We start from the raw sequence: 448626 nt of genomic DNA, 5'->3' as shown, positions 1-448626 counted from the left end.
CCTGCGCGCCCAGCTCGTCGACGTAGCGCTGCACCCCGATGATGGGCGTTCGGGTGTCGATGGATCCCTGGTTGATCCAGACGGATGCCGTCACGTCATCGAGGTAGGAGATCGCCGAGAAGCGCTCGACCATCTCGGGCGGCACCCATGAGCTCCACACCGATCGCACCGCCGGATTCATCGCCGCGATCGCGGCCGTCCAGTCGGCGACGGCGACGTGCGCGAGCCCGCCGGCGAAGAGGTCGGGCAGGCGACCGACGCTCAGGAGCGTCATGTGACCGCCGTACGAGGCGCCGGTGATGAAGGTCGAGACCGGGTCGGCAAGCCCCTGCTCGCGCAGCCATGCGATCGCCGCCGCGACATCCTCGATCTCGCGGTCGCCTCCGGCTCCCCAGAATCCCTCGCGGAACGCCCGACCGAAGGTGACGGAACCGCGGTAGTTGAGCGAGGCGTACGCGAAGCCGGCATCGAGCCACGCCTGCGCAGACGGGTTGTACGAATCGATCGTCACGAGCATCGGTCCGCCGTGGATCTCGAGCACCGTGCCGCGCGGCTCGGCACCCTCGGGTCGCGCCCACCAGAGCTGCACGCGGGTGCCGTCTGCGCTCTCGACCATCGCCGAGGCGAGCGGATGCCCCGCCGGAGCGGGCGCGGGTTCGATCAGAGGCGCGGTGCCGCCGTCGGCGGAGACCTCGTCGATGTGCAGTGGCACGTCCCATGACGACCGGACGGCCCGGATCGCGCCGTCGGGTGCGTAGTACGACGTCCACTGGAACGGATGCAGGTCGGCGACGTCGGGGTCGGCGAAGCTGCCTCCCTCGAGGACCGTCCTCGCCAGCCCATCGCTCTCATGGATCTCGATCAGGCGATGGATGCCCTCCTCGACGTGCACCGCGAGGATCCTGCCGGTCGGCGAGCGCCAGTCGACCGGGACGACCTCGCCCGCGAGTTCAGGGAGGTCGAAGTCCTGGCGCTCGCCCGTGCGGACGTTCCAGATCGCCGGTCGCGAGAAGCCGCTGCGCTCGGTGTTCAGCAGCAGTCGGTCATCGCCCGCATCCGCGGCGAAGCGCACGCCGCGCACGGGGCCAGCCGGGAGGTCGTCGAGCGTCGCCACCGTCTCGCCGGTCGCGCCGTCGACGACCGTGAGCATCGGGCGCCGGATGCCGGGGTTGTGCGCCGTCGTGTCGACCGAGACGAGCGATCCGCCCGGCGAGATCTGCCCGTACCAGGCCTCGATCGGGTTCGAGTAGACGACCCGTGGTTCGCCCCAGGGTGCTGCGGGGATCACGAGCACGTGGAATCCGTCTTCGTCGACCACCGTCACGACGAGGTGCGAGCCGTCGTACGACGACTCGAGCCCTCTGACCACGTAGGGCGCACGGCCGGGGGTGAGGACGACGCGCTCGGAGCCGTCGACGGCGAAGGCGACGAGACCGCCGACTTCAGACCCCCCATCGTCGTCGAGGTCGATCACCCACTGGCCGTCGGCGGTGAGGATCGCTCCGACGCTCACGGGGAAGGGCAGCAGGTCGCCGGGTGCCGACGGCGCCCGCCAGACACGGCCGCGCGCACCGTCGGGGTGGTTCTCGACGAGCAGCGCCAGGTCTGCGTCGCCGGGCACCGGCCGCGCGGTGAGGAGGTAGGGCACGGCGAACCGTGCGTCGAGCACCTCATCGGACGGAACTGCGGGGACCTCGAGCATCCTGACTCCTTCTGACCACGTTGCCAATGGCGTTGACTATAACAGTGGCTATCGGGCGCCGCCAGGGTTGTCGCATTGTCGATGCCACTGACAGACTGGCTGACAGCGGTGCGGTACCGTGATGTCTGCGCGGTCGACAGGGCCGCGGACTGCGAACGGAGTTCTCGATGGCGACGACACGGAAGGCCGCTGATTCAGCGAAGGCGAAGGCCCCAGCGAAGACAGCCGCCCGGCCGCGGCGAGCGCGGGACTCGCTGAGCCGGGAGATCATCGTCGCCGCCGCCGATCGCGTGGTCGAGCGCGAAGGCCTCGACCGACTCACCTTCCAGTCGATCGGCGAGGAGCTCGGCGCGCACCCGACGTCGATCTATCGGCACTTCCGCGACAAGGACGAACTGCTCCTCGCGTTGATCGACACTCTGCGTGCCCGCTCGTACAGCGGAGGCATGGTGGCGACCGACGACTGGCTCGCCGACCTCCGCACCCAGGCGCACCTGATCCACGACCACTACATGCGCTATCCCGAGTTCGCTCTGCAGATGGCGCTGCGCCGCCCGACCGACTTCGCGTCGATGGAGTTCTCGATCGGCGCTCTGCGCCGCGGCGGCTACGACCGCGAGCAGTCCGCCCTCTACGCGCGGGCGCTCGGCCAGCTCATCCGCTCGGCATCCAGCATCCAGGCCGCCCTCACCGCACTGCCGGCCGACGTGCAGGATGCCGATGAACTGACCTGGCAGATGGACTACCGCCGGCTCGACCCCGCCGAGTACCCCGAGATCGTCTGGGCCGGCGACGCTCTGCCCGGCATCCGGGATCCTCGCGCCTGGGAGACCGCGCTCGACCTGCTGCTCGAGAGCATCGAGCGGCACGCACCAGGAGCCTGACTCAGCGCCGTGGTCGCGGCGGTCCCGCGGTGCAAGGAGTGGGCTCGCGCGTGGCGAGTCGTGGGCTCGCGCGATGCGAAGGAGATCTCACGCAACGAAGGAGCTCCTTGCTCTGATCTGACCTTCAGATCGGGAGATCTCCTTCTGAACGCGCGGGCGACCGGTGCGGATGCGGATGCCGCCGCCCGGGAGGGGGACTCGCCCTCCGGAGGAGCATCCGGGCGGAACCCTCCTCCCGAAGCGCAGTTCTCCTCCCGAAGCGGCGACGTGACCCAGAACGGATGCTGCGTCAGCCCTCGCGCGCACCGACCAGGTCGTCGAGCATGCCGGCCAGCAGGTCGACCCGTTCGAGCATCGACGAGATCGACACCCATTCGTGGTCGGCGTGCGCCCCGCCTCCCCGGGGACCGAGTCCGTCGAGGGTGCGAGCGCCGACGGCCGCGGTGAAGTTGCCGTCCGACGCACCCCCGGCCGAGACCGCCTCGACCTCGGGGTGGCCGAGGGCATCCGCGACGCGGCGAGCGCAGGCGAGCAGTTCCGCCGACACGCTCTCCTCCATCGGCGGACGATTGATGCCGCCGAACACCTCGACGCCGACGTCCTCGGTGTGGGCGCCGAGCGACTGCATCCGCTCGTCGACGCGTTCGAGCTCATCGAGGGTCCACGCGCGCACATCGACGCGCAGTTCGGCGTGCTCGGGGATGACGTTCGTGACGGTTCCCGCCTGCGCGACGGTCGGACTCACGGTGGTTCCCCGGTCGTCGTCGGCCAGCAGGGGCAGCGCGAGCACCTGGTGGGCGAGCTCGACGAGGGCGCTGCGGCCCTTCCACGGTTCGAGTCCGGCGTGCGCCGCACGACCGGTGATCGCCAGCCGGTAGATGCTGCCGCCCCGGCGAGCGATCTTCAGCGCGCCGTCGAGGCTGGGCTCGAGCACCAGCACCGTGCCGGCCCGCGCCGCCTCTCGTTCGATCAGCGCACGCGAGGTGGTCGAGCCGACCTCCTCGTCGCTCGTGAGCAGCACGGCGATCTCGCCGCGGCGCGCGACCTTCTCGAGCGCCGCCGCCATGATCACGATGCCCGCCTTCATGTCGAAGACGCCGGGTCCCGTGGCACGGTCGCCGTCGAGGCGGAACGGACGCTCGTCGATCGTGCCCGCCGGGAACACCGTGTCGAGGTGTCCGATCAGCAGCACCGAGGGTGTCTCGCCACCGGGCCACAGCAGATGCGGGATGCCGTCGACCGTCTCGATCACCCCCGTCTCGCCCAGCACCGGGTCGAGCCACGAGCGCACGAGGTCCTGAGCGGCGGCGAGGCCGTCAGCATCCCCTGTCGGAGTCTCGATCATGACGAGCTCGGCGAGACGCTCGGTCTCGCGGTCGCGGGAGGTCACGAGGCCATCTCCACGCCGGCGAGGAAGCGTCGGAGCGCCGCTGTCGTGGCCGTCGGCGCCTCTTCGGCGAGGTAGTGGTCGGCCTCGATCGACTCTCCCCTGACCTGTTCGGCATAGTGCGACCACGTCTCGACCACGTTGAAGTTGCGGCCGACATAGCTGTGCGCACCCCAGAGCGCGAGCACCGGGCACGTGATGCGTCGCCCGTCCGCCCGATCGGCACGGTCGTGGTCGAGGTCGACCGTGGCGGCGGCGCGATAGTCGGCTCCGCTCGCGAAGACGGTGTCGAGGTCGAAGCAGCGCAGGTACTCGTCGAACGCCTCGGGCAGCGCATCGCCGTCATGCCGCCGGCCGGTGAAGCGGCTGCGCAGCCAGGTCTCGCGCTCCGCGCCGATCAGGACCTCGGGCAGACCGTCCGAGCGGGCGAGGAAGAACCAGTGGAAGTATGCCGTCGCCATCTCTCGGTCGACGTTCTCGAACATGTGCAGCGTGGGGACGATGTCGAGCACGGCCAAGGAGGTGACGGCATGCGGATGATCGAGGGCCAGTCGGTGTCCGACGCGCGCTCCCCTGTCGTGCCCGATCACGACGAACTGCTCGTGACCGAGCTCGCGCATGAGGGTGAGCTGGTCGTGCGCCATGTCGCGCTTGGCGTACGAGGCACCGCGCGGCTTGGCCGAGTCCCCATAGCCGCGCAGGTCAGCCGCGACGACGGTGTGATCGTCGGCGAGCGCGCCGGCGACGGCATCCCACATCGCCTTCGTCTCGGGGTACCCGTGCAGCAGCAGGACGGCCGGGCCGGTGCCGCGGATGTCGGCGGCGATCCGGATGCCGTCGCAGTCCACCGCGACGGATGTCGGCGTGCGGGAATGGGTCATCTTCGTCCAACTCTCGGAACTCACTGCGCAAGTCAATTGCATTGACTATAGCAATGACCAAGAATTTGGGAAGAGATGTTCGCCGCCGATACCCACACCGCCACACAGCCCGAGAAGTAGGCTGAGGGCATCATGGACGAGTTCATCCAGGGCTTCTGGAACTTCGCGGGGCACTACTGGTGGCTCGTCTTCCCCATCATGGGCATGGCCGGCGGCGCCGCGAAGGCGTGGGAGCGCAACTCGAAGCGTCGCCACGAACGTCGCATCGAGACCCTGCGACTGAAGGCCGAGATCAAGACGGCTCAGCTCGAAGCCCGCACCGGACGGGCGAGGCAGGCGGGACCGGCGTTCGTCGACACTCGTGCTTCCGTCGCACCGAACACCCTGCTCGAGCGGCTCTTCTCCGAGCACGACGAGATCACCGCGCGGTGGCTCGACTACGAGCTCGACGTCGCGAAGCTCATCGCCTTCCCCGCCATGAGCGACGGACGCCAGCCTCTGGTCGCGGCGTTCCTGCGGGCCAAGAGGACGGCGGATGCGCTGCGCCCGCTCTCCGCTGACGCAGCCGTGACGGAGCAGCAGGTGTCGGAGTACCTCGACGCCGTCGGTGCGTACGCCGTCGCATTCGAGATCGCCGAGAAGGATGCCCGGCGGCTGCGCGACTCGACCTTCACCGAACCCGAGCGCAAGCGCCTCGACCGCGCGCAGCAGCTGCTCAAGGTCGCCGTCGACGAGTCAGCCACCCAGGCCGAGCGCAACGTCGCCTACCGACGAGTGCGCGACGAGCTCGAGGGCCTGATCCTGCTGAGCGACGAGGCCGTGCAGGTGCTCGAGAAGCAGGTCGCACGCGAGCTCCCCGCACATCCGTCGACGGGCACCGTCACGGATGCCGCATCGACGACGCGCGCCCGCGCCGGGGCCGCCTCCGATCCGGAGCCCGAGAAGATCCGGCTGCCGTCGCCGACGACAGCTCCCGACTCCCCGGCCCGGACTGACGCGTCTGCACCCCTGCGCGCGAACACGAACGACGACAGCGAGAATCCCCGATGATCACGAGATTCGAAGAGCTCGACTGGCAGGAGACCCCGATCGGCGAGCTGACGCTGCGTCGCCGCACCGAACCCGCTGTCGGCCAGGAGATCTACGAGGTCAAGCTCGGCGACGAATACCTGATGTCGAGCCTGTTCACGGTGGCGGAGGAGGAGCTCTCGAATCTCGGCCTGGCCGCTGTCGCCGGCGACGACCTCTCCGTGCTGGTCGGCGGCCTGGGGCTCGGATACACGGCGGTCGCGGCGCTGCGCGACGACCGGGTGGCGTCGCTCACCGTGGTCGACCGGCTCGGCGCTGTGATCGGATGGCACCGACGGAAGCTGCTGCCCGTGTCGGCGGAACTCGTCGACGACCCGCGCACGAGCCTGGTCGAGGACGACTTCTTCGCCGTGGTCCGCGCAGCGCCCCCGGAGGGCCACCGCGGCTACTCCGCGATCCTGCTCGATGTCGACCACTCGCCGCGCCACCAGCTCGACCCCACGCACGCCGACCTCTATACCGCGGCCGGCCTGCGCGCACTCGACCGGCACCTCGCCTCCGGTGGCGTCTTCGCACTGTGGTCGGATGATCCGCCCGACGATGCCTTCATGGACGAGATGCGTGCCGTGTTCGACGACGCCGTCGCCCACGTGGTCGACTTCGCGAACGCGGTCACCGGGGGGACGTCGTCCAACACCGTGTACGTCGGGCGCAGCCGCGGCGCGGCGGAGCCGACGTCGTGACCCCGAAGACGGTGGTCCTCACCGGCGCATCCGACGGGATCGGTGCGGCATCGGCACGCCAGCTCGCGGCATCCGGCCACCGACTCATCGTCGTCGGACGATCGGTCGAGAAGACACGCGCTGTCGCCGCGGACACCGGGGCCGAGTGGTTCACCGCCGACTTCGCGCGACTCGACGACGTGCGCGAGCTCGCGACGAAGATCGCGGATGCTGTGGGCGACGGCGGCATCGACGTGCTCGCGAACAACGCCGGCGGCATCTTCGGCGATCAGACCCCGACGGTCGACGGCTTCGAGAAGACGCTGCAGGTGAATCACCTGGCGCCGTTCCTGCTGACGAACCTGCTGCTGCCGCAGCTGCGCACCGGTCGCGCGGCGATCATCAACACCTCGAGCGTCGCGCACCGGCTGTTCGCCAAGCTCGACATCGACGACCTCGACAACCGCAAGGACTTCAGCGCGAACCGCGCCTACGGCGATGCGAAGCTCGCGAACGTGCTGTTCACGAAGAGCCTGCACACGAAGTTCCACGGCGAGGGACTCAGCTCGGTCGCCTTCCACCCCGGCACCGTGCAGACCAACTTCGCCTCGGACTCGAACACGCTCATGCGGTTCGTCTACCGCACCCCGCTCAAGCGCCTGCTGCTCATCAGCAGCGAGAAGGGCGGCAGCACGCTCAGCTGGTTCGTCGAAGGCACCCCGGATGACACCTGGATCTCGGGCGAGTACTACGACGAGCGCGTTCTGACCCGGCGGGTGAACCCGATGATCGAGGATGCCGCACTGGCCGAGGCCCTGTGGCAGAAGAGCGCCGAACTCGTCGGGATCGACGCCGCCTGACCGCATCCTGATCGCCGGTCGTTCCCCCGCTGTGTTGCGACCGGAACCACGAGCGCACGCAGCCGGACGGGTGGATCGACCCCCAGCAGGCAGGAGTATGCTGGCACACCGGGTCACATGACCCCTTCAGAGCGCGAGAGGCGGTGATGGCGATGTCCGGTGATAGTTGCGACGCCGCCTTCGTTGCGTCGCGTCTGACGGCATCCGTGCGTTGAGCTCCGGCTCCGCACCTGCACGTCCTGCTCCGCAGCCGTCGGCGGCGTCTTCCGCCCCCTGACGAATACTGCGCACGCCCCCTCTGACCCGGCGTGCGCCTGCGAGAACGGAGCCAGCCATGGCCCTCATCGACAACGGCGTGTACGTCCACGGACGTCGCGTGGAGACCCCGAAGAACCTCGACGAGACCTACCGGTCGCTCGATGCCCACGGCGGCATCGCCTGGATCGGCCTCTACCGACCGAGCCCTCAGGAGGTCGCCTCGGTCGCGCGCGAGTTCGACCTGCATCCGCTCGCCGTCGAGGATGCCCTCTCTGGTCACCAGCGGTCGAAGGTCGAGCGCTACGGTGACACGCTCTTCGCCGTGCTGCGCCCCGCCCGTTATCGCGACGAGCAGGAGTCGATCGAGTTCGGCGAGCTGCACCTGTTCGTCGGCCCCGACTTCGTGGTGACCATCCGGCACGCCGAGTCGCCCGACCTCGTGGGCGTGCGTCGTCGCATGGAGGCGCACCCCGACCTGCTCGCGATGGGCCCCGAGGCCGTGTTCTACGCGATCCTCGACGAGGTCGTCGACGGCTATGAGCCCATCGTCACGGGGCTGCTGAATGACATCGACGAGATCGAGGACCAGCTCTTCGGCGACAGCGACGACGACGCCCTCTCGCGGCGCATCTACGAGCTCTCGCGGGAGGTCATCAACTTCCAGCGCGCGGTGCACCCCCTCGCCGGGATGCTGGAATGGTTGCGCCGCGGATCCGAGAAGTACCGCATCGATGAAGAGCTGCAGCGCTCACTCCGCGACGTGCTCGACCACGTCATCCGCGTGAATGAGCGGGTCGACTCGTTCCGCGCGATCCTCGAGAACGCCCTCACGGTGCAGTCGGCTCTCGTCGCACGCCGGCAGTCGGATGCGAGCCTCGCCCAGAACGACGAGATCAAGAAGATCTCGTCGTGGGCGGCGATCATCTTCGCGCCCACCCTCGTCGGCACGGTCTACGGCATGAACTTCGACGTCATGCCCGAGCTGCACTGGGCGCACGGCTATCCGATGGCGATCGGCGCGATGGCCGCCTTCGCGGTCGCCCTCTACGGGGTGTTCAAGTACAAGAAGTGGCTGTGACCCGCGGCGGGCTCAGCGGTCGTCGCCGCTGAGCCTGTCGAGCAGCTCGTCGAGATCGTCGAACTCCAGGACCTCGACGTCAGCGGCATCCCGGTCGCGCACCTCGATGTTCGCGACTTCGAGGTCGTCGTCGAGCTGCACCAGGATCCGTGAGTCCGGGAACTGCTTGGGCGCATCGAAGGCGATCAGCACGGCATCGGCGAACACCACCACCGAGGTGGCTTCGAGATCGTCGCGCAGGTCGACCTGCTCGATCACCGGCTCGTCGTCGACGGCCTCGTCGATGTCGTCGGCGACCTCGTCGATCACCGCCCGCCACCGGGTCTCGGACACCGACAGGATGCGGGTGATCGCCGCGATCAGCGCGTCGTCGTCGAGGGTCTCCTCGTCGTCCTCCAGCTCGGGGTCGACGTTGACGGTGACGACCGCGCCGGCGGCATCGATGGTGGCCCGTCCGTAGACGAGACCGTTCTCGGCGACCGGATCATCGAGCAGTCCGCTGTCGACGATGCGGGCGAGGAGAGTGTCGAGCAGTGGGGAGGACATGGCACCAGTCTTCCACTCTCGCCGCCGCTAGGCTCTAGGGCGTGCCGAATGCTGACTCCCCCGCCTCCGCCGCATCCGACCTCCGCCGCATCGCGGCCTCCCTCGCCGGAGCCGAGCCGCTGAACTGGGTCATCACCGGAGACTCGATCACGCACGGGCTGCTGCACACGCAGGGCGGGCGCAGCTACTCCGAACATCTGCACGAGCTGATCCGCGGCGAGCTCGGGCGTGTGCGCGACATCGTGATCAACACCGCGATCAGCGGCAACCGGATCATCGACATCCTCGACGACTGGGACCGCCGCGTCGCGTCATGGCGACCCGATCTCGTGACGCTGATGATCGGCACGAACGATGCCTCCGACGGCGGGCCCCGTGTCGTCATCGGAGCCGACGACTACGCCAGCTCACTGCGCGAGTTCGTCGCGCGGGTCAGGGCGCTGGGGGCCATCCCCGTGCTGCAGACCCCGCCGACCATCGACACGGCGAACGCGCCCGAACGCGCCCGGATCGCCGAGTTCGCGGATGCCGTGCGCACCGTCGCGGCATCCGAGGACGTGATCCTCGTCGACCAGCACGCGCGCTTCATCGAGCTGGGCAACGGCGGTGTTCCGTGGGGGCTGATGGGCGACCCGTTCCATCCGAACGCCGCCGGTCACGCCGCGCTGGCTCTCGAACTCGCGAACGCCCTCGACATCTGCCCGCAGCCCGAGGCCGATCGCACCCTGCCGCTGCTCGAGGCGCAGGTCGCGATGGCGCGCCTGAACGGCTGATCGCGGCGGTCGCCCCGCCCGGGTGAGATCACCCCCCGCAGCGCCCCGAACCCCAATACGCTGAGCGCATTCGCAGACGACAGCGGGGGTGGCGACGTGTCTCATGTGGTGGCGACGGGCGCAGGCAAGGCCATGATGGAGCGTCGGAACGATCCGACGCACGACTACATCCTCGGGCTCACCCGCAAGGAGAGACCTCGAGTGCTGTTCGTCGGCACGGCGACGGGCGATGACGCGGCATACATCGTGAGCTTCTACGCGACGTACGACTCGGACCGCTGCGCACCGCATCATCTGCCCCTCTTCCACCGATCGATCGACGACCTCGCCGGTTTCGTGAAGGGGTTCGACGTCATCCATGTCGGCGGCGGCAACACCGCGAACATGCTCGACGTCTGGAAACGCCAGGGCCTCGACGAGATCATGCGCGAGATGTGGGAGGACCCGAACTCGAACGTCGTGTTCACCGGAGGCAGCGCCGGCGGCATCTGCTGGTTCGAGGGCGGCACGACCGACAGCTACGGTCCGACCCTGCAGGTGCTGCCCGAGGGGCTCGGATTCCTGCACGGCAGCTTCTGTCCGCACTACGACGCCGAGGATCAGCGGCGACCGCTCTTCCACGCGTCGCTGCTCAGCGGTGAGCTCGCGACCGGATACGCGGTCGGCAACCTGCAGTCGCTGCACTTCGAGAACTCCGACTTCGTCACGGCGATCAGCCCGGTCGAGAACCCGCTCGCGCTGCGCGTCGAGGCGATCGGCGGCAGGATCGTCGAGACCGAGCTCGCGACCGAGATCCTCACTGCATCCGCCCCGATCACGAAAGGGCCGTCGACGTGAACGACAACGTGTGGATCCTGATCGCCCAACTGATCGTCGTCATCCTCGCGATCTACATGGGCACCCGCACCAGCGGGATCGGCCTGGGCGTGTGGGGACTCGTCGGCGTCGCCGTGCTCATCTTCGTGTTCGGAGAGGCTCCCGGCAACGCCCCGGTGGATGCCGTCTTCATCGTCATCACGGTGATCACGGCCGCATCCACCATGCAGGCGGCCGGCGGCATCGACTGGATGGTGTCTATCGCCGCCAAGGTGATCAGACGCAAGCCGAAGTCCGTGGTCTTCCTCGCCCCGGCGATGTCGTTCCTCTTCACGGTCGGCGCCGGCACGGGCAATATCTTCTACCCGCTGCTGCCGGTGATCTACGACGTGTCGTACCAGCAGAAGATCCGCCCCGAACGAGCGCTCTCCGTCTCGGCGGTCGCGTCGCAGGTCGGCATCCTCTGCTCCCCCGTCTCGGCGGCGACCGCGTCGATGGTGGTGCTCCTCGCGCCGCAGGGAGTCGATCTCGGCGGACTGCTGCTGATCATGTGGCCCGCGTCGATCGCCGGGCTCTTCGTCGCCGCGCTCGTCATGATGCGCCACGGCAAGGACCTCGAAGACGACCCCGAGTTCCAGCGGCGCCTCGAGAGCCACCAGATCCAGCCGCCCACGGTCGACGCGCACGACAGCAGGCTTCCGCGCACCGCAGTGCTGTCTGCCACGCTCTTCCTGATCGGCGTCGGCGTCATCGTGCTCTTCGGGCTCTTCGAGGGGCTGCGTCCCGTGATCGGCACCGACGACGCCGGCGACCCGGTGCGTCTGAGCGTGACCGTGATCATCGAGGTCGTGATGGGTGTCATCGCCGCTCTCATCTTCGTGTTCTGCAAGGTCAAGGCTGCGGATGTGCCGAAGCAGCCGACGTTCCCCGCCGGCATCGTCGGCGCGATCGCCCTGTTCGGCATCGCGTGGCTCGCCAACACCTTCGTCGCCGCCAACCAGACGCTGATCGTCGACGGCCTCGGCTCGGTGGTGTCGGGATCGTCGGCGTTCCTCGGAGCGCTGCTGTTCGCCCTCGCGCTGTTCGCTGTCGCGATGCTGACCACGAGCCAATCGAGCGCGACCAACGCGATCGTCCCGATCGGCATCACCATCGGGCTGCCCGCACCGCTGCTCGTCGGGCTGTGGCCGTCGACCATGGGCATCTACACGCTGCCGGCCAACGGCAGTCAGGTCGCCACCGTCGCATTCGACCAGACCGGCACGACGAAGATGGGCAGGTTCGTCTTCGACCACTCGTTCCAGCTGCCCAACCTCGTCTACATCGGCGTCGCGATCGTCGTCGGCGTGACCCTGTCGTTCCTGTTCTCGTGACGTGAGCGCGCGCTGACATGCCGGACGTGCTCGACCGCTCGGCCCTGCGCCAGTTCCTTCTGGGAGTGGCGCAGGGCATGAACGCCTCGGCCGAGTCGGTCGACCGCATCCGCGACACGATGACAGAGGTCGTCGAGGCCTATGGCGGCGACGACACCGACTTCGTCGTGCTGCCGACCATCATCCTGGTGGAGACCGGCGACGACGAGGAGTCGCGAGTCGCGATCCGGTCGGCGACCAATGCCTCGTTCCGCTTCGACCAGATCGCGGCACTGTACGAGCTGATCGCGCAGGCGCGCACCGCCTCGGTGTCGCCGCTCGACGGCATCCGTCGCCTGAACGAGATCGGGGCGATGCGTCCACGGCTGGGCTGGGTCACCCGCACGTTCGGGCATGCCGTGCTGACGACCGGCTTGGCGCTGCTGCTCGCCCCCACCTGGCAGGGCGCGATCGTCGCCTTCGTGCTGGGTGCGGGCATCGGGCTGCTCAAGCTCGTGCGCTCGCCCACCCTGCAGCTCGTGATGCCGATCGCCGCGGCGTTCGTGTGCGCCGCCGCGGTGTTCCTGCTCGCCGAGGTCATCGAGATCGGCGATCCGATCCGGCTGCTCATCGCCCCGCTGGTCACCTTCCTGCCCGGAGGCGTGCTGACGACCGCGACCGTCGAGCTCGCGGCGGGGCAGATGATCTCGGGCGCCTCGCGTCTGATCTACGGCTTCGTGCAGCTCGCCCTGCTGGCATTCGGCATCCTGGCGGCAGGCACCGTCGTGGGTGTCGAATCGCGCTCCTACGAGCCGCTCGAAGCGGCATCCTTCCTACCGTGGTGGGTCGCGCTGATCGGCATCCTGGTGTTCGCGCTCGGCAACTATCTGCACTTCTCGGCCCCCACCTCGACATTCGGGTGGGTGCTGCTGGCGCTCGTCGTGGCGTACATCGGACAGTGGGTCGGCACCGCGCTGCTCGGCGCGACCCTGGGCGGATTCGTCGGGGCCGTGGCGATGGCACTCGTGGTGTTCTGGATCGCCTCGCTGCGCCGCGGCGTCCCGGCGCAGATCACGTTCCTTCCCGCGTTCTGGCTGCTCGTCCCGGGCGCTGCGGGACTCGTCGGACTCACCGAGGCCGTCGCCACCGACAGCGGCCTCGCCGACTTCATGGCGGCGCTGCTGTCGATCATGTCGATCGCGCTCGGAGTGCTCATCGGCACCGCGCTGTATCGGGTGGTGCACCACGGGGCCGAGGAGATCGTGCAGTTCGCCGTCGCTCCGCCCACGGTGGTGTCCGAGGCGCCGCGGCGGTTCCTCGACCGGCTGCTGCCCTGGCGGCGCGCTCGCGACTGAGCCGCGCTCGCGACTGAGCCCGGCCGCGGATCGCTCAGCCACCCGGGCGGCAGCAGCCCGCGCAGCACGAAGCGCGACCGTCAACGCGGCCACCGGGAGGCTTCCGAGAAAGTTCAGTATTCGGTGTTGCTAAGTACCGGTACTCAGTGTTACTTTGTACCGGTACCCAGCATCACTGAGTACCGAACCAACGAAAGGAGGCTCTCATGGGCAAGCAGATGACCGAGATGCTCAAGGGCACACTCGAGGGCATCGTCCTGGCACTCCTCGCCGAGCAGCCGGCTTACGGCTACGAGATCACCAGCCGCGTGCGCGATCACGGATTCACCGACATCGCCGAGGGCACGATCTACGCACTGCTCGTGCGCGTCGAGCAGAAGAAGCTCGTCGACGTCGAGAAGGTCCCGAGCGAGAAGGGACCGCCCCGCAAGGTGTACTCCCTGAACGCCGCAGGCACGCAGGAGCTCGAGGAGTTCTGGAAGACGTGGAGCTTCCTCTCCGAGCACATCGAACAGCTGAACACGAACAGCACGAACAGCACGAACACGAACAACAAGGAGAACTGACATGGCCGCCAAGTGGATCGAAGCGCTCACCGGATCGCTCGAGCAGAAGAAGCAGTACCGCGATGCGAAGAAGCGCATCGACGCCCTCCCCGAGCCGTATCGCACGGTCGCCAACGCCCAGCACCGCTACACGATGTACTACGGGGGCATCACCGACGGCGACATCCTCGTGCAGATCTTCCTCGACCTCGCCGATCTGTGGGAGCGCGCCGCCATCGACGGCACCCCGATCGACGACATCGTCGGCGACGACCCCGTCTCGTTCGCCGAGACCTACGCCGAGGCGTACGGCGGAACCCACTGGATCGACAAGGAGCGCGCCCGCCTCGTCACGGCGGTCGACGACGCGAAGAAGAAGGAGTCACGATCATGAACGCACCAGCGATCGCCGTTCGCGGCATCGAGAAGTCCTACAAGGACCTCCACGTGCTGCGAGGCGTCGACTTCGAGGTCGAGAATGGGACGATCTTCGCCCTCCTCGGCTCGAACGGCGCCGGCAAGACGACGATGGTCCGCATCCTCTCGACGCTGCTGAAGTCGGATGCCGGCGCAGCCACCGTGCAGGGGATCGACGTGGCCGCCGACCCCCTCGGCGTCCGTCAGCGCATCAGCCTCACCGGTCAGTTCGCCGCAGTGGACGAGATCCTCACCGGACGCGAGAACCTCGTGCTCGTCGCCCAGCTGCGCCACCTGCCCGACCCCGGAACGGTGGCCGACGAACTGCTCGCGACGTTCCGGCTGACGGATGCCGGGGGCCGCAAGGTCGGCACCTACTCCGGCGGTATGCGCCGCCGACTCGACATCGCGATGAGCCTCGTCGGGAATCCCGAGGTGATCTACCTCGACGAGCCGACCACCGGTCTCGACCCCGAGGCCCGCATCGAGGTGTGGGACGTGGTGAAGAAGCTCGCGAACACCGGCACCACCGTGCTGCTCACCACGCAGTACCTCGACGAGGCCGAGCAGCTGGCCGACCGCATCGCGATCCTGCACGAGGGTCGGATCATCGCAAACGGCACCCTCGCCGACCTCAAGCGGCTGCTGCCCGCGGCGAAGGTGGAATACGTCGAGAAGCAGCCCACCCTCGAGGAGATCTTCCTCACTCTCATCGGACCGAAGTCGGGTTCGACCACCGGAAAGGAGAACGCAGCATGAGCACGCACTTCGCCGCCGATACGGCGACACTCACCGGCCGCTCGATGCGGCACATCTTCCGCAGCCCCGACACGATCATCACGACGGCGGTCACCCCGATCGCCCTGATGCTGCTGTTCGTCTACGTCTTCGGCGGGGCTCTGCAGACGAGCACCGGAGTCGACAACTACGTGAACTATCTGCTTCCGGGCATCCTGCTGATCGCGATCGCGTCCGGCATCGCCTATACGGCGTTCCGGCTCTTCACCGACATGCAGAGCGGCATCTTCGAGCGCTTCCACTCCATGCCGATCGCCAGATCGAGCGTGCTGTGGGCGCACGTGCTCACATCACTCACCGCGAACGCCATCACCCTCGCGATCATCTTCGCGGTCGGGTTCGTGATGGGATTCCGCACCGGGGCGAGTGTCTGGGCCTGGCTCGCCGTCATCGGCATCCTGATGCTGTTCACCCTGGCGCTCACGTGGCTCGCGATCATCGCGGGGCTCAACGCCAAGACGGTCGACGGGGCGAGCGCGTTCTCGTATCCGCTGATCTTCCTGCCGTTCATCAGCTCGGCCTTCGTGCCGACCGACACGATGCCGGGTCCGGTGCAGTGGTTCGCCGAGAACCAGCCGGTCACCTCGATCGTCGACACCATCCAGGCGCTGTTCGCCGAGCAGCCGGTCGGCACCGACATCTGGGTCGCTCTCGCCTGGTGCGTCGGCATCCTGGTCGTCGCCTACGTGTTCGCGATCATCTCGTACCGCAAGAAGGTCAGTTGAACGTCTGCAGTGAGACGGAACGCTCCGTCCGGGCCCCGCGCCCGGCCGGGGCGTTTCGCCGCGCTCGGCGTCGGCTGATCGGCTTCGCCTCCTGACTCCGCACTGCCGTTCCCCGAACACGGGCGGGCGACGTCAGTGCCGCGGCCGATCATCGACCTTGACCAGCGTGCGTCCGCGGAGGGTGAACACCGCGCCGTCCTCATCGACGTTGAGATGGGGTCCGCTGTACCAGCCGCCATTGATGCCCGGCACGACCGTCGTCACCTCGAAGGTGCGAGGGTCGATGCGGAACAGGTTCGTGTCCGAGACGCCGTAGACCACGCCGCGGGCCGCCTTCATCGCCGCGAATCCGGGCACGAGGGCCGCGAGGTCTCCGGTGTGGACGATCGCCCGCCGCGGGCGATCGATCACCACCAGCGCACCCTTGATCGAGAGCGCGAAAAGGTACCGCCCGTGAGCGGCGAGCGCGGCGATGCCGTGAGGCGCGCCCGTCTCAATCCGCCAGAGCTCACGGTGCGCCAGCGGGTCCCACGCGACGATCGTCCCGCGTGGCCCCGTCTTCTGCGCGTTGTCGCCGCCGAGATACGCGACACCGTCGACCGCGACGACCGCGCGCACCAGCTGCATGTCGTCGATCGGATTGATCGCATGCGTGCTCGCGCCCGTCCGGGGGTCGAACGTCCATAGCGAGCCACCGCCCTCGGTATCCGCCTGGGCGGCGACGAGGAGCAGCCGATTACTGTCGTCCCAGTGGGTGTCGAGGGGGCGATTCTGGGCTGACGGGAACGCCGCGACACGGTGGATCGGCTCCCCGGTCCGCGGGTCGTAGGCCCAGATCCCCTGGGCGTTGTACTGCCCCGTGTAGAGCACGCCGCCGATGACCTCGGCATCCTTCGCCTCTCCCGGCGCGCGCAGATTCACCGCGCCGCCTCGGCGCAGATCGTGCCGCGCGATGCCCCCGTTGCCTCCCACGTAGGCGAACCCGGCACCGACGGCGATTCCCATGCAGGTCTGCGCGCTCACCGGGGCGCCCGCCTCGCCCAGGTCGTACTCGGCGCGCACAGCGCCGTCGAGCTCGAGAGCGGCGACGAAACCGTAGCCCGAGACGACGACGAGTCCATCGTCGTGCACGTCGAGTCCCCAGATCTCGCCCAGGTCGACGGGCACCGGAAGCTGATGCACCGCATCCTCGCCCGGCGTCCACCGCAGCACCCCCGCGTCGTTCGCGCAGTAGACGTCGCCGCCCGCAACGGCGAAGTTCTTCGCCGTCGTCCCGATCGCCGTCACCGCGCGGTACGAGGTGTGATCGGCGAGAGAGATCTCCGCGATCTTCGTGGGCTCCACCGAGCCCGCCGTCGACGCCAGCAGCCGGTCCCCGGCGATCGTGAGCTCGCGGATGCTGGGGTCGTTCACCATCTCCGTCGGCGTGATGTCCGTGAAGGTCGCCGCCCTGCGGTCGAAGGCGTAGAGCGCTGCCCTGCTCGTTCCGGAACCTCCCCCGAGCGTGCTTCCGGCCCCGAAGAACACCGTCTGATCGGTCGCCGCGACGGCGCGCGCGAGCGTTGCCTTGGCGTCGGGCACGCCGAGGTTCGTGATCGATCCCGTCAACGGGTCGTACTGCCACAGCGCCGGAGCACCTGTGCCACCGCCGCCGACTGCGAACAGGGTGCCGTCCGGCGCGACGGCGAGGTCGCGCACGTCGCGGTCGCCGATACGGCCGATCGCCACAGCGGGAGCGGCGAGATCGGTCAGATCCCAGCGATAGAGGTTGTTCGCGCTGGGGGCTTTCTGCAGGATGCCGGCATAGAGCAGCTTTCGCGCCGGATCCACCGTCAGCGCCTGAATACTGTGCCCGGTCGCGAGCGTCGTCGAGTGAGTCACAGCGGCGGAGGCGACGTCGAAGGCCAGGATCCCCGTCGGCTCGAGGTTGCGGGATCCGATGTAGCAGATGCCGTCGAGCAGCACTCCGCTCATCAGGGAGTACTGCATGATGCCCGGCCCGATCTCGGTGATCGTGGTGCCTGCGCGCCCCGCCGGGAAGAGGGTCGGGGAGGCCTGCGCAGACTGCGCGGAGCCGACGCCGGCGGCCGCGGCGAGCAGCCCTCCGGCCCCGGCGAGCAGGACTGTGCGGCGGGTCAGCTTCAGGGGTTCGGACATGGGGACTCCTTGCGTTCGTCGTCGAATGTCGGGGAGGAGGCGCGCGCGGTCAGGCGGTGATGGCCAGCAGTTCGGGTTCGACCTCATACGCGAGCGGTTCATCGCGAGTGATCCGTCCGAGCTCGTCGAGCATCGCCCGCGACAGGCGCTCGAGCTCCACTCCGTACGACCCGGCGATGTGCGGCGTGAGCAGTGCATGGTCGGACGAGTACAGCGGGTGGTCGGATTCGAGGATCCACGGCACCGTGACGTCGAGGATCGCGAACAGCTCGCCGGCGAGCACGCGTCTCGTCAGAGCCTGCTGGTCGACGATCTCTCCGCGAGCCGTATTCACCAGGGTCGCCCCGCGCGGCATGGAGGCGATGCCCGCGGCATCCACCAGATCGAACGTCGACGGCAGCGACGGCGCGTGCACCGAGACCACTCGGCTGGTACGCAGCAGCTCGTCGAGCGACACCGACGTGACGCCCAGGGCCGCGGCGTCGTCCTCCGTCAGATACGGGTCGTAGACGACGACCTCGAACGAATATGCACGCAGCATGTCGATGACCATCCGACCGATCTTCGACGCGCCGATGATGCCGACGCGCTGACCGAAGTTACCCAGTCCGGGGAATGCGGCCTCGATGTCGAACTCGTCCTGCACCCGGCCATAACGGCGAGCGATCGGCAGCACCTGCTTGCCCGCGAGCACGATCATCGCGACGGCGTACTCGGCCACCGGCACCGCGTTCGCCGCGGCGGCGGAGCTCACGCGCACACCGCGCTCGAGAACGACGGGATCGAGATACGGCTTGACCGTGCCCGCCGCGTGCAGCACGGCCTCGAGGCGAGGGGCCTGGTCGAGCACCGAGGCGTCGATGCGCGGCGCTCCCCACCCGGTCACCAGGACTTCGGCCTGCGCCAGCACGGCGCGGGCCGGGTGGGAGGTGAACTCGGTGAGGACACCGGCGACATCGGCGATGGTCTCATAGTCGCGCATGACCCTCTCGGGGAACACCCGCTCGCGCACCGACGCCGTCATCGCGAAGGCGATCACGGGGCGCCGAGCGCTCACTTGACGCTCCCAGCCGAGAGGCCGGATCGCCAGAACCGCTGCAGCATCACGAACGCGATGATCAGGGGGAGCACGGAGACGAACGAGCCGGCGATGACGAGCGTCGAGAACTCGGGGTTCTGCTGCACCTGGCTCTGCCACAGCGCGATGCCCACGCTCGACGGGAAGAGATCGCGGTTCTGCAGCATGATCAGGGGGAGCATGAAGTTGTTCCAGATGGCCACGAACTGGAACAGCGCGATCGTGACGAAGCCCGGCACCAGCATCGGCATCCCGACCTGGAGGAAGCTGCGGATGGGCCCCGCCCCGTCGACCCTCGCCGCCTCGAGCGTCTCGGCGGGCAGATAGCCCGAGGAGAACACGCGGGCGAGGTAGACGCTGAAGGGGTTGCACAGTGTCGGGATCAGCACAGCCCAGATCGTGTTGGTCAGGCCGATCGATGCGGCAAGCAGATACAGCGGGATCACCGTGGCCGTGTTCGGGATGAGAACGCCCACGAGCACCGACGCGTACAGCCCGCGCTTGCCGCGGAACTCGAACTTGTCGAACGCGTACCCGGCCATCAGTGAGACGAACCCGCCGACGACGGCTCCGATCCCCGCGTACAGGATGCTGTTTCCCAGCCACCGCACGAAGATGCCGTCATCCTGGGCGAGCAGTCGCTGCAGGTTCACGACGAGATCGCTGCCGAAGGCGAAGGCGTTGCCCGAATAGAGCTCCCCCGCATCCTTCGTCGCCGCGAACACCAGCCAGAGCAGCGGCAGCACCATGTAGGCGGAGCCGAGCACCAGCAGTCCGTTGACGCCGACCTTCGCGGCGGTGCGACGTCCGCTATGCCGCGGGCGTGTGCCTGTCGGACTCGTCGAGCGAGGAGAGTGCGATGTCGGTCGATCGATCACGGCGGTCATCGCGTCGGCTCCTTCGAGGTGAATCGGGTGACGACCCACGACAGCAGACCGGCGAGCAGGGCGAGGATGATCGAGGCGGCAGCCGCCTGCGGCAGGTTGTTGCGGTTGAACGCCGCGTCGTAGGCCCACATGTTCGGCACCCAGGTGCTGGTGACCGCGGTCGTGGCGGACGAGAGGATCTTCGGCTCGGTGAACAGCTGCAGCGAGCCGATCACCGTGAAGAGCAGCGCGACCCCGAGCGCGGGCCAGACCAGAGGCGTCTTGATCGAGAGCGCGGTGCGGATCTCCCCGGCACCGTCGACCTTGGCCGCCTCGAGGATCTCACGGGGCACCGCCTGAAGCGCGGTGAACAGGATGATGACGTTGTAGCCCGCCCACTCCCACACGGCGATGTTGACCATCGACGGAAGCACGAGCTGCACCGACAGGAAGTCGATGCCGATGCCGCCGGACTCGAGCGCCTTGACGATCGGGCTGACGCCGGGCGTGTAGAGGTACGCCCAGATGAGTGCGGCGATCACACCGGGAACGGCGTGCGGCAGGAAGAGCAGCAGCTGGAACGCCCGTTTGGCGTAGGCGACTGCCGAGTCGAGCAGCAGCGCCAGTACGAGAGCGACAGCCAGCAACGTCGGCACGTACAGCAGGCAGTAGATCGCGAGCCGACCGAAACCGTCCGTGAACGTCGAGTCGCTCAGCACCTCGACGTAGTTGCCGAGCCCGACGAACTCGACCGTCGCGCCTCCGAAGCCGAGTCCGCTGCGCTTCTCGGCGAAGAGGCTCATGCCGATCGCATAGATCACCGGGGCGATCATCGTCAGCGCGAAGAGGAGGAAGAAGGGGATCAGGAAGACGGATGCGGTGCGTCCGCCCGTTCCGGGTATCGTCTTCCGCGCGGTGCGCCGTGCGGTGCGTTCCGCGGTGCGCCTCGTGGCGGATGCCTGAGTCGTCATGGTCTGTGTCCTTCGATCCGTATCGTCGGGCGGGTGTGCGTGGACGCCCGCCCGACGATGCACCGGCTATTCCGTGATGTCGAGGCCGAGCTTCTCGAGCCCGTCGACCGTGGACTTCTGCGTCGAGGTGAGCGCGTCAGACAGCGTCGGCGACGCCGTGACCGAGTCCTTCAGCGCCGTGGCGGTGAGGTCGTACTTCGGCCCCCACGCCCACTCGCCGAGGTTCGCCGATGCCTCATCGAAGACCTCGTAGATGTCGTTGCCGTAGTAGTCCGTCGGTGCGACGGATGCCGCGACATCGTTGAGTCCGGGGTAGGCGAGGTAGGCGGTGCCCACGGCACCACGCGCCTCGATCGCATCCGGCGAGGTGACGAGCCACTCGAGGAACACGGCCGCAGCCGCTGCGTTGTCGGAGTTCTCAGGGATCGCGAAGCTCGTTCCGCCGCTCAGCGCACCGCTGGGCTCGCCGTCCCACGAGGGAGGGGCCGCGGCGATCCACCTGCCCTCCTGACCGGAGGCTTCGGTGCGTGTCTTCAGTGCCGAGGCGCTCCACGATCCGCCCACCCACGCGTTGACCACGCCGCTGTTCAGATCGGCTGTCCACTCATCGCTGAAGCCGAGCTGTTTCTTCACCAGTCCCTCATCGATCAGGCGCTGCCAGTAGTCGGCGACCTCCTGCGACTCGTCGTCGTCGATGGCGACCTTCCAGCTGTCGTCCTCGACGGAGAACCACTCGGCGCCCGCTTGCCACGACATCGGCGCCAGCTGAGGCTCGTTGGTGAAGAAGCTCGTGAGGTAGGCGTCGGGGTTCACGGCCTTCACCGCGCGTGCCGCGTCCTCGAACTCGTCCCACGTGGTCGGCACGTCGACGCCGGCGGCCTCGAGCACGTCCTGGCGGTACCAGATCACCATGGGCGGTGCGTCGTAGGGGAGTGCGTAGGCGGCGTCGCCGAACGAGACGAGGTTGCGCACCTGCTCGTCGTACTCGCCGAGCACGTCGCCCGAGACGAGGCCGTCGACCGGCGCGAGCTGTTCAGCCGCGACGAAACCGGGCAGCCGGTCGTACTCGATGCCCACGACGTCGGGACCGCTGCCCGATTCGATGGCGGCGGAGAGCTTGGTGTAGCCGCCGTTCGCCCCGTTCGGGATCTCCTCGAAGTTGACGGTGATGTCGTCCTGGCTCGCGTTGAACGCGGCGGCCACGTCGGACATGCCGCTGAGAAAAGACCAGAACGTGACTTCGCCCGTCGGGGTCTCGGTGGCGACGGGGTCTGCGGCGGGGCCTCCGGCCGCGCATCCTGCGACGAGAGCGGAGGTGGCGGCGAGAGCCACCACAGAGAGGGAAGTTCGATGCAGGGACATCGCGGGTTCTCCTTTGAATCGTTGACCGTGCGAGTTCGATCATTCGTCACGCCGAACGATTCACCAACCGAAGTGGGCGGTTTCTAACAGAACCTAACAATCAGACGGGGCGCACGGTCGATTCCCTGACGACCAGGGCGGGCAGCAGCGCCATCCGCACCGGTGTATGCGCGGCCCCCTCGGGCTGCTTGAGCCGATCCACGCACAACCTCACCGCGGCGTGGCCGAGCTCGTGCTTCGGTGGCGCGACCGCCGTGAGCGGAACCGTCGCGAAGGCCGCGACCTCATCGTCGTAGGCGACCACGGCGAAATCCTCGGGCACCCGCAGGCCCTTCTCGATCACCAGATCGAGAAAGGCCATCGCGTCGGCATCGCCGAGGAGGATCGCTGCGGAGACCCCCTCGGACAGACAGTCGTCGAGCAGATCGCCGAGCTCGGCGATGTTGGCATTGTCGCCGAGCTGCGGGTGCGACAGATCGCGGCGGAGGGCGCGTGTGGAGTGCTGATCGAGCGATCCCATCGCCCGCCGGAACCCCGCGTCCAGCCCGGCGACCGTCGCAGACGGCCTGGCGGCGAGCGCGATCCGGAGGTGCCCCTGCTGCACGAGGTGGCGCACCGCGACCTCCGCGCCGTGGGCATGATCCGTGCGGACCCACTCGAGTCGTCCGGCGAGAGGATCCTCGACGGAACGCTCGACCATCACCACGGGAAGATGGGTCTCAGCCAGCATCCGCTGCAGTCGCGAGTCGGGGGTGAGGGTGTCCTGCGGGGTGATCATCAGGGCATCCACTCCGCTCGCGATCAGACGCTCGGCCTGGCGGAACTCCTCCTCCTCGGAGTAGTTCGTCGCGCCGACGACCAGTCGGCAGTTCGACTCATGCGCGGCCTGACTCGCTCCCCTGATCACCTCGGGGAAGTAGTACTGCGTCGTCGGCACGATCATCCCGATCGTCGCGACGGGTCTCGGTCGCGAATCGCCGCGCTCACTGTCGCGGGACTGCTGCTGCGCCACGGCGAGAGAGAGCGCGCCACCATGGACGCGCACCAGCAGCCCACGATCCTCGAGTGCGACGAGATCACGCCACACGGTCATGGTCGTCACCCCCAGCCGCACGGCGAGCGCGGCGCTCGACAGCGAGCCGCGCATCTCGAGCTCGCGGAGGATCGCATCGTGACGCGCGGCGGCGGGCATCAGACCTCCGATGGGCATGCTCGAATCCAACAGAATCCAACATAGCCCGCGTGAATCGCTCCTAGCGTGCGAAGGAGATCTCGCGCTCCGACGGAGGGGATCACCGCATCTGTCCTTCGTTACACGTGATCCCCTTCGCTGCGGATGCCGGAGGCCGGATGCCGGATGCCGGGCAGCGGATGCCGGATGCCGGATGCGGATGCGGATGCCGGATGCGGTGCGCCGCGGCCTACCGCAGCCCGAGGGGACCGAGCACGACGGACTGGCGCGTGCGCACCCACACCCCGGCGCCGTCGCGCCGTTCGGCCCGCGTCGCGAAGCGGTAGCGGTATGACACGGCGCGCACCCACCGCGGCGGCTCACCGTCGAACGGGTCGGACCGCAGCAGAGCGAGCGTCGGAGCATCGGCCTCGAGCAGTCGCAGCAGGAAGACCGTGAACCAGTCGTCGAGCGAACGGCCGAGCGGCAGGAACCACATCAGCCAGTCGAGGCGCAGGTGGTACGGCGCGAACTGCCCCGGGATGCGTCGCACGTCGCCCGGCTTTCCCTTGAACTCGTACTCGCGCCACAGCAGACCGTCGTCGTCGACCGATCCCTCGACGACGATCTCGACCCGCTGCTTCGTGACCGTGCCGAACGCTCCGTAGGCGTTGCCGATCTGCCACCGGTTGAAGCTCGCGTTCATCAGCTGCCGCCGCGCGAACAGGTTGCGCAGGGCGGGCCCGCTCAGCGCCACGTCGAGCACGCCCACGGCCGCCGTGAGCACGAACCAGTACAGCGGGATGCCGGGCCACAGCGTGTCGTCCATCGCATCGTCGCGCGGCGCCGCGCCCACCCCCGGCAGTCCGATCGCCGAGAAGGCGATCACGATCGTCACCCAGTTCAGCCAGGCGAAGTTGCCTGTCGCGACGAGCCACACCTGCGTCGCGATCATGATCGCCGCGGCCACCGCCCCGACGATCTGGGGCACGGGCCCGGGAATCCAGACCGACAGCAGCGGAGCGAACACGAAGAAGGGCACGACGAGCTGCGCGACGTGGTTGCCGACGACCTCGGCGCGATGGAACCACCGGGGCAGCAGATGGGCCTGCCTGCTGAGCGGCCCCGGCATGGGCTGCGTCTCGTGGTGATACATCAGCGCCGTGAGATCACGCCACTCCCGCCCGCCGCGGATCTTGATCATGCCGGCACCGAACTCGACACGGAACAGCAGCCACCAGAACAGCACGATCACGACGGTCGGCGGAGGCTGATCGTTCGAGCCGAGGAAGGCGGCCAGGAACCCCGCCTCGAGCAGCAGCATCTCCCAGCCGAACGAGTAGAAGGTCTGACCGATGCTGACCACCGACATGTATCCGAGCCACAGCGCGAGGAAGCACAGCATCGGCACCCACGGCGGACCCCACTGCGGGATGCCGACGACCAGCGCCGCGGACACGACGATCCCTGCCCCGCACAGCAGTCCGAGCCTGCGGTCGGAGTACCGGACGCGGAGGAAGAGGGTCGGATGCAGCATCCGCCGCCGTGACTCCTTCTGCCCGATCCAGTCGAGCAGCGCCGGTGCCGGCAGCAGCCCGTGCTCGCCGAGCAGCGGTCGGAACTGGTTCAGAGTCGAGATGAACGCGACGAGATAGAGCGCCGCGACGCCCCGTTGCAGGACCTCGCGGGCGAACCCGAAGTCGACCGCCGCGAACCCGTCCACGGCCACAGGCTAACCCCGGGTGCGACAGGTCGAAGAGGGGGTTGCGCGTGTCGGGTGGCGCCGTGTCGGGAGTCGCCGTGTCGGGAGACGACCAGCGATCGGGAGGAGAACGGCGATCGGGAGGAGGATCCACCGGGGACCCCCCTCCCGACCGCAGATCTCCTCCCGATCGCCGACGACTCGACCCGGGTCAGCTGACGGCGTCGAGCACTTCCTCGCGACGCCCACGCCGTGCCCGACGGATCTCCAGCGCGACCACGCCCGCGATCGCGAGCGCGATCAGCAGACCTCCGGTGAGCGTGAAGCCGTGCGTCCCCGTTCCGCCCGCGGCCGGCAGCTCGAACACCGGCACGTCCCGCACCGACACCGTGCTGCCGGCGAGGGTGACCTGCGGACTCGACTGGCCGTCGGCGATCGACAGCACACCGGCCGCCGACACGATGATCTTCACCGGCTCGGCGAGGAGTGAGAACCCTTCCGGCGCCGTCGTCTCTTCGAGCCAGTACGTGCCAGGGCGCAGGCCCGCGGCGGTGAACAGCCCGACCTCGGCCCCGGCGATCAGCCCGGGAGTCACCGGCGCACCGGGAAGCCCCGCGGCGTCGGCGAGCAGCCGGAACCCCGACCCGTCCATACGCACCCAGTCGCCGTTGACGTCTTCGCCGAGCTTCTCGACGATGAGCGAGGCCAGCACCTCACGCGTGGTCGCGTGGGCCGGATCGGTGTCCGTGACCCGAGCCCCGCCCGACGCCGGCTGCCCTGAGGCGGTCGCCGTGTTCTTGTGCAGCACGCCGCCCGTGGTCGGGGCGGGGTAGGTCGCGGTGAACACGACCGACTCCCCCGGATCGAGCGTGCCGTCCCACGCGCCGACGGGAAGGATCGAGGCGGCCGCGATGACGTCATCCGCGAGCTGCACGGCGGTCAGCACGACATTGCCCGTGTTCGTGACCCGGAACTCGAACCTCATCGCCGATCCGGCGTCGACGGCGACTCCCGGCGCGGTGTTCGCGTCGTCGCCGTTCACGAGCTTGACGACCTCGATCGCGGGTGCCGCCGCGGCGAGGGTGAGGATGTAGTCCTCGACCTCACCGGACTGCGAGATGCCTCGCGGGTCAGCCACTTCCGCAGCGGTGAACGACGTGCGCAGACGCAGGTACGTGTCACCCACGACGGCCGTGCCCGGCACCGTCCACGAGAGGTTCACCGAGGTCGCACCGGCGAGGAAGGCGGCCTGCACCCGCTCGGTCGCATCGAAGATGCCGTTCTTGTTGAAGTCGATCCATCCGGCGACCGTGCCGGGCGACGTGGTGCCCGACAGCGGGATCGGCAACGAGTACGCGGTGCCGCGGATCGCGCGCGGAGCCCGGATGCCGTCGGCGATCGCGTCATCCGTGTCGAGCGAGGCTCCTGCACCGGCGTTCGGCGAGAGCGTCGGCTTGGCCGTCGCGTCGGCATCCGACGTGATGCCCGCACCGAGGCGCAGCGGACCCTGGACGTGCACCGCGGCCTGAGCGGCGTCGTAGCTGCTCGGCGCGTCGCCCATGTCCTCGTGCAGCCGGATCGAGAGTCGGATCAGGTCGCCGAGGCTCTTGCCCGGGTCGTAGGTGTTGTACCCGTTCGCCCAGCCATCCGCCGCCGGCGCCCGCTGGATGTGCGTGCCGAGATTCATGGTGACCGTCTGGAAGGTGCCCTTCAGCACGACGGAGCCGCAGCCGGCGAGCGCGGTGCTGGTCATCGTCCGCCCAGCCAGCTCGGCCGCAGTGGGGAGCATGGTGTTGCACCGCGAGCTGCTCGTCTTCGTCGCAGCGGTGAGCGTGGTGGGGGTGACGCTGAGGTTCTGCGCGCCGGCGATCGGAGCGAAGGTCACTCCGGGTGTCACGATGTCCATCTGCATGGCGATCCAGCCCGCGGCTGTGCGGTCACCATCGGCATCCGTCTTCATCGTGAATCCGTTGCCGGTGATGATCTCGCAGAACGTGTCGGCTGTATTACGCTCCTCCACGCACTGGGCGTAGCCGCCGAGACCGGAGATGTCGATGATCGGATCCGTGACCGCGCGGCTGAATGCCACGGTGAGGGTGCCGTTCTTGTTCGCGCAGTAGCCGGAGAAGTCCAGGCCGTCGCACATGCCGGCGCCCGCCTCGAGTCCTACCGTCGGCGTGGTCGCGACGTCCAGGCCGGGCGCGAACATCGCGTTGGTCGCGCCGTATCCGTTGTGCGGCGTGGTCGCCAGGAACTGCACGCCGGCCGAGCCCGACTTCGTGGTGGCCGGGTTCACCGTCAGTGTGGCCGTGACTCCGCCGCGGTAGTTCATGGTCGCGCTCGTCGCGGTGCGCGTCGTGCTCAGCGCTTCCTCGATGGCCTCTGCCGGCTGCTGCGTCATCGGCAGCCCGCCGGCGAGCAGGATCGCGCCCATGAGCGCGACTCCGAGGATCGTTCGGAGGCGACGGCGCCCTCGGGGTACGCGTGCGGATGCCGGTGCGGGTGCTGTCATGAGGTCCTCGAATCACAGGGATATCTCGCAGGAGTTCCGGGATCCGAGCAACGGACGGATGCGCATGGCAATCAGCCCCGGCGAAGCATGTCTGGGGTGTCGTCGATCTTTCGACGGCACTCACAAGACGTGGGGCTCGCGACATCGTGACGGGGGTGCATGGCCGCTGTTTCGGTACATCAATACACCCGCCCAGACGCAGCGATGGGCGGAGGATCCGTGACAGATCCTCCGCCCATCGGAGGGGAGTCCACCCGCGTGAGGACGGACTCGTTCTCGTGAGTCAGGTCAGCTGACGACCCAGTCGAACTGGTCGCCGTTCTCCTCGAGCCACGCGTCGATGGCATCCGCTTCCTTGCCCTCGCCGTACTCGTTCACGACCATGTCCTCGAGCGAACCGTACTGCTCGTCGTCGAGCTTGATCTGCTCGATCAGCTCGGCGGCCTCGGGGAACTCCTCCGCGAAGCCCTTCGTGCCGAGGAAGTGCAGGGCCTCGGACTCCCCCATCGCACCCTTGGGGTCTTCGAGGTCCTTCACGGGGAAGGCGTCGTTGGCCCAGAACGGACGCCACAGCGTCACGACGATGTCCTCCTGCTTGTCGGTCGCCGACTTCAGCTCGGTGAGCATCGCCGCGGTCGACGAGGTGACGAGCTCGTACTCGCCGTCGAGACCGTACTCCGGCATCATCTTCTGGGTCTGCGCGGTGAGGCCGGCACCCGGCTCGATGCCGTAGATCTTGCCGTCGAGCTCTGCGCCCTTGCCCGCGAGGTCCTCGATCGAGTTCAGGTCGGAGTACTCCGGAACCGCGAGGGTCAGCTTCGCGTTGTCGTAGTACGCGCCGAGGTCCTCGATGTCGTCGCCGTACGTCTCCATGTACTCGGCGTGGGTCAGCTCGGGCCAGGCCGACGGGTACATGTCGACATCGCCCTGCGCCAGGCCGGTGTACAGCGGACCCGCCTCGGTCAGCGTCTTCATCTCGACCGTGTAGCCGATCTTCTCGAGCTGGTCCTGCAGCAGGTATGCGGTGCTGAGTCCGTCGGTCCACGAGGGCAGGAACCCGAGGGTGATCGTGCCCTTGTCGCCCGAACCGGACTCGCTGCCGCCGGTGTCTCCGCCGGTTCCGCCCATGCCGTCACCGCTGCAGCCGGCGAGGGTCAGTGTCGCTGCGGCGCCGATCGCCGCGATGGTCAGGATCTTCTTCTTCATGTGTATGTCTCTCGTTCCGTATATATAAGGTGCTGTGTTGCTGTGTACTGCGTGTTCTCTTGTGCGGAAGGGATGAGTCAGTGCACGCCGCCGCCGACAGGGGCGCGGCGCGGGGAGGCCTTCAGTCGCTCGGCCTCGGCGTCGGCATCCAGCGCGTCGGCCGCGTCGGCCGATGCGGGAGCGGATGCCGTCGCCGTCGTGTCCGCCTCGGCGGATGCGGCATCGAGACGCTTCTGCGTGCGGCGACGCGCCAGCATCCCGAGCAGCGACGAGCGGTTGCTGCCCAGGTCGCCGAGGGCCGCGGTGACGCGGTCGAGGAAGACGGCGATGAGCACGACGCCCAGACCGGCCTCGACGCCCTTGGCGATGTTGATGGTCGAGATCGCCTCGACGACGATCTTCCCGAGGCCGTCGGCGCCCGCCATACCGGCGATGACCGCCATCGACAGCGCGAGCATGATGACCTGGTTGACGCCGGCGAGGATCGTCGGCATCGCGAGCGGGAGCTGGATGCCGCGCAGGATCTGACCCGGCTTGGCGCCGAACGCCTGACCGGCCTCGACGGTCTCGGAGTCGACTCCGCGGATGCCGAGCTCGGTCAGTCGCACACCCGGAGGCAGCGCGAAGATGACGGTGGCGACGAGACCGGGCACGACGCCGATGCTGAAGAACACGATCGCCGGGATCAGGTAGACGAACGCCGGCATCGTCTGCATGAAGTCGAGCACGGGCTTGAGCACCGCGCGCACGGTGGCGTTGCGGGCCGACCAGATGCCCAGCGGCACCGCGATCAGCACGGCGATCACCGCGGCGACGAGCACGAGGGCGAGCGTCTGCATCGCGGGGACCCAGAGGCCCATGGCCACGATCAGACCGAACGAGACGATCGTCCCGATCGCGAGCTGCCACGAGCGCACGAGCCACGCGATGAACGCCGCGATCAGGATGATGACCACGAAATGCGGGCTCAGCAGGGCGCGGGTGAGGCCGTCGACCAGGAAGCTGACCACGAACGAGATGACGTCGAGCAGACCGTCGAGGTTCGTCTTGATCCAGTCGACTCCCGTTGCGACCCAGCTACCGAGAGGAATGCGGAAACCATCCATCAGCGCACCTCCTCCGTCGTCGTCGCGACCGGCAGCGGCTCGGCCGTCCATCCGTCATCGAGCACGGCATCGATCTCGGCCTGCGGCATCGGAAGAAGCGGCAGGGTGAGCTCGCCCGTGGCACCGGGCCCGGGGCCCAGGGCTGCGAGCAGGGTGATGCGTGGGATCACGCCGACGAGGCGCCCCTCGGCATCCACCACGGCCAGAGGCAGCGGCGATTCGACGGAGGGGATGAACAGGTTCATCAGCACCTCGTCCTTGCTGACGCTCTGCGGCGCCGGCTTGATGATGGAGTCGAGGGTCGACACCCCCTGGCGCACGAGCTTGACGGCATCGCGGTCGGTGACGATTCCCAGCAGCTTGCGGTCGCGACCGGTCACGTAGGTGGCCGACATGAACGCGTCGCGCATCTGGCGAAGCGCCGTGCGTGGGCCGGCGGTCTCGGCGACGACCGGGCGCGGGCGCTCCATGACGTTCGCGGCGGTGAGCACGCGAGCGCGGTCGACGTCCTGCACGAACTGCTCGACGTAGTCGTTGGCGGGGTCCGTGAGGATGTCCTCGGGCGTGCCGATCTGCACGATGCGACCGTCGCGCATGACAGCGATGCGGTCGCCGAGGAACATGGCCTCATTGAGGTCGTGGGTGATGAAGACGATCGTCTTCTGCAGCTTCTCCTGCAGCTCGAGGAGCTGCTCCTGCATCTCGCGACGGATCAGCGGGTCGAGGGCGCTGAACGCCTCGTCCATGAGCAGGATGTCGGAGTCGGCGGCGAGCGCACGGGCGATGCCGACGCGCTGCTGCATGCCGCCCGAGAGCTCGGACGGGAGCTTGTCGGCCTGGCCTTCGAGACCCACCAGGGTGAGGATCTCCTCGGCCTTCTTCAGTCGCTCGTCCTTGCCGACGCCCTTGAGCTCGAGCGGATAGGCGACGTTCGCGGCGACCGTGCGGTGCGGCAGCAGGGCGAAGTGCTGGAACACCATCGAGACGCGGTCGCGGCGGATCTCGCGGAGCCGTGACGACGGGATGCCCGTGATCGGGTCGCCGTTCACGATGACGGATCCGTCGGTCACATCGTGCAGGCCGTTGAGCATGCGGATGATGGTGGACTTGCCGGAACCGGAGAGCCCCATGATCACGAAGATCTCGCCGCGGTTCACGGTGAAACTGGCGTCGATGACGGCGGCGGTTCCTGCGTCGCCGACGGCGGATCTGCTCTCACCGGCCTTGAGTCGACGGACGGCACTGCTCGGATTCTTCCCGAACACCTTGTACAGATTGCGCGCTTCAAGAGCGATTTCGGACACGTTTCCCCTGCGGCTCGCCTTCGGGTGGCTGAGCCTGCTTCGGTTACGCCCGGGTGATCCTCCCGGCCGTTTCGAGTTGGAGCTGTGGCGGCGCGGACGGCGGATTTCGGATCCACCGCGATAGAGCATCGACCGTACGTCCACGCCTCTTCGCAGCACAGCACATTCGAATGAAGGACGTGGTCGCGGACTGGTCTTCGGGCCGTCAGGCCCACCAACCAACGTAACGAAATGGCCGGTCAGGGGCAAATCCACGATCCCTAGTGCCGTTCAGTTTCGTCGGCTGACCGGGGGATTGCGCGGGTTTCGGACGCGGTCGCGGCGCGGTTCTGGTCGGCGATTTCGGTCGGCCGTTCGCGCCTGCGTCGGCCCGATCCCGAGCATTCGGCCGCGGGAAGTGCGTGTGACCGAACGACGCCCAGTCGGCGACGGATCAGCGCCGGATGCTGCGCGTGACCGTGAACTTCGGGGTGCGCGCGAGCTGCTCGGTCGCCCCGACGAGCCGGGTCAGTTCGGCGCGGTACCCGAGCGACGAGTTGAAGACCGTGAAGAGCTCTCCGCCGGGGCGGAGGATGCGGGCGGCGGCCTCGAACAGTCGGGTCGCTGCCCCGGTGTGCACGCTGCTGCCGAGGTGGAAGGGCGGATTGAGCAGCACGACGTCGGCGGTCGCGTCGGCGATCTCCGAGCCGGCGTCGTCGTGCATGACGGCGACTCGATCGTCGACGCCGTTCACGACCATCGTGGCGCGCGCCGAGGCGACGGCCGCCGCAGATCGATCGGTGGCGATCACGCGGGATTCCGGGTGCGCGAGGGCGTAGGAGGCGGCGAGCGCGCCGGTCCCGCAGCCCAGGTCGACGACGATCGGAGCCGGGCTCGGCTGTTCATCGAGACCGAGCACCTCGAGCAGAACCCGCGTGCCGATGTCGAGTTTCGCCCCCGCGAACGCGCCGCCGTGCGCGACGAGCACGAGCCCGTCATGCCGCTCCGCGACCGGGAACGGCGGCTCAGCGGGGGCCGGCCGCGGCTCGGACGCGACCACCAGCCGCGACTTCCGCTCGGCGCGCTGCGCCTGCACCGTCTCGAAGCTCCGCGCGAGCACCTCGTTCTGCGTGATGGTCATGTGCTTCACGCGCCCGCCGGCGACGAGCACCACATCCGGGGCGGCCCGACGCGATACGGCATCCGCGATCTCCTCGAGCTCGGCGAGCGCCTTGGGCAGCTGCAGCAGCACGAGCCGCGCGCCGTCGAGCAGAGCGGCGTCGAGCTCGTGAGTGGAGAATCCCGTCAGCCCGAGCTCGTCGGCGTTACGGGCGAGCGCGCGTCGCCCGGTCGCGAGGTCCTGATGCACGCGGATGCCGTCGAGTCCGCCGTCCGTCAGCGCGAGCGTGATCGCCCCGTATTCGTCGCCGATCACCGCGATCTCGCGCCCCGAGAGACCGGAGAACTCCGGCGCCAGCGCGCGCTCGACGAGCAGCAGGTCGGTCGCGTCGTGCGCCTGCAGATTGTCGGCCTCGACGTCGGGCCAGCGGCGCAGGCGGCTGTAGGGGAAGTCCACTCCTCCAGAGTACGAGCGACCCCTCTTGACCGCGGCTGAACATCTGTTTAGTGTGCTGTACATGCGTTCAGCTTCCGACGATCTCACCGCTCGTGCCCGCATCCGCGACACTGCCATCGCCGCTTTCGCGCGCAACGGGTTCGATGCCACCAGCCTTCGCGCGATCGCCACGGAGGCCGGAGTCAGCGCCGCGCTGATCGTGCATCACTTCGGCGACAAGAACGCCCTGCGCACGGAGTGCGACGACTACGTCGTCGGCGTCTTCACCGATGAGGAGCACGACCTCATCACGGCCCCGACCGGCGACCGCATCCGCACCGCGCTGAACGACCTCGGCCGATACGGGCCCTATATCGACTACCTCGCCCGGATGCTGATCGACGGCTCTCCGGCAGCGGATCGGCTGTTCGACAGCTTCCTCGCGAGGACGCGCGATGTGCTCGCCGAGCAGCGCGAGGCGGGGATGCTCGAGCCGATGAGCGACCCCGAGATGACGACGCTGACCCTCACCCTGATCGGCCTGGCGCCGGTGGTGATGCGCGCTCAGATCGCCCGGGCCCTGGGCACCGATCAACTGAGCCCGGCCGGGCTGCGACGCACGACGCTGCCCACACTCGAGCTGCTCACCCACGGCATCTATTCGACGACCGCGCTGCTCGACGGTGCGCGCGAAGCCCTCGGAACAGAGGGTCCCACCCCGGAAGGAGACGCATCATGACCGACACCATCGAGATCGAACGTCTGCACAAGCGCTACGGCAGCCGCGTCGCGCTGCACGAGCTCGACCTCCGAGTACGTCCGGGAACCGTGTTCGGGCTCATCGGACCGAACGGCGCGGGCAAGACCACCACGCTCCGCACACTGGTCGACATCATCCGTCCGTCCTCCGGCACTGTGCGCATCCTCGGCGAGGACCCGCGTCACGGCGGTGCCGCTCTGCGACGGCGCATCGGCTACGTGCCGGGCGAGCTGCACCTCGAGGGGCGCACGAGCGGACACCGGATGCTGGCGTTCTACGCTCAGGTCTCGGGTTCACGGGACTCCGCCGCGACCCTGCGCACCGCACGCGACCTGGGCGACCGTCTCGGCGTCGATCTGTCACGTCCGGTGCGCACCCTGTCGAAGGGCAACAAGCAGAAGGTGGGGCTGATCCAGGCGTTCATGCATCGTCCGGAGCTGCTGATCCTCGATGAGCCCACCAGCGGCCTCGATCCTCTCGTGCAGCGGGAGTTCCTGCAGATGGTCCGCGAGGCGAAGGATGCCGGGCAGACCGTGCTGCTGAGCTCGCATGTGCTCAGCGAGATCCAGCAGACCGCCGACGAAGTCGCCGTCCTCGCGAACGGACGGGTCGTCGCCGACGGTGACGTCGCCTCGCTGCGACTGGGCTCGATCCGCCGGGTGCGCGTCGAGCTCGCGACGACGGATGCCGCGGCCGCGCGCGCCGGCTTCGAACGGGTGCCGGGGCTCACCGGCATCGACGCGCACGATGCCGACGGCATCCTGCAGCTGTCCGGCACGGTCGACGGCGCGATCGACCCGTTCATCAAGGCGCTCGCGCCGTTCGAGGTGCGCGACCTCACCGTCGAGGAGCCGGATCTCGAGGAGTCCGTGCTGCGGCTCTACGGCTCCTCTGTCACTCCGGCATCGGCCCGACCCGCGACCCGACGATCGCGGCGCGACAGGGGGGAGCAGCGATGAACGGCATCCTGCCCGTGTTCCGACGCAGCCTGCGCGAGTCCTGGCGAAGCCTGCTCGGATGGACCGCCGGCCTCGCCGCGGTGCTGTTCCTCTATCTGCCGCTGTACCCGAGCCTCGCCGGAGACGGCCAGCTCGAGGCCATGATCTCGTCGCTGCCGAAGGAACTCGTCGACACCCTCGGGTACGACCAGATCGCGACCGGCGCCGGATACGCGCAGAGCACGTTCTTCGGCCTGATCGGCTTCCTTCTGCTGACGATCGCAGCAGTGACGTGGGGGTCGGCGGCCATCGCCGGCGCGGAGGAGAGCGGACGGGCCGAACTCGACCTCGCGCACGGCATCGGCCGCGGCCGGTATGCGCTGGAGTCGGCCTTCGCCGTCCTCGTGCGACTGCTGTGGCTCGGCGTCTTCTCGGGGCTCGTCCTCTGGGCGTTGAACGACTCGGCCGAGCTCGGCCTCGACGGCTGGCGCATCGTCGGAGCGAGCGCCGCGCTCACCGGACTCTCGTTCCTCACGGCATCCGCCGCTCTGCTCGCCGGCGCAGCGACGGGTCGCCGCATCTGGGCGACCGGCGCCGGCGCAGGGATCGCCGTGCTCGGATACATCCTGCAGGCGTTGGCGAAGCAGTCCGATGACCTCGAGTGGTTGAACGCGCTCTCGCCCTACGCCTGGGTGTACCGTCAGCCGCCCCTCGCCGAGGGCGTGGATGCCGGTGGACTCGCGCTCACCTGGGGCCTGGCCGTGGTCCTCGCCGCAGCTTCGGCCGTCGCGCTGCGCGCCCGGGACCTGCGCGGCTGAGCGCTCCCCACCGCACCAGCCTGCCTGAAACAACTGTTGACACACCCGCGGTTCAGTGGTTACCTACTCTAGTAACTAACCCACCAACCAGCGGAGGACTCGTGATCGAAGAAGGCAAGCCGCTCTTCCTCCAGATCGCCGAGCAGATCGAGGACTCGATCCTCGACGGCTCTCTCGAGGAGGAATCGCAGGCGCCCTCGACGAACGAGCTCGCCGGCTTCTACCGGATCAACCCCGCGACGGCAGCGAAGGGAGTCGCCATGCTCACCGATAAGGGAGTGCTCTACAAGCGCCGCGGCATCGGCATGTTCGTCGCCGCCGGGGCGAAGGATCTGCTGCTCGGCGAGCGCCGTGCCGCATTCGCCGACCGCTACATCGAACCGCTCATCGCGGAGGCCCGCACACTGGGCCTCGGCTCCGACGACCTCGTCGCGCTGCTGCACGAGCGCGCGACCCAGACACAGCAGAACGACCAGACAGAAGGGAAGACCACCGCATGACCGCCGTCATCGAGGTCCAGAACCTCACCAAGCACTACAAGGAGAAGAACGCGCTCGACGACGTGTCGCTCAGCCTCGAGGGCGGCGCGATCTACGGACTGCTCGGCCGCAACGGCGCGGGCAAGACCACGCTCATGTCGATCCTGACCGCGCAGAACTTCGAGTCCTCCGGCACCGTGCGCGTCTTCGGCGAGCACCCCTACGAGAACACGCACGTCCTCAACCGGATCTGCTTCGTGCGCGAGAGCCAGAAGTATCCGGATGACGCCTACCCGCGTCACGCGTTCAAGGCGGCGAGCCTGTTCTTCCGCAACTGGAACCAGGAGCTGGCCGACGAGCTCATCGAGCAGTTCCAGCTGCCGATGAAGCAGACCATCAAGAAGCTCTCCCGCGGACAGCTCTCGGCCGTCGGGGTCATCATCGGCCTGGCGTCGCGCGCCGAGCTCACCTTCTTCGACGAACCGTACCTGGGGCTCGACGCGGTCGCCAGGCAGATCTTCTACGACCGCCTGCTCGAGGACTACGCCGAGCATCCGCGCACGATCGTCCTCTCGTCGCACCTGATCGACGAGGTCTCGAACCTCATCGAGAAGGTCATCGTGATCGACAACGGCAAGATCCTCCTCAACGAAGACACGGATGCCGTGCGCGACCGCGCCGTCACCGTGGTCGGCGATGCGGTCAAGGTCGACGCGTGGGCGGCAGACCGTGAGGTCCTGCACCGCGAGGCGCTCGGCCGAGTGGCATCCGTCACCGCGCTCGGGGCGCTGTCGGCCGCCGAGCGCGCCGAGCTCACGGCATCCGGTCTCGATCTGGCTCCGGTGTCGCTGCAGCAGCTGATCGTCCGTCTGACCCAGAAGGCCGAGGCGGGCGCAGCCACCAGAGCCTCCGTCGCGAAAGAGGAGGTGCGCTGATGCGACGCACACTCAACGTCATCCGTCTGCAGCTCATCAACCGTCAGACGTTCATCTGGGTGCCGCTGATCATCCTCGGCTCCGCGGTCGTGATCTCGGTGCTGATCTACGCGATGATCCCCGTCGACACCCCCAAGTACGGCGGTGGCGGCCAGGCTCCGCTCTGGTACTTCTTCGCGATCGGCCTCTCGGCCATGACACTCACCTTCCCGTTCTCGCAGGCGATGAGCATCACGCGGCGCGATTTCTTCTTCGGCACGCTGCTCACCGCGATCCTCGGCAGTGCGCTCATGGGCGTCGTCTTCCTGATCGGCGGCGGAATCGAGACGCTGACGAACGGCTACGGCGTGAACGGCTACGTGTTCTACCTGCCGTGGCTGTGGGAGGCGGGTCCGCTCGGAGCGTTCACCGTTTACTTCACGCTCGCCCTGTTCCTGTTCGTGGTCGGCTTCACCGGTGCGACGATCTACAAGAGCTGGGGACCCACCGTGCTCACGATCGCGGGCGTCGGGCTCGGTCTCGTGCTCGTGGGTCTCGCGTTCCTCGCGACGAGGCTCGAGCTGTGGGACGAGGTGTGGCGGGGCATCCTCGACGCCGGAGCTCTCGGTCTCGCACTGTGGGGTCTCGTCGTGACCGCGGTGCTGGCGGGCATCTCGTTCCTCGCGTTCCGCCGGGCCATCCCCTGATCGCCCGCTGGTCGCTCGACGCCGGTCGCTCCGAAGAGGGGCGGCCGGCGTCGACGCGTCGCGACCGCTACTCGCCCTCGCCGCCGGACGCAAGCACATGCGTGAACGGATGCCGAGCGGCTAGCGTCACCCTTCGGGGAGGATGACGAGAGGATGCCGTGACGAACATCAGGACACGAATGCGCGCGCGCCGTCCCGGCATCGTGCGCTCACTGCGCGAAGCGGTCGACCCGGCCCGGCTGCTGCTCGTGGCCAAGACCGCTCTGGCTGTCGGACTCGCGTGGCTGATCGCCCCGCACATGCCCGGCGTCACCGACGAGTACCCGTACTACGCGCCGCTCGGCGCCCTCGTGAGCATGTATCCCACGCTGATGGGGTCGGTGCGGTCGGGGCTGCAGACCCTGCTCGGACTCGCCACCGGCATCGGGCTGGCAGCGATCGTCGTGCTCACCGTCGGCCCGACGTGGTGGACCATCCCGGCCGTGGTCGGCATCGGCGTGCTGGTCTCGGGAACGGGGTGGTTCGGCGTCGGCCGCGAGTACGTGCCCATGGCCGCGCTCTTCGTGCTGATCATCGGCGGCCAGAATGCTGACGACTACTCGATCGGATACCTGGTGCAGACCGCGGTCGGCGTCGTCGTCGGACTCCTCGTGAACCTGGTGATCGCGCCGGCGCCGCTGACCCTCGCCGCCGCGGCCAAGGTCGACGCGTTCCGCACGCAGTTGAGCGAGCACCTGCACGACATCGGGTCGGCGGTCTCGGAGTCGTGGCCGCCCGAGCACCAGCAGTGGGCCGATGATGCGGCCTCGCTCGCCGACACGACGTCGGAGCTGCGCACGGCCCTGTCGGAGGCCGACGACAGCCGGCGAGGCAACCCACGGGCGCTGGGACGACGGGGGGAGACGCGACACATCCACGCCGAGCTCGCCCGGCTCGACAGGATCGCGCATCTGATCCGCGACATCTCGGACGAGATCGCCGACACCATATGGGATCGCCCAGGGGCTCTGGTGCTCGACGCGGCGCTGCCCGAACCGCTGTCGAACGCGTGCCATGCCGTCGCCGAGGTGATCGCCCAAGAGGATCCCCTGTCGCCCGAGGATCACCGTGTCAGGGGTGAGGCCGCGCGCGCCGTGAGGCTGCTGCTCGAGACCGTCGACGACCGGACCATCGACGCCCGCCGCTCGATGGGGCCGGGAGTGCTCGCGGCCATGCACCTGCGGCGCATCCTGATCCTCAGCGGCCACCGCGACGAGGACGAGGACGAGGACGAGTCGGACGACGAGGCGGGATAGTCGGATCCGGCGAGCGACCGGATCGACGACGGTAGCCGATGTCCGTGCCCCTGCGTAGGATCGGCGGCACGCACCCACGACCTGAGGAGACGACGATGTCCGCCGAGCAGATCACCGAGAAGCCCCTTCCCTACGTCCGCCTCGCGGCGCTGACCCAGAGCGTCGCCTCACAGCCCGAGGTCGCGGGGGTGGTGGGTCCGCTGTTCGATCAGGTGGCCGATGCGATCGTCGCGTCGGGCGGAGAGCCGGGGCTCCCGATCGCGGAGTACGACATGAACAAGCACGGCGTGCGCATCACGGTCGGCTTCACCTATGACGGGCCGGCGATCGACGGCCTCGTCATCGTCGAGCTTCCCGCCGTCGACGATGCGTTCACCGCCACGCACCTCGGCACCATGGCGACGATCGATGACAGCTGGCATGCGCTGAACCAGGCGATCGCCGCGCACGGGGCGACGGCGCAGGGCGCCTGCCGTGAGGTCTATCTGCAGTCGGAGTCCGAAGATCAGGCCGACTGGATCACCGAGCTCCAGCAGCCGGTCACCCGCAGCTGATCGTCAGAGCGCTCCGGCGAGCGCCGCGATGCCGACGATCACCGAGACGAGCGCGAGCACCAGGGCGATCGCGATCAGCACGGCGTGCACCTTGAGGAACGCCGTCGCCTTGCCGTCGGTATCCCGTGCCCGCGGGTCGGTCGCGACGCGCTTGTAGAAACGGGGCCACACCAGCACGTTGAAGGCGGCGTTGAGGAAGAGCACGACGGCGAGAGCGATCACCACTCCACGCTAACGCCCGCGGCACGGGTCGCCGGACACCCGGCATCCGTCTCCCCGGGACGGAATCCCGCCAGAACCCCGAAAAAACATACCGAGTCCATGTATCAGGAGCCTCTTGCCGTGCTCCTTACCGGTGTGATCACAATGGGACTCATGATCGACGGCGCACCCGACGGCGCCGCCCTCGATCCTGCACCGGACGACGGAGCAGCACGCTGGAGGCGTGCCGCCGAGTTCTTCGACGCATGGCGGGACGGCGAGAGCCGCGCGATGGACGACCTCGTGCGGCTGATGACGCCTGTGCTCTGGCATGTCGTGCGCGCCTACGGACTCGACCGCACACTGGCCGAAGACGTCGTCCAGACCACGTGGCTGCAGCTGGTTCGCGGGCACCGCTCGATCAGTGATCCGAAAGCGGTGTCGGCCTGGCTGACGACCACCGCTCGCCGCGAGGCCTGGCGTGCCGGGAAGGCCCAGAACAGGGTCGACACGACCGAGTCGGATGCTCTCGACGCACTGCTTCCCACGCAGCAGTCGGCCGAGCACCACGCCACCGTCGGCGACGAGAAGCGACGGCTGTGGGCAGCGGTTCACCTCCTCGCCGACCGATGCCAGCGACTGCTGCGAGTGATCGCCTTCGAGGAGCGACCGGATTACGCCCGCCTCGCCGCCGATCTCGCGATGCCGGTCGGCAGCATCGGCCCCACCCGCCAGCGCTGCCTCGCGAAGCTGCGCGAGCTGCTCGACGCACCGACACCACGAACGGAGGGCAGCTCATGAGCGAGAACGATCGCGCCAACGGCGGCGACAACCATGAGGATGCCGAGCTGTTCGCGCAGCTGCGTTCGCTCTGGCGCGACGTCGACCCGATGCCGGCCGCCCTCATCGACCGCATGATCGCGGCCGTGGCAGCCGAGGGGCTGTCGGAGGAGTACGCGCTGCTCACCCTCATCGAGGAACCGCTCGGAGCCGTTCGCGGCGACGCCGACGCGCTCACCCTGCAGTTCAGCGACGGCACCACCAGCATCCTGCTGCACGTCACGCGCACGGCGAGCGGTGCGCACCGGGTCGACGGCTGGGTCGACTCGATCTCGGGTGCGATCGAACTGGCTCAGGGCGAGAGCATCCGCACGACGACCGCGAACGACACCGGCCGCTTCCTGTTCGACGACGTGCCCGACGGGTTGACCCGCGTGCGCCTGAGCACCACGGTCGGCGACCAGGAGCGCACTCTGTCGACCCCGCAGTTCGAGTTGTGATCCACCGCGGGGCGACCCGCGCATGACGGGGCGACCCGTGCACACCACCGCTGGGCGACTCCCGCACCACGCAGGACCTCACTCACCGGAAGCGGGCCGACCCGCACACACCGCGGGGTCCCCCGCACAGGACGCGGGCTCATCCCGCAGAGGACGCGGGTCCGCCCGCGAGGAGAGGATCGACGATGGAGCAGCCCAAGGGGTGGAGCTGGCAGGACCGGGCCGAGGGATCGATCAGACGGGGGACGGCGCTGGACCCGTCGGTCGAACCCGTCGAGGGCGTCAGGGCGTTCCCCACCGCGTATCTGCAGGAGCGGCTGCTGATCACGCAGGATCAGGAGAACGGTCAGGAGGAGTACGACGAGGAGATCCGCGAGCTGCGCGATGCTGCCGGCTCGTTCGGCTGGATGCTCGAGATCGATTCGCCGGATGCTCTGCGCGCGGCTGATCCGCTGGTCCCCGGCGTGCCGGGGTTCCTGCGCGCTCGCCTGACCACTCCCGACGAGCCGACCCGCGGCGAGTCCCCGGTGCCGCCGGACGCCTGGCGCGTGCTGCAGCGCGCGCGGCGCAGCTCCGGCACGTCGATGCCGCGAACCAGCCTCGAGCATGTGCTGTCGATCGACCCCGTCGGACTCAACCCGTTCAGCCGAACGAATCCCTTCAGCCGCACCAACCCGTTCAGCCGCACCAACCCGGTGCGCGGCGCGGGCGGAGGGGCCGGAGGCAGCGACGACTACCTCGAGCCGGGGCGCGGCGCGCGCCAGCCGGTGACCTGGCTCGGACCGGCTCCCCGGCGCACGGCGGCCCCGAAGCGCGGCCGACGTCCGGTGGTGGCGGTGCTCGACACGGGATGCGGTGTGCACGACTGGCTGCCGGACGACATCGTCACCCGCCACATCGAGATCGACGGCGTGCCGATCGGACTCACCGACGACGCAGACCCCGAGGTCTATCCGGATCTCTACGGGCAGCTCGACGGCGAGATCGACGCCGTCGCCGGGCACGGCACGTTCATCGCGGGCATCATCCGTCAGACGGCGCCGGATGCCGACATCCTGTCGATCCGCATGGCCGGCGCACTGGGCGTGATCGACGAGAGCACCTTCCTGACGACCGTCGCGCAGGTCGTCGAGCTGCTGCGGCGACACCGCGAGGACCCGTCGACCGGGCATCCGATCGACGTGCTCAACCTGTCGCTCGGGTACTACCACGAGACCCCGGTCGACGGTCAGTTCAGCCGGACCCTCGACGCGCTGCTCACCGCGGCGCGAGAGCTGGGGTGCGTGGTGGTGTGCTCGGCGGGCAACGACGCGATCGACCGGCCGTCGTTCCCGGCATCGCTGTGGCCGTGGCCCGGTGCCGACAACGGCATCTCCCGTGATCACGCTGCGCCGCATGTGTCGGTCGGGGCTCTCAATCCGTCGGGCCGGTCGGTCGCGCTGTTCTCGAACGTCGGCCCCTGGGTGCAGGTCTACGCCCCCGGCGCCGCCGTCGTGAGCACGTCACCCGCCTTCGTCGGAGGCGAGCAGGCGACGACCAGAGCGGACGTCGACGGACTGCGGCGCGAGACGATCGACCCGGACGACTACCGCGGAGGCTTCTCGATCTGGAGCGGCACGTCGTTCGCGGCTCCGTATGTCGCGGGGCGCATCGCGGCACAGTGGGGCTCCGTGCCGGCACAGGGCGTCACGGCGGATGCTGCGGCCAAGGCCGTCTCCGCCGTGCTCAAAACCCTGCCTTCACCCGTGACGGGAGGGTAGCCGCGCGCGTCGGATCACAGCACACCTTCCCTGAGGCCAGACATACCGGCATTCTGGTGCAATGCCCCTGTCTGCTCTCGAGCTGCATCAGCGCGGCGTCGACGCAGCCAACTCCCGACGGTTCGCCCAGGCGCGGCGTGCGCTGACCGCCGCATCGGCGCGCACGGACGACGCCGATCTGCGTGCCCGCATCGACGGGACCATGGCCTACGTGCTCGCCCAGACGGGCCAGCCGGTGGAAGCCGAGCGACTGTCGCGCGAAGCGCTGTCACGGCCGGGCCTCAGCGACGAGACAGTCGCCCTCGCGAACGGCCAACTCGGCACGTTGCTCATGCACGGCGGACGGCTCGACGACGCCGACCTGTTTCTCACCAGGGCGATAGACGGCCTCGACGAGGGCTCGATCGAGAGCGCCAACTGCCTGATGAGCCGGTCGATCGTCAGTATGCAGAGGCACCGGCTCGACGCCTGCACGGCCGATCTGCAGCGGGCCATCGCGGCCTATGAGGCCCACGGAGCCGAGGAGCCGCTGGCCGAAGCGCGCCACAATCTCGGCTACGCCGCGCTGCTCGGCGGCGACCTCGTCACCGCACTCGGGCTGATGACCCGATCGCGTCCGATCCTCGCCGCGACCAGCGACCTCGCCGCCGCGATCAGCGACCTCGATCGGGCCGAGGTGCTGCGCGATGCCGGCCTCACGACCGAGGCCGAAGAACTGCTCGGCACGGTCGCGGTGCGATTCGGTGCACAGCGGATGCGGCAGGCGCGAGGTGAGGCCGAGTTCCATCTCGCCCGATCGCTGCTGCGGCACGACGCCTCGTCGGCCGAGCGTGCCGCGGCGACCGCATCCCGTCGCTTCGCCGGCCTGGGAAGCGAGAGCTGGGCCGCCCGCGCCGACGCGGTGCGGCTGGAGGCGCAGCTGCGAACCCGACCTCAGAAGCCGCCGGCCGCCGAGGACTTCTCGCGCACGGTGGACGCGCTCACCCGGGGAGGATTCCGCACCGAAGCGGCTGCGGTGTCGCTCACCGCTCGGCTGGCCGACGGAGGTCGCCTGCCCCGACTCACCCCTGACGCCCCGACGCCGCTGCGTCTGCGCGCGCACGAGGTGCGTGCTGTGCGTGCCGCCGCACGGGGCAGGGATGCCGATGCTCGCCGGGCCGCCGCCGAGGGCCTCGACCTGCTCACCACGTGGCAGCAGTCGTTCGGAGCGCTCGACCTGCAGGCGTCGGTGGCCATGCACGGCACCGAGCTGATGTTCGCCGGTCTCGCCGCGGCCGCGCGATCGCGCGATCCCGAGGTGCTGTTCGAGTGGTCCGAGCGTGCCAGGCATCTCAGCCAGCAGGTCGCACCGGTGCGCCCGCCGCACGATGCCGAACTGTCGGCCGACCTCGCCGAGCTGCGGATGCTGCGCGCCGACCTCGCGGGGTCGGACTGGACGACGGATGCCCGGGTGCGCGAGCTGCGGGATCGAGTACGTGACCGCCAGTGGTCGTCGACCGGCGTCGGCGAGAGCCACGAACGCCTGGGTCTCTCCGAGACCCGAGCGCGACTCGACGATGACACAGCGATCCTCGCCTACGTCTTCACGCGCGAGGAGCTGCTGTGCGTCGTCGTGACGACATCCGGCTCGTCGATCGTCGAGCTGGCGCTGCCGCGCATCGAGGCCGCGCTCGACGGACTCCGCGCCGACCTCGACGTGGCGGCTCTGACCCACGGCGGGCCGATGGCGCACGTCGTGGCGCGTTCGCTCGACGACAGACTGCGACGACTCGACGAGGCCCTCCTGGCACCTGCGCGCGCGGCGTCGGGAGGAGCGGCACGTCTGGCCCTGACGGTTCCCGGCATCCTGGGCGGCATCCCGTGGGCGATGCTCCCGGGAATGCGCGGAACTCCGTTCACCATCGCGACGTCGGTGTCTCGCCTGCTCGGCGGCTCCGATCGCCGCCCGCCACAGGCCTCCCGGGCAGGTTTCGCGACCGGCCCCCGCGTCTCGCGCGCCGAAGAGGAGGTGCGCCGGGCCGCCGCAGCGTGGGCAGGAGCCAGCATGCTGACCGGCGACAGCGCGCGGGTCAGTGCCGTCACCGAGCTCGCCGAGCAGGTCGACGTGCTGCACATCGCCGCCCACGGTCGTCATGCGGTCGACAACCCGCTGTTCTCAGGGTTCGAACTCGTCGACGGCACCCTGTTCGGGTACGACGTCGACCTGATCTCGCGCCCGCCCGAGACCGTCGTGCTCTCGGCGTGCGAACTCGGCCGCTCGTCGGTGCGCTGGGGTGAGGAGGCGCTGGGCATGACGCGCGTCTGGCTGCACGCCGGCACCGGCTGCGTCATCGCCGCTCCTGTCGTGGTCGCCGACGACGTCGCCTGCGAGCTGCTCGGGGCCGTGCACTCCGAGCTGGCCACCGGTGCCAGAACCGCGGACGCGCTGGCCGCGGCATCCGAGTCCACAGGCCTCAGCGCGCCTTTCCAGTGCCACGGAAGCGGACTCTGAAACTTTTCTCCAGTCGATGTATCAGAACATCGGTGACCCGCTCCTTATCTCCAGAAGGTGCCAGCGAAGGGCTTCGGAAACGAAGCGCGAGGGAGGCGCAGTCGAACTGGGGAAACCCTCGTGCACTGGGGAGTGTGAGGGGACGACAGGACACCATCTACTCCGGGGATGTCGCGAGAGGGGTCGCGGCATCCCCACCAGGAGTCCGGCACCGCGTTGCTTGTGAGGTCCGAGGACTGATCGGGAGGTCAGGCCGTCATGACCTCGTACCCCGCGTCGCGGAACGCGGCGAGCGCGGCGTCGTCGGAACCGTCGTCGGTCAGGAGAACGGGGAACAGCTCCGGGCCGCCGACGGCCGCGAACGCCACGGTGCCGATCTTGCTGCTGTCGGTGACGACCACGGCTCGGCGGGCGCGCTCGGCCATCATGCGGTTGACGGCTGCCTCGCGTTCGTCCTGCGTGGTGGCGCCGGCCGCGGCATCCATCCCGTTGACCCCGATGAAGGCGATGTCGAGTCGCACTCCGCGCAGCAGCTGCTCGACGAACGGACCCACCAGCTCGTAGCTGCGCGAGTGGATCACCCCGCCGGTCACGACGACCTTGATGTCGGGTCTGGTGGCGAGCTGGGCGGCGATGTTCACGGCGTTGGTGACGACCGTGATGCCCGGGCCTGCGGCGAGATCGTCGCGAGCGGCGAGCGCTGCGGCGATGGCGGTGGTCGTGGTTCCGCCCGAGAGCCCGACGACCATGCCCGGCGCCACGAGGGCGGCGGCGGCCTGGGCGATGCTCTCCTTCTGCTGCGAGCGCTGGTGGCTCTTGTAGCGGATCGGCAGCTCGTAGGCGACCGAGTGGGCGACCGCCCCGCCGTGGGTGCGCGTGAGCAGACGCTGCTCGGCGAGCGAGTCGAGATCACGGCGCGTCGTGGCGGCCGAGGCTCCGAAGCGCTCGACGAGCTCGTCGACGTTCACCTCGCCGTCCGCGGCCAGCAGGTCGAGGATCGCGTTCAGTCGGGCGGCGCGCTTCATGTCACCATCCTGCCCGGCATCGCGTGACTCACCCCGCCACCTCGGTGGACTCGAGGGCGAACAGGCGCAGCATCCGCGCCGCCTCCCCGGCGAGCGCATCGCGCGCAGGGGTGAGGTACTTGCGCGAGTCGACGAGCTTCGCATCGGCGTCGAGGGTCGAGCGGATCGCCCGTGTGAAGAATCCGTTGAGGTGCGTCGAGACGTTGATCTTCGTCATGCCGGCCCTCACGGCGTCGGCGATCACGGCGTCGGCTACCCCGGATGATCCGTGCAGCACCAGCGGCACGTCGAGTGCGTCCCTCAGCCGCGCGATCAGCTCGAGGTCGAGGGATGCCGTGCGGTCCGTCATGGCGTGCGACGACCCCACGGCGACGGCGAGCGCGTCGACGCCGGTCGCTGCGACGAACGCGCGGGCCTCGTCGGGGTCGGTGCGCACGCCCGGTGCGTGGGCGCCGTCCTTGCCGCCGACCTCGCCCAGCTCGCCCTCGACGTAGACGCCTGCCGCGTGCGCCCGCTCGGCGACGGCAGCGGTCAGCGCCACGTTCTCGTCGTACGGCAGCGCACCGCCGTCGAACATGACCGAGCCGAAGCCCAGCGCGATGGCCTCGTCGACGAGCTCGGGGCGCTCGGCGTGATCCAGGTGCACCGCGACCGGGGTCTGCGCGCGCCGCGCGACGGCGAGCGTCGCCAGAGCGATCGGCTCGAGGCCGCCGTGGTAGTCGGCGCAGTTCTGCGAGATCTGCAGGATCACCGGCAGTCCGGCGTCGGCAGAGGCGCGTACGAGCCCCTCGGCGGTCTCGAGGTGGATCACGTTGAAGGCGCCGATGCCGGCGCCGCGGGCTGCGGCATCCGTCACGAGCTCTCGGGCGGAGACCAGGGTCACAGGGGGTCCTCTCGAAGGGCGGAGTTGTAGGGGGTGACGACGAGGCGCTGCTCGAGCGCCTGCCAGTCGTCGGAGATCTCGCCGGCGAGCGGCATGAGCACAGCGGCGGCCGACCACGCGGTGGCGCGTCGCAGAATCGTTGCGGGATCCCGGATGCCGTCGGCGTAGAGCACGGCGCACGCGGCCACTCCCGCGTCGCCCGCACCGGTCGGGTTGCCGGCCAGCGGGGCATCGAGGCGCGCATGCAGCACGTCGGAGGCCGTGACGGCGAGCATGCCCTCGGCGCCGAGCGACAGCAGCACGAGGTCGACGCCGCGCTCGATCAGCGAACGCGCGCCGTCGACCGGGTCGGTGATGCCGGTAGCCTCGACGAGCTCGGCCGCGTTGGGCTTGAGGACGGATGCTCCGGCATCCGCCGCGTGCAGCAGAGCGGGCCCCGACGTGTCGACGATCACCGGTACACCGGCATCCCGGGCCGTGCCGATCAGCAGGGGCAGCAGCGTCTGCGGCGCCCCGGGCGGCAGGCTGCCCGAGATCACGAGCACGCGCGCGCCGGGAAGCGCATCGACGACCTCGCCCAGCATCGCAGCCCACTCGGGGTCGGAGGGGTTCACGCCCCGCTCGTTCACGATCGTCGTGTCGCCGAGGGTCTCGTCGACCAGCGCGATGCTCTGCCGCGTGGCTCCGACCACGGTGACCAGGCGATGGGGCACGCCGCTGGCCCCGAGCTCTGCGGCGAGCTCGACACCGCTGCGACCGCCGGCCGTCGACACGGCGAGCACCGAGGCGCCCTGCGCGTGGGCGACCCGGGCGACGTTCAAGCCTTTGCCGCCGGCACGCACCGCACCGGCATCCGCTCGGTGGGTCTCGCCGAGGGTCAGTCGCTCGACGTGCCAGGTGAGGTCGAGCGCGGGGTTCGGGGTGACGGTGAGGATCATGCCAGCTCCCTCGCGCGCAGCGCCGCGCCCAGGATGCCGGCATTGCCCGACAGCTCCGCCGGCACGAGCTCAGGAAGGCGATGGAAGCTCAGACGCTCCGCCAGTCGTGCCCGCAGCTCGTCGAAGAGCGCTCCCCCGGCGCGGGAGAGTCCACCACCGATCACGATCGCCTCGGGGGCGATGACGGCGGTGAGCTGCGCGAGGGACAGGGCGAGGGCGTCGAGCGCCGAGTTCCAGATCTCGGAGGCGACGCGGTCGCCGGCCGCCGCGCGGGCGATCACGTCCTTCGCGCCGTCAGGGCTGATTCCGGTCGCCTCGCGATAGCGGCGAGCGATGGCGCCGGCAGACGCGACGACCTCGAGGCACCCGCGCGCACCGCACGCGCACACCGGTCCGTCGGCGATCGGCGAGTGGCCGATCTCGCCCGCGTAACCGCCGGCGGTGTACGGCTCGCCGCCCACCAACAGGGCGCCCGCGATGCCCGTGCCGATGACCAGCACGACGGAGTTCGAGTAGGCGCGGGCGCCGCCGAGGCGGTGCTCGGCCCAGCTCGCCGCCCGCACGTCGTGATCGAACGCGACGGGCAGACCGAGCTTCTCCGACGCGAGGTCGCGCAGCGGCGAGTTCCGCCAGCCGAGATTGCTCGCGAAGACGCCGAGGCCGGCCTCCGCGTCGACGATCCCCGGCACCACGAGTCCTGCCGCCTGCGGCACGACACCTGGGTGGTCGGCCCGCAGTTCAGCGGCGAGCACGCCCAGGCGCTCGATCAGCACCTCCGTGCGGTCGCCCTCGGCGACGGGGGTCGGCGTGCGGCGGAGGCCGAGAGCCGTGCCGTCGGCATCGAACAGCGCCGACTTGATGTCGGTGCCGCCCACGTCGAACGCCAGCACCGGCGCGCCGTGACCGAGCGGGCGCGCGGCGGCGAGCCGCTCGCCCGACGCGTCGCTCACGACATCGGCGATGCTCGCGGCATCCTCAGTGCTGGTCATCGATCGCTCCGCTGGTGGGTCGGGTCATGCATCCAGGATGACGGATCGCGTGAGGTTGCGCGGCTGGTCGGGGTCGAGCCCGCGGGTGACGGCCCTGTCGAGGGCGACGCGGTGCAGGCGCACGAGGTCGGCGAGCGGGTCGACCGGATGCTGCACGAAGCGGGCTCCGGTGGCCTCGACCTGCGCGGCCAGGCCTTCGGGCGCCTCGCCGAACTGCCAGGTGACGCGGCCGGGGGCGGCGATCGCGATCGGACCGTGGCGGTACTCCATCGACGGGTACGACTCGGTCCACGACTGCGACGACTCGCGCATCTTCAGCGCGGCCTCGTGCGCGAGGCCGACCGTCCACCCACGGCCGAGGAACGAGTACTGCTCGGCGTCGCGGAGCTCGTCGTCGTAGTCCGCCGTGAGCACGGCGGCCGCATCGGCGATCGCGCCGGTGAGGTCTTCACCGAGCGAGGCACGGAAGAGTGCCAGGGCCGTGGTCGCGAAGCGGGTCTGCACGACCGACTTCTCATCGGCGAAGGGCAGCAGCACGGCGTCGTCGACGAGCGAGACGAGCGGCGATGTCTCGTCGCCGATCACGCCGATCGTGGGCACGCGGCCCTTGATGCGCTCGACCAGCTCGAGCACCTCGGTCGTCGTGCCCGAGCGCGTCAGTGCGACGACCGCGTCGTAGCCGCGGTCGACGAACGACTCGGATGCGGCGAACGCATCGGTCTCGCCCTGGCCCGCGGTCTCGCGGAGGAACGCGTAGGACTGCGCCATGAACCACGAGGTTCCGCAGCCGACGACGGCGATGCGGGCTCCGGATGCCGGGAGCAGCGCCTGCGCGTCGCGGAGATCCGCCGCGCGGGCCCAGGTCTCGGGCTGCGAATTCAGTTCTTCGCGCATGTGTGCGCCGGGCAGAAGTTCGGTCATGTCGGGCCCTCCGGACCAGATGTTGCAACTTTGTGATTGTTTAGCGGCTTATTCGATCATAGTATGTCGACATTAGGAATCGTTGCAAGGTTCCTCTTGATTTGTTTATTCTCCTGACAAATAATCGAACAAGTTCCACCGCCCCTCCGGAGATCCGGTCCATGGAGGGTTCCTCGAGCCGACCCGGCTTGAACCGATCGTCCCGCCACCGGGGGAGGCGATCACACGCACCGTCGCGTGCTGTGCTTGCGACTGTGCACCACCTACACAGTGAGGAATGCAATACACATGAAGAAGTCACTGCGATTCGGTGCTGTCGCTCTTGCGGCCACCGCCACGCTCACGCTCGCTTCGTGCGGGTTCGGCGGCTCGACAGGAGGCGGCGGAGACGCCGAGGGCGAGACGACGCTCAACCTTCTGGTCCCCAGCTACTCCGACGCCACCAAGGGCCTGTGGGAAGACGTGATCGAGGGTTTCGAGAAGGAGAACCCTGACATCACGGTCGACCTCGAGGTGCAGTCGTGGGACAACCTCGAGAAGGTCGTCTCCACCAAGATCCAGGCCGGCGAGGCTCCCGACATCTACAACGGCGGTCCGTTCGCCGGATTCGTCGGCGACGAACTGCTCTACCCGGTCGAAGACGTCGTCTCGGAGGAGACCTACTCCGACTTCCAGGACGCGTTCCTCGCGAACGCCGAGGTCGACGGCACGGCCTACGCCCTGCCGCTGATCGCATCGGCCCGTGCGCTGTTCGTCAACAACGCGCTGCTCGAGCAGGCCGGCGTCGAGGCTCCGACGACCTGGGACGAGCTGCTCGACGCTGCGACCAAGGTGTCGGCACTCGGTGGCGGCGTGGCCGGCTACGGCATGCCCCTCGGCTCCGAAGAGGCTCAGGCCGAAGCGGCCGTGTGGCTGTGGGGCGGCGGCGGATCGTTCGGCGACGCGTCCGAGATCACGATCGACACCCCCGAGAACCTCGAAGGCGCCGAGCAGATCAAGAAGATGATCGACGCCGGTGCGACGCAGGCCGACCCCGGCTCGACGCAGCGTTCGCCCCTGATGGACATCTTCATCCAGGGCAAGATCGGCATGCAGGTCGGCCTGCCGCCGACGGTCGGCCAGATCGAAGAGGGCAACCCCGAGCTCGACTACTCGATCGTCCCGATCCCGACGAAGGACGGTTCGCCCTTCACCCTCGGCGTCATGGACCAGCTGATGGCCTTCCAGAACGACGGCGACAAGCAGGAGGCGATCACCGCCTTCTTCGACTACTACTACTCGGCAGACGTGTACGTGCCGTGGGTGCAGGCAGAGGGCTTCCTGCCCGTCACCAAGTCCGGTGCCGAGCAGCTCGCCGGTGAGGAGGCGCTCGCGCCGTTCCTCGAGGTCCTGCCCGACGCGCAGTTCTACCCGTCGACGAACGAGAAGTGGTCGGCCACCGACGGCGCCTTCAAGTCGCTGTTCGGCCAGCTGCAGTCGAAGCCGGCCCAGGACGTCCTGGCCGAGATCCAGGCACAGGTCGACGCGGGCTGAGCCCCGCAGACGGAGAGGTTCGGGTATCCCATGAGCCAGACGAAAGAATCCTCGAACCTCGCGGGGGCGGCCACCGGCCGCCCCCGCACCCCGGGCCGCCGATCGGGCGCCGCCCGCGGCAAGCCGGGAGGGAAGGACCTGCTCCAGGCGCTGCCCTGGATCGCGCCCGCCCTGCTCCTCATCATCGGCGTGGTCCTGTTCCCCGCCGGGGTGATGTTCTTCAACTCCACCCGTGACATCTCGCTCTCGGGCCTCGACAAGGGCTCGGTCGGCTTCGACAACTTCGTGACCGTGTTCACGTTCGCCGAGTTCTGGCCGATCATGTTCCGCACGATCATCTGGGTCGTCGCGGTGGTGACCTTCACCGTGATGATCTCGCTCGGGCTCGCGCAGATCCTCAACAAGGCCTTCCCCGGTCGCCAGATCGTCCGCATGGCCGTGATCGTGCCCTGGGCGGCATCCGTCGTGATGACGACGATGGTCTTCTACTACAGCCTCGAGCCGTACTTCGGCGTCTTCAACAAGTTCCTCTACGACATCGGGCTCGCAGACGACGCGGTCGGCTACGGCTGGACCAAGAACCCGGCCACCGCCTTCGCCTGGTCGATCGTGATCGCGATCTTCGTCTCGCTGCCGTTCACGACCTACACGATCCTCGCGGGCCTCCAGACGGTTCCGGCCGACACCCTCGAAGCCGCGAAGATGGACGGCGCCGGCGCGACCCGCACCTACTGGACGGTCGTCGTGCCCCAGCTGCGCAGCGCCCTCGCCGTCGCGATCCTCATCAACATCATCAACGTCTTCAACTCGCTGCCGATCCTCAAGGTGATGACCGGGTCGATCCCCGGATACGGCGCCGACACGATCATGACGATGATCTTCAAGTACATCGAGCTGCAGAAGAAAGTCGACGTCGCGAGCGCACTCTCGGTCGTCGCCTTCCTCATCGTGATCGTGATCGTCGCGATCTACGTCAAGGCCGTCAAGCCCATGAAGGAGGTCTGATCATGACCCTGACCGAGACCGCCCTCGTCACCACCGCGGGCGATGACGCCGCCCCTCGCATCCCCGGACGCAAGCGCCGCTACACCGAGGACCAGGTCACGCTTCCCCGCGTCATCCTGCGCATGGCAGCCGGCATCCTGGTGCTCGCGATCTTCGTGCTGCCGTACCTGATCATGTTCTTCGGCTCCGTGAAGACGAAGTCGCAGATCCGCTCGGTCGACCCGACGTACCTGCCGATCGAGTGGCACTGGGAGAACTACATCTCGATGTGGTCGACCCCCGAGACGCCGCTGCCCTACAACCTCATCTCGACGATCATCATCGCCGTGTTCGCGACGCTGCTCGTGCTGCTGGTCTCGCTGCCCGCGGCCTACTACACCGCCCGCTTCAAGTTCCCCGGGCGCATGGTCTTCCTGTTCCTGGTGATCGTGACGCAGATGCTGCAGCCGGCCGTGCTCACCTCGGGCCTGTTCCGCCAGTTCACGGTGCTCGGACTCAGCGACACGTGGGCAGCGATGATCTTCATCAACGCCGCGTTCAACCTGTCGTTCGCGGTGTGGATCATGCACTCGTTCTTCGCGGGCATCCCGAAGGAGATCGACGAGGCCGCCCAGATCGACGGCGCGGGGCGCTTCACCGTGCTGTTCAAGATCAACCTGCCGCTCGTCTGGCCGGGCATCGTGACGGCCATCGTCTTCACGTTCGTCGCCTGCTGGAACGAGTTCGCCGCATCGCTCGTCATCCTCTCGACCGACAAGAACCAGCCGCTCTCGGTCGCATTGACCAAGTTCGTCGGTCAGTACGAGACGAGCTGGCAGTACGTGTTCGGCGTCTCGATCGTCGCGATCCTGCCCGTCGTCATCCTGTTCATGCTCATCGAGAAGCGCCTCGTCGGCGGCCTGACCGCCGGCAGCGTCAAGTAGACCTCGGGCCCGTCGCGGGGCGTCCGGTTCGCAGTTCGTGCCGCCGGGCGCACCCGCGAGCGGCACGAACTGCGACGGGAACCTCGACTCTGACGCCTACCGCGCAGGCAGCTCGACCCCGGTCGCGTCAGCGAGGGCCGCGAGGAGCCGCTCCTGGAAGGATGTGTCGTCGACGGCCGGGTGGGGTGTGCGCCGCTCGCCGTGGTGCCAGTATCCGCCGGTGACGTCGAGACGCGGCTCGGTCGCGAGGCGCTCCTGCGTCTCATGCCCGAGATCGAAGTCGTCGGGGGCGCCGGCACCGCCCATCTTCGTCGGCACCCATCCAGGATCCACCGAGTCGGCCGCGACGCGAGGCGCCCACCGTCGGGCGACCGCCGCCGACAGAGCCGTGACGAACAGCTTGCTGTCGGAGTAGCTGGCCGTCGTCCGCGAGCCGTCCCAGTCGAGCTCTGTGAGATCGGTCGAGCCGCCGCGATGCATCCCGCTGCTGAGGTAGACGTGACGTGTGGGCGTGCGCAGCAGCGCGGTGAGCAGGTAGGGACTGACCACGTTGACGGGCAGGATGCCGGACCCCGAGATGACACCGGCGTTGTGGATGACCGCGTCGACCTCCGCTCCCCCGTTCAGCTCGTCGGCGACATCCCTGACGGCGCGGCGATCCGTGAGGTCGGCGATGACGAGATCGGCACCGCGATCCGTCAGCGATGACACGGCGGCTGCTCGATCCGCGCTGCGCGCATGGACGATCACCCGATGGCCCTGGTCGAGAAGTGCGGCGGCCGTCGCGCGGCCGAGACCGTCCGTGGAGCCCGTGACGAGGATGCGTGTCATGACCCCATCCTCTCGCGATGCTCAGCATCCTCTCCACCGACAGGAACCGACCGCTCCCGGTACTCTGGCACGGTCGACTCCGCCATCCGGCGCGGTGAGACGGGGGGGATCACATGACCTGGCAGGATGCGGGGCGCGTCGAGAGGCGGCCGACGGAAGACGCTCACCCCGGGTGGGGGTGGGGCGTGGTGCTGGTGCCCGTGGCCGTCGGACTCGCGGCTCTCGGGCTGTTCTTCATCCGTGAGCTCGACCCCGGGATGGGCACCGTGATCGGCGTCGCGCTCATCGCCTGGGCCGTGTCTCTCGCGATGCCGTTCTTCGTCATCGCCTGGTATGCCGTGCAGGCTGCGTGGAAGGCATCACGCGAAGAGCGCGGGCAGACGTTCGCCGCACCGTCGCACGCGCTGCGGCGCATCGGGTTCGGCATGCGCTGGAGCTTCCGCGCACGCGGCACGCTCTTCAATCCCGCGTCGTACGTCGGACCCGACCTGCCGATGCTCGTCGTGGGCAAGGTGGTGCACATCCTCGCGATCGTCGTCCTGGTGATCGCCGGGCTCGTCGCCGCTCTCGTCGGGATCGCCTCGCGCTGAGCGGGATCCCGCACCCTCCGATGCGTCGTTGCCGATCCGCGAATCAGGATGCCGGAACGGATGCCGCGCGCAGCTGCGCGGGACTCCAGCGGACCCCGAGCGCGCTCGACAGCGCCACCTGTGCGACCCCCGTCGAGATCGACGCGTCGGCATCCGCGAAACGCACCGGAACGTTCGCGGTGCCCGTCGCCGTGTAGTCGATCTCCGCCTGCACGAGGCCGAGGAACGGGTCTCCGAGCGCGCGCGCCGGCCCCCCGATCACGACCTCGGCCGCGTCGAGCACTGCGGCGATGAGCTTGATGGTGCGCGCGAGTGCGCGTGCGCCCTCAGCCAGCTTCTCTTCATCGGCAGACGCGGCCAGCGCGGTGATCGCCTCGTCATCCATGGCGTCATCGAAGTCGTCGCCCAGCATCGCCGTCATCGACGACGCCGATTCCAGGCATCCCTGGCGTCCGCAGCGACACACGCGCGCATCCTCGCCGAACTGCACCTGGACGTGACCGATCTCGCCCGCGCGGTCTCGTGGGCCCGGTGCGAGCTCGCCGTCGAGAGTCACCGCCGCACCGATCCCGGTGCCGATGTGGATGAACAGCCGGTATCCGGACGACTCATCCTCTCGGGCCGCTTCGGCGATCGCTTCGGCATCGACGTCGTTCACGAGAAGGACGGGAACCGAGAGCAGGCGCTCGAAGCGCTCGGCGAGCGGCACGTCGGTCCATCCGAGCTGCACGCTCTCGAACACGCGGCGGCCGTCTGTCGTTCCGGGAAGCTGCACGCCCGCGACGAGCAGCCGTCCGGCGTACTCGGCGGCGATCTCCGTCAGCGCAGCGTCGAGCATTCGCACCCGTGATTCATCGGAGAACGCGACTCGCCGCGTCTCGACCTCGGTGCCGTCGAGCGCGACCAGAGCGATGCGCGCATCGGTCGGTCGGATCACGAGCACCAGGATGACGTGATGCTCGGCCTCGATGCTCAGCGTGGTCGCGCGTTTGCCGCCCGTGCTGGCGGCCTGCTCGCCGTCGACGACCAGCCGCAGTTCGATGAGCTCGGCGACCAGCGACGAGGCCGTCGCCGCGGTCAGGCCGGTGGCTCGGGCGATCCCCGCCCGGGTCTCGGAGCCCGGGTTGCGGAAGACCAGCTGCAGCGCACGGCGCAGGTTCGCGCGGCGGACCGAGGCCTGGGTGTCGAGTGCGTCATCGCCGTTCAGCATGGTGCCGGTCCCGGTGCAGGAATCAGTTGACAGACCTGGTGGTTCTGCGTACCCTCGGTCATAGTTTATTCAATAAACTTAGTTCGGTCCCCGGGCGAGTGAGTGCTGCACACACTGTCACTCGCTCGGAAGGCCGGATCATCGTCCTTCGGCGGCTTCGGTGTGATGGCGGATCACTTCGGCCACGACGAAGTTGAACCACTTCTCGGCGAACTCCGGATCGAGATGCGCCTGCTCGGCGAGTGCCTTGAGCCGCGCGACCTGCTGTTCCTCGCGACCCGGATCGGATGCCGGCATCTCGTGCTCGGCTTTGAGCTGACCGACCTGCTGCGTGGCGCGGAAGCGCTCGGCGAGCATGAAGATGAGTGCGGCGTCGATGTTGTCGATGCTCGAACGCAGTCGGAGGAGTTCAGCTCGGGGGTCTTCGGCGGCGGTCATGCCCCCTACTCTACGGAAACACGCGGCAGAACGACCCCACCCTGAAGGGGGGATGCCTCCCGGATGGACCCGCGCTCGGCCGCTATCGTGAGCACATGAGCCGAGAAGAGCAGGACCCGTCGAAGAGCGCGTCTGCTGCCGCATCCGAACCCTCCTCGGCACCCGACGTCGCAGCGTCGATCACCGAAGCATCCGCCGACACTCCGGGGTCCGCGAGCTCCCCCGCAGAAGACACCACCGTTCCGGCGATCTCCCCGCCCACGCCGAAGACGTCGCCGGCAGTTCGTCACGGGGTCGTCGAGCCGATGACTCCGAGCCGCTCGTTCTGGACGCGCATCGACCGGCCTTTCGTGTTCGGATTCCTGGTGACGATCGGCGGCCTCGCCGCCATCGTGCTCGGTCTGGCCGTCGCGAACCTGTCGACCGTGCTCATCTACATCGCTCTGGCACTGTTCGCCGCCCTGGGCCTCGACCCCACCGTGCGCTTCCTCGAGCGGCGCGGGCTGTCTCGCGCCATCTCGGTGGTCGTCGCGATCCTCGGGCTCGTGGTAGTGGCGGGTCTCGTCGTGTGGATGGTGCTGCCGGTCGTGATCGACCAGGTCGCGAGCTTCGTGAGGTCGGTGCCGGGGATGATCCAGGAGTTCACCCGCAGCGACATCTACGCGACGCTCGACGCCCAGTTCGGCGACCAGTTCCAGGACCTCGTCGCCGATGTGCAGACGTTCCTCACCGACCCGGGAAACATCGCCGCGATCGGCGGAGGAGCGCTGCAGGTCGGCGCCTCGATCGCCAACGCCATCTCGGGCATCATCGTGGTGCTCGTGCTCACGCTCTACTTCGTCGCGACACTGCCGTCGATCAAGTCGGGGATGCTCCGTCTCGCTCCCGCACGTGACCGCGCTCGCGCAAGCGACATCACCGAGCAGATCACCGATTCCGTAGGCGCCTACGTGATGGGAATGGTCGTGCTCGCGTTCTGCAACGCCGTGCTCGCTTTCCTGCTCTATCTGTTCCTGGGCCTGCCTTTCCCGCCGCTCATGGCGACGGTCGCGTTCTGCATCACGCTGATCCCGCTCGTCGGATCGGTGATCTTCTGGATCATCGGCACGAGCCTCGCCCTGTTCACGAACCCTGTGGCAGCGCTCGTCTTCGCCCTCATCTACCTCGTGTACATGCAGATCGAGGCCTACGTCATCACCCCGCGCGTCATGAACAAGGCCGTCGCCGTTCCGGGTGCCCTCGTCGTGATCGGCGCCCTCGCCGGCGGCACGCTGCTCGGCCTGCTCGGCGCTCTCGTGGCGGTGCCGGTCGCGGCATCCATCCTCATCGTGATCAAACAGGTGCTGATACCCCGGCAGGACGCCAGGGTCTAGGCAGTACCTGGACGCAGAAGTGCCCGGCCCCCTGAAGGGCCGGGCACTTCTGTGAGGACGACTCGGGTCAGACGAGGTCGTTGTCAGCGAGCCACTTCTTCGCGATGTCCGCGGAGGACTGCTCCTCGACCGTGCTGAGCACGTTGAGGGCGACGAGCTCCTCGCCGGTCAGCTTGGCGCTGATGGCGTTGAGGACATCGGAGACGTCGTCGGCGATGTCGCTCGAGACGATCGGCACGACGTTCGACGAGATGATCAGGTTCTCGGGGTCTTCGAGAGCGACGATCTCCTCGGTCTCGAAAGCCGGGTCGGCGGTGTAGATGTCGGCGACCTGGATCTGGCCGGCGAGCAGCGACTCGAGCGTGGTCGGGCCGGTGGCCGAGAACGTCAGGTCGACGCCGTAGACCTCTTTGGCCTTGGCCGGGCTGTACGGACGCTGCTCGAACTCCGGAGCCGCACCGATCGTGACCTCGGAGGTCACCTTCGAGAGGTCGCCGATCGTCTTCAGGTCGTTCTCCTCGGCGAAGCTCTTCAGCACCGTGTAGGAGTCCTGATCGGTCGCCTCGGCGAAGTCGAGAGCGGTCAGGCTCTCGGGAAGGGCCTCCTGCAGCGCCGCGTAGACGTCGTCAGGGCTGGTGACGTCGACCTCGTCATCCGAGATGTACTCGAGCAGGCTGCCCGTGTACTCGGGGAAGACGTCGATGTCGCCCGACTCGACATCCGGCATGTACGCGTCACGCTGGCCGATGCTGAGCTGCTTCTCGACGTCGAAGCCGGCGGCCTCGAGCGCCTGGGCGTAGATCTCGGCGATGATCTCGTTGGAGTAGTACGCCTGCGAGCCGACGACGATCGTGTCGCCGCTGCCCGAGCTCTCACCGGAGTCGGACGGCTCGTCGAGCGGATTGCTCGACGAGCAGGCGGACAGGGCGAGTGCAGCCGCGGCGACAAGACCGACGGCGAAGACAGAGCGCTTGCCTCGTGCTGTGAACATGGACTTCCTCTTTTCTGGAACTGCTGTGGGGGACTGCTGCTGTGTGGAACTGCTGCTGTGTGGAACTGCGCGGTAGGGACGGAGGAGCCGGTGCGCGATCAGGCCGTGGCCGGAGCCGCGGCGGGAGCGAGGTCGCGCGACCGGCGACGGGTGGGACGGCCGGCACGGAGCCCCGCCGGCACCGCGGCGTGCTGGGCTGCGGCGAGGATCAGGTCGACGAGCAGCGCCAGCGTGGCCACGAGGATCGCCCCGGCCAGCACCTGATCGAACTTCTGCAGGGGAATGCCCTGGATGATCGGCCAGCCGAGGCCGCCGAGATTCACGTAGGCGGCGATCGTGACGGTCGCGATGACCTGAAGGAGGGCTGAGCGGAGGCCGCCGACGAGCAGAGGCAGTCCGAGCGGCACCTCGACCTTCCAGAAGATCTGCCAGCCGGTCATGCCCATCGCCTTGGCCGAATCGATCACGCGGCGATCGATCGCCTCGAGCCCCGTATACGCGCCGGCGAGCAGCGAGGGGATCGCGAGCAGAACGAAGGTGATGATGGCCGCCTGCGGCACACGCAGCACGCCGAGCAGGAGGACGAGCAGGATCATCAGGCCGAACGCGGGAATCGCTCGCGCCGCGCCGGAGATCGCGACCGCGACCTCGCGTCCCTTGCCCGTGTGGCCGATCAGCCAGCCGATCGGCACCGCGATCACCGCGGCGATCAGCACCGAGATCACCGTCAGGGCGAGGTGCTCGGCCAGCAGCTTCGGCAGCGCGTAGTTTCCCGTCCACTGCTCGGGAGCGAGCATCCAGGCGAAGGCCTCGGCGAAGAGATTCATGCCGGGGCCCCCAGCGCGATCGGGCGAGACGCGACCTTCTTCGAGGCGGCGCGAGTCCACGGCATCAGCGCGCGACCGATCAGCAGCAGGATCAGATCGATCACGAGGGCGATGATGACCACGGCGACGACGCCCGCGAACACCTCGGCGATGATGCGCCGGTCGAGGCCGTTCGTGAACAGGTAGCCGAGGTTGGTCACGCCGATCAGGATGCCGACCGTGGCGAGCGAGATGGTGCTGACGGCCGTCACGCGGAGTCCGGCGAGGATCACCGGACCGGCGAGCGGGAACTCCACCGCCCAGAATCTGCGGAAGGCGGCGAAGCCCGTCGCCGTCGCCGCCTGGCGCACATCGTCATCGACCGAATCGAGACCGTCGGAGACCGCGCGCACCAGGATCGCGATCGCATAGATCGTGAGCGCGATGACGAGATTCGACTCGCTCCGGGCCGAATACCCGGCGACCGAGGGCAGCAGGATGAGCAGCGCGAGCGACGGGATCGTGTAGAGCAGACCGGTGAGCACGATGATCGGGCCGCGCACCAGGCGGAAACGCCACGCGACCCAGCCGAGCGGGAGCGACAGCACGAAACCGAGCACGATCGGGATGATGCTCTGACGCAGATGCACCAGAGTCAGATCGAGGATCAACCCGAGGTTGTCGGTGACCCAGTTCACGCGCCCTCGCCCTGCACAGCGCCGAGAGCGGCGGCATCCGGCCCCGCCAGGGGACCGTCGGACGTCTCGGCCGCCGCGACGATCGCGCCCTGCGTGCGCCCCTCGGAGTCGACCACGACGGTGCCGTGCGGGGTCTCTTTGAGGTGCAGGGCCCGACGCCCACGGTCGGCTCCGATGAACGAGGCGACGAAGTCGTCTGCCGGGTTCTCGATGATCTCGCTCGGGCTGCCCACCTGCACGATGCGCGCGCCCTTGTCGAGGATCACGACCTGATCGCCGAGCAGGAAGGCCTCGTCGATGTCGTGGGTGACGAACACGACGGTCTTGTCGAGTTCGTGCTGCAACCGCAGCGTCTCCTGCTGCAGGTCGGCGCGCACGATCGGGTCGACGGCGCCGAAGGGCTCGTCCATCAGCAGGATGTTCGGATCCGCCGCAAGACCGCGGGCCACACCCACACGCTGCTGCTGACCGCCCGAGAGCTGACTGGGATACCGGTCGGCGAGTGACTGGTCGAGTCCGACCGTCTTGAGCAGCTCACGCGCGCGCTCGTGCGCCGGCCCCTTCTTCACGCCGGTCAGACGCAGCACGGTGGCGACGTTGTCGATCACCGTGAAGTGCGGCATCAGGCCGGAGTTCTGCATGACGTAGCCGATGCGGCGGCGCAGGGCGACGGGGTCGCCGCCGAGCACGCTCTCGCCGTCGATCTCGACCTCGCCCGAGGTCGGCTCGACCATGCGGTTGATCATGCGCAGCAGAGTGGTCTTGCCGCATCCCGAGGATCCGACGAACACCGTCGTCTTGCGGGACGGCAGCACCAGGCTGAAGTCCTTCACGGCGGTCGTGCCATCGGGGAACTGCTTGGTGACGTTGCGGAACTCGATCACGATTTACTACTCTCCGGTCGATCGATCGACGAGGCGCGCATCAGCGCCTCGACTGCGGCATACAGAGGTCATGCAGAGACCTCGACCCGCGGGTCGAAGGCGACGAAGCCCGAGAAGTCCTTGCCCACACGGTCGAAGGCGCTCGGATACGGCGTCGGATACGACCAGGCGTAGTCGGTGTGCAGCTCGCCACCGGCCTGGACGGAGAAGTACTGGGCGGCGCCCTTCCACGGGCATGTGTACGGAGTGGGGCTCTCGACGAGCACGCCCTCCGTGATGGATGCCGGCGGGAAATACCAGTTTCCCTCGATGCGCGCGAGATCGCTCTCGTCGGCTTCGGCGATGACGGTTCCTGCGAGTACAGCCTTCATGGTCCTGCCTCCTCGGATGTGTGTTCGAGCGTATAAGAGGTGTGCGACATTCGCCCGGGGTTGTGCCGGAGGTTGTCAATGTGGGAAACAATCCTGCTCCGGGCGCGCCGATCGCGCCAGTCTCTCGTCGGTTGTTCGGAGCGGATGCTGAAACGGATGGGCCGCGCGGCGTCCGTCGTCGGCATCCGTCCGATGGGCTCAGGCCGAGTCCCTCCCGTAGGACTCGAGCAGCCGCAGCCAGATCTCGCTGATCGTCGGGTACGCCGGAACGGCGTGCCACAGGCGGGCGATCGGCACCTCGCCGACGATCGCGACCGTGGCCGTCTGCACGAGCTCGGCGACCTCGGGGCCGACGAAGGTCGCTCCGATGATCACGTCGCGCTCCTTGTCGATCACGAGGCGGGCCTGCCCCTCGAAGCCGTCCTCGTAGAGACTCGCGCCGGCGACAGAACCCAGGTCGTAATCGACGACGGCGACGTCGGTTCCGGCCTTGCGGGCCTCTGCCTCGGTATGCCCGACCGAGGCGACCTCGGGGAACGAGAAGGTCACCTGAGGGGCGCCCGCGCCGTCCGCGGTGGCGACGTGACGACCCCAGGCCGCATCGTCGACGTCCTCGCCCTTGGCGCGCGCCGCGATCACGTCGCCCGCTGCTCGCGCCTGATACTTGCCCTGGTGCGTGAGCAGCACACGACCGTTCACATCGCCGACCGCATAGAGCCAGTCGGATCCGGGAACACGCAGCGTGTCGTCGACCGTGATCCAGCGACCGGGCTCGAGACCCGCGACGTCGAGGCCGATGTCGCCGCTGCGAGGAGACCGCCCGGTCGCCACGAGGACCTCGGCAGCGGTGACCGTCGACCCGTCGTCGAGCACGATCTCGACTCCCTCGTCGCCTCGCGTCACGCTGGTCGTGCCGGTGTCGGTGCGGACGTCGACACCGAGCTCCTTCAGCCCGGCCGCGACGCGCTCCCCGGCGAACGGCTCCATCGAACCCAGCAGACCGCTGCGGGCGATGATCGTCACCGTCGAACCGAGGGCCGCATAAGCCGTGGCCATCTCGACCGCCACGACCCCGCCGCCGATCACGGCCAGCGACTCGGGCAGCTCCTCTGCGCTGGTCGCCTCGCGGCTGGTCCAGGGGGACGAGTCGCGCAGGCCCTCGATGGGCGGGATCACGGCATCCGATCCGGTGCTGATCGCGACGGCGTGGCGGGCCCGGAGCACGCGGGTGCCGCCGTCGGCATCCGTCACCGTCACCTCGCGCTCACCCGTCAGACGACCGTGCCCGCGGGCGAGGTCGATGCCGGCGGAGTCGAGCCACTTCACCTGCCCGTCATCCGACCAGTTGCTCGTGAACGAGTCGCGGCGGTCGAACACCGCTCGCACGTCGAGCGACCCCGTCACCGCCTCGGCCGAGCCCTTGACCTTCTGCGCGGCTCGCAGCGCCTGGGCCGGACGCAGCAGCGCCTTCGACGGCATGCATGCCCAGTACGAGCACTCACCGCCGACCAGCTCGCTCTCGACGATGATCGCGGTCAGTCCGTTCTGCACGGCGCGGTCGGCGACGTTCTCGCCCACCGGCCCGCCGCCCAGCACGATCAGGTCGTAGTCGTCGGTCTTCTCAGCAGTCATGGGGTGCACCTCTCCGTCGCCCAGTCTTGCTCAAGTCCAACGTCGAGTCACGGGGTGGTTGTTCCGCGACGCGCCGTCGGGCGCGTTGCGACCTGAGTTGTGAACGTCCGGTCAGGCACCCCGAGGCGCCACCCGAGGAGCGAGCACCGCCGCGGCGAGCGCGATGATCCCCGCGAAAGCGAACACCGCGACGAACGGGTCGCCCACCCCCGCGAGGCCGGTGAACAGCACCCCGGCGATCGCGAGCGCGAGCGCGCTGCCGAACGAGTCGGCGACGGTCATCGCCGAGCTGTTGAAGCCCTGGTTCTCGGGTGCCGACATCTCGAGCGTCAGCGCGCTGGTCCGTGGGCTCATGAGCCCCATGCCCGCACCGGCGACGATCCAGGCGACGATGATCACGGCGACCGGCGCGGCGAGCACGGCGGCGACGAGCGCCAGCAGGACGCCTGCGACGACCAAGACCGTGCCGACCCGCACGGCCACCGCACTCGAGAGCCGGACGCCCAAGCGTCCCTGAAGGGTGGCGGCCGCCGACCAGGCCAGCGCCCCGCCGGTGAGGGAGAGCCCCGCGATGGTCGGCGACACCGCGTAGCGGTCGGTCAGCAGATAGGGGATGTAGACCTGAGCGCCGAAGAATCCGGCGGCGGCGAGCCCTCGCACGAGGAGCACGGAGGGAAGGCCGCGTCGGGCGCGGAGGGTTCCCGCGGGCAACAGCGCACGAACCGCGACGAGCGCCACGACGACCGCGACGACCGCGAGAACAGGACCCGCTCCCGGCACATCGCCCACCAGATTCAGCGCGAGCACGGCGACCGCCGCGAGCACCGACCATCCGATCCGCCCGAAGGCCCATGGCGTCGTCGCATCGCCGTCGCCGGAGAGGCCCCGGAGCGCGGGGACGACCATGAGCAGCGCCGGCACCACGAGGAACACGACGCCGAGGAAGACCCAGTGCCAGCTCCACAGTTCGGTGACGGCACCCGCCACGGTCGGCCCGATGAGCGACGGCACGACCCAGGCTGCGGCGAACCCCGCGAAGATCGCCGGATGCAGCTCGCGTGGATACACGCGGGCGACGACCACATAGAGCGCCACCATCAGGCCGCCGTTGCCGAGCCCCTGTGCGAAGCGTCCCGCGACGAGCACCTCCATGCTCGGCGCGAGTCCGGCGACGACCAGACCGAGGACGAACAGCGCCACCGACGCGTAGAGGGGGGCAACGGGTCCGCGGCGATCCGCCCAGTTGCCCGCGACCGCCATGCCGATCACACCGGTCGCGAGCGGACCCGCGAACGCGAGGGCGTAAAGGCGCTCGCCGGCGAGGTCGGCGCTCACCGCCGGCATGACCGTCGTGACGGCCAGGGACTCGAACGCTCCGAGGAACACGAGCGCGCACGCGCCGATCGTGATCCATGCGTAGGTGCCGCTCAGGATGCCGGTGCGGGCGGTGGCGGTCGGAACCGCACCCGTGTCGATAGTCATAGGCTCGACCGTAAAACCTCAACAATGGTTGAGGTCAAGCCGCGAACGGCGGGCGCGTCAGCGAACCGGCAGGATGTGCGTCGGCGCCGGGGCCTGCGCGAGGTGGCGTATGCCGAGCGGCGCGCCCGTGCGCTCGTCGAGGTCGATCAGCGCGACGGTGTCGGAGCGCTGCCCCGCGACCAGCAGCTTGCCCTCGTGCACGACGTGATGACGCGGCCAGTCCACGCCCGAGTCGGCGAGGGCGATCGACTCGAGAGCCTCGCCTCCCCCGCGCACGCGGAGCGCGGCGATCGTGTTGCTGCCGCGCAGGGCCGTGTAGAGGAACTGCGCGTCACGGCTGCGGGCGAGTTCGGCGGGGAAGTCCACGCCGATCTCGGCGATCGGGCTCGCGAGCACCGACGACACGACAGCCCACGTGCCGTCGCGCCCGGCGCCGAGAGTGAACACCTCGCACGAGTACTCGGTCACCACGTGCAGGTGGCCGCTGGGGTGCACGACCATATGCCGGGGGCCTGTGCCGACGGGCAACACGACCTCGTGATCGAGCACCAGGCCACCCCCGGTGGGTCGCCAGATCCGCACCAGGTCGAAGCCGAGATCGGTGGTCGCGATGCGCCCGTCCGCGAGGAAGGCTGCCGAGTGCGCGTGCGATGCGCGCTCCTCACCCGTCGCGGTGAGCTCGCCGGGGTACGGATCGGATGCCGCGGCCGCGACGCCCGCCGGAGGCGCCGCCTCGAGCGGCTCGCCGAGGAGAGCGGCACGCAGCTCGGCTGCCTTGTTCACGGCATCCGGCACCAGGCGGCCCTGCGCGTCGATGCCGATGCGGACGACCCGGCCGTCGCCGTAGCAGCTCGCGACGAGGAACGATCCGCTCGACGAGACCGCCACGTGGCAGACGCCGTCGCCCGCGGCGACCGGCTCACCGAGCGGCTTCAGCGTCGAGTCGCCGCTGCGCGCGAACGCTTGCACTCCGGCATCCCCTTCGAGCGCCGCGTAGACGACGTCGAGCGACGGATGCTGCGCCAACCACGACGGGGAGGGGGTCTGCGTGACCGCTCCCCGATACTCGAGTGCGGTGGGCGCGCTCTCGTCGCCCGCGAGCAGGCCGATGCCGTCGGCCGAGCCGTCCATCGCGGGTCCGTACCCGCCGAGCCAGAACCGGGTCATGTCAGCCTCAGTCGAGCAGGTCGTGACGCACGATGACCTGGTCGCGCTCGGGGCCGACGCCGATGACGGAGATGCGCGTGTTGCTCATGCCCTCGAGCGCGATGACGTAGTCCTGCGCGTTCTTCGGCAGGTCGTCGAACGTGCGTGCGGTCGAGATGTCCTCGCTCCACCCCGGGAAGTACTCGAGGATCGGCGTCGCGTGGTGGAAGTCGGTCTGGTTGACCGGCACCTCGTCGAAGCGCCGACCGTCGACGTCGTATGCGACGCAGACGGGGATCTGCTCGAGTCCGGTGAGGATGTCGAGCTTGGTGAGGACGAGATCGGTGATGCCGTTCACACGCGTCGCGTAGCGGGTGATCGGGGCGTCGTACCAGCCGACCCGGCGCGGACGGCCCGTGGTGGTGCCGAACTCGAAGCCGCGTGACCGCAGCCACTCGCCCTGCTCGTCGAACAGCTCGGTGGGGAACGGACCGGAGCCGACACGGGTCGTGTAGGCCTTCACGATGCCGACGATGCGGTCGAGCGCTCCGGGGCCGACGCCCGATCCGGTGGACGCGCCGCCCGCCGTGGCCGACGACGACGTGACGAACGGGTAGGTGCCGTGGTCGACGTCGAGCATGGTGGCCTGACCGCCCTCGAACACGACCACCTCATCGCGGCGCAGGGCCTCGTCGAGCAGGTATCCCGTGTCGGCGACCATCGGCCGCAGGCGCTCGGCGTACGAGAGCAGGTCTTCGACGACCTCGTCGGCGGTGATCGCGCGACGGTTGAAGATCTTCACCAGCAGGTGGTTCTTCTGATCGAGAGCGCCTTCGACCTTCTGGCGCAGGATGTTCTCGTCGAAGAGGTCCTGCACGCGGATGCCGACGCGGTTGATCTTGTCGGCGTAGGCGGGGCCGATGCCACGGCCGGTCGTGCCGATCATGCGCTTGCCGAGGAAGCGCTCGGTGACCTTGTCGAGAGTGCGGTGGTACTGGGTGATGATGTGCGCGTTGGCGCTCACCTTCAGACGGGAGACGTCGATGCCGCGGCCGCCGAGCGCCTCGAGCTCGCTGAAGAGCACCTCGAGGTCGATCACGACGCCGTTGCCGATCACCGGCGTGACGCCCGGCGACAGGATGCCGGACGGCAGCAGGTGCAGTGCGTACTTCTCATTGCCGACCACGACGGTGTGGCCCGCGTTGTTGCCGCCGTTGAACTTGACGACCCAGTCGGTGCGCTCGCCGAGCAGGTCGGTGGCCTTGCCCTTGCCCTCATCGCCCCACTGGACGCCGACGATAACGATTCCTGGCATGGGTATCCCCCTTGCTTTCGCCGGGTTTGCACCGGCTGATGAGCTGGCCCTCTTCGGGCGGCTCCATCCTATCGAAGGTCGTTCGCCGACCCTCCGGGCTGTGGGCGGCGGACGCTCTCGAACGGACTGCAGCAGCCCGTGGCGGAAAACGAGCGGATGCTGTCGCTCGGGCGCATCGCCGATGTCGGTGGCCGGTGCCAGGATCGAAGGATGCCGAAGACCGGTCGCGTGCGTCGCGACGACAGCCTGAACCCAACGAAGCCCCGCACACAGGGTCCACTCGTGCTTGTCGCCGCACTGGTGACGGTGGTGCTGTGGGCCTCGGCGTTCATCGGCATCCGCGGCGCCGGTCCGCACTTCGACCCGGGCGCGCTGGCGCTGCTGCGCATGGCCGTAGGAAGCGCCGTGCTCTCGATCATCGCGGTGCGCCACGGCATCCGTCTTCCCGACCGGAGGCACTGGTGGCTCGTCGCGGTCTGGGGCGTCGGGTGGTTCTGCGTCTACAACCTGGCCCTCAATGCCGCCGAGCGCACGCTCGATGCCGGCACGGCCGCGATGGTGGTCAACCTCGCGCCGCTCATGGTGGTGGTCTTCAGCGGGCTCTTCCTGCGTGAGGGCTTTCCGAAGCCGCTGATCATCGGCGCGCCGATCGCCTTCCTCGGTGTCGTCCTGATCGGCATGAACTCGTCGACGAGCGAGGGTCCCGACATCACCGGGCTGCTGCTCGCGCTGCTCGCGGCCGTGATGTACGCCGGATGCACTCTGCTGCAGAAGCATCTGCTCAGCGCGGGGTCCGACGCGACCACGCTGACGTTCCTCGGCGCGGTGGCCGGCACGGTCGCGCTGCTCCCGTGGGCAGGCAGCCTGGTCGGAGCACTGCAGACGGCCCCGCTCGGCTCGACGCTGTGGGTGGTGTATCTCGGCATCTTCCCGACGGCGATCGCGTTCACCACCTGGGCGTACGTCCTGCAGCGCAGCACGGCCGGCCAGACGTCGGCGACGACCTATGTCGTGCCCGCGATCGCGATCCTCATGTCGTGGGCGATCCTCGGTGAGGTGCCGACCCCGCTCATGTTCGTCGGCGGTGCACTGTGCCTGCTCGGGGTGCTCGTGACACGGATGAAGTGGGGACGCCGCGCCGCGTGACGTGACGGCATCGAGGCTAGCGTCAACCGGCATACTGACCGATAAAGTGTGCGCGGAGGCGAAATGACGACCTGGTGGCCCTACGCCCGACTGGCAGCAGCAGCGCTCGGACTCGCGGCGATCATCGCCCAGCTCGCACGCAGCGTCGAGAACGCTCTCGCGGCCACCACCGAGTGGGGCCAGCACCTGCCGACGGTCGCGGCGAACTTCCTCAGCTTCTTCACGATCCTGTCGAACCTGCTCGCGGCCATCGTGCTGATCGTCGCCGCGGTCTGGGCGCTGCGCCACCGTCACGACGAGGAGCGGGAGCCCGGCTGGCTCGCTGTCCTCCTCGTCTGCGTCAGCACGTACATGATCGTCACGGGCATCGTCTACAACACCCTGCTCCGCGGCGTCGAACTGCCCCAGGGCGTCACGGTCCCCTGGTCGAACGAGGTGCTGCACGTCGTCTTCCCGTTGTTCCTGCTGGTCGACCTGCTGTTCGCTCCGCGGCGGCGCGCGCTGCGCTGGCGTGCCGTGGCGATAGCGACGATCTTCCCCATCGTGTGGGTCGTCTACACGATGATCCGGGCGAATCTCATCATCGCCCCCGCCACCGGCGAGGCCTGGTGGTATCCGTACCCGTTCCTCAACCCCCACATCGTGCCGGGCGGCTATCTCGGGGTCGCCGGCTACATCGTCGGCATCGCCATCGCCATCATCGGCGTGGCCTGCGTGGTCGTCTGGGTGGGCCGCAAGCGCGGCGCCTCTCAGGACGTCGCCGACACGACGCACGCCGAGGAGTCCCCGCGCGCCCGAGGATGATGCGGCGAGAAGCCTGCCCCGAGGCGGAGCGGCTCACGCTGCGGCTATCGGGTTCCGCCCTCGGTCCTGAACGTCGCGAGCACCGGATCGCTCACGTGCTGAGGAGTCGTGGCCAGGGCCTCGCGCGGATCGAGGAGGCGAGTCGGAACACGGTCACCGCGAAGCTCCTCCCGCGTCGATGGTTCGAGTACGTAGAGACGAAGGGCGAGCCAGAGCAGTGTCCCGTCCAGCCCCAGCGCTGCCGGGTCGATGTCGATCACGCCGCGCCTGCGTGAGAAAGGATGACGCCACCGTTCCCGATAGCTCTGGGCGTCAGGACGAACACCCACCTTCAGAACCATCGAGTTGTTCATGCCGACGCCGAGGTCGATGCTTCGGATGTCGTCCCAGTGCACTTCGGCATCCAGGTGGAAGGTCGCGGATCCGAGTCCGCGGGGATGCAGGAACAGTCGCCGAGGCTGCCGCAGTGAGATCAGGTGACTGACGACAGGACCCAGCAGCAGCACGGCGACCAGTGCCCAGATGATGCGCCACACACCGCTGACGGTCGCCGCCACGACCGCGAAGGTCGACGCAGCGGCGAGCGCCGCGACCAGCGTCATCGCGGGCACGAGCTTCGATCCGGGGAGGAGGATCCCCCCGGGGACGCTCGCACTCGCCCGACTGATGTCCTCCGCGCTGACGCGCCGGCGAGAGAGCGTGGTGAGCCAGAGTGTCACCGCGATCACCCACCACAGCGAAGGGACAGCGATGAGCACGCCGATCATGGATCGCATGGACCCGGTGTCGTGCAGGTACGCCCAGGCGCAAGCAGAGGTGGCGACGGCCGCGAGGATCACGTTCAGCACGACCACGGCCACCCACAACGGTCGTCCGATCGAGTACTCGAGCGCACTGCGCGGCATCGTTCTGGGCTGCTTCATCGTTCCCGCATCATCCGAAGATCGAGTTCTCAGCTAAGCACGCGTCCGTCGCTCCGCCGATATACGCGTCGGGCCGGATCAGATCCCATGATGTCGAGTCACGGATGCCGTCCCCCCTGCGTGGCCCGCCGCCGCGCCATCCGCGCCGGGGCCGGAGCCGCGCCGGCCGATGCGGTTACGCTGGTCGACGGGGGGTCGTCGACGCGTCCCCCGTGGGAACGAGGAGACACACCGATGAACGAGCCCTACGCGCCCGGCCCCTCCGCAGGTTCGACGCCGCCGCCTCCGCCTGCGCCCTCCGCCCAGGCCGCCGCGCCGGCTCCTCCCGCTCCCGCGACCCGCGCCGAATCGTCGGCCCCCGCGGCCCCCGCGGCCTCCCCGTCGGCGAGCAGGAAGTCCGAAGCGCCGACGGACGCCGAGCTCCAGCGCGCGAGCGCCGTCCTGAAGACCGTGTCCGACGCATACTCGGCCAAGATGGTCGGCCAGGAGCGTCTGCGCATGAGCCTGCTGATCTCGCTGATCGCGGGCGGGCACATCCTGCTCGAGAGCGTTCCGGGTCTGGCGAAGACCACCGCGGCCAGCACCCTCGCCGACACCGTGAGGGCGCAGTTCAAGCGCATCCAGTGCACCCCCGACCTGCTGCCCAGCGACATCACGGGCAACCAGATCTACGACGCGGCGACCGGGTCGTTCCGCACCGTGCTCGGACCGGTGCACGCGAACTTCGTGCTGCTCGACGAGATCAACCGCTCGAGCGCCAAGACCCAGAGCGCCATGCTCGAGGCCATGCAGGAGCACCAGACCACGATCGGCGGCGAGGTCCACCACCTGCCCAAGCCGTTCCTGGTGATCGCGACGCAGAACCCGATCGAGCAGGAGGGCACCTACGAGCTGCCCGAGGCGCAGATGGACCGCTTCCTGCTCAAGGAGATCGTCGAGTACCCGAGTCCCGCCGAGGAGTTCGAGATCCTCGGCCGCATCGACTCGGGAGTGCTCGATCCCGACCGTCACGTCTCGAGCGCCATCAGCCTCGACGACGTGCACATGCTGCAGGACGTCGCGAGCCGCATCTACGTCGACCCCGCGATCCGCAACTACATCGTCTCGATCGCCTACGTCACGCGGAACCCCGCCCCGTACATCGGCGAGGAGCGCGCGCGCTTCATCAAGTACGGCGCGAGCCCGCGTGCGAGCATCGCGTTCCTGCAGGCGTCGCGGGCGCTGGCGCTGCTCAACGGCCGCAGCCACGTGATCCCCGAGGACATCCGCTCGCTGCGCCACCTCGTGCTGCGTCACCGCGTGCTGCTGACGTTCGAGGCCGACGCCGAGGGCATCCGCAGCGAGGAGATCATCGACCAGATCTTCGCGTCCGTCCCCACGCCCTGACCCGCCATGGCCAGCCTGATCGCCCAGGTGAAGAGCAAGCTCTTCATCCACTCGTCGCGCAAGTCGCTGCACGCGCTCGACGGCGCCTACGCGTCGCTGCTGCACGGCCGCAGCCTCGACTTCGAGGATCTGCGCAAGTACGAGTACGGCGATCAGGTGCGCGACATCGACTGGCGCGCGACGGCTCGACTGGGCACTCCTCTGGTCAAGCGGCACCGTGCGATGCGGATGCACACGGTCCTCTTCGTGGTCGACACCGGCCGCTCGATGGGCGCGCTCGCGCACGACGAGAAGTCGAAGAAGGACCTCGCGATCCTCGCCACCGGCGTGCTCGGCGTGCTGGCACTGCGGCACGGCGACGACTTCTCACTGGTCTACGGCGACTCCGACCGCATCCGTCGCCGCGCGCCGGGCCGCAGCGAGGGCGCACTGGAACACGCGCTGCGCACGATCGACCGGTCGATCGACACGGGCAGGGCAGCCAGCGACCGCGACGCGCTGCTGTCGTACGTCACGCGCACGATCTCTCGCCGCATGATCGTCGTCGTCATCACCGACGAGGCTCCGGTCACGACGGAGACCGAACGGATGCTGCGCCGACTGCGCGTGCAGCACGACGTCCTGTGGCTGACCGTGAGCGACGCCGATCCGGTGCTCGACCACGCGACGGCGACCATCCGCAGCGATGTCGACAGCATGTGGGAGGTGCCGGACTTCGTGCAGGGCGATCCCGACATCATCCGCGAGCTCGCCGCGCAGACCGAGGCCGACGCGGCGCGACTTGCTGAGCTGCTCAAGCGGATGGAGATCAGCCACAGCGTGCTGGCGGGTCAGGACGACGCCGTCTCGCAGCTGCTCCAGCTGCTGAATCGGAGGTCGAATGCCCGACTCTGATGAGCTGTACCCGCCTTTCCAATACGGCTGGGGCTGGATCCTGGTCGCATTCGGCATCCTCCTGCTGCTGATCGCGGCAGCATGGGTGGTCGTGGCGCTCACCAGGCCGCGACGTGACCTCACGCTGTCGCGCGACGCCCAGGGACCGACCCTGCTCACCACCGACGTGCTGTCGCAGCTGCGGGTCGAGTACTTCGACCGGATCCAGCGCATCGAAGACGACTACCGCGCCCGCACCCTGTCCGCCCGCAACGCGAACCTCGAGCTCAGCCGCGTCGTGCGCACCTTCGTGAACGAGTACAGCGGACTCGAGGCACCGGTGCTCGCGCTCGACGACCTCGTCTCTCGAGGGGTCCATCCCGCGCTCGTCGACGCCATGGGTCGCCACTACTACCCCAGCATCTTCCGGCCCGGTCCCGCGATCGACCCGATCGCCGGTGCCGAGGCGGCCCGAACGGTGGTGCGCACATGGCACTAGCGAACGGGTGGCTCATCCTCGTCGCCGTGGCCGTCGTCGTCATCGCGATAGCGCTCGGAATCGTCATCGGGCTGCGCAGCGGTGCGAAGACCGAGGCCCACGAGCGCGCCCGCGTCGCCCGAGCCGAGCGCCTGCGCGCGCTGCCGACTTTCCGCCAGGCGTTGAACCGCCGCGTGCTCGCACTGTCGAGCATCCTGCTCATCGGCGTGATCGCGACCCTCGCGGCCGGGGTCGTCTCCGCCCGGCCGATGGCGTCGCAGACCATCCAGCCCGTCAATACGAGCCGCGACATCATGCTCTGCCTCGACGTCTCGGGGTCGATGAGCGAGGTCGACGTCGAGGTGCTCACGGTCTTCGAGGAACTGCTCGAGGACTTCGAGGGTGAACGCATCGGCCTCACGATCTTCAACAGCTCTCCCGTGCAGATCTTCCCCCTGACCGATGACTACGAGTTCATCCGCAGCCACCTGCAGAGCATCCGCGAGAGCTTCGAGTTCACCGAATCGGTCCCCGAGCACTGGGTCGGCACGCTCAACGGCAACGGCGCCTCGCTGATCGGCGACGGCCTCGCGGCATGCGCGATGGCGTTCGACCACCCCGACGACGAGCGGTCGCGCTCGATCATCTTCGCGACCGACAACGAGGTCAACGGCGCCTCGATCGTGACGCTCGACGAGGCCGCCGCGTATGCCGCATCGAACGGCGTGCGCGTCTTCGCACTCAACCCGGTGCAGGGCAAGGACGCCGACGTCAGCGCCGAGCTCACGAAGGCCGCCGAGGCCACGGGCGGACAGGCGTACGGCCTCCGGGACACCACCACCGTGAGCGACATCGTCACGCAGGTGCAGGAGCAGGAGGCGTCCGCGCTGAAGGGTCAGGCGCAGGTCGTCTGGACAGACGCGCCGAACCTCTGGATCGTCGTGCTGATGATCTCGATGCTCTCGTTCATCGTCGTGCTGTGGAGGGTGAGACTGTGATCTTCCAGCCCGTGCTGAACGTCTTCCTCCTCGCTCTGCTCTGCGCGCCCGTGGCCGCCCTCGCCGTGATGGCGCTGGTCAGGGCGACCGGCCGCGGACGGGCGCTCTGGGCCATGCGGCTCGTCATGCTGCTCGCCTGCTTCGTCATGCTCCTGCGCCCGGGGATCCCCGGCGGTGCCACCGAGACCCTCGCGACCGACACCGACATCGTGCTCGTCGTCGACACCACCGCGAGCATCGTCGCCGAGGACTGGGACGGCGACAAGCCTCGCCTCGACGGCGTCCGCGCCGACGTGCAGGCGATCGTCGACGAGTACCCCGGTGCGCGGTTCGCGCTGATCACGTTCGACGCCACGGCCGATCTCCGCATGCCGCTCACCACCGACACCACCGCGCTCGTCTCGTCGCTCGAGGTGCTGCGCCCCGAGGTGACGAGCCAGTCGCGCGGCAGCTCCATCGGCATCGCGAACCAGCTGCTCTCGGACACCCTGTCGAACGCGGCCGAGTCGTCGCCCGATCGCTCGCGCATGGTGTTCTACTTCGGAGACGGCGAGCAGACGGTCTCGTCGGCCCCCGAGCCGTTCGACGGGAGCGCCGAGCTCACCGACGCCGGCGCCGCGCTCGGGTACGGCACCGCGGAGGGCGGACCGATGAAGCTCACCACGGGCGGCGTGGACGGTTCGTCGAGCGAATACATCGAGTACGAGGGTGCGAACGCGCTGTCGGTGATCGACGAGGGGAACCTCGAGGCGATCGCCTCGGATCTCGGAGTCGAGTACCAGCACCGGACCGCGGATGCCGCACTCACCCTGCCCGAGGCGCCCTCGACCACCACCACCTACGCGGAGTCCGGAACCGTGGGCAACGTGACCGAGCTCTACTGGGTCGCCGCCCTCGTGATCGTGGCGCTGCTCGGCGTGGAGCTCACGAGGGCGAGCATGCTCGTGGCCCGACTGCGTCTGCTGCGAGCGCCGTCGACATCGCCGCGACGCCGGACGACCGACGGAGGTGCCGCATGACAGATCTGTCTACACGCGCCGGCGGGACGCCGTCCGACAGCCCTGAGGACCTGAGGGCGTCGGCCGCCGCCGCGCTGCTGGCCTCGAATCGTCGCCGTCGCCGCATCCGACGGTGGATCGCGATCGGCACGCTTCCGCTGACGCTGGCCGCACTGCTGTTCGTCGGCAAGATCCTCAGCATGTACGCATTCGCGCACCAGTCGATCACCGCGTACGTGGCCGATGACTATGCCGGATCAGAGGCGTCGGCCCGCGGGCAGGAGTTCCTCAACTGGTTCGAGCCCTTCAAGGCGCCGTTCAACGTCGGCACCGCGCTGGCGGGCGCCGAGAAGCTGCCGGATGCTCGGGCGAAGCTCGAGGAATCGCTCGACCTCGCGACCGGCCTCGAGGTGTGCACGGTGCGCATCAACCTCGCTCTCGTCCTCGAGCGCATGGGCGACGCCGCCCGCGCCGAGGGCGATGGCGCGGGGGCCGCGGAGTTCTACGGCGAGGCGCTCACCATCACGACCGAGATGCCCGAGGAGTGCAACAGCGACGAGGCGCAGGAGCAGTCGTCCGAACCCGACCGAGACATGCAGCAGAGCAGGGAAGACCTCGAGGACCGCCTCAAGCAGAAGCAGCAGAACGAGCAGCCGCCGCCGGAGGAGGAGCAGGAGCAGGAGCCGCAGCCCTCCGACGAGAAGCTCGAAGAGCTCGAGGACAAGCTCGAGCAGGGCACGCAGGAGCGCGATCAGCAGCAGGGCGACGACGGCGGAGGCTCGGGAACGGACAAGCCATGGTGATGGATCACGAGAAGCAGCGGGCCCGCTACGTCGCCGGCACGGAGGGTGCGCCGCCCGTGCCGCCGCCCGGTGGCTATCGCAACGCCCGCCGCCAGGCCGGGCCGGTCGTGCAGCATCCCGGCGCTCCGGCGATGTCGGGCACGGCGACCGCAGCCGAGGTCGCCTCCGCCGAGAAGAAGCCGGCGAACGCACTCGGCTGGATCGCACTCATCACCGGCATCCTGTTCGCCCTGATCCTCCTCATCATGCTCGCGATCGGAGCGACCGACGCGGTCTACGGCGTGACGATGCTGACGCTGCAGCTCGTCGTCGTCGCCGTCGTGATCGGCGCGCTGTTCACCGCCCGAGGACGCGCGCTGGCAGCCGTCGCCCTCGCCGTCACGCTGATCTTCAACGTCGCCACCGTGGGCGGCATCGGTGCACTGCAGACGTCGGCCTCGGGCAGCTACGACGGCATGAAGACCGACGAGCAGAAGCACGAAGAGGCCTACCCGGGCATCAAGGGCACCGACCCGCAGGACGCTCTCACCCAGCAGTCGCTCGAAGAGGTGAAGGCCGAGGCGGACAGCCTGTTCGCCGACATCCGCGAGCGCATCACCGCCGAGTACGGATACGACTGGGTGCAGGTCGGCGACGAGGATCTGCGTCCGGAGCGCAACGGCTACGGCGGCGAATCGATGCTCATCGAGTACACCTCCGCCGGCTGGGCCACCACCGAGCCGATCCAGGACTACAGCCTCAAGCTCGAGGTCATGTCGACGATCGACTCGGTCGTCGCCGAGCACGGTCTGCCCACGCTGTACTCGTTCAACGGGGAGTACTCGGGGATCGACCCGTCGATGATCGCGAAGCTCTACGGCAGCGAAGACCCGCTCGAGCAGCACACGTGGGAGTACTACACCGAGAACTACCCCGATCCGATGAGGTTCTACGCGAACATCTTCGACCTCTCGAACGACCCGTCGGGCGACTTCCTGACGACGCGCGAGGCGCAGAACGCCCGCACCGGCGAGCCCCTCGAGGGGCTGCAGATGGTGGTCATCGCGAGCGCCGTGCTCAGCGATGCGGACCGAGCCGAGTTCGAGCAGAAGCTGCAGGAGTACCCCGGGTTCTGAGCCCTGCCGAGTCTGCCATCCCCGACCGGCCGCGGATCGGTAGAGTGCGGTGATGAAGTCGGAGGATCGCGCCACGTGGACCATCACGACGCATGACTGGGCGCGAGATGTCGACGTCGATCACCTGCACGGCATCCGCGACGAACGAGCCATGTACGAACCCGGCGGACGCCGCCATCAGATCCTCGAAGTCCTCGCGTACGCGGACGACGAGGCCGCTGGGCTCGGGCGAATCGGCCATGTCGTCGTGAGCATCTCTCGCGACGGCTCGGTGTCGGTCGCCGACGATGGCCGCGGCACCGACACGCGGACCGACGGCGGGGGTGACATCGTGCGGAAGCCCGTCATGGCCACCCGGGATGTCCGCTTCTTCGAATCTGCCTCGGCACCGCTTCTGCCGGATGGTCTGCCGCGCCGCGGAATGTCGACAGTCGCGGCACTCAGCTCTGTCCTCGCCCACGAGAACCGGCGGGCTGACGGGCGGTGGGTGCAGGAATACCACCACGGAGTCCCGTCGACGGACCTGCGCATCCTGGCCGATCCGGCAGAAGTCTCACCCGGCGCCGGCGCGGGGACCGGGACGACGGTGACGTTTCGCTCCGAGCTCGGCGACCCGACGGACCTCAGCGACACGGATCTCGCCGCGTTCCGTTGGGTGAGCATCCGGGTCGTCCGCGAGGGCTGACCTATCGGGCGGGCTCATCGCGGTGATGCTAGCTCGCGAGCGAGAGCCCCGCGGCGAGCGCGAAGCCCAGCACGGTCGCGAGCCCGGTCACCTGCTTGGCCTTCTGCTGCGCGTCGGGCACCATCGAGTCGACGAGCATCACGAGCAGCGCGCCTGCCGCGAAGCCGCTCGCGCCGGCCCGGAAGTCGTCGCCGGTGCTGCTCGCCACCGCGAATCCGGCGACGGTCGCCAGCGCGCAGATGACCGAGATGCCGGCCCACAGCAGCAGCACGCGCGACTTCGCCATGCCGCCCTTCAGCAGGTCGGCGGCCGAGCCGATCGACTCGGGCAGGTTCGAGACCACGATCGCCACGACGAGCGCGATGCTCACCGGTTCTCCGGAGGCCAGTCCGATTCCCAGCACGAGCTGCTCGGGGATGCCGTCGAGCAGTGCTCCGAGCGCGAGCGGGACGCCCGCTCCCCGTTCCTGGGACTTCGCGGCTCGCGCATCGAGGATCCGGTCTGCGATGAAGTACGCGAGCGCGCCAGCGACCACGCCGACGATGAGAGGGATGGGGCCTGCGAGGTCCAGCCCCTCCTCCCACAGCTCGAAGGCGATGGAGGCCATCAGGGCACCGGCTCCGAAGCCGAGCACGATGCCCAGCCAGCGCGGCGGCCAGGTGCGCAGCAGAGCGAGAACAGCGCCGACGATGAGGGGCGACGCCGCGACGACGCCCCACAGGATCGCTCCACCCATGCCGTCCTCCTTCACGGACACTCTGCCACCGTCGGGGCCGATCGTGCAGAAGCGGAGAGCTACGCCCGCGCGCGTCGGGCCGCGTTGCCTCAGTCGACCGCGACGCGATGGATGCCGAGGTCGGTGCGCCCGGGAAGGAGGTCCGATCGCAGCGCCCGGGTGCCGTGGTAGTCGCCATCGCGCAGCCGACGGTACGGGCGGCTCGGCGATTCGAGCGCCACTCCGGAGAGCCTCTCGATCAGTCGTGCGCTCTCGCGATCGACGCGCTCCCCGTCCAACCCGTCAGCGTCGTGGACGACGTGCAGGTCGAGCGGCTCGATGCCCGTGTACCAGAGGGTGCCGTGGGTCAGCGGGAACAGCAGCGAGTCCAGATCCCCGCTGACGCCCCGTTCTCCGATCGAGCGCTCGTCCTCCCCTGCCGTCACGATCACGAGGGCTCGACGCCCGGCGAGCGGGCCCTCTCCGTATCGCAGCGGCAGACCGGTCTCGGCATCCGCGGGGCCGTAGGCGAAGCCGTTGGTGAGCACCCGATCGAGCCAGCCTTTGAGGATCGCCGGCGGTCCGTACCACCACAGCGGGAACTGGAGCACGACGAGGTCGGCGGCCGCGAGCTTGCGCTGCTCCTCGGTGACGTCCGGCGGCAGCTGGCCCGTGGCGTACGCCTCGCCCATCAGGTCGACGACGCTGCCCTCACGCCCTCGGGGCTCGCCCAGATCCGGCGCTGCGAGAACCGGATCGAAGCCCTGAGAGTACAGGTCGGTGATCTCGACATCGTGGTCGCGCGCGAGAGCGTCGACGCCATCTCGGAACAGCCGCGCGTTGAACGAGCTCGATTGGGGGTGGGCATAGATCCAGTGGACGGTAGGGCGCGATGCTGACACGGGTGTCCTTCCTTCAGCGGGCATCGATGGCCGGGTTCTCGGCAGTGCTCACCGGCGAGCGTCTCCACAGCGGCAGGAGGGCCGCGGCGATGACCGCGACGGTCGCGACCAGCAGGGCGACGAGGAAGCCGCGCGAACCGACGATCGATGCGATCGTGCCGAGCACCGCGATGCCGAGACCGCCGCCGAGGGCGAACCCGACCTCCTGGATCGCCCCCACCTGACCGGCGTCGTCCTCCGTCGTGACGTCGAAGAGCGTGGTGGCGGCGAGCGTCGCCGCGACTCCGAACCCCGCGCCGACGAGCACCAGAGGGATCACGACCAGCTCGACGCCCGTCGACAGCCACGCGAGTCCCGCCCCCTGCACCACCAGGGCGAGCACGGTGAGCGTCGGCGAGGTCAACCACCGCAGGAACAGGGGTGCGAGCACCCCGCCGAGGGCGATCGCCACCGCCTGCGGGAGGATCGCGATACCGGCTTCGGCCGCGCTGAAGCCCCGCGCATCCTGCAGGTGGAGGCTCACCAGGAGCACGGATGCCGTCGACACCCCGCTGCTCGCCAGGATGCGCACGATCGCAGGGCTGAAGCCGGGCACGCCGAACAGCCGCATGTCGATGAGAGGCTCGGCGAGGGCACGCTGGCGGCGGATGAAGAAGACGAGCGTCACGACGGCGATGACACCCGCGATGCCGGCGGCGAGGGGAGCGGCGAGCACCTCGTGCAGGGCGAAGACGAGAGACCCGAGCGCGACGATCGACGACACGATGCTGAGGATGTCCCACGACGGGCGACGGGAGCTGCGCGAATCCGGCACGAGCCAGATCGCGAGCACCCCGGCGACGACGGCGAGCGGCACGCTTCCGAGCAGCAGCCAGCGCCACCCCGGCCCCTCGGTCACCAGCCCGCCGAGCACGGGTCCGAGCGCGCTGCCGGCACCGAACGTCGCGGTCCACAGCCCGTAGGCGAGCACGCGCTGCCGTGCGTGATAGTGCGCCCCGATCGTCGCGACGACGCCCGCCACGACGAACGCCTCGGCGACGCCGAGGAGCGCCCGGACGACGATGAGCAGTATCCCGTCCTGAGCGAATCCGCCGACGAGGTTGAGCACCGCGAAGCCGGCGAGACCCGCGAGCACGATCCGCTTGCGACCGAACGCGTCTCCGATCCTGGCGGCGATGATCAGGGTCGCCGCCAGCGACAGCGCGTACACGTCGACGAGCCACAGCGCGCCGCTGTCGGACAGGACGAGATCGCCGCGGATCGCGGGCAGCGCGGTCGACATGCTGCTGATCGCGAGAGCCCCGATCAGGATGCCGAGAAGCAGCGGGATCATGGCGAGCCACGGATGCAGGGTCGTGCGCGGTCGAGCGGATGCCGTGGGAATCGGGAAGGTCACCGCATCAGTCTCCCGGTCTGAGTACACTTCAGACAAGTACTGTCATTCCGGGTAGATAGTGACCGAATGGATACCATGACGACCAGGAGGCGGAGCCGATGAGGGAGAAGACCGAGCGGATCGTCCGGGAGTGGCGCGACGCGTGCGACGCGGAGATCTCGATCGCCGTCCTCGGCGGGGCCTGGAAGCCCAGCATCCTCAGCCTCCTCGGTGAGCATGAGGTGCTGCGGTTCGGCGAGCTCAGCCGGCTTCTCGACGAGCCCACAGCCCGCGTGCTCACCCGTCAGCTGCGCGAGCTGGAGGATGACGGCCTGATCCTCCGCACGGTCTACCGGCAGGTGCCTCCCAAGGTCGAATACCGCCTCAGCGACCTCGGGCGCGGATCGATGCCGCTCGTCGAGGCGCTCACGAGCTGGGGTGCCGGCTACGCCGCGCATCAGCGACGCGAGTTGGTGCGGCTCGACTCCGAGCCCGAGGCACTCGACGCCGGCGTCGCCCGCTGACGGCCGACGCCGTCCGAAACAGCCGACACGCCGCCGATAGACTGGGAAGCATGTCCAAGGTCCTCCAGTCACTTCCCGTCGGCGAGCGCGTCGGCATCGCCTTCTCCGGAGGACTCGACACCTCCGTCGCCGTCGCGTGGATGCGCGACAAGGGCGCCGTCCCTTACACGTACACCGGTGATCTCGGTCAGTACGACGAAGACGACATCGAGTCGATCCCCGGCCGCGCCCTCGAGTACGGCGCCGAGGCCTCGCGCCTGGTCGACTGCAAGACCGCGCTGGTCGAAGAGGGTCTGGTGGCGCTCGCCTGCGGCGCCTTCCACATCCGCTCCGGCGGCCGCACCTACTTCAACACCACTCCCCTCGGCCGCGCCGTCACCGGCACGCTGCTGGTGCGCGCCATGAAGGAGGACGGCGTCGACATCTGGGGCGACGGCTCGACCTACAAGGGCAACGACATCGAGCGGTTCTACCGCTACGGCCTGCTCGCCAACCCGCGTCTGCGCGTGTACAAGCCGTGGCTGGATGCCGACTTCGTCACCGAGCTCGGCGGCCGCAAGGAGATGAGCGAGTGGCTCGTCGCCCACGACTTCCCCTACCGCGACTCGGTCGAGAAGGCGTACTCGACCGACGCCAACATCTGGGGCGCCACGCATGAGGCGAAGACGCTCGAGCACCTCGACGTCTCGCTCGAGACCGTCGACCCCATCATGGGCGTGAAGTTCTGGGACCCCTCGGTCGCGATTGAGACCGAGGACGTCTCCGTCACGTTCGAGGCCGGCCGCCCCGTCGCACTCAACGGCGTCGAGTACACCGACCCGGTGGCCCTGGTGCAGGAGGCCAACACGATCGGCGGACGCCACGGCCTCGGCATGAGCGACCAGATCGAGAACCGCATCATCGAGGCGAAGTCGCGCGGCATCTACGAGGCCCCGGCCATGGCGCTGCTCTTCATCGCCTACGAGCGCCTCGTCAACGGCATCCTGAACGAGGACACCCTCGCGACCTACCACGAGCAGGGTCGCCGCCTCGGTCGACTGATGTACGAGGGCCGCTGGCTCGAGCCGCAGTCGCTCATGCTGCGCGAGTCCATCCAGCGCTGGGTCGGCCTCACGATCTCGGGCACCGTGACGATCCGCCTGCGCCGCGGTGACGACTGGACGATCCTCGACACCACCTCGCCGAACCTGTCCTACGGCCCCGAGAAGCTCTCGATGGAGCGCGTCGGCGACGCCGCCTTCGGCCCGGTCGACCGCATCGGCCAGCTCACGATGCGCAACCTCGACATCGCCGACTCGCGCTCGCGCCTCGAGCAGTACGCGGGTCTCGGCCTCATCGGCGGCGCGACCGGCGAGCTCGTCGGTCGCGTCACCGCCGGCGAGTCGGGCGAGATCACGGGCTCCGTCGAGGAGGTCGACGAGAACTTCGCCGACGCGGTCGACACCGCATCCGAGGGCGCTGCCTTCGACTCCGGCACCGACTGACGTCAAGGGTTCTGCGGAAGGGGGCGGATGCTGCGGCATCCGCCCCCTTTTCTGTCTGTGCCCGCCGCTCGCCGTTCACGATTCAGCATGAGCGCCGGGATTCGGGTCCGCATGGTGCTGATTGCGGCTTTAAGTGCCCATCCGTGCTGAGTTGTGAACGGCCCACCGTTCAGACCCTGTGAGTCCCCCGAGTTATCTTGCACACTACTGTGCACATTACGTATCATTGAGGCATGACAACCCGTGCTCCCCGCCGCGACTCCGTCGAGAACCGCGCCGGAATCCTCGATGCGGCCCGCGCGACCCTCGCCACCGACCCGCGGGCGTCCATCGACGTCATCGCCCGCAGCGCCGGCCTGTCGCGCCGCACCCTCTACGGCCACTTCGACGACCGAGAGGCTCTGATCCGCGAGCTGATCTCGGTCGGAGCGCAGCGCTTCAACGCGATCGCCGAATCCGTCACCGACGCCGACTCACGCATCGCGCTGGCCCGCCTCGCCGCACGACTCTGGCAGGAGGCCGCGCACGTCCAGGTCGCAGCCGCGCTCGCCCTCGACGAAGCCCACGTGCAGCACACCGCAGACGCCCTGGCCCCGCTGCGCCGCACCGTCGCCGCCCTCGCGCAGCGCGGACAGGAGGACGGCAGCTTCCGCACAGACCTCTCTGCCCCGACCCTCGCCCGCCTCATCGAAGAGGTCGCCCGCACGGTCGTCTCGCGCACCGACGCATCGAGCACCGGGGCAGCCGATCTCGCTGTTCGCACTCTACTCAGCATCGCCGGACTCTCGTGGCGCGAGGCCGACGAGCTGTTGAGCGCGCACCCGGACATCGTCGAATCACAGGAGGTCAGCGCATGAGGGTCACCCTGCACGACGTGAGCAAGGGGCGCGGTGGCCAGGCGCTGCCGACGACGAGCCTCGAGTTCCACAGCGGAGCCGTGCGCTTCGCACTCGCCGAGACCGAGCAGCGCCCGACGGTGCTGGGCCTCATCGCCAGCGGTCGGATGCGGCCGGACACCGGGCGCGTGACGATCGACGGCGACGCGGACAACCGCGCGCTGCGCCGCACGATCGCGCTCGTCGACGCCCCCGACGTGAGCGATCCCCACGCTGACATCACCCTCGCGGGCGTCGTCGGCGAAGAGCTCATGTTCGCCGGCGTCGGCGCCACCCCGCTGCACGCACGGCGCTGGCTGAATCAACTCGGCTTCGGAGAGCTCGCCGGCGTGGCGATCGGCAACGTCGATCCCGCCGCACGGGTACGCATCCTCTGCGAGCTCGCGATCCTCCGCACGGGCACCGAAGGAATCGTGCTCGTCTCGCCCGACCGTCACGGCGGCAGCCCGGACGGCTGGTGGCGGATCGCGTCGGAGTTCGCCGACCGCGGGTACGCGATGCTCGTCGTCATCGGCGGATCCGCCGCGGTCGCCCTCGAGCGCATGCACGAGCTCGAGGCGATCAACGCGTCCGGACCGGTCGAACCGCTCGTCCTCGACCTGCCCGGCGGCTCTGATCCCGAGCCCGAGCCAGAGGCCGAGGCCGAGCCCGAGCCGGTGCCCGAACCGGATCCCGAGCCCGACCCTGAGCCGGAGCCGGCGCCCGAACCGGATCCTGAGCCAGAGCCCGAGGCGGAAGACCCGGACGAGCGCCCCGCGACACCGCATGCCGACGCCGAGCACGCGCATGCTCTCGGCTCTCCCCCGGCCGACGACGAAGACCCACCCGCAGAACCCGAGCCGAACACGACAGAGAACGGAGGCGAGCGATGAAGGTTCCCGCCATGATCGCCGCCGAGCTGCGGCGCCTCACCGCGAGCAGGATGGGCGTGATCGCCCTGATCGCGCTGGTCTGCGTGCCCATCCTCTACGGCGGCCTGTACCTCTGGGCCAACCAGGACCCGTACGCGAAGTTCCCGGAGGTCCCCGTCGCGCTGGTCGTCGATGACAGCGGAGCCCCCGAGCCCACCACGGGAACGGATGCCGCCACCGGCGAGACCGTGAACTACGGCGAGGACGTCGCCGACAACCTCATCGACGGCAACGCGTTCGACTGGCAGCGGATGTCGGCAGACGAGGCCGCCGACGCATTGCGGGAGGGAACGGTCGACTTCACCGTCACGATCCCCGCCGACTTCTCGTCGGCCTTGACCTCGGCCGCGGGCGACGACCCCCACCCGGCGCGCATCGAGCTCGAGACCAACGACGCGAACAACTACCTCGCGTCGTCGATGGGCACGCAGGCGGTGGAGAAGATCCGCAGCTCGGTCGCCGAGATGGTGGGCAGCGAGGCCGCAGAGCGCCTGCTCACCGGCCTCAGCGAGGTGCGCGACAACCTCGTGACCGCGGTCGACGGAGCGACCCAGCTCGCCGACGGCGCCGACACCGCCGCCACCGGCAGTGCGACGCTCGCAGACGGAACCTCTCAGCTCGCTGCGGGCACGTCGCAGCTCGCGGGCGGCGCGTCCGAGCTCGCCGGTGGTGCGGCGACGCTGGCGTCGGGGGCTCAGCAGGTCAGTGACGGCAACCGGCAGCTGGCCGACGTCGCGGACCGGGCCGGATCCGCTGTGCAGCAGGCGACGGATGCTCTGCCCCAGGCGCGCGAGGACATCGCCACCATGCTCACGGATCAGGGCCTGACGCCGGAGCAGATCGATCGGGTGCTCACGACACTCGATCCCCTCGCGACACGACTCCAGGAGGGCAACTCGACCGTGCAGAACGCGGTCGACAAGGTCGACCAGCTCGCCGCGGGAGCGGACTCGGTGGCATCCGGCGCCTCGCAGCTCGCCGGCGGCGCGCAGAGCCTGGCCAGCGGCGCGCAGACCGTCGCCACCGGCGCCGCGGCGGCGAACGACGGCGCGGCCCAACTGCGCGATGGGCTCGGCACCCTCGCGTCAGGCACGGCCGAGCTGCGCGACGGGCTCTCGGACGGTGTGCAGCAGATCCCCGTGTCGACGCCGGAGCTCCGCACGCTGCAGGCCGACACGATCGCCGACCCGGTCAAGGTCTCGAGCGACAAGGTCGCCTCCGCCGAGGACTACGGCGCCGGTCTCGCACCGTTCTTCGCCGCACTGTCGGCCTGGATCGGCATCTACGCCCTGTTCCTCATCGTGAAGCCGATCTCCCGCCGCGCGGTCACGGCGCTGCACTCTCCGATCCGAGTGACGCTCGCCGGGTGGCTCACCCCGGCGATGCTCGGCGCGGTGCAGATGCTGGGGCTCATGGGCATCCTGGCGATCACCCTGGGCTTCACGTTCAACAACCCCGTCGGCACCTTGGGAGTGATGATCTTCGCGTCGGCGACCTTCGCGGCGATCATCCTCGCCCTCAACGTCTGGCTCGGTTCCGTGGGGCAGTTCCTGGGACTCGTGCTCATGGTTCTGCAGCTCGTCACCGCGGGCGGCACGTTCCCCTGGCAGACCCTCCCCGCCCCGCTGGCCGCGCTCCACCACGTGCTGCCGCTCGGCTACGTCGTCGATGCCATGCGGCAACTGATGTACGGCGGCAACCTCGGCCGGGCGGGCTGGGATCTGGTGGTGCTGGGCATCTGGCTGGTCGGCGCGTTGCTGCTCGCCGCCATCGGAGTGACGCGCATGACGCACCGGCGCACGCTGCGCGACCTGCAGCCGAGCCTGATCGGCTGACGCCGCGGGCGGGGGCGAGAACACCCCCGCCCGCGAATGCTTTATGGGTAGTATTCCGGAAGCGTCTGTTGAGACGCGCTCTGGGACTCTCTGGGACTGAGTTCCGCCATGCCACCCGAAAGAGTTCTCGAAGATGACAACCCATTCGACCGAGATCGTCGACCCGTCGCGCCCTTCGCTGGGTGCTCGCATCGGCCGCATCGTGTTCCTCGTCGTCGCTGCGATCGTGGTGGTCGCCGTCGCCGGTGCCTTCTTCGTGACCTGGACCATCCAGCGCTCGTTCCCGCAGACCGACGGCACCCTGTCGCTCGACGGGCTGCAGGCCGAGGTCACGGTGCAGCGCGACGCCAGCGGCATCCCGACCATCACCGCCGACTCATCGCACGATCTCTTCTACGCCCAGGGCTTCGTGCACGCGCAGGACCGCTTTTTTGAGATGGACTTCCGCCGGCACGTCACGGCGGGACGCGTGGCCGAGATGTTCGGCGAATCGCAGGCCGGGACCGATGCCTTCCTCCGCACGCTCGGCTGGCGCAAGGTCGCCGAGGCCGAGGTCGAGGCGATGGACGACGTCACCCGCGGCTACTACGAGGCCTACGCCGACGGCGTCAACGCCTACCTCTCCTCCCGCTCGGGCGCCGAGCTGTCGCTCGAATATGCCGTTCTCGGAATACAGAACCCGGAGTACGCGCCGGAGCCCTGGGAAGCCGCCGATTCGGTGGCGTGGCTCAAGGCGATGGCCTGGGATCTCCGCGGCAACGTCGAAGACGAGGTCGAGCGCTCACTCCTGGCCGCTCAGCTGGCGGAGACCTCCGACGCCGCCGGGATCACCACGACGCTCGACGAGCTGTACCCGCCGTATCCGTTCGAGGATCACCCCGTCATCGTCCCCGAGATCTCGACCGGCCCGATCACCGAGGCCGGTGCCGAGCCCGCCGCGTTCACGACCGATGGGAACGACCGCGAGATGCAGCAGGCGGCGACGACGATCCAGTGGCAGGAGGCGTCGGACGTGATCGAGGCGGCAAGCCTGCTCGTCGGCGATGTCGGCGAGGGGATCGGATCGAACTCGTGGGTCGTGTCCGGGGACCTCACCGACACCGGCATACCGCTGCTCGCCAACGACCCGCACCTGGGCGCATCACTCCCCTCGGTCTGGTATCAGGTGCAGCTCCGGTGCAGCGAGGTCACCGACGACTGCCCGTTCGACATGGGCGGTTTCTCGTTCTCGGGTCTCCCCGGCATCGTGATCGGCCACAACCAGCAGGTCGCCTGGGGCTTCACCAACCTGACCACCGACGTCACCGACCTCTACGTCGAGCGGATCGAGGGCGACCAGTACTGGCGCGACGGCGCGCTGGTGCCGATCGACGAGACCACCGAGACGATCGCGGTGGCCGGGGGCGACGACATCGATCTCACGATCCGGTCGACCGTGCACGGACCGATCATCTCGGGTCTCACCGACGACTTCACCGCGATCGCCGACGACCCTGAGCCGGGCCTCGCTGCCGGCGGCGCCGCAGGTCCGGCGCCCACCGGCACCGCGCCGGAGGGAGCCGAGTACGCGGTCAGCCTGCGCTGGACGGCGCTCGACCCCGGCACGGCCGCGACCGCGATCTTCGCTCTGTCGACCGCCCAGGACTTCGAGGAGTTCCGCGCGGCGGCCGCGCTGTTCGATGTGCCGGCACAGAACCTCATCTATGCGGACGTCGAAGGCAACATCGGCTATCAGACCCCCGGACGCCTCCCCGTGCGCGGGGCCGGCGACGGATGGATGCCGCAGCCCGGCTGGGACAGCAGCTACGACTGGACCGGATTCATCCCGTTCGACGAACTGCCGGTGTCATACAACCCGGCATCCGGGTATATCGTGACCGCGAACAACGCGATCGTCACCGACGACTACCCCTACTTCCTCTCACGGGACTGGGACTACGGCTACAGGGCCGATCGCATCGCGCACCTGATCGAGCGACGCGCCGCCGCCGCGCCGCTCACCGCCCAGGACATGCGGGAGATCCAGATGGACAGCGAGATGTGGATCGGCAAGCGACTGGCAACGGAGATGGAGGATGTGGAGGTGACGGGTGCGGGGACTGCAGATGCCGTGGCGCTGCTGCGCTCGTGGGACGCACAGAACGACGCAGGGTCGGCCGCAGCCGCCTACGCGAACGTCCTCTGGTCGAACCTCGTGCAGAACCTGTTCGCCGAACGCGACCAGCCCCTGCCGATCGACGGCCAGGGTCGACTCTTCACCGTCGTCGCGGATCTTCTCGACGACCCATCCGACGCGCTCTGGACCAACCCGAGCATCGATGTCGCGGGCATGGACGAGATGCTCGCCCTGTCGGCCGAGGAAGCGTACGACGAGCTCTCGGCGGTTCAGGGCGACGTCGTCACCGCATGGAGGTGGGGCGACCTGCACGCGATCACCCTCACGAGCGACACCCTCGGGTCCTCCGGCATCGCCCCGATCGAAGCCCTCTTCAACCGCGGCCCCTACGCCGTCAGCGGCGGCGCGTCCGTGGTCAACGCCACCGGCTGGGAGCTCGGCACGTCGTACGCCACGACCACCGTGCCGTCGATGCGGATGGTCGTCGACCTCTCCGATCTCGACGCCTCGACCTGGATCCACCTCACCGGCGCATCCGGACACGCGTTCGACGAGCACTACGTCGATCAGACGTCCGACTGGGCGGCGGGGATTCAGCGGCCGTGGGCATTCACCGACGCGGCGGTCGATGCGGCGACGCGTCACACTCTGGTGCTGGCGCCGGCCGGTTAGCCCGGGGCGGCTCTGCGGGCTCAGGCGGGAGCAGGCGTGGCGGATGCTGCGGCGCGGCGTGCGATGAGCCAGATGCCGATCGCTGCGGCGAGGAAGATCGCGGCGAGGATCACCCAGCCCACGAAGCCGAAGGTGATCGCGGTGGCGTTCACGACGATCGGCGACGCCAGGGCTCCGAGCGAGAAGCCCATGCCGAACACGCCCTGGTAGGCGCCCGCTCGCACAGGATCGGCGAGCTCGAAGCTGAGACCCCAGGCCCCGGCCTGCGACAGGATCTCGGCGAACGTGTGCGCGATCATGCCGACGATGAGGATGACGATCGCCGCCCATGCCGGAAGCCCTGCGGCGAGCGCGTAGATCAGGCAGGCGGAGACCATCAGCCAGCCGGCGATCATCGTCACCCTGCCGGCGATCCGCAGGTCGTGCGTGCCACGGGAGGCACGCACCTGGAACAGCACGACCAGCGCGGTGTTGACGATCAGGAGCACTGCGAACGTGGCATCCGGGGCATTCGTGTACTCGCTGATCCACAGCGGCACCCCGAGTTCCGCAACTCCGAACTGCATGCCGAAGATCGCCGAAAGCGCGCTCAGCAGCAGGTACCTCGGGTCCCGCCACGGCGAGCGGCGGTTCCAGTCCCTGCGCTCGGCGGATGCCGCGGCCGTGGCGTGTGTGTCGATGGATCCCGTCTCGGTCAGCTGAGCCGCGGCCCGGCTGCGCGGCGGCGCGTCGACGGCCGATGTCAGCCGCAGGAGGGAGAGCGAGCCGAGCGCGCAGACGGCACCCGCGCAGGCGATGACGACGCGGTAGGCCTCGGGTGTGCCGAGAGCCAGAGCGATCGCGCCGAATCCGGAGCCTGCCGCGATCGCGAGGTTCGTGACCGTGCGCAGCACCGCACGCGCGTGCACCCGCCGGTGCGGCGCGAAGCCCCGGGCGATGATCGCGGAACGAGCGGAATACCCCAGCGAGTCGAAGAAGCCCGAGAGGCTGGCGAGGACGAGCGCCGACACGAAGTCTCCGACGAACGCGTATGCGGCGAGCAGTACGCCACCTGCCATCTCGAAGCCGAAGGCGAGGCGTCGGGCGCTCCACCGATCGGCGAGCCAGCCGCCGAGGAGCGACCCGACCACCCCGCATCCGCTCGACACGGCGAGCACCACCGCGGCGTGCGCGGGCGAGAGGCCGATGATCTGCGTGAAGAACAGCACGGTGACCGCGAGGAAGACGCCGCGGCCGATGCGTGAGACGGCCGTCGCGGCGACGAGCGCGCGCAGCACCGGATCGCGCAGCCCGTCGGCGATGCGCGCGATGACACCCTTGGTCGAGCCTGAGGTCTCGCCCTCCGACTCGATCTGATCGGGATCGGGGTTCGGCGAAGACACCCTTCATCCTCGCACGACGCAGGCTCGCCCCTCGTCGCACACCGGCATACGGCATGCGTGGATCCCGGTTCGTCGCAGGGGTCCCACTCGGTTAGCGTTGAGGTGTGGTCTCCAGCTATCTCGCCCCGAAGGGCACCCCCGTCACGCTGCTCGAGTTCGAGCACGCGGGCGCGACGCTGATCGCGGAGACCTTCGGCGACGGACCGCACACCTTCCTCCTGCTGCACGGCATCGGCATGGGACGCAGCGTCTACCTCGACGTCGTACAGCGGCTGAAAGGCCGGGTGATCGCACTCGACCTGCCCGGTTTCGGCGAAGCACCCGAGCCCGCTCGCACCTTCACCATGGAGCGTCACGCCGACCTCGTCGCCGCGTACCTCCGTCATGCCGACGAGGGCCCCGTCGTCGTCATCGGGCACTCGATGGGCAGTCAGATCGCCGCGGAGCTCGCCGCCCGGCATCCCTCCCTCGTCGAGGGCGTCGTGCTCGCCGGTCCGACCGTCAACAAGGCCGCACGGAACGTCGCAGCGCAGGCGAGCTATCTCCTCACGGACCTGGTCGGCGAGCGCCCGCTCGTGATCTGGCGAGGTGCCCGCGAATATCTGCGCGGCGGCCCCCACCTCATCCGCAAGATCCGGGCGACCATCGTGCACGAGCCGGAGAAGGCGTTCGCGCGCATCGATCAGCCTGTGCTGGTGCTGCGCGGGGAAGACGACCCGCTCGCTCCGATGACCTGGTGCCAGGAGATCATCGACGAGATCCCGGGTGCCGATCTGCAGGTCATCCCGGATCACGGCCACGGCACGTTGATCAGCGACTCCGAGCCGGCCGCGCGCCTGATCCAGAGCTTCGCCGACGGCCTCTGACCCGCCGCCCCGCACTTTTCCGTTCACAACTCAGCATGAACGCATGTGAGCCCCGTGATTCCGCTACTCGACCGCCGCTCCGCGGCGATTCCTGCTGAATTGTGAACGACGTGCGTCTACGAACCTCGGTCCGAGTGCAGCGATGACCTGCTCGAGAGCCTGCCTCACAGACGCCTGGTCACCGAAAATGTCTTTCGCAAGGGGCCGGACGGTCACGAAGCCGAGTCGGGCCGCGGCGATATCGCGCTCGCGATCCTGCATCTGCTTCTCCCACCCCTCGTGGAACTCCTTGCTGTCGCACTCGATGATCAACCAGCCGTCCACCACGAAGTCGACGTACCCGACGCCTTCGAGGTACACCTGGGTCTCATAGGCGACGCCCATCGTCCGGAGCAGCAACCGCATGAATGTCTCTGAGCCCGAGCCCGCCGACGGGTCGACCAGTGCGAGCAGCGGGCGGAATCGGGCGGGTAGAGCAGCGAACATCGTGACCAGATCTTCGCGGGTCAGGAGTCCGTGATGAAGCACACTGTCCAAGGTGGCAAGCGCCTCGCGCGGAGCCTGGCAGAGCACGGAGTGCGCGACGGCATCGATCAACGGAGCCGCATGAAGGCTCTCGCGAACGCTGGTCAGCGCCTTCCAATGGAGCACGACCTTTCCGTCCCTCGCCACACGTAGACGAGACGAACCCGGAGTCACGAGCACATGGAGCTCTCGGCAACGGAACACGAAGACACCGAGAAGGGCGAGGAGAGACAAGCATGAGACCCGCCCGCCGATGCGGACAGCCTCGACGATGTCCCGGTGCGTCGACGGCAGCGCATATCGATCGCGGCGCACGTGCTGGAGTTCTCCTCGGGCCACTGACTCGGCGATGAGACGCCCCGTGAGCCCTCGGTGCACCAGATCCGATCGACTGAAGACCGTGCGCGAATAGGTGTCTCTCGCGCGCTGAACGACCGTCTTCTGCTTATTCCCCATCGCAGAAGTGTGCAGACAAGGGACGGTGTCGATGTGCGTCGTCCAAGCAACAGTGGATGACTTGCACGGAATAGGGTTCCGTGTAGGAGAAGAAGCAATGACCGGTGTCGTTCACTACTCAGCATGGATCTCGTATCGAGCAGCCCTGAAGCCCCTTCGGCCCCACCGGCACAGGCTCATGCTGAATTGTGAACCGCAAGCGGCCCCGCACCGGCGTAAGACGTGCGTGGCGTCCGTCTCAGCGCAGCTGCGGGCGTGCGATCAGCCGGCGGCCGGCGGGGTCTGCTTCGACTCGGCGAGCTCGTCGACGACCAGGCTGCGCTCGTCGGTGGTGCCGTTGCGATACGCCTGCCGCCCGACGATGTGCGCGGACAGCGGCGCGGTGGCGAACTGCATGAGCACGACCGGGGCGACGAGCGCGAGCCCGAAGAGGATTCCGCCGACCGTGCGCTGAGACAGGGCGATCGCGAGGCAGATGAGGATGAGGCCGAGCACCTGCGGTTTGGTCGCGGCGTGCAGCCGCGACGGCACGTCGCGGAATCGCAGCAGCCCGACCGCCGCCGACAGGCAGAGGATCGCGCCGAGCAGGATCAGCACGAGCACCGCGACGTCGATGACCACGTCGGGAATGGCGAGACCGAACACGTTCATGGTGTCGTGTTGTCCCTTCTGGCCACGAACCGGGCGACCGAGATCGAGCCGAAGACGCCGACCGCGGCGATGATCAGCATCACCGGGATGTTGCGGGTGTGGCCGTTGATGGCCATCTCGGCGCCGAGCACGCACATGACCTCGGTGAGCAGCACGTCGGAGGCCACCGCCCGGTCGAGGATCGAGGGCCCCCGCACGATGCGGATGATCGTCAGGATGGCGGCGACGCCGAAGACGACCATGATCGCGAGCATCAGCACATTCATCGGGCACCTCCGCTGGCGCGCGCCGCACGTTCGTCGGCCTTGAGGGCACGGTACTGCGCCGGGGCTCCGAGCGCACGCACGACCCGTCGCTCCCAGCGCAGCACGCCTTCGCGCTGCTTCTCGACATCGGCCATGCTGCGCACCCCGATCACGTGCAGATACAGCACCTGCCGGTCGCGATCGGCCTCGACGACGAGCGACCCGGGAACCAGCGACGACACCACGGACACGTGCGTCATCATCAGGTCGTCGGCGTAGCGCAGAGGAACGGCGATGATCGCGGCGCCGGGCTGATGCCGAAAGTCGAACACCTGCAGGGTGACCGCGACAGCGCCGCGGAGCACGGCGAAGAGGAACTGCACGATGAGCAACGCGGCGAACCAGATGTTGATGCGTCCGGAGAGCTCGACGGTGGGCAGCCGGAAGACACGGGTGACGAACACCGCGATGACCAGGCCCGAGACGAACGCCAGCACCGTGAACTGCCCCCACAGCAGCATCCAGAGCACGACGAGCCATGCCAGGAACGGCAGCTGCACGCGGATGTCCCGCCAGAAGTGGCGGCCGGTCTCGGTGGGGCTCATCCTTCCACCTCGTCTTCCAGCTGCACGAGGGTGACGGGGTCGAGCAGCGCCGCACCGATGCGGTCGCACAGGGCATACAGCGGGCCCGCGAACACGGTGAGCGCGATCGTCACCCCGACCATCCCGGCGGTCGCGATGGTCATGATCCGGGGGATGCGGCGACGCTCCTGCTGCTCATCCGCGGCCGGGGCGTTGCCGAGGTACGAGATGCGCCCCTCGGTCTCGGTCGAGTCGTCCTCCTCGCGCCAGAACGCGAGGTTCCATGCTCGCATCAGCGCATAGAGCGTGAGGAGCGAGGTGACGATGCCGCCGAAGATCAGCACGAGCATCAGCGGCGTTCCCACGGATGCTGCGGCTTCGAACAGCGCGAACTTGCCGATGAAACCGGAGAACGGCGGCAGTCCGCCGAGGTTGATCGCGGGGATGAAGTAGAGCACCGCGATCACGGGCGCGACCTTGAGCAGCCCCTTCACGCGCAGGATGGACGTGCTTCCCGCCCTGCGCTCGATGAGACCGACCGCCAGGAACAGCGTCGTCTGCACGATGATGTGGTGGACGATGTAGTAGACCGTCGCGCCGATCGCCGCGGGGGTCGCTATCGCGAGGCCGAAGATCATGTAGCCGACGTGGCTCACCAGCGTGAACGACAGGATTCGTTTGAGCTCGGCCTGTGCGACAGCGCCGAGCACGCCCACGATCATGGTCGCCAACGCGATGATCAGGAGCACGGTGTCGATGCTGTTCTCGGCGAACAGCTGCGTCTCGGTGCGGATCAGCGCGTAGACGCCGACCTTGGTCAGCAATCCCGCGAACACCGCAGTGACGGGCGCCGGTGCCGTCGGGTACGAGTCGGGCAGCCAGAACGACACCGGGAAGATCGCGGCCTTGATGCCGAAGGCGATCACCAGCATGAGGTGCAGCACGAGCTGCGTCTCCTGCGGGAGCTCGGTCATGCGCTCGGCGATCTGGGCCATGTTCACGGTGCCGAGGGCACCGTAGATCATCGCGATCGAAGCGAGGAACAGGATCGACGAGACCAGCGAGACGACGATGTAGACGGCACCCGTGCGGATGCGGGACTCGGTGCTCCCGAGCGTTATCAGCACGTACGACGCCACGAGCAGGATCTCGAATCCGACGTACAGGTTGAAGAGGTCGCCCGCGATGAAGGCGTTGAAGATGCCGGCCGCGAGGATCAGGTACGACGGGTTGAAGATCGAGATCGGGGTCTCGTCGGTGCCGTCCGCGGCACCCTGACCGATCGAGAAGAGCAGGACCGCGAGCAGCACGATGCTCGAGATGAGCACGAGGAGCGCCGCGAGCCTGTCGACGTAGAGCACGATGCCGAAGGGCACCGGCCACCCGCCGACCGAGACCGCGAGCGGCTCACCCGCATCGACGACGACCAGCAGCACGGCCGCGATGACCGAGACGATCGCGAGCGTGGCCACCGTGACGAAGGCCTGGAGGCGCGGGTTGCGGCCGAAGATCAGGGTCACTGCGGCGCCGAGCAGCGGCAGGGCGACGAGCAGGGGGACGAGGGCGCTCATCGGCGGTCCTCCCCATCGTCGGTGTGCTCGGGTGCGCTGTCATCGGATGCCGTGTCAGCCGCCGTATCTCGAGCGGCGTCCGCCGCATCGGTCTCGTGGGCGTCCGACGCGTGCGTGTCGGCATCCGTCCGGAAAGCCGACGAGTGCGTCGAGTCCTCGGCGTCGTCGTCGGGCGGTGCCGACTCCCTGTCGAGGACGGCCGCGCCTGGACCGGCATCCACATCGGGATCCTGGTCGGACGCCGCGGACACGGCTCGAGGCGGGGTGGGCCGGTCGGTCGGAGCGTCGTCGTTGATCGCGGCGTGGTCGCGCATGTGCAGCACGGTGATCGGCGACGTCTGCACGCCGACGAAGTCCGTGGTCGCCTCGTCGTCCGCCGCGTCGGCCTCGTCGTCCATGAGGTCTTCGTCGGCATCGGTGCGCTCACGGAGTGCGATGTCGGCCTCGTCGTCCTCGACGGTGTCGGCCTGACCCAGCTGCCACGAGCGGTAGATGAGGGCGAGGAGGAATGCCGAGACGGCGAAGGTGATGACGATGGCGGTCAGGGTGAGCGCCTGGGGCAGCGGGTCGCTGAGCTCGCCCTCGGTTCCGAAGAAGGGCGCGTTGCCGGGCACTCCCATGACGATGAGGAGCAGCAGGTTCGTCGCGTTGCCGAGCAGCAGGAAGCCGATCAGCACGCGGGTGAGACTGCGCTCGAGCATCGCGTAGACGCCGCAGGCGAAGAGCACGGCCATGATCACGATCAGGGTGAGGGAGACATCCATCAGAGGGTCACCCCTCGCTCGCGGAACTCCTGCGCCTGACGGTCGACCTCGGCACCGAGGCTGCGCAGCACGTCGAGCACGAGGCCGATCACGACCAGGTACACACCGACATCGAAGATGGTCGAGGTGACGAACTCCATGTGGCCGATGCCGGGGATCTCCCACTCCCAGAAGTTGCTGGTGAGCGGCGCCAAGCCGAAGAACAGCGGCACGACCGCCGTGCCGACGGCGAGGATCAGACCGGCACCGAGCAGTCGCCCGGCATCCGTGGGTGCGGCAGCGCCCAGCTCCCAGCGTCCACCGGCGACGTAGCGCATGACGAGCGCCATGCCCGCGACGAGACCTCCGGCGAAGCCTCCGCCTGGCAGGTTGTGGCCGGAGAAGAGCAGGAAGATCGACACGACGATGATCGTGTGGAAGAGGATGCGGACGATGACCTCGAGCAGGATCGACCTGTTCTCGGGCTTCATCTTCGGGCCGCCGACGAGCCAGGCGCGGGGGCTGCTCTCGTTCTCGTCGGTCTGGAAGCGCACGCCCTCGGTCGTCTCGACGAGCGGGCGGCTGAGCGTGCGACGGCGGCGCGCCTTGGGCAGCGTCTTCGTCGCGGAGAGCATGTCGGCGCGGTGCGTGACGAACACGAGAGACGCGACACCCGTGGCGGCGAGCACGAGCACCGAGAGCTCGCCCATCGTGTCCCAGCCGCGCAGGTCGACCAGGGCGACGTTCACGACGTTCTTGCCGTGACCGATCTCGTACGCGAGCTTCGGGAACGCGGCGGAGATCGGATCCGCGACGCGGGACTGGGTCGCCACGATCGCGACCAGCGCCATCGTGAGCCCGACTCCGACACCCAGCAGCGCGCGGGGAATGCGCCCGACAGAGGCGTTGTGCTCGCCCATCCGCGCGGGCAGGCGACGCAGCACCAGTGCGAAGGTGACCATCGTCACGGTCTCGACGAGGATCTGCGTGAGCGCGAGGTCGGGGGCGCCGCTGGTCGCGAACAGCACGACCATCCCGAGGCCGGTGATCGACACGAGGACGACGCCCGTGTATCTCTTCTGCGCGCGCACGGCCATGACGCCCGCGGCGGCCATCATCGGCGCGACCACGAGCTGCGTGGGCGTGTGCCAGGCCGAGAGCTGGAAGCGATCGATGTCGCTGGCGACGAGCGCCGTGATCTCGGCGGCGACGAACACCACGAAGATGGTGCCGACGTAGACCGGCAGAGAGCCGCGCTGGGTGAGCGTCGTGCTCAGCACCGAGAGTCGGTCGATACCGCGCATGACCAGGTAGTAGCCGTCTGCGGCAGTGAAGCGGATCAGTCGCGCCTTGCGGTCCCATCCGGTGCGCAGCGTGAGGAGGAAGACCGCGGCGCCGAGCAGGATCGACAGGATCGAGATGCCGAGCGCCGGCTCGAGACCGTGCCAGAGCGCGAGGTGCCCGGGTCCTTCCGCGGCGACCCCCTCGGCATCGAGGCCCGGGGTGGCTGTGAGCGCGTATCCCTGGAGCGCGACGTCGAGAGCCGGTGCTCCGATGCCTGCGGCGAGCGTGAGCCCGGCGAGGATGATCGGCGCCGAGAGGAATCCGACGGGCGGGTCGGGCCAGGCGGTGTCGGGGAGGCGATCGCCCGCCGCATCGCGCTTGGTCCAGAAGGCACCCCAGAGGAAGCGGATGCCATATGCCGCCGTGAGCATGGATCCCAGGCTGACGCCGATGATCGCGACGAGCCCCCAGGGCGAGCCGTGCAGTGCGTCGTCCAGGAGCGCCGTGAGGGTCGACTCCTTCGCCACGAATCCGAGGGTCGGTGCGATGCCGGCCATCGATGCGATGGAGATGAATGCCGCTGTCGCCATGACGGGAGCCTGACGCCCGACGCCACTCAGCTCGGTGATGTCTCGCGTCGACAGCTGACGGTCGATCACGCCGACGATCAGGAACAGCGCCGACTTGAACAGCGCGTGCGCGATCACGAGTGCGAGACCGGCCAGCGCGCTCGCCTGGGTGCCGTAGCCGATGACGACCGAGAAGAAGCCCAGCTGGCTGACGGTGCCGAACGCGAGGATGCGCTTGAGGTCGGTCTCGCGCAGCGCCTGGATGCCGCCGATCAGCATCGTCAGGATGCCCAGCGAGATGATGACCGGCCGCCACGGACCGGTGAAGGCGAAGATCGGGGCGAAGCGCGCGATCAGGTAGATACCCGCCTTGACCATCGCCGCGGCGTGCAGGTACGCGCTCACGGGAGTGGGCGCCGCCATCGCACCGGGCAGCCAGAAGTGGAAGGGGAAGATCGCGGACTTGCTGATCGCGCCGACGAGGAGCATCACGACGGCGGCGTCGACGATGGCGCCTGTGGGTGCGATCTCGAGGATCTCGCGGATGCTCGAGGTACCCGCGTCGACCACGAGCAGCACGACTCCGACGAACATCACGAGCCCGCCGAGAGTGGTGACCAGGAGCGCCTGCAGTGCTGCTCGTCGGCTGGCGGCGCGGCGTCGGTAGTGCCCGATGAGGAGGTACGAGAGGATGCTCGTCACCTCCCAGAACATCACGAGCATGACGAGGTCGTCGGTCAGGACGAGGCCGTACATCGCACCCGCGAACCCGAGCAGCACGCCCGCGAACTGGCCGATGCCGGCGGAGTCGTCATGGAAGTACCAACGGCAGTACAGCAGCACGAGAGCACCGACGCCGGTGACGATGAGCGTCAGCACCCAGCCGAGCACGTCCATGTTCATGGACAGATTCAGTCCGAGCTGCGGGATCCACGCGACCGAGACGAAGGGCGTCGGTCCGTCGAGCACCTGAGGGGTGAGGACGAGGGCGTGGATGAATGCCGCGGCGGGAATGAGAGCCGCGATGGCGAATGCCTGGGATCCCAGCCAGCGCACCAGAACGGGCATCAGGATCGACCCGAGGAGGAACACGGCGAGGAGCGTCAGCATATACGCGGCTCCTCAAAGCTCGTCGGCCGGGGGCGGCGCAGGCGGGCGGGCGGGTGTCGATATCGAGTTTACCTTGATATTCCGCGCTTCAGGGTCGATGATGTCGGCGCCCGACCATGCAAATGGTCGGTTTCCCCCGGATTTTCGGGCAATTTGCGCGATCTCGCACGCAGAATCAGCTCATTCGGATGCGTTCTCAGCCTGCCGAGCGAGCGCCGGACCGAGACGGTCGTACGAGTTCGCGATGTGCATCCTCATCGCCGCGGCGGCGGCTTCGGGGTCGCGTCGGCGCAGCGCGTCGAGGATGCTCTCGTGCTCGCTCACGGTGTCGTCTTCGAAGTCGTGGCGGAAGTTCAGCCGGTAGAGGTGCATGTGCGCACGCAGCCGCACGATGGCCTCCGACAGCAGCGGACTCTGCGCACTCTCCGCGATCAGGTGATGGAAGTGCAGATCCTCGTCGATGAACCGCCGGTAGTTGCGGAAGCGCTCGTCCTCATCGGGTGCCGACGCTGTACGCATCGTCACCACGGACTCCGCCAGCTCGGTCTCGGTCTCGTGGTCGAGATGCGCCGATGCACGCCGCGCCGCCTCCGGCTCCAGCAGCTCGCGCATGTCGTACAGATCGCGCAGGCCCGCCGCGTCGAGCAGAGGAGCTGCGACATAGCCCTTCAGCGCCCGCTTCGCGACGAGCCCTTCGGACTCGAGCCGCGTCAGCGCCTCGCGCACGGGCGTCGGAGACACGTCGAGGTCGCGGGCGACCGCGTCGATGTTGACCTTTGCTCCCGGTTCGATGACCTGGTCCATGAGCAGGCCGAGCACCGCGTCGTACACGTCGTCGACGAGCGCGCGCCGCGCCGGAAGCGGCCTCGGTCCGCGTGCCTCTTCGTCGCCGAACATGAGTCTCATCGTAGGGGGTGCCCTTCGTCGGCGATCAGACCGCGATCACGCAGATCGTCCCAGACCGCCTCGGCGACCGGGCGTGCGACGAGACGGCTGTTGCGCGCGACCTGCTCCGCGCTGGCACCGCCCATCACCACCGCGCCCACGGCGGGATGCGTCAGCGGATACTGTGCGGCCAGCTCGGGGAGTGTGGTGCCGTGATGCCGGGCGACCCGGGCGATCGCCTGAGCCCGGGCGAGCACCGAGCGGTCCGCGGGGCCGTAGTCGAACGTGGCATCGCGAGCGGGAGCATCCGTCGCGAGGATTCCCGAGTTGAAGACGGCGGCGGCCAGCACCGTCACCTCGCGCTCCCGGGCGATTGGAAGCAGGTCATCGGCGGCCGACTGGTCGAGCAGCGTCCAGCGCCCGGCGACCATCATGACGTCGGCATCCGTCTCCTGCACGAACCGCGTGAGCATGCCGCTCTGATTCATGCCGGCACCGAACGAGCGGATGACGCCCTGGTCCCGCAGCTCGCTCAGGGCGGGGAAGGCACCCTCGAGCGCCTCGCGCTCGTGCTCATCGGGATCGTGCACCAGAGCGATGTCGATGCGGTCGAGTCCGAGGCGCTCGAGCGACTGCTCGACCGAGCGCAGCACGCCGTCGCGGGAGTAGTCGCGCACGCGCCGATGATCCGCCGGCACGTCGAACAGGTTGTCGAGGTCCGAGCGGCCCGCGGCATCCTGCGGAACCAGCAGGCGTCCGACCTTGGTCGAGACGATGTACTCCTCACGCGGGAGCTCGCGCAGGCTCTCGCCGAGGCGTCGCTCGGCGAGGCCGAGACCGTAGTGCGGCGCGACATCGAAGTACCGCACGCCGCCCTCCCACGCGGCCGGCACGATGCGCGGCCACTCCCGGTCGTCCAGCGCCCGGTACAGATTGCCGAGCGCGGCAGCCCCATAGGCGACGGGCGGGGCGAGAAGCCCTCCGCGTCCGATCGCGACGGGCTTCGCTGCGGTGGAGACAGGCGCACTCATGACACGATCAGCCGGCCCAGGGCGTCATCGTTCCAGGGGATGCCGAGGCCCGCCTGGGTCGGCGCCCACCCGCGACCGTTCTCGATGCGGATCTCGCCCGTCGTGACCGCTCGCAGCTGCGGGATGTGCTCGAGGTACAGCGCGTTGGGGATCGCGCAGACGAGGGAGACGTGGAGCTCCATGAGGAAGTGCGGCGCGACGGGGGCGTTGAAGGACTCGGCCAGATGCGCGATCTTGAGCCACGGAGTGATCCCGCCGACCCGGGCGACGTCGGCCTGCACGATCGACGCGCCGCCACGCTGCAGGTGCTCGCGGAAGTGACCGAGCGAGTACATGCTCTCGCCGACCGCGATCGGCACCGACGTCGAGCGCGCCAGAAGACGATGCCCCTCGATGTCCTCCGCAGGCAGGGGCTCTTCGAACCAGAAGACGTCGACCTGCTCGAACAGCCGGGCTCGACGCACGGCTTCGGCGACCGTGAACGACTGGTTCGCGTCGACCATGATGTCCATGCCGGGTCCGACCGCGTCGCGCACGGCACGCAGTCGCTCGAGGTCCTGGTGCCCTCGCGGCATGCCGACCTTGATCTTCACGCCGCCCATGCCGCGCTCTTTGGCGGCGACCGCATGGGCGACGAGCTCGTCGGTGCGGAAGTGCAGCCATCCGCCCTCCGTGTCGTACACGGGCACGGAGGGCGACGCGCCTCCGGCGGCGACCCAGAGCGGGAGTCCGGCGCGACGGGTCTTCGCATCCCAGACCGCGGTGTCGACCGCGGCGAGCGCGAGTGCCGTGATCGGCCCGACCGTGGTGGCGCGAGTGATGCCGAAGAGTGCGAGCCACAGCGCTTCGGGACGCTCGGCCTCGAGCCCGATCAGAGCGGGCAGCAGCGTCTCGCGCAGCATGCTGAGCACCGCCCCGCCGCCGGTGCCGATCGTGTAGCTGTAGCCGATGCCCTCGGTGCCGTCGGCGGTGCGCAGCCGCACGAAGATGGTCTCCTGCTTGACGAACGTCTGCAGGGCATCCGTGCGCTCGGTCTCGACGGGCAGGTCGCACAGCTGCGCCTCCGCGTGCACGATGCGGCTGCCGGCCGTCGCGTCCGCGACGGCCTCCCGCAAGGGCTTCGTGGTGTGGTGTGTCGTGGTCATCAGCGTCCTCCGAGTCCGCCCAGGGTGACCCCCTTGATGAGCTGCCGTTGCAGCAGCAGCACGAGGATCAACGAGGGGATGACGGCCAGTGTCGATGCGGCCATGAGCAGCGACCACTGCGTGCCGAACTGACCGGTGAACATGCCGAGCCCGAGGGGCACGGTGGCCATGTCCTGCGTGTTGATGATGATCAGCGGCCACAGGTACGAGTTCCAATAGCCGATGAACGAGAACACCGCGAGCACGCTGAGCGGGGCGACCAGCTGCGGCAGCAGCACCGACCACAGGGTGCGCAGTCGCGAGGCGCCGTCGATCAGTGCCGCCTCCTCGTACTCCATGGGGATGGTGAGGAAGAACTGCCGCATCAGGAAGGTGCCGAACGCGGTGAAGGCGAACGGGATGATGAGGGCCGCGTAGCTGTCGTTCCATCCCCAGCTGTTGATCATGATGAAGAGCGGGACGACGAGCACCTCCTGCGGCAGCACGAGCGTGAGCACGAACAGCAGGAAGAGCTTGTCGCGGTACTTGAACCGCAGTCGAGAGAAGGCGTAGGCCGAGAGCACGGCGACGATCACCGAGAGGGCGGCGCCGAGGATCGCGACGAACAGGCCGTTGAGGATGAAGCGTCCGAACGGCACGACGGTCCACGCCTCGACGAAGTTCGCCCAGCGGATCTCCGATCCGAAGATCTGCGGGGTGGCGGTGAAGACCTCGTTCTCGGGCTTGAGCGCCGTGAGGAACATCCAGATGAAGGGGAACGCGAAGATCAGCGCGACCACGGCGATGGCCGCGGTGTTGAGCCACTCCTTGAGCGACTCACGGCGCTGACGCGCACGACGGGGCAGGCTCACGACGTCACTCATAGTTCACCCACCTGCGCTGGCCGACGAACTGCAGGGCCGTGATGAGCATCACGACGAGGAAGAGGATCCACGCGAGAGCGGATGCATAGCCGAGCCGATCGAAGACGAATCCGTTGCGGTACAGGTACAGCACGAAGGTGTTGGTGCTCTCTCCCGGCCCTCCCTGCGTGAGGAAGAGCGGCTGCACGAACACCTGGAACGCGCCGATCATCGTCATCGTGGAGCAGAAGAACAGCGACGGCGAGAGCAACGGGAGGATGATGAAGCGCAGTCGCTGCCACGCCGAGGTGCCGTCGATGCGAGAGGCCTCGAGCAGTTCCTTCGGGATGGCGCTGAGTCCGGCCGACAGGACGATCACGTTGTAGCCGAACGACTGCCATACCGACATCGCGATGACCGAGGGCAGCGCCCACGCCGAGTCCGACAGCCAGTTCGGTCCGTCGATGCCGACGGTCGCGAGCATCGAGTTGACGAGACCGTCCTGCGAGAGCAGGAGTCGCCACACCAGCGCGTTGGCCACCATGGGCGTGATCACGGGCAGGAAGAAGATGACCCGCCACGCCCCGGCCGCCTTCATGCGCGTGCTGAGCCACAGCGAGATGGTGAGGGCGACGACCAGATTCAGCGCCGTGTACACGATCGCGAAGATCAGGGTGTTGCCGAGCACCGTGTAGAACGTCGGGTCGCGGAACAGCTTGACGTAGTTCTCGAAGCCGATGAAGTCGGGGCTGCCGAACAGCTTCCAGTCGAACAGGCTGATGAAGGCCGACCCGAACAGCGGAGTGAGGATGAAGAGGACGAACCCGATCATCCCGGGTGCGAGGAAGGCCACCGCCACCCAGGCTTGACCGCGCCGTCGCGGGGGGCGGGGAACCCGCGGGGCGGGAGCGCCGAAGGGCACTCCCGCCGCGCCGGGCACGGGAGAGGAGGCCGTGGCCTCTCTCCGCTCGCTCATGATCGCCATCCGCTCAGCCCGCGACCGAGTTCTGGATGGTCTCCATGATCTCCTCCGCCGTCAGCTCACCCCGGTAGCCCTGCACTCCGTACTGGGTCATCAGGGTCTCGACCTGGTTCCAGGTCGGGGTGGTGCGCTGCGGGGTCGCATCGGCCAGCAGAGCCTCGACGACCTCGGCCGCACCCTCGGTCTTGCCCTCAGCCCAGGCCGGGAGCGCCTCGATGCGCGCCGGAACGATGCCGCGCGCCTCGGCCTGCTTCTCCTGCACCGACACCGAGGTCAGTGACTCGATCGCCGCGAACGCCTCGTCCGGGCGGTCGCAGTTGGCCGCGATGCCGAAGCCCGAACCCGCCGTCATCGCGGCGGCCTCGCCGCTGGTCGACGGGACGATCGTGACGCCGAGCGTGAAGTCGGCGGCGTCGGCGAAGCTGCCGTACATCCACGGACCTTCGATCAGCATCGGCACCTCGCCCGAGGTGAAGGCCTGCTGCGAGACCTCCGAGCCGTCCGCCGCCTCGGGGGCCTTGGCGACCTGCTCGACCGACACCAGGTCGAAGAAGCTCTGGATCTGGTCGACGAAGTCGGGGTTCGTGAGGTCGAGCTCGCCGTCCTCGGTCACGGCCGGAACGCCGTCGGCGAGCGACCAGGCGTTCGGGATGAAGATGCCGGGTGCGAGCGCGAGGCCCTTCTTGTCGCCGTCGGTCAGCGCCTTCGCATCCGCGATGAACTGATCGCGCGTGTACTCGGTGCCGGGCAGCTCGAGACCCGCGGCCTCGAACGCCTCGATGTTGTAGAACAGCACGATCGGCTCGGCGTCGTAGGGGATCGCCCTGATCGTGCCGTCGACCGTCATGCCGCTGAGCATGGATGCGTCGATGTTCTCGATGTCGAAGTCAGACTTCTCGATCAGGTCGTCGAGCGGCATCAGCAGGTCGCCGAGCTCCTGCGCGCGGGCCGCTTGCGTGGTCAGCAGGCAGGGCGGGTTCGAGCCGCTGAGGCGGGTCTTCACCTTGGTCCAGTAGTCCGAGAAGCTGGGCCCCTCGACGGTGATGTCGAGGTCGGGATCCTCGGCCTGGGCGCCGTCGATGAAGTCAGCCCACTGCGCCTGATCGCCCTCGCTGGCGGCCCACGTGTAGAGCACGAGAGGGCCGCCGGCGTCGCCGCCTCCTCCTCCCGAGCCGCTGGCACAGCCGGCGAGGGTGAGAGCGGTGAGGCCCGCGACGCCTGTCAGGATGAGACGCTTCGCGCGTCGGGATGAGAGTGCATTCATTCTGTCTGCCTCCTTCATTGGATGCTGATTCGATGCGATGGGTGAGGGGGTGCTGCTCGGGGGTTCGGGTCGTGCTCGGGTCACTCGGAGAAGTCGATGGCGACGACGTCGATCAGGGCGCCGCTCGGCGCGGGGGCGACGATGCGCAGCTCGCCCAGGTCGTCGCCGGCGATCGAGGCCTCGTGCACCTCGAAGCTCGCGTCATGCTGCAGCTCGAGATCGTCGGCCAGGCGGTGCACCCGGGTGATGCGACGCACGGGCAGGCCCCGCACGATGATCTCGTCGACCGGCACCGCGGTCAGATGCAGGTAGAGGCGTCCGGCGCGCGCGGTCGTCGGCCCGTGGAAGTCGATGCCGACGGTGGGCTCGACACCGATCACGGACTCGGCGTGCGCGTGCATCCATTCCGCGAACTCGCCCAGCCGCTCCTGTTCGACCGCCGGCAGCGCACCGTCGGGACCGGGCCCCACGTTGAGCAGCAGATTGCCGCCGCGGGCGACGACGTCGATGAGGGTGACGAGCAGCGACCGCGCGGACTTCTCGTTGTCCGGCCCCGTGCGCCATGCCCAGTGATCGCCGATCGTGAGGCACAGCTCCCACGGACCGGTCGGCGGGGTGAGCGGGAAGCCCTGCTCGGGGGTGCGGTAGTCGCCCTGGCCGGGCAGGCGGTCGTTGATGACGACATCGGGCTGCAGCTCCTTGATCAGGCGGCGCAGTGCCGGAGCCGTCCACTCGACGGCGGAGCGCTCCCAGTCGCCGTCGAACCAGAGCAGATCGATCTGCCCGTAGTTCGTGAGGAGCTCGGTCAGCTGCGCCCGCACGTAGTCGAGGTAGCGCGACCACTCCTCCGGACTCGACCGCCGGTGGCGATCGGTCGCGTCGGGGGTGTCGGCGAACTCGGCGAGGCCCGCGGCGGGCCAGTGCTCGAGCTTGTACGGCCGGTCCTCATCGCGGAATGCCGGATAGTCGGGGTGGTTCCAGTCGGGGAGGCTGTAGTAGATGCCGACCTTCAGGCCTTCGGCGCGCACGGCGTCGACGAACTCACGGGTGATGTCGCGACCGAAGGGGCCGTGCTGCACGCCGAAGTCGGACTCCTCGGTGAAGAACATGTTGTATCCGGCATGGTGACGTGCCGTGAAGACGAGGTAGGTGGCTCCCGCTTCGCGGGCACGACGCGCGAGATCTGCGGCATCCCAGTTCACGGGGTCGAACGTCGGAGCCGTCGCCTGGTACTCGGCCACGGTCACGGCGTCTTCCACGGCATCCTCGCCCGGGATGATCGAGCGTCCGACGAGGGGCCAGGAGATCTCGATGCCCTGCTGCGATGCCTGGTCCCAGTGCACGAAAAGGCCGAAGCCTGCGCCGCTGAACCACTCCCCGCCGGGGATGCGCTCTGTGGGGCGTCGGAAGCCTTCGTCTGTCATCGAACCTCTCCTTTGAGTTCAAGATTTCCTATAGGATACGTGATAGACGAAACCGTTCACAAGGGTGTGATGAAAGGTGCCTACCGATGGCGATGTTCGAAACCGATCCTGTTCGTCCCGAGGCCTACCGCGAGTTCGAGCGACCGCTTCCCGAGTGGTTCCGCGGCGCCGCACTGGGCATCTTCGTGCACTGGGGGCCGTACTCGGTTCCCGCCTGGGCAGAGCCCACCGGTGAGCTCGGCGCCGTGCCACGGGACGAGTGGTACGCCCACAATCCCTATGCCGAGTGGTACGCCAACACCATGCGCATCGAGGGCTCGCCGACCCACCGGCATCACGAGGAGGTCTACGGCGGGGCTCCTTATGACGACTTCCTCGATGCCTGGAAGGCCGAGGAGTTCGACGCCGACGAGGTGCTCGCCGTGGTCGCGGCGACGGGCGCGAGATACTTCATCCCCACGACCAAGCACCACGACGGCGTCACACTCTGGGACGCACCGGGAACGGATGGGCGCAACACCGTCGCCCGTGGCCCAGGGCAGGACCTCATCGGAGCCTTCGCCGACGCGACGCGCGCGGCCGGCCTCCGCTTCGGCGTGTACTACTCAGGCGGTCTCGACTGGCACTTCTCCGACCTGCCGCCCATCGACCATGACGGCGCCCCCGCCCCCGATGACCTCGCCTACGCGGAATATGCGCACGACCACGTCATCGACCTGATCGACCGCTATCGTCCCGACATCCTCTGGGGCGACATCCGGTGGCCGGCTGCGGGAATCGAGCCGGGGCCGAAGAGCATCGCCCACGCCTTCCAGACGTTCTACGCGCAGGTTCCCGAGGGCGTCGTCAACGATCGCTGGGGCGAGTCCCACTGGGACTTCCGCACCAGCGAGTACGTGCACGGCACCGCAGTCGAGGTCGGCGAGGCGTGGGAGAACACCCGGGGGATCGGACTCTCGTTCGGCCACAACCGCAGGGAGACGAGCGAGCACCTGCTGTCGGCGCACGAGGCCGTGCTTCTGCTCGTCGACGTGGTCTCACGGGGCGGCAACCTGCTGCTCAACATCGGCCTCGAGGCATCCGGGCGCATCCCCGATCTGCAACGAGAGACCCTCGAGGGCATCGGCCACTGGAACAGGCAGTACGGGCACGCCGTGTTCGGTGCGCGACCGGAAGAGCGGATGCCGGCGTCCGACGACCCCTGGCTGCGCTGGACACGCACGGATGACGCGGTGCACGCGGTCGTCGACCGGAACGGACACGTCGAGCTCCCCGATCCGCACGGCCTGCTCGACGAGAGCAGCGCACGGATCGGCGAGCATCCGGTGACCGCAGAACGCGTCGATGGTGCCATCCTGGTCGAGGTGGCGGACGCGACGACCCCGGTCGCGATCTCGTTCCAGCCCAGGGACTGACGGAAGGACCCTCTCATGCGCATCGCTCTGCACTCCGAGATCCGCGACGGCGCGGTCGACGACTACCGCACGAACCACGCCCGCATCCCGGATGCTCTCGCCGAGACCTTCGCGCGCATCGGCATCCACGACTGGACGATCTGGAGGTCGGGCCGGCGCCTGTTCCACCTGGTCGAGTGCGATGACTGGGATGCCGCGGTCGCCGCGCTCGAGGACGATCCGGCCGACCACGCCTGGCAGGCCGACATCGGTCGCTTCGTCGAGCTCTTCCGCGACGAAGACGGCGCCGAGGGCACCGCTCCCCTGGAGCAGGTCTGGGATCTGAGGTCGCAGGTCTCCTGACCGCCCCGCTGCCCGGGTCTGCCGCGGGCTCGTGGCAGAGTAGCCCCGTGACTCGGACGTGGGTGCGCGAGCTGGCCGGCTGGATGTGCGCTGCCGCCGTGTCGATCGTCACCGCATCCGTGGTCGCGTCGTCAGCCCGGTCCGACCTGCTCTTCCGAGACGGCGATTCACTGGTCGTCGCGATGCTCGCGCGGTCGCTGCTGTCGGGAGAATCGCTCGACTGGGCGATGTCGAGCGTGCTGTTCCTGCCCGAGACCGCGGCGTTCACCGCGATCGACGCCGCCGTGCCTGCGACGGTGAACGGCCTCTTCGCGATCAGCGCGGTCGTCAATCTCCTCGCCCTCTATGGAGCCATCCGGCTCGTCGCCGGCCGCGGCCGCGCGGGTTCTGCGCCCGTCACCTGGTCCGTCGTCGCGCTCGGGGTGTTCGGCATGCTCGCGATGACCGATGTCTCGGCGTCGCGAGAGGCGCTCGACCTCGCATCCCTGCAGCTGACGACCACCTACTACTCGGCGACCGTGATCGGCGTCGTCATCACGGTCGGCATCGTGCGGCGCGTGATCGACGACGGCCGCCTCAGAGCCTCGCCGTCGATCGCTCTCGGCGCCGTCGCGCTCTTATCGGCTCTCTCGAACCCGCTGTACGCGGTGTGGGCGACCCTCCCCCTCGCGATCATCCTGGGCATCGCCGCCGTGTCGCCGTCGCGGCGTGCGCAGATCCTCGCCCTCATCGCGGTGCTGCTCGCCGGCACCACCGCGGGCTTCCTGGCTCGTATTCCGTTCGCGGCATGGATCGCGAACACCGGCGTCGGCTACGCGCAGCCCGACCACTGGCACGAGTCGGTCGACTATTACGCACGGCTCATCGCCGAACGCGGTCAGAGCCTCCCCGGGCTGATCGGGCTGCTGGTCACCGTCGCCCTCATCGTCTTCGCCGTCGCGAGAACGGCGAAACAGGGCGACCCGGGAACCCGTCTCGTCGCCGCGATGGCCTGGGCGGCACCGATCGTCGTCGTCGTCGGGGCGATCGCGCTGGGCACGCATGCCGCGCGCTACCTGCAGCCTCTCGTCTTCGCTCCGGTGCTCGTGCTCGTCGCGTCACCTCGCGCGATTCGCCTCCCCGCCCGCCTGCGTCGTTCGACAGCTGCCATCGTCGGCGTGGTGCTTCTCGTCGTCGGCGGCCTCAGCATCCCGCGCCTGGCGGACGCGGCCGCCCGGCCGGACCCCGATCTCGCGTGCGTGACGGACTGGGTCGACGCCTCCGGTCGCACGGGCGCCGGACAGTTCTGGACCGTTCGTCTGCCCGCACTGCATGTCGCAGACCCCTCGCGCCTCGTCCAGGTCGATCATCAGCTCAACGGCTACGCGTGGCTGGTCAACCGCACGGACTTCGCAGTCGGCGAGGTGTCGTTCCTCGTCGAGGATTCGCAGACCGTGCCGTGGGATCTTCCGCAGGCGGTGCAGCCTGAGCGTGTGGTCGAGTGCGGCCGGTACTCGATCCTGGACTTCGGCAGTCAGACCCTGCCCCTGGGGCCGCAGCGCAGCTGAGCGAGACCGCAGCGACCCGGTCAGCGGGTTGGTGCCGCGGTGGTCGTTCCCTCGCGGAACCGGCACGTGAGGTGCAGGGTCTGGCCGGGTTCTCCTCGGAGCATCCGCGCGACCTGCTCTCCGGCGGCGCGCCCCTTCTCGACCGCCGGCTGCACGCTGGTCGTGAGCACGAGGTCGCCGAGCCCATCGGCGGCGATCCCGTCGAAACCCGCGACCGACAGGTCTTCGGGCACGCGCAGGCCCAGCTCCTCCGCGGCGCGAATGATGCCGACGGCGATCAGATCGCTCTGAGCGAGGATCGCCGTCGGCCGCGTCTCGGCATCCGCCAGCAGATGCCGTCCGGCGAGGAGCCCCTCGTCGATGAAGCTGCCTCCGGCCGAGATCGCGGGCGCGTCGGGAAAGATCTCGCGCATGCCGGCGAGGCGATCGATGGTCACATCCACCGTCGCCGCGTCGATTCGCTCCTGAGTGACCGGTCCCCGCTCGCGACGGGTGTCGAGCGGCAGCGTGACGAGTGCGACGTCGCGGTGCCCGAGGTCGCGCAGGTGACGTGCGACGTCCGCGGCCGCCGCGGAGTTGTCGAGCAGGATCTTCGGGATGCCCTCCCCCGCGTCACCCTCGATCACGACGACCGGCAGGCCCCGGCTGCGCACGATGTCGAGCGACGCCTTGGCGCGCCCCGAGCACCCGATCAGCACGACCGCATCGACGGGTGCGTTCGAGAGAGACGACTCATCGTCGCCCGGCTCGTCGCGCATCAGCAGGATGCCGGCGCTGAGCTCGGCCATCCCATCGGTCAGGCCGTCCATCATGGCGGTGGTCACCGGGTCGAGGAACGCCGCACGCAGGTGCCCCTCGAGAACGACCGCGACGATGCCGCTGCGTCCTCGTCGCAGCGATGCGGCGCGCGGGTCGGGACCGGCATATCCGAGAGCCGCCGCTGCGGCGAGCACCCGCTCGCGCGTGGCCGGCGCGACGTTGGCCTTGCCGCTGAAGACGACGGATGCCGTCGACGTGGCAACTCCCGCCTCGCGTGCGACATCGGCGATCGTCGCTCGGCGCGGGCTGTCGTGGCTCGTCATACTCCGAGGATAGCTCCCCGGCTTCCCGATCATCGAATCGATTCGATATGCTGATCCGCATGGACACGGCTCTCTCCCGATCGCAGTACGTGCGCTGGCGCACCGCGATCTTCGCGATCTTCCTCGCCAGCGGTCTCTCGATCGCGACCTGGGCGTCCCGTGTCCCCGACATCAAGCTCGCCCTCGAGGTCGACAAGGCTCAGGTGGGCATGCTGCTGCTCGGCGCGGGCATCGCCTCGATCATCGGCATCTCGACCAGCCCCGCGATCATGGCACGCACCGGCGCGCGCCTCGGCATGATGGTGTCGATCTTCACCTTCGCCTCGGGCGTGGCCCTCATCGGCATCGGCGCCAACGTCCTCGGCTCGTACTCCGTGGTGCTGATCGGTCTCGTGCTGTTCGGACTCGGCAACGGCTGCGTCGACGTCATGATGAACGTCGAGGCCACCGCGATCGAGCAGCACTCGGGCAAGACGATCCTGCCCCTCTTCCACGCCTTCTTCAGCTTCGGCACCGTGATCGGCGCCGGGCTCGGGGCGCTTGCCGCACAGCTGCACATCGACGTCTTCACCCATACGCTCGTGATCGCCGTCGCGATCGCCGCCATCGGCATCGCCAGCATCGCGAACGTGCCGCGACGCGAAGAGGCACTCGACCCCGCGGCCGACGACGCAGAGAAGCCTCACTGGCGGGAGCGGATGCACGTCGCGATGTCCGCCTGGCGCGAGCCGCGCACCTACGCGATCGGCGTCGTCATGCTCGGCATGTCGTTCGCAGAGGGCGGCGCCAACGACTGGCTCGCCCTCGGCGTCGCCGAAGACCACGGAGGCGGCACCGCACTGGGCGCCGCCGCGCTCGCGACGTTCTCGGTCGCGATGACCGTCGTCCGCGTCTTCGGAGGCCCACTGGTCGACAGGTTCGGCCGCGTCGCCGTGCTGCGCATCCTCGCGGTTGCCGCCGCATCCGGCATCCTGCTCTTCATCCTCGCCCCCAGCCTTCCTCTCGTCTTCGTGGGCGCAGCGCTGTGGGGCGTCGGCGCTTCTCTCGGCTTCCCGCTGGGTATGTCCGCCGCCGCAGACGACCCCGCCAAGGCGGCCGCGCGAGTGAGCGCAGCCGCGACGATCGGCTACATCTCGTTCCTGGGCGGCCCGCCCGTGCTCGGCTTCATCAGCGAGCACATCGGACTGCTCAACACGCTCTACATCCTCGTCGGCCTGGTCGTGTTGTCCGGCCTGTTCTCGGGTGCCGCGCGCCCGCTCCGCAAGGACGAGATGTCGACGCCGCCCGTCACCGCGAAGTCAGCCTCGTAGATCAGCGGGCGACAAGCAGACGCGGTGCCGGGCCTTCGAGTCGGGCGATGGCGATCTTCACCTCTCCGAGCTCGACGTCCACCTTCTCGAACCTCGCATCCATGCGCTGCTCGACCTTCTCGAACCGCGCATCCATGCGCTGCTCGACCTTCTCGAACCGCGCATCCATGCGCTGCTCGAACATCTCGAACCGCGCATCCGTGCGCGTGATCATCCATCCGAAGCCTGCGGCAAGCCCCAGCAGCGTGGTCGCGACGGTCACGATCATGGTCACGAGCTCTATCGACACCGTCATCTCCTCATCCTTGACCTGTCCGCCCAGAATGTCAGGATCCAGTCCGATGGCATCGACGACGGGAGTCGATCCGCCGCAGATGTGGAAACTTCGGCGCTGATGCTGACATCAGCAGAACGAGTCGACCCGACGAAGTAGGCTCGACGGGTGCGTCTCGTCATCGCCCGCTGCTCCGTGGACTACACGGGCCGCCTCAATGCCCACCTCCCGCTCGCCACGCGTCTGCTCGTGCACAAGGGAGACGGGAGTCTGCTCGTGCACTCCGACGGCGGCAGCTACAAGCCGCTGAACTGGATGAGCCCGCCGTGCTCCCTCGCGGCCGAGGAACCCGGCGAGGAGGAGTCCATCGCCGGTGTCACCGAAGTATGGCGAGTGACGCACAAGAAGACCGGCGACGCGCTCCGCGTGCAGATCTACGAGATCCTGCACGACACCAACCACGACCTCGGCGTCGACCCCGGTCTGCAGAAGGACGGCGTCGAAGCCGATCTGCAGCGCCTGCTCGCCGAGCAGGTCGAGCGCATCTCCGACGGCGCGACCCTGGTGCGCCGCGAGTACCCGACCGCGATCGGTCCCGTCGACCTGCTCGTGAGGGATGCCGCCGGCGCGGCGATCGCTGTCGAGATCAAGCGGCGCGGAGACATCGACGGCGTCGAGCAGCTCACCCGCTATCTCGAGCTGCTGGGCCGCGACCCGCACCTCGCGCCGGTGCAGGGCGTCTTCGCCGCGCAGGAGATCAAGCCGCAGGCGCGGGTGCTCGCCGAGGACCGCGGCATCCGCTGCCTCGTGCTCGACTACGACGACATGAAGGGCATCGAGTCCGGCATCCCCCGCCTGTTCTGAGGCCATCTGCACAGATGTCCACCGCGGTCGGTCGCGTCGTGCACTGCCCATAGGCTGGAAGGTATGGCTTCTTCCCCCTATTCGTGCGTGCTCTGGGACGTCGACGGCACGATCGCCGACGCGTCGGTCGGCATCCTGCGCCGTCTGAACGTGGCCCTCACGCACTTCGGTCACCCTGCTCCCACGCGCGAACAGCTCGTGCACTGGATCGGGCCGCCCATGTTCGAGTCGTTTCAGGCGCAGGCGGCGATGACCCCCGAGCAGGCGACCGAGGCGGTCACCTTCTATCGGACACTCGGCAAGGCCGACGGATACACGACCGATGTCGCGACCTACCCGGGCGTGCCCGAGATCATCCGCGATCTGCACGCGGCAGGGGTGCCTCAGGCGACCGCCAGCTCGAAGCCCGAGATCCAGGTCGATGCGATCGTCGACTTCTTCGAACTGCGCCCGTACTTCCTCACGACGGTGGGTGCGACGCCCGACGAGGCGACGCTCGCCTCGAAGACCGACATCGTCGCCGAGGCGCTGCGCCGTCTGGCCGAGCGCGGTGCAGACATCTCACGCCCCGTGCTGGTCGGCGATCGCCATCACGACGTCGAGGGCGGCAACGCCAACGGCGTGCCGGTGATCTTCGTCGAGTGGGGCTTCAGCGACACGCACGAAGGCGATGAGGCCGCGTTCCGCGCCGCATCGGCCGACGAACTGCGCGCGCTGCTGCTGCACTGACCTCGGCCGACCGGGGGCCCACCCGGCCGGGGTGATCCGGCCGGAAAGCACAGAACTCCCCGCCGGGGGTCGCAACGAGTGCAGACCTCCGGTCGGGGAGTTCTATGACGTCCGCTCTCAGAGCGGACGGATGTTCTCAGCCTGCAGGCCCTTGGGGCCCTGCGCCACGTCGAACTCGACTCGCTGGTTCTCTTCAAGAGAGCGGTAGCCGGATGACTCGATGGCGGAGTAGTGCGCGAAAACGTCAGCGCCGCCGTCGTCGGGGGAGATGAAGCCGAAGCCCTTCTCCGAGTTGAACCACTTAACCGTGCCCTGGGTGCTCATGTACTGCCTGTTCTGCTGGAAAGAAGCCGACGCAGGATGCCCCGACGTGCTCCACGCTAGTGGAGCACGCGCTGAGCGGAAGTCCTGATGTCAGCCCGTAACCCAAATGTTGCATGAGCGGTCGTCCGCGGTCACATGACAGGGCAGATGGAGACCCTCAGAAAATGGTGTGGCCCTCACCGCGGGGGGAGCGATGAGGGCCGAAGACGACCGGAGGGTGCGTCAGATTCCAGCCTAACCCCTCGCGCCTGCTTTTGTCCCCCATTTGGGGGACAAAAGCAAAATTTGTGAGATGGAGACAAACGACAGCGGCCCTCTCGAGCAGTCCGTTGGGGACAGAACTACTCGAGAGGGCCCAATCGCATGCACGGATCGCCTTTGCCTCTGGGGAAGGCAGCCCGTCTCTGGGGAAGACGGAGACGATCAATCCCCTGTGCATGCACCTTCACCCTAGGGGAGTCCGTTCGATCCCGCCAAGGGGGGTTGACGATCGTCGTCATCGGTGGCAGTGACGGGACGGACTGCGCGAGTAGCCTGGTGCGGTGACCATGCTGAACAAGGACATGACCCTGTGCATCTCGCTGTCTGCACGCCCGAGCAACAACGGCACGCGATTCCACAACTTCCTCTACGAGGAGCTGGGCCTGAACTGGATCTACAAGGCCTTCGCGCCGACCGACCTCGGCCAGGCGATCGCCGGCGTGCGCGGTCTCGGCATCCGCGGGTGCGCGATCTCGATGCCGTTCAAGGAAGACGTCATCGCGCTCGTCGACCGCATGGACCCTTCAGCGACGGCGATCGACTCGGTGAACACGATCGTGAACGATGACGGGGTGCTCACCGCATACAACACGGACTACAGCGCGATCGCCCAGCTGATCGAGCGCAACTCGCTCGACCCTGCATCATCGGTGCTGCTGCGGGGCTCAGGCGGGATGGCCAAGGCCACCGCCGCCGCCTTCCGTGACGCCGGATTCAGCCGCGTCACGATCGCGGCCCGCAACGAAGAGCGCGGTCGAGGGCTGGCCGACCTCTACGGCTTCGCCTGGACGGCGGATGCGGATGCCGCCACCGCCGACATCATCGTGAACATCACACCGATCGGCATGGCGGGAGGCGCGGACGAGCACGCGCTGTCGTTCACCGAGGAGCAGATCGCGGCGGCATCCGTCGTGTTCGACGTCGTCGCCCTGCCGGCGGAGACGCCTCTGATCTCCGCAGGGCGCGCGGCCGGGAAGACCGTCATCACGGGCGCCGAGGTGGCGACCCTGCAGGCCCTCGAGCAGTTCGTGCTGTACACCGGCATCCGCCCCTCCGCCGCTCAGGTGCAGGCGGCCGAGGAGTTCATGCGGGCGCAGTGACCACTGCGCCCGCAATTCGCCCCGAGGACCTCAGCCGTTGAACGCGGCGGGGTGGGGGCCGGTGCGACCGTCGCGCTCGAGGCGGTCGACCGCGGCCAGCTCGTCGTCGGCGAGCTCGAACCCGAACACGTCGAGGTTCTCAGCGATGCGAGCGGGGGTCACCGACTTGGGGATCACGATGCGTCCCTGCTGCAGGTGCCAACGCAGCACGATCTGGGCCGGCGTCCGCTCGTGCCGCTCGGCGATCTCGACGACCGAGCGATCGGAGAGCACGGCGCCCTGGGCGAGCGGGCTCCATGCTTCGGTGAGGATCCCCCGCTGAGCGTTCGCCTCGGCGACCGCTCGGTTCTGCAGCGCCGGGTGGAGCTCGACCTGGTTGACGGCGGGCACGACGCCACCCTCGGAGGCGATGCGCGCGAGGTGCTCGGGTTCGAAGTTCGAGACGCCGATGGCTCGTACGCGCCCGTCCGCGGAGAGACTCTCGAGCGCACGCCAGGTCTCGGGGTAGGTCGCCAGAGCAGGCGTCGGCCAGTGGATCAGGTACAGGTCGAGGTGATCGAGGCCGAGCCGTTCGAGGGACGCATCGTATGCGCGCAGGGCGGCGTCGTATCCGTGGTCGGAGATCCACACCTTCGACGTCACGAACAGCTCGTCGCGAGGGATGCCCGACTCGGCGATCGCACGCCCGACGCCGGCCTCGTTGCCGTAGATCGCCGCGGTGTCGATGCTGCGGTACCCGGCGTCGAGGGCGGCAGCGACGGCGGCCGTGGTCTCGGCATCCGGCACCTGGAACACGCCGTATCCGAGCTGCGGCATCTCGATGCCGTTGTTCAGGGTGAGTGTGGGGACGGTGGGAGCGTTCATGCTCGTGCTTCTTTCTCTCTCTGCGAATCGGGTGGTCACGCGGCGACGGTCTGCAGCGTGCCGGTGGGGGCGGGCGACGGCTTCCTGGCTGCGACCACGGCGATCACCATGACGACCAGGGCGGATGCGGTGATCGCGGCCCCGATCCAGATCGGCGAGGTGTAGCCGAGCCCTGCGGCGATGCCGAGGCCGCCCGCCCACGCGCCGAGGGCGTTGCCCACGTTGAAGGCGCCGATGTTGGCGCCGGAGGCGAGGGTCGGTGCACCGCCGGCGTAGTGCATGATGCGGCTCTGGAGCCCCGGAACCGTGCCGAATCCGAACGCGCCCATCAGAACGAGGATCGTGATGGTCACGGGCTGCGACCAGGCGAAGAAGCCGAACAGCACGAGCACGACGACCAGAGCCGCGATGAAGATCAGCAGCGTGCGGTCGATCGATCGGTCGGCCAGGCGTCCGCCGATCCAGTTGCCCGCGACGAGCCCGGCGCCGAAGAGCACGAGCAGCCACGGCACCGTGGTGTCTGCGAAGCCCGTGACCCCGGTGAGCGTGTAGGCGATGTAGGTGAAGGCGCCGAACATGCCGCCGAAGGCGAGCGCGGTGACGATGAGCGAGAGCCACACCTGTCCGGACCGGAAGGCCCGGAGCTCGCCGCGCAGACTCACCTGCTGGCCTGCCGTCTTCGGTGCCGTGACCAGCAGAGCGATGCCCGCGAAGGCGACGATGCCGATGGCGGAGATGACCCAGAACGTCGACCGCCAGCCGAACTGCTGTCCGAGGAAGGTTCCGAACGGAACACCGAACACGTTCGCCGCTGTGAGGCCGGTGAACATGATCGCGATCGCCCGCGCCTTCTTCTCGGGGGCGACGAGGTCGGCGGCGACGACGGATCCGATGCCGAAGAACGCTCCATGGCACAGCGCCGCGACGATGCGTCCGATCATGGCGGTCGTGTAGTCGGGGGCGAGGGCGGTGATCGCATTGCCGACGATGAACAGCACGACGAGGCCGAGCAGCACCGGTTTGCGGGGCAGACGGGTCGTTGCGGCGGTGAGGCCGAGTGCACCGACGACCACGCTGAGCGCGTAGCCCGAGATGAGCCAGCCGGCCGTGGCCTCGGTGACCCCGAAGTCCGCGGCGACGTCGGGGAGGAGCCCCATGATCACGAACTCGGTGAGTCCGATCCCGAAGGCGCCGATGGCGAGTGCGATGAGTCCGAGTGGCATGGGTGTGCTCCGTGGTCCTCTGCTAAAGTAGTTGCAGACGCGGGATATTGCGTCACGAGGGATAATCATTGCATACGCAACTATCCCGCGCAAGCAACTACTTCGGAGGTCACTGTGGGCATCTCAGACGACGCTGTCGAGATCCGGGCACGCGGCTGGCGAACGCTCGCCGCTCTGCACGGGATCATCGAGGCCGACCTCGAGAAGGCACTGGGCGCATCCGTCGGCCTGTCCGTCGTCGAGTACACGGTGCTCGACGCCCTCAGCAGACAGGACGGCTGGCACATGCGCATGCAGCAGCTCGCCCGCGCGACCGCGCTGAGCCCGAGCGCCACGACGCGTCTCGTGACACGGCTCGAAGACCGCGGGCTGCTCACCCGCATCCTCTGCGCCGACGACCGTCGGGGCATCTACACCGAGCTCACCCCGGCCGGCCTGGCGCTCTACGAGAACGCGCATCCGATCCACGACGAGACCCTCGAGCGTGCTCTCGGCGAGGCGGTCACGCAGCCCGAGCTGGCCCCCGTCGTGCACGCGCTTCAGTCAGTGACCGCCGAGGCCTGAGTCAGGCGAGCACGCTCGCGCGCGAGACCGTCACCTGGATGCTCTTCATCAGCGGCTGGTCGCTCTGGACGCTGAAGTCCTTGCGACCGATCAGCACGTTCATCTCCGGCATGTACCCGGCGGCGCTGCCGCGCGGCAGGTCGTACGGAACCGCGCGGAACGCCTTCAGCATCCGTGTCGACCCGTCTTTCGACGTCGACACGATGTCGACCAGATCGCCCTCGACGAGGCCGCGATCGCGCATGTCGTCCTCATGCAGGAAGACGAGCTCGCGCAGGTTCTTGACGCCTCGGTACCGGTCGTCGTTGGAGTAGATCGTGGTGTTCCACTGGTCGTGCGAGCGCACCGTCTGCAGCACGAGGGTGTCGGCGGACTCGGGGCTGACGTCCGGCAGTGGAGCCAGGGAGAATTCGGCACGGCCCGACGGCGTCTCGAACACGCGGTCCCTGGCGGGCTGCGGAATGCGGAACCCGTGCCGGTCGCGGATCAGGTCGTTGAAGCCCTCGAACCCCGGCAGCACCTTCGCCATCACATCGCGGATGTTGTCGTAGTCGCCGACGTACCAATCCCAGGGCGTCGCCGTGTGCGGCAGGGTCGCCTTCGCGATGCCGGCGATGATCGCCGGCTCCGACCTCAGATAGGCGGATGCCGGCTGCTTGCGTCCCCTCGAGAGGTGCACCATGCTCATCGCATCCTCGACGGTGACGCCCTGCGGGCCCTGCGCCTGCTGGTCACGCTCGGTGCGGCCGAGACACGGCAGGATCAGGGCCTTCTCGCCATGCACGAGATGGCTGCGGTTCAGCTTCGTGCTCACCTGCACCGTCAGGCGGCACTTCTCGAGCCCCTGCGCGGTGAACGGGGTGTCGGGCGCAGCGAGCACGAAGTTGCCGCCCATGCCGACGAACACCTTCACGCGCCGGTCATGCATCGCCTCGATCGTGCGGACGGTGTCGAGCCCCGGATGCCGCGGCGGCTCGATGCGACAGACCTCGGCGAGGCGGTCGAGCCACGCCTCCGTCGGCCGGTGATCGATGCCGCACGTGCGGTTGCCCTGCACGTTGCTGTGTCCGCGGATCGGCGACGGGCCCGCCCCCTTGCGGCCGATGTTGCCGCGCAGGAGCAGCAGATTGACGATCTCGCGCACCGTGTCGACGCCGTGCTCGTGCTGACTCACGCCGAGGCACCAGCTGATGATCGTGCGCTCCGAGGCCAGATAGACCGCAGCGGCGGCGCGGATCTGCTCTTCCGTGAGGCCGGACTGAACGACGAGATCTGCCCAGCTCGTGGCGTCGACCAGTGCGCGGTACTCGTCGATGCCGTTCGTCAGAGTGCTGAGGAATTCGCTGTCCAGCACCGACGGGTCGGTGGCGGCGGCTTCGAAGACGACCTTCGACATGCCGCGGATCAGCGCCAGATCGCCCCCCGGGCGCACCTGCAGGTTCATGGTGCTCGTGTCCGTCGCCGCGAAGCGCGCCATGTCGACGAAGTCGTGCGGCACGATCGTCCGGGTCGCCCCGGCCTCGACGAGCGGGTTGACGTGCACGACCTGCGCGCCGCGCTTCACGGCATCCGAGAGCGCGGTGAGCATGCGGGGAGCATTGGATGCCGCGTTCACGCCCAGCACGAAGAGGGCGTCGCAGTCGTCCCAGTCGTGCATGTCGACAGTGCCCTTGCCGGTCGCGATCGACGCCTTGAGCGCGCGTCCCGAGGCCTCGTGGCACATGTTCGAGCAGTCGGGCAGGTTGTTGGTGCCGTACTCGCGCACCATCAGCTGATACAGGAAGGTCGCCTCGTTGCTCAGACGCCCCGAGGTGTAGAACGCGGCCTCGTCGGGACTGTCGAGCGCCTGCAGCTCGTCGCCGACGAGCGCGAAGGCGTCGTCCCACGAGATCGGCACGTAGTGATCGGTGGCGGCGTCGTAGACCATCGGCTCGGTGAGACGACCCTGGTCCTCCAGGTCGAAATCGGGCCACGTCGCGAGCTCGGTGACCGAATGCTCGGCGAAGAACCGGCGGTCGACGCGCTTGCGCGTCATCTCCCACGTGACGTGCTTGATGCCGTTCTCGCAGATGTCGAGCTTCAGATTGCCCGGGTCGTCCGGCCACGCGCATCCGGGGCAGTCGTAGCCCGACACGGGGTGGTTCATCTGCAGCATCGCGAGCGGTCCGGCGATGGGCTCTCGCTGATCCAGCACCACCCGCCCCACCGACACGGCGGCTCCCCACCCGGCGGCCGGATGCCGGTACGGCTTGCGCGACCACGGTCGATCGGTGCGAGGGCCGTATCCGCCCTGACGCGGCTCGGCGGGCATCAGCCCGAACGCGGTGCCGATGGGTCCCTGGCTATCGAGCATGGCGTGCCCCTTCTTCGGCGTGCGCAGACGGTGCGAGCCCGTCGAGGCGCACCCGATGCGCGTGCGTATAGATGTTCATCGAACGCCCTCGGACGAACCCGATGAGCGTCACCCCGGCCTCCTCGGCGAGCTCGGCGGCGAGAGACGAGGGGGCCGAGACGGCACTGAGCAGGGGGATGCCGGCCATCGCGGCCTTCTGCACCAGTTCGAAGCTCGCCCTGCCCGAGACCTGGAGGATCTGCCGACGCAGGGGAAGCCGGTCGTTCAGCAGCGCCCACCCCACTACCTTGTCGACGGCGTTGTGACGCCCGACGTCTTCGCGCAGCACGAGCAGTTCACCCGAGTCGGCGTCGAACAGCGCGGCGGCGTGCAGACCACCGGTCTTGTCGAACGCCGCCTGCTCGGCGCGCAGCCGATCAGGGAACGACGCGATCTGCTCGGCCCCGACCTGGACATCGTCGACGGACACCGGATGCCGCGACACCGTGCGGACGGCGTCGATGCTGGCCTTGCCGCAGACCCCGCAGGAGCTGGTCGTGTAGAAGCGCCGAGCGGCCTCGGGGTCAGGAAGCGCGACGCCGTGAGCGAGGCCGATGTCGAGCACGTTGTAGGTGTTCTCCTGTCCACCGGTGCCGGGGCCACCGCAGTGGATCGCCGAATGGAAGTCTTCGGCCTGGGCGATGATCCCCTCGGACACGAGGAACCCCGCCGCGAGCTCGACGTCATGCCCGGGAGTGCGCATCGTGATGGCGAGCGGCGAACCTGCGACCCGGATCTCCAAGGGCTCCTCGACGGCGAGCGTGTCGGCACGCCGAGCGGCTCCCTCCCCGAGAGTGAGCTTCAGTATCGGTCTCCGCGTCGTGATCCGCCCCACACGAGCGAGCGTACTCCGCGGTCACAGGATCGCCTCATACCCATCTCACCCGGTCGCCGGGTCCGCTTACCGCGTGACGCGACCGTCCACGAGGTGCAGCACCCCGTGCATGCGCGGCAGGTGCACGAGGTCATGGGTGACGAGCAGCGTCGAGGTGTTGCGCTCATCGGTGAGTCGGAGGATGAGGTCGATGATCTTCGCTCCGCGCTCCTGGTCGAGAGCGCTGGTGGGCTCGTCGACCAGAAGCACGCTCGGATCGTTCATGAGCGCTCGCGCGATGTTGACTCGCTGACGCTGTCCGCCGGAGAGCTGGTGCGGCCTCTTGTGACCGTGCTCGGCGAGGCCGACCGCGGCGAGCAGCTCATCCGCATGCGCGGACGCCTCTGCGCGACGGCGTCGGCTGTGCGGGGCGCCGAGCTCGTTCATGACGCTCAGCTGCTCTCGGGCCGTCAGAGAGGGGATGAGGTTGGGCTGCTGGAAGACGATCCCGATCCGGTCCCGCCGCAGACGCGTCGCCTCGGCCGGACTGAGGGCCGTGACGTCGTTCCCGTCGATGAGGATCTCGCCGGAGTCCGGACGCAGGAGAGTGCCGGCGACGGCGAGCAGACTGGACTTTCCCGAGCCGCTGGGCCCCGTGATGCCGGTGACGGTTCCGGGGTGAGCCGTGAGTGAGACACCGTCCACGGCGGTCACCCGCGAGTCACCGTCGGGGAAGGTCAGAGTGATGTCGTTCAGGCGGATCATCGGTTGCTCCCGAGGGCGGTGAGAGGGTCGGCGGAGGTGACGGAGCGCAGGGCGAAGGCGGCGCCTGCGAGGCCGAGGGCGATCATGATGCCGCCCGGAAGGATGGTCGTGACAGGACTCAGCAGGAACGGGAGGGCGGTGCCCGCGAGCAGGCCGAGCGCGGTGACCATGCTCAGCCCGATGCCGATGCCCGCCAGCAGGACGATCAGCGCCTGCCCCAACGCGTCTCGGATCAGGGAGCGCGTGCTCGCGCCGAGCGCTTTGAGGACGGCGACATCGCCCTTGCGCTGCATCGTCCAGACGGTGAAGAACGCCCCGATGACGAGTCCCGAGATGCCGAACAGCATGCCGACCATGAGCAGGAGCGATCCGATCTCGGAGCGGAAGGCGCTGAGTGCCGTCAGCGATCCGAGCGTCGTCTCGGAGATCGTGTCGTTCGCCGCATCCGCGGCATCCCAGTCGGGGGCTCCCGTGACTGCGAGGACCGTGGCGTAGGCGCCGGGGTTTCCGGTGGATGCCGAGTACGCCTGCCAATCCTGCAGGGTCATCTGCACGACCGGAGTGTGGCTGTACCAGGCATCTCCCTCGATCGACTCGACGTCGTAGGAGACGCCCGCGATCTCGATCTGCTCGCCGACCTTCGCGGCGAGCGCGTCCGCCGCGGGCACCGACAGGCGCAGCCGTCCGTTCTCGGAGGGGGCGGCAGCGTCGAAGCCGGGCTCGACACCGAACACCGCGATCGCCGCCCGGGTGTCGTCCGTCTCGGCGCGGGTCTGACTGATGCCGAGGGGGCGCGCGTCGGTCACCCCTGCCGTCTGCGCCCAGTCGTTCGTCTGCTGCTCGGTGATGGCGGAGTCCGCGAAGCTGGCCGCACCGTCGCCGCCCGAGGGTGCGGAGAACACGATGCGGTCTGCGGGGAGCGCGAGCACGCCCGAGACGTTCTGGATGGCGAGGCCCCCCGTCAGTCCGCTGAGGAACCCGACGAGCAGGGTGATGAGGGCGACGACGGAGCCGATGAGGATGAATCGCCCCTTGGCGAAGCGGAGATCGCGTAACGCGACGAACATTGTGGTGCCTTTCCTGTCTCCGATGCGGTGACCATTCCACTTTCGCCGTCGGCCCATTCGACGTCATCGGCCACTCGACGAGCCTTTCGCACCCGGAGTGAGGACGCCTCGATCGTCCTTTCGGACGATGCCGCGGTGCGCTCGTCGGCGTAGAGTTCGAGCCATGGCGCATACCGCTCTGACCCCGGTGTTCGTGGGTCTGCGGACCGGTCTCCACGTCCTCTTCTTCGCCCTGACGGGGGTCGTCATCGCGCGGGCCGTGCTCGACCCGTCGGAGTCGAGCGCGTCCGCGATCGTCCTGGCGCTGATCGTCGGCGCGACGTATGCGTCGGGTGTGCTGCTCGCTCGTCTCTCCCGCGGACGACGGCTGACGTCACTGATCTGGCTCGCCCTGCTCTCGGCGGAGTGGTTGGGCCTGCTGTGGGTGAGCGCCGACGCCGCCTACCTCGTGTTCCCCCTGTTCTTCCTGTTCCTGCACCTTCTGGGGCGCTGGGCGGGATCGGCGGCGATACTGACCGCGACGATCGTCGCCGTCTGCGCCCTCGGCATCCACGGCGGGTGGAGCGTCGGCGGCGTGGTCGGCCCGTTCGTCGGCGCCGGCGTCGCCCTCCTGATCGGCCTCGGCTACCAGGCCCTCGCGAGAGAGGCCCAGCAGCGCGAGGCTCTGGTCAGCGAACTGCTGGCGACCCGCGGACAGCTCGCCGCGCGCGAACACGAGTCGGGGGTCCTCGCGGAGCGCGCCCGGCTCGCCCGCGAGATCCACGACACACTCGCGCAGGGACTCTCCAGCATCCAGATGCTGCTGCACGCCGCGGAACGCGCCGATGACACCCGACCGGGCATCGAGCACATCCGGCTCGCGCGCGAGACGGCCGCCGCGAACCTCGTCGAGGCTCGGCGATTCATCCGTGAGCTGACCCCACCCCAGCTCGACGACCAGACCCTCGGCGGGGCGCTGCGCCGACTGGCGCGAACGCAGTGGGCGACGCAGGGACTCGATGTCCAGGTGCGGGTGTCCGACGCTGTCGTGCTGCCCATGCACCTGCAGACGGCACTGCTGCGCATCACGCAGGGAGCCATCGCCAACGTCATCCAGCACGCTCACGCGACGACGGCGACGGTCACCATCGGCATCGTGAACGACCACCTGCGCTTCACGGTCGAAGATGACGGAGACGGATTCGACGCGGAGCTCCCTGCGCCGGGGACCGCTGAGAAGTCCGACTCGTTCGGTCTGCGCGCCACCGCCGAGCGAGTGGAGCAGCTCGGGGGAAGACTCGTGATCGACACGGCATCCGGGCGGGGAACGACGCTCACCGTCGACCTCCCCCTCACGGAGTTCGTATGATCCGCCTCGTGATCGCCGACGACCACCCCATCGTCCGAGCCGGTCTCCATGCCCTGTTCAGCCTGGAACCGGATCTCGAGGTGGTCGCGGAGGCGGCAACGCCTGATGAAGCGGTCGCCTGCGCGGAGCGCGAGAATCCCGACGTGGTGTTGATGGACCTCCAGTTCGGCTCTCAGACGGCGACCACGGGTGTGGATGCGACGCGACGCATCCGGGCGCTCGAAGCGCCGCCCTACGTGCTCGTGCTCACGAACTACGACTCGGATGCCGACATCCTCGGCGCCGTCGAGGCCGGTGCGAGCGGCTATCTGCTGAAAGATGCCCCGCCGCACGAGCTGACCGCCGCCGTGCGCGCGGCGGCCGCCGGAGAGAGTGCTCTCGCGCCGGTGATCGCCTCCCGCCTGCTGGATCGCATGCGCGCGCCGCGCGTCAGCCTCAGCAGCCGCGAGATCGAGGTCCTCGAGCTCGTCGCCGCAGGACGTTCGAACAGCGAGGTCGCCGACGAGCTCTTCGTCAGCGAGACGACCGTGAAATCGCATCTCGCGCACATCTTCTCGAAGCTCGATGTCACCTCACGCACCGCTGCGGTCTCGGCGGCCCGCCGAAAGGGCATTCTCCGCTGACACGGGCCGCAGTCCGCGGTACTCACCTGTCGGACACGGTGCGACGGTGGGCGACTCAGCGGGAGTCGTCAAGCGGCGGAGCGGTCGAGGCGCGCACGATCAGCTGCGACCCGAGGGTCACGACGTCGTCGATCGCGGTGCCGTTCATCGCCTGCAGAAGCAGGTCGACGGCGAGCGCGCCACTGCGTTCGATCGGCATCCGCACCGTCGTGAGCGCCGGGGTGACCGCACCCGCGAGGTCGATGTCATCGATGCCGACGATGCTGATGTCGGCGGGGCACCGCTTGCCCAGCTCGAGCAATCCGGCCTCGAGTCCCAGGGCGACGAGGTCGTTGTAGGCGATGACGGCCGTGGCGCCACTCGCCGCCGCCGGTGCGGCTGCGGCCCGTCCGCCCTGAATGGACGCGGCATGGTGGCTGAGCCCGGTGAGACGGATGCCGTGGCGCTCGCACGCTCGCGCGACGGTGTCGGCGCGGCGCACATCGGCCCATGATCCGCGCGGACCGGCGGCGTAGGCGATGTGCGTGTGCCCGAGGGCGGCGAGGTGCTCGATCGCCTGCGCAGGTCCGTGCTCGGTGTCCATGAGCACGCACGGTGCGCCGTCGATCTGCCGGTTGACCACGACGTAGGGGGTGTCTCCGACGAGGTCGAGCACGTCGGCGTCGGGCAGACGGGGTGAGCACAGCAGCATGCCGTCGAGCTTTCGGGCCTGCTCGATCTGCTCGCGTTCGCGGCGCAGGTCCTCGTCGGCGTCGAAGAGCACGATGCGATGGCGTCCGTGCCATGCCTGCCCCTGGATCGCCTTGAGCAGAGTGGTGTAGACGGGGTTGGCGACGTCGGGCACGACGACCCCGAAGGTGCGCGTGGCGGTGGCCGACTGCGACGCCGCGTAACCGAGCTCCCCCGCCGCTTCGAGCACGCGGCCGAGGGTGTTCGGGGCGAGGCGATCGGGCTCCCCGAAAGCACGCGATGCGGTCGCGATGGACACGCCTGCGCGTCGTGCCACATCCGTCAGCGTCGCTGCCATGTCGTTCTCCCGCCCTCGCAGGCAATCCTACGATCCTCCACCTCGATGTAAAACTGCTTGACAAGTTTGTACAAACACTGCACACTGATTTGCATGACGATCAACGCCGATCACCCTCAGCGGTGCGCGGCCCCGAGCGAAGGAGCCACCGCGTGAGCATCCCAGCACCGGCCCTGCGCCGCACGACCTCTGCCACCGCATCCCCGCTGGTCGCTCCGACGGCCCCCGGCATCCTGCACCTCGGCCTCGGCAGCTTCCACCGGGCACACCAGGCGGTCTATACGGCAGCCGCGCTGCAGTCCGCGGGCGGCGACTGGGGCATCGTCGGTGTCGCCTCGCGTTCGCGCACCATCGTCGACGCGATGCACGCCCAGGACATGCTCTACACGGTCGCGACCATCGCCCCGGGCACCACGTCACTCACCATCCCCGGTGTGCACGCCGACGCCTTCGTCGGCGCCGAGCAGCCCGAGCGCGTCGTCGCACAGATCGCCGACCCCGGCATCCGCATCGTGACCCTCACCGTCACCGAGAACGGCTACAGCTACTCCCCCGCCACGCAGCATCTCGACCTCGACGACGACACCGTGCGGTCCGACCTCCGCGGCGGTGCCGCCCGCTCGACCATCGGCCAGCTCGCCCGTGGCCTGCAGGCCCGTGCCGCAGCCGGTGGAGCGCCGATCTCGATCCTCAGCTGCGACAACCTCTCGGCCAACGGCGCCCACACCGAGAAGCTCGTCCGAGAGTTCCTGCACGAGCTGCCCGGATCCGAAGGCGCCGACACCCTCGCCTTCCTCGACCGCGCCGTGTCGTTCCCCTCGAGCATGGTCGATCGCATCGTGCCCGCAACCACCTCGGAGCTGCGCACCCGCGTCGACACCCTGCTCGGCGCCCGCGACGACATCCCGGTGCCCGCCGAGCCGTTCACGATGTGGGCGATCGAAGACCGCTTCGCCGGCGGGCGCCCCGCCTGGGAGGCCGGCGGCGCCGTGTTCACCGACGAGGTCGGACGCTACGAGCAGATGAAGGTGCGACTGCTCAACGGCACGCACTCACTGATCGCCTACCTCGGCGCGCTCAGCGGAGTGGGGACGATCCCCGAGGCCATCGGGCTCGACGGCATCGAGAGCGCGGCGCGCGCCGTGCTGCGTGACGAGTACGAGCCCTCGATCGAGGTTCCGTCCGGCGTCGACATCCGCGCCTACGAGAGCGAGCTGTTCGAGCGGTGGGCCAACAGCGCCCTGGGTCACCGCACCAGCCAGGTCGGTACGGACGGCTCGGTCAAGCTGCGCCAGCGCATCCCGGAGCCCGCCCTGCGGGCGCTGCGGGACGGCGGGATGCCCCACCTGATCGCCCTCACGGTCGCCGGATACCTGTCGTGCATCGCGCCGCTGCCCGGATTCGACCCCGGCCTGCACGCCGCCGCGATGACCGACGGCGCCCGTGAACGCCTGGCGGGATTCGCGGCGACCGCGCGCAGCGGCCGCGAGCTCGCACAGCGCGTGATCGGCGAGCTGCACCTGTTCGGTGATGGACTCGGATCACAGGATGCGTTCATCGCGCGCGTCGGCGAGCTCGTCGACACGATCCAGCGGCGCGGCGTCGACGCCGCGATCGCCGATGCCGTCTCGGCATCCCAGACCACCACACCATCACTCACCCGCGCAGAGGAGTTGCAACCATGAAGGCTCTCGCCATCCACGGCAAGGAAGACATCCGCTGGGAGGACCGCGAGGTCCCGACCCCCGGCGACGGCGAGGTCCGCCTCCGCGTGAACTTCGTCGGCATCTGCGGCTCCGACCTGCATTACTACTTCCACGGAGCGAACGGCGAGTACACGATCCGCGAGCCGCTCACCCCCGGCCATGAGCTGTCGGGTGTCGTCGACCTCGACCCGTCCGGCCGCCTGCAACCCGGCACCCCCGTCACCGTGCACCCCGCGCGCTACGGCGCCGAGGTCCCCGGGCTCGAAGACCACCCGCACCTGCGTCCCGGCGGCGACTACTTCGGCAGCGCCGCCGCGAACCCCCACCGGCAGGGCGGGGCATCCGAGCTGCTGATCGTCGAAGACCACATGCTGCGCGTGCTCCCCTCATCCCTCCCGCTCGAGCGCGCAGCCCTCGCCGAGCCGCTGGCCGTGGCGATCCACGCCGTGAGCCTCGCCGGAGACATCACCGGCAAGCGGGTGCTCGTGATCGGCGCGGGACCCATCGGACTCCTCGTCGTCGCTGCGGCACTCCACGCGGGCGCCGCGGTGGTCGGCGCGAGCGACGTGCGTGAAGAGCCTCTCGACCGCGCGACGTCCCTCGGCGCGACCGAGGTCTCGCTCGTCGGTCGCGACACCATCGAGAACGAGTCCTACGACATCGTGTTCGAATGCTCCGGCGTCGGAGTGGCCCTCACCCAGGCGGTGCGCGCCGCCCGCCGCGTCGGCACCATCGTGCAGGTCGGGATGCTGCCGAACGCCGACATCGGAGTGAACCTCGCGCCGATGCTCGCCAAGGAGCTCACCATCCGCGGCGCCTTCCGCTTCTCGACCGAGATCGACGACGCGGTCGCGCTGCTGGCCGAGTCCGACGCCCTCGACTCCGTCATCTCGCACGTCCTCCCGGCATCCGACGCCGTCCAGGCCTTCGAACTCGCTCGCGACTCGTCCGCCTCGGCGAAGGTCCTGCTGGCCCTCTAGCAACACCCTCCGCGCTCCCCGCGCACCCCACCCGATCCTGGTCCGAAGGAGTACCTCCCATGTCCGAACCGCAGACGACCGCCACGGTCGCCGATCCTGCCGCGAAGAGGTCGGTGCGCGACCTCGTGCGCGCCGCCATCTCCGGATGGCTCGGCACGGCCCTCGAGTTCATGGACTACCAGCTCTACTCGCTGGCAGCCGCCCTGGTCTTCGCCGATCTGTTCTTCTCGTCCGAGAACCCCGCCGTGGCCGTGGTCGCCGCGATGGCCACCTACGGCGTCGGCTACGTCGCCCGCCCGGTCGGCGCATTCTTCTTCGCCCGCCTCGGCGACAAGACCGGTCGCACGAAGGTCCTCTTCTACACGATCCTCCTCATGGGTCTCGCGACCACCCTCATCGGATTCCTTCCGACCTACTCGCAGGTGGGCGTCCTCGCCCCGATCCTCCTCGTGCTGCTCCGCATCGCGCAGGGCTTCGGAGCCGGAGCCGAGATCTCGGGTGCGGGCGTCATGCTCGCCGAGTACGCCCCCGCCAAGCGCCGAGGCATCATCGCCTCGCTCGTCGCACTGGGCACGAACTGCGGAACCCTGCTCGCCTCAGGCATCTGGGCGATCCTGCTCGTCGCGTACAGCGAAGACGAGGTCATCGCCTGGGCGTGGCGCATCCCGTTCATCGCCAGCGCCGTCATCATGCTCTTCGCGATCTGGGTGCGCTTCAACCTCAAGGAGACCCCGGTCTTCGAAGAGCGCGACGACGTCGTCGACGGCAAGGCGCTCTCGCGTGAAGAGGTCGTGAAGCTCGCCACCGAGACCAACGACATCCGCACGCTCGAGGCGATGAACCGCAAGCCCTGGAAGGCGTTCTCGATCGCGCTCCTGCTGCGCTTCGGCCAGGCCGGCAACTCGGGCATGATCCAGACCTACCTGATCAGCTACATCACCGTCGTGCTGCTGCTCGACCGCTCGATCGGCGTCAACGCCGTGATCGTCTCGTCGCTCGTCGCCTTCATCACGGTGCCCCTGTCGGGCTGGCTCGGCGATCGCTTCGGCCGCAAGCGCATGTACATGGTGTGGGCGATCATCGCGCTCATCATCATCGTCCCGACCATGCTCATGATCAGCAGCAAGGACACCGTGCAGGTCTTCGTCGGCTACGTGGTGCTGCACAACCTCGCGGTGATGAGCTTCGCGTCGCTCGAGAACCTCACGCTCCCCGAGCTCTTCGGATCCCGCAACCGCTACACGTTCACGGCCATGGCACGCGAGATCGCCGCCATCGTCGCGACCGGTGCGGGCCCCGTCATCGCCGCCGCGTGGGTGTCGGCCGTCACCGGCTCGTTCATCCCGATCATCATCATGCTGTTCATCTTCACGCTGTGCGCGCTCATCGCCTCGATCTGGATGCCGGAGGTCGCCGGTCGCGACCTCACCGATCCGCGCGACGCGATCTGATCGGACCGCTCTTCACGACCAGGGGTGCGGGCGCCCGAACGCCCGCACCCCACACCTCATTCCGCACCTCCAGGAGAGAACGACATGACCATCGAGATCGTCGACGTCACCATCACCAGCCCCGGACGCAACTTCGTCACGCTCAAGATCACGACCTCCGACGGCATCGTCGGCCTGGGCGACGCCACTCTGAACGGCCGCGAGCTCGCCGTCGCCTCGTACCTGTCCGACCACGTCGCCTCGATGCTGATCGGTCGCGATGAGGACAGGATCGAAGACACCTGGCAGTACCTCTACCGCGGCCCGTACTGGCGTCGCGGGCCCGTCACCATGGCGGCCATCGCCGCGGTCGACATGGCACTGTGGGACATCAAGGCGAAGAAGGCCGGGATGCCGTTGTACCAGCTTCTCGGCGGTGCCAGCCGCGAGGGCGTCCGCGTCTACGCGCACGCCTCGGGCACCGACTACGCCGCCCTGAAGAACGCGATCACCGGATACGAGGAGCTCGGCTTCACCGCCGTCCGCGTGCAGACCGGTGTTCCCGGCCTCGGGCAGATCTACGGCGTCTCTGCCGCAGGCCCCGGCGTGCGCTACGACTACGAGCCCGCCAAGCGCTCGGGCGACCGCCCCAGCGAAGAGACCTGGGACACCCGCAACTACCTCAACCACATGCCGGGGATCTTCTCGCAGATCCGGGAGGACTTCGGCACCGACCTCCGCATCCTGCACGACGGACACCACCGCATGTCGCCGATCGAGGCCGCGCGCTTCGCGAAGGACATCGAGCCCTACGACCTGTTCTGGCTCGAGGACTGCACCCCCGGCGAAGATCAGACCGCCCTGCGGCTCGTGCGTCAGCACTCGACCACGCCGCTCGCGATCGGCGAGGTCTTCAACTCGGTCTTCGACTATCAGACCCTCATCACCGAGCGCCTGATCGACTACGTGCGCTCGGCGGTGACCCACACCGGTGGCATCACGGCCATGAAGAAGCTGCTCGACTTCGCCGCGATCTACGGCATCAAGTCCGGCATCCACGGGCCGACCGACATCTCGCCGGTCGGCATGGCCGCGGCACTGCATCTCGACCTGGCGATCCACAACTTCGGCATCCAGGAGTACATGCCGCACAACGAGCAGACGCTCGAGGTGTTCCAGACCTCGTTCACGTTCGACAAGGGCTTCCTGCACCCCGGCGACCAGCCCGGTCTCGGTGTGGACCTCGACGAGGATGCCGCGGCGGGCCACGAGTACACCAAGGCGTACCTGCCGGTGAACCGTCTGCTCGACGGGACCGTCCATGACTGGTGACGTGCGACGGGTCGCCCTGCCCCCGCGCACGGTCGACTCGCGCCTGATCGTCGTCGCCCGCGCGAAGCGGGCGGAGGACTACGACGCCGTGCTCGACGTGCTCGTCGATGCCGGCATCCGCAGCGTCGAGCTGACGCTGACCACACCGGGCACGTTCGAGCACTTCCCGCACCTGCTCGCGCGGTTCGGCGACACGATCGACCTCGGCATCGGCACCGTCACGAACGCCGTGGACCTGGCACGGGCGATCGAGGTGGGGGCGGCCTACATCGTGACCCCGATCACCTCGCGCGACTTCGTCACACACGCGACGGATGCCGGTGTGCCGATCGTCCCGGGCGGACTCACGCCGACGGAGCTGTTCGCCTCGTGGTCTGCCGGAGCATCCGCGGTGAAGGTGTTCCCCGCGGGGCAGGTCGGACCCGCGTACCTGAAGGATCTGCGCGGCCCTTTCCCCGACCTCGTCGCCGTGCCTTCGGGGGGAGTCGATCTTGCCGGGGCCGAGGCGTGGCTGCGTGCCGGTGCGGTGGCGGTGAGCGTCGGCGGGCCGCTGCTCGGCGACGCGTTCGCCGGCGGTGACCTGCATGCCCTGCGGGAGCGCGCCGCGTCATTCGTCGACGTCTGCGCGCGGAGCGCCGAGTGACCACCTCGTCGCCGTCCGTCGTCACGCTCGGAGAGACGATGGCGCTCGTGCGCACGACCGAGATCGGCTCGCTGCGTCATGCGAACTCGATGGCGTTCGGCATCGGCGGTGCTGAGAGCAACGTCGCGATCGGACTCGCGCGACTCGGAGTCACGACCTCGTGGCTGGGCCGCGTCGGCGACGACTCTCTCGGCGAGCGCATCGTCCGAGAGATCCGCGGTGACGGCGTCGACGTGCGCGCGATCGTCGACCCGGATGCCGCGACCGGCCTCATGGTGAAGGAGCGCCCGTCTGCGGCATCCACCGCGGTGCACTACTACCGTGCGGCGTCAGCCGGATCGCGGCTGCGACCGGAGGACCTGCCCGACGGGTGGGTCGAGGACGCGTCGCTGCTGCACATCACCGGGATCACTCCGCTGCTGTCCGAGACGGCCCGGTCCGCCGTCCACTCAGCCATCGATCGTGCTCGGGCAGCCGAAACGATCGTGAGCTTCGACATCAACTACCGGTCGGCCCTGGCGTCGCCCGATGTCGCCGGGTCCGTGCTGCGCGAACTCGCGGAACGTGCCGACATCGTCTTCGGCGGCGACGAGGAGTTCGCCATCCTGTATCCCGGCACCTCGGCAGCGGATGCCGCGGAACGCCTGCGGGAGGCCGGATGCGCGACGACCGTGCTCAAGCAGGGACCTGACGGCGCCTCGGTCCTCACCGCCGGATCGGTGGTCGACTCGCCGGGGTTCACGATCGAGCCGGTCGACACGGTCGGTGCGGGCGATGCGTTCGTGGCCGGGTATCTGAGCGCCCTGCTCGACGGCCAGGCGGTCGATGCGGTCCTGCTCCGGGCGAATGCCTGCGGCGCCATGGCCTGCCTCGTTCCCGGCGACTGGGAGGCGGCACCGACTCTGCGCGACCTCGAGCGCTTCCTCGACGCCGGCTCCGACCCGGTGCGCCGCTGAATCGGCGTTGACGCCGCCTCAAGACGCGTAGCCTCGAAGGATGTCCAAAGCCGTCGCCTCCCTGTCCACGGCTTCCGCCCTCCCGGAGTCCGTGCCCCGTCGCACCCCGTTGTTCTCCCGCGCCGCGGTGAACTTCCGACCGGCCGCACTCGTCTACCGGGTCGTGGCGCTCGCCATCATCCTCACCGGTGTCATCCGGCACTCCGACATCCTGACCGGTCAGCCGGCGTGGACGACCCTGCTGTTCTACACGATGGTCAGCAACCTCCTGTGTCTCGCGTGGGTGCTGCTCCTCCTCGTCCGCACGGTCGGCGATCTGCGTCAGCGCGGACGGTTCGGCACATCGACGCCCAGCGCGCGCGGCAGCGGAGCGGTGATGTTCGCGATCACCGTGACCATGCTGATCTACCTGATCGTGCTCGTTCCCTCGAGGTTCGCCGACGGCGACGCCGAGATCTTCTCACTCACCGACAACCTGATCCACATCATCACGCCCGTGCTGGTGATCGTCGACTGGCTGGTCTTCGTGCCGAAGGGATCGTTCCGGTGGATCGATCCTCTGCTGTGGACGCTGCTCCCCTACGTGTATCTGACCTGGGCTTTCGTCTACGGTGCGCTCGGCGGCGAGTTCACACCAGGACAGGCGTATCCCTACCCGTTCATGGATGTCGACGTGCTCGGGGTCGCGGGCGTCGCTCAGTGGATCATCGCCCTCACGGTCGCTCTCGTCGCGGTCGGCTTCGTCTTCGTCATCATCGACCGCGTCCTCGGATCGCTCGCCCGGCGGTTGGTCCGACACTGAGACGCCCCGCGCCGGCGCTCAGTTGATGATCTCCGCGCGGTCGTCGGCGTGCAGCGCCGCGAGCCGTTCGCGCCATGCGGCGAGCGCCTCGGCCGAGAGGCGGGTCCAGTCGAGCACCTCGCGGACGACCCTCAGCGGCTCCGCGCTGCGATAGGAACGGGTCGGATTGCCGGGGAACTTCTTGTCGGTCACATTCGGGTCGTTCTCGAAGTCCCCGGTCGGCTCGACCTCGTAGACCCGCGGCTCGCGATCACCCGGCGCGAGTTCGGCGGCGAGCCCCGCACCGTCGGCCACGGCGGTGAAGTAGATGTGGTTCATCACGATCTCGGGCCGGTAGTTCGACGGATATCCGGCGGTCAGCAGGTCGCCCGGTCGCAGGTCTGCCTTGGTGCCGTGGAAGAAGGGGCCGTCATCCAGTGCGTCGCTCACCCGCAGCATCCTATGACTGCGCGCACACGCAGGGAAGGAGATCTCACAGTACGAAGGACGGATGCCGACGGCTCACCCTTCGTCGAGAGAGATCTCCTTCACTGCGGTCGTCGCACAGATGGCGACGGTCAGTCGCCCGAGCGTCGCGTTCCGATACCCGGTTCGTCGTTGTGGATGGACTCGTCCTGCACGGATGACTCCGACGACGGGTCGACGCGCACCGCACCGGAACCGCCCGAGTCGGCGCCAGCGTTTCCGGCGGGAGTCTCTCCGACCTGGTCGGGGTCGTCCGCGTTGCGATCTTCGATCAGCGCGGCGATCCCTTCCTCGGAGGGTTCTGCACCGCCGAGATCCTGACCGGACTCCTCGCCGCGGCCGCTCACTCGGTGCCGTCCCGCAGGTCGGTCGGCGCGTCTCCGCTGTGATGCAGACCCTCGTCCTCCGGAGCCAGGTCACCCTGTCCGTCGTCGCCCAGCTCGGCGTCGACCGGGTCGTCGCCCTGGGTCTCGGGCTGGTCGGTATCGGTGGGGAAGGTGCCGTCCGAGAAGTCGTCGACTCGGGGGATGCCGGGCATGTCCGGCGGGAAGCTGTTCGCGAAAGCGTCGATGTTCGACATGATGCCCTCCAGGGTTGGTGTCCGAGCTCTCATGATGCGTCCGATCCGCGGCGAGCGCAGGGCGGTTGACAGCCCGGCGGAGGGCGAGGATCATTCCCGCCCCGATCCCGACGGGTGACGTCACAGGCCGGGCCGATTCGGCGGGCTGCTCGATTGTGTCGACACCCGGTCGCCCCTATGGTGTGGTCATGAACCGCTCGTGCCTCCGTCCACTGGTGAGCGCGGCTCTCGCGCTCGGGGCGGTCGCGCTTCTGGCCGGCTGCGTCAACGCTCCGACGGTCGACCTTCTCGCCAGCGGCGAATCCGCCCGCCTGCCTGAGTCGGTCACGTCCGACCAGATCGCGACGGTGGTCCCCGACACGGCGCGCCTGCTCGGCGAGGACTCCGAAGGGCACACTTTCTACGCCGTCGAGGCGAGTGACGAGAGCGGGCTCGGAAGGGTCTGCCTGGTGATCGACGGCGTCGAGAACGGGCCGGTCATGGGATGCGGGGCGATGCCGATCGAGGTCGAGACCGCCGGCGTGCGCGCCCGACTCAGCGTCGAGGTCGTCCCCGAAGACAGCGGCGAGAAGATCGGCGACTACCTCCGCGTCTTCCTGTGATCGACGACCCCGCACCGCGCGTGACCGTGAGAGCATCGATCGCAGACCACGACTCGAGGGAGATCTCGGATGCTCGACACAGCAGACAGCGTCAGGCTCGGCCGTTCCGGAGTGAAGATCTCGAAGGTGGTGCTCGGATGCATGAGCTTCGGCGCACCGGACCGCGGCGCACACGGATGGTCGCTCGATGAGGAAGCGAGCCGCCCGCTGATCGCGCAGGCTCTCGAGGCAGGAATCACGACGTTCGACACCGCCGACGTGTACTCCGACGGCACGAGCGAGGAATTCGTCGGCCGTGCACTCAAGGACTTCGCGCGCCGCGACGAGATCGTGCTCGCGACGAAGGTGCACGGGCGCATGGGCCCGGGCGCGAATCAGGCCGGACTCAGCCGCGGGCACATCCTGTCGGGCATCGACGCGAGCTTGACGCGCCTCGGCACCGAGTATGTCGATCTTTACCAGATCCACCGGTGGGACCCCGAGACGCCGATCGAAGAGACCATGGAGGCGCTGCACGACGTCGTCCGCTCGGGCAAGGCTCGCTACATCGGCGCATCATCGATGTGGGCGTGGCAGTTCGCCAAGGCCCAGGGTGTCGCTGCGCAGAACGGCTGGACGCGCTTCGTCTCGATGCAGGATCAGTACAACCTGCTGCAGCGCGAGGAGGAGCGGGAGATGCATCCGTTCTGCCTCGACTCGGGCGTCGGCGTGCTGCCCTGGTCTCCGCTGGCGCGTGGCAGGCTGACGCGGGAGTGGGATGAGACGACCACGCGCACGGCGACCGATGCCTTCGGCGCGACGCTCTACCACCGCGAGGAGGAGTCGAATCGGGCGATCGTGGATGCGGTGGCTCGCGTCGCCGAGGGACGCGGCGTCTCCCGGGCGCAGATCGCACTCGCGTGGGTCGCGCAGCAGTCGGCGGTGACCGCCCCGATCGTCGGCGCGACCAAGGCCGTTCACATCGACGATGCGGTCGCAGCCGTCAGCATCCGACTCGAAGCCGCCGAGCTCGCAGAGCTGGAGGGCGCCTACACGCCGCGGGAGCCCGAAGGGTTCTGACGGCGCTTCGGCGCCTACTCGATCTGACCGATGGGCTCCCGCTTCTCGGCCTGGAACTGGTCCTCCGCGCGGCCTCGCGCCCAGTAGGCGGAGATCGACAACGACTCTCTGGGCACCTCGCGCTGCTTCAGCAGGGCCCGAACGGCCTTGATGGTTCCGCGCTCCCCGTGCGCGAACACACCGGGGTGCCCGTCCGACCAGGCCAGCTCCGCGAGGACGGCCAGCAGCTCGTCATCGGACTCAGTCCATCGCACCGCCACTCCGGATGGAGCATCGGGAAGGATGCGGTCGCCGGGGTCGGCGACGGTGAGGATGACGTGCCCGACGGCATCCGAGTCCATCGCCTCGACGGCTGACGAGATCGCCGGGAGCGCGGTGTGGTCGCCGATGAGCAGATGCCACGGCGCTCCCGGCTCGGGCAGGTAGCCGCCGCCCGCGCCGCTGACGACCAGCGTGTCCCCGACCTGTGCACGTCGAGCCCACGGACCGGCGACACCCTCATCGCCGTGCACGACGAAGTCGATGACGAGACGCTGGCGCTCGGCATCCGCTGCTCGCACCGTGTATGTGCGCGGAGTGGGCAGCTTCTCGGGGCTGTGCTCCCGCAGCTGAGCGAGATCGTAGGGAGGGGTGAGCCCGTGGCGAGGGTCGGCGAACAGGATCTTGACGTACTTGTCGGTGTAGACGTTGTCGGTGAAGGCCTCGTACCCGTCGCCTCCGGCCGTGATGCGCACGAGGTCGGGGCTGACCTGCTCGACCTGCTGCACGCTGAGCACGGCTTGGCTGGGGGTTCGGCGAGGCTGTTCCGGCATTGCGTCTCCTGACGAAGAGGAAGGAAGTCCTCTCCAGTCTGCCGGTCCTGTTCGGTGAGCCGGGCCACTTTCCAATAAGGAAAGTCGTCGTACACCGCGCACGCCACGGAGGCGTGATGGGTACGCCTCAGGCGGCGCAGAGGTCGGTGTCGGCGCTGCGGTTCACCGCATCCACCGGCCGCGGTGGCACCGGGGTGGCGCGGGGCTGCGAGGTGAGTGCTTCGTAGTCGGCGCCGAGCAGCAGCTGCACGCCGTCGACGTCTCCGACCTGGACGACGACCTGGATGCCGAGCTCTGCGGCGAGCGCCTGCGCCGTCTGCTGGGCGTCAGGGGTGTCTGCGGCCGTGATGGTCGTGAGGTCGACCGGGTCGGCATTGGCGATGCCGGCGACGGTGTATCCGTAGCCCGTCGCGTCATCGGAGACGCGGGACGCCAGACCGCTGACACCGGCACCGTTGAGGATCTGCACGGGCGCGGTGCGCACCGGCGCCTCGGGCTGCACCTCGTCGGTGGTGAGCACGATCGGCACGTCGTCGATCAGCGCCCGGAAGATGACGTCGGCGTCCGCGGTCGGCACGACGCGATTGGGGTCCTCCGGGGCCTCGGTCGTCGGCATGGTGAGGAATGTGACGCTGCTGAGCGGAACATTCGCGACCCGCGCGGCGAGGCCGGCGAGATCGGTCAGGGCTCCGAGACCGGGGTCGACGGTCATCGACGACGTCACGGCATCGAGGAACGCGTAGAGCCGGTCGGGGCGCACGAGCACGGCGGACTTGGTGGCCTTCTGCACGATCGCCGAGAGCACCATCTGCTGGTGCCCGAGGCGGGCGATGTCGCTCTCCTGAGCGAGCGCATGGCGCGTGCGAGCGAGTGCGAGTGCCTGGTCGCCGTTGATCGACTGGGGGCCGGCGGGCAGGTCGAGGCGTGCGTGCCCGTCCTGCAGCGGCTCCGGCAGGCACACATCGATGCCGCCCATCGCGTCGACCATGCCGATGAATCCCTCGAAGTCCATCTGCACGAAGTGGTCTATCGCGAGACCGGTCAGCTGCTCGACCGCCGCGACGGAGCAGGCCGGGCCGTACTGCAGTGCCGAGTTCAGCATCCCCCAGCCGCCGCCATACGACCCGCGCCCGTTGTCGTCGCACGCCGGCAGGTCGCCGACGGTGTCGCGCGGAAGCTGCACGGCGTCGATGCGGGTGTTGTCACTCGAGATGTGAGCGATCACCATCGCGTCGCTGCGCTCGGTGCCGTCGTCTTCGCCGAAGCCCTCGGACTCGAGCGCCCGGGAATCGGACCCGAGCAGCAGGATGTTCAGATCGCCCGTCGCGAGCTCGGGCTCGCTCTCACCGTCGTCCGAGCGGATGGGCGCCGTGGTGACGTTGCCCTGCAGCTGCCCGTAGGCGATGGCGCCCACGGCGACCAGGGCGGCCACGACGGCGACGCTGATCCAGCCGATCACTCGACCGCGCCGACGACGTGGTCGAGACGCGGGTTCGGAGCCTGACATGACGTCGTTCTGGTCGTCGCTGTGGGGGGAAGCTGGCGATCTCACCTGCTCACACCATCACGAGTGGGGCCTGAGCGCCAACACGTGGAGGCGGCGAGTCCTGCGAGGGTGCTGTGAGCCCGGTCGCTCACACCGTGACATACCCCCGGGAGGAGTCGTCGTGGATGAGGCGGTAGTCGGGCGTGGTGCCCCGCCGGTCGGCCAGGCTCCACACCCGGGTCGATCGCCCGTCGCCGGCGGACGCGGCGCCGTACTCGAGGACGAGCGCGCTCGGCATGGCCCCGTCGCGGTACTCCCCGACGAAGTAGCGCGGGCTGCCGAGACCACCCGAGTCCACCCGCCCGACGAAACGAGCCGAGTCGGTCAGTCGAGGAGGAGTGGCGAGCAGGTCGGCGGGTGTGATGCGCTGGACGGCCTCGTGCTGTGCGAAAGCAGACAGGGAGAGAGGCATGATCGAGTCGATTCGCATCTCAGACCGCCTCCGCCTTCTGATCGCTGCGCGACGATCGTTCGCGAAGGCTCTGAGCCCAGTCCTTCGTGTCGGTGAACCGGTGCTCGTCGAGGTAGGCGCGGACGACGTCGTGCACGAGGCGGATCCGTGACTCCGTCCCCATCGCCGCCTGCATCATGTCGACCGTCGGCGCGGGCGCCCCGTCGATGCGCTCGAGCGCCTGGCGGATGATGCGCTCGCGCCCCTCCCGTCCGAGGGACTTCTCCATGGAGGGCGTCTGGCGTGGGTACTCTGGGGCGTGTTCGTGACTCATGCGAGCCTCCTCAGTCAGGGATGGTGGTGTCTCACGGACAGTGGTGCCGGGGCTGCAACCCCGGCACCACGTCGTCTCCCCACCGTATCTTATTTTTAGTCATTCAAAATAAGCGAGGAGTTTCGGCGCGTCGGCCGCACACCGTGAGTAGCCTTCATCCATGAGCTTCCATATCGAGCACACCCTCGACGGCCGTTGGGCGAGCGCCGGCGCCTACGACTCCCTCGGCGAGGCGGTGATGGCGGCGTTGGGCGTGAAGCGCCCGCCCGTTCTCGTCGTCGACGACTCCGCCGACAGTGGCGCCGACGAGGTCGCCGCCGTCCTGAAGAAGGGCGAGGTGCTCACCGCGACACCTGAGCCTGAGTGGTGGGGTCGGGTGAAGAAGGCGTCGCAGGACAAGCTGCTCGCCGGAGGCCGGCTCGATGCCGCCGTGGTGACGGATCTCACCGATGCCGGTGGTGCAGTGGCAGCGACGGCATGGGAGAGCGGCCCCGTCGAGGAGTGGGAGCTGACGCCGGCATCCGACCACGACTGGGTGCGCTTCGAAGCCGCTCGGCGGTCGATCCGAGGCTGACGCCCCGCCGACACCTCTGCCGATGCATGAGAAAGGCCCGGCTTCCTCGAAAGGAACCGGGCCTGTCTCTCATTCACTGCTCGCTGTGCGCGAGGGGGGACTTGAACCCCCACGTCCATAAGGACACTGGCACCTGAAGCCAGCGCGTCTACCATTCCGCCACTCGCGCGAGTATGTCGGGCTCCGAAGAACTCAACTTCCCAAAGATATCACGCGTTTCGCCCATCGATGAAACCGGCGTCGCCGCGGTCTGCAGGAGTCGGGCACGGATGCCGGACGAGAGGATGTTCTTCGGTCCTGCAGACGTGCCGAGCTCCTGCATCCGGCGCATCCCACTCCCCCACTCCCCCGGAATCTCGGCGTTTTCCCGCCTCGCGAGGGCGTTCACCCAGCACACCTCGCTACGATGTGCCTACCGGTCGGCATGCCAGAGGAGCCCAGTGGGACTACTTGACAGCTTTGAGAAGGGTCTCGAGCGCGCTGTGAACAGCGCCTTCGCGAAGACCTTCCGCAGCGGCATCCAGCCCGTGGAGATCGCTTCCGCCCTTCGGCGCGAAGCGGACACCAAAGCGGCTGTGGTGAGCAGGGACCGCATCATCGCGCCCAATAACTTCGTCGTGCGCCTCAGCACCGACGACGCCGAGCGCATGCAGGGGCTCGGTGGAGCCCTCACCGACGAACTGCACGCGCTTCTCACCAAGCACGCGAAGTCGCAGGGTTACAGCTTCTCCGGCCCGCTCTCGATCTCGCTCGAGGGTGACGACAAGATCGCGACCGGCACGGTCAACGTCAGCTCAGGAACCGTCGAGGGGCGCGTCGAGTGGCAGGCCGTGATCGACGTCGACGGCCGTCGCCACTCGCTCACCCGCGCACGCACCGTCATCGGCCGCGGAACGGATGCCGACATCACGATCGCCGACGCCGGATCCAGCCGTAAGCACGTCGAGGTCCTCTGGGACGGAGAGCGCGCCATGATGCGCGATCTCGGCTCGACGAACGGCACCAAGGTCGACGGCCAGAAGGTGCGCGAAGCCGCCCTCCCCTCCGACACCACCCTGACCATCGGACGCACCGACCTGGTGTTCCGCATCGTTCCCGTCGCCACCCCGTCGCGCCCGCCCCGGCCGCGCGACGACGACGCGACCCGCGCGTTCGGGGCCATCTCGTGAGCACACCCAGTGAACTCGTCCTGCTGCTGCTGCGCGTGGGCTTCCTGCTGCTGCTGTGGTTCTTCGTGTTCGGCGTCGTCTACTCGCTGCGCGCCGATCTGTTCGGCATGAAGGTCCGCAAGCTCCCGGCCGAGGTCGCCGCGGCGACTCCCGCTCCGACGCAGTCGCCCGCATCCGCCCCGGCCTCGCGCCCCGCGTCGTCGAAGCCCAGCACTGGTCCCGCCACGGTCGCGACGGCCAAGCGGCTCGTCATCACCTCCGGTCCGAAGGCGGGGCTCGAGCTCCCCCTCGGCAACGAGACGTTGACGATCGGACGCTCCAGCGAATCCGCCCTCGTGATCCGCGACGACTACACGTCCAGTCACCACGCACGTCTGATGCTGCGCGGCGACAGCTGGGCCATCCAGGACCTCGACTCGACCAACGGCACCTTCGTCGCCGGCCAGCGCGTGACCGGCGGTCCCGTCGCCCTCGCCCTCGGCACCCCCATCAAGGTGGGCGCCACGACCTTCGAGCTGCGAGCCTGACCCCGGCATGGTCTTCGAAGGCTCGAGCGCCGCGATCTCCCACACCGGGAAGGTCCGCTCCAACAACCAGGATTCCGGTTACTCCGGGGCGAATCTCTTCGTCGTCGCCGACGGCATGGGCGGTCACGCCGGCGGTGACGTCGCCTCGAGCATCGCGATCCACCGGATGGAGCCGCTCGACCAGCCGTACTCGTCGGTCGACGACGCACAGGCCTCTCTGCAGGCCGCCGCGACCACCGCGGCCGGCGATCTGATCCGCGCCGCCAAGGACCGTCCCGAGCTCGCCGGACTCGGCACCACGCTCAGCGCCGTCATCATGGTCGACGACTACGCGGTCATCGGCCACATCGGCGACTCGCGCATCTACCTCTACCGCGATGACGCGGTGACGCAGATCACGGCCGACCACACCTTCGTGCAGCGACTCGTCGACTCGGGCCGCATCACCCCCGAAGAGGCGCGATACCACCCGCGTCGCTCGGTGCTCATGCGCGTGCTGAGCGACATGGACGCCGATCCCGAGCTCGACATGTTCGTGATGCACACCCAGCCGGGCGACCGCTGGCTGCTGTGCTCCGACGGCCTCTCGGGCGTCGTCGACGAGGCGCACATCCTCAAGGCGATGCGCATGGGCATGGCGCCTGGCCGCACGGCCGACAACCTGCTCAAGCAGGCGCTCGACGGCGGAGCCCCCGACAACGTGACGATCGTCCTCGTCGAGGTCGGCGGTCAGCACGCGATGCACTCCGGCACGGCGACGATCGTCGGCTCGGCATCGAACCCCGCCAACGTGACCGTTCCTCCGGTGCGCGCGCCCCGCGGCAACTGGCTGCACCCGGTACGCCAGGCCGCGAACGAGCCCAGCCACTTCGAGCCGGCCCCCGAATACCTCGAGGAGCTCATCGAAGAGGATCGTCGACGCGCCAAGCGCCGCCGTCTCGGATGGATCGCCGGGATGCTGGTGGTCGTCGCGATGCTCGTGTTCGCCGCCTTCGCCGCCTACAGCTGGACGCAGACGCGCTACTTCGTCGGCGCCGACGACGACAGTGTCGTGATCTACCAGGGCGTGCAGCAGAACATCGGCCCGATCACCCTGTCGACGCCGCTCCGCGACACCGACATCCTCCTCGCCAACCTCCCGCCGTACCAGCGTGATTCCGTGGAGCGCACGATCACGGCGCGGTCGTTCTCGGATGCCGAGGCCATCGTCGCGCGACTCCAGGCCGGCGCCGACCGCGTGATCGGCGAGACCCCGCTGCCCACTCCCCTGCCCACCGCGACGCCGACGGAGGACGCAGGATGACCACCGACGTCACGGCCGACACCAGCGTCATCAAGGCCCTCAAGAGAATGCGGATGCCGCAGACGCAGCGCAACCGCGAGTTCTGGCTGCTGCTCTTCGCCGTCGCTCTCAGTGGCGGCGCTCTCACGCTCGTGCAGCTCGGTGCTCTGGGTCTGATCGACCCCATGATCCTGGCGATCGGCGGGGGCCTCGCCGTGCTGGCCTTCGCCGTGCACTTCGTGCTGCGTGCCGTCGCGTCGGCCGCCGACCCGTTCCTGCTGCCGATCGCCACGCTGCTGACCGGCCTCGGCATCGCGATGATCTATCGCATCGACATCGCGAAGTCCCTCACGGGGTGGGACGCCTACTCGACGAAGCAGCTCGCGTGGACGGGCATCTCCCTCGCCGGGGCGATCGCGTGCGTGATCCTGCTGCGCAACTACCGGGTGCTGTTCCGCTACACCTACATCTTCGGCCTCTCCGGCATCCTGCTCCTGCTGCTCCCCTTCGTCCCGGGCCTGCGCATCCCCGATGCGAACGCCCAGGTCTGGGTGTCGCTCGGCGGCATGTTCGCCTTCCAGCCCGGCGAGCTCGCCAAGATCTGCCTCGCGATCTTCTTCGCGGGCTATCTCGTGCGCACGCGGGAGAGCCTGACGTCTGTCGGCACGAAGTTCCTGGGCATCATGTGGCCGCGCATGCGCGAACTCGGACCGGTTCTGGTGGTGTGGGCGATCTCGCTCGGCATCATCGTCATCCAGCGCGACCTCGGAACCGGAACCCTGATCTTCGGCATGTTCGTCGCGATGCTCTACGTCGCGACCGGCAAGACCAGCTGGGTGCTCATCGGCCTCGCCCTCGTGGCTGCGGGTGTCGCGGTGGCGACACAGATCCTCAGCTACGTGCAGGGCCGCTTCGTCAACTGGCTGTTCCTCTTCGACCCCGAGAAGGTCGACCCCGACGGCGCCGGCTTCCAGCCCATGCAGGGCCTGTTCGGGCTGGCGCACGGCGGCCTTCTCGGCACGGGCTGGGGTCAGGGACGCCCCGACGTCACGCCCCTCGCCCACAGCGACTACATCATCACGAGCCTCGGCGAGGAGATCGGCCTGATCGGGCTGTTCGCGATCCTCTGCCTCTACATGGTCTTCGTGAGCCGTGGCGTGCGCATCGGACTGGCGGGTCAGGACGACTTCGGCAAGCTGCTCGCCATCGGCCTCTCGTTCACCATCGCGCTGCAGGTGTTCATCATGGTCGGCGGCGTGACGAGGGTCATCCCGCTGACCGGTCTGACCACGCCGTTCCTCGCCGCCGGTGGATCCTCGCTCATCGCCAACTGGCTGATCGTGGCCATCCTGCTGCGCATCTCCGACGGCGTCCGCAGCCAACCCCGGGCGGTGATCGGCTGACATGACCAAAGAACTCCGCCGTCTCAGCATCGTGATGCTGTTCATGTTCCTGTCGCTGTTCGCCGCGACCAGCTGGATCCAGGTCGTCGAGGCCGACGCCCTCGGGCAGAACCCGAACAACAGGCGCACGCTCCTCGACAGCTACGAGATCCAGCGCGGGTCGATCATCGTCGACGACGTCGCGATCGCCTCCTCGACCCCCTCGGACGACCGCTACCAGTTCCAGCGCGTCTACACGGATGCCGCGATGTGGGCCCCTGTCACCGGGTACTTCAACCCGGCGCTGCAGTCGGCGACCGGCATCGAGCGGGCGATGAACGCCGACCTGTCGGGAACGGGATCGAGCGCCTTCTTCGCCGAGATCGAGCGGATCCTCTCGGGTCAGCCGCAGAGCGGATTCAGCGTCGAGCTGACCCTCGACACGGCCGCGCAGCGCGCCGCATACGACGCTCTGCAGGGCCTCAACGGCGCGGTCGTCGCTATCGAGCCGAAGACCGGGCGCATCCTCGCACTGGTGTCGACCCCCGGGTTCGACACCAACCAGCTCGCGACGCACGACGCGGATGCCGCGAACGCGACCTACGACCAGCTCGACGAAGACCCCACGAAGCCCCTCTCGAACCGAGCGATCGCCGGCGACCTCAACCCTCCCGGCTCGACGTTCAAGCTCGTCGTCGCGGCCGCGGCCTACGAGTCGGGCAACTGGACGCCCGACTCGACGCTCCCGAACCCGGCCCGCTATCAGCTGCCCGGCTCGACGAACACGGTCGCGAACGCCTGGGGCGGCACGTGCGGCAGCGGAGACACCGTGTCGATCTCCGAAGCCATCCGCCTGAGCTGCAACATCCCGATGGCCGAGCTCGCCGTCGAGCTCGGCGATGACGCGATCCGCGAGATGGCGGAGAAGTTCGGCTTCAATCGGAGCTTCTCGACGCCGCTAGAATCGACTCCGTCGAGCTACCCGCGTGCCCTCGACGACGCGCAGACCGCCCTCACCGGATTCGGCCAGGGACAGGTCACCGCGACGCCGCTGCAGATCGCGATGGTGGCGGCCGGCATCGCGAACGACGGCGTCGTGATGAACCCCCGTCTGGTCGACACGGTGATCGGCAACGACCTCTCGGTCATCCGTTCGTACGACGACACCCAGTTCGGTCAGACGACCGATGCGACGATCGCCGATCAGATCACGGCGTCGATGGTCGCGAGCGTCTCAAACGGCGCTGCGCAGGGTGCAAGAATAGACGGGGTCGATGTGGCGGGGAAGACCGGCACGACCGAGAACGATAACAAGCCGTACACGTTGTGGTTCACCGGTTTCGCGCCGGCGGACGACCCCGAGGTGGCAGTAGCGGTCCTCGTCGAAGACGGCGGTGGACAAGGGCAGTCAGGATCCGGCGACACCATCGCCGCTCCGATTGCAAAGAAGGTCATAGAGGCGGTGCTGGGCAGATGAGACCGACGCAGGGTGTGTCGTTCGGTGGTCGCTACGAGCTGCAGTCGCGTATTGCGATCGGCGGCATGGGCGAGGTGTGGGAGGCGACGGATCACGTCATCGGTCGCACCGTGGCCATCAAGATCCTCAAGGACGAGTACATGGGGGACCCCGGGTTCCTCGAGCGGTTCCGCGCTGAGGCGCGCCATGCCGCACTCGTCAACCACGAGGGCATCGCGAGCGTCTTCGACTACGGCGAGGAGAACGGCAGCGCCTACCTCGTCATGGAGCTCGTTCCCGGCGAGGCCCTCTCGACCGTGCTCGAGCGCGACGGCGCCCTGAGCGCCGACAAGACCCTCGACATCGTCGCGCAGACGGCATCCGCTCTGCAGGCCGCGCATGCGGCAGGTCTCGTGCACCGTGACATCAAGCCCGGAAACCTGCTGATCACGCCGGACGGCCGCGTCAAGATCACGGACTTCGGCATCGCCCGCATCGCCGACCAGGTGCCGCTGACGGCCACCGGCCAGGTCATGGGCACCGTGCAGTACCTCTCGCCCGAGCAGGCGTCGGGGCACCCGGCGTCACCGGCGACCGACACGTACTCGCTCGGCATCGTCGCCTACGAGTGCCTCGCAGGCAAGCGGCCCTTCACGGGTGAATCGCAGGTCGCGATCGCGATGGCGCAGATCAACGAGCAGCCTCCGCCGCTGCCGCCGACCGTGCCGATCCCGGTGCAGAACCTCGTCATGGCGATGATCGCCAAGAAGCCCGCCGACCGCCCGTCGTCGTCGGCGACCGTGGCACGCGCCGCCCAGGCTCTGCGCCGAGGCGACCTGAACTCCGCTGCCATCGCGGTGCCGGCCATCGCGACCGGTGGTGTCGCCTCCGACGACGCCACCCGGCTGCTCACCGCATCGGGCGACGACGGCACGACGCGCATCCTCCCCACGACGGCCCAGCTGCCCACCGGCGAGCAGGCCGAGGAGGAAGCCGAGAAGAAGAAGAAGCGCAGCCCCTGGACGTGGCCGCTGATCGCTCTCATCGCACTGCTCGTGATCGTGCTCGGTGGAACCGTGTTCGCCCTGATGAATCAGGGCGACCCCGATCCCGAGCCGACCCAGTCGGAGACCGTATCGCAGACCCCGAAGCCGACACCGACCGAGACCGAGACGCCCGAGCCCGAGCTCGTGGACGTCGATGCTCTCGGTCTCGTGGGGATGCAGTGCGATGCCGCGCAGACCGCTGCCGCCAACGCCGGACTCCAGGCCGAGTGCGTGGTGGGCAACACCATCGCTCCCAACGCGAACCAGGTCGGCACGGTCGAGTCCGTGCAGCCCGGCGGCAACGTTCCCGAGGGCACGGCCATCACGCTGACGACCTTCAAGGAGCAGGTGAAGGTGGGCAAGCCCTCGGGCACCCCGACCATCGCCGGCACCGCCACCGAGGGCGAGCCCGTGACCCTCAACTGGCCGAGCTTCGAGTGCCCCTCGGGCACCCCGGCGCGATCGGCCTTCGAGGTGACGCTCACCAACGCGACGTTCTCCGGCGGCAACGCCGGCGAGTCCATCCGCAGCTTCGGACCCAGCGTGCTCTCGACGCAGATCGTCCCCGGCACGGCCGGACAGTCGATCACCGCCACGTTCCGCGTCTTCTGCGGCAGCGACATGCCGTCCGAGCAGTCGGATGCCATGCCGGGCGTCGTCATCCTGCCCGCCGCGCCGGGCGCCGATGAAGGCGACGCAGACGGCGGAGACTCAGGCGAATAACCCGCTCCCGCCGTAGGCTGGAGCATCCACAAGGTCGTATCAGGGGGGTCACTACGTGTCGACAGAGCCACGCGTTCTCGCGGGTCGCTATCGCGTCGACGAGCTCATCGGGCACGGCGGCATGGCGAAGGTGTACCGCGGGTACGATCTGACGCTCGGTCGTGCGGTGGCGATCAAGATCCTCGACCCCGAACTGGCTCGCGACAACGCGTTCCGCACGCGATTCCGTCTCGAGGCCCAGTCCGCGTCGCGGATGTCGCACCCGTCGATCGTCCGCGTCTACGACGCCGGCGACCCCTCGACGACCGACAGCAGCACGGATGAGCCTCCGTACATCATCATGGAGCTGATCAGCGGCACGCTGCTGAAGGACATCATCGCCAAGGGCCCGGTTCCCGTCGACGACGCCGTGCGCTATGTCGACGGCATCCTCGAGGCACTGGACTACTCGCATCGTGCGGGTGTCGTGCACCGCGACATCAAGCCTGGCAACGTGATGGTGACCGACAAGGGCCAGGTCAAGGTCATGGACTTCGGCATCGCCCGAGCCGTGTCCGACTCGTCATCGACGGTCGCCGAGACCACCCAGATCATCGGCACCGCGGCATACTTCTCACCCGAGCAGGCCAAGGGCGAACCGGTCGACGCACGCGCCGACCTCTACTCGACCGGCGTCGTGCTCTATGAACTGCTCACCGGCCGTCAGCCGTTCCGCGGCGAATCCCCTGTGGCCGTCGCCTACCAGCACGTCAGCGAGACTCCGGTCCCTCCGACCGAGGTGAACGAGGACTCCCCCGGCGCGCTCGACCCGATCGTCCTGCGCGCGCTGGCCAAGGATCCCTACCAGCGATACCCGGATGCCGCGCACTTCCGCGCTGCGCTCGACTCGGCGGTCTCCGGCCATGCGCCGAGCCGCAAGGAGCTCGGCGCGCTCACGAGCGAGCTGTACGGACCGAATCCGCGTGCCGCGCAGGAGACCGCCCGGTCGCTCCGCCAGCTGAGCACCGACACCACCATGGCTCGCACGCAGTCGGGTCCGCCCGTCGCGTGGATCTGGGCGGGTGTGGCACTGCTTGCCGTGCTTCTCGCCTCAGTGTTGTTCTGGGTCTGGACGCTCAGCATGCGCCCGGACGACGTGCCGTCGAGCTCGCGCGTGGTGCCTGATCTCGTCAACGTCTCGTCCGAGCGCGCCCAGGATGATCTCGGCAAGCTCGATCTCACCTCGAAGCTGGTGCTCGAGTCCAGCAACGACATCGTCGAGGGCAACGTGACCCGCACAGACCCTGCGTCCGGCACCGCCGTGAGCGAGGGCGATTCCGTGACGGTCTACGTGTCCTCCGGCAAGGAGACGGTGGTCGTCCCGATGCTCGAGGGCCTCTCTCTGACGGCCGCCAAGGACGCACTCGCGGCGGCAGGGCTCGAACTGGGCACGGTCATCCAGCGCAACGACAAGGGGCTGGCGGCCGAGACGGTGATGGAGGCCAGCGAGGCGGCCGACACCGAGGTCGCACCGCAGACCATCGTGAATCTCGTCGTCGCGAGCGGCCGGGTCACCCTCACCGACGTCACCGGGTGGACGATGGAAGCGGCTCAGGCTGAGCTCGAACGCATCGGCCTCACGCCCAGTCCGGTCGAGCTGATCGACTGCACGCCGACCGAACCGCCCACCGTGTCGTCGATGTCGGCCGCGCCGGGAGACGTGGCGATCGGCTCGACGGTCGAACTGCGCTACTGCGTCGCCGCCGGCTGATCCACACGAGCGTCGGGGCCCGACAGCGGGTGCAGTGCCGCTGAGCGTGCCACGGCATGTGCGTCGCCGCACAGTTCGAGCCAGTTGGCGAGCAGACGGTATCCGCCTTCGGTCAGCACGCTCTCGGGGTGGAACTGCACCCCGAGTATGGGCAGACGGGTGTGCTCCAGTGCCATGACGGTGCCGCTCGCGGTGCGCGCTGTGACGGCCACGTCAGCCGGCAGGTCGGTCTCCGCGAGAGCGAGGGAGTGATATCTGCCCGCGTCGAACGGCGACGGGATGCCGGCGAAGAGCGCTGATCCGTCGTGCGTGACCGGCGACACCATGCCGTGCATCAGCTCAGGCGCCTCTGAAACGGTGGTGCCGAACGCGGCGCCGATCACCTGATGCCCCAGGCAGACGCCGAGGAGCGGCATCCGGATCCTCGCGGCGAGCCGCACGGCGTCGACGGAGACGCCGGCATCGTCAGGGGTGCCCGGGCCGGGAGAGAGCAGCAGCGCGTCGAAGTCCGGCAGCATCACCGCGAGTTCAGCGGCATCGATGGTATCCGCCTCGATCAGCGCGACGTCGGCACCGAGCTCGCGCAGGTAACCCACGAGCGTGTGCACGAAGCTGTCGTGGTTGTCCACGACGAGCACGCGGGTCATTCGAGGTCGACCTCGCCCGGGGTGATCAGCGGGCTCACCCAGGGGAAGACGTACCAGAAGAGCCCGTAGAGCACCGCTGCGACGAGCACGAGGAGGATGAAGAGCTTCAGCCACCACGGGCCGGGGAGGATGCGCCAGAGTGCGGCGTACATGGGTCGTCTCTTTCCGTTCGGCTAGATCGACGGCGCGGCCGGCGGAGGCGGTGGATCGGTGAGCGCGGCGGGCGGACCCTCGGCGCGGGGCTGGAAGCTCTCGTACACGCCGTAGGCGACGATGCGCTCGGCGAGGGAGTACAGCGGCGAACAGGCGGTCAGCGTGATGTACTTCTCCCCCGTCGCGACGCCGGGCATCTGCGGCACATCGAGCAGCACGTCCGTCTGCGTGGGCTTGACGTACTCCAGCGTCCGGAAGCGGTACGTGAACCATCCGTCAGGCGTCTCGACGACGATCGCGTCGCCGACCTGGAGCTTGTCGAGCTGGTTGAAGGGCTTGCCCCAGGTGGTGCGGTGGCCGGCCATCGCGAAGTTGCCGACCTCACCGGGCATCTTCGAGTCGGTGTAGACGCCGATCCCGAGCTTGTCGAGCGTGCGCGCGCGGGTCGTACCGCCGTAGATGCCGACGTTGTACTCGGCACCGAAGCGCGGCACGTGCATCTGGCCGAGGAGCTCGGTGTCGGCCGGAGCGGCGGGGATCACGGGCTCGAACACCGTCGCCCCGTCGTCGGTCTCGACGACCGGTGGGAGCTCGGGAGTGGGTGCGTTCGCCCATTCCTGCGAGACCGCCGCACCCTCTTCGTTCTTCTGGGCCGCGATGATGATATCGCCGATCCACATCTGCCACGCGACGAAGAGAAGCACGATCACTCCGCCCGTGAGCAGCAGCTCGCCGAGGACGCTGGTGAAGGTCGCGCGCGACCGGGGGCGGCGGCGGTGTGCACGTCGCTCCCCCGAGACGACGGATGCAGTCATGGCGACATGCTATCCGCCAGACCTGTACTCCCGCCCTGCGGCCCTGGTTTTCCGCGCGATATGACACTCTTGGGTACACTGTGGGAATGGCACGCGACCGCAAGACCGAAGAACCCGAAGCTCCGCGCAGCGAAGGCGAAGCCGCACCCAACGCCGTGTGGTTCAAGCCGGTGATGGTCGGCTTCATGCTCCTCGGTCTCGTGTGGATCCTCGTGTTCTACATCTCGGGCATGCAGTTCCCGATCCCGGGGCTCGACAACTGGAACCTTGCGATCGGCCTGGGCATCGCCCTGATCGGCTTCCTGATGACCACACGCTGGCGCTGACGCCCGCCCCACCGATTTCGAAGAAGGCCCCTCTCGCGTTGGCGAGAGGGGCCTTCTTCTGAGTTATCCACAGGTTATCCCCAACATGGGGAGAATTACACAGATGTTATTCACATCGGTCAACAACCCTGTTAACAACTTCTGATCAGGAGTAAACCGTCGTGATCAGGAACGGTACCAACAGGGCGACGATCAGGACGAGCGCGACGACGACGGCAACGAGCAGCACGATCTGTAGCGTCCGCTGCTCACGCCGTCGGGTCCTCGTGAGGATGAACGCCACGAGCGCACCGACGATCGCCCCGCCGAGGTGCGCCTGCCAGGCGATGTTCTGAGAGAACACGAAGCCGACGACGAAGTTGATGCCGAGGATCACGAGGATGCCGGTCACGTTCGCCCCGATGTGCCGTCCGATGATCAGCAAGGCGGCCATCAGGCCGAAGATCGCGCCGGATGCGCCCACCGTCGCGGTTCCGGGCGCGAGCAGTGCGACGGCGACGGAACCGCCGAGCCCGCTGATCAGGTACAGCGACAGGAAGCGGATTCGGCCGAGCACCGGTTCGAGACTCTGACCCAGCATCCACAGCGCGAGCATGTTGAGCGCGAGATGCAGGAAACCGCCATGCACGAACACCGCCGTGAGAAGCCGCCACGGTTCGAACGGCATGAGCGACAGATCCGGATACAGATAGCCCGCCGCGAAGAGCAGCTGGCCCGTGATCGCCTGTCCCACACCCGGGATGAGCTGAAGGAGCCCGATGAACGACGTGATCGCCAGCAGCGAGTACGTGACGACGGGCTTGCCGCTGCCGCGCGAGGAGAGCGCGGTGCCGCGCCCGCCCCAGCGACGCTCGGCGCGCTTCTGGGCGGGAGTGCGGTTCTTTCGCTCTGCGGCCATGCACTCGGGGCAGATGACCCCGACAGCCGCCTGCGTCTGGCATTCGGGGCAGATCGTGCGCAGGCACCGCTGACAGAGCACGAAGCTCTGCCGATCCGGATGCCGGTAGCAGAAGTTGTCGCGGTTGTCCGCGAACTCAGGCGTCGTCATCCGGATCGGCCAGCGTCGGCGTCAGGCCGCGACGATGTCGATCGACTGCAGCACGACCGGCTCGATGGGACGGTCGCCCGCAGCCGTCGGCACAGCGGCGATCGCGTCGACGACAGCCTTGGAGGCGTCATCGGCGACCTCGCCGAAGATCGTGTGCTTGCCCTGGAGCCAGGGGGTGGGGTCGGTCGTGATGAAGAACTGCGAGCCGTTGGTGCCCTCGGCCTTGCCCGTGATGGCGTTGCGACGCAGACCGGCGTTGGCCATGGCGAGGATGTAGGGCTCGTTGAAGTTGAGCTCCATGTTGATCTCGTCGTCGAAGTTGTATCCGGGGCCTCCGACGCCCTGTCCGAGCGGGTCGCCGCCCTGGATCATGAAGTTCGGGATGATGCGGTGGAAGATGACGTCCTTGTAGAGAGCACCCTCGCCCGGCTTGCCGGTGGCGGGGTGCGTCCACTCCTGGGTGCCGTCGGCGAGGCCGACGAAGTTCTTGACCGTCTTCGGGGCGTGGTCGCCGAAGAGGTTGATGACGATGTCACCGTGGTTGGTGTGCAGGGTTGCGACATGAGAAGCGTGAGCCATGGGTCCATTCTCGCAGAGCTTCCCATGAGTTGGCCCGCGTCTAGCGCTCATCGGCCTCCGACGCAAGGGTTCGGCGATTCCCTCGCCCCATACACGGTCGCGTGGCAAGATGGGGAATCCGTACTCCAATCGACAGGAGAGCATCGTGAGCATCAGCCGCAAGCGGAAGAAGGAGCTGCGTCGTCTTCAGAACGACGCCAACCAGCTCTGGGAGAACCAGCAGGTCCTCGTCGGCCACGCCGCCGACGTCGCGCGTGAAGCCGGACGTCAGCTCGGCCACTTCGGTCGCGAGCAGGTCGGTCCTGTCGTCCAGGACACCTACAACCGTCGCGTCGCACCGGTCGTCGACCGCGGCGTCCGCTTCGGTCACCACGTGGTGGACGACAAGGTCGTCCCCATCGTCGGCGGAGTCGTCGGCACCGCGCTCACCGCGTGGGATGTCGCGAACGCCAAGCGCGAAGGCGTCGTGAAGAAGGTCAGGAAGGCCACTCAGCCCGAGCCGAAGGGCCCGAGCGTCGGTTCGGTCATCGCCCTGATCCTCGGAGTCGCCGCAGCGGCCGGCGTTCTCTACGCCGCGTGGCAGGCACTGCGCGCAGACGACGAGCTCTGGGTCGCCGACGACCCGCTCTCCGCACCTGACGCGTGACCTCGACATCGGAGCCCCCGGCCACTGAGCCGGGGGATCTCCATGCCCGGGTGAGGGACGCCGCAGCGGCTCGCGGGCTCGATATCGAGATCCGCGAGCGTCCTGCCGCCCGCAGTCTCTTCGAGGCGGCTGAGCTGCTCGGCATCCCGCCCTCCGGCATCGTCAAGACGCTCGTCGTCAAGCGGTCGGACGACACGTATCTCTTCGCGCTGGTTCCCGGCGGCAGGTCGATCTCGTGGCCGAAGCTGCGTGCGGTCGTCGGAGTGAACAAGCTCCGCTTGCCCGAGCCTGATCTCGCCCTCGCGGCGACCGGCTACGAGCGCGGAACAATCGTGCCCATCGGCAGCGCCACGGACTGGCCGGTCTTCGCCGACGAGTCGATCGTCGGGCAGCGGATCGCCATGGGTGCCGGCGCTCACGGCTACAGCCTCTTCGTCGATGCCGATGACCTCATCGCCGCGTACGGTGCCACAGTCGCCGACATCTCGGTGCCCGAAGAGGCCCGCGACTGAGTCAGAGGATGCCGGCCATCCGTAGCGAGATGTCGACCAGCTTGACCCTCTGCAGTTCCTTCACGGCTTTCAGTGGGAACCACTCGGCCATGTCGGTCGAGCCATCGGCCTCGAATGTCAGCTTGCCGCCCGTCACCGACGCCCGGTAGACGATGCGCAGGGTGTGCAGAGGCTGATCCGACTGGTTCACCCGCTGGCTCGCCGGGATCACCCTCGAATGAATGCCCAGCAGCTCGCCGACCTTGACCGTGTAGCCGGTCTCCTCGCGCAGCTCACGCCGCACGGCGTCCTCGGGAGCCTCACCCGGTTCCAGCCCTCCGCCGGGCATCGTCCATGCCACTCGACGACCCTCGGTCCAGCGCGCGAGAAGTATGCGACCGTCGTCATCGGTGACGACCGCGTATGCCGCGACCCGCATATCCATGCGTCCACCATAGTGGCCGGGGTTCAGGGAGGGTACGCGCATGACGATCCTGGACGAAACCTCGCCTCGAGAGGCGTCCGGCTCGTCACGCTCGACCCCGAGACATCGATCACGAATCAAGAAGCACAGCAGTGCGCCGCATCCGTAGTGTGAGATTCATCGCAGATCACACAGTGAAAGGAGTCGGCCATGGCTGACAACGAGAAGAACTTCAGTGCCGAAGAGCGCGAGGCGATGAAGGAGGCCGCGGCCGACAAACGCAAGTCTCGGTCTCGTGCCAAGAAGACCCCGGAGGAGGTGCGTGCCGAGGGTGTCGCAGACCTCGAGGCGGCGATCGCGAAGCTTCCCGATGACAACGATCGAGAGCTGTCGAAGGCGCTCCACGACCTCGTGACCGAAGTCGCTCCCGAGCTCATGCCGCGGACCTATTACGGCATGCCCGCATGGGGCAAGGACGGCAAGGTGCTCTGCTTCTTCCAGCCGGCCAGCAAGTTCAAGGTCAGGTACGGCACATTCGGTTTCGAGCCGATCTCGAACCTCGACGACGGCACGATGTGGCCGACCGCATACGCGCTGCTCGATCTCTCGGCCGCAAACCGCAAGGTTCTCACCGAGCGCATCCTCCTCGCCGTCAGCTGAGTCGCCGTTCCCGGGGAACGGCCGGCGCAGTAGCGTGGATGCCGTGAGCACACTGCCGTTCCCCGCCTCCGTGTACGCCGCTCGACTCGATCGCGCAGCAGCGCTTGCCGCTGACGCCGGTCTCGACGGGATAGTGGTGGGTCCGGGCCCTGATCTGGAGTATCTGGTCGGCGTCGAGGGAGACACGATCGAGCGCCTCACCGCACTCGTGCTCGGACCCGGCATCGCTCCCACCGTCATCGTGCCGCGCATGGAGTTGGCGAAGGTCAGGACCACGGCGGTGGGTGAGCTCGGCCTCGCCGTCTCCGACTGGGTCGACGGACAGAATCCCTACGACCTCGTGGCCGCCGCCCTGGGCGCAGTCACGCGAGTGGGAGTTTCAGACGCTCTGCCGGCGTTGCACGTGATCCCGCTCGCCGACCGGATCGACGTGCGCGTCGAGCTCGCCACCCCGGTGCTGCGTGAGGGACGCATGATCAAGGATGCTGAAGAGGTCGCCGAGCTCCGGCGTGCCGGCTCCGCGATCGACGCCGTGCATCGTCGAGTGCCCGAGTGGCTGCGGGCGGGGCGCACCGAGCGCGAGGTGGCGGCCGACATCGCCGAGGCCATCGTGGCCGAGGGCCACCGCACCGTCGAGTTCGTCATCGTCGGCTCCGGGCCCAATGGCGCGGATCCCCACCACGAGGTGTCCGACCGCATGATCGAGGACGGAGACATCGTCGTCGTCGACATCGGCGGCGCCGTGCCGAGCGGCTACAACTCCGACAGCACCCGCACCTACGTGGTCGGCACACCCGACAGTGAAGCCGCCGATCGCATCGCCGTGCTCGTCCGCGCTCAGCAGGCCGCTGTCGACGCCGTGCGCCCCGGCGCGACGGCCGAGGCTGTCGATGCCGCGGCGCGGTCCGTACTCGCCGAGGCGGGGCTCGGCGAGGCCTTTCTGCACCGCACGGGTCACGGCATCGGCGTCTCGGTACACGAAGAGCCCTACATCGCGCCCGGCAACGATCTCGTGCTGCGTGAGGGCATGGCGTTCAGCATCGAGCCCGGGATCTACTTCGCCGGCCGATGGGGCGCGCGCATCGAGGACATCGTCGTCGTGACCGCCGACGGGTGCGAGCGTCTCAACGTCGCCCCGCACGACCTGCGCGCCGTCTGACCTCCGAGCGAGAGCCGTTCGAAAGGAGATCCGCACACGGGAGGGCGCTTGTCCGTCGACTCGTCCTCCGTAGCGCAGATCTCCTCCCGATCGGGGGTACCCAGGTCCGGTCAAGCCCCTGGTCGACCTGATCATGGTCGGATTGACTGGCTGCATGACCTCGGACGACAGCGCGAATGGCAGCGGTGCGAGCGGCCCGGAGCGCACGCCCGACGGTCATCACGTCGTCATCGATGGCCGGCGGTGGCGCGCGACCGACCCCTCGATCCCCGAGACGTTCCGCCAGGAGCTGGTCAACGAGCTGATGGCTGCGCGGCGCGCGGTGAAGGCGCAGGAGCCGGACGCACGACGTCGGGTGCAGGACGCGAAGACCGCTCTCGGGGAACGAGGGGCGCCCTGGTGGGAGAACCGCACCGGCGACGACTTCGACGAGAGGATCGCGGCCGCGATGCGCGCGCTCATCCGCAAGCGGGGCGAGTCTTCGATCTGTCCGAGTGACGTCGCTCGGACTGTAGGCGGGGACTCGTGGCGCTCGACCATGTCGGACGTCCGCCGAATCGCGGCTGCACTCGCCGAGCGCGATGAGATCGTCGTGACGCAGAAGGGCGAGAAGGTGTCCATCGACGACGCCAGAGGCCCGGTGCGCATGGTCCGCGGGCCGAACCTCTGATCACCCGCTCAGACGCGTGGAGTCAGAGCTCGTCGTAGAGACCGGTGTACGGGAAGTCGACGTCACCGGTGTCGCGGGGGTCATATGCCACAGTCGCCACACTGATCGTCACTTGCGTCGTCGGGGTGATGAGCACGCTGACTGCCCGGTTGCCGACGACGACCATGTCGACGAAGGTGCCGGCGGTCTTCGTGGCTGACTCGATACGTTCTCGCAGATCATCGATGTTCTGATCCTGGGCGAGCAGGTAGCTCGATCCATCGAACACGATCTCGGTCTGGATCATCGTCTCCCCGTCGGTCATTCCAGCACGCTACGCCCTCGACCTGAGAATACGGAGGGGGGTTGATATCTAGGAGGTCTAGTGAGAGGCGGGTGCCGCATCGCCCTCGTTGTTAACAGGTCCATCCACAGCTGTGCACTCAGATGGCACCACGCGAGCAGTTGTTAACAGGGTTGTTAACACCTGTGGAGACATGCGAAAACGAGAAGGCCCCGCACGATGGCGGGGCCTTCTCGAACTGTCTCAACACAGTGTGGAGCCTAGGAGATTCGAACTCCTGACATCCTGCTTGCAAAGCAGGCGCTCTACCAACTGAGCTAAGGCCCCGTGAGGGTATTCATTTAGTTGAGGAGTGGGCCCACCAGGACTTGAACCTGGGACCTCTTCATTATCAGTGAAGCGCTCTAACCGCCTGAGCTATGGGCCCGTCAACCTCCGAAACTTTACCGGAGATTTCCCGAAATACCCAATCGAGGGCGAGGGCACCGGCGCGCCCTCGCCCTCGATCGGAATCAGCGGCCCGGACGGATCGTCACACTGCCTGCCGCAAGTGTGACGTCGATCGTGTTCCGGGTGCCGGATGACTGATCGACCTTCGCGTCGAGCGATCCGGCGCTGACGTCCTGGATGATCGAGTACGACTCATCCGGAACCGTGAGATCGACCGAGCCCGCGCTCACGTCGATCGTCGTCGCAGACGGTGCCCGGCCCGTCAGCTCGACGGTGAGGTCGCCCGCCGACACACTGAGATCGGCCGCGTCGACGCCGTCGAGCATCGCATCGGCACGACCCGCGCTCATGTCGATGCTGAGGCTGCTCGCCGCACCTTCGACATCGAGCGCACCGGCGTTGACCGTGACGTCGAGGGCACCGAAGTCTCCGACCACATCGAGACTGCCCGCATCGAGAGTGAGGTCGGCATCGAGCTGCGCGTCGCTCAGCTCTTCAGGCAGGGTCAGCACCGCCGACTGGTCGTCGCCGAACCACTCGCCGAACCACCATCCGAAGCGGAACTCCGGGCTGCGGACGATCAGCTCGTCGCCCTCGCGTTCGAGTCTCCAGGCAGGGCCGCGAGCGTTCGTCACTGCCAGCTCGGCCTCATCGACGTCACCGAACTCGATGCGCATGTTGCCGGCATCCACGTCGAGGTCGAGCGTGTCGATGCCGGACGCATCCTCGGTCAGCACGGCGTCGCTGCCCTGAGTGGAGGCCATCATGCTGCCGGTGGCGGCGACAGCCGCCGACCCGCCCGCTCCGAGAAGCGCGATGCCTCCGACGATCGCCGTGACGATCATGATCGCCGTCGTCCCCGAAGAGCGGCCGGCATCGGCCGGTGCCGCCTGCGCCTGCGCGGGCGCCGGTGCCGGTGCCGGTGTGGGCTCCTGTCCCTGCGGCGCGGATGCCGGCGGGGGAGTAAGGGGCGTGTGCCCGCCCTGGTAGTCGTCGTTGTTCGTGGTCATCGTCCCAGTCCTGTCTGTCCGGTCGGCGTCGAGCCGCCCGTGTTCTCGATGTGTGCCAGGGCCGCCAGCACGCGTCGGTTGCCCGACTCGCCCTGTTCGAAGCCCAGCTTCTGGAAGATCGCGGTGATGTGCTTCTCGACGCTCGCCTCCGAGAGGAAGAGCAGACCGGCGATGGCCTGGTTCGACTTGCCCTCGGCGATCAGTGCGAGCACGGTCCGTTCGCGCTCGGTGAGACGCTGCATCCGGTCGTCGCGGTTGCGGCGGGTGAGCAGCTGAGCCACGACCTCGGGGTCGAGCACGGTGGCACCCTCGGAGATCCGCTGCACGGAGGCGAGGAACTCAGAGACGTCGGCGACCCTGTCCTTGAGCAGATATCCCAGGGGCCCGCCCTGTGCGGCGATGAGGTCCGACGCATACCGCTCCTCGACGTACTGAGAGAGCACGAGCAGCGGAAGCGCGGGGTTGGTGTCCCGGAGTCCGAGCGCCGCGCGGATGCCCTCGTCGGTGAAGGTCGGGGGGAGCCGTACGTCGAGGATGCACAGCTCGGGATCCGTCTCGATGACGGCCTCGCTGAGACCGCTGGTGTCGGGAAGAGCCGCGACCACACTGTGTCCGGCGTCCTCGAGCAGTCGCACGAGTCCCTCGCGCAGCAGGACGGAGTCCTCGCAGATCAGGATGCGCATGGCACGTTCACCTCCAGGCTGGTCGGTCCGCCGACGGGGCTCTCGAGGCGGAAGGTTCCGCCGGCTGCGAGGATGCGATTCGCGATGCCGTCGAGGCCTCCGCCGGGCTGCACCTGGGCGCCGCCCATGCCGTTGTCCTCGACGCGGGCCCAGAGCACCCCTCCGTCGCGGAGGCGGACAGTGACACGTGCCTCGCTGGCCCGCGAATGCTTCGCGGCGTTGGTGAGCGACTCGGCGATCGAGAAGTAGACCGCGGCTTCGGCCTCACGGCTGCAGCGGCCGTCCATTCGCACATCGAGATGGACGGGGATGTGCGAGCGGCCGGCGAGGGCGGACAGCGCCGCGTCCAGGCCCCGGTCGTCGAGGACCGATGCATGGATGCCACGGGCCAGCTGACGCAGCTCGGTGATCGCGGCCTTGGTCGAAGTGTGCGCCTCGGCGATCAGCTCCTTCGCGGCATCCGGGTCGTTGTCGATCTTCTGCTGGGCGAGCCCCAGGGTCATGCCCACCGATACGAGTCGCGGTTGGACGCCGTCGTGCAGGTCACGCTCGATACGTGTGCGTTCGACATCCGCGGCACGTACAGCGCCCTCACGCTGAGCAGTGCTGGTGCGCACTCGCTCGGTGAGCTCGGCCTCGCGGCTGCGAACGACGATGGCGAGTGAGAGCACGCGGTTGAGGAGCGCCAGTCCGATCATTCCGGCGAGGCACGCGGCGACTCCGAGGATCCCGATGAGCGGTGCCCACGCGGGGTCGATGCCGCCCCCGCCGAACGGACCCATCACGGCATCCGTTCCCGTGAGAGGAGCGAACGAGATGGCGATCGACCAGACGAGGCCGAAGGCGAGCCGCAGCACGATCCAGCCGAGAACGGCGGTGATCGCGAAGTTCGCGAGGGCCCTCCACATGCGGCCGTCGATGGCCTGGCGGCCGAGCGAGCGGAACCAGCCCGCGAACCCGGGGCGATCCCGAGGGCGCCATCTGAGCGGCGTGATGGGCGACCTGTAGAGAGCGCTGACTCGCGCGACCTCGAACCAGCCGACGCCGAACAGGGCGTACACGAGCCCGACGAGCAGCACGATGCCGACGCCCGCCGCGAAGAGCAGGCCGAGGCCGGTGCCGAGGAGTCCGGAAAGAGTCGCGAAGATGAAGCCGCCGATGACTCCGATTCCCGCGAGATGCAGGATAGAGAGCACGATGCGCAACGGCGGCTTCGTGGCCGTCGCCGGTGGTGGCGTGGCAGTGTGTGTCGTCATGGTTCAAAGGTACGGCGGCCCCGATCCGGCCGACACCGAGGCAACCGGAGACCCGGGTTCGGGTTTTCCCTACTCCGTCGGAGAACAGAAGAGGGGCGGATGCTGTTCGCATCCGCCCCTCCTCGAATCCTGACGATCAGTTCGACATGAACCCGACCAGCAGTCCGCCGGTCACCTTCACGGCGACGTTGTAGATCCCGGCGATGACCGCACCCAGCACCGTGAACACGATGAGGTTGAGGATCGAGACCACCGCGGCGAATGCCATCACCTGCGGCAGGCCGGCGACCTCGGAGATCCGCACGGAGTTGTCGGTGATGGTTCCGATGAACTCATCCGCCTGCGTGAGGATGCCGGTCGCCTGCAGCACGAGGAAGATCAGGAAGAACGACACCATCGTCACGATCGCGAGCGCCACAGCGCCCAGGAACGACAGCTTCACGGCCGACCAGAAATCCACGTAGACGAGGCGCAGGCGCACCTGCTTGCCACCGGTCTTGCGCGTGGACTTCTTCGCCAGCTTGTCGGCTACTGTGCTCATGCGTCTGCTTCCTCAGGGTTCTCGTTCGTCTCGGGGGCCGTGGACTCGGAGTCCACCGCAGCCTCATCCGATTCGTCTTCTTCGGTGAGGCCCCGCTCACCGTTGCGGGCGATGGCGAGGATCCGGTCGGCTTCCGTCGTCCGTGCGAACACCACTCCCATGGTGTCTCGGCCCTTCGCGGGCACCTCGGCCACGGCAGAGCGTACCACCTTGCCGCTGGACAGAACCACAAGGACCTCGTCGTCGGAGGAGACCATCAGACCACCCGCGAGAGTGCCCCGATCGTCGTTGAGCTTGGCGACCTTGATGCCGAATCCACCACGTCCCTGGACGCGGTATTCCTCGATGGCGGTGCGCTTCGCATAGCCGCCGTCGGTCACCACGAACACGAACTGGCCGAGGGCGGCGACGGATGCCGACAGCAGGCTGTCGCCCTCACGGAACTTCATGCCCTTCACGCCGGCGGTCGCGCGTCCCATCGGTCGCAGCGCATCATCGGTCGCACTGAACCGGACGGACATGCCGCGGCGGCTGATGAGCAGGATGTCATCCTCAGCATTCACCATGAGAGCCGAGACCAGCTCGTCCTCGTCGTTCAGGCGGATCGCGATGACGCCGCCCTGGCGGTTGGTGTCGTACGCGTCGAGACGCGTCTTCTTGACCAGACCGTCGCGCGTCGCGAGAACGAGATAGTCGGCGACCCCGTAGTCGCGGATGTCGAGCACCTGCGCGATGTTCTCGTCGGGCTGCAGGGCGAGGAGGTTCGCGACGTGCGTTCCCTTCGCATCGCGGCCGGCCTCGGGAACCTCGTAGGTCTTCGAACGGTAGACGCGACCCTTGTCGGTGAAGAACAGCAGCCAGTGGTGCGTCGTCGTCACGAAGAAGTGCTCGACGATGTCGTCGGCCCGCAGCTGGGCGCCCTTGATGCCCTTGCCGCCGCGGTGCTGCGACCGGTAGTTGTCGCTGCGCGTGCGCTTGATGTAGCCGGCGCGGGTGATGGTGACGACCATCTCCTCTTCGGCGATGAGGTCTTCCATCGAGACGTCGCCGTCGAAGCCGTGCAGGATGTGCGTGCGACGGTCGTCTCCGAAGCGCTCGACGATGCCGGTGAGCTCTTCGCGGATGATGTCGCGCTGCAGCGACTCGTCGACGAGGATCGCCTGGTACTCGCCGATCAGCCGCTCGAGCTCCGAGGCCTCGTCGAGGATCTTCTGACGCTCGAGGGCGGCCAGTCGGCGCAGCTGCATGTCGAGGATGGCCTGGGCCTGGATGTCGTCGATGTCGAGGAGCTTCTGCAGTCCCTCGTTCGCATCCTGCGTGGTCTGCGATCGACGGATGAGAGCGATGACCTCGTCGAGAGCGTCGAGCGCCTTGAGGTAGGCGCGCAGGATGTGCATGCGAGCCTCTGCCTTGGCGAGACGGAAGCGCGTGCGTCGGACGATCACTTCGAGCTGGTGCGTGATCCAGTGGGTCACGAATCCGTCGATCGCGAGCGTGCGCGGCACGCCGTCGACGATCGCGAGCATGTTCGCGCCGAAGTTCTCCTGCAGCTGCGTGTGCTTGTACAGGTTGTTGAGCACGACCTTCGCGACCGCATCGCGCTTGAGCACGACCACGAGACGCTGACCCGTGCGGTCGGACGACTCGTCGCGGATGTCGGCGATGCCGGTGATCTTGCCGTCACGGGCGAGGTCGCCGATCTTCACGGCGACGTTGTCGGGGTTCACCTGGTACGGCAGCTCGGTGATCACGAGGCACGTGCGGCCCTGGATCTCCTCGACGTTGACCACCGCGCGCATGGTGATCGAACCGCGACCCGTGCGGTACGCCTCGTGCACGCCCTTGGTGCCGAGGATCTGCGCGCCGGTGGGGAAGTCGGGGCCGGGGATCCGCTGGATGAGACCCTCGAGCAGCTCTTCGCGGGGGAGGCCGGGGTTGTCGAGCGCCCAGAGGGCGGCAGACGACACCTCGCGCAGGTTGTGCGGAGGGATGTTGGTGGCCATGCCGACCGCGATACCCACCGACCCGTTGACGAGGAGGTTCGGGAAGCGGGCCGGAAGAACCGTCGGCTCCTGAGTCTGGCCGTCGTAGTTGTCGGTGAAGTCGACCGTGTCCTCTTCGATGTCCCGAACCATCTCGAGCGCGAGGGGGGCCATCTTGGTCTCGGTGTACCGGGGCGCCGCGGCACCCATGTTGCCGGGAGACCCGAAGTTGCCCTGGCCGAGGGCCAGCGGGTAGCGCAGCGACCAGGGCTGCACGAGACGCACGAGGGCGTCGTAGATCGCCGAGTCACCGTGCGGGTGGTACTGACCCATGACCTCGCCGACCACGCGAGCGCACTTCGAGAAGGACTTGTCGGGGCGGAATCCGCCGTCGTACATGCCGTAGATCACGCGTCGGTGGACGGGCTTGAGTCCATCGCGCACGTCGGGCAGCGCACGGCCGACGATCACGGCCATCGCGTAGTCGAGATAGCTGCGCTGCATCTCGGACTGCAGGTCGACCTGGTCGATCTTGCCGTGGTCGTGTGCCGGCTCGGGGCGTACTTCGTCAGTCATGTGTGTTGTCGATTCCGGTCGTTATGGGAACGAATGCAGGCGCGGGACGCGTCAGATGTCGAGGAAGCGGACATCCTTGGCGTTGCGCTGGATGAAACTGCGTCGCGATTCGACGTCCTCACCCATCAGCACGCTGAAGATCTCGTCGGCCGCTGCGGCATCCTCGATGGTCACCTGGCGGAGCGTCCGGGTGCTGTGGTCCATCGTGGTCTCCCACAGCTCCTTGGCGTTCATCTCGCCGAGACCCTTGTAGCGCTGGATGCCGGCATCCTTCGGGATCCTCTTGCCGTTGTCGAGTCCGAACTTGAGCAGCGCGTCGCGCTCGGCGTCGCTGAACACGTACTCGTGGGGCTGGTTCGTCCACTTGAGACGGTAGAGCGGCGGCATCGCGAGGTACACGAAGCCGGCCTCGATCAGTCCGCGCATGTAGCGGAACAGCAGCGTGAGCAGCAGCGTCGTGATGTGCTGGCCGTCGACGTCGGCATCCGCCATCAGCACGATCTTGTGATAGCGCGCCTTCTCGATGTCGAACTCTTCGCCGATTCCGGTGCCGAAGGCCTGGATCATCGCCTGGACCTCTTTGTTGCCCAGGGCCTTGTCGAGACGCGCGCGCTCGACGTTGAGGATCTTGCCTCGCAGAGCGAGGATCGCCTGCGTGTGCGGATCGCGACCCTGCACAGCGGAGCCACCTGCCGAGTCACCCTCGACGAGGAAGATCTCGCTGATCGAGGGATCCTTGCTCGTGCAGTCCTTGAGCTTGTCGGGCATCGCGGCGGACTCGAAGACGCTCTTTCGACGAGCGGTCTCGCGGGCCTTGCGCGCTGCGAGACGAGCGGTGGCCGCATCGATCGCCTTGCGGATGACGTTCTTCGCCTGGATCGGGTTGCGGTCGAACCAATCGCCGAGCTGGTCGCCGACGACCTTCTGCACGAACGCCTTGGCCTCGGTGTTGCCGAGCTTCGTCTTGGTCTGCCCTTCGAACTGCGGCTCGCCGAGCTTGATCGAGATGACCGCGGTCAGTCCTTCACGCACGTCGTCGCCCGACAGGTTGTCGTCCTTCTCCTTGAGAAGATTGTTCGCCCTGGCGTACTTGTTGACGAGCGTGGTGAGCGCTGCACGGAAGCCCTCTTCGTGCGTGCCACCCTCGTGGGTGTTGATCGTGTTCGCGTAGGTGAAGACGTTCTCGGTGTACGAGGTGGTCCACTGCATCGCGACCTCGAGAGAGATCTTGCGCTCGGTGTCCTCGGACTCGAACGCGATGATCTCGTCGTTGACGACCTCGGCGTGACGCACCTTGTTGAGGTATTCGACGTAGTCGACGAGACCGCGCTCGTAGAAGAAGACGTCGTTCGGCTGAGTGAGGGTCGGCTGTCCGTCGACCTCGACCTGGTAAGCCGAATCGGGACGCTCGTCGGACAGCTCGATGCGGAGGCCCTTGTTGAGGAACGCCATCTGCTGGAAGCGCGTGCGCAGGGTGTCGTACTCGAAGTTCGTGGTCTCGGTGAAGATCTCGGCGTCCGGCCAGAACGTGATGCTGGTTCCGGTGTCGTCGGACGCCTCGCCCTTCTCGAGCTGCTGCTGCGGGACGCCGCCGTTCGCGAAGCTGTGCCGCCAGACGAAGCCCTTCTGCTTGACCTCGACGTCGAACCGCGTCGACAGGGCGTTGACCACCGACGAGCCGACGCCGTGGAGACCGCCGGAGACGGCGTACGCGCCGCCGCCGAACTTTCCGCCGGCGTGCAGGATGGTCAGAACGACCTCGACCGTGGACTTCGTCGGGTCGGAGGAGTGGGGATCGACCGGGATGCCGCGGCCGTTGTCGACCACGCGGACGCCGCCGTCTTCGAGCAGCGTCACGAAGATGGTGTCGGCGTAGCCGGCGAGAGCCTCATCGACCGAATTGTCGACGATCTCGTAGACGAGGTGGTGCAGACCACGCGGTCCCGTGGAACCGATGTACATACCGGGGCGCTTGCGGACGGCTTCGAGACCTTCGAGGATCTGGATCGAGTCGGCACCGTACTCACCGGGCTGCTTCACCTTGGGTGAGATCTTGCCCTCGGTCGCGGGGGTTCCCCCGTTGGTCGATTCCGTCCCGTCAGCGGGGGATTCAGGCGTCATCAGAGGGCATTCTCCACATCGATATCACGAATCCCCAGTCTAGCGGCTTTTCGTGGCGAGATGCGGCTCAGCGGCCGCGTGTGGCCCTCTGAGCGTTTCAGACCCCATCCGTGGTGTCCTACCCGTAGGTATCGCGCGGGCCCCGTCCTGGAACGACTCTAGGACCCCATTTCCAGGAGGGTACGTCCGGTCCGATGAAGCGGAGGTTCTCGACACCGGCGTCCGGATACCGTCGGCCGATCTCCGTCAGGATCGTTCCCCGCATGTACTGCAGGTTCTTCGCCCAGGCGGTCGAGTCGCACTTCACCGTGAGCACACCGCGCTCGAGGGAGACGGGTTCGGAGTGCTTGGCGGTGTCCGTGCCTGCGAGGTCGGACCACTGCCTGACCAGGTCCTCACGGGCGAGAGTCTTCTGCCAGCCGGAGTCCCGGGTCAGCTTGTCGAGCACGGCTCCGAGCGGTCCGGGGTCGCGGCCGGGCGTGAACGGCGCGTTGTCGTCATCGGTGACGATGCGTCGCTTGCGCTTCCACGTCTTCGAACTCGGCGCGAGTCCGCGCAGGCGCAGATAGGTCGCGACGGTCTCGGGAGTCTCGGATGCCGGATCGGGTGCGATCTCACTCATCTGCCACCTCCCTCTCATCACTGATCGTTCCCGCCGAGATCCGCACCACGTGGGCATGGAGCACTTCGGGGATGTCCTCCTCCACGGCTGCCGTCACGACCACCTGCTCATAGCCCGCAGTGAGAGCGGCCAGCCGCTGACGGCGATCGGCGTCGAGTTCGGCGAACACATCGTCGAGGATGAGGACGGGATCGCCGGCAGGAGACTCGCTGCGCAGCAGCTCGGCGGAAGCGAGGCGCAGCGCGAGGGCCACCGACCAGGATTCCCCGTGGGACGCATACCCCTTCACCGGAAGGCCACGAACGCGCAGCACGAGGTCGTCGCGATGAGGGCCGGTGAGAGTGAGACCGCGGTCGAGCTCGTTCGACCGTTTCGCGAGAAGTGCGGCGTGGAACATCTCGGCGATGTCTCCGGAGGTCTCGGCCGGCGCGTCGACACCCTCTTCCGGATCCGCTCCGCGCACCGACAGAGCCCACTCGAGCTGCGGGCGATGATCCTCGCCCGCGATCGCCGCGTACGCCTCGGCCACCGGCTGCTGGAGATCTGCGGCGAGACGCTGTCGCGCGGTGATGATCTCGGCACCGAGGGAGACGAGCTTGTCGTCCCACACATCGAGGGTGCTCAGGGCCTCGCCCTTGATGCCACGCGCCCTGGCCGACTTCAGAAGCGCATTGCGTTGCTTGAGAACCCGGTCGTAATCGGCGAGGACCGAAGACATGCGGGGCGTGCGCTGGATCAGCAGCTGGTCGACGAAACGACGCCGAGACGAGGGGTCGCCGCGGACGATCTGCAGATCCTCGGGAGCGAAGAGCACCACATGGGCGTAGCGAGGCAGCTCATTGGTCTTCGAGGGGGAGCCGTTGATCCGCGCCTTGTTCGAGCCCTGCTTGTTGAGCTGGACCTCGATGAGCACCTTGCGTTCGCCGTGGGAGAGGCGAGCGCGGATGATCGCGAAATCCTGACCCTCGCGCACCATCGGGGCATCCGACGAGACCCGGTGCGAACCGAGAGTGGCGAGGAAGACGACAGCCTCTGCAAGGTTGGTCTTGCCCTGGCCGTTGCGCCCGACGAGGACGTTGGGGCCCTTGTGCAGAGCGAGATCCGCGGTCGCGTAATTGCGGAAGTCGACCAGGCTCAGGTGTTCCACAATCACGCTGTCAGCCTACCTTCGGGCTCTGACACTGCCGTCGCCGCGCGAAGCGCGCCCGTCGCAGGATCAGCGAAGCAGCAGGTTCGGCTGCAGCAAGTACTTGAACGAATCCAGACCGGCCTGGTCGACCGAGGTCTGGCTCGTGATCAGCACGGGGCTGAGCTTGTTCGCGTTGTCGCTCGACGTGAAGGTGACGCGGACGAACTCGCTCTTGACCGCGCCGAGCGCCTCGATGAGGTACTGCGGGTTGAGGCCGAGCGTGACGTCGTCGCCACCCGAGAGGATCGCGTCGACGGACTCGGATGCACGCGCATGCTCACTGCCCGACGCATCCATCGTCACGCTGTCGGACGTGAACGTGAAGCGCAGCGGAGCTGCTCGGTCGAGCACGAGGGACACACGGCGCACGGCCTCGACGAGGTCTGCGGTGTTCACGACCGCGTAGTGCTCGGTCTGCTCCGGGAAGAGACGGCGGACCGGAGGGAAGTTTCCCTTGATCAGCAGCGAGGTGACCGTCTTGTTGCCGGCCGTGAACGCGATGATCTCGCGGTCGCCCGCTCCCGAGAACGCGATCTGGATGGTGCCGGCGTGACCGAAGGTCTTTCCGACCTCGAGAAGAGTGCGTGCGGGAACCAGTGCGCTGGCTTCGACCGCTTCGCCGTCCCACGGCACGTCGCGGAGCGAGACGCGGTAGCGGTCGGTGGCCACGAGGCTGAGCGTCTGGCCGGAGACCTCGAGCTGCACTCCGGTCAGAACCGGTGTGACATCGTCGCGCGAGGCGGCGAAACCCACCTGGCTGATCGCGGTGCCGAAATCGTCGGCGGGCACGACGCCGGAGGAACCCGACACCTCGGGGATCGACGGATATTCCTCGACCGGCATGGCTGCGAGGGTGAACCGCGCCGAGCCGCAGGTGACCGTGATGCTGCCGTCGTCCTCGACGGCGATCTCGATCGGCGCGTTGGGAAGGCGGCTGGCGATGTCGGAGAGCAGTCGACCGTGCACCAGGATCGTGCCCGGTGTGTCGACGGTGGCTTCGATTGTCGTGCGCGCGGATGCCTCGTAGTCGAACGCCGAGAGCGTGAGACCGGAGCCGTCTGCCTCGATCAGGACTCCGGCGAGGATGGGCTGCGGGTTGCGCTGCGGAAGCAGCTTGACCACGAACGACACGGCCTCGCTGAAGACATCGCGGTTGACCTGAAACCTCACGGGTGCTCCCTTGTCGTCGTTCTGAGACGTGTCGTCATCGGTCCTGCCAGTGCAGGGCTTCCCATGCTAGCCCCCATCTCGGGAGTATCCCTACGACCGGATCAAAGCTCGGGCCTGTCGGACTTTCCCCACCCTCTGGTGATCGGATCGCCCCTGAATTGAATTAACTCCTTAACGGTGTTAACACCTGTGGATACTGTGGATAACTCGGTGGAAAGCAGACGCGAGTAGGGAACTACACGGTTGTCAGTTGTGGAATCCCTGAGGAATCCGCGGGTGGACGGCATCCGTCGGGTCGAACCGTCTCCCACAGTTATCCACAGGTTCGACGGTTTCACACACATTCGTCCCGACCTGCAGGCGAGTCATCCACAAGTTATCCACATGTGCAAACTGGCATCGATCTGCTCCGTCGTATGCCGCTCACACGCACGCAAAGGGGGTCGCAGCCTCCTATCGGAAGCTACGACCCCCTTTTTCGAGGCGGCGTGGACTCAGCGTCGACCGAGCTGCGTGGTGATCTCGGTCACCTGGTTGTAGATCGAACGGCGCTCCTTCATGAGCTCGCTGATCTTCTTGTAGGCGTACATGACGGTGGTGTGATCGCGGTTGCCGAACAGCTGGCCGATCTTCGGCAGGGACAGACTCGTCCGCTCGCGGCACAGGTACATCGCGATCTGGCGCGATGTGGCGATCTGCTGAGATCTGCTGGAGCCGTACAGGTCGTCGACCGTCAGCTTGAAGTACTGCGCGGTCGCAGTGATGATGTCGGTCGGCGAGATGATGTTGTCCTCTGCCGTGTCGATGATGTCGCGGAGCACCGTCTGGGCGAGCGAGATGTCGAGGGCCGAACGGTTCAGGCTGGCGAATGCGGAGACGCGGATCAGCGCACCCTCGAGTTCACGGATGTTCGACGACACCACGGTGGCGATGTACTCGAGTACATCGTCGGGAATATGAAGCGCCTCGCTCTGCGCCTTCTTGCGGAGGATCGCGATGCGCGTCTCGAGGTCGGGCGCCTGCACGTCGGTGATCAGGCCCCATTCGAACCGACTGCGCATGCGATCCTCGAAGCCGGTGAGATGCTTCGGCGCGACGTCGCTGGTGATGACGACCTGCTTGTTGTGGTCGTGCAGCGTGTTGAAGGTGTGGAAGAACGCCTCCTGGGTCTCCGCGCGACCCTGTAGGAACTGGATGTCGTCGATCAGGAGGATGTCCACATCGCGGTAGCGGGCCTGGAAGGCTGCACCTCGGTTGTTCGCGATCGAGTTGATGAAGTCGTTCGTGAACTCCTCGCTGGAGACGTACCGGACCTTGACCCCTGCATAGAGGGATTGGGCGTAGTCGCCGATCGCGTGCAGCAGGTGCGTCTTGCCGAGGCCCGAGTCGCCGTAGATGAAGAGCGGGTTGTACGCCTTGGCCGGCGCTTCGGCGACGGCGACGGCAGCGGCATGGGCGAACCGGTTGGACTGCCCGATGACGAAGTTGTCGAAGGTGTACTTCGGGTTCAGGCGGGACTCGTGGCGCAGCTGCGTCGGCTGCTCCATCGGGGATTCGACGCGGATCTGCTCCTGGCGGCCGTAGTCGGCGACCGCGATGGGCGCCGTCGGCTGCTCGGCGAGCTCATGATTCACGACCACGCGGTACGACGTCACCTCATCGCCGATGTGGGAGAGGGCCTCCATGATCGGAAGCCGCAGCCTCTTGTTGATCTGCGCGGCGGTGAGATCGTTCGGGACCTCGAGATAGAGGGTGGCGGCCATCACGCCGGCCGGAACCGCGAGGCTGAGGAATCCCTGGAGCTGAGGAGTGACTCGGTCGTCCGCCTCGAGGAGCTCCTGCACCGTGGTCCAGATCGGAACGTCGGGCTGGGCAGGTGATGACATGACGCTCCGTGCTGAGGGGACGACGGGCTGTCTGGATGACGCGGCCCGCCTGTGGATAACTTCGGATGCCACGGTAGTCACCACGGCTGGGAACGGCAACCTGCCTACGGGAATCCGCGCGCGTGTTGCTCATACGTGCATGCCGCAGGGTTGTGGATAATAGCTGTGCGGATCGTGCCTGAGCTGGTGGTCGAAGCGCGCAGATTTGCTCTGCGCGCCGTCAAGACGTACCCTTAATCGGTTGACTTATGCCTGAACGGCAGATCCCTATGTCTCCGGTCAAAATGATCCCGGTGGCAGCATTCCCGGAGTGATTCCATGAGCAAGCGCACCTTCCAGCCCAACAACCGTCGTCGCGCCAAGAAGCACGGCTTCCGTCTTCGTATGCGTACCCGCGCCGGCCGCGCGATCCTTTCGGCTCGTCGCGCGAAGGGCCGCACCGAGCTCTCCGCGTAGATCGCTGTGCTCGCCCGCCCGTATCGTGTGACCCGCGGGAGCGACTATCGACTGGTCGTTCGACGCGGATCCCGTTGTGGCGGAGCCAAGGTCGTCACCTCGATGCTGACGACGGGCGAGAGCAGAGCCGCGAGGTTCGGATTCATCATCAGCAAGCAGGTGGGCACCGCTGTGGTGCGCAACACCGTGCGCCGGCGACTCAAAGCCGTGTGTGCGGACGCGCTGACGCGGGTCCCCGAGGGCACGGATGTCGTCATCCGTGCCCTTCCTGCATCCGCGACCGCGACCTACGCCGAGCTGAGTGCGGACGTGAACCGGTGTCTGGATCGTCTCGGGCAGCGGCCATGACCGCTCTTCCGGCATCCTCGATCGGCTCCGCTCAGCTTCATGCCGGTGACGCGATCCGCAGCATCCCGCTGATCCCCCGGAATCTCGTCCTGGGGTTCCTCGCCGGGTACCGCAAGGTGATCTCCCCGATGTATGGAGATGTCTGCGCCTATTACCCATCTTGTTCCGCTTACGCTGTAGGTGCGGTGCAACAGCACGGCGCAGTGCGGGGAGCGGCGCTCTCGGCGTGGCGCATCGTTCGTTGCAATCCCTGGAGCCACGGCGGCGTCGATGACGTCCGTCCGCACGAACACTTCCGTTATGACCTGACCGCTCACGGTTTCGTCGTCCCTGCCCGAAAGGATTGATCGGTGGGTCTTGACCTTCTGCTCGCCAGCGCAACACCCTCGCCGGAGCCTGCCTCCGGCGGCTTCGATCTGATCGGAACCATCCTCTGGCCCCTCAAGTGGGTCGTCGAGCTCGTGCTCGTCGCCTGGCACTGGCTGTTCACGGCCGTCGGTCTTCCTGCCGCATCCGGTCTGACCTGGGTGCTGTCGATCGTCGGTCTCGTGATCGTGGTCCGTGCTGCCCTGATCCCGCTCTTCGTGAAGCAGATCAAGAGCCAGCGAAAGATGATGGAAATTGCTCCTGAGCTGCGAAAAGTTCAGGAGAAGTACCGGGGTAAGAAGGATCAGCTCTCTCGCGAGGCCATGAGCCGCGAGACCATGGCGCTCTACAAGAAGCACGGCACGACGCCGATGTCGAGCTGTCTTCCGCTTCTTGTGCAGATGCCCATCTTCTTCTCGCTGTTCAGCGTTCTGAGCGACGTCTCGAAGCACCACAACCTGGGTGTCGGAGGCGTCGGTCTGCTGAACGCCGAGCTCACCGAGCAGTTCTACAACGCCGAGCTCTTCGGTGTCGCATCGCTGCACGAGACGCTGGGGAACGCGGTCGACGCGGGGAACACCACAGCGATCATCATCCTGGTCACGCTCGTCGTGCTCATGATCGCGTCGCAGTTCTTCACGCAGCTGCAGATCATCTCGAAGAACCTGTCGCCCGAAGCCAAGACCGGCCAGGCGTACCAGATGCAGAAGATCATGCTCTACGTGCTGCCTCTCGGCTTCATCTTCTCGGGCATCTTCTTCCCGCTCGGCGTGGTCGTCTACTGGTTCATCTCGAACCTCTGGACCATGGGACAGCAGTTCCTCGTCATCCGTGAGATGCCGACTCCCGGATCTGAAGCGGCGAAGGCTCGTGAAGAGCGTCTTGCTCGCAAGGGCAAGGCGATCGACGCCTCGGGCAAGGTCGTCCCGATGGCGGCATACGAAGCAGAGCAGCAGCGTCTGCTCGAAGAGGCGGAGCGCGCGAAGGCGCAGGCCCCCAAGCGTCAGCAGCCGGTGGGCAAGAAGCGTTCGAAGAAGAAGGGGAGCGGTTCGTGACGACCGACAACGTGACCGAGACCGTGGAGCCCACGGTCGCAGAGCTCGAGAACGAGGGCGACGTCGCCGCTGACTACCTCGAAGAGCTGCTCGACATCGCCGACATCGATGGGGACCTCAACCTCGACGTGCGGCAGGGCCGCGCATATGTATCGGTCGAGGCTGAGGGAGACGGACTGGCGCTCCTGTCTGCACCCGACACGGTGCAGGCGCTTCAGGAGCTCACGCGTCTTGCGGTCCAGAGCAAGACGGGTTCGTTCTCGCGATTGATCCTCGATGTGGGCGGATCGCGCGATGCGCGCCGCCGTCAGCTCGAGACGCTCGTGAACGCCGCCGCAGCCAAGCTCGACGATGGAGCGACCCAGGCATCGCTGCCCGCCATGTCCAGCTATGAGCGCAAGCTGGTGCACGACATCGCGGCCGATCAGGGTCTCGTCTCCGAGTCCTACGGCGAGGGTGCCGACCGCCACACCGTTCTCCGTCGCCGTTGACGTCTCACATGCGACGTCAGGCCAGCGGGATGCGGTCGTGAGTGACCTGGAGATCGAACCGTCGGTGGCGGTCGATCTTTTCGGCGATCGGATCGAGCTGGCCCGGCAGTTCACGGCGGCTCTCGCTCAGCATGGCGAGGAGCGAGGACTCATCGGTCCTCTCGAGCTCCCGCGTTTGTGGTCCCGGCACATCTTGAACAGTGTCATCGCCGCCCCGTTGTTCCACGGTTCGGTCGCGGACATCGGTTCGGGTGCGGGGCTGCCCGGTATCGTCCTCGCGATCGCGCGACCTGATGTGCACTGGACGCTCGTCGAGCCGATGGAGCGCCGGGTGATCTGGCTGAACGAGCAGGTCGCCGAGCTGAAGCTCACCAATGTCGAAGTTCTGCGCGCGCGTGCCGAGGAGGTGACTCCTGCGAGCTTCGACGTCGTGACAGCTCGTGCGGTCAGTGCTCTGAAGACGCTGATCCCGCTCACCGCTCCGCTCGTGCGTGATGGAGGCGAACTCACCCTTCTCAAGGGAATGAATGCCGCCAACGAGATCGAAGCAGCGCAGAAGCAGATCAAGAAGTTCCGCCTGTCGGACGTCCGCGTCGAGACTCTCGGCGAGAACGTACTGCCCGAAACGACCCGCGTGGTGAGGGCAGTCGTCCGCTGACGGGTCGATGCCGCGGCTTAGGAAGCTGACCTTCGTCGGGGGATGGACCTACATTCCGCGTTCGAGATGTACCCGCGCGCTAGAGCGCAGGTGGTGGGTGACCTGGCCACGCACGGTGGTCATGGGCCAGGCACTATTGTGATCTGCCTCTGCAGCATATGAGATCTATTGTCGGGGCTCGTCCGGTTGCGCCAGACCGGGTCACCGCGCGAGGCCGGTAGAGTCCCTCGACGATCGTGCCACGATTCGAGTTTATGGCTGATGAGAAGGGTTTTCTTCCGACCCTGGTCGTGCACCTGTGTGGGAGCTCCGTTGCGACGTGACGAGGCTCTTAAGCGCTGCTGGATACGGTCAGCAGTGCCGGATAGCCGCCGGCACTCTGCCCTCGCCGTCAAAGACTGTTCCGGGATCACGGTCGGTGGTAACGGAACGTGGGCGTGTGGCACGACAGATCAGGCTTCACAGCAGACGTGTCCGGTGTCGGAATTCGGAATGGGTCTGTCCCCGTGTGCTCGCAATGAGAGTGTTCGCCACTCGGGGAAGGAGCGGGGGTCCTAACCATGTTTCACGTGAAACATGGTTCGACGACTGCCATGCGGGGGTAAGTCGGGGCGGGCCGAGGTGGGGTGAAGGGATTCCGCCGACAACTTGCGGTGGTCCGGGTCACGAGGGCGTTGCGCTCGCTGGTCTGATCTGTGCCACTCAGCCGCACTTCGAGGCACTGCGGACGGCTGCTGTGCGCTGCGATGCTCGCCGCTGCGCGGGGGAGCGGTGCTGCGAGCCACCCTTCTTCTTGGCGCCGGGTCTGGATCTTTGCTTTTCGACCCACGTCACTTCACAGCAGCGGACTTCACCTCACTGAACTGCCCTAGACCGCACTACACCGTGCGGTCTGCAGTGATTTCTCCTGTTCTGATCTGCGTTCTCGTGATCTGACCTGCGCTACTCCGCCGTGTGGCGTGTGCCGTGTGCCGTCTGTTGGGCGTTCTGACTACTGAGTGGGGTCCGCGCGTGGTGGAACCCACGTGCGGCACTCAGAGCTTGTGGACAGGGGAGCCGGTCCACCCAGGAGTCGTATGTTTCACGTGAAACAGTCGTTTCGTCGCTGCCACGGAACGGATCGCGGTGCCCTTGGCGTGCCTACGGGTGTCATCCCGGTCCAGACCATCCGCCGGGGGAGCGTTGCGAGCTGACAACCAGATCATGGCGCCGAGGAGCGGGACCGTCTGCTCCAGGCGTGGTGGGGCGGCCGAACATAACTGGAACTTTCACTCGGGGCATCGCGGCGGAACCGGTCAGGCAGCATCCCTGCCCTGCTACCGCTGAAAACATCCGGACGACATGGTGACCTGGCACCACCCTGCTCAGTCTTACCGGGATTTCTTGCGGCGTGCGGGAGTGAACGACCACCCTTCGACGGCACGAATGGACACCTATCCTCGGACTGACCGCGTCGCGTTATGCGGCAGGCACAAGTGTTTCACGTGAAACATTGAACGGCGGGTGGTGATGGCTTTGGATGATTGCGACCGCGTGAAGGCAGGAACAGGGGAGGGTCTCGGGGGACAGCCGCGACGTGGCGATCGAAGGCACGCTAGTGGCGCAACGCTACTGCCTGCCGGAAACAGTCGGATGGACGGCCCAAAAGACTAGTGATCGTCTGACGATCCCAGTGAGTAGATTTGCGAAGCCCCGCCCGCAGTCCAGTCGCTAGCGCACTGATGTGACATGGCATCGGGGGTGTTGATTGTGCGGGGATTCTTTGGCCGGGGAGCGGCCGTCCCCAGTATGAACGACAGAAGCCCCCTGAATTGGCGCGAGGCTCGGTGTCGAGCCCGAGCAGCAGCGGGCCGGAGAGTGCAGCGCAATGGCACGCCGCAGTCGTCGCTGGCGCCCCTGCCGCCGATGTCGGCGAGGTGCACCCCGACGTCGGGTGCGGCGGTCTCGCGCAGGGATCCCGGATAAATCCCAGTTCAGCGGGGTATCCGTGCACCACCCGAGCTCGGCAACTGTGGCCAGGCGGTGGGCATGGCTCGTGCTGAGTTGCCGTCAGTATGACGCAAGGGAAAAGTAGACGGGACTCAGTAGACGAACGTTTCACGTGAAACACCGTGAGTGGTGTTTCACGCTTGCGGTTCCTTGCGGATCGACGCCACGCACTAGATCCTCACCGGACCCAAGGTGGGCGAGCTGACTCTAGAGCGATGCTTGCAGCGAAGAGCGGGGGCGTCGACGCGCGTCGTCCCAGTCCTTGACGAGTGTGCAGCACGCGCACGACGTAATTCTGTCGGGTCCGTCTGAGCAGATGTTTCACGTGAAACACCGCTGAACTCGTGAGGCGATGGGTGGGGCTCGACCTCGAATAGTCGGTCTCACGTGACCACGGCGCTACCCTTCGTCATCCGACTCGGGTCGGCTGTGTGAAGCCGCGCGTGGCGTGCCCGATGCGTCTCTGATGAGTACGTGATCTGCGCGTGGGTGACCCCGAGGTGAGGTTCACTGGTGACACGACCCTGAGGCAATGAGCACAGGCGCTCACGCAGCGGAGCGAAACCCGTCGCGGCTCATGGTTATGCGCCGGCTGGATGCGGCGCATAACCCGAAGCAAGAGTGGGGGCCCGCTACCAATCGGCTAGCCGGAGCAGCTCTGGGCGCGGAGGCAATCGCGTCAGGCTGCACGCGATCCGGGTAGAACGCTCCTGTGACTCACGTCGGCAATGTTCCACGTGAAACATCGATATGGTGAATGCATGGTGCGCATACTCATCACTGGGATGTCCGGCGTCGGCAAGTCCAGCGCGCTGCACGTACTGGGGGAGCGGGGATACTCCGTCGTCGATACCGACTATGGACCGTGGACAACCGAGTCGGGACTGTGGGACGAGGTCTTGATGGGTGCGCTTCTCGGGGAGAGCACTGAAGTCATCGTGTCTGGCACGGTGTCGAATCAGGGTGCCTTCTACGACCGATTCGACCATGTGGTGCTCCTGTCAGCGCCTATTTCGGTGATGCTCGATCGTGTTGGTCGGCGATCTTCGAATCCCTACGGCTCGACGACGGTGCAGCAAGACGAGATTCGCACGAACCTCGAAGCCGTGGAGCCGCTACTGCGGGCGACATGCACGTCCGAGATCGACGCAACTCAACCGCTGACCGCCGTCGTCGACCGGATCGAGCAGCTCCTACGATCTTGATAGAGGCCGAGGTGCGTCAGATGTTTCACGTGAAACTATGCGGCTGTCTACCGTCACCACGGACCTCGGCGCACCGGGGGAGGATCCGGTTCCACGCGATAGTGGTGTGAAGGACGCTGACGAGTTCTGTGCGACCGGTCGGTCTCCCCGAAACGAGGGGCCTCAGCGACGGGGGACTCGTCGAGTCCCGTAAGCCGCTCGTGGACAGCCTCTTTCACAGAGGGCAGGACATCCGTGTGGGCCGAGCACAGAGCCCTCCCCTCTCCTCACGCCCACGAAATGACCGACACGAACTTGTCGCAGGCGCGACAGATGGTGCAGTGCGTGGACGTCGTCCCTCCATGCGTGTACGCCTATCTCCGGTGCGTCAGGACGTTCAACGGCACAATGAACACCCAGGCCAGAAGGCGAAAGTGCCATTCTCTCCGCAACGGCACGTCCGGACGAGGTATCACCGGCCTGCACGACTCAGTAAGGATTCGAGAAGGCAACGTCTGCCGCAGCGATTAGAGTGGAACACGGCCCCGAAAGGAGTGGATGTTTCACGTGAAACAGCCCGAAAAGGCATCACCGAAGGACTCTTTCGGGATGGATACGCCGCTCGCGCGGGAACTCGCCGACCTCTCCGCACGACGCAGAGCACTCGAGACCGTGTCCATCGACTTCGCCGGAGACACCCGCATCCTGACGGTCTCCAACCAGAAGGGCGGCGTAGGTAAGACCACGAGCGCCGTCAATGTCGCCTCTGCACTCGCGGGTCTTGGCGCACGGGTCCTTGTGATCGATCTGGACCCTCAGGGCAACGCCTCGACCGCGCTCGGAGTGCCGCACAACGCCGAGACTCCGAGCGTCTATGACGTCCTGATCGAAGACACCCCGCTCGCCGACATCGTGCAGCAGAGTCCCGAGGACGAGAACCTCTTCTGTGCACCGAGCACCATCCATCTCGCCGGCGCAGAGATCGAACTCGTCGCGCAGGTCGCACGGGAGCATCGACTGCGACGTGCGCTCGAGGAGTATCTCGTCGACAACCGTATGGACTTCGTCATCATCGACTGCCCTCCGTCGCTCGGGCTGCTCACGATCAACGCCTTCACCGCGGCGAACGAGGTCTTCATCCCCATCCAGTGCGAGTACTACGCGCTCGAGGGTCTGAGTCAACTGCTCGGCAGCATCCAGATGATCCAGAAGCACCTGAATCCCGGACTGCACCTCTCCACGATCCTGCTGACGATGTTCGACGGACGCACGCGACTCGCGCAGCAGGTGGCGGACGAGGTCCGCACGCACTTCCCCGAACAGGTGCTCGACACCGTCATCCCGCGTTCTGTGCGGGTGTCGGAGGCACCGAGTTTCGGTCAGACCGTGATCGCCTACGATGGGCAATCCGCCGGCGCCGTCGCGTATCGCGAGGCCGCTGTCGAGATCGCGTCGCGCACGGCGACGCAGAGCAAGGAGAAATGATGGCGAAGCGCACTGGACTGGGTCGGGGCATCGGAGCCCTCATCCCGACGGCTGATCAGTCCGAGCGTCCCGTGGATGTGTTCTTCCCCGGAGCCAATCTGCGCCCGGCGACGGAGCAGACCAGTGACCAGCCCGCAGCAGAAGCCGACCTCGAGGTCGTTCCCGGCATCCACCTCGTCGAGGTCGATCCGCAGAAGATCGTGCCGAACCCGCGTCAGCCGCGCACGCACTTCAACCCCGAAGACCTCGCAGAGCTCGTGCACAGCGTGCGTGAGTTCGGCGTTCTGCAGCCGGTGGTCGTTCGCAAGAACAGCGACGGCGAGTACGAGCTGATCATGGGGGAGCGGCGCACCCGCGCCGCGCGGGAGGCGGGCCTCGAGAAGATCCCGGCGATCGTCCGCGAGACCGCCGACGAAGATCTCCTGCGCGATGCTCTGCTCGAGAACCTGCACCGCTCCGAGCTGAATCCGCTCGAAGAGGCCTCGGCATATCAGCAGCTGCTCGAGGACTTCGGGATCACCCAGGAAGAGCTCGCCACGCGGATCGGTCGGTCGCGCCCTCAGATCAGCAATACGATCCGTCTGCTCAAGCTCCCCGTTCCCGTGCAGCAGCGTGTGGCGGCGGGGGTGCTGACGGCTGGACACGCTCGCGCGATCCTCAGCCTGGAGTCACCCGAGGCCATGCAGCGTCTCGCCGACAAGGTCGTGAACGAGGACCTGTCGGTGCGCGCGACCGAGGTCGCTGCGAAGACGGAGCCGGCAGCACCCGGCCGGACGGCGAAGCCGACTCCGGGCGCTCGACGGGCATACCTCGACGAGGTGGCCGGCAACCTCGGGGATCGCCTCAACACTCGCGTCAAGGTGTCGCTGGGAGCTCGAAAAGGCCAGGTCATCATTGATTTCGCATCGATTCAGGATCTGAACCGCATCCTCGGTGAACTGGGCGAATCGGGGTACGGTCCGGCGTGATTCCGCCGGTCGACCCCTGAGCGGTCGTAGACTCTCGACATCTCGTCGATGAGGGGGAGTCATGTCCGGAGCAGCGAGTCCAGTGAAGTTCCAACGCCGCGTCATCGCGGTGAGTATCGCCGCAGCACTCGGTGGCTTCCTCTTCGGATTCGATACCGCCGTGATCAACGGCGCCGTCGATGCTCTCGCGGGGAACGTCTCGGGCTTCGACCTCGGGGTCGGGCTCAAGGGCTTCGCGGTGTCGTCGGCCCTGATCGGGTGTGCCGTCGGTGCGTGGTTCGCAGGACCGATTGCGAACAAACGCGGGCGAATCCCCGTGATGGTCTTCGCGGCGGCGATGTTCTTCGTCTCCGCCATCGGCTCGGGACTCGCGTTCAGTGTCGTCGACCTCATCATCTGGCGAGTGGTGGGTGGTCTCGGTGTCGGTGCGGCATCCGTCATCGCTCCCGCATACATCGCCGAGGTCTCGCCTGCCCGGGTGCGAGGTCGACTGGGCTCTCTGCAGCAGCTCGCCATCGTCACCGGAATCTTCGCCGCTCTGCTCTCCGACGCGTGGCTGGCGGGCCTCGCGGGTGCCGCAGACCAGCCTCTGTGGGGACTCACCGCCTGGAGATGGATGTTCATCATCGAGGCGGTGCCCGCACTCGTCTACGGGATCATGTCGTTCCGTCTGCCCGAATCGCCGCGATATCTCGTGCGCAAGGGCGATCTGAAAGGCGCGTCCCAGGTGCTCGAGACGGTCACGGGGGCTGTTGACGTCGACGCGAAGATCCAGGAGATCACCAGCACCATCGACACCGAGCGCAAGGAGTCGCTGAGCGACCTGCGGGGCAGTCGTCTGGGGCTCAAGCCGATCGTGTGGGTCGGCATCCTGCTCTCCGTGTTCCAGCAGTTCGTCGGCATCAACGTCATCTTCTACTACTCGACGACACTGTGGCAGTCCGTCGGCTTCGATGAGTCGAGCGCCCTGCTGACCTCCGTCATCACGTCGGTGACGAACATCGTGGTCACCATCATCGCGATCCTGCTGGTCGACAAGGTCGGCCGACGCATCATGCTTCTCGTCGGCTCTGTGGGTATGACGGTGACGCTGGGCCTCATGGCGCTCGCCTTCTCGTTCGGTGAGCTGAACGCCGAGGGCACAGCGACCCTGCCTGACCCGTGGGCGACCGTCGCCCTCATCTGCGCGAACGGCTTCGTGGTCTTCTTCGGTGCCACCTGGGGTCCGCTCGTCTGGGTCCTTCTGGGAGAGATCTTCCCGAACTCGATCCGCGCCGGCGCACTCGCGGTCGCGGCAGCAGCCCAGTGGGCAGCGAACTTCTTCATCTCGACCACCTTCCCTGTGTTCGCCGAGATCGGCCTCACATTCGCCTACGGCTTCTACGCGTTCTTCGCGCTGCTGTCGTTCTTCTTCGTGTACTTCAAGGTGCCCGAGACCAAGGGTCGCGAGCTTGAGGAGATGACGGACGAGCTGAAGGTGGAGCGCCGGGGCACCCGCAGGGCGACGTAGGCTGGAAGCATGACCGAGTCAGTTCCGCGCCGCGCCAGCCTCGAAGTGCTGAGAGCAGAAGCGTCGGACGAACTCGCCGTACTGATCCAGGAGAGGCTCCTCGGCGGGGAAGATCCGTGGGAGTTCATGGAGGAGCTGCCGAGCGTCGATGAGCTCGTCGTCTACCTGCTGCGAGCCGACAACATCACCGCGAACGACGGTGTGCGACCGAACGCGGCTCGGCACTACCGGGTGCTGCGTCAGATCGCGCTGGAGTACCCCGAGCTCACGCCGGCGGTCTGGGGCCTTCTCAACGAGAAGCAGCGGCACCGACGCTGGGACCCGTCCGTGGCCGACGCCTCCTAGGCTCCCACCGTGCCGCGGATGCTCGTCTCCTACGACCCGGAGTGGCCGAAGCAGTTCGAGGCGTTCGCCGCTGAGATTCAGACGGTCGCGGACGCGGAGTGGCTGATCGAGCACATCGGATCGACGGCGATCCCTGGCATGCGCGCGAAGCCGATCATCGACCTGGCCGTCCGCATCGTCGATCGCAGCGACTTCGACGCGCGCACGCCCGCTCTGGAAGCCGCAGGATGGCGCCTGGGCAGCGCTGTGCGCACGCACCCGGTCATGATCCGCGAATCTGACGGCGTACGGATCGCGATCGCGCACTTCTTCGTCGAGGAGGAGTGGGATGCGGTGCACCAGCGCATCCTGCGGGACTGGCTTCTGGAGCATCCGGAGGATGCCGATCGCTACGCGCATGCGAAGTGCGACGCCGTCGCCGCTCAGGCGAGGGGGAGGACGACCTACAACACCGCGAAGTCGCCCATCATCCAGGAGCTCGTCGACCGCGCTCGCGCGTCTCGAGGACTTCCTCCGGTGCGGATCTCCGACAAGTAGTCGGCTCTCGTCTCAGAGATGGGGACGGAAGCGGCTGGGTACGAGAAAGGGCCGCCACCCGGAGGGGTGACGGCCCTGAAGACTGCAGGATCAGCCGATGAAAGCCGCGAGGTCCTGCTCGAGGGCCGGCTTCGGCTTGGCGCCGATGATGGTCGTCTTGACCTCACCGCCCTGGAACACCTTCATCGCGGGGATCGAGGTGATCTGGTACTTCATCGCCAGCTGCGGGTTCTCGTCCACGTTCAGCTTGAGGATGGTGATCTTGTCGGGGTTGTCCGCCTGGATCTGGTCCAGAACGGGGGCGACCATACGACACGGTCCGCACCACTCGGCCCAGAAGTCCACGAGGACGGGACCTTCGGCCTGCAGAACGTCCTGCTCCCAGGTCGCCTGGCTCGTAGCCTTTGCACTCATCAGAGTTCTCCTTGATTCGAGGTTCGCCTGCTACAACAGCGGGCGAGGTGAAAGTGTTCCCGTCCGCTCAGGCGGTGATGATCTCAGCGGCTTCGGCGGCCGGGAACTCGACCGAGGCGTCTTCGAGGTCCGCCAGGAAGTGCTCGGCGTCGAGAGCGGCGACCGTGCCCGAGCCAGCGGCCGTGATGGCCTGACGGTAGGTGGGGTCGATCACGTCGCCGGCGGCGAACACACCGGGGACCGAGGTGACGGACGAACGGCCGTCGACCCAGATGGTGCCCTCGGCGGTCAGCTCGAGCTTGTCGTGCACGAGGTGCGTGCGCGGGTCGTTGCCGATCGCGATGAACAGGCCGTCGAGCGCGAGGTCGCTCAGCGTGCCGTCGACCGTGTTGCGCAGCTGCACGCCCGTGACGGAGTCGCCACCGAGGATCTCGGCGACCTCGCTGTTCCACACGAACTCGATCTTCTCGTTCGCGAAGGCCCGCTCCTGCATGATCTTCGAGGCGCGCAGGGTGTCCTTGCGGTGGATGACGTAGACCTTCTCGGCGAAGCGGGTGAGGAACGTGGCCTCTTCCATCGCCGAGTCGCCGCCGCCGACGACGGCGATCGTCTTCTCGCGGAAGAAGAAGCCGTCGCAGGTGGCGCACCACGAGACGCCGTAGCCCGACAGGCGCTCTTCGCCCTCGATGCCGAGCTTGCGATAGGCGGAGCCGGTCGCGTAGATCAGCGACTGGGCCTCGTGCACCGTCCCGCTGCCGAGGGTGACCTTCTTGACGGGGCCGGCGAGGTCGAGCTCGGTGACGTCGTCGTAGACGACCTCGGTGCCGAACTTCTCAGCCTGCTCCTGGAACTTCGCCATGAGCTCGGGGCCCTGGATCCCCTCGGGGAAGCCGGGGTAGTTCTCGACCTCGGTGGTGTTCATCAGCTCTCCGCCGACCTCGACCGTGCTCGCGATGAGCAGCGGCTTGAGGTTCGCGCGCGCCGCGTAGATGGCGGCGGTGAATCCGGCGGGACCGGAACCGATGATGATGACCTGACGCATGTGCTCTCCGTCGTAGATGCTGAGACGCCGAAAGACGTTCGACTGCTTCAACCAATGGTAACCGCGCGACATTCCCGCGCGAGGGGGCTCAGCGGCCCGGCAGGAAACGCCGCAGCATGCCGCTCGCGACCTTGAGCTCCGGAGCGCGCAGGACAGCCAGGATGCCGATGTAGACGACCACGACGGCGAGGCCGATGATGCAGGTGCCGATGGCTCCCTGGATCTTGTCGGACGTGGTCCACCCGGTCGGGCCGCCGAGCAGGAGGAAGACGCCCCACCCAGCGAACCCGGCAGGAACGGCAGCGACGGCGTAGCGGACGACAGCGGTCATCCAGGTGCGGATCTGGAGTCCGCCGATCTTGCGGTGCAGCAGCCAGCTGGCCACGATCATCTGCAGGGTGCTCGCGATCGACTGGCCCAGCGCGATGGCTGCGGCCAGCATGGTCACCTCGATGATCTCGGCGGCGAGCAGCCACTGCGCGACCAGAGCGGTGACGACCACGAGACAGCACTGGAACAGCGTGAACCAGAAGGGCGTGCGGGTGTCGCCGTAGGCGTAGAAGGTGCGTTGCACGATGAAGAGGATCGTCAGCGGAACCAGGCACACGAGGAAGGCGAGCAGCACCAGCGCCGCTTCTTCGGCGTGCGACGCCTGATTGGTGAAGACTCGCGACGCCGGAATCGCTGCCGCGGCGACCGCGGCGACGGCGACGGCGATGAAGAAGAGCAGGGTGCGGATGCTCTGGGCGATGTCTGCGCGGACCTCGGCATGTCTGCCGGCCGCCGCGTGCTCGCTGATCTGCGTGAAGTAGGGCGTGCCGATCGACAGCACGATGATCGAGTACGGGAGCATGAAGATCAGCCAGGCGTACTGGAAGGTGGCGACGGACGCGCCTCGTCCGGAGGCTTCGGTGAGGATCTGGGTCTGCACGAGTCCGGCGCCGAGGCTCGTCAGCGCCATGAGGAACGTCCATCCGGCGAGCCGTCCGACGTTGCCGAGTCCGACGCCGCGCCAACGGAAGTCGGGGCGGAGCGCGAGACCCGTGCGGCGCCAGAAGATCAGCAGGATCGCGGCCTGGATCACGATGCCGAGCGTGGCCGTTCCACCGAGAGCGGCGATCATCTCGGGAGTCCAGTCGGAGACGCGGGTGAGCGGGCCGCCGAACAGCGCGCCCACGACGAGGAAGCCTGCGATCGACACGATGTTGTTGACGACCGGCGCCCAGGTGAAGGGCCCGAAGATCCGCCGTGCGTTGAGCGCCTCGCCCAGCAGCGCGTAGAGCCCGTAGAAGAGGATCTGCGGCATGCACCAGTACGCGAACGCCGTCGCGAGCGCGAGGAACTCCGCGGAACCCTCCTTGCCGGCGTAGAGCCACACGAGCCAGGGCGCGGCGATCGTGGCGATACCCGTGATGACGACCAGCACGACGGTGCCGAGCGTGAAGAGCTTCGAGATGAAGGCGTTGCCGCCGTCGGCATCCGCTGTCGCCTTGACGATCTGCGGGATGATCACCGCCGTCAGCACGCCCACCGAGATGAGCGAGAAGACGTTGTTCGGCAGTTGATTCGCGATCGCGAAGGCGTCTGCGGCGCCCGCACCGACCGAGCCGATCACGCCGACGAGGACGATGGTTCGCAGAAGCCCGGTGACGCGCGAGATGAGCGTTCCGGCCCCGATCAGTGCGCTGGCGCGGCCGAGACTACTCATTCAGCTCCTCGACGGCATCCGGTGAGGAGGTCGCCTGTTCTTCGTCGCCGGCGAGGGCTTCACGCCGCCGGCGTCGGACGGTGCGGATGATGCCGAGACCGAGCAGCAGCACGATCAGACCGCCGAATGCGGCGAGCCCGATGGTCTCCCATTCGGCCCGCACCGAGACGCGCACGCGCTCGGGCTGGCTGATCGGCACACCGGTGGGGCTCGAGAGCGACAGCGTCAGGGTGACCTCGCCACTGCCCACTCGGGCCGACACGGGGACCTTCACCCTCGTCGTCGTGCCGGGCTGGATCGTCCACGGCGTGACGGACTGCACCTCGAGGCGCGGATCGCTCGGCTTCACTGTGAGCTCGATGTTCACCGGCCACGGCAGGTCGTTGCGCACCGAGAACGGGAGGTCGGCGTTGGCGGAGAGCAGCTGGATGGTGCTCGCCGGAGGGATGTCGACCGCGTTCAGCGTCTCGGTCGTCTGCTCGTTCACGTCGGCGACGGCCTCTGAGAAGCCCTTGTCCGTCAGGCCGACCGCGGTCGCCCGCATGATCTGGATGCGCTTGGGGCTCAGCAGAAGCTGGCTGTCGTCGAGGATCGTGGAGAACTCGCCGAGCACGACCTCGCTGTCGAGCATCCCCTGCAGGGCCGTGGCTCGTGCCGGGTTGGGCTCGGTCGAGAGGGTCGACGGTGTCGCCGGGATCGCGAGGACCTCGGAGAGACCGAACCCGAGGGAGTCGACCGATGAGACGGCCTCTCTGAGCGCATCAGCGGTGCGGGTCTCGTCGCGGTCGAGTCCGATCAGAAGCGGCGTCGTCGGACTCGCCTGAGCTGACAGGGCGAGATAAGCGCTCGCCTCGGCCAGCGACTGCTGACGGGCGGCGTCGTCGGCTTCGCTCGCCGCCTGCGACAGAGCATCCGATGCGGCATCCACGGCGACCAGCACGCTGTGCGAATCGATCGCGGCGTGCGCGCCGACCGCACCGCCGACCGCTGCAGAGGAGAGGACAGTGACCGCGCCGCCGCTCAGGTAGGTCGAGAACGTGTCGAGATCGGCGGCGGAGACATCGCTGCGGGGCCACAGAATGCCGGGGGTCGACCCCTCGACGGCCATGAGCTGTGCGTCGTCGGGCAGCACCGGACCGTCGGTGGGCTGAGGGCTCGGCTCATCACTCGGTGTCGGCACGGGAGTCGGTGCGCTGCCATCCGTCGGCAGCGAGGCGGGAGTCGGCGCGGGAGTCGCGGTGGGGGTCTCGTCCGGAGGCTCGGTGAAGCTGCTGAGGGTGAGGAACGGCGCGAGCGTCGTGGGCTGCAGCAGTCCCGGAAGACCCGCCTGCGCCTGTGTGGTGGCGTCGGCATCGCCGAACTGCAGAGAGAACCGCTCGTTGGGCAGAGCGTCGAGAAGTCGCAGCCACTCGCGCGCGCTCTGCGGCGCCGAAGAGCCGAGCACGCGGATGGCGGCGGGGATCGCCGGGTCGATCGCCAGGGTCGCGGACGTCCCTCGGACACCCTCGATCGTCGCGGTGAGTGCGCCGTCGGGCGCGGTGAGAGCGCTGAGCTCGTCCGCGGTGAGAAGGGCGCCGTCGGAGGGCGTCGCCGTGATCGGCACCATCACGGCGACGGGCGGATTCGCAGCAGCGGTCACCACGAGCACGGATGTCGACGTCACCGTTCGCGCGGCATCCTGACCCTCGTTCTGCGCTCCGCTGAGCGTCGCGCGCAGCGGGTACACACCCGGTGCGAGGTCGCCGAGAACTTCGGGAGGCAGGAAGAGGCTCGTGGTCGCGGAGCTCTCGGCGTCGACCGGTGCGACGGTGTCGGTTCCGAGCTGGTCGAAACCCCCTGTGGCGTCGGAGTCATTCAGCCACGTCGTGACCGAGGCTTCGTCCGCGAGCGGAGTGCGGTTGATCTCCAGAGTGACTCGTCCGGCGGAGAGTTCGGACTTCGCGTCGTTCTGCACGGTGATCGAGGCCGTCGTCGCTGTGCCAGGGGCGACCGTTCCGCGCACCCCCGCCGACAACAGGAGCTCGACGGAGGACGCCTCTGACTCGTCATCGGCGGCTGCGACCGCGCTGCCTGCGCCCGTGCTGACCAGGCCGAGTACGATCGCCGAGATGACGGACCCGCGCGCCAGGCGCTGCAGGCGCGTGCGGAGGCCGTTCTCGAAGATGGTCGCGGTCATGAAGGTCTTCCTCGAACGCCGGGATCCCAGGCTGCTCGTGAGTGGTGACCTTGTGATTCTAGGCCGCTGGCTGAATGAGAACCCTGAAGACGCGTAGAGTGACGGCCGTGTCCGACACCCTCGCCCCCACGCCCGATCCGCTCCGCAGCACCGCGCTCGCCGCAGATCTCGACGCCGCGGATCTCCGCTCGGAGCCGCTCCGTCGCCTGTGGGGCGAGGAGGAGGACGACGCGCTGGCCAGAGGCATGCGCGAGCCGATCCTGCGCGCGATCGCCGGTGACGACGGTGTGCTCGCGACCCTCGGCAGGCTGCTGGTGCTCGGGATGCCGCAGCCGATCGCCGCGGTGACGACGGCTCTCCCGAGACTCGGAGCGGACGGCCTCGTGGCCCTCGGCCTCGCGAGGATCGAGGGCGACGAGGTGATCCCCACTGCGCTGCTGCGTCCCCAGTCGTTCGTCGACGCCGACGGGATCGGCGAATGGTGGATCGCCAGCGATCTCGACGAGGTGGCGCTCGACGGCGCGCTGCCCGCGGATCACGTGCTCGGAGTCGGCGGCGCCTCCCGCACGCTGGCCGAGGTCATCATGCCGATCGAGGTCGACCGTGCCCTCGATCTCGGCACCGGATGCGGCATCCAGGCACTGCTCGTCGCTCGTCACGCAGGATCCGTCGTCGCCACGGACATCTCGGCGCGAGCGCTCGCCTATGCCGAGTTGAACGCCCAGCTGAACGGCGTCTCGAACATCGAGTTCAGATCGGGCAGCATGTTCGAGCCGGTCGGGGGAGAGGCGTTCGACCTGATCGTGTCGAACCCGCCCTTCGTGATCACCCCGCGCGCGGAAGGGGTCCCCGAGTACGAGTATCGCGACGGGGGACTCGTCGGTGACGCGCTCGTCGAGCAGTTCCTCCGTGCGGTTCCGTCTTTCCTGACCCCGGGAGGCGTGGCACAGCTGCTCGGCAACTGGGAGTCGCGCGGTGGCCAGGCATCGCTGAGTGGACGCGCGGGTCTCGATCGCCTCTCGTCGTGGGTTCCTGGCGACCTCGATCTGTGGGTCATCCAGCGCGAAGAGCTGTCGCCGCTGGGCTACGCAGAGCTGTGGATCCGCGACGGAGGCACGACGCCCCGCGATGCCGCGTTCACCCCGCTGCTCACCGCATGGCTCGATGACTTCGCCGCGCGTGGCGTCACCGCCGTCGGATTCGGCTACATCCTGGTGCGGCGGCCGGCAGGCGGCGGAGCGCCCCTGCGTCGTCTCGAGCGCGTCGCACAGCCCGTCTCGAACGTGGGCGGGGCGCTGCGTTCGGGTCTCGCGGCGCACGACGTGCTCGCAGAAGGACTGCCTACGACGCTGATCGTCGCTCCGGATGTCACCGAGGCACGACATCTGCTTCCGGGCAACGACGATCCGAGCATCATCGAACTGCGTCAGGGCGGTGGCTTCGCACGGACCATCGCGGTCGACCCGGCGCTCGCCGCTCTCGTCGGGGCCTGCGACGGCGAGCTCACGGTGATGCAGATCGTCGCAGCTCTGGCCGACCTGTTCGAGGTGCCGCTCGTCGACCTGTGGGCCGACCTCGAGCCCCGCATCCGCCAGCTCGTGCTCGACGGTCTGCTGATCCCGGGGGAGTGATGCAGGAATACCCGCTCGCATATATGCGTTCGAATACACCATGAAGGCTTTCGGATTCCTCTCCTTCGGGCACTATGCAGACGTGCCCGGTTCGGCGACCCGCACCGCGGGGGACATGCTGAAGCAGACCATCGAGATCGCGGAGGGTGCCGACGAGATCGGCGTGAACGGCGCCTCTGTGCGCGTGCACCACTGGGCTCGCCAGGCGGCGTCGCCCATGCCGCTGCTGTCAGCCATGGCTGCGCGTACGAAGCGCATCGAGGTCGGCACCGGCGTGATCGACATGAGGTACGAGAACCCGTTCCAGTTCGCTGAGGAGGCGGCGGCACTCGACCTGATCGCCGACGGTCGCATCGCGCTCGGCGTGAGCCGCGGGTCACCCGAGACGGCGCTGCGCGGATACGAGACCTTCGGCTTCCACGACGAGGAGGACCCCGAGCGCGGCAGTGTCATCGCTCGCGAGAAGTTCGACCTCTTCCTCCGTGCGATCGACGGCGAGGGTCTCGCCCCCGGCGACCCCCGCATGGTGGGAGCCGGCCGATACCTCGCGATCGAGCCCCAGTCGCCCACCCTGCGCGACCACATCTGGTGGGGCTCGGGTTCCCGCGCCACCGCGGAGGAGACCGGCCGCAAGGGTCTCAACATGATGAGTTCGACCCTGCTCACCGAGGCGACCGGTGTGCCGTTCCATCAGCTGCAGCGCGAGCAGATCGACCTGTTCCGTTCCGCCTACAAGGAGGCAGGACACACCGGAGCACCTCGCGTCTCGGTGAGCCGCAGCGTGTTCCCGCTCGTCTCGGACATGGACAGGGCGTACTTCGGTCTGCGCAGCGAGGAGAACGCCGACCAGATCGGCATCATCGACGGCTTCCGCTCGACGTTCGGCAAGACGTATGCGGCCGAGCCCGACGTGCTGATCCAGCAGCTCTTGGCTGACGAGGCCGTCATGTCGGCAGACACTCTGTTGCTGACGATCCCGAACCAGCTGGGCCCGGCATACAACCTCCACGTGCTCGAGGCGTTCGCGACCCATGTCGCCCCGGCGCTCGGCTGGAAGCCGAACACCGAGGGTCCCGTGCAGGGAGATCCGGTCTGACGATCGACCGCAACGGCGGATGAAGGGGCGGATGCGAACTGCATCCGCCCTTCTTTTTCCTCGACCGGCGAGCCGATATATCGATAGCCTGGCCGCATGCGAGCGCCCAAGAGCGGATTCCTGGCCGGAGCCATCGTCCTCGTCGCAGTGCTTGTCGGCGCGATGCCGGCGGCCGCAGCCACCACCACCACATGGTCGACCTGGCAGCCGCTCACCGGTGTGGGCGGCGCGTACACCACCACCGTGCAGGTGGCAGCGCAACCCGCCCTCACCGCGACGATGACCAGCGATTCGCGCGCAGGGCAGGTCGGAATCATCTCGGGTGCATCGACCTGGCTGTCTCAGGGCACCCCCGTCGGCGAGAAGTACGGCAGCAGCATCGATCAGCAGTATCTGAACCTGCGGCCGAAGGTCGACAGCCCCACGAGCCCCTCGACGACGACCTACTCGTTCGCACGGCCGACGCCGACATCCGGCTGGACGTTCGTGCTGGGCGACATCGATGCTGACTCCGTGCGCATCCAGGCGATCGGCGTCGACGGTCAGACACTCACCGCCGAGGATCTCGGCTTCAACGGAGGCTTCAACTACTGCGCCCCCGGCATCGCGGGCAAGCCCTCGTGCTCGGGAGACTCCGCGGATGTTCCCGCCTGGGACGCCGCGACCCAGACCCTCACGGGCAATGCGGCCGCGTCTGACACGAGCGGCTCGGCGGCCTGGTTCGAGCCGTCGGTGCCGATCACCTCTCTCACGTTCTTCTTCACGCAGCGCTCCGGATTCCCGATCTACCAGACGTGGTTCGCATCGATCGCACGGGACATCACAGGGACCGTCACCGATCAGGCCGACGGCCCGCTGCCGGGGGCCGCTCTCGCGCTCGCGGATGCGAACGGCGATGTGGTCGCCACGACCAAGACGGATGCCGACGGTGCGTACTCCTTCCCCGGCTTCGTCGCGACCGACGGATACACGGTGACGGTCACTGTCCCGGAGGGCAAGATCGCCGTGTCGCCGTCTGCGCAGGCCGTCGACCTCACGACCGACGACGGCAGTGCCGACTTCGAGGTGCGTGACATCGTGCCTGTCGCGGTCTCCGGACGCGTCGTCGACGAGGAGGACGCCGGGGTTCCCGGTGCCGTCATCACGATCGACGGCGTCGAGCCGGTGGCGACCGACGCGGACGGCGGATTCCTGATCGAGGGCGTTCCGGCCGGTCCGCACACCGTCGAGATCACTCCTCCGCCCGGATTCACCACGACCGAGACCGCTGAGATCATCGTCCCGGACGACAGCGAGGAGCCGATCGTCCTCGAGGAGCTGGTCGTGGTCGAGAACCCCGACCTCAGCGGCACGGTGCGGGTCGACGGAACGGGCATCGCCGATGTCACGATCGCCGCCTCAGACGGCGTCGACACGGTCACGACGGTCACCGACGACGAGGGCACCTTCACATTCCCGCGACTGCCGGCGGGAGAGTACGAGATCACGATCACGCCCCCCGACGGGTACATCGCAACCGGACCGACGACTCGCACCGAAGAGCTCACCACGGACGACCTCGCGGGCATCGACTTCGAGCTCGCCCGCCCGGGATCGATCTCGGGCGCGGTGCTCACGGACGAGGGCGACCCTCTGGCCGGCGTGGTCCTCACGGTGGAATCGGATGACATCTCGCAGGAGGTGACCACCGACGCCGACGGCGCCTACGAGATCGTCGACCTGCCGCCGGACACGTATGACCTGACGATCACCGCTCCGGAGGGACGCACGATCATCGGTCCGGCGACGGCCACCTTCGTCGTGACGGCTGCGGGAGAGGCGCTCGTCGGCCCGACCTTCACGGTCTCCGCCGCGGTCGTCACGCCGACGGACCCGCCCACGCAGCCACCGACGCAGCCGACGACGCCGCCCGACACCGGGGCGGGCCAGCTGCCTGCGACAGGGCTCGGCTCCGAGACCTTCGTCTGGGCCGCCGCAGGCGCCGCGGTGCTCGTGGTCGGAGCTGTGCTCTTCCTGATCTCTCGTCGCCGCTCGAACCGCGACTGAGACACCGGGGCTGGATGCTGGCATCCACCCCCCCGAGATCAGGAACCCTTCGCGGGCCCGAACAGCTCGTCGCCGTGCTCGTGCAGCAGGCGATAGGCGTCGGCGAACGTCTCGGGCTCCGGCTCACCCGGCTTGCCGTACTTGGCGAGGAGCAGCCCGAGCAGGCCGCGGGCGGGTGGGGTGAGCGGCTTCATCTGGTCGGCCTCACCGGGCTTCGGCTCGCGCTGCTCGGGATTCGGCGGCGTGTAGGCGGGCGTGGTCACGGGCCAGTCGGCCGGATGCCGGGGTGCGTCGAGGTTCACAGCGGTGAACAGTGTGTTCGCCGACTGGTCGCGGTCGTTGAGCGGCTTCAATCCGTGCAGCCGCGAGAGGGTGGCCGTGACGGATCCGTGGTGCATCTCGTCGTGGACGATCGTGCCGCGCTTCGTATAGGCCGACACGGCGATCGCGGGCACTCGGCATCCGAGTCGATCGAACGTGAAGCCCATCTCACCCGCCCCGGTGTCTTTCGTGGGCTTCGTCGCCGCGGGCGGAGGCACGTGGTCGTAGCATCCGCCGTGCTCGTCGAACGTGATGAGCAGCAGGGTGTTGACCGCGTTCGACCCCTGCGGCGACGCACTCGTGCGCACCGCCTCGTAGATGTCGTGGATCAGCCGATCGCCGGCCCGGACGTCCGAGATGGCACTGTCGTAGACCGCTTCGCCGTCGACCTCGCTCTCACGGGGCGACCCGAACGGCGGGTGGAAGTCGTTGTGGTCGTAGACCATGCGCGGCTCGATGAACGCATACGCCGGAAGGGTGCCGTTCTTCGCATCGGCGTAGAAGTCCTCCATCGTGCCGAAGTGCTCGGTGCGCCAGTACTTCTCCAGCACGGCAGCGTGCAGCATCCCGGTGAACGACACCAGCTGGATCTTGTCGATGTAGATCTTCCAGCTGACCTTCTCGTCTTCCAGACGGTTGAACACCGTCGGGGCCGCGGGCGCATCGAGCCACTTGCGGTACCCGCCGCCGGCCTGGTTCGTGACGAAGCCGTGCGACGTCGACGCGTGGAAGAACGACCGGTTGCAGAACGTCTGCGACGGCACCCCGGCGTACCAGTGGTCGAACACCGCGAACTCCGATGCGAGGGTCGAGAGCACGGGGAGCATCTCGGGCGAGAAGGAGCCCATGATGTGCGCGGCCTCGTCGGGGGCCGGCTCGACGCCTTTGCGCAGACGGCGGAAGTTGATGATGTAGTCCTCGAGGAACCCCGACATCGTCGCCTTCTCGCCGTGGGTAGGTGCGTTGAAGGGGGCCGTCATCTGGTCGACGAACAGGTCGGCGTTGTCCTTCGGGTCGACGGTGCCGAAGATCTGCGTGTTGACGTGGGGGTATTCCTCGCCCGGATCGGGATCGGGCAGGCTCATGATCCGGTCGGTGTCGCCGGTGTAGATGTGCGCCTCGACGACCGTGCCGTCGGATGCCGTGTTGCTGTGCGTCCCGAACGCGAGACCCTCGAACTTCTCGCCTGTCGGAAGCGACTCCTTCGAGTAGAGGTACCCGAGCAGGTTGTCGAACGAGCGGTTCTCACCCATCACCACGACCAGATGATCGAATCCGGGTTCGCTGCGGGGAGTCAGTGCGGCGAACGGATCAGGTTCAGTGGCGAAACCCTTCCGCTGGTTCGCGGCGTTCGCGCCGATCGCAGCGCCCGCCGCGCCGCCGACCACGACGCCGGCCAGTGCGGCGCCGCCCATCTTGAGGAACCCGCGCCGGGACGTGTCAGGCGCTGAGGGGGACTCGTTCGCTTCTGCGGCCACGTGCCGATCCTAGGACTCGGGCGATGCCGAGCACGAGAGCGGGACTGTGAGGCGAAATGCGACGCCGGTAGCGTGGGGGCATGAGCTACGCAGGTGAGTCGTCGATCGAGGCGCGCGTCCGTGCCGTGAACGCCGATTTCGGCCGCCGTCAGACGCGGCTGTTCGTGACATTCGCGCTGATCGAGGGGCCGGTGCTGCTTCTGCTCGTTGTCGCGATCTACGGCTTCGAGCTGATCGATCCCGAGATCGGGATCTGGTTCATCGTCGCTGTCGCCGTCGTCGGCGGGTTCCTGCTGAGCACGCTTCTCGTGCGGCTCGTGCAGGCGCGAGTTCGCGCGGTCGCGCAGGCCAAGGGTGAGAACCCGCTGTTCTGACGTCCGCTCGGCGCGGACTGCGGCCCGCGGGTGACACCCGTACCCCGGTACGCTGGAACCCATGCTCAACATGGCTGACGGCCTCGCCCGTCTCGGCGCGCTCGCCGAGAATCCGGTCGTCCGCACCCTCGCGGAGGCTTTCGAGAAGGCGGGCTTCGACCTCGCCGTCGTCGGGGGGCCCGTGCGCGATGCGCTGCTCGGCAGGCCGACCCACGACCTCGACTTCACGACGAATGCGATGCCGGACGACATCCTGCGCATCGTCAGGCCGATCTCGACGGCCCAGTGGGACATCGGTCGGGCGTTCGGCACGATCGGCGCGCGTGTGCAGGGTGAGCAGGTCGAGGTCACGACCTATCGCGCAGACAGCTACGACGGTGTGACCCGCAAGCCCACCGTCGAGTTCGGCGACACGATCGACGCGGATCTGCACCGACGCGACTTCACCGTCAACGCCATGGCGCTGCTGGTGCCGGCCATCACGCTCGTCGACCCGACCGGGGGAGTCGAAGACCTCGTCGCCGGGGTACTGCGCACCCCGGCCGACCCTCAGGTCTCGTTCGGCGATGACCCGCTGCGCATGCTCCGCGCCGCGCGCTTCAGCGCCCAGCTCGGCTTCCGGATCGACGATGACACCGCCGACGCGATCACGCAGCTGCGCGCCACCCTCGAGATCGTGAGTCCCGAGCGCATCCAATCGGAGCTCGTGCGGCTGATGCAGACGGATGACCCGGTGCGCGGCATCCGCGTGCTGGTCGACACCGGTCTGATGGAGGAGTTCCTGCCAGAGGTGAGTGCGCTGCGACTCGAGGTCGACGAGCATCATCATCACAAGGACGTCTACGAGCACTCCCTCACGGTCCTCCGCCAGGCGATCTCGCTCGAGCACTCGCGTCACCCCGGTGCCGAGCCCGATGTGGCCCTGCGGATCGCGGCGCTGCTGCACGACATCGGCAAGCCCCGCACCCGCAAGCTGGAGGACGGCGGAGTCGTCACCTTCCACCATCACGACGTCGTCGGGGCGCGCATGGCACGCAAGCGCCTGCAGTCGTTGCGCTTCGACACCGACACGACCGAGTCGGTATCGACGCTGATCGAGCTGCATCTGCGGTTCTTCGGATACGCCGAGGGCGCGTGGACGGATGCCGCGGTGCGGCGCTACGTGCGCGACGCCGGCGACCTGCTCGAGCGGCTGCACATCCTCACCCGCGCCGACGTCACGACGCGCAACAAGCGCAAGGCCGGACGACTGGCGTCTGCCTACGACGACATCGAATCGCGCATCGCGGCGTTGCGCGAGCAGGAGGAGCTCGACTCCATCCGGCCCGAGCTCGACGGCAACCAGATCCAGAAGATCCTCGGCATCACGCCCGGTCGTGAGGTCGGCGAGGCCTACAAGTTCCTGCTCGAGCTGCGCCTCGACGAAGGCGTCATCGGAGCGGATGCCGCCGAGCAGCGGCTCCGTGAATGGTGGGCAGCCCGGGTCTGAGCCGATCGAGCCGCATCGACAGCGATGCGGCGGTCGGGCGCGGGCGTCCCCATGAGGGGTCCCCCAGACGACTCGTCACTCCTCCAGTTCGTCGACCTCGGCGGCCTGTGCGAAAGCCTGCACCCGGAACGCGTGACCGGAATATCGCGGGTACCGCCGACGGCATCCGGCTCCTACACTGAGGTAACGCTCCACCATCGACGATCGGAGACGCCCGTGGTCGCGTCGTGGCAGGTGTCACGTGAAGGGCCGCCTGAGGCCTCTCGTCTTCTGATCGAGCGTGCACACGAAGAGCTCATCGCCGGCAATCTCGATGACAAGCGCCTGCAGGAGGTGCGACCTCTCGTCCGCGAATCGTGGGTGCGATCCTGGCGAGGGCGCGTCGGCCCCGAAGGGGCCCCGCAGATCGAACTCGTGAGCGAAGAGCTCGAGGCCTATCGACTCGCGCATCCGCTCGCGTCCGCGATGGACATGATCCGAGCCCTGCTGCTGCCGGGAACCGAGGGGGACTCCGGTGTCGTCGTCGCCGTCGGAGATCAGGCCGGACGGCTGCTGTGGATCGAAGGCGATCGCAAGCTGCAATCGCTCACCGAGGGCATGGGCTTCGTGGCCGGCGCGAACTGGGCCGAGGACGCCGTCGGCACGACAGCTCCTGGCACAGCGCTGGCGCTCGGACAGTCGGTGCAGATCCGCGGTGCTGAGCACTACAACAGGCTGGTGCATCCGTGGTCGTGCACGGCGGCTCCGGTGCGAGACCCCGAGACGCGGCGTGTCCTCGGGGTCATCGACATCACCGGAGGACACGAGGTCGTCTCGATGCAGGCCAGGCTGCTGGTCGATGCGACAGCGCGCGCGGTCGAGTCGGAGTTGCTCGTGTCGAGACTGCGGGCCCGCAGCGAGTCGCACCGTCCGATCACCATCTCCTCGCGGGCGAAGCCCACGACCCGGGCGACGCTGCACGTCCTGGGACGCGATCGGGCACGTCTCGAGACCGAGACAGAACTCGAGGAATCCGTGATCGAGCTCAGCGCTCGTCATGCCGCGATCCTCCTGATGCTCGCCGTGCATCGCCAGGGGCTGTCGGCCGAGAGACTCAGCGAACTCGTCTACGGACCGGACGCGTCGGCCGACACGCTGCGGCCGGAGATGGTGCGTCTGCGCAAGGTGCTCGAGAAGCACGCCCCCAGCCTCGTCCCCGAGTCGCGGCCGTATCGACTGCCGGTGGTGCTCGAGACGGACGCGCACGACGTCCTCTCGCTGCTCGACCGAGGTGCCCATCGGGTCGCCCTCACCGCATACCGCGGTCCGGTCCTTCCCGAATCCACATCGCCGGGAGTCGAGGAGTTCCGCGAGTCCGTCAGAGCGGCGCTGCGCGAGACGATGCTGTCGGAGGCGAGCCTCGACGTCCTCCTGGAGTACGCCGAGATCCCGGAGGGACAGGGCGATGCCGCGGCCCTGCGACTCGCTCTGGAGATGCTTCCGGCGCGCTCGCCGAAGCGCGCCGGGCTCGTCGCCCGCATCGAACGGATAGAGGAGAGCTGAACCGTCCGGTCTGTCTCGGACATCTGCCGACCGCGTGCAACCATCCGCAACGTTGCGCATCGGGGCGCAACCTCTGACGACCTACCTTCGAGACACAGCCCGCAGCACCGACGCCGCGGCCCGTCGAAGGAGTCCCGATGACCATCGTCGAAGAAGACGTGTCCACCGCCTACGCCGCTCCCGGTCAGCCGGGCGCCCTCGCTACCTACCGTCCGCGGTACGGCCATTACATCGGCGGAGAGTTCGTGGATCCCGTCAAGGGCCAGTTCTTCGACAACGTGAGCCCGGTCAACGGCAAGCCCTTCACCGAGGTGGGCCGCGGCACCGTCGAGGACATCGACCGCGCGGTCGATGTCGCCTGGAAGGCCTTCGCCAGCTGGGGCAAGACCAGCCCGGCGGAGCGCTCCGTGATCCTCAACAGGATCGCCGACCGCATCGAACAGCATCTCGAGGAGATCGCCGTCGCCGAGACCTGGGAGAACGGGAAGCCCGTTCGCGAGACGCTCGCCGCCGACATCCCACTCGCTGTCGATCACTTCCGATATTTCGCCGGAGTGCTCCGGGCGCAGGAAGGCGGCATCAGCCAGCTCGACGAGAACACCGTCGCGTATCACTTCCACGAGCCGCTCGGCGTGGTCGGACAGATCATCCCGTGGAACTTCCCGATCCTCATGGCCGTGTGGAAACTCGCGCCGGCGCTCGCCGCAGGCAACTGCGTCGTCATCAAGCCGGCCGAGCAGACGCCGGCATCCCTGCTGTTCCTCTTCGACATCATCGGCGATCTGCTGCCCGCCGGCGTCGTGAACATCGTGAACGGCTTCGGCATCGAGGCGGGTGCACCGCTCGCGCAGCACAAGCGCATCCGCAAGGTCGCGTTCACGGGTGAGACCACGACGGGGCGTCTGATCATGCAGTACGCGTCGCAGAACCTCATTCCGGTCACCCTGGAGCTGGGAGGCAAGAGCCCGAACGTGTTCTTCGAGGACGTCGCACGCGACACCGCCGACCCTTTCTACGACAAGGCGCTCGAGGGCTTCACGATGTTCGCTCTCAACCAGGGAGAGGTCTGCACCTGCCCGTCGCGGGCGCTCATCCAGCGCTCGATCTACGACGGCTTCCTCGCCGACGGCCTCGAACGCGTCGGCAGGGTCGTGCAGGGCAACCCGCTGGATCCGGCCACGATGATCGGAGCGCAGGCATCGAACGATCAGCTGGAGAAGATCCTCAGCTACATCGACATCGGCAAGCAGGGAGGCGCGCGACTGCTCACGGGTGGCGACCGCGTCGATCTCGGCGGCGACCTCAGCGAAGGCTTCTACGTTGCGCCGACCGTGTTCGAGGGCACGAACGACATGCGCATCTTCCAGGAGGAGATCTTCGGCCCGGTGCTCTCGGTCACCTCGTTCGATGACTTCGACGATGCGATCTCGATCGCGAACGACACCCTCTACGGACTGGGTGCGGGAGTGTGGAGCCGCAGCGGCGACACGGCCTATCGCGCGGGACGGGCGATCGAGGCCGGTCGTGTCTGGACGAACACCTACCACCAGTACCCGGCGCATGCGGCGTTCGGCGGGTACAAGCAGTCGGGCGTCGGTCGCGAGAACCACAAGATGATGCTCGACCACTACCAGCAGACCAAGAACCTCCTGGTCTCGTATGCAGAAGGCCCGATGGGCTTCTTCTGAGCTCGACCTCCGGGCGGGCGCTGCACCGGCAGCGCCCGCCCGGAACCACCTGCAGGAAGGCTCGGACCATGGTCAGCATCGGCACCTATCAGCGAGTCGACGTGACGGATGCCGCGGCATCCCTCATCCGCGATCTCACCGTGCAGCACGGACCCCTGATGTTCCATCAGTCGGGCGGATGCTGCGACGGCTCGTCACCCATGTGCTACCCGGTCGGCATGTTCATCACCGGGCCGAGCGATGTGCTGCTCGGCGCCCTCGATGTGGGGCTCGACTCCCCGGTCGAGGTCTTCATGTCGGAATCGCAGTTCGAGTACTGGAAGTACACCCACCTCACGATCGACGTCGTGCCGGGCCGCGGTGCCGGCTTCTCGGTCGAGGGTCCCACAGGCATGCGGTTCCTGATCCGCTCGCGGATGCTGAACGATGCGGAGCTTGAGTACTTCGGCCTCGCGCATTCGGGGAGCTGAGGGAAATGTGGCCAGAAGTATGCCTCTGTTGGCAGCGCATCGGACTAGAAAGGCGAGATGCAGCGCGTATACAGGAGTGAGTTGAAGGACTGCGTATCGCCTCTCGTCGACTTTTGGTTGTCGCAGCCAGGCATCGGTCAGGATATTGAAGACGCACGAAGGCAGTCAGCGGCCGGTGAGTTGCGCACGACTGAGGAGACGATGAAGCGATACGGATTTCAGCCCCGGTGAGTGGAGTCGATTTCGCGGATCCATCCGGGCGAAACCGCGACAGGCTGCCGGAGCAACCAGCCAAAGCATGGCCGGGATGCCGTGAGTTCTACCGTGGCCGCCCTCGCGCCTGGTTACCATGGGCCGATGTGGTGGACGGATGAGGAGTGGGCCGAACTCGTGGACCCGGAGGTCTGCGGTATGTGTGCCGACGCACATCTGCCGGAGAACGAGCACAGCATCCTGGTGGCCTCGACCGAGATGACTCACGTCCGATTGGTACGAAACCAGGCGCATCCCGGCTACACCGTCGTGATCCTCCGTGAGCATCTCACTGACCTCGGTCAGCTGGATGCCGGCCAGCTCAGCGCGTTCTGGCGCGACGTCCAACGAGCGGGCCGATCCATCGACAGGGCATTCGACCCGCGGAAGATCAACTACCTGGTGATGGGACATCGGGCCCCGCATCTCCACTGCCATGTGTTCCCGCAACATCTGGCGGATGACCCGCTTCAGAACGTGGACATCTCCGATGGACCTGTGCATCTCCCTGACTCGGACATGACCCATTCTGTGGTCGCACTCCGAGGGGCCTGGCACGCGTCAGCCTGACACCACGGAGTCGTCTGCGGCCACCCTGCTGGACGATGTCGGCTGGCTGTAGACACCCCGACGGTCGGGCAGCCATCCGTGAAACGGCCAGCCATCCATGACGAGCGACTGCCGCGACTCAGCGGGGGAGTCGCGGAACCGCGTCGACCAGCGCCCGGGTGTACGGGTCCTGCGGTGCGTGCAGCACGGATGCGGTGGCGCCCTGTTCGACGACGCGGCCGTTCTGCAGCACCACGGTGCGGTCGCAGGCTGACGCGATCGCGGTGAGATCGTGCGACACCATCACGAGCGACAGGCCGTTCTCTCGACGCAGGCGGTCGAGCAGCTCGAGCACCTGCACGCGCGTCGTCACGTCGAGGGCGCTCACCGGCTCATCGGCGAGCAGCACGCGCGGGCGCGAGACCACGGCTCGGGCGATCGCGATGCGCTGACGCTGGCCGCCCGAGAACTCGTGCGGGTATCGGCGGGCGGTGTCGGCGGGAAGCCCGACCGACTCGAGGGCCTCGGCGATACGGCGCTGCGCGTCGGCGCCGGAGGCGAGGCCGAGTGAACGCAGGGGCTCGCCGATGATGCGGTCGATGCGCTGACGGGGGTCGAGCGACGAGTACGGATCCTGGAACACCGGCTGCACGCTCGCGCGGAAGCGGCGCATCTGCGCACGGTCGCGCAGCGACAGGGGAGCACCGTCGAAGAGCACCTGTCCATCGCGTGGTGCCGAGAGCCCGAGCATCAGCCGCAGGATCGTGGACTTGCCCGCACCCGACTCGCCCACGAGGCCGAGCGAGTCTCCCTCGTCGAGGCTCAGCGAGATGTCGTCGAGCACCCGGCGCGATCCGTAGGCGAAGCCGGCACCGCGGAGTTCGAGGAGGCTCATGCGTCAGCCTCCTTCGCATCGAGGAACGCATCGAGCGCGCGAGCGCTGTCGACCAGCATCCGCGTGTACGGCTCCGCGGGGCGCCGCAGCACCTCGGCGACCGCCCCCTCCTCGACCACCAGACCATCGCGCAGCACGACGATGCGGTCGACCATGCGAGACACGACGGCGAGGTCGTGGCTGATGAACAGCAACGCCATGCCGCGTTCGGCGACGAGTCGCTCGAGCAGCGTGAGCACGGCATCCTGCACGGTCACGTCGAGCGCGGTGGTGGGTTCGTCTGCGATGAGCAGCTGTGGCCGGGCGGCCAAGGCGATGGCGATCGCCACACGCTGGCGCTGACCGCCCGACAGCTCGTGCGGGTAGGCGCGCGCGAATCGCGGCTCCGACAGCGACACCTCATCGAGCGCCGCCGTGACGGCCGACCGCAGTTCCGCGCCGCGCAGGCCGAGATGACGACGCAGCGGCTCGGCGATCTGGCGACCGACCCTCATCAGAGGGTCGAGCGCCGTGAGCGGCTCCTGGAACACGATCTGGGCGACCGGTCCGCGCAACGGCCTCAGGTCGGCATCCCGCGCACCGACGACCTGGTGCCCGTCGAGCAGCACCGACCCGGACGAGACGAGAGAATCCGGCAGCAGGCCGGTGACCGCGAGCGAGGTGAGCGACTTGCCCGACCCGGACTCGCCGATCAGCCCCAGGCGTTCGCCGGGCTGCAGCGAGAACGAGACATCGCGCACGAGAGCCCCGGATCCGGAGCGAACGGTGAGCCCTGCGACCTCGAGAATGCTCATCGGCTCCTCCTGCGGGTCGGGTCGGCGAGATCGCGCAGGCCGTCGGCGAGGAAGTTGACCCCGAGCACGAGGGCGATGATCGCGATGCCGGGGGCGATCGCGCCGACGGGCGCGGTGAGCACGGTGCCCTGCGCCTCCTGCAGCATCCGACCCCATGAGGCGTTGGGCGGCGGGGCACCGAGCCCGAGGTACGACAGGCTCGCCTCCGCGAGCACCGCGGCACCGAACTGCAGCGCCAGGCTGACCGCGAGGGTCGGTGCGATGTTGGGCAGCACGTGCTGGAACACGATGCCGAGCACACCCGTGCCGCTGGTGCGTGCGGCGGTGATGTACTGCTCCTGCAGCACGCGGCGCGAGAGGATGCGGGTGAGACGCGCGACGACCGCCGACATCGCCAGTCCGATCGCGAGCACCGCCGACCACAGCGACGCTCCCTGCACCGCGACGACGAGCATCGCGAGCAGCAGCACCGGGAAGGCGATCACGACGTCCAGTCCGGCGGAGAGCGTGTCGTCGACCCATGGCCGCGAGAAGGCGGCGATCAGTCCGACGATCACGCCGAGAACGGCGGCGATCGCGACCGAGCAGATGCCCACGATCAAGGCGATCCTCGCACCCCACATGAGCTGCGAGAGCAGGTCGCGGCCGAGCCGATCGGTGCCGAGCAGGTGCATGGCGCTCGGCCCCTCGAGACGACTTCCACTCGTGTCGGCGAGCGGATAGGGGAGCCAGAACAGCGACACCAGCGCGATGAGCACGATGATGCCGGTGAGTACGAGCCCGATCAGCAGGGTCGCCTTCGGCCGCCTCCGCACGGGGACGGATCCGGTGATCAGCTGCTCGGCGACGCGGCTCATCGGTTGCCCGAGACGCTCGTGCGCAGTCGCGGATCGATCAGGCGCTGCACGATGTCGGCGGCGAACCCGACGAGCAGCACGAAGAGCGTGCTGACGACGAGGACGCCCTGGATGACCTGGAAATCATGCTGTTCGATGGCCGACAGCAGCAGACTCCCGAGACCGGGAAGAGTGAAGACGCTCTCGACGACGACCGCGCCGAGCAGCGTGGTGGACAGCTCGATGCCGAGGACCGCGACGACCGGCACCGAGCCGTTGCGCACTCCGTGACGCAGCAGCGCCTCGGACATGCCCGACCCGCCGGCGCGCGCGGTGCGGAGGTAATCGCTGCCGATCACGTCGAGGGTGGCGGAGCGCACGTAACGGCTGAGGGATGCACTCATCACGATCACGATCGTCGTCACCGGCAGCGCGAGAGACCGCAGCGCGTCGGCCGGATCCTCCCAGCCGTCGCGCGGGAATCCGCCGGACGGCAGCAGGCCGAGGCCGAGCGCGAAGATCCAGACGAGCACGACGCCCACCCAGAACACCGGCACGGCAACACCCAGTTGCGCGAATCCCGAGAGCGCGATGCCGTACCAGCGGTCGGACTTCACGGCGGCGGTGATGCCGATCACCAGGGAGACGAGAAGGGCGGCGGTGAACGCGATGAGTGTGAGTGGGAGGGTCACGGCGAGGCGATCGGCGATGTCGGGGCCGACCGGACGCGAGCTCAGGAACGACTCACCGAGGTCGAAGCGCAGGAGCTGACCGGCCCAGGTCGTGAACTGCTGCAGGAGGGGCTGATCCGAGCCGACCTGTGCGCGGGCGGCGGCGATCTGCTCGGGTGTCGCATTCACCGAGAGCAGGGCGTTCGCCGGGTCGCCCGGGAGCAGCCGCAGCAGCACGAAGATCGCGATCATCGCGACGACGAGCGAGACCACGAGGAACGCGAGGCGGCGCAGCAGGTAGGCGAGCATGGCTTCTCAGGATGAAAGAGGGGGATGCCGACACGCGGCATCCCCCTCGCGCGTCAGGACTTGACGATGTCGTAGGCGAAGAACTGCGAGTTCAGGCCGTTGACCGGGTAACCGCTGAGGTCGCTCGAGGCGACCACGATCTGCGGGTACAGGTACAACCATACGCTCGCGGCATCCTCGGCGATCTTCTCGTTGACCTGCTTCAGCAGAGCTGTCTGCTCGTCGGTCGTGGCGGCCTGCTCGGCCTCGGCGACCCACTGCTGCACCTGGGCGTCGTCGTAGCCCCAGTAGAAGTCGGGGTTGCCGTACCAGACCACGTCGCGGTCGTTCACGTGCTCCTGCAGGGTGGCCTCGAAGTCCTGCTCCTTGAAGACCTTCGTGTACCACTCGTCGGCGCTGATCGTGTTGATCTCGACCGTGATGCCGACCTCGGCGAGCTGCGACTGCAGGAACTCCGCGACGGCGGGGTGCGGGTCGTAGCTCGGGGTGTCGAGCGTGAAGGTGAAGCCGTCGGCGTAGCCGGCCTGCGCGAGCAGATCCTTCGAGAGGTCGACGTCGTACGGGTTCACCTGGGTGAGGTCCTCGTACCAGGGGTCGGTGGGCGGCACCATCGATCCGATGAGCGTGCCGTAGTCGCCCCAGATCGACTCGAGCAGCTTCTGGGTGTCGATGGCCGAGTAGATCGCCTTGCGCACGAGGGCGTTGTCGAACGGGGCGACCCGGTCGTTGAAGGCGAGCAGCTCCTTGGTCGTCGAGGTGCCCTCGCTGATGACGTAGTCGTCGCTGTCGAACTGCGCGAGCGAGTCCGGGCTCTGCACGCTGGTGATCACGTCGATCTCGCCGGTGGCCAGAGCGTTGTTCTCTGCGGTCGCGTCGGTGAAGTACGTGTAGACGACCTCGCCGTTCTTGGCGGGCTCGCCCCAGTAGTCGTCCCAGCGCTCGAGGGTCAGGGTCGAGCCCTTCTTCCACTCGTCGAGCGTGTAGGGGCCGGTGCCGTCTTCCGTGCCGGTGATGTCACCGGCCTCGTCGTTGACGATCCAGACGTAGCTGAGGTTGTAGAGGAACGAGATCGACCGCTGCGACAGCGTGAAGACGACGGTCTGGTCATCGGGCGTCGCGATGTCGGCGATGGTCGTGAAGCTCGACTTGCGCGCCGACACGGAGTCCTCGGCGGTGACGGCCTCGATGCTCGACTTCACGTCGGCGGACGTGAGCGGGTCACCCGAGTGGAACGTCACATCGTCGCGCAGAGTGATCGTGTAGGTCAGGCCGTCATCCGACACCTGGGCGTCTTCGGCGAGAAGCGGCTCGACCTCTCCGTCGTCGGTCAGGCGATAGAGGCCCTCGTAGACGTTGCCGGTCAGTGCCTCGGTCACACCCTGGCCGCCGCCCTGCGTGTTGCTCAGGTTGGTGGGCTCGTACAGCGACCCGATGAAGATGGTGGCGTCTTCGCTCGCGGCGTCGTCGGTGGCGCCCGACGCGCAGCCGGCCACGAGGGCGAGCGTGGCGACGGCGCCGAGCGCGCCGAGGATGCGGGTTCTTCTCATGAGTGCTCCAGGGTGAGGGTGCGCGGCGTCACGCCGCGTAGATGTCGAAGCCGTCGCGGAAGACGACGTTCTTCTCGCCTGCTCGGATAGGCAGGGGGAAGCGGTTGGATGCCGGCGGCAGCGGGCAGTTGTACTCGGCGCTGAATCCGCACGGCGGCACGAAGGCGCGGTTGAAGTCGAGCACCACGGTGCCCTCGTCGTCACGGAGCTCTACGAAGAGGAAGCGGCCGGATCCGTAGGTCTCGGAACCGTTCGTCTCGTCGCCGAAGACGAGCAGCAGCGTGCCGCCGTCGTCGAAGGCCGCAAGGTCGTACGCGCGGCCGTCGAGCACGAAGTGGATGTCGCCGGGGACGACGAGCTCACGCGTGCCGCCGTTGTCGCGGATGTGCTCGAACGACACCCGACGATCGCCGGAGACCGGCGTGAAGTGTCCCTCGAGAACCCATGCCGGGTCGTACTCGTATGTGTCGATGCGGTCGAAGGCGCGGATGGCGGGGGACTCGGCATCCCACACGCGCAGCCCGTGCTCGGCCTCCCCGGTCTCGATGTTCGTGCGCTGGATCGGCGTCACGGTCACCGTGTCGGATGAGGCCTGCCGCTCGGCATCCAGATCGGGAGCCTCGCCCGTCCAGCGGGTCTCGATCAGCGCGAGGTTGCCGGTCGCAGAGGTGACGGAGGCGCGGCGATCGGCCTGCCACTGGGTGTGATCTTCGAGTTCAGACATCACCTTCCATTCTCTTGCATGCAGACGGGGGTGGGGCCGGACGCGTCACTCTGGGTAACGGAGATCACGGTGCGAGGAGGGTATGCACGAATGCGGTGTCGGAAAGGCGCCCCAGACCCTCATTTCGCACGTTTCTGGACCGGATGCAACGTGTTCGGTCGAGTCTCTCGGACGCAATGGAATGCAACGTATACCGGTATACCATTACTCATATACGCGCAGAGTCGTCAGTCCCCAGCTGACCCGCGCGTGGACGGTTCGACCGTCCTGCGGAGGGAGAGTCAGATCTTCTTCTGATCCCGAGGGGGGATGGGGTGGGAGCGCTGATCCCCAGTCAGCACCCACCCCCACAACCCACCCTCGGGGGTTCCCTCAGAACGACCTGAACCAGAACCAGATCAGTGCGAAGCCGACGAGGAACACGATCGGCACCCACTGGAAGCTGCGCTTCAGCCGGCGTCCCTCACGCGCGACTCCTGGCGGGGGAGCGAGAAGACCGGCCGGCGGAGCGAAGGGCAGACTCGCGGATGCGCCCACCGGTGCGAGGGCGGGCGACGGAGATGCCGGAGCCGCACTCTCGAGCCGCAGACGCTGATCGCGCCAGCGCTCCCACTGATCGAGCTTCGTCATCAAGGCGCCGACGGCTCCGAACAGCCACGCCCAGGTCGCAGGGTCGAGGGTCGACGCCTTGCGCTGTGTATAGAGGAACATCCAGTCGTCGACGATCTCGACATCGAGCTCGGCGGCATTGTCGATGAACCTGGCCATGATGTCGGGCGTGAACAGATACAGCGCGTCACGCTCGTACCCCTCGGGGCAGTACAGCGTGAAGTACTGATCGAAGTCGCCCTCCAGCGAGAGGCGCTGCTCGCGCTGGAACGACGCGGGCAGATTCGACCCGAAGCCGTTGTTGCCCTTGGCGTCGAGCACGATGTTCGGCAGAGGCACATCGAGCTTGACGGCGACGTAGCCCCAGCGGTGGGTGGTCGAGTTCTTCCCCGACCCGGTCGTGTATCGGTAGTTGCCGAACTCGACGAAGCGAGGCTTCGCGCCTCGCACGAGATCGGTGGCTTCTCGGGAGCGTCCGAGGCCGAACAGCATGCCCGGAAGGGCAGGATCGGCGACCCTGGCCTCGTACGTCATGCCGTTCGCCCGGGCGAATGCGTCGAGGCGGTACCGCGCGATGCGGGATCGGCGCCAGCCGACGGTGGCGATCGTGATCCCGACGACCGCGGCGACGAGGATCCCTATGCCGGCGAACGACGACGACCCTGCGTCGGTGAGCAGCGAGACCATCGTCGCGCCGACGACCGTCATGGCCGCGAGGAACGCGATGCCGAAGATCACCAAGGCGACGATCGTCGTGGCCGAGCCGCCCATCTTGCCCCGCGAGCGCAGCTCGGCGTTGAAGGTGCTGACGGCCCGGGCGTCGACGGGATCGGTGAGCGGGCGGGCGTCGAACGATGCGGCCGGCTGCGGTGCCGTCATCGGTTCACCTCGTCGGAGTCCCACGTGAGTTCGGCGTTCTCGGGGATGGCGAAGACCTCGAGGAGGTCGTCGGCGATGAGGTCGGCGATCAGCTCGGCGGACCCCGCGATGATCGTCGAGTCGTAGTCGACCTCGGTGACGAGCACCCAGGCGTGATCGTCGGGCCACAGGATGCTGGGGCTCTGCGCGGCCGGCGCGAACCCGTGCTCCTCGGACTCGCGATCCCGCCACGGCACGTCGAGCACCCAGTCCCGACGCGCGAACGTGCTCGGCGCACCACGGAACAGCACGTGATCGCGGTCCCGCAGCTGCAGCCGCGGACCCTCCGAGACCTCGCGCGACAGGATGCCCTCCTGCCACGTCGGCTTGCGGAACGCGTTGTTGAGCGGATCGCGGATGCTGCGGTCGAGCATCGCCCGGTGGTTCGGGTCGTCGTCGAACGTGAGGAAGGTGCGCGAGGGGCCGTGTCCGAGGTGACCCAGCAGCCCGCCCGTGCCCTCCCAGAGCGCGGCGAATCCGGCATCCGGCGTCGCGGTATGCGCGACGAGATGACCCACGACGGTCGCGAGCATCTCGGGTGAGACGACGCCGTCCATCGGCGCGGTGAACTCGCGCCCGTCGGGGGAGATCCGCGCGTTCCAGTCGGTCTCCGGCGGAGTGCGCACGATCCGCTGCCATTGAGCGAGAGGATGCAGCGTCGTGCCGAAGGCGGCGGCCGTCTGCGCCCATGTCGCCGGTTCATCGATGAACCGATCGAGGAGCGACTGTCGCTCGGCCTCCGGCATCCGGTCGTAGTCGTCGTAGGTCGGCACCGGTCGGTCGGGGAGCGAACGCACGATCGCGGGGTGCAGGATGCGCGCATACGCGGGGAAGCCGTGCGGCACCACGGCGTGCATCGTCGAGTTCCAGGGGTCGTCGAGACGCTCGCGCAGCCAGTCTCCGGCAGAGGTGTCAGGCATCCAGTGCATGCGACCCACGGTACCCGGGCCCTTCCCGTCTCCCGAGGTCTCCGCGGCGATGCGGCACCTCGACCCCGATCGTGTGGTCAGACGAAAGGGCGCGCCGGGGAGCCTCTCTGCGGAATTCGTCTCGCTCCGCGCGCCCGTCCGGCGGCCGGCACAGACGGTTCACGAGGCGAGGTGAGAGTCGCCGCCACCCCCTCCATAATCGGAGGGTGAGCACGACTGCAACCATCCCCTCCCTCGACGGCCGCCGGTTCCTGATGGTCTCGTCGACCACCTCGGCCGTGGATCCCGAATCGCCCAGCGAGTTCGTGTACTGGGAGAAGGACGGGGCGATCTGGGGCGACTACTCCGGTGACACCGTCACCTTCGGGCGCTTCGTCGGCACCCGCACCGGCGACACCATCTGGGTCTCGTTCGTGCACGTGCTCGTCTCCGACGGCACCGTCGTGACCGGAGACGGGGAGAGCCGGCTCGAGCTCACGGATGACGGTCGCATCCGCCTCGTCGAGCACTACGAGATGCACGGACTGCCGCAGCTCAGCGTCTGCGAAGAGCCCGCAGCCGCCTGACGGCTCGTTCCGCCGCGGGTCAGCGTGGCGGGAGCATGTCGCGGCCCGGCGTCGCCGGCGTCCACCGCGTCATGCCCAGCGGCGTGGCCAGGTCGCGCTCGGGCAGGTCGCTCGGCAGCAGGAACGACCGGCGGATGACCTCGTCGAGCACGACCACGCTGACGACCGTGCGCACCTCGGGCAGCTGCGCGATGACACCCGTCGTGAACTCGTGCACGCCGCTCACGTCGACCGCACGGATCAGCAGCATGGCGTCGTGCTCGCCGGTGGTGATGGCGCACCACTCGACATCGGGCATCTCGAGCACGCTCTCGCGGAACGACGCCCAGGCCTGCGGGTGCACGGTGACGAAGACCAGCGCACCGATCGACAGCCCGGCCTTCGACTGGTCGACGCGGGCGCTGAATCCCGTGATCACTCCGTCCTGCATGAGCGTCTCGACGCGGGTGTAGGCGTTGGCCCGCGAGATCCCGACGGTCTCGGCCAGTGCGGCGATCGAGATACGACCGTTATCACGCAGCGTCTCGAGGATTCTGTATCCGATGTCGTCCAGTGGGGCGGCACTTCGTCCAGATTGCCTCGTGGCTTCGTCGCTCTTGGTGGACACAATGCTCCTCACGGGCGGGGTCTTGGACAGACTGTGATGACGTCTGCATTCTTGCTGGACACATAGTCCCATACAATGCGAATCTGATCACCGGTCGTCCACCCGGCGTCGACCGAACCCGATGAAACTCCTCGCCCCTGGAGGCCCATATGTCGTCACGTCGCAGCACGTCCGTCATCGCGATCGGAGCCGTCGCTCTCTTCGCCCTCGCTGGTTGCTCCGGTGGCAACTCGGCGAACAACGGCGGAGAATCCTCCGGTTCCGACTCGCTCGTCATCGACACCGCGTTCTCGATCGAGACCGCCGACCCGGGTCACACCTACGACCCGACCGGCAACATGATCGCCAAGGCGCTCTACGAGACGCTCGTCGACTTCGAGGGCTCCGACGTCTCGACCCCCGTCCCCGGCCTCGCATCGTGGGAGCAGAACGACGAGGCGACCGAGTTCACGTTCACGCTCGAGGGGGACCGCGTCTTCTCCGACGGCTCGCCGATCGAGGCGAAGGACGTCGTCTTCACCCTGCAGCGCATCCAGGGCATGACCGATGCCAAGCCGAACTTCCTCCTGGGCGGTCTGACCATCACCGAGGTCGACGAGAAGACGATCTCGATCACCTCCGAGACACCGCTGCTGCAGCTGCCCGCGATCCTCGCGAACCCGGCGCTCGGCATCGTCAACTCCGACGTCGTGATCGAGAACGGCGGAACCACCGACGGCACCGACAGCGCACAGGAGTTCCTCGACGGAACCTCCGCCGGCTCTGGACCGTTCGTGCTCGACACCCTCGACCTCTCGTCGCAGGTCGTGCTGACCAAGAGCGACGAGTACAACGGCGACGAAGAGTCTGAGTACGCCCGTGTCGTCGTGCGCAACGTCTCGGAGAGCGCGACGCAGCTCGCGAACCTCAAGGGCGGCGACTCGATGGTCGCGATGGACCTCAACGGCGACCAGGTCTCAGGCCTCGGCGACGGACTGAACGTCGAGTCGGTGCCGTCGGGCCAGACGATCTTCCTGCTGCTCAACCAGTCCGAGGCCGTCGCGGGCGAGCTCGCGAACGTCAAGATCGCCGAGGCGATCCGCTACGCGCTCGACTACGACGCGCTGCTCGAGCTCGCGGGTGCCGGCGCCGTGCAGGCGACCGGAGTGATCCCGCCCGGATTCGAGGGCGCCCTCGACAGCGGTGTGGAGCAGGACCTCGACAAGTCGAAGGCTGCTCTGGCCGAGGCCGGCTACACGGGTCAGACCCTGAAGCTGCAGTTCCCGAACGACTACCCGGTCGGCGGTGTGGAGTTCACCCCGCTCGCCGAGCGCGTCCAGGCTCAGCTCGAGGATGCCGGCATCGCCGTCGAACTCGCGCCTGCCCCCTTCGCCACCGAGCTCGACGCGTACGTCAACGGCACCGAGGGCTTCGGCCTGTGGTTCTGGGGCCCCGACTACGCCGACTCGGCGAACTTCCTTCCGTTCGCTCCCGGTCTGAAGGTCGGCCTGCGTGCCGGCTGGGCGGCTGAGGCGAACCCCGAGATCGCAGGCATCGCAGCCGGTGCTGCCGCCGCTACCGATGAGGCCCAGCGCAGCGAGGCCTTCACCTCCTTCGCCGAGGCGATGCAGACCGAGGGTCCCTTCGTTCCGCTGATCGTCCCCGGTCGCAACATCGCCACGGCGGATGCCGTCACCGGCGCCGTGTACAACTCGGTGTGGGAGATGGACATCGCCGAGATCACGCCTGCCGGCTGATCGGAGCTGACTCATGACGACGGTGGCCGTGCGACGGCAAGCACAGCGTCGCAGGTCGCCGCTCGTCGGATACCTGCTTCGCCGGATCGGCACTTCGCTGCTCCTTCTCGTGGGGGTCACGATCGTGACCTTCGCACTGACGAACCTCGTGCCCGGCGACCCCGTGTCGGCGGCACTGGGTGAGGGAGCATCGCAGAATCCCGAGACGCGCGAGGCGTTCATCAAGGCCCAGGGCCTCGATCAGCCGCTGTTCGTGCAGTACTTCATCTACATGGGGAATCTCCTTCGCGGAGACCTCGGCACATCGCTGGTGACCGGGCGACCGGTCACCAGCGACCTGGCCACCGCGGTGCCGGCGACGATCGAGATCGCGATCGGCGCCATCATCCTCAGCCTCGCGGTCAGCGTCGTGCTCGGCACCCTCGCCGCCTACCGGCGCGGACTCGTCACCGATCAGGTGATCCGCATCGTGACGCTGATCGGTCTGAGCGTGCCGACGTTCTGGCTCGCGCTGGTCAGCTTCTACGTGTTCTTCCTCGAGCTGCGCATCGCCCCCGGCTCGGGTCGCATCTCGCCGTCGATCACGCCGCCGCCCCGCATCACCGGGCTCTACACGGTCGACTACCTCCTCAACGGAGACGGTGTCGGATTCGCCGACGCGCTCGCCCACCTGGCGCTGCCGGTGATGGTGCTGTCGCTCGTGACGATCGGCCTGCTCACCCGCTTCATCCGCACCTCCGTGCTCGAGGTGCTGGGCAGCGACTACGTGCGTGCTGCCCGGGCCAAGGGCCTTCCGGCGATGCGCGTGATCCTCGACTACGTCCTGCGCGGGGCATCCCTCCCGATCCTCACGGTCGTCGGCGTCGCCTTCGGATCCCTGCTCTCGGGCACCGTGCTCGTCGAGTCGGTGTTCGCCTGGCCGGGCCTGGGCACCTACGCCTACAACTCGGCGGCCAACCTCGACCTGCCCGGCATCATGGGAGTCGGCCTGGTCGTGGGGTTCATCTACCTCCTCATCAACTTCGTCGTCGACCTGCTCTACGGCGTCCTCGACCCGAGAGTGAGGATCGCATGAGCCGCATCGACTCGGCATCCGGCCCCTGGCGGTTCCGCTTCCGCTGGCCGCGCGCCTGGCGCACGCCCCTCGGCGTGATCGGCACCGTGATCGCGGGCGCCTGGATCATCGTCGCCTTCACCGCGCAGTGGTGGGTGCCGTACGGCCCCAACGCTCAGGTGCTGCCACGACTGCAGGCGCCGGGCATCGACACTCTGCTCGGCACCGACGGCAACGGCCGCGACATCTTCTCGCGTCTGATGACGGGTGCGACGGTGAGCCTGCCGCTCGCGCTCATGCTCGTGATCGCCGCGATGATCATCGGCACCGTGGTCGGCGCCGTCGCCGGGTACTTCGGCGGCTGGGTCGACGAGACGCTGATGCGCATCACCGACCTGTTCATGGCGTTCCCGACCGTCATCCTCGCGATGGTGGTGGCGGCATCCCTCGGCCCGTCGCTGTTCAACGCGGTGATCGCGGCGATCGTCGTCTCGTGGCCGCAGTACTCGCGAGTCACCCGCAGCATCGTGCTGGGCCTCCGCGGCCAGAACTACGTGATCGCGGGCCGCCTGCTCGGCCACTCGCCGCTGCGGACGCTGTTCATCGACATCCTCCCGAACATCGCCGGCCCCGTGCTGGTGCTCGCGACGCTCGACATCGGCGCCGCGATCCTGCTGCTGTCCGGACTCTCGTTCCTCGGTCTCGGCGCGCAGCCGCCGACCGCCGAATGGGGCTCCATGATCTCGGCGGCCATGCAGAACTTCGACGCGTGGTGGCTCGGGGTCTTCCCGGGACTCGCGATCCTCACGGTGGTGCTGGCATTCAACTTCCTGGGTGATGCGATGCGCGACATCCTCGACCCGACGGCCGAGGTCACCCACGAGAAGCAGGCCGAGCATGTGGCCTCCGCGAAGGGAGCGGCAGCATGAGCGCTTCGGCCCCCACGAGTGCTCTGAGCATCCGCGACCTGACGATCGACATCGGTCGTCCTCTCGTGCACGGCATCTCTCTCGACCTCGAGGCCGGACGCATCCACGGTCTCGCCGGCGAGTCAGGATCCGGCAAGACGCTCACCTCGTTGGCCGTCCTCGGACTCCTGCCCCGGCAGGCACGCACGGGCGGATCGATCACGCTCGCGGGGGAGGAGCTGGTGGGCATGCGCCGGCGGGCGCTCAACCGCATCCGCGGCAGGCGCATCGCGATGATCTTCCAGGACCCCTCGGCGTCGCTGCACCCGCAGCTGCCGATCGGCCGCCAGCTCACGGATCACATGCGCGTGCACCTCGGACTGCGAGGCGAGGCGGCGAAGGCTCGGGCCATCGAACTGCTCGAGACCGTGCAGGTGCCGAACCCGGATGCTGCGCTGAAGCGCTATCCGCACCAGTTCTCCGGCGGACAGCGCCAGCGCATCGCGATCGCGTGCGCCCTCGCGTGCGACCCCGAGGTGCTGCTGGCCGATGAGCCGACCACCGCACTCGACGTCACGGTGCAGGCCGGCATCCTGCGGCTGCTGCGCGACCTCGCGACCGAGCGCAACCTCGCGGTGCTGCTCGTCACCCACGACCTGGGCGTCATGAGCGCGATCGCCGACGAGGTCGCCGTGATGAAGAACGGGCAGATCGTCGAGCGGGCCGACCGCGAGACGCTGTTCCGCGACCCGCAGCACGAATACACTCGCACGCTGCTCGCGGCGCTACCGGGGTCGAAGATCGCGACCGCCGACGCGGATCCCGCGCTGCTCGATCCGGTGCTGCCGGAGTCGGCAGTGCAGGATGCCGAAGAGAAGGCCCGAGATGAGTGAAGTCGCCGTCCTCGACGCGCAGGGCGTCGTCGTGCGCTACCCCGGGAGTCCTCCGGTGGTCGCCGTCGACGGCGTCTCGTTGACCGTCGCCCCCGGAGAGACCGTCGCGCTCGTGGGCGAATCCGGCAGCGGCAAGTCGAGCCTCGCCCGCGCGGTCGTCGGCATCGAGAAGCTCGCCGGGGGAGAGGTGCGCTTCCGTGACGCTCCCGTGAAGCCGCTCGGCATCCGTCGACGCGACCTGGCGCTCACCGGCATCCAGATGGTGTTCCAGGATCCGTCGACCTCGCTGAACCCTCGTCGCCGCGTGGGCGATCAGATCGCCGACGGCATCGCCACGGCTCGGGCTCGGGGTGCCGAAGGGTCGACGGTCGCCGAGTGGCTCGACCGCGTCGGCCTGCCGACCGAAGTCGCGACGCGATTCCCGCACCAGTTCTCGGGCGGGCAGAAGCAGCGACTCGCGATCGCGCGAGCGCTCGCCGCGCGGCCGTCGCTGCTCGTCGCCGACGAGCCGATCTCGGCCCTGGACGCATCGACCCAGACCAGCGTCGCGGGGCTCATGCGAGACCTCGTCGCGGAATCCGGCGCGGGGATGCTGTTCATCTCGCACGACCTCGCCGTGGTCCGCCGCATCGCGGACCGCACCTTCGTGATGTTCGCCGGGCGGGTGCTCGAAGCCGGGGCCACCGACCGTGTGTGGTCTGCACCGCAGCATCCGTACACGCAGGCCCTGCTCGCTGCGATCCCCGAGCCCGACGGTGCGGGCCGCATCCCGGTCGCCCCCTCGACGAACGAGCGGACTGTCTGGTCGGAGATCGCCCCCGTCCTCGACTGAGCCGCGCTGTCGGCTCGGTCGTTCGGGAGGAGATCCGCGGACGGGAGGATGCTCCGAGCCGGATGCTCCTCCCGATCGCAGATCTCCTCCGAATCGCCCGACCCCAGCGCCGGACGGGAATCGACCCGGAACGCACTGCGGGCCGAGGCGTCAGCCCCGGCCCGCAGCATCCGCTCGTGGTTCAGAGCGGGGCGACGATGTCCTGCTCGACGTCCCACTCGGTGATCTCGAGAGAGGTCTCGATCATCTGGCCCGCGGCCTCGGTGCTGCCGCTCGTGGCCAGCACGACGTAGTCCTCGGTGACCTCGAAGACGACGTCGACGGCGACGCCCTGCGCCTCGGACGTGCCGCTCACGAGGTACACGTCCTGACCCAGGCGCGTGCCGGTCCCGGTGACGGTGAACTCGCCGGTGAGGGCGCCGGCGGCGGTGGCCGGGTCGGTGCCCGCGGCCGTGGCGGCACCGCTGCTGAGAGCAGCGACGATCGGGTCACTCGAGTTCGGGTCGGCGACCTGCCACTCGGTCGTCGGCGTCTTCACCCATGCGTCGTCGCCGATCAGGATGAGCGAGCCCATGGGCGTGATCGTCTCGACGGCATCCGTCTCGGGGTTGAACCGGGCGGTGGTGTCCATGCCCAGGATCGACGTCTTGGCGGCATAGCCGGCGGTGTCGGTCATCGCCTCGGTGATGCAGGCGCCGAGCTCGGCTCCGTCGACCGTCGCACCCTCCGACAGCTCGGGGCAGTCGGAATCGGATGCGGCACCGTCGGTAGCAGGCGTCTCCTCGGCGGCCGACGTCGGCTCCGAATCGGCGGGCTCTTCGGCACCCGCGGTGCACCCGGTGAGCAGTACGGTGGCGGCCAGGACGATGCCGACCCCCCACTTGTTGACGCGCATGGCGTTCCCCCTTCGGTCGTGTGCGCACCGAGAGTCAGCACGCACGCATTCCAGCATGCCAAGTGCGAGGTGATGCGCGTGGGGGCACTCCGAAGGTTTCTCCGCTACACTGTCAAGGTTGTCTGCCATCAGGCACCCACTCGGGTGGCTCGGCGGATGACGTGCACACACCCTCCTGCTTCCGGGAAAGTCCCGGAAGCCGTTCTAGTCCGAAGGAGGTGGGTAAGTGACGCACCAGTACGAACTCATGGTCATTCTGACCCCCGAGATCGACGAGCGCCAGGTCGCCCCTACGCTCGACAAGTTCCTGAAGGTCATCACCAACGATGGTGGCTCGATTGACAAGGTCGACATCTGGGGCAAGCGCCGTCTGGCTTACGAGATCCAGAAGAAGAACGAGGGCATCTACGCCGTCGTCAACTTCACCGCCACCAGCGAGGCCACGCAGGAGCTCGACCGTCAGCTGAAGCTGAACGAGCAGATCATGCGCACGAAGGTCCTTCGCTCTGAGGAAGCTCAGGCGATGGTCGCTTCGGAGGCCAAGCGCTCTGAAGAGAAGGCTGCCCGCAAGGCCGCCAAGGCTGCGAAGGCCTGAGTCCGATGGCCGGCGAAACAGTCATCACCGTGGTGGGCAACCTCACGGCCGACCCCGAGCTGCGCTACACGCAGAACGGACTGCCGGTGGCGAACTTCACCATCGCTTCGACGCCTCGGAACTTCGACCGCGCCGCCAACGAGTGGAAGGACGGCGAAGCGCTGTTCCTCCGCGCGTCGGTCTGGCGCGAGTTCGCCGAGCACGTGGCGGGTTCGCTGACCAAGGGCATGCGCGTCATGGCGCAGGGCCGTCTGCGTCAGCGCTCCTACCAGGACCGCGAGGGCAACCAGCGCACCGCGATCGAGCTGGAGGTCGACGAGATCGGCCCCTCGCTTCGGTACGCGACCGCGCAGGTCACCCGTGCGGCGTCGACCGGTGGCGGCGGCGGTGGCGGACAGTCCCGTCCCGCACAGCAGCAGCAGGTGTCGGAAGAGCCGTGGTCTACGCCCGGCTCGTCGACCAGCGCAGATGCCTGGAGCACTCCGGGCAGCTTCGGTGACGACACCCCCTTCTGAAACAGGATCTCCGGATGCTTCGGCATCCGACTCATAATTAAGGAAAAACAATGGCTGGAAAGTCGAGCGGCGACCGCCGCAAGCCGCGGAAGGGTGGCAAGCCCACCGCTCCCGCGAAGTCGATCCGGGTCGGAGTCATCGATTACAAGGATGTCTCCACCCTCCGTAAGTTCGTCTCGGAGCGCGGCAAGATCCGTGCCCGTCGTATCACCGGTGTTTCGGTGCAGGAGCAGCGTCTGATCGCCACCGCGATCAAGAACGCACGCGAAATGGCACTCCTGCCCTACGCTGGCGCCGGCCGGTAAGGGGTAACGAGATGGCAAAGCTGATTCTCACGAACGAGGTCGCCGGGCTTGGTAGCGCCGGTGACGTGGTCGAGGTCAAGAACGGGTTCGCCCGCAACTACCTCATCCCCCAGGGCTTCGCTACGGCGTGGACCCGCGGTGGCGAAAAGCAGGTCGCTTCGATCCAGGCTGCTCGTCAGGCTCGCGCGATCCACGACCGCGACGAGGCCGTGGCACTGAAGAACTCCCTCGAGAACACCAAGGTGCGCCTGGCCGTCAAGGCCGGCAACGAGGGTCGTCTCTTCGGTTCGGTCAAGACCGATCACATCGCGGATGCTGTCGCAGCCGCGGGTCTCGGCTCGATCGACAAGCGCAAGGTGCACATCCCGTCGGCGATCAAGACGACCGGTGAGCACGAGGCCACGGTTCGTCTGCACGACGACGTGACCGCAGTCATCACGCTGCAGGTCGTCGCCGCCAAGTAAGGCGCGACGCTCTCGAACGCCCCCTGTCCTTCGGGACAGGGGGCGTTCTGCGTGTGCGGGGCTGTCGGGGCGCACTCGCTCGGGGGAGTGGCGGGGCACGACGGATGCCCCGCGCTGGGGACGCGGGGCATCCGTGAACTGTGCGGCATCGCCGACGCGGGCAGGTCTGGGGAACCTGCGCGGGGCGTCGCGGGACCCGCACACCGACGGTGTCGCATCTCCTCCCCCGAGGACGTCGACACCGCCGGGGTCTGCGGCTACGCCGTCACACGGCGGCGGCGCAGCATCCCCGCTCCGAGAAGGAGCAGGAGAGTGGCGAGCGACACGAAGGCGATCGAGGACGAACCACCTGTGGCGGCCAGTCCCTCGATGGGCTCGGATGCCGTCGCAGCTGTGCCGCTCGCGGCAGCGGCTGCTGTGGCGCCCGTGCCGACGGCTGTCACCGTTCCGGGATTCATGCCGATTCCGGGGGTGGTTCCGGGGTCGACTCCGGGGTTCGTTCCGGGGTCGGTGCCCGGGTCCGTTCCCGGGTCGGTGCCGGGGTTCGTGCCGGGGTCGGTGCCGGGGTTCGTGCCGGGGTCGGTGCCGGGGTTCGTTCCGGGGTCGGTTCCCGGGTCCGTTCCGGGATCAGTGCCCGGGTCCGTCGTCGGCGGCGTCACCGTGCTCTCGCCGACCACGGAGATGGCGTTGCCACCGATCGTGATCGGTGCGGTGATGGGTGCGGTGACCTGGGTGCCGCCGAGGATTCCGTCGTCTCCGGCGGTGGTGCTGCCGGTGGTCGGGGTTCCTGCGGTGCCCGTGCTGCTGGTACCGCCGGTGGATTCGCTGTCTCCGAGGACGGAGATGGCGTTGCCGGTGACGTCGATCGGTGCGGTGACGGGTGCGACGACCTGGCTGCCGCTCGCGATTCCGTCGTCTCCGGACGTCTCCGCTCCGGTGCTGCTGCCTCCGGACGGGGTGCCGGTGCTGGTGCCGCCGGTGGATTCGCTGTCTCCGAGGATGGAGATGGCGTTGCCGGTGACGTCGATCGGTGCGGTGACGGGCGCGGTGACCTGGGTGCCGCTTGCGATTCCGTCGTCTCCGGACGTCTCCGCTCCGGTGCTGCTGCCTCCGGACGGGGTGCCGGTGCTGGTACCGCCGGTGGATTCGCTGTCTCCGAGGACGGCGATGGCGTTGCCGGTGACGTCGATCGGTGCGGTGACGGGTGCGGTGACCTGGGTGCCGCTTGCGACCCCGTCGTCTCCGGACGTCTCCGCTCCGGTGCTGCTGCCTCCGGACGGGGTGCCGGTGCTGGTGCCGCCGGTGGATTCGCTGTCTCCGAGGACGGCGATGGCGTTGCCGGTGACGTCGATCGGTGCGGTGATGGGTGCGGTGACCTGGGTGCCGCCTGCGACCCCGTCGTCTCCGGACGTCTCCGCTCCGGTGCTGCTGCCTCCGGACGGGGTGCCGGTGGTGGTGCCGCCGGTGGATTCACTGTCTCCGAGGATGGCGATGGCGTTACCGGTGACGTCGATCGGTGCGGTGATGGGTGCGACGACCTGGGTGCCGCTTGCGACCCCGTCGTCGCCCGACGTGGTCGGCTCAGTCGATCCCGCGCCGCCGCCGTCCGAGGATGCCGGGGCTGCAGCATCCTGGCCCGTTGCCTCGCTGTCGCCGAGCACGGTGATCGCGTTACCTGAGACGGTGACCGGAACGTCGACGTCCAGCAGGGCCTGGGTACCCGAGAGGACGCCGTCGGCGCCGTTCGTCGTGATCGCGGGAGCGGGAGCGGCAGCGGGGTCCTGGGGAGCCTCAGCCGGAGCGGCCGCCGTGTCGCTCGACGAGTCTCCGAGCACGGTGATCGCGTTGTCGGTCACCGTGACAGGCACGACGACGTCCACGACGGCCTGAGTGCCCGATGCGGTGCCGGAATCGCCACTCGTGGTGGTGGCGGCCGGTGCGGGAGCGGGAGCCGGAGACGAAGCGGGCGCCGAGGTCTGCTGGGCGGAGGTGTCTCCGAGCAGTGAGACCGCGTTGCCGACGACCGTCACGGGCACCGAGATCGCCGCATCCGCTTGGGTGCCCGAGAGCAGCCCGTCTTCTCCTGAGGTGTCTGCCGCGTTGGCGGCTGTTGCGCCGAGCAGGGTGATCCCGCCGGCGAGAAGCGTGCCCCACAGGGCCCGCTTGATGTATGTACGCATGATGACCTTCTCCTGACTGGAAGTGGGTGTGTCTGGATGGGTGCACGCGAAGAGCATGTGCGCGCGCAGCACGGCATCTGTCGTTCACGAGGAACGACCGGACAACCCGTCAGTCAGGAGAGACGTCGGTGTCGGCGACCAGAGACGTCGGAAGGACGTCGTCGGATGCACCGGAAGTGCGCTCCACAGTGCGGAACGCAGAAACTCCCGCATCGCTGAGGCGCGCGGGGGTGAATGAGGATGCTCCGCTCGAACCGGCGGAGGAAGTAGGCGCGGAGGGGGCTCCGGCGGGCGGTGCAGAGGGGGACTCCTCGACGTCGGCTGCCGGCTCGTTCACCTCGGATGCCGCGACGGACACCGTAGGCGGGAGGTCGGACCCGGCCGACGGAATCACCGGCTGGCGCACCGCGGACGTGGAGAAGTGACCGCGTGTCGGCTCATCGGCCAGGGGGGAAACCGTTCCGAGCGGCGCTGTTCCGATCGGACCGGGGTCGGGGTCCGATCCGGAGGATCCGGGGCGTGCGGGGGTGATGGCCTCGAGCACCGGCGGGAGAGTGTTCTCGACCACCGTGCCGACAGTCGGGGTGGTCGCGTCGATGACGCCGACGACATCGTCGATCACCGGCGGCACTCCGAGATCGTCGACCAGATCTCCGACGATCGGCAACTCGGCGATCAGATCCTGCACCGGGGCCACGATCTCGGCGACCGGGGATCCGTCGAGCAGATCGGTCACGGGAGTGATGACGGCCCCGGCGGTGTCGGTGGCGGCGTCGATGATCGGCGACGCTGCAGGGCCGACGACGGGCACCTGAGCGATCGTCTCGGCGACGTGTTCGACGACCGGAGGTGCCACCTGCTGCACGGGCTCGACGACGTGAGTGACGACGGGCTCGACCACCTCGGTCACGACCGGCTGGACGACCTGGGTGACTACCGGCTGGACGACCTCGGTCACGACGGGCTCGACCGGCGCGACGATCGGCGAGGTCACCGACGTCACGGTGTCTTCGACCGATGAGACGGTCTCGCTCACGATCGAGGAGACGCCGTCGAGCAGCGAGTCGTTCGATCCGTCGTCCGCGCTCGCGGACGAACCGCCCGTGAGGATCGTGATCGCGGCCCACGCGATCGCGCCCACGCCACCCCAGAGAGCGACGGCAGGTAGGCCGCGGCGGGTTGCCTGAGCGTTCACGTCGACTTCCCTCCCCCGAGAGCGATCGTTCGTCCTCGACGCACAGTACGTCGATAGCGGGTGACGATACTCCCGGTATATCGCCGTGTCTAGAGGGTTCCGCTCGGAAACGATGACATATCGCGCACATTTCGGAGGGTTGCGCACTGTGACGCGCCCGGTGGAATCTCGGCTTGACTTTCCCCAGGTTCTACACATCCCATCCCGGATTCGATGAACCTTCAATGCCCGGTTGAACCACGATCTCATCCACAGGGTGGGGAAACTACAAACACCAGATCAGACGTAAAAAGAAACTTGTGTTTCGAGGTACTCCACCGACTTATCCACATGCGTTCTGCACAGACTCTCCGGACTTGTTCGCACGCTTTCCACATAGTTATCCACAGGCCGTGTTGCGACCGAAAACCCCCGCTCGTAGCGTGGTCCAGCGACCCGATGTCGGAAGTGCCTGGTTTGCTGTGCGGACGGCCCTTCTCGAGCTGATTCGCATCGCGTGACCGACGCAGTCGGCACCGAGCACACCGGAAGAACCGTCGCATCGAAGGGAGCAGCGTGTCGATCGCCGACATCTCAGAGGAGCGCCTCGGAGGCAAGCGTCCACAGGAGCGAACGCCTCCCCACGACACTCTCGCCGAACAGAGCGCCCTGGGTGGAATGCTCCTCTCGAAGGATGCTGTCGCCGACGTCATCGAGACGCTCAAGGGTGCCGACTTCTACATCCCCAAGCACGAGCTGATCTTCGAGGCGATCCTGTCGCTCTACTCGCACGGCGAGCCGACCGACGTCGTCGCCGTCACGGACGAGCTCATCAAGACGGGAGAGCTGAGCCGGGCCGGCGGTGCCGACTATCTGCACACGCTCACCTCGATCGTCCCCACCGCCGCCAACGCCGGCTACTACGCCGGCATCGTGTCGGAGCGGGCGATCCTGCGTCGTCTGGTCGATGCGGGAACGCGTATCGTGCAGCTCGGCTACGACGGACAGGGCGACGCGACCGACCTCGTCAACAACGCCCAGGCCGAGATCTACTCGATCACCGGCTCCGAGACCGCAGAGGACTACGTGCCGCTGCAGATCGCGGTCGACGCCGCGCTCGAGGAGATCGAGGCCGCCAGCGGTCGCGACGGGTCGATGACGGGTGTCCCGACCGGCTTCAAGGAGCTCGACGAGCTCACCAACGGCCTGCACGGCGGGCAGATGATCGTCGTCGCCGCTCGTCCCGCCATGGGTAAGTCGACGCTCGCGCTCGACTTCGCCCGCGCTGCCTCCATCGGCCACAACCTCCCCTCGGTCTTCTTCTCGCTCGAGATGGGCAAGAGCGAGATCGCCATGCGTCTGCTCAGTGCCGAGGGGCAGATCCCTCTGCAGAACATGCGAAAGGGAAACCTCGACCCGCGGGACTGGACCACGGTCGCCGCGACCCGCGGACGCATCAACGACGCTCCGCTCTACATCGACGACAGCCCGAACATGACGCTGGTCGAGATCCGGGCGAAGTGCCGTCGACTCAAGCAGCGTGAGGGTCTGCGGATGGTCATCATCGACTACCTGCAGCTGATGACGTCAGGCAAGCGCGTCGAGTCGCGTCAGCAGGAGGTCTCGGAGTTCTCGCGAAGCCTCAAGCTCATCGCCAAGGAGCTGCAGGTTCCGGTCATCGCTCTGTCGCAACTGAACCGTGGTCCCGAGCAGCGCACCGACAAGAAGCCCGCGATCAGCGACCTGCGTGAGTCCGGCTCGATCGAGCAGGACGCCGACATGGTGATCCTGCTGCATCGCGACTCGGTCTACGACAAGGACGTGCGTCCGGGCGAGGCCGACCTGATCGTCGCCAAGCACCGTAACGGCCCGACCGCGACGATCACCGTGGCCTTCCAGGGCCACTACTCGCGCTTCCACGACATGGCACCGGGCGGCGACTTCAACTGAGTCGCGCTCCCTCGCAGGTCGGGGGAGGACGGGACGCCCCCACCACGGGGGAGGTAGCAGAAAGGGCGCCCCATCCGATGCCGCCGATGAGCGGCACCCCAGCTGTCGCGTTACAGCGCGACAGAGCTGTGACGCAAGCGTGACACCGGCCGAAGCGCCGCGCAAGACCTATTGTCGACCGGTATGCCGCCGCTACTCGCGAGGCGGGTTCAGCGGCAGCCACTCTTCGAGAGTCGTCTCGAAGATGTGCGCCCCGTCGACCGGGATGAGGGTGCGCTCCTCGATCTGCGCACCGTAGTACGGCGCAGCGTCATCACGCACGACCGTGCGAGGATCGCCGCGGAAGGCCAGGGCGCGGCGCGCGAACTCGTCCATGCCGAAGGCCTCCGGGCCTGCGATCTCGATGTCCCCGGTCGGCTCACCGGCCGCAGCACGGGCCACTGCCGTGGCGACATCCTCGGCGGCGATCGGCTGGATCAGCGCCCCGGGCAGCGTCACTGTGTCGCCGTCGGTCGAGATGTCGGCGATGCTTCCCACGAACTCGAAGAACTGCGTGGCGTGCACGAGGGAGTATCGGATCCCGGAGTCACGGATCAGCGTCTCCTGCGCGACCTTCGCCGCGAAGTAGGGGATGTTCTGCGGGCGGTTCGTGCCGACGATCGTGAGAGCGACGTGGTGGGTGACACCGGCCGCGGCCTCAGCGGCGAGCAGGTTGCGAGTCGACGTGGTGAAGAACTCCAGCACATCGTCGGGGGCGAACGAGGGGGAGTTCGACACGTCGACCACGGTGTGGGCTCCGACGAGAACCTCCGCGAGGCCCTCGCCGGTGAGCGAGTTCACGCCGGTGTTCGGCGATGCGGCGACGGCGTCGTGGCCGTGCTCCGTCAGCTTCGCGACGACCTTCGAGCCGATGAGGCCGGTGCCTCCGATGACGACGATCTCTGCCATGTCCAAACCTTTCTTCAGTGACGACGCCCGGGTGGCGTCTGCCAGGTATGACCGCTGAGTGCCCGAAGATGTGACGCCTCGGGTTCTCAGATGCTGGCGGGCGTCTTCACCCTCCAGTCGTGATACCTCGTCGGAGCGATCGTCGCGGTCATCTCCGGCAGCAGGTCGCGGGCGGCGAGATGCGCGCCGAAGTACGTTCCGAGCGGATCCGGGACGACCTCCCGATCGTCCTGTCTCGCCCGCAGGTCGAGTGCCGCGAGTTCCGTCAGGCTGAACACCTCGGGGCCGCCGAACTCGATCATCCCGACACGGGGTTCTCCGAGCGCTGCCGTTGCGACCGCGTTCGCGACGTCGTCGGCCGCCATCGGCTGCACGAGCACATCGGCGATGTGCGCGGCTCCCTCGCGCAGGGCGTGGTCGGTGATGCTGCGGATGAACTCGAAGAACTGCGTCGCATGCACGAGGGTGTACGGGCGACCGGATGCCGCGATGAGGCGTTCCTGCTGATGCTTGGCGATGAAGTATCCGCCCTGCGCGCGTGCGAGGCGGTCGGTGCCCACGACCGACAGGGCGACGTGATGGGAGACGCCCGCGGCTTCGCCGTAGGCGAGCAGGTTCATCGTCGAGGTGGAGAAGAACTCCTGCGCACCGGCCTCGTCGGTGTACGACGAGTTCGACACATCGACCACCGCGGATGCGCCGGCGAGAGCGTCGTCGAGCCCCTCGCCGGTGAATGAGTTCACCCCCGTGGCGCGGGACGCGACGACGACGTCGTGTCCCGCGCCCTTCAGGATGCGCGTGACGCGGGTGCCGATCAACCCCGTGCCGCCGATGACTGTGATCCTCATGTCGCTCCTCCGATCGAGTGATGCGGACGAGCCCGCATGTACCTGGTTGACCGGCCGGGAGACCAGGCTGTGACGGAATCGCCAGGATTCGTCACAGATCGCGTCGCTCTCCGGTCAGAACTGTGAGTGGGAGCGCCGACGGCGCGGAAAGGGGAGTGCGCATGCGGCGACCTCTGGTGCAGAGTGAAGACGTGACCGAGACACGTGACGAGCACAGCGGGTCGATCCGAGACCTCGGCACCGCGGTCTCGGTGTTCGCCGCCCAGCGTCGCCGACTGTTCGGCATCGCCTACCGGATGCTGGGCACCGTGGCCGACGCCGAGGACATCGTGCAGGAGACCTGGATCCGCTGGCAGAACACCGACCGGACCCAGGTGCAGGAACCCGCCGCTTTCCTCACGACCATCACGACGCGTCTGTCGATCAACGTTCTCCAGTCGGCTCGCGTGAAGCGGGAGACCTACATCGGGCCGTGGCTGCCTGAACCGGTCAACACCGACGACGATCCCTCGCTCGGCGCCGAGCGCGCCGAGGCGCTGCAGTTCGCGATCCTGCTGACGCTCGAGAAGCTCACCCCGACCGAGCGTGCGGCGTACATCCTCCGCGAGGCGTTCGACTATCCGTATCCCCGCATCGCCGAGATCATCTCGTCGAGTGCGGTGAGCGCTCGACAGCTGGTGAGCAGGGCTCGCGCGCACCTGGCCTCGGCGAAGCAGATCACCGTCGAGCCCTCGCATCAACGTCACCTGCTCGAGGCCTTCCTCGCCGCCGCGCGGAAGGGCGATGCCCGGGAGCTCGAGAAGCTCTTCGCCGCCGACGTCGTCAGCTACACCGACGGCAACGGGGTGAAGCTGGCGGCGCGGATCCCGGTGATCGGTCGTGGCCGCGTGGCGCAGTTCGTGGCTGCCTTCGCGCACCACTTCTGGACGGGCAAGTCGATCGGGTGGGTGGAGGTCAACGGTCAGCCCGCCGCGACGCTCGTCGAGAACGGTGAAGTCACCACGATGGTCACCGTCACGGCGTCCGACGAAGGGATCGAGCAGTTGCTCTGGGTGATGAGTCCCCAGAAGCTCGGACACATCACCGCGGTCGCGACATGACTCGCGGGCGGCATCCGGCTCGTCTGGGCCGGCGACCTCGGGATGCCTCCGAACCGATCGCTGTGGAAGAACTCCGGCTGGCGCTCGCCGCGGGCGACCGCGCCGGCATCCGCTCGATGCTGCACCCTGACGTGGTGATGATCATCGACAGCGGAGGTCGCATGCCGCAGTCGTCGACCGCCGTCGACGGGACCCACACGGCATCCGCGGAGCTGGCGGCACTGGTGGCGACCGGCCCCACGGTCTCGATCGCGTCGATCAACGGCTCCGCTGGACTCGTGCTGGAACGAGACGGCGCAGTCGTCGCGGCGGTGTCGGTCGAGAGCAGATCAGGGCTGCTCTCGCGCATCTGGGTCGTCTGCAACCCCGACAAGCTCACCCACTGGAACCGACGCCGCGACGGCTAGAGCGTGATGTCGGATGCCGAGGCGAGCGCCCGCCACTCGGTCGATCGGGCGCTGCGCCGGTCGAGCACATCGGCATCGAGCAGCGGGCCGACATCCAGCCCCGTCACCCGGATGATCTCGGTGATCGGAACCTGGAAGGTGCGGAATGCGCCGAGCGGCGGAACCGCGGAGAGACCGTCCGGTGACTCGACGAGCTCTGACTGATCGAGCACGAACCCGGCCGCTGACAGACCGTCGGGGCCCTGCCACGCCGCGATCTTCCAGAACAGAAGAGGGATGCGGATGCCGCGGTACGGCGGATCGTCGTCTCCCAGCACAGGGGCCGTGAACACCGAGATCCGCTGATCCGTCGTCTCGGCATACTCGAGCACGTGGTCTTCCAGACCGAGCCAGAGCTCTGCGGACTGATTGAAACCGGCGGCCTGCGGGGCGGCGTTCGGATAGAAGAACGTCGCCTCGGTCGCCGCCCGAGCGTCGTCGACATCACCCCAGCCGGGGTCGCGTCGGCGCACGAGGTGGCCGCGATCGAGGTCGTTGCGCGCATACACCTCGGGTCCGGTCTGCAGTGCTGCATCGACTCGGGGGTCGAGCTGCCAGTCCCCGGTGCGGGGCAGCTCGCGCAGCAGCGCCCCGTCGATGTTCACGCCCGTCACGGCGGCCAGGCGGCGCTCGCGGTCGAGCAGCACGCTGAAGTGGGGGTAGGTCAGCTCCGTCGCATCGCGGGCCGGCCCGGGCAGGGGCACTCGCGTCGGAAGGAAGTCGAGGTCGTATCCGTCTGCCATACCGACATACTGCCTGGTTCCACCGACATCGCCCCGGCCCCGCCGCACACGCGAACGCCCCCTCCGAAGCGAGCTCGGGAGGGGGCGTCCGCGGTCAGCGACTCACGGCGTGGGCATGCCGCCGTTGACGTTGAGCGTCTCGCCGGCGACGTAGCTCGACTCCGCGGAGGCGAGGAAGACGTAGGCGGGGGCGAGTTCTGCGGGCTGGCCCATGCGGCCGAGCGGGGTGTCCTCCCCGAACTCCGGGAGCTTCTCCTGCGGCTGTCCGTCGCTCGGCTGCAGCGGCGTCCAGATCGGTCCCGGTGCCACGGCGTTCACACGGATGCCCTTCGGCGCGAGCTGCTCGGCGAGGCCCTTCGTGAACGCGTTGATCGTGGCCTTGGTCGATGCGTAGTCGACGAGGATTCCCGACGGCGAGTAGGCCTGGATCGACGTGGTGTTGATGATGGTCGAGCCTGCCGGGAGGTGCGGCAGCGCGGCCTTCGTGATCCAGAACATCGCGTAGACGTTGGTCTTGAAGGTGTCGTCGAACTGCTCGTCGGTGATGTCGGTCAGCGACTCCTTGTAGATCTGCTTGCCGCCGTTGTTGACGAGGATGTCGAGGCCGCCGAGCGCACCGACCGCCTCCGAGACGAGCGTGCGGCAGTACTCGGGGTCACGGAGATCACCGGGGATCTGCGCCACGGTCGCGCCGGCGTCCCGGAGGATGCCGGCGATGCGTGCCGCATCCTCTTCCTCTTCGGGCAGGTACGAGAGCGCGACGTCCGCGCCCTCGCGTGCGAAGGCGATCGCAGTCGCCGCGCCGATGCCGGAGTCGCCGCCGGTGATGAGCGCCTTGCGCCCGGTCAGTCGGCCGGTGCCGCGGTAGCTCTCCTCACCGAGGTCGGCCTTCGGACCGAGGTCGGCATCGAGGCCGGGCTCCGGCATGTGCTGCTTCTCGGGTTCGATGTCGGAGTAGAGCTCGGCCGGGTTGGTGAAGGTGTACTGGTCGCGAGACATGGGGGTTCCTCTCGGTCGCTGGTCTGGGGGTATGGCTCCAGCGTGCGCCGACGTCGGAATGTCGGCCAGCACCTTGCGTCTCACGCCGAGGGTCGCTAGAGAGGCCGCCGAGAAGGGGTCGACCCGTGCGGACGCCGGGAGTAGCCTCGCCGCATGGCCCGACTCATCTACTCCATGATCACGTCGCTCGACGGATACGTCAGCGGGCCGGACGGCGGGTTCGACTGGGCGCTCGACGACGACCTGCACGACTTCATCAACAAGCAGTTCGCAGACGTCGGCACCTACCTCTACGGGCGGCGCATGTACGAGACCATGGTCTATTGGGAGACCGCTCATCTCGAACCCGATCAGCCGCAGGTCGGCATCGACTACGCGCGGGTGTGGCAGGCCGCGCAGAAGGTCGTCTTCTCGAAGACCCTCGCAGAGGTGTCGAGCGAGCGCACGCGGCTCGAGCGCACGTTCGATCCGGAGGTGATCGCGCGGTGGAAGGCTGAGTCCGACAGCGACTTCTCCGTCGACGGCCCCACTCTCGCCGCCGAGGCGATACGCGCGGGACTGGTCGACGAGTTCGGTCTCTTCATCGGACCGGCGATCGTCGGTGGTGGCAAGCCGTTCTTCCCCGACGGGGTGCACGTCGACCTGGAGCTCGCCGAGGATCGGCGCTTCGACAGCGGCGTGATGTTCCTCCGCTACACGACGCGGGAGTGACCGGAAGCGGCCCGCGTGATCAGGGGCGCACGCGAACGGTACGGCCCTCGAAGGTGACCAGATCGCCGTCATGCAGCTGGCGTCCGCGCCGTCGATCGACCTCGCCGTTGACCTTCACGAATCCGTCGATCACGACCTCCTTGGCGTCACCGCCCGAGTCGAGCAGTCCCGAGTACTTCAGGAACTGGCCGAGGCGGATCATCTCGCCGCCGATGGAGACATCGTCGATCGGACCGGAATTCGTCATGACTCCGATGGTATCCGGCGGTGCTCAGCTGCGAGCGAGCGCCGCGTTCACCGCGGATGCCGAGTACTCGCGCTCCACCACCATCGCCGCGAGCCCCACGGCTGTCGCCTTCTCGCCCAGTGTCGATTGGCTGATGCTCAGGTGCCGGGTCGCGCGGGGCAGGGATCGGGGATAGAGGGTCTCGCGGACTCCGGCCAGCAGCGGCGGCGATGCCAGCATCCCGCCGAGCACCACCTCCGAGGGGTTGAGGAGCGAGACGACCGTCGCGACGACCTCGCCGATCACCCGACCCGCCTCTTGAGTGAGTCGCGCGGCATCGGGGTCGCCGTCAGCGAGGTAGGTGCCGACATCCGAGGCTGACGAGGCGGGCTTGCCGAGCTGGGTGAGCGCCCTGGCCACTGCTCGGCCTGATGCCGCGGCCGCCAGACATCCGTGCGCTCCGCACTGGCACAGCAGGTCGTCGTGCCCGGCGATCTTCACATGGCCGATGTCGCCCGCCCCTCCGTCGGTGCCGCGGTATGCCCGGCCACCCAGCACGATGCCGGTTCCGATGCCCGACGAGACCTTGATGAAGCACAGGGACCGTGAATCGGGATGCGCTGCGCGCTGCTCACCCAGTGCGGCGGCGTCGGCGTCGTTCGAGACCAGCACGGGGACGCCGAGGGCGTCGTGCAGGTGATCGGGGATCGGGTAGGCGTCCCAGCCGGGCATGATCGGCGGCTGCGAGGGGCGCTCGGTGTCGGGGTCGACGGGACCGGGGATGCTGAGCGCGATCGCAGCCACATCCTCGCGGCGGATGCCGGCCTGCGACAGCAGTCGCTCGGCGTGCTCGGCGATCGCGTTGAGGGTCGCGTCGGGTCCGTCGGCGACGGCGACCTCGATGCGCTCCTCGGCGGTCACGCGTCCGGCGAGATCGGTCAGGGCGACGGTGGTGTGCGTGGTGTCGACGTTGGCGGCGATGACGTGCGCGTGAGCGGTGTTGAACTCGAGGCGCCGTGACGGTCGACCCGAGGTGACCTTCTCGGTTCCCGACTCGATGATGAGTCCCGCCTCGAGAAGCGCGTCGATGCGCGTGGCGACGGTCATCCGCGACATCCCGGTGACGTCGAGCACATCGCCGCGCGTGAAGGCGCGGCGCTCTCTGATGAGATCGAGGACTTCCCCGGGACCGGACATCGAACCTCCTGACGACGGGTTCAGCTTAATGCTTGACAGCTAGGCGACTTATGTCTAGCTTTTAGTCTTAATGGGAGTCGACCCGACGGCTCAGTCCTGCATTTCCAGCGCAAGGAGGCGCATAGTGAATACCCGTGCGACAGCAGCAGCATTGGCCGCGGTGTGCGTGACGGCGCTCGCCCTCACCGGATGCACGAGCTCCGGCGACGACGACGGCGGCGATGCCGGCATCACCTTCTGGCTGCAGGAGGACCTTCCCGATCGGGTGGCCGCCACACAGGAGATCGTCGACGCGTTCACCGACGAGACCGGCATCGAGGTCGAGGTCGTCTCGGTCGCGGAAGACCAGTTCGCCCAGCTCATCACCTCGTCTGCCGCGGCCGGCGACCTGCCCGACGTGATCGGCGGGATCTCGCTGCCTCAGGTGCGCACGCTGTCGGCCAACGAGTTCGTCGACACGGATGCCGTCGCGGCGACGATCGACGCGCTCGACGCGTCGACGTTCTCCGAGAACGCGCTCGCCCTGACCTCCGACGGCGACACCAGCCTGGCGATCCCGAGTGAGTCGTGGACCCAGATGCTCTTCTACCGCACCGACCTCTTCGAGGCCGCGGGCCTGGACGTCCCCGACTCGTACGGATCGATCCTCGAGGCCGCGAAGACCCTCGACTCGCCCGAGGTCGCCGGTTTCGTCGGCGCCACCGCCCCGGGCGACGCCTTCACCGAGCAGACCTTCGAGCAGATCGCGCTCGGCAACGGATGCGAGCTGGTCAACGAAGACGGTGACGTCGAGCTCGACTCGGATGCCTGTGTCAGCGCGTTCGAGTTCTATGGCGAGCTGACCCGCGACTACTCGGTGCCGGGTGCGCAGGACGTCGACACGACCCGCGCCACGTACTTCGCGGGCGACGCGGCCATGTTCATCTGGTCGAGCTTCGTGCTCGACGAGCTGGCAGGCCTGCGTGAGGATGCGAAGCCATCGTGCCCCGAGTGCCTCGCCGACCCGGCCTTCCTCGCGGCGAACACCGGCGTGGTCACGTCGATCGCCGGACCCGACTCCGATGCCGCGGCGCAGTTCGGCGAGATCACCTCGTGGACCATCACCGAGGGAGCGAACACCGACGCGTCGCAGTCGTTCGTCGAGTACATGATGAGCGATGGCTACGAGCCCTGGATCGCGATCGCGCCCGAGGGCAAGGTTCCCGTCCGCACCGGCACCCCCGAGGATCCGACGATGTTCTCCGACATGTGGGCGACGCTTCCAGCCGGAGTCGACACCAAGGCTCCTCTGTCCGACTTCTACGCACCCGAGGTCCTCGATGCTGTGGCCGCAGGGCCGGAGGATCTCGCCCGCTGGGGCATCACCCAGGGCCAGGGCTCGCTGCTCGGCGCGCTGCAGGGCGAGCTTCCGGTCGCGACGGCGGTGAGCGATGTCGCCCAGGGCGGTGACCCGGCTGACGCCGCGTCGACCGCCGCCGAGACCGTGCGCTCGATCGCAGAGTCGCTGAAGTGAGCAGAGTCGTCGAGGGGTCCGGGCTCGGGGCACAGCGCCCCGAGCCCGGCACCACGCCGCCGAGACCGACCGGCGCGGTGAAGCCGCGGCGCGGGTCGAGGCACAGTCGGGAGGAGAACCGGGCGGGGCTGCTGCTCATCTCGCCGACCTTCATCATCATCCTGGTCGCCGTCTTCCTGCCGATCATCTGGGCGATCTCCCTCGCGTTCCAGGACGTCCGCCTGATCAACATCCGCGGCACCGGGATCATCGGCGACTACACCCTCGACAACTTCATCGACGTGCTGACGTCGCCCGGCTTCTTCAGCGCGCTGTGGACCACGGTCGTCTACGCCGTGTGCGGCACGGCGCTCGCGATCGGCATCGGCCTCGCCGCCGCCCTCGCCCTGCGCAAGCCGTTCCGCGGGCGCGGCCTCGTGCGCGCCTCGCTGCTGTTGCCGTACGTCGCCCCGGTCGTGGCCGCGACGTTCGTGTGGTCGACGATGCTCAACCCGCAGTTCGGCATCGTGAACTGGTTCGGCACCACCGTGCTCGGATGGGAGGAGGCGATCGCGTTCCTCTCGGACCGCGCCCTGCCCGTGAGCATCTTCGGGTGGGAGGTCGAGCTGCCGATGGCGCTGATCACCGTCATCCTGTTCGAAGCCTGGCGATCCTTCCCGTTCGCCTTCCTCTTCCTCACGGCCCGACTCGAGGCGGTCCCGGCCGTGCTCGACGAGGCGGCCAGGGTCGACGGCGCGACCCCCACGCAGCGCTTCCGGCACATTCTTCTTCCGCAGCTGCTGCCGACGATCGCAGTGCTCTGCGTGCTGCGCTTCATCTGGACGTTCAACAACTTCGACGACATCTACCTGCTGACGGGTGGCGGAGCCGGCACCGAGGTCGTCTCGGTGCGGGTGTTCGACCTGCTCACCGCTCGCGGTGACATCGGCGCCGCCGCCGCTCAGGCCCTGGTGCTCGCGGCCATTCTCGCCGTGCTCGTCGGCGTCTATCTGAAGATCTTCGGCCGACAGGAGGAGCAGGCATGAGTGCGACGACCGACGCCGTCACCGAGGCCCGGCCCGCCAGACGCGGATTCGACCGCGACGGCTTCGAGAACGCCCTCTTCCGCATCCTCCGCCCGATCGTCATCGTGCTGCTGGTGCTCGCCGCCGTCGTGCCGTTCTACTACATGGTGCTGCTCAGCTTCCGCTCGCTCGACTCGCTGCTGCAGAACCCGGGCGCGCTGTGGATCACGATCGAGGAGCTCGACTTCTCGACCTACCTCGACGTGCTGGCGCCCGTGGACGCCGGCGGGCAGGGCTTCATCGTCTTCATGCGCAACTCACTGCTGGTCGCTCTCGCGACGGTCGTGCTCACGCTCCTGGTGTCGATTCCCGGTTCGTATGCCGTCAGCCGACTGGCCTTCTTCGGTCGCCGTCAGGTGTCCGGCCTGTTCCTCGCGGTGTACTTCTTCCCTGCGATCCTGCTGGCGGTGCCGCTGTTCGTGTTCTTCACGCAGATCGGGCTGCGCGGCTCGCTCGTCGGACTGCTCATCGTCTACGTGTCACAGGTCGCGGCGGTGTCGATCTACACGCTGCGCAACTACTTCGCCACGATCCCGGTCTCGCTCGAGGAGGCTGCGGCACTCGACGGGTGCACCCGGTTCCAGATCATGCGCCGGGTCAGCATCCCGCTCGCCATGCCCGCGATCGTGTCGAACGGACTGTTCATCTTCATGATCGCCTGGAACGAGTTCCTCTTCGCTCTGCTGTTCCTCGTCGAGAAGCGCGATTCGTGGACCGTCTCGCTGGGCCTCTCCCAGCTCTCCGGCAGCATCGAGGTTCCCACCACGGTGCTCATGGCCGGTTCCGTGATCCTGACCCTGCCCATCATCATCCTCTTCTTCGCCTCCGAGCGGCTCCTCGTCGGAGGCCTCACCGCCGGTGCGGAGAAGGGCTGAGTCCCCGCTGGAAAGAAGGCCCCCCGTGCCCCACGTCGTGCAGTTCTCCGCCGTCCGAGAGGTCGAGCTGGTCGAGATCGCGCCGCAGCCGCTGACATCCGGAAGCGTGCGGATCTCCACCTGGTACTCGGGCATCTCAGCCGGCACCGAGCTCACCGCCTACCGCGGCACCAACCCGTATCTCACCTCCACGTGGGACGCCGACCGACGGCTCTTCGTGCCGGGTGAGCCCAGCTTCGGCTACCCGGTCTCGGGCTGGGGCTACTCCGAGGTCGGCGAGGTGACCGAGGTCGCGGACGACGTGAGCGGAGTGCGGGTCGGAGACGTGGTGCACGGCATCTGGGGACACCGCAGTGACGCCGTCGTGCCGGCATCCGCGGTCGTGGGGCGGCTCGTGCCCGACGGCGCCGATCCCGTGCTGGGGACTTTCGCGCGGGTGGGAGCGATCGCTCTGAATGCCGTGCTCGCCGCCGACGTGCGGCTCGGCGAGCAGGTCGCGGTGTTCGGACAGGGCGTGATCGGCCTGCTCGCGACTCGCCTCGCCACCCTCGCAGGCGGTCGGGTCACGGCGGTCGACACCCTCGCGACCCGGCTGGCGATGGCCGAGGTCTTCGGCGCACGCCACACGGTCGACGCGTTGCGGGAGGGTGGCGCCGGAGAGTCGATCCGCGAGATCACGGGCGGCGGGGCCGACAGTGCGATCGAGCTGTCCGGCACGGATCGCGCCCTGCACGAGGCGATCCGAGCGGTGAGGCCCGAGGGGCTCGTCGCCGCTTCCGGCTTCTATCAGGGTGGAGCTGCCCACCTGCGCCTGGGGGAGGAGTTCCACCACAACCGCGTGCGGATCGTCGCCAGCCAGATCTCTGGAGTGCCTGTCGCGCTCGGCGGCCGATGGGACCAGGCTCGTCTCGTGCGCACCGTCATGGCGCTCATCTTCGACGGATCGGTGGATGCCGGGGCGCTCGTGTCCGACATCGTGCCGTCGGCCGATGTCGCCGCGGTCTTCGACAGGCTCGACGCAGGCGACCCCGACATCATGCAGGCCCTGCTCCGCTTCGACGCCGCCCCCGAGCGTCTCCGGTGAGCGGCATCCCCGACCATCGCCCGCTCGTCCCGGACCGGCGTCGCGCGATCGGCATCGTCGGCGCGGGGGCGATCGCCCGCAGCGCCCACCTTCCGGCATACGGCGCGTGGGGCCTCCCTGTCGTGGCCGTGACGTCGCGGACTCGCGGTGACGCCGAAGCGCTCGCCGCGGACTTCGGCATCGAGACCGTCCACGAGTCCGTCGAGGCGCTGCTCGCGGATCCCCGTGTCGACATCGTCGATCTGGCGACCGGGCCGACCGGTCGCGTCGAGCTGATCGCCGCGGCAGTGGCAGCGGGCAAGCACGTCCTCGCCCAGAAGCCGCTCATCAGCGACCCCGCTGATCTGCCGCGTCTGCGCGAGGTGCTCGCTGATGCGCGTGAACGGGGGATCCGCGTGGCGGTGAATCAGAATGCGCGGTGGGCTCCGGCCTGGCGCCTCGCGTCTCTGCTGATCCGTGACGCCCGGATCGGAGAAGTGGTGGGGGTCACGCATCTGCACGACAAGCCGCTGCCGCCACTCGAGGGCACGCCGTTCGACGACGTGCCGCACATGCTCCTGAACGACTACCTCGTGCACTGGGTCGACATCACCCGCTGCTGGCTCGAAGGATCCCGGGTGGTCGAGATCGCGGCCCGCGACCACCGCGTTCCCGGCCAGCCCGCCGCCGCCCGGAACCCGTGGGGGGCAGACCTGCGGATGCAGACGTCGACGGGGGCGAGCGCATCGATCCGCATCGTGGGCAACGCGCGGACAGACGCCGGCGGGTGCCCGTTCTGGATCCACGGGACCGAAGGGACCCTCCGCGGCAGCATCCTGCTCGGCTCCGACCGGCTGGTGCTCGAGCGCGACGGGGAGAGCACCGAGTTCGACCTCGACGGCCAGTGGTTCACCGACGGATTCGCCGGCGCGATGGGCGAGCTGCAGTGCGCGATCGACGAGGAGCGCGAACCCGAGAACTCGGCCGAGCACGTCCTCGCCACGGTGCGCGCGACCTTCGCCGCCGTCGAATCCGCTGAACTCGACGGCGCACCCGTGCGCCCCCACGACCTCGAACTGACGACAGCCCTCGCCGGGCGGAGTGGAGCAGCGTGAGCGTCCTCGATGAGATCCCCGTCGGGCCCGACGCCCGGGTGTACGCGGAGGGCTGGCAGAGCTGGAGCCCGACCACGTGGCACGGCCAGGGCGACCCGATCCTCCGGCCGGCCGAGCCGTGGCAGCACGCCATGCGCTTCCGGCCGGGAACCGAGGTGGCGACGGATGCCGTTCAGGGCGAAGGGCTGCTCGTCGTCGATCCGGGCGACGGTGCTCCCGCTCGGGTCTTCGGCACGCTCGACGCCCGCCGCGAGGTGCCCACACTGCGCGCCCGCTGGCACGGCGACCGGGTGATCGTGGACGCGATCGGCGATGTCGCCGACGTCTCGTCGTGGACTCCGGATGCCGGTGGCGACGACACGGGCCCCTCTGCGCTCGCCGCGTTCGGTGACCGCTTCGGCGCAGCCGCCGGTGCCCGGACCGCCGCTCGGTCACCTCGCGTGTGGTGCACCTGGTACCAGTACTTCGAAGACGTGCGGGCTGCTGACGTGATCGAGAACCTTCGGGCGATCGACGATCGAGGGCTCGACGTCGACGTGGTGCAGATCGATGACGGCTGGAGCCTCGGCACCGGCGAGTGGACCGCGCCGCACCCCCGATTCGGGTCACTCGCCTCCGCGGTCGATGCGATCCGCGAGACCGGGCGCCGCGCGGGCATCTGGGCCGCGCCTTTCTCGGTCGGCGCCGGCTCGACCGTCGCCCGGGAGCACCCCGAGTGGCTCGTCGGCGACGCGGGGCGCAACTGGGGCGACGACCTCCGTGGGCTCGACCTGACGCATCCGGGACTGCGCGAATACCTGGCCACCGTGTTCGGCGACATCCGCGATCTCGGGATCGACTACGTCAAGCTCGACTTCCTCTACTCCGGGGCGATCCCGGGGGCACGGTGGGATGCCGACGCCACGCCGATCTCGGCCTACCGCTCAGGGCTCGAGCTCATCCGCGAGGTGCTCGGCGACGACGCCTTCATGCTCGGGTGCGGTGCTCCGATCCTCCCGAGCGTCGGACTCGTCGACGCGATGCGGGTCTCGGGAGACACCTTCCACGAGGGTGGTGAGGACGGCTCGCAGGGACTCCGCGGGCGGATGTCGCTCGAGGCCAGGTCGTGGCAGCACGGCCGGTTCTGGGTCAACGACCCCGACTGCCTCGTCGCGCGACCGGAATTCGCCCTCCGAGACGAGTGGGCTGAGGTGGTTCTCGCGGCGCCCGGGATCCGAGGGTTCTCCGATCGCATCGACGGTCTCGATGCACGCGGCATGCACCTCGTCCGCGAGCTTCTGAAGGAGTCGGTGGCATGAAGACCAAGATCCAGCTCGAGCAGCGCCTGGCCCCCCTGATCGCGCAGCTCTATCCGGATGCCGCGCCCGAGGTGCTCGCGGCGCTGCTCGAGCTCGCTGAGACCTGGCGTGACCGCCTGTCGCCGGCCGCGAAGGCGCGTCCGGATCAGAGCACCGCCTACCTGATCACCTACGGCGACTCGTTCCGGCGGGCCGGCGAGGCGCCGCTGCACACCCTCGCGGGAGTGCTGCGGGAGCACATCGGTGACGTCATCAGCGATGTCCACCTGCTGCCCATCTACCCCTGGACCTCGGACGACGGCTTCGGCGTGCTGGATCACCGTGAGGTGAACCCGGCGCTGGGCACGTGGGATGACGTCGCCGACCTGCGTGAGGAGTACGCCCTCGCCCTCGACTTCGTCGCCAACCACATCTCGAGCTCGTCGCACTGGTTCCGCCGCTGGCTCGAGCGGGACGAGCGGTTCGCCGGGTACTTCCTCGATCCCGCTCCCGACTTCGACGTCTCGCACGTCGTGCGTCCGCGCACCACCCCGCTCGTCCACGAGTACACGCGGCCCGACGGCTCGACGGCCCGTGCCTGGACGACCTTCGGGGACGACCAGATCGACGTCGACCCGAGCACGCCCGCGGTGCTGCTCGACCTCACCGACATCCTGCTCGGCTACCTCGCTCACGGGGCGACGACCGTGCGCCTCGACGCGATCGGCTACCTCTGGAAGGAGTCGGGCACCACCTGCATCCACCTGCCGCAGACTCACGCGATCATCCGCATCTGGCGCGCACTGGTCGACGAGCTCGCACCGGGCACGATGCTGCTCACCGAGACCAACGTCCCCCACGCCGACAACATCACCTACTTCGGCGACGGTGGTGACGAGGCGAACATGGTCTACCAGTTCGCTCTACCGCCACTGGTGCTGCACGCGTTCGTGACCGGACGGGCGACGGCGCTCGCCGCCTGGGCGAGCAGGGTGGGACCGGTGAGCGACACCGCGACCTGGTTCAACTTCCTGGCCAGTCACGACGGCATCGGACTGCGCCCCACGCAAGGACTGCTGACCGACGACGATCGTGCCCTGCTCGTGGAGCGCACCCTGGCCCGCGGTGGCCGGGTCTCGATGGCACGCCGCCCCGACGGGAGCGAGGGGGTCTACGAGCTGAACACGAACTACCTCGAGGCACTCGTCGATCCGCAGGACCCCGACCCCGACGCATCGGCTGTGACCCGCGGCCTCGCGGCGCACGCGATCCTGCTGTCGGTGGTCGGAGTGCCCGCGATCTACCATCACTCGCTCTTCGGGTCCGAGCAGGACCACGCGGGAGTGCAGGAGAGCGACATCGCGCGTCGCATCAACCGCGAGGTGCTCGACGCCGACCGTCTGCGCGAGGAGCTGCAGGTCTCGGACCGTCGAGCGGGCATGCTCGACGGCGTGCAGGCGATGCTGGCGGTACGACGCGAGATCGCCGCGTTCTCTCCGTTCGCGTCGCAGCACATCGAGTCGCTCGACGACCGCGTGCTCGTGATCCGTCGGGCGGCCGGCACCCCGGATGAGGTGACGGCGGTCGTGAACGTCAGCGACGCGACGGTCGATCTGCCGTCGGTGAGCGGCACGGATCTGCTCACCGGCGCGCGTCACGAGCGGCTTCGCATCCCACCCTTCGGATACGTCTGGCTCGCGGTCAGCCCAGCGCCTTCTGAATCCGCACGCTGAGGCGGTCGGCGGCCCTGGTGGTCAGCGACCGGCGGCTCGCCGTCCGCCGGGTCGTCGTCTGCAGCGCGATCCTCACATCCGATCCGCCGGTCGTCAGGGGAGTCGTCACGATCGTCACGTCGGCCGGTGCCTCGAACAGCGACCCGCGGGTGCTGAACGCGACCGAACGGCTGTCGAAGTATCGCCGCTCGACGTGCTTCAGGTCGGTAACGAGGTGCTGCAGTGCCTGCACGACGGAGTCCGCTCGAGCGGGTGTGTAGAAGTAGGTGTGCGCCGTGACTGGCATGGATCCCCCCGGTGTCCGCAACGTCGGCGCGCGATGGCGACCGAACTCACTGAGAGAGACCCGACGAGTGACGGATCATGACGCTACGCGGGGAATCGCCTGCGGGAGCCGGGTTCCGCTGCCGGGACGTCTGGCTGAAACCGCGTCGAGCCGCCGACCCCATAGGGCCGGCGGCTCGAAGAACGACGAGGGCGATCAGTCGTCGATGTCGGTGCCGACGACCGCGTAGTCGGCGCTGAAGTCGATGTCGATCGAGCGGCGGTCGCTGGTGAGCACCGACGCGTCGTAGGGGCTGACCTCGTCGTTGTCGGCGTCGAGGTCGGTGATCATCCCGTCGGCCTCGGTCAGTGCGGCATCCACGAGGGCACGGATCGCGGCCTCGTCGAGGGTGTGGGTCGGAGCCGTGTCGTCGTCCTCCTGCTCGGTCGAGATCACGGTGGCGGCGAGGTCGACATCCACTCGCACCTCGGTCTCGCTGCCGTTCGCGGCGGTCAGCTGGACCTCCCAGGTGCCGTCGCGCTTCGCGTCGATCGAGGTGACGTCGCCCTCGGCGGCTCCGCGGGCGGCATCCGCGATGTCCACGAGCTCGTCGGCCGAGTCCGTGCCGATCCCGGTCACGGGGCCGCCGCCCTGCGGAGAGCCCTGATCGTCGCTGTCGCTGTCGCTGTCGTCACGGTTATCGCCGGGCTGTCCACCGCGGTCTCCGTCGTCGTCGCGGGGTCCGTCCGAGACCGAGGGGCGGTCGTCGTCGTCGCCGATGTCGTCCCCGATGGCTGCTCCGACGGCCACGCCTCCACCGGCGAGGATCAGGGCAGCGGCGACTCCGCCGCCGATCAGCAGAGCGCGCTTGCGACCGCGCTTCGCGGGAGCTGCGGACGCGGATGCCGGGGCGGCGTTCTCAGCCGCGAGCGGCGCGACGGGAACGGTCTCACCATCGTGGGACGGCGTCGCGGTGGGCGCGGGGGGTGCGGGCGGCGCTGGGGGAGTCGCGTTCGTCGGGAGGTTCTCGGGCGTCTGGTCGGGGGTCGGGTTCTTGTCGTTCATGTCTCGATGCTCTCGCGGCAGTGCTGAAGCCACCCTGAAGCGTCCTGAAGGCGTCTTCAGGAAGCAGGGGCGTCTCGGCCGCAGTGACACGTACCACCTGCAGGATCCGGGCACGGATGCAGGATGAGACATGGATCCTGTTCCCGCATCCGTGCTCGGGTCCTGCAGACGGCCCGGATGCTGAGGTGCCAGGTCCTGCAGACGGCCCGGATGCTGTGGCTCCAGGTGCTGCAGACGGCCCGGATGCTGAGGTGCCAGGTCCTGGAGACGGCCCGGATGCTGAGGCGTCAGGTCCTGCGGACGGCCCGGATGCCGAGAGAGTGTCAGTCCGAGAGGGGCAGGCCCACGACGAAGCGCGCGCCGCCCCAACGGGAGGCGTCGACCGAGACGGTGCCGCCGCCGGCCACGGCGATGCCCTGCACGATCGCGAGGCCGAGACCGCTGCCTCCGGCATCCCGGCTGCGCGCCTCGTCGAGCCGCACGAACCGTTCGAAGATGCGCTCGCGCTCGTCGGGCGGCACGCCGGAGCCGTCGTCCTCGACGGTCACGAACACCCACGAATCCTGCGGGATCACGCTGATGGCCACGCGAGCCGCACTGTGCCGGACGGCGTTGTCGGCGAGGTTGCGCAGCAGCTGACCGAGCAGGCGGGGGTCTCCGGTGACACGGGCCGCACGGATGCCGGAGCCGTCGACCTCGACGCCGCGAGACCTCAGCCGCCTCACCTCAGCGAGCGCGAGGTCGTCGAGATCGATCGCCTCGTCGTGCGTGCCGCCGCCCTCGTCGAGCCGGGCGAGCAGCAGCAGCGATTCGACGATGCCCTGGAGCCGGAGTCCTTCATCGGACACGACCTCCGCGAGCTCGCCGATGCTCGTGGTGGCCGGGTGGGCCTGCGCGAGCTCGGCGTGCTGTCGGATCGTCGCGAGCGGGGAGCGCAGCTCGTGCGACGCATCGGAGACGAAACGGCGCTGCGCCGTCGCCGAGGCGTCGAGGCGATCCAGCATCCGGTTCATGGTGGTCGCGAGCGCCGCGATCTCGTCCGATGACGGCGGCACCTCGACGCGCCGATGCAGGTGCTCGGCGGTGATCCCGTCGACCTCTTCGCGGATGCGGGTGACCGGTCGGAGGGCCCGCCCGACGACCAGCCACGTGGTCACGGCGACGAGCAGCAGCAGCAGCGGCACGGCCACCGCGAGCAGCAGCGCGACCGTCGACAGCGTCTCGACCCCGTCTTCGATCGACACCGCCAGCACGAGGGTGTCGTCGTCCTCGATGCCGTCGGAGACCACGAGCATGGGCTCGCCGCCGATCGTCAGGGTCTGCGCGCCGTCGGAGACGGGCAGAGCGGTCGACCCCAGTTCGTCGCGCGCATCCTCACTGGCGGCGCGCACCGATCCGTCGCCGCCGATGATCTGCACGATCTCGTCGTCGAGGGTGTCGATCCCGCGTTCGCCGCCTGGTCCGCCGCCGGGGCCGTCGAAGCGATCGGCGAGTTCGTCGAGGCGCTGCTCGGCGGCACGCTCCGCGCTCGCGTGGATGCTGGAGCTCAGGATGCCGTAGAACGAGAACGCCCCGATGAGCAGGGCGACGGCCACGACGAGCGTCGCGCCGAGGGTCGTCCGGGCGCGCACCGATCGGAATGAGCGCCTAGCCACCGTCGGCCGCCAATCGGTAGCCGGCACCGCGGATCGTCTCTATCGCCTCGCGTCCGAAGGGCTTGTCGAGCTTGCGGCGCAGGTGTCCGACGTAGACCTCGACGATGTTGGGGTCGCCGTCGAAGTCGTCGTCCCATACGCCGTCGATCAGCTCGCGCTTCGAGAGCACCTGACCTCGATGACGCATCAGGTGCTCGAGCACGGCGAATTCGCGGGCGGTCAGCGTGACCGGGGTCTCGCCCCGCCAGACATGGTGCGACGAGGGGTCGAGCTTCAGGTCTCCGGCTTCGAGGACGGCCGGGCGGGCCACGGCTCCCCGGCGCACGAGGGCGCGGATGCGGGCGACGAGGATCGCGAAGGAGAACGGCTTCGTCACATAGTCGTCGGCGCCGGTCTCGAGGGCCTCCACCTGATCCCACTCGCCGTCCTTGGCGGTGAGCATCAGCACGGGCGTCCAGTTCTCCTCGGCGCGCAGGGCCTCGCACACCTTCCAGCCGCTCATGCCGGGCATCATGAGGTCGAGCACGATCGCGTCGTATCGGTTCTCGCGCGCACGCCAGAGCCCGTCGACGCCGTTGTTCGCCACGTCGACCGCGAAGCCCTCGGCCTCGAGTCCCCGGCGTACGGCGTCGGCCAACCGCAGCTCGTCGTCAACCACCAGGATCCGCATTCCTCCAGTGTGGCGGGCGCACGCTGAATCCGGGCTGAAGCGCGGTCGTCGCGCCTCATCGCCGCATCCGGCCTGCACCCCGGGGCGTTGTCGCAGTGAGCGGAGGCGCACACGGAATGACCATTGGCCACTGAGCTCCCGTGTGGTTGCATGAGGGAATGACCGGACTCCGGGGGGACAGGTCGAGAGGTGCACGGCTGCTTCTCGTCGTTGCGACGACCATGATGCTCGCAGGGTGCGCGACGGCCACCGCCGGCCCGCCTGGCGCATCGCCGTCTGCATCTCCGAGTCCCACTCCCACGGCAGCGTGCCCGCAGATCGAAGGCGTCGATCTGCCTCCGGACTGCGCGCCCTACGACCCCGACGACGCGATGGCGCAGAACGAGCGCTACCGCGATCGCGTCGACCTCTCGGAGGAGAGCCGAGCCGCCGCCGAGAAACCGGCGAACGACATCCGCGCCGGCCTCGAGTCGCTCCGCACTTCCGGCGGCCTGTCGGTCGCGGCTGTGGAGGAGGTCTTCGCCGACGCCGGCCTCGCCTACGTCCAGACGCTGGGAGACGAGCGGGCCGTGGCCTTCGGTGCAGCTGCTCCCGAAGGCGGATGCATCTTCGGCGAGGTCTCGGCCGACGTGCTCACGGTCGAGATCGGCGGCGTCATCATGGACGGCGGATGCCTGCCGGCAGTCGGGCACTGACCGACGGGTTGAGATCAGGCGTCGGTGCGGAACCCCGCGGCCTTGTGGGTGCCGTCGCAGAACGGCTTGATCGTCGAGAGGCCGCAGCGGCACAGCGCCACCGTGCGGCGCGTGACCTCGATCGGCTCGCCGTCGGATGACTCCAGCACCGCCGCGCCCCGCACGAGCAGCGGTCCGTCGGGGTAGGCGGTGATGGTGACGGCATCCTCGCGCGCGCTCATCGTGCGTCCCTCGGCCGCAGCGAGGATTCTCCGCGCGTCCACGAGTCGAGCATGTGGCCCGCTGCCCAGCCGTCCACGGTCAGGCAGGCGGCCGCGCCGAACATGATGTCGGGCAGCAGCTCGGGGTGATCCTCGGCCAACCCGCCGGCGAGGTCACGCGCCGCGATCTGCTCATGCACGGCATCCGCTTCGACGTGCTCGTCGAAGTAGTCGGTCACGTCCTCACCGAACCCGAGGCGCCGCAGGCCGTCGGCGTACAGGCGGTTGGGGATCGACGAGGTCATCTCGAACGCGGCGAGGTGTCCGACGATGGCGCCGAGGAGGCGCCGGTTGACGCCGAACATCGACATCGAGTTCAGCGAGGCGAGCGTGATGGCCGGTACGTCGTCGACGTATCCGCCGTAGGTGTCGTCGAGTCCGGCGCCGCGCATCGCGCGAGCGAAGATCGTCGCGTGCACGCGGTCGGGCCGCCCGCCGCCGTACTCGTCGGACTGGATCTCGACGAGCGCCGCCTTCGCACGCCCGTGCAGGCGCGGGATCGCCCACGAGTGCGGGTCGGCCTCGCGCAGCGTGTAGATCGAGCGCTGCATGAAGAACTCGTGCATCTGCTCTTCCGTCGCCTTCTTCGCGACGTAGCGCGACAGGCTGGGACCCGTGTCGGCCTCGGCGAGGGCGAAGAGGGCCCGCCCGACGGCATCGACGGTCGGCTCGGGGAGTTCGGGCATCGGGACAGTCGCCCGCAGTGCCCGCTCGAACGCGTGCTCGAGGATTCCCCGTGTCGCGATCAACGCCGGATCCCACTCGAGGGCGGGGTCGAGCTCGGGAAGCGACCCGTACGACGAGGCGTAGAGCACGAAGAGCGCGAGCTGGATGTCGTCGTCGCGCACGACGTCATCGGTCGAAGCGAGCGCAGCCTCGGCCCTGGCACCGAGATCGTCGGCGTCTTCGCCGGTCAGTCGGCGGATGACGGCGTCGCTGAGGGGACCTCTCGCGGTGATGCCGTGAACGGCGGACGAAGTGAGTGCTGGCGCAGACATGGAGATGCTCCCAAGAGTCGGATGCTTGCAGTCTCACCCCGGTGATCAGCGCACGGGAAGGGGATTGACGGCGACGCATCGGATGCGGAAGGGCGGATGCCGCAGCGTCCGGATCTGTGACGTCGCCGCGCCGCCTAGGCTGGAACCATGAACAAGAACTCGCTCTGGACCATCGTCGGCGTCGTCCTCGCCGTGGTGATCGCCTGGTGGATCGTCAGCGCGCTGTTCTCGATCCTGTGGTTCATCGCCAAGCTGGCGATCGTGCTCGTCGTCGCGGTCGTGGTGTTCCTCGTGCTGCGCGGGCTCTTCACCTCGAAGGCCGACTGACCGCGCCCGACCGAAGGTCGCTGAGGGTCAGGCGACCGGGACGTTCGCCCCGATCCGATACCTCGCGGCGCGGTGCGTGTCCTGCACGCGGTCGCCCTTGCCCTGCAGCTTGTTGCGGAGGGTGCCCGGCGTGTACTCCTCGGGGTAGACGCCGCGTTCGCGCAGCACCGGGATGACGTGCTCGATGACGTCCTGCCAGGTGCCGGGAGTGACCGCGTAGGCGAGGTTGAAGCCATCGATGTCGGTCTCCTCCACCCACGACTGCAGCTCGTCGGCGATCTCGACGCCCGAGCCGACGATGGTCGGGCCGAGGCCGCCGATCGCGTTGTGGCGTCCGAAGTCGCCGACGGTCCACTCGCGTCCGAGGTCGGCCTCCTCCTTCAGGTGCTGCAGCACCGACTGGATGGCGTTCGACTCGACGTTGCCGACGGGCTCGTCCTCGGCGTACTGCGAGAGGTCGACGCCCATCCAGCCCGACATGAACGTCAGCGCGCCCTCGGGGCTCGCATACGAGAGGTACTCGGCGTGCTTCGCCGCGGCATCCTCGCTCGTCGCCCCGGTGATGACCGTGAGCAGCGTGTAGATCTTCGCGTCGTATCGGTCGCGGCCCGCCTCTTCGAGTGCGTCGCGGATGCGCTTCACGGTGCCGGCGAGCACCTCCTTCGACGGGGCGGCGACGAAGATCGCCTCGGCGTTCTCCGACGCGAAGCGCACGCCGCGGGGGCTCGCTCCGGCCTGGTAGATGACCGGCGTGCGCTGCGGTGACGGCTCGGAGATGTGGATGCCGGGAACGCTGAAGTGCTTCCCCTCGTGGCCGATGGGGTGCACCTTCGACGGGTCGGTGAAGATGCCGCGCTCACGGTCCTCGACGACCGCGTCGTCTTCCCACGACCCCTCCCAGAGCTTGTAGAGCACCTCGACGTATTCATCGGCATGGTCGTAGCGGTCGTCGTGCGCGAGCTGGTCCTCCTGGCCCATGTTGCGCGCGGCGCTGGGCAGGTAGCCGGTGACGACGTTCCAGCCGACACGTCCGTTGGTCAGGTGGTCGAGGGTGCTCAGACGGCGCGCGAACGGGTACGGGTGCTCGAAGGCGGTGCCGGCGGTGATGCCGAATCCGAGGTGCTCGGTGACGGCGGCCATCGCGCTGACGAGCAGGATCGGATCGTTGACCGGAACCTGGGCGCCGTTGCGGATCGCCGCCTCGTTCGTCCCGCCGTAGACGTCGTAGGTGCCGAGGACGTCGGCGATGAAGATGCCGTCGAAGGTCGCGCTCTCGAGCAGCTTCGCGAGGTCGGTCCAGTACGAGATGGTGTTGTACTGGCGCGATCGATCGTCAGGATGCCGCCACAGGCCGGACGACTGGTGGGCGACGCAGTTCATGTCGAAGGCGTTGAAACGGATCTGACGGGTCATGGGGACCAGCAAACCCGTCGATCGACCTCCCGGCCACCCCGGTGACATGCGCCGACACATTCGCCGAGTGGTCGGGGCGGGTCAGTCGCGGTCGCGGTCGACGGTCTTCATGGTGGAGGTGATGGGTCGGGGATCCGGCATGATCGTGTCGACCTGCGGTTTGGCATTCGCCTGCGCGCGGCACCACACGACGAATCCGACCGCGGTGAAGACGCCGTAGAACACGTACATCAGGCCCGTGGCGTAGAAGCCGGAGCTGAACAGCAGCGGCACGCCCACGATGTCGACGGCTATCCAGATGAGCCAGAACTCGGTCCACCCCTTGGCCATGCCGTAGGTGGCGAGCAGCGAGCCGACGAAGGTCCAGGCATCCGCCCACACGGGCTCCCACGAGCCGAGCGCGCGGAACAGGGGAGTGAGGGCGATCGTGCCGATCACCATCACGAGCACCAGGCCGATGCGGGCGCTGTTGGGCGCCCATCGCGGGGTCACGCGCCCACCGTTCGAGGCGGCCTGGCGCCAGCGCACCCAGCCGTAGATCGCGACGATGATGAACATGATCTGACGCCCGGCCTGGCCGAGCAGATGCGGCAGCTCGTGGTCGGGATTCAGGATCGACCCGAGGAAGACCGTGAGCAGCAGCAGATTGCCGACGATGCCGACCGGCCACGCCCAGATCTTGCGCTGCATGCCGCCGAGGGCGCTCGCCAGGCCGAACGCGTTGCCGACCACTTCGCGGATCAGCAGCACCTGACCGCCGGGGAGCACCCACTGCGAGTTGAAGGCGTCAGCGAGCCAGAGCAGCGGGTTCACGGGCGCTCGTCCGGGAACGGGCGCTCATCGAGCACCAGCTGCAGGAAGGTGAGATCGAGCCAGCGATCGAACTTGGCGCCGACCTGCGGCATCCGTCCGACCTGCATGAAGTCGAGGCGCTTGTGCATGATGATCGACCCCGTGTTGCTGCTCTCGATCGCCGCGACCATGACGTGCTTGCCGAGGCGTCGCGCGCGGTCGATGAGCTCGATCATGAGCGCCTTGCCGATGCCGCGCCCGCGCTGCCCCTCGCGCACATAGACGGAGTGCTCGACCGTGTGGCGGTAGCCGCTGTGCGGGCGCCAGTCGCCGAACGTCGCATAGCCGAGGACGCCGGTGTCGTCTACGGCGACGAGCACGGGATAGCCGCGCTCGGTGCGCTCGGCGAACCAGGCGGTGCGGTCGTCGACCGTGACGGCCTCTTCGTTCCAGATGGCGGTCGTGGTCAGCACCGCGTCGTTGTAGATGGCGGTGATCGCCTCGACGTCGGCGGTCTCGGCATCCCGGATCTGGTGGTCGCTCATCGGGTCTCCTGCATCTGCGCTCGGGTGCGCACGGGACGACGGTAGCAGGATGCCGGGGTGGGGTCGGTCTCCGAGGGCTCGCCGCGGCTTCCCTCGTGTGCCGCGTGCAGGACCGGGGCACGTCTGCAGGGCGAGATCCCTCGGATCCTCCTGCATCCATGCGGCAGCCCTGCAGACGGTCCGGGTCCACGGAGTCTCGGAGGGCTCGCCGCGTCGGTTCAGGTGTGAAGTCGCCAGTGCGTCAGCTTGGCGGGATTGAGGACGATCCACAGCTGATCGATCACGCCGTCTTCGACGTGCAGGTTCATGACCGAGTGCGCCTTCCCTCCGTCGCGGAACACCAGGCCGAGACCCTCGCCGAACTGCCTCTCCTCGACGGTGAAGTGCGGGTTCTTGGCTGCGATTCCGAGCAGGAAGCGCGCGACATTGTCGGCGCCGCTCACGACGTTGCGGGCTGCGCTGACCACTCCGCCACCGTCGCTGCGCAGCTCGACGTCGGGGGCGAGGAACCGCGCGAGCGCGACGACGTCACCGGTTCGTGTGGCGTCCTGAAAGGCGCGGACGACCCTGTCGTGCTCGGCGCGAGGGACGGCGATCGCCCGACTCTCGCGCACGTGACGACGAGCGGATGCCGCGAGCTGCCGCACCGCGGCGGAGGACCGGCCGACGGCCTCGGCGATCTCGTCGAACGGCACGGCGAAGACGTCGTGCAGCACGAAGGCGACGCGCTCAGCCGGAGTCATCGCCTCCAGCACGACGAGCAGCGCAGTCGATACGTCGTCGTCGAGGGTGATGCGATCGAGGGGATCCTCGGACATCGATGCCGTGTGCGAGCCGAGTGCCCCCGCGAAGAGCTCGGCCGGGACGGGCTCCGGCAGCCACGGCCCGACGTACTGCTCTCGCCGGCGCCGCGCGGAGCCCAGAAGGTCGAGGGCGACACGGCCGGCGACGGTCGTGAGCCAGCCCGCAGGGTTCGCGATCGCCTCGCGCTCCGCCTCGGCGAGCCGGTACCACCGCAGGTATGTCTCCTGCACGACATCCTCGGCATCCGCCAGCGTCCCCGTCATCCGATAGCCGAGGGCCAGCAGGCGGCGACGCTCGCGGAAGACGTCGTCGAGGTCGTCGTCCATGGGGTGCCTTTCGATGGTGCGCTGGCGCGGGTGCTCTCGCAGGATATGACGACGCAGGGCTGCGGAGTGTGAGACCTCACACTTTCGGATGCCGTCTCGTCATCTCTTGCGGACGGTGCGCGGTGGGCGCACGCTGGGCGCGGACATGCCGCGGGAACGAAGAGGAGCGCGGATGAGGATCGCAGTCGCAGGAGGAACGGGAGTGGTCGGTGGCCACGTCGTCGAGGCGGGGCGGGCCGCGGGGCACGAGGTCGTCGTGCTCGCGCGTTCGGCCGGCGCTGACGTGATCACGGGCGTCGGACTCTCCGACGCGCTGCAGGGTGTGGATGCCGTCATCGACGTCACGAACACGACCACCCTCTCGGCGGCGAAGGCTGTGGCTTTCTTCGAGACGGCGACGCGCAATCTGCTCGCCGCAGAGGAGGCGGCAGGTGTGGGGCATCATGTCGCACTGTCGATCGTGGGGATCGACGGGATCGACTCGTCCTACTACGCGGGCAAGCTCGCCCAGGAGCGGGCGGTGGCCGCGGGCACTGTGCCGTTCACGATCGCGCGGGCGGCGCAGTTCCACGAGTTCCTGGGACAGCTGCTCTCGGGGATGTCGGGGCCGATCGCAGTGATGCCCAAGCTGCTCATGCGGCCGGTGGCGGCGCGCGAGGTCGGTGCGCACCTGGTTCGGGTCGCCTCAGGTGCGGCAGCGGGGCGTGCGCGCGATCTCGTGGGGCCACGGGACGAGGTCCTGCTCGATCTGGCCCGACGACAGCTGGCGTTCGACGGGGTGCGGCGGCTGGTTCTCGGGGTGCGGCTGCCCGGCGCGTACGGGAAAGGGCTGGCATCGGGGTCGCTGCGCGGCGACGCCGATGCTCTGCAGGGAGCGATCACGTTCGACGAATGGCTGCGCACCGAGGATCACGTGCGCGGCGAGTGAGTCGCGCCCCGGATCGCATGTCGGCATACCGACTGAGATTCGAACAGCGGCGTCAGTGTCAGACGTGCACGTCGGCGGGCGATTCCTCGCCCTCGTGGAAGCTCGGCTTCTTGCCGATCAGGCGACCGATCCCGAGGATGATCCCCACGATGATCAGACCCGCGATCAGGCCCGCGATGGCCGAGAACAGCGTGTCGCCGATCCAGACGATGACACCGCCGGCCGGCTCGAGGAAGTGCTCGATGCCGTGCAGGATGTCGGCGCCGAAGTGCACGCCGACCTCGCCGAGGTTCACGAGCAGCAGGTGCCCGCCGACCCACAGCATCGCGACGGTGCCGAGGATGCTGATGAAGCGGAAGACCGCCGGCATCGAGCGCACGATGCGCGTGCCCGTGTGGCGAACTCGCTGGGACGGGTTCTTCGCCATCTTCAGACCGATGTCGTCGATCTTCACGAGCAGGGCGACTGCACCGTAGACGACGCCGGTCATGAGCAGCGCGATCACGGCGAGGATCGCGAGGGTCGTCCAGATGTCGAGGCCGGCCTCGAGGTTGGCGAGCGAGATCAGCATGATCTCCGTCGACAGGATCAGGTCGGTGCGCACCGCGCCCCACACGAGCTTGTTCTCGTTGCGGGCGCTCTCATCGGCATGGCCGTGCTGCACGCCGAACCATTCGAGCACCTTCTCGGCCCCCTCGAAGCAGAGGTAGGCGCCACCGAGGATCAGCAGATACGGCAGCACCCACGGCGCGAAGGCAGTGAGCAGCAGTGCGATGGGGATGATGATGACGAACTTGTTCGCGAGAGATCCGAGGGCGATCTTCGCCACGACCGGCAGCTCGCGCGCGGGCGTGATGCCCTGCACGTACTGCGGGGTCACGGCGGCGTCATCGATCACGACGCCGGCGGCCTTGGCCGAAGCCTTCATCGCCGCGCTGAGAATGTCATCGACGACGGCGAGCAGTCCAACCGACATGTGTGTCTCCCTGGTGTCTATGTAGCGGAGCAACTCTATCGACTGCGCACAAACTCACAGCGCGCTCACAGTCCCGCGGGACCAAAACCGGCATCCTCCTGGTTCTCTTCTATGACGCTGCAGCCAGCCGCGTCGGACAAGGAGACAGACCATGTCGAACGAGTACAGCAAGACCCCCGAGGCCGTCAGCGACCTCACGCACCTGCAGTATGAGGTCACGCAGGAGGATGCGACCGAGCCGCCCTTCCGCAACGCGTACTGGAACACTCACGACGACGGCATCTACGTCGACGTCGTCTCGGGTCAGCCGCTCTTCGCGTCGACCGACAAGTTCGACAGCGGCACCGGATGGCCGAGCTTCACCAAGCCCATCGAGGCCGACGCCGTGACCACGCGCACCGACCGCACGCTGTGGATGAAGCGCACCGAGGCGCGTTCCAGCGGCGCGGACAGCCATCTCGGGCACGTCTTCGACGATGGACCCCGAGACGCAGGAGGACTCCGGTACTGCATGAACTCCGCCGCCCTGCGCTTCATCCCGGCTGACAGCCTGGAAGATGAGGGGTACGGTCGCTACCGTCACCTCTTCCCCACCCCGAACTCCGAGGAGAACTCATGACCGACACCGGAACAATCACCCGCACCCCCGGGACCGAGACCGCCGTGCTCGCCGGCGGCTGCTTCTGGGGCATGGAAGACCTCATCCGCCGCCAGCCCGGCGTGCTCGACACCCGTGTCGGCTACACCGGCGGCAGCAACGACCACGCGACCTACCGCAACCACCCGGGTCATGCCGAGGCTGTGGAGATCGTCTTCGATCCCACGAAGACGACGTACCGCGACATCCTCGCTTTCTTCTTCCAGATCCACGACCCGTCGACCAAGGATCGCCAGGGCAACGACATCGGCTCGAGCTACCGCTCGGCGATCTTCCCGCTCAGCCCCGAGCAGGAGGCCGTCGCGCGCGACACCATCGCCGACGTCGACGCCTCGGGTCTGTGGCCGGGCAAGGCCGTGACAACGATCGAGCCCGTCGGCCCGTTCTGGCAGGCCGAAGAGGAGCACCAGGACTACCTGATCAAGTACCCCAACGGCTACACCTGCCACTTCCCGCGTGCGGGATGGGTGCTGCCGAAGCGCGAAGAGAACGCGACGGTCTGACCGTCACCCCGAGAGCCCTTCGTCTCCCCGAGACGGAGGGCTCTTCTCGTGCCCGCGGTCAGTGCTCGGGCAGACGGCTGCCGCTCCGGCAATGAAGGAGATCTCGCGGATCGAAGGAGCGGATGCTGAGAAGCATCCGTCGTTGCCTGAGATCTCCTCCGCTACGAGTGGGCAGGCGTGGCGCCCCGCGGTCAGCTCTCCGACAGGAAAGCGAGCGCGGCTTCCTTGAAGGCGCGCGATCCCGGTGCGTTGAAGTGGTTGCGATCGGGGATCTCGAAGAACTGTCCCTGCGGGGCAGCTGACGCCAGGGCGCGAGAGCCCTCGATGATGGCATCCTTCGACCCCGTCGCGAACAGGATCGGGCTCGCCGGCGCGTTCGACGGGTCGGGATCGATCGTCCGAGACGACCGCATCCCCTCGGCCAGCGCCACGAGCGCGCCGAGGTCGTTGCCGGGCACGCGCTCGGTCAGCGCGATGTAGTTCTGCGTCGTCGGATCCGCGACGGGCGTCCCGTCGGCGAGATACGCGCGCACCTGGTCGAGATCGAGCCGCGCGAGAGGGATGCCGTCCGGCACCCCTCCGAGCACGGCGCGGCCGATCCGGTGGGGCAGATCGCGCACGACCTCCCAGCCGACCCGGGCCCCGAGCGAGTATCCGACGTAGACGGCCTCGTCGACGAGATACATGTCCATGACCGTCTCGACGTCGGTCGCGAGAGTGCGGATGCCGTAGGCGTCGGCCTGGTGCGGCTTCTCGCTGAGCCCATGGCCCCGCTGATCGAGCGCGAGCACCCGATACCCCGCCTTCGTGAGCTCGCGCACCCACCCCGTGAGCACCCAGGTGTCGCGGGCGCTCGACGCGAAGCCGTGCACGATCACCGCCACGGGAGCATCCACATCACCCCAGGTGTAGGTCGCGAGGCGAGTGCCATCGGCGGCGTGCACCTGCTGGGGTGCGGGCATCTGGGTCAGGTCGGAGAGAGGAACAGCCACGGCATCCATTGTGCTCCCCCTGCGATGCCCGAAGACGCCGAGACCCACCGGCCCCGAAGGGACGGTGGGTCTCGGTCCTCAGCGGAGGCGGCTCAGAAGCGAGCGCGCAGAGCGTCGCCCAGCGAGGCGTCGACGTTCGTCCAGTACTGGAAGAACCGCTCGCGGATCGCGTCGATCGTGATGCCCTGTCCCTGGCCGGTCAGCGTGTCGAGGAAGCGCGCGCGCTGCTCGTCGTCGAAGACCGTGCGGTAGAGCGTGCCCGCCTGACCGAAGTCGTCGTCGTCGAGGTGCAGGGTCGCGGCGGCGCGGATCAGCTCGCCGTCCGACTCCCAGCTCGCCTCGACACCGGCAGCGGGGTCAGCCGTGGGTCCGCCGGCGGGGCCGTAGGAGTTCGGCGTGTAGACGCGGTGCTCGGCCGGGTTGAACTTGTACTGCATCTGGCCTTCGTGCATGTAGTTGCGCACCTCGGCCGCGTGCGGCTGGTTGACCGGCAGCTGGTTGTAGTTCGCACCGATGCGGTAGCGCTGAGCATCCGAGTATGCGAACACGCGAGCCATGAGCATCTTGTCGGGCGAGATGCCCGTGCCGGGAACCTGGTTGCCGGGCGAGAAGGCGGCCTGCTCGATCTCGGCGAAGAAGTTCTGCGGGTTGCGGTCGAGCGTGAACGTGCCGACCTTGATGCGCGGGTAGTCCTTCTTCGACCAGGTCTTCGTCAGGTCGAACGGGTTGAAGCGGTAGGTCTTGCCCTCTTCGTAGGGCATGACCTGCACGTAGACGTCCCACGAGGGGGCGTCGCCGCGAGCGATCGCGTCGAACAGGTCGCGACGGTAGTAGTCGGCATCCGATCCGGCGAGCTTCTCGGCCTCTTCGGCGCTCATCGCCTCGACGCCCTGCTTCGACAGGAAGTGGTACTGCACCCAGAAGCGCTCGCCGGCGGCGTTGACCCACTGGTAGGTGTGCGATCCGTAGCCGTTCATGTGGCGCCAGCTGCGCGGCAGGCCGCGGTCGCCCATGAGGTAGGTGACCTGGTGGGCGGACTCGGGGGAGAGGGTCCAGAAGTCCCACTGCATGTCGGCGTCGCGCAGACCCGAGTCGCCGAGACGCTTCTGCGAGTGGATGAAGTCGGGGAACTTCATGGCGTCGCGCAGGAAGAAGGTCGGGGTGTTGTTGCCCACGATGTCGAGGTTGCCCTCGGGCGTGTAGAAACGCAGCGCGAAACCGCGCACGTCGCGCCAGGTGTCGGGCGAACCCTGCTCGCCGGCGACCGACGAGAAACGCAGCAGCGTCTCGCTCTGAGCGCCCGGCTGGAAGGCCGCGGCACGGGTGTAGGCCGACACGTCCTCGGTGACGGTGAACGTTCCGAAGGCTCCGCCGCCCTTGGCGTGGGGGTTGCGCTCCGGCACGCGCTCGCGGTTGAACGACGCGAGCTTCTCGACGAGGTAGCGATCGTGCAGAACGGTGGGGCCGTCAGCTCCGACGGTGAGCGAGTGCGCGTCGCTCGCGACGGGGGTGCCCGTCTGGGTGGTGGTCGATGGGTCGGTCATGTTCTTCTCCTTCTGCACGCAGACACGACGATCATCCCGGGTGCCCGGGATCGGCGTCGGATGCTACTGCGCGGCGTTCTGGCAACTGGGGCACAGGCCCCAGAAGGTCACTTCGGCTGTCTGGACGGTGAATCCCCCCGCCGAAGACGGGGTGAGGCACGGCGCTTCGCCGACGACGCAGTCCACATCGCCGATCGCACCGCACTGGGTGCACACGATGTGGTGATGGTTGTCGTCGATGCGCCGCTCGTAGAGCGCCGCGGAGCCTGCCGGTTCGATCCGGCGGATGAGGCCCGCCGTCGTCAGGTCCGCGAGGATGTTGTGCACCGACTGGATCGACGTCGTCGGAAGCACGTCGGACACGGTGCGGAAGATCCGCTCCGCATCCGTGTGGGCCATGGATTCCAGTGCCTCGAGCACGGCGACGCGGCCCGCGGTCGCACGCAGCCCGGCACCGCGAAGTGCCGAGTCGAGTTCTGTCTCCATGGCCCCGACTCTACCGTTTATTTTGAGTAACTCAAAAGAATGGCGTGTCGGGCGCGGCGGTTGCATCATCCTGGCTCATCCGTAGCGTGGAGGGATGTTCAGGAAAAGAGCGGCGACGATCGGACTGGTCCTGATGGCGGGCATCGCGCTCGCCGGATGCACGGGAGAGCCGTCGGGGTCGGCGACCGGATCGACGTCTCCCTCGCCATCTCCGAGCGGCTCCGCGTCGACGGCGACTCAGGATGCCGACTCCGACGAGGCGCAGCTTCCGCTGCCCGTGGACGAGATCCCCGAGTGGGCGCAGACCGCGGTACCGGGGTCGGACTCGCCCGGATACGTCTTCGGCTTCTCCGGATGGATGAGCGAGAACAGCTCGGCCAACGACGTCACCAGCTTCACATCGCTCGAACCGGGGACCTATCAGGCGCAGTTCGCATGCCGAGGCGAGGGGACGATCGTGCTCACCGTCAGTGAACTCGATGAGGGATCGCCGTCGGAGCCGATCGCGTGCACGAACGAGACGATCGCGTTCGACGTCACGAATGCCCGGACCGGGGTGAGGTTCGAGCTCGCTCTCGACGGCGCTCCCACGATCAATGCGATCTCGCTCGTCACCGTGCCGTGAGTTTCCAGTGCTCTCGTTCCGCTGCGGGGGTCAGGACTCCGACGGTGCGAGGGGCAACTCGAGGCCGTAGTTCCACGTCAGGATCGCCGGCTGCTCGCGATAGAAGCTCAGCACCGACACCGATCCGGCATCCAGCGTGATCTGCGCGCCGAAGCGCGGAGCGAGGCGCAGGTAGACGGCGGTGAGGATGCGGAGGAAGTGGCCGTGCGCGACGAGTGCCACATCGCCCTCGGTCAGCGCCGGCAGCACCCGTGTGAGCACGCGGGACGCGCGGGCGGCGACCTCCTCCACGGTCTCGCCCGGCGTCGCGCCCCGGATCACACCGTGGGTGAAGGCGCTCCAGTCGTAGCCGAGCTCCTCGCGGATGTCCTTCGTCGTGCGACCCTCGTATCCGCCGTAGTCCCACTCGACGAGCAGCGGATCGACCTCGGCGTGAAGCCCCGCGAGCTCGGCCGTGCGCCGAGAGCGCTCGAGGGGTGACGACAGGACGAGCGAGAAGTCGTAGTCGGCGACCAGCCTCCCGGCAGCGCGAGCGAGGTCTTCACCCCGCGCTGTGAGCGGGATGTCGGTGAGGCCGGTGTGGCGGCCGGCCCTCGACCACTCCGTCTCGCCGTGGCGCAGGAGGACGAGCTTTCCCGAGGGATTGTCGGGGGCGGGGCGATCGGGCAGCGGGTCGTACTCGGGAAGCGCAGGCACACCGCAACCGTAGTCCGCACGCGTGCCGACGGCACAGCCCCGCGCCCTCACCGCGTGATGGTGAAACCTCCGCCGCGCACGCGAACCCTGCCGCCCTGCACAGCCTGGCCACGCTGCGACCCGTCGGCCTCGTAGGCTCGGCCCGATCCCGCAGCGAGGGGCGAGACTCGCTGATCGCGCCGAGCGCCGTTCGCGTACAGCACCGCGGAACCGGATGCCATGGCATACACGGCCGTGGACACCGCCGGCTGGATGACGAGAGCGTCGAGCCGCAGATCGCCGGTGCTCGTGCACCGGACGGTCACCGCATCGGCGGGAAGATCGCCACCGAGCAGCTGGGGAACGAGCATCCCGTCGGCCTCCGTGAGGCCGCGATCGCCCGTTCCTCCGGCAGGGGTTCGCGTGCTCCAGAGCCGCCTGCCACCGCGGAACACCTCCCACACCGCCTCTCCGGCATCCGCCTTCTGTCTCCAGACGAGACCGTGCAGGATGCCGCCGGCCTCCGTCACATCGAACTCGACCGACTCGCCCGCGGGAACCCGCACATACGCGGCTCCCGAGAGGTTGCCCTCGCCGATCCACGCGCCGCCCTCTGGCCGCACGACCTCGCAGCCCGCCGAGAGCCGAGCGCCCTCGGCATCGATCACCCGAAGTCCCGAGAACGAGGACAGGCCGGTGATCGATGTCGCGATGCGTGCGATGTCGCGGTTCGCGTCGAGCAGCAGCATCGTGAGCAGCCCGTGGATCGTGGACTCAGCCCCCGAGTTGCGATTCACGCGCCCGTCGGTCTCCACGCCGTCGAACGTCACGCCGGTGCCCGGGTCGTACACCGGGACGCCTGCGGTGTTCGCCCCGAAGAACCAGCTGGCAGTCAGCCCGGCGAGCACGCGCAGACCTTCTCCGCCGACGGACGCCGCCTGCACGGCGCCCGCGACGCGGCCGTGTGCGCCGTACGCGATCTGCGCCTCCGCGGGCAGCGGCGCCCAGGCGTTGTGCGGTCCGCCCGAGGCGAGCACCTGCGGGGTGAACGTCCCCGCGTCCGCCACGGCCGCGGCGGTCCACTCTCGGCGGCGCAGCAGCGCACCCGCGCGAGCCAGTGCCTCCGGTGCGGCAGCGCCCCAGGCATGCCAGAAACCGAGAGATCCGGTCCACGGCAGAACGGCGCCGAACGGCCATCCCTTCGCCGGGTCGGTGGCCATCGCGGCCACCCCTTCTCCGTAGGTCTGCAGAGCCTGACGGCTGCGCGCATCTCCGGCCTCGGTCGCCGCAGCGAGCCCGAGCATGGCCTCGGCCGTCGCATCCGCGCCGCCGGCGATCAGCCAGGCGGGCAGATCCCGTCCGTCGCTGCGCACCCAGTGACCGGCACGCGACAGAGACTCGCGACCGAGCGCGTCGAGAGCGAGATGCAGCCGTGCGAGCAGGAACGCCGCGAACTCGGAATCCTCCCGCCGGAACGCCGCATAGCCCTCGCCGAATGCCCAGACCGAACGAGCGAGCCAGTAGGACTCGGCGGAGTCCGACGGGTCGGGCAGTTCGACGGGGATCGCGCTGGGGTTCAGGGTGCCGTCCTCCTGCTGCCACAGCACCACCCGGCCGGCATTCGGCCCGCTCGTCGTCTGCAGGAACGCCAGCGACCTCAGCACATCGCGTGCCTCGTCGCGGGCCTGCGCGTCGCCGGTCGCCTTCCACGCGCGCAGGAACACGATCGCCGCTCGCGCGATGTCATCCGCGTTGTAGGCGCCCTGCGTCCAGTACCCGGTCACGGCGTCGCGAGTGCCGCCACCGACCGGACGGAATCCGCCCGCACCGTCGGTGTCGGCATAGGTCCACGGTGCGAGGACGCGGGGTGAGGCGTCGATGCCGAACGTGGTGTGCGTGGTACTCGCCACCACGGGAACCTCGGCGAGCAGGAAGCGCAGGTGTGCGAGGTTCGTGAGCCGCGCGCCTCCACCCGCGCCGATCGGTCGAGATCCGAGCGGCGGTGGGGCGGGCGCCGAGGCGTGCGCTCCGGCAGGGTCGAGCGGAAGCAGCGCGAGTGCAGAGGTCGCGGCTGCGGCGGTCAGGAACGTGCGTCGGGAGATGGACATGCTCTCATTCCTCGTTCGCGTCTCTCAGTGCCCGGCCCCACGGCTGCGCGGGATCGTGGATGGCGACGGCCAGCGTCGTGTCGGACTGCCCGTAGTAGGCGAACCACTTGCCTCGGAACTTCACGAGTCCTTCGACGAACGTGACGTTCGACACCAGGCCGTTCATGTCCTCGAATGTCTGCGGCCTCAGCCATGGCTCCTGCAGGCGGGCGATCACCTTCGTCGGCTCGTCGGGGTCGATCGCGATCTGCCCGCACCGGTAGTCGACGTCGACCGATCCGTCGTCATGCACGACCCTCGTCGCGCCGTTCGTGAGGAACACCAGCAGTCCGTTGTCGGCGAGCACGGGCGAGGTGCCGATCTCGACGAGCGCTTCGTCCCAGGTGCCCGGGGTCGGCGAGTACATCGGATCGGTGTCGGCCGTGCCCGGCGTCCAGTGGATGAGGTCGTCGCTGGTCGCCCAGTAGATCGCCCCCTCGCCGAAGTACATCCACCATTTGCCGTGCATCTTCTGCGGCACGATCACGCCGGCCTTCGACCAGTTGAACCCACGCGGATCCATGGTCTTGAACGTGTCGAAGTCGTCGAACAGCGGGCCGTGCTTGGTCCAGGTGCGCAGGTCGGTCGAGGTGGCGAGGCAGAGCTGGGCGCTGCGTCGGTCCCATCCCGTGTAGGTCAGATAGTAGGTGCCGTCGATCAGCGCGATGCGCGGGTCCTCGCATCCGAAGCGCTCGTAGTCCTCTGAGGGGGAGAGGATCGGCGCGTCCTCGCGGGTGAAGTTCACGCCGTCGCTCGATCGCGCGATGCCGATGTGCGAGACGATGTCGTCGGCGTGCGCCCGATAGAGCAGCACGACCTCGTCGCCGTCGACGATCGCGGCCGGGTTGTAGAGATTGGCCGACTCCCAGCTGTCGCCTTTCGGTCGAAGGATGGGATTGGCCTCGTAGGGGACGAAGGGGCCCAGGGGGAAGGTTGCTCCGGTGAACATGGGATGCCTTTCTGGCTAGCCTTTGACGGCGGCGCCGAGGTCGGTGGCTCGGAAGAACCGCTGGAAGACGATGAACAGGATGACGACGGGGAACGCGAGCGCCGTGGCGCCGGCGAGGATGGCCCCGTTGGGATTCGCCGTCGACTGCGCGACGTTGGAGATGTAGTTGGCGAGCGATACGGCGAGCGGCTGCAGCGACGCGTCCTTCGTGATGAGGAACGGCCAGAGGAACTCGTTCCAGGGGCCGATGAACGTGACGAGCACCACCGTGACGAGTACCGGCTTGATCAGCGGGATCGCGACGGACGTCAACAGCCGGATCTCGCCGGCTCCGTCGATGCGCGCCGCCTCGAAGATCTCGACGGGCAGCGCCTTGAAGAACTGCACGAAGATGAACACCGCGGTCGTGTTGATGAGGAACGGCAGGATCATGCCCATGTATGAATCGCCGAGCCCGTAGTTGCGGGTGATCTGCACGTAGAGCGGGATCATCAGCAGCTGGAACGGCACCATCTGCACGAGCAGCATGAGCACCCAGATGACGCCACGGCCGCGGAAGTCGAGCCTCGCGATCGCATATCCGGCGAGCAGCCCGAACACCACGGTGCCCAGCAGCACACCCGCCGTGAAGATCAGCGAGTTGAGCAGGGAGCCCGCGAGATCGATGCGGGAGTCGATCGCGAGGAAGTTCTCGACCGTCCACCCGCTCGTCGGGAAGAGCTCGCTGGGCGAGTTCGTCGGATTCTCCTGGAAGGCCCCGACCAGCATGAAGTAGAACGGGAAGGCGAAGCCGATGGCCGCGACCGTGAGCAGGATGAGGCTCAGGATGCGGGGCAGTGAACGCGTGCGTCTCATGGTCATCGCTCCCTGGTCGCGCGGTTGGCGGCGAGTGACAGCATCCCGACCAGGATCACGAGGATCATGCCGATCGCTGCCGCGGTGTCGGGGTTCTGCTGCTGGATGCCCAGCTGGTAGATCAGCAGCACGGGGGTCGACGAGGCGCCGTCGGGGCCACCGCCGTTGGTCAACAGGTAGGGCTCGGTGAAGAGGTTGGCTCCGGTGATGATCGACAGGATCAGCACGAGCGTGGTGGCGCTACGGACGCCGGGAACCGTGACGTTCCAGAATCGGGAGAATGCTCCCGCGCCGTCGGTCTCGGCCGATTCGTAGAGCTCCTTCGGCACGTTCTGCAGCGCCGCGAGATACAGCAGGATGTAGAAGCCCAGCTGCTTCCACGTGACGTAGAGCGCGATCATCGGCATCGCCAGCCCGCTGTTCACGAGCCACGACGGATCGGGGGCGAGCGGGCCGAGGATCGTGTTGATCAGACCGTTTCCCGAGAAGAGCAGCATCCACACGCCGACGAGCGAGACACTGGCCGTCAGATACGGCACGTAGAACGCCACGCGGTAGGCGGCGACCCAGCGGATGCCGGTGTTCAGCGCCGCGGCCAGCACGAGCGAGAGCACGGCGGTGAGCGGCACGTTGATGACGAGGAAGATCAGGGTGTTGCGGAACGAACCGAGCACTCTCGGGTCGGTGAGCACGGTCACGAAGTTGTCGAAGCCCACGAACGGTCGCTCGACCTCGACGTTGGGCGCGGTGAAGAAGTAGTCGTGGAAGGCGATGTAGACCGCGAATCCCAGCGGGAACGCGAAGATCGCCAGCACGAAGACCAGGTACGGCAGGGCGAACAGGCCGCCGATCGGTTGCGCACCCAGCAGTCGGGTGCGCAACCGCGCCCTCGGTGGCCGGCCCGCGGACGGGGCCGGGGCTGAAGTGCCCCCGGCCACGTCCGCGACGGCGTCGTCTCGGAGCGTCATCGCAGACTCATCACTCGGCGACGAGGTCGTCGATCTTCGTCGTGGCGTTCTTCAGGAAGTCGTCGATCGACTCCTTGCCGAAGATCACGGCGGCGGAGTACTCGTCGCGGAACGCCTGCCAGGCCTCCACGGAGTTCGGGATGCTGGGCACGTCGGCCGTCGCCTCGGCCTGCTCGGCGAACGCGACGTAGTTCGGGTTCGCATCGAAGTAGTCGGCGTAGGTCTCCGTGAGGTCGGTGCGCATCGGCATCTGACCGGTGGCCTCGAGCAGCTGTCCGTCGCTGTCGACGCTCGTCGAGAACTTCAGGAACTCCCACGCGGTGCCCTGGTTCTCGCACGCGGTGAACATCGAGACGCTCTTCGAGTCGGCGAAGGTCGTCGGGTTCTCGCGGCCGTCGCTGGTCGGGACCGGCATGAACCCGACGTCGACGGTCTCGGCGTACGAGGGGATCGCCCACGGACCGGCGAGCTGCATGGCGGTGGTGCCGGCGGACATCGCATCGTCGGTCGACGCCTCGTTCGGCGAGAGCTTCTCGTCATAGAACGTCTTCCAGAACTCGGCGACCTCGCGGCCGGCATCCGAGTCGACCGTCGCCTTGCCGTCTTCGACGAGCATGGTGCCGTCGGTCTCGGCGAGGTAGAGCGGGTAGAAGTCGAACCAGGGCTGGTAGAACTCGCTCGTCGGAGCCGGCCAGATGGCGCTTTGCACACCGGAGGCGACGATCGCCTTGGACCCCTCGATGAACGCGTCGTACGTGTTCATCTGCGGGTCCTCGGGATCGATGCCCGCGGCCTGGAACAGCGCCTTGTTGTACATGACCATGACGGGGTTCGACTTCCAGGGCAGCTGGTAGAAGCTGCCGTCGGTCGCATACGAGTCGACCTCTCCTCCGCGCTCGGTGATGTAGTCGCTGCCGCCCTCCATGGTGCTGAGGTCGACGAGTCCGCCCTGCTTGACCCAGCCCGAGACGGCGGCCGGGGCCACGTTGTAGACGAGGCAGGGTGCGGTGCCGGCGGTGATCGCGGCGGTGATGGCCTCTTCCGACGACGAGCCCGCGGGGATCTCCTGGGCGTTGACCTTCTCGTCGGGGTGCTCGGCGTTCCAGGCGTCGACGACGGCGGTGCCCCAGGCGACCTCCTGCTCGTTGTTCGACAGCCAGATGTCGATGGAGCCGGTGCCGTCGGCCGAGGCGTCGCCGCCCCCGCCTCCTGACGAGCATCCGGTGGCGACCAGTGCGACGGCTCCCAAGAGCGCTGCTGCGCGGATCTTCTTCTTCATGTTGTCCTCCTTGACGCGATGGTTCGGGTGATCGTCTAGCGGGTGGTGCTCTCCCGGAAGTGCACGACGTTGCAGTCGACGACCTCGGTGCGCGGTTCGGCGCCGAGGATGTCGGCCTGCAGCAGGCGGGCTGCCGCGCGGCCACGTGCGGCAGGACCCGACGAGACGCTCGTGAGCGCAGGGGAGAGGTGGGCCGAGAGGTGGTCGTCATCGAAGCCGGCGATCGCGAGATCGCGGGGGATGCTGAGTCCGCTCGAGCGGGCGTACGACAACCCGGCGATCGCCATCGTGTCGTTGGAGTAGAGGATCGCGGTCGGTCGCTCGGGAAGCGCGAGCAGCTCGGTGGTGCGCTCGCGACCGCTGGATGCCGTGAAGTCGCCCTCGCGCAGCAGTGCGTCTCCGCCCACGGCGTCGATGTAGGCATCCGCCCGCACCCGCGAGTGCACGTAGTCGAGAGGACCGGCCACGTGCGCGATGCGCTCATGCCCCTCGGCGCGCAGGTGGGCGATGATCTCGCGCACCGGGGCGTCGTCATCGGTGCGTACGCACGAGAAGCGGGTCGGCTGCTCGTAGGCGCCGACCAGCACGGCCGGCAGGCCGAGTTCTTCGAGCAGCGGCACGCGCCAGTCGTCGTTCCGAAGATCGAGGAGCAGGGCGCCGTCGGCCCGCCCGTGGCTGAGCGAGCGATAGGCGCGTTCCTCTGCCGCCCGATCGGGAACCACCTGCAGGATCAGGGCGGTCTCGGTCTCGGCCAGCACGGACTCGACGCCGGCGATGAACGCGGGGAAGAACGAGTCGTTCGCGATGACCTCGGGGTCGCGGGCCAGCACCACGGCGAGGGCGTTGGCCTTCTGGGTGGCCAGCGCGCGGGCGCTCTGGCTCGGCACCCAGTTCAGCTTCTCCGCGGCGGCGAGCACTTTCGCCCTGGTGTCGTCGGAGATGGGGCGCTTGCCGCTCATCGCGTGAGAGACGGTGGCCTTGGTGACTCCCGCCTCGCGGGCGACGTCGGCGATCGTCGTGCGGCTCATGCCACCTCCTCGTGGAACATCGGGCTGATCGTCCGCATCTTCGCCAGGCGTCGGTTTAACCGGTTTGACAGGTGCGGGTGCAGCGAGTGTAAACCGGTTTGACGACGCCCGTCAAGAGGGCCGGACGGATGCCGACAGGGCGCGACCAGGGTCAGACGAAGGTGACGGTCTGCTGCAGTCGGGTGCGGACGTCGAACAGTTCGTTGCCGCCGATCGCTCGTGCGCCGGGCACTCCCTGGCGCAGCACCATCGCCAGGGCGCTGCGCCGCACGACCACGACGGGCACCCCGCGACTGCTGCCCAGAGGCGTGACGGCCTGTGCCAGGTCGTCGTCGGGGAGCACCATGATCAGACCGCCGAACTTCACCTTGGCGGCCTTCGCGACGGTGCGCATGCGGCCGAGCGCCGCGGTGACGGGCGCGCGTGTGCCGAGGCTCGGGCCGGTGATCTCGCCGCGGCGGAATCCGACGACGCCGCCGAAGTCCTCCGACATCACGCCGTAGAGACCCGACGGACTGAGCACGACGTGGTCGAGCTTGTCGTCGGGGTCGGCGCCGGTCGCGACGTCGTGCCAGACCGTGAATCCCATTCCGAGGGCGCTCACCGTGCGGGCGGTCGCCTCTTCTGCCAGCGCATCGGCGAGCAGCCGTCGCAGGTCTCGCGGCGCTGATCGCACGAGCGCCGGGTCATAGGGATCGGGAACCTCGACGCCACGGCCGGCCCACTCGCGGATGAGTGAGAGGTAGCGCTCTCGACGCCATCCGCCGGGGTGGCCGTACGACCGCGCCCGGGGACGCGTGTCGGTGCGGGTCGCCGACTGCGGCCGCCAGCCGTTCCACTCCGGTTCGGCGGGGATGCCGGGGTGGGCGCCGGAGCGACGGTCATAGGCCGCGCGGCCCTCGGGCGTGCCGACGAGTTCCCACGCGCGCTGCACCTGGATGAAGACGGCCGCGTCCCCTCCGGTGTCGGGGTGGGTCTGGCGCAGTCGCAGACGATAGGCGCGCCGCAGCTCGCCGTCGTCGACGGTGGGGTCCACCCCGAGGATCTCGTAGGCGGAAGCCGAGAGCGGGCTGTCGAACATCGCTCTCCTTCCGAGATCGCGTCATCCAGAATATCCGGGCGCTGTTGTGGATCAGCCGGGGACGTCGACGATGCGCTCCACGCCGGTCACCGGCACGACGGAACCGGCGGACGCCGCCGCGATGTCCTCGACGAGACGGTCGACCTCGTCCGCTGGCGCCCACACCTCGAACGTCGCCAGCGCTGCATAGCGGGCGTCGCCGAGCGTCGCTCCGTGGTGCAGCACCCAGTCGCGCAGGAGGTTGTCGTAGCGCCCGGCATCCGCGTGCGAGACGTCGAACATCACCTGCGTGAGCGACTGCCGGTGCACCGGCGACGCGAGGTCGAGGACCTCCGAGACCGCCGAGGAGTATGCCCGCACGAGGCCGCCGGCGCCGAGCTTGACCCCGCCGAAGTACCGCGTCACCACGGCCACCACATCGGTCAGCTCTCGCCTGCGCAGCACCTCGAGCATTGGCACGCCCGCGGTGCCCGACGGCTCGCCGTCGTCCGACGAACGTGCCTGGTCTCCGAGGAGTCCGGTGACCATCGCACTGCAGTTGTGCCGGGCATCCCACCACCGCTTCCGCAGCCGTGCGATCACGGCATCCGCCTCGTCGACTGAGGCGACCGGCTCGACGGTCGCGATGAATCGCGACTTCTTGATGACGAGCTCGTGCTCCACAGGCGCGGCGATCGTCGCCGGGTACCTGCGGGGCGGAGTCATCCGCCTCAGACTACCCAGCGCCGGCGCGGGCTCACCGGTCGACGAACGACATCTGCTGCGGGTTGTAGCGGTCGCCCTGCACCCCGACGCGAGCGGCGAGCTGGTCGAGATCCGCCATCTCGTCTGCCGAGAGCGCCACGGCCGCCGCTCCCGCGTTCTCGGCGATGCGCGAGGTGCGGCGGGTGCCGGGGATCGGCACGATCCACGGTTCGCGGGCGAGCAGCCAGGCCAGCGCGATCTGGCCGGACGATGCGTCCTTCGCCTCGGCGAGTGCCGTGACGTGACTCACGAGGGACTGGTTCGCCGCCCGGTTCTCCTCGCTGAAGCGGGGGATCGTGCCGCGGATGTCTCCGTCTGCGAATGAGGTGGTCTGGTCGACGGTGCCGGTGAGGAACCCCTTGCCCAGAGGGCTGAAGGGTACGAAGCCGATGCCGAGCTCACCGAGCACCGGCAGCACCTCCGCTTCGGGATCGCGGGTCCACAGCGAGTACTCGCTCTGCAGCGCGGTGACCGGCTGCACGGCATGCGCGCGTCGGATGGTGGATGCCGAGGCCTCGGAGAGCCCGAAATGACGCACCTTGCCTTCGGCGATCAGCTCCGACACCGTGCCCGCGACGTCTTCGATCGGCACGTCCGGGTCGACGCGGTGCTGGTAGAAGAGGTCGATCACGTCGGTGCGCAGGCGCCGCAGCGATGCCTCCGCGACGCGGCGGATCTGCTCGGGGCGGCTGTCGAGCCCGACGCTCTTGCCGTCTTCGATGCGCCACCCGAACTTCGTCGCGATGACGACCTGGTCGCGGATCGGCTCGAGCGCCTCGCCGACGAGCTCTTCGTTGACATAGGGCCCGTACACCTCCGCGGTGTCGAAGAACGTGACGCCGAGGTCGAGAGCCGACCGCAGCACGCCGATCATCTCGTCGCGGCTGCCGGGATTGGGTCCGTAGCTCTGCGACATCCCCATGCAGCCGAGTCCGACTGCCGAGACCTCGAGGCCCTGTCCGAGTGTGCGAGTGTGCATGTCGAGTCCTTTCGTCAGGGCCGACGCTACGCGCACGCTCGCTGCTGAGGGAGGGCCTGTCGGAACCTCCCACAGGCAGCCGCCGTTCACGATTCAGCACGAACAGTCCCGGACACCGCAGAACCGGCCGTTTCGTTAGGAATCGGCCGGCTCATGCTGAATTGTGAACGCCGAGCCGTCGCGACTACTCCGCCGAGTCGTCGCGCAGGTAGGCGATGTGCGCGGCGTGCCGGGTCAGGTGGTTCTGCGACTTCCGCACGAACAGCCACGCGACGAGCAGCAGCACGAACCAGATCGGGGTCACGAGCAGCGCGGTCAACGTGTCGGGCTGTGTCGTCAACGCCCACAGGATGAACACGAAGAACGCGAGCACGACGTAGACCATGAAGATGCCGCCCGGCATCCGGAACCTCGATGAGGCGACCTTCTCGGGCCGCCGGCGCCGGTAGACGAGGTAGCTGCACAGGAAGATCGTCCAGACGAACATGAAGCACACCGCCGAGACCGTGGTGACCATGTCGAACGCGGTGCCGATGTCCTTGCCGGCGTAGAGCAGCACGACACCCGACAGCAGCAGGATGCACGACAGGAACAGCGCGTTCTGCGGCACGCGGCGCTTCGACAGGCGTCCGAACAGCCGGGGCGCATCGCCGTCCTGTGCGAGCCCGAACACCATGCGCGAGGTCGAGTAGATGCCCGAGTTGGCGCTCGACATGGCAGAGGTCAGCACGACGAGGTTCACGACGGTCGCGGCGATGCCGAGGCCTGCGAGAGCGAACATCGCGATGAAGGGGCTCTCGCCCGCGACGTACTCGGTCCACGGCGCGACGGCCATCAGGATGACGAGGGCGCCGACGTAGAAGAGCAGGATGCGGATCGGGATCGCGTTGATCGCCTTCGGCAGATTCTTCTCGGGGTCCTTCGTCTCGGCCGCGGCGGTGCCGACGAGCTCGACGCCGACGAACGCGAAGACAGCGATCTGGAACCCGGCGACGAAGCCCATGAACCCGTGCGGGAACATGCCGCCGTGATCCCACAGGTTCGCGAAGCTCGCCGTGCCCGCATCGTGCTGGAAGCCGGTGAAGATCATCACGAGACCCGTGATGATGAGCGCCCCGATCGCCACGATCTTGATGAGCGCGAACCAGAACTCCATCTCGCCGAAGGCGGCGACGGTGGGCAGGTTCAGCGCGAGCAGGATGACGATCACCAGCACGCCGGGGATCCACAACGGGATGCCGGGGAACAGCGCATCCGTGTAGCCGGCGATCGCGATCACGTCGGCGACTCCGGTGACGACCCAGCAGAACCAGTACGTCCATCCGGTGAAGAACCCCGCCCACGGGCCGAGCAGGTCGCTGGCGAAGTCGCTGAACGACTTGTACTTGAGGTTCGAGAGCAGCAGCTCGCCCATCGCCCGCATGACGAAGAACAGCATGAAGCCGATGATCATGTAGACGAAGATGACCGAGGGGCCCGCGACCGAGATGGTCTTGCCGCTGCCCATGAACAGGCCGGTGCCGATCGCGCCGCCGATCGCGAGCAGCTGGATGTGCCGGTTGCTCAGTGCCCGCTTCAGGTGCTGCTCGTCGCCGTCGGCCGACCCGTCCACCCCGACGGATCCGCCTGTCTTCTCTGTCGTCATCGCTCGAACCTCCGGTGTTCCGTGCCGCGTCCCGCTGCGGCATCCTTCCGACCGTACTTGGCGATCGGGGATGGCATCCAACCGAATCGATTCGATATCCTGGTACGACCCCCGATCATCCCCCAGTTCTGCGAGCCTCTTCTCTCATGGCCACCTCTCTGACCACGGGCCGTCCGTGGCGTGTCATCCTGTCGTTCTCCATTCCCCTGCTGCTCGGAAACGTCGTGCAGCAGATGTACCAGTTCGCCGACGCCGTCGTCGTCGGCCGGCACCTCGGCGTCGAGTCCCTCGCAGCCGTCGGCGCCACCGGCAGCCTGCTGTTCCTGCTCATCGGCTTCGCCTGGGGTCTGACCAGCGGTTTCGCGATCCCCATCGCGCAGGCGTTCGGAGCGGGTGACGGTGCCGCCGTGCGCCGCTCGGTCGCGACCGGCGTGATCCTGACCGGAATCACGAGCGTGGTGCTCACGATCGTCGCGCCCCTGATCGCCCGGCCCGTGCTCGAGCTGCTGCAGACGCCGGCCGAGCTCATGCCCGAGGCGACGGTCTTCACCCAGATCAGCTTCATCGGCGCGAGCGCGACGATGTTCTTCAACTACCTCTCGGCGATCATCCGGGCGATCGGCGACTCGCGCACACCGCTCATCTTCCTGACCGTCTCGTGCGCGCTCAACGTCGGCCTCGTGATCCTGATGGTCGGTCCGCTCGAGTGGGGAGTCGGCGGCGCAGCCCTCGCGACCGTCGTGGCCCAGGCCGTCTCCGTCGCACTGTGCCTCGAGTTCGTGCGCCGTCGCCTGCCGATGCTGCACCTGCGTCGCGCCGACTGGCGAGTCACCCGCGACGACTTCAGGGAGCACCTGCGCCTCGGTCTGCCGATGGGATTCCAGGCATCGATCATCGCGATCGGCACGCTCACCGTGCAGGTGGCGCTGAACACGCTCGGCTCGGATGCCGTCGCGGCCTACACGACGGCATCCCGCGTCGACGGCCTCGCGGTCGCCTTCCTCTCGTCGCTGGGTCTCGCGTCGTCGATGTACACGGCGCAGAACCTGGGCGGGCGCCGCCCCGACCGCATCCGTCGAGGGGTCGTCGAGGGCACCTGGATGGCGATCGCCGCCGGCATCGCACTCGGCGTCATCATCATCGCGTTCGGCACGCCGATGGTGCGCCTGTTCGTCGGTGAGGGGTCCGACGAGGTCGTGCGACTCGCGCACCTCATGCTGATCATCAACGGATGCGGGTACTGGGCCCTCGGTGTGCTGTTCGTGCTCCGCGGGGCGCTGCAGGGCCTCGGCCACACCCTCATCCCCACCGTCACGGGCGTGATCGAGCTGGTGATGCGCGTGGGAGCGGCCGTCGTGCTCGGCGCGCTCATCGGATTCGAGGGCGTCGCGCTCAGCAACCCTCTCGCCTGGCTCGGCGCGATCGTGCTGCTGGTGCCCGCGTACGTGCGCGCTCACCGGTCGCTCGCCCGCATGCCGGTCGACCCGATCGAGTCCACCGAGACGTCGGCGATGGCGATCATCGGCCCGACCGACGGCTCGATGGTCGTCGACGCGGTCGTCACCCAGCCGGTGCGAGTGGTCAAGAGGACACGGTTCGCACGGTTGAAGCGCCGCTGAACAACGCGTCACGGTTGAGGAACATCATCCTTCAGATGGATGCCCAGAATGCCGACACTTCGTAATGTTGGTGATGCGGAGGTTCCGCGGACCGGGGGGTCGTGATGACATCGTCAAGGGTGGCAAGCGAACTGGCATCGATACTGGTGCCGATCGGAGTGGTGGGGGCCGTGCTCGCGGCGCTGTGCGCGATCGTGGCGGGAGTCGCGATCATGCGCGGAGCGGCGGGTCTCGCCGGCGGAGCGGTAGGACTGTGGATCCCGAGCGCGATGCTCAGCACCACGGCATCGTTCGCGAATCAGTGGACGCCGCTGCTCGTGTCCGGCATCGTGCTCGTCGCGATGCTGGTGATCGGAGCCGTCGCACGCGGGATCGTCAACGCGGGCGAGCCTGCCCGTGAGGTCGCCCGCGCCGCGCGGATCCAGGCTGTCGTCGACGCGCCCGAGCCGACGGTCCCGGCGCGCTCCACGAAAGCGCCGAGCACCGGCAGTCAGCCTGCGCTCGCAGGCTGAGCCGCACTCAGCGGTAGTCGCGATCCCGGTGCTGCGCGGCCTCGTCTCCTGAGGCCACGCGCTCGGCCTCTCGCGCGCGCAGTTCGACCCGGCGGATCTTGCCGGAGATCGTCTTGGGCAGCTCGGGCACGAACTCGATGATCCGCACCCAGAGGTGCGAGGACAGCCGGTCGTGGGCGTAGGCGAAGATCGATCGCGCGGCCTCGGCGTCGGATCCGGCCGCGTCGGGGCGCAGGCACACGTACGCCTTCGGGACTGCGAGCCGCGTCGGATCGGGGCTCGGGATCACCGCCGCCTCGATCACGAGGTCTTGCTCCAGCAGCACCGACTCGAGCTCGAACGGCGAGATCTTGTAGTCGGACGCCTTGAACACGTCGTCCGCCCGGCCGATGTAGGTCAGATAGCCGTCGGCATCCCGCTGGGCGATGTCGCCCGTGTGGTGGTATCCGCCGACGCGCGACTCGGCCGTCTTCTCGGGGTCGTCGTAGTACCCGGCCATGAGCCCCACCGGAGGATGCGCCAGGTCGAGCGCGATCTCGCCCTCGTGCTCGGCGAGCTCACCGGTCGCGGGGTCGAGCAGCACGACGGGGTATCCGGGCAGGGGTCGTCCCATCGATCCGATCTTGACGACCTGACCGGGGGAGTTGCCCACGCAGGCCGTCATCTCGGTCTGGCCGAAGCCGTCGCGGATCGTGCCTCCCCACGCCTCCTGCACCCGGTCGATGACCTCGGGGTTCAGCGGTTCGCCGGCTCCGACGAGCTCGCGCGGCGGGTGGGTCAAGCGCCCGAGGTCGGCCTGGATCAGCATCCGCCACACGGTCGGCGGCGCGCAGAACGTCGAGACATGATGCGTGTCCATGACCTGCATGAGGGTGTTCGCGTCGAAGCGGTCGTAGTTGTAGACGAACACGGTCGCCTCGGCGAGGAAGGGCGAGTAGAAGCTCGACCACGCATGCTTCGCCCAACCCGGCGACGAGATGTTCAGGTGCACGTCGTCGGGGCGCACACCGAGCCACCACATGGTCGACAGATGCCCGATCGGGTACGACACGTGGGTGTGCTGCACGAGCTTCGGACGGTTGGTCGTGCCGCTCGTGAAGTAGAGCAGAGCCGTGTCATCGGCGGGGGTCGCGGCGTCGGGCTCGAACGTCGTCGGAGCGTCGGCGGAATCGTCGAAGCGCGTCCACCCGGCCGGAATGCCCTCGCCCACCCCGATGCGCAGGACGTCGCCGTCGATGTCGGCGATGCGCTCGGCCAGGCCGCCGAGCGTCACGATGGCGCGGGCGTGTCCGTGGTCGACGCGGTAGGCCAGGTCGGATGCCGAGAGCAGCGTCGAGGTGGGGATCGACACCGCGCCGACCTTGGTGATGGCGAGCATCACCTCCCAGAGCTCGATGGTGTTGCCGAGCATCACGATGACGTGGTCGCCCCGCCCGATGCCGAGTCCTGTGAGCCAGGCGGCGACCTGGTCGGAGCGGCTCGACAGCTCTCCGTAGGTCCACGACTCGAGGCTGAGGTCGGCTGACACGATCTGCACCGCCGGGCGGTCGGGCGACTCGCCGGCGATCACATCGAACCATTCGAGCGCGAAGTTGAACTCAGCGGGCGCAGGCCAGGCGAACCCCTCGCGTGCCGCGGCGTAGTCCGTCGCGTTCGCGAACAGGAAGTCGCGCATCTCTCTGATCGCGGTCGTGGCTGCGGTGGCGCTGCGGCTCATTCTGGGCTCCTTTGCTCGGCAGACGTGTTCCATCCTCGCACCGAGCGCAGACGCCGGCCTCTGACCCCCGCACGTGCGGAAGGAGATCCCTCGCTCAGAAGGACCGAATCCACTGCCTGGTCCTTCGGTGCGAGAGATCTCCTCCTGAACGGAGGCCCGCACACGGGCGGACGAGCGGGCGGGAGCCGCGGCTAGGGCAGGCGGATCGTCCCCGTGGCGATGCGCTCGGTCGGCATCCGATCGCGGTTGTACGTGATCTCGTCGTATCCGTGCGGCGTCGGCATCCCGTCGTCGTCCAGGCTCACGAAAACGATCTTCTCGATCGTGAGGATGCGCTTGCGCGTGATCATGTTGCGGGCGACGGCGCGCATGGTCAAAGACGTGGTGCCGAAGTGCGTGGCCTGCAGGCCGATCTCGATCAGGTCGCCCTGCACGGCTGAGGCCTCGAAGTTGATCTCGGAGATGTGCTTCGTCACGGCCCGATAGTTGCCCAGCTGCACGATCGCGTAGATCGCGGCCTCTTCGTCGATCCACTTCAGCAGGCTGCCGCCGAACAGCGATCCGTTCGCGTTGAGGTCTTCCGGCTTCACCCATTTGCGGGTGCGGAAGTTGATGCCGTCTTCGGACCACTGCCACTCGGGTGTCTTCTGCTTCGCCATGCTTCGAGGGTAGGAGCCGCGTGAGTCGGGGGTGTTACGCGAGGATGCCGAACCGATCTGCACAGGTGGATCTGCTGGGGCCGATCTCCTCTGGGCCTATCTGCTCTGGGCCGATCTGCCGCGAGCGGATACTCGCCCGCACTCCGACACGGCGGCGGATGCTGGGGCCATGAGCGAAGACAACCCCATCCCGCAGTTCGGCCCCGAGGCCCGCCGGGCACTGTTCCACGAACGAGTGCTCGTGCTCGACGGCGCCCTCGACGACGACAACGGCACGCTGCTCATGACGCAGCTGCTCACCCTCTCGGCGGAGGATCCGACGACCGACATCGCCCTGTGGATCCATTCGCCCGGTGGTTCCGTGCCGGCGATGCTCGCGATCCGCGACCTCATGACCCTCGTGCCGAACGACGTGTCGACCCTCGCACTCGGGCTCGCGTGCAGCGCCGGGCAGTTCCTCCTCTCAGCCGGGGCGAGGGGCAAGCGCAGGGCGCTCCCGCACGCGCGCATCCTCATGCATCAGGGCTCGGCGGGGATCGGCGGCTCGGCGGGCGAGCTCGAGACGCAGGCCGACGACCTGAGGCACATGCGCGACACCGTGCTCGGGCTGATCGCGGCCGACACCGGACAGCCCGTGGCGCGCATCTTCGAGGACTCGCTGCACGACCGCTGGTACACGGCGGAGCAGGCGAAGGACTATGGCTTCATCGACGAGATCGTCGCCTCGCTCGCGGATCTCATGCCGCGTCGTCGGGCCCGGGTCGGGCTGGGGGCGGGCGCATGAGCGGCTACACGATCCCCAACGTCATCGCGCAGCATCCGCGCGGTGAACGCGTCATGGACGTCTACTCGCACCTGCTCGCCGAGCGGGTCATCTATCTCGGCACCGGCATCGACGCCGGAGTCGCCAACGCGTTGATCGCGCAGCTGCTGCACCTCGATGCCGACAGCCAGGATTCCGGCATCCAGTTCTACATCAACAGCGAAGGTGGCGACCCGGGGGCGGCGCTCGCGATCTACGACACCATGCAGCACGTGCGTCCGGCGATCGCGACGACGTGTGTGGGTCAGGCGATCGGGCCGGCGGCGCTGCTGGTCGCGGCAGGGGCTCCGGGACAGCGGGCAGCTCTCGCGCACGCCCGCATCGTGCTGCATCAGCCGGCGGGCCAGTCGCGGGGAGCGATCCCCGACCTCATCCTCGCGGCGGACGAGGTCGTGCGGGTGCGTTCCGACATGGAGTCGATCCTCGCCAGGCACAGCGGACGCTCGCTGAGCGAGCTGCGCGCCGACACCGACCGGGATCGCGTCTTCACGGCATCCGCCGCCCGGGACTACGGTCTGGTCGACACCGTGCTGGGGGAGCGGGCGGACTGAGGGGCCACGGCGTTCGTCTGCAGGATCGGGGCACGGATGCAGGATGATTCTGCCGTTCTGGTCCTGCATCCGCGCCGAAGTCCTGCAGACGGACGGACCTGCAGACGGACGGACCTGCAGACGGACGGACCTGCAGACGGACGGACCTGCAGACGGACGGACCTGCAGACGGACCTTCAGACGGGCGGGCAGACGAGACGAGCCGTCAGGCGGCGAGGGCGAAGGCCCCGCGGGTGGCGGACACCGCAGCGGATGCCGGAGCCATCGTCGCCTGGCGCAGCTCGTCGGCCACGGCGCTCGTCAGTTCGATCAGCGAGGTGTCGAGGGCCCCGGCGATCGCCGCGATCATCTCGCTCGACGGCTCCTTGAGTCCCCGTTCGACCTCGGAGAGGTATTGCGGCGAGACTCCGGCGTTCCCTGCCGTCTCGGTCAGGGTCTCGTCCCGGTCGTGTCGTCGACGGCGCAGCTGATCGCCGACCATCTGGCGCCATAGGGGCTCGGGCTCACTGGGACGAGGGCGGGCAGAGCGAGGTGCGCGAGGGAACGGGACGAGGTCGGCCATGCCTCACGATAATCCGCCGTCAGCGCACGATTCGAGCGGTTCTGCTCAGAGCAGAAATCAGGCCTCGGTGCGCTCTGAAGGCGCACCGATGGTCCCATCGGCAGCGTCGGTCGCCGCCCAGCTGGCCAGCATCCGCAACTTGTCGGCCGATGCCGTTCCCGGCTCGGCCGTGTACGTCGACATCTGCAGGCCCGGATCGGCGGGCAGCTCGAACGCCTCGTAGGTGAGTTCCATCTCGCCGACGACCGGGTGGTTGATGCGCTTGACACCGCTGCGGTGGAAGCGCACGTTGTGCGCCGCCCACAGGGTGCGGAACCGCTCACTGCGCGTCGACAGCTCGCCGACGAGATCGGTGAGCTTGCGGTCGAACGGGTTGCGCCCCGCTTCGCCGCGCATCGCGGCCACGAGCTCCTGGGTGTTTCGCTCCCATTCGGGGTAGAAGGTCTGTGCGGCCGGGTCGAGGAAGGCGAAGCGGGCGCTGTTCGGCACCGGGGTCGTGAAGAGCGGCGCATAGAGCGCGCGGCCGAGCGCGTTCGCCGCGAGGTAGTCGAAGTAGTTGTTGCGCACGATCGCCGGCGCCTCGGTCATCGCGTCGAGCAGGCGCAGGATGCTGGGGCGCAGCGTCTCGACCTTCTTGCGCGGCTTGCGGGCGACGGGTGAGGCGTTCGCGGTGCGGGCGAGATCGAACAGATGCGCGGTCTCGGCCTCGTCGAGCTGAAGAGCACGGGCGAGCGCATCGAGCACGCTGTCGGAGACGCCGGACAGATCGCCCCGTTCGAGCCGGGTGTAATAGTCGACGCTGACGCCGGCGAGCAGCGACACCTCTTCACGGCGCAGCCCCGGCACACGCCGGTTGCCGCCGAATGCGGGGAGGCCGGCCTGGTCGGGGGTGATGCGGTCGCGCCTCGACGAGAGGAATTCGCGCACCTCGCTGCGGGTGTCCATGTATGCGACGGTACGCCCCCTGTCGCGACGAAGGGAGGTACTGGTGGACTCTCCCTCGCGTGTGAGCGGACGCGCACACTGGAGGTATGACGATGAACATCACGCTCAACACCGGCATCGAGATGCCTGCCCTCGGCTTCGGAGTGTTCCAGGCCGCTCCGGACGAGACGGTCGATGCCGTCAGCACCGCTCTCGAGACCGGCTACCGCCTGATCGACACCGCCGCTGCGTACGGCAACGAGCGCGAGGTGGGCGAGGCGATCCGCCGCACCGGTATCGCGCGCGACGAGGTCTTCATCGAGACCAAGGTCTGGATCAGCGATTTCGGCTACGACGAGACCCTGCACGCGTTCGAGAAGTCGACGGGCAAGCTCGGGGTCGATCAGCTCGACCTGCTGATCCTGCACCAGGCCCTGCCGACCCGCTTCGACCTCACCCTGGGTGCCTATAAGGCGCTCGAGACCCTGCTCGCCGACGGTCGGGTGCGCGCCATCGGCGTCAGCAACTTCATGGTGGAGCACCTCGACAAGCTGGCGGCGGAGACGAGCATCGTCCCCGCGCTCAACCAGATCGAGGTGCACCCCTACTTCCAGCAGCGCGAGGTGCAGCAGGCGGATGCCGCGGCCGGCATCGTCACCCAGGCGTGGTCGCCCATCGGCGGCATCACGGCCTACCGCCCCAACGGCGCATCCGTCTTCGACGACGAGACGCTCACGGCCATCGCCGCCGAGCACGGCAAGTCGCCGGCACAGGTGATGCTGCGCTGGCACCTGCAGCAGGGTCGCTCCGCGCTGCCGAAGTCGGTGCGACCCGCCCGCATCGCCGAGAACTTCGACGTCTTCGACTTCGAGCTCACCGCTGATCAGCTCACCGCGATCGATGCGCTCGACACCGGTGTGCGCCGTGGCCCCGAGCCCGAGGACGTCACGCTCGAGACCTTCGGGCGCGAGATCCCCGAGGCGTGACCTAGAGAGCGGCGGCGACGCCGGGGAGCAGCTTGGCCGTGATCGTGCCGAGATGCTCCCTCTCCTCTGCGGTCAGAGGGTCGAGGATCAGTTCGCGGATCTGCGCCACATGAACGGGCGCCGCCGCCCGCAGCAGGTCACGACCGGCATCCGTCAGCGCAGCGGTCAGCGTGCGCTTGTCGCTGCTGCACGAGGTGCGCGTCACCCAGCCGCGGTCTTCGAGCGAGTCGATCGCGTGGCTGAGTCGTGAGCGGCTGAGCCCGGCGATCTGCGCGAGCTCGGTCATCGGGATCGCGCGATCACCCTGACCTGCGAGGGTCACCAGGATCGCGTAGTGCGAGTGCTTGAGCCCGGTCTCGGCCTTGAGCGTGCGATCGAGCACCTGCGGCAGCAGCTGCACGAACCGGATGGTCGGCAGCCACGTCTGCATCTCCGCATCGTCGAGCCTCCGCTCGCTCGCCAGCTGCGCGTTCATCAGGCGGCTGACAGGTCGAGCGTGTGCGAGGTGTGGTCGCGCTTGGCCTCGAGGTAGCGGTGGTTCGCGTCCGACAGGTGCACGCCGGTGCGCACCTGCTCGGTGACGCGGATGCCGAGGGCGTCGAGCTGTGCCGCCTTGTCGGGGTTGTTGCTCAGCAGACGGATGCTGTCGACGCCCACCGCCTGCAGCATCTGCGCGGCGATCGTGTAGTCGCGTTCGTCTTCTCCGCGGCCGAGTGCGACGTTCGCCTCGTACGTGTCGAGGCCGGCATCCTGCAGCGCGTACGCGTCGAGCTTGGCGTAGAGGCCGATGCCCCGACCCTCCTGGCGCAGGTAGAGCAGGAACCCGCCGTCTTCGGCGATGCGCTCGACGGCTTCACGCAGCTGCGGGCCGCAGTCGCAGCGCTCAGAACCGAACACGTCACCGGTCAGGCATTCGCTGTGCGGACGCACGAGGGGTGCGTCGCCGCCGTCGGCCGCGCGCTCCATGGCGGCCCTCCAGTCGCCGAGCCCGAGCAGCAGGTGCTCGCGGCCGTCGATCAGTCCGTCGAACGTGACGACATCCGCCGTGGTCGAGAACCCGTCGGCGAAGCGCATCGGCACGCGCACCCGCGTCCGCTCTGTGGCGACCGGAACGACGGTTGAAGTTTCAATCATGTCGGGTGCAACGCGCCGACGCCCGCGATATTCCCGCTGGCGCACTACTCCGCGGAACGACGACGCACGGGCTTGAGCTCGCTGGCGAGGATGCCGAGCACCACGAGCGCTCCGCCGATCAGCGCGGCGACGGGCAGGCGTTCACCGGCGATGCGCCCGATCACGGCCGCCCAGACCGGTTCGCCCGCATAGATGATCGTCGCGCGGGTCGGGGACACGGACTTCTGGGCCCAGTTCATCGTGAGCTGGATGACGCAGCTCGCCGCTCCGAGTCCGACTGCGCAGCCGACCCAGATCCACGAGAACTCGGGCAGGCCCTCGCCGACGACCGGCATGGTGAGGATGCCGAGCACTCCGGCGGTGAGGAGCTGGATGATCGTGATCCTGCCGAGATCGATCCGGCCGGCGAACACGCTGATCAGGATGATCTCGGCCGCGATGGGCAGGGTGCTGATGAGCGTCAGGATCTCGCCCGCCCCGAGGGTCAGGGCGAACGCATCGGGTCCCGCGATGAGCAGCAGTCCGAGGAACGCGAGCGCGGCGCCCACGAACGCCATGGCCGGTGGGCGCTTGCGGAAGACGGCCCACTGCGCGAGCGGCACGAGAGGGATGTACATCGCGGTGATGAACGCCGAGGTGCTCGAATCGATGGTCTGCAGCCCGACGGTCTGCAATCCGTATCCGAGATAGATCATCACGCCGATCGCGACCCCGGCGCCGATGTCGCGCCAGCGGATGCCGCGCAGCGCCCGTCGGAAGATGACGATGCTGATCGCGCCGGCGACCAGGAACCGGATGCCGACGAAGAACCACGGCCCCGAGTGCTGCATCGCCCAGTGCACCAGGAGGAATGTGCTGCCCCAGACCGCCGTCACGGCGATGAGGGCGACCTCCTGTCGGCGCAGGCTCATGAAGCGGAATCGAGTGGACATGCTGTCCTTTCTCGACGCGGCCGGGACGAGCCTAGCGCCGCGCCGACCGCCGTCTCGAATCGCCGGTCGGCCCGATATGTCGACGGAATACGGGCGGCTGCGCGATCCGGACGGCGTCTCGCTAGCCTCGGATCATGAGCAACTTCGTGAGCGCCACCGAACTGCGCGATCTGCTGACGTCCGAGACCCCCGTGCGTGTGATCGACGTGCGCTGGAGACTCGACCGGCCCGACGGCCGGGAGGACTACCTCGCGGGCCACATCCCGGGGGCGGTCTTCGTGCCGCTCGCGACCGAGCTCGCCACCCACGGCGAGCCCTCGGACGGCCGGCACCCCCTGCCCTCCACAGCGACGCTCCAGGATGCCGCCCGGCGGTGGGGTGTGAACCGGGGTGACGTCGTCGTCGCCTATGACGACGCCAAGGGAGTCAGTGCGTCACGAGCATGGTGGCTGCTGCGTCAGGGCGGTGTCGACGTGCGCGTCCTCGACGGCGGCATCCGCGCGTGGACGGCCGCCGGCCTTCCGGTCGCCGACGATGACGTGCAGGCCGAGCCCGGCGACGTCGTCCTCGACGAGATCGGCGGCGATGCGATCTCGATCGACGAGGCTGCCTCGTTCGTCGACACCGGTGTGCTGCTGGACGCGCGCGCGCCGGAGCGCTATCGGGGAGAGCACGAGCCTTTCGATCCGATCGCCGGGCACATTCCGGGCGCGCTCAACGTCCCGATGGCCGCCCATCTGGATGCCGAGGGCCGGATCCTCGACACGCACACCCTTCAGGCGACCTTCGCCGCCCTCGGGGTGAGCGAGGGGACGCCCGTCGCGGCCTACTGCGGCTCGGGCATCACGGCGGCGCACACCGCGCTGGTGCTGGATGAGATCGGCATCGAGGCGAAAGTCTTCCCCGGCTCGTGGAGCCAGTGGTCGAACACTCCGGGGCGTCCGGTCGCGGTCGGCGATCAGCCCGGGTGAGTCGGTCGACTCTGAGCCCGCGAACGGGCGCGGTCAGCGCCCGTCGGCGTAGCTCCAGGCGACGCCGAGCAGTCCGGGTCCGAATGCGCGTCGCACCTGGTGCACCGAATTGCGGCCCTCGAGCGACAGCTCGGTGAGCTTCGAGCCGTCCGGGGTCTCGACGCGCTCTTCGATCCGGTCGGGCAGCGCGTCGGGGTGGAATCGCGTCCACACCAGCAGCTCTCTGGTCTGCCGGGCGACGGCGTGGCCCGTCTCGCGCTGCGGGGGATAGTCCGGCGGATAGGCGACCGACCACTCGACCATCGCGGTGCTCGGAGCGGTCAGAGGAACGTCGAGTTCGAACAGGACGCCGTGCACCTCGCCGTTCGGGTGCGAGTACCGGGCAGCGATGCGTCCTCCCGCCACCGCCTCGATGAACGGGGCGGGAGTGCTGATGCCCGGTGTCATCTCGAGGAACGGGATCGACGCGACGGTGCCGACGGTCGACTGCACGATGCTGCGCGTGATCGAGTACGAGACGTTGCCCGCGGCATCCACGTCCGTCACCGAGTGGGTCGTGAGTTCGCGCGACGTGTCGGGGTACTCCGCGCCGAGAGCGGCGAACGCCTCTTTGACGGCGTCCTCGAGCTCCTGCTCGTCGAGCGGGAAGAGGTTGGGTCCGAGCGGACCGGTGCGGTTCGTGGTGCCGAGCAGGGCGGTGAGAGAGCCGGGCTCGAGGTGCAGCAGCTGCTCGATGTCGCCGAGCGCGGCCATCGACTGGGCACCCTCGGGGCGCCGAGCTCCGGACCGCCAGTAGCTGAGCGTCGCCATGGACACGCTGTTGCCGCGGGCGCGCAGCTGCTCGTGCAGCCGCGCCAGAGTCAATCCACGCGCATTGATCGCGTCGCGGAAGGACGCTGCGAATACATCGGCATATCGGCGCAGACCACTTTCCATGCTCATCACAGCACCCCCTCCGGTATGTGAAGAATCGAGCCCTAGAGTGAGCATACGACCACACCAGCATCGCGTAGGGGACGAGGTGCTATTTCTGGGGTCTATCGGCTGAGCAGTCGTGAGCAGGGTGCCCGACCTCGCGACCACTCGGCCTGACGCAGTGTCGCCCCCGTCGCTGCGTTCTGTCGCGGGGCCTGATGATCGATCTGGGGAGATCCATCGGGCCCCGCGAACACCTCTCCGGTGTCGGCGCCCACTCAGCGCCCCCGCGTAGACTGGGGGGAACACCCCCGGAGGACCCTCGATCTTCATGTCTGCCACCGCCCGCGCGTTCACCGTGCGTCACCTCCAGTTGCTGCGCGCGCTCTTCGCCGCCGCCGCTGCAGTGATGATCACCTTCTCGCCCGATCACTCGGCGGCCGTCGGTCTCTCCGTCTTCAGCGGCTTCGTGCTCACCACCGGCCTCGTGATGATCGTCGCCGCGTGGCTCGTCTACCCGGCCGGTCAGCGCTGGCCGTCCGTCGTGTTCGCCCTGCTGAGCTTCGTCGCCGGGATGACCGCCGGTGTGCCCGCATGGCGTACCGAAGACCTCTTCTTCGTCGTCGTGATCGCCTGGGCGGTCTCGACCGGCATCCTCGAGCTCGTCGTCGGACTCCGCGCTCGCAAGGCCGGCGACGCGACCGCACGGGACTCGATCACCCTCGGCGCCTTCGGCCTGCTGCTGGCCGTGCTCCTGATCGCGATCCCGGCGGGCTTCGTGCAGCCGTACGCCATCGAGGGAGCCGGTGCGTTCGAGCTCACCGGCATCATCCTCGGCGTCGGGATGTTCGGCGGATACGCGGCCATCGTCGCGGTCTTCCTCGGCATCGCCGGTCTGACCCCGAAGCGAGCGGATGCTGTCGCCGCCGGGACCACGATCGAGAACGACCCCGCCCCCGCCGGGCACGGAGGAGAGCGATGAGCGACGAGAAGCCCACCCGACGCGACATTCTGCGCCCGCTGCACCTGCTGGGCATCGCTCTCGGCTGCGGTGTCTTCGCCGCGGTGGTGACGCTCGTGTCGACCGGCGCCTTCACCGCCCGGGTGAACAACGCCATCGCGAACGGCACCTACGACGGCCTCACGCCGATCGCGCTCGGCCTGGTGGTCGGCGGCGGCGCATTCATCGTCACGCTGCTGTTCCTCGCGATGCTGATCCTCGTGGTCGACCCGGCCGAGGTCACCAAGAAGGTCGACCGCCCCGTGCTGTTCGACCCAGAGACTCCCGACGAGCCGGGCGCCGACAAGCCGGGCCGCACGTCCTCCTCCTGACCGGATCGCAAGCTCCTCCTGACCGGATCGCAAGGTTCTCCATCGCGACCGGAATAGTCCCGGGCTGCGACGGCTTGTCCCTGTAGTGACTGCCTCGATCGACCGCGCCTCCATCGGACTCAGGTCGGAACGAGGCCCGGTGCTCGGGGCCCTCATGCTCGCCACGGGGCTGATCGCGATCGACGCGACGATTCTCGCTACCGCGGTGCCCAGCATCGTGCGCGATCTGGGCAGCTACCAGCAGTTCCCCTGGCTCTTCTCGGTCTATCTGCTCGCACAGGCGGTCAGCGTGCCGATCTACTCGCGCTTCGCCGATACCGTCGGCCGCAAGCCGATCATCCTGCTCGGCATCGCGCTGTTCCTGCTCGGGTCGGTGCTCTCCGGCTTCGCTTGGAGCATGACCGCCCTGATCGTGTTCCGCATCATCCAGGGCCTCGGCGCCGGTGCCGTCGCGCCGATGTCGATGACGATCGTCGGCGACATCTACACGGTCGCCGAGCGCGCCAAGGTGCAGGGGTACATCGCCTCGGTGTGGGCGATCTCCTCTGTCGTCGGGCCGGCGCTCGGCGGCATCTTCGCCCAGCTCGACGCCTGGCGGTGGATTTTCTGGGTCAACATCCCGCTGTGTCTGATCGCGGGATGGATGCTGCTGCGGCGGTATCACGAAGAGAAGCGGACGCAGCGTCATCGCATCGACTATGCCGGTGCCGTGCTGCTCACGGTCGGACTCACGGGTCTGATCCTCGGGATGCTGGAGGGCGGCAACGCCTGGGCGTGGCTGTCGATCCCCAGTGTCGTCTGCTTCGGACTCGGCGCCGCGGCGCTCGTGGCCTTCGGCCTCGTCGAGCGTCGCGCAGCCGAGCCGATCGTGGACCTGCGCCTGGCGGCGCGGCCGCTGATCCTCACGACCACGATCGTCTCCCTGGGCATCGGCGCCCTGATGACCGGCGTGACGAGCTTCGCACCCGCATATCTGGAAGGGTCCATCGGCATCGCGCCGCTGCTGTCGGGGTTGGCCGTCGCGGCGCTCACCCTCGGCTGGCCGCTCGCCGCCGCGAACGCGGGCCGGCTGTACATGCGGATCGGTTTCCGACGCACAGCGCTCACCGGCATGTCGATCACCGCGGTCGCGGCGATCGCTCTGGCGGTGGTCTCTCCCTGGCCCAATCCGTTCTCGATCGCCGCCGTGGCATTCGTCCTGGGCTTCGGCCTCGGCTGGAGCGCCGCCCCGACGCTGATCGCGGCTCAGGCCTCGGTCGGCTGGGGCGAGCGCGGTGCCGTGACCGGCATGAACGCCTTCGCCCGCTCGGCCGGCAGCGCGCTCGGGGTGGCCGTGTTCGGCGCGATCTCGAACTCGGTGATCGCGCAGGGCGCGGGGCCCGAGGACCCGGCGACCATCATCTCGGCATCCGTCTGGGTGTTCATCGCTGCCGCCGTCGTGGCCGTGCTCACCCTGATCGCCGCGGCGTTCATGCCGCGGGACCCGGCGGGCGCGCACTCCGGAGAGCCCCGGCCCTAGCCCGCACGGCGTTCGTGACCCGGCGCCGGGTCAGTTTCGTGCGGGGTCGCTTCGCTGCGGGTCGCTTGGCTGCGGGGTCGCTTGGCTGCGGGGTCACTTTCGCATCCGATTCGGCCGATTGCGGTGCGTTTCTGGCCCCGCATCGCGCGCGCGGTGCGTTTCTGGCCCCGCACCGAACGAGCGGATGCCTCAGCGGCACCCGCTCGTTCGCGCTACTTCGCGAGCTGCTCGGCGATGCCGGTGTACGAGGCGGGGGTGAGGGCGAGCAGACGCTGCTTCGCGGCATCCCCGATCTCGAGTCCCTCGACGAACTCCGCCAGGTCCGCGGCGCCCACGCGGTGACCGCGGGTGAGCTCCTTCAGCAGCGCGTAGGGGTCGCTGATCGACGAGCGGCCGGCGACGACCTCCGCGCGGATGACGGTCTGGATTGCTTCGGCGAGGACTTCCCAGTTCACGTCGAGGTCGGCGAGCAGCACGTCGCGCGAGAGCGAGATGGCGTTCAGACCGCGACGCAGGTTGTCGATCGCGAGCAGCGAGTGGCCGAACGCGACGCCGATGTTGCGCTGCGTCGTCGAGTCGGTGAGGTCGCGCTGCAGTCGGCTGGTGACGAGGGTCTGTCCGAGGGATGCCAGCAGGGCGCCGGAGATCTCGAGGTTGGCCTCGGCGTTCTCGAACCGGATCGGGTTGATCTTGTGCGGCATCGTCGACGATCCGGTCGCGCCCGCGACGGGGATCTGCGCGAAGTATCCGAGCGAGATGTACGTCCAGATGTCGGTGGCGAGATTGTGCAGGATCCCGCCGGCGTGACGCACGCGATCGTAGAGCTCGACCTGCCAGTCGTGCGACTCGATCTGCGTGGTCAGCAGGTTGAAGCCCAGACCCAGGCCCTCGATGTACTCGCGCGAGATGGTGGGCCAGTCGGCGTCGGGGTCGGCGGCGATGTGCGCCGACCAGGTGCCGGTCGCGCCCGAGAACTTGGCGAGGTAGTCGGATGCCGCGATCTGCGCGCGCACGCGCTCGAGACGCCACGCGAAGACGGCGAGCTCCTTGCCCATGGTCGACGGAGTGGCCGGCTGACCGTGGGTGCGGGAGAGCATCGCGGCGTCGGCGTGCTCGGCGGCCAGCTCGCGGAGCTTCGCGATCACGACGTCGAGACCCGGCAGCCAGACCTCCTCGACCGCGCGCTTGACAGTCAGGGCGTAGGACGCGGAGTTGATGTCCTCGCTCGTGCAGGCGAAGTGGGTGAGCTCGGCGATCGCGTCGAGGCCGAGGGCCGACAGGCGGTCGCGCACGAGGTACTCGATCGCCTTCACGTCGTGCTGCGTGACGGCTTCCTTCTCGGCGAGCCAGTCGATCTCGGCCTGGCCGAAGTCGCGGTAGAGGGCGCGCAGGCGCTCCTTGTCGGCATCCGACAGGGGGCTCGTCTCGAAGAGCGAGCGGTCGGTGAGCGCGATCAGCCATTCCACCTCGACCTCGACACGGGCGCGGTTGAGGCCGGCCTCCGAGAGGAAGTCGGCGAGGCCGGTGACGGCGCCGCGGTAGCGACCGTCGAGGGGGCTCAGCGGCTGGGGCGGGAGCGAAGGCTGGAAAGTCAGGGGAGTCCTCCTGATCGGGCCCCGGGAGTGCGGGGCGTGCGGGGCTGGCGGAGAGCCGGCTCGAGCTGGCGGAACAGCCCGCGAGTCGCGGTCTCAATCATACCGAGCACCGAATCGAACATCTCGGCGCCGGCGTAGTAGGGGTCGGGGACATCCTGGCTGTGCGCGTCGGGGTCGAAGGCGAGCAGCAGGGTGACCTTGCCCTCCTCGTCCTCGTTGGCGGCCCACTCGCGCAGGATGCGCTCATGAGTGCGGTCGAGGGCGACGACGAGGTCGTTCTCCGAGAAGGAGGAGAAGGTGAACTGCTTCGCGCGGTGGAGTGAGCCGTCGTAGCCGCGGCGGCTGAGGGAATCGAGAGTGCGGTGGTCGGCCCGTTCGCCGAGGTGCCAATCTCCTGTTCCCGCGCTGCGGGAGACGATCCGCGAGCCGAGACCCTGACGTTCCGCGAGATCGCGGAACACCACCTCCGCCATCGGAGAACGGCAGATGTTCCCCGTGCACACGAAGATCACGCGGAAGGGATCCGGGGATGTCACCGTCCTATTCTGCCGGTCGCAGCCCGATCGCGCGATGCCGGAGATCCCGGGCCGGGCGGGCGCACCCGTTCTGCACCGGTGCCGCGACCGAGCCAACTGCTCACGAGGCCCGAGATCCGAGGGGCGTCCGCACATCGCAGCGGCAGTGCATCGCGGATGCTGGGCGCATGTACTCCTTCGCACTCGCACAGACCGGCGCCGCAGACACCGCCTGGGCCCAGTCCCGCGCCGTGGCAGCGCTTCGCAGCGCGGTCGAGGCGCTCGACGACGTGCGCGCATCGCTCGCCGTCCTCACCGCCGACACCGACTGGCACTCCGACGGGGTGCGCGCGATGCAGCACTCGCTCGACGATCTCCGACGGAGGACACGCGTCGAGGCATCCGAGATGCGCAGCCGTGAGTCAGAGGCCGAACGGATCGACGTCTCATGACAGGGCTGACGATCGACCACGGGGGAGCGATCGCCGTCGACCCCGACGTGCTGCGCGATGTCGCTCACCGCATCGATGCCGTCGCCTCCCGTTATGACGATGCGCGTTCGGCCATCATGCGAGCGCATCGGATCATCGTCGACACTCCCGGCTTCAGCGAGCACGTCGACACGGTGGGGCTGTGGGCGTCGGGCGAGCACGTAGCTCGACTCCGCTCCGAGTGCCAGGAGACCGCCGAGTCCACCCTTCTCATGGCCGATGCCTACGAATACGTCGAACTGCGAGCGGAGGCCGAGATGCTCGCGCAGACCGATCCGAGCACGGCGCAGCGGCTGACACGACGAGCCGATCGTCTTGCTGCGTCGGACGAACGCATCTCGAAGATGGCCGACGACCTCGTCGCTCAGTGGCGCGCCAGACGATTCGAAGGCCTCACGGGCAACCTCGTGACGCCCGCCCTGTACGACCACGTCTTCGGGACCGCGGCGCTCGTCGGGGCGTTCTCGGGGTTCGGCAAGGTGCTCCCCGGCGAGAGGCTGCAGGGCACGGCCGACCCCGTCACGGTCTCGCCGGTGAAGACGTCCTCGCCCCAGGGGGCGCCCTCGGGCCTGGCCGGAGCCTTGAGGCGCATGCCGGTCGCCGTCGGAGCGCAGGTCGCCGTCGAGAAGTACTCCTTCGCCGACGGCACCACGAAGTTCGTCGCCTACCTGGAAGGAACGCAGAGCGTCGCGTGGGGAGGTGCGCAGCCGTGGGACTCCAAGTCCAACGCCGAGCTCTACACCGGGAAGAGATCCGCGTCGTATCAGGCGACGATCGAGGCGCTCGAGGCGGCGGGGGCGCAGCCGGGCGATGAGGTCGATGTCGTCGCCCATTCGCAATCGGCCATGGTCGCCGCTCACCTCGCGATGGAGAGTCCGTTCGACGTGCAGATGCAGATCACGGCGGGAAGCCCGGTCGAGCCGACCCTGGATGACGACCAGACCATCATCCAGCTGCGTCATTCCGACGACGTGGTCTCCGGGCTGGCCGGCGGAGGATCGCCCGAGGGGACCGGGTCGGATGACAGCATCACCCTGCTCACTGAAGGAACCCCGCAGGACACCCTCGGGGACCTGACGGTCGACGCGCACCACCTCGACACGTACATCGACACCGCGGAGATGGCCGATGAGCTCAGCGACCTGCGAATCGATGCGATGCACGAGTTCTGGCGCGAGCTCGACACCGCCGAGGTGGTCGAGCGCACCGAGTATCAGGCCGAGCGTGTCGGATGACGGCCGCGCGAGGTGCGCCGGCAGGCGTCAGTCCCGACGCTGCTTCTTGCTCTGCGGACGCAGGATGAAGCCGAAGACACCGTTGATCAGCGAGATGATGAGCGCGGCGAGCACGCCCCACCAGAAGCTGCCGACCGTGAGACCCCAGCCGAACCCGCTCGTGATCCACGCCGTGAGCCACAGCAGGAAGCCGTTGATCACGAAGCCGATCAGTCCGAGGGTGATGATGTACAGCGGGAACGCGACGATCTTCACCACCGTGCCGATGACGGTGTTCACGAGCGCGAAGATCGCGGCCACCGCGAGCAGGGTCAGCACGAGCTGCAGGGTCTCGCCCGGCGCGAACGCCCTGATCTGCACCTGCAGGGCGGGGATCAGCGTCACGACCCAGAGGGCGAACGCGTTGACGACGACTCGGATGATGAAGCGCATAGTCCGTCCAGTCTTCCATGTGGGGCGCGGGAGCGCCGCGGAATCTAGACTCATGACTGTGACCGACCCGATCCTTCCGCGCATCCGTCCCGCCATCGCCGCCCTGGCGCCGTATCGACAGGGCAAGCAGGCGGGCCCCGACGCATTCAAGCTCTCGAGCAACGAGAACCCGTTCGAGCCGCTTCCGTCGGTCGCCGCGGCGCTGCAGCACACGACGCCCATCAACCGATACCCGGATGCCACCGCCGGCCGCCTTCGCGTACGACTCGGTGCACGGTACGCCGTCGAGCCCGACCAGGTGCACGTGGCTGCGGGCAGCGTCTCGATCCTCCACCAGCTGATCCTCGCGACCGCCTCCGTGGGTGACGAGGTCGTCTACGCCTGGCGCTCGTTCGAGGCCTATCCGAGCCTGCCGCTCGTCGCGGGCGCGACCGGGGTGCAGGTGCCTCTCACGCCCGACTCCCGTCACGACCTCGACGCGATGGCTGAGGCGGTCACCGAGCGCACGCGTGCCGTCATCCTCTGCACCCCGAACAACCCGACCGGTCCGATCATCACGAGCGACGAGTTCGCGACGTTCGTCGAGCGCGTCCCCGCCGATGTGCTGATCGTCCTCGACGAGGCCTACGCCGAGTTCGTGACGGTGCCCGGGGCGGTCGACGGTCTCGCCGAGCGGGTGTTCGAGCGGCATCCGAACGTCGTCGTGCTGCGCACCTTCTCGAAGGCCTACGGACTCGCGGGCCTGCGCATCGGATACGCGATCGGCAACGAGAAGGTCCTCGATGCCGCGCGCACCACCGGCATCCCGCTCTCCGTCACGTCGGCAGCCGAGAACGCCGCGATCGCGAGCCTCGACGCCGAGTCCGAGCTGCTCGAGCGCGTCGCGGTGATCGTCGAGCGCCGCACGCGCCTGCTCGAGGGGCTGCGTCGGCAGGGCTGGGACGTGCCCGACTCGCAGGCCAACTTCATCTGGCTGCCCACCGGCGAGCGCACCGACGAGGTCGCCGCCGCATTCGTCGCCGCCGACCTCATCGTGCGCCCGTTCCCGGGTGACGGCATCCGCATCTCCGTGGGCGAGGAGGCGTCCGTGGCGCGCGTGCTCGAGGTCGCATCGTCACTGCGCTGATCCGCGCCGTTCCGCCGTTTCTCCGGGTTCCCGGCAGATGCGAGGACGTCCTAGGTATGCGTGACCGGGCATGCGCGCGCGGGTAGCGTGGGGGTCGTGACCTCGTCAGAGACTGAACTCGTCCGCGTCCTGGATCAGGATGGCCGCTTCACGCCGAGTCCGGCTGCTGAGCAGTATCTGTCGTTGATCGAGGCGATCAGCGACGCCGAGCTCGAGCAGTTCTACCGGGACATGGTGGTCATCCGCGCGATCGACACCCAGGCCACCAACCTGCAGCGACAGGGACAGCTGGCGCTGTGGCCGCCGAGTCGTGGGCAGGAGGCCGCCCAGGTCGGTTCGGCCCGCGCCGCCCGCGCCCAGGACACGCTCTTCCCGTCGTACCGCGAGCACGCCGTGACGCGCATCCGCGGCGTCGACCCCGTCGACATCATCAAGCTGATGCGCGGTGTCTCGCACGGCGGCTGGGATCCGACAGACCCCAAGAACGGCAACACCCGCCTCTACACCCTGGTTCTCGGCTCGCAGGTGCTGCACGCCGCCGGCTACGCGATGGCGTTGAGCTTCGACGGTCGATCCGGCACCGGCGACGTCGACAAGGACGAAGCCGTCATCGTCTACTACGGCGACGGGGCGTCGAGCCAGGGCGACGTGCACGAGGCGATGGTCTTCGCCGCGAGCTACCAGGCTCCCACCGTCTTCTTCCTGCAGAACAACCACTGGGCGATCTCGGTGCCGGTCGCGACGCAGTCGCGGGTGCCGCTGGTCGAGCGCAGCGCCGGCTACGGCATCCCCAGCGTCCGCGTCGACGGCAACGACGTCCTCGCCAGCTACGCCGTGTCGCGCGTCGCTCTCGATGAAGCCCGCAGCGGCCAGGGTCCCCGGGCGATCGAGGCGGTCACGTACCGTCTCGGCGCGCACACCACCAGCGACGATCCCACGAAGTACCGCGGCTCCGACGAAGAGCAGTCGTGGGCGCTGCGAGACCCGATCGACCGCATGCGCGCCTTCCTCGAGAACAGGGGAGCGGCGGGGCAGTTCTTCGCCGACGTGGATGCCGAGGCGGCCGACGCCGCCGAGGACCTGCGTTCACGCAGCGTCGAGCTCGGATCGCCGACCGCAGACAAGATCTTCGATCACGTGTACAGCGACCCGCATCCGCTCGTGGCGGAGCAGAAGGCCTGGCACACGCGCTACGAGGCATCGTTCGAAGGAGACGGCAAGTGATGGATTGCCTTCAGGATTCTCGGCCAGGAGCGACTTTCGCGGCCCGCGCTGCGCGCAGTGGCCGCCGAACGTGCGTATGGCCGCAGAAGTTCACGACGTCGAGGACGGTGCACGCATGACCCTCGAGACGATGCCCCTCAGCAAGGCGCTGAACTCGGGTTTGCGCCGGGCGCTCGAAGACGACTCCAAGGTCCTGCTCATGGGCGAGGACATCGGCAAGCTCGGCGGTGTCTTCCGCGTCACCGAGCACCTGCAGCGCGACTTCGGCGACCGCCGCGTGCTCGACACCCCCCTCGCCGAGTCGGGGATCGTCGGCACCGCGATCGGGCTCGCGATGGCCGGGTTCCGTCCTGTGATCGAGATCCAGTTCGACGGGTTCGTGTTCCCCGCGTTCGACCAGATCACGACCCAGCTCGCCAAGCTCACGAACCGCCACGAGGGCAGGATCAGCCTGCCCATCGTGATCCGCATCCCCTACGGCGGGCACATCGGAGCGGTCGAGCACCACCAGGAGAGCCCCGAGGCCTACTTCGCGCACACCCCCGGCCTGCGGGTGGTGTCGCCGTCGACGCCGAACGATGCGTACTGGATGATCCAGGAGGCCATCGCGTCGAACGACCCGGTGATCTTCATGGAGCCGAAGAGCCGCTACTGGCAGAAGGGCGAGGTCGAGCTCGACGCGTCCGCCGCCCCGCTGCACTCGTCTCGCGTCGTGCGCACCGGATCCGACGTCACGCTCGTCGGACACGGAGCCATGGTCACGACCCTGCTGCAGGCGGCCGCGCTCGCCGAGGCCGAGGGCACCAGCTGCGAGGTCGTCGACGTGCGGTCGCTGTCTCCGGTCGACTACGAGCCCATCCTGAGCTCGGTGCGCAAGACCGGACGCATGGTCTACGCCCAGGAGGCCCAGGGCTTCGTCAGCATCGGCAGCGAGATCGCCGCGACCGTCATGGAGCGTGCCTTCTACGCGCTCGAAGCTCCCGTGCTCCGCGTCTCGGGATACGACACTCCGTTCCCGCCCGCGAAGCTCGAGGGCACCTACCTCCCCGACGCCGACCGCATCCTCGAGGCCGTCGACCGTTCGCTCGCCTACTGATCTCACCCTGATCTCACCGTTCCGAAAGGACCGCACATGAGCACGCAGAACTTCAACCTCCCCGATGTGGGCGAGGGCCTGACCGAGGCCGAGATCGTGGCATGGAAGGTCGCGCCGGGTGACTCCGTCGCCATCAACGACGTCATCTGCGAGATCGAGACCGCCAAGTCGCTCGTCGAGCTGCCGTCGCCGCACGCCGGAGTCGTCGGCGAGCTGCTCGCCGCCGAGGGCGCGACCGTCGAGGTCGGCTCGCCGATCATCACCTTCGTGACCGATGCGCGCGACGACGCCGGACCCGGCAAGATCGCCACCGCGGAGGCCCCCGCGCCGGAAGAGGGCGGCGGGTCGGTTCTCGTCGGCTACGGCACGGGCGGCGGTGCGACGTCGCGGCGCAAGCGTCCGGCGGAGCGCCCGGTGCGCTCGTCGGTCGGCGTGATCGCGAAGCCGCCGATCCGCAAGCTCGCCCGCGATCTGGGCGTCGACCTCACCACGGTCACGCCCACCGGAGCCGACGGCGAGGTGACTCGCGACGACGTGATGACCCACGCCTCGCAGGCCAGCGTCTTCCGCAACATCGAGACGCCCGAGTGGGGCGCCGTGCGCGAAGAGACCGTGCCCGCACCGCAGAGCACGCCGGCGGGCCTCGCCCGTGGAGTGTCGGCAGCGCCGGCATCCGCCCCGGTGTCCGACGACCGCACCGAGTCGATCCCTGTGAAGGGCGTGCGCAAGGCGACCTCGTCGGCGATGGTGCAGAGCGCGTACTCCGCTCCGCACGTCACCGTGTGGAAGGAGATCGACGCGAGCCGCACGATGGAGCTCGTCAAGAGGCTCAAGGCATCGCCCGACTATGCCGACATCCGCGTCTCGCCGCTGCTGATCATGGCCCGCGCCGTCATCTGGGCTGCCCGCCGCACCCCGATGGTGAATGCCGCGTGGATCGAGACCGAGGGCGGCGCGGAGATCGCGGTGCGCCACTACGTGAACCTCGGCATCGCCGCGGCGACGCCTCGCGGTCTGCTCGTGCCGAACATCAAGGACGCGCAGGACCTCAGCATGAAGGACCTCGCCCGCGCTCTGAACAGGCTCACCCTGACGGCGCGCGAGGGCAAGACCAGCCCCGCCGACCAGCAGGGCGGCACGATCACGATCACCAACATCGGTGTGTTCGGGATGGATGCCGGTACCCCGATCATCAACCCCGGCGAGGCGGGCATCGTGGCCATGGGCACGATCAGCCAGAAGCCGTGGGTCGTCGACGGCGAGGTGCGCCCCCGCTGGGTGACCACGGTCGCAGGCTCGTTCGACCACCGCGTGATCGACGGCGACGGTATGAGCCGCTTCATCGCCGACGTGGCATCCGTGCTCGAGGAGCCCGCACTGCTCGTGGAGTGAGGCGAACGGCGGGGATACAGTGGCGGAGAACCGTGATGACCGCCCCGACAGAACGGACTCAACGCGGATGAGGATCGAACCGACTGCCATCACCCTCGGAACCTCCGGCCTCGGCCGGCATTCGGAGCCGGGATCCGCCGAGGAGAGAGCGGCCGTCGATGTCGCCATCGACCTGCTCACGAGCAGGCACGGGTTCGTGGACACGTCGAACAACTACTCGGCCGGTCGATCCGAAGCCGTCATCGGCATCGCGCTGCGCGAGCTGGGGATGGACGGTTCGCGAGTCATCTCGAAGGTGGATCAGGACCCTGAGACGGGCGTGTTCGACCGAGACCGCGTCCTCCGCTCGTTCGAGGAGACGACCGCGCGGCTCGGGGTCGACCGGCTTCCGCTGTTGCACCTGCACGACCCGTACTCGGTGTCGTTCGAGGACACGATCTCGATCGGCGGCGCGGTGCAGGGGCTCATCGAACTGCGGAGCGCCGGCGTGGTGGACGCGATCGGTGTGGCGGCGGCTCCGGTCCCGCTGATGGCGAAGTACGTCGAGACGGGGGTGTTCGACGCCGTGCTGATCCACAACCGATTCACGCTCGTGGATCACTCGGCTGAGAGTGTGTTCGCCGACGCCAAGGCACGCGGCATGGCCGTGTTCAACGCTGCGCCCTTCGGTTCGGGACTGCTCGTCAAGGGCCCGCATTCCGGTGCGCAGTATGCCTATCGGCCGGCCGGCGAGGAGCTGCTGAGGTGGACCGAGCGTCTGCAGCACGTGTGCGCGGAGCAGGGGACGTCGATGGCTGCCGCGGCGCTGCACTACTCGCTGCGGTCCCCGCTGGTCGACTCCACGGTCGTCGGGGTGTCGAGACCGCATCGTCGTGAGCAGCTCGACGAGCTGGAGCAGGCGGAGGTCCCGGAGGGGCTGTGGGGTGCCATCGAGAGCCTGGGGCCGGCGCCTTCCCCGGTCGACGACAGCGACTACGCCTGACGCAGCTCCGCGAGCGCAGTGATCTGCGCGGTGGCGGGGTCCCAGTGCCGCACGCTGCGCGCGTGAGCGTGGATGTCGTCGCCGATGATATCCAGCGCGTCCGCCAGGTCGGTGACCCGCAACCGGCGGGCGAGGGCGACGTGCGGCATCCACTCGCCCGGAGCGGTATGCGGGGCATCGTCACCCGGCCCGACGGCGGAGAGGATCGTCTCGCGGAGGTGGATCAACTCCGCACGGGGAACGATGCTCCGCGCCAGCACACGGCGATCTCCGGAGCCGAAGAGCAGGGGGGCGCCCAGCGTGATCGGGAACGAGGTGATGCCGGCGAAGGCATCTGGTCCGGGCGATGACAGGTCGACGCGTGCGACCAGCGTGATGTGAGGGCGGTTGCTCGCCGACGTGTGCCCCGCGAGGCTCGACAGGCCGCGCGCCGCGAGAGCATCCCATTCGGCCCGGACCACGGCCTCGGCCTCTGCGTCGAGGAGCAGTTCGATCGATGACGGGGAGCGCTGCGGCTCTGTTTCTCGCACGACGTCAGCTCACCGCGCTGAGCCGCCGCTCCGCGAGCAGCGGCACGGCCACCTCGCGCGCCGCCCTGCGCGCGGTCGCGACGGCGCCGATCGAGACGACCTCGGCGCCCAGCGTCGAGGCGAGGATCTCGGGTGCCGGCAGGTGCAGCTGGGCCGGCAGCACCTCGCGCGCAGCCGTGAGAACGGGGGCGATGCTCTCGGCCACCGCCCCGCACACGATCACGCGGGACGGGTCGTACATGCTGCCGAGCACGCCGGCCACACGGGCGAGCGTCGCGCCGACGCGGGAGGTGGCCAGGAGCGCATCGGCATCGCCAGCTGCCGCCGCCGTCAGCACGGCGCGGGGGTCGATGCGATCCTCGCGTGCGAGCCGCCCGATCGGGGATTCGAAGGAGATCTCGCCGCTCTCGACTGCCGCCCGCACCTGATCCTGCAGGGCGTAGCGCAGACCGAAGGCCGAGCCGACGCCGATGATGTGGTCGAACACGACACCCTCGCCGACTCCGCCGTGAGCGCCGTGCAGCACGTGGCCGTCGACCACGACGCCGCCGCCGAAGCGTTCGCTCGCGAGCAGGGCGACGTAGTCACGGCATCCGATGGCTGCGCCGGCCGAGCCCTCGGCGATCGCGGCGAGCTGTGCGTCGTTCTTGATCTCCACGACGGGGGCCCAGTCGGCGAGCGCCTCGGCGAGACCGGGGTTCGTGCGCTCCCAGAAGCCCTCGGGATGCGGCGGAGAGATGCCCGCCCGGTCGACGGGCGCGGCGACGCCGACGCAGATCGCGAGCACCGCCTCGCGCGAGACCTCGGCCTCGGCGAGCGCGTGCTGCATCTGGTCGAGGATCGTGGCGCGGCGTGCCGCCGCGGTCTGCGTCGGGTCGAGGTCGGTGCGGTGGTGCACGAGAGTGTGGTCGGTGGGGTCGGCGACGGTCACCGCGAGGTGGGTGTCTCCGGCATCCACCCCGATGACGACGCCCAGGTCGGATGCCAGCACGAAACGTCGCGCCGGGCGTCCTGCGCGGTAGCTTCCGGCGGCGCGGGCGTTGGGCAGCTCGCGCAGCACCCCGGCATCGACGAGGGTGTCGATCCCGTCGATCGCTGTCGAACGGGTCAGCGAGGTGCTCGCCATCGCCTCGGTCGCGGTGAACTCCCCGGCCGCCCAGGCGAAGTCGAGGATGGCGCCGACGCTGGCTCGTCCGGTGCCGAGACCTGCGGAGACTTCTGTCACGGGCCTTGACCTCACTCTCGTCCAGATGAGAGAGTACCGTTCATCGAAGTAAATTCGCTCACTAGATTTAGTCTGCGGATCTACAGGACGAAAGGACGACGGTGTCTGTGAAACCCCCACGCCCGGCGCAGCTGGTGGCCGGTGCGGCCGCGCTCGCCCTGGTCGGAGCGGCTCTGACCGGCTGCTCGACGGCCGGCGGAACCGAGACCATCCGCTTCACGTTCAGCAAACGCGAGGCGATCGAGTTCATGACAGAGCTCGTCGCCGAGTACAACTCCTCGCAGGACAAGGTGCGCGTCGAGATCGACACCTCGGGTGTCGACGTCGTGTCGGCGAGCTTCGTGCGCGGCAACCCGCCGGACATCATGCTGGCCAACTACAACTACGAGATCGCCCGGTTCGTGCAGCGCTGCGCGCTCACGGATCTCTCCGACACCGAGGCCGCCTCGACCATCCGCGACGACCTGCAGCCGCTCATGGAGCAGTACGGCTCGTGCGAGGGGCGCACGAGCGCGCTGCCGTACTCGGTGATGGGCGCGTCGGTCATCTACAACAAGCAGATCTTCGACGAGCAGGGCCTCGAGGTCCCGCAGACGTGGGACGAGCTGCTCGCCGTGTGCGATCAGCTGAAGCAGGCGGGGATCGACCCCTTCTACGCCACCTTCAAGGACGACTGGACCGTCGCGCAGGGCTGGTACGACTACACCGCCGGCGGCTCGGTCGACGTGATCGACTTCTTCGACACCCTCGCGGAGGAGGGTACCGAGGTCGGTCCCGACTCCGAGGTGTCGTTCGAGAAGGACTTCGCCGAGCCCATGGACCGCATGATGACCCTCGCGACCGAGTACACCAACGCGGATGCCGCGAGCCGCGGATACGGCGACGGCAATCTCGCATTCGGCAAGGGCGAGGCGGCGATGTACCTGCAGGGGCCGTGGGCGTTCAGCGAGATCGAGAAGACGGCTCCCGACCTCGACCTCGGCACCTTCCCGCTGCCGATGACCGACGATCCCGCCGACCTCGGCGTGCGCGTCAACATGGACCTCGCCGCGATGATCCCCGAGGGGTCGCAGCACCAGGAGGCAGCAGGTGACTTCCTCGAGTACCTGTTCCAGCCCGAGAACATCGAGGCCTACAACGCGTCGCAGCTCGGGTTCACCCCGACGAAGGACGCACCGGCGCCGGACGACCCTCGGATCGAGGGAATGATCGAGTACTACGACAACGGCCAGATCTATCAGGGACCCTCGGTGCTCGTGCCCCGAACCCTGCCGGTCTTCAACTACGCGCAGGCGATGGTGCTGGGCGCGTCCCCGACCTCCACGTTGCGCACCATGGATGCCGACTGGGCGAGGATCGCGTTCCGCGCTCCCATCCCGTCGACCCAGGACAACGCCTCCGGTGAGGACTCAGCATCCGGCGAGACAGAGGAGTCCACGCCATGACGAACACCGCTCTGCCCAACCCGGCAGCCCCCAACCCCTCGTCGTCGAGGCCGACGGCGGGCGCCATCACGAAGCCCAACACCCCCACGACCGACACCACGGCGATCATCACGGGAGGCACCCGCAAGCTCGGTCGCCGCACCCGCAAGGTCGAGCCGATCTACTACCTGTTCCTGCTGCCGACGCTGGTCATCTTCACGCTCGCGATCACCGTGCCCGGCATCATGGGCATCTTCTTCAGCTTCACCGACTCGATCGGCATCGGCGAGTGGAGCTTCAACGGGCTGACCAACTACATCGCGATGTTCAGCGACCCGGCCATCCTGCAGAGCTACCTGTTCACGTTCGGTTTCTCGATCGCCACGGTGATCGTCGTCAACGTGATCGCGTTCCTGCTGGCGGTCGGGCTGACCTCCCGCATCCGGTTCAAGACGGGGCTGCGCACGATCTTCGTGATCCCCATGGTGATCTCGGGCATCATCATCGCCTACGTCTTCAACTTCCTGTTCTCGAACTCGATCCCTGCCGCGGGCGCCGCCACCGGCATCCCGTGGCTCTCGACCAGTCTGCTCGCGAATCCCGATCTCGCGTGGGTGGCCATCGTCATCGTCACCGCGTGGCAGGCGGTTCCGGGCACACTGCTCATCTACATCGCCGGCCTGCTCTCGGTGCCGGGCGAGGTCTACGAGGCAGCCAGCATCGACGGAGCGAACAAGAGGCAGCAGCTCTTCCGCATCACGCTTCCGCTCGTCGCGGGGTACGTAGTGATCAACGTCATCCTGGGCTTCAAGGGCTTCCTCAACGCCTACGACATCATCGTCGGCCTCACCAACGGCGGTCCCGGCACCGCCACCCGCAGCGTCGCGATGACGATCATCGCGGGCTTCAACGGCGGCGACTACGCCTACCAGATGGCCAACGCGACGATCTTCTTCATCGTCGCCGTGCTCATCTCCCTGCTGCAGCTCTCGCTGACCCGCGGAAGGAACGCACTCTGATGTCGACGCAGACACTCACCACCATCCCCACCTCGGGCAAGAAGCCGCGCGTCCGCATGGAGCGTGTCAACTGGTCGGGCACGATCATCCTGATCCTGTGTGCCGTCACCGTGCTGCTGCCGCTGTACGTCACGATCTCGATGGCGTTCAAGACCACGGGTCAGGCGGTCGACGGCAACGCGTTCTCGCTGCCGGCGCCCTTCAGCATCGACGGGTTCGTCGAGGCCTGGAATCTCACGAAGTTCCCGGTCGGCGCGGGGATCTCGCTGCTGGTCACGGCCGGCACCGTGATCGCGACGATCGTGCTCGCGGCCTTCGCGTCGTACGCGATCGTCCGCAACTGGGACCACCGCCTGTTCCGCTGGTCGTTCTTCTACCTGCTCGCCGCGATGTTCATCCCGTTCCCCGTGGTGGCGCTGCCGCAGATCCAGCTGACCGGCTGGGTGGGACTCGACAACCCGTTCGGCGTGATCATCCTCGCGACGATGTTCCAGCTGAGCTTCAGCGTGCTGCTGTTCACCGCGTTCCTGCGGTCGATCCCGATCGAGCTCGAAGAGAGCGCCCGCATCGACGGCGCCACCACCTGGCAGACGTTCTGGCAGCTGATCTTCCCGCTGCTGGCGCCGATGAGCGCGACGGTCGGCATCTTCGCCTTCCTCTACGCCTGGAACGACTTCATGATGCCGTCGCTGATCATCTCCGATCCCGCGCTGCAGACGCTGCCGGTGCGGCAGAACCTCTTCCAGACCCAGTTCAGCAACAACTACAACGTGTCGTTCGCCTCGTACCTCATGGCGATGGCCCCGGCGATCCTGGCCTACCTGTTCACGCAGCGCTTCGTCATGGAGGGCGTCACACAGGGCGCCGTCAAGGGCTGACACGTCGCACACCCCAGACCGCAACACGAAGGAGCAACACCCCTCATGACCGATGCGCTTCTCACCGAGACCCGCGACGACACGACGGCCGCATGGTGGCGCCAGGCCGCCGTCTACCAGATCTACCCCCGCAGCTTCGCCGATGCGAACGGCGACGGCCTCGGTGACATCCCTGGCATCGTCTCGCGGGCCGACTACCTGCGCGACCTCGGCATCGACGCCGTGTGGCTCAGCCCGTTCTATCCGTCGGCCCTGGCAGACGGGGGCTACGACGTGGCCGACTACCGCGACGTCGATCCGCGCCTGGGCACGCTCGACGACTTCGACGACATGGTCGCGGCGCTGCACGAGCGCGGCATCCGCGTCGTGGTCGACATCGTGCCGAACCATTCGTCCGACCTGCACGAGTGGTTCCAGGAGGCGCTCGCCGCAGGCCGCGGCTCGGCGGCCCGCGAGCGGTACATCTTCCGCGAGGGATCCGGTCCCGACGGCGCGGAGCCGCCGACCGACTGGACCGCCGCGTTCGGCGGATCGGCGTGGGAGCGGGTCGATGACGGCCAGTGGTACCTGCACAGCTTCGCCCCCGAACAGCCCGACTTCAACTGGGACCACCCGGAGGTGCGCGAGGACTTCCTGACGACGCTGCGCTTCTGGTCGGACCGCGGGGTCGACGGCTTCCGCATCGATGTCGCCCACATGCTGACGAAGGATCTGACCGAGCCGCTGCCCAGCACCGCCGATCTCGAGTTGCTCCCGCACGACGGCAACCATCCGCTGCACGACCGCGACGACGTGCACGAGATCTACGCCGAGTGGCGCCGGGTCTTCAACGAGTACGACCCGCCCCGCACCGCCGTGGCCGAAGCCTGGGTCAGCACTCCCGAGCGTCGCGCACGGTATGCCTCGGCCGAGGGGCTCGGGCAGGCGTTCAACTTCGACCTGCTGGTCGCCGACTTCGACGCGACGCAGTTCCGCACGATCATCACCGACAACCTCGCGCAGTCCGAGGCCACGGGGTCGTCGACGACGTGGGTGCTGTCGAACCATGACGTCACCCGCCACGCGACGCGCTACGGTCTCGCGCCGCTCGAGGGGCGCACCGGAGTGAAGCAAGGGGTCGAGTGGGTCGCGGCCGGCGGGCCGGAGGATCAGCTCGATCGCGAGGCGGGTCTTCGCCGAGCGCACGCTGCGACGCTGCTGCTGCTCGGGCTCCCCGGCAGCACCTACCTGTATCAGGGCGAGGAGCTCGGCCTCCACGAGGTCGCCGACGTCGCGCCCGAGCAGCGTCAGGACCCGGCGTTCTTCCGTGGTGCCGTCTTCGACGGACTGGGACGGGACGGATGCCGCGTGCCGCTGCCCTGGACCGCATCCGGACCGTCGTTCGGCTTCGGATCCGCCGAGGCGCACCTGCCGCAGCCCGCGTGGTTCGCCGAGTCCGCGGTCGATGTCGAGGCCGCCGATCCGTCGTCGACGCTCTCGCTCTACCGGGAGGCGCTGCGGCTGCGGCACGAGCTGCAGACCGAGGAGAGCCTGGAGTGGATCGAGACCGGCCGGCCCGATGTGCTGCGCTTCGCCCGCCCGAACGGCTGGCAGATCGTGACGAACTTCGGCACCGAGCCGTTCGACCTCGGAGCGGATGCCGCCGATGTCGTCCTCGGCACGGTGGTCGACGGGGCGGTCCCGGCGGACTCGACCGTGTGGATCGCGCCGGGTCTCATCGGCTGACCGGATCCGATCGCAGGACGAAAGCACGGATGCAGGGCGAGAACACGGTTTCTCCTCCTGCATCCGTGCGTCGGCCCTGCAATCGATCGTGAAGCGTGCCACCCCAGCCCGCCGATTTGATAATGGTTCTCATTAGCGTTTAGAGTGGGGGACATGAAGAAGCCGTTCGTCGCCCTCGCCCTCGCATCCGTCGCCGCACTCTCGCTGGCCGGATGCTCGACCACCCCCGCTGCGGGAGAGGGCGGCGACGGCGGAGCGGTGACGGTCGTCGCGAGCACCAATGTCTACGGTTCGCTCGCCGAGCAGATCGGCGGCGACCGCGTCGACGTGACCTCGATCATCACCTCGGCCACGCAGGACCCGCACTCGTACGAGGCCTCGGCCCGTGACCGCCTGACGGTGCAGAAGGCCGACCTCGTGATCGAGAACGGCGGCGGCTACGACGGCTTCATCGACACCCTGCTGCAGGATGCCCAGGACCCGCACATCGTCAGCGCCGTCGAGTTCTCGCACGATTTCCCGGGCAACGAGGGTCACTCCGATGAGGAGGGCGCGACCGAGGAAGAGCACGATCACGACCACGCCGAGGGTGAAGAGGGGCATGAGGGCCACAATCACATCGAGGGCTTCAACGAGCACGTCTGGTTCGACCCGCACACGATGATCCACGTGGTCGAGGCGATCGCCGATGAGCTTGCCGCGATCGACCCCGACGGCGAGGCGGAGTTCACCGCCAACGCCGAGGACATCGTCGCCGACCTCGAGGGCTTCGAAGTCGACCTCGAGACCCTCAAGACGGATGCCGCCGGCGCCGATGTGATCATCACCGAGCCGCTGCCCGGCTACATCGCCACCGCCGCCGGACTCACCGATGTGACCCCCGAGGGATTCGCGGAGTCGGTCGAGGAGGGCAGCGATGTCGCCCCCGCGACCCTGCTCGAGACCCTGAACGTCGTCGACAGCGGCGACGTGGCAGCCGTGCTCACCAATGCGCAGACCGGCGGGGCCGAGACGCAGCGCGTCGAGGATGCCGCGACCGCCGCCGGCATCCCTCTCGTCGCGTTCACGGAGCTGCTGCCCGAAGGATCGTCGTACTCTGAGTGGATGAGTGACGCGATCCAGAGCCTCGCCGACGCGCTCCAGTCGTGAGCGCCGCCGCCGACGCGCGGGCAGGAGCCGAGAAGTCGAACCCCGTGCTCGAGGTGCGGGGAGCCGCCCTCCAGCGCGGTGATCGGGAACTGTGGTCGGGCCTCGACCTGACCGTCGAGCCCGGGGAGTTCATCGCCGTGCTCGGACCGTCGGGTTCGGGCAAGACCACGCTGCTGCGCAGCATCCTGGGCCTGCAGCCGCTGTCGGCCGGCGAGATCTCGGTCGCCGGCGGGCCGGTGCGCAAGGGCAACCCGCGCATCGGATACATCCCGCAGCAGCGCTCGCTGGCTCCCGACACGAGCATGCGAGCCCGCGACCTCGTGGCGCTCGGTGTGCAGGGCAGCCGCTTCGGCTTCCCGATCCCGCACCGCGGCGACAAGGCCAAGGTCGATCAGCTGCTCGCCTCGGTCGGAGCCGCGCACTACGCCGACCGCCGGGTCGGCCTCCTGTCGGGCGGTGAGCAGCAGCGACTGCGCGTCGGTCAGGCGCTCGCCGACGAACCCGCCCTGCTGCTGTGCGACGAGCCGCTGTCGAACCTCGATCTCGCGAACCAGGTCGCGATCACCGACATCATCGATCGCCAGCGTCGCGATCGCCGCGCCGCCGTGCTGTTCGTCACCCACGACATCAACCCGATCCTCGGCCGCGTCGATCGCATCCTGTACATCGCCGGCGGTCGCTTCGTGCTCGGCACCCCCGAAGAGGTGCTGCAGACCCGCGTGCTCACCGAGCTCTACGGCACCCCGGTGTTCGTGCTGCGCGCCGGCGACCGACTCGTCGTCGTCGGGGTGCCGGATGCCGAGCCCCACCACCTGCACGACCACGACCACGGAGGTGCCGCATGACCGTCATCACCGGCATCGTGCCTGCGGTCGACTGGAGTGACGTGTTCTCGTTCCAGGACTACGGCGAGCTCGTCGCCCTGCTCGCGAACTCGATCATCGCGGGTGCGGTGCTCGGCATCGTCGGCGGACTGATCGGCGTCTTCGTGATGCAGCGCGACCTCGCGTTCGCGGTGCACGGCGTCAGCGAGCTCTCGTTCGCGGGTGCCGCCGCAGCGCTGCTCTTCGGGGGCAGCGTGGTCGTCGGATCCCTCGGCGGTGCGCTCGTGGCGGCGATCCTGATCGGCGTCCTGGGGGCCAGGGCCCGAGATCGCAATTCGATCGTCGGGGTGCTCATGCCGTTCGGCCTCGGCCTCGGCATCCTCTTCCTGTCGCTCTACGACGGGCGCAGCGCCAACCGCTTCAGTCTGCTGACCGGACAGATCGTCTCGGTCTCGAGCCCCGACCTCGGGTGGCTGCTCGGCATCAGCATCGTCGTGCTGCTCGGGCTGCTGCTCATGTGGAACCCGCTGCGCTTCGACTCGCTCGACCCCGAGTCGGCCGCGGCCCGCGGTGTGCCGACCCGCGCGGTGAGCCTGCTCTTCATGGTGCTGCTCGGTCTGATCGTCGCGGTCAGCGTGCACATCATCGGCGCCCTGCTCGTGATGGCGCTGCTCGTGACTCCCGCGGCGGCCGCCATGCGCGTCTCGGCCGGGCCGGTCGCGGTGCCTCTGCTCGCGGCGCTCTTCGGGTTCGTGTCGGCCGTCGGCGGCATCCTGCTCGCCCTCGCGGGCACGCTGCCGGTGAGTCCGTACATCACGACCCTGTCGTTCACGATCTACGTCGTGTGCTGGATCATCCAGCGCGCCCGAGGCGGCGTGCGCCGCGTGCGGGCCTGACGTTCCCAGGGCCCGGCAAGGGCGGCGCGCCTAGAATCGTGGGTATGGCTCAGCGGAACACCTGGCAGCGCGATCGCGTGCGCGAAGCCCTCGCCGACGCGCGAGGATTCGTCAGCGCGCAGAATCTGCATGCCTCGCTCCGCGACGACAACACCGGCATCGGCCTCGCCACGGTCTATCGGGCCCTGGCCGGACTCGCCGCAGCCGGCGACGCCGACTCGCTGCAGAGCCCCGAAGGCGAGGCGCTCTACCGCGCCTGCACGACGCAGGGCCACCACCACCACCTGATCTGTCGCAACTGCGGACTCACGGTCGAGATCGAGGCGACCGACGTCGAGCAGTGGGCGCACCGCACCGCGGCCCTCCACGGCTTCACGGATGCCGCACACGTGGTCGACATCTTCGGGCTGTGCGCCTCCTGCACCAACAAGCGGGACGCCGAAGAGGCAGCGAACGCGTGACCACCCAGGCCGCTCCACGGACGGTGCACTCGCACCGGCCCTCCCGATCGCCGCGCTCGCCGTGGATCGGGGTCGGCCTCGGCGCCGCGATCGTGCTCGCGCTCTTCCTGATCGACCGGTTCCTTCCGTCGCTCTTCACCGCCAGCCTGCCCAGCAGGGCTCAGGACGGCCTGACCCTCGCCCTGAGCGTGCTCATCGAGGCGCTGCCGTTCGTGATCCTCGGCGTGCTGCTGTCGATCGTCGTCCAGGTGTGGCTGCCCGCCGACGTCATCCACCGCTGGCTGCCGAAGCGCGCATGGGCCCGGCGTGCGGTGCTGTCGCTGCTCGGCATGCTCATCCCGGTGTGCGAGTGCGGCAACGTGCCCTTCGCCCGCGGTCTCATGATGCGCGGGCTCGCACCGGCCGAGGCGCTGACGTTCCTGATCGCCGCCCCGATCGTGAACCCGATCGTGATCCTCACCACGCACGCGGCATTCGGCTTCGATGACGGCATCCTGGTGGCCCGTCTCATCGGCGGATACCTGATCGCCAACCTCATCGGCTGGATCTACAGCCGCCACCCCTCGCCCGACTCGCTGCTCACCCAGCGGTTCATCGACACCTGCGACCGCGTCACGCACGAGCACGGCACACCGGTGCGCCGCAGCCTCACGCAGTTCCTCGTCGAGCTGCGCGCCGTGATGCCCGCGCTCGTGATCGGATCGGCGCTCGCCGGAGCGGTGCAGGTGCTGATCCCGCGCGAGGTGCTGCTGGCGATCGGCTCGAACCCGGTGCTGTCCATCCTGGCGATGATGGCCCTCGCGATGACCGTCGCGATCTGCTCGAACGTCGACGCCTTCTTCGCCCTGTCGTTCGCCTCCACCTTCTCGTCGGGCGCGCTCGTGGCGTTCCTGCTCGTCGGCCCGCTCGTCGACGTGAAGATGCTCGCTCTCATGCGCACGACCTTCACCACCCGCACCCTCGTCGGGATCGTCGGCGTGGTGCTGTTCGCCGCCTTCGCGATCGGGATCGGGGTGAACGTCCTTGTCTGATCACGCGCACCCCACGCAGGCCCGCTCGCGCGCCCGTGCCCTGGGCACCCGCTGGCTCGGCATCGGTCTCGCCACGGTGATCTCGGTCGTCACGCTCGGACTCGGCCTGACCGGTCGCCTGAATCTCTACATCAGCCCCGAGTCGGTGTGGTTCGCCTGCGCCGCGGCCGTCGTGACGCTTGCCGGAGCGATCTGGTCGTGCACCCTGCCGCTCGGCGAAGAAGGCGACCACGGACACGATCACGGACACGGCACGGATGCGGATGCCGAGCCGTCGCCTCGCCGCAGCCTCGCCCTCGTGGGCACGGTCACCGGAGGTGTCGTCGCTTCGGGTGTCGTCATCGCAGCGCTCGTGCTGCCGCCCGCATCGCTGTCGGTCGAGCTGGCGATGTCGCGGGTCGGAGAGCAGACCGCGCTGTTCGCCGGGGCCGACGATGTGACCCTCGGGGTCGCCGACACCGCGACCTTCGGGGTGGGCGACTGGGCGAGCGTGTTCGCGACGGCGACCAACACCGCCGCCTACGACGGCAAGACGGTCACGCTGACCGGCTTCGTCACCCCCACGGATGCCGACGGCGTCAACCTCACGCGCCTCGTCATCACGCACTGCGTGATCGACGCGCAGCCGGCGACGCTACCGGTGACGATCGATGCGGGAGAGTTCGACACCGGCCAGTGGGTCGAGGTCGAGGGCACGGTCAAGGCGGATGCCGACGGCTCGCTGCACGTCGAGCCCACCACCGTCACCGCGATCGACGAGCCTCAGGACCCGTATGAGTACTGACGACGAGCGCCCCGACCTCCCGGCGGTGCCGCGCACGCGCGCCGAGCTGCGCGCCGCCCGCGAGGCGGACGCGGCCGCTGCTGCCGCGGATTCCCCGTCGCCGTCGGTGAGCGACGCCGGCGCAGCCGAACCCACCGCCGAATCGCCGGACGAGGGCGGCGGGGCAGAGCGAGCCGGAACGTCTCCTGCGACCGACACGCCTGTCGTCTCGCCTGCGGCTCGCGGGGCTCGCGGGGCCGGCGGCGAACGGCCGACGCGTTCGACCTTCGTCCCGCCTGATGCGGAGTCCACGACGTCGTTCGCGGCTCACTCCACGACCGACTACGCGCCCCCGGCGCCGGTGCAGCCGAAGGCCGAGAAGAAGCCGAAGGCCGAGAAGAAGCCCAAGCCGGCGAAGGCCGCCAAGCCCGCGAAGGCCGCCAGGCCCGAGAAGCCCGCCAAGCCGGAGAAGCCCGCGAAGCCCGAGAAGTCCGACACCCCGAGCGACCGCCGGTTCCTGCTGGCGCTCGGCGCTGTGCTCGGCATCCTCGTGCTGGTGGGGGCGGGACTCGGCGTCGTCAGCCTCACCCAGGGACCCCGCATCACCGAGGTGCAGGTCGACCCGACCGAGGCCATCGAGACCTCCGGCAGCCGGGTCATCCTCACCGCGAACCAGTCCCTCGCCGCGATCGACGAATCGCAGGTGACGGTCGACCCCGCTGTGCCCTTCACCCTCGACGCCGCGGGCCGCGGCATCGGCATCCGCTTCACCGTGCCGCTCGACGATGACACCGAGTACACGGTGAAGGTCGCCGATGCGGTCGGCGCCGGAGGCGGCCCGAGCGCCACGCTGTCGACGAGCTTCTCGACTCCGGCATCCCACATCTTCCTGCTGCGCCGAGACCCCGACGGAAACGACCAGATCTTCCGCACCGACCTGTCGGGTGAGAAGGCACAGCCCGTGTTCGCGGCCGACAAGATCAACGACTTCCGTGCGACGTCGTCGCAGCTCGTGGTCTCGGTCGAGGAGGACGAGGGCTCGAAGCTGCTCGTGATGGACCGCGACGGGACGGATCAGCGCGAGCTCGAGCTGCCCGGTGTCGGATACGTCGGGGCGATCCAGGTCTCCGACCGCGGGGGTCTGGTCGGCTACAGCTACTCCGACAAGGAGCTCAGCGATACGGAGGGGCGCGCCAGCGTGCTCGTCACCCAATCGCTGAGCGGCGACGACGAACCGGTGGTGACAGAGGTCGGGGGCAAGGAGGCGAACATCTTCGTCTGGCAGTTCGTGCCGGACAGCTCCGCCGTGCTCTTCATCGACTTCGACGGTGCGCTCTCGCTGGTCGACCGCTCGACCGATGCGGGAGTGCAGTCCCTCGGACTCGCGACGACCATCCAGGGCATCTCGCGGGGCACGTACACGGCGATCGTCGAGCGACTCGACGGCACGGTGGTCGAGCTGAACCTCGCTAACGGGTCGGAGGTGCCGCTCGAAGCATCGACTCCCGACTACGGCACCGCGATCACGATCACGCCGTACCCCGGCGGCACGCTGCGCCACGTGGTGTCGCGCGACGAGAACGGTCTGCCCGTCGGTCAGGCGGTCATCCGGGTCAACGACGAGGGCGCGGCGACACCGCTCGTCGAGGTCGATTCGACCGACTCGATCCTGCAGGCCTGCGCGTCGCCCAGCGGCCAGTACGCCGCGGTCGTCATAGCGCCGGAGCTCGCCGACAACCCCTACGACCAGATGCTGCTGCCGCTGCCCGAGAACCTCGAGACGCACCTGCTCGACCTGCGCACGGGTGACGAGATCGTGGCGCTCACCGGCTTCGACGCCTCGTGGTGCCAGACGGCCCCCCAGTTCTGAGCCCATGCCGACGGATGCCCTGCACCGAGCGACCCGCGCCGAGCTGAGCGGGCTGCCGGTCGAGGTAGCTCCGCTGCTGCTCGGCGGTGAGCTGCGCACCGTCGTGGCCGGCTCCGAGGTGCGACTCCGACTCACCGAGGTCGAGGCCTATCACGGGCAGGGCACGGGACCCGCGGCCGACCCCGGGTCGCACGCGCGCATGGGGCGCACCGCACGCAACGCGACGATGTGGGGCGAGCCGGGGCACCTGTACGTCTATCTGAGTCACGGCATCCACTCGTGCGTGAACGTCGTCTCGGGCCCCGAGGGTCAGGCGGGCGGGATCCTGCTGCGTGCGGGCGAGGTGGTGCACGGGGCGGATGCCGTCGCGGTGCGCCGCCGTGCGACGCCCCCTCTGACGGCGACTGCGCTGCGCGACCTCGCGCGCGGGCCCGGGCGATTCGGCCAGTCGGCGGGCCTGCGGCATCCGATCCACGACGGCATCGACGCGATCACCGGAGCGGAGTTCGCGGGCGCCCGCGCCGAGCTGTGGCTGCGTGACGAACCGGTGACCGATGTGGCGACCGGGCCGAGGGTCGGTGTGGCCGGCATCGCCGGGACCGCGGCATTCCCCTGGCGCTTCTGGATCTCCGGCGACCCGACGGTCTCGCCGTTCCGCTGGGGGAGGGGCGCTCAGGCCGAGTCTCTCCACACCACGGGCGTCGGCAGCATGATCCCTTCGCGCGGACGCTGATCGTCGCGCAGCTGCGCGAGGACGGATGCCGCGGCCGCAGCCCCGAGACCTTCGGCCGGCTGGTCGACGGTCGAGAGCAGCGGGGTGGTGCGCGTCGCCCACGTGCTGTTGTCGAAGCCGACCACGCCGACGTCATCCGGCACACGCCGTCCCGCTTCGCGCAGCGCCCACATCGCTCCGGCGGCCACCGCGTCGGACGCGGCGAAGACTCCGTCGATGTCGGGTGCTCGGTCGAGCAGTCGCCTCATGGCGGCGGCTCCGTCGGCGTAGGAGTACAGCGGCACCTCTTCGACGAGGTCCGGATCGAAGTCGTCGCCGAGAGCGTCGGTGAATCCGGCGAGTCGATCGGTGCCCGAGTCGCGGTCGAGGGCGGCGGCGATCATGCCGACCCTCGTGCGACCGGTCGCCAGCAGACGTGAGGTGACGGCCTGCGCGGCGCCGCGGTTGTCGACGCCGACCCAGGCGGCATCGACGTCGGGTGGGTGGCCGACGTAGGCGACAGGCAGGTCGAGTCGCATCACGGCCTTGGTGATCGGATCCTGCGCTCGGGCCGAGACGATCACAGCGCCGTCGACGAACCCGCCATTGAGGTAGCGCGCGACGCGTTCGGTGTCTCGCACCGAGTCGACCACGAGGCAGACCATCTGGTAGTCCGCCTCGGAGAGAGTCTCGTTCGTGCCGAGCATGATCGCGCCGATGTTGGGGTCTTCGAGGAACAGCGCGTGCGGCTCGTGCACGATGAACGCGATGGCCTGGGTGCGCTGTCGCACGAGGTTCTGGGCGGCGGTGTTCGGCACGTAGCCGACCTCCCGGATCGCCTCTTCGATCGCGGTGCGCGCGGCGTCCGACACGTAGCCGCCGTTGATCACGCGGCTGACGGTTCCCCTGGAGACTCCGGCGACGCGCGCGACATCGTGCACGGTGCTGCGACGACGGGCGGAAGTGCTCATGATCGACAGCCTATCGACCCGGACTTGACGGGATTCGCCACGACATGCGACGATGTGTGCACGTTCACAGAAATCCCGATCGCTGTTTCGACGCAGCGGACTGTGCACGTGCACACATGATCCGCAAAGGAGCGTCACCGATGGCCGCCGCTGTGTCCGACCGCATCGCCACCCTCTCCGCAGGGCGCGGCCTCGTCTTCGGATGCGACTACAACCCGGAGCAGTGGGACCGCAGCGTCTGGCCCGACGACGTGCGCCTCATGCAGCAGGCAGGCGTGGGTCTCGTGGCGATCAACATCTTCGGCTGGTCGTCGATCAACCCCGCCAGGGGAGTGTGGGACTTCGCGGCGCTCGACGAGATCATCGCGCTGCTGCACGCCGCGGACATCCGCATCAACCTCGGCACCGGCACGGCCTCGCCCGCACCGTGGCTCACCGCGCAGCATCCCGAGATCCTGCCGGTCGGCGAAGACGGGACCGTCTTCCAGCAGGGCGGTCGTCAGGGGTACTGCCCGAGCTCGCCCCTCTTCCGCGCGTACGCCGCCGAGGTCGTCACCCGTGTCGTCGAACGCTACGGCGACCACCCGGCCGTCGCGCTCTGGCACGTGTCGAACGAGCTGGGCTGCCACAACGCGCTCTGCTACTGCGACACGAGCGCCGAGGCCTTCCGTGGCTGGCTGCGCGAGCGGTACGCCGACATCGACGCGCTGAACCGCGCGTGGGGCACGACATTCTGGAGCCAGCGCTACAGCGACTTCGACGACGTGCGGGTGCCCGCTCAGGCCCTCTCGCTGCGCAACCCGGGGCAGATCCTCGACTTCCAGCGCTTCAGTTCCGACGAGCAGCTCGCGCTCTACCGCGCCGAAGCGGCGATCCTGCGCGAGCGGAGCGACGTGCCGGTGACGACCAACTTCATGGTCACCGCGCACATCCGCAATCTCGACTACTGGTCGTGGGCGGGCGAGATGGATCTGATCGCCAACGACCACTACCTCGACCGTCGCCTCGACGACGCGCGAGGCGAGCTCTCGTTCGCCGCCGACCTCACCCGCGGCCTCGCCCAGGGTGCGCCGTGGCTGCTCATGGAGACCTCGACCGGCGCAGTGAACTGGCAGCCCTACAACCTCGCCAAGGCTCCCGGTGAGCTGCAGCGCAACATCGCCGCGCACATCGCGCGCGGCGCCGACGGCATCTGCTTCTTCCAGTGGCGTGCGTCGACCCAGGGCGCCGAGAAGTACCACACGGCACTCGTGCCGCACGCGGGCGAGGACTCCGACCAGTGGCGCGAGGTCGTCGCGCTCGGCGGACTCCTCGATCGCCTGGGCGAGGTCGCCGGGACGCGCGTCGTCGCCGACGCCGCACTGTTCTTCTCCTGGGAGAGCTGGTGGGCCGCCGAGAACGAGGGCCGTCCGAGCGAGGCGCTGACCTACCTCGGCCAGGTGCATGCCGCGCATGCCGCGCTGGCGGATGCCGGCATCACGACAGACGTCGTGCGCCCCGGCGCCGACCTCGACGGCCACCGCCTGCTGATCGTCCCCGCGCTGCACCTCATCGGCGATGCGGATGCCGCGGCGATCGCCCGCGCGGTCGAGAACGGCGCGACAGCACTGATCACCTTCTTCAGCGGCATCGTCGACGAAGAAGACAGAGTGCGCACCGGCGGCTATCCCGGCGCGTTCCGCGACCTGCTCGGCATCCGCTCGGAGGAGTTCACGCCCCTGCGTCCCGACGAGACCGTCACCCTGACCGACGGCACGACCGCGACAGTGTGGAGCGAGCGCCTGAAGGCCACGGATGCCGAGGTCATCGCGTCGTTCGTCGACGGCCCCGCCGCCGGACGCCCCGCGATCACGCGGCGCGCGACGGGAGCGGGCGAGGCCTGGTTCCTCGGCACCCAGCCCGCTCGCGAGGACTACCGCGCACTGATCGCACGGCTCGCCGCATCCGCGGGTGCCGCGCCCGTCCCCGGCGCCGGACCCGACGTCGAGATCGTGCGCCGCACCGGCGATGCCGGCTCGTTCCTGTTCGTCATCAACCACGGATCCACGGATGCCGAGGTCGCGGCCGCAGGTCACGACCTCGTCACCGACGCCCGCGCCACCGGCCTGGTGCCGGCCGGTGCGGTCCGCATCATCAAGGAGGATGTATGACCACCACGCTCGCCGCTCCGGCGGTCGCCTCAGCGCCGAAGGCGCCGGGCCGCCGCCGACGGATCCCGCACAAGGGCGCCATCGCGTTCCTCATCGTGCCCTTCGGCGTGCTGTTCGCGCTGTTCTACGTCGTCCCCATCGCCTACGCGTTCTGGCAGTCCCTGCTCGTGGTCGAGCGCGACGGCACCTTCGGCAAGGCCGAGCAGGTGTTCGGCGGCTTCACGCAGTACGTGCTCGTCTTCCAGAACGAGGCCTTCTGGGCATCGATGGGGCGGATGCTGACCTTCGGCGTCGTGCAGGTGCCGGTCATGCTCGGCCTGGCCCTGCTGTTCGCGCTGCTGCTGGACTCGCCGCTCGTCCGCGGCAAGCGCTTCTTCCGCCTCGCGTTCTTCGTGCCGTATGCGGTGCCCGGTGTCATCGCCGCGATCATGTGGGGCTCGCTGTTCTCGCCCAACCTCTCGCCGTTCACCGCGATCACCAAGAACATCGACTTCCTCGGGGCAGACCTCGTGCTGTGGTCGATCGCGAACGTCGTGACGTGGGTCTACGTCGGCTACAACATGCTGATCATCTACTCGGCGCTCCTCTCGATCCCGCAGGAGCTCTACGAGGCGGCCATCCTCGACGGCGCCGGACAGTGGCGCATCGCCTGGTCGATCAAGATCCCGCTGGTGCGCCCGGCGATCGTGATGACCGCGATCTTCTCGATCATCGGCACGCTGCAGCTGCTCGCCGAACCGCAGGTCTTCCGTTCGTTCAGTTCGGCGGTCACGAGCACGTTCACCCCGAACATGACCGTCTACGCCACGGCATCCATCCCGAACACCAACCTCGCGGCCGCCTTCTCGGTCGTGCTGGCCGTGACGACGTTCGTGCTGTCGTTCGGATTCATGAAGTACATGCAGCGCAAGGAGCAGAACGCATGAGCACCATGACGATCGTCGCCCCCGGTCGGGGCTCGCGCGCACAGGCCCCGCGCGGAAAGGGTGCTCGCGAATCGGGCATCTCCCGCACCGGCGCCATGCTGATCATGGCCGTGTTCACGGTCTACTTCCTGCTGCCGCTGTGGTGGCTGCTCGTCGCGTCGAGCAAGGAGACCGGCGACATCCTGACCACCGCCCCGCTGTGGTTCGCCGACTTCCACCTGCTCGACAACATCGCCGAGCTGTTCGCCTACCGCGACGGCGTCTACCTGCGCTGGCTGCTGAACTCGGTGCTCTACGCCGCGCTCGGCGGTGCCATCGCGACCCTGCTCGCCGCCATGGCCGGCTACGCCCTCGCGAAGTACCGGTTCCCGGGCCGCGACCTGATGTTCGACATCGTGCTCGGCGGAGTGCTGGTTCCGGCCACGGCCCTCGCGCTGCCGCTGTTCCTCATCTTCAGCCAGGCGCAGCTGACCAACACGTTCTGGTCGGTGTTCCTGCCGTCGATCGTGAGTCCGTTCGGCGTCTACCTGGCGCGGATCTTCGCGGCCTCCTCCGTTCCCGACGAACTGCTCGAGGCGAGTCGGCTCGACGGCGCGGGGGAGATCCGCACGTTCTTCACGGTCAGCATCCGACTGATGACGCCCGCGCTGGTGACGATGTTCCTCTTCCAGTTCGTCGCCATCTGGAACAACTTCTTCCTGCCGATGATCATGCTGCGATCCGAAGACCTCTTCCCGGTCGTCTTCGGTCTCTACAACTGGAACAACCAGCTGAACCAGCTGCCGGAACTCCGTGGTCTCGTGCTGATCGGCGCTCTGCTGTCGGTCATCCCGCTGATCGTCACCTTCCTCCTGCTCCAGCGCTTCTGGCGCAACGGACTGGGCGCCGGCGCCCTGAAGTGAGCAGGCGGCCGCCCGGACCGACCGGACGGCCCGCACCACCGCACCATCCCTACCGCACCACCCCCATCGCATCCACGAAAGGATCGAAATGCAGCATTCGAAGATGAAGGCAGCCGCTGTCATCGCCATCTCGGCACTCGCGCTCGCCGGTTGCTCGGCGTCCGGCGGAGACAGCTCCGGCACCGGCGGTGAAGCCGCCGCGTGCACCCCGGCGGACGGCGACGTCACGCTCGAGTTCACCTCCTGGATCCCCGGCATCGAAGACGTCGTCGAGATCTGGAACGAGGCCAACCCCGAGATCCAGGTCGACGTGCAGACCGGCCCGAACGGCAACGGCGGCACGTACCAGAACTTCTTCAACCAGATCAAGGCCGGCGATGCGCCCGACCTCGGTCAGATCGAGTACGACGCGCTGCCGAACTTCCTCGTGCAGGACGGCCTCGAAGACCTCAGCGCCTGTGAAGACGTCGTCGCCGCGGAGGACCAGTTCGTCGACTGGGCCTGGGGACAGGTCACCCTCGGCACCGAGGGCGTCTACGGCGTTCCGCAGGACACTGGCCCCATGGCGCTGTTCTACCGCGCCGACCTGTTCGAGCAGAACGGCATCGCGATCCCCACCACGTGGGACGAGTACCGCGAGGCGGCCGTGAAGATCCGTGACCTCGGCGGATACATCACCAACTTCTCGCAGTCGGACATCAACCAGTTCGCCGGCTTCGCCTGGCAGGACGGCGCTCAGTGGTTCTCGAGCGACGACGAGGGCTGGACGGTGTCGCTGGCCGACGACGCGACCACCACGGTCGCCGACTTCTGGCAGAGCATGCTCGACGACGACCTCGTCGCCACGGTTCCCGCCTGGACCGACGAGTGGAACAACGCCTACAACTCCGGTCAGGTCTGGACCTGGAACTCCGCCGTCTGGGGCGCCAACTCGATCTCCAGCGGAGCCCCCGACACCGCCGGCTCCTGGGCTGTCGCACCGCTGCCGCAGTGGGAGGCCGGCGGCACCGCGGCCGGCAACTGGGGCGGGTCGTCGACCGCTGTCCTCAAGGGCAGCGAGCACGTCTACGAGGCGACGAAGTTCGCGCTGTGGCTCAACACGTCGGATGAGGCGCTGACCGCGCTCGCCGAGGCCGCCAACCTCTACCCGGCCACGACAGCCGGTCTCGAGCTGCCGGTCTACGCCGAGGGCGTCGAGTTCTACGGCGGACAGAAGATCTACGACGTCTTCGCCGACGCCGCCACCCAGGTCTCGCCCGACTTCGCGTGGGGCCCGACCATGACCCAGACCTACTCGGACGTGTCCGACGGCTTCAAGGCCGCGGTCTCGGGCAACGGCACTCTGCTCGACGCGATCGAGAAGGGCCAGACGGCGACCATCGACGCGCTCAAGGCCGCATCGATCCCCGTCACGGAGTAACACCTCTCGGAGGCCCGCCCGTATGCTCACGGGCGGGCCTCCCCCTTTTCGTCTGGAGCGGCAATGAGCGAACTCGTCCACCTGACCTCGGCCGGCGTCAGCGTCGTCATCGACACGACGAGTGCGCGACTGCTGCACTGGGGCGCGGCGCTCGACACCGCCGACCTCGACGCACTCGCGGTGTCGTCGACCGGGGCTGTGACGTTCAGCTCGTTCGACGCCTCGCGCACCTTCCCGCTGCTGGCCGTCGAAGCCGACGGATGGTCCGGCGCCCCGGCGCTCGCCTGGCACCGCGGCGGGCTGCACAGCGCTCCGCTGCTGCGCTCGACCGGGTGGAAGGCGACGGAGTCATCGCTGCGCGGGGAGTTCGCGGATGCCGCGGCCGGCGCATCCGTCGTCCTCGATCTCGAGCTGGATGCCGTCGGCGTGCTCACCGCCCAGGTGTCGGTGACGAGCACGGCGGATGCTGCCGAGCCGCTCGACCTGCTCGCCGCGCGCATCCTGCTGCCGATCCCCGCGCATGCGACAGAGGTGCTCGATCACACCGGACGCTGGACGGGCGAGCGGCGACCACAGCGAGGCGCCCTGCGCCACGGAGCGCACCTGCGTCAGGTGCGCCGCGGTCGCGGTGGCCACGACGCCCCGTACCTGACCGCGATCGGCACCGACGGGTTCGGCTTCCGGCGGGGCGAACTGTGGACCGCGCACGTCGCGTGGAGCGGGGACCTCGAAGTCGGCGTCGAGAGGCTCCCCGAGGGCGCCGGCGTTCACGGGGCGGTGCTCGGCGGGGGAGAACTGCTGCTGCCCGGCGAGATCCGGCTCGGCGCGGGGGAGACCTACGTCTCGCCGCAGGTGTTCCTCGCCTACGGCGAGAGCGGGCTCGACTCCGTGTCGGCCCGCCTGCATCAGACCGTCCGCGCGTTCTCCGCACACCCCACGACGCCGCGCCCTCTCGTGCTCAACACCTGGGAGGCCGTGTACTTCGACCACGACCCCGCGAAGATCATCGAGCTCGCCGAGGCTGCGGCATCCGTCGGCGTCGAGCGGTTCGTGCTCGACGACGGATGGTTCCGCGGACGGCCCGACGACCGATCAGGACTCGGCGACTGGTTCATCGACGACGCCAAGTGGCCGGAGGGGCTGCGGCCGCTCGCCGATCAGGTGCACGGTCTCGGGATGCAGTTCGGTCTCTGGTTCGAGCCTGAGATGGTGAACCCGGTCTCCGACCTCGCCGCGCAGCATCCGGACTGGGTGCTGCAGGCCGCGCCCGACGCGCCCACCTGGCGGCATCAGAAGGTGCTCGACCTGGCGAACCCGGATGCTGCGGCCCACCTGCTGGAGCGCATCGACGCCCTGGTCTCCGAGATCGGCATCGACTTCATCAAGTGGGACCACAACCGCGACCTGCACGCCGCGGTGTCGCCGCACACCGGCCGCGCGTCCGTGCATGCTCAGACGGCCGCCTTCTACGCCCTGCTCGACGCGCTGCGCGAGCGGCATCCCTCTCTCGAGATCGAGTCGTGCGCGAGCGGCGGAGCCCGCGTCGACCTCGGGGTGCTCCAGCGCACCCAGCGCGTCTGGGGCTCGGACTCGAACGATCCGATCGAACGGCAGCAGATCCAGCGCTGGACAGGCACTCTCGTGCCCCCGGAGGTCGTGGGGTCTCACGTCGGTCCGCCGGTCGCCGAGACGACGCATCGCGCGGCATCCCTGCCGTTCCGCATGGCCACCGCGCTGTTCGGGCACGCCGGCATCGAGTGGGACATCACGCGGTGCACGGATGACGAGCGGGAGGCGCTGGCCCGCTGGACGGCGCTCTATCGCGAGCTGCGGCCGCTGCTGCACTCCGGCGTCACCGTGCGCAGCGACGAGGTCGACGACGAGACGCTGCTGCACGGCGTCGTCACGGTCGACGGCTCCCGCGGTGTGTTCGCGTGGGTGCGGCAGGGTGCGTCGGTCGACGCGTTCACGCCGCGCACCCGCATCCCCGGACTGCAGCCCGGCGGGCGCTACCGGCTGCGGGTGCGGGACGAGCTGGGCACCGCGACGCGGCACCAGGTCTCGGATCCCGCCTGGCTGGATGCCGGGATCGAGGCGACCGGCGCGTTCTTCGAGACGGTCGGGGTGCCCCTGCCCCTGCTCGCGCCGGGGGCGGCGCTGCTGCTCGAGGTCGTCCGGGTCTGACTCGGGGTCGTGCTAAACTGACTGTTTGTCTGCGCACACTCCTGTGCGTAGTTCGCGTGCTTCCCCTTCTTCGGCCGAGAGATCGGCGATGCGGGGTGGCGCGCAGACAAGGGATCTTGGGTGAGACCGTCCGGTCTCACGGTATAGAAGGAGTCACATCATGGCAGCAGTGTGCCAGGTGACAGGAGCTGTTCCCGGCTTCGGTCACAACGTCTCGCACTCGCACCGCCGGACGAAGCGTCGCTTCGACCCGAACGTGCAGAAGAAGACCTATTTCGTCGCTTCGCTCGGTCGTAAGATCACGCTCAACGTGTCCGCCAAGGGCATCAAGGTGATCGACGTCCGCGGCATCGAGAACGTGGTCAAGGATCTCCAGGCGAAGGGTGTGAAGCTCTAATGGCCAAGAAGGCTCAGGACGTACGTCCGATCATCAAGCTGCGCTCCACGGCAGGTACGGGCTACACGTACGTGACCAAGAAGAACCGCCGCAACACCCCCGACCGCCTCGTGCTCAAGAAGTACGACCCGGTCATCCGTCAGCACGTCGAATTCCGAGAGGAGCGTTGATCAATGGCTAAGAAGAGCAAGATCGCTCGCAACGAGCAGCGCAAGGTCATCGTCGAGCGTTACGCAGAGCGTCGCGCCGAGCTGAAGAAGACCCTGGTCGACCCGAACGCCACCGACGAGGCCCGCGAGGCCGCACGCGTCGGCCTGCAGAAGCTGCCGCGCAACGCGTCGCCGGCTCGCGTGCGTTCGCGCGACGTCATCGACGGCCGCCCCCGCGGTGTCCTCACGAAGTTCGGCGTCTCGCGCGTCCGCTTCCGTGACATGGCACACCGTGGCGAGCTGCCCGGTGTCACCAAGTCCAGCTGGTAAGTCTCAGCAGACAAGCCGAAAGGGGCGAGGATCTTCGGATCCTCGCCCCTTTCGCTGTCCCCGGGCCTGCGGCGCTCGCTGCGAAGGGGATCTCTCGCTGAGAAGGGGATGCTGCGCCATTCGCTCCTTCGTTGCATGAGATCTCCTTCGCGGCAGTCGCTCTGCACAGAGGGGCCGAGTTCACGGTTCTCTACAGGGGCCGGGTGCGCGGCCTCCACGGGGGCCGACCACGGGGGAGTATCGCCTGATGGATGCGGTCACCGAGCTCGAACGTCAGGGTGGGGTCGCGCGCGTCGAGCGACTTCGGTCACTCGGGGTGAGCGCTCACACACTGCGCCGTGCGAAGGAGCTCGGTGCGGTGAGATCGATCCGTCGAGGATGGATTGCGCTGCCCGACGCCGACCCGATCGTCGTGGGCGCCGCGACTCGCGGGGTCGTCATCACCTGCGTCACCGCAGCCGAGCGCATGGGGTTGTGGGTGCCGAACGCATCGTCTGTCCACGTGGCTGCCCGCCCGAATGCCGCCCGCGTGCGGGTGCCGTCGCAGGTCGTCGTCCACTGGTCGCGCCCGGTGGTTCAGCGCGACCCCGACTCCACCGTCGACGGGCTCGTCAACACCCTCGCCGTGGTGGCGCGCTGCCAGCCGAGAGAGACCGCCCTGGTGATCTGGGAGTCGGCTCTGAACAAGGGGCTCGTCGACGAGCGTGTGCTGTCGCGATTCGAGCTGCCGCCCGCCGCCCGGGAGCTGCTCGAATCCGCCAGGCCGTTCTCGGACTCGGGTCTCGAGACGATCTTCGTGTCGAGGCTGCGGTGGTTGGGTCTTGCGATGGTGCAGCAGGCGTGGCTGCACGGACACTGTGTCGACCTCCTGATCGGCGAGCGCCTGGTGATTCAGATCGACGGAGCGACACACGTCGGAGCACAGCGGACGGCTGACATCGAGCATGACGCACAGCTCATGCTCCGTGGCTATCACGTGCTGCGGTTCGGGTACGAGCAGATCATGGCTCGCTGGCCAGAAGTGCAGGCGATCATCATGGATGCTGTCGCTCAGGGAAGGCATCTCGGCTGATGTCCTCGCTTGCAGAGAAGGAGATCTCACCCAGCGAAGGACCGAATGCCTCATCCAGTCCTTCGCTGCGCGAGATCTCCTTCGCACATCGAGGCGCTCTCGGTATCGCGGATGCGCTCCGAGGCGCCGCAGCGCCTCGCATCAGGCGACGGATGCTGTCGCGTGCTCCACCGCCCAGGTGAGCGCGTAGTCGGCGATCTCCTCCCAGCCGTCCTGGCTGACGAGACGGTGGGTGCGGCCCGCATACTCCTTGTACTCGACGATGGCGGTGCTGCCGGACGAGTGGTACTTCTTCACGATCGCGCGTCCGATGGCCGGGGGCACGACGTGGTCGATCTCGCCGGTGATGACGAGCAGCGGGGCGCGGTCGGCGCGTGCGTAGTCGACGTGGGTGACTCCGCCCTTCTCGTTGAGCACCGAGGTCACGCCCTCGAAGAAGACCTTGTTGTAGGAGTTCACGGCGTACTCCTCCCAGAGGGCGTCGGATGCTGCGCGGGGGAGGTCGTTGCCGAACGTGAAGTGGAAGTGGCGCTTCGACAGCGGCTTGGCTCCGTTGATGCCGAAGGGGTTGGAGAGGATCGGCGTTCCGGTCCACAGGGTCGAGAGGGGCAGTGCGGTGACGCCGGCGGTCTGTCCCGGGGCCACGCCCACGTAGGCGGCGCCGAGGCCGCGGTCGGCGAGCATCTGGGTGAGCACGCCGCCGAACGAGTGGCCCATGATGATCGGCTTGACCGGAAGCGCCCGGATGATGCGCTCGTAGTTGTCGGCGATCTGCTTCAGGCCGATCCCCTTGAGGGCCGACGGGTTGCGGCGGATGTCCTCGACGGAGCGGTCGTCGATCCCGGGCCATCCCGGGATGATCACCTCGTGGCCCTGCGCGCGGAACCGCTCGGCCCACGTGTCCCAGCTTTTCGGCGTCATCCAGAGTCCGTGGATCAGGACAATCGGGGTCTTGTCAGTGCTGTTCATCGTTTCTTCTCCTGTGTCTGCCCCGCCCGGTGCGAGTGCGTTACGCTGATAGTAGACCGAACGTTCTATCTAGCACAACCTATTCCCGAAAACCCGAATCGGATGACACGATGAGAGGGATCATCATGAAGACCACGACTTCCACCTCCGCTCTGACGACGGCTCCGAAGCGGCCCAGCGCAGCCCGCACCCGGCTGATCGACACCGCCACCAGGCTCTTCTACGAAGAGGGGATCCATGCGGTCGGCGTCGACCGCATCATCGATGAGGCCGCGGTCACCAGGGCGACGCTCTACAACCAGTTCGGCGGCAAGGAGAACCTCGTCCTCGCGTACCTGCGCAACGAAGACGAGATGCTCCGCGCGATGTTCGCCGACGCGGGCGAGGCGGTGACGGATCCTGCGCAGCTGGTCGACGCCGTGATCGACGGCATCGCCGCCGACATCCGCCTCCGGCACACGCGTGGCTGCCCGTTCATCAACGCGGCAGCGGAGTATCCGGATGCCGACGGTGCCGTCCGTCTGCTGATCGACGAGCACCGGGAGTGGTTCCGCTCGACGCTCCAGGCCGTCGCCGAGCAGGCCGGCCTCGAGAGCCCCGTCGATGTCGCGGCGTCCCTCGTGCTGCTGCGCGACGCCGCGCTCGTCGGCGGGTACCTCGACGGAGACGAGCGGGTCACGCCGGCGTTCGAGCGCACCGCGCGCTCGGTGGTCGCCGCCCACCGCCCGCTCTGACGCGGCGACGGGGCGGCGGATGGCGGCGGGTCGATGGCGGCCAGCTGGCGGCTGACTGGCGGCTCGGTGGCGTGGCGGCGGATCGGGGCCGCTGGAGAGCATGGAGAACATGAACACGACACGAATCACGGAACTGCGCCAGGCGCAGGGGTGGACTCAGGAACGACTGGCGACCGAGAGCGGCGTGGGACTCAGAACCGTGCAGCGCCTGGAAGCCGGACAGGATGCGAGCCTGGAGACGCTGTCTCTGGTCGCGGATGCGCTGCAGGTGCCGGTGCGGGACCTCTTCGCCACGATCGACGATGAGGCACTCAGCAGCCGGGTCGATTCGCTGCAGCAGCGCACGGATGACCAGCAGGCCGCGCGTGATCGCATCGCTCACGCCTGGACCTGGCTCTATGTCGGCATCGGCATCGTGTGCACGCTGCTGAGCTTCACGTTCTCGTATGGACTCGTGCTGTTCCTGTCCTACTGGGTGGGCGGGTACGTGATCCTCACTGCGCTGCGTCGGATCGTCCTCGAGCCCCGGCTGGACGCCCGGTATCCGTTGTCGAAGGAGACCCGCACCCGTCGTGCGAAGCGCCGCGCCGCGATGGCCTCCGCCACGGCCGACGACGCATCCCCGACCGCCACGACGACGGCCGAACCGACCTGAGACGCGTCGTCGCCCGGGCTGATCTGCGCGCGCCGAGCGAAGGAGATCTCTCTCACGCAAGGGTCCGAACGGTGATTCCGCCCCTTCGCGGCAAGAGATCTCCTTCCCACGATGAGGCCGACGGGCGCGCTGAAATCGATGCCCCACGAGTCACATTCGTCACTTCTGCCCCACGACACGCCGCCGAAAAGCCCAAAACCCGCGAAATGACGCGGAAATGTGGGTGGTGGTTGGTACATTCAAGGCGGTCACTCGACCAACGGAGGGCAGCAGCCCTCTGAACCACAACGATGCGACGGGAACCTCGTCGCTGGAGGATGACATGGCTGACAAGTCCATCACCAAGACCGAGCTCGTCGCGAGCATCGCTTCTGCCACCGGCCAGAGCCAGGCCACCGTCTCGGGTGTCCTCGACGCGCTGTTCTCCTCGGTCTCCGACGCTGTTGCCAAGGGCAGCAAGGTCTCGATCCCGGGCTGGATCTCGTTCGAGCAGGTCGCGACCGCAGCTCGCACGGGCCGCAACCCGCAGACCGGCGCCGAGATCAAGATCCCGGCCGGCCACCGCGTCAAGGTGACCGCTGGTTCCAAGCTCAAGGCTGCCGTCAAGTAAGACCGCACCTCTTCGAAGGCCGCTCCCGATCCGTCGGGGGCGGCCTTCGTGCGTCCTCCCCGGATCCGCGGCTTAGGCTGGAGGGGTGAGTGCCCGCGCCGTGCAGACCCCGACCCGCTCCGCGTATCGCGCGGCCGGAATCGGCATCCTGCTCGCGACCGGACTGATCGGCGTGATCTTCGCTCTCGTGATCGGCGGAGGCGCGGCTCCGCTGCTGCTGCAGGATCCAGGTCCCTTCGTGCGCTGGGCCACCCCCATCGTCAAGCTCGTGATGAACATCGCGGCCGCGGCGATGCTGGGTTCGCTCGTGCTGGCGCTGTTCGCCCTGCGCAGCGAGGAGAAGTCGTTCGACACGGCGCTCAACACGGCCTCGGCCGGCGCTGCCGTCTTCACGGTCACCGCCGGCATCAGCGGATTCTTCACCTTCATGGCGGCCTTCAACCCGCAGCTGAGCGCCGAGCGCGAGTTCGGTGAGCAGCTCGGACGATTCCTGCTGCAGCTGCCGCTCGGTCAGTCCTGGCTGATCACCACGATCATGGGCTCGGTGATCACCGTGCTCGCGTTCGCGTGGCGCACGTGGACGCCGACGCTCATCACGGCGATCCTCGCCGCGGCATCCTTCCTTCCGCTGGCGACGCAGGGTCACTCCGGGGAGCTCGCCGGTCACAACATCGCGGTGAACTCGATCCTGCTGCACACGATCGGCGCGGCCGTGTGGCTCGGCGGCCTGCTGCTCGTCGTGATCCTGCGCGACCGCTCGGGCGTGGGCACGGCGCAGCTGGTGAGCCGCTATTCGAGTCTCGCGATCGCCGCGTTCGCCGTCGTCGCGATCTCGGGTCTCGCCCGCTCCGTCGTCTCGTTCGGCGACATCTCGCAGCTCTGGACGCCGTACGGCACCATCCTGCTCGCGAAGGTCGTGCTCCTCGTCGGTATGGGAATGCTGGGCGCCTGGTATCGCACCCGCCTGATCCCTCGGCTCGAGGACGACGGAGCCGCGCGCTGGTTCTGGATGCTGGTGCTGTGCGAGGTCGCTCTGATGGGTCTGGCCTCGGGAGCTGCCGCCGCGCTCGCGCGCACGCCCCCGCCCACCGGCGAGGAGGCGGCGTTCGTGCAGACCCCCGCCGAGAACCTCACCCGCTCCCCGCTGCCGCCGGAGTTCACGATCGACCGCTGGTTCACGGCGTGGGACATCGACGTGCTCTGGCTGGTGGCCGCCGGGTTCGGCCTCTTCCTCTACCTCGCCGGCGTGCGCCGACTGCGGCTCCGTGGCGACCGCTGGCCGATCCACCGCACCGTGTTCTGGGTGCTGGGAATGCTGATGCTGCTCTGGGTCACGGGCGGCCCGATCAACGCGTATCAGGAGTATCTCTTCAGCGTGCACATGCTGGGGCACATGATGCTGTCGATGGCGATCCCGCTGCTGCTGGTCTCGGGGGCGCCGGTCACGCTGGCCCTTCGAGCGATCCACAAGCGCGACGACGGCACCCGCGGTGGTCGCGAATGGATCATGTGGGCCGTGCACTCGCCGTTCTCGAAGGTCGTCACCCACCCGTTCGTGGCGGCGGGCATCTTCATCCTGTCGCTGTGGGCGTTCTACTTCACCGACCTGGTGCGCTGGTCGATGTTCGAGCACCTCGGCCACGAGTGGATGGTCGCGCATTTCCTCATCTCCGGCTACCTGTTCGTGCTGAGCCTGGTCGGCGCCGACCCGGTGCCCTACCGTCTGCCCTACCCGGGGCGCCTCATCACCCTGATCGCCATCATGGCCATGCACGCCTTCTTCGGCGTCGCGATCATGATGCAGGAGGGGCTGATGGTCGCCGACTGGTTCGGGTCGATGGGGCGCACCTGGGGCCCGACGCCCATCGAGGATCAGTACATCGGCGGCGGCATCGCGTGGTCGATCGGAGAGATCCCGACCCTGATCCTCGCGATCACCGTGGCGATCCAGTGGAGCCGCAGCGACACCAAGCTGCAGAAGCGCCGCGACCGTCATGCAGACCGCACGGGCGAGGCGGAGCTCGAGGAGTACAACCAGAAGCTCGCGGCTCTCGCCGAGCGCGACCTGCGTCAGGCGGAGCGCGACGCGCGGTGACCGTGCTCCCGGCGGGCGTCAGCCCGTGGACTCCTCGTCGGGGGATCCGACCCGGATCGACACCTTGCCGTCGGGGAGGATCGTGATCGATCCGTTCACCTGGAACGGGACGTCTTCCGACCGCTCCTGAACCGAGCCGTCGAAGAGCGAGCGGATCTCGACGTCGACGTGCGCGACGGCATCCGTCGGGGGGATCTTCCAGTGTCCGCCGTCGGGCACGACGCTCACCTGCGGTTGTGCGGCGATCGACCACTTCGGCAGCGAGGCGAGGCGGTTGGAGACCTCGAGGCCGAACGGGCAGGCGGTCGGCTGCAGCACCTCCTGCGTCGTGCAGGTGGTGAGGAACTCCTCGACCCGCTGCTGCACCACCGCGACGAAGTCCGAGGTGGGCTCGGTCTGCACGTCGACGGGCGTGGTGGCGAGCGGGGTGTCGGCGAGGACGCCGATGCCCTCGGACTCCGCGATCGCAGTGTCGACGGTGACCGAGTACAGCCCCGGCGTGAAGACCAGCAGGGGAAGGGGATCGAGGGGTGCGGCCTCCGCCCCGGCGGGTGAGACCTGGCGGCGATCCATCTCGAAGCCGTTGACGGCGAACTGATCGGCACCGCGCACCGTGAGCTCGACCACGGCCAGCGGGCTCGTCGTGAAGCGCCAGTTGGGGGTGACCCCCGCCCAGCCGTCCTGCTCGACGGTGAAGGTGGTGGTGCCGGCGTGCCCGCTCGCCTCGTACGACACGGTCACCTCGGTCTTGCCGGACTCGTCGGCCTGTTCCGACTGCACCTCCACGTCGGTGAGCGGCGCGAGTGCCGAGTGACGCAGCAGCGCCTCCGACGCCGTGGCTCCGATGCCGGCGATCTCGAGGGTCTCCCGATCGATCGCGACGCCGGGCACGCGCAGAGCGTCAGCCGCTCGTCCTTCCGAGAGCAGGTCGAGGTAGCGCACGACGAACGCCGACGGCCCGTAGAACTGCTGGTACAGGGTGGCTCCACCTGCACCGAGAGCGGCGACGAGCACGAGGCCGACGACCGCGAGGAGCGCGAGATCGGCAGCGAGGCGCGAGCGCCGGGGCGCCTTCGTCTCGACCTGCTGCATGGCGTCAGTCTAGAAGCGTGGCCTGGGACGACGCCGTGCGTGAGTCGGTGTGCGTCGGCCGCGATCGCTGTGTTCCTCGGATGCCGGGCGGCGCCGCCACGTAGCATGGGGAGGCACGGTCTCGCCGTGCATTCCCGCCTCCGTCCGTGTGAGAGAACCGTGTCGCTTCCCGCCCTGTCCGAAGAGCAGCAAGAGCTGTTCCGGTTGATCGAGGACACCAGCGAGCACGTCTTCATCACCGGTCGAGCGGGCACCGGCAAGTCGACGCTGCTGCAGTACTTCTCGTGGAACACGAAGAAGCAGATCGCCATCTGCGCGCCGACCGGCGTCGCCGCGCTCAACGTCGAGGGTCAGACGATCCACTCCCTGTTCCGGCTGCCGATCGGACTGATCGGCGACTCGGACATCGATCAGAACGACAACACGCGACGGATCCTCAATGCGATCGAGACGCTCGTGATCGACGAGATCTCGATGGTCAACGCCGACCTGATGGATGCGATCGACCGTTCGCTCCGTCAGGCGCGGGGCAAGCGGGGCATCCCGTTCGGCGGAGTGCAGATCGTGATGTTCGGCGATCCGTATCAGCTGGCTCCCGTGCCGCCGCGCGGCGACGAGCTGCGCTACGTCAAGGACCACTACCGCTCGTTCTGGTTCTTCGACGCCAAGGTCTGGGCGGGTCCGGCCGGCGGTGAGGGTGACGATGACGACGGGGGACTGTTCGCCGTCGACACCCGGGCCGAGCTGCACGTGCGCGAGCTCGTGCAGATCCACCGGCAGTCGGATGACGGTTTCAAGGCGATGCTGAACGCGGTGCGGTACGGGCGGGTCACCGCGGAGATCGCGGGAGTGCTGAACACGCAGGGCGCGCGCACACCGCCGGACCCGGAGCCGGGAGAGGTGCCGATGATCACCCTCGCCACCCGCAACGACATCGTGAACACCATCAACAGCCGCCACCTCGCAGCGCTGCCCGGCAAGGAGCAGACGGCGCGCGCCGAGGTCAGCGGCGAGTTCGGGAAGGGCGAGGCGTCGCTGCCGGCCGAGTCGGAGCTCAAGCTCAAGATCGGCGCGCAGGTGATGTTCCTCCGCAACGACACCTCGATGTCGGGCGAGCCGCCGCGGTGGGTGAACGGCACGATCGGCACGGTCGTGCGGATCCTCGGAGAGATCGTGCGCGTCGAGATCGACGGCGAAGAGGTCGATGTCGAGCCCGCGGTCTGGGAGCGGTTCCGATACTCCTACGAGCCGAGCACCAAGAAGCTGAGCCGTGACGTCGTGGCCGAGTTCACCCAGTTCCCGCTGCGCCTCGCGTGGGCGGTCACGATCCACAAGTCGCAGGGCAAGACCTACGACCGCGCGATCATCGACCTCGGCTCAGGCGCCTTCGCTCCAGGGCAGACCTATGTGGCGCTGTCTCGGCTCACGTCGCTCGACGGGCTCTACCTGTCGAGGGCGCTGCGCCCGAGCGACATCCGCGTCGACGAGGATGTGCGCCGCTTCATGCGCGACGCGTGGCTCGCGGCATCCACTCCCGAGGTCGGGAAGGGCTGAGCCCGTTCGTCGTCAGGCGGCGACGCGTGCGCGGTCGAGGTCTTCGAAGAGCTCGGTGTTGAACCGGTAGGCGAGCAGGACCTCGTCGATCACGCGCTCGCGCTCGGCGTCGTCCCAGGGGGCGGAGTCGAGCTGCTCGCGGTAGACGTCCTTGAACGCCGACGGGTCGGCGATGTCGTCGAAAAGATAGAAGCCGATGCCGTTGGTCTCGAAGCCGAAGCGGCGTGCCATGACGCGTCCGATGAAGATGCCGCCCGACAGATCGCCGAGGTAGCGCGTGTAGTGATGCGCGACGAAGCCGCCGGCCCAGGTCGCCCCGACCTGGCGGATGCGCTCGACGTAGCGCTGCGTGGTCGGCAGCGCGACGATCACATCGCGCCAGTGCGCCCCGAGGAGGAACTCGAGGTCGGCCTCGAGCGCGGGCAGGCGGGTCAGCTTGTCGCTGAGGAAGACGGATGCCACGGGGTCCTGGCGCATGCGCTCGCCCGCGCCCTCGAGGGCTTCGTAGATGAAGTAGTGCTGCGCGACGAGCGCGATGTAGTCCTCGCGCGATCCTTCGCCCTTGAGCAGGTCGGACATGAAGCCGGCACCCTCGCTGCGCGAGTGCGAACCGGAGGAGCGCTCACGGAGGGCTGCGGAGAAGGAGAGGATCTCGGACATGTGCCCAGTGTAAGGGTCGCCTAACCTGAAAGGAAACCCCTCGGTGAGCCGAGCGTCATGCGTGCGGACGCGGCTCGACCCCGAGCTTCTCGCAGGCGAGAACGTAGAGCGCGACGACCTCGCGGCGCACGGCGGGGCGCTCCGTGATCGGACCGGAGGGCCAGGGGATGCGAAGCTCGGAGGCCTCGCCGGAGCGGGTGACCTTCCATACTCCGCCGTCGCCGTCGAGGTCCGTCATCACGGCGTCGGTGATCTCGTCCGACTGAGACCCTCCGGCCGGCGCGAAGGCGCGCGTGATGAGCAGATTGTCATCGGTGTGGTCGCCGTTCATGTGGCGGAGGATCGCGGAGACGACGTCGGCATCGAACGTGTGGGGCATGGTCATCACCCTAAACGGCGTTCGGTGATGCCTTTCTTTCAGGATGGGCGTTCTAGACTCGGGAGACACGTCTTCCGGGGGTCCCCTTTCATGCAGCTTCTCTCGTCGCGCACGTTCCGCGCAGCAGTGGCCGGCGCAGCCGCGCTCGGGCTCTTCCTCACCGGCTGCACGGCCGAACCGGAGTTCAGCTACCAGCCTCCGTCCCAGGTCGACGGTCCTCTGCCCGACGACACGGTCGCCGCCATGGAGGCGGCCGTCACCAACGCGCTCGCCGCATCGGGTGCCTCGGGCGCCGTCGTGGGGGTGTGGGCTCCGTGGAGCGGCAGCTGGGTCGCCGGCCTCGGCACCCAGACCCCCGGCGGCGACGAAGAGATCAGCACCGACATGTCCTTCCGGATCGCGGACATGACGCGTCTCATGACGTGCGACGTGCTCTACGGTCTGGCCGATGACGGCGTGGTCGATCTCGACGACCCCGTGCCCGACCACGTCTCGGGCGTCGCTGACATGAAGGACATCACGCTGCTCGACCTGTGCAACAGCACGAGCGGAGTCGGCTCGTCCGAGGCGACTGCGCAGGCCGCATGGTTCACCACCCCCGAGCGCGTATGGGCGCCCCTGGAGCTCGCGGCGTACGGCCTCGGCGCCCCACGCACCACTCCGAAGACGACCTACACGAACTCGGATGCCGGCTACCTGCTGCTCGGACTCGCACTCGAGCGGGCGTCCGGCCGCACGGCCTCCGAGCTGATCGCCGAGTACGTGACCCAGCCGCTCGGTCTCTCGGCGACGTCGCTGCCTTCGCCGGCCCCGGCCCCGCCCTCTGACGGACCGGTCATGAACGGGCACTACCTGACACCCGTCGAAGGCGGGTACGACTGTGCGGCCCCGGTCGACATCACCACGCTCTCGTCGAGCACCGGCTACACCGACTCCGGCGTCGTGTCGACGATCGAGGATCTCGGTCGGTACGCCCAGGCCGAAGCCGCGCAGAAGCTGCGCACGAAGGACGAGCCGAACCGCTTCGGAGCTCCCCTGCCGCAGGGGCCCCAGGCTCCCTCCTGGCTCCAGGCCACGGGCGGGGCTCTGCTCGTCGGCTCGATGGTCGGACAGGCGGGCTGGACTCCCGGGTATCAGACGTCGGCGTTCTCCGACCCCGAGACGGGCTTCACGGTCGCAGTGTCGCTGAACAACTCGACGACCGGCGCGACGACCGCGATGTACCTGGCGTGGGAGCTCGCGGCGATCGCCTCCAAGGTGCCTGCAGCCGCGGGTGAGACCGCTCCCGAGTTCGGGCTTCCGTTCACGGCCGAGCAGTATCACCAGGCCATCACGGACTCGGCGGTCGCCTGCGTCGCACCGCCGGCCGCCTAGGGCCCGGCGCACGACCGCCGCGGCATACCGACGAAGGGAACGCCGATGGCGATCATCGACAACGCGATCTACGTCGACGGTGTCCGCACCGAGAATCCGCGGAGCCTCAGTGAGACGTTCGAGGTGCTGCGCGAACGCGGCGGCATGAGCTGGATAGGTCTGTACCGGCCGAGCGAGGCCGAGATCCGCGAGGTCGCCGACGAGTTCGGCATCCACGCTCTCGTCGTCGAGGATGCGCTCTCGGGTCACCAGCGGTCGAAGCTCGAGCGGTACGGAGACGTGCTGTTCATGGTGCTGCGATCCGCCCGGTATCTGGATGCCGCGGAGGAGGTCGAGTTCGGCGAGATCCATGTGCTCGTGGGGCCCGACTTCGTGGTGACGATCCGCCACGCGGAGTCTCCCGACCTGGGGCGGGTGCGACGCCGACTCGAAGACGACCCCGGTCTGCTGAAGCTCGGTCCGGAGGCGGTGCTCTATGCGATCCTCGACGAGGTCGTCGACGAGTACGCACCCGTGCTGTCGGGACTCGAGAACGACATCGACGAGATCGAGAGCCAGCTCTTCGAGGACGAGGTCGACGCGACGCAGCGCATCTACGAACTCGGTCGTGAGGTGATCGACTTCCAGCGCGCGGTGCAGCCTCTCGCGGGCATGCTGGACTCGCTGCTGCGAGGTTCGACGAAGTACGAGGTCGACGAGGAACTGCAGCGGTACCTGCGCGACGTGCTCGACCACACCCTGCGCGTGTCGGAGCGCGCGAACACCTTCCGCACGGTGCTCGACAACGCGCTGACCGTCGAGTCCACGATCGTGGCGCGGCGGCAGAACGAGGAGATGCGGCGGATGACCGAGTTGAGCATCCGCCAGAACGACGAGGTCAAGAAGATCTCGGGCTGGGCGGCGATCCTGTTCGCCCCGACGCTCGTCGGCACGGTGTACGGCATGAACTTCGACCACATGCCCGAGCTGCATTGGACGCTCGGATACCCCATGGCGGTCGCTCTGATGCTGGCGATGGGCGTCGGGCTCTACTGGGCGTTCAAGCGCAAGGGCTGGCTGTAGGCCCCACACGGGTGCGGAAGGGAATGCGGGTGGGACTGGGGAGCAGCCCCACCCGCGAGTGCCGCGTCCGTAGGGGAACGCGAGCTCTCGGACACGAAGTCGACTCAGGTCCCCAGGGCCGGCTCCTCGTCCCACTATCAAGACGCTGACGACGCCCGTTCCTGACGCCGCAACCAATATTCCGGTCGGATCCGTGCCCGGACGTCACTTGCCGCCCGGGGTGACGACGACCGCGTACTCGGCTCCAGGACCGGTGACGCCCGACTCCGCATCGACGTATCGCAGGGTGAGCAGGTGGAATCCGAGATGGATGTCGGGGATGTAGTCGTCGGAGGTCACCTCGTCGATGGCGATGAGGTGGGGCACCACGACGCCGTCGACGGCGACCTGCACCCAGCCGCCCGGGATGCCCTCGAGAGTGACGAGCGCGTCGTCCTGGGCGCCGTCGGCGTCGGCATCCGCCCGGTCGATGTGGAGGCTCGACTGGTCACCGGAGATGACCGGCACGGGGAATGCGAGGGGGCCGACCGGCTCGCTGAGGTCCACGTCGCCGGAGGGTGAGGTGTGCTGGGCCGTGAGCGTCATGCCCTGCCTCAGTTCGCCTCCCGCGACGGAGAGCGTGAACTCACCGTCGTCGTCGACCGGCGCCTGGGCGAGGACGGATCCGAGCTCGTCGATGACGGCGACCGTGCTGCCGGGGATGCCGGTGCCGCTCACCGAGGCCGCGAGGGGACTGCTGGTGTCCCACCCGTCCGGACCGATCGCGAACACGGGCGGGATCTCGACCGGCGGGACCTCGACCGGCGGGGTCGCCACGGGGGGTCTGGTCACCGGAGGGCCCGCCGCCGGCGGTGCGGCCACCGGGGCGCTCGGCGGCTCCGGAACGGCGCGCACAGGTGTGTCCTGCCGAGTCGTCTCGACGACCGGCTGCACTGGCGGCTCCACCGGAGCAGGAATGAGCGGTGCGACAGGTGGGGGCGTCGGTGACGTGTCGTCGTCCGTCGCGGGTGTGGCACCGGGAGTCGGGGCGATGGGTCGGGCGGCGGGCCCGGACGCCTCACCACGGTCGCCGTCTGCCGCCGGTTGCGACCAGGGGCCGACCATCGCCACGGCGACCGTCGCCGCGAGGGCGACCGCGCTTCCCGCGGCGATCCCGATGGTGAGCACGCGGCGGGTCCGCAGGGCGGCGGACGGTCCGATGACGGAGGCGCTCGCTGCCGCGCCGGGCTCGAGAGCGGCGTAGGCGGCTGCCCCGGCGCTGCCGAGTGCGAGGGGCAGCAGCACGGCTCGCAGCTTCGACGAGGCCGTGTCGATGTCTCGCGCGATGATCGTGCAGCCGGCGCACCCTTCGAGATGGGATTCGAGGCGGGGGCGCTCGTGCCGACTCACCGGGCGTCGAGAGCGGCGAACGAGCCGCCCGCACGCCCAGCGACACTCCTCGGGACGGGAAGGGTCGGCGATGAGCGCATCCAGCCAGGCATGGCGGAATCCGTCGCGAGCGCGGAGAGCCAGCGCCGACACGGCATTCGGAGTCAGTCCCATCAGCGGAGCGATCTCGCGCGGCTTCATGCCCTCGACCTCGAGGTACCAGAGCAGGGTGCGGTGGTTCTCGGGCAGATTCTTGAACGCCGCCGCGAGCATCGTCTTGTCCGACAGCTGCTCGATCGCGTCGGGGGCCTCATCGGGGATCTCCTCGATGAACTCGATCGGGATGTCCTTCTGCTTGCCGCCCCACGTCGCGGCGGCGTTGCGGATGGCGGCGTAGAGATACGCCCGGAAGCCATCGGTCGGTCCGCCGCCGTTCTGCATCGCGCTGAATGTCTTCGTGAAGGCCTCGCTGACGAGGTCGTCAGGGTCGATGGAACGCGTCACTGCGCGGGCCGCGCGGAGCCCCGCCTCGGAATGGCGCTGCCACAGCACGGCGAACGCTCGGGCGTCTCCGCTCCGCGTCGCGTCGGCGAGCTCGGCATCCGACCGCGTGTCGGTGCTCGGATCTGTGGTGATGCTCATGGCGTCCCCCCGATCGTGGTGACGGGGTCCGGGTCACCGACTCCGAGACCGCGGAGGCGGTCTCGGAGTCAGCATACGCTCGGAGCTTGCTATCGAGGGGTGAGTCGTGATATATCGGAACGCTGAAGTATCGCGGGGGCGATCCCGCGCGAGTTCTCGCCGCCGCTCCGCCTACTGCTCGGGCTCGTCGTCGACCTCGACCCCGGGTCCGGGTCCCGGCCGCACGGCGGCATCGGGGAGGATGTCGATGCGGGTGTTCCCCTCGTGCTCCGAGACCTCGATGCGCGGGGCGGCATCGGCCTCGGTGGCATCAGGGGCCGCGGTCAGCTGGTCGTGGCGCTTCTCCTCGCTCGTCATGGCGTCATCGGCGTCGGGGGTGAGGTCAGGCGTGCTCATCGTTCTCCTTCGTGGTGGTGGATGACGGGGCTCCGTCGTGGTCGCGACGGTCGGAGCGGTTGCGGCCCCAGCGGGCGAGCAGGTACAGCACGGCGCCGACCGCCAGCAGGATCGCGCCGAACAGCCAGACGACCCCTCGCTGCTGGGTGAGCAGCAGGATGCACGAGGCGATGCCCAGCACCGGGATGACCGTCCAGATGCGGAAGTGATCGTGCTCGACGCGGTCACGTCGCAGCACCAGCACCGAGACGTTGACGCTGAGGAAGACGAAGAGCAGCAGCAGCACGACGGTCTCGGCGAGCGTCGCCAGATCGCCGACGAGCGTGAGTCCCATCGCGACGAGGGTCGTGGTGAGGATCGCCACCCACGGGGTCTTTCGATTCGGCAGCACCCGGCCGAGCACGGCGGGCAGCAGGTTCTGCTCGGCCATCCCGTAGGTCAGGCGGCTCACCATGATCATCGTGAGCAGTGCGCCGTTCGCCACCGCGATCAGGGCGATCAGGCTGAACAGCCAGGAGGGGATGCTGGCACCCGCGGCCTCGACGACCGACAGCAGCGGTCCGCTCGACTCCTGCAGCTCGGAAGCCGGCAGCGCGATGGAACTCGCGACACCCACGAGCACGTACACCGCACCGGCGGTGAAGAGCGCGCCGAAGAGGGCTCGCGGATAGGTGCGCCGCGGATTCTTGACCTCTTCGATCATGTTCGCCGAGGTCTCGAAGCCGACGAAGGAGTAGTAGGCGATCACCGCTCCCGACAGGACCGCCAGGGCGACGGGCGTCCCCTCGGGCGTCTGAGCCAGCCGCGAGGCGTCGCCGCCGCCGCCGACCACGAACATCCCGACCACGACGATCACGATCACGAGACCGCTCAGCTCGATCGCCGTCATCACGAGATTCGCGCCGAGCGACTCACGGATGCCGCGGGCGTTGAGTGCTCCGACGATCGCGAGGAAGACGATCGCGACCGGAATGGTCGGCAGGTCGAAGAACGTGCCGAGGTAGTCGCCGGCGAACGCGATCGCCAGGCCCGCGGCGCTCGTCACGCCGGCCGCGAGCATGCTGAACCCGACCAGGAACGAGACGACGGGGCTGTGGAAGGCGCGCTCCGCGAAGACGGATGCCCCGCCGGCGCGCGGATACTTGGTCACCAGCTCGGCGTACGACCCCGCGGTCAGCAGCGCGAGCAGGAGAGCGAGAAGCAGCGGTGCCCACAGCATCCCGCCGACCTTCTCGGACAGCACACCCATCAGGGCGTAGATGCCGGCGCCGAGCACGTCGCCCAGGATGAAGGCGAACAGCAGGGGGCCGGTGATGGCGCGACGCAGGCGAGTGGGCTCCTCCGGCGTCGTGGCGGTGTCGGAAGTCATCCCGGAACAGTACGGACAAGCGTGCCGATGTGGCGACGGGGTTGACATGCCGTCGCATCGCATTCAGGTATTTCACAGGCGCCAGCGCGGCGTACGCCCGGACTCCGACTGCCGTCGCTAGATTCGGGGGCGTTATCGGAGGGTGCGTCGGCTGGAGTGCGCAGGCGGACGGGGGTCGCCTTCCCTCACCTCTCAGAAAAGAGCACTTCTCATGTCCGGTACTCCCCGAAAGGCGCTCGCCGAAGCGATCGCCACGTTCCTCTTCGTCCTCACGATCATCGCGGCGATCAACAGCGAGAGCCCGCTGACTCCGCTCGCGATCGGCTTCACGCTCGCCGTGCTCGTCTTCTCGACCGGCCACATCTCGGGCGCTCACCTCAACCCGGCGGTCTCCGTCGGCGTCTTCATCCGTGGCGGCCTCAGCGTCGTCGACTTCATCGCCTACCTCGTGGCGCAGTTCGTCGGTGGCGCGCTCGCCGCGCTGGTCAGCTTCGCCGTGTGGCCCGCCGGTGGCGAGGCTCTGGTCGTCGAGGTAGGACCCGCCTTCTTCGTCGAGGCGCTGTTCACGCTGATCCTCGTCTGGGTCGTGCTCAACACCGCGACCTCGAAGGACACCGAGGGCAACTCGTTCTACGGCCTCGCGATCGGGGCGACGGTGTTCGTCGGCGCAGCGACCGTCGGTTCGATCTCGGGCGGCGGCTTCAACCCGGCGGTGGCCCTCGGCCTCTCGGTCGGCGGGTACTTCGACTGGGCCTCGCTGTGGCTCTACATCGTCGCCCCCGTGGTCGGCGCGGTCATCGCGGCTCTGCTCTTCCGCGTGCTCAACGCGGACGATGCCAAGAAGATCGGCGCGTAACCACTCTTCATCGAACGCCGCGTCCTCTCCGGAGGGCGCGGCGTTCGTGCGTGTGGGGGGTGTTCCGGAATCATCCGTCCGGGGGATGCCGTCGTGAGGTGGCCGGTCATAGCGTGGATGCATGCTGATCGTCGAGGAACTCCACATGCTGCTTCTCCGGCCTGATGGCCGCGTCGAGAGCGCGGTGAGCGTGAACCGCCTGTACGGCGAGGTCGCGGCCGTGATCGTCGACCTCGCCCTGCACGGACGCATCGCGGTGTCGGACGAGAAGAACCCGGTCGTCGAGATCGTGTCGACCGACCCGACGGGCAACCCGATCCTCGATACGACACTGCAGCGCCTCGTGCCGTTGCGCGGCAAGCGGCTGCAGTCGCTCGTGGTGCGCCCCAAGCTCGATCCGCTCGAGATCGTGGTCGAGTCGCTCATCGTGCAGGGCGTGCTCGTCAGAGGGGAGCGCGGATTCTTCGGCTGGGGGTCGGCACGCACTCCCGAATCCGATTCCACACCCGAGCAGGCGCTGAGGGCGCGGCTCGCCGCGGTGATCGCCGGAACGGGTGCTCCGACGCAGGCCGACCTGGCGCTGCTTGCGATCCTGCAGAATCTCAACGCGGCGCACGCGATCCTGCGCGAGGAGTGCGGCGGGCTGTCCTCGCGCGACCTCAAGAAGCGGATCGAGCAGCTCACGGCAGGTTCGCAGGCAGGGGATGCCGTCGCCAAGGCGGTCAACGATGCGATCACGGCCGCGATGGTGGCGATCATGACGCCGACGATCGTGGCGGCGACCATCACCTGACACCGGTCAGCGCAGCACCGGCATGCCCTCTGCGAGATCGCCGATGACCGGGTTCGCGTCTTGAGGGTCGACCACGAGACCGGTGATGGCGTCGACGTTCAGAACCGGGAAGCGCGAGATGGCGCCGATCTTCTCCTCGCTGCCCAGGACGTAGGTCTGCGCACAGCGCGCGGCGATCGCGCGTTTGGTGGCGGCGTCGTCGAGGTTGCCGGTGGTCAGGCCGTGGACGGGATCGACGCCCGTCACGCCCAGGAAGAACAGGTCTGCGGCGAGATGCTGCACGGCCTCCATGGCGAGGGGGCCGCTCGCGACCATCGAGAAGCGGGCGAGTTCGCCGCCGATGATCACGACGCGGGCGTCGGAGTGCTCGGCGACGGCGAGGGCGATCGCCGGGCTGGGGGTGATGACGGTCAGGTCGGCGCCGTACGGCAGCATGCGGGCCATCGCGAGCGTCGTGGTTCCGGCATCCAGCACGATCGTCGAGCCCGGCAGGATCAGCTCGACGGCGCGGCGGGCGACCCGCTCCTTGCTCTCGGTGGCCAGCGACGAGCGCTCGTCGACGGGCCGATCGGCCGGCGGAACCGGCAGAGCGCCGCCATAGACGCGGACGAGTTCGCCCGTGTCGGCGAGCTCGCGCAGATCGCGACGGATCGAGTCCTCGGAGACGCCGAGATCGGTGGCGACGTCCTTCGCCACAACGCGACCGTCTCTGCGCAGGATCTCGCGCAGATGATCCTTTCGTTGCGCACTCAGCATCCGAAGCTCCATCCCGTTCATTCACGAAGTTGCACGTTCCTGCACGGTTAACGTTACAGTCTTCTCCATGAACACACCACTGCTGATTCTCATCGCCGGCCCCTACCGCTCCGGCACGGGCGGCGACCCCGCCCTGATCGCCCGCAACCTCGAGGTCCTCGAAGAGGTCGCGGCCCCCATCCACCGTCTCGGCCACGTGCCGATGATCGGCGAATGGGTCGCCCTGCCGATCCTCCGAGGCATGGACGAGACGGATGCCGCCGAGGGCGACGTCATGTACGAGACGGCCCACCGACTGCTGCAGCACTGCGACGCGGTGCTGCGCCTGCCGGGAGACTCCGCCGGCGCCGACAAGGACGTCGAGATCGCGCTCGAGCGCGGGCTGCCCGTGTATCGATCGATCGACGAGATCCCGTCGAGGGATGCCGAAGCCGTGTGAGCGCTGCTCATCGGGAGGGGGCCGTGGCCAGCCGGTGGCTAGGCTCGTGAGCATGACAGACGATGTGCGCAACGTCCACGACGCCCTCTCGACGATCACCGAGCACTGGCAGCCGCACCGGCTCACCAGCGTCAACGACTACGACGTCAAGGTCGTCAAGCTCCAGGGCGAATTCGTCTGGCACACCCACCCCGACACCGATGAGCTGTTCATGGTGGTGAGCGGCCAGCTCACCATCCAGCTCCGCGACCGTGACGTGATTCTGCACCCGAACGACGTCTTCGTCGTGCCGCGCGGGGTCGAGCACTGCCCGAAGGCGACGGACGAGGTGCACGCGATCCTGTTCGAGCCGAAGGGAACGGTCAACACCGGGGATGCCGGAGGCGACATGACTGCGACACTCCAGGAGCTCGCCTGATCCGCCGTCAGATCGTCAGATCGTGAAGCGCACGCCCGAGAGGTGCTCGGCGACCGACCACAGTTCCGCGCCGACGTCGACCGACCGGACCTGGGCGCTCGCGGCGACCCGCTTCGGCGCCCCGCGGAACTCGAGCAGCCCGCCCGGACCCCAATAATCGCCGCCGGTGGCATCGGCCGCGACGGCAGCATGCACGATCGGCGCGGCCCCGGCATCCTTGCCCTGCACGAGCGGGCGGCTGACCGACGCGAGGGCGCGCGTCAGAGGTGAGACCGCGGCGAGTCCGTCGCGGTGCGGAGTCAGCGGATCGACGGCGTAACCGGGGTGAGCACACAGCGCAGACCGCGCCGTGCCCCGCCACCGGCGGTTCAGCTCGAAGGCGAGGGCCATCAGGGCGGCCTTCGAGCGGCCGTACTGACGCAGCGACGCACCCGTCCACGGCTGAGAGAGCGTGCCGGGGTCGATCTCGGCGAAGCGATGCGCCAGCGATCCGACGGCCACGACCCGAGCGTCGTCGGCGAGCAGACGGTCGAGCTGGGCGACCAGGGCGAAGTGTCCGATCGCGTTGGTGCCGACCATGAGGTCCAGTCCGTCCGCGGTGCGGGCGCTGCGATCCGCCGCCTTGACCCCGGCATTGCAGATCACCGCATCGAGCCGCTCGTCGAGCGATGCCGTCGCCGAGGCGACGCTCACCAACGACCCGAGATCGACCGGCACGATGTCGAGGTCGGCACCCGGAACCTGCGCGCGGATCGACGACACGGCCACCTGTGCGCGCTCTGCCGATCGGCATCCGAGCAGCACCCTGGCACCCTGCGTGGCCAGGATCTCCGCGCACCAGTATCCGATGCCCGCGTTCGCCCCGGTGACGAGGATCGTGCGGCCGGTGAGGTCGGGGAGCGCGAGCGGCGAGGGCATGTCCTCCAACCTAGGCGGAGACACCCACCCGGTCGGCCGTGCGGACGATCGTCGCGAATCCGCGCGCCGCCAGGATGCTCTCGGTCCGCTGCATGATCTCGTCGCCCGAGACGGCCGCGAGCCCGTCCGTCGCCTCGATCGCCGAGGTCGTCGTCGCATCCGTCACGAACTCCACCATGAAGCCGAGGTCGGCCGCCATCCGGGCCGCCGTCTCGCAGCACTGCTCGGTGCGGATGCCGCAGACGACCACCCGGCGGACGCCGCGGCGCCGGAGCTGATCTTCGAGATCGGTCGATGTGAACGCGTTGACGGTGGTCTTCGTCACGGCGATCTCGTCGCTCTGCGGGTCGAGGTCGGAGACCACCCGGACGAAGCCGTTGGCCGGATCGAAGACTCCTCCGCTGCCCGGCTCGGAGTGCGTGACCCACACGACGGCGTCTCCCGACCGACGCGCGTACGCGACGAGCTGGGAGATGTTGTCGATGACGCCCGGGTTGGCGGTGGCCGCCCACTCGTCGGGTCGCTGGCGGAAGGATTCCTGCGCGTCGATCACGAGCAGGGCGGTGGTGGGGGAGTCGTGGCTCATCCGATCATCCTCGCGGTCCCGGCCCGCGACGGCCAGTGCCTGCACAGCCAGCGACCGCGTGTTCTCTGCCGTCGATCGCCGCTCGGGCGCCGTCTCGCAGATTCTCCCGACGAATCTGTGACGAATCCCGCTCGGCGCTCGTCCTATCTGTGAGCGACCCACACACGCTCCCGGCGAAGCCACCACGGCCCGGCCGGCACATCGTGAGACGAAGGAATGGTCATGGCAACTCAGGATCAGAACACCCCCACCAGCCCCGCCGACAAGGAGCTCGCTCAGACGTCGACCGCACCGAAGCCGGCTGCCTCGGGTTCGCGCGTCGACCGCACGTCGGCATTCTCGACGTCGCGCGTCCCCGCCGACTCGGATGCCGCGGGCAAGACGGTCATCGCCGACGGCGTCGTCGCCAAGGTCGCCGGCATCGCCGCCCGTGAGGTCGCCGGTGTCTACGCGCTCGGCGGTGGCGGAGCACGTGCCTTCGGCGCCATCCGCGACGCCGTCAACGCCACCGACCTGACGCAGGGCGTCAAGGTCGAGGTCGGCGAGACGCAGGCCGCCGCAGACCTGACCATCGTCGTCGAGTACCCCGCCCCGATCCAGGAGGTCGCGAGCAACGTGCGCGCCGCCGTCGCCGGTGCGATCAGCCGCCTGGTCGGTCTCGAGGTCGTCGAGGTCAACGTCGAGGTCAACGACGTGCACGTCCCCGGTGACGACAACCAGGAGAACGAGGAGTCGCGAGTCTCATGACCCCCACCACCACAGGCGCCCTGATCGGCGCACTCCTGGCCCTGGCCGCTCTGCTGTTCGGGTTCTGGGGATTCCTCCTCATGGCCCTGTTCGCAGGCGTCGGAGCCGTCATCGGCCGGATCGCCTCCGGCAAGCTCGACGTCCGCGGTCTCGCCGACGCCTTCACAGGGCGGCGCACCTCCTGATGCGCGTCGACCAGCACCTCGCCGCCGGTGGCGGCCCCGCGCGGGCCGCCACCGCAGAGGCCACCGTCCCTGGGCGCATCGACGTGAAGGAACGCGTCTACCGCACGGTCACCGAGAAGGCGTCCGCAACCCTGATCGGTGTGCCGCGCGGTGACGTGAAGGTCGACGTCGCCGAGCACCCGGGCGGGATCGCCGTGCGCATAGCGACCCCGCTTCCCATCCCCGATCTCGACGACACCGTCGCGATCTCCCAGAGCGTCCCCGTCCTCGACCGAGCTCGTCAGCTGCAGGAGCAGCTGCAGGAGAGTCTCAGTGGTCTTCTCGGACGTGACGTGACCCGCATCACCCTCACCATCACCGGTGCCACCATCCCAGAGAGGAGACGAGTGCGATGAGCACCCCGGTTCTTCGTCGCGTCGTCCGACGCGAGACGCATTCGCCGCGCACCGTCGCGATGTTCGTCGCGGTCATCCTCCTCATCCTCGCCCTCGCCTACATCGGGCTCGAGATCGTGCTGAGCCTCGCGGCGCAGCCCGCTCTCCTGCTGGGTCCCGCCGCGGCGGGCGGATGGCTGGTCGGCCTGCCCACCGCACAGCCGGCCGGACTCGTGATAGCGGGCAGCGTCGTGCTCGCCCTGATCGGCGTCGTGCTCGTCGTGCTGGCCGTCACTCCGGGTCGCCTGTCACGGCACACCCTCGAGGCGGGCGACAGGGCGGTCGTCGTCGACAACGGCGTGATCGCCAGCGCGCTCGCCCAGCACCTCTCGGAGGAGACGGGCCTGGCTCGCGAGAGCATCACCGTCGGAGTCGGCCACCGCAGTGTCGACGTCACCGTGCGCCCCGGCGCCGGCATCCCCCTCGACAAGGGCGCCGTGCAGTCGGCCACGGAGGCAGAGCTGCAGACCTACCGGCTGACCCGCAGCGTCCGCACCCGCGTGCGCATCGAGCGCCCCCACGAGAAGGAAGACGAGCTGTGAACAACACCAACCGTGCGCTGAACCGCACCCTGCTGCTCATCATCGGTCTGCTCTTCCTCGGACTGGGCGCTCTCGGCATCGCCATCATGAGCTGGCCGACCGCCACCGACATCTGGACGTCGGCCGGCACGGACGCCCGCTCATGGCTCGACCAGGCGATCGCCGCCACGGCCATCGCCGGCGGCAGCCTCTCGTGGATCGGCATCGGCGCAGTGGCCGCGATCGTCATCGTGATCGTGCTGCTGATCGTCGCCCTCACCAGCATCTCGGGCCGCCGGTCGAAGACCGCCTTCCGCTCGAGCGGAGCACAGAACCCGCTCGGACGTGTCACGGTCACCGAGTCGTTCGTGTCGGATGCCGTCAAGAACTCCCTCGCCGGGAGAGCGGAGATCCTGTCGTCGCAGGTCACCGCGAACGACATCCGTCGAGAGCCGGTGCTGCATGTGGCCGTCACGCCCCGGCAGAACACCGATCCGCGTGAGCTGGTCGACCACATCGACAAGCTGCTCACCAACCTCGCCACCCTGACCGGCCGCGAGAGCGCGACCTTCGTCTCGATCCACACCGGCCTCCGGGCGCGGCTCGCGCACGACCAGCGACGTCTGTCGTGAACCTCGGACCTCGCCCCCACCACCCCAGGAAGCAGGACAGCACCATGCGAAACAAGATCCTCCTCATCGGCGCCATCGCCTTCGTCGCCTACGTCGTGGGCAGTCGGGCAGCGACCGTGCAGGTGAACAAGGGCGAGTCCGTGCGGCACCAGCTGGTGCGCATGTGGAACGACCCGAAGGCGAAGAAGGAACGCGCCAAGGCGGCCAAGAAGGCGGCGAAGGCGGCCGAGAAGGCACTCGACAAGGTCCGCCGCTGACACCCCTCCACAGACTTATCGTCGGTCGCGACACGCAACGGCGATAAGACGTCGGGAATCCTCCCGCCGTCACGATCACCCTCACGAAAGGAGCTCCTCATGGGACTCGATGACAAGATCAAGAACGCCGCTCAGGACATCGCCGGCAAGGCGAAGGAAGCGATCGGCAACGCGACCGACAACGACAAGCTCGCCGCCGAAGGCAAGGCCGACCAGGTCAAGGCCGACGCGAAGAAGGCCGGCGAGAACGTCAAGGACGCATTCAAGAAGTAAGACCCCCGGCGCGGGCGGATGGAGCGGTGTCACGCTCCATCCGCCCGTTGCTGTGCGCGGCGAGGATGCCGTGAGACGATGCCGGGGATGGATGCTGCCGCTGATGACGAGCTTCGCGAGCTATGGGCTCGTGCCTACGGTCCGCGTGCTGACATCGCGAGCGACCCGTCCGCGGTCCGCCGACTCGAGGAGCTCGAATCCTCGCGCAGCGCGGCGTCGACCGGGGGCGCGGCGGGATCCCAGGCCGCTGGCGCCGCATCCGTTGTGGCCTCCGTCGCCGACTCGGAGCGCGCCGAGCTGCGGGTCGTGCATCCCTCGGCCGATGCATCGCGCGAGAGCGGTGACCTGCTCGACCGACTGGACGACGAGTCCACGTGGGACGAATCGGTCGCACCCGCGGCCCCGCACGGGGTGACCGGGTGGCCGGGGCGCCTGGCGAGGTGGCGAGCACCGCTGTGGGTGGCCTCCGTGGCGGCGTCGGCCGCGCTCGCGGCGTCGATCGCCTACGCCTTCGCCGTGGTCCCGCCCGTGTCGTCGTCTGCGGGTGCGCCGCAGATCGAGACGCTCGAGCTCACGAGATCCGGAATGATCGCGCCGGGGTGGTTCGGCGCGGAGAAGGATGCGGCATCGGCCGAGTTCTCCGGCCTGACGGTCTTCCTGACGCCCGGGTGGTACGCCGACTCGGGAGAGCGTTCGTCGGAGAACGTCTGTCTCAATGTCGTCAGGAACGACCAGCTGCCCGATGTGCGTGACTTCACCGAGACGTCCTGGAGTTTCGAGGGCCAACGGTACGTGGCGTGCGGCGTGGGTGCATTCCCGCCGACCGTCGCGGTGCCGTTCGACTCCGAGACCCCCGACGAGCTCGCCGAGCGCTTCCCGTCAGGCGTAGCGCTGCAGTTCGTGCTCGACGGCAACCATGTCGGAGTCTTCCTCGACAGCGGCGAGGAGTAGATCCCGACGCGCCGTCAGTGTGCGGCGGTGTCAGGCTCTCGACGGGCGTCCCGGGCGGTCGGGAAAGCGGGGATCACGCTCCGGAGATACGCCCGCAGCACTCGGTCGATGTCCGTGTTGTCGCGGTTATAGAGCCATTGGATCTGCAGCCCGTCCATCAGTGCGAGATAGGTCGACGCAAGGGTGTCGGAGTCCTCGTCCGACCTGAGTTCCCCGTCGCCGCGCACCTCGTCGAACGCGCGGGCGAGATACTGCCGGAGGCGGTCGTACTGCAGGCGATGATGCTCGTGCGCCGGATGCTCGGTCGCCGTGGCATCCGCGCGCAGCAGGCTGTACAGCTGGATGAGGCCTGGGCGGTCGGCGTTCTGGGTCGAGACTTCGAGCACGGCGGCCAGTGAGTCGATCCCTCGGGTGTCGCGGATGCGCTCGGCGTCCTCGTCCTGGCGCTGGTCCAGCACTTCGGTGAGAAGCTCCTCCTTGCTTCGGAAGTGGTGTCCGAGACCGCGGCGGCTGATGCCGGCACGGTCCGCGATGTCATTGAGAGAGGTGGCGAAGTAGCCGACCTGTGCGAAGCCCTGCATCCCCGCCTCGAGGATCCGCTGACGCACGGCTGCGCTCTTCGCGTAGGGGCCGCGGCCCCCGTGTGTGGCGTCGTTCGTCATGTCTTCTCCTGACCGCTCCGGTCCTCTCGACGACGTCCCGGGCACCTTCGAGAGTACTTCGAATGAAATTACCCATCTGTGGCGTATTTCGTGCTATCTTCATGAAAACCGCCATGCCTGGGTATTTTGGCGGACGTCAAGGAGGATGCTGTGCTGTCAGAGTCGATCGCAAGAGACGATGTCGAGAGTCGTGAGGACCGGCGAGCGTCGACGGGTCGCTTCCTCTTCACCGACGGCTGGGCATATCGCAGCAAAGTGACCGCCTTCCAGGAGCTCGGCGGCAGCTCGGCATCCGAATGGACTTCGGTGCACCTCCCGCATGACGCGCTCATCGCGCAGGAGCGCCGCGCTGACGCGCCGCGAGGAGAGACCAGCGGGTACTTTCCCGGTGGAGCGTTCGAGTATCGGAGGACGCTCGAGGTTGCTGCCGAGCTCGCTGGCCGTCTGATGCGGCTCGAGTTCGACGGCGTGTACCGCGATGCAGCCGTCTACGTGAACGGTCACCTCGCCGGACAGCGGGCGTTCGGCTACTCCCGTTTCTCGGTGCGGATCGACCCGTTCCTGGTCTTCGGGGCCGAGAACGAGATCCGAGTGGAGTGTCGTACCCACCTCGACAGTCGCTGGTATGCAGGAGCGGGCATCTACCGTGATGTGCATCTCGTCGTGAAGGACGCGGTGCACATCGTGCGTGACGAGTTGAGAGTGAGCACGCCGAGTGTCGACACCGACAGCGCTGTGGTCGAGATCGCCGCCGTCGTGGAGAACAGCGGTGCGTTGACGCGGACGTACCGCCTCGAGGTCGACGTCGTCGGGACATCGGGCGAGATCGCCGCAGCGGGAAGCTCGCCCGTGACTCTGCTGCCCGGCAGTCGCGCGACCGTTCGGCGGCGGCTGTTCCTCGAGGATCCGGCGCTGTGGAGCGTCGACGCGCCGAACCTCCACGACGTGCTGATCACGTTGCGCGACCCCGTGGACGAGCGCGTGGTCGACGAGGAGAACGCGGTCGTCGGCATCCGATCACTGCAGCTGGATCCCCGCCATGGCCTCCGCATCAACGGCGAGGTCGTGAAGCTGCGCGGCGCCTGCATCCATCTCGACAACGGCCCGCTCGGCGCGGTGTCGATGCGCGCCGCGGAGGAACGGAAGATCGCCCGCCTGAAAGAGGCGGGGTTCAACGCGATCCGCAGCTCGCACTGCCCGATGAGCACCGCGCTGCTCGAAGCCTGCGACCGACTCGGGATGCTGGTGATGGATGAGACGTTCGACGTCTGGACATCGGCCAAGAGCGACTACGACTACTCGTTCGACTTCCCCGAGTGGTGGGAGCGCGACATCGAGGCGTTGGTCGCGAAGGACTTCAACCACCCGAGCGTGATCTTCTATTCGATCGGCAACGAGATCCCCGAGACCGGAACGCCGATCGGCTCGACCTGGGGTCGCCGACTCGCGGAGAAGGTGCGGTCGCTGGACTCGACGAGATTCGTGACCAACGGCATCAATCCGTTCGTGGCGATGCTCGACACGATCGTGCCGCAGATGAAGGCGCGTCGCGAGGCGAGTGCGCCTGAGACGGCGGGCGGGGTCAACACGATGATGGCGGGGTTCGGCCAGATGATGGGTCATATCCAGTCTTCCGATGCGGCGACCGAGCGCACGGAGGAGTCGTTCGCGGTGCTCGACGCTGCGGGCATGAACTACTCCGACGCCAGATACGTCCAAGACCGCGAGCGCTTCCCTGACCGGATCATCGTGGGCACCGAGACGTGGCCCAGTTCGATCGCCGGCAATTGGGAGCTCGTACAGGCCGACCCGCGAGTCATCGGGGACTTCACCTGGACCGGCTGGGACTACCTGGGCGAGACGGGTCTCGGCACCGTCCGGTACCTGCCTTCCGCCGAGGCGGGCGACACCGCCCCGACATCGGGCTTCTCGGGGGGATTCCCCGAACTCACGGCCTGGTGTGGCGACATCGACATCATCGGCACGCGGCGTCCGGTTTCCTACTTCCGCGAGACGGTCTTCGGCCTGCGGTCTGAACCGTATATCGCCGTCGAACGACCCGCCGTCCACGGTGTCCCGGTCGCCGTGGCAACGCCCTGGTCGTGGACCGATTCGCTGAACAGCTGGTCCTGGGCCGGATTCGAGGGGCGCCCGGTGCAGGTCGAGGTGTACAGCGACGCAGACGAGGTCGAGCTCCTGCTCGACGGGGCCGTGATCGGCCGCAGCCGGGTGGGAGACCCCGCGCCGTTTCGTGCCGCCTTCACGACGACGTACAACCCGGGAACGCTCGAAGCGGTCGCGTATACCGACGGAGTCGAGACGGGAAGAAGCATGCTTCGCAGCGCGTCGAGCGATCTGCGGCTCTCGGTCGAGGTCGAGCGTGCTGTGCTCCGCCACGACGGCACCGATCTCGGCTTCATCGAGGTGGCACTCACGGATGCGACCGGAACGGTGCACGCCGCCCGCGATCAGGCCGTGACGGTCACCGTCGAGGGCGCGGCCGTGCTGCAGGCTCTCGGCAGCGGCGCACCGGCAACCCGGGAGACCTTCTCGGCCGACACGCATCACACCTTCGACGGGCGCGCACTCGCCATCATCCGTCCGATCGGCACCGGAGACATCACGGTCACTGTCTCGTCCGAGTTCGCGAATCCAGTGAGCGTCGCCCTGACGGCATCCTGACCGACCCCGCACCTTCACCAGACACCCGCACACACGCCACGCACGCCAGACAAAGGAGTCACCATGAGCACCGACGACCACACCGCACCGGGGACCACCCCTGTGACCGCAGGAGTCAGCGACCCGCTGCTGAACGCAGCGACCGTCCCCGAGGAGCCGGTCTTCACCGAGACAGGCACCCTCATCGTGCGCGAGAGGGTGAGCAGAGCCTTCATCGCCCTCCTCGCACTCGGCCTGTTCGGCACCTACCTCGCATTCGTCACCCCGATCGCCATCTCGCTCGCTCTGCGGGTCAACGTCCTCGCGCCCGAAAACCCGGAGTACCTCGGTCTGCTGCTCGGCATCGGCTCGCTCGCCGCGCTGCTGGTCGGGCCGCTGGGTGGGCAGCTGAGCGACCGCACAAGATCACGCTTCGGGCGCCGCCGTCCCTGGCTCATCGGCGGTGTACTGCTCGGACTCGTCGGTCTCACCGTGATGGCTCTCGGCCCGAACGTCCTCGTGCTGGGTCTCGGGTGGATCATCGCCCAGATCGGTCTGAGCCAGGCCGCCAACCTCTTCACGACGATTCAAGCCGACAAGCTGCCCGAGTCGCAGCGAGGACGCGTCGCCGCGATCACCGGGTTCGTGACGATGGTCGCGCCTGTGGTCGGTGCGGTGGTCGGCGGTCGATTCGCCACTCAGCCGTTCCTCCTCTTCCTCGTCCCCGGTGCCGTCGCGCTCGTCTTCGTCTTCGTCTTCGTGCTGTTCTACAAGGACGCCGACAGTCGTTCGCTGACCTTCGACGGACCCCTCTCGGTGAAGGGCGTGCTCTCGGGGTACGTCTTCAACCCGAAGCGCTACCCCGACTTCGCCTGGAACTGGTTGGGCCGCTTCCTGTTCTTCTTCGGGCTCACGCTCAACACGACCTACACGGCTTACTTCTTCGCACAGCGCCTGGACATTCCCGTCATCGAGATCGGCGACACCGTCGCGACCGTCGGCCTGATCGGCATCCTGGGCACCATCGTGGGAGTCTTCGCCGGTGGGTTCCTGTCTGACAGGCTTCGTCGTCGTAAGCCGTTCGTCCTGGGCTCCGCGATCCTGTTCGGGATCGGAGCCATCGTCATGGTCCTCGCGCCCGACTTCACGCTGCTCATCATCGGCTCGCTGCTGACGAACCTGAGCATCGGGGTCTTCTCGGCGGTGGATCAGGCGCTGTTCCTCGACGTGCTTCCCGAAAGGGACACCGAAGCGGGTCGCTTCGTCAACATCACGCAGTTCGCCACCACCATCCCCCAGGCGCTGGCGCCACTCGTCGCGTCCGGTGTCCTGACGCTGATCGCCACGGAGGGAGGACCGAACTATTCGGTGCTCTATGTGGCTGCAGCCGTGCTCGTCGTGATCGGTGGATTCGTCATCCTCCGCGTCAAGTCCGTCCGCTGAATCGCTATACGCACGAAGGATCTCCGAGATGACCGACACCGCCTCCGCGTTCCTCTGGGGTGCGGCGACTGCGCCGCACCAGGTCGAGGGCAACAACGTCAACAGCGACTGGTGGCTCTATGAGCAGCTGATGCCGCACTTCGGCCTGAGCGGCGACGCGGTCGACAGCTATCACCGGTATGAAGAAGACATGCGGCTGTTGGCGGATGCCGGTCTCACCGCCTACCGCTTCGGCATCGAATGGTCGAGGGTCGAACCGATCGCGGGAGAGTACTCACGAGCGGCGCTGGCACATTACCGCCGCATGATCGACACCGCACAAGGGCTCGGTCTCACGCCCGTCGTCACCCTTCACCACTTCACGAGTCCGCGCTGGTTCGTCGAAGAGGGCGGGTGGCTGGGGGACACCGCCATCGACCGGTTCGCGGCCTATGTGACCCGGGTCGTGGATATCCTCGACGGCGTCGACTGGGTGTGCACGATCAACGAGCCCAACATGCTCGCCCTGATGGTGCTGATGTCGCGATCGATCAACCCGGACGCCGTACCGTCGTTCATCACCCCCACGGTGCAGCCGGGCGAAGGGTTCGTGCTTCCCCGTCCGTCTCTCCACGTCGGTGAACGGCTCGTCGAGGCTCACCTCGCTGCGCGCGCCGTGCTGAAGGAGCGCACCAGCGCCCGGGTCGGATGGACGCTGGCGAATCTCAATCTGTGGGCGAAGCCCGAGAACGAGGTGTACCTCGAGGCCGAGCGTCACGCACGGGAGGATCTCTATCTCCGAGCGGCGCGCGACGATGACTTCATCGGTGTGCAGGCCTACTCGACGCAGGAGATCGATGCGCAGGGATTCGTGGCGGCGGAGCCGGGACCGGAGAACACGCTGGTCGGAACCTACTACCGTCCGGATGCTCTCGAATCGGCCGTGCGGCACGCCTGGGAAGTGACCGGCGGCGTGCCGATTCTCGTGACCGAGAACGGGCTGGCTACGGCCGACGACGATCGTCGAATCGCATACACGACAGGGGCGCTCCGCGGACTGGCCACCGCGATCGATGACGGTATCGATGTGCGCGGTTATCTGCACTGGTCTCTGCTCGACAACTTCGAATGGGGCCACTGGGAGCCGACGTTCGGTCTCATCTCCGTCGATCGAGAGACTTTCACGCGCACACCGAAACCGAGTCTGGCGTGGTTGGGCGAAGTCGCCGCGAGCGATGGGGGCGCGATCGGCATCGGTTTCCCTCGGGCGCGCCTGGCGGAGGGAGCGCGCTGATGGGCGTCGCGATCAACCGGCGCGAGGTCGTGAGCCGTCACGACGTCACCGTCAGCACGCCCGACCCCGAGCACGTTCTCACGGTCGGCAACGGCGACTTCGCCTACACCGCCGACATCACGGGCATGCAGACGTTCACGGCGTTCCACGATCAGTCCCTGGCGGTCAGGGAGGGCCGAGTCGCGGTCAACACGGCGACGATGAGCTCCTGGGGATGGCACGAGATGCCCAACCCCGAGGGTTTCGTCCTCGACGACGCGATGTCCGAGCACCTCACCCGCCGAGGAGCTGTGCGTTACCCCGACCGCCACGACATGGAAGGTGCGATGCGCGGCCAGGTCGCTGACGAGAACCGGGCCGGCGCTTGGTTGAACGCGAACCCGCAGCGGCTGGATCTCGGTCGCATCGGCTTCGCGTTCGACGACCCGGCAACGGGCCCTGAGGCGCTGCGGGACACGCGGCAGACGCTCGACCTGTGGTCAGGGGTCATCCGCTCGGCATTCGTCTTCGACGGGCAACCCGTATCCGTTCAGACGGTGTCGGCCCCCGACGAGTCGCTCGTGGCCTTCCGCATCCACTCTCCGCTGATGGGCGACGGACGGCTGAGGGTCGCGCTGCGTTTCCCCTACGCACATCCGGGGTTCTTCCAGACCTCCGACTGGTCCTCGCCGGAGCGCCACGAGTCCGCCCTCGAGTCGACTGATCTCGGTGCCCGGATCATCCGCACCCTCGATGACACGGCCTATGGGGTCGAACTCGGTTTCACCGGTGGCAGCATCAGTCGGATCGCAGCTCATGCGTTCGAGCTGCGATCCGACGGCGACGATCTCGACCTCATCGTCCGCTTCACCGAGGAGAGCGCCCGAGAACTGCCCACCTTCGACGAGGTGGCCTCGGCCTCGGCGCTCTCGTGGGAGCGCTTCTGGAACTCGGGCGCCGCGGTCGACTTCGCCGGAACGGACGATGCTCGCGCTGCAGAACTCGAACGCCGGATCGTGCTCTCGCAGTACCTCACAGCCGTGAACTCCGCTGGAGTGATGCCGCCGTCGGAGACCGGACTCATCACCAACTCCTGGTCGGGCAAGTCACATCTGGAGATGCACTTCTGGCACGCCGCGCACTTCGCGACCTGGGGTCGCCCCGAGCTGCTCGAACGCAGCCTCGGGTGGTATCGCGCTATCGCCGACCGGGCGCGGGCGACTGCCGACGGGCAGGGCTATCCGGGGATCCGTTGGCCCAAGCAGGTCGGCCCGGAGGGGAGGGAGAGCCCCGACCCGATCGGCTCTTTCCTCGTCTGGCAGCAGCCGCACGTGCTCTACCTGCTGGAGCTCGTGTGGAGAGCGTCGGACGCGGTGAAGCGCGCCGCGCTGATCGACGAGTTCGGCGATCTCGTCGTGGGCACTGCGGAGTTCATGGCCGCTTTCGCAGAAGAGCGTGGCGGCCGTTTCCACCTGCTCGCGCCGCTCATGCCGGCGCAGGAGTTCTATGACGTGACCACCACCGAAGATCCCACGTACGAGCTCGCGTACTGGTGGTGGGGGCTGGAGATCGCCCAGCGGTGGCGCGAGCGTGCGGGTGAACCTCGACGAGAGGACTGGTCCGCCGTGCAGAACGGACTGACAACGCCTCATGTCGAGAACGGGCGCTACACGGCCATCGCCACCGCGCCGTACCTTCGTCGCGACGATCATCCGTCGTTGCTGGCCGCGTTCGGAGTGCTGCCATCGACGCCTGTGATCGACCCGAGCATCATGCGCGCGACGCTCGACGACGTCCTGCGCACATGGGAGTGGCCGTCGGCGTGGGGGTGGGACTTCCCGGTGCTCGCCATGACCGCCTCCCGGCTCGGATTGGCCGACGTCGCCATCGATGCGCTGATGCGCGACGAGGTGAAGAACCGATTCACCGCGGTCGGGCACAACAGTCAGATGGGTTCGATCCTCCCGATCTACCTGCCAGGCAACGGCTCGCTTCTCGCCGCCGTCTCGATGCTCGCCACGCACGGGTTCCCACCGACGTGGACCGTCGCCACCGAAGGCTTCTCTCCATGGCCGTGAATGACAGCATCCGTCCCGGTGAGGTCTGGCTCGACACGACGGGTGCGCTGATCCAGGCCCACGGCGGTTCGGTGCTCGACGAGAACGGCACGTTCTACTGACACGGCGAGACCAACGCCCTTAGGCGCTCGCGCCCGCCACCACCGGCGCGCCCACCCGCGGCACCGCGGCATATCCCGGGCGGATGAACCACGACGGCAGCGCTCGCCGCAGGTCGTTCGGGCCGGTCGCGGTGGCGTCTTCGGCGAGCAGCAGCGTCGTCCATTCGATGTCCCCGCGCCAGAACCGGGTCAGCGCTCGGAGCGTGCAGCGCACTTCGACCGACACGTCGTACCCGGGGTCGGCGTCGCACACGTCGGCCTCGCCGTCGTGGATCACCAGCCACCACCGGCGCTGCGCCGGCCTCGCGTCCGTGAAATGCAGTGCGATCACCGTGCGCGCATCGGGGACGGTGCCGTGATCGACATTGCGGTGCATGTCCCACAGCAGCAGCTTGGGGTCGAGGTCGGCGTCTCCGAGCTCGCCGATCCAGCGCACCCCCCACGCCGAGAGCTGTTCGACGACCGGACGCAGTTCGGCACCCGCGACGGTGAGCACGTAGCGGACGTCAGCACCCTGGGCGATCCGCTCGATGAGGCCGGCACGCTGCAGCTGGTCGAGTCGATGGGACAGCAGCGTCGGCGACATGCGGGGGAGGCCGCGGCGTAGCTCGTTGAAGTGCTCGGTGCCGAGCAGAAGCTCACGCAGCAGGAGCATCGTCCACCGCTCGTCCAGCAGCTCCATCGCCTTGGCGACGGGGCAGAACTGGTAGTAGGGGGCGCCCACGGACCTCACGATAGACCCGGTACAGATCGGATACTAGAGCGGTCTGCGCGGGGTTCGTAGCGTGAGGATCACAAGGCAGAGGAGCCCACCATGAACACCACCACCACCGACCTCCAGGCCGACGCCGACCGCGCGCTGAAGGCGAAGCACAGAGTCGTCTGGGCGCTCGGCGACTATTCGGCCGTCGCGCGCGAAGTGATCCCCGAACTCGGTCGGGTGCTCGTCGCCGAGAGCCGCATCGGGCCGGGCGATCGCGTGCTCGACGTCGCCGCCGGCACCGGCAACGCGTCGATCGAAGCTGCGCGCACCGGTGCATCCGTGGTCGCGAGCGACCTCACGCCCGAGCTGCTCGAGATCGGCAGGCAGGATGCTGCACGGCAGGGCGTCGAACTCGCCTTCGAGGAGGCGGATGCCGAGGCGCTGCCCTATGCGGACGACTCTTTCGATGCCGTGCTCTCGTGCGTCGGCGTGATGTTCGCGCCGCATCACGAGGTGGCGGCCGGCGAGCTGACGCGGGTGGTACGCGCCGATGGACGGCTGGCGTTGATCAACTGGACGCCCGAGGGGTTCGTCGGACAGTTGTTCGCCACGCTGAAGAAGTTCGTCCCCGCGCCGCCTGCCGGTGTGCAGCCGCCGCCGCTCTGGGGTGACGAGGAGCACGTACGCGCCCTCCTAGGAGACCGCGTGGCCGAGCTGTCGACGCAGCGTCGGCAGCTGTCGGTCGACAGGTTCGCGTCGGGTGCGGAGTTCCGGGACTTCTTCCGGGACTTCTACGGCCCGACCGCGGCGGCGTACCGAGGCATCGGCGACGACGAACAGCGGCGAGCAGAGCTGGATGATGCGCTCGCCGACCTCGGCGATCGTCACCTCGCGGACGGTCGGATGCCGTGGGAGTACCTGCTCGTGACGGCCCGCGTCGTCTAGAGCGGCGCCGTCGGGGCGTTCGACGCACTAAGGGCCGACCGGGCATCGCCGGTCGGCCCCTCTCTGTGCGGTCGTCAGCTGATCGCGGCGCGCAGCTCGGCGGCGGCGTCTCCGACGTTCTCGGCGCTGTAGATCGCGCTGCCCGCGACGGCGACCTGCGCCCCGGATGCCTGGACGGCGGCGATGCTCGAGGCGTTGACGCCGCCCGCGACGGAGAAGGCGACGCCGGATGCGGTGCCGTCGGTGAGCAGGCTGTCGAGCGAGTAGCCGTCCTGCGCCTGCTCGTCGAGACCCGCGTGCATCTCGACGAACTCGGCACCGAGGCCGATGACCTGCTGCGCGCGGGCGGGCTTGTCGGCGACGCCGATCAGATCCACGACGATGCCCTTGCCGTGCTTCTTCGCGGCCTTCACCGCGCCGGTGATCGTGCTGTCGTCGGCCACGCCGAGCACCGTCACGAGATCCGCACCCGCGCCGAAGGCGATGTCGGCCTCGAGTTCACCGGCATCCATGGTCTTGAGGTCCGCGAAGATCACCTTGTCGGGGTGGGCGCTCTTCAGGGCGGTGATCGCCGAGAGGCCTTCGCTCTTGATCAGCGGGGTGCCGAGCTCGAGGATGTCGACGTGCGCGGCCGCGGCGGCGGCGAGCTCGAGGGCCTTCTCGGTGCTGAGCGTGTCGATGGCGAACTGCAGTTTCATGGGTGTTCCGTTCGTTCTGCGGGGTGGATGGTGGGGCGGCAGCCGCTCATTCCAGGTTCGCGTGGCGCGGCCAGAGGTCGTCGGCGCTGGTGCCCTGGCGCTGCCAGAGGGCGTGGAAGAGCCCGTCGCCGATGACGACGACCGCCTGCTCGAACAGGCTCGCCGCGTACTGGTGCGAGGCGTCGGCCGTGCGGTCCAGCTTCTGGGCGGCAGGCACCCGCACGACGACGTCGGCGAGCTCTGACAGGGGCGACGTTGCTGCGGTCGTGAGCGCGCCGATGCGCGCCCCGACCGACGAGGCGCGCTGCGCGGCTCGCACGATCGATTCCGTCGTTCCCGACCCGCTCGCCGTCAGCAGCAGGTCGTCGGCCTCGATTGCCGGAGTGGTGGTGTCGCCCACCACATGCACGTCGAGTCCCAGGTGCATGAGGCGCATCGCGGTCATTCGCAGGGCGAGCCCTGAGCGGCCGGCTCCGAGCACGAAGACGCGCCGGGCATCGACGACGAGGTCTGCCAGATCGATGAGCTGATGCGCGTTCGCGACGCTCGTGCGCTCCGCGACGCGGAGCAGCTCGTTGGCGATGAGGGAGATGGCGGCGCCGGGCGACATCGTGGCGGTGAGAGGCATGTCTCCACTCTTGCGATCGCGCGACCTTCGGGCGCTCCCGCCTCGGGACCGTTCCACCTACCCGAAGGGAGAGGGACGAATAGAGTAGGTGATCATGAGCATCGAAGAGCATGCTGGGTCGGCGGGATCACGCCGACTGGCCGCAGACCACGCGCTCGCCCTCGCCGAGCAGCGGGACCGCTACGCCCTCACCCTCGAATCCCTGCTCGCGACGCTGCGCTCGCAGCGGCTCGACGACCGGGCGGCACGCACGATCGCGGTCGATGTCGCGGCCGGTGCACTGGTCGGACTGCGGACGCACAACGATGAGCAGGGAGCAGGACTCGAGCCGGTGACGGGCGCCTTCGAGCGTCTGCGCGGCGATCTGCGCCCGCTCGTGCGATACAGCGAACTCGACGTGCAGTTCGTCGAGCCCCCGGCCAACGGCCGCGCGCTCCCCGGGGTGATCGCCCACTCGGCGCGCTCGATCGTGAGAAGCACCGTGCTGGCGATCGTCGACCGCGGAGAGACGCGACGCGTGCGCATCCAATGGGACTGCGACGGATTGAACCTGCTGATCGCGATCCGCGATGATGGCCGAGGAGACCTGACGACGCACGACGACGCACTTCGCCCGATCGCCGAGCAGGTCTCTGCACTGTCAGGCGACCTGTCGGTGGCCTCGACACCCGGATGGGGGTCGGAGGTCGGCATCCGCCTTCCTCTCGATCCACCGGCCGAGCCGGGCGATCTGCCGGATGCGATCGACGCCAGCCCGCGAGAGCGCGATGTGCTGCGACTGGTGTCGGCGGGGCGCCGCAACCGCGAGATCGCCGAGACGCTGAACGTGAGCGAGAACACGGTGAAGTTCCATGTTTCGAACCTGCTGCGCAAGTCCGGCGTCGCGTCGCGCGTCGAACTGGCCGCCATCGCCCGCGGCTGACCACCCCTCCGGGTGGGGCTGGGCCTGCTCGGAAGGATAGGTGGGGAAGTCGTCGGTCCGATGCCTCTTGACTCCGGCGCTCAGCGCTCTACCCTGGCAGGCATGTGCCGCAACATCGTTCCTCTGAACAACCTCGCCCCGCCGGCCACCGATGACGAATGCCATGAGGCCGCAGTGCAGTTCGTGCGCAAGATCTCGGGTGCGAACGCCCCCTCCCGCGCCAACAGGGAGGTGTTCGACCGTGCTGTCGCTGAGATCGAGAAGTCGGTGCGACATCTGCTCGATGACCTCGTCACGACCGCACCCCCGAAGGACCGCGACGAGCAGCGCGAGAAGCGACAGGCTCGCTCAGCCGAGCGGTACGAGGCGATCCGGGTCTTCCAAGAGGCCAAGCGCGCGGCGAAGGCGGCGGCGGACTGAGCCCTCGCTAGTCGTCGCGGAACACGGCATCGACCGCCATCGTGAGCGTGTTCGTCTCGGATCCGAGGATCGATTCGTCCGAGGGGAGCGCCCGTTCGAGGGCGAGGCCGGCGAGGACGGAGTTGAGGAAACGCGCGCGCGTGGCGTTGTCTCCGGCCGGGAGTGAGCCTTCGTCTTCGAGGACGGACAGCCAGTGCTCGACCCTGCGCTGCCCTTCGCGCTCGATGGCCAGGTAGGCATCACGGAGTTCGTCCGTGAGCTCGGGTTCGATGAAGGTCCGGTGCAGGATCGTGGCTGCCTCGCGTGCCTGCGCCCCGACGCCTGACGGAGCGAGCACCTGCCTCAGACATGCGAGGAGCCGCTCCTTCGCGGTCAGCGACTCATCGTGGATCGGGTCGTCCGGTGCGATCACCTCGTAGACCACGCGGAGGACCTCGTCGAGCAGCGCCCGCTGCGTCGGGAAATGGAAGCGCAACGACCCGGTGCTCACGCCAGCCCGCGCTGCGACCGCGCGGACGCTGAGCTTCGCGCCGCGTGATTCGCCGAACATCGTGAGTGCCGCGTGCAGGATGCGGTCCTTCGTCGGCAGCATGCTCGGGTCGGCGGTCATCATCCCATTCTCCACGACCCCCGGTGACACAGTGTGTTAGCGTGGCGTGCGTCCCTTACTAACACACCGTGTTAGTCCATCGACGGGAGCACCCATGACACTCATCCGCAGGCCTTTCCAGATCATCCGCTCGAACCTCCGCGTCTACGCGCTTCTCAATGCGCTCGCCTACGGCACCTTCGCGATCGGCTTCATCCTCGGGCTGCTCTTCCCCGACCTGGTCGCCGGCCGCGCCCAGGCGCTGGAGGACGACGGCACAGCGAGCCTCGTCACCTCTCTGCTCAGCAGTCCCTGGCTCTTCGCGCTGACGATCCTGGCGGTCAACACCCTGCGGCTCGGCGCCCTCACGATCCTGCTGCCCTCGCTCGTCGTGCCGTTCCTCGGACTCGCGACGTTCGCGGTCTGGTCGGTGACGACCGGAGTGACCCTCGTGCCGACGACGCCGGAGGGGTGGGTCGCGCTGATCCCGCATTCGCTGACTCTCGTGATCGAGCTGCAGGCCTACATCCTTCTGCTGCTGGGCGCGTTCCTGCTGGGCCGGTACTGGGTTCGCCCACAGGCGATCGGTGCGCGGAATCGACGCGCGGCCTACCTGCGCGGACTCCAGCACATCGGCTGGCTGAGCCTGCCCGCCCTCGCGCTGCTCATCATCGGGGCGCTCTACGAGGCCTTCTCGCTGCTCTACTTCGTGTACCCGTTGCAGCAGTGGCTGCTCGGATAACCGGAACGGACATCGACACGGCGATCTGAGAAATCTTCATCCAGGTGCATCCAAACCCGGCGCTCCCGGAGAACAACTCCTATGAAGGGCCGCACAGGGCGGTCCGGGTACAGGAGGAACAGATGCGCAAGACAGTCGCCGCCGGCCTCGCCGTCGGAATGATCACCGCTCTCGGTCTGGCCATGCCGGCCGGCGCCGCCACCACCCAGGCCGCACAGCTCTCGGTGCTGCACGCGATCCCCGACACCCCCGTCGACGTGTACGTGAACGGCGAGCTCACCCTCGACGACTTCGCGCCGGGAGACCTCGCCGGACCGCTCGAGCTGCCCGCCGGTTCGTACGAGGTGGCGCTCACCGCTCCCGATGCCGCCGACGCCAGCGCGCCCATCCTCGGCCCGGCGACCCTCGCTCTCGAAGCGGGCGGGAACTACACCGCCGTGGCCCACCTGACCGAAGCGGGCGAACCCGGCCTCAACCTCTTCACCAACGACATCTCGCAGACGGCTCCCGGCCAGGGGCGACTCACCGTGCGTCACACCGCCGCGGCGCCCGCGGTGGACATCCTCGCGGGCGGATCGCCCGTGATCGAGAACCTTACGAACCCGAACGAGGCCAAGCTCGACCTCCCCGCGGGCACCGTGTCGGCCGCCGTCGCTCTGACCGGCACGACCGACCCGGTCATCGGTCCGGCAGACGTCGCGATCGAAGAGGGCGTCAACACGATCGTCTACGCGTGGGGCAGTGCCGAAGACGGCAACCTCGCGATCGCCGCTCAGACGATCTCGGGACTCCACTCGAACCCCGACGGAGTGCCCTCCGGCACCGCGGGCTACCTCGCAGAGCAGGATGCCTCGGCGAACGCCCTCCTCTCGGCGGGTCTCGTCGCCCTCGCGATCGCGACCGCCGTGGGTGCGGGCCTGATCGTCCGTCGCCGCCAGACGGTGCGCTGATGCTCCGAGGCACGCTGCGGACGGCCCGCCTGCGCCGCGTCATCATGACGTTCGGCGCCCTGGTCACCGCGGCGTACCTCGTGGCATGCACACCGGGAGGGGCGGGCGCGGATCTCCCTCCTTCCACGGAGTCGCCCCCCACGACTCCATCGCCCGTCCCTCCCACTCCCACGAGAGACGTCGCCGTGCGGCCGGGTGCTCTCCCCACCCCGACCGCATCCGTCGCTCCCGTGGGTCTGGCCATCCCGTCGCTCGCCATCGACATGCCGGTGACGGACGTCGGGGTGGCCGACACCGGACAGATGGAGCTGCCCGTCGACCCGGCCATCGCCGGCTGGTATCGATACGGAGCGGATGCCACGAGCACGAGCGGCCGGATTCTGATCGCAGCGCACGTCGACGCGATCGACTATCCGATCGGACCGCTCGCTCGCCTGCGGGACGTGCCCGCCGGCGAGACCATCCTCATCACGGCGGCCGACGGCACCAGCCGCGAGTTCGTGGTGCAGTCGCTGACCTACTACGAGAAGGCGGCACTGCCGACCGACGAGCTCTTCCAGCGTGGTGGCCCCTCGGCCCTGGTGCTGGTCACGTGCGGCGGACCTTTCGACAGCCAGACCGGGCACTACCGCGATAACGTGGTCGCGGTGGCGGTCCCGCGATGAGGCGGGGTGATCACCATGGAGAGGAGACTCCGGGTGGATGAGACCACCGAAGCCGAAGCGGCGCTCGACAGGCGCTTCGTCGCGGGCGACGAGCAGGCGCTCGCGGAGCTCTACCGGCGGTGGTCGCCGGTCGTCTTCACCCTGGCGCTGCGCTCGCTCGGCGATCGGGGGGATGCCGAGGATGTCACCCAGCGCACCTTCGTGTCGGCGTGGAACTCGCGTGCCGGATACGACTCGTCGAAGGCGCGACTGTCGACCTGGCTGATCACGATCGCGCGGCGCCGGATCGCCGACACGTTCGAGGCGCGCGCCAAGGTGCAGCAGCTGCAGGCCGAGATGGAACGACTCACTCCGCCCGACGCCCTCGTCTCCGAATCGATCGATCTGTCCGAGACGCTGCTGCTCTCGAGCGAGCTCCAGCAGCTCGCGCCGGATGCACAGGCCGTCATGCGACTGGCCTTCTACGATGACCTGACCCACGAAGAGATCTCACGCAGAATGGGGATGCCGCTCGGCACCGTGAAGAGCCATATCCGCCGAAGCCTTGCCCGCATGCGCGACCGATTGGAGGTGAACCGTGTCACATCTCGATGACGAGAAGATCGCCCTGATCGCGATGGGCGAACCGGCCGGATCCGACGCCGACATGGAACACCTCGTCGAGTGCGAGAACTGTGCCGCCGAGGTCGCTGCGATGTCGCGGGTGGCGCTCGTGGCGCGCTCCAGCGTCGTCGAGGGCGACCTGGAATCCCCGCCCGCCGACGTCTGGTCGAGGATCCACGGCGAACTCGGGCTGACCTCGGCGGTTGCTGCCGACCCGGCATCCGACGTCCACCCGCCCGAATCGGAATCGGAGTCTGCATCGGCACCGGCTGCATCGGCACCGGTCTCGGCGGCCGGTCCGGCGACCGCGATTGAGGCGGATGCTGCGGAAGCGGCTGCGCCGCGACACCGGGCTCGTGTCCGTCCACGCCGCCGCTCGTCGGCCACCATGTGGATCCTCGCCGCGTCGATGGCGCTCGTCGTCGCGATCGGCGCCGGAGTATGGATCGCCCGCACCCTCACGCCCTCCTCTGCCGTGATCGCCTCGGCCGAGCTCGCCGCGTTCCCCGACCACCCCGATGCGGAGGGACAGGCCCGGATCGACGACGACGGCGACGGCCGGCGCACGTTGACAGTGACCCTCGACGGCGACGAGCTCGTCGCCGGCGACTACCGCGAGGTGTGGCTGATCCGCGAGGACGGGCAGGCGCTGATCAGCCTCGGGGTGCTCGACGAGTCCTCGGGCACGTTCCGCGTCCCCGACAGCGTGGACCTCGACGAGTACCGCCTGGTCGACATCTCCTTCGAGCCGGTCGACGGCGATCCTGCGCACTCGGGCGATTCGATCGTGCGCGGCGAGCTCGACTTCGCGTGAGAGGCGCTCCTCCGTCCCCGTAGCTCCACGAGCGCGCCGTGGCTCTGGGTTCAGGCGCGCGCAGCGCCGGCCTGTGCGAGCACGCGCTGCAGCGGACGGTAGTGCTCGATCACCGCCTCGCGATACGCGTCGACGTCGCCTGCTCGGACGGCGGCGAGCATGTCGCCGTGCGCGACCGCAGTCTGGTGGATGTCATCGGGCTGATCGATGTCGAGCTGGGGCAGTACGGCCGTGTGCACATCCCAGAAGGCGCCGACGAGCTGGCCGACGAGTCGGTTGCCGATCGCGTCGAAGAGCTTAGTGTGGAACAGGCGGTCGGCCTCGAGGAAGTGCTCGCCTCGGCTCGCCTTGTCGACCATCTCGGCGACGAGCTCATCGAGCTCTCCACCCTCGTCGACCTGGGCGGCCGCGACGACGCGCTCGGCCATCGAGAGGTCGAGAGCCAGGCGCACCTCGACCACCTCGCGCAGAGACTGGAGGGATCCTTCGGGTGAGAGGACCCCTCGGAAGACCAGCGCCTCGACCATCGGATCCAGCGACATCGCGCCGACGTAGGTGCCGTGGCCGTGCCGGACATCGACGATGTCGAGCGTCGACAGGGTGCGGATCGCCTCCCTGACCGACGAGCGCGACACATCGAGCTCTTCGCAGAGCTCGGTCTCGGTCGGGAGCGGATCGCCGGGGGTCAGCCCGCGGGCGATGATGAGCTGCTTGATCTGATCCGCCGTCGTCGAGCGCCGCATCCGCGATGCCCTACTCGTGGTGGACTTCATCTGGTCTCCCTCTCGTCCCGACGCAAACGCTCTGATCATCTCACTCTTGTGATTCGATCGAACGTGTGTTTAGAGTACATCAGACATCAGATGTCCTCAAGATGTCCCCCACCCACCCTGGAGCACACATGAACCGACACGTCACCCGCCGCCGTGCGGGTCGATTCACGACACTGATCGCTGGCACCGTCGCCGCGTCGGTCGTCCTCGCCGGCTGCGCGGCCGGCGCGACCCCGGCAGCCGACGAGAGCGCATCCGCCGGCGACATCGACGCGGACGCGATCATCGAAGCGGGCATCTCGTACACGCTGAACGGCAGCTTCGACCCGATGGTGGCCTCCGGCGCCGTCACGGTCTCGGCGAACTGGCATGTCTTCGAAGGCCTGGTCGACCTCGACCCCGTCACGCAGGAGGCGGCGCCCGCGCTGGCCGCGGACCTCCCGACCCAGGTCGACGACACCACGTACGAGATCGATCTGCGCGAAGGAGCGACGTTTCAGAACGGCGACCCCGTCACTGCCGAGGATGTCGTCTTCAGCTACGAGCGGGTGCTGAACCCCGACAACAACTCACTGTTCCGCACCTTCATCGACTTCGTCGACACCGTCACCGCCGTCGACGAGGACACGGTGCAGATCACCACCGACTACCCGTTCTCGCTCATCAATGAGCGACTCGGCGTCGTCAAGATCGTTCCGAAGGCGGTCGTCGAGGCAGATCCCGAGGGCTTCGGAGCGAACCCCGTCGGCTCGGGCCCGTACTCGCTCGTCTCCGCCGTGCCCGAGGACAAGCTCGTCTTCGAGCGCTACGACGACTACAACGGCCCGCACCCGGCACTCGCTGCGGGCATGAACTGGAACCTGCTGTCCGACGCCTCCGCCCGAGTCACGGCGATGTCGACGGGCACGATCCAAGCCATGGAGGACGTGCCGTACATCGACGTCGACTCCCTGGCATCCGCGGCTGACGTCGAGAGCGTGCAATCCTTCGGGCTGCTGTTCATGATGTTCAACACGAAGGCAGCGCCCTTCGACGACGTACGCGTGCGCCAGGCGATGCACTACGCCCTCGACATGGACAAGATCATCGAGACCGGGATGCTCGGCAACGCGACCCCCGCGACCTCGTTCCTGCCCGAGACGTACCCGAACTACAACGAGGCCTCGACGGTCTACAGCTATGACCCCGAGAAGGCCGAGGAGCTGCTGGACGAAGCGGGCGTCGACGACCTGTCGATCACGCTGCTCACCACCGACACCGGCTGGGTGAAGGAGGTCGCGCCGCTCATCAAGGAGTCGCTCGACGCCATCGGCATCGACACCACGCTCGACATCGGGCAGTCGGCCGCCATGTACGAGAAGGTCGACTCCGGTGACTACACGGTCGCGATCGCACCCGGAGACCCATCGGTCTTCGGCGTCGACCCGGACCTGCTGATGAACTGGTGGTACGGCGAGAACGTCTGGACCCAGACCCGCACCAACTGGGCCGACTCGCCCGAGTACGCCGAACTGCGGACGCTCCTCGACTCCGCCGTGCGGCAGCAGGGCGACGAGCAGCAGGCCACGTGGGACGAGGCGTACGACCTGCTCTCCGACCAGGCAGTGCTCTACCCGCTGTTCCACCGCAAGCTGCCGACAGCGTGGAGCAGCCAGGAGCTGATCGGCTTCGCTCCCGTCCCCACCACCGGCCTGTCGTTCCTCGACGTCGGCGTGGCGGCGAAGTAGTCCCGGTCTCCACGGCGGGGGTGCGCGCCCGAGCGCATCCCCGCCACACCTCCCCGAACCTGGAAGGAGCGGCACGTGTCCAACACGCTCCGCCTCATCGGACGACGGCTGCTGCAGCTGCCGTTCATGATCCTCGGCATCACGTTCCTCGTCTTCTTCGTGATGTCGTTCTCGCCCGTCGACCCGGCACGCACCGCGCTCGGCGAGACCGCATCCCCGGAGGCGCTGCAGGCGTACCGGGAGCAGTACGGCCTCGATCAGCCGCTGCTCGTGCGCTACTTCACCTTCCTGGTGGGACTGCTGCAGGGCAACCTCGGCACCTACTCGGCGCGGAGCCTTCCGGTGATCGACGAGGTCGTCCGTGCGTTCCCCGTCACGCTGGCGCTGACCTTCCTCGGCCTCCTCATCGCCGTCATCGTCGCCTTCGTGATCGGCGTCCTCGCCGCCGTCTATCGTGACCGCTGGCCCGACCAGCTCATCCGCATCATCGGGGTGGCGTCGCTGTCGACGCCCTCGTTCTGGCTCGCGATCCTGCTCATCCAGCTCTTCACCCTCGGGCTGAACGTGCTGCCCGCGTCCGGTCCCCTGCCCGATCCGTGGGCCGACCCGGCAGGGTGGCTCGCCCGCATGGCGCTGCCGGCCATCGCGCTCGCCGTTCCGGTGATCGGTCAGCTGTCCCGGGTCGTACGCACGTCGATGGTCGAAGAGCTCGACCGAGACTACGTGCGCACAGCACTCGGCGCCGGGATCCCGCGCACGATCGTCGTCGGCCGCAACGTGCTGCGCAATGCGCTCATCACGCCTGTGACCGTGCTCGGTCTGCGCATCGGCTACCTCATCGGCGGGGCGGTGGTGATCGAGATCATCTTCGCGATCCCCGGCATGGGCACGCTGATCCTCAACGGCGTGACCAACAACGAACCCAATCTCGTGCAGGGCGTGACTCTCGCAGTGTCACTGGCCTTCGTGGTGATCAACATCATCGTCGACCTCCTGTACGTGCTCATCAATCCCCGAATCCGGGCGGTGTGACATGCGACGCAAACTGACTGAACGACTCTCGCTTCCGGGGCTCCGCTTCGGCGGGCTGTCCCTCGGCTCCCTGATCTGCATCGTGGTGCTCGCGGTGATCGCCCTGGCGGCGATCGCTGCGCCCCTGATCGCACCGTTCGATCCGCTGGCCTCCGGCGCCCCGGTGCAGCCGCCGAGCGCGGAGCACTGGTTCGGCACCGACCGCCAGGGCCGCGACATCTTCTCCCGACTGGTGTACGGCGCCCGGTACTCCCTGGTGATCGGGCTCGGCGCGACCCTGGTCGCACTCGCCGCGGCCTGCGTGTTCGGCACCATCGCCGCCACCGCCCCTCGGTGGATCTCCGAGACCCTCATGCGGGTGATGGACGTGGTGATGTCCTTCCCGGGCATCGCGCTCGCCGCGGTGTTCGTGGCGGTGTTCGGCAAGTCGCTGCCGGTGCTCGTGCTCACGATCGCCTTCCTCTATGTGCCGCAGCTCACCCGCATCATCCGCGCGAACATCCTCGATCAGTACGGCGAGGACTACGTCTCAGCCGTGCGCGTCATGGGCGCGGGCACTCCGAGGATCATCGCCAAGCACGTCGCCCGCAACGCGATGGCCCCGGTGCTCGTCTTCGCGACCGTGCTCGTCGCCGACGCGATCGTCTTCGAGGCGTCGCTGTCGTTCCTGCAGGCCGGCGTGCCCGACCCCGAGCCGTCGTGGGGCAACGTGATCGCCGCCGGTCGCAACCTGCTGATGAGCGGGGCGTGGTGGGCGACTTTCTTCCCCGGCATCCTCATCATGCTGACGGTGCTCTGCCTCAACATCCTCTCCGAGGGGATGACCGATGCGATGGTGTCGCCGCGGGCACGAAAGATCACCGCCGATGCCGCGAACACCGAGGAGTCGACGCACGAGCTCGAAGAGGCCGCCGCAGGCCACGACGACACGAATGTGATCGTCACGGTCGACACCGCCGTCAATCTCTCCGTTCCGAGCGGCGTGCCGGACGTGCTGGTGCCGGTGGCACCCGCGGTGCCTCTCTCCGAGCGGCTCGCCGTTCTGCGGCAGCGCGAGCTCTCCCGCACCGATCGGCTCGTCTACGCGGGCGACGAGACCCCGTTGCTCGATGTGCAGGACCTCTGCATCTCGTTCCCGCGGCACGGTGACGTCGACGTGGTCGACCATGTCAGCTTCACGGTGCGCCCCGGCGAGACCATGGCGCTGGTGGGCGAGTCGGGCTGCGGCAAGTCGATCACCTCGCTGGCCATCATGGGCCTGCTCGACCCGAAGGCCGACGTTCGAGGACGCATCCTCTTCGACGGCCAGGATCTGCTGCAGATGACCCCGAAGCGACGCAACGCGCTGCGGGGCCACGACATCGCGATGATCTACCAGGATGCGCTGAGCTCGCTGAACCCGGCGATGCTCATCCGCTCGCAGATGAAGCAGCTCACCTCGAGGGGTGGCACCCGCACGGCCGAGGACCTCCTCGAGCTGGTGGGACTCGACCCCGCGCGCACGCTCGCCTCATATCCGCACGAGCTGTCGGGAGGTCAGCGGCAGCGCGTGCTGATCGCGATGGCGCTCACCCGCGACCCGCGCCTCGTGATCGCCGACGAGCCGACCACGGCTCTCGACGTCACGGTGCAGGCGCAGGTCGTCGAGCTGCTGATGCGGCTGCAGCGCGAGCTCGGCTTCGCTCTCGTCTTCGTCTCGCACGACCTCGCGCTCGTCGCAGAGCTCACCCACCGCATCACGGTGATGTACGCGGGGCAGGTCGTCGAGCAGGGCACGACCCGAGAGATCCTGACGCAGCCGGTGCACGAGTACACGCAGGGTCTCCTCGGCGCCGTGCTGTCGATCGAGGCGGGGTCCGACAGGCTCCACCAGGTCTCCGGCGTCGTCCCGTCTCCGCGCGACTTCCCCGCCGGCGACCGCTTCGCTCCTCGCTCGTCCGACCCGACCCGCTATGCGGGGGTCGAGCCGGTGCGTCGACGGATCGAGGGAACCGACCATTACTACGCCGCGCATCCCGACGATGCGCCCATCGACGCGATCGGAGCAGGACGATGAACGACACCGTCATCGAGCTCGAGGACGTGCACGTCCGCTACAAGACACGTGCGTCGTCGCTGTTCCGGCCGAAGTACGTCGACGCCCTCGCCGGTGTCTCGCTCACCGTGAAGCGGGGGCAGACCCTGGGGATCGTGGGGGAGTCGGGCTCGGGCAAGTCCACCTCCGCCAAGGTGCTGGTCGGCCTCGAGAAGCCCACGAGCGGCCGGGTCGTCTTCGACGGCGAGACCGTGACGTCGTTCACCCCGGCGGTGCGCCGACGGCTCGGCCGCATCCTGTCGGTCGTGTTCCAAGACCCGGCGACGGCCCTGAACGCTCGGATGACCGTGCGCGATGCGCTGCTGGACCCGATGCAGGTGCACCGGATCGGCACGACCTCGAGCCGTGACCGCAAGGTACGCGATCTGATCGGACTCGTGGGGCTCCCGGCCTCGGCACTCGAGGCACTGCCCAGCCAGCTCTCGGGTGGTCAGCGTCAGCGTGTCGCGATCGCCCGGGCACTGGTGCTGGATCCGCAGGTCATCGTCGCCGACGAACCCACCTCGGCGCTCGACGTCTCGGTGCGCGCTCAGATCCTCAACCTCCTCACCGACCTGAAGGAGCAGCTCGGGCTCGGCATGGTCTTCATATCGCACGACATCCAGACCGTCCGCTACCTCTCAGACGAGATCGCCGTGATGAACCGGGGGAGGGTCGTCGAGTTCGGCGATGCCGCCCGCGTGTTCGAGGCGCCCTCCGACGACTACACCAGAACGCTGCTGGGCGCCGCGCCCTCGCTGCTCGAACCGACCAACTGAAACGACCGGAACACAATGACTGCTGCATCCTCCTCCGTCACCTTCACCGGTGTCATCCCGCCCGTCGCCACCCCGCTGCTGCCCGACGGCACGATCGACCACGTCTCGCTCGAGCGTCTCGTCGAGCGACTGATCGCCGAGGGTGTCTCGGGTCTGTTCGCGCTCGGGTCGACGGGCGAGACCGCCTACTTCACCGACGACCAGCGCGTCGAGCTGCTCACCACGATCGTCAGGGTGAACGCCGATCGGGTGCCGATCATCGCCGGTGCGATCGAGCTGACTGCTCCCCGCATCATCGAGACCGCGCGTCGTCTGGTGGCGGCCGGGGCAAGGGCGATCGTCACGACGGCACCGCTCTACACTCTGAATTCCGCCGCAGAGGTCGCCGATCACTTCCGGGCGATCGCCGCGGCGATAGACGTGCCGCTGTGGGCGTACGACGTGCCCGTGCGGGTGCACTCCAAGCTCGGCATCGACCTGCTCGTGCGACTCGGCGCCGAGGGAGTCATCCACGGGGTCAAGGACTCCTCGGGCGATGACGTCTCGTTCCGCCGTCTGATCGCCGCGAACGACGCCGCCGGGCGTCCGCTGCAGCTGCTCACCGGTCATGAGGTCGTCGTCGACGCGATGGCGCTGGCCGGAGCCGACGGCGTGGTGCCGGGCTTCGCGAACGTCGAGGCCGCGGGCTACGTCAGGCTGTGGGATGCCACGCAGCGCGGCGACTGGGCGGAGGCGCGCACCGAGCAGGAGCGCATCAACCGCGCGTTCGACATCGTCTTCGCACCGCAGGGCCTCTCGGGTGACGCGACCGGAGTGGGCGCGTTCAAGGCCGCCATGCACGCCCGCGGCATCATCGACCACGCGACGATGGCCGACACCGTGCAGTCGCTCGATGCCGACACCGTCACGCGCATCCGTCAGATCCTCTCGGAGCAGGGGATGCTGCCGGTCGTCGTCTCCTGATGGCGCATCGTCTCGTGCCAGCGCATCATGTCGGATCAGCGCATCATGTCGGATCAGCGGAGTCGCGCGAGGTGGTGCTGGCGGTGGACATCGGCGGCACGAAGATGTCGGCGGCCCTCGCCGATCGTGGCGACATGCTGCTGTGCACCGAGACGGCGCCCACGCGAGCAGCGGAAGGACCGGCGGCGGTCGTCTCGACCGTCGCCGGTCTGGCGCAGAGACTTCTCGACGGATCACCCGCGCGTCTCTCGGGCGTCGGGATCGGCGCGGCCGGGGTCGTGAACGCCGTCACCGGCACGATCGTCTCGGCGACCGACACCTTCGCCGACTGGCCGGGCACCCCCGTCGCCGAGCTGGTGCGCGAGGCGCTGGGCGACCTGCTGGTGCCCCGCGCCCCGGTCGTCGTGCAGAACGACGTCGACGCGCATGCCGAGGGCGAGTACCGGCACGGGGCGGCGGCCGGTGCGGCCAGCGTGCTCGTCGTCGCCGTGGGAACCGGTGTCGGGGCGGGGCTCATCCTCGACGGCAGCGCCGTGCGCGGCGCACACCACGTCGCCGGCGAGATCGCCCACCTGCCGACCCCGGGGGCCGAGCATCTGCGCTGCCCCTGCGGTCGCATGGGGCATCTCGAGGCCATCGGCTCCGGCATCGGTCTGCACGCGCACTTCCGGTGGCTGGGCGGGGATCCGCACATCATCGACGCCCGCGGGGTCGCAGCCGCCGCAGCCGACGGCGACCCGATCGCCATCCGTGCAATCGGAGAGTCCGCCGCTGCCGTCGGGCGCGCGCTCGCCGGCGCCGCGACCATCCTCGACCCGGAGCGCATTGTGATCACCGGGGGAGTGCCGAAGATCGGCGACGCATGGTGGACGCCGATGCTGAGCGCGTACGCGGACGACGCCATCGATGCACTGCAGTCCACTCCGATCCTGCCGGGCGCGCTCGGTGACGACGCGCCCCTGCGGGGCGCCGCAGCATCCGCCTGGAGGGCGATATGACATCCATCGACATCCTCGACCGGCTGCGAGGGGGCCTCATCGTCTCGTGCCAGGCCTACCCCGGCGAGGCGATGCGCGATCCCCGCACCATGGCGCAGGTCGCGCAGGCGGCGGTCGTCGGCGGAGCCGCCGGCATCCGGGTGCAGGGCCTCGACGACATCAGAGCCGTCGCCGGGATGACCGTGCCGGTGATCGGGCTCTGGAAGGACGGCGACGCCGACGTCTTCATCACCCCGACGCTCGAGCACGCCAAGGCGGTCGCTGACGCAGGTGCCGACATCGTCGCGATCGACGGGACCCGCAGGCCCAGGCCGGACGGCAAGAGCCTCGCCGAGACGGTCGCGGCGCTCCGCGAGCACACGGACGCCCTGATCATGGCCGACTGCGGCTCGCTCGACGACGCCCTGGCGGCCGAGCGGGCCGGCGTCGACATCCTCGGCACGACGCTCTCGGGCTACACGGCCGAGCGCCCGAAGACCGAGGGGCCGGATCTCGAGCTGATCTCGCTCCTCGCCGCCCGCTGCAGCACCCCGATCATGGCGGAGGGGCGGATCCACTCGCCTGCGCAGGCGGCTGCAGCGGCCGCCGCCGGGGCGTTCGCCGTGTGCGTCGGCACCGCGATCACCCACCCGGCGACCATCACGTCATGGTTCGTCGCCGCACTCACCGAGGAGAGCTGATGGACGTCGTCATCGCACCCGAAGCCCAGATCGGCGAGATCGTCGCCGACGACATCGCCGCCCTGATCGCAGCTCGGCCGGATGCCGTGCTCGGCCTCGCGACGGGATCGAGTCCGCTGCGCATCTACGACGCGGTCGCCGAGCGCGTCGAGCGCGGGGAGCTCTCCCTCGCGCGCGCTCGGGGGTTCATGCTCGACGAGTATGTCGGACTGCCCCTGGGACATCCGTGCCGCTACAGCACGGTGATCGACGAGGACTTCGTCTCGCGCGTGGATCTCGCCCCCGGCGCGGTGCGCGGGCCGGACGGTGACGCCGCTGATCTCGACGCGGCGTGTGCCGGCTACGAGAAGTCGATCCGCGATGCCGGCGGTGTCGACCTGCAGATCCTGGGCATCGGCACGGACGGGCATATCGCGTTCAACGAGCCCGGCTCGTCGCTGGCGTCGAGGACCCGAGTGAAGACGCTCACCGCACAGACCCGTGAAGACAACGCCCGTTTCTTCGGCGGCGACGTCGACGCGGTGCCGTATCACTGCCTCACGCAGGGGCTCGGCACGATCATGGACGCGCGACGCATCGTGCTCGTCGCGACCGGTGAGGCGAAGGCAGAGGCCGTCGCGCAGCTCGTCGAAGGGGCGGTGTCGGCCCGATGGCCCGCGACGATCCTGCAACACCACCGACGCGTCACCGTGCTCGTCGATGACGCGGCCGCGTCGCGGCTCGCGCTCGCCGAGTACTACCGGCACACTCAGGCGCACCGCCACCTGGTGTCATGAACGAGCCGCTCGCACCGCTGCTGGTCAGCTCCTACGCGGTGTCTCCCGCGCACGCGACCTGGGATCCCGATCTCGAGGCCGAACTCCTGCCCGCGCTCTGCGCGCTGCCCGATGTCGTAGGGCTCGAGGTGCCGTGGATCGGGGGCCTGCACCCTCATGATCCGGGGTGGTTCCTGCGCCACGTGCCTGCCGCGGCCGAGCTCGCGGTGACCCCGCTGCCATGGGTGATGAAGCGGTGTGCGGCCGACGCCCGCTACGGCATCGCCTCCCCGGATGAGGACGGGCGTCGCGCCGCCATCGCCGACCTGCGCGCAGTCGCCCGAGACGTGCGGCGGATCGACCACGACACCGATGCGTCGGTCGCTCTGGTCGCGCTCCACACCGCTCCGCAAGGGGGAGGAGATCGAGCGCATCTGGCGGCATCGCTCGCCGAGATCACCGGATGGGACTGGGCGGGAGCGCGGCTCGTCATCGAGCACTGCGACGCCGCGGTGCCGGGTCACCCGTGGGAGAAGGGCTTCCTGACGCTGGACGACGAGCTCGGCGCGATGCTCTCGGTCGACGCTCCGCTGGCGCTCTGGCTGAACTGGGGGCGCTCGGTGATCGAGACGCGCGACGCCGACGCGGTGACCGGGCAGATCGCGGATGCGGCGGCGACCGGTCGGCTCGCCGGGCTGACGTTCTCGGGGTCGGCAGCGATCGACGGCCCCTATGGCCCAGCCTGGACGGACGGGCACCTGCCGCTCGCGGCAGCGGATCCCGCATCCGGTTCGCTGTTGGATGCGGCCCATGCCGCCGCCGCGCTCGCCTCCGCCGGTCAGGTCGAGCGACTCGGGCTGAAGGTCAGTCGACGGCCGGGAGACACGACGGCGGAAGATGTCATCCGGACGGTCGACGACAATCTGCGCGCGTTGAGGGCGGCTGCCCGCGCGTGAAACGGGTCTCCGCGCTTTCTACGCAGCACGCTCCCGCACGGCAGGCCGGGTGAGGCGCGGGATCAACGATGGCGTGTTCTCGCGGTACTCGACGTAGTCGGCGCGGTCGCCCCACTTCTTCTCGGCGCGCGCTTCGAGCAGTGGGATGCCGCTCACGCGGGTGAGCAGCAGGATCACGAACAGCGGCGACAGGATCGCGACCCACTGCCACCCGCCGAGCACGGGTGCGGCGGTCAGGAACACGCCCACCCAGATGACGATCTCGCCGAAGTAGTTCGGGTGCCGCGAGCGCGACCACAGGCCGGTGCGGATGAACTCGTCCTTGTTCTTCGGGTCGGCGCGGAACGCCGACTTCTGCGCGTCGGCGACGATCTCGATGGTCATGCCGAGCAGCCACACGACGATGCCCACGACGGTCAGCCATCCGATGGGCGCTCGTGCCGCAGCATCCGTGCTGATCGCGATCCATGCCGCAGCCGCCGTGATCGACACCCACGCACCCTGGATCACCCACACCTGCAGGAAGCGCACCGGCGATCCCTTGATCTCGTCGAAGCGGCCGTCGGATCCGGCCTTGTGCACGCGCATCGCGAGGAACGATCCGAGGCGTGCCGCCCACAGGATCACCATCGCCGCGAGAATCCAGCTGCGGGCATCTGGCATGGGCGTCATCAGCACGAGGGCCACGGAGATGGCGAGGAAGGTGAGGCTGCCGGTGAGGTCGAAGAACCGCTCGGTGCGCAGAAGCATCGCGGGGATGAAGGCGAGGATCTGGATCGCGAAGGCCGCGGCGACGGCGATGGCGAACAGCGGGATGCCGCCGACGGTCGCGCCGCCCTGGCTGCCGGCAAGTGCGACGAGGGCGCCGATGACGAGGGCGACGATGATCGCGATCAGCGAGGACCGGGATGACTTCGGTGCGGAGGAAGTGGGGGAGGACATGATGTTCTTTCCGGTTGTCAGAGGTAGAGGTCTTCGACGGTGAGGGCTGCGCGATGCAGCACGACGCTCCGCTTGAGCTTCATGGTCGGGGTGACGAGTCCGCGGTCGTCGAGGTCGGCGAACACGACGCTGAAACGGCGCACCTGCTCGCTGCGAGCGACGAGCGCGTTGGCGGCGTCGACGGTGCGCTGCAGGCGGGCGCGCAGCGTCGGCTCGGTCACGGCGCGGATGTCGGTCTCGGCGAGGAGAGGGATGCTGAGGCCTTCGGCATCCGCCCATGCCCGGGTCTGCTCGGGGTCGAGCACGAGGAGCGCCGAGAGATACGGCTTCCCCTCGCCGACCATCACCGCGTGCGAGACCAGCGGATCCGCCTCGACGACGCTCTCCCAGCGGGTCGGCACGATCGTCTTGCCGTTCGACGTCACGATCACGTCCTTGAGGCGGCCGTCGAGGATCAACCTGCCCTGGTTGTCGAGGCGCCCGAGGTCGCCCGTCCGGAAGAATCCGTCGATGAAGGCGCCGTCGTCGTGCGCGGGGTTGCGGTAGCCGCTGAAGACGCCGAGCCCGCGGGCCAGCACCTCTCCTTCGTCGCTGATGCGCACCGTGAGTCCCGGAAGCGGCGAGCCGACGCTGCCCGACGCGATGCGACCGGGCAGGTTGCCGGTGAGGGGAGCGGTCGTCTCGGTCAGGCCGTAGCCCTCGATGACAGGGACGCCGATGCCGCGGAAGAAGAGCGACAGCTCCGAGTCGAGCGCTGCTCCGCCGGAGAGGATGTAGTCGACCCGCCCGCCCATCACAGCGCGGAGGCGGCGGTAGAAGACGGCGTCGTAGAGGCGGTGACGCAGGCGCAGCCCGAGGCTCGTTCCGGGGGTGAGGCCCGCGTCGACCCGCTCGGCACGCCGGCCCCACGCGATCGCCGTCGCCCGAGCCTTCTCCCACACGGCGGTGAGACCCTTATCGGACGCCTTGGCGGCGGCTGCCGCCTCGATCTTCTGCAGCACCCGCGGAACGACGACCAGGAATGTCGGGCGCAGAGTGTCGAGAGTCGCGACGACCGTCGAGGGATCGGAGAGGTGCGCGATGCGCATGCCGCTGGCCAGGCAGATCAGCTGCAGCCCGCGCGCCAGCACGTGGGCGAGGGGCAGGAAGATGACGGTGTTGCCCTGCTCGTTCACGATCTCGCGATACGCGGCGGCGATGTTGAGGACCTGCCCGAGGAAGTTCCGGTGCGTGAGCACGACGCCCTTGGGCTCGCCCGTGGTGCCCGAGGTGTAGACGATCGTCGCGGGGTCGTCCTGCGAGGCCGAGGTCCTGCGAGCCTCGAGTTCGTCGTCGGCGACGTCGACGCCCCGCGCGACCAGGTCGGAGAGCGTGCCGGATGCCGCGGCATCCATCGTCCAGGCGCCGAGAGTGTTCCGTCCGGTCTGCGTGAGCGCCGCCCGAAGAAGCACCGCGTGCTCCGTGGTGCCGCCGATCGCCAGGCGCACGCCGGCATCGGCGACGATGGCGTTGACCTGCGACGGCGATGACGTCTCGTAGATCGGCACGACGACGGCGCCGGCGAACCAGGAGGCGAGGTCGGCGACGGCCCATTCGTAGCGCGTCGGCGCCATGATCGCGATGGGGTCGCCGGCCCGCACGCCCTGGGCGATGAAGCCCTTGGCCAGAGCGCGCACCTGGGTGAGGAACTCCCGAGTCGTGATCGGGCGCCACGGTCCTCGAGCATCCGCGCCTTTGACCTCGAAGGCGACGTGATCGGGAGCTGCGGCTGCGCGTGCGACCAGCAGGTCGGTGACGTTGCGGTACCCGTCGAGGTCGGCGAGCGGCGGGGTCGACGATTCGATCATCGGAACTCCTCTCGGGCGCGCGAGAACGGGCCCATCTGCTCCTGTTCGGAGCGGAGGAGGAAACGGATGGCAAGAGAAAACCCCCGGGCGAGCCGGGGGTCCTGTGGAGGGGCTGACGGGAATCGAACCCGCGCTATCTGCTTGGGAAGCAGAAGTTCTGCCATTGAACTACAGCCCCGTACCCGCATCCGAGGAGCGGGTGAACGCAAGCCTACCCGCCTGATCCGTCATGGCCAAAGTGTCGGCGGCGTGTGCCAACTAGGCTGGGGCCGTGCTTCTCAGCGACCGCGACATCAGAGCAGAACTCGCCTCCGGCCACATCGGTCTCGACCCGCACGAGCCGGAGATGATCCAGCCGTCGAGCATCGACGTGCGGCTGGACCGGTACTTCCGTCTCTTCGACAACCACAAGTACCCGTTCATCGACCCGTCGGTCGATCAGCCGGAACTCACTCGGCTGATCGAGGTCGACCCCGACGAGCCGTTCATCCTGCACCCCGGTGAGTTCGCGCTCGGTGCAACGTTCGAGCAGGTCTCCCTGGCCGATGACATCGCGGCTCGCCTCGAGGGCAAGTCGTCGCTCGGTCGCCTGGGGCTCATCACGCACTCGACTGCCGGGTTCATCGACCCGGGCTTCACAGGGCATGTCACGCTCGAGCTCGCGAATGTCGCGACGCTGCCCATCAAGCTGTGGCCCGGAATGAAGATCGGTCAGCTGTGCTTCTTCCGGCTGACGTCGCCGGCCGAGAACCCGTACGGTTCGGGCCCGTACGGCAACCGCTACCAGGGGCAGCGCGGGCCGACCGCCTCCCGCTCGTTCCAGAACTTCCACAAGACGGACGTCGGCACGACCGACGTCGGAGCCGTAGGGGGCTGAGATGAGCAGTGACAGCAGAGATCCGTACATCCGACCGGAGGATGCTGTCATTCCCCCGCCTCCGCCCGAGTCCGAGGTTCCGGATGCGGTGATCCCGCCACCTCCCGCGGAGTCCGAGATTCCGGATGCCGTCATTCCGCCGCCTCCGCCCGAGGCGATGCTTCCCAGCACTCGCCGGTCGCGGCCCAAGCCGGCGATCCTCACGGGCGATCAGCCGGCGCCGGTGGCCGACGACTGGGCGCAGCCGTCGGTGGCACCTGAGGTGCCGACATCCGGGGGATACCGCGCGCTGTCGGCGGTGATCTTCGGATTCCTCATCGTGCTGCTCGCGGCGGCGATCGCCGGTGCGGTCTACCTCGGCACGACGGTGTCGTTCGCGCAGTCGGCGGGTGCCCCGGATGTCGCCGCCGCCGCCGCGACTCTGTGGCGTGGGTGAGCTGCGACGCGACCCTGAGGTCGACGCCGCGTACGTGACGGTGGGCGCAGCGATCGCGGATGGCGAGGTCGCGAGAACCGTCGCGGTGAACCTGCCCGACGACATCTCCGGTGAGCTGTTTCTCGACTTCGATCGCGACGGCCACCTGCTCGGCATCGAGATTCTCGGTGCCTCCCGGTTGCTCCACCCGGAGGAACCGGGCGCCTGACCTTCGCGCCGCGTTCGGCAGCGTCAGCCTGCGGCGGCGCGCACTCGAATCGGATGCGGTGGTGCAGCTCGTCGACGAGGTCGTTCTGCCCGCTCTGCGCTAGGCGCCTCTCCGCGGCTCGCGACGGGGTCGGCGCTGTTCTCCTGGCTTGAGCTGCCTCGGGGTGCGGTTCCGACGCGCGGGAACGCCCCGTGCGCCGAAGCGAACGGGGCGTTCTGGGTACAGCGGATGCGGGTGTGACGCCTCAGGCGTCGCGGCCGCGGGAGAAGCCGGCGTCGAAGCCGCGCTCGTAGGCGTGCTGCGCCGCGCGGGCGACGCGGTGCTCGCCGTGGCGTACGTCTCCGAAGCCACCGTGACCGTGACCACCATGGCGGTGGTCACGGTCTTCCGCGATGTCACGCGGGTGGCCGTGGTGGCCGTGGTGTGAGCGGCGTGCGTCCGCGAAGCGGTCGTGGCCCGGGTGTCCGCGGTGACCGCACTCGCGGCGGCGGAACTCGGCATCCGATTCGTGGTCGTGCTCGTGCTCGGACGCGAAGTCGGGTGCGACACCGTGATCGCGCCCGAACGGGTGTCGGTGGTGGCGGCCGAAACCGCGCCCCGGGGCGAATCCGGGTCCGAAACCGTGGCGGCCGAAGCCGCGGCGACGGCCGCGTCCACGAGGAAGAGGCGTCTGCTCGTCCCAACCGAACGCGCGAGCGATCTGCTCGAGCGTGGCCAGTGTGGTCTCGAGGTCTTCGGGCCCGACCGCGTCGGTGACCTTGGCGCGGATGCCGTCGGCGACGTCACTGAGCCGGTCTTTCGCCGTGCGGCCGTCGTCGGTGAGCGTCCAGCCGAGGTCGCTGTCGGTGTCGGCGACGACCCAGCCGCGCTCGACCAGGCTGTGCAGCTTGTGTGCGTTGAGGGGGCGGCGGGCCGGCGCGGTGCCGTCGATGATGTTCAGCATCCGCCAGTCGCGGCGGCTTGCATGCTCGCCGTCGAAAGCGGAGTCGAACTCGGCCGCCATCAGGCGGTCGACGGCCTTCAGCCAATAGCCGAAGGGGCGGGAGGTGCTGTCTGTGTTCTGAGTGTCAGAGGTGTTCATAGGTGGAGTCCTTAGATGTCATGGAGCATGTGCTTGTCACTATGCATGTATATGTAGTGTGACATGTAGTGCAGATCCATGTCAAGTCGCATGTAAAATCGATCTGTGAGCGCCGCAGAGAACGACCCCGCCGAGGCCATCGCCCGCGCCCTGTCGCGCCTTCGCGGAAGGCGCCCCGGCGACCGTGGTCGCGGATCGCGAGGGATGGGCGGGCCGCACGGCTGGCACGGCGGACCCCACCCTGACCACTTCGAGCAGGGGAGTCACGGACGCGGGCACCCTGTGCACCCCGGCATGCCGCCGTGGGCGAACGACCCGTCCGGACGCTTCGGCGGCCCGGCGCGGATGCGGATGCTCGAGGCGCTCGCCGCGGCATCCGCTCCTCTCAGCGTCAGTGATCTCGGCGCGGCGATCGGAGTCGATCAGCCCCGGGCCTCGCGGCTCGTGCAACAGGGGGTCGCTCACGGTTTCGTGCGCCGCGAGGCCGACCCCGACGACGCGCGGCGCACGCGCATCGCATTGACGGACGAAGGGCGCAAGGTCGCTCGGGGCATGCGCGGCGAGCGGCGGGAGGCGCTCGGCAAGGCGCTCGCCGCATTCACGGATGAGGAGCGCGATCAGCTCGCGACGCTGCTGAACAAGCTCGCCGACAACTGGGAGAACTGACTGGCGCGTGGCGGTACTGGCGGTCGGTGTGGGTAGGCGCTCGCCGGTGTTCCGGAATGCATGTCCAGTGTTCCGGAATATGCTTCTGACCTCGCCGAAAAGAGGCTGACTTCAGGGCTCAAATGTCGGTGGCCCCGTGTGTGATGGAGTCATGTCATCCCGCACTCGTGCCCTTCTCGACCAGGTCGTCTCCGACCTCGATCAGGTGCTGTCCGACGACGCGCTCGCGGGGCTTACGGATGCAGAACGGGTCGAGGTGCTGCAGGCTGCGAGCGCGGCGTTCCGGCGGGTCGAAGCCGTGGTGGTCGAGACGATCGCCGCAGGGGATGCGGTGGACTTCCCGCATGCCACGGGGTGCCGCACCCAGAACGAACTGCTGCAGCGCACCCTGCTGACAGACGTGCGAGAGGCGACGCGCGTCGGCAAGGTGGTCGCTCTGGTCCGCCGCGACGTGAATCTGGTGTCCGGCGATCGGCTGCCTGCTCGCTGGCCGGCGCTGCGAGAGGCGCTGCTCGATGGGGTGATCGGAGTCGCGGGGATGCTCGCCGCGACAGAGCCGATCGAGAAGGTGTCGCATCGCATCGGTGCCGCTGATCGGCTCGACGCCGACACGTGTCTCGCTCGCGCGGCTCGCGGCATCAGACCTGACGCCGAGGCGGGCCCCGACGGGGAGGTCCGTGGCCCGGCGCCCACACTCGATGAGCTGAAGCTGCTTGCTGAGACGCTGGTCGCGCTGCTCGACCCTGATGGAGACGGGCCGGGTGATGAGCCTGCCCGGCGTCGGGGGATAACCCTCGGGCGGGTGCGAGACGGGCTGCGGTCGATCAAGGGATACCTGACGCCCGAGGTCGCCGCGCAGTTGGAGCTGATCCTCGATGCGCTGAACAACCCCAAGGGGGACGGGCCGCCGATGCCCGGCGTCGCGTTCACGCCCGCGGCCGATCGCGGTGACGCGGAAGACGGCGATGCGGCAGACGGCGACGAGGATCCGTACAACTCCGATCCGCGTGCCGTCATCGATGACCGCACGCCGGCGCAGAAGCGTCATGATGCTCTCGCCGCGGCATTGGCGATCGCCGCCCGTCATCGAGACATGCCCGCACTCGGAGGCGCCGCACCGGTGCTGGTCGTGACGGTGGATGCGAACGACCTCGTGAACGGCACCGGGCGTGCGAGCGTCAGCGGTGCGTGGGGCCAACTGCCTCTGAGTGTCGCCTCCCACGTCGGATGCTCCGGCACCATCCAGCGAGTTCTCCTCGACGAGGGTCGGATCATCGGGATCACGACGACCGATCGGGTGTTCACCGTGCATCAACGTCGCGCGATCATCGCCCGCGACAGAGAATGCCTCATCCCCGGGTGCCATGTCCCGGCATCCTGGTGCGAGATCCATCACGTCACCGAACACGCCAGGGGCGGGCCGACGCACACCGACAACGGGGTGCCGTTGTGCTGGTGGCACCACCGGAGTCTGGGAACGTCCGGGTGGGAGATCCGGATGAATGACGGCATTCCGCAGGTGCGAGGGCCGAGGTGGTGGGACCCCGCACAGCAATGGCGCACCCCAAGACTCAGCGCCTCGGCGCAGGGCAGAACGCGGCGGCCGCCCGTCTTCGCGCGTGCCGGATGAACTCTTCGCGTGTGCCGGATGAACTCAGACAGCTGTCCCGAACTCGAGGGACTCCTCGTCGTCGACCGACAGCGACAGCACCACCGTCTCGACGACGTCGTGCGCCTCGATCTGCTGCTCGATCGCGCGCAGGCTTCGAGCCACATCGTGCTCGCGCGCGTCACCGGTCAGGTCGACCTCGGCGACGATGAACAGGCGGTTCGGGCCCACGTACTCGATGTGCAGATACGTGAGCCGCTGGATCTGCGGCGACGAGAGCAGCGCCCGCCCGACTCGATCACGCAGCGCGGGCGACGCGTTGGAGCCCACCAGAAACGCGATGTTGCGCCCGATGAGGATGACCGCCACGACACCCAGCAGGATGCCGACGAGGATCGACCCGATCGCATCCCATGCGGCGACGCCGGTGACCTGGTGCATCGCGATCGCGCCGGCCGCGATCACGAGGCCGATCAGAGCCGCCAGGTCCTCGAAGAACACCGCCCGCAGCGTCGTGTCGCTGGTGTCGAGCACGTAGTCCCACGTCGACGATCCGCGCTCGCGTGCCAACCGTCGAGACTTCACCATCGCCTGCGTGAACGACGCGCCCTCGAGCACGAATGCGATGCCGAGCACGGTGTACGCGACGGTCGGGCTCTCGACCGGGCCGGTCTCGGACAGCTCTTGGACACCATGCATGATCGACACGATCGAGCCGGCGGTGAAGATGCCGAACGCCGCGATCAACGACCAGACGAACGCCGCGCGCCCGTAGCCCAGCGGATGCCGGGCATCCTTCGCCCGCGCACCACGGCGGTCGGCGATCAGGAGGAAGACCTCGTTGCCGGCATCCGCCCACGAGTGCGCGGCTTCGGCGACCATCGACGCGGAAGAGGTGATCACGGCCGCGACCGTCTTGGCGATCGCGACGAGGATGTTGGCGAGGAAAGCGATGATGACCGTCACGCGGTCAGGCTACTCCCGGGGCTACGACGTCCGCGGGCCATCGGATCAGGCCCGCTGTGTCGCCTTCACCGGCAGCAGCAGGAGGAACCCGGCGATCAGCACCAGCACGATGCCCAGGATGCCGTACGACGTCGACCCCGAGAGCACGATCAGCAGCGTCCAGGCACCGGATGCCATCCAGCTCGCCGCCCGCCCGGTCGTGGCGTAGAGGCCGAAGATCTCGCCCTCGCGCCCGGCCGGGGTGATGCGGGCGAGGAACGACCGGGATGCCGCCTGCGCGGGACCGACGAATGCGCAGAGCAGCAGGCCGCCGATCCAGAACACGACCGTGCCCGCATCCACGAGGAAGAAGACGGCGAGCCCCGCGATCACCATCGAGGCGAGCGAGATGAGGATGATGCGCTTCGGCCCGAAGCGGTCGTCGTAGCGGCCGGCGATGATCGTCGAGACGCCCGCGATGAGGTTCGCGGCGATGCCGAAGATCACGAGATCGAGGAAGGCGAAGTCGAACACCTGGCTGGCGATGACGGCCCCGAAGGCGAAGACGCCGCCGAGTCCGTCGCGGAACACCGCGCTCGACAGCAGGAACCAGAACGTCTGACGGGTCTCGGGGTTGCGGTAGAGGCCGACGACGTCCTTCACGAGAAGTCCGTAGGAGGCGAAGAAGCCGACCTTGCGCTCGGGGCGCCCGAGCGACGGCTCCGGCACGTTGAGGAAGATCGGGATCGAGAAGACGATCGCCCAGATCGCGCAGCCGACGGCGATGATGCGGAAGGGCAGCCCCCCGTCCTCCGGCAGGCCGAACCAGTCGAGCATATAGAAGATGACGACCAGGACGAGAGCGATGATTCCGCCGATGTAGCCGAACCCCCATCCGAGCCCCGAGATGCGGCCCACGGTCTTGGGGTTCGCGATGCCGACGAGCATCGCGTTCGAGTTCACGGCAGCGATCTCGCCGAACACGGAGCCGGCCGAGATCAATGCGACGCCCAGCCAGAACAGCGCGGGCGTCGGCTCGACGAACCACAGGCCGAACATGCAGGCGACGAGCGCGCCGGTGCCGATCCCGAGCCAGAGCTTCTGGCGCCCCGCGGCATCCGCTCGCTGACCGAGCACCGGTGCGATCAGGAGGATCGCGATGCCGGCGATCGTCGACCCGAGGCCGAGCCCCGAGGCGAGATCGGCCTCAGCGGCTTCGCGGATCGGATCCTTGGCGTCGAGGCCCGCGATCGACGCCGGCAGGAAAGCCTCGGTCGTGAGGTACAGGGCCGTGAAGATGAAGGTCAGGATGACGGTGTTGAAAGGCTGCGTCGCCCAATCCCACAGCGCCCACGAGTAGACCTGCTTCTTCGGGGCCGGTGTCTCGCCGCGCAGGTCGAGGCCGATCACGCCGACCGCGCCGCTGTTGGCCGTCGCAGCGGGCTCGGGCACCGCGCCGCTCTGCGGGGATTCGCTCATGCTCGAAGTCTGGCGGCGCGGGGTGAACGGACGGTGACGGCGCGCCGGGTGCCGGTGCGAGGCGCGCCGCCCTCACGCGTACGACGCGGCGAGCAGCTCGGCGAACAGCTCTTCGGCGTCGCGTTCGACACGGCGGCGGGTGAACCAGTCGCAGATGTTGACGCAGTCGCGGTGCAGGAGATCCAGGCCTCGCGGGTTCGCGATGATGTCCACGATCTGCGGCAGGTCGATCACCCGCACCCGGCCGTCGTGCAGGAGCAGGTTGTACGCCGAGAGGTCGCCGTGGGCGAAGCCCGCCGCAGCGAAGATCCGCATCAGGTCGACGATCTGGTCGTACAGATCGGCCAGGTCGTCCCGGTCGCTGCGCACCGCCGCCAGGCGGGGTGCCGCGACCCCGCTCGCGTCGCCGATGAACTCCATCAGCAGCTCGGTGCCGTTGACCTGCACGGGGTAGGGGACCGGCGCGCCGAGCTCCCACATGCGGCACAGCGCATCGAACTCCGCGAACGACCACTGCAGGGCGGCGACCGCCCGGCCGTGATCGCTCTTCTTCGCGAGCGCCCTGGTGTCGCGGGTGTTCCTGGTGCTGCGGCCCTCGGTGTAGACGCCCGAGCGGTGGAAGCTGCTGTGATCGGTGTCGCGGTAGCGCTTGGCGGCGAGCAATGTGCGCTGGGCGGGGTCATCCGGCACCGCCCGTTCGAGCAGGAACACGTCGGCCTCCTTGCCGGTCTTCAGGATGCCGAGTTCGGTGTCGAGCGCGCCGGCGCTCGTCACCACCCAGGCCGGCCAGGGCAGCGGCCCACGTTCAGAGGGGGTGATCGCCGGCCAGGTGGTCCAGCGCTGGCCGTCGGCGGGCTCGACATCGGCGAACGTCGGGACCGATTCGAAGGGGGAGGCATCGAAGGTCGACGCACCGGAGAGACGGGAAGAGGATGCTTCGGAAGAAGCGAACAGATCAGACACGGTGTGGCTCCTGAAGAGGGAGGCCGCGCGCGGATCAGGAGCGGGAGGCCTCGAGAGGAAGGATGTCGGCGAAGGGCACGACAGAGACGGTGGTCATGTCATCCACTCCTCTCGCTCTGGCCTTCCGGGAGAACCCCGGTGCGTCGTCGAGCCTAGGGTGCGGAGCCGACCGGTGTCCAGACCCGATCCGGACGAATGGTCGGATGCCGTGGACGCCGCGTCGGGCGGAGGGGCCGCAGCGCTGCGAGTGTGGAACCATGACGACGACCGCGCCCGTGCCCGTGACGACCGCCCGCACCGAGAGCATCCGCTACGGCGGGCTCATCGTGCTCATGCTGATGGGCTTCCTGCTCGTCACGGCGGAGTTCCTGCCGAACGGCGTGCTCACCGAGATGGCCGATGCGCTCGGCGTGACCCCCGGTCAGGCGGGACAGACCGTCACGGTCACCGCTCTCGTCGGCCTGATCGTCGCACCGACGGTGGGACTCATCTTCCCCCGCCTCGACCGCCGATCGCTGCTCGTCTGGATGGCGCTCGCCGCAGCGGTGTCGAACCTCATCGTCGCCGTCGCGCCCAACCTGATCATCGTCCTCCTCGCCCGATTCCTGCTCGGGGCCGCGATCAGCGCGTTCTGGGCGATGTCGATCACGGTCGCCGTGCGCCTCGCCGGACCCGAGCATCTCGGCAGAGGGGTCATGTTCACGTCCGCGGGCGTCTCGCTCGCCACCGTCGCCGGAGTGCCGCTGGGCGTGATGCTCAGCGAGATCGTCGACTGGCAGACGGTGTTCGCGATCGCCGGTGTGCTCATGGTGCTGCTGGCCGTCGCGCTGAGATTCGTGCTGCCCTCGGTGCCGGCGGAGCAGGCGTCCAGCATCCGACTCCTGGTCGACACGGTGCGCCGCCCCGGCATCGCACTCGGCATGGTCGGACACGTGCTCGTGGTGCTCGGGCACTTCCTCGCCTACACGTACGTGCGACTGGCTCTCGAGCGCATCCCCGAGGTCGACGGCTCGACGATCATCCTGCTGCTCGCGCTCTTCGGCGTCGGCGGTCTCGCCGGCAACCTCGGTCTCGGGTTCTTCGTCGACCGCACGTTCGCCTTCTTCGCCGTCTTCGCGCCGCTCGTGATCGCGGCCTCGGTGCTGTCGATGATCTTCCTGTCGGGATCGGTCCTCGGCATCGCGATCGTCGTGCTCGTCTGGGGGTTCTTCTTCTCCTCCTGGCTGCTCGTGATCAACACCTGGGTGGGCCACCGCACCCCCGATCGCCTCGAGGCCGGGGGCAGCCTCGTGGTCGTCGGGTTCCAGGGGGCCATCACGATCGCCGCCGGTGTCGGCGGCCTGCTCGTCGACATGCTGAGCGTCGAGGTCGTCTACGTCGTGGGCGCGGCGGCTCTGCTGCTCGGTGCCGTGCTGTTCGGTGCGTCGAACCGGATGAGCACCGCGGCGGCGCGGCTCTGAGCCGTCTCGCCGTGCCCGGCAGGGCGGTCGCCGGGCTCAGGCAGGAACGGCGGTGAGCTGCGATGCCCGCCAGGCCGAGGGCGTCATCCCCGTGCGGCGGCGGAACGCACGGCTGAAACCCTCATCCGAGGCGTAGCCCAACTCGCGAGAGATCTCGCTGATCGACCGGCCCTCGCTCAGCATCCGCTTCGCCGCGTCGACGCGCACCTCGGTGACGTAGTCGGCGGGTGAGCGTCCGATCGCGCTGCGGAACCGCTCGGCGAACACCGACCGAGACATCGCGCCGACGTTCGCGAGGCGCTCGACCGTCCAGTCGCGTCCGGGCTGCTCGTGGATCGCCTCGACCACCCGGTCGAGGAACGGATCGTTCGACACCGAGGGCCAGCCGGCCGGTGCGCAGCCGTTCGCCGCCCAGGCACGGATGACCGAGAGCAGAACGGTCTGCGCCATCATCCGGCAGATCACGGGATCGCCCTGACGGGAGGGGCAGGTGGCGGGGTCGGAGGGGCCCATGCTGCCGGCGAGCGCGGCCGCCGCCGGCTCGAGAGCGGCGAACGACATGACGGTGATCGGATCGGGAAGAAGCGCGGCGATCATCGAGGCGCTGTCCGAGAACTCCAGGTCGACGACCACCAGGTCGGCCGTCCCGTCGGCTTCGAGGGCGATCGCGGCGCGGCCGAGCGTCAGGAACGCGTCTCCCGCGACCAGGTTCGCGCTCAGCGGGCGATCGTCCACCGCGACGAGCTGGGCCGCGTCGTCGACGTCGAGGCGGCATCCGGTGGTCAGCGGGGGGTGCCCGTGCACCGAACCCGATGCGATGTACACGAGGGTGGCGGCACCTGAGGGGATCGGCAGGATGCCGCCGGTGGCGAGTGCGACGCGACGGGCGACACCGACGCGGAGGTCGACGGCGTCGAGCACCTGCCCGAGGGCTGCGGAGTCGACGGTCACCATGCCTTCGGCAACGCCCGGGCTCTCATAGCTATTCCGGATACGCTGAAGGACCCCCACCCGAGGAGTCCCGTGTTCCGCACACCCGACCGCCTGTTCCGAGTTCTCGCGATCGCGGAGGCGATCACCTGGACCCTTCTGATCTCGGCGATCATCGCCCGTGCCGCCGGTGCGCCGGGCATCGTCGTGACGGTGGGCGGTGGCATCCACGGGTTCGTGTTCCTCGCCTATGCGGCGACGGCCGTGCTCGTCGCGCTCAATCAGCGCTGGCACCTCGGCGTCGCGATCCTCGCCGTGGCGAGTGCGATCGTGCCCTACGCGACCATCCCGATGGAGATCTGGCTGCACCGCACCGGTCGGCTGGCCGGCGACTGGCGCCTGGAGCAGGCCGACGACCCGCGCGACGCGCGCTGGTACGACCGCCTCATGCGCTGGTTCCTGCGTCGCCCGTGGGTGCTCGCGATCCTGCTCGCCGTCGGCATCGTCGCGCTGTACGTGATCCTGCTGCTGGTCGGCCCGCCCGGCGGCAAGTGAGCCGAGGCCCGGCTCACGAGATGACGACGGCGTTCTTGTCGATCACCTCGGCCATCGTCGCGTCGATGTCGCCACCGGTGCAGTCGACGATGACGTAGAGTCCGACCCCGGTCGCGGTGAAGGCGCGCGCCGCCATCGCCCACTGGCGGTCGGCCTCCTGCCCGAGGACCTGCCGGTTCTCGACCTCGGCATTGCCGCCGACCTGGTAGCTGAAGCCTCCGGTGGTCGACAGTGGGGTGATCGCGGCGGCATCCGCCTCGCCCAGGATGACGGCGAGCATCGCATCGGAGCTCACGCTGTCATCGCCGGCCACGGTCGGCACATCGGGGATGAGTCCCTGCCAGAACTGCGCGGTGCACGTGTCGTCGACCGTGCCGTAGGTCCAGCCTCCGTTGCCGTCGTCCGGCTTGACGATCTTCCAGCCGTCGTCGACGACGAAGCCGTCTCCCCACTGGATGTAGGCGCTCGCCGGGATGTCTGCGCCGTCCGCGAAGGTCATCGACGACGGCAGATCGCCGGAGGGCTCGTCGGAGGGCTGCTCGGACGGGATCGCGGTCGGGGAGGGATCGGGTCCGTCGCCGTCGGGGACATTCACCGGGATCTGCGCATACAGGCACCCGCTGAGCGGCAGCACGGCCAGCGCGACCACCGAGGCGGCGGCGAGGCGGACGAGCGGCGAGACCTGCGAGATGCGCGTCATGCCGGTCAGCCTAGCCCTCGCTGCAGGCACCGAGTCAGTGCGCTGTCGCGATCCCGACCGCGTCATGCACGATCACGGACGCGACCCTCGCGCCGGCCCCCGCGGCGACGATCAGCTGCTGAGGGCCGGGGATCGCCGCATCGCCGGCGGCGTAGAGTCCTGGGACGTCGGTGCGCCCCGAGCGGTCGGTGACGAGGTGCCCGTCGTGGTCGATGGCAGGCGCGAAGCCGCGGAGGAACGACAGATCGGTCTCCCATTCGGGGCGCACGAAGCCGCCCTCGACGGCGACGACGGTGCCGTCGGTCAGTCTGATCGCCTCGATGCGGCCGCGGTCGCCGACGAGCTCGGCGATGGGATGCCGCTGCACGGCCACTCCGGAGGCGGCGAGCTCGGCCTCTTCGGCGGGGCTGACGGTGTCGGCTCCGAGGGTGAAGATCGTGAGATCCTCGGTCCAGCGCGCGATGAGGCGGGCTCGCTCGGCGATGTCGGGGGTCTCGCCGATGAGCGCGAGTCGTCGGCCGCGCAGCTCCCACGCGTCGCAGGCGGCGCAGCTGAACAGGCTGATGCCGTAGAACCCGCGGAGGTTGGGGACGTCGGGGAGGGTCTCGCGCAGGCCCGTCGCGAGCAGCACGGTCCGGGCGGTCACCACGTCGGTGGGATCCTTGCGCCCCACGGATGCCGTGAACCCTCCGGCTGCATCGGCATCCGCACCTGCATCCGTCCTGCGGAGTTCGAGCACCCTGACGCGTGTGCGCACCTCGATGTTCGGGTAGGCGGCGAGCTCTTCGCGGGCCATGCGACGCAGCTCGTGAGGGGCGACTCCGTCACGGGTGAGGAAGCCGTGGGAGTTCAGCGTGGCGGCGTTGCGCGGGCGATCGGCGTCGACCACGAGCACCCGCATGAGCGAACGGCCGAGATTCAGGGCGGCGGAGAGGCCGGCGGGGCCGCCGCCGATCACGAGCACGTCGTAGGTGTCCGCCTCAGCAATTCGCACGTCCTCAGTCTGCCACCTCGGAGCTGAGGGTCGCCTAACTCGCGGGGGCCTCGGCGTGCGGGCTGAGCATGACGACGTCGCCGACGACCACGACCGCGGGGGAGCGCACCTGCCGCTCGGCGGCGAGATGCGCGATCGTCGCGAGCGTGCCGACGGTGACGCGCTGCCGTGCGCCGAACCCGTCCTCGATGATCGCCACGGGGCAGTCCCCGCCGCGCTCGCCGGCCGCGAGGACGTGCGCCGAATGGCCGAGCGTGTTCACGCCCATCAGCAGCACGACGGTGTGGTCGCGTCCGCCACCGAGCGCGACGATCTGATCATGTGCGCTGGCGACGGTGAACGTCTCGGCGATTCCGCGCTGCGTCAGCGGGATGCCGGCGAGGCCGGGCACCGCGACCGCGCTCGTCACCCCGGCGACCACCTCGACGGGAATGCCGGCAGCCTCGCAGAAGAGCTGCTCTTCGCGACCGCGGCCGAAGACGAACGGATCGCCGCCCTTGAGCCGCACCACGCGGCGCCCGTCCCCGGCCAGCGAGACGAGCAGTGCGTTGATGCCGTCCTGCGGCACCGGGTGGTGACCGGGGAGCTTGCCGACGTCGACCACCTCGGCATCCAGCAGGACTCCGTCCTCGGCGAGCTGCGCGAGCACGGCCCGGGCTCCGAGACGGTCGGCCACGATCACATCGGCCTGCTGCAGCGCGCGCAGACCGCGCAGAGTCAGCAGGCCCGCGTCGCCGGGTCCGGCACCGACCAGCGTGACCGTGCCGACTCGGGAGGGCGTGTTCGGGGTCATGACCGTGCGGCAGTGGCGGGCAGTCGAGCCGCCGCCTCGTCGTATCGGGCGATGACGAGGTCGATCAGCGGCTGCGGCACCGTCACGCCGTCGAGCAGGGGCGCGGTGACCGAGCGTCCTGCGGTCTGCCTGATCGTGAGGTCGAAGAAGAAGCCCTGCGCGAGCAGATAGGTCGAGACGACCGCGTCGGGGTGCGCGGCGATCGATGAGGGCAGGTCGGGCTGCCGGGCCGCGAGATAGGCGAGCTCGACCTTCGCGCCGAGTCGCAGCGAGAGCAGGGAGGCCATGGCCTCGGCATCCGTCACCGACGCGGGGTCGCGAGAGCCCGCCACCGCGAGGATCACCGGCTCGAGCCGTGCCGCGTCGGCGGACGTGGCGGATGCCGCACCTGCTGCCGCGAGTCGATCCGCGAGCACCTCGGCGAGCCGGGGGTCGGGTCCCATCGCTTCGCTGACGACGGCGTCCGGCTTCTTCGCCGCCATCCCGTGCAGGTCGTGGTGCACGTGGAAGCCGCGCGACAGCAGCAGCGGCACGATCACGACCGGCCCCTCGATCGTCGGAAGGAGGTCGGCGGCATCGGGCTGCTGCACGTCGACGAAGGCGCTGCGCACCTCGACGTCGGGAAGCGCGGCGGCGACCGCATCGACCAGGTCGGCGATCGCCCGGGCACCCTCGGCATCCGAGGTGCCGTGCGAGACGGCGAGCAGGATGGGGCGGCTCATGGTGCGACTGTAGGCGAGCCGTGTGACGACGGTGTTTCGAGGATCTCGCGGCGCCTCGGGCGCGAATGTGCGCGCCTGGTCGCAAAGTTGAGCCGGGTCATATCAACTTCATTTGACAGCCTCGGGAGGTCGGAGTACAGTTGAGTCATCGCGACTCAGGTTTCCCTGATCGCCCCGGATTTCCAGACCCACATCAACCTCAGCAACAAAGGAGAATCACATGGCACGTGCTGTTGGAATCGACCTCGGTACGACGAACTCCGTCGTCAGTGTCCTCGAAGGTGGCGAGCCCAAGGTCATCGCCAACGCCGAGGGCTTCCGCACCACCCCCTCGGTCGTCGCATTCACGAAGGACGGCGAGGTGCTCGTCGGTGAGACCGCCAAGCGCCAGGCCGTCACGAACGTCGACCGCACCATCGCATCCGTCAAGCGTCACGTCGGCACCGACTGGACGTTCGACGTCGACGGCAAGAAGTGGACGCCGCAGGAGATCTCCGCGCGCATCCTCCAGAAGCTCAAGCGCGACGCCGAGTCCTACCTGGGCGACACGGTGACGGATGCCGTCATCACCGTCCCCGCGTACTTCAACGACGCCGAGCGTCAGGCCACCAAGGAGGCCGGTGAGATCGCGGGCCTCAACGTCCTGCGCATCATCAACGAGCCGACCGCCGCAGCCCTCGCCTACGGCCTCGACAAGGGCAAGGAAGACGAGCTCATCCTGGTCTTCGACCTGGGTGGCGGAACCTTCGACGTCTCGCTCCTCGAGGTGGGCAAGGACGACGACTTCTCGACGATCCAGGTGCGCTCCACCGCGGGTGACAACCGCCTCGGCGGTGACGACTGGGACCAGCGTCTCGTCGACCACCTGATCAAGCAGTTCAAGGAGACCACGGGCGTCGACGTCTCGGGCGACAAGATCGCGCTGCAGCGTCTCAAGGAGGCGGCTGAGCAGGCCAAGAAGGAGCTCTCCTCCTCGACCAGCACCAGCATCAACCTGCCGTACCTGTCGCTGACCGAGTCGGGTCCCGTCTCGCTCTCCGAGACCATCACCCGCGCGAAGTTCGAGGACCTCACCAAGGACCTCCTCGACCGCACCAAGAAGCCGTTCGAGGATGTCATCCGCGAAGCCGGCATCAAGGTCGCCGACATCGATCACATCGTGCTCGTGGGTGGATCGACCCGTATGCCCGCCGTCGCCGAGCTCGTCAAGCGCGAGACCGGCAAGGAGGCCAACAAGGGCGTCAACCCCGATGAGGTCGTCGCCGTGGGCGCAGCCCTCCAGGCCGGTGTCCTCAAGGGTGAGCGCAAGGACGTGCTGCTCATCGACGTCACGCCCCTCAGCCTCGGAATCGAGACCAAGGGCGGCATGATGACCAAGCTCATCGAGCGCAACACGGCCATCCCGACCAAGCGCAGCGAGACCTTCACCACGGCAGACGACAACCAGCCGTCCGTCGCGATCCAGGTCTTCCAGGGCGAGCGCGACTTCACCCGCGACAACAAGCCGCTGGGAACGTTCGAGCTCACCGGAATCGCCCCGGCTCCCCGCGGCATCCCGCAGATCGAGGTGACGTTCGACATCGACGCCAACGGCATCGTGCACGTGTCCGCCAAGGACAAGGGCACGGGCACGGAGAAGTCGATCGTCATCTCCGGCGGCTCGTCGCTGTCGAAGGAGGACATCGAGCGCATGGTGCGCGAGGCCGAGGAGCACGCGGCTGAGGACAAGGCGCGCCGCGAGGCCGCCGAGGTCCGCAACCAGGCCGAGACGCTCGCGTACTCGATCGACAAGCTGATCACCGAGAACGACGAGAAGCTGCCCGAAGACGTCAAGACCGAGGTCAAGGCCGACGTCGACGCTCTGAAGACGGCTCTGGCCGGCGACGACGACGAGGCCGTGAAGACCGCGTTCGACAAGCTGAACCAGTCGCAGGGCAAGATCGGCGAGGCCATCTACGCACAGTCCCAGGCAGAGGGCGCTCCGAGCGCCGACGCCGCGGGCGAGGCTCCGGCCGATGACACCTCCTCCGACGAGGACGTCATCGATGCCGAGGTCGTCGACGACGAGGACGAGAAGAAGTAATCATGACGGACAAGAACTTCGAAGGTGACGACGAGGTTCGCAGCGAGGGGTCGGATGCTCAGGCATCCGGCCCCGCGCCGCAGAATCCCGACTCGCGCGAGGCCGCGGCCGCGGAAGGATCCGACGAGACGCCGGTCGACGGCGCCCCCGACGATCTGACGGTCGATGACATCCTCGGCGCCACCCAGACCGGCGAGGCCGCAGCAGAGGATGCTGTGCTCGCCGACCTGGAGTCGACGCTGCTGAACGACCTCAAGCGCCTCCAGGCCGAATACGCCAACTACCGCCGCCGCACCGAAGAGCAGCGCCAGGTCGAGATCGAGCGCGCGAAGGGCGAGGCCGCCAAGGGCCTCATCCCCGTGCTCGACGATCTCGACCGCGCCGCGCAGCACGGTGACCTGGTCGAGGGGACTCCCTTCGCCGTCATCGCCGGCAAGGTGCGTGCGGTCGTCGAGCGTCTCGGTGTCGTCTCGTACGGCGAGAAGGGCGAGGAATTCGACCCGCAGCGTCACGAGGCGATCTTCCAGCAGCCCACCCCGGGCGCCGACAAGACCACGGTGCTCGAGGTCGTCGAGGTGGGTTACCGCCTCGGTGACGTCGAGCTGCGTCCCGCGAAGGTCGTCGTCGCCGTACCCGCAGAGTAGGTGATCGATGGCTAGCCAGGACTGGTTCGACAAGGACTTCTACAAGACCCTCGGGGTCACGAAGGACGTCAGCGACGCTGATCTCAAGAAGACGTACCGCAAGCTCGCTCGCAAGTATCACCCCGATTCCAATCAGGGTGATGAGAAGGCGGAGGCGAAGTTCAAAGAGGTCAGCGAGGCGTACTCCGTGCTCTCTGACGCCGAACAGCGCAAGGAGTACGACGAGATCCGCGCGATGGGCTCGGGCGCACGCTTCACGGCGAGCGGCGCGGGCGCGGGCGGCTTCGAAGACGTCTTCAGCCGGTTCGGGCAGCAGGGGCGCGGGCAGCAGCAGTCCGCCGACTTCGAGGACATCTTCGCGATGTTCAACCAGGGTCAGGGCGGCTCGTTCGGCTCCGGTCGGTTCGGGCAGACCTCCGGCGGATACCGCGGTTTCGGCGGACCCCAGAAGGGGGCCGACGTCACGGCGCGCACCACGCTCGACTTCGTGACGGCCGTGCAGGGCGAGACGATCACCCTGCAGGGCGAAGACGGCAAGCCGTTCAAGGTCAAGATCCCCGCGGGCGTCGCCGACGGTCAGAAGATCCGGCTGCGCGGTCGCGGGCGTCCCTCGCCCGACGGCGGCGAGAGCGGCGACGTGGTGGTCCAGATCGCTGTGCGACCGCATCCCGTCTTCACCCGTGAGGGGCTGAACCTGCGCGTCATCGTGCCGGTGACCTTCACGGAGGCCGCCCTCGGCGCGACCATCGAGGTTCCCACTCTGAGCGGCGACACGGTCAAGCTCCGTGTCGCGCCCGGTACGCCGTCCGGACGCGTTCTGCGCGTCAAGGGGCGTGGGGTCACGACCTCGAAGGGCACCGGCGACCTGCTCGCCGAGCTGCAGATCGCGGTGCCGTCGCACCTCGATGAAGCCGCTCGGGAGGCGCTGGAGAAGTTCCAGGCGCTCGAGCCCTCGGAGAATCCGCGGGCCGACCTGATGGCCAAGGCCCGCCGCTAGAGAACCGCAACACCTGATGATGACGAACGCGAACACCGAGGAAGAGGTGAGGGAACATGGCTGACCAGCACATGGATGCCGACACCCCGGTGTTCGCGATCGCCGTCGCCGCCCAGCTCTCGGGGCTGCACCCGCAGACCCTGCGACAGTACGACCGCATCGGGCTCGTCGTGCCCGGCCGGACGTCCGGCGGCTCACGCCGATATTCGACCCGCAACATCGAGCAGCTCCGCGAAGTCGCTCAGCTGTCGTCGGAAGGCGTCAGCCTTCCTGCGATCGCACGCCTTCTCGACCTCGAAGACGAGAACCGGATGCTGCGCCGCCGCGTCGCCGAACTCGACGCCGCTCTGCGCGCCGAGCGTGAGAACCGCCCGGGCATGCGCGTCTTCGCAGCAGGATCCGCCGGTGTCATCCCGATGCCCAGTGGTCGCCGCATGCGTCGATCGGCCGAGGTCGTGCTCTGGCATCCGGGCAGCGGCCGGGGCTGACAGCTCGCGGCTCGCAGGGTGCAGCCGGCACGCGTCGTCCACCCGCGCGCGGTATCGTTGCGACACGATGAGGATGACGCGTCGCACACTGCTGATCGGCGCCGGAGCCGGTGTCCTGGGAGTCCTGCTGGCCTCCTGCACGCCCGAGCCGGCGCCGTCTCCCACGCCCGATCGCTCGCCGACTCCGAAGCCGACCGCCGGGTCGATCACGCCCGCGGCGTTCGCCCGCAGCTCCTGGACGACCGACCCGTTCGCGCTGGGCGCCGCGAGCTTCACTCCCGTCGGCACGCAGGCGAGTGCCCGCGAGGCGCTGGCCGAGCCGATCGACGACCGCCTGTTCATCTCCGGCGAGGCGACGGATGTCGACTCGCCGGGCACGATCGCGGCTGCGCTCCGATCTGGAGACCGGGCCGCCGATCAGCTCCTCCGCGCGGCCGACAGCGGTGAGCGTGTGGCGATCGTCGGTGCAGGACTCGCGGGTGCGGCCGCCGCAGCCCGCCTCGTCGCCGAGGGGCTGCAGGTCACGGTGTTCGAGGCCCGCGACCGCGTCGGCGGACGCGTCCAGTCCGTGGTCGACGACAAGGCCTGGCCGTTCCCCGCTCAGCTGGGCGGCTGGCTTCTCGGGTCCTCCGACGATGTCCTGCTCGACGCTCTCAACGCCCTCGACATCCGCACGGTTCCGGTCACCGGCTCGCTGTGGCGGTCCACCGACGGCGACGTCGAGCCCGTGCCGATCGAGCCGGTGCAGGCCGCCATAGCGACTGCCCAGCAGGGCCTGACCGACGCGTCTCTCGACGACGCGCTCGCGGCGGCGGGTGCCGACCTCGAGGAGCCGGGGCTGGCAGCACTGCTCGCCTCGGTGGCCGCCAGTGCCGGCGCCGATGCGTCCGATGTCTCGACGTGGTTCCCCCCGCGACTGCCGGTCGACGAGATGCTGGCGCCACTCGGCGACCTCACCCCGGCGATCGAGGGGCTGCTCGAGGGTGCGAAGCTGAGCCTCTCGTCGCCGGTCAGTCGCGTCGCCTACGACGAAGCGGGAGTCAGCCTCGGCATCGCCTCGGGCGAATCGCTGTCGTTCGACCGCGTGCTGATCACGGTGCCGCTCGGTGTGCTGAAGAGCGAGGGCCTGCAGTTCTCTCCCGCATTGCCCTTCGGTCACCGCGGAGCGATCGCCGAACTCGGCATGGGGCGCATCGAGACGGTGTGGCTGCGCTTCGAGGATCCGTTGATCGTGGCGGAGCCCGAGCCCGAGCCCGAGGAAGGCGCCGATGCAGCGGATGCCTCCGCCGCCACGCTCTGGCATGTGGTCGGCGGCGATGCGCTGATCCGCACGTGGATCAACCTCGCACCGGCCACCGGCGAGAACGTCGTGGTGGGCATCGTCGGCGGAGAAGCGGCGGGCACATTCGCCGAGCTGAACGACCAGAAGGCGGTCGAGGCCGCGATCGCGTCGCTCGCGCCGTTCCTCAGCGCCCCTGCCTGATCGCACGAGCCTGCTCGCCCCCTGCCTGAGCACGCGAGCCTGATCCCGCCGGCTCGAGCGTGCTCAGACCTCCGGCCGCTCGTGGCCGCGCCGTCGCATCCTGCTGACGAGCACGATCACCGTCGCGACGAGAGCGAAGATCGCCAGGGCCACTGCGCTGGTGATCAGGAACTCGGGCGGGCCGGACACCTGCCGCGGGTCGAGGAAGTAATACGGGTACCAGCCCACCGACGGTCCGCGCCACATGGTGACGCCGCCCCAGGCCAGCGGGAAGGTGAGCGCCGTCGGCACCACCCACCACGGCACCCCGCGGTGCCCGGGGGTGAGCACCCAGGCGAGGGCGGTGCAGGCCGGCAGGTAGAAGTGCAGCACCTGGTCCGACCAGGGCACGTCGACGCGGATGCCGCGCAGACCCGCCTGCCAGACGATGAGCGCGAAGGCGAGCCCTGCCGTGATGGTCCAGGTGAGCACGAGGGCCAGAGCCACGGTGAACCAGCGGGGGTCCGTCGCCCGGATGAAGGCGAGCACCGTGCCGATCAGCAGCACGACCACGAGGGCGCAGTTGGACTGCACGGTGAGATAGGCGAAGAAGTTCTCGCCGGCGATCGTCCGCGAGCTCAGACCCCAGAAGAGGCGGTGCACGAGGGCGACGGTGCAGACGGCTGCTGTCGTCAGGCGCAGCACGCCGAACACCGATCGTGCCCTCACCTTCGCCTCTGCCCCTTTCCGGCTGTGCCCGATGTTCCCGTATATCGCGCATCATGCCATCCGGCGAGTCTACGGAAGAGAACGGGGCGGGCGTCTGCCCCGCGACTCGTACAGGAGACGGAAAAGTCGTCTTCATAGCGTGGATGCAGGGATCGCCCCTGCTCCGCGCCTGGCGCGCGGTGTCCTGCCACGAAGGAACACCTCCTCATGACGAACACCACCCGCCCCTCTGCCGCCGCCTCGCTGGGACTGCTCGTCCTCCGCGTCGTGGTCGGCGCCGTCTTCGCCGCTCACGGAGCGCAGAAGATCTTCGAGTACACCCTCTCTGGAACCATCGGCAGCTTCGCAGGCATGGGCATCCCTCTGCCCGAGATCGCGGCTCCGGTCGTCGCCTTCATCGAGCTGATCGGCGGCATCCTGCTGGCGCTGGGACTCTTCACGCGCCCCGTCGGCATCCTGCTCGCGATCGACATGATCGTGGCCCTGTTCGCGGTGCCTTCCGGCTGGCCTCTGGGTCGGCGAGGGCGGCTACGAGTTCGTCGCCGTTCTCGGCGTCGCGGCCCTCGCGCTCGCGTTCACCGGTGCGGGCCGCTTCTCGCTCGACGGCGCCTTCCTGCGCGGTCGGGTTCCCGCCTGGCTCAGCTGAGCGTGCGGGGGAGCGCCCCACGGGGCGTTCCCCCGTCGGTGTGTATCCTGTCAACAGTTAACAGGAGGTCACCGTGACACAGACCGTCAAGCGCGGAGAGTCCCTCGGCGCGCAGGTGGCGCAGGTCCTGCGTCAGCGCATCGTGCGCGGCGAGCTCTCGCCCGGCGCGCGCATCACCGAGGAGGCCCTCGCCGAGGAGTTCTCGGTGAGCAGGGGGCCGATCCGCGACGCCCTCACCCAGCTCAGCTTCGAGAAGCTCGTCGAAGTGCAGCGCCCTCGGGGCGTGTACATCACCGGGCTCTCGCAGGACGACGTGGATCAGCTCTACAGTCTGCGCGGCGCCCTCGAGCAGCTCGCGCTGTCGCGCGCCATGAGGGTGGAAGACGACGAGCGCTGGGCATCGATGGCGGCTGCGGTCGATCGCATGAGTCAGGCCGCAGACAGGGGCGATCACGCCGCCTTCGTCGCCGCCGACCTCGAGTTCCACTCCGAGATCTACGTCCTCGCCGACCATCCGCGTCTGCAGGGCGCGTGGAGTCAGTACCTGCCGACCTTCGCGTCGCTCCTCGAGGTGACCATCAACCACGACGACGACCTCCACGAGTCGTCCGACGACCACATGAAGCTCATGGAGGTGATGCGCTCCGGCAGCCCCGACGAGGCTGCGGCGGTGCTCACGGCCCACCTCGACGGCGCACGCGACCGGATGCTCAGCGAGCTCGCCGACCGACCCGCCTGACGGCGCCTGCGCGTCGGATCTCTGACGGTCTCCGACAGATCTCCGTCCGGATCAGGCGGGAGGCGTCAGGCGACGACGCAGCACCCAGGTGTTGCCGGTCGCATCGCCGCTGTGCTCGAAATCGTCGAGCACAGCGCTCGACAGGGCGAGGCCGCGTCCGCTCTCGCTGTCGACGCCGGGCATCGTGACCGCATCCCAGTCGATCCTGGCCGGATCGGCCGTGTCGACGAAGGTCGCGACGAGGTCGTCGGCGCCGACCTCGATGTCGACCTCGACGGTGATGCCGACATCCGGCTCGCCCTGCGCGTCAGCGTGCGTGGCGATGTTCGTCGACACCTCGCTGACCGCCAGTGCGAACAGCGTGCGGTCCTCCGGCGCCACATGCGGGGCGGACTCCCAGAGGGCGTCCAGGGCGTCGAGGACGTGCTCGACGAAGGCGGGGCCGGCGAGGCCCGCGACGTGCGCCCGGCGCTCCTCAACGCCCATCGAACGCCGTCTCGGGTGTCGGGTGGTCGAGCAGCACGCGGTCGAGGTTCGTCAGGTGCAGCACCGTCCGCACCGCCTCGGGCACTGCCGCGATGCGCAGATCGCCGCCGGCGACCCTGGCGCTCTTCAGACCGCCGACGAGGGCTCCCAGGCCCGACGAATCGACGAACTGCAGGTCGGCCATGTCGATCACGATCCTCGACTCGCCTCCGGCCACGAGGTCGTTCACCGCCTTGCGGAGCAGCGGTGCTCCCGTCGCCGTGAGGCGTCCGGACAGGGAGATCACGGCGAAGCCGTCCCTGATGTCAGTGCTGAGATCCATGGTTCTCCTCCTCGAGGGTTCGGGCCGGTCCGCGGTAGCGGGCGGCTTGGATGATGACGCTGAGCACGACGAGGTCGTACAGCACCCACACCGTGTTGACCAGGGTGCCGGTGCCGTCGCCCGTTCCGATGACGACGCGGGTGATGCCGATCACGAGCGCCACGCTGAGCACGACCATCGCGGTCAGCTGCGGCCAGATCTCGCGCCACGGCACTCCTCGCGGATCCCGTCCGTCCTTGCGCGTCACGGCGAACGACAGGGGGCGGCCGAAGACCACGTTCGCGAACGCCGTCCAGCATGCGCGGATCCAGACCGGGAACAGCGCGAGCGAATACTGCTGCCCGCGCCAGGTTCTCAGCCCCTTGGCGACCACGAGGAACAGCAGCTGGTTGACGAGGAAGTAGGGCAGGAACCGCACGAAGAAGTCGACCGACCAGGCGGTCACGGGAAGCACGCCGAACACCAGGTAGACGACCGGCGCCGTGAGATAGATCACGGCGGCGAACCCCGAGAGATAGCTCCACATCGTGGCGAAGTACATCAGCCGCTGCCCGATCGACAGTCCGCGCTTCGCGAGCGGGTTGTCGCGCAGCATCACCTGCAGCGTGCCCTGTGCCCAGCGCAGGCGCTGCGTCAGCATCGTCCGCAGATCCTCGGGCGCGAGGCCCTTCGCCAGGATCTCGTGGTGGTAGACGCTGCGCCAGCCGAGCGAGTGCAGCTGCATCGCGGTGGCCATGTCCTCCGTGACCGAGATCGTGGCGAGCGGAAGGATCGGCTGCGCCTCGTCGCCGCGGTCGAGGCGGAGAGCGTCGAGCAGCGCTCGTACGGCGTCGAGAGCAGTGATCGGCGACAGATCCGACTGGGCGAGCGCCGTCAGGCCCGCCTCGTCGACGACGATCGCGTCGAGTTGCGCATCGTGGGCGATCGGCAGGGAGCCCAGCTCCGCGAGGTCGGATCTGATGCCGGCGAGATCCTTGGCGACCAGGATCACCGAGGCGTTGTGCACCGCAGCCAGCACCGCGTCGGCGACCTCGCGCACGGGCGCCCCGCCGGCGAGATCACGACGGCTCTGGCCGATCGTCACGTGCAGTGCGAAAAGCTCGCGACGGAGTTCGGGATCGGATGCCGAGCGCATCTCCTTCTCGACCAGGGTCTCGGAGGTGCGCAGCGCGCGAGCCGCGGTGTCCGTCACCTCGCGCACGTAGCCGATGATGCCGAGCTGCATCAGGGCGTCGCGACGGAGCACGGCGTTCGATCCGCAGAAGAACGCCGCGTTCCAGCCGTCCTTGCCCTGCTGGATCGGGCCGTAGAACAGCGGCGCCTGGCTGCCGAGCGGATCGGCCTCGTCGACGTTGACGAACCACTGCGGGGTCTGCACCACGGCGACCTCCGGGTCGTCGGCGAAGTACCCGAGCGTGCGGTGCAGGATCAGCGGATCGGGGATCTGATCCGCGTCGAGGATGAGGAGGAACTCCCCGTCGGTCTCGAAGAGCGCGCTGTTGAGGTTGCCCGCCTTCGCGTGACGGGGCTTGCCCATCCAGTCGTCGGAGCGGGTGAGGTAGCCGATGTCGGCGTCGCGGGCGGCCCGCTCGAGCTCGGGTCGGGCACCGTCGTCGAGGATCCAGGTGGTGTGCGGATAGGCGATCCCGCGCGCTGCTCGCGCGGTCGTCATCACGAGCTCGATCGGCTCGTTGTACGTCGCGATGAACACGTCGACCGTGCCCTGAGGCGGCGACACGGGAGCCGGCCGCTCTTTGGCCCGCCACATCGTGAGACAGAAGAGGAAGGTGTCGATCAGGCTGTAGGTCTCTGCGATCACCAGGGGCACGGCGATCCACCACGCCGACCAGTTCACCGATTCGAGCCAGCGCCACGCGACGTAGTTCACACCGAGCAGCACCGACAGCACCGCGATGATGCGGATCGCGGCGAAGCGGGCGGTCATGCGTCGCGCCGCACCACGACCACGGTGATGTCGTCGGTCGCTCGATCGTCCGAGATGAGCTGCAGCGCCTCGTTGATCGCCCCATCGGGACCGAGCGCGTCGAGCACGCGGGCCACGTGGGCGAACGGGTCATCGGCGTCGAGCACGTCGAGCAGGCCGTCGCTGCAGCACACGAAGGCGTCTCCGGGTTCGAGGCGCGTGCTCCGGGACTCCCGAGCATCCTGGTCCGGAAGGGCGGCGCCCATCCCCAGGGGGAGGCCGGTCGAGCGAAGGTGCTCCCACGAGCCGTCGGCTCGGAGGATGAACGCGAGGCTGTGCCCGGCGTCGATCACCTCGAGATCGCCGGTCTCGGGCTGCAGCTCGGCGTGGACCGCCGTCACGAACATCGTCGTCTCGGAGAGGTCCTCCTCGAGCAGCCGGTCGGCGTCGGCGACGGCCTCGGCGATGCTGCGCTCGGGAGCGGTGCGCAGTGAGGCGCGCACGCCCGCGGCGACGATGGCGGGACCCGTGCCCTTGCCCATCGCGTCGGCGAGGGTGATGCGCAGCGCGCCGCCGTGGAGGCGGAGGTCGTAGAAGTCACCCGCCAGGCGGCCACGCGAGGCGCCCCCGCCCGCGATCGTGTAGCCGGCGATGGTGGGGAGCGAGTGCGGTCGCAGCGCGCTCTGGATCAGAGTGGCCTGATCGAGCTCGGCGTCGGCCGCGAGCTCGGTCTGCACCCAGAAGGCGAGGTCGCGCAGCAGGTCGCGCTGCGCCTCCGAGAAGGTGTGCGGCTCGGTGTCGAGGACGCACAGCGTTCCCACCGGTTCGCCGCCGGGTGCGTGCAGCGGGTGCCCGGCGTAGAACCGGAGGTGCGGATCACCGACCACGAACGGATTCGCCGCGAAGTTCTCGGTCGCGCTGGCATCCTCGATCACCACCGTGCGGTCCTGGCCGACCGTGTAGTCGCAGAACGAATCCTGTCGGGGCGCCTCTCGCCCGCCGAGTCCGATCTCCGACTTGCGCCACTGGCGGTCGCCGTCCAGGAGCGAGACGCTCACCATCGGCATACCGAACATCTGCTGAGCCAGCCTGGCGACCCGATCCACTCGTTCATCCCGTGGTGTGTCCAGGATCCCGAGTTCCTCCAGTGCCTGCTGGCGTCTGCGTTCATCGAACATTGCTCCGCTCCCCTCGTAGCTGCTCTCATACTCGCACCTGCCGGGGCGCTGATGACAGGCGGTGGCGGAGAGTTGTATACCGGTATCAGTGTTGACTGTTAACAGTCAACACTGATACGGTCAGGGGGTCGACAACAAGGTCGACCCACGTAGAGGAGCAAAGATGCCCCGCAAGCGCATCACCCGGGCCGCCGCCGCTCTCGCGGCCGTCGCCGCCACCGCTCTCGTCCTGTCGGCCTGCACGAAGGTCGAAGAGGGTGAAGACGCGGAATCCGCCTTTCCCGAGAATGACATCCGTCTGATCATCCAGGCGAACCCGGGCGGTGGATCCGACCTGTCGTCGCGTGCCCTCGCGACCGAGCTCGAGGGCATCCTCGGCGTCAGCGTGATCCCCGAGAACATGCCGGGTGCGGCAGGGGCTCTCGCGATGGAGTACGTCGGATCGCAGGATCCGGACGGCTACGTCATCGGGTTCGCCCCGGTCGAGATCGCGATGCTCAACACCACGCAGAGCGCGAACGTGCTGCCCGAGGACTTCGACCTGCTGGGCCAGATCATGCTCGCCCCCGGTGTCGTCACGGTCGGCGCGAACAGCGGCATCGAGACTCTGGAAGACCTGGTCGCCCAGGCCGAGGCCGGCGCCGTCACCGTCGCCAACTCCGGCGCGGGTTCCATCTGGGAGGCCGCGACGATCGGCCTCGGCGACGCGACCGGTGCCGCGTTCACGCCGGTTCCCTACGACGGTGGAGCGACGGCCGTCGCCGCCGCCGCCTCCGGTGAGACCGTCGCCGCCGTGTCCGGCCTGGGCGAGGCTCTCGCGCAGGGCGAGGCCGTGCGCATCCTCGCAGTCCTCAACGACGAGCGTCACCCCGACGCCGAGGACGTGCCGACAGCCGACGAGGCGATCGGCGAAGACGTGGTCTTCGGCGGCTGGGGCGGCATCTACGCCCCGAAGGGCCTGCCGGATGACGTGAAGAGCGAGCTCGAGGCCGCCGTCAAGGAGGCCGTCGAGTCCGACACCTACCAGCAGTTCCAGAAGGATGCCGGCAACCTCGTGGTCTACCGCGACTCGGCCGAGTGGACGACGTTCGTGAACGAGCAGTTCGACCTGTTCAAGGACCTCCTGGGCTGACCGGCTCCGACTGCGGGGTCGGCCGCACGCCGGCCCCGCAGTCCGTCGCCGCACGTCAGACCAGGGAAGGAGCACCATGTCCCACGCCGATGTCACTCCTGCGATCGAGCAGGACGCGCACCAGGGGGCACCGCCCTCGCGACCGCTCGAGATCGTCTTCGGCGCCGTCGCCCTGGCGTTCAGCGCCGGCTATCTCTTCCTGGCCACGCAGATCCCGCTGCGCCGAGAGGCACTGCCCGGACAGATCGACGCGCGCTTCTGGCCCATGGTCCTCGCGGTCACGGCGGTCGTCGTCTCGCTCGTGATCCTGGCTCTGGCAATCACCCGCCCCGCTCCCGGCCGCGAAGACCTCGACCGCATCCAGCCGGGCGGCGTGGTCCGCGTCATCGCCACCCTGCTGATCGCCGGGGCCTTCATCGCGGTGTGGTCGCTCGGATCCGTCATCCTCTTCGGCTACCGCATCGAGGTCTTCCCGATCGCCGCCGCCGTGCTGATGGCCGCTCTCATGCTCCTCTACGGGCACCGCCGGTGGCTGAGCCTGATCATCTACTCCGTCTCCGTCACCGCGTTCGTCTACGTGGTGTTCGGCATGCTCCTGAGGATCCCGCTGTGAACGCGCTCATGGAGGGGCTGAACTCGCTCCTCGACATCTCGATCCTGCTGTACATGCTCGTCGGGCTGCTGCTCGGCTTCATGGTCGGCGCCTTCCCCGGCATCACCGCGACCATGGCGGTCGCTCTCGCCGCAGGATTCACGCTCACGCTGGAGCCCGTGCAGGGCCTCGCGGTGCTGCTGACGATCTACGTCGCCGCGAACTTCGGCGACCGCGTGCCGTCGATCCTCATCAACACCCCCGGCACTCCCGCGTCGATCGCGACGACTCTCGACGGCTATCCGATGGCGAAGCAGGGGCGAGCCGGTCTCGCGCTGACGATCTCGGCGATCGTCTCGGCCGTCGGCATCCTCGCCTCCCTCGTGCTCTTCGCAGTCGCCGCCGTGCCGATCGCCAGCTTCGCCCGCGACTACTTCAAGTCGCCCGAGCTGTTCGCGCTCGTCGTGTTCGGCATCGCGATCATGATCGGGATCTCGTCGAAGTCGATGCTCAAGGGCATCCTCGCCGGTCTCTTCGGCCTGATGCTCGGCACCGTCGGAACGTATGCCGCCACGGCGGACCAGCGATTCACCTTCGGAGTGCTCGAGCTGGTCGAGGGCGTCAACTTCATCGCCGTGATCATCGGACTCTTCGGCATCGCCGAGCTCTTCGACCAGCTGCTCACGTATCGCAAGTCGCACGTGCGACCGATCTCGAGCCTCGGCCGCTGGTGGCCGAATCGCGCCGAGCTGAAGCAGAGCGGTCGAGCCACCGCGGTCGGCGGCGCCGTCGGTCTCGGGGTCGGGCTCATCCCGGCAGCCGGTGGCGACATCGCCGGTCTGATCGGATGGGAACGAGCCCGCAAGGCATCGAAGCACCCCGAGATGTTCGGCAAGGGCTCGATCGAGGGCGTCGCGGCGTCCGACACCGCGTCCAGCGCCACGCTCGGCGGCTCCCTCACGACCACGATGGCCCTCGGCATCCCCGGCGACTCGGTGATGGCGGTGATGATCGGGTCGATGATCATCTGGGGCATCACCCCCGGACCCACGCTGTTCACCAACCGCCCCGACCTCGTCGTCTCGATCGTGGGCATCATGCTCGTCGCGACCCTGCTCTCCCTCGGGCTGAGCCTCGTGCGCATGAAGGGCATGGTGAAGCTGCTCGACGTGCCGCAGCCCTACCTGTGGAGCGGCATCCTGATCTTCTGCATCATCGGCACGTACGCCACCTCGAACAGTCTGTCGACCGTCGTCACGATGCTCGTGTTCGGTGTCATCGGAGTGCTGCTCAAGCGGATGCAGGTGCCGGCCGGGCCGATCGTGCTCGGCCTGCTGCTCGGCCCCCTGGCCGAGGAGAACCTGGCTCGCACGCTGGCGATCCTGCCCACGCGGCCGTTCTTCGAGGTCGTCAGTCCCATCGCGATCGTGCTGCTCGCGCTCGCCGTGCTCTCGATCGTCATGCCGGCGATCCGCGCGGCCCGCACACCCCGTGCCGAGCGCGGCTCACTCGAGGACTCGATCCTCGATGCCGAGAGCCGGGAGCAGATCGAGAAGGCGCACGGCGAGCTCGCCGCCGACCCCGACCTGCTCACATCGACCGTCCGCAGCGTCCCGGCCGCCACGAGGCGCCCGCGCAAGACCCGCAAGAACTCCAAGGAGAACGAGAAGTGACCCGCTACGACATCCTCACCGCCGTGCCCACAGCCTTCCACAGCGACGGCGCACTCGACCTCGAGGGATCGCGAGCGATCTTCCGCTTCGTCGCCGAATCGGGCAACGAGGGCGCCTTCGTCCTCGGCACCACGGGCGAGTTCCCTGCCGTCGACGCGACCGAGTTCGCGGCGATCGTCGAGGCCGCGCTGGCCGAGCTGAAGGACCGCATGCGCGTCGTCGTGCACGTCGGCCAGCCGAGCACCTTCGAGGCGCTGCGTCTCGTAGAGATCGCGAAGGGACTGGGTGCGACCGAATTCGCCGCCCTCACCCCTTACTACCTCAAGGCCACGGACGAGTCGATCTTCGAGTACTACGAGGCGCTGTCGAGCGCGATCGGCGACGGTCGTCTCTACGTCTACATCTATCCCGCGCGCAGCGGGAATCCGGTGTCGGTCGAGCTGCTGACGCGGCTTGCCGCGCTGCCGAACATCGTGGGCGCGAAGATCAGCGAGCTGTCGCTCGACGACATCGCCGCCTACAGGGCCGCGGTGCCCGTCGACTTCGACCTCTACACCGGCGCCGACCGCGACCTGATCGCGGCCGTGCAGGTGGGTGCCCAGGGTGTCGTCTCGGGCGTCTCCTCGGTCACCCCGAAGCCCTTCCGTGCCCTGGCCGACGCCGGCCGTTCCGGCGATGCCGACGCCATCGCGGTCGCTCAGGCCGCGGTCGACGATGTCGTGTCGCTCATCGGCGGCGACATGGCGCGGATGAAAGAGGCCTACCGCGTGCTCGATGTGGTCGACACCCACTGCCGCATGGCGATCGCCGAACCGACGGACGACGAGCGTCGCGCCGTCGCGCAGGTGGTGGCGGCGCACAGCTAGCCGCTCGCATCTCGCGCCGCGTGGGGCGGGCCGGCTCACAGCCGGTCGGGGCAGGATGGACCCATGTCCGACTCCCCGTATGAATCCCGGCCATGGCTCGACTCCTACGCGGACGGTGTGCCCGCCGAGATCGACGCTCCGACGCAGACGCTGCCGGAGATGATGTCGGCGAGCATCGCCGCTTTCGCTCGTCGACCGGCGCTCGAGTTCTTCGGTGCAGTCACGACCTACCGCGAGCTCGGCGACCGGATCGCGCGCGCTGCCGAGGGGCTGAGGCGCCTGGGCGTGCACAAGGGTGACCGGGTCGCCCTCGTGCTGCCGAACTGCCCGCAGCACGTCGTGGCGTTCTACGCGGCGCTGCGCCTGGGAGCGATCGTCGTCGAGCACAACCCGCTCTACACGGCGAGGGAGCTGCGGCACCAGTTCGAGGATCACGGAGCGAAGGTCGCGATCGTCTGGGACAAGACGGTCGACACGATCGCCGAGTTCCCCTCCGATCTGCGAGTCGAGCACATCGTGAGCGTCGACCTCACCGAGGCGATGCCCGCCGCTCAGCGGATGCTGCTGCGCCTGCCCATCCCGAAGGCGCGCGCGGCGCGCGCGAAGCTGACGGCCACCCCGCGGACACGGCGAGCAGTGGCCTGGAGGAAGCTGGTCGACCATCGGCCGCTCTCGCGCAAGGTCGCCGGCCCGACGCTCGACGACACCGCCCTGCTGCAGTACACGAGCGGAACCACGGGCACGCCCAAAGGCGCGATCCTCACTCACGCGAACCTGCGCGCCAACGCGATGCAGGGCCAGGCATGGGTGCCCGGTCTGGTCGACGGCGAGGAGACGTTCTACGGCGTGCTGCCGCTGTTCCACGCCTACGGCATGACGCTGTGCCTGACCTTCGCGATGAGCATCGGCGCGAAGCTGGTGCTCTTCCCGACGTTCGACCTCGGCCTGGTCACGAAGGCGGCCCGCACCAGTCCGCCCACGTTCCTGCCCGCGGTCCCGCCGATCTATGACCAGCTCGCCCGAGCCGCATCGCGGGGGACCATCGACCTCTCGACCGTCCGATTCGCCATCTCCGGGGCGATGAGCCTTCCCGTCGCGACAGTGCAGCGGTGGGAGGAGGCCACCGGCGGTCTGCTCGTCGAGGGCTATGGCATGACCGAGAGCTCGCCCGTCGCGCTCGGCAACCCGATGGGCAGGAGCAGGCGCCCTGGCACGGTCGGAGTGCCCTTCCCGAGCACCGAGATCCGCGTCGTCGACCCCGCCGACACCGACGTCGACCTGCCCGTCGGCGAACGAGGCGAGCTGCTCATCCGCGGCCCGCAGGTCTTCCAGGGGTACTGGCGCCGTCCCGGCGACACCGCCGATGTCCTGCTGGCTGACGGATGGCTGCGCACAGGCGACATCGCCGAGGTCTCGGTCGACGGCTTCGTCACGATCGTCGACCGCCTCAAGGAGCTCATCATCACGGGCGGCTTCAACGTGTCGCCCAGCGAGGTCGAGGACGCGCTCGAAGCGCACCCGGACGTGGTCGCGGCCGCGGTCGTCGGCCTTCCGCGGTCGAGCGGGGGAGAGGAGATCGCCGCTGCGGTCGTGCTCCGCGAGGGAGCTGTGCTCGACACCGGTGCGCTGCGCGACTTCTGCCGCACGCGGCTGACGCCCTACAAGGTGCCCAAGCGCATCACGGTCGTGGACGAGCTGCCCCGCTCGCTCATCGGAAAGGTCCTGCGCAGGCAGGTGCGGGATCGGATGCTGGCCGACTGACGCGCCGGCGCAGACGAACTCTCCGTGGCGACCTGAAACCGGTTACAGTGTGCCGATGGCCACGATCTACGATGTCGCTCGACTCGCGCAGGTCTCGCCCGCCACCGTCTCGCGGGTGTTCAACGGCACCAGCGTCTCCGCCGCGAAGGTCGAGGCGGTGCGCCGGGCCGCCGAGCAGCTGCGTTTCACGCCCAACCGCACGGCTCGCAATCTGCGGCGGCAGAGGTCCGAGGTCATCGGGCTGGTGATCCCCGACATCGAGAACCCCTACTTCACCGAGATGGCCAGAGGCGTCGAGGACGTCGCGTCCGAGGCCGGATACTCGGTCGTGCTCTGCAACTCCGACTCGCAGCCCGAGAAGGAGACGACCTACCTCCAGATCGCGGTCTCCGAGCACATGTCGGGCGTGATCATCGCCCCCGCGTCCGAACGCACGAGGCTCGACGGCATCCTCGACACGGGGCGCCCCGTCGTCGCCGTCGATCGGCATACGGTCTACGACGTCGACGGTGTGGTCATGGCCAATCGCGAGGCCGGGGCATCGGCCACCGAAGCGCTGCTCGCCGCCGGATTCCGGAGGGTCGCGTACATCGGCGGTCCAGAGGGGATCGACACGGCCGCAGAGCGCGCTGCCGGCTGGCGGTCTGCGCTCGCGGCGCGCGCCCCCGAGGTCGATGCCGATGAGCTGCTGCGCTTCGCGACCTTCCGCGTCGACGGAGGCAGGGGCGCCATGGAAGAGCTGCTCGCGCTCCCGGAGCCGCCGGACGCGGTGGTGGCGGGCAACAACCTGATCGGCGTCGGTGCGATCCAGGTGCTGACGGAGCACGGCCTGACCCCGCCGCGGGTCGGCGTGGCGGTGATCGGCTCGCTGCCGTTCACCACCCTCTCGCCCACAGCGGTGACCGTCGTGCGCCTCCCGGCGCGCGAGATGGGAGTCCGGGCGGCGCGGATGCTGCTCGAGCGCATCGGTGGGGCCGGCGGTCCGTCGCGCATCGTGGTGCTGCCGGCCGAGGTCCAGCCCGCCCGCGCCGGGGCGACCGCCACGCGCTGACGCACACGACGCCCGGTCCGGGTGCTTGCGTGCTGAAACCGATTTCACGTACAGTTGCAGGACACGTGCGATCAAGGAGGACGCGAGTCATGACCTATACCCTGCCGACGACGGCATCCCGACCGGTGTCCGCGCCGAAGACCGCGTACCTGATCGCCTCCGGCGACCTGCGCGAAGCCGCGAACACGGGCGGCTGGCCCGTGCAGGTCGAGCTCGAAGCGGGCGTCACCGGCGTCTTCGAACAGCTCGGCTGGAGCGTCGTCCGAGCCAACGACGTCGATCCCGAGACCGGCCACGGCTTCATCTCGAGCCAGCGCATGGGCCTCGAGGTCTTCAAGAACATCCCGACGGATGCTCCGCTGATCGTCGCCGAGGCCGTGTGGCAGTACTCGCACCACGTGCTCGCAGGACTGCGCACGCACGAGGGGCCGATCCTCACGGTCGCGAACTTCGCGGGGGACTGGCCCGGCCTGGTCGGACTCCTCGGCCTCAATGCCGGCCTCACCAAGATGGGCAAGCCCTATTCGACGATCTGGTCGGTCGACTTCACCGACGACTGGTTCACGGATGGCATCAGGGAGTGGACGGAGACCGGGTCGATCACCCATGACGCCTCGCATGTGCGTCCTCTGCCCGAGCTGCCGGACAGCCCCGAGAAGCAGCTGGGTGAGGCGCTCGCCGCCGAGCTGCGCGCCGAGAAGGCCATCATCGGCGTCTTCGACGAGGGCTGCATGGGCATGTACAACGCGATCTTCGACGACGAGCTGCTCAACCAGACGGGCATCTACAAGGAGCGCCTCTCGCAGTCCGCGCTGTACGCCGAGATGCTCGAGGTCGGCGAGGATGAGGCGGATGCCGCCTACGACTGGCTGATCGACGCCGGCATGACCTTCCGCTACGGCGAGGATGCCGCCACCGAGCTGACCCGTGAGCAGGTGCAGTGGCAGCTGAAGATGTACATCGCCGCACTCCGCATCGCCGACGATTTCGGGCTCGACGCTGTCGGCATCCAGTACCAGCAGGGCCTGAAGGACCTCGTCCCTGCATCGGACCTCGCCGAGGGCATCCTGAATTCGACCGAGCGTCCTCCCGTCACCTCTCGCGACGGTTCGCGGGTGTTGCACGACGGCCGGGCATTCCCGCACTTCAACGAGGCTGACGAAGGTGTGGCGGTCGACGCCCTCGTCACCGACCGCGTCTGGCGCGCCATGGGTCTGGTGCCCGACAACACCCTGCACGACGTGCGCTGGGGCGAGGACTTCGACGGAGAGTTCGTCTGGGTCTACGAGATCTCGGGCTCGGTGCCCGCCTCGCATCTCGGCGGATGGCAGAACGCCGAGGGCTGGCGACAGGGTCACGTCTTCTTCCCTGCGGGCGGCGCCACGATCAACGGCGTCTCGAAGCCCGGCGAGATCGTGCTGTCGCGCGTGTTCATAGCCGACGGCATCCTGCAGGCCGACATCTTCCGCGCCTCCGTGGTGGAGCTGCCTGCGGAGGAGACGCAGCGACGCAAGGATGCCACGAACCCGGAGTGGCCGATCGCGCACGTCGTGCTGCACGGCATCTCGCGCGACCAGTTCATGGCCCGCCACAAGGCCAACCACGCGCAGCTCGTCTATGCGCCCGACGCCGAGACGGCCGACAAGGCATTGATCGCGAAGGCCGCGATGTTCGCGGGCATGGGCATCCAGGTCAATCTCGTCGGAGATGTGACCATCTGAGCGGAGGGATCCAGGCGGTCGAGAAGGGGCGGATGCTGCGGCATCCGCCCCTTCTTCTCTGCCTTCCCGTCACATCACTTAAGCGCTATAGTCGGCGACAGGTCGCGACGGCGCGACCGGATTCGACAACGACGCCGAAGGAGACGATCAGTCATGAGCCAGAACGTCAGGAATCACCGGTTCCGAAAGGGCATCGCCGGTCTCGGAGTGCTCGCCACCGCTGCTGCCGGCATACTCGCCGGAACCGCGGGTGCCGCCGCCGACACGACCGAGCCGGTCGACCCGCAGCTCGCCGTGTACGTCGAGGTGAACTCGAACGATTTAGCCAACGTCGCCGACTACACCCTTGCCGAGTCCGGAGACGCCGCCATCGACATGGCCATGATCTTCGCCGCCAACATCAACTACGACGGCGAGAAGGCGTACCTGCACTTCAACGAGCGGGTCACCGAGACGCTCGACGACGCCGAGACGCAGATCCGTCCGGTGCAGGAGAACGGCACCAAGGTGCTGCTCTCGGTGCTCGGCAACCATCAGGGTGCGGGATTCGCGAACTTCACCTCCTATACGCAGGCGGATGCGTTCGCCGCGCAGCTCGCCGACGCCGTGACGACCTATGGTCTCGACGGCATCGACTTCGACGACGAGTGGACCGAATACGGGGCGAACGGCACCCCGCAGCCCAACCCGCAGTCGTTCGGATGGCTGGCCACGGCGCTGCGCGACCGTCTCGGACCCGACAAGATCATCAGTCTGTATGCGATCGGTCCGAGCTACACGACGACCGACTTCACGCTGTTCGACGCGGCCGGCGTGCTCGACTACGCCTGGAACCCGTACTACCCGACCTATGACGCGCCCACCGTTCCGGGGCTGGAGGACCGCACCCGACTCGGGGCAGCGGCGATCGACCTCTCGAACACGAGCGCCGCGACGGCGGAGGACTTCGCGACCCGCACGGTCGCCGACGGCTACGGCGTCTATGTCGCCTACAACCTCACCGCGACCGATCAGTCGGCCTATCTCTCGGGCATCACCGAGGCGCTGAAGGGCGAGGCGACGGAGTACCGGGCGGGGCCTCGCGACACCACCCCGCCGACCGTCACGATCAAGGACGGCGCGCGATTCACCAAGGTCGAGGCCGATGGCAGCTACCAGCGCGTGAGCTACAAGCTCTTCGACGAAGGCAAGATCGACCGGCTCTCCGTGAACGGGGTCGTCAAGGACCTCGCGGACAACGCGTGGAGCGACCTGAACTTCGTGAAGCCCGGTGTCTTCGGTGCGGTCATGGGGGAGAACACGCTGCAGGTGGTCGACGTCGCCGGCAACGTCACCGAGCTCTCGTTCGTCCTGTCGAAGTGACGACCCGCGCTCGAGGCCATCACCCGAGGTCGAAGACCTCGATCTGACGGATCGTGACCTCGGCATCCGCTCGCACGCGGATCGCCGGGGTCACGACGCGCGACACCAGCTCGAACGGGGTCGTGCGATCGGCCGGGAGCTCCGCGTCGTAGGCGGTCGGAGCCGCCGCCCAGCATCCGTCCGCGTCGAGGATCTCCCATCGCAGCCGAGACGACGGGGCGCCGGTGGCCATCGTCACTGTGAGATCGGAGACCGCGCGCGGCTCGGCGAAACGCCATCCTGCCCATTCGCCGGCCGCCAGGACGACGCCGCTCGAACCGCTCGGGTCGCTCCGGTCGCTCGGGTCGCCGTCGTCGAACAGGCGGTCCGCATCGATGACGGATGCCGACGCGATGACGTCTCCTGTGTCTGCCGTGAGATCGCGGCACCAGGGTGCGATCTCATCCGTCATCCGATCACCCGTCTCGAGAGCATCCGCGGGCTCGGTTCCGAAGACCAGTTCGAGCTCGACGTCCCCGACGAGGGCGTCCCCGGCGAGGGCGTCGACGGGAAGTTCGGCCCTGGGCAGGTCGACCCCGTCGAGCCGGGCACGCTGCAGCACGTGCGCTCCCGGCTCTCGGCGATGAGAGCGGATGCGCAGCGAGCGGCCGTCCGCGCGATCGACGCGGATGTCGTCGAAGAGGGGCGAGCCGATCCTCAGCACGCCGGACGCGAGCTCGAGCGGGTAGAGACCGAGCGCGGCCCACAGCCACCAGGCGCTCATCTCGCCGTTGTCCTCGTCGCCGGGGAAGCCCTGTCCGATGTGGGCGCCTGCGAAGAGACGCCCGGCCAGCTCGTGCACGATCGCGCCGGCTCGCCACGGCCGGTCGCTGAACGCGTACATGAAGGGGATGTGATGGGCGGGCTGATTCGAGATCGCGCACATGCCCGAGCGCAGGGCCCGCGCCTCGCGCTGCTCGTGGATGACGGTGCCGTACGCCCCGCCGAATCGCTCGTCGGCGGTCTCCGGCTCGGCGAAGAGCGCGTCGAGGTGCTGTCCGAAGGCCCCACGTCCGCCGTGCAGCGCGGCGAGGCCGGCGCCGTCGTGCACGGCGCCCACCGACATGCCCCAGGCGTTCGTCTCGACGTTGTCGCCTCCCCAGGTGCGCGGGTCGAACTCGGGGGCGAGGTCGCCGTCGGCATCCCTGCCGCGGAGGAACCCGGATTCCGAGTCGAAGAGTGTGCGATACGACCGCGCTCGGTTGGCGAAATAGCGGGCGAACGAGCGGTAGCGAGGGGCATCGCGGTCGGAGCCGGGAGCGGCTGCGCGTTCGGCTTCGAGGGCCAGCTGCTCGGCAAACCGGCCCAGCGCCGCGTCGCTCACCGCGTTCTCGACGGTCCAGCTCATGCCCTCCGGCACCTCGGACGAGATGTAGCCGGTGAAGCGTCCGCGTGCGATGCCCTTGCGGCCGCGTCGCGCATCGGGCCCGGGTTCGCAGGCGTTGCGCCATCCGCTCTCGAACGCCTCCGCCCGGTCGAACGCCACGCCCCACCGGGCGGCATCGGCGAAGATCTGGTCGCTGGAGGTGCCGACCATGCTGTCGACATATCCGGGCGCGCTCCACCGCGCCATCCACCCTCCGCGACGGTACTGCTCGAGCTGGCCGTCGAGCAGTCTGCCGGTCAGCGAGGGATCGAGCAGCGCGAGCGCCGGCCACTCGGTGCGATAGGTGTCCCAATAGCCGTTGTTCACGATGAGCTCGCCGTCGACGATCGGCGCGCTCGTCTCACTCTCCCCGAACGGCGTGCGTGGGGCGAACACGTCGGCGAAGCGATGCCGCGGCGCCTCTGCCGTGCCGGCATTCTCGGCGGCGGAGTTCGGATACAGATGCATCCGATGCAATGCGGCGGCTATCCGGTTTCGATTCTCCTCGTCGGCCAATCGGCGATACGGGGTCTCGGATGCGTCGAGCGGCGGGATCGTCACGCGGCCCAGCACCCGGTTCCAGGAGGCTGCGGCTTCCGCTCGCAACTCGTCATATGCGATGCCCGGAGGACACTCGATCTCGAGACTGCGCCTGGCCTGCTCCACCGACAGGAACGACACGGCCACGCGCACCTCGAGCGACCCGTCGCCGGCGACGTAGCCCGCGACCCGCGCCCGTCCGTCGTCGTCGAGGGCGCCGTGCAGACTCGTCGCAGGGTCGCCCTCGCCATGCAGCACGGCGCCCGCGAAGTAGCAGCGGGGGGAGTTGCCCCAGTCCTCGGATCCCTCGGGCGTCCACCCCTCGAAGCCACCGCCGTCGGTCCAGTGCAGTTCGCCGTCATCGGTGGGCTGATCGATCACGAAGCCGACGATCGCGTCAGTGTCTGCGCCATGCACGCGGAAGGCGGCGGTGTGCGACGTCGCGGTCATCTCCACGCGCAGACCATCACCGAGATCGGCGGCGTACTCGTGGGGGCGTGCTCGCTCGGTGCCCGGGGCGATCCACCGGCGGCGCGCGGCGCGCTCGGAGGCCGGATGCCCGTCGAACGGCATGAGCTGGAGCACCGAGCGGTCGCCGATCCACGGACTCGGCTGGTGCGAGAACTGCAGGGCCTCGAGGCGTCGCCCGGGTGGATCGTCGTGGATGCTCGGCCGATACGGCCAGCGCGTGTCCGAGGCATCGGTCGCCGCGGTGACGAAGGTGAAGCCGTGCGGCACGGCGACGGCGGGGATGGTGTTGCCCCGCGAGAAGCGCGGGCCCGAGTGGCTGCCGCGACGAGTGTCCACTCGCTCGACCGGTGGCGGGTCGGCGACGGCATGCTGCTGCTCGACCTGCTCCTCGACCAGGACCTGCACGAATCCCGTGACGCGCGGCGGCAGTCCGCTCATCCCCGCCAGCGATCCGCTGCCGAGCACCAGCTCGACGGTGGCGGAGGTGCGCGGGGCCGAGCCGGAGAGCATCGGCGCCAGCGACACGGTGTCGGCGTTCCACTGCTCGGGCATGCTCCAGCGCGCCGCGAACTGGGCATCGGCGGTCATGGCGAAGTCGTACCGGTCACGCACGGCGGCTGTCTCGCCGAGCCGCGCGCCGTCTCCGCGGACATCGACGGTCACCGCGAGGGCGGCATGCGGAGCCAGGGTCGCCGCGTCGCCGTCTGCGTAGAACGCCCAGTGCAGCAGAGTGTCTGGGCTGATCGCGACGTCCGCGAGTCCGGGAACATCGATCCGCTGTTCGCCCGCTGACGGATCGAACGAGTAGGCGAACACCTCACCGCGGAGCACGCCGGCGTGAGGGCGGGACGACGGAGGATCGGCGGGTCCGTCGGCGGGCGTGAGCTGGGCGTCGCTCACCCCTTGACCGCGCCCTCCTGCACGCCCTTGAAGAAGAACCGCTGCGTGAACGAGAACATGATGACGATCGGCACGAGGGCGATCATGGTGCCCGCCGCGATCAGGCGCGGGTCGACCGAGAAGCTGCTGTTGAGGTAGGCCATGCCGACGGTGAGCGTGTACTTCGACGGATCGGAGAGCACGATGAGGGGCCAGAGGTAGTCGTCCCAGGCGCCGATGAAGGCGAAGATCGCGACCACCGAGACCATGCCGCGGATGTTCGGCCACACGATGTGACGGATGCGCTGCCAGGTCGTCGCTCCGTCGACCGTCGCGGCGTCCAGCACGTCCTTCGGGATCATGCGGCAGGCGGTGGCCACGAGCAGCACGTTCATCGCGCTGATGGCGCCGGGTAGGAACACGCCCCACAGGGTGTCGGCGAGGCCGAGCGAGCGGATGGTGAGGAAGTTGCTCGTCACCGTGACCTCGCCGGGGAAGAGCAGGGTCGAGAGCAGGATGGCCATGACGATCCACTTGCCGCGGAACCGCATGCATCCGAGGGCGTAGCCGGCGAAGGTCGCGAGCACCACGTTGCTGACGACGGTACCCACCGAGACGAGCAGCGAGTGCCAGGCGTAGAGGTACACCGGCACGATCTCGGCGACCGTGGCGTAGTTCTGCAGCGTCGGCTCGCGGGGGATCAGGTTGGGCGGGAACGAGTAGATGTTCTCCTGCGGACCCTTGAACGACGTCGAGAGCTGCCAGAGGAACGGGCCGATGACGAGCACCAGCACGAGCAGCAGCAGCGCATAGCGGCCGATGAGCCCGCCGAGCGTCGGCTTGCTGAAGTCGCCGGAACCGCGGCGGCGGAAGATGGGTTCGCGCGTGGTCGCAGCCGGCTGATCGTCAGGGCGACGGTCGTCGTCGATGCGGGGCGGAGTGAGGGTGCTCATGCGGAGACCTTCGCCTTCTTCTCGCGATTCATGAAGGCGATCGCGGCCAGCGGGATGAGGGTGAGGAGGAACAGCGCGACGCTGATCGCCGAGGCGTAGCCGATGTTGCCGTTCAGGCCGGAGCCGACCTGGCGGATCAGCATGACCAGCGACATGTCGTATCCACCGGGACCTCCGGTGCTCTTGGAGAGCACGTCGAGCTCGGCGAACACTCTCATCGCCGAGACGGCGATGAGCACCGCGATGAGGAGCATCGCTCCGCGCACCGACGGGATCGTCACCGACAGGAAGCGACGGAACGAGCCGGCGCCGTCGAGCATGGCCGCCTCGTGCAGCTCCTTGCCGACATTGCCGAGCGCGGCGAGGTACACGACCATGTAGTAGCCCAGACCCTTCCACACCGTGAGCAGGATCGCGCAGCCGAGCAGCAGCCACCGGTCGACGAGGAACGCCATGGGCTTGTCGACGAGGCCGAGGAACTCGAGCGTCTGGTTGATGATGCCGCGGCTGTCGAACAGCCAGGTCCAGATCAGGGCGACGACGACGACCGAGGCGATGACGGGGAAGTAGAAGGTGGTGCGGAAGAACGCGATGCCCGGCAGCTTCTTCTGCGCGAGCAGGGCGAGCAGCAGGGGAAGGATCGTGAGCAACGGCACGCAGACGACCACGTAGATGATGCACGTGGTGAGGGCGTTCCAGAACATCTCGTCGCCGAACATCCGCTCGTAGTTCGCGGCGCCGACGAACTCGGGGGTCCGCAGGGGACGTGCGTCCGTGAAGCTCAGGAAGACGGTGTTGAGGAACGGCCAGAGCGCGAACACCAGCACCCAGACGACGGCGGGGCCGAGGAGCAGCCAGGGTGTGAACCACCGGTGCGATCGCATGGTCGTCCTCCGGCTCCGGATGCTGGTGTGCGCGCTCATGGCTTACTGGTCCACGCGGTTCGCGTTGGCGTACTCGACGATCTTGTCGAGCTGCTCCTGCGCGTCGGCCTCGCCGTTGACGGCGAGCGCGATCTGCTGGGTCATGTACGTCGCCATGTCGGAGGTCCACTGGAACGGGATCGCCTTGGCGTCTTCCATGGCCGTGAACACGGTGTCGATCGCGGAGAGCTGCTTCTCGTCGGTGATCGACGAGGAGATGTTCTCGACGACGGCGTCGCCGCCGGCGGAGGTGCCGGGTGCGGTGCCGACCGCGAGCGATGAGAACGCGACCTGGTTCTCCTCGTTCGTCGCGAACTCGGCGAACGCGAGGGCGGCCTCCTTGTTGTCGGAGTCGGCCGAGACGTTCAGTCCCTGCACGTAGAGCGGCGGGATGCCCAGTCGCTGCGTGGCGACCGTGTTCTCGAGCAGGGCGGGCGCGTCCTTCGCGAGGTCGGTCGTGAAACCAGTGCCACCGGTCGTGAAGGCCACCTTCTCCTGGATGTACGCCTCGGCGTTTCCGCCGTAGTCGCCGGTCAGCGCCTCGGCCGGCATGGCTCCGGCCGCGTACGCGTCGGCGTACTTCTCGATGATGGCCGCGGCCTCGTCGGTGTTGAAGTCGAACTCGCCGTCGTCGTTGATGACCTCCATGCCGGCCGACGTGAACGTGTCGAGTGCCGGGATCGATGACAGCAGCTGGACCTTGCCGCCGGACTCGGTCGCGACGTCCTTCGCGAGGGTGAGCAGCTCGTCGACCGTCGTCGGGAGGTTCTCCTCGGTGACGCCGTAGGGGGCGAGCTGAGCGAGGTTCCACCATGATGCGTCGCTGGACAGGTACCAGGGCAGACCGTACGTGCCCTCGACACCCGGGTACTGGCTGTAGGCGTCCCATGCGCCGGTGTTGTATGCCGACTTCAGGTCGGGGTCGGCCGTCTCGAGGTCGACGAGCTTGCCGGCGGCGACGAGCGGGTAGGCGATGTCCGGCGGCAGGTTCAGCACGTCGGGCAGCGTGTCGGCGTTCGCCTGGCTCAGGATCTTCTCCTGGTAGCCGTCGCCCGGCTGGTCGAGCCACTCGACCGTGACCTCCGGGTGCTCCTTCTCGAACGCGTCGATCAGGTCTTCGAAGTAGGGCGTGAACTTCTCGTTCTTCAGCGACCAGGTCTGGAACTGGATCGTCCCGCTCAGCTCGCCGGAGGTGTCGATCGGTCCGTCGGCATCGGATGTGGCACCGCCTCCGGTGCAGCCGGCGAGCGCCATGGCGCCGATCGTGAATGTTGCCAGAGCGACAATGCGTGCGGGAACTTTCATCGTGCTTCTTCCTCGAGGCGGGCGATTGGCGGTGTCCGTCCAACGGACTACAACGCTTTAGCAGATGAAACCATCCGATCCCGTCGCTGTCAAGGTCTCGAGGCTTCGTGCATCGGCGGGCCGCGGTATTCCGGGTAGCGGTCTGTTGCTCAAGCGTTATAGTGGTGCGACCACGTCCTCGTCGGAGGGCTCTGTCGGAAAGGTCCGGACACATGACGCAGCGCCGCGCTCTCGATGCTCGCCTGAGATTCGGGGCGAACTACACGCCGTCGAAGGACTGGATGCACTCCTGGCTCGACTTCACCCCCGACGATGTGCGCAGGGACTTCGCGGCGCTCGCCGAGCTCGGTCTCGATCACGTCCGGGTCTTCCCGTTGTGGACGGTGCTGCAGCCGAACCGTACTCTGATCCGCCCGAAGGCGATCGACGACGTCCGCTCGATGGTCGACATCGGCGCCGAGTTCGGGCTCGACGTCAGCGTCGACGTGATCCAGGGGCACCTGTCGAGCTTCGACTTCGTCCCGTCATGGTTGTACACCTGGCACGACCGCAACATGTTCACCGATCCGAAGGCCCTCAGCGGGCAGGTCGACCTCGTTCAGACGCTGGCCGGTGCGCTACGCGATGCGCCGAACTTCCTCGGCCTGACGCTCGGCAACGAGACGAACCAGTTCTCGGCGCACACGCACCCGTCCCCGTGGCCCGTGACGATCGACGAGGCAGGGCACTGGATCGAGTCGCTGCTCTCCGCGGCCGAGGGCGCGGCCCCCGGCCTCTCGCACGTGCACAGCGAGTACGACGCGGTCTGGTACATGGACGGGCACGGCTTCACGCCCGCGCACGCGTCTCGGCTGGGTGAGATGACCACCATCCACTCCTGGATCTTCAACGGCACGGCTCAGCGCTACGGCGGCCGTTCGGTCGCCTCCGACCGCCACGCCGAGTACCTCATCGAGCTCTCGCGCGCCTTCGCGACGGATCGGGATCGACCGGTCTGGCTGCAGGAGGTCGGCGCTCCGTCGAACTGCCTCGACGAGCGCGAGATGCCCGGATTCCTCGAGGCGACCCTGCGATCCGCGGTGCGCACCGAGAACCTCTGGGGCGTGACCTGGTGGTGCTCGCACGATGTGAGCCGGGAGCTCGGCGACTTCCCCGAACTGGAGTACTCGCTGGGCCTGGTCGATCAGAGCGGTGCGGCCAAGCCGATCGGCCGCCGGTTCGCCGAACTGATCCCCGAACTGCGCGAACGGGCGGCCACGCCGGAGCGGGAGACGGCCATCGTCGTCGACGTCGACGAGCGCGAGGTGCCGGTGAGCCGGGCGGCGCTGAGCCCGGGCGGTGCCGTGTTCCAGGCGTGGGTGGATGCCTGCGAGCGCGGGCTCGACCCCGCCTTCGTGACGTCTCAGACGGTGCGCGACGACGCGGCGCTCGCCGCGCGCGGCATCCGTCACCTCATCCGTCCTGATCTGTCGACGAGCGGTGTCGACCCCTACGGCTCCGTCAACACCGTCGTCAGCGGCTGAGCGCGACGCCGTAGCGGCCGAAGGGCTCCGTCAGGACGCGGCCGTCGGCGGGGCGGTGCTCTCGCGGGCGGTGAGCGTCGGCGTCGGGCCCTGCGCGCTCGGGAGGTTGGTCCCGGCGACGATCTGCTGCAGCAGCAGTGTCGCGGCCTGCTCGCCGAGCTCGAACGTGTCGCGGGTCATCGCGGTGATCGACGGATTGATCAGGCCGGCGATGACGGAGTCGTCGAAGGAGGCGATCGACACGTCGCGGGGCACCGCGCGGCCCATCTCCTGAGCGACGCGGAGGCCGGCGACGGCCATCACATCGTTGTCGTACACGATCGCCGTCGGGCGGGGCCTCGCGGAGAGCAGCGATCGCGTGACCGCGGATGCGCGTGCGGGGGAGAAGTCCGTCGTGATCACTTCGCTCGAGACGCCGTCCGCAGCCATGCGATCGAGCACCTCGGCACGCAGCCGGGTGTGCTCGAGCTCGGCGGGACCCGCCACGTAGGCGATGCGGGTGTGTCCGAGCGCGGCGAGGTACGAGAAGAGGGTCTCGGCCACCTCGTCGTCGGCGATCCAGACGCTCGGCACCGCTCCGTCGGGTGAGGGCTTGGAGCCGATCAACACGGCGCGGGCGTCGAGGGCTGCGATCCGGTCGCTGCGCGGGTCGTCGTCGCGGGGGTCGATGAGGATGATGCCGTCGACCTGGTTCGACGAGCGCCACTGCCGATGCACCTCCATCTCCTCGGCGATGTCGGTGACCAGCCGCAGCTGCAGGCTGACCTTGCTCTCCGACAGTCGGGATTCGATGCCCGCGATGAGGTCGGTGAAGAAGGCCTCGGAGCCCAGCGAACGGGCGGGGCGTGCGAGCGCGAAGCCGACCGTGTTGGCACGGGCTCCCACGAGGGCGCGTGCCGCCGAGCTCGGCTGCCAGTGGTTCTCCTCGACGATCGCGAGGATCCGCTGGCGCGTCTCGTCGCTCACCCCCGGGCGTCCGTTGAGCGCGAACGAGACTGCTCCGGGCGAGACTCCGGCCATGCGCGCGATGTCCGCGATGGTGACGCGTTTGGCCGAGGTCATGGGCCTCACACTACTTGATCGGTTTAGCCGCTCGGTAGCCGCACGACAGGGGTCTGACACGCTCGATGCGAGATTTACTAGATCGCTTTAGTAAATCCGATAGCATTGTCGGCACCTGCCCGAGAATCGGGCTCCAGTCGCGCACACCGCCTATGCACCACTCACCGTCGAGCCCGGAGAACCAGATACATGCATGACGACACCTCGCTCACCGTCGGCCGCGTCAAGAGGGTGCTCGACGAGCGCATCCGCCCGGCCGTCCACTCGGCCGCCGTCCCCCTCACCGTCGAGGTCAACCAGATCCCCGGCGAGCCGATCAGTCCCGCCGACGGGCTCGCACTGGACTTCGCCCCGGCATCCGTGCCGAGCATGTGGGGTCCTGCCTGGTCGACGACCTGGTTCAAGATCACCGGCGCAGTGCCCGCCGACTGGGCGGGCCGTCGGGTCGAGGCCGTCATCGACCTCGGGTTCGACATCAACATGCCCGGCTTCCAGTGCGAGGCGCTCGTCTACCGGCCGGACGGAACACCGGTGAAGAGCATCAACCCACGCAATCAGTGGCTGCCGATCACCGAGACCGCGCACGGCGACGAGCCGGTCGAGCTCTACCTCGAGGCGGCCGCCAACCCGGTTCTGCTCGACTACCACCCCTTCCTGCCGACGCAGGAGGGCGACATCCGCACGTCCTCCCGCGAACCGCTCTATCGCACCCGCCGCATCGACCTCGCCGTCTTCGAGCAGGAGGTGTTCGAGCTGTCCCTCGACCTCGAGGTCCTGTTCGAGCTCCAGGCCGAGCTGCCGGCGACCTCGCCGCGACGGATGCAGATCCTGCAGGCGATGGACGACGCCCTCGACGTGCTCGACCTGCAGCACATCGTCGAGACCGCTGCCGATGCCCGAGCTCGACTGGCGCCGGCGCTCGCGGCGCCCGCCGAGGCCAGCGCCCACCGCATCTCGGCGATCGGACATGCGCACATCGACTCGGCCTGGCTGTGGCCGGTGCGCGAGACGATCCGCAAGGTCGCCCGCACCACGTCGTCGATGGCGACGCTGATCGACGAGCAGCCCGATTTCCTGTACGGGATGTCGAGCGCGCAGCAGTACGCGTGGCTCAAGGAGCACCGGCCCGAGGTCTACTCCCGGGTCAAGGCCGCGGTCGCGGACGGGCGATTCCTGCCGCTCGGCGGCATGTGGGTCGAATCCGACACCGTGATGCCGTCCGGCGAGTCGCTCGTGCGCCAGTTCTCGTTCGGTCAGCGGTTCTTCGAACGCGAGTTCGGCATCCGCTCGAAGGGCGTCTGGCTGCCGGACAGCTTCGGATACTCGCCCGCGCTGCCGCAGCTCATGCGCCGGGCCGGGTTCGAGTGGTTCTTCACGCAGAAGATCTCGTGGAATCAGCAGAACGTGTTCCCGCACCACAGCTTCCTCTGGGAGGGCATCGACGGCTCGCAGGTGTTCACGCACTTCCCGTCGATGGACACGTACAACTCGCAGCTGAGTGGCATGGAAGTCGCCAAGGCATCTCGTCAGTTCAAGGAGAACCGCGTGACGTCGCGGTCGATCGCACCGGTGGGCTGGGGCGACGGGGGCGGTGGCACCACGCGCGAGATGACCGGCAAGGCGAAGCGCCTCGAGAACCTCGAAGGCAGCGCGCGGGTCGTCTGGGAGCACCCGGACACCTTCTTCGAGGCGGCCAGGGCCGAGCTGCCGAACCCGGCCGTGTGGGTCGGCGAGCTCTATCTCGAACTCCACCGCGGAACGCTCACCAGCCAGCACGCCACCAAGGCGCTGCACCGGTGGTGCGAGCACGCACTCGTCGAGGCGGAGCTGTGGGCGGCGACGGATGCCGTGCGCACCGGCGCCGCATATCCCCAGGCCGAATTCGACCGCCTGTGGGAGACGGTGCTGCTGCACGAGTTCCACGACATCCTGCCCGGCACCTCGATCGCCTGGGTGCATCGTGAGGCCGTCGAGGTCCTCTCGCGCGTGCTCGCCGATGCGCAGGCGCTCGCCGACGCCGCGCGCCGCTCCCTCGCGGGAGAAGGCGAGCGCGAGCTGCGGTTCGTGCCGACCTCGGTCGGCGGCGGTCGTGCCCTCGGCGCCGGCTTCGTCGAGGCGCCGGCCCCGGCATCCGTCCTGCTCGCAGGAGAAGACGGCGGCTGGCGACTCGAGAACGAGCTGGTCTCCGTGCTGATCTCCGCCGAGGGACTCGTCGTCTCGGCGGTGGACAAGGCGTCGGGCCGAGAGGCGGTGGCCGAGGGGCGGGCGGCGAACCTGTTCCAGCTGCACCAGGACTTCCCGAACATGTGGGACGCCTGGGACATCGATCGCTACTACCGCAACAGCGTCGACGACCTCACCGCGGTCGCGTCGATCTCGGCATCCGTCGTCGACGGGGTCGCGACCGTCATCGTGACCCGTGCGTTCTCGGAGTCGACGATCGAGCAGACCATCACGCTCGCGCCGGGCGAGCGCACCGTGCTGTTGCGCAACGACGTGGACTGGCACGAGACCGAGAAGCTGCTCAAGCTCGCGTTCCCGCTCGACATCCAGGCCACACACACCGAGGCCGAGACGCAGTTCGGCTACCAGTCGCGGGTGACGCACACGAACACCAGCTGGGAGGCTGCGAAGTTCGAGACCTCGATGCACCGTTTCGTGCTGGTGCGCGAGCAGGACTTCGGCGTAGCGCTCGTGAACGACTCGATCTACGGGTACGACACCTCGCGCGAGGTCTCGGACGACGCGGTCGCGACCACCGTGCGGCTCTCGCTGCTGCGCGCACCGCGGTTCCCCGATCCCGACACCGATCACGGGCACCACGAGATCACGATCGGCTTCGTGATCGGAGCCGATGCGGCGATCGCGACGACCGAGGGCATCCGACTCAACACCGCGCCGACGGTCGTGCACGGCGAGCGCGAAGTCGCACCTCTCGTGTCCGTCGACGGCGACGGCATCGTGGTGTCGGGCGTGAAGCTCGCGGATGACGGCTCCGGTGACGTCATCGTCCGTCTCTACGAGGCGCTCGGTCGCCGCGCCGTCGGTTCGCTGGTCGCCGACTTCGAGCACAGGGAGATCCGTGAGGTCTCGCTGATCGAGGATGCGATCGACGACCCGCGCGTCGGCGGAGAGCTGCGCCTGCGGCCGTTCGAGGTGCGGACGCTGCGCATCGTGCGCTGAGGCAGTCGGGAGGATGTCCTCCAACCGGCGTCCTCCGCGGAAGAACCCATGGCGGGCGGGGATCCCCGAGCGGATACTCGGTTACACGAGTGGCCGATGGGGAGCCCCGACCGAAGGAGTACGACATGGATCAGTACCTGTGGGTTCTGAAGGACAAGGAGCGCGACCTCATCCGCGAGCTCGAGCCTGAGCGACTGGCGGAACTCGACGAGGACGGCCTGCTCGCCCTGCACAAACGGGTCAGGCGGGCCCGCAACAAGCACACGACGAACTATCGACGCGGTGCGGCGGAGCGCGTCGAGCAGGCGGGCGGTCGAGGTGCCGCAGCCGCCGGGTCGGACAAGGCCCGCGGCCGGGCCTATGTGTTCGAGGAGGCGCTCTCGATCATCAGCGCAGAACTCGCTCGCGTGGCTCATGAACAGGCGGAGGAGCTCAAGGACGAGAGCCTGGCCCGCGCCCGTGAGGGCAGATGGAGCGGACCGGGCTCCGAGGCGCCCTTCGATGAGGGCGCAGGAGCGGGACGGATGCGGGAGCATCAGCAGACCACCGGTGGTGTGAAGCGAGACGCCTCGAGTCGCGCCCAGGGTGCGCGTCGACAGGCGAAGCGCGACTCGCGCTGAACGCCACCCGAGGGGCGGCGAGCGGATGCGGCCATTGTGGCGGCCGCCTCACGGGAGGACGATGGGCGGATGGCGACCGTCGATGATGTCCGTGAGATCGCTCTCGCGCTCCCCGGTGTGAGCGAGCGTGTGGGCGGACACACCGGCGAGCCCTCCTGGCGCCTGGCGAGCGGTCAGATCGCCTGGGTGCGCGGGCCGAGCAAGGTCGATCTGCGGCAGCTCGCCGACCTCGGGCTCGACTGGCCGGAGGGACCGGTGCTGGGCGTGCGAGTCGGCAGCCTCGATGAGAAGTCGGCATTGCTCGCCGCAGAGCCCGAAGGGCTGTTCTCCATTCCGCACTTCGACGGGTACCCCGGTGTGCTGGTGCAGCTCGATGCGATCGAGCGCGACCGGCTGGCGGAGATCATCGCGGACGCCTGGCTGGTGCGGGCTCCGGTGCTCGTCGCGAAGCAGTGGCTCGCGGACCGCGGGTTGGACTGACCACTCCGCGATCAGGCCTCGTTCAGGCCGCGACGAGGAACGGGCGGGCGGCGTCGAGGAACGCGCGCGGGTCGTCGGCCCACAGGCGGATGCGGTCGACCTGATGAGTTCCGCCCTTCGGCGCGAGGCCCGGGAGCCGGATCGCGACGGGGCGTTCGAGTTCGATCTCGATGTTGGTCTCGTCCTGCATCCGCTCGGCGTACTCCGGACCGATGACCCGCGGCTGCTTGGGCTCATCGACGCGACGACTGATCGCGATCGATGCGATGTCGGCCCAGCCGATCGGCACGTCCAGCTCGAGTCCGCTGCGCACCCGGACGCCGTCGGGCCCCACGGCGTGCGGGCGCATGAGCATCGCGCACAGCAGACCGACCATCCAGGTGACGCCCCAGATCCCGAGCACCAGCAGAGTGATCCGCACGACGGGCCACTGATGCACGATCAGGTCGAGGATCGGGATCTCGACAGCGGAGAGGCCGATGAAGATGAACAGCACGGTGAGCACGGGACGGTGATAGCCGATCCCCGTGCCGCCCTTCGGGACTGCGGGACGGCGGGCGATCGCACGCGCGATGCTCGAGTAGACGCGAAGCTCGGCGACCCATGCGCGATGGAGGAAGGCGAGGATGCGCGCGATCGGGGTCGGGCTCGGAGCGGTCGTCTGCAGATGCTCGGTCATGGCGTGCCCTCCGGTGTCGGTGTCGGTGTCGGTGTCGGTGCCGGTGCCGGTGCCGGTGCCGGTGTCGGCACCGGTGTGGGTACGGGTGCGGGTGCGGGTGTGGGTGCGGGTGCGGGTGCGCTCGCCGCGGAGGTGACGAGGTTCTCGAGATGCGTGGCGACCGCTGTCAGGCCACGCTCGACCGCGGCGCGGTCGTCGGGGGCGATCGCGTTCAGCAGCGTCTCATTGAGCTGCGCGTGCTCCTCCTGCATCTGCGACATCGTCTCGAGGGCGGTCGAGGTGAGCGCGACCAGCACGGCGCGGCGGTCGGAGGGATGGGGGGTGCGACGGACGTGACCTGAGCCCTCGAGTGCGTCCACGAGAGCGGTGATGTTGCGAGGTGTCACCCCGCAGAGGGTGGCGAGGGTCTGCTGCGTCGACGGACCGGTGTGCTGCAGGACCCACAGGAGGTGCACACGGGTCGGTGTGAGATCCGTGCCGGCGAACGCGCGGGCCATGTCCTTCTGGAACAGGTCGGCGATCTGAAGGAGGCGGTCGACGAAGAGGGGTTCCATGTGGTTACCCTATTACATTGTTACCTCTGTTCACAATAGGCGTCGCCTGATGGCATGCACCCTGCTCTGTGCCATTCTGGGAGATCAGAATACGTACCTGATCTGGGGTAATTCTTGGTGGTTTCGGGTCTCGAATGTCGGTGGCCCCGGGTTGACTGGGGGTATGAACAGCACTGCGGAGCTTCTGGATCGGGTCATCGCCGACCTCGACACGGTGCTGTCCGATGACGCGCTGGCGGGGTTGTCGGATGCGGATCGGGTGACTGTTCTGCAGGGTGCGGGGGCTGTCTTCCGCCGCGCGGAGGCCGTGATTGTCGAGACGATCGCGACGGGCGACGCCGCCGACTTTCCGCATTCGGCGGGGTGTCGGGGCCTGAATGAGCTGTTGCAGCGGGCGGTGTCGGTGGATGTGCGGGGCGCGTCCCGGGTCGGCAGGGTCGTCGATCTGGTGCGGCGTCCGGTGAGTCTGGCGGGGGAGAGGATGCCGGCGCGGTGGTCGGAGTTGCGTCTCGCGTTGCTGGATGGGGTGGTCGGTGTGGCCGGGTTTCTTGCGGCGACGGGGCCGATCGAGAAGGTGTGGGATCGGCTGACGGTCGATCAGCGGTTGGCGGCGGATGTCGCGTTGGCGGGGTGTGCTCGCGGCCACGGCGTCGTGGTCGACGCTGATGGGGAGGGCCTGGAGGCTGATGAGCCGGGTCCGGCGCCGACCCCGCAGGACTTGAAAGCTCTTGCCGAGGATCTCGCGTCGATGTTCGACCCCGATGGGGAAGAACCCAAGGATGAGGACTCCCGGCGCCGGCGGGGCATCACGATCGGTCGTCTCACGGACGGCGTGCACGCGATCCGCGGGTATCTGACCCCGGAGGTCGCGGCGCAGTTGCAGCTGATCCTGGACGCGATCCTCAACCCCAAAGGTGGCGGCGCGCCCATGCCCGGAGTGCACTTCGCCCCGAGCGAGGGCGCCGACACCCACGCTGGAGCGGGTGCGGGTGCTGGTGCTGGTGCAGACGGTGACGATAGGGATCCGTTCAACTCGGATCCGCGGTGTGTGCTCGATGACCGCACCGCGTCGCAGAAGCGTCACGACGCTCTCGCGATGGTGTTCGGGATCGCCGCGCGACACAGCGACATGCCCACCCTCGGTGGAGCGGCGCCGGTCCTCGTCGTGAACGTCGACGCGAGGGATCTCGTGGGCGGAATGGGCGGAATGGGCGGAAAGGGCGGAATGGGCGGAGCGGGCGGAAACGGTGGGTGGGCGACGATCGCCGGATCCGGTGCCCACGTCCCGGTCTCCGTCGCCGCGCACGTCGGATGCACGGGGACGATTCAACGGGTGCTGGTGGATGAGGGCAGGATCATCGGGATCACGACCACAGACCGGGTGTTCACGGTGCATCAGCGGCGGGCGATCATCGCCCGCGACAAGGAGTGCCTCATTCCCGGGTGCCACGTTCCGGCATCCTGGTGCGAGATCCACCATGTCGTCGAGCATGCCAGGGGTGGTCCGACGCATACCGATAACGGGGTGCCGTTGTGCTGGTGGCACCACCGATCCCTCGGGACCTCGGGGTGGGAGATCCGCATGGACGACGGGGTCCCGCAGGTACGAGGACCGGGATGGTGGGATCCCGACGAACGATGGCGCACACCGAGGCTCAGCGTCCTGCGGAACGTGCACGTTCGAGCTGCCCCTATGCGGGTCTGACCTGACGGCGTTGACCGGAGAAGAACAGCCGAATATGGCACCTTCGCCCGCATCCACGACCCGGGAAGGTCCCGCGATCGAACTCTGGCAACCGCCGCTCGGGCGGGAGAATCGAGCTCAGGCGGGTCCGAGGCGGAGCACCTCGGGAGATTCGCCGCCCGTGACCTCATCGGCGACCCGGATGCTGCGCGCGAGGTCATCGAGCGCACCGTCGAGCGTGCCGAAGCGTTCGCGGTCGCTGCACATCGCGGTCAACGTCACCAGGTGCGTGCCGGTGTCCCAGGTGTAGGTGACGAACGGCGGAGATGCAGGGGACGGCGGCATCGCCACGACGAGCTTCTCTCCCGTGCCCAGCCAGCGGCTCGAGAAGGACTGGGTGTCGTCGTAGTCCATCGGCATCGAGGCGCGGGCGATCCGGACTTCGGGAGTCAGCGCCTGCGCGGTCGCCATCGCCACGACCAGCTCAGGGTCCGCCTTCCAGGTCCAGACGAGCACGCGCCCGTCCGCCCGGCGCATCAGCATCGGCGCCGCCTGGCTCATCGCCCAGGCGCCGAGCCGCGAACCCGGACGCTGCGTGGCGCCGATCGCCGAGTTCACCTGCCCCAACAGCATCCGGATCGCCGCCTTGCGGTGCCGGCGCCCCCTCCATCCGAGCGAATCCGTCACGGGGATCCACAGTTGCGGGTCGGCGTCGGCAGTCAGTCGCATGCCTCCACGGTAGGGGGTGAGGCTGAGGGATGCCGGTATGCCTCAGCAGCTCGAACAAGCCCCTCGGGTAGAGTGGCGAGCGCCCGATCGGGCTCCCCTGGCCGCCGTACCGTAAGGCAGAATGTCCTCCTCTACCTCCGATCCGACGAGTGCTTCCGACGTCGCTCCCCACACGGGACCCCGTCCACTGCGCATCCTGATCGGATGCGACACCTTCGCGCCCGACATCAACGGTGCCGCGCGCTTCGCCGAGCGCCTCGCCGCCGGTCTCGTGCAGCGCGGCCACGACGTGCATGTCGTCGCCCCGAACCTGGTCTACCGCCGCACGCCCGCGCGGACGGAGGTCATCGAGGGCGAGCCGATGACTCTTCACCGACTGCCCTCGGTGCGCTGGGCTCCGCATGACTGGCTGCGCTTCGTCTGGCCGTGGCGCGTGAAGCACTACGCCCGCAAGATCATCGACGATGTGCAGCCCGACGTCGTGCACATCCAGTCGCACATCGTGATCGGTCGCGGCCTCTCGCGGATTGCTCACGAGCGGGGCATCCCGGTGATCGCGACGAACCATGTGATGGCCGAGAACATCCTCGACCACACCACGATGCCGAAGTTCATCGACGATCTCGTGCTGCGGTGGGCGTGGGGAGACGCGAAGCGCACCTTCGCACTGACCCGCGCGATCACGACGCCGACGCGTCGAGCAGCCGACTTCCTCGAGCGCACCGTCGCCGTCGAGAACGTCATTCCCGTCAGCTGCGGCATCGACCGCACCCAGTACACGCCGGTCGTCGCGCCCCGTGACGCGAATCGCATCATCTTCGTCGGCCGACTGACCGCCGAGAAGCAGGTCGAGGTCATCCTGCAGGCGATGACGAAGCTCGACCCCGCCCTGCACGCCACGTTCGACATCGTCGGGGGCGGGGATCAGCGCAAGCAGCTCGAGAATCTCTCGCACCAACTCGGCCTCGCCGACCGCGTGACGTTCCACGGACGCACCAGCGATGAGGAACTGCGGGCGCTGCTCTCGCGTGCCTCGGTCTTCACGATCGCCTCGATCGCCGAGCTGCAGTCGATCGCGACGATGGAAGCCATGGCCTCAGCGCTCCCGATCGTCGCGGCGGATGCCGTCGCACTGCCGCACCTCGTGCACGACGGCGAGAACGGCTACCTGTTCGAACCGGGCAATGCCGATGCCCTGGCGGCGCGGCTCACCGATGTGCTGACCGCGTCACCCGGGGAGTACGCCCGCATGCAGCAGGCATCTCTCGACGGCGTCGCGATCCACGACATCAACCGCACGCTCGACACCTTCGAGGCGCTGTACCGCGACGAGCCCCTGCCCGAGTGACGGCACCCGCCATGCACATCGTCTTCTTCGGCGATCAGCACCTCGACTCGCTCGGCGGGGCGCAGGTGTCGATGCGGCTGCAGCGCGAGTTCCTCGAGCGCGCAGGCCACACCGTGACCGTCGTGGCACCGAAGATGCACGGATCGCGGGCTGCAGGCGGCACCGATCCCTCGAACGTCGACCTGCCGTCGGTGCCGATCACCGTCGACCGCGAGTATTCGATGAGCTGGCCCGGACGCCGCACGGATCGCTTCCTCGATCGGGCGCTGACGCATCGACCGCCCGTGGATCTCGTGCATGTCCAGGCGGACTTCTGGGGTGCGTTCATCGGGCACCGATATGCGGCTCGACACGGTATTCCCGTCGTGCACACCATGCACAACCGCGTGGACGTGGGGATCGCCGCGGTCACCCCGCTGCATGGACCGGTGCTCTCTGCGTTGAACATCTGGCGGCGCCGGGCGCTCGCGGGGGTGGTGCCGACGATCGGCGGCAGTGACGGCTGGGCGTTCCTGCGTGGAATCGCCGGCGGCGCGTCAGCGGTGACAGCACCGTCGACCCACTTCGCCCGACGCCTCGAAGAGCATGGGGTATTCAGTCCGGTCGATGTGGTGTGGAACGGCATCGACGACGACATCCGCGACGCGACCCTCGCCGCCGCGCCCGGCGAGCGTGAACCGGGGCGCCCCCGTTTCGTCTGGCTCGGGCGCATGAGCCCCGAGAAGCGACTGCTCCCCTTCCTCGAGGCCTTCGTCGAATCGGGAGTCGATGCCGATCTCGAGATCATCGGCGGAGGCGCCCAGCGAGCCGCGGCCGAGAAGATCGTCGAGGACCTGCCGACGGTCCGATTCGCCGGCAAGCTCAGCTATCCCGACACGCTGGCGCGAATCGCCGCCGCTGACGCGCTCGTGCAGACCTCGATCGGCTTCGAGACGCAGGGGATGACGCCGTTCGAGGCGGCGACGCTCGGCACGCCGTCTGTGATCAGCGACCCCGACATCGCCGCAGAACTGGGTGGCGGTCTCTGGGCTGTCCCGGGTGCGTCAGGCACCGAGGACCAGCGACGGGCGGGTCTCGTCGAGACGCTGCGCCGCGCGGCATCCGACATCGCTGCCGGCACCGCACCTCTGCCCATGCGCGAAGTCTCGGAGTCGTTCCGTCAGTCGTCGCGCACCGCCGCGATGATCGAGGTCTACGACCGCGTGCTCGCGGCCGAGTCTCGCACTCAGAACCCGAAGTAGTAGAACAGGTTCGACACCCACGAGACGAGGGTGCCGACGACGGCGCTGCCGCCCACGCCGATCGCGATCGCCGCGAGCAGGTGAGGTGCCGGGCGCCGAAGCGCGATGAGTCCCAGCACCAGACCGGCACCCGCGCCGGCCAGCACGATGAGATTCACGAGGTTCGACAGCAGATCGACGAACTGGTAGCCGACGCTCATGTACATGAACGGGGTGACGATCTGGAAGAAGAGCCCCACGGCCGCGGCACTCACCGCCACGATCAACGCGGTGCGACCGAGGCTCCCGGGCCGCGGTGCTGTCTGCCCTGATGTGTACGGCGGCGTCGCGACTCCGTAGGGCTGGCCTGGCTGTCCGTAGGGCTGGGCGGGCTGTCCGTAGGGCTGGCCCGATTGTCCGTAGGGCTGGCCGCGTTGCGCGTACGGCTGGCCGGGCTGCATATATGGCCTGCCCGAATCCTGGGGGGCGTCTGGGTTCTGCTGCTGGTCGCTCATCGATTCTCCGGACGGTCAGAAGGGAAGTGCGTAGAAGAGATTCGACACCCACGAGATGACGATTCCGACGAGCTGCGATGCGGTGACGCCGATCGCGATGCCGGCGAGGATCTTCGGCCCCGGTCGTCGCACCGACATCAGGCCGAGGATGAGTCCGACGACGGCGACGACCAGCACGAGTCCGTTGCCGATCGCCGAGAACGCGCCGATCGCGAAGGGGTCGCCCGTCATCCGGAACATCAGAGGGTACGACAGCGTGACGACAAGCCCGATCGCGAGCGAGACCAGAGCGAGGAGGAAGGCGGTGCGCCCGAGGCCGGCTCCGGGCTGGGACGGACGCTGCTCGCCCGGGTACGGCTGTCCGGCATAGCGCTGTCCGGCATAGGGCTGTCCGGCATGCTGCTGTCCGGGGTAGGGCTGTCCGGCGTGCGGCTGGCCGTCGTGCGGCGCGTGCTGCGGTTGCGGCGGCTGCGGTGTCGGCTGCGGTGTCGGTTGCGGTGTCGGCTGCGCCGGATAGTGCGAGCCCGCGTAGTCAGGGGGAGTTCCGTGTGGCTGCGCGGGAGGCTGCTGGGGCTCGCTCATGTACACGAGCGTAGCCGCGCATGCCGGCGCGCAGGGAGATTCCGCTCCGGTTCAGCGATAGACGCGCCCGGTCTCCGCTCGGTCGAGCGCGTCTCGATCGGCGACGCGGGACCAGTCAGTGGGAACGCGTCGGTATCCGTCGCGGCGGAGTTCGATGACCGTGGACACGAGAGCCCACACGGCGAGGGCTATGAGTGCGATGATGAGGAACATGGCAGAAACGCTACGATCACTGTTGATCTGCCACGAGTGGCAGAATAGACTCTGCACGTAGGAAAACTGCCAAACCGGGAGAGCGCCATGATGAAGACCGTCGCCTGCGTCGTCCAAGACGGATTCGCGCCGTTCGAGTTCGGCCTCGCCTGCGAGGCGTTCGGACTGGACCGGTCGAACGACGGGGTCCCGAACTTCGACTTCCGGGTCGTCGCTCCGCACCCCGGTGTCGTGCAGTCGAAGCTCGGTTTCTCGATCAACGTCGAGCACGACCTGTCGTTCGCCTACGAAGCGGACCTCGTCATCCTGTGTCCGGTTCCCCGGGAGTACTGGACGCAGATCGACCCGCTGCTCCTCGAGGTCGCCCGCGACGCGGTCGCGCGCGGCGCTTGGGTGCTGACGATCTGCAGCGGATCCTTCATCCTCGGCGCCGCCGGAGTGCTCGACGGGCGTCGGGCGACCACGCACTGGATGTACTCCGACGTGATGGCCGAGATGTATCCCGAGATCGACATCGACCCCGACGTGCTCTTCGTGCAGGACGACCGCATCATCACGAGCGCAGGCACAGCGGCGGGCATCGACGCCTGCCTGCACCTGCTGCGGATCGAGCTCGGGGCCGAGCTCACCAACCGCATCGCCCGTCGCATGGTCGTGCCGCCGCAGCGCGACGGAGGCCAGGCGCAGTTCATCGACCGTCCGATCCCCGTCGCGCAGAACGATTCGCTCGCCGCCGTCGCGGACTGGGCCGTCGCGCACCTCCGCGACGATCTCGGCGTCGACCAGCTCGCGGCCCGCGCGCTCATGTCTCCCCGCACGTTCGCCCGACGGTTCAAGGCGGAGTACGGCGCGACTCCGGCGGCCTGGCTGGCGCGGCAGCGTGTGCTGCACGCCCAGCGGATGCTCGAGCGCAGCGATCTGTCGCTCGAGCAGATCGCCGACGAGTGCGGCTTCGGGTCGGCGGCCGTGCTTCGGCAGAACTTCTCGCGGGTGCTCGGCACCACCCCGACGGCCTACCGTGCGCGCTTCTCGTGCGCCGACGACGGCGAGTCGTCTGCGGCCTGAGCGCGGCACCGCGCGACGCACGCTGCGACGCACGCTGCGACGCACGCTGCGCTCAGCGCCGCACGCTGCGCTCAGTGACGCTCGCTGCTCAATGATCCCAGTGGCCGGGGCTGGGAAGCGCGCGATAGTCGACGTCGACCCCGTCGGGGGTGACCGCGGCGGTGCAGTACAGCAGCGACTGGGTCGGGTAGCCGTGCGGACGGTTGTCGCGGATGATCGCCCGATCGTCCTCCGGGTCCAACCGCGCCGACGAGGCGAGCAGGGTCGTCCACTCGCCGGTCCAGTCGCCGCTGTCGGCCGCGGGCCCGAGCGCCCGGAACTCCGGCAGCCACGCCGCGATCCGGGGAGTGCCGAGGTCGTCGAGGTCGTCGTGCGCGATCATGTGGATGCCGTCGCCGAGCGGTGTCTCGCGCAGCTCCGCGCCGTCCCAGCTCAGCACGCGGGCTCCCTCCGGCCGAACCTCGAGCAGGTTGAAGCCGTGCATGGGAAGCGGAGCCACCGGGGACCGCCCCATGACCGATTCGAGGGCGAGCGAACCGCGAGAGACGGCGACGTCTGCCGCGAGATCCACGACGTCGGCGCGGTTCAGCAGCACTGCGAGTCGTCTCTCCGCCGCATTCACTGCGAGCCACGCGCCACCGGCACGCCGGTCGCGGATGCCCGAGACCCCGGGGTAGGCGTCCGGCCACCATTCGCCGAGGGCATCCCACTCCCGTTGCGGGTCTTCATCGCGCACCGCGAGCAGTCGCGCGGTCTCGGATCCGGCCACATCGATCACCACGGTGCACACGAGATCCAGTCTAGAAGCGCGTCGCAGTCCCGGGCCCGCGACGTCGGATGCTGGGGCAGAATCGAACCGTGAACATCGTCGTCGGGGTTACGGGTGGCATCGCCGCATACAAGACAGTGCACCTGGTGCGTCTGCTGACCAAGGCCGGACACGAGGTGACCGTCGTTCCGACCGAGGACGCCCTGCGATTCGTCGGCACCCCGACGTGGGAGGCTCTGAGCCGGCATCCGGTCACGACGAGCGTGCATGACGACGTCGCGCGGGTGCGTCATGTCGCACTGGGCCAGAACGCCGACCTGGTGGTCGTCGCCCCCGCGACGGCGAACTCGATCGCGAAGATCACCGCGGGCATCGCGGATGACCTGCTCGGCACCACGCTGCTCGCGACCGAGGCTCCGGTGCTGCTCGCGCCGGCCATGCACGCCGAGATGTGGCGCAACGCCGCCACGCAGGCGAACATCGCGACCCTGAGGTCGCGCGGAGTGCACCTGGTCGGCCCGTCCGACGGCGAGCTCGCCGGCGGCGACAGCGGGCCCGGCCGCATGTCGGAGCCGGAGCAGATCTTCGAGGTGGCCCTCGCGCTCCTCGCGCCGCGTGACCTCGGCGGGCTGGGTGTGGTCGTGTCCGCGGGCGGCACCAGGGAGCCGATCGATCCCGTGCGCTTCCTCGGCAACCGGTCGAGCGGCCGACAGGGCATCGCGCTCGCGGTGGACGCCGCAGCCCGCGGCGCGAACGTCACGCTGGTCGCCGCCAACATCTCAGCCGATGTGCTGGCCGATGCCCGGCATCCGTCCGTCAGGGTCGTCCAGGTCGGGACCGCGGCCGAGCTCGCCGACGCGATGAAGGATGCCGCCGGGGCTGCCGACATCGTCATCATGGCCGCCGCGGTCGCCGACTACCGCCCCGCGACGGTGTCGGAGCACAAGCTCACCAAGGAGCAGGGCGTTCTCACGCACCTCGACCTGGTCGAGAACGAGGACGTGGTCGCCGCGCTCGCGGCATCCCGCGCCGACGGCCGTGCGCCGCAGGGGCAGACCATCGTCGCCTTCGCGGCCGAGACCTCGGAGGACGCGGACGAACGTCGCGAGCGCGCTCGCCGCAAGCGCGAGCGCAAGGGCGTCGACCTGCTCGCGGTGAACCTCGCGAACGCCGATCACGGCTTCGAGAAGCGCGACAACGCGGTCGAGATCGTCGGGGCGGGAGGTGAGGTCGTGGCATCCGCCGCCGGATCGAAGCGCGAGGTCGCCCGCGTGATCCTGGATGCCGCGCGCAGAATGCGCTAAACTTGAGTCACATCCACTCAACTTTGTGGATGCCGACCCGAAGGAGTCTCCCCAGGAGGAGCACATGCCAAGCCCGCAGAGCAGTCCCCAGAACGATGACCAGCAGTCCGCCCTCCAGCAGTTCGGTATCAATCTGACCGACCGTGCCCGACAGGGCAAGCTCGACCCCGTGATCGGGCGAGACAGCGAGATCCGTCGAGTCAGCCAGGTGCTCACCCGTCGCACGAAGAACAACCCCGTGCTGATCGGCGAGCCCGGCGTCGGCAAGACGGCCGTCGTCGAGGGGCTCGCCCAGCGCATCGTGGCGGGTGACGTCGCCGAGTCGCTCAAGGACAAGGAGCTCGTGTCGCTCGACATCTCGGCCCTCGTCGCCGGGGCGATGTACCGCGGCCAGTTCGAGGAGCGGCTGAAGAGCGTCCTCAAGGAGATCACCGAATCCGACGGGCAGATCATCACCTTCATCGACGAGCTGCACGTGCTCATGGGCGCGGGCGGCGGCGAAGGCTCGGTCGCGGCGTCGAACATGCTCAAGCCGATGCTGGCCAGGGGCGAGCTGCGGCTGATCGGCGCGACGACTCTCAACGAGTACCGCGAGTTCATCGAGAAGGACGCCGCTCTCGAGCGTCGCTTCCAGCAGGTCTACGTCGGTGAGCCCACGGTCGAGGACACCATCGCGATCCTCCGGGGGCTCAAGGGCCGCTACGAAGCGCATCACGGGGTGACGATCGCCGACAGCGCGCTGGTCGCCGCCGCGGCACTGTCGAACCGGTACCTGCCGGCCAGGCAGCTTCCTGACAAGGCGATCGACCTGATCGACGAGTCGATGTCGCGGCTCAAGATGGAGATCGATTCGTCTCCGGTCGAGATCGACCAGCTGAAGCGTCAGGTCGACCGCATGAAGCTCGAAGAGCTGGCGCTCAAGCGCGAGAAGGACGCCGCGTCGAAAGAGCGGCTCGCGGCCCTCCGCGAGCAGCTCGTGGGCATGGAGGCGCAGCTCGCCGAGCTCGAAGCCCGCTGGGCGCGCGAGCGCCAGGGCCTCAACCGTGTCGGCGACCTGAAGAAGCAGCTCGACGATGCGATCACCCAGCGCGACCTCGCGATGCGGGAGGCCGACTACACGCGCGCCTCGAAGCTCGAGTACGAGACGATCAAGCGCCTCGAACGCGACATCGCCGAGGCCGAGCAGGCCGAGGCGACGGTGTCGACCGAGGGTCGCATGGTCAACGAGCAGGTCACCGACGAGGACATCGCCGCCGTGATCGCCGCATGGACCGGCATCCCCGTCGGGCGACTGCTGCAGGGTGAGAGCGAGCGACTGCTGCACCTCGAATCCGAGCTCGGCAAGCGCCTGATCGGACAGAAGGATGCCGTGAAGGCCGTCTCCGATGCCGTGCGGCGCTCGCGTGCGGGCATCAGCGACCCCGGTCGCCCGACCGGATCGTTCCTGTTCCTCGGCCCGACCGGTGTCGGAAAGACCGAGCTGGCGAAGGCCCTGGCCGACTTCCTGTTCGACGACGAGCGCGCCATGGTGCGCATCGACATGTCGGAGTACGGCGAGAAGCACTCCGTCTCCCGGCTCGTCGGAGCCCCTCCCGGGTACGTGGGCTATGAGCAGGGCGGTCAGCTGACCGAGGCGGTGCGACGGCGTCCCTACAGCGTCGTACTGCTCGACGAGGTCGAGAAGGCGCACCCCGAGGTCTTCGACGTGCTGCTGCAGGTTCTCGATGACGGTCGACTGACCGACGGACAGGGCCGCACGGTCGACTTCTCGAACGTCATCCTGATCCTCACCTCGAACCTCGGTTCGCCGATCCTCATCGATCCGACGCTGTCGCCCGATGAGAAGCGCGAGCAGGTGATGGCGCTCGTGCACCAGGCGTTCCGGCCCGAGTTCCTCAACCGTCTCGACGACATCGTGATGTTCTCCGCGCTCAGTCAGGACGACCTGGCGCAGATCGTCGAGCTGTCGATCGACCAGCTGCACGACCGCCTGCGCGATCGGCGACTCACTCTGGCGGTCACGCCCGACGCGCGGTCGTGGCTCGCCGAGCGCGGCTACGACCCGATGTTCGGCGCCCGGCCGCTGCGGCGTCTCATCCAGACCGAGGTGCAGAACAAGCTGGCCACGGCGATCCTCTCGGGCGGAGTGCACGACGGCGACCTGGTCAGGGTCGACGTCGCGGTCGACGGCAGCGGGCTCATGCTCACGTCGACGTCACCCGAACCCGAGCCCGATCTCGGATCCGACGACGACGATGTGATCGACGCCGAGCTGCTCGACGAGTAGGAACCGGCCATGTGCCTCGGTCACCCCCGGGCATGACAAGAGGGGCGGATGCCATGGCATCCGCCCCTCTTGTGTGTCGCCCGTGGGCGATGCGTCAGGCGCTGAGGATGACGGTCTCGTCGATCGGGCGACGCACGCGCGGGGCGACCTCGCCCTGCTGGAGTCCTTCAGGAAGACCGGCGGCGTCACCGAGCTCACCGACAGCGATGACGGTGAGGGCGGAGAATCGCGGCGACAGGTCGGCGAACTCGCGGATGACCTCGGGGTCGAAGCCGCTCATCTGGTGCACGAGAAGACCCTCGTGGTGGGCCTGCACCGAGAAGTGCGCGACGGCCTGGCCGAGGTCGTAGACCGCGTGGCTGATCGCCTTGCCCTCTTCGGACTCGGTCTCGGCGATCGCGACGACGAGCGCCGAGGCCTTCGAGGCCCAGAGCTGGTTGAACTCGACCAGCGAGTCGACGACCTGGTCGAACAGTGCGGTGCCGCGGCGAGCGACGATGAACCGCCACGGCTGCAGGTTGTAGGCCGACGGCGACCAGCGTGCGGCCTCGAGGGCGGCGTTCAGCTTGGCGTCGTCGATCGTGGTCTCGGCGTCGTAGGCGCGGGGGCTCCAGCGGCCGGCGAGGACGTCGAGGACGGGGTGCTCGGTGGGGGCGGTGCGGTCGATCACGGGAGTGCTCACGGAAGTGCCTTTCGAAAAGGAGTCGATCGGACTCCTTCGTCCGGGTACGAGGGTCTCAACAGATGTATGTGAACGCATATTCCCGATGACGCGAGATGACGTCGGGGGACGATCCGCGCTCAGTCCAGCAGGTTGCGGGATGCGGCGGAGGCGAGAGCTCGCCGCACCGCACGGATCGACGGCGCTGCGGCCGATACCCGACGAGCGGAGGAGAAGATCTCCCGACGTGGCTCATCGGGCAGCGGCGTGAGCGCGACGGTCGGTGCCTCGCCGGCCCACACGAGCTCGGGAAGGAGTCCGACGGCGAGACCGGCGCGGATCAGACGCACGTGCGCCGTGAGATCGGCGACCTCGAAGCGCACGTCGGGCTCGAAGCCGGCGGTGCGGCACAGCTGCTCGGCCCAGGCTCGCGACGCCGTGCCCGCGGGTTCGAGCACCCACGGCGCATCCCTGGTCGACCAGAGCGCGGCGACGGCGTCCTCGGCATCCCGGGTCCCCGGCTTCCTGGCCAGCGTGATGGAGTCGTGCACGAGCACCACCCGATCGAGGTCGGCGTGGATCGGGCGGGTGCGACCGGGGTACTGCTCGGCGAGGATCAGGTCGAAGTCGCGGCTCGAGACGCCGACGAGCCCGGTCTCGGGATCGCTCTCGGTGACCTCGACGCGCAGGGCCGGATGCTGCTCGCGCAGCGCGTTGAGCGCCCCGGGGAGCAGGGAGTGCGCCGTCGATTGGAAGACCGCGATGTGCACGGTGCCGGTCACCTCGGTGAGCGATTCGGCGACCGCCACCTCGGCGTGTTCGAGCTGATCGAGGATGCCGATCGCCTCGGCCACGAGCACGGTGCCCTGCGGGGTGAACTGCACGCCGCGCCCCACCCGGCGGAGCAGCGGGACGCCGACGTCTCGTTCGAGGGCGCTGAGCTGCTGCGACACCGAAGCCTTGCTGTACGAGAGCGCATCGGCGACGGCCGAGAGCGTGCCGCGACGAGACAGTTCGACCAGCATCCGCAGTCGGTTGACGTCGAGCATCCTGAGCCTTTCGGAGTCGTCCCCATCGTTCACTCCGGCTGAACAGAATGGTCCCGAATCGGTTGATAGACGTAGCCTACCGGCGAGGCTGACAATGATCGAGCCGCACACGTTCCCGGGTGTGCGATCCCCCTGGAAGGCTCACCCCGATGACTGTCGTCGCCGACACCACCACCCCCGACACCACGCCGAGCACCGACGAGGTCGCCGCCCTCGTGCAGCGTTGGCTCACCGAGAGCGAGACGCACCCCGTCGAGCCCGCAGCGCAGCGTCTCTCCGAGGTTCTCAAGGACCCGAACGGACTCGCCTTCACGGTCGGCTTCGTCGACGGCGTGATGCGCCCGGAAGACCTCAGTGTCGCCGGCCGCGCTCTCGCCGACCTCTCGGACATCACGCCCTCGCTGCTGCCCGGCTACCTCCGCGCCGCGATCAAGACCGGCGGCTTCTGGGCGCCCAAGCTGCCCGGCGTCGTCGTGCCGATCTCGCGCCGCGTGCTGCGCGCGATGGTCGGGCACCTCGTGCTCGACGCGACGCCGTCGAAGCTCGGCCCGGCGATCGCGAAGCTGCGCAAGAGCGGCAACCGCCTGAACCTCAACCTCCTCGGCGAGGCGGTGCTCGGCGAGCGTGAGGCCGGCCGCCGCCTGCAGGGCACCTACGACTTCCTCGCCCGCAAGGACGTGGACTACGTGTCGATCAAGGTGTCGAGCGTCGTCAGCCAGCTGTCGATGTGGTCGTTCGACGAGGCTGTGGCCGACGTCGTCGAGAAGCTCACCCCGCTGTACGAGCTCGCCGCGACCTCGGAGGCCGCCGGCAAGACCAAGTTCATCAACCTCGACATGGAGGAGTTCCGCGACCTCGACCTGACGATCGCGGCGTTCACCAGCATCCTCGACCAGCCCGGGCTCGAGAACCTCGAGGCCGGGATCGTGCTGCAGGCCTACCTGCCCGATGCGCTCGGCGCGATGCAGCATCTCCAGGAGTGGGCCTCGGCTCGCCGCGCGAAGGGCGGTGCGCCGATCAAGGTGCGCGTCGTCAAGGGCGCGAACCTCGCCATGGAGCACGTCGACTCGGCGGTGCACGGCTGGCCGCTCGCCACCTACGGCACCAAGCAGGATTCCGACACGAACTACAAGCGGGTGCTCGACTGGTCGATGACGCCCGAGCGACTGGATGCCGTGCGCATCGGCGTCGCGGGACACAACCTCTTCGACATCGCATACACCTGGCTGCTGGCGCAGGCCCGCGGGGTGACGGATGCCGTCGAGTACGAGATGCTCCTCGGCATGGCGACGGGTCAGGCCGAGGCCGTCCGCAAGGACGTCGGTCAGCTGCTGCTCTACACGCCCGTGGTGAACCCGGCCGAGTTCGACGTGGCCATCGCGTACCTCGTGCGCCGCCTCGAGGAGAACGCGAGCCCGGAGAACTTCATGTCGGCCGTGTTCGAGCTGGCATCGGACCCCGCACTGCTCACTCGCGAGCGTGAGCGCTTCGAGCGCTCCCTGGCCGGTCTCGAGGCCGACCGCTCCGTGCCCTCGTCGAACCGCGTGCAGGACCGTGCGGCCGAGGCCGCCGCGGGTGCCGGTGGTGAGGTCACCACCGGTTTCGAGAACCAGCCCGACAGCGACCCGGCGATCGCCGCGAACCGCACCTGGGGTCGCGAGATCCTGGTGCGGTCGGTGGAGTCGACTCTGGGTCTCGACTCGATCGCTCTCGCCAAGGTCGAGACGACCGACGAGCTCGACGGCATCTTCGCCGCCGCATCCGCCGCCGCCGTGCGGTGGGCCGCCCTGCCGGCCGCCGAGCGTGCGGCCGTGCTGCACCGCGCGGGCGACGAGCTCGCAGCCCGTCGCGGCCAGCTGATCGAGATCATGGCCCACGAGGCGGGCAAGACCATCGCCGAGGCCGACCCGGAGGTCTCGGAGGCGATCGACTTCGCGCACTACTACGCCGAGCGTGCCCTCGACCTCGAGAACGTCTCGGGTGCGGAGTTCGTCCCGTCGAAGGTCACCGTGGTGACGCCGCCGTGGAACTTCCCGGTCGCGATCCCCGCCGGTGGAGTGCTCGCCGGCCTCGCCTCGGGCTCCGGTGTGATCATCAAGCCCGCCAAGCTCACGCAGCGCTGCGGCGCGGTCATGGTCGAGGCGCTGTGGGCGGCCGGTGTGCCGCGTGACCTGCTCGCCCTCGTCGATCTCGCGAACCGCGATCTCGGCACGCGCCTCGTCGCCAGCCCCGAGGTCGACCGGGTCATCCTCACCGGTGCCTACGAGACGGCGCAGCTGTTCCGCTCGTTCCGCTCCGACCTGCCGCTGCTCGCCGAGACCAGCGGCAAGAACGCGATCATCGTGACGCCGTCGGCCGACCTCGACCTTGCGGCCGCCGACGTCGCCCGCAGCGCGTTCGGCCACGCGGGGCAGAAGTGCTCGGCGGCATCGCTCGCGATCCTCGTGGGCTCGGTCGCCGACTCGCAGCGCTTCGAGCGTCAGCTGGTCGACGCCGTCACCTCGATGCGCGTCGGCCTGCCCGACGACCCGGCGACCCAGATGGGACCGATCATCGAGCCGGCGAACGGCAAGCTGCTCACGGCGCTGACGACTCTCGAAAAGGGCGAGCGCTGGCTCGTCGAGCCGAAGAAGCTCGACGACGAGGGGCGTCAGTGGACTCCCGGCGTCAAGATCGGCGTCGCTCCGGGCTCGACCACGCACCTGACGGAGTTCTTCGGACCCGTGCTCGGCATCATGCGCGCGAAGGACCTCGACGAGGCGATCCGTCTGCAGAATGCCGTCGACTACGGCCTCACCGCCGGCATCCACTCGCTCGACTCCGATGAGGTCGCCACCTGGCTCGACCAGGTCGAGGCCGGCAACCTCTACGTCAACCGCGGTATCACCGGCGCGATCGTGCAGCGTCAGCCGTTCGGCGGCTGGAAGCGCTCCGCGGTCGGTGCCGGCGCGAAGGCCGGTGGCCCGAACTACCTGTTCGGCCTCGGAGAGTGGGCCCCGGCCGAACTTCCCGCCGCAGCGCCCGGCGCCGCCGTGAACTCGGCCGTCGAGGCCGTGCTCGCCGCTGCGGGTGCAGACCTCGGCGCCGTCGAGATCGAGTGGCTGCATCGCGCCGCCGCGTCCGACGAGCGTGCCTGGGTCGACGAGTTCGGCGCCGTGAGCGACAAGTCCGGTCTCGGTGTCGAGCGCAACGTGTTCCGGTACCGCCCGGTCGCCGTCGACGTGCGCATCGCCGAGGCGGCGTCGCTCGCCGACGGCATCCGCGTGATCGCCGCTGCGCTGCGCAGCGGCAGCCCGTTCACGGTGTCGGCATCCGCTCTGCCGTCTCGCGTCGAGAAGGCGCTGCGCGCGCAGGGCGTGACTCCGAAGATCGAGAACGACGCCGCCTGGGTCAAGCGCTACGCGAAGGCCGCGGCGAAGGCCGAGCACACCTGGCAGCGCGTGCGCCTGGTCGGCGGCGATGCGTCGGCCCTGTTCGAGGCCCTCGGCGGCACGCCCGATGTCGCCGTCTGGTCGCACGCCGTGACGGGCGCGGGTCGCGTCGAGATGCTGCCGTTCCTGCACGAGCAGGCCGTCTCGATCACGAACCACCGGTTCGGCAACCCGACGACCCTGTCGGAGGGCCTGATCTGATCCCGGACTGTGACCGTCTGAACGACGAGGCCCCACCCTGCAGACGTCTGCGGGGTGGGGCCTCGTCGATGGAGGGATGTCCGAGCGACCTCAGCCGCGCAGCGCCTCGCCGAGCTTGACCCGCGACCCCATGCGCAGCAGCGAGTTCTCGTAGATCTTCGCGCCGATCATGATCGCCGCGACGCAGCTGGCGAGCAGGATCACGAGGCTGAGCAGCGGCTCCCACCACTGCGCCTCGCCGACGAACAGCCGCATCGGCATGCCGACCGGAGCCGAGAACGGCACGTACGACATGATCGTCAGCACCAGCGGGTTGTCGTTGAAGAAGATGACCAGGATGTACGGCGCCATGATCAGCATCGTGATCGGGGTGGTGGTCGAGCCGATGTCCTCCTGACGCGAGACCATCGATGCGGCAGCGGCGAACAGGGCCGCCAGCAGGATGAAGCCGAAGAGGAAGAACACGGCGAACCAGATGATCGGTGCGCCGAGGGTCGACAGCACCTCGCGTTGACCCGTCGCTATGAGACCGATGGTGGCGACCGCGGCGAGGGCGAGGATCTGCCCCATCGCGAGGATCGTGTTGCCGATCACCTTGCCCGCCAGCAGCGTGCGGGCCGAGATGGTCGACAGCAGGATCTCGACCACGCGGGTCTGCTTCTCCTCCACGACGCTCTGCGCGATGGTGCCGCCGAAGGTCGCCGCCGCACCCATGAAGACGACTCCGAACGCGATCGCGATGAAGTACCGCAGCAGCGGGTTCGTCGTCGCCGGTTCGAGGATCTCGATGTCGGGTGCCTGCGACAGCGCCGACACGAGGCTGGTCGGTGCGTCCTTGAGAGCGATGATCGTCACCCCGGTCGGTCCGTCGCCGGGGAGCACCGCGGCGTCGACCTTCTCCGATCGCACGAGCTCTTCGGCCGCGGCCTGGTCGGCGACCTCGGTGATCTCGACCGCGGGGAGAGCCGACACCTCGGATGCCGTCTCGGAGGTCACTGCGACGGGCATCGCATCGGTGTTCTTGCTCGCGAAGCCCCCGATCACGATGCCGGCGAGGGCGAGCAGCAGCAGGATTCCGGTGGAGATCAGGAACGCCTTGCTGCGCAGCTTCGACCCGATCTCCCGCTCGGCGACGAGCCAGATCATCGATGCCTGTGAGGGCGAGCCTGCAGACCCGGTGGTGTTCGAGGCGCTCACTGGATGACCTCCTTGAAGATCTGGGCGAGGGACGGATGCTTGGGGGCGAAGCTCGCGACGTCTCCGCGTTCGACGGCGGTGCGCAGCACGCGCTGCGCGGTGTCGGCGTCCTCGGCGTCGAACAGGGCGTAGCCGCCCTCGAAATCGATCACGGTCACGCCGGGCTCGGCGCGCAGCCAGCCGGCATCCCCGGCGGAGACCAGCTCGTAGCGGTCGCCGGCGTGCTGAGCGCGCAGCCCGTCGCGCGAGCCGGCCGCGCGGATCGTGCCGCCGGCGAGGATCACCAGGTCGTCGCAGAGCCGCTCGACCACATCGAGCTGGTGCGAGGAGAACAGGATCGACGCTCCCTTGGCGGCGCTCGCCTGGAGCACCGACGCGACGACGTCGACCGCGAGCGGGTCGAGGCCCGAGAACGGCTCGTCGAGGATGAGCACCTCGGGGTCGTGCACGAGAGCGGCGGCGATCTGCGCGCGCTGCTGGTTGCCGAGCGACAGCGACTCGATCGTGTCTCCCAGGCGCTCGCCGAGTCCCAGCTCGGTGAGCAGCGCGGTCGCGCGCGACTCGGCATCCGCCTTGCTGAAGCCGTGCAGACGGGCGAGGTAGACGATCTGCTCGAGCACCTTCATCTTCGGGTAGAGGCCGCGCTCTTCGGGCATATAGCCGAAGTGGCGCCGGTCGGTGCTCGACAGCGGCCGACCGTCGAGTGCGACGGTGCCCCCGTCGGAGCCGAGCAGCCCGAGGACGATGCGCATGGTCGTGGTCTTGCCGGCGCCGTTGCCGCCGACGAACCCGGTGAGGCGCCCCGGCGCCACCTCGAACGAGACGTCGTCGAGCACGCGCCGAGAGCCGTAGCTCTTGGTGATGCCGGTGAGTACGAGCTTTCCTGTGGTCATGCCTTCACGCTATGGCGCGGTGCGGGACCGCGGCATCCCCCACGTGGCGGATCTGCGGGCGGAGTTGCGCAGCGCGGGAGGCGACGGTGGTCCGCCGTGCGGGGGAGAGCCCGCGTCAGCGCAGGAAGAGCACCGAGAGGATCCCGAGCGCGAACGGGGCCATGGTCACGACGAACATGACGCCGACGATGATCCCGACGATCAGCCAGGGGCTGCGTCGCCGGAGGCGCTGGCCGGGCAGGGCGACGCCCGGCGGCGGGGGAGTGAGCAGCCCTGCGGGCGCAGCGAACGGCAGGGCGGGAGCTCCCGGATAAGGGCCCGGATGCTGCCCTGGAATCTGCCCGGGACCCTGCAGTGCTGCCGGGGATCCCGGATGCTGCGTGAGCCGCAGCCGGTCATCGCGCCAGCGCGCCCACTGGTCGAGCTTCGTGAGAAGCGCCCCGACGGCTCCGAACAGCCACGCCCAGGTGGCCGGGTCGAGGGTCGAGACATCGCGTCGTGCATAGAGGAACAGCCAGTCGTCGACGATCTCCACGTCGAGCTGCGCGGCGTGGTCGATGAAGCGCGCCATCACATCGGGGGTGAACAGGTACAGCGCATCGACCTCATAGCCCGTCGGGCAGTAGAGCGAGAAGTAGCGGTCGAAGTCGCCCTCGAGCGAGAGGCGCTGGTCGCTTCTGAAGGCGCCAGCGAGCGTGCTGCCCAGCGTGTTGTTGCCGAGCGCGTCGAGCACGATGTTCGGCAGCGGCACGTCGAGTTTGACCGCGACGTATCCCCAGCGATGCGTCGTCGACTGCTTGCCGTTGCTGGTCGTGTACTGGTAGTTGCCGAACTCGACGAAACGCGGCTCCACGCCGCGCAGCACGTCGGTCGACATCCGACTCGAGCCCGACGAGAAGATCATGCCGGGCAGGGGCGGCTCGTCGATGCGGTCGAGATAGCTCATGGCGTTGGCCCGGGCGAATCGCGCGAGGCGGAAGCGAGTGATGTTGCGCAGGCGGATGCTGCGGCGCACGAGCATCACGACGCCGACGACGATGCCGGCGAGAAGCACGAGCCCGATGAGCGCGGCGACGGCGACCCCCGCCTCCTGACCGACCGCATAGCCGAGGCCGAGGATCATGATCCCGAAGATGGGAACGACGCAGAGCAGCGCGAATCCGACGCCGACCCAGGCGATGATCCGTGCGGCCGACGTGGGATGAGCGGTGCGCTGGGCGCGTGCGAACGCGTCGACCTCGGCGGGATTCACCGGATCGAGCAGGGCGCGGGCGTCGAAGGACCCGGCGGGAGCACCGGCCGACGGCACAGGAGCAGGCGTGGGAACTGTCACGCGTCCACGGTAGCCGAGCGCCTTCTCCGCAGCGTCAGCGACGGCCGGCGTGCAGAGCGGTGCGCACGAGGAGTCCGGCCACGAGAGCCCAGAATGCGGCGCTGACGCCCAGCACCGCGATGCCGGATGCCGCCACCAGGAAGGTCACCACGGCGGGGATGCGCTCGCCGGGGTCGTCGATCGCCTGCTGCACCGCCGACCCGAAGGCGGCGAACAGCGCGAGCCCCGCGACAGCCGGGATGACTGCGTCGGGAGCGAGCAGCACCAGTGCGGCGAACGCTGCCGAGAAGCCGCCGAGCACGAGGTACGAGACGCCGGTCGAGACACCGGCGACCCACCGGCGCCGTGGGTCGGGATCGGCGTCGGGTGAAGCGGCGAGGGCCGCGCTGATCGCCGCGAGGTTGATCGCATGGCCGCCTGCCGTCGCGCCGATCGCGGTGCCGACACCCGTGACGAGCATCGCCGGACGCCAGGGGACCTCGTAGCCGAAGCTGCGCATGATGGCGATGCCCGGTACGTTCTGCGAGGCCATCGTCACGATGAACAGCGGCAGCGCCACCCCGACCAGAGCGCCGACCGTGAACGTGGGGGCGGTCAGCTCGATCCGGGGGACGAGGAGTCCGGCATCCACTGCCGTGCTCTCCTGCACCAACGAGACGGCCACCACGACTGCTGCCGCGACGAAGGCGAGCGGCACGGCCCACCGCGGCGCGAGACGCGCGAAGACCAACCACGTGATCACCACGGGAACCACGCCCCACGGATTCGCCACGAGGCCGGTGATCGGTGCGAGACAGAGGGGCAGGAGCACTCCGGCGAGCATGGCCTGCGCGATGGACGGAGGGATGCGGGCGATCAGGGTGCCGAGAGCGGGCCACAGCGCCGTGAGCAGGATGAGCGCGGCCGTGACGAGGAACGCGCCGACGGCTGCCGACCATCCGCCGTCGACTGCTCCGGTGGCGGCGAGGAGGGCGGCGCCGGGAGTCGACCAGGCGACGGTGATCGGCATCCGATATCGCCAGGCGAGGACGACGCAGGCGAGCCCCATCGTGAGGCTGACCGCGAGCAGCCCGCTGGCGGCCTGCTCGGGGGTCGCTCCGACGGCGCTGAGGCCCGTGAGCACCACGGCGAACGAGCTCGTGAACCCGACCAGCGCGGTGACCACCCCGGCCAGGATCGGTCGGGAGAGAGGCGCGGCGGTCGGCATGCGTCAGAGGCTATCGCGTGTCGAGGTCACGCCAATCCCATCCGGTGCGCGAGGACGACGGCCTGCACGCGGTCGCGCGCGCCGAGCTTCTGCAGGATGCGTGACACGTGCGTCTTCACCGTCGCCTCTCCGATGAACAGGGCGCTCGCGATCTCGGCGTTGCTGCGCGCATCGGCCAGCAGCACGAGCACCTCCGCCTCACGGTCGGTGAGCGGGTCGGCGAGCACGGTCGCGGCGACCTGCGACGGCGCGGAGGCGGATGCCGGTGCGGATGCCGGTCCGGGGGCCGTCGTGAACCGAGCCAGTACGCGTCGTGTGACCTCGGGTGCCAGCATCCCGTCGCCCGCGGCGAGGGCCCGCACCGCGGCGATGAGATCCTCGGCGCCGGCGTTCTTGAGCAGGAAGCCACTCGCACCGGCGTCCAGCGCCTGATAGAGGTAGTCGTCGCGATCGAACGTCGTGACGATCGCGATGGCCGCGCCGACCTCCGGGTCGGCGACGATCCGCCGAGTGGCCTCGATGCCGTCCATGTCGGGCATCTGCACGTCCATCGTGATGACGTCGGGGCGCAAAGCGGATGCCTGCGCCACGGCGTCGGCGCCGGTCGCCGCCTCGCCGACCACCGTGATGTCGGGTTGAGTGTCGAGGATCGTCCGGAATCCGGCTCGCAGCATCGCGTGATCGTCGACGAGCAGAACGCGGATGGGTGCGTCGGACCCGCTCATGAGGAGACACCCGTCTCGATCGGCGACGCGGCCTGCGCGCCGCCGGCGCCGGTCAGCGGAACTCGAGCCCGCACCCGCAGACCTCCCGCCGCGCGAGGAGCGACGTCGAGCGTGCCACCGGATGCCGCGGCGCGCTCGCGCATGCCCAGCTGACCGAGTCCGGGGCGAAGCGCGGCCACGGCGCGACCGGTGTTGACGATCTCGACCTCGACCCCGTCATCGTCGTAGCGCACGCGCACATCGGCGGTCGCGCCGACGCCGGCATGACGCCGAGCATTCGTGAGCGACTCCTGGGTGATGCGATACAGGTTCACGGACACGACCGAGGGCACGGGCCTCGGGGTGCCGATCACCGCATAGTCGGTGGGCAGTCCCGCCTCCGACGACGCGTCGACCAACGAGCGGATGTCGTCGAGCGTCACGGTCGACGCGGCATCCGCCGTCTCGCCGCCGGGTGTGCGAAGCGTCTCGAGCAACTGCCGCAGCTCGTGGATCGCATCGCGCGCGGAGTCCTCGATGCCGCTGAGGATGCTCGTGGTCTTCGCAGGGTCCTGATCGATCACGAGACGAGCGGCGCCCGCCTGCACGCCCATGACCGACACGTGATGGGCGACCACGTCATGCAGCTCTCGGGCGATGCGCACGCGGTCGAGGGCGACGGCCTGCGCTGCGGTCACCTCGCGCTCCTGCTCGAGTTCGGCCGTGCGCTGCTCGAGCACCGCGCGTTCGCGTGCGGCGTGCCAGGAGCGCTCGCCGAAGTAGTAGGCGCCGCCGAAGTACAGCACGTTCAGCAGTAGCTGGATGAGCATGAACGCGAGGTACGGAGACAGGAGTCCCGCCGCGACCTCGGCCTTCGCCGCCTCTTCGATGGCTTCGCGGTACATCGTGATGATCAGCCAGACGAACATGCCGAGGATGATGCCGACGCGCACGATCATCGCGGCCCGGCGGTTGTTCATCCAGGCGCCGACCGTATAGAGCGACACGAACATGGCGATGTTGCCGACATAGATCTCGGGCACCTGGAACGAGATGGCGAGGAAGTATGCCAGCGACACGGCGATCGCGACCGGGGCCGGCCAGCGCCGACGCACCGCCAGCGGTGCGGTGACCGCGACCGCGTAGACGAGAGCCGTCCACGGTTCGGCCCGGGTGTCGCCGTAGATGTCGGCCACGGTCGAGAGAGCGGCGCTGAGGACGGCGCCGACGAACATGACCGCCGCGAGCACGAGGTCGCTGCGCTGCTCGCGGACGCTGGGGATGCGGGTGAACGGCGCTGCAGGCATCCTCTTACCGTAGAGCCGGGGCGGATGCGGCGGCATCCCCCGCACGGGGGATCGTGGCGGGGCCGTGGTGACGTGCAGACACGCGATCCTGCGAGAATCGAGCGTGACCTCGACTCCGCACACCGCGAAGCCCCGCCTCGCCCCGCTCTACCTCGCCGGATTCACCACCGCTTTCGGGGCCCACGGCATCGCGGCGGCGCTGGGCGCGGAGACCGAGGACATCGGGTGGACGCTGCTCGCGTTCGGGCTCACCCTCGCGCTCTACGACCTCGCCGAGGTGCTGCTCAAGCCGCTGTTCGGCGCGCTGAGCGACCGGGTGGGCGTGCGCCCTGTCATCATCGGCGGCCTCCTCGCGTTCTCGGCATTCTCGGTCGTCGGCGCCGTGGTTCCCGGCATGCTCGGACTCGTCATCGGTCGATTCGGGCAGGGGGCGGCGGCATCAGCCTTCTCGCCGTCGTCGTCGGCTGCCGTCGCCCGGCTCACCGACGATGCCACCCGCGGGAAGTACTTCGGTCGCTACGGCTCGTGGAAGAGTCTCGGCTACGCGCTCGGTCCGCTGATCGGCGCCGTGCTCGTGGTCTGGGGCGGCCTGCCCGCGCTGTTCTGGGCGCTCGCCGTGCTCGGTCTCGGCGCTGCACTGTGGGTCGCTGCAGCGGTGCCACGGGTCGCCGTGCTGCCCCGCAAGCGAGTCACGCTCGTCGATCTCGGTCGAGAGCTGATCGCGCCCGGATTCCTCGTCCCGACCCTGGTGCTGGCGGCGACGACCGGCGCCCTGGCGGTCGCCGTCGGATTCCTCCCGCTGCTCGGGCGGCAGGCCGGGCTCGACATCGTCTGGAGCATGGCCATCGTGACCGTGCTCGCGATCGCGTCGAGCGTGGCTCAGCCGTTCGTGGGCGCCGCGCATGACCGCGGGCGCATCTCGGTGCGCACAGGCGCCGTCGGCGGCCTGGCGCTGATCGCGGCCGGCATCGCGCTCGCCGCGGTCACGCAGACTCCGGCCGCGCTCGTCGTCACCGCGCTGCTGGTCGGCATCGGCGTCGGGG

Annotated in this window: 439 protein-coding genes, 4 tRNA genes and 1 pseudogene (2 of these 444 running past the window's edge); 239 read left to right on the top strand and 205 right to left on the bottom strand. The window is 68.5% G+C overall.

All coding sequences use genetic code 11. The features are described 5' to 3' along the window. Positions 1-1702, bottom strand: partial view of an alpha/beta hydrolase family protein gene (locus tag ACIPV5_RS03015; RefSeq protein WP_400339604.1) — the 5' portion only. The gene continues 131 nt to the left of window position 1, outside the view; only the first 1702 of its 1833 coding nucleotides appear in the window; it begins with the start codon at positions 1700-1702; its stop codon lies off the left edge, out of view. A 167-nt stretch (positions 1703-1869) separates the two neighbouring features. Here ACIPV5_RS03015 and ACIPV5_RS03010 point away from each other — a divergent pair, with 167 nt between their 5' ends. Beyond that, positions 1870-2586 carry a TetR/AcrR family transcriptional regulator gene (locus ACIPV5_RS03010; protein ID WP_187249070.1) on the top strand — a complete coding sequence of 239 codons (717 nt, stop codon included), beginning with the start codon at positions 1870-1872 and terminating at the stop codon, positions 2584-2586. A gap of 289 nt (positions 2587-2875) precedes the next feature. Here the strand turns inward: ACIPV5_RS03010 and ACIPV5_RS03005 are convergent, their stop codons facing one another. Together ACIPV5_RS03005 and ACIPV5_RS03000 are read right to left on the bottom strand one after the other, a co-directional pair. Further along, on the bottom strand, positions 2876-3976 hold the full coding sequence (locus tag ACIPV5_RS03005) for a M20 family metallopeptidase (protein WP_400339601.1): 1101 nt from the start codon (positions 3974-3976) through the stop codon (positions 2876-2878). After that, positions 3973-4854, bottom strand: a complete 882-nt coding sequence (locus tag ACIPV5_RS03000; protein ID WP_400339598.1) for an alpha/beta fold hydrolase — start codon at positions 4852-4854, stop codon at positions 3973-3975. Before ACIPV5_RS03000 ends, ACIPV5_RS03005 begins: the two co-directional genes overlap by 4 nt. A 132-nt stretch (positions 4855-4986) precedes the next feature. On the opposite strand from ACIPV5_RS03000, the gene ACIPV5_RS02995 reads away from it, so the two are divergent. The 4 genes from ACIPV5_RS02995 to ACIPV5_RS02980 all read left to right on the top strand — a co-directional run bounded on the left by ACIPV5_RS02995 (position 4987) and on the right by ACIPV5_RS02980 (position 8801). Beyond that, the gene (locus tag ACIPV5_RS02995) at positions 4987-5904 is read left to right on the top strand and encodes a hypothetical protein (protein WP_400339595.1); all 918 of its coding nucleotides are present in this window, start codon (positions 4987-4989) and stop codon (positions 5902-5904) included. Next, a complete protein-coding gene (locus tag ACIPV5_RS02990) occupies positions 5901-6626 on the top strand; it encodes a spermidine synthase (RefSeq protein ID WP_285363645.1) in 726 nt (241 codons plus the stop codon). The genes ACIPV5_RS02995 and ACIPV5_RS02990 overlap by 4 nt, the downstream gene beginning before the upstream one ends. Further along, entirely contained in the window at positions 6623-7465 is an 843-nt protein-coding gene (locus tag ACIPV5_RS02985) for an SDR family NAD(P)-dependent oxidoreductase (protein WP_372984821.1), read from the top strand. Before ACIPV5_RS02990 ends, ACIPV5_RS02985 begins: the two co-directional genes overlap by 4 nt. 334 nt (positions 7466-7799) lie before the next feature. Then, on the top strand, positions 7800-8801 hold the full coding sequence (locus ACIPV5_RS02980) for a magnesium and cobalt transport protein CorA (protein ID WP_053098377.1): 1002 nt from the start codon (positions 7800-7802) through the stop codon (positions 8799-8801). A gap of 12 nt (positions 8802-8813) precedes the next feature. Here the strand turns inward: ACIPV5_RS02980 and ACIPV5_RS02975 are convergent, their stop codons facing one another. Beyond that, entirely contained in the window at positions 8814-9347 is a 534-nt protein-coding gene (locus ACIPV5_RS02975; RefSeq protein WP_053098376.1) for a hypothetical protein, read from the bottom strand. A gap of 41 nt (positions 9348-9388) precedes the next feature. Between ACIPV5_RS02975 and ACIPV5_RS02970 the strand changes: the two genes are divergently transcribed. The 8 genes from ACIPV5_RS02970 to ACIPV5_RS02935 all read left to right on the top strand — a co-directional run bounded on the left by ACIPV5_RS02970 (position 9389) and on the right by ACIPV5_RS02935 (position 16128). After that, positions 9389-10120: an SGNH/GDSL hydrolase family protein gene (locus ACIPV5_RS02970; protein ID WP_400339591.1), complete on the top strand. Its 732-nt coding sequence runs from the start codon at positions 9389-9391 to the stop codon at positions 10118-10120. Between the two features lie 96 nt (positions 10121-10216). After that, positions 10217-10957 (top strand): Type 1 glutamine amidotransferase-like domain-containing protein, encoded by a 741-nt coding sequence (locus tag ACIPV5_RS02965; RefSeq protein WP_400339588.1) that lies wholly within the window; start codon positions 10217-10219, stop codon positions 10955-10957. After that, positions 10954-12309, top strand: a complete 1356-nt coding sequence (locus ACIPV5_RS02960) for an anaerobic C4-dicarboxylate transporter family protein (RefSeq protein WP_072590470.1) — start codon at positions 10954-10956, stop codon at positions 12307-12309. Before ACIPV5_RS02965 ends, ACIPV5_RS02960 begins: the two co-directional genes overlap by 4 nt. Before the next feature lie 17 nt (positions 12310-12326). Further along, positions 12327-13643, top strand: coding sequence for a threonine/serine exporter ThrE family protein (locus tag ACIPV5_RS02955; RefSeq protein ID WP_072590469.1), 1317 nt, complete (start codon positions 12327-12329; stop codon positions 13641-13643). A gap of 206 nt (positions 13644-13849) precedes the next feature. Beyond that, positions 13850-14209 (top strand): PadR family transcriptional regulator, encoded by a 360-nt coding sequence (locus tag ACIPV5_RS02950; protein WP_053098373.1) that lies wholly within the window; start codon positions 13850-13852, stop codon positions 14207-14209. Position 14210: 1 nt separating this feature from the next. Next, entirely contained in the window at positions 14211-14582 is a 372-nt protein-coding gene (locus tag ACIPV5_RS02945) for a DUF1048 domain-containing protein (RefSeq protein WP_053098372.1), read from the top strand. After that, entirely contained in the window at positions 14579-15364 is a 786-nt protein-coding gene (locus ACIPV5_RS02940) for an ABC transporter ATP-binding protein (protein ID WP_400339584.1), read from the top strand. The genes ACIPV5_RS02945 and ACIPV5_RS02940 overlap by 4 nt, the downstream gene beginning before the upstream one ends. Beyond that, a complete protein-coding gene (locus tag ACIPV5_RS02935) occupies positions 15361-16128 on the top strand; it encodes an ABC transporter permease (protein ID WP_053098370.1) in 768 nt (255 codons plus the stop codon). The genes ACIPV5_RS02940 and ACIPV5_RS02935 overlap by 4 nt, the downstream gene beginning before the upstream one ends. A 132-nt stretch (positions 16129-16260) precedes the next feature. Here the strand turns inward: ACIPV5_RS02935 and ACIPV5_RS02930 are convergent, their stop codons facing one another. The 12 genes from ACIPV5_RS02930 to ACIPV5_RS02875 form a co-directional block, all read right to left on the bottom strand. Further along, positions 16261-18285: a PQQ-binding-like beta-propeller repeat protein gene (locus tag ACIPV5_RS02930; protein ID WP_400339580.1), complete on the bottom strand. Its 2025-nt coding sequence runs from the start codon at positions 18283-18285 to the stop codon at positions 16261-16263. 49 nt (positions 18286-18334) lie between these two features. After that, positions 18335-19342, bottom strand: a complete 1008-nt coding sequence (locus ACIPV5_RS02925) for a hydroxyacid dehydrogenase (protein ID WP_400339578.1) — start codon at positions 19340-19342, stop codon at positions 18335-18337. After that, positions 19339-20250 carry a carbohydrate ABC transporter permease gene (locus ACIPV5_RS02920; RefSeq protein ID WP_187249078.1) on the bottom strand — a complete coding sequence of 304 codons (912 nt, stop codon included), beginning with the start codon at positions 20248-20250 and terminating at the stop codon, positions 19339-19341. Before ACIPV5_RS02920 ends, ACIPV5_RS02925 begins: the two co-directional genes overlap by 4 nt. After that, positions 20247-21200 carry a carbohydrate ABC transporter permease gene (locus tag ACIPV5_RS02915; protein WP_187249079.1) on the bottom strand — a complete coding sequence of 318 codons (954 nt, stop codon included), beginning with the start codon at positions 21198-21200 and terminating at the stop codon, positions 20247-20249. The genes ACIPV5_RS02920 and ACIPV5_RS02915 overlap by 4 nt, the downstream gene beginning before the upstream one ends. A 66-nt stretch (positions 21201-21266) precedes the next feature. Continuing rightward, a complete protein-coding gene (locus tag ACIPV5_RS02910; RefSeq protein WP_400339575.1) occupies positions 21267-22562 on the bottom strand; it encodes an ABC transporter substrate-binding protein in 1296 nt (431 codons plus the stop codon). 100 nt (positions 22563-22662) lie between these two features. Then, a complete protein-coding gene (locus tag ACIPV5_RS02905) occupies positions 22663-23772 on the bottom strand; it encodes a substrate-binding domain-containing protein (RefSeq protein WP_400339573.1) in 1110 nt (369 codons plus the stop codon). Positions 23773-23983: 211 nt separating this feature from the next. Next, positions 23984-25456, bottom strand: a complete 1473-nt coding sequence (locus tag ACIPV5_RS02900; RefSeq protein WP_400339570.1) for a lipase maturation factor family protein — start codon at positions 25454-25456, stop codon at positions 23984-23986. 190 nt (positions 25457-25646) lie between these two features. Further along, entirely contained in the window at positions 25647-27947 is a 2301-nt protein-coding gene (locus ACIPV5_RS02895) for a GEVED domain-containing protein (protein WP_400339567.1), read from the bottom strand. A 288-nt stretch (positions 27948-28235) separates the two neighbouring features. After that, a complete protein-coding gene (locus ACIPV5_RS02890; RefSeq protein WP_053098368.1) occupies positions 28236-29153 on the bottom strand; it encodes a glycine betaine ABC transporter substrate-binding protein in 918 nt (305 codons plus the stop codon). A gap of 77 nt (positions 29154-29230) precedes the next feature. Then, the gene (locus ACIPV5_RS02885) at positions 29231-30259 is read right to left on the bottom strand and encodes a proline/glycine betaine ABC transporter permease (protein WP_056277616.1); all 1029 of its coding nucleotides are present in this window, start codon (positions 30257-30259) and stop codon (positions 29231-29233) included. Continuing rightward, positions 30259-31563: a glycine betaine/L-proline ABC transporter ATP-binding protein gene (locus ACIPV5_RS02880; RefSeq protein ID WP_053098367.1), complete on the bottom strand. Its 1305-nt coding sequence runs from the start codon at positions 31561-31563 to the stop codon at positions 30259-30261. Before ACIPV5_RS02880 ends, ACIPV5_RS02885 begins: the two co-directional genes overlap by 1 nt. 433 nt (positions 31564-31996) lie before the next feature. Next, positions 31997-33118 carry a class I SAM-dependent methyltransferase gene (locus ACIPV5_RS02875; RefSeq protein WP_400339562.1) on the bottom strand — a complete coding sequence of 374 codons (1122 nt, stop codon included), beginning with the start codon at positions 33116-33118 and terminating at the stop codon, positions 31997-31999. Between the two features lie 61 nt (positions 33119-33179). Here ACIPV5_RS02875 and ACIPV5_RS02870 point away from each other — a divergent pair, with 61 nt between their 5' ends. The 8 genes from ACIPV5_RS02870 to ACIPV5_RS02835 all read left to right on the top strand — a co-directional run bounded on the left by ACIPV5_RS02870 (position 33180) and on the right by ACIPV5_RS02835 (position 39562). Beyond that, the gene (locus tag ACIPV5_RS02870; RefSeq protein WP_320489487.1) at positions 33180-33836 is read left to right on the top strand and encodes a TetR family transcriptional regulator; all 657 of its coding nucleotides are present in this window, start codon (positions 33180-33182) and stop codon (positions 33834-33836) included. Further along, on the top strand, positions 33833-34816 hold the full coding sequence (locus ACIPV5_RS02865) for an ABC transporter ATP-binding protein (RefSeq protein WP_400339558.1): 984 nt from the start codon (positions 33833-33835) through the stop codon (positions 34814-34816). Before ACIPV5_RS02870 ends, ACIPV5_RS02865 begins: the two co-directional genes overlap by 4 nt. After that, positions 34813-35613, top strand: coding sequence for an ABC transporter permease subunit (locus ACIPV5_RS02860; RefSeq protein WP_400339555.1), 801 nt, complete (start codon positions 34813-34815; stop codon positions 35611-35613). The genes ACIPV5_RS02865 and ACIPV5_RS02860 overlap by 4 nt, the downstream gene beginning before the upstream one ends. 101 nt (positions 35614-35714) lie before the next feature. Beyond that, the gene (locus ACIPV5_RS02855; RefSeq protein WP_072590463.1) at positions 35715-36113 is read left to right on the top strand and encodes a GntR family transcriptional regulator; all 399 of its coding nucleotides are present in this window, start codon (positions 35715-35717) and stop codon (positions 36111-36113) included. After that, positions 36110-37027 (top strand): ABC transporter ATP-binding protein, encoded by a 918-nt coding sequence (locus ACIPV5_RS02850; RefSeq protein ID WP_400339552.1) that lies wholly within the window; start codon positions 36110-36112, stop codon positions 37025-37027. The genes ACIPV5_RS02855 and ACIPV5_RS02850 overlap by 4 nt, the downstream gene beginning before the upstream one ends. Further along, positions 37027-37713, top strand: coding sequence for a hypothetical protein (locus ACIPV5_RS02845; RefSeq protein WP_053098360.1), 687 nt, complete (start codon positions 37027-37029; stop codon positions 37711-37713). The genes ACIPV5_RS02850 and ACIPV5_RS02845 overlap by 1 nt, the downstream gene beginning before the upstream one ends. Before the next feature lie 158 nt (positions 37714-37871). Further along, positions 37872-39008 (top strand): aromatic acid exporter family protein, encoded by a 1137-nt coding sequence (locus ACIPV5_RS02840; protein WP_400339550.1) that lies wholly within the window; start codon positions 37872-37874, stop codon positions 39006-39008. A gap of 95 nt (positions 39009-39103) precedes the next feature. After that, positions 39104-39562: a GyrI-like domain-containing protein gene (locus ACIPV5_RS02835; protein WP_053098358.1), complete on the top strand. Its 459-nt coding sequence runs from the start codon at positions 39104-39106 to the stop codon at positions 39560-39562. A gap of 3 nt (positions 39563-39565) precedes the next feature. On the opposite strand, the gene ACIPV5_RS02830 is transcribed toward ACIPV5_RS02835, so the two are convergent. Next, a complete protein-coding gene (locus ACIPV5_RS02830; protein WP_394195029.1) occupies positions 39566-39784 on the bottom strand; it encodes an SCO4848 family membrane protein in 219 nt (72 codons plus the stop codon). Positions 39785-39937: 153 nt separating this feature from the next. Here ACIPV5_RS02830 and ACIPV5_RS02825 point away from each other — a divergent pair, with 153 nt between their 5' ends. From ACIPV5_RS02825 to ACIPV5_RS02810, 4 genes are all read left to right on the top strand, one after another. Further along, a complete protein-coding gene (locus ACIPV5_RS02825) occupies positions 39938-40564 on the top strand; it encodes an RNA polymerase sigma factor (RefSeq protein ID WP_233277273.1) in 627 nt (208 codons plus the stop codon). Then, on the top strand, positions 40561-41043 hold the full coding sequence (locus ACIPV5_RS02820; protein ID WP_056275923.1) for a hypothetical protein: 483 nt from the start codon (positions 40561-40563) through the stop codon (positions 41041-41043). The genes ACIPV5_RS02825 and ACIPV5_RS02820 overlap by 4 nt, the downstream gene beginning before the upstream one ends. Before the next feature lie 185 nt (positions 41044-41228). Further along, positions 41229-42803: a S8 family peptidase gene (locus tag ACIPV5_RS02815; protein WP_400339547.1), complete on the top strand. Its 1575-nt coding sequence runs from the start codon at positions 41229-41231 to the stop codon at positions 42801-42803. 61 nt (positions 42804-42864) lie between these two features. Then, positions 42865-45294 (top strand): CHAT domain-containing protein, encoded by a 2430-nt coding sequence (locus ACIPV5_RS02810; RefSeq protein ID WP_400339545.1) that lies wholly within the window; start codon positions 42865-42867, stop codon positions 45292-45294. A gap of 248 nt (positions 45295-45542) precedes the next feature. On the opposite strand, the gene ACIPV5_RS02805 is transcribed toward ACIPV5_RS02810, so the two are convergent. Genes ACIPV5_RS02805 through ACIPV5_RS02785 form a run of 5 tightly spaced genes read right to left on the bottom strand, consistent with a single transcriptional unit; the run spans position 45543 to position 50050 of the window. Next, complete coding sequence (locus ACIPV5_RS02805; RefSeq protein ID WP_053098352.1) at positions 45543-46319, bottom strand: DeoR/GlpR family DNA-binding transcription regulator; 777 nt, start codon at positions 46317-46319, stop codon at positions 45543-45545. A gap of 28 nt (positions 46320-46347) precedes the next feature. Beyond that, entirely contained in the window at positions 46348-47202 is an 855-nt protein-coding gene (locus tag ACIPV5_RS02800) for a ketose-bisphosphate aldolase (protein ID WP_400339542.1), read from the bottom strand. Next, positions 47199-48140, bottom strand: coding sequence for a 1-phosphofructokinase family hexose kinase (locus tag ACIPV5_RS02795; RefSeq protein WP_400339539.1), 942 nt, complete (start codon positions 48138-48140; stop codon positions 47199-47201). Before ACIPV5_RS02795 ends, ACIPV5_RS02800 begins: the two co-directional genes overlap by 4 nt. Further along, a complete protein-coding gene (locus tag ACIPV5_RS02790; RefSeq protein WP_320489472.1) occupies positions 48137-49129 on the bottom strand; it encodes an ROK family protein in 993 nt (330 codons plus the stop codon). Before ACIPV5_RS02790 ends, ACIPV5_RS02795 begins: the two co-directional genes overlap by 4 nt. Before the next feature lie 24 nt (positions 49130-49153). Next, positions 49154-50050, bottom strand: coding sequence for an SIS domain-containing protein (locus ACIPV5_RS02785; RefSeq protein WP_400339536.1), 897 nt, complete (start codon positions 50048-50050; stop codon positions 49154-49156). A 288-nt stretch (positions 50051-50338) separates the two neighbouring features. Between ACIPV5_RS02785 and ACIPV5_RS02780 the strand changes: the two genes are divergently transcribed. From ACIPV5_RS02780 to ACIPV5_RS02770, 3 genes are read left to right on the top strand one after another with little or no spacing between them, the layout of a single operon-like run. After that, positions 50339-51583: an extracellular solute-binding protein gene (locus tag ACIPV5_RS02780; protein ID WP_056275906.1), complete on the top strand. Its 1245-nt coding sequence runs from the start codon at positions 50339-50341 to the stop codon at positions 51581-51583. 30 nt (positions 51584-51613) lie between these two features. Further along, entirely contained in the window at positions 51614-52588 is a 975-nt protein-coding gene (locus tag ACIPV5_RS02775) for a carbohydrate ABC transporter permease (RefSeq protein ID WP_053098347.1), read from the top strand. Positions 52589-52590: 2 nt separating this feature from the next. Next, entirely contained in the window at positions 52591-53511 is a 921-nt protein-coding gene (locus tag ACIPV5_RS02770) for a carbohydrate ABC transporter permease (RefSeq protein ID WP_171821966.1), read from the top strand. Between the two features lie 96 nt (positions 53512-53607). Here the strand turns inward: ACIPV5_RS02770 and ACIPV5_RS02765 are convergent, their stop codons facing one another. Continuing rightward, positions 53608-54342 (bottom strand): SDR family NAD(P)-dependent oxidoreductase, encoded by a 735-nt coding sequence (locus ACIPV5_RS02765; RefSeq protein ID WP_053098346.1) that lies wholly within the window; start codon positions 54340-54342, stop codon positions 53608-53610. Between the two features lie 113 nt (positions 54343-54455). On the opposite strand from ACIPV5_RS02765, the gene ACIPV5_RS02760 reads away from it, so the two are divergent. Further along, the gene (locus ACIPV5_RS02760; protein ID WP_400339531.1) at positions 54456-54932 is read left to right on the top strand and encodes a hypothetical protein; all 477 of its coding nucleotides are present in this window, start codon (positions 54456-54458) and stop codon (positions 54930-54932) included. Between the two features lie 43 nt (positions 54933-54975). On the opposite strand, the gene ACIPV5_RS02755 is transcribed toward ACIPV5_RS02760, so the two are convergent. Beyond that, positions 54976-56142 (bottom strand): ROK family protein, encoded by a 1167-nt coding sequence (locus tag ACIPV5_RS02755; protein ID WP_400339529.1) that lies wholly within the window; start codon positions 56140-56142, stop codon positions 54976-54978. Between the two features lie 138 nt (positions 56143-56280). After that, a complete protein-coding gene (locus ACIPV5_RS02750) occupies positions 56281-56580 on the bottom strand; it encodes a chorismate mutase (protein WP_053098343.1) in 300 nt (99 codons plus the stop codon). Positions 56581-56675: 95 nt separating this feature from the next. On the opposite strand from ACIPV5_RS02750, the gene ACIPV5_RS02745 reads away from it, so the two are divergent. Next, positions 56676-57953 carry an AI-2E family transporter gene (locus ACIPV5_RS02745; RefSeq protein ID WP_400339526.1) on the top strand — a complete coding sequence of 426 codons (1278 nt, stop codon included), beginning with the start codon at positions 56676-56678 and terminating at the stop codon, positions 57951-57953. Positions 57954-58020: 67 nt separating this feature from the next. Here the strand turns inward: ACIPV5_RS02745 and ACIPV5_RS02740 are convergent, their stop codons facing one another. The 9 genes from ACIPV5_RS02740 to ACIPV5_RS02700 form a co-directional block, all read right to left on the bottom strand. Beyond that, positions 58021-58944 carry an ABC transporter substrate-binding protein gene (locus ACIPV5_RS02740; RefSeq protein ID WP_056275893.1) on the bottom strand — a complete coding sequence of 308 codons (924 nt, stop codon included), beginning with the start codon at positions 58942-58944 and terminating at the stop codon, positions 58021-58023. 98 nt (positions 58945-59042) lie between these two features. Continuing rightward, on the bottom strand, positions 59043-59771 hold the full coding sequence (locus ACIPV5_RS02735) for an ABC transporter permease (RefSeq protein WP_053099329.1): 729 nt from the start codon (positions 59769-59771) through the stop codon (positions 59043-59045). Then, positions 59768-60448, bottom strand: a complete 681-nt coding sequence (locus ACIPV5_RS02730) for an ABC transporter permease subunit (RefSeq protein WP_320489459.1) — start codon at positions 60446-60448, stop codon at positions 59768-59770. Before ACIPV5_RS02730 ends, ACIPV5_RS02735 begins: the two co-directional genes overlap by 4 nt. After that, complete coding sequence (locus ACIPV5_RS02725) at positions 60445-61332, bottom strand: ABC transporter ATP-binding protein (protein WP_053098339.1); 888 nt, start codon at positions 61330-61332, stop codon at positions 60445-60447. The genes ACIPV5_RS02730 and ACIPV5_RS02725 overlap by 4 nt, the downstream gene beginning before the upstream one ends. Positions 61333-61400: 68 nt before the next feature. Continuing rightward, positions 61401-61703, bottom strand: a complete 303-nt coding sequence (locus ACIPV5_RS02720; RefSeq protein ID WP_056275888.1) for a DUF427 domain-containing protein — start codon at positions 61701-61703, stop codon at positions 61401-61403. Positions 61704-61901: 198 nt separating this feature from the next. Further along, positions 61902-63335, bottom strand: a complete 1434-nt coding sequence (locus tag ACIPV5_RS02715) for a dihydrolipoyl dehydrogenase family protein (protein WP_400339523.1) — start codon at positions 63333-63335, stop codon at positions 61902-61904. Between the two features lie 111 nt (positions 63336-63446). After that, positions 63447-64817, bottom strand: coding sequence for an MFS transporter (locus tag ACIPV5_RS02710; protein WP_400339520.1), 1371 nt, complete (start codon positions 64815-64817; stop codon positions 63447-63449). A gap of 57 nt (positions 64818-64874) precedes the next feature. Continuing rightward, positions 64875-65984, bottom strand: a complete 1110-nt coding sequence (locus ACIPV5_RS02705; protein WP_056275883.1) for a beta-propeller fold lactonase family protein — start codon at positions 65982-65984, stop codon at positions 64875-64877. A gap of 7 nt (positions 65985-65991) precedes the next feature. Next, positions 65992-67278: an adenylosuccinate synthase gene (locus ACIPV5_RS02700; RefSeq protein WP_056275880.1), complete on the bottom strand. Its 1287-nt coding sequence runs from the start codon at positions 67276-67278 to the stop codon at positions 65992-65994. Between the two features lie 210 nt (positions 67279-67488). Between ACIPV5_RS02700 and ACIPV5_RS02695 the strand changes: the two genes are divergently transcribed. Both ACIPV5_RS02695 and ACIPV5_RS02690 read left to right on the top strand, forming a co-directional pair. Further along, a complete protein-coding gene (locus ACIPV5_RS02695) occupies positions 67489-68424 on the top strand; it encodes a DMT family transporter (protein ID WP_400339518.1) in 936 nt (311 codons plus the stop codon). 63 nt (positions 68425-68487) lie between these two features. Continuing rightward, a complete protein-coding gene (locus tag ACIPV5_RS02690) occupies positions 68488-69228 on the top strand; it encodes a Pr6Pr family membrane protein (RefSeq protein ID WP_400339515.1) in 741 nt (246 codons plus the stop codon). A 44-nt stretch (positions 69229-69272) separates the two neighbouring features. Here ACIPV5_RS02690 and ACIPV5_RS02685 read toward each other — a convergent pair whose 3' ends face one another. Then, complete coding sequence (locus ACIPV5_RS02685) at positions 69273-70151, bottom strand: hypothetical protein (RefSeq protein ID WP_400339512.1); 879 nt, start codon at positions 70149-70151, stop codon at positions 69273-69275. A gap of 234 nt (positions 70152-70385) precedes the next feature. Here ACIPV5_RS02685 and ACIPV5_RS02680 point away from each other — a divergent pair, with 234 nt between their 5' ends. The 8 genes from ACIPV5_RS02680 to ACIPV5_RS02645 are packed head-to-tail and all read left to right on the top strand — an operon-like array spanning position 70386 to position 77487. Beyond that, positions 70386-71537: a MoxR family ATPase gene (locus ACIPV5_RS02680; RefSeq protein ID WP_230101103.1), complete on the top strand. Its 1152-nt coding sequence runs from the start codon at positions 70386-70388 to the stop codon at positions 71535-71537. A gap of 6 nt (positions 71538-71543) precedes the next feature. Further along, positions 71544-72431 (top strand): DUF58 domain-containing protein, encoded by an 888-nt coding sequence (locus ACIPV5_RS02675; protein WP_400339510.1) that lies wholly within the window; start codon positions 71544-71546, stop codon positions 72429-72431. Continuing rightward, positions 72418-72909 (top strand): hypothetical protein, encoded by a 492-nt coding sequence (locus ACIPV5_RS02670; RefSeq protein WP_053098330.1) that lies wholly within the window; start codon positions 72418-72420, stop codon positions 72907-72909. The genes ACIPV5_RS02675 and ACIPV5_RS02670 overlap by 14 nt, the downstream gene beginning before the upstream one ends. Beyond that, positions 72900-73886 carry a VWA domain-containing protein gene (locus ACIPV5_RS02665; RefSeq protein WP_187249106.1) on the top strand — a complete coding sequence of 329 codons (987 nt, stop codon included), beginning with the start codon at positions 72900-72902 and terminating at the stop codon, positions 73884-73886. The genes ACIPV5_RS02670 and ACIPV5_RS02665 overlap by 10 nt, the downstream gene beginning before the upstream one ends. Beyond that, entirely contained in the window at positions 73868-74905 is a 1038-nt protein-coding gene (locus ACIPV5_RS02660; RefSeq protein ID WP_400339506.1) for a VWA domain-containing protein, read from the top strand. The genes ACIPV5_RS02665 and ACIPV5_RS02660 overlap by 19 nt, the downstream gene beginning before the upstream one ends. Next, the gene (locus ACIPV5_RS02655) at positions 74902-75687 is read left to right on the top strand and encodes a hypothetical protein (protein WP_400339504.1); all 786 of its coding nucleotides are present in this window, start codon (positions 74902-74904) and stop codon (positions 75685-75687) included. Before ACIPV5_RS02660 ends, ACIPV5_RS02655 begins: the two co-directional genes overlap by 4 nt. Further along, a complete protein-coding gene (locus ACIPV5_RS02650; protein ID WP_400339501.1) occupies positions 75681-76802 on the top strand; it encodes a hypothetical protein in 1122 nt (373 codons plus the stop codon). The genes ACIPV5_RS02655 and ACIPV5_RS02650 overlap by 7 nt, the downstream gene beginning before the upstream one ends. A gap of 52 nt (positions 76803-76854) precedes the next feature. Further along, entirely contained in the window at positions 76855-77487 is a 633-nt protein-coding gene (locus ACIPV5_RS02645) for an ATP-binding protein (protein ID WP_400339498.1), read from the top strand. Between the two features lie 28 nt (positions 77488-77515). On the opposite strand, the gene ACIPV5_RS02640 is transcribed toward ACIPV5_RS02645, so the two are convergent. The 3 genes from ACIPV5_RS02640 to ACIPV5_RS02630 all read right to left on the bottom strand — a co-directional run bounded on the left by ACIPV5_RS02640 (position 77516) and on the right by ACIPV5_RS02630 (position 80500). Next, a complete protein-coding gene (locus ACIPV5_RS02640) occupies positions 77516-78223 on the bottom strand; it encodes a hypothetical protein (RefSeq protein ID WP_320489437.1) in 708 nt (235 codons plus the stop codon). An 89-nt stretch (positions 78224-78312) separates the two neighbouring features. Next, positions 78313-79104, bottom strand: a complete 792-nt coding sequence (locus ACIPV5_RS02635) for an NAD(P)H-dependent oxidoreductase (protein WP_400339495.1) — start codon at positions 79102-79104, stop codon at positions 78313-78315. 13 nt (positions 79105-79117) lie between these two features. Next, complete coding sequence (locus ACIPV5_RS02630) at positions 79118-80500, bottom strand: MFS transporter (RefSeq protein WP_400339492.1); 1383 nt, start codon at positions 80498-80500, stop codon at positions 79118-79120. Between the two features lie 98 nt (positions 80501-80598). On the opposite strand from ACIPV5_RS02630, the gene ACIPV5_RS02625 reads away from it, so the two are divergent. From ACIPV5_RS02625 to ACIPV5_RS02600, 6 genes are all read left to right on the top strand, one after another. Continuing rightward, positions 80599-81003 (top strand): winged helix-turn-helix transcriptional regulator, encoded by a 405-nt coding sequence (locus tag ACIPV5_RS02625; protein ID WP_400339490.1) that lies wholly within the window; start codon positions 80599-80601, stop codon positions 81001-81003. Between the two features lie 50 nt (positions 81004-81053). Then, positions 81054-82487 carry an argininosuccinate synthase gene (gene argG / locus ACIPV5_RS02620; protein WP_053098321.1) on the top strand — a complete coding sequence of 478 codons (1434 nt, stop codon included), beginning with the start codon at positions 81054-81056 and terminating at the stop codon, positions 82485-82487. Positions 82488-82720: 233 nt separating this feature from the next. Then, complete coding sequence (locus ACIPV5_RS02615) at positions 82721-83344, top strand: TetR/AcrR family transcriptional regulator (RefSeq protein WP_400339486.1); 624 nt, start codon at positions 82721-82723, stop codon at positions 83342-83344. Next, on the top strand, positions 83341-84255 hold the full coding sequence (locus ACIPV5_RS02610; protein WP_400339483.1) for a hypothetical protein: 915 nt from the start codon (positions 83341-83343) through the stop codon (positions 84253-84255). The genes ACIPV5_RS02615 and ACIPV5_RS02610 overlap by 4 nt, the downstream gene beginning before the upstream one ends. Next, positions 84252-86129 carry a YhgE/Pip family protein gene (locus tag ACIPV5_RS02605; RefSeq protein ID WP_400339481.1) on the top strand — a complete coding sequence of 626 codons (1878 nt, stop codon included), beginning with the start codon at positions 84252-84254 and terminating at the stop codon, positions 86127-86129. The genes ACIPV5_RS02610 and ACIPV5_RS02605 overlap by 4 nt, the downstream gene beginning before the upstream one ends. A gap of 133 nt (positions 86130-86262) precedes the next feature. Further along, the gene (locus tag ACIPV5_RS02600) at positions 86263-88917 is read left to right on the top strand and encodes a penicillin acylase family protein (protein ID WP_400339478.1); all 2655 of its coding nucleotides are present in this window, start codon (positions 86263-86265) and stop codon (positions 88915-88917) included. 20 nt (positions 88918-88937) lie between these two features. On the opposite strand, the gene ACIPV5_RS02595 is transcribed toward ACIPV5_RS02600, so the two are convergent. Then, positions 88938-90299 (bottom strand): MFS transporter, encoded by a 1362-nt coding sequence (locus ACIPV5_RS02595; RefSeq protein WP_400339475.1) that lies wholly within the window; start codon positions 90297-90299, stop codon positions 88938-88940. A 104-nt stretch (positions 90300-90403) separates the two neighbouring features. On the opposite strand from ACIPV5_RS02595, the gene ACIPV5_RS02590 reads away from it, so the two are divergent. Continuing rightward, positions 90404-91165, top strand: coding sequence for an alpha/beta fold hydrolase (locus ACIPV5_RS02590; protein WP_187249116.1), 762 nt, complete (start codon positions 90404-90406; stop codon positions 91163-91165). A gap of 63 nt (positions 91166-91228) precedes the next feature. Here ACIPV5_RS02590 and ACIPV5_RS02585 read toward each other — a convergent pair whose 3' ends face one another. The 14 genes and pseudogenes from ACIPV5_RS02585 to ACIPV5_RS02520 form a co-directional block, all read right to left on the bottom strand. Continuing rightward, positions 91229-92146, bottom strand: coding sequence for a hypothetical protein (locus ACIPV5_RS02585; protein WP_053098315.1), 918 nt, complete (start codon positions 92144-92146; stop codon positions 91229-91231). 261 nt (positions 92147-92407) lie between these two features. Then, positions 92408-92797 (bottom strand): monovalent cation/H(+) antiporter subunit G, encoded by a 390-nt coding sequence (mnhG, locus tag ACIPV5_RS02580; RefSeq protein ID WP_053098314.1) that lies wholly within the window; start codon positions 92795-92797, stop codon positions 92408-92410. Then, positions 92794-93063: a monovalent cation/H+ antiporter complex subunit F gene (locus tag ACIPV5_RS02575; RefSeq protein WP_053098313.1), complete on the bottom strand. Its 270-nt coding sequence runs from the start codon at positions 93061-93063 to the stop codon at positions 92794-92796. The genes mnhG and ACIPV5_RS02575 overlap by 4 nt, the downstream gene beginning before the upstream one ends. Next, positions 93060-93647, bottom strand: a complete 588-nt coding sequence (locus ACIPV5_RS02570) for a Na+/H+ antiporter subunit E (RefSeq protein ID WP_187249118.1) — start codon at positions 93645-93647, stop codon at positions 93060-93062. The genes ACIPV5_RS02575 and ACIPV5_RS02570 overlap by 4 nt, the downstream gene beginning before the upstream one ends. Then, positions 93644-95197: a Na+/H+ antiporter subunit D gene (locus tag ACIPV5_RS02565; RefSeq protein ID WP_056275836.1), complete on the bottom strand. Its 1554-nt coding sequence runs from the start codon at positions 95195-95197 to the stop codon at positions 93644-93646. Before ACIPV5_RS02565 ends, ACIPV5_RS02570 begins: the two co-directional genes overlap by 4 nt. Before the next feature lie 263 nt (positions 95198-95460). Further along, positions 95461-95961 (bottom strand): annotated as a pseudogene (locus ACIPV5_RS02560) (Na(+)/H(+) antiporter subunit C); the annotation flags it as partial. Beyond that, positions 95961-98903 carry a Na+/H+ antiporter subunit A gene (locus ACIPV5_RS02555; RefSeq protein WP_400339470.1) on the bottom strand — a complete coding sequence of 981 codons (2943 nt, stop codon included), beginning with the start codon at positions 98901-98903 and terminating at the stop codon, positions 95961-95963. The pseudogene ACIPV5_RS02560 and the gene ACIPV5_RS02555, both read right to left, overlap by 1 nt. A gap of 180 nt (positions 98904-99083) precedes the next feature. Next, the gene (locus ACIPV5_RS02550; protein ID WP_285363596.1) at positions 99084-99800 is read right to left on the bottom strand and encodes a GntR family transcriptional regulator; all 717 of its coding nucleotides are present in this window, start codon (positions 99798-99800) and stop codon (positions 99084-99086) included. A 5-nt stretch (positions 99801-99805) separates the two neighbouring features. Next, positions 99806-100819, bottom strand: coding sequence for an aldo/keto reductase (locus tag ACIPV5_RS02545; protein ID WP_400339467.1), 1014 nt, complete (start codon positions 100817-100819; stop codon positions 99806-99808). Continuing rightward, positions 100816-101964, bottom strand: coding sequence for a mandelate racemase/muconate lactonizing enzyme family protein (locus tag ACIPV5_RS02540; RefSeq protein WP_295101223.1), 1149 nt, complete (start codon positions 101962-101964; stop codon positions 100816-100818). Before ACIPV5_RS02540 ends, ACIPV5_RS02545 begins: the two co-directional genes overlap by 4 nt. Then, entirely contained in the window at positions 101964-102827 is an 864-nt protein-coding gene (locus ACIPV5_RS02535) for a carbohydrate ABC transporter permease (protein ID WP_187249122.1), read from the bottom strand. Before ACIPV5_RS02535 ends, ACIPV5_RS02540 begins: the two co-directional genes overlap by 1 nt. Then, positions 102820-103782 carry a carbohydrate ABC transporter permease gene (locus ACIPV5_RS02530; protein ID WP_261987667.1) on the bottom strand — a complete coding sequence of 321 codons (963 nt, stop codon included), beginning with the start codon at positions 103780-103782 and terminating at the stop codon, positions 102820-102822. Before ACIPV5_RS02530 ends, ACIPV5_RS02535 begins: the two co-directional genes overlap by 8 nt. Before the next feature lie 13 nt (positions 103783-103795). Further along, entirely contained in the window at positions 103796-105052 is a 1257-nt protein-coding gene (locus ACIPV5_RS02525) for an ABC transporter substrate-binding protein (RefSeq protein WP_400339464.1), read from the bottom strand. A gap of 80 nt (positions 105053-105132) precedes the next feature. Next, positions 105133-106476: an alpha-L-fucosidase gene (locus ACIPV5_RS02520; RefSeq protein ID WP_056275828.1), complete on the bottom strand. Its 1344-nt coding sequence runs from the start codon at positions 106474-106476 to the stop codon at positions 105133-105135. Between the two features lie 86 nt (positions 106477-106562). Between ACIPV5_RS02520 and ACIPV5_RS02515 the strand changes: the two genes are divergently transcribed. The 3 genes from ACIPV5_RS02515 to ACIPV5_RS02505 are packed head-to-tail and all read left to right on the top strand — an operon-like array spanning position 106563 to position 109780. Continuing rightward, positions 106563-107891 carry an alpha-L-fucosidase gene (locus ACIPV5_RS02515; protein WP_363518743.1) on the top strand — a complete coding sequence of 443 codons (1329 nt, stop codon included), beginning with the start codon at positions 106563-106565 and terminating at the stop codon, positions 107889-107891. 15 nt (positions 107892-107906) lie between these two features. After that, entirely contained in the window at positions 107907-108233 is a 327-nt protein-coding gene (locus ACIPV5_RS02510; protein ID WP_056275821.1) for an L-rhamnose mutarotase, read from the top strand. Between the two features lie 47 nt (positions 108234-108280). Next, on the top strand, positions 108281-109780 hold the full coding sequence (locus ACIPV5_RS02505) for a hypothetical protein (protein WP_400339460.1): 1500 nt from the start codon (positions 108281-108283) through the stop codon (positions 109778-109780). Between the two features lie 20 nt (positions 109781-109800). On the opposite strand, the gene ACIPV5_RS02500 is transcribed toward ACIPV5_RS02505, so the two are convergent. Next, complete coding sequence (locus ACIPV5_RS02500; protein ID WP_053098300.1) at positions 109801-110862, bottom strand: LacI family DNA-binding transcriptional regulator; 1062 nt, start codon at positions 110860-110862, stop codon at positions 109801-109803. A gap of 59 nt (positions 110863-110921) precedes the next feature. Here ACIPV5_RS02500 and ACIPV5_RS02495 point away from each other — a divergent pair, with 59 nt between their 5' ends. Next, a complete protein-coding gene (locus ACIPV5_RS02495; protein ID WP_320489405.1) occupies positions 110922-112172 on the top strand; it encodes an MFS transporter in 1251 nt (416 codons plus the stop codon). A 1-nt stretch (position 112173) separates the two neighbouring features. On the opposite strand, the gene ACIPV5_RS02490 is transcribed toward ACIPV5_RS02495, so the two are convergent. After that, positions 112174-112467: a response regulator gene (locus ACIPV5_RS02490; protein WP_400339457.1), complete on the bottom strand. Its 294-nt coding sequence runs from the start codon at positions 112465-112467 to the stop codon at positions 112174-112176. Between the two features lie 147 nt (positions 112468-112614). Between ACIPV5_RS02490 and nucS the strand changes: the two genes are divergently transcribed. Both nucS and ACIPV5_RS02480 read left to right on the top strand, forming a co-directional pair. Continuing rightward, entirely contained in the window at positions 112615-113310 is a 696-nt protein-coding gene (gene nucS / locus ACIPV5_RS02485) for an endonuclease NucS (RefSeq protein ID WP_056275812.1), read from the top strand. A 63-nt stretch (positions 113311-113373) separates the two neighbouring features. Continuing rightward, positions 113374-114039, top strand: coding sequence for an HAD hydrolase-like protein (locus tag ACIPV5_RS02480; protein ID WP_072590425.1), 666 nt, complete (start codon positions 113374-113376; stop codon positions 114037-114039). A gap of 117 nt (positions 114040-114156) precedes the next feature. Here ACIPV5_RS02480 and ACIPV5_RS02475 read toward each other — a convergent pair whose 3' ends face one another. After that, positions 114157-114363: a cold-shock protein gene (locus ACIPV5_RS02475; RefSeq protein ID WP_042540947.1), complete on the bottom strand. Its 207-nt coding sequence runs from the start codon at positions 114361-114363 to the stop codon at positions 114157-114159. Positions 114364-114905: 542 nt separating this feature from the next. On the opposite strand from ACIPV5_RS02475, the gene ACIPV5_RS02470 reads away from it, so the two are divergent. Continuing rightward, positions 114906-115724 (top strand): shikimate 5-dehydrogenase, encoded by an 819-nt coding sequence (locus ACIPV5_RS02470; RefSeq protein WP_400339453.1) that lies wholly within the window; start codon positions 114906-114908, stop codon positions 115722-115724. Between the two features lie 30 nt (positions 115725-115754). On the opposite strand, the gene ACIPV5_RS02465 is transcribed toward ACIPV5_RS02470, so the two are convergent. Further along, positions 115755-116588 (bottom strand): aldo/keto reductase, encoded by an 834-nt coding sequence (locus ACIPV5_RS02465; RefSeq protein WP_400339451.1) that lies wholly within the window; start codon positions 116586-116588, stop codon positions 115755-115757. 35 nt (positions 116589-116623) lie between these two features. Continuing rightward, positions 116624-117811: an MFS transporter gene (locus ACIPV5_RS02460; RefSeq protein WP_400339449.1), complete on the bottom strand. Its 1188-nt coding sequence runs from the start codon at positions 117809-117811 to the stop codon at positions 116624-116626. A 114-nt stretch (positions 117812-117925) separates the two neighbouring features. Between ACIPV5_RS02460 and ACIPV5_RS02455 the strand changes: the two genes are divergently transcribed. Continuing rightward, positions 117926-118375: a MarR family winged helix-turn-helix transcriptional regulator gene (locus tag ACIPV5_RS02455; protein ID WP_053098294.1), complete on the top strand. Its 450-nt coding sequence runs from the start codon at positions 117926-117928 to the stop codon at positions 118373-118375. 1 nt (position 118376) lies between these two features. Here the strand turns inward: ACIPV5_RS02455 and ACIPV5_RS02450 are convergent, their stop codons facing one another. The 4 genes from ACIPV5_RS02450 to ACIPV5_RS02435 all read right to left on the bottom strand — a co-directional run bounded on the left by ACIPV5_RS02450 (position 118377) and on the right by ACIPV5_RS02435 (position 123413). Beyond that, positions 118377-120728 (bottom strand): FdhF/YdeP family oxidoreductase, encoded by a 2352-nt coding sequence (locus tag ACIPV5_RS02450; RefSeq protein ID WP_400339446.1) that lies wholly within the window; start codon positions 120726-120728, stop codon positions 118377-118379. Beyond that, positions 120718-121602: a formate dehydrogenase accessory sulfurtransferase FdhD gene (fdhD, locus tag ACIPV5_RS02445; RefSeq protein ID WP_400339443.1), complete on the bottom strand. Its 885-nt coding sequence runs from the start codon at positions 121600-121602 to the stop codon at positions 120718-120720. The genes ACIPV5_RS02450 and fdhD overlap by 11 nt, the downstream gene beginning before the upstream one ends. A 66-nt stretch (positions 121603-121668) precedes the next feature. Then, positions 121669-122346 carry an ABC transporter ATP-binding protein gene (locus ACIPV5_RS02440; protein WP_400339440.1) on the bottom strand — a complete coding sequence of 226 codons (678 nt, stop codon included), beginning with the start codon at positions 122344-122346 and terminating at the stop codon, positions 121669-121671. Beyond that, positions 122343-123413, bottom strand: a complete 1071-nt coding sequence (locus tag ACIPV5_RS02435) for an FtsX-like permease family protein (RefSeq protein ID WP_400339437.1) — start codon at positions 123411-123413, stop codon at positions 122343-122345. Before ACIPV5_RS02435 ends, ACIPV5_RS02440 begins: the two co-directional genes overlap by 4 nt. A 163-nt stretch (positions 123414-123576) precedes the next feature. Here ACIPV5_RS02435 and ACIPV5_RS02430 point away from each other — a divergent pair, with 163 nt between their 5' ends. Continuing rightward, entirely contained in the window at positions 123577-124761 is a 1185-nt protein-coding gene (locus ACIPV5_RS02430) for a sensor histidine kinase (protein WP_400339434.1), read from the top strand. After that, positions 124758-125384 carry a response regulator gene (locus tag ACIPV5_RS02425; RefSeq protein ID WP_400339431.1) on the top strand — a complete coding sequence of 209 codons (627 nt, stop codon included), beginning with the start codon at positions 124758-124760 and terminating at the stop codon, positions 125382-125384. The genes ACIPV5_RS02430 and ACIPV5_RS02425 overlap by 4 nt, the downstream gene beginning before the upstream one ends. A gap of 55 nt (positions 125385-125439) precedes the next feature. Here ACIPV5_RS02425 and ACIPV5_RS02420 read toward each other — a convergent pair whose 3' ends face one another. Next, positions 125440-126411, bottom strand: coding sequence for a LacI family DNA-binding transcriptional regulator (locus ACIPV5_RS02420; RefSeq protein ID WP_400339429.1), 972 nt, complete (start codon positions 126409-126411; stop codon positions 125440-125442). A 152-nt stretch (positions 126412-126563) separates the two neighbouring features. Between ACIPV5_RS02420 and ACIPV5_RS02415 the strand changes: the two genes are divergently transcribed. The 7 genes from ACIPV5_RS02415 (at position 126564) to ACIPV5_RS02385 (ending at position 134260) form a co-directional block, all read left to right on the top strand. Continuing rightward, a complete protein-coding gene (locus ACIPV5_RS02415; protein ID WP_400339427.1) occupies positions 126564-128096 on the top strand; it encodes a mannitol dehydrogenase family protein in 1533 nt (510 codons plus the stop codon). Beyond that, positions 128093-129097 (top strand): L-idonate 5-dehydrogenase, encoded by a 1005-nt coding sequence (locus ACIPV5_RS02410; RefSeq protein ID WP_400339424.1) that lies wholly within the window; start codon positions 128093-128095, stop codon positions 129095-129097. Before ACIPV5_RS02415 ends, ACIPV5_RS02410 begins: the two co-directional genes overlap by 4 nt. Positions 129098-129156: 59 nt before the next feature. Continuing rightward, on the top strand, positions 129157-130548 hold the full coding sequence (locus ACIPV5_RS02405) for an MFS transporter (protein ID WP_053098285.1): 1392 nt from the start codon (positions 129157-129159) through the stop codon (positions 130546-130548). A gap of 84 nt (positions 130549-130632) precedes the next feature. Continuing rightward, complete coding sequence (gene manD / locus ACIPV5_RS02400) at positions 130633-131859, top strand: D-mannonate dehydratase ManD (protein ID WP_056275744.1); 1227 nt, start codon at positions 130633-130635, stop codon at positions 131857-131859. Continuing rightward, on the top strand, positions 131849-132502 hold the full coding sequence (locus tag ACIPV5_RS02395; protein ID WP_400339421.1) for a bifunctional 4-hydroxy-2-oxoglutarate aldolase/2-dehydro-3-deoxy-phosphogluconate aldolase: 654 nt from the start codon (positions 131849-131851) through the stop codon (positions 132500-132502). Before manD ends, ACIPV5_RS02395 begins: the two co-directional genes overlap by 11 nt. Further along, positions 132499-133458, top strand: a complete 960-nt coding sequence (locus tag ACIPV5_RS02390) for a sugar kinase (protein WP_400339418.1) — start codon at positions 132499-132501, stop codon at positions 133456-133458. The genes ACIPV5_RS02395 and ACIPV5_RS02390 overlap by 4 nt, the downstream gene beginning before the upstream one ends. A gap of 40 nt (positions 133459-133498) precedes the next feature. Beyond that, the gene (locus ACIPV5_RS02385; protein WP_230101131.1) at positions 133499-134260 is read left to right on the top strand and encodes a Pr6Pr family membrane protein; all 762 of its coding nucleotides are present in this window, start codon (positions 133499-133501) and stop codon (positions 134258-134260) included. A gap of 18 nt (positions 134261-134278) precedes the next feature. Here the strand turns inward: ACIPV5_RS02385 and arr are convergent, their stop codons facing one another. The 3 genes from arr to ACIPV5_RS02370 form a co-directional block, all read right to left on the bottom strand. Continuing rightward, positions 134279-134698: an NAD(+)--rifampin ADP-ribosyltransferase gene (gene arr, locus ACIPV5_RS02380; RefSeq protein WP_072590412.1), complete on the bottom strand. Its 420-nt coding sequence runs from the start codon at positions 134696-134698 to the stop codon at positions 134279-134281. 119 nt (positions 134699-134817) lie between these two features. Then, a complete protein-coding gene (locus tag ACIPV5_RS02375; protein WP_053098281.1) occupies positions 134818-135072 on the bottom strand; it encodes a hypothetical protein in 255 nt (84 codons plus the stop codon). Then, the gene (locus ACIPV5_RS02370) at positions 135069-135305 is read right to left on the bottom strand and encodes a hypothetical protein (RefSeq protein WP_400339414.1); all 237 of its coding nucleotides are present in this window, start codon (positions 135303-135305) and stop codon (positions 135069-135071) included. Before ACIPV5_RS02370 ends, ACIPV5_RS02375 begins: the two co-directional genes overlap by 4 nt. A 188-nt stretch (positions 135306-135493) precedes the next feature. Here ACIPV5_RS02370 and ACIPV5_RS02365 point away from each other — a divergent pair, with 188 nt between their 5' ends. Both ACIPV5_RS02365 and ACIPV5_RS02360 read left to right on the top strand, forming a co-directional pair. Next, positions 135494-135907, top strand: coding sequence for a hypothetical protein (locus ACIPV5_RS02365; protein WP_400339411.1), 414 nt, complete (start codon positions 135494-135496; stop codon positions 135905-135907). A 69-nt stretch (positions 135908-135976) separates the two neighbouring features. Beyond that, positions 135977-136966, top strand: coding sequence for an aldo/keto reductase (locus tag ACIPV5_RS02360; RefSeq protein ID WP_400339408.1), 990 nt, complete (start codon positions 135977-135979; stop codon positions 136964-136966). A 14-nt stretch (positions 136967-136980) separates the two neighbouring features. Here ACIPV5_RS02360 and ACIPV5_RS02355 read toward each other — a convergent pair whose 3' ends face one another. The 4 genes from ACIPV5_RS02355 to ACIPV5_RS02340 all read right to left on the bottom strand — a co-directional run bounded on the left by ACIPV5_RS02355 (position 136981) and on the right by ACIPV5_RS02340 (position 140049). Then, positions 136981-137778, bottom strand: coding sequence for a siderophore-interacting protein (locus ACIPV5_RS02355; RefSeq protein WP_400339405.1), 798 nt, complete (start codon positions 137776-137778; stop codon positions 136981-136983). A gap of 127 nt (positions 137779-137905) precedes the next feature. Continuing rightward, positions 137906-139285 carry an LCP family protein gene (locus ACIPV5_RS02350; protein ID WP_187249145.1) on the bottom strand — a complete coding sequence of 460 codons (1380 nt, stop codon included), beginning with the start codon at positions 139283-139285 and terminating at the stop codon, positions 137906-137908. Between the two features lie 127 nt (positions 139286-139412). After that, positions 139413-139754 carry a hypothetical protein gene (locus ACIPV5_RS02345; RefSeq protein WP_400339401.1) on the bottom strand — a complete coding sequence of 114 codons (342 nt, stop codon included), beginning with the start codon at positions 139752-139754 and terminating at the stop codon, positions 139413-139415. A 1-nt stretch (position 139755) separates the two neighbouring features. Next, entirely contained in the window at positions 139756-140049 is a 294-nt protein-coding gene (locus ACIPV5_RS02340; protein ID WP_295101910.1) for a hypothetical protein, read from the bottom strand. A 160-nt stretch (positions 140050-140209) separates the two neighbouring features. On the opposite strand from ACIPV5_RS02340, the gene ACIPV5_RS02335 reads away from it, so the two are divergent. Then, positions 140210-140623, top strand: coding sequence for a hypothetical protein (locus ACIPV5_RS02335; protein ID WP_400339399.1), 414 nt, complete (start codon positions 140210-140212; stop codon positions 140621-140623). An 86-nt stretch (positions 140624-140709) separates the two neighbouring features. Here the strand turns inward: ACIPV5_RS02335 and ACIPV5_RS02330 are convergent. After that, positions 140710-140792 (bottom strand) — tRNA-Leu (locus ACIPV5_RS02330). A 271-nt stretch (positions 140793-141063) separates the two neighbouring features. On the opposite strand from ACIPV5_RS02330, the gene ACIPV5_RS02325 reads away from it, so the two are divergent. The 7 genes from ACIPV5_RS02325 to pknB are packed head-to-tail and all read left to right on the top strand — an operon-like array spanning position 141064 to position 149958. Further along, the gene (locus tag ACIPV5_RS02325; RefSeq protein WP_053098273.1) at positions 141064-141792 is read left to right on the top strand and encodes a DUF3662 and FHA domain-containing protein; all 729 of its coding nucleotides are present in this window, start codon (positions 141064-141066) and stop codon (positions 141790-141792) included. Continuing rightward, on the top strand, positions 141789-142319 hold the full coding sequence (locus ACIPV5_RS02320) for an FHA domain-containing protein (RefSeq protein ID WP_053098272.1): 531 nt from the start codon (positions 141789-141791) through the stop codon (positions 142317-142319). The genes ACIPV5_RS02325 and ACIPV5_RS02320 overlap by 4 nt, the downstream gene beginning before the upstream one ends. 7 nt (positions 142320-142326) lie before the next feature. Further along, entirely contained in the window at positions 142327-143622 is a 1296-nt protein-coding gene (locus ACIPV5_RS02315) for a PP2C family serine/threonine-protein phosphatase (protein ID WP_053098271.1), read from the top strand. Beyond that, positions 143619-145004 (top strand): FtsW/RodA/SpoVE family cell cycle protein, encoded by a 1386-nt coding sequence (locus ACIPV5_RS02310; RefSeq protein WP_072590403.1) that lies wholly within the window; start codon positions 143619-143621, stop codon positions 145002-145004. The genes ACIPV5_RS02315 and ACIPV5_RS02310 overlap by 4 nt, the downstream gene beginning before the upstream one ends. Before the next feature lies 1 nt (position 145005). Further along, positions 145006-146460: a penicillin-binding transpeptidase domain-containing protein gene (locus ACIPV5_RS02305; protein WP_363518661.1), complete on the top strand. Its 1455-nt coding sequence runs from the start codon at positions 145006-145008 to the stop codon at positions 146458-146460. Further along, on the top strand, positions 146457-148208 hold the full coding sequence (locus tag ACIPV5_RS02300) for a serine/threonine-protein kinase (protein WP_053098268.1): 1752 nt from the start codon (positions 146457-146459) through the stop codon (positions 148206-148208). Before ACIPV5_RS02305 ends, ACIPV5_RS02300 begins: the two co-directional genes overlap by 4 nt. Positions 148209-148263: 55 nt before the next feature. Continuing rightward, complete coding sequence (gene pknB / locus ACIPV5_RS02295) at positions 148264-149958, top strand: Stk1 family PASTA domain-containing Ser/Thr kinase (protein WP_053098267.1); 1695 nt, start codon at positions 148264-148266, stop codon at positions 149956-149958. Here the strand turns inward: pknB and ACIPV5_RS02290 are convergent. The 3 genes from ACIPV5_RS02290 to ACIPV5_RS02280 are packed head-to-tail and all read right to left on the bottom strand — an operon-like array spanning position 149937 to position 151573. Then, the gene (locus ACIPV5_RS02290; protein WP_230101134.1) at positions 149937-150605 is read right to left on the bottom strand and encodes an aminodeoxychorismate/anthranilate synthase component II; all 669 of its coding nucleotides are present in this window, start codon (positions 150603-150605) and stop codon (positions 149937-149939) included. The two genes, pknB and ACIPV5_RS02290, sit on opposite strands and share 22 nt — an antisense overlap. After that, on the bottom strand, positions 150602-150757 hold the full coding sequence (locus ACIPV5_RS02285; protein ID WP_167947501.1) for a hypothetical protein: 156 nt from the start codon (positions 150755-150757) through the stop codon (positions 150602-150604). The genes ACIPV5_RS02290 and ACIPV5_RS02285 overlap by 4 nt, the downstream gene beginning before the upstream one ends. Positions 150758-150778: 21 nt before the next feature. After that, positions 150779-151573 (bottom strand): class E sortase, encoded by a 795-nt coding sequence (locus ACIPV5_RS02280; protein WP_072590401.1) that lies wholly within the window; start codon positions 151571-151573, stop codon positions 150779-150781. Positions 151574-151659: 86 nt separating this feature from the next. On the opposite strand from ACIPV5_RS02280, the gene ACIPV5_RS02275 reads away from it, so the two are divergent. Further along, the gene (locus ACIPV5_RS02275; protein WP_042541028.1) at positions 151660-151899 is read left to right on the top strand and encodes a cell division protein CrgA; all 240 of its coding nucleotides are present in this window, start codon (positions 151660-151662) and stop codon (positions 151897-151899) included. A 145-nt stretch (positions 151900-152044) separates the two neighbouring features. Here the strand turns inward: ACIPV5_RS02275 and ACIPV5_RS02270 are convergent, their stop codons facing one another. Together ACIPV5_RS02270 and ACIPV5_RS02265 are read right to left on the bottom strand one after the other, a co-directional pair. Continuing rightward, positions 152045-152947 carry a rhomboid family intramembrane serine protease gene (locus ACIPV5_RS02270; protein ID WP_400339392.1) on the bottom strand — a complete coding sequence of 301 codons (903 nt, stop codon included), beginning with the start codon at positions 152945-152947 and terminating at the stop codon, positions 152045-152047. Between the two features lie 21 nt (positions 152948-152968). Beyond that, positions 152969-153526: a peptidylprolyl isomerase gene (locus ACIPV5_RS02265; protein ID WP_053098262.1), complete on the bottom strand. Its 558-nt coding sequence runs from the start codon at positions 153524-153526 to the stop codon at positions 152969-152971. A 145-nt stretch (positions 153527-153671) separates the two neighbouring features. Here ACIPV5_RS02265 and ACIPV5_RS02260 point away from each other — a divergent pair, with 145 nt between their 5' ends. Then, positions 153672-154172: a hypothetical protein gene (locus ACIPV5_RS02260; RefSeq protein WP_053098260.1), complete on the top strand. Its 501-nt coding sequence runs from the start codon at positions 153672-153674 to the stop codon at positions 154170-154172. Positions 154173-154222: 50 nt separating this feature from the next. Next, positions 154223-154684: an aminoacyl-tRNA deacylase gene (locus ACIPV5_RS02255; protein ID WP_400339388.1), complete on the top strand. Its 462-nt coding sequence runs from the start codon at positions 154223-154225 to the stop codon at positions 154682-154684. Position 154685: 1 nt separating this feature from the next. Here the strand turns inward: ACIPV5_RS02255 and ACIPV5_RS02250 are convergent, their stop codons facing one another. After that, positions 154686-155108 carry an NUDIX hydrolase gene (locus ACIPV5_RS02250; RefSeq protein WP_230101137.1) on the bottom strand — a complete coding sequence of 141 codons (423 nt, stop codon included), beginning with the start codon at positions 155106-155108 and terminating at the stop codon, positions 154686-154688. Between the two features lie 189 nt (positions 155109-155297). Here ACIPV5_RS02250 and ACIPV5_RS02245 point away from each other — a divergent pair, with 189 nt between their 5' ends. The 3 genes from ACIPV5_RS02245 to ACIPV5_RS02235 all read left to right on the top strand — a co-directional run bounded on the left by ACIPV5_RS02245 (position 155298) and on the right by ACIPV5_RS02235 (position 157576). Then, positions 155298-155747, top strand: coding sequence for a hypothetical protein (locus tag ACIPV5_RS02245; RefSeq protein ID WP_400339386.1), 450 nt, complete (start codon positions 155298-155300; stop codon positions 155745-155747). Positions 155748-155790: 43 nt separating this feature from the next. Further along, the gene (locus ACIPV5_RS02240) at positions 155791-156906 is read left to right on the top strand and encodes a M24 family metallopeptidase (protein ID WP_400339383.1); all 1116 of its coding nucleotides are present in this window, start codon (positions 155791-155793) and stop codon (positions 156904-156906) included. Positions 156907-157060: 154 nt separating this feature from the next. Further along, complete coding sequence (locus tag ACIPV5_RS02235) at positions 157061-157576, top strand: DUF3253 domain-containing protein (RefSeq protein WP_400339380.1); 516 nt, start codon at positions 157061-157063, stop codon at positions 157574-157576. Between the two features lie 22 nt (positions 157577-157598). On the opposite strand, the gene ACIPV5_RS02230 is transcribed toward ACIPV5_RS02235, so the two are convergent. The 13 genes from ACIPV5_RS02230 to dnaA form a co-directional block, all read right to left on the bottom strand. Then, the gene (locus tag ACIPV5_RS02230; protein ID WP_400339377.1) at positions 157599-157880 is read right to left on the bottom strand and encodes a hypothetical protein; all 282 of its coding nucleotides are present in this window, start codon (positions 157878-157880) and stop codon (positions 157599-157601) included. Positions 157881-158113: 233 nt separating this feature from the next. Then, a tRNA-Ala gene (locus tag ACIPV5_RS02225) sits at positions 158114-158186 on the bottom strand. A gap of 26 nt (positions 158187-158212) precedes the next feature. Continuing rightward, positions 158213-158286: transfer RNA gene (locus ACIPV5_RS02220), tRNA-Ile, on the bottom strand. An 85-nt stretch (positions 158287-158371) separates the two neighbouring features. After that, positions 158372-159319 carry a DUF4097 family beta strand repeat-containing protein gene (locus ACIPV5_RS02215; RefSeq protein WP_400339374.1) on the bottom strand — a complete coding sequence of 316 codons (948 nt, stop codon included), beginning with the start codon at positions 159317-159319 and terminating at the stop codon, positions 158372-158374. Further along, positions 159316-160002 (bottom strand): response regulator transcription factor, encoded by a 687-nt coding sequence (locus tag ACIPV5_RS02210; RefSeq protein WP_056275698.1) that lies wholly within the window; start codon positions 160000-160002, stop codon positions 159316-159318. Before ACIPV5_RS02210 ends, ACIPV5_RS02215 begins: the two co-directional genes overlap by 4 nt. Continuing rightward, positions 159990-161258, bottom strand: coding sequence for a sensor histidine kinase (locus tag ACIPV5_RS02205; protein WP_400339371.1), 1269 nt, complete (start codon positions 161256-161258; stop codon positions 159990-159992). Before ACIPV5_RS02205 ends, ACIPV5_RS02210 begins: the two co-directional genes overlap by 13 nt. A 136-nt stretch (positions 161259-161394) precedes the next feature. Continuing rightward, on the bottom strand, positions 161395-161799 hold the full coding sequence (locus ACIPV5_RS02200) for a DUF3566 domain-containing protein (RefSeq protein ID WP_053098244.1): 405 nt from the start codon (positions 161797-161799) through the stop codon (positions 161395-161397). Next, entirely contained in the window at positions 161796-164357 is a 2562-nt protein-coding gene (gene gyrA, locus ACIPV5_RS02195) for a DNA gyrase subunit A (RefSeq protein ID WP_053098243.1), read from the bottom strand. The genes ACIPV5_RS02200 and gyrA overlap by 4 nt, the downstream gene beginning before the upstream one ends. Positions 164358-164408: 51 nt before the next feature. After that, complete coding sequence (gene gyrB / locus ACIPV5_RS02190) at positions 164409-166478, bottom strand: DNA topoisomerase (ATP-hydrolyzing) subunit B (protein ID WP_400339368.1); 2070 nt, start codon at positions 166476-166478, stop codon at positions 164409-164411. A 118-nt stretch (positions 166479-166596) separates the two neighbouring features. Continuing rightward, positions 166597-167100 (bottom strand): DUF721 domain-containing protein, encoded by a 504-nt coding sequence (locus ACIPV5_RS02185; protein WP_056275693.1) that lies wholly within the window; start codon positions 167098-167100, stop codon positions 166597-166599. Continuing rightward, entirely contained in the window at positions 167093-168253 is a 1161-nt protein-coding gene (gene recF, locus ACIPV5_RS02180; protein ID WP_072590396.1) for a DNA replication/repair protein RecF, read from the bottom strand. The genes ACIPV5_RS02185 and recF overlap by 8 nt, the downstream gene beginning before the upstream one ends. Positions 168254-168316: 63 nt before the next feature. Further along, on the bottom strand, positions 168317-169459 hold the full coding sequence (gene dnaN, locus ACIPV5_RS02175) for a DNA polymerase III subunit beta (protein ID WP_053098240.1): 1143 nt from the start codon (positions 169457-169459) through the stop codon (positions 168317-168319). 494 nt (positions 169460-169953) lie between these two features. After that, positions 169954-171345 (bottom strand): chromosomal replication initiator protein DnaA, encoded by a 1392-nt coding sequence (gene dnaA, locus ACIPV5_RS02170; RefSeq protein WP_400339365.1) that lies wholly within the window; start codon positions 171343-171345, stop codon positions 169954-169956. Between the two features lie 318 nt (positions 171346-171663). Between dnaA and rpmH the strand changes: the two genes are divergently transcribed. The 12 genes from rpmH (at position 171664) to ACIPV5_RS02110 (ending at position 182737) form a co-directional block, all read left to right on the top strand. Continuing rightward, complete coding sequence (gene rpmH, locus ACIPV5_RS02165) at positions 171664-171801, top strand: 50S ribosomal protein L34 (RefSeq protein ID WP_022889115.1); 138 nt, start codon at positions 171664-171666, stop codon at positions 171799-171801. Between the two features lie 6 nt (positions 171802-171807). After that, the gene (gene rnpA / locus ACIPV5_RS02160; RefSeq protein WP_072592158.1) at positions 171808-172149 is read left to right on the top strand and encodes a ribonuclease P protein component; all 342 of its coding nucleotides are present in this window, start codon (positions 171808-171810) and stop codon (positions 172147-172149) included. Further along, on the top strand, positions 172146-172496 hold the full coding sequence (gene yidD / locus ACIPV5_RS02155; RefSeq protein ID WP_053098237.1) for a membrane protein insertion efficiency factor YidD: 351 nt from the start codon (positions 172146-172148) through the stop codon (positions 172494-172496). The genes rnpA and yidD overlap by 4 nt, the downstream gene beginning before the upstream one ends. Positions 172497-172499: 3 nt before the next feature. Then, the gene (gene yidC / locus ACIPV5_RS02150) at positions 172500-173570 is read left to right on the top strand and encodes a membrane protein insertase YidC (protein ID WP_056275685.1); all 1071 of its coding nucleotides are present in this window, start codon (positions 172500-172502) and stop codon (positions 173568-173570) included. Beyond that, complete coding sequence (locus ACIPV5_RS02145; protein ID WP_056275682.1) at positions 173567-174061, top strand: R3H domain-containing nucleic acid-binding protein; 495 nt, start codon at positions 173567-173569, stop codon at positions 174059-174061. The genes yidC and ACIPV5_RS02145 overlap by 4 nt, the downstream gene beginning before the upstream one ends. Before the next feature lie 37 nt (positions 174062-174098). After that, entirely contained in the window at positions 174099-174719 is a 621-nt protein-coding gene (gene rsmG / locus ACIPV5_RS02140) for a 16S rRNA (guanine(527)-N(7))-methyltransferase RsmG (protein WP_400339357.1), read from the top strand. Between the two features lie 2750 nt (positions 174720-177469). Next, the gene (locus tag ACIPV5_RS02135; protein ID WP_400339354.1) at positions 177470-177913 is read left to right on the top strand and encodes an AAA family ATPase; all 444 of its coding nucleotides are present in this window, start codon (positions 177470-177472) and stop codon (positions 177911-177913) included. Positions 177914-178501: 588 nt separating this feature from the next. Next, complete coding sequence (locus tag ACIPV5_RS02130) at positions 178502-179377, top strand: ParA family protein (RefSeq protein ID WP_269464941.1); 876 nt, start codon at positions 178502-178504, stop codon at positions 179375-179377. Next, positions 179377-180345 (top strand): ParB/RepB/Spo0J family partition protein, encoded by a 969-nt coding sequence (locus tag ACIPV5_RS02125; protein ID WP_083569415.1) that lies wholly within the window; start codon positions 179377-179379, stop codon positions 180343-180345. The genes ACIPV5_RS02130 and ACIPV5_RS02125 overlap by 1 nt, the downstream gene beginning before the upstream one ends. Positions 180346-180406: 61 nt before the next feature. Continuing rightward, positions 180407-181855, top strand: coding sequence for a sugar porter family MFS transporter (locus ACIPV5_RS02120; RefSeq protein ID WP_053098230.1), 1449 nt, complete (start codon positions 180407-180409; stop codon positions 181853-181855). Positions 181856-181864: 9 nt separating this feature from the next. Further along, positions 181865-182200, top strand: a complete 336-nt coding sequence (locus tag ACIPV5_RS02115; protein WP_400339349.1) for a tryptophan synthase subunit alpha — start codon at positions 181865-181867, stop codon at positions 182198-182200. A gap of 18 nt (positions 182201-182218) precedes the next feature. Further along, positions 182219-182737, top strand: a complete 519-nt coding sequence (locus tag ACIPV5_RS02110) for a GrpB family protein (RefSeq protein WP_400341232.1) — start codon at positions 182219-182221, stop codon at positions 182735-182737. 90 nt (positions 182738-182827) lie between these two features. Here ACIPV5_RS02110 and trxA read toward each other — a convergent pair whose 3' ends face one another. The 4 genes from trxA to ACIPV5_RS02090 all read right to left on the bottom strand — a co-directional run bounded on the left by trxA (position 182828) and on the right by ACIPV5_RS02090 (position 188077). After that, entirely contained in the window at positions 182828-183151 is a 324-nt protein-coding gene (trxA, locus tag ACIPV5_RS02105) for a thioredoxin (protein WP_042541543.1), read from the bottom strand. Positions 183152-183218: 67 nt separating this feature from the next. Beyond that, the gene (gene trxB / locus ACIPV5_RS02100) at positions 183219-184193 is read right to left on the bottom strand and encodes a thioredoxin-disulfide reductase (protein WP_056277582.1); all 975 of its coding nucleotides are present in this window, start codon (positions 184191-184193) and stop codon (positions 183219-183221) included. Positions 184194-184281: 88 nt separating this feature from the next. Further along, positions 184282-185901 (bottom strand): murein biosynthesis integral membrane protein MurJ, encoded by a 1620-nt coding sequence (gene murJ, locus ACIPV5_RS02095; RefSeq protein ID WP_400339345.1) that lies wholly within the window; start codon positions 185899-185901, stop codon positions 184282-184284. Continuing rightward, entirely contained in the window at positions 185894-188077 is a 2184-nt protein-coding gene (locus ACIPV5_RS02090; RefSeq protein WP_400339344.1) for a DUF6049 family protein, read from the bottom strand. Before ACIPV5_RS02090 ends, murJ begins: the two co-directional genes overlap by 8 nt. Before the next feature lie 74 nt (positions 188078-188151). Here ACIPV5_RS02090 and ACIPV5_RS02085 point away from each other — a divergent pair, with 74 nt between their 5' ends. From ACIPV5_RS02085 to ACIPV5_RS02075, 3 genes are all read left to right on the top strand, one after another. Beyond that, positions 188152-189708, top strand: a complete 1557-nt coding sequence (locus ACIPV5_RS02085) for a methyltransferase (RefSeq protein ID WP_400339341.1) — start codon at positions 188152-188154, stop codon at positions 189706-189708. 40 nt (positions 189709-189748) lie between these two features. Further along, positions 189749-190804, top strand: a complete 1056-nt coding sequence (locus tag ACIPV5_RS02080) for an LLM class flavin-dependent oxidoreductase (RefSeq protein WP_053098225.1) — start codon at positions 189749-189751, stop codon at positions 190802-190804. Positions 190805-190900: 96 nt separating this feature from the next. Continuing rightward, positions 190901-192850 (top strand): collagen binding domain-containing protein, encoded by a 1950-nt coding sequence (locus ACIPV5_RS02075; protein ID WP_400339339.1) that lies wholly within the window; start codon positions 190901-190903, stop codon positions 192848-192850. A gap of 38 nt (positions 192851-192888) precedes the next feature. Here ACIPV5_RS02075 and ACIPV5_RS02070 read toward each other — a convergent pair whose 3' ends face one another. Beyond that, the gene (locus ACIPV5_RS02070) at positions 192889-194649 is read right to left on the bottom strand and encodes an alkaline phosphatase family protein (RefSeq protein WP_400339337.1); all 1761 of its coding nucleotides are present in this window, start codon (positions 194647-194649) and stop codon (positions 192889-192891) included. Between the two features lie 80 nt (positions 194650-194729). On the opposite strand from ACIPV5_RS02070, the gene ACIPV5_RS02065 reads away from it, so the two are divergent. From ACIPV5_RS02065 to ACIPV5_RS02040, 6 genes are all read left to right on the top strand, one after another. Further along, complete coding sequence (locus ACIPV5_RS02065; protein ID WP_053098222.1) at positions 194730-195023, top strand: hypothetical protein; 294 nt, start codon at positions 194730-194732, stop codon at positions 195021-195023. 61 nt (positions 195024-195084) lie between these two features. Next, complete coding sequence (locus ACIPV5_RS02060; RefSeq protein WP_400339335.1) at positions 195085-196512, top strand: CCA tRNA nucleotidyltransferase; 1428 nt, start codon at positions 195085-195087, stop codon at positions 196510-196512. A gap of 216 nt (positions 196513-196728) precedes the next feature. After that, entirely contained in the window at positions 196729-198054 is a 1326-nt protein-coding gene (locus ACIPV5_RS02055; protein ID WP_400339332.1) for a transcriptional regulator, read from the top strand. 137 nt (positions 198055-198191) lie between these two features. Continuing rightward, complete coding sequence (locus ACIPV5_RS02050) at positions 198192-199742, top strand: aldehyde dehydrogenase family protein (protein WP_053098219.1); 1551 nt, start codon at positions 198192-198194, stop codon at positions 199740-199742. Positions 199743-199810: 68 nt separating this feature from the next. Further along, positions 199811-200212: a DUF779 domain-containing protein gene (locus tag ACIPV5_RS02045; protein ID WP_400339329.1), complete on the top strand. Its 402-nt coding sequence runs from the start codon at positions 199811-199813 to the stop codon at positions 200210-200212. Positions 200213-200536: 324 nt separating this feature from the next. Then, positions 200537-201034, top strand: a complete 498-nt coding sequence (locus tag ACIPV5_RS02040) for an HIT family protein (protein ID WP_400339328.1) — start codon at positions 200537-200539, stop codon at positions 201032-201034. Positions 201035-201152: 118 nt separating this feature from the next. Here ACIPV5_RS02040 and ACIPV5_RS02035 read toward each other — a convergent pair whose 3' ends face one another. The 8 genes from ACIPV5_RS02035 to ACIPV5_RS02000 all read right to left on the bottom strand — a co-directional run bounded on the left by ACIPV5_RS02035 (position 201153) and on the right by ACIPV5_RS02000 (position 209236). Next, positions 201153-201908, bottom strand: coding sequence for an ABC transporter ATP-binding protein (locus ACIPV5_RS02035; protein ID WP_187249172.1), 756 nt, complete (start codon positions 201906-201908; stop codon positions 201153-201155). Further along, positions 201905-202702: an ABC transporter ATP-binding protein gene (locus ACIPV5_RS02030; protein WP_187249173.1), complete on the bottom strand. Its 798-nt coding sequence runs from the start codon at positions 202700-202702 to the stop codon at positions 201905-201907. The genes ACIPV5_RS02035 and ACIPV5_RS02030 overlap by 4 nt, the downstream gene beginning before the upstream one ends. After that, positions 202699-203559: an ABC transporter permease gene (locus ACIPV5_RS02025; RefSeq protein WP_056275574.1), complete on the bottom strand. Its 861-nt coding sequence runs from the start codon at positions 203557-203559 to the stop codon at positions 202699-202701. The genes ACIPV5_RS02030 and ACIPV5_RS02025 overlap by 4 nt, the downstream gene beginning before the upstream one ends. After that, entirely contained in the window at positions 203556-204518 is a 963-nt protein-coding gene (locus ACIPV5_RS02020) for an ABC transporter permease (protein ID WP_053098213.1), read from the bottom strand. Before ACIPV5_RS02020 ends, ACIPV5_RS02025 begins: the two co-directional genes overlap by 4 nt. Before the next feature lie 53 nt (positions 204519-204571). Beyond that, positions 204572-206065, bottom strand: coding sequence for an ABC transporter substrate-binding protein (locus ACIPV5_RS02015; protein WP_187249175.1), 1494 nt, complete (start codon positions 206063-206065; stop codon positions 204572-204574). A gap of 28 nt (positions 206066-206093) precedes the next feature. Next, positions 206094-206789, bottom strand: a complete 696-nt coding sequence (locus ACIPV5_RS02010; RefSeq protein ID WP_400339322.1) for a DUF1684 domain-containing protein — start codon at positions 206787-206789, stop codon at positions 206094-206096. A 372-nt stretch (positions 206790-207161) separates the two neighbouring features. Continuing rightward, a complete protein-coding gene (locus ACIPV5_RS02005; RefSeq protein ID WP_400339319.1) occupies positions 207162-208277 on the bottom strand; it encodes a hypothetical protein in 1116 nt (371 codons plus the stop codon). Then, positions 208274-209236 carry a hypothetical protein gene (locus ACIPV5_RS02000; protein ID WP_400339317.1) on the bottom strand — a complete coding sequence of 321 codons (963 nt, stop codon included), beginning with the start codon at positions 209234-209236 and terminating at the stop codon, positions 208274-208276. The genes ACIPV5_RS02005 and ACIPV5_RS02000 overlap by 4 nt, the downstream gene beginning before the upstream one ends. A gap of 215 nt (positions 209237-209451) precedes the next feature. Here ACIPV5_RS02000 and ACIPV5_RS01995 point away from each other — a divergent pair, with 215 nt between their 5' ends. Beyond that, entirely contained in the window at positions 209452-209811 is a 360-nt protein-coding gene (locus ACIPV5_RS01995) for a hypothetical protein (protein ID WP_230101268.1), read from the top strand. A 19-nt stretch (positions 209812-209830) separates the two neighbouring features. Here ACIPV5_RS01995 and ACIPV5_RS01990 read toward each other — a convergent pair whose 3' ends face one another. Next, positions 209831-210418, bottom strand: coding sequence for an Lrp/AsnC family transcriptional regulator (locus ACIPV5_RS01990; protein WP_230101269.1), 588 nt, complete (start codon positions 210416-210418; stop codon positions 209831-209833). A gap of 149 nt (positions 210419-210567) precedes the next feature. Between ACIPV5_RS01990 and ACIPV5_RS01985 the strand changes: the two genes are divergently transcribed. Genes ACIPV5_RS01985 through ACIPV5_RS01965 form a run of 5 tightly spaced genes read left to right on the top strand, consistent with a single transcriptional unit; the run spans position 210568 to position 215841 of the window. Further along, positions 210568-212154 (top strand): ABC transporter substrate-binding protein, encoded by a 1587-nt coding sequence (locus ACIPV5_RS01985; protein ID WP_056275560.1) that lies wholly within the window; start codon positions 210568-210570, stop codon positions 212152-212154. Between the two features lie 13 nt (positions 212155-212167). Continuing rightward, positions 212168-213229, top strand: coding sequence for an ABC transporter permease (locus ACIPV5_RS01980; protein ID WP_053098208.1), 1062 nt, complete (start codon positions 212168-212170; stop codon positions 213227-213229). Continuing rightward, positions 213226-214137 carry an ABC transporter permease gene (locus ACIPV5_RS01975; RefSeq protein ID WP_053098207.1) on the top strand — a complete coding sequence of 304 codons (912 nt, stop codon included), beginning with the start codon at positions 213226-213228 and terminating at the stop codon, positions 214135-214137. Before ACIPV5_RS01980 ends, ACIPV5_RS01975 begins: the two co-directional genes overlap by 4 nt. Continuing rightward, a complete protein-coding gene (locus ACIPV5_RS01970) occupies positions 214134-215009 on the top strand; it encodes an ABC transporter ATP-binding protein (protein WP_400339311.1) in 876 nt (291 codons plus the stop codon). The genes ACIPV5_RS01975 and ACIPV5_RS01970 overlap by 4 nt, the downstream gene beginning before the upstream one ends. Further along, complete coding sequence (locus tag ACIPV5_RS01965) at positions 215002-215841, top strand: ABC transporter ATP-binding protein (protein ID WP_053098206.1); 840 nt, start codon at positions 215002-215004, stop codon at positions 215839-215841. The genes ACIPV5_RS01970 and ACIPV5_RS01965 overlap by 8 nt, the downstream gene beginning before the upstream one ends. Before the next feature lie 181 nt (positions 215842-216022). Here ACIPV5_RS01965 and ACIPV5_RS01960 read toward each other — a convergent pair whose 3' ends face one another. Beyond that, positions 216023-216736: a hypothetical protein gene (locus ACIPV5_RS01960; protein WP_230101270.1), complete on the bottom strand. Its 714-nt coding sequence runs from the start codon at positions 216734-216736 to the stop codon at positions 216023-216025. Between the two features lie 226 nt (positions 216737-216962). Here ACIPV5_RS01960 and rpsF point away from each other — a divergent pair, with 226 nt between their 5' ends. Genes rpsF through rplI form a run of 4 tightly spaced genes read left to right on the top strand, consistent with a single transcriptional unit; the run spans position 216963 to position 218615 of the window. Next, positions 216963-217331, top strand: a complete 369-nt coding sequence (rpsF, locus tag ACIPV5_RS01955) for a 30S ribosomal protein S6 (RefSeq protein ID WP_029264265.1) — start codon at positions 216963-216965, stop codon at positions 217329-217331. Positions 217332-217336: 5 nt separating this feature from the next. After that, a complete protein-coding gene (locus ACIPV5_RS01950) occupies positions 217337-217846 on the top strand; it encodes a single-stranded DNA-binding protein (protein ID WP_053098204.1) in 510 nt (169 codons plus the stop codon). A 50-nt stretch (positions 217847-217896) separates the two neighbouring features. Next, on the top strand, positions 217897-218151 hold the full coding sequence (rpsR, locus tag ACIPV5_RS01945; protein WP_042541518.1) for a 30S ribosomal protein S18: 255 nt from the start codon (positions 217897-217899) through the stop codon (positions 218149-218151). 11 nt (positions 218152-218162) lie between these two features. After that, positions 218163-218615 carry a 50S ribosomal protein L9 gene (rplI, locus tag ACIPV5_RS01940; protein ID WP_053098203.1) on the top strand — a complete coding sequence of 151 codons (453 nt, stop codon included), beginning with the start codon at positions 218163-218165 and terminating at the stop codon, positions 218613-218615. 257 nt (positions 218616-218872) lie between these two features. On the opposite strand, the gene ACIPV5_RS01935 is transcribed toward rplI, so the two are convergent. Together ACIPV5_RS01935 and ACIPV5_RS01930 are read right to left on the bottom strand one after the other, a co-directional pair. After that, positions 218873-220795: a beta strand repeat-containing protein gene (locus tag ACIPV5_RS01935; protein WP_400339305.1), complete on the bottom strand. Its 1923-nt coding sequence runs from the start codon at positions 220793-220795 to the stop codon at positions 218873-218875. Positions 220796-220904: 109 nt separating this feature from the next. Then, positions 220905-221990: a hypothetical protein gene (locus tag ACIPV5_RS01930; protein ID WP_400339302.1), complete on the bottom strand. Its 1086-nt coding sequence runs from the start codon at positions 221988-221990 to the stop codon at positions 220905-220907. Between the two features lie 555 nt (positions 221991-222545). Between ACIPV5_RS01930 and dnaB the strand changes: the two genes are divergently transcribed. Next, positions 222546-223919, top strand: coding sequence for a replicative DNA helicase (dnaB, locus tag ACIPV5_RS01925; RefSeq protein ID WP_053098201.1), 1374 nt, complete (start codon positions 222546-222548; stop codon positions 223917-223919). A 192-nt stretch (positions 223920-224111) separates the two neighbouring features. Here dnaB and ACIPV5_RS01920 read toward each other — a convergent pair whose 3' ends face one another. Together ACIPV5_RS01920 and ACIPV5_RS01915 are read right to left on the bottom strand one after the other, a co-directional pair. Further along, positions 224112-224867 carry an SDR family oxidoreductase gene (locus ACIPV5_RS01920; RefSeq protein WP_053098200.1) on the bottom strand — a complete coding sequence of 252 codons (756 nt, stop codon included), beginning with the start codon at positions 224865-224867 and terminating at the stop codon, positions 224112-224114. Positions 224868-224953: 86 nt separating this feature from the next. Then, positions 224954-225715 carry an SDR family oxidoreductase gene (locus ACIPV5_RS01915; protein WP_230101273.1) on the bottom strand — a complete coding sequence of 254 codons (762 nt, stop codon included), beginning with the start codon at positions 225713-225715 and terminating at the stop codon, positions 224954-224956. A gap of 191 nt (positions 225716-225906) precedes the next feature. Here ACIPV5_RS01915 and ACIPV5_RS01910 point away from each other — a divergent pair, with 191 nt between their 5' ends. Next, entirely contained in the window at positions 225907-226815 is a 909-nt protein-coding gene (locus tag ACIPV5_RS01910) for an RNA polymerase sigma-70 factor (RefSeq protein WP_400339301.1), read from the top strand. A 62-nt stretch (positions 226816-226877) separates the two neighbouring features. Next, positions 226878-227222, top strand: coding sequence for a hypothetical protein (locus tag ACIPV5_RS01905; RefSeq protein ID WP_056275539.1), 345 nt, complete (start codon positions 226878-226880; stop codon positions 227220-227222). Here ACIPV5_RS01905 and ACIPV5_RS01900 read toward each other — a convergent pair. Together ACIPV5_RS01900 and ACIPV5_RS01895 are read right to left on the bottom strand one after the other, a co-directional pair. Continuing rightward, positions 227219-228004, bottom strand: a complete 786-nt coding sequence (locus ACIPV5_RS01900; protein ID WP_400339298.1) for a DNA/RNA non-specific endonuclease — start codon at positions 228002-228004, stop codon at positions 227219-227221. The two genes, ACIPV5_RS01905 and ACIPV5_RS01900, sit on opposite strands and share 4 nt — an antisense overlap. 102 nt (positions 228005-228106) lie before the next feature. Next, positions 228107-229003 (bottom strand): SDR family oxidoreductase, encoded by an 897-nt coding sequence (locus ACIPV5_RS01895; RefSeq protein ID WP_053098197.1) that lies wholly within the window; start codon positions 229001-229003, stop codon positions 228107-228109. Between the two features lie 153 nt (positions 229004-229156). Here ACIPV5_RS01895 and ACIPV5_RS01890 point away from each other — a divergent pair, with 153 nt between their 5' ends. Continuing rightward, on the top strand, positions 229157-229714 hold the full coding sequence (locus ACIPV5_RS01890) for a dihydrofolate reductase family protein (RefSeq protein ID WP_400339296.1): 558 nt from the start codon (positions 229157-229159) through the stop codon (positions 229712-229714). A gap of 19 nt (positions 229715-229733) precedes the next feature. On the opposite strand, the gene ACIPV5_RS01885 is transcribed toward ACIPV5_RS01890, so the two are convergent. Both ACIPV5_RS01885 and ACIPV5_RS01880 read right to left on the bottom strand, forming a co-directional pair. Then, a complete protein-coding gene (locus tag ACIPV5_RS01885; protein WP_053098195.1) occupies positions 229734-229961 on the bottom strand; it encodes an RNA-binding S4 domain-containing protein in 228 nt (75 codons plus the stop codon). A gap of 24 nt (positions 229962-229985) precedes the next feature. Further along, positions 229986-231137, bottom strand: a complete 1152-nt coding sequence (locus tag ACIPV5_RS01880; RefSeq protein ID WP_053098194.1) for an ROK family protein — start codon at positions 231135-231137, stop codon at positions 229986-229988. A 124-nt stretch (positions 231138-231261) separates the two neighbouring features. On the opposite strand from ACIPV5_RS01880, the gene ACIPV5_RS01875 reads away from it, so the two are divergent. From ACIPV5_RS01875 to ACIPV5_RS01845, 7 genes are read left to right on the top strand one after another with little or no spacing between them, the layout of a single operon-like run. Next, a complete protein-coding gene (locus ACIPV5_RS01875) occupies positions 231262-232650 on the top strand; it encodes an ABC transporter substrate-binding protein (RefSeq protein WP_400339292.1) in 1389 nt (462 codons plus the stop codon). Further along, a complete protein-coding gene (locus ACIPV5_RS01870; RefSeq protein ID WP_400339289.1) occupies positions 232647-233675 on the top strand; it encodes a carbohydrate ABC transporter permease in 1029 nt (342 codons plus the stop codon). Before ACIPV5_RS01875 ends, ACIPV5_RS01870 begins: the two co-directional genes overlap by 4 nt. Next, positions 233672-234589, top strand: coding sequence for a carbohydrate ABC transporter permease (locus ACIPV5_RS01865; RefSeq protein ID WP_082297926.1), 918 nt, complete (start codon positions 233672-233674; stop codon positions 234587-234589). The genes ACIPV5_RS01870 and ACIPV5_RS01865 overlap by 4 nt, the downstream gene beginning before the upstream one ends. Before the next feature lie 25 nt (positions 234590-234614). Beyond that, positions 234615-235673: a zinc-binding alcohol dehydrogenase gene (locus tag ACIPV5_RS01860; protein ID WP_072592131.1), complete on the top strand. Its 1059-nt coding sequence runs from the start codon at positions 234615-234617 to the stop codon at positions 235671-235673. Next, the gene (locus ACIPV5_RS01855; RefSeq protein WP_400339285.1) at positions 235670-236767 is read left to right on the top strand and encodes a Gfo/Idh/MocA family protein; all 1098 of its coding nucleotides are present in this window, start codon (positions 235670-235672) and stop codon (positions 236765-236767) included. Before ACIPV5_RS01860 ends, ACIPV5_RS01855 begins: the two co-directional genes overlap by 4 nt. Further along, entirely contained in the window at positions 236764-238065 is a 1302-nt protein-coding gene (locus ACIPV5_RS01850) for a glycoside hydrolase family 36 protein (protein ID WP_400339282.1), read from the top strand. The genes ACIPV5_RS01855 and ACIPV5_RS01850 overlap by 4 nt, the downstream gene beginning before the upstream one ends. Then, positions 238062-239777, top strand: coding sequence for a sugar phosphorylase (locus ACIPV5_RS01845; protein WP_400339279.1), 1716 nt, complete (start codon positions 238062-238064; stop codon positions 239775-239777). The genes ACIPV5_RS01850 and ACIPV5_RS01845 overlap by 4 nt, the downstream gene beginning before the upstream one ends. On the opposite strand, the gene ACIPV5_RS01840 is transcribed toward ACIPV5_RS01845, so the two are convergent. The 4 genes from ACIPV5_RS01840 to ACIPV5_RS01825 form a co-directional block, all read right to left on the bottom strand. Continuing rightward, positions 239746-240063, bottom strand: coding sequence for a hypothetical protein (locus ACIPV5_RS01840; RefSeq protein ID WP_053098188.1), 318 nt, complete (start codon positions 240061-240063; stop codon positions 239746-239748). The genes ACIPV5_RS01845 and ACIPV5_RS01840 overlap by 32 nt on opposite strands. Before the next feature lie 195 nt (positions 240064-240258). Further along, the gene (locus ACIPV5_RS01835) at positions 240259-241107 is read right to left on the bottom strand and encodes a PepSY domain-containing protein (RefSeq protein WP_400339276.1); all 849 of its coding nucleotides are present in this window, start codon (positions 241105-241107) and stop codon (positions 240259-240261) included. Between the two features lie 323 nt (positions 241108-241430). Further along, complete coding sequence (locus tag ACIPV5_RS01830; RefSeq protein WP_400339274.1) at positions 241431-242762, bottom strand: ATP-binding protein; 1332 nt, start codon at positions 242760-242762, stop codon at positions 241431-241433. Beyond that, entirely contained in the window at positions 242755-243432 is a 678-nt protein-coding gene (locus ACIPV5_RS01825; RefSeq protein ID WP_400339271.1) for a response regulator transcription factor, read from the bottom strand. The genes ACIPV5_RS01830 and ACIPV5_RS01825 overlap by 8 nt, the downstream gene beginning before the upstream one ends. Positions 243433-243590: 158 nt before the next feature. Between ACIPV5_RS01825 and ACIPV5_RS01820 the strand changes: the two genes are divergently transcribed. Beyond that, a complete protein-coding gene (locus ACIPV5_RS01820) occupies positions 243591-244127 on the top strand; it encodes a hypothetical protein (protein ID WP_056275524.1) in 537 nt (178 codons plus the stop codon). Positions 244128-244141: 14 nt separating this feature from the next. Here ACIPV5_RS01820 and ACIPV5_RS01815 read toward each other — a convergent pair whose 3' ends face one another. Further along, positions 244142-244348, bottom strand: a complete 207-nt coding sequence (locus tag ACIPV5_RS01815; protein ID WP_053098184.1) for a CDGSH iron-sulfur domain-containing protein — start codon at positions 244346-244348, stop codon at positions 244142-244144. Further along, a complete protein-coding gene (locus tag ACIPV5_RS01810; RefSeq protein WP_072592124.1) occupies positions 244345-245385 on the bottom strand; it encodes an iron-containing redox enzyme family protein in 1041 nt (346 codons plus the stop codon). Before ACIPV5_RS01810 ends, ACIPV5_RS01815 begins: the two co-directional genes overlap by 4 nt. 147 nt (positions 245386-245532) lie before the next feature. On the opposite strand from ACIPV5_RS01810, the gene ACIPV5_RS01805 reads away from it, so the two are divergent. Further along, on the top strand, positions 245533-245712 hold the full coding sequence (locus ACIPV5_RS01805; RefSeq protein ID WP_053098182.1) for a hypothetical protein: 180 nt from the start codon (positions 245533-245535) through the stop codon (positions 245710-245712). 27 nt (positions 245713-245739) lie between these two features. Here the strand turns inward: ACIPV5_RS01805 and ACIPV5_RS01800 are convergent, their stop codons facing one another. The 4 genes from ACIPV5_RS01800 to sigJ form a co-directional block, all read right to left on the bottom strand. Then, entirely contained in the window at positions 245740-247125 is a 1386-nt protein-coding gene (locus tag ACIPV5_RS01800; RefSeq protein WP_053098181.1) for an LLM class flavin-dependent oxidoreductase, read from the bottom strand. A gap of 81 nt (positions 247126-247206) precedes the next feature. Continuing rightward, a complete protein-coding gene (gene pnuC, locus ACIPV5_RS01795; protein WP_187249190.1) occupies positions 247207-247938 on the bottom strand; it encodes a nicotinamide riboside transporter PnuC in 732 nt (243 codons plus the stop codon). After that, positions 247935-248462 (bottom strand): GNAT family N-acetyltransferase, encoded by a 528-nt coding sequence (locus ACIPV5_RS01790; protein ID WP_400339265.1) that lies wholly within the window; start codon positions 248460-248462, stop codon positions 247935-247937. The genes pnuC and ACIPV5_RS01790 overlap by 4 nt, the downstream gene beginning before the upstream one ends. Positions 248463-248680: 218 nt before the next feature. Next, positions 248681-249592, bottom strand: a complete 912-nt coding sequence (gene sigJ / locus ACIPV5_RS01785) for an RNA polymerase sigma factor SigJ (protein WP_400339263.1) — start codon at positions 249590-249592, stop codon at positions 248681-248683. Positions 249593-249764: 172 nt separating this feature from the next. Between sigJ and ACIPV5_RS01780 the strand changes: the two genes are divergently transcribed. Further along, positions 249765-250520: an SDR family oxidoreductase gene (locus ACIPV5_RS01780; protein WP_400339261.1), complete on the top strand. Its 756-nt coding sequence runs from the start codon at positions 249765-249767 to the stop codon at positions 250518-250520. A 58-nt stretch (positions 250521-250578) separates the two neighbouring features. Here the strand turns inward: ACIPV5_RS01780 and ACIPV5_RS01775 are convergent, their stop codons facing one another. Continuing rightward, on the bottom strand, positions 250579-251496 hold the full coding sequence (locus ACIPV5_RS01775) for a DUF808 domain-containing protein (protein WP_053098178.1): 918 nt from the start codon (positions 251494-251496) through the stop codon (positions 250579-250581). Positions 251497-251647: 151 nt separating this feature from the next. Here ACIPV5_RS01775 and msrB point away from each other — a divergent pair, with 151 nt between their 5' ends. Beyond that, on the top strand, positions 251648-252115 hold the full coding sequence (gene msrB / locus ACIPV5_RS01770) for a peptide-methionine (R)-S-oxide reductase MsrB (RefSeq protein WP_053098177.1): 468 nt from the start codon (positions 251648-251650) through the stop codon (positions 252113-252115). After that, positions 252112-252657 carry a peptide-methionine (S)-S-oxide reductase MsrA gene (gene msrA, locus ACIPV5_RS01765; RefSeq protein ID WP_053098176.1) on the top strand — a complete coding sequence of 182 codons (546 nt, stop codon included), beginning with the start codon at positions 252112-252114 and terminating at the stop codon, positions 252655-252657. Before msrB ends, msrA begins: the two co-directional genes overlap by 4 nt. Before the next feature lie 191 nt (positions 252658-252848). Here msrA and ACIPV5_RS01760 read toward each other — a convergent pair whose 3' ends face one another. The 3 genes from ACIPV5_RS01760 to ACIPV5_RS01750 all read right to left on the bottom strand — a co-directional run bounded on the left by ACIPV5_RS01760 (position 252849) and on the right by ACIPV5_RS01750 (position 255679). Continuing rightward, positions 252849-253658 (bottom strand): alpha/beta fold hydrolase, encoded by an 810-nt coding sequence (locus ACIPV5_RS01760; protein WP_400339258.1) that lies wholly within the window; start codon positions 253656-253658, stop codon positions 252849-252851. Positions 253659-253741: 83 nt separating this feature from the next. Further along, on the bottom strand, positions 253742-255193 hold the full coding sequence (locus ACIPV5_RS01755) for a catalase (RefSeq protein ID WP_053098174.1): 1452 nt from the start codon (positions 255191-255193) through the stop codon (positions 253742-253744). A 63-nt stretch (positions 255194-255256) separates the two neighbouring features. Then, positions 255257-255679 carry a Fur family transcriptional regulator gene (locus tag ACIPV5_RS01750; protein WP_053098173.1) on the bottom strand — a complete coding sequence of 141 codons (423 nt, stop codon included), beginning with the start codon at positions 255677-255679 and terminating at the stop codon, positions 255257-255259. Between the two features lie 94 nt (positions 255680-255773). Between ACIPV5_RS01750 and ACIPV5_RS01745 the strand changes: the two genes are divergently transcribed. Continuing rightward, on the top strand, positions 255774-256304 hold the full coding sequence (locus ACIPV5_RS01745) for a hypothetical protein (protein WP_320489226.1): 531 nt from the start codon (positions 255774-255776) through the stop codon (positions 256302-256304). Positions 256305-256334: 30 nt separating this feature from the next. Here ACIPV5_RS01745 and ACIPV5_RS01740 read toward each other — a convergent pair whose 3' ends face one another. The 11 genes from ACIPV5_RS01740 to cycA form a co-directional block, all read right to left on the bottom strand. Continuing rightward, positions 256335-257000, bottom strand: coding sequence for a histidine phosphatase family protein (locus tag ACIPV5_RS01740; protein ID WP_082298058.1), 666 nt, complete (start codon positions 256998-257000; stop codon positions 256335-256337). A gap of 47 nt (positions 257001-257047) precedes the next feature. Beyond that, the gene (locus tag ACIPV5_RS01735; protein ID WP_400339254.1) at positions 257048-259087 is read right to left on the bottom strand and encodes a hypothetical protein; all 2040 of its coding nucleotides are present in this window, start codon (positions 259085-259087) and stop codon (positions 257048-257050) included. Positions 259088-259091: 4 nt separating this feature from the next. Then, complete coding sequence (locus tag ACIPV5_RS01730; RefSeq protein WP_072592119.1) at positions 259092-260075, bottom strand: glycoside hydrolase family 130 protein; 984 nt, start codon at positions 260073-260075, stop codon at positions 259092-259094. Between the two features lie 15 nt (positions 260076-260090). Beyond that, positions 260091-260930 (bottom strand): carbohydrate ABC transporter permease, encoded by an 840-nt coding sequence (locus tag ACIPV5_RS01725; RefSeq protein WP_400339251.1) that lies wholly within the window; start codon positions 260928-260930, stop codon positions 260091-260093. Positions 260931-260932: 2 nt separating this feature from the next. After that, on the bottom strand, positions 260933-261898 hold the full coding sequence (locus ACIPV5_RS01720; RefSeq protein ID WP_082586444.1) for a carbohydrate ABC transporter permease: 966 nt from the start codon (positions 261896-261898) through the stop codon (positions 260933-260935). 10 nt (positions 261899-261908) lie between these two features. Then, complete coding sequence (locus ACIPV5_RS01715) at positions 261909-263177, bottom strand: extracellular solute-binding protein (protein WP_187249194.1); 1269 nt, start codon at positions 263175-263177, stop codon at positions 261909-261911. Between the two features lie 35 nt (positions 263178-263212). Continuing rightward, positions 263213-264205 (bottom strand): LacI family DNA-binding transcriptional regulator, encoded by a 993-nt coding sequence (locus tag ACIPV5_RS01710; protein WP_053098166.1) that lies wholly within the window; start codon positions 264203-264205, stop codon positions 263213-263215. A gap of 151 nt (positions 264206-264356) precedes the next feature. Next, positions 264357-265286 carry a DnaJ domain-containing protein gene (locus ACIPV5_RS01705; RefSeq protein ID WP_053098165.1) on the bottom strand — a complete coding sequence of 310 codons (930 nt, stop codon included), beginning with the start codon at positions 265284-265286 and terminating at the stop codon, positions 264357-264359. A 51-nt stretch (positions 265287-265337) separates the two neighbouring features. Further along, a complete protein-coding gene (locus ACIPV5_RS01700) occupies positions 265338-265991 on the bottom strand; it encodes an IMPACT family protein (protein WP_400339245.1) in 654 nt (217 codons plus the stop codon). A 31-nt stretch (positions 265992-266022) separates the two neighbouring features. Further along, positions 266023-267009 carry an aldo/keto reductase gene (locus ACIPV5_RS01695; RefSeq protein ID WP_400339244.1) on the bottom strand — a complete coding sequence of 329 codons (987 nt, stop codon included), beginning with the start codon at positions 267007-267009 and terminating at the stop codon, positions 266023-266025. A gap of 184 nt (positions 267010-267193) precedes the next feature. Continuing rightward, a complete protein-coding gene (gene cycA, locus ACIPV5_RS01690; protein ID WP_400339242.1) occupies positions 267194-268654 on the bottom strand; it encodes a D-serine/D-alanine/glycine transporter in 1461 nt (486 codons plus the stop codon). A gap of 146 nt (positions 268655-268800) precedes the next feature. On the opposite strand from cycA, the gene ACIPV5_RS01685 reads away from it, so the two are divergent. Continuing rightward, positions 268801-270273, top strand: a complete 1473-nt coding sequence (locus ACIPV5_RS01685; RefSeq protein WP_053098161.1) for an MATE family efflux transporter — start codon at positions 268801-268803, stop codon at positions 270271-270273. Between the two features lie 119 nt (positions 270274-270392). Then, positions 270393-270785: a hypothetical protein gene (locus ACIPV5_RS01680; RefSeq protein ID WP_150115131.1), complete on the top strand. Its 393-nt coding sequence runs from the start codon at positions 270393-270395 to the stop codon at positions 270783-270785. Between the two features lie 7 nt (positions 270786-270792). Here ACIPV5_RS01680 and ACIPV5_RS01675 read toward each other — a convergent pair whose 3' ends face one another. Next, on the bottom strand, positions 270793-272502 hold the full coding sequence (locus ACIPV5_RS01675; RefSeq protein ID WP_400339238.1) for an AMP-binding protein: 1710 nt from the start codon (positions 272500-272502) through the stop codon (positions 270793-270795). Positions 272503-272693: 191 nt separating this feature from the next. Then, positions 272694-273161: an acyl-CoA thioesterase gene (locus tag ACIPV5_RS01670; RefSeq protein WP_072592111.1), complete on the bottom strand. Its 468-nt coding sequence runs from the start codon at positions 273159-273161 to the stop codon at positions 272694-272696. A 169-nt stretch (positions 273162-273330) separates the two neighbouring features. Here ACIPV5_RS01670 and ACIPV5_RS01665 point away from each other — a divergent pair, with 169 nt between their 5' ends. Next, on the top strand, positions 273331-273945 hold the full coding sequence (locus tag ACIPV5_RS01665) for a ClpP family protease (RefSeq protein WP_400339234.1): 615 nt from the start codon (positions 273331-273333) through the stop codon (positions 273943-273945). Further along, a complete protein-coding gene (locus ACIPV5_RS01660) occupies positions 273942-274535 on the top strand; it encodes a ClpP family protease (RefSeq protein ID WP_053098157.1) in 594 nt (197 codons plus the stop codon). Before ACIPV5_RS01665 ends, ACIPV5_RS01660 begins: the two co-directional genes overlap by 4 nt. A gap of 205 nt (positions 274536-274740) precedes the next feature. On the opposite strand, the gene ACIPV5_RS01655 is transcribed toward ACIPV5_RS01660, so the two are convergent. Beyond that, positions 274741-275097: a helix-turn-helix domain-containing protein gene (locus ACIPV5_RS01655; protein WP_053098156.1), complete on the bottom strand. Its 357-nt coding sequence runs from the start codon at positions 275095-275097 to the stop codon at positions 274741-274743. 57 nt (positions 275098-275154) lie between these two features. Beyond that, entirely contained in the window at positions 275155-276042 is an 888-nt protein-coding gene (locus ACIPV5_RS01650; RefSeq protein WP_400339231.1) for a helix-turn-helix transcriptional regulator, read from the bottom strand. A 92-nt stretch (positions 276043-276134) separates the two neighbouring features. On the opposite strand from ACIPV5_RS01650, the gene ACIPV5_RS01645 reads away from it, so the two are divergent. Continuing rightward, a complete protein-coding gene (locus tag ACIPV5_RS01645; RefSeq protein ID WP_400341230.1) occupies positions 276135-277007 on the top strand; it encodes an aldo/keto reductase in 873 nt (290 codons plus the stop codon). 1 nt (position 277008) lies between these two features. Here ACIPV5_RS01645 and ACIPV5_RS01640 read toward each other — a convergent pair whose 3' ends face one another. From ACIPV5_RS01640 to ACIPV5_RS01630, 3 genes are read right to left on the bottom strand one after another with little or no spacing between them, the layout of a single operon-like run. Next, a complete protein-coding gene (locus ACIPV5_RS01640) occupies positions 277009-277482 on the bottom strand; it encodes a MarR family winged helix-turn-helix transcriptional regulator (protein ID WP_400339228.1) in 474 nt (157 codons plus the stop codon). Next, positions 277482-278141, bottom strand: a complete 660-nt coding sequence (ribA, locus tag ACIPV5_RS01635; RefSeq protein WP_400339225.1) for a GTP cyclohydrolase II — start codon at positions 278139-278141, stop codon at positions 277482-277484. Before ribA ends, ACIPV5_RS01640 begins: the two co-directional genes overlap by 1 nt. A gap of 44 nt (positions 278142-278185) precedes the next feature. Further along, positions 278186-279073: a DMT family transporter gene (locus ACIPV5_RS01630; protein WP_400339222.1), complete on the bottom strand. Its 888-nt coding sequence runs from the start codon at positions 279071-279073 to the stop codon at positions 278186-278188. A gap of 134 nt (positions 279074-279207) precedes the next feature. Between ACIPV5_RS01630 and ACIPV5_RS01625 the strand changes: the two genes are divergently transcribed. Further along, positions 279208-280044, top strand: a complete 837-nt coding sequence (locus tag ACIPV5_RS01625) for a sulfurtransferase (protein ID WP_400339220.1) — start codon at positions 279208-279210, stop codon at positions 280042-280044. 33 nt (positions 280045-280077) lie between these two features. On the opposite strand, the gene ACIPV5_RS01620 is transcribed toward ACIPV5_RS01625, so the two are convergent. Next, positions 280078-280986 carry a hypothetical protein gene (locus ACIPV5_RS01620; RefSeq protein ID WP_053098149.1) on the bottom strand — a complete coding sequence of 303 codons (909 nt, stop codon included), beginning with the start codon at positions 280984-280986 and terminating at the stop codon, positions 280078-280080. 304 nt (positions 280987-281290) lie between these two features. Between ACIPV5_RS01620 and ACIPV5_RS01615 the strand changes: the two genes are divergently transcribed. From ACIPV5_RS01615 to ACIPV5_RS01605, 3 genes are all read left to right on the top strand, one after another. After that, the gene (locus ACIPV5_RS01615) at positions 281291-281941 is read left to right on the top strand and encodes a hypothetical protein (RefSeq protein ID WP_053098148.1); all 651 of its coding nucleotides are present in this window, start codon (positions 281291-281293) and stop codon (positions 281939-281941) included. Then, positions 281938-282291 carry a hypothetical protein gene (locus ACIPV5_RS01610; protein WP_053098147.1) on the top strand — a complete coding sequence of 118 codons (354 nt, stop codon included), beginning with the start codon at positions 281938-281940 and terminating at the stop codon, positions 282289-282291. Before ACIPV5_RS01615 ends, ACIPV5_RS01610 begins: the two co-directional genes overlap by 4 nt. Before the next feature lie 85 nt (positions 282292-282376). Then, positions 282377-283810: an MFS transporter gene (locus ACIPV5_RS01605; protein WP_400339215.1), complete on the top strand. Its 1434-nt coding sequence runs from the start codon at positions 282377-282379 to the stop codon at positions 283808-283810. A gap of 212 nt (positions 283811-284022) precedes the next feature. Here the strand turns inward: ACIPV5_RS01605 and purB are convergent, their stop codons facing one another. Both purB and ACIPV5_RS01595 read right to left on the bottom strand, forming a co-directional pair. Next, a complete protein-coding gene (purB, locus tag ACIPV5_RS01600) occupies positions 284023-285405 on the bottom strand; it encodes an adenylosuccinate lyase (RefSeq protein WP_056275439.1) in 1383 nt (460 codons plus the stop codon). After that, positions 285402-285878 (bottom strand): low molecular weight protein-tyrosine-phosphatase, encoded by a 477-nt coding sequence (locus ACIPV5_RS01595; RefSeq protein WP_230100954.1) that lies wholly within the window; start codon positions 285876-285878, stop codon positions 285402-285404. The genes purB and ACIPV5_RS01595 overlap by 4 nt, the downstream gene beginning before the upstream one ends. A 230-nt stretch (positions 285879-286108) precedes the next feature. On the opposite strand from ACIPV5_RS01595, the gene ACIPV5_RS01590 reads away from it, so the two are divergent. Next, positions 286109-286372 carry a hypothetical protein gene (locus ACIPV5_RS01590; RefSeq protein ID WP_072592106.1) on the top strand — a complete coding sequence of 88 codons (264 nt, stop codon included), beginning with the start codon at positions 286109-286111 and terminating at the stop codon, positions 286370-286372. Further along, positions 286369-287646 carry a hypothetical protein gene (locus ACIPV5_RS01585; RefSeq protein WP_400339212.1) on the top strand — a complete coding sequence of 426 codons (1278 nt, stop codon included), beginning with the start codon at positions 286369-286371 and terminating at the stop codon, positions 287644-287646. Before ACIPV5_RS01590 ends, ACIPV5_RS01585 begins: the two co-directional genes overlap by 4 nt. 27 nt (positions 287647-287673) lie before the next feature. Here ACIPV5_RS01585 and ACIPV5_RS01580 read toward each other — a convergent pair whose 3' ends face one another. Beyond that, positions 287674-288078 (bottom strand): phage holin family protein, encoded by a 405-nt coding sequence (locus ACIPV5_RS01580; protein WP_053098140.1) that lies wholly within the window; start codon positions 288076-288078, stop codon positions 287674-287676. A 52-nt stretch (positions 288079-288130) separates the two neighbouring features. Between ACIPV5_RS01580 and ACIPV5_RS01575 the strand changes: the two genes are divergently transcribed. The 5 genes from ACIPV5_RS01575 to ACIPV5_RS01555 all read left to right on the top strand — a co-directional run bounded on the left by ACIPV5_RS01575 (position 288131) and on the right by ACIPV5_RS01555 (position 293898). Continuing rightward, the gene (locus tag ACIPV5_RS01575; RefSeq protein WP_171821958.1) at positions 288131-289204 is read left to right on the top strand and encodes a histidinol-phosphate transaminase; all 1074 of its coding nucleotides are present in this window, start codon (positions 288131-288133) and stop codon (positions 289202-289204) included. A 96-nt stretch (positions 289205-289300) separates the two neighbouring features. Further along, the gene (pdhA, locus tag ACIPV5_RS01570) at positions 289301-290428 is read left to right on the top strand and encodes a pyruvate dehydrogenase (acetyl-transferring) E1 component subunit alpha (protein WP_400339209.1); all 1128 of its coding nucleotides are present in this window, start codon (positions 289301-289303) and stop codon (positions 290426-290428) included. A 115-nt stretch (positions 290429-290543) separates the two neighbouring features. Beyond that, positions 290544-291524: an alpha-ketoacid dehydrogenase subunit beta gene (locus ACIPV5_RS01565; protein WP_053099302.1), complete on the top strand. Its 981-nt coding sequence runs from the start codon at positions 290544-290546 to the stop codon at positions 291522-291524. A gap of 36 nt (positions 291525-291560) precedes the next feature. Next, entirely contained in the window at positions 291561-292916 is a 1356-nt protein-coding gene (locus ACIPV5_RS01560) for a dihydrolipoamide acetyltransferase family protein (protein ID WP_053098139.1), read from the top strand. 67 nt (positions 292917-292983) lie between these two features. Beyond that, positions 292984-293898 (top strand): aldo/keto reductase, encoded by a 915-nt coding sequence (locus tag ACIPV5_RS01555; RefSeq protein ID WP_400339206.1) that lies wholly within the window; start codon positions 292984-292986, stop codon positions 293896-293898. On the opposite strand, the gene ACIPV5_RS01550 is transcribed toward ACIPV5_RS01555, so the two are convergent. After that, entirely contained in the window at positions 293889-294428 is a 540-nt protein-coding gene (locus tag ACIPV5_RS01550; RefSeq protein ID WP_400339203.1) for a 2'-5' RNA ligase family protein, read from the bottom strand. The two genes, ACIPV5_RS01555 and ACIPV5_RS01550, sit on opposite strands and share 10 nt — an antisense overlap. A gap of 4 nt (positions 294429-294432) precedes the next feature. Next, positions 294433-295653, bottom strand: coding sequence for an ROK family protein (locus tag ACIPV5_RS01545; RefSeq protein ID WP_400339201.1), 1221 nt, complete (start codon positions 295651-295653; stop codon positions 294433-294435). A gap of 101 nt (positions 295654-295754) precedes the next feature. On the opposite strand from ACIPV5_RS01545, the gene ACIPV5_RS01540 reads away from it, so the two are divergent. The 12 genes from ACIPV5_RS01540 to ACIPV5_RS01485 all read left to right on the top strand — a co-directional run bounded on the left by ACIPV5_RS01540 (position 295755) and on the right by ACIPV5_RS01485 (position 308426). Next, positions 295755-297098: an ABC transporter substrate-binding protein gene (locus tag ACIPV5_RS01540; RefSeq protein WP_083569407.1), complete on the top strand. Its 1344-nt coding sequence runs from the start codon at positions 295755-295757 to the stop codon at positions 297096-297098. 65 nt (positions 297099-297163) lie between these two features. Then, positions 297164-298096, top strand: a complete 933-nt coding sequence (locus ACIPV5_RS01535; protein ID WP_400341229.1) for a carbohydrate ABC transporter permease — start codon at positions 297164-297166, stop codon at positions 298094-298096. Further along, positions 298096-298974: a carbohydrate ABC transporter permease gene (locus ACIPV5_RS01530; protein WP_053098134.1), complete on the top strand. Its 879-nt coding sequence runs from the start codon at positions 298096-298098 to the stop codon at positions 298972-298974. The genes ACIPV5_RS01535 and ACIPV5_RS01530 overlap by 1 nt, the downstream gene beginning before the upstream one ends. 45 nt (positions 298975-299019) lie before the next feature. Next, positions 299020-300699, top strand: a complete 1680-nt coding sequence (locus tag ACIPV5_RS01525) for a glycoside hydrolase family 13 protein (protein ID WP_400339198.1) — start codon at positions 299020-299022, stop codon at positions 300697-300699. Between the two features lie 153 nt (positions 300700-300852). Beyond that, a complete protein-coding gene (locus ACIPV5_RS01520; protein ID WP_320489185.1) occupies positions 300853-301848 on the top strand; it encodes a metal ABC transporter solute-binding protein, Zn/Mn family in 996 nt (331 codons plus the stop codon). Next, positions 301845-302693, top strand: a complete 849-nt coding sequence (locus tag ACIPV5_RS01515; protein ID WP_295104374.1) for a metal ABC transporter ATP-binding protein — start codon at positions 301845-301847, stop codon at positions 302691-302693. The genes ACIPV5_RS01520 and ACIPV5_RS01515 overlap by 4 nt, the downstream gene beginning before the upstream one ends. Continuing rightward, positions 302690-303568, top strand: coding sequence for a metal ABC transporter permease (locus tag ACIPV5_RS01510; protein ID WP_400339195.1), 879 nt, complete (start codon positions 302690-302692; stop codon positions 303566-303568). The genes ACIPV5_RS01515 and ACIPV5_RS01510 overlap by 4 nt, the downstream gene beginning before the upstream one ends. 44 nt (positions 303569-303612) lie before the next feature. Then, on the top strand, positions 303613-304029 hold the full coding sequence (locus ACIPV5_RS01505) for a Fur family transcriptional regulator (protein WP_042540517.1): 417 nt from the start codon (positions 303613-303615) through the stop codon (positions 304027-304029). Beyond that, positions 304026-305060, top strand: a complete 1035-nt coding sequence (locus tag ACIPV5_RS01500; protein WP_150115130.1) for a permease — start codon at positions 304026-304028, stop codon at positions 305058-305060. The genes ACIPV5_RS01505 and ACIPV5_RS01500 overlap by 4 nt, the downstream gene beginning before the upstream one ends. After that, positions 305053-305844 (top strand): TIGR03943 family putative permease subunit, encoded by a 792-nt coding sequence (locus ACIPV5_RS01495; protein WP_232224497.1) that lies wholly within the window; start codon positions 305053-305055, stop codon positions 305842-305844. Before ACIPV5_RS01500 ends, ACIPV5_RS01495 begins: the two co-directional genes overlap by 8 nt. Further along, complete coding sequence (locus ACIPV5_RS01490) at positions 305834-307693, top strand: hypothetical protein (RefSeq protein ID WP_400339191.1); 1860 nt, start codon at positions 305834-305836, stop codon at positions 307691-307693. Before ACIPV5_RS01495 ends, ACIPV5_RS01490 begins: the two co-directional genes overlap by 11 nt. A gap of 4 nt (positions 307694-307697) precedes the next feature. Then, positions 307698-308426, top strand: a complete 729-nt coding sequence (locus tag ACIPV5_RS01485; protein WP_320489178.1) for a DNA-3-methyladenine glycosylase — start codon at positions 307698-307700, stop codon at positions 308424-308426. Here ACIPV5_RS01485 and ACIPV5_RS01480 read toward each other — a convergent pair. Next, positions 308366-309376, bottom strand: a complete 1011-nt coding sequence (locus tag ACIPV5_RS01480) for a LacI family DNA-binding transcriptional regulator (protein ID WP_056275400.1) — start codon at positions 309374-309376, stop codon at positions 308366-308368. The two genes, ACIPV5_RS01485 and ACIPV5_RS01480, sit on opposite strands and share 61 nt — an antisense overlap. Before the next feature lie 140 nt (positions 309377-309516). Here ACIPV5_RS01480 and ACIPV5_RS01475 point away from each other — a divergent pair, with 140 nt between their 5' ends. The 9 genes from ACIPV5_RS01475 (at position 309517) to ACIPV5_RS01435 (ending at position 318906) form a co-directional block, all read left to right on the top strand. Next, a complete protein-coding gene (locus ACIPV5_RS01475) occupies positions 309517-311526 on the top strand; it encodes a beta-galactosidase (protein WP_400339187.1) in 2010 nt (669 codons plus the stop codon). Further along, positions 311523-312452 carry a carbohydrate ABC transporter permease gene (locus tag ACIPV5_RS01470; RefSeq protein WP_053098126.1) on the top strand — a complete coding sequence of 310 codons (930 nt, stop codon included), beginning with the start codon at positions 311523-311525 and terminating at the stop codon, positions 312450-312452. Before ACIPV5_RS01475 ends, ACIPV5_RS01470 begins: the two co-directional genes overlap by 4 nt. Next, on the top strand, positions 312449-313354 hold the full coding sequence (locus ACIPV5_RS01465) for a carbohydrate ABC transporter permease (RefSeq protein ID WP_372984668.1): 906 nt from the start codon (positions 312449-312451) through the stop codon (positions 313352-313354). The genes ACIPV5_RS01470 and ACIPV5_RS01465 overlap by 4 nt, the downstream gene beginning before the upstream one ends. Before the next feature lie 88 nt (positions 313355-313442). After that, positions 313443-314774 carry an ABC transporter substrate-binding protein gene (locus ACIPV5_RS01460; protein ID WP_053098125.1) on the top strand — a complete coding sequence of 444 codons (1332 nt, stop codon included), beginning with the start codon at positions 313443-313445 and terminating at the stop codon, positions 314772-314774. Positions 314775-314837: 63 nt separating this feature from the next. After that, a complete protein-coding gene (locus tag ACIPV5_RS01455; RefSeq protein WP_400339183.1) occupies positions 314838-316958 on the top strand; it encodes an alpha-galactosidase in 2121 nt (706 codons plus the stop codon). 160 nt (positions 316959-317118) lie between these two features. Then, on the top strand, positions 317119-317355 hold the full coding sequence (rpmB, locus tag ACIPV5_RS01450) for a 50S ribosomal protein L28 (RefSeq protein WP_042540533.1): 237 nt from the start codon (positions 317119-317121) through the stop codon (positions 317353-317355). Beyond that, positions 317355-317525 carry a 50S ribosomal protein L33 gene (rpmG, locus tag ACIPV5_RS01445; RefSeq protein WP_017203558.1) on the top strand — a complete coding sequence of 57 codons (171 nt, stop codon included), beginning with the start codon at positions 317355-317357 and terminating at the stop codon, positions 317523-317525. Before rpmB ends, rpmG begins: the two co-directional genes overlap by 1 nt. Before the next feature lie 3 nt (positions 317526-317528). Then, positions 317529-317834, top strand: coding sequence for a 30S ribosomal protein S14 (gene rpsN, locus ACIPV5_RS01440; protein ID WP_042540535.1), 306 nt, complete (start codon positions 317529-317531; stop codon positions 317832-317834). A 247-nt stretch (positions 317835-318081) separates the two neighbouring features. Then, the gene (locus tag ACIPV5_RS01435) at positions 318082-318906 is read left to right on the top strand and encodes an endonuclease domain-containing protein (RefSeq protein ID WP_400339179.1); all 825 of its coding nucleotides are present in this window, start codon (positions 318082-318084) and stop codon (positions 318904-318906) included. 141 nt (positions 318907-319047) lie between these two features. Here ACIPV5_RS01435 and ACIPV5_RS01430 read toward each other — a convergent pair whose 3' ends face one another. Continuing rightward, positions 319048-319875 carry an alpha/beta hydrolase gene (locus ACIPV5_RS01430; protein WP_400339176.1) on the bottom strand — a complete coding sequence of 276 codons (828 nt, stop codon included), beginning with the start codon at positions 319873-319875 and terminating at the stop codon, positions 319048-319050. A 125-nt stretch (positions 319876-320000) separates the two neighbouring features. On the opposite strand from ACIPV5_RS01430, the gene ACIPV5_RS01425 reads away from it, so the two are divergent. The 4 genes from ACIPV5_RS01425 to ACIPV5_RS01410 all read left to right on the top strand — a co-directional run bounded on the left by ACIPV5_RS01425 (position 320001) and on the right by ACIPV5_RS01410 (position 323969). After that, entirely contained in the window at positions 320001-320609 is a 609-nt protein-coding gene (locus tag ACIPV5_RS01425) for a TetR/AcrR family transcriptional regulator (RefSeq protein WP_400339173.1), read from the top strand. A gap of 109 nt (positions 320610-320718) precedes the next feature. Beyond that, complete coding sequence (locus tag ACIPV5_RS01420) at positions 320719-321264, top strand: helix-turn-helix domain-containing protein (RefSeq protein ID WP_082586520.1); 546 nt, start codon at positions 320719-320721, stop codon at positions 321262-321264. Between the two features lie 322 nt (positions 321265-321586). Beyond that, on the top strand, positions 321587-321874 hold the full coding sequence (locus ACIPV5_RS01415; protein ID WP_042541574.1) for an HU family DNA-binding protein: 288 nt from the start codon (positions 321587-321589) through the stop codon (positions 321872-321874). A gap of 85 nt (positions 321875-321959) precedes the next feature. Further along, positions 321960-323969 (top strand): cytochrome c oxidase assembly protein, encoded by a 2010-nt coding sequence (locus tag ACIPV5_RS01410; RefSeq protein WP_082297919.1) that lies wholly within the window; start codon positions 321960-321962, stop codon positions 323967-323969. A gap of 18 nt (positions 323970-323987) precedes the next feature. Here the strand turns inward: ACIPV5_RS01410 and ACIPV5_RS01405 are convergent, their stop codons facing one another. Then, positions 323988-325061, bottom strand: a complete 1074-nt coding sequence (locus tag ACIPV5_RS01405) for a hypothetical protein (protein WP_400339167.1) — start codon at positions 325059-325061, stop codon at positions 323988-323990. Between the two features lie 159 nt (positions 325062-325220). On the opposite strand from ACIPV5_RS01405, the gene ACIPV5_RS01400 reads away from it, so the two are divergent. Next, a complete protein-coding gene (locus ACIPV5_RS01400) occupies positions 325221-326615 on the top strand; it encodes an ATP-dependent RecD-like DNA helicase (RefSeq protein WP_400339164.1) in 1395 nt (464 codons plus the stop codon). A 12-nt stretch (positions 326616-326627) separates the two neighbouring features. Here the strand turns inward: ACIPV5_RS01400 and ACIPV5_RS01395 are convergent, their stop codons facing one another. Both ACIPV5_RS01395 and ACIPV5_RS01390 read right to left on the bottom strand, forming a co-directional pair. After that, positions 326628-327275, bottom strand: a complete 648-nt coding sequence (locus tag ACIPV5_RS01395; RefSeq protein ID WP_053098119.1) for a heme oxygenase (biliverdin-producing) — start codon at positions 327273-327275, stop codon at positions 326628-326630. Positions 327276-327330: 55 nt separating this feature from the next. Continuing rightward, on the bottom strand, positions 327331-327654 hold the full coding sequence (locus tag ACIPV5_RS01390; protein WP_400339160.1) for a DUF2470 domain-containing protein: 324 nt from the start codon (positions 327652-327654) through the stop codon (positions 327331-327333). A gap of 90 nt (positions 327655-327744) precedes the next feature. Here ACIPV5_RS01390 and ACIPV5_RS01385 point away from each other — a divergent pair, with 90 nt between their 5' ends. After that, on the top strand, positions 327745-329028 hold the full coding sequence (locus ACIPV5_RS01385; protein ID WP_400339157.1) for a serine hydrolase domain-containing protein: 1284 nt from the start codon (positions 327745-327747) through the stop codon (positions 329026-329028). Positions 329029-329073: 45 nt separating this feature from the next. Beyond that, positions 329074-330090 (top strand): magnesium and cobalt transport protein CorA, encoded by a 1017-nt coding sequence (locus ACIPV5_RS01380; protein ID WP_053098117.1) that lies wholly within the window; start codon positions 329074-329076, stop codon positions 330088-330090. A gap of 204 nt (positions 330091-330294) precedes the next feature. Here ACIPV5_RS01380 and ACIPV5_RS01375 read toward each other — a convergent pair whose 3' ends face one another. The 3 genes from ACIPV5_RS01375 to ACIPV5_RS01365 all read right to left on the bottom strand — a co-directional run bounded on the left by ACIPV5_RS01375 (position 330295) and on the right by ACIPV5_RS01365 (position 333865). Next, positions 330295-332100 (bottom strand): sigma-70 family RNA polymerase sigma factor, encoded by a 1806-nt coding sequence (locus ACIPV5_RS01375; RefSeq protein WP_400339154.1) that lies wholly within the window; start codon positions 332098-332100, stop codon positions 330295-330297. 171 nt (positions 332101-332271) lie between these two features. Continuing rightward, a complete protein-coding gene (locus ACIPV5_RS01370; RefSeq protein ID WP_400339151.1) occupies positions 332272-332496 on the bottom strand; it encodes a multidrug transporter in 225 nt (74 codons plus the stop codon). After that, positions 332483-333865 carry an APC family permease gene (locus tag ACIPV5_RS01365; protein WP_400339148.1) on the bottom strand — a complete coding sequence of 461 codons (1383 nt, stop codon included), beginning with the start codon at positions 333863-333865 and terminating at the stop codon, positions 332483-332485. Before ACIPV5_RS01365 ends, ACIPV5_RS01370 begins: the two co-directional genes overlap by 14 nt. Positions 333866-334076: 211 nt before the next feature. Here ACIPV5_RS01365 and ACIPV5_RS01360 point away from each other — a divergent pair, with 211 nt between their 5' ends. Further along, positions 334077-334721: an MIP/aquaporin family protein gene (locus ACIPV5_RS01360; protein ID WP_053098105.1), complete on the top strand. Its 645-nt coding sequence runs from the start codon at positions 334077-334079 to the stop codon at positions 334719-334721. A 121-nt stretch (positions 334722-334842) separates the two neighbouring features. Beyond that, a complete protein-coding gene (locus ACIPV5_RS01355; protein WP_400339145.1) occupies positions 334843-335514 on the top strand; it encodes a GPP34 family phosphoprotein in 672 nt (223 codons plus the stop codon). 6 nt (positions 335515-335520) lie between these two features. On the opposite strand, the gene ACIPV5_RS01350 is transcribed toward ACIPV5_RS01355, so the two are convergent. Further along, positions 335521-336270 carry a DeoR/GlpR family DNA-binding transcription regulator gene (locus tag ACIPV5_RS01350; protein ID WP_056275362.1) on the bottom strand — a complete coding sequence of 250 codons (750 nt, stop codon included), beginning with the start codon at positions 336268-336270 and terminating at the stop codon, positions 335521-335523. A 67-nt stretch (positions 336271-336337) separates the two neighbouring features. Between ACIPV5_RS01350 and ACIPV5_RS01345 the strand changes: the two genes are divergently transcribed. Together ACIPV5_RS01345 and ACIPV5_RS01340 are read left to right on the top strand one after the other, a co-directional pair. After that, positions 336338-336709 carry a DUF4406 domain-containing protein gene (locus ACIPV5_RS01345; RefSeq protein ID WP_187249235.1) on the top strand — a complete coding sequence of 124 codons (372 nt, stop codon included), beginning with the start codon at positions 336338-336340 and terminating at the stop codon, positions 336707-336709. A 52-nt stretch (positions 336710-336761) separates the two neighbouring features. Further along, complete coding sequence (locus ACIPV5_RS01340; protein ID WP_072592087.1) at positions 336762-337127, top strand: cupin domain-containing protein; 366 nt, start codon at positions 336762-336764, stop codon at positions 337125-337127. Between the two features lie 15 nt (positions 337128-337142). Here ACIPV5_RS01340 and ACIPV5_RS01335 read toward each other — a convergent pair whose 3' ends face one another. After that, complete coding sequence (locus ACIPV5_RS01335; RefSeq protein WP_400339140.1) at positions 337143-338045, bottom strand: SDR family NAD(P)-dependent oxidoreductase; 903 nt, start codon at positions 338043-338045, stop codon at positions 337143-337145. Positions 338046-338055: 10 nt separating this feature from the next. Beyond that, positions 338056-338631: an isochorismatase family protein gene (locus tag ACIPV5_RS01330; RefSeq protein WP_400339138.1), complete on the bottom strand. Its 576-nt coding sequence runs from the start codon at positions 338629-338631 to the stop codon at positions 338056-338058. Between the two features lie 222 nt (positions 338632-338853). On the opposite strand from ACIPV5_RS01330, the gene ACIPV5_RS01325 reads away from it, so the two are divergent. The 8 genes from ACIPV5_RS01325 (at position 338854) to ACIPV5_RS01290 (ending at position 342631) form a co-directional block, all read left to right on the top strand. Beyond that, the gene (locus ACIPV5_RS01325; RefSeq protein ID WP_053099288.1) at positions 338854-339378 is read left to right on the top strand and encodes an Asp23/Gls24 family envelope stress response protein; all 525 of its coding nucleotides are present in this window, start codon (positions 338854-338856) and stop codon (positions 339376-339378) included. After that, positions 339375-339563 (top strand): DUF2273 domain-containing protein, encoded by a 189-nt coding sequence (locus ACIPV5_RS01320; protein ID WP_053098100.1) that lies wholly within the window; start codon positions 339375-339377, stop codon positions 339561-339563. Before ACIPV5_RS01325 ends, ACIPV5_RS01320 begins: the two co-directional genes overlap by 4 nt. Then, positions 339563-339958, top strand: coding sequence for a hypothetical protein (locus tag ACIPV5_RS01315; protein ID WP_053098099.1), 396 nt, complete (start codon positions 339563-339565; stop codon positions 339956-339958). The genes ACIPV5_RS01320 and ACIPV5_RS01315 overlap by 1 nt, the downstream gene beginning before the upstream one ends. Then, positions 339955-340539: a DUF6286 domain-containing protein gene (locus tag ACIPV5_RS01310; RefSeq protein ID WP_053098098.1), complete on the top strand. Its 585-nt coding sequence runs from the start codon at positions 339955-339957 to the stop codon at positions 340537-340539. Before ACIPV5_RS01315 ends, ACIPV5_RS01310 begins: the two co-directional genes overlap by 4 nt. Further along, entirely contained in the window at positions 340536-341150 is a 615-nt protein-coding gene (locus tag ACIPV5_RS01305; protein ID WP_056275349.1) for a hypothetical protein, read from the top strand. The genes ACIPV5_RS01310 and ACIPV5_RS01305 overlap by 4 nt, the downstream gene beginning before the upstream one ends. Before the next feature lie 44 nt (positions 341151-341194). Further along, positions 341195-341407, top strand: a complete 213-nt coding sequence (locus ACIPV5_RS01300; protein ID WP_053098096.1) for a hypothetical protein — start codon at positions 341195-341197, stop codon at positions 341405-341407. A 99-nt stretch (positions 341408-341506) separates the two neighbouring features. Next, on the top strand, positions 341507-341680 hold the full coding sequence (locus ACIPV5_RS01295) for a CsbD family protein (protein ID WP_053098095.1): 174 nt from the start codon (positions 341507-341509) through the stop codon (positions 341678-341680). 87 nt (positions 341681-341767) lie between these two features. Next, a complete protein-coding gene (locus ACIPV5_RS01290; protein ID WP_400339132.1) occupies positions 341768-342631 on the top strand; it encodes a hypothetical protein in 864 nt (287 codons plus the stop codon). Between the two features lie 14 nt (positions 342632-342645). On the opposite strand, the gene ACIPV5_RS01285 is transcribed toward ACIPV5_RS01290, so the two are convergent. Continuing rightward, positions 342646-343293: a TetR/AcrR family transcriptional regulator gene (locus tag ACIPV5_RS01285; RefSeq protein ID WP_400339129.1), complete on the bottom strand. Its 648-nt coding sequence runs from the start codon at positions 343291-343293 to the stop codon at positions 342646-342648. A gap of 150 nt (positions 343294-343443) precedes the next feature. On the opposite strand from ACIPV5_RS01285, the gene ACIPV5_RS01280 reads away from it, so the two are divergent. The 4 genes from ACIPV5_RS01280 to ACIPV5_RS01265 all read left to right on the top strand — a co-directional run bounded on the left by ACIPV5_RS01280 (position 343444) and on the right by ACIPV5_RS01265 (position 350727). After that, positions 343444-345975 (top strand): glycoside hydrolase family 2 TIM barrel-domain containing protein, encoded by a 2532-nt coding sequence (locus ACIPV5_RS01280; protein WP_400339126.1) that lies wholly within the window; start codon positions 343444-343446, stop codon positions 345973-345975. Between the two features lie 63 nt (positions 345976-346038). Next, positions 346039-347397 (top strand): MFS transporter, encoded by a 1359-nt coding sequence (locus ACIPV5_RS01275; RefSeq protein ID WP_400339123.1) that lies wholly within the window; start codon positions 346039-346041, stop codon positions 347395-347397. Positions 347398-347425: 28 nt separating this feature from the next. Beyond that, positions 347426-348670, top strand: a complete 1245-nt coding sequence (locus ACIPV5_RS01270) for a glycoside hydrolase family 1 protein (protein WP_400339120.1) — start codon at positions 347426-347428, stop codon at positions 348668-348670. Then, a complete protein-coding gene (locus ACIPV5_RS01265; RefSeq protein WP_400339117.1) occupies positions 348670-350727 on the top strand; it encodes a hypothetical protein in 2058 nt (685 codons plus the stop codon). The genes ACIPV5_RS01270 and ACIPV5_RS01265 overlap by 1 nt, the downstream gene beginning before the upstream one ends. 120 nt (positions 350728-350847) lie before the next feature. Here ACIPV5_RS01265 and ACIPV5_RS01260 read toward each other — a convergent pair whose 3' ends face one another. Continuing rightward, the gene (locus ACIPV5_RS01260) at positions 350848-351552 is read right to left on the bottom strand and encodes a winged helix-turn-helix transcriptional regulator (RefSeq protein ID WP_400339114.1); all 705 of its coding nucleotides are present in this window, start codon (positions 351550-351552) and stop codon (positions 350848-350850) included. A gap of 90 nt (positions 351553-351642) precedes the next feature. On the opposite strand from ACIPV5_RS01260, the gene ACIPV5_RS01255 reads away from it, so the two are divergent. Continuing rightward, complete coding sequence (locus ACIPV5_RS01255; protein ID WP_400339111.1) at positions 351643-352476, top strand: class I SAM-dependent methyltransferase; 834 nt, start codon at positions 351643-351645, stop codon at positions 352474-352476. 74 nt (positions 352477-352550) lie between these two features. Here ACIPV5_RS01255 and hxlA read toward each other — a convergent pair whose 3' ends face one another. Together hxlA and hxlB are read right to left on the bottom strand one after the other, a co-directional pair. After that, positions 352551-353174 carry a 3-hexulose-6-phosphate synthase gene (gene hxlA / locus ACIPV5_RS01250; protein WP_053098088.1) on the bottom strand — a complete coding sequence of 208 codons (624 nt, stop codon included), beginning with the start codon at positions 353172-353174 and terminating at the stop codon, positions 352551-352553. A 46-nt stretch (positions 353175-353220) separates the two neighbouring features. Beyond that, positions 353221-353802 (bottom strand): 6-phospho-3-hexuloisomerase, encoded by a 582-nt coding sequence (hxlB, locus tag ACIPV5_RS01245; protein WP_053098087.1) that lies wholly within the window; start codon positions 353800-353802, stop codon positions 353221-353223. A gap of 94 nt (positions 353803-353896) precedes the next feature. Between hxlB and ACIPV5_RS01240 the strand changes: the two genes are divergently transcribed. Beyond that, on the top strand, positions 353897-354724 hold the full coding sequence (locus ACIPV5_RS01240) for a LuxR C-terminal-related transcriptional regulator (protein ID WP_400339108.1): 828 nt from the start codon (positions 353897-353899) through the stop codon (positions 354722-354724). Between the two features lie 102 nt (positions 354725-354826). Next, the gene (locus tag ACIPV5_RS01235; RefSeq protein ID WP_053098085.1) at positions 354827-355144 is read left to right on the top strand and encodes a DUF2277 domain-containing protein; all 318 of its coding nucleotides are present in this window, start codon (positions 354827-354829) and stop codon (positions 355142-355144) included. Between the two features lie 7 nt (positions 355145-355151). On the opposite strand, the gene ACIPV5_RS01230 is transcribed toward ACIPV5_RS01235, so the two are convergent. Beyond that, complete coding sequence (locus tag ACIPV5_RS01230) at positions 355152-355754, bottom strand: TetR/AcrR family transcriptional regulator (protein ID WP_400339104.1); 603 nt, start codon at positions 355752-355754, stop codon at positions 355152-355154. 94 nt (positions 355755-355848) lie between these two features. Between ACIPV5_RS01230 and ACIPV5_RS01225 the strand changes: the two genes are divergently transcribed. From ACIPV5_RS01225 to ACIPV5_RS01205, 5 genes are all read left to right on the top strand, one after another. Beyond that, complete coding sequence (locus ACIPV5_RS01225; RefSeq protein WP_157557453.1) at positions 355849-356475, top strand: stage II sporulation protein M; 627 nt, start codon at positions 355849-355851, stop codon at positions 356473-356475. 122 nt (positions 356476-356597) lie between these two features. After that, the gene (locus ACIPV5_RS01220; RefSeq protein WP_053098083.1) at positions 356598-357425 is read left to right on the top strand and encodes a DUF4397 domain-containing protein; all 828 of its coding nucleotides are present in this window, start codon (positions 356598-356600) and stop codon (positions 357423-357425) included. After that, the gene (locus ACIPV5_RS01215; protein WP_400339102.1) at positions 357425-358090 is read left to right on the top strand and encodes a class F sortase; all 666 of its coding nucleotides are present in this window, start codon (positions 357425-357427) and stop codon (positions 358088-358090) included. The genes ACIPV5_RS01220 and ACIPV5_RS01215 overlap by 1 nt, the downstream gene beginning before the upstream one ends. A gap of 33 nt (positions 358091-358123) precedes the next feature. Continuing rightward, the gene (locus tag ACIPV5_RS01210) at positions 358124-358684 is read left to right on the top strand and encodes an RNA polymerase sigma factor (protein ID WP_150115128.1); all 561 of its coding nucleotides are present in this window, start codon (positions 358124-358126) and stop codon (positions 358682-358684) included. Beyond that, positions 358668-359507, top strand: a complete 840-nt coding sequence (locus ACIPV5_RS01205) for an anti-sigma factor (protein WP_400339099.1) — start codon at positions 358668-358670, stop codon at positions 359505-359507. The genes ACIPV5_RS01210 and ACIPV5_RS01205 overlap by 17 nt, the downstream gene beginning before the upstream one ends. Positions 359508-359557: 50 nt before the next feature. Here the strand turns inward: ACIPV5_RS01205 and ACIPV5_RS01200 are convergent, their stop codons facing one another. After that, complete coding sequence (locus ACIPV5_RS01200; protein ID WP_315985267.1) at positions 359558-360280, bottom strand: FadR/GntR family transcriptional regulator; 723 nt, start codon at positions 360278-360280, stop codon at positions 359558-359560. 128 nt (positions 360281-360408) lie between these two features. Here ACIPV5_RS01200 and ACIPV5_RS01195 point away from each other — a divergent pair, with 128 nt between their 5' ends. From ACIPV5_RS01195 to ACIPV5_RS01155, 9 genes are all read left to right on the top strand, one after another. Further along, positions 360409-362007: an ABC transporter substrate-binding protein gene (locus ACIPV5_RS01195; RefSeq protein ID WP_400339096.1), complete on the top strand. Its 1599-nt coding sequence runs from the start codon at positions 360409-360411 to the stop codon at positions 362005-362007. A gap of 75 nt (positions 362008-362082) precedes the next feature. Continuing rightward, a complete protein-coding gene (locus tag ACIPV5_RS01190; protein WP_295101175.1) occupies positions 362083-363039 on the top strand; it encodes an ABC transporter permease in 957 nt (318 codons plus the stop codon). A 1-nt stretch (position 363040) separates the two neighbouring features. Then, positions 363041-365095 carry a dipeptide/oligopeptide/nickel ABC transporter permease/ATP-binding protein gene (locus tag ACIPV5_RS01185; protein ID WP_400339093.1) on the top strand — a complete coding sequence of 685 codons (2055 nt, stop codon included), beginning with the start codon at positions 363041-363043 and terminating at the stop codon, positions 365093-365095. Beyond that, positions 365092-365892, top strand: a complete 801-nt coding sequence (locus tag ACIPV5_RS01180; RefSeq protein WP_400339091.1) for an ABC transporter ATP-binding protein — start codon at positions 365092-365094, stop codon at positions 365890-365892. Before ACIPV5_RS01185 ends, ACIPV5_RS01180 begins: the two co-directional genes overlap by 4 nt. Before the next feature lie 15 nt (positions 365893-365907). Continuing rightward, positions 365908-366855 carry a dihydrodipicolinate synthase family protein gene (locus ACIPV5_RS01175; RefSeq protein WP_400339088.1) on the top strand — a complete coding sequence of 316 codons (948 nt, stop codon included), beginning with the start codon at positions 365908-365910 and terminating at the stop codon, positions 366853-366855. Between the two features lie 14 nt (positions 366856-366869). Then, positions 366870-367853 carry an ROK family protein gene (locus ACIPV5_RS01170; protein WP_400339085.1) on the top strand — a complete coding sequence of 328 codons (984 nt, stop codon included), beginning with the start codon at positions 366870-366872 and terminating at the stop codon, positions 367851-367853. Further along, on the top strand, positions 367850-368533 hold the full coding sequence (locus ACIPV5_RS01165; RefSeq protein WP_400339082.1) for an N-acetylmannosamine-6-phosphate 2-epimerase: 684 nt from the start codon (positions 367850-367852) through the stop codon (positions 368531-368533). Before ACIPV5_RS01170 ends, ACIPV5_RS01165 begins: the two co-directional genes overlap by 4 nt. Continuing rightward, entirely contained in the window at positions 368533-369309 is a 777-nt protein-coding gene (gene nagB, locus ACIPV5_RS01160; protein ID WP_072592067.1) for a glucosamine-6-phosphate deaminase, read from the top strand. The genes ACIPV5_RS01165 and nagB overlap by 1 nt, the downstream gene beginning before the upstream one ends. Then, a complete protein-coding gene (locus tag ACIPV5_RS01155) occupies positions 369306-370244 on the top strand; it encodes a DUF4862 family protein (RefSeq protein ID WP_400339080.1) in 939 nt (312 codons plus the stop codon). The genes nagB and ACIPV5_RS01155 overlap by 4 nt, the downstream gene beginning before the upstream one ends. An 18-nt stretch (positions 370245-370262) precedes the next feature. On the opposite strand, the gene ACIPV5_RS01150 is transcribed toward ACIPV5_RS01155, so the two are convergent. The 3 genes from ACIPV5_RS01150 to ACIPV5_RS01140 form a co-directional block, all read right to left on the bottom strand. Continuing rightward, a complete protein-coding gene (locus ACIPV5_RS01150) occupies positions 370263-371186 on the bottom strand; it encodes a DUF1295 domain-containing protein (RefSeq protein ID WP_400339078.1) in 924 nt (307 codons plus the stop codon). A 17-nt stretch (positions 371187-371203) separates the two neighbouring features. Continuing rightward, entirely contained in the window at positions 371204-373033 is a 1830-nt protein-coding gene (locus ACIPV5_RS01145; protein ID WP_400339075.1) for an AMP-dependent synthetase/ligase, read from the bottom strand. A gap of 104 nt (positions 373034-373137) precedes the next feature. Beyond that, positions 373138-373211: transfer RNA gene (locus ACIPV5_RS01140), tRNA-Gly, on the bottom strand. Between the two features lie 93 nt (positions 373212-373304). Here ACIPV5_RS01140 and dcd point away from each other — a divergent pair. Genes dcd through ACIPV5_RS01125 form a run of 3 tightly spaced genes read left to right on the top strand, consistent with a single transcriptional unit; the run spans position 373305 to position 374554 of the window. Then, positions 373305-373910, top strand: a complete 606-nt coding sequence (gene dcd / locus ACIPV5_RS01135; RefSeq protein ID WP_042536862.1) for a dCTP deaminase — start codon at positions 373305-373307, stop codon at positions 373908-373910. A gap of 1 nt (position 373911) precedes the next feature. Further along, positions 373912-374346 (top strand): hypothetical protein, encoded by a 435-nt coding sequence (locus tag ACIPV5_RS01130; RefSeq protein ID WP_056275320.1) that lies wholly within the window; start codon positions 373912-373914, stop codon positions 374344-374346. Then, positions 374339-374554 carry a DUF2283 domain-containing protein gene (locus ACIPV5_RS01125; protein ID WP_230100931.1) on the top strand — a complete coding sequence of 72 codons (216 nt, stop codon included), beginning with the start codon at positions 374339-374341 and terminating at the stop codon, positions 374552-374554. The genes ACIPV5_RS01130 and ACIPV5_RS01125 overlap by 8 nt, the downstream gene beginning before the upstream one ends. Positions 374555-374798: 244 nt before the next feature. On the opposite strand, the gene ACIPV5_RS01120 is transcribed toward ACIPV5_RS01125, so the two are convergent. Further along, on the bottom strand, positions 374799-375635 hold the full coding sequence (locus ACIPV5_RS01120) for a hypothetical protein (RefSeq protein WP_400339071.1): 837 nt from the start codon (positions 375633-375635) through the stop codon (positions 374799-374801). Between the two features lie 105 nt (positions 375636-375740). Here ACIPV5_RS01120 and ACIPV5_RS01115 point away from each other — a divergent pair, with 105 nt between their 5' ends. Next, positions 375741-376301 carry a MarR family winged helix-turn-helix transcriptional regulator gene (locus ACIPV5_RS01115; RefSeq protein ID WP_072592060.1) on the top strand — a complete coding sequence of 187 codons (561 nt, stop codon included), beginning with the start codon at positions 375741-375743 and terminating at the stop codon, positions 376299-376301. A gap of 151 nt (positions 376302-376452) precedes the next feature. Then, on the top strand, positions 376453-377931 hold the full coding sequence (locus tag ACIPV5_RS01110) for a DUF222 domain-containing protein (protein WP_400339068.1): 1479 nt from the start codon (positions 376453-376455) through the stop codon (positions 377929-377931). Between the two features lie 24 nt (positions 377932-377955). Here ACIPV5_RS01110 and ACIPV5_RS01105 read toward each other — a convergent pair whose 3' ends face one another. The 3 genes from ACIPV5_RS01105 to ACIPV5_RS01095 all read right to left on the bottom strand — a co-directional run bounded on the left by ACIPV5_RS01105 (position 377956) and on the right by ACIPV5_RS01095 (position 381297). Then, on the bottom strand, positions 377956-378876 hold the full coding sequence (locus ACIPV5_RS01105; protein ID WP_400339066.1) for a cation diffusion facilitator family transporter: 921 nt from the start codon (positions 378874-378876) through the stop codon (positions 377956-377958). Positions 378877-378921: 45 nt separating this feature from the next. Next, the gene (locus tag ACIPV5_RS01100; protein ID WP_187249269.1) at positions 378922-380334 is read right to left on the bottom strand and encodes an MFS transporter; all 1413 of its coding nucleotides are present in this window, start codon (positions 380332-380334) and stop codon (positions 378922-378924) included. 72 nt (positions 380335-380406) lie between these two features. Then, positions 380407-381297: a serine protein kinase RIO gene (locus tag ACIPV5_RS01095; RefSeq protein ID WP_400339063.1), complete on the bottom strand. Its 891-nt coding sequence runs from the start codon at positions 381295-381297 to the stop codon at positions 380407-380409. Between the two features lie 257 nt (positions 381298-381554). Between ACIPV5_RS01095 and ACIPV5_RS01090 the strand changes: the two genes are divergently transcribed. Continuing rightward, positions 381555-382757 (top strand): MFS transporter, encoded by a 1203-nt coding sequence (locus tag ACIPV5_RS01090; RefSeq protein WP_400339060.1) that lies wholly within the window; start codon positions 381555-381557, stop codon positions 382755-382757. A gap of 36 nt (positions 382758-382793) precedes the next feature. On the opposite strand, the gene ACIPV5_RS01085 is transcribed toward ACIPV5_RS01090, so the two are convergent. Continuing rightward, entirely contained in the window at positions 382794-383711 is a 918-nt protein-coding gene (locus ACIPV5_RS01085) for an AraC family transcriptional regulator (protein WP_285363464.1), read from the bottom strand. 69 nt (positions 383712-383780) lie between these two features. Here ACIPV5_RS01085 and ACIPV5_RS01080 point away from each other — a divergent pair, with 69 nt between their 5' ends. After that, entirely contained in the window at positions 383781-384242 is a 462-nt protein-coding gene (locus ACIPV5_RS01080) for a DUF3817 domain-containing protein (RefSeq protein WP_363522501.1), read from the top strand. Positions 384243-384255: 13 nt separating this feature from the next. On the opposite strand, the gene ACIPV5_RS01075 is transcribed toward ACIPV5_RS01080, so the two are convergent. The 4 genes from ACIPV5_RS01075 to ACIPV5_RS01060 are packed head-to-tail and all read right to left on the bottom strand — an operon-like array spanning position 384256 to position 387451. Then, positions 384256-384942 (bottom strand): hypothetical protein, encoded by a 687-nt coding sequence (locus tag ACIPV5_RS01075; protein WP_056275289.1) that lies wholly within the window; start codon positions 384940-384942, stop codon positions 384256-384258. A 34-nt stretch (positions 384943-384976) separates the two neighbouring features. Next, positions 384977-385936, bottom strand: a complete 960-nt coding sequence (locus ACIPV5_RS01070) for an NAD(P)/FAD-dependent oxidoreductase (RefSeq protein ID WP_315985268.1) — start codon at positions 385934-385936, stop codon at positions 384977-384979. A gap of 34 nt (positions 385937-385970) precedes the next feature. Beyond that, positions 385971-386729: a uroporphyrinogen-III C-methyltransferase gene (cobA, locus tag ACIPV5_RS01065; RefSeq protein WP_400339055.1), complete on the bottom strand. Its 759-nt coding sequence runs from the start codon at positions 386727-386729 to the stop codon at positions 385971-385973. Continuing rightward, complete coding sequence (locus ACIPV5_RS01060) at positions 386726-387451, bottom strand: sirohydrochlorin chelatase (protein ID WP_400339052.1); 726 nt, start codon at positions 387449-387451, stop codon at positions 386726-386728. Before ACIPV5_RS01060 ends, cobA begins: the two co-directional genes overlap by 4 nt. Before the next feature lie 220 nt (positions 387452-387671). On the opposite strand from ACIPV5_RS01060, the gene dnaK reads away from it, so the two are divergent. The 5 genes from dnaK to ACIPV5_RS01035 all read left to right on the top strand — a co-directional run bounded on the left by dnaK (position 387672) and on the right by ACIPV5_RS01035 (position 393146). Then, positions 387672-389534: a molecular chaperone DnaK gene (dnaK, locus tag ACIPV5_RS01055; RefSeq protein WP_053098066.1), complete on the top strand. Its 1863-nt coding sequence runs from the start codon at positions 387672-387674 to the stop codon at positions 389532-389534. A gap of 2 nt (positions 389535-389536) precedes the next feature. Then, positions 389537-390178, top strand: a complete 642-nt coding sequence (locus ACIPV5_RS01050; RefSeq protein ID WP_053098065.1) for a nucleotide exchange factor GrpE — start codon at positions 389537-389539, stop codon at positions 390176-390178. A gap of 7 nt (positions 390179-390185) precedes the next feature. Next, positions 390186-391175 carry a DnaJ C-terminal domain-containing protein gene (locus tag ACIPV5_RS01045; RefSeq protein WP_053098064.1) on the top strand — a complete coding sequence of 330 codons (990 nt, stop codon included), beginning with the start codon at positions 390186-390188 and terminating at the stop codon, positions 391173-391175. Between the two features lie 56 nt (positions 391176-391231). Further along, on the top strand, positions 391232-391663 hold the full coding sequence (locus tag ACIPV5_RS01040; RefSeq protein ID WP_053098063.1) for a heat shock protein transcriptional repressor HspR: 432 nt from the start codon (positions 391232-391234) through the stop codon (positions 391661-391663). A 73-nt stretch (positions 391664-391736) separates the two neighbouring features. After that, positions 391737-393146 (top strand): FAD-dependent oxidoreductase, encoded by a 1410-nt coding sequence (locus ACIPV5_RS01035; protein ID WP_400339045.1) that lies wholly within the window; start codon positions 391737-391739, stop codon positions 393144-393146. A 63-nt stretch (positions 393147-393209) separates the two neighbouring features. On the opposite strand, the gene ACIPV5_RS01030 is transcribed toward ACIPV5_RS01035, so the two are convergent. Further along, entirely contained in the window at positions 393210-393854 is a 645-nt protein-coding gene (locus ACIPV5_RS01030) for a Pr6Pr family membrane protein (protein WP_230100937.1), read from the bottom strand. A 207-nt stretch (positions 393855-394061) separates the two neighbouring features. On the opposite strand from ACIPV5_RS01030, the gene ACIPV5_RS01025 reads away from it, so the two are divergent. Together ACIPV5_RS01025 and ACIPV5_RS01020 are read left to right on the top strand one after the other, a co-directional pair. Next, positions 394062-394577: a DoxX family protein gene (locus ACIPV5_RS01025; RefSeq protein WP_400339040.1), complete on the top strand. Its 516-nt coding sequence runs from the start codon at positions 394062-394064 to the stop codon at positions 394575-394577. Further along, positions 394574-395239, top strand: a complete 666-nt coding sequence (locus ACIPV5_RS01020; RefSeq protein ID WP_053098059.1) for a GntR family transcriptional regulator — start codon at positions 394574-394576, stop codon at positions 395237-395239. The genes ACIPV5_RS01025 and ACIPV5_RS01020 overlap by 4 nt, the downstream gene beginning before the upstream one ends. A 51-nt stretch (positions 395240-395290) precedes the next feature. Here ACIPV5_RS01020 and ACIPV5_RS01015 read toward each other — a convergent pair whose 3' ends face one another. From ACIPV5_RS01015 to ACIPV5_RS01000, 4 genes are read right to left on the bottom strand one after another with little or no spacing between them, the layout of a single operon-like run. Beyond that, on the bottom strand, positions 395291-395725 hold the full coding sequence (locus ACIPV5_RS01015) for an ATP-binding protein (RefSeq protein ID WP_053098058.1): 435 nt from the start codon (positions 395723-395725) through the stop codon (positions 395291-395293). Then, positions 395715-396047 (bottom strand): STAS domain-containing protein, encoded by a 333-nt coding sequence (locus ACIPV5_RS01010; protein WP_053098057.1) that lies wholly within the window; start codon positions 396045-396047, stop codon positions 395715-395717. Before ACIPV5_RS01010 ends, ACIPV5_RS01015 begins: the two co-directional genes overlap by 11 nt. Continuing rightward, positions 396031-397992 carry a glycosyltransferase family 2 protein gene (locus ACIPV5_RS01005; protein ID WP_053098056.1) on the bottom strand — a complete coding sequence of 654 codons (1962 nt, stop codon included), beginning with the start codon at positions 397990-397992 and terminating at the stop codon, positions 396031-396033. Before ACIPV5_RS01005 ends, ACIPV5_RS01010 begins: the two co-directional genes overlap by 17 nt. Then, on the bottom strand, positions 397989-399149 hold the full coding sequence (locus ACIPV5_RS01000) for a PP2C family protein-serine/threonine phosphatase (protein WP_072592050.1): 1161 nt from the start codon (positions 399147-399149) through the stop codon (positions 397989-397991). Before ACIPV5_RS01000 ends, ACIPV5_RS01005 begins: the two co-directional genes overlap by 4 nt. Positions 399150-399312: 163 nt before the next feature. On the opposite strand from ACIPV5_RS01000, the gene ACIPV5_RS00995 reads away from it, so the two are divergent. From ACIPV5_RS00995 to ACIPV5_RS00960, 8 genes are all read left to right on the top strand, one after another. Then, positions 399313-400281, top strand: a complete 969-nt coding sequence (locus tag ACIPV5_RS00995; protein ID WP_053098055.1) for a tripartite tricarboxylate transporter substrate binding protein — start codon at positions 399313-399315, stop codon at positions 400279-400281. A gap of 76 nt (positions 400282-400357) precedes the next feature. After that, positions 400358-400894, top strand: coding sequence for a tripartite tricarboxylate transporter TctB family protein (locus tag ACIPV5_RS00990; RefSeq protein ID WP_056275260.1), 537 nt, complete (start codon positions 400358-400360; stop codon positions 400892-400894). Then, the gene (locus ACIPV5_RS00985) at positions 400891-402546 is read left to right on the top strand and encodes a tripartite tricarboxylate transporter permease (protein WP_053098053.1); all 1656 of its coding nucleotides are present in this window, start codon (positions 400891-400893) and stop codon (positions 402544-402546) included. Before ACIPV5_RS00990 ends, ACIPV5_RS00985 begins: the two co-directional genes overlap by 4 nt. Continuing rightward, positions 402543-403412: a dihydrodipicolinate synthase family protein gene (locus ACIPV5_RS00980; protein ID WP_400339033.1), complete on the top strand. Its 870-nt coding sequence runs from the start codon at positions 402543-402545 to the stop codon at positions 403410-403412. Before ACIPV5_RS00985 ends, ACIPV5_RS00980 begins: the two co-directional genes overlap by 4 nt. A 63-nt stretch (positions 403413-403475) precedes the next feature. Beyond that, entirely contained in the window at positions 403476-405173 is a 1698-nt protein-coding gene (locus ACIPV5_RS00975; protein ID WP_053098051.1) for a long-chain-fatty-acid--CoA ligase, read from the top strand. Positions 405174-405228: 55 nt separating this feature from the next. Further along, positions 405229-406224, top strand: a complete 996-nt coding sequence (locus ACIPV5_RS00970) for a LacI family DNA-binding transcriptional regulator (protein ID WP_400339030.1) — start codon at positions 405229-405231, stop codon at positions 406222-406224. Between the two features lie 89 nt (positions 406225-406313). Beyond that, complete coding sequence (locus tag ACIPV5_RS00965; protein WP_400339027.1) at positions 406314-407945, top strand: fucose isomerase; 1632 nt, start codon at positions 406314-406316, stop codon at positions 407943-407945. 153 nt (positions 407946-408098) lie between these two features. Beyond that, positions 408099-409307 carry an endo-beta-N-acetylglucosaminidase H gene (locus ACIPV5_RS00960; RefSeq protein ID WP_400339025.1) on the top strand — a complete coding sequence of 403 codons (1209 nt, stop codon included), beginning with the start codon at positions 408099-408101 and terminating at the stop codon, positions 409305-409307. Positions 409308-409326: 19 nt separating this feature from the next. On the opposite strand, the gene ACIPV5_RS00955 is transcribed toward ACIPV5_RS00960, so the two are convergent. From ACIPV5_RS00955 to ACIPV5_RS00940, 4 genes are read right to left on the bottom strand one after another with little or no spacing between them, the layout of a single operon-like run. Then, positions 409327-412623, bottom strand: coding sequence for a GH92 family glycosyl hydrolase (locus ACIPV5_RS00955; RefSeq protein ID WP_400339023.1), 3297 nt, complete (start codon positions 412621-412623; stop codon positions 409327-409329). Next, complete coding sequence (locus ACIPV5_RS00950) at positions 412620-413555, bottom strand: carbohydrate ABC transporter permease (RefSeq protein ID WP_198032348.1); 936 nt, start codon at positions 413553-413555, stop codon at positions 412620-412622. Before ACIPV5_RS00950 ends, ACIPV5_RS00955 begins: the two co-directional genes overlap by 4 nt. Continuing rightward, entirely contained in the window at positions 413552-414478 is a 927-nt protein-coding gene (locus ACIPV5_RS00945; protein ID WP_400339019.1) for a carbohydrate ABC transporter permease, read from the bottom strand. Before ACIPV5_RS00945 ends, ACIPV5_RS00950 begins: the two co-directional genes overlap by 4 nt. Before the next feature lie 3 nt (positions 414479-414481). Further along, positions 414482-415783 carry an ABC transporter substrate-binding protein gene (locus tag ACIPV5_RS00940; protein WP_187249283.1) on the bottom strand — a complete coding sequence of 434 codons (1302 nt, stop codon included), beginning with the start codon at positions 415781-415783 and terminating at the stop codon, positions 414482-414484. 212 nt (positions 415784-415995) lie between these two features. Here ACIPV5_RS00940 and ACIPV5_RS00935 point away from each other — a divergent pair, with 212 nt between their 5' ends. Then, positions 415996-417306 (top strand): hypothetical protein, encoded by a 1311-nt coding sequence (locus ACIPV5_RS00935; RefSeq protein ID WP_053098045.1) that lies wholly within the window; start codon positions 415996-415998, stop codon positions 417304-417306. 30 nt (positions 417307-417336) lie between these two features. Here the strand turns inward: ACIPV5_RS00935 and ACIPV5_RS00930 are convergent, their stop codons facing one another. Then, entirely contained in the window at positions 417337-418368 is a 1032-nt protein-coding gene (locus ACIPV5_RS00930) for a LacI family DNA-binding transcriptional regulator (RefSeq protein ID WP_053098044.1), read from the bottom strand. A 189-nt stretch (positions 418369-418557) separates the two neighbouring features. On the opposite strand from ACIPV5_RS00930, the gene ACIPV5_RS00925 reads away from it, so the two are divergent. The 3 genes from ACIPV5_RS00925 (at position 418558) to ACIPV5_RS00915 (ending at position 422651) form a co-directional block, all read left to right on the top strand. Then, positions 418558-421551, top strand: a complete 2994-nt coding sequence (locus ACIPV5_RS00925) for a glycoside hydrolase family 38 C-terminal domain-containing protein (protein ID WP_285363449.1) — start codon at positions 418558-418560, stop codon at positions 421549-421551. Between the two features lie 125 nt (positions 421552-421676). Continuing rightward, positions 421677-422171 carry a hypothetical protein gene (locus ACIPV5_RS00920; protein ID WP_400339015.1) on the top strand — a complete coding sequence of 165 codons (495 nt, stop codon included), beginning with the start codon at positions 421677-421679 and terminating at the stop codon, positions 422169-422171. A gap of 69 nt (positions 422172-422240) precedes the next feature. After that, complete coding sequence (locus ACIPV5_RS00915; protein ID WP_400339012.1) at positions 422241-422651, top strand: MmcQ/YjbR family DNA-binding protein; 411 nt, start codon at positions 422241-422243, stop codon at positions 422649-422651. A 22-nt stretch (positions 422652-422673) separates the two neighbouring features. Here the strand turns inward: ACIPV5_RS00915 and ACIPV5_RS00910 are convergent, their stop codons facing one another. Together ACIPV5_RS00910 and ACIPV5_RS00905 are read right to left on the bottom strand one after the other, a co-directional pair. Next, complete coding sequence (locus ACIPV5_RS00910) at positions 422674-423330, bottom strand: hypothetical protein (protein WP_400339011.1); 657 nt, start codon at positions 423328-423330, stop codon at positions 422674-422676. Beyond that, complete coding sequence (locus ACIPV5_RS00905; protein ID WP_400339008.1) at positions 423327-423884, bottom strand: MarR family winged helix-turn-helix transcriptional regulator; 558 nt, start codon at positions 423882-423884, stop codon at positions 423327-423329. Before ACIPV5_RS00905 ends, ACIPV5_RS00910 begins: the two co-directional genes overlap by 4 nt. A gap of 163 nt (positions 423885-424047) precedes the next feature. Between ACIPV5_RS00905 and ACIPV5_RS00900 the strand changes: the two genes are divergently transcribed. Further along, positions 424048-425589, top strand: a complete 1542-nt coding sequence (locus ACIPV5_RS00900) for a DUF222 domain-containing protein (RefSeq protein ID WP_400339005.1) — start codon at positions 424048-424050, stop codon at positions 425587-425589. A gap of 117 nt (positions 425590-425706) precedes the next feature. Here the strand turns inward: ACIPV5_RS00900 and ACIPV5_RS00895 are convergent, their stop codons facing one another. Further along, positions 425707-426297, bottom strand: a complete 591-nt coding sequence (locus ACIPV5_RS00895; protein ID WP_053098040.1) for a hypothetical protein — start codon at positions 426295-426297, stop codon at positions 425707-425709. Positions 426298-426418: 121 nt separating this feature from the next. Here ACIPV5_RS00895 and ACIPV5_RS00890 point away from each other — a divergent pair, with 121 nt between their 5' ends. Then, positions 426419-427645 (top strand): glycosyltransferase, encoded by a 1227-nt coding sequence (locus ACIPV5_RS00890; protein ID WP_053098039.1) that lies wholly within the window; start codon positions 426419-426421, stop codon positions 427643-427645. Then, positions 427642-428886, top strand: a complete 1245-nt coding sequence (locus tag ACIPV5_RS00885; RefSeq protein WP_400339002.1) for a glycosyltransferase family 4 protein — start codon at positions 427642-427644, stop codon at positions 428884-428886. Before ACIPV5_RS00890 ends, ACIPV5_RS00885 begins: the two co-directional genes overlap by 4 nt. Here ACIPV5_RS00885 and ACIPV5_RS00880 read toward each other — a convergent pair. From ACIPV5_RS00880 to ACIPV5_RS00870, 3 genes are read right to left on the bottom strand one after another with little or no spacing between them, the layout of a single operon-like run. Further along, positions 428871-429380 (bottom strand): hypothetical protein, encoded by a 510-nt coding sequence (locus ACIPV5_RS00880; protein ID WP_400339000.1) that lies wholly within the window; start codon positions 429378-429380, stop codon positions 428871-428873. The two genes, ACIPV5_RS00885 and ACIPV5_RS00880, sit on opposite strands and share 16 nt — an antisense overlap. 15 nt (positions 429381-429395) lie before the next feature. Beyond that, positions 429396-429962, bottom strand: coding sequence for a hypothetical protein (locus ACIPV5_RS00875; RefSeq protein ID WP_400338997.1), 567 nt, complete (start codon positions 429960-429962; stop codon positions 429396-429398). Between the two features lie 51 nt (positions 429963-430013). Next, positions 430014-430175, bottom strand: coding sequence for a hypothetical protein (locus ACIPV5_RS00870; RefSeq protein ID WP_171821952.1), 162 nt, complete (start codon positions 430173-430175; stop codon positions 430014-430016). Between the two features lie 90 nt (positions 430176-430265). Here ACIPV5_RS00870 and ACIPV5_RS00865 point away from each other — a divergent pair, with 90 nt between their 5' ends. Further along, a complete protein-coding gene (locus ACIPV5_RS00865) occupies positions 430266-431240 on the top strand; it encodes a GlxA family transcriptional regulator (protein ID WP_171822003.1) in 975 nt (324 codons plus the stop codon). Between the two features lie 88 nt (positions 431241-431328). On the opposite strand, the gene ACIPV5_RS00860 is transcribed toward ACIPV5_RS00865, so the two are convergent. Beyond that, positions 431329-432030, bottom strand: a complete 702-nt coding sequence (locus ACIPV5_RS00860) for an NRDE family protein (RefSeq protein WP_295104811.1) — start codon at positions 432028-432030, stop codon at positions 431329-431331. A 68-nt stretch (positions 432031-432098) separates the two neighbouring features. Here ACIPV5_RS00860 and coaBC point away from each other — a divergent pair, with 68 nt between their 5' ends. Both coaBC and ACIPV5_RS00850 read left to right on the top strand, forming a co-directional pair. Continuing rightward, positions 432099-433313 (top strand): bifunctional phosphopantothenoylcysteine decarboxylase/phosphopantothenate--cysteine ligase CoaBC, encoded by a 1215-nt coding sequence (coaBC, locus tag ACIPV5_RS00855; RefSeq protein WP_400338993.1) that lies wholly within the window; start codon positions 432099-432101, stop codon positions 433311-433313. Between the two features lie 64 nt (positions 433314-433377). Beyond that, complete coding sequence (locus tag ACIPV5_RS00850) at positions 433378-435600, top strand: ATP-dependent Clp protease ATP-binding subunit (RefSeq protein WP_400338991.1); 2223 nt, start codon at positions 433378-433380, stop codon at positions 435598-435600. Between the two features lie 94 nt (positions 435601-435694). Here the strand turns inward: ACIPV5_RS00850 and ACIPV5_RS00845 are convergent, their stop codons facing one another. Both ACIPV5_RS00845 and ACIPV5_RS00840 read right to left on the bottom strand, forming a co-directional pair. Beyond that, positions 435695-436282, bottom strand: a complete 588-nt coding sequence (locus tag ACIPV5_RS00845; RefSeq protein ID WP_053098035.1) for a nitroreductase family protein — start codon at positions 436280-436282, stop codon at positions 435695-435697. Positions 436283-436401: 119 nt separating this feature from the next. Beyond that, complete coding sequence (locus ACIPV5_RS00840) at positions 436402-437310, bottom strand: LysR substrate-binding domain-containing protein (RefSeq protein WP_053098034.1); 909 nt, start codon at positions 437308-437310, stop codon at positions 436402-436404. Between the two features lie 149 nt (positions 437311-437459). On the opposite strand from ACIPV5_RS00840, the gene ACIPV5_RS00835 reads away from it, so the two are divergent. Next, a complete protein-coding gene (locus ACIPV5_RS00835; protein ID WP_400338986.1) occupies positions 437460-440942 on the top strand; it encodes a bifunctional proline dehydrogenase/L-glutamate gamma-semialdehyde dehydrogenase in 3483 nt (1160 codons plus the stop codon). Between the two features lie 90 nt (positions 440943-441032). Here ACIPV5_RS00835 and ACIPV5_RS00830 read toward each other — a convergent pair whose 3' ends face one another. The 6 genes from ACIPV5_RS00830 to ACIPV5_RS00805 form a co-directional block, all read right to left on the bottom strand. Further along, positions 441033-442088: an ABC transporter permease gene (locus ACIPV5_RS00830; protein WP_295104212.1), complete on the bottom strand. Its 1056-nt coding sequence runs from the start codon at positions 442086-442088 to the stop codon at positions 441033-441035. Positions 442089-442135: 47 nt separating this feature from the next. After that, on the bottom strand, positions 442136-443032 hold the full coding sequence (locus ACIPV5_RS00825) for an ABC transporter ATP-binding protein (protein WP_053098032.1): 897 nt from the start codon (positions 443030-443032) through the stop codon (positions 442136-442138). A gap of 115 nt (positions 443033-443147) precedes the next feature. Further along, positions 443148-444365 (bottom strand): hypothetical protein, encoded by a 1218-nt coding sequence (locus ACIPV5_RS00820; RefSeq protein WP_400338983.1) that lies wholly within the window; start codon positions 444363-444365, stop codon positions 443148-443150. Between the two features lie 34 nt (positions 444366-444399). Next, positions 444400-445572 (bottom strand): benzoate/H(+) symporter BenE family transporter, encoded by a 1173-nt coding sequence (locus ACIPV5_RS00815; RefSeq protein WP_400338981.1) that lies wholly within the window; start codon positions 445570-445572, stop codon positions 444400-444402. 26 nt (positions 445573-445598) lie between these two features. After that, positions 445599-446297, bottom strand: coding sequence for a response regulator (locus ACIPV5_RS00810; protein ID WP_400338978.1), 699 nt, complete (start codon positions 446295-446297; stop codon positions 445599-445601). Next, on the bottom strand, positions 446294-447583 hold the full coding sequence (locus ACIPV5_RS00805) for a sensor histidine kinase (protein ID WP_400338976.1): 1290 nt from the start codon (positions 447581-447583) through the stop codon (positions 446294-446296). Before ACIPV5_RS00805 ends, ACIPV5_RS00810 begins: the two co-directional genes overlap by 4 nt. Positions 447584-447686: 103 nt before the next feature. Between ACIPV5_RS00805 and ACIPV5_RS00800 the strand changes: the two genes are divergently transcribed. Continuing rightward, positions 447687-448626, top strand: the 5' portion of a protein-coding gene (locus ACIPV5_RS00800) for an MFS transporter (protein ID WP_400338974.1). It continues 239 nt past the right edge of the window; only the first 940 of its 1179 coding nucleotides appear in the window; the start codon lies at positions 447687-447689; its stop codon lies off the right edge, out of view.

Origin of the sequence: Microbacterium sp. NPDC090014, from assembly GCF_044748285.1 — a bacterium.
In the GTDB taxonomy this organism is placed as follows: Bacteria; Actinomycetota; Actinomycetes; order Actinomycetales; family Microbacteriaceae; genus Microbacterium.
Note: the sequence above shows the minus strand (reverse complement) of the source record. Positions and strands in the feature narration are given on the sequence as shown.

Coding starts and splice junctions, on each gene's coding strand:
- ACIPV5_RS03010 (WP_187249070.1), top strand. CDS start 1,870: ATGGCGACGACACGGAAGGCCGCTGATTCAGCGAAGGCGAAGGCCCCA.
- ACIPV5_RS03000 (WP_400339598.1), bottom strand. CDS start 4,854: ATGACCCATTCCCGCACGCCGACATCCGTCGCGGTGGACTGCGACGGC.
- ACIPV5_RS02995 (WP_400339595.1), top strand. CDS start 4,987: ATGGACGAGTTCATCCAGGGCTTCTGGAACTTCGCGGGGCACTACTGG.
- ACIPV5_RS02990 (WP_285363645.1), top strand. CDS start 5,901: ATGATCACGAGATTCGAAGAGCTCGACTGGCAGGAGACCCCGATCGGC.
- ACIPV5_RS02980 (WP_053098377.1), top strand. CDS start 7,800: ATGGCCCTCATCGACAACGGCGTGTACGTCCACGGACGTCGCGTGGAG.
- ACIPV5_RS02975 (WP_053098376.1), bottom strand. CDS start 9,347: ATGTCCTCCCCACTGCTCGACACTCTCCTCGCCCGCATCGTCGACAGC.
- ACIPV5_RS02955 (WP_072590469.1), top strand. CDS start 12,327: ATGCCGGACGTGCTCGACCGCTCGGCCCTGCGCCAGTTCCTTCTGGGA.
- ACIPV5_RS02950 (WP_053098373.1), top strand. CDS start 13,850: ATGGGCAAGCAGATGACCGAGATGCTCAAGGGCACACTCGAGGGCATC.
- ACIPV5_RS02945 (WP_053098372.1), top strand. CDS start 14,211: ATGGCCGCCAAGTGGATCGAAGCGCTCACCGGATCGCTCGAGCAGAAG.
- ACIPV5_RS02940 (WP_400339584.1), top strand. CDS start 14,579: ATGAACGCACCAGCGATCGCCGTTCGCGGCATCGAGAAGTCCTACAAG.
- ACIPV5_RS02935 (WP_053098370.1), top strand. CDS start 15,361: ATGAGCACGCACTTCGCCGCCGATACGGCGACACTCACCGGCCGCTCG.
- ACIPV5_RS02930 (WP_400339580.1), bottom strand. CDS start 18,285: ATGTCCGAACCCCTGAAGCTGACCCGCCGCACAGTCCTGCTCGCCGGG.
- ACIPV5_RS02920 (WP_187249078.1), bottom strand. CDS start 20,250: ATGACCGCCGTGATCGATCGACCGACATCGCACTCTCCTCGCTCGACG.
- ACIPV5_RS02915 (WP_187249079.1), bottom strand. CDS start 21,200: ATGACGACTCAGGCATCCGCCACGAGGCGCACCGCGGAACGCACCGCA.
- ACIPV5_RS02910 (WP_400339575.1), bottom strand. CDS start 22,562: ATGTCCCTGCATCGAACTTCCCTCTCTGTGGTGGCTCTCGCCGCCACC.
- ACIPV5_RS02905 (WP_400339573.1), bottom strand. CDS start 23,772: ATGCCCATCGGAGGTCTGATGCCCGCCGCCGCGCGTCACGATGCGATC.
- ACIPV5_RS02895 (WP_400339567.1), bottom strand. CDS start 27,947: ATGACAGCACCCGCACCGGCATCCGCACGCGTACCCCGAGGGCGCCGT.
- ACIPV5_RS02890 (WP_053098368.1), bottom strand. CDS start 29,153: ATGAAGAAGAAGATCCTGACCATCGCGGCGATCGGCGCCGCAGCGACA.
- ACIPV5_RS02885 (WP_056277616.1), bottom strand. CDS start 30,259: ATGGATGGTTTCCGCATTCCTCTCGGTAGCTGGGTCGCAACGGGAGTC.
- ACIPV5_RS02870 (WP_320489487.1), top strand. CDS start 33,180: ATGCGTTCAGCTTCCGACGATCTCACCGCTCGTGCCCGCATCCGCGAC.
- ACIPV5_RS02865 (WP_400339558.1), top strand. CDS start 33,833: ATGACCGACACCATCGAGATCGAACGTCTGCACAAGCGCTACGGCAGC.
- ACIPV5_RS02860 (WP_400339555.1), top strand. CDS start 34,813: ATGAACGGCATCCTGCCCGTGTTCCGACGCAGCCTGCGCGAGTCCTGG.
- ACIPV5_RS02850 (WP_400339552.1), top strand. CDS start 36,110: ATGACCGCCGTCATCGAGGTCCAGAACCTCACCAAGCACTACAAGGAG.
- ACIPV5_RS02845 (WP_053098360.1), top strand. CDS start 37,027: ATGCGACGCACACTCAACGTCATCCGTCTGCAGCTCATCAACCGTCAG.
- ACIPV5_RS02835 (WP_053098358.1), top strand. CDS start 39,104: ATGTCCGCCGAGCAGATCACCGAGAAGCCCCTTCCCTACGTCCGCCTC.
- ACIPV5_RS02825 (WP_233277273.1), top strand. CDS start 39,938: ATGATCGACGGCGCACCCGACGGCGCCGCCCTCGATCCTGCACCGGAC.
- ACIPV5_RS02820 (WP_056275923.1), top strand. CDS start 40,561: ATGAGCGAGAACGATCGCGCCAACGGCGGCGACAACCATGAGGATGCC.
- ACIPV5_RS02815 (WP_400339547.1), top strand. CDS start 41,229: ATGGAGCAGCCCAAGGGGTGGAGCTGGCAGGACCGGGCCGAGGGATCG.
- ACIPV5_RS02810 (WP_400339545.1), top strand. CDS start 42,865: ATGCCCCTGTCTGCTCTCGAGCTGCATCAGCGCGGCGTCGACGCAGCC.
- ACIPV5_RS02805 (WP_053098352.1), bottom strand. CDS start 46,319: ATGAAGCGCGCCGCCCGACTGAACGCGATCCTCGACCTGCTGGCCGCG.
- ACIPV5_RS02795 (WP_400339539.1), bottom strand. CDS start 48,140: ATGATCCTCACCGTCACCCCGAACCCCGCGCTCGACCTCACCTGGCAC.
- ACIPV5_RS02790 (WP_320489472.1), bottom strand. CDS start 49,129: ATGACCAGCACTGAGGATGCCGCGAGCATCGCCGATGTCGTGAGCGAC.
- ACIPV5_RS02785 (WP_400339536.1), bottom strand. CDS start 50,050: ATGACCGAACTTCTGCCCGGCGCACACATGCGCGAAGAACTGAATTCG.
- ACIPV5_RS02780 (WP_056275906.1), top strand. CDS start 50,339: ATGAAGAAGTCACTGCGATTCGGTGCTGTCGCTCTTGCGGCCACCGCC.
- ACIPV5_RS02775 (WP_053098347.1), top strand. CDS start 51,614: ATGAGCCAGACGAAAGAATCCTCGAACCTCGCGGGGGCGGCCACCGGC.
- ACIPV5_RS02770 (WP_171821966.1), top strand. CDS start 52,591: ATGACCCTGACCGAGACCGCCCTCGTCACCACCGCGGGCGATGACGCC.
- ACIPV5_RS02765 (WP_053098346.1), bottom strand. CDS start 54,342: ATGACACGCATCCTCGTCACGGGCTCCACGGACGGTCTCGGCCGCGCG.
- ACIPV5_RS02760 (WP_400339531.1), top strand. CDS start 54,456: ATGACCTGGCAGGATGCGGGGCGCGTCGAGAGGCGGCCGACGGAAGAC.
- ACIPV5_RS02755 (WP_400339529.1), bottom strand. CDS start 56,142: ATGCTGAACGGCGATGACGCACTCGACACCCAGGCCTCGGTCCGCCGC.
- ACIPV5_RS02750 (WP_053098343.1), bottom strand. CDS start 56,580: ATGACCGCCGCCGAAGACCCCCGAGCTGAACTCCTCCGACTGCGTTCG.
- ACIPV5_RS02745 (WP_400339526.1), top strand. CDS start 56,676: ATGAGCCGAGAAGAGCAGGACCCGTCGAAGAGCGCGTCTGCTGCCGCA.
- ACIPV5_RS02740 (WP_056275893.1), bottom strand. CDS start 58,944: ATGTTCACAGCACGAGGCAAGCGCTCTGTCTTCGCCGTCGGTCTTGTC.
- ACIPV5_RS02735 (WP_053099329.1), bottom strand. CDS start 59,771: ATGAATCTCTTCGCCGAGGCCTTCGCCTGGATGCTCGCTCCCGAGCAG.
- ACIPV5_RS02720 (WP_056275888.1), bottom strand. CDS start 61,703: ATGAAGGCTGTACTCGCAGGAACCGTCATCGCCGAAGCCGACGAGAGC.
- ACIPV5_RS02715 (WP_400339523.1), bottom strand. CDS start 63,335: ATGACTGCTGAGAAGACCGACGACTACGACCTGATCGTGCTGGGCGGC.
- ACIPV5_RS02710 (WP_400339520.1), bottom strand. CDS start 64,817: ATGACTATCGACACGGGTGCGGTTCCGACCGCCACCGCCCGCACCGGC.
- ACIPV5_RS02705 (WP_056275883.1), bottom strand. CDS start 65,984: ATGACCCGGTTCTGGCTCGGCGGGTACGGACCCGCGATGGACGGCTCG.
- ACIPV5_RS02700 (WP_056275880.1), bottom strand. CDS start 67,278: ATGCCAGGAATCGTTATCGTCGGCGTCCAGTGGGGCGATGAGGGCAAG.
- ACIPV5_RS02695 (WP_400339518.1), top strand. CDS start 67,489: ATGCCGAAGACCGGTCGCGTGCGTCGCGACGACAGCCTGAACCCAACG.
- ACIPV5_RS02690 (WP_400339515.1), top strand. CDS start 68,488: ATGACGACCTGGTGGCCCTACGCCCGACTGGCAGCAGCAGCGCTCGGA.
- ACIPV5_RS02685 (WP_400339512.1), bottom strand. CDS start 70,151: ATGAAGCAGCCCAGAACGATGCCGCGCAGTGCGCTCGAGTACTCGATC.
- ACIPV5_RS02680 (WP_230101103.1), top strand. CDS start 70,386: ATGAACGAGCCCTACGCGCCCGGCCCCTCCGCAGGTTCGACGCCGCCG.
- ACIPV5_RS02675 (WP_400339510.1), top strand. CDS start 71,544: ATGGCCAGCCTGATCGCCCAGGTGAAGAGCAAGCTCTTCATCCACTCG.
- ACIPV5_RS02670 (WP_053098330.1), top strand. CDS start 72,418: ATGCCCGACTCTGATGAGCTGTACCCGCCTTTCCAATACGGCTGGGGC.
- ACIPV5_RS02665 (WP_187249106.1), top strand. CDS start 72,900: ATGGCACTAGCGAACGGGTGGCTCATCCTCGTCGCCGTGGCCGTCGTC.
- ACIPV5_RS02655 (WP_400339504.1), top strand. CDS start 74,902: ATGACAGATCTGTCTACACGCGCCGGCGGGACGCCGTCCGACAGCCCT.
- ACIPV5_RS02650 (WP_400339501.1), top strand. CDS start 75,681: ATGGTGATGGATCACGAGAAGCAGCGGGCCCGCTACGTCGCCGGCACG.
- ACIPV5_RS02645 (WP_400339498.1), top strand. CDS start 76,855: ATGAAGTCGGAGGATCGCGCCACGTGGACCATCACGACGCATGACTGG.
- ACIPV5_RS02640 (WP_320489437.1), bottom strand. CDS start 78,223: ATGGGTGGAGCGATCCTGTGGGGCGTCGTCGCGGCGTCGCCCCTCATC.
- ACIPV5_RS02625 (WP_400339490.1), top strand. CDS start 80,599: ATGAGGGAGAAGACCGAGCGGATCGTCCGGGAGTGGCGCGACGCGTGC.
- argG (WP_053098321.1), top strand. CDS start 81,054: ATGTCCAAGGTCCTCCAGTCACTTCCCGTCGGCGAGCGCGTCGGCATC.
- ACIPV5_RS02615 (WP_400339486.1), top strand. CDS start 82,721: ATGACAACCCGTGCTCCCCGCCGCGACTCCGTCGAGAACCGCGCCGGA.
- ACIPV5_RS02610 (WP_400339483.1), top strand. CDS start 83,341: ATGAGGGTCACCCTGCACGACGTGAGCAAGGGGCGCGGTGGCCAGGCG.
- ACIPV5_RS02605 (WP_400339481.1), top strand. CDS start 84,252: ATGAAGGTTCCCGCCATGATCGCCGCCGAGCTGCGGCGCCTCACCGCG.
- ACIPV5_RS02600 (WP_400339478.1), top strand. CDS start 86,263: ATGACAACCCATTCGACCGAGATCGTCGACCCGTCGCGCCCTTCGCTG.
- ACIPV5_RS02585 (WP_053098315.1), bottom strand. CDS start 92,146: ATGGGGAATAAGCAGAAGACGGTCGTTCAGCGCGCGAGAGACACCTAT.
- mnhG (WP_053098314.1), bottom strand. CDS start 92,797: ATGAACGTGTTCGGTCTCGCCATTCCCGACGTGGTCATCGACGTCGCG.
- ACIPV5_RS02575 (WP_053098313.1), bottom strand. CDS start 93,063: ATGAATGTGCTGATGCTCGCGATCATGGTCGTCTTCGGCGTCGCCGCC.
- ACIPV5_RS02570 (WP_187249118.1), bottom strand. CDS start 93,647: ATGAGCCCCACCGAGACCGGCCGCCACTTCTGGCGGGACATCCGCGTG.
- ACIPV5_RS02565 (WP_056275836.1), bottom strand. CDS start 95,197: ATGAGCGCCCTCGTCCCCCTGCTCGTCGCCCTGCCGCTGCTCGGCGCC.
- ACIPV5_RS02555 (WP_400339470.1), bottom strand. CDS start 98,903: ATGCTGACGCTCCTCGCCGTGTTCCTCCTCGGGTCGATCCTGATGCCC.
- ACIPV5_RS02550 (WP_285363596.1), bottom strand. CDS start 99,800: ATGTTCGGCGACGAAGAGGCACGCGGACCGAGGCCGCTTCCGGCGCGG.
- ACIPV5_RS02545 (WP_400339467.1), bottom strand. CDS start 100,819: ATGAGTGCGCCTGTCTCCACCGCAGCGAAGCCCGTCGCGATCGGACGC.
- ACIPV5_RS02540 (WP_295101223.1), bottom strand. CDS start 101,964: ATGACCACGACACACCACACCACGAAGCCCTTGCGGGAGGCCGTCGCG.
- ACIPV5_RS02535 (WP_187249122.1), bottom strand. CDS start 102,827: ATGAGTGACGTCGTGAGCCTGCCCCGTCGTGCGCGTCAGCGCCGTGAG.
- ACIPV5_RS02530 (WP_261987667.1), bottom strand. CDS start 103,782: ATGAGCGAGCGGAGAGAGGCCACGGCCTCCTCTCCCGTGCCCGGCGCG.
- ACIPV5_RS02525 (WP_400339464.1), bottom strand. CDS start 105,052: ATGAATGCACTCTCATCCCGACGCGCGAAGCGTCTCATCCTGACAGGC.
- ACIPV5_RS02520 (WP_056275828.1), bottom strand. CDS start 106,476: ATGACAGACGAAGGCTTCCGACGCCCCACAGAGCGCATCCCCGGCGGG.
- ACIPV5_RS02515 (WP_363518743.1), top strand. CDS start 106,563: ATGGCGATGTTCGAAACCGATCCTGTTCGTCCCGAGGCCTACCGCGAG.
- ACIPV5_RS02510 (WP_056275821.1), top strand. CDS start 107,907: ATGCGCATCGCTCTGCACTCCGAGATCCGCGACGGCGCGGTCGACGAC.
- ACIPV5_RS02500 (WP_053098300.1), bottom strand. CDS start 110,862: ATGACGAGCCACGACAGCCCGCGCCGAGCGACGATCGCCGATGTCGCA.
- ACIPV5_RS02495 (WP_320489405.1), top strand. CDS start 110,922: ATGGACACGGCTCTCTCCCGATCGCAGTACGTGCGCTGGCGCACCGCG.
- ACIPV5_RS02490 (WP_400339457.1), bottom strand. CDS start 112,467: ATGACGGTGTCGATAGAGCTCGTGACCATGATCGTGACCGTCGCGACC.
- ACIPV5_RS02480 (WP_072590425.1), top strand. CDS start 113,374: ATGGCTTCTTCCCCCTATTCGTGCGTGCTCTGGGACGTCGACGGCACG.
- ACIPV5_RS02475 (WP_042540947.1), bottom strand. CDS start 114,363: ATGAGCACCCAGGGCACGGTTAAGTGGTTCAACTCGGAGAAGGGCTTC.
- ACIPV5_RS02465 (WP_400339451.1), bottom strand. CDS start 116,588: ATGAACGCTCCCACCGTCCCCACACTCACCCTGAACAACGGCATCGAG.
- ACIPV5_RS02460 (WP_400339449.1), bottom strand. CDS start 117,811: ATGCCACTCGGACTCATCGCACTCGCCATCGGCGCCTTCGGGATCGGA.
- ACIPV5_RS02450 (WP_400339446.1), bottom strand. CDS start 120,728: ATGCTCGATAGCCAGGGACCCATCGGCACCGCGTTCGGGCTGATGCCC.
- ACIPV5_RS02440 (WP_400339440.1), bottom strand. CDS start 122,346: ATGATCCGCCTGAACGACATCACTCTGACCTTCCCCGACGGTGACTCG.
- ACIPV5_RS02435 (WP_400339437.1), bottom strand. CDS start 123,413: ATGTTCGTCGCGTTACGCGATCTCCGCTTCGCCAAGGGGCGATTCATC.
- ACIPV5_RS02430 (WP_400339434.1), top strand. CDS start 123,577: ATGGCGCATACCGCTCTGACCCCGGTGTTCGTGGGTCTGCGGACCGGT.
- ACIPV5_RS02425 (WP_400339431.1), top strand. CDS start 124,758: ATGATCCGCCTCGTGATCGCCGACGACCACCCCATCGTCCGAGCCGGT.
- ACIPV5_RS02420 (WP_400339429.1), bottom strand. CDS start 126,411: ATGGCAGCGACGCTGACGGATGTGGCACGACGCGCAGGCGTGTCCATC.
- ACIPV5_RS02410 (WP_400339424.1), top strand. CDS start 128,093: ATGAAGGCTCTCGCCATCCACGGCAAGGAAGACATCCGCTGGGAGGAC.
- ACIPV5_RS02405 (WP_053098285.1), top strand. CDS start 129,157: ATGTCCGAACCGCAGACGACCGCCACGGTCGCCGATCCTGCCGCGAAG.
- manD (WP_056275744.1), top strand. CDS start 130,633: ATGACCATCGAGATCGTCGACGTCACCATCACCAGCCCCGGACGCAAC.
- ACIPV5_RS02395 (WP_400339421.1), top strand. CDS start 131,849: ATGACTGGTGACGTGCGACGGGTCGCCCTGCCCCCGCGCACGGTCGAC.
- ACIPV5_RS02385 (WP_230101131.1), top strand. CDS start 133,499: ATGTCCAAAGCCGTCGCCTCCCTGTCCACGGCTTCCGCCCTCCCGGAG.
- arr (WP_072590412.1), bottom strand. CDS start 134,698: ATGCTGCGGGTGAGCGACGCACTGGATGACGGCCCCTTCTTCCACGGC.
- ACIPV5_RS02370 (WP_400339414.1), bottom strand. CDS start 135,305: ATGTCGAACATCGACGCTTTCGCGAACAGCTTCCCGCCGGACATGCCC.
- ACIPV5_RS02365 (WP_400339411.1), top strand. CDS start 135,494: ATGAACCGCTCGTGCCTCCGTCCACTGGTGAGCGCGGCTCTCGCGCTC.
- ACIPV5_RS02360 (WP_400339408.1), top strand. CDS start 135,977: ATGCTCGACACAGCAGACAGCGTCAGGCTCGGCCGTTCCGGAGTGAAG.
- ACIPV5_RS02355 (WP_400339405.1), bottom strand. CDS start 137,778: ATGCCGGAACAGCCTCGCCGAACCCCCAGCCAAGCCGTGCTCAGCGTG.
- ACIPV5_RS02350 (WP_187249145.1), bottom strand. CDS start 139,285: ATGTCAGGCTCCGAACCCGCGTCTCGACCACGTCGTCGGCGCGGTCGA.
- ACIPV5_RS02345 (WP_400339401.1), bottom strand. CDS start 139,754: ATGCGAATCGACTCGATCATGCCTCTCTCCCTGTCTGCTTTCGCACAG.
- ACIPV5_RS02340 (WP_295101910.1), bottom strand. CDS start 140,049: ATGAGTCACGAACACGCCCCAGAGTACCCACGCCAGACGCCCTCCATG.
- ACIPV5_RS02335 (WP_400339399.1), top strand. CDS start 140,210: ATGAGCTTCCATATCGAGCACACCCTCGACGGCCGTTGGGCGAGCGCC.
- ACIPV5_RS02315 (WP_053098271.1), top strand. CDS start 142,327: ATGGTCTTCGAAGGCTCGAGCGCCGCGATCTCCCACACCGGGAAGGTC.
- ACIPV5_RS02310 (WP_072590403.1), top strand. CDS start 143,619: ATGACCACCGACGTCACGGCCGACACCAGCGTCATCAAGGCCCTCAAG.
- ACIPV5_RS02305 (WP_363518661.1), top strand. CDS start 145,006: ATGACCAAAGAACTCCGCCGTCTCAGCATCGTGATGCTGTTCATGTTC.
- ACIPV5_RS02300 (WP_053098268.1), top strand. CDS start 146,457: ATGAGACCGACGCAGGGTGTGTCGTTCGGTGGTCGCTACGAGCTGCAG.
- ACIPV5_RS02290 (WP_230101134.1), bottom strand. CDS start 150,605: ATGACCCGCGTGCTCGTCGTGGACAACCACGACAGCTTCGTGCACACG.
- ACIPV5_RS02285 (WP_167947501.1), bottom strand. CDS start 150,757: ATGTACGCCGCACTCTGGCGCATCCTCCCCGGCCCGTGGTGGCTGAAG.
- ACIPV5_RS02280 (WP_072590401.1), bottom strand. CDS start 151,573: ATGACTGCATCCGTCGTCTCGGGGGAGCGACGTGCACACCGCCGCCGC.
- ACIPV5_RS02275 (WP_042541028.1), top strand. CDS start 151,660: ATGGCACGCGACCGCAAGACCGAAGAACCCGAAGCTCCGCGCAGCGAA.
- ACIPV5_RS02270 (WP_400339392.1), bottom strand. CDS start 152,947: ATGACGACGCCTGAGTTCGCGGACAACCGCGACAACTTCTGCTACCGG.
- ACIPV5_RS02265 (WP_053098262.1), bottom strand. CDS start 153,526: ATGGCTCACGCTTCTCATGTCGCAACCCTGCACACCAACCACGGTGAC.
- ACIPV5_RS02250 (WP_230101137.1), bottom strand. CDS start 155,108: ATGGATATGCGGGTCGCGGCATACGCGGTCGTCACCGATGACGACGGT.
- ACIPV5_RS02245 (WP_400339386.1), top strand. CDS start 155,298: ATGGCTGACAACGAGAAGAACTTCAGTGCCGAAGAGCGCGAGGCGATG.
- ACIPV5_RS02235 (WP_400339380.1), top strand. CDS start 157,061: ATGACCTCGGACGACAGCGCGAATGGCAGCGGTGCGAGCGGCCCGGAG.
- ACIPV5_RS02230 (WP_400339377.1), bottom strand. CDS start 157,880: ATGACCGACGGGGAGACGATGATCCAGACCGAGATCGTGTTCGATGGA.
- ACIPV5_RS02215 (WP_400339374.1), bottom strand. CDS start 159,319: ATGACCACGAACAACGACGACTACCAGGGCGGGCACACGCCCCTTACT.
- ACIPV5_RS02210 (WP_056275698.1), bottom strand. CDS start 160,002: ATGCGCATCCTGATCTGCGAGGACTCCGTCCTGCTGCGCGAGGGACTC.
- ACIPV5_RS02205 (WP_400339371.1), bottom strand. CDS start 161,258: ATGACGACACACACTGCCACGCCACCACCGGCGACGGCCACGAAGCCG.
- ACIPV5_RS02200 (WP_053098244.1), bottom strand. CDS start 161,799: ATGAGCACAGTAGCCGACAAGCTGGCGAAGAAGTCCACGCGCAAGACC.
- gyrA (WP_053098243.1), bottom strand. CDS start 164,357: ATGACTGACGAAGTACGCCCCGAGCCGGCACACGACCACGGCAAGATC.
- gyrB (WP_400339368.1), bottom strand. CDS start 166,478: ATGACGCCTGAATCCCCCGCTGACGGGACGGAATCGACCAACGGGGGA.
- ACIPV5_RS02185 (WP_056275693.1), bottom strand. CDS start 167,100: ATGAGTGAGATCGCACCCGATCCGGCATCCGAGACTCCCGAGACCGTC.
- dnaA (WP_400339365.1), bottom strand. CDS start 171,345: ATGTCATCACCTGCCCAGCCCGACGTTCCGATCTGGACCACGGTGCAG.
- rpmH (WP_022889115.1), top strand. CDS start 171,664: ATGAGCAAGCGCACCTTCCAGCCCAACAACCGTCGTCGCGCCAAGAAG.
- yidD (WP_053098237.1), top strand. CDS start 172,146: ATGACCGCTCTTCCGGCATCCTCGATCGGCTCCGCTCAGCTTCATGCC.
- ACIPV5_RS02135 (WP_400339354.1), top strand. CDS start 177,470: ATGGTGCGCATACTCATCACTGGGATGTCCGGCGTCGGCAAGTCCAGC.
- ACIPV5_RS02130 (WP_269464941.1), top strand. CDS start 178,502: ATGGATACGCCGCTCGCGCGGGAACTCGCCGACCTCTCCGCACGACGC.
- ACIPV5_RS02125 (WP_083569415.1), top strand. CDS start 179,377: ATGGCGAAGCGCACTGGACTGGGTCGGGGCATCGGAGCCCTCATCCCG.
- ACIPV5_RS02120 (WP_053098230.1), top strand. CDS start 180,407: ATGTCCGGAGCAGCGAGTCCAGTGAAGTTCCAACGCCGCGTCATCGCG.
- ACIPV5_RS02115 (WP_400339349.1), top strand. CDS start 181,865: ATGACCGAGTCAGTTCCGCGCCGCGCCAGCCTCGAAGTGCTGAGAGCA.
- ACIPV5_RS02110 (WP_400341232.1), top strand. CDS start 182,219: ATGCTCGTCTCCTACGACCCGGAGTGGCCGAAGCAGTTCGAGGCGTTC.
- trxA (WP_042541543.1), bottom strand. CDS start 183,151: ATGAGTGCAAAGGCTACGAGCCAGGCGACCTGGGAGCAGGACGTTCTG.
- trxB (WP_056277582.1), bottom strand. CDS start 184,193: ATGCGTCAGGTCATCATCATCGGTTCCGGTCCCGCCGGATTCACCGCC.
- murJ (WP_400339345.1), bottom strand. CDS start 185,901: ATGAGTAGTCTCGGCCGCGCCAGCGCACTGATCGGGGCCGGAACGCTC.
- ACIPV5_RS02090 (WP_400339344.1), bottom strand. CDS start 188,077: ATGACCGCGACCATCTTCGAGAACGGCCTCCGCACGCGCCTGCAGCGC.
- ACIPV5_RS02085 (WP_400339341.1), top strand. CDS start 188,152: ATGAGAACCCTGAAGACGCGTAGAGTGACGGCCGTGTCCGACACCCTC.
- ACIPV5_RS02080 (WP_053098225.1), top strand. CDS start 189,749: ATGAAGGCTTTCGGATTCCTCTCCTTCGGGCACTATGCAGACGTGCCC.
- ACIPV5_RS02075 (WP_400339339.1), top strand. CDS start 190,901: ATGCGAGCGCCCAAGAGCGGATTCCTGGCCGGAGCCATCGTCCTCGTC.
- ACIPV5_RS02065 (WP_053098222.1), top strand. CDS start 194,730: ATGAGCTACGCAGGTGAGTCGTCGATCGAGGCGCGCGTCCGTGCCGTG.
- ACIPV5_RS02060 (WP_400339335.1), top strand. CDS start 195,085: ATGCTCAACATGGCTGACGGCCTCGCCCGTCTCGGCGCGCTCGCCGAG.
- ACIPV5_RS02050 (WP_053098219.1), top strand. CDS start 198,192: ATGACCATCGTCGAAGAAGACGTGTCCACCGCCTACGCCGCTCCCGGT.
- ACIPV5_RS02045 (WP_400339329.1), top strand. CDS start 199,811: ATGGTCAGCATCGGCACCTATCAGCGAGTCGACGTGACGGATGCCGCG.
- ACIPV5_RS02035 (WP_187249172.1), bottom strand. CDS start 201,908: ATGAGCCTCCTCGAACTCCGCGGTGCCGGCTTCGCCTACGGATCGCGC.
- ACIPV5_RS02030 (WP_187249173.1), bottom strand. CDS start 202,702: ATGAGCATTCTCGAGGTCGCAGGGCTCACCGTTCGCTCCGGATCCGGG.
- ACIPV5_RS02025 (WP_056275574.1), bottom strand. CDS start 203,559: ATGAGCCGCGTCGCCGAGCAGCTGATCACCGGATCCGTCCCCGTGCGG.
- ACIPV5_RS02020 (WP_053098213.1), bottom strand. CDS start 204,518: ATGCTCGCCTACCTGCTGCGCCGCCTCGCGTTCCTCGTGGTCTCGCTC.
- ACIPV5_RS02015 (WP_187249175.1), bottom strand. CDS start 206,065: ATGAGAAGAACCCGCATCCTCGGCGCGCTCGGCGCCGTCGCCACGCTC.
- ACIPV5_RS02010 (WP_400339322.1), bottom strand. CDS start 206,789: ATGTCTGAACTCGAAGATCACACCCAGTGGCAGGCCGATCGCCGCGCC.
- ACIPV5_RS02005 (WP_400339319.1), bottom strand. CDS start 208,277: ATGACGGCACCGCAGCCGGCCGCATCGTTCGACGCCCGCCCGCTCACC.
- ACIPV5_RS02000 (WP_400339317.1), bottom strand. CDS start 209,236: ATGCCTGACACCTCTGCCGGAGACTGGCTGCGCGAGCGTCTCGACGAC.
- ACIPV5_RS01985 (WP_056275560.1), top strand. CDS start 210,568: ATGTCGTCACGTCGCAGCACGTCCGTCATCGCGATCGGAGCCGTCGCT.
- ACIPV5_RS01980 (WP_053098208.1), top strand. CDS start 212,168: ATGACGACGGTGGCCGTGCGACGGCAAGCACAGCGTCGCAGGTCGCCG.
- ACIPV5_RS01975 (WP_053098207.1), top strand. CDS start 213,226: ATGAGCCGCATCGACTCGGCATCCGGCCCCTGGCGGTTCCGCTTCCGC.
- ACIPV5_RS01970 (WP_400339311.1), top strand. CDS start 214,134: ATGAGCGCTTCGGCCCCCACGAGTGCTCTGAGCATCCGCGACCTGACG.
- ACIPV5_RS01965 (WP_053098206.1), top strand. CDS start 215,002: ATGAGTGAAGTCGCCGTCCTCGACGCGCAGGGCGTCGTCGTGCGCTAC.
- ACIPV5_RS01960 (WP_230101270.1), bottom strand. CDS start 216,736: ATGCGCGTCAACAAGTGGGGGGTCGGCATCGTCCTGGCCGCCACCGTA.
- ACIPV5_RS01950 (WP_053098204.1), top strand. CDS start 217,337: ATGGCCGGCGAAACAGTCATCACCGTGGTGGGCAACCTCACGGCCGAC.
- rpsR (WP_042541518.1), top strand. CDS start 217,897: ATGGCTGGAAAGTCGAGCGGCGACCGCCGCAAGCCGCGGAAGGGTGGC.
- rplI (WP_053098203.1), top strand. CDS start 218,163: ATGGCAAAGCTGATTCTCACGAACGAGGTCGCCGGGCTTGGTAGCGCC.
- ACIPV5_RS01935 (WP_400339305.1), bottom strand. CDS start 220,795: ATGCGTACATACATCAAGCGGGCCCTGTGGGGCACGCTTCTCGCCGGC.
- ACIPV5_RS01920 (WP_053098200.1), bottom strand. CDS start 224,867: ATGGCAGAGATCGTCGTCATCGGAGGCACCGGCCTCATCGGCTCGAAG.
- ACIPV5_RS01915 (WP_230101273.1), bottom strand. CDS start 225,715: ATGAGGATCACAGTCATCGGCGGCACGGGGTTGATCGGCACCCGCGTC.
- ACIPV5_RS01900 (WP_400339298.1), bottom strand. CDS start 228,004: ATGGCAGACGGATACGACCTCGACTTCCTTCCGACGCGAGTGCCCCTG.
- ACIPV5_RS01895 (WP_053098197.1), bottom strand. CDS start 229,003: ATGTCTCGCGACCAGTACACCTTCACCAACCCGGCCGAGCTCTACTCC.
- ACIPV5_RS01890 (WP_400339296.1), top strand. CDS start 229,157: ATGGCCCGACTCATCTACTCCATGATCACGTCGCTCGACGGATACGTC.
- ACIPV5_RS01885 (WP_053098195.1), bottom strand. CDS start 229,961: ATGACGAATTCCGGTCCGATCGACGATGTCTCCATCGGCGGCGAGATG.
- ACIPV5_RS01880 (WP_053098194.1), bottom strand. CDS start 231,137: ATGTCCGGTCCCGGGGAAGTCCTCGATCTCATCAGAGAGCGCCGCGCC.
- ACIPV5_RS01865 (WP_082297926.1), top strand. CDS start 233,672: ATGAGTGCGACGACCGACGCCGTCACCGAGGCCCGGCCCGCCAGACGC.
- ACIPV5_RS01845 (WP_400339279.1), top strand. CDS start 238,062: ATGAAGACCAAGATCCAGCTCGAGCAGCGCCTGGCCCCCCTGATCGCG.
- ACIPV5_RS01840 (WP_053098188.1), bottom strand. CDS start 240,063: ATGCCAGTCACGGCGCACACCTACTTCTACACACCCGCTCGAGCGGAC.
- ACIPV5_RS01835 (WP_400339276.1), bottom strand. CDS start 241,107: ATGAACGACAAGAACCCGACCCCCGACCAGACGCCCGAGAACCTCCCG.
- ACIPV5_RS01825 (WP_400339271.1), bottom strand. CDS start 243,432: ATGCGGATCCTGGTGGTTGACGACGAGCTGCGGTTGGCCGACGCCGTA.
- ACIPV5_RS01820 (WP_056275524.1), top strand. CDS start 243,591: ATGACCGGACTCCGGGGGGACAGGTCGAGAGGTGCACGGCTGCTTCTC.
- ACIPV5_RS01815 (WP_053098184.1), bottom strand. CDS start 244,348: ATGAGCGCGCGCGAGGATGCCGTCACCATCACCGCCTACCCCGACGGA.
- ACIPV5_RS01810 (WP_072592124.1), bottom strand. CDS start 245,385: ATGTCTGCGCCAGCACTCACTTCGTCCGCCGTTCACGGCATCACCGCG.
- ACIPV5_RS01805 (WP_053098182.1), top strand. CDS start 245,533: ATGAACAAGAACTCGCTCTGGACCATCGTCGGCGTCGTCCTCGCCGTG.
- ACIPV5_RS01800 (WP_053098181.1), bottom strand. CDS start 247,125: ATGACCCGTCAGATCCGTTTCAACGCCTTCGACATGAACTGCGTCGCC.
- ACIPV5_RS01790 (WP_400339265.1), bottom strand. CDS start 248,462: ATGAGCGACCACCAGATCCGGGATGCCGAGACCGCCGACGTCGAGGCG.
- sigJ (WP_400339263.1), bottom strand. CDS start 249,592: ATGGACGACGACCTCGACGACGTCTTCCGCGAGCGTCGCCGCCTGCTG.
- ACIPV5_RS01780 (WP_400339261.1), top strand. CDS start 249,765: ATGAGGATCGCAGTCGCAGGAGGAACGGGAGTGGTCGGTGGCCACGTC.
- ACIPV5_RS01775 (WP_053098178.1), bottom strand. CDS start 251,496: ATGTCGGTTGGACTGCTCGCCGTCGTCGATGACATTCTCAGCGCGGCG.
- msrB (WP_053098177.1), top strand. CDS start 251,648: ATGTCGAACGAGTACAGCAAGACCCCCGAGGCCGTCAGCGACCTCACG.
- msrA (WP_053098176.1), top strand. CDS start 252,112: ATGACCGACACCGGAACAATCACCCGCACCCCCGGGACCGAGACCGCC.
- ACIPV5_RS01760 (WP_400339258.1), bottom strand. CDS start 253,658: ATGGATGCCGTGGCTGTTCCTCTCTCCGACCTGACCCAGATGCCCGCA.
- ACIPV5_RS01755 (WP_053098174.1), bottom strand. CDS start 255,193: ATGACCGACCCATCGACCACCACCCAGACGGGCACCCCCGTCGCGAGC.
- ACIPV5_RS01750 (WP_053098173.1), bottom strand. CDS start 255,679: ATGGAGACAGAACTCGACTCGGCACTTCGCGGTGCCGGGCTGCGTGCG.
- ACIPV5_RS01745 (WP_320489226.1), top strand. CDS start 255,774: ATGTTCAGGAAAAGAGCGGCGACGATCGGACTGGTCCTGATGGCGGGC.
- ACIPV5_RS01735 (WP_400339254.1), bottom strand. CDS start 259,087: ATGTCCATCTCCCGACGCACGTTCCTGACCGCCGCAGCCGCGACCTCT.
- ACIPV5_RS01730 (WP_072592119.1), bottom strand. CDS start 260,075: ATGTTCACCGGAGCAACCTTCCCCCTGGGCCCCTTCGTCCCCTACGAG.
- ACIPV5_RS01725 (WP_400339251.1), bottom strand. CDS start 260,930: ATGAGACGCACGCGTTCACTGCCCCGCATCCTGAGCCTCATCCTGCTC.
- ACIPV5_RS01720 (WP_082586444.1), bottom strand. CDS start 261,898: ATGACGCTCCGAGACGACGCCGTCGCGGACGTGGCCGGGGGCACTTCA.
- ACIPV5_RS01715 (WP_187249194.1), bottom strand. CDS start 263,177: ATGAAGAAGAAGATCCGCGCAGCAGCGCTCTTGGGAGCCGTCGCACTG.
- ACIPV5_RS01710 (WP_053098166.1), bottom strand. CDS start 264,205: ATGAGCCGCACGACGATCGCCGACGTCGCCCGCGAGGCGGGAGTCACC.
- ACIPV5_RS01705 (WP_053098165.1), bottom strand. CDS start 265,286: ATGTTCGACAGCCCGCTCTCGGCTTCCGCCTACGAGATCCTCGGGGTG.
- ACIPV5_RS01700 (WP_400339245.1), bottom strand. CDS start 265,991: ATGACTCCGCCCCGCAGGTACCCGGCGACGATCGCCGCGCCTGTGGAG.
- ACIPV5_RS01695 (WP_400339244.1), bottom strand. CDS start 267,009: ATGCACACTCGCACACTCGGACAGGGCCTCGAGGTCTCGGCAGTCGGA.
- cycA (WP_400339242.1), bottom strand. CDS start 268,654: ATGACGACAGAGAAGACAGGCGGATCCGTCGGGGTGGACGGGTCGGCC.
- ACIPV5_RS01685 (WP_053098161.1), top strand. CDS start 268,801: ATGGCCACCTCTCTGACCACGGGCCGTCCGTGGCGTGTCATCCTGTCG.
- ACIPV5_RS01675 (WP_400339238.1), bottom strand. CDS start 272,502: ATGAGCCGCAGCGCCACCGCAGCCACGACCGCGATCAGAGAGATGCGC.
- ACIPV5_RS01670 (WP_072592111.1), bottom strand. CDS start 273,161: ATGGCGAAGCAGAAGACACCCGAGTGGCAGTGGTCCGAAGACGGCATC.
- ACIPV5_RS01665 (WP_400339234.1), top strand. CDS start 273,331: ATGAGCGAAGACAACCCCATCCCGCAGTTCGGCCCCGAGGCCCGCCGG.
- ACIPV5_RS01660 (WP_053098157.1), top strand. CDS start 273,942: ATGAGCGGCTACACGATCCCCAACGTCATCGCGCAGCATCCGCGCGGT.
- ACIPV5_RS01655 (WP_053098156.1), bottom strand. CDS start 275,097: ATGGCCGACCTCGTCCCGTTCCCTCGCGCACCTCGCTCTGCCCGCCCT.
- ACIPV5_RS01650 (WP_400339231.1), bottom strand. CDS start 276,042: ATGGACACCCGCAGCGAGGTGCGCGAATTCCTCTCGTCGAGGCGCGAC.
- ACIPV5_RS01645 (WP_400341230.1), top strand. CDS start 276,135: ATGAACATCACGCTCAACACCGGCATCGAGATGCCTGCCCTCGGCTTC.
- ACIPV5_RS01640 (WP_400339228.1), bottom strand. CDS start 277,482: ATGAACGCGCAGCTGGCGAGCGAGCGGAGGCTCGACGATGCGGAGATG.
- ribA (WP_400339225.1), bottom strand. CDS start 278,141: ATGATTGAAACTTCAACCGTCGTTCCGGTCGCCACAGAGCGGACGCGG.
- ACIPV5_RS01630 (WP_400339222.1), bottom strand. CDS start 279,073: ATGTCCACTCGATTCCGCTTCATGAGCCTGCGCCGACAGGAGGTCGCC.
- ACIPV5_RS01625 (WP_400339220.1), top strand. CDS start 279,208: ATGAGCAACTTCGTGAGCGCCACCGAACTGCGCGATCTGCTGACGTCC.
- ACIPV5_RS01620 (WP_053098149.1), bottom strand. CDS start 280,986: ATGAGCATGGAAAGTGGTCTGCGCCGATATGCCGATGTATTCGCAGCG.
- ACIPV5_RS01615 (WP_053098148.1), top strand. CDS start 281,291: ATGTCTGCCACCGCCCGCGCGTTCACCGTGCGTCACCTCCAGTTGCTG.
- ACIPV5_RS01610 (WP_053098147.1), top strand. CDS start 281,938: ATGAGCGACGAGAAGCCCACCCGACGCGACATTCTGCGCCCGCTGCAC.
- ACIPV5_RS01595 (WP_230100954.1), bottom strand. CDS start 285,878: ATGGCGGAGGTGGTGTTCCGCGATCTCGCGGAACGTCAGGGTCTCGGC.
- ACIPV5_RS01590 (WP_072592106.1), top strand. CDS start 286,109: ATGTACTCCTTCGCACTCGCACAGACCGGCGCCGCAGACACCGCCTGG.
- ACIPV5_RS01585 (WP_400339212.1), top strand. CDS start 286,369: ATGACAGGGCTGACGATCGACCACGGGGGAGCGATCGCCGTCGACCCC.
- ACIPV5_RS01580 (WP_053098140.1), bottom strand. CDS start 288,078: ATGCGCTTCATCATCCGAGTCGTCGTCAACGCGTTCGCCCTCTGGGTC.
- ACIPV5_RS01575 (WP_171821958.1), top strand. CDS start 288,131: ATGACTGTGACCGACCCGATCCTTCCGCGCATCCGTCCCGCCATCGCC.
- ACIPV5_RS01565 (WP_053099302.1), top strand. CDS start 290,544: ATGACCCTCGAGACGATGCCCCTCAGCAAGGCGCTGAACTCGGGTTTG.
- ACIPV5_RS01560 (WP_053098139.1), top strand. CDS start 291,561: ATGAGCACGCAGAACTTCAACCTCCCCGATGTGGGCGAGGGCCTGACC.
- ACIPV5_RS01555 (WP_400339206.1), top strand. CDS start 292,984: ATGAGGATCGAACCGACTGCCATCACCCTCGGAACCTCCGGCCTCGGC.
- ACIPV5_RS01530 (WP_053098134.1), top strand. CDS start 298,096: ATGTCGACGCAGACACTCACCACCATCCCCACCTCGGGCAAGAAGCCG.
- ACIPV5_RS01525 (WP_400339198.1), top strand. CDS start 299,020: ATGACCGATGCGCTTCTCACCGAGACCCGCGACGACACGACGGCCGCA.
- ACIPV5_RS01520 (WP_320489185.1), top strand. CDS start 300,853: ATGAAGAAGCCGTTCGTCGCCCTCGCCCTCGCATCCGTCGCCGCACTC.
- ACIPV5_RS01510 (WP_400339195.1), top strand. CDS start 302,690: ATGACCGTCATCACCGGCATCGTGCCTGCGGTCGACTGGAGTGACGTG.
- ACIPV5_RS01505 (WP_042540517.1), top strand. CDS start 303,613: ATGGCTCAGCGGAACACCTGGCAGCGCGATCGCGTGCGCGAAGCCCTC.
- ACIPV5_RS01490 (WP_400339191.1), top strand. CDS start 305,834: ATGAGTACTGACGACGAGCGCCCCGACCTCCCGGCGGTGCCGCGCACG.
- ACIPV5_RS01485 (WP_320489178.1), top strand. CDS start 307,698: ATGCCGACGGATGCCCTGCACCGAGCGACCCGCGCCGAGCTGAGCGGG.
- ACIPV5_RS01480 (WP_056275400.1), bottom strand. CDS start 309,376: ATGAGCACTTCCGCCCGTCGTCGCAGCACCGTGCACGATGTCGCGCGC.
- ACIPV5_RS01475 (WP_400339187.1), top strand. CDS start 309,517: ATGGCCGCCGCTGTGTCCGACCGCATCGCCACCCTCTCCGCAGGGCGC.
- ACIPV5_RS01470 (WP_053098126.1), top strand. CDS start 311,523: ATGACCACCACGCTCGCCGCTCCGGCGGTCGCCTCAGCGCCGAAGGCG.
- ACIPV5_RS01465 (WP_372984668.1), top strand. CDS start 312,449: ATGAGCACCATGACGATCGTCGCCCCCGGTCGGGGCTCGCGCGCACAG.
- ACIPV5_RS01460 (WP_053098125.1), top strand. CDS start 313,443: ATGCAGCATTCGAAGATGAAGGCAGCCGCTGTCATCGCCATCTCGGCA.
- ACIPV5_RS01455 (WP_400339183.1), top strand. CDS start 314,838: ATGAGCGAACTCGTCCACCTGACCTCGGCCGGCGTCAGCGTCGTCATC.
- rpmB (WP_042540533.1), top strand. CDS start 317,119: ATGGCAGCAGTGTGCCAGGTGACAGGAGCTGTTCCCGGCTTCGGTCAC.
- rpmG (WP_017203558.1), top strand. CDS start 317,355: ATGGCCAAGAAGGCTCAGGACGTACGTCCGATCATCAAGCTGCGCTCC.
- rpsN (WP_042540535.1), top strand. CDS start 317,529: ATGGCTAAGAAGAGCAAGATCGCTCGCAACGAGCAGCGCAAGGTCATC.
- ACIPV5_RS01435 (WP_400339179.1), top strand. CDS start 318,082: ATGGATGCGGTCACCGAGCTCGAACGTCAGGGTGGGGTCGCGCGCGTC.
- ACIPV5_RS01430 (WP_400339176.1), bottom strand. CDS start 319,875: ATGAACAGCACTGACAAGACCCCGATTGTCCTGATCCACGGACTCTGG.
- ACIPV5_RS01425 (WP_400339173.1), top strand. CDS start 320,001: ATGAAGACCACGACTTCCACCTCCGCTCTGACGACGGCTCCGAAGCGG.
- ACIPV5_RS01420 (WP_082586520.1), top strand. CDS start 320,719: ATGAACACGACACGAATCACGGAACTGCGCCAGGCGCAGGGGTGGACT.
- ACIPV5_RS01415 (WP_042541574.1), top strand. CDS start 321,587: ATGGCTGACAAGTCCATCACCAAGACCGAGCTCGTCGCGAGCATCGCT.
- ACIPV5_RS01405 (WP_400339167.1), bottom strand. CDS start 325,061: ATGCAGCAGGTCGAGACGAAGGCGCCCCGGCGCTCGCGCCTCGCTGCC.
- ACIPV5_RS01395 (WP_053098119.1), bottom strand. CDS start 327,275: ATGTCCGAGATCCTCTCCTTCTCCGCAGCCCTCCGTGAGCGCTCCTCC.
- ACIPV5_RS01390 (WP_400339160.1), bottom strand. CDS start 327,654: ATGCCCCACACGTTCGATGCCGACGTCGTCTCCGCGATCCTCCGCCAC.
- ACIPV5_RS01385 (WP_400339157.1), top strand. CDS start 327,745: ATGCAGCTTCTCTCGTCGCGCACGTTCCGCGCAGCAGTGGCCGGCGCA.
- ACIPV5_RS01380 (WP_053098117.1), top strand. CDS start 329,074: ATGGCGATCATCGACAACGCGATCTACGTCGACGGTGTCCGCACCGAG.
- ACIPV5_RS01375 (WP_400339154.1), bottom strand. CDS start 332,100: ATGAGCATCACCACAGATCCGAGCACCGACACGCGGTCGGATGCCGAG.
- ACIPV5_RS01370 (WP_400339151.1), bottom strand. CDS start 332,496: ATGAGCACGCCTGACCTCACCCCCGACGCCGATGACGCCATGACGAGC.
- ACIPV5_RS01365 (WP_400339148.1), bottom strand. CDS start 333,865: ATGACTTCCGACACCGCCACGACGCCGGAGGAGCCCACTCGCCTGCGT.
- ACIPV5_RS01360 (WP_053098105.1), top strand. CDS start 334,077: ATGTCCGGTACTCCCCGAAAGGCGCTCGCCGAAGCGATCGCCACGTTC.
- ACIPV5_RS01355 (WP_400339145.1), top strand. CDS start 334,843: ATGCTGATCGTCGAGGAACTCCACATGCTGCTTCTCCGGCCTGATGGC.
- ACIPV5_RS01350 (WP_056275362.1), bottom strand. CDS start 336,270: ATGCTGAGTGCGCAACGAAAGGATCATCTGCGCGAGATCCTGCGCAGA.
- ACIPV5_RS01345 (WP_187249235.1), top strand. CDS start 336,338: ATGAACACACCACTGCTGATTCTCATCGCCGGCCCCTACCGCTCCGGC.
- ACIPV5_RS01340 (WP_072592087.1), top strand. CDS start 336,762: ATGACAGACGATGTGCGCAACGTCCACGACGCCCTCTCGACGATCACC.
- ACIPV5_RS01335 (WP_400339140.1), bottom strand. CDS start 338,045: ATGCCCTCGCCGCTCGCGCTCCCCGACCTCACCGGCCGCACGATCCTC.
- ACIPV5_RS01330 (WP_400339138.1), bottom strand. CDS start 338,631: ATGAGCCACGACTCCCCCACCACCGCCCTGCTCGTGATCGACGCGCAG.
- ACIPV5_RS01325 (WP_053099288.1), top strand. CDS start 338,854: ATGGCAACTCAGGATCAGAACACCCCCACCAGCCCCGCCGACAAGGAG.
- ACIPV5_RS01320 (WP_053098100.1), top strand. CDS start 339,375: ATGACCCCCACCACCACAGGCGCCCTGATCGGCGCACTCCTGGCCCTG.
- ACIPV5_RS01315 (WP_053098099.1), top strand. CDS start 339,563: ATGCGCGTCGACCAGCACCTCGCCGCCGGTGGCGGCCCCGCGCGGGCC.
- ACIPV5_RS01310 (WP_053098098.1), top strand. CDS start 339,955: ATGAGCACCCCGGTTCTTCGTCGCGTCGTCCGACGCGAGACGCATTCG.
- ACIPV5_RS01300 (WP_053098096.1), top strand. CDS start 341,195: ATGCGAAACAAGATCCTCCTCATCGGCGCCATCGCCTTCGTCGCCTAC.
- ACIPV5_RS01295 (WP_053098095.1), top strand. CDS start 341,507: ATGGGACTCGATGACAAGATCAAGAACGCCGCTCAGGACATCGCCGGC.
- ACIPV5_RS01290 (WP_400339132.1), top strand. CDS start 341,768: ATGGATGCTGCCGCTGATGACGAGCTTCGCGAGCTATGGGCTCGTGCC.
- ACIPV5_RS01285 (WP_400339129.1), bottom strand. CDS start 343,293: ATGACGAACGACGCCACACACGGGGGCCGCGGCCCCTACGCGAAGAGC.
- ACIPV5_RS01275 (WP_400339123.1), top strand. CDS start 346,039: ATGAGCACCGACGACCACACCGCACCGGGGACCACCCCTGTGACCGCA.
- ACIPV5_RS01270 (WP_400339120.1), top strand. CDS start 347,426: ATGACCGACACCGCCTCCGCGTTCCTCTGGGGTGCGGCGACTGCGCCG.
- ACIPV5_RS01265 (WP_400339117.1), top strand. CDS start 348,670: ATGGGCGTCGCGATCAACCGGCGCGAGGTCGTGAGCCGTCACGACGTC.
- ACIPV5_RS01255 (WP_400339111.1), top strand. CDS start 351,643: ATGAACACCACCACCACCGACCTCCAGGCCGACGCCGACCGCGCGCTG.
- hxlA (WP_053098088.1), bottom strand. CDS start 353,174: ATGAAACTGCAGTTCGCCATCGACACGCTCAGCACCGAGAAGGCCCTC.
- hxlB (WP_053098087.1), bottom strand. CDS start 353,802: ATGCCTCTCACCGCCACGATGTCGCCCGGCGCCGCCATCTCCCTCATC.
- ACIPV5_RS01240 (WP_400339108.1), top strand. CDS start 353,897: ATGAGCATCGAAGAGCATGCTGGGTCGGCGGGATCACGCCGACTGGCC.
- ACIPV5_RS01235 (WP_053098085.1), top strand. CDS start 354,827: ATGTGCCGCAACATCGTTCCTCTGAACAACCTCGCCCCGCCGGCCACC.
- ACIPV5_RS01230 (WP_400339104.1), bottom strand. CDS start 355,754: ATGACCGCCGACCCGAGCATGCTGCCGACGAAGGACCGCATCCTGCAC.
- ACIPV5_RS01225 (WP_157557453.1), top strand. CDS start 355,849: ATGACACTCATCCGCAGGCCTTTCCAGATCATCCGCTCGAACCTCCGC.
- ACIPV5_RS01220 (WP_053098083.1), top strand. CDS start 356,598: ATGCGCAAGACAGTCGCCGCCGGCCTCGCCGTCGGAATGATCACCGCT.
- ACIPV5_RS01215 (WP_400339102.1), top strand. CDS start 357,425: ATGCTCCGAGGCACGCTGCGGACGGCCCGCCTGCGCCGCGTCATCATG.
- ACIPV5_RS01200 (WP_315985267.1), bottom strand. CDS start 360,280: ATGAAGTCCACCACGAGTAGGGCATCGCGGATGCGGCGCTCGACGACG.
- ACIPV5_RS01195 (WP_400339096.1), top strand. CDS start 360,409: ATGAACCGACACGTCACCCGCCGCCGTGCGGGTCGATTCACGACACTG.
- ACIPV5_RS01185 (WP_400339093.1), top strand. CDS start 363,041: ATGCGACGCAAACTGACTGAACGACTCTCGCTTCCGGGGCTCCGCTTC.
- ACIPV5_RS01180 (WP_400339091.1), top strand. CDS start 365,092: ATGAACGACACCGTCATCGAGCTCGAGGACGTGCACGTCCGCTACAAG.
- ACIPV5_RS01175 (WP_400339088.1), top strand. CDS start 365,908: ATGACTGCTGCATCCTCCTCCGTCACCTTCACCGGTGTCATCCCGCCC.
- ACIPV5_RS01165 (WP_400339082.1), top strand. CDS start 367,850: ATGACATCCATCGACATCCTCGACCGGCTGCGAGGGGGCCTCATCGTC.
- nagB (WP_072592067.1), top strand. CDS start 368,533: ATGGACGTCGTCATCGCACCCGAAGCCCAGATCGGCGAGATCGTCGCC.
- ACIPV5_RS01155 (WP_400339080.1), top strand. CDS start 369,306: ATGAACGAGCCGCTCGCACCGCTGCTGGTCAGCTCCTACGCGGTGTCT.
- ACIPV5_RS01150 (WP_400339078.1), bottom strand. CDS start 371,186: ATGTCCTCCCCCACTTCCTCCGCACCGAAGTCATCCCGGTCCTCGCTG.
- ACIPV5_RS01145 (WP_400339075.1), bottom strand. CDS start 373,033: ATGATCGAATCGTCGACCCCGCCGCTCGCCGACCTCGACGGGTACCGC.
- ACIPV5_RS01130 (WP_056275320.1), top strand. CDS start 373,912: ATGAGCAGTGACAGCAGAGATCCGTACATCCGACCGGAGGATGCTGTC.
- ACIPV5_RS01120 (WP_400339071.1), bottom strand. CDS start 375,635: ATGAACACCTCTGACACTCAGAACACAGACAGCACCTCCCGCCCCTTC.
- ACIPV5_RS01110 (WP_400339068.1), top strand. CDS start 376,453: ATGTCATCCCGCACTCGTGCCCTTCTCGACCAGGTCGTCTCCGACCTC.
- ACIPV5_RS01100 (WP_187249269.1), bottom strand. CDS start 380,334: ATGAGCGAATCCCCGCAGAGCGGCGCGGTGCCCGAGCCCGCTGCGACG.
- ACIPV5_RS01090 (WP_400339060.1), top strand. CDS start 381,555: ATGACGACGACCGCGCCCGTGCCCGTGACGACCGCCCGCACCGAGAGC.
- ACIPV5_RS01085 (WP_285363464.1), bottom strand. CDS start 383,711: ATGGTGACCGTCGACTCCGCAGCCCTCGGGCAGGTGCTCGACGCCGTC.
- ACIPV5_RS01075 (WP_056275289.1), bottom strand. CDS start 384,942: ATGACGCGCATCTCGCAGGTCTCGCCGCTCGTCCGCCTCGCCGCCGCC.
- cobA (WP_400339055.1), bottom strand. CDS start 386,729: ATGACCCCGAACACGCCCTCCCGAGTCGGCACGGTCACGCTGGTCGGT.
- ACIPV5_RS01060 (WP_400339052.1), bottom strand. CDS start 387,451: ATGAGCCGCCCCATCCTGCTCGCCGTCTCGCACGGCACCTCGGATGCC.
- dnaK (WP_053098066.1), top strand. CDS start 387,672: ATGGCACGTGCTGTTGGAATCGACCTCGGTACGACGAACTCCGTCGTC.
- ACIPV5_RS01050 (WP_053098065.1), top strand. CDS start 389,537: ATGACGGACAAGAACTTCGAAGGTGACGACGAGGTTCGCAGCGAGGGG.
- ACIPV5_RS01045 (WP_053098064.1), top strand. CDS start 390,186: ATGGCTAGCCAGGACTGGTTCGACAAGGACTTCTACAAGACCCTCGGG.
- ACIPV5_RS01040 (WP_053098063.1), top strand. CDS start 391,232: ATGGCTGACCAGCACATGGATGCCGACACCCCGGTGTTCGCGATCGCC.
- ACIPV5_RS01035 (WP_400339045.1), top strand. CDS start 391,737: ATGACGCGTCGCACACTGCTGATCGGCGCCGGAGCCGGTGTCCTGGGA.
- ACIPV5_RS01025 (WP_400339040.1), top strand. CDS start 394,062: ATGACGAACACCACCCGCCCCTCTGCCGCCGCCTCGCTGGGACTGCTC.
- ACIPV5_RS01015 (WP_053098058.1), bottom strand. CDS start 395,725: ATGGGCGTTGAGGAGCGCCGGGCGCACGTCGCGGGCCTCGCCGGCCCC.
- ACIPV5_RS01010 (WP_053098057.1), bottom strand. CDS start 396,047: ATGGATCTCAGCACTGACATCAGGGACGGCTTCGCCGTGATCTCCCTG.
- ACIPV5_RS01005 (WP_053098056.1), bottom strand. CDS start 397,992: ATGACCGCCCGCTTCGCCGCGATCCGCATCATCGCGGTGCTGTCGGTG.
- ACIPV5_RS01000 (WP_072592050.1), bottom strand. CDS start 399,149: ATGTTCGATGAACGCAGACGCCAGCAGGCACTGGAGGAACTCGGGATC.
- ACIPV5_RS00995 (WP_053098055.1), top strand. CDS start 399,313: ATGCCCCGCAAGCGCATCACCCGGGCCGCCGCCGCTCTCGCGGCCGTC.
- ACIPV5_RS00990 (WP_056275260.1), top strand. CDS start 400,358: ATGTCCCACGCCGATGTCACTCCTGCGATCGAGCAGGACGCGCACCAG.
- ACIPV5_RS00975 (WP_053098051.1), top strand. CDS start 403,476: ATGTCCGACTCCCCGTATGAATCCCGGCCATGGCTCGACTCCTACGCG.
- ACIPV5_RS00970 (WP_400339030.1), top strand. CDS start 405,229: ATGGCCACGATCTACGATGTCGCTCGACTCGCGCAGGTCTCGCCCGCC.
- ACIPV5_RS00965 (WP_400339027.1), top strand. CDS start 406,314: ATGACCTATACCCTGCCGACGACGGCATCCCGACCGGTGTCCGCGCCG.
- ACIPV5_RS00960 (WP_400339025.1), top strand. CDS start 408,099: ATGAGCCAGAACGTCAGGAATCACCGGTTCCGAAAGGGCATCGCCGGT.
- ACIPV5_RS00950 (WP_198032348.1), bottom strand. CDS start 413,555: ATGAGCACCCTCACTCCGCCCCGCATCGACGACGACCGTCGCCCTGAC.
- ACIPV5_RS00945 (WP_400339019.1), bottom strand. CDS start 414,478: ATGAGCGCGCACACCAGCATCCGGAGCCGGAGGACGACCATGCGATCG.
- ACIPV5_RS00940 (WP_187249283.1), bottom strand. CDS start 415,783: ATGAAAGTTCCCGCACGCATTGTCGCTCTGGCAACATTCACGATCGGC.
- ACIPV5_RS00935 (WP_053098045.1), top strand. CDS start 415,996: ATGACGCAGCGCCGCGCTCTCGATGCTCGCCTGAGATTCGGGGCGAAC.
- ACIPV5_RS00930 (WP_053098044.1), bottom strand. CDS start 418,368: ATGACCTCGGCCAAACGCGTCACCATCGCGGACATCGCGCGCATGGCC.
- ACIPV5_RS00925 (WP_285363449.1), top strand. CDS start 418,558: ATGCATGACGACACCTCGCTCACCGTCGGCCGCGTCAAGAGGGTGCTC.
- ACIPV5_RS00920 (WP_400339015.1), top strand. CDS start 421,677: ATGGATCAGTACCTGTGGGTTCTGAAGGACAAGGAGCGCGACCTCATC.
- ACIPV5_RS00915 (WP_400339012.1), top strand. CDS start 422,241: ATGGCGACCGTCGATGATGTCCGTGAGATCGCTCTCGCGCTCCCCGGT.
- ACIPV5_RS00910 (WP_400339011.1), bottom strand. CDS start 423,330: ATGACCGAGCATCTGCAGACGACCGCTCCGAGCCCGACCCCGATCGCG.
- ACIPV5_RS00905 (WP_400339008.1), bottom strand. CDS start 423,884: ATGGAACCCCTCTTCGTCGACCGCCTCCTTCAGATCGCCGACCTGTTC.
- ACIPV5_RS00900 (WP_400339005.1), top strand. CDS start 424,048: ATGAACAGCACTGCGGAGCTTCTGGATCGGGTCATCGCCGACCTCGAC.
- ACIPV5_RS00895 (WP_053098040.1), bottom strand. CDS start 426,297: ATGCGACTGACTGCCGACGCCGACCCGCAACTGTGGATCCCCGTGACG.
- ACIPV5_RS00890 (WP_053098039.1), top strand. CDS start 426,419: ATGTCCTCCTCTACCTCCGATCCGACGAGTGCTTCCGACGTCGCTCCC.
- ACIPV5_RS00880 (WP_400339000.1), bottom strand. CDS start 429,380: ATGAGCGACCAGCAGCAGAACCCAGACGCCCCCCAGGATTCGGGCAGG.
- ACIPV5_RS00875 (WP_400338997.1), bottom strand. CDS start 429,962: ATGAGCGAGCCCCAGCAGCCTCCCGCGCAGCCACACGGAACTCCCCCT.
- ACIPV5_RS00870 (WP_171821952.1), bottom strand. CDS start 430,175: ATGTTCCTCATCATCGCACTCATAGCCCTCGCCGTGTGGGCTCTCGTG.
- ACIPV5_RS00865 (WP_171822003.1), top strand. CDS start 430,266: ATGAAGACCGTCGCCTGCGTCGTCCAAGACGGATTCGCGCCGTTCGAG.
- ACIPV5_RS00850 (WP_400338991.1), top strand. CDS start 433,378: ATGCCAAGCCCGCAGAGCAGTCCCCAGAACGATGACCAGCAGTCCGCC.
- ACIPV5_RS00840 (WP_053098034.1), bottom strand. CDS start 437,310: ATGCTCGACGTCAACCGACTGCGGATGCTGGTCGAACTGTCTCGTCGC.
- ACIPV5_RS00835 (WP_400338986.1), top strand. CDS start 437,460: ATGACTGTCGTCGCCGACACCACCACCCCCGACACCACGCCGAGCACC.
- ACIPV5_RS00830 (WP_295104212.1), bottom strand. CDS start 442,088: ATGATCTGGCTCGTCGCCGAGCGGGAGATCGGGTCGAAGCTGCGCAGC.
- ACIPV5_RS00825 (WP_053098032.1), bottom strand. CDS start 443,032: ATGACCACAGGAAAGCTCGTACTCACCGGCATCACCAAGAGCTACGGC.
- ACIPV5_RS00815 (WP_400338981.1), bottom strand. CDS start 445,572: ATGCCGACCGCCGCGCCTCTCTCCCGACCGATCCTGGCCGGGGTGGTC.
- ACIPV5_RS00810 (WP_400338978.1), bottom strand. CDS start 446,297: ATGAGCGGGTCCGACGCACCCATCCGCGTTCTGCTCGTCGACGATCAC.
- ACIPV5_RS00805 (WP_400338976.1), bottom strand. CDS start 447,583: ATGCCTGCAGCGCCGTTCACCCGCATCCCCAGCGTCCGCGAGCAGCGC.